Source organism: Cytobacillus oceanisediminis 2691, from assembly GCF_000294775.2.
GTDB lineage: Bacteria > Bacillota > Bacilli > Bacillales > Cytobacillaceae > Cytobacillus > Cytobacillus pseudoceanisediminis.
The window spans coordinates 4819479-5280851 of sequence record NZ_CP015506.1 but is presented as its reverse complement, the minus strand read 5'-3'; the positions used below and the strand labels follow the sequence as shown (position 1 = coordinate 5280851).

Annotated in this window: 428 protein-coding genes, 1 tRNA gene, 5 pseudogenes and 5 riboswitches (1 of these 439 cut by a window edge); of the genes and pseudogenes, 355 read left to right on the top strand and 79 right to left on the bottom strand. The window is 42.4% G+C overall.

Translation table 11 applies throughout. The annotated features are described in order from the left end of the window. Positions 1–197 precede the first annotated feature (197 nt). The gene (locus A361_RS26350; protein WP_019380553.1) at positions 198–920 is read left to right on the top strand and encodes a Crp/Fnr family transcriptional regulator; all 723 of its coding nucleotides are present in this window, start codon (positions 198–200) and stop codon (positions 918–920) included. A gap of 219 nt (positions 921–1139) precedes the next feature. After that, complete coding sequence (locus A361_RS26345) at positions 1140–1574, top strand: SRPBCC family protein (RefSeq protein ID WP_019380554.1); 435 nt, start codon at positions 1140–1142, stop codon at positions 1572–1574. Between the two features lie 111 nt (positions 1575–1685). Here the strand turns inward: A361_RS26345 and A361_RS26340 are convergent, their stop codons facing one another. The 4 genes from A361_RS26340 to pdxK form a co-directional block, all read right to left on the bottom strand. After that, positions 1686–4982: an alpha-amylase family glycosyl hydrolase gene (locus A361_RS26340; protein WP_019380555.1), complete on the bottom strand. Its 3297-nt coding sequence runs from the start codon at positions 4980–4982 to the stop codon at positions 1686–1688. A 206-nt stretch (positions 4983–5188) separates the two neighbouring features. Continuing rightward, on the bottom strand, positions 5189–5854 hold the full coding sequence (gene bshB2, locus A361_RS26335; RefSeq protein ID WP_026041611.1) for a bacillithiol biosynthesis deacetylase BshB2: 666 nt from the start codon (positions 5852–5854) through the stop codon (positions 5189–5191). A 43-nt stretch (positions 5855–5897) separates the two neighbouring features. After that, complete coding sequence (locus A361_RS26330; protein ID WP_019380557.1) at positions 5898–6245, bottom strand: YojF family protein; 348 nt, start codon at positions 6243–6245, stop codon at positions 5898–5900. 281 nt (positions 6246–6526) lie between these two features. After that, positions 6527–7354: a pyridoxine/pyridoxal/pyridoxamine kinase gene (gene pdxK / locus A361_RS26325; RefSeq protein ID WP_019380559.1), complete on the bottom strand. Its 828-nt coding sequence runs from the start codon at positions 7352–7354 to the stop codon at positions 6527–6529. A 366-nt stretch (positions 7355–7720) separates the two neighbouring features. On the opposite strand from pdxK, the gene mobA reads away from it, so the two are divergent. From mobA to A361_RS26300, 5 genes are all read left to right on the top strand, one after another. Continuing rightward, the gene (gene mobA, locus A361_RS26320) at positions 7721–8323 is read left to right on the top strand and encodes a molybdenum cofactor guanylyltransferase (RefSeq protein ID WP_019380560.1); all 603 of its coding nucleotides are present in this window, start codon (positions 7721–7723) and stop codon (positions 8321–8323) included. A 62-nt stretch (positions 8324–8385) separates the two neighbouring features. Further along, positions 8386–8850, top strand: coding sequence for a molybdenum cofactor biosynthesis protein MoaE (locus A361_RS26315; RefSeq protein WP_019380561.1), 465 nt, complete (start codon positions 8386–8388; stop codon positions 8848–8850). Then, on the top strand, positions 8843–9073 hold the full coding sequence (gene moaD, locus A361_RS26310; protein ID WP_019380562.1) for a molybdopterin converting factor subunit 1: 231 nt from the start codon (positions 8843–8845) through the stop codon (positions 9071–9073). The genes A361_RS26315 and moaD overlap by 8 nt, the downstream gene beginning before the upstream one ends. A 28-nt stretch (positions 9074–9101) precedes the next feature. Continuing rightward, the gene (locus A361_RS26305; protein ID WP_009332339.1) at positions 9102–10121 is read left to right on the top strand and encodes a thiazole biosynthesis adenylyltransferase ThiF; all 1020 of its coding nucleotides are present in this window, start codon (positions 9102–9104) and stop codon (positions 10119–10121) included. A 180-nt stretch (positions 10122–10301) separates the two neighbouring features. Further along, positions 10302–10700: a hypothetical protein gene (locus tag A361_RS26300; RefSeq protein WP_019380563.1), complete on the top strand. Its 399-nt coding sequence runs from the start codon at positions 10302–10304 to the stop codon at positions 10698–10700. A 172-nt stretch (positions 10701–10872) separates the two neighbouring features. Here A361_RS26300 and A361_RS26295 read toward each other — a convergent pair whose 3' ends face one another. Beyond that, positions 10873–11202: a general stress protein gene (locus A361_RS26295; protein ID WP_009332337.1), complete on the bottom strand. Its 330-nt coding sequence runs from the start codon at positions 11200–11202 to the stop codon at positions 10873–10875. A 183-nt stretch (positions 11203–11385) separates the two neighbouring features. Between A361_RS26295 and A361_RS26290 the strand changes: the two genes are divergently transcribed. The 3 genes from A361_RS26290 (at position 11386) to A361_RS26275 (ending at position 13221) form a co-directional block, all read left to right on the top strand. Then, complete coding sequence (locus A361_RS26290) at positions 11386–12063, top strand: uracil-DNA glycosylase (protein WP_019380564.1); 678 nt, start codon at positions 11386–11388, stop codon at positions 12061–12063. 484 nt (positions 12064–12547) lie between these two features. Next, positions 12548–12823, top strand: coding sequence for a YwdI family protein (locus A361_RS26280; RefSeq protein ID WP_009332335.1), 276 nt, complete (start codon positions 12548–12550; stop codon positions 12821–12823). Between the two features lie 26 nt (positions 12824–12849). Next, positions 12850–13221: a DUF423 domain-containing protein gene (locus A361_RS26275; protein ID WP_009332334.1), complete on the top strand. Its 372-nt coding sequence runs from the start codon at positions 12850–12852 to the stop codon at positions 13219–13221. A gap of 40 nt (positions 13222–13261) precedes the next feature. Here A361_RS26275 and gerQ read toward each other — a convergent pair whose 3' ends face one another. From gerQ to hemQ, 3 genes and pseudogenes are all read right to left on the bottom strand, one after another. Further along, a complete protein-coding gene (gene gerQ, locus A361_RS26270; RefSeq protein ID WP_019380565.1) occupies positions 13262–13780 on the bottom strand; it encodes a spore coat protein GerQ in 519 nt (172 codons plus the stop codon). Between the two features lie 46 nt (positions 13781–13826). Next, positions 13827–14236 (bottom strand): annotated as a pseudogene (locus tag A361_RS30345) (cell wall hydrolase). Positions 14237–14389: 153 nt separating this feature from the next. Beyond that, positions 14390–15133, bottom strand: a complete 744-nt coding sequence (hemQ, locus tag A361_RS26260; RefSeq protein ID WP_019380566.1) for a hydrogen peroxide-dependent heme synthase — start codon at positions 15131–15133, stop codon at positions 14390–14392. A gap of 383 nt (positions 15134–15516) precedes the next feature. Between hemQ and pta the strand changes: the two genes are divergently transcribed. Together pta and A361_RS26250 are read left to right on the top strand one after the other, a co-directional pair. Next, complete coding sequence (gene pta / locus A361_RS26255) at positions 15517–16494, top strand: phosphate acetyltransferase (protein WP_019380567.1); 978 nt, start codon at positions 15517–15519, stop codon at positions 16492–16494. Positions 16495–16709: 215 nt separating this feature from the next. Next, positions 16710–17552 carry a lipoate--protein ligase family protein gene (locus tag A361_RS26250; protein ID WP_019380568.1) on the top strand — a complete coding sequence of 281 codons (843 nt, stop codon included), beginning with the start codon at positions 16710–16712 and terminating at the stop codon, positions 17550–17552. Positions 17553–17704: 152 nt separating this feature from the next. On the opposite strand, the gene A361_RS26245 is transcribed toward A361_RS26250, so the two are convergent. Further along, on the bottom strand, positions 17705–18457 hold the full coding sequence (locus A361_RS26245; protein ID WP_019380569.1) for an RsfA family transcriptional regulator: 753 nt from the start codon (positions 18455–18457) through the stop codon (positions 17705–17707). 381 nt (positions 18458–18838) lie between these two features. Between A361_RS26245 and A361_RS26240 the strand changes: the two genes are divergently transcribed. The 3 genes from A361_RS26240 to A361_RS26230 all read left to right on the top strand — a co-directional run bounded on the left by A361_RS26240 (position 18839) and on the right by A361_RS26230 (position 21216). Next, the gene (locus A361_RS26240; protein WP_009332328.1) at positions 18839–19063 is read left to right on the top strand and encodes a DUF1450 domain-containing protein; all 225 of its coding nucleotides are present in this window, start codon (positions 18839–18841) and stop codon (positions 19061–19063) included. A gap of 283 nt (positions 19064–19346) precedes the next feature. After that, entirely contained in the window at positions 19347–20648 is a 1302-nt protein-coding gene (locus A361_RS26235; RefSeq protein ID WP_009332327.1) for an HD domain-containing protein, read from the top strand. A 58-nt stretch (positions 20649–20706) separates the two neighbouring features. Continuing rightward, positions 20707–21216, top strand: a complete 510-nt coding sequence (locus tag A361_RS26230; protein ID WP_009332326.1) for a YwgA family protein — start codon at positions 20707–20709, stop codon at positions 21214–21216. Between the two features lie 236 nt (positions 21217–21452). On the opposite strand, the gene A361_RS26225 is transcribed toward A361_RS26230, so the two are convergent. Next, positions 21453–21638 carry a 2-hydroxymuconate tautomerase gene (locus tag A361_RS26225; protein WP_009332324.1) on the bottom strand — a complete coding sequence of 62 codons (186 nt, stop codon included), beginning with the start codon at positions 21636–21638 and terminating at the stop codon, positions 21453–21455. Positions 21639–21818: 180 nt separating this feature from the next. On the opposite strand from A361_RS26225, the gene A361_RS26220 reads away from it, so the two are divergent. Together A361_RS26220 and A361_RS26215 are read left to right on the top strand one after the other, a co-directional pair. Then, positions 21819–22478 (top strand): site-2 protease family protein, encoded by a 660-nt coding sequence (locus tag A361_RS26220; RefSeq protein ID WP_019380571.1) that lies wholly within the window; start codon positions 21819–21821, stop codon positions 22476–22478. Between the two features lie 37 nt (positions 22479–22515). Beyond that, a complete protein-coding gene (locus A361_RS26215; protein WP_019380572.1) occupies positions 22516–23028 on the top strand; it encodes a YwhD family protein in 513 nt (170 codons plus the stop codon). A 211-nt stretch (positions 23029–23239) separates the two neighbouring features. On the opposite strand, the gene A361_RS26210 is transcribed toward A361_RS26215, so the two are convergent. Further along, on the bottom strand, positions 23240–25309 hold the full coding sequence (locus tag A361_RS26210) for a transglycosylase domain-containing protein (RefSeq protein ID WP_019380573.1): 2070 nt from the start codon (positions 25307–25309) through the stop codon (positions 23240–23242). 366 nt (positions 25310–25675) lie between these two features. Between A361_RS26210 and speE the strand changes: the two genes are divergently transcribed. The 8 genes from speE (at position 25676) to A361_RS26170 (ending at position 31905) form a co-directional block, all read left to right on the top strand. After that, positions 25676–26503 carry a spermidine synthase gene (gene speE / locus A361_RS26205; RefSeq protein ID WP_009332318.1) on the top strand — a complete coding sequence of 276 codons (828 nt, stop codon included), beginning with the start codon at positions 25676–25678 and terminating at the stop codon, positions 26501–26503. A 60-nt stretch (positions 26504–26563) separates the two neighbouring features. Next, complete coding sequence (gene speB / locus A361_RS26200) at positions 26564–27442, top strand: agmatinase (protein ID WP_026041615.1); 879 nt, start codon at positions 26564–26566, stop codon at positions 27440–27442. A 278-nt stretch (positions 27443–27720) separates the two neighbouring features. After that, complete coding sequence (locus tag A361_RS26195) at positions 27721–28149, top strand: DUF1934 domain-containing protein (protein ID WP_009332316.1); 429 nt, start codon at positions 27721–27723, stop codon at positions 28147–28149. Then, on the top strand, positions 28136–29803 hold the full coding sequence (gene argS / locus A361_RS26190; RefSeq protein ID WP_019380576.1) for an arginine--tRNA ligase: 1668 nt from the start codon (positions 28136–28138) through the stop codon (positions 29801–29803). Before A361_RS26195 ends, argS begins: the two co-directional genes overlap by 14 nt. Positions 29804–29894: 91 nt before the next feature. Beyond that, positions 29895–30074: a XapX domain-containing protein gene (locus A361_RS26185; protein ID WP_009332314.1), complete on the top strand. Its 180-nt coding sequence runs from the start codon at positions 29895–29897 to the stop codon at positions 30072–30074. Continuing rightward, a complete protein-coding gene (locus A361_RS26180) occupies positions 30074–30325 on the top strand; it encodes a hypothetical protein (RefSeq protein WP_019380577.1) in 252 nt (83 codons plus the stop codon). Before A361_RS26185 ends, A361_RS26180 begins: the two co-directional genes overlap by 1 nt. A gap of 103 nt (positions 30326–30428) precedes the next feature. Then, a complete protein-coding gene (locus A361_RS26175; RefSeq protein ID WP_019380578.1) occupies positions 30429–31331 on the top strand; it encodes a DMT family transporter in 903 nt (300 codons plus the stop codon). A 25-nt stretch (positions 31332–31356) separates the two neighbouring features. Then, positions 31357–31905: a cysteine dioxygenase gene (locus A361_RS26170; RefSeq protein ID WP_019380579.1), complete on the top strand. Its 549-nt coding sequence runs from the start codon at positions 31357–31359 to the stop codon at positions 31903–31905. A gap of 183 nt (positions 31906–32088) precedes the next feature. Here A361_RS26170 and uvsE read toward each other — a convergent pair whose 3' ends face one another. Beyond that, on the bottom strand, positions 32089–33045 hold the full coding sequence (uvsE, locus tag A361_RS26165; RefSeq protein ID WP_019380580.1) for a UV DNA damage repair endonuclease UvsE: 957 nt from the start codon (positions 33043–33045) through the stop codon (positions 32089–32091). 431 nt (positions 33046–33476) lie between these two features. Continuing rightward, a complete protein-coding gene (gene cls, locus A361_RS26160; RefSeq protein ID WP_033196505.1) occupies positions 33477–34670 on the bottom strand; it encodes a cardiolipin synthase in 1194 nt (397 codons plus the stop codon). Positions 34671–34946: 276 nt separating this feature from the next. Here cls and A361_RS26155 point away from each other — a divergent pair, with 276 nt between their 5' ends. From A361_RS26155 to hxlA, 22 genes are all read left to right on the top strand, one after another. Then, the gene (locus A361_RS26155; RefSeq protein ID WP_019380582.1) at positions 34947–37058 is read left to right on the top strand and encodes a heterodisulfide reductase-related iron-sulfur binding cluster; all 2112 of its coding nucleotides are present in this window, start codon (positions 34947–34949) and stop codon (positions 37056–37058) included. A gap of 327 nt (positions 37059–37385) precedes the next feature. After that, positions 37386–38573 (top strand): acetyl-CoA C-acetyltransferase, encoded by a 1188-nt coding sequence (locus A361_RS26150; protein ID WP_019380583.1) that lies wholly within the window; start codon positions 37386–37388, stop codon positions 38571–38573. 251 nt (positions 38574–38824) lie between these two features. After that, complete coding sequence (locus tag A361_RS26145) at positions 38825–39679, top strand: 3-hydroxybutyryl-CoA dehydrogenase (protein WP_009332307.1); 855 nt, start codon at positions 38825–38827, stop codon at positions 39677–39679. A gap of 49 nt (positions 39680–39728) precedes the next feature. Then, positions 39729–40859: an acyl-CoA dehydrogenase gene (locus tag A361_RS26140; RefSeq protein ID WP_009332306.1), complete on the top strand. Its 1131-nt coding sequence runs from the start codon at positions 39729–39731 to the stop codon at positions 40857–40859. Positions 40860–40922: 63 nt separating this feature from the next. Then, positions 40923–42062, top strand: coding sequence for an acyl-CoA dehydrogenase (locus tag A361_RS26135; RefSeq protein WP_019380585.1), 1140 nt, complete (start codon positions 40923–40925; stop codon positions 42060–42062). A gap of 327 nt (positions 42063–42389) precedes the next feature. Further along, positions 42390–43034: a TetR/AcrR family transcriptional regulator gene (locus A361_RS26130; protein ID WP_019380586.1), complete on the top strand. Its 645-nt coding sequence runs from the start codon at positions 42390–42392 to the stop codon at positions 43032–43034. Between the two features lie 58 nt (positions 43035–43092). Next, positions 43093–46359 carry a fused isobutyryl-CoA mutase/GTPase IcmF gene (icmF, locus tag A361_RS26125; RefSeq protein WP_019380587.1) on the top strand — a complete coding sequence of 1089 codons (3267 nt, stop codon included), beginning with the start codon at positions 43093–43095 and terminating at the stop codon, positions 46357–46359. 148 nt (positions 46360–46507) lie between these two features. Then, complete coding sequence (locus A361_RS30650; RefSeq protein WP_019380588.1) at positions 46508–46684, top strand: hypothetical protein; 177 nt, start codon at positions 46508–46510, stop codon at positions 46682–46684. 409 nt (positions 46685–47093) lie between these two features. Then, positions 47094–47672, top strand: coding sequence for a DNA-directed RNA polymerase subunit delta (rpoE, locus tag A361_RS26115; RefSeq protein WP_019380590.1), 579 nt, complete (start codon positions 47094–47096; stop codon positions 47670–47672). Between the two features lie 272 nt (positions 47673–47944). Continuing rightward, the gene (locus tag A361_RS26110) at positions 47945–49552 is read left to right on the top strand and encodes a CTP synthase (protein WP_019380591.1); all 1608 of its coding nucleotides are present in this window, start codon (positions 47945–47947) and stop codon (positions 49550–49552) included. A gap of 183 nt (positions 49553–49735) precedes the next feature. Further along, positions 49736–50740 (top strand): LacI family DNA-binding transcriptional regulator, encoded by a 1005-nt coding sequence (locus tag A361_RS26105; RefSeq protein WP_019380592.1) that lies wholly within the window; start codon positions 49736–49738, stop codon positions 50738–50740. 20 nt (positions 50741–50760) lie between these two features. Further along, positions 50761–51717, top strand: coding sequence for a sugar kinase (locus A361_RS26100; RefSeq protein ID WP_009332298.1), 957 nt, complete (start codon positions 50761–50763; stop codon positions 51715–51717). 11 nt (positions 51718–51728) lie between these two features. Beyond that, positions 51729–52274 (top strand): 6-phospho-3-hexuloisomerase, encoded by a 546-nt coding sequence (gene hxlB / locus A361_RS26095; protein WP_009332297.1) that lies wholly within the window; start codon positions 51729–51731, stop codon positions 52272–52274. 10 nt (positions 52275–52284) lie between these two features. Continuing rightward, complete coding sequence (gene allD, locus A361_RS26090) at positions 52285–53295, top strand: ureidoglycolate dehydrogenase (protein ID WP_019380593.1); 1011 nt, start codon at positions 52285–52287, stop codon at positions 53293–53295. Between the two features lie 26 nt (positions 53296–53321). Then, complete coding sequence (locus A361_RS26085; RefSeq protein ID WP_009332295.1) at positions 53322–54326, top strand: TRAP transporter substrate-binding protein; 1005 nt, start codon at positions 53322–53324, stop codon at positions 54324–54326. 78 nt (positions 54327–54404) lie between these two features. Further along, positions 54405–54899 (top strand): TRAP transporter small permease, encoded by a 495-nt coding sequence (locus A361_RS26080; protein ID WP_019380594.1) that lies wholly within the window; start codon positions 54405–54407, stop codon positions 54897–54899. After that, a complete protein-coding gene (locus A361_RS26075; protein ID WP_009332293.1) occupies positions 54896–56170 on the top strand; it encodes a TRAP transporter large permease in 1275 nt (424 codons plus the stop codon). Before A361_RS26080 ends, A361_RS26075 begins: the two co-directional genes overlap by 4 nt. Before the next feature lie 12 nt (positions 56171–56182). After that, the gene (locus tag A361_RS26070) at positions 56183–57202 is read left to right on the top strand and encodes a zinc-binding alcohol dehydrogenase family protein (RefSeq protein WP_009332292.1); all 1020 of its coding nucleotides are present in this window, start codon (positions 56183–56185) and stop codon (positions 57200–57202) included. An 11-nt stretch (positions 57203–57213) separates the two neighbouring features. Further along, complete coding sequence (locus tag A361_RS26065; RefSeq protein ID WP_009332291.1) at positions 57214–57849, top strand: bifunctional 2-keto-4-hydroxyglutarate aldolase/2-keto-3-deoxy-6-phosphogluconate aldolase; 636 nt, start codon at positions 57214–57216, stop codon at positions 57847–57849. Continuing rightward, positions 57846–58907 carry a mannonate dehydratase gene (uxuA, locus tag A361_RS26060; RefSeq protein ID WP_019380595.1) on the top strand — a complete coding sequence of 354 codons (1062 nt, stop codon included), beginning with the start codon at positions 57846–57848 and terminating at the stop codon, positions 58905–58907. The genes A361_RS26065 and uxuA overlap by 4 nt, the downstream gene beginning before the upstream one ends. A gap of 11 nt (positions 58908–58918) precedes the next feature. Continuing rightward, positions 58919–59758: an SDR family oxidoreductase gene (locus A361_RS26055; RefSeq protein WP_009332289.1), complete on the top strand. Its 840-nt coding sequence runs from the start codon at positions 58919–58921 to the stop codon at positions 59756–59758. 92 nt (positions 59759–59850) lie between these two features. Then, the gene (gene hxlA, locus A361_RS26050; protein ID WP_009332288.1) at positions 59851–60477 is read left to right on the top strand and encodes a 3-hexulose-6-phosphate synthase; all 627 of its coding nucleotides are present in this window, start codon (positions 59851–59853) and stop codon (positions 60475–60477) included. A 44-nt stretch (positions 60478–60521) separates the two neighbouring features. Here hxlA and A361_RS26045 read toward each other — a convergent pair whose 3' ends face one another. Then, entirely contained in the window at positions 60522–61043 is a 522-nt protein-coding gene (locus A361_RS26045; protein WP_009332287.1) for a DUF2529 domain-containing protein, read from the bottom strand. 218 nt (positions 61044–61261) lie between these two features. Between A361_RS26045 and A361_RS26040 the strand changes: the two genes are divergently transcribed. The 9 genes from A361_RS26040 to A361_RS25995 all read left to right on the top strand — a co-directional run bounded on the left by A361_RS26040 (position 61262) and on the right by A361_RS25995 (position 70448). Next, positions 61262–61639 carry a response regulator gene (locus A361_RS26040; RefSeq protein WP_175502221.1) on the top strand — a complete coding sequence of 126 codons (378 nt, stop codon included), beginning with the start codon at positions 61262–61264 and terminating at the stop codon, positions 61637–61639. A 254-nt stretch (positions 61640–61893) separates the two neighbouring features. Then, positions 61894–62751: a class II fructose-bisphosphate aldolase gene (locus A361_RS26035; RefSeq protein WP_019380596.1), complete on the top strand. Its 858-nt coding sequence runs from the start codon at positions 61894–61896 to the stop codon at positions 62749–62751. A 192-nt stretch (positions 62752–62943) separates the two neighbouring features. Then, positions 62944–63588, top strand: coding sequence for a fructose-6-phosphate aldolase (gene fsa, locus A361_RS26030; RefSeq protein WP_009332284.1), 645 nt, complete (start codon positions 62944–62946; stop codon positions 63586–63588). 531 nt (positions 63589–64119) lie between these two features. After that, complete coding sequence (locus A361_RS26025) at positions 64120–65406, top strand: UDP-N-acetylglucosamine 1-carboxyvinyltransferase (protein WP_019380597.1); 1287 nt, start codon at positions 64120–64122, stop codon at positions 65404–65406. 166 nt (positions 65407–65572) lie between these two features. Further along, complete coding sequence (gene glpX, locus A361_RS26020) at positions 65573–66535, top strand: class II fructose-bisphosphatase (protein ID WP_009332282.1); 963 nt, start codon at positions 65573–65575, stop codon at positions 66533–66535. A gap of 403 nt (positions 66536–66938) precedes the next feature. Next, the gene (gene rho / locus A361_RS26010; protein WP_009332281.1) at positions 66939–68204 is read left to right on the top strand and encodes a transcription termination factor Rho; all 1266 of its coding nucleotides are present in this window, start codon (positions 66939–66941) and stop codon (positions 68202–68204) included. A gap of 295 nt (positions 68205–68499) precedes the next feature. Further along, positions 68500–68712: a 50S ribosomal protein L31 gene (gene rpmE / locus A361_RS26005; RefSeq protein ID WP_009332279.1), complete on the top strand. Its 213-nt coding sequence runs from the start codon at positions 68500–68502 to the stop codon at positions 68710–68712. A 203-nt stretch (positions 68713–68915) separates the two neighbouring features. Further along, on the top strand, positions 68916–69536 hold the full coding sequence (locus tag A361_RS26000; RefSeq protein ID WP_009332277.1) for a thymidine kinase: 621 nt from the start codon (positions 68916–68918) through the stop codon (positions 69534–69536). A gap of 471 nt (positions 69537–70007) precedes the next feature. Continuing rightward, on the top strand, positions 70008–70448 hold the full coding sequence (locus A361_RS25995) for a hypothetical protein (protein WP_019380599.1): 441 nt from the start codon (positions 70008–70010) through the stop codon (positions 70446–70448). A 30-nt stretch (positions 70449–70478) separates the two neighbouring features. On the opposite strand, the gene A361_RS25990 is transcribed toward A361_RS25995, so the two are convergent. Together A361_RS25990 and A361_RS25985 are read right to left on the bottom strand one after the other, a co-directional pair. Further along, complete coding sequence (locus tag A361_RS25990) at positions 70479–71441, bottom strand: multidrug resistance efflux transporter family protein (protein WP_009332274.1); 963 nt, start codon at positions 71439–71441, stop codon at positions 70479–70481. Positions 71442–71452: 11 nt separating this feature from the next. Beyond that, the gene (locus tag A361_RS25985; protein ID WP_019380600.1) at positions 71453–72106 is read right to left on the bottom strand and encodes a GntR family transcriptional regulator; all 654 of its coding nucleotides are present in this window, start codon (positions 72104–72106) and stop codon (positions 71453–71455) included. A gap of 217 nt (positions 72107–72323) precedes the next feature. On the opposite strand from A361_RS25985, the gene prfA reads away from it, so the two are divergent. The 31 genes from prfA (at position 72324) to ftsZ (ending at position 99823) form a co-directional block, all read left to right on the top strand. Next, complete coding sequence (gene prfA / locus A361_RS25980) at positions 72324–73397, top strand: peptide chain release factor 1 (RefSeq protein ID WP_019380601.1); 1074 nt, start codon at positions 72324–72326, stop codon at positions 73395–73397. Between the two features lie 7 nt (positions 73398–73404). Then, positions 73405–74259, top strand: coding sequence for a peptide chain release factor N(5)-glutamine methyltransferase (gene prmC / locus A361_RS25975; protein WP_019380602.1), 855 nt, complete (start codon positions 73405–73407; stop codon positions 74257–74259). A 137-nt stretch (positions 74260–74396) separates the two neighbouring features. Then, positions 74397–75071, top strand: coding sequence for a stage II sporulation protein R (spoIIR, locus tag A361_RS25970; protein WP_026041616.1), 675 nt, complete (start codon positions 74397–74399; stop codon positions 75069–75071). A gap of 171 nt (positions 75072–75242) precedes the next feature. Then, positions 75243–75623, top strand: a complete 381-nt coding sequence (gene gsiB, locus A361_RS25965; protein WP_009332264.1) for a glucose starvation-inducible protein GsiB — start codon at positions 75243–75245, stop codon at positions 75621–75623. Between the two features lie 153 nt (positions 75624–75776). After that, positions 75777–76250 carry a hypothetical protein gene (locus A361_RS25960; RefSeq protein ID WP_236887953.1) on the top strand — a complete coding sequence of 158 codons (474 nt, stop codon included), beginning with the start codon at positions 75777–75779 and terminating at the stop codon, positions 76248–76250. A 176-nt stretch (positions 76251–76426) separates the two neighbouring features. Beyond that, positions 76427–77470: an L-threonylcarbamoyladenylate synthase gene (locus A361_RS25955; protein WP_019380604.1), complete on the top strand. Its 1044-nt coding sequence runs from the start codon at positions 76427–76429 to the stop codon at positions 77468–77470. 111 nt (positions 77471–77581) lie between these two features. Continuing rightward, the gene (locus A361_RS25950) at positions 77582–78133 is read left to right on the top strand and encodes a manganese efflux pump MntP family protein (protein ID WP_019380605.1); all 552 of its coding nucleotides are present in this window, start codon (positions 77582–77584) and stop codon (positions 78131–78133) included. Positions 78134–78323: 190 nt separating this feature from the next. Beyond that, positions 78324–78764 (top strand): low molecular weight protein arginine phosphatase, encoded by a 441-nt coding sequence (locus A361_RS25945; protein WP_019380606.1) that lies wholly within the window; start codon positions 78324–78326, stop codon positions 78762–78764. A 16-nt stretch (positions 78765–78780) separates the two neighbouring features. Beyond that, positions 78781–80076 carry a methyl-accepting chemotaxis protein gene (locus A361_RS25940; RefSeq protein ID WP_009332254.1) on the top strand — a complete coding sequence of 432 codons (1296 nt, stop codon included), beginning with the start codon at positions 78781–78783 and terminating at the stop codon, positions 80074–80076. Positions 80077–80180: 104 nt separating this feature from the next. Next, a complete protein-coding gene (rpiB, locus tag A361_RS25935) occupies positions 80181–80621 on the top strand; it encodes a ribose 5-phosphate isomerase B (RefSeq protein WP_009332252.1) in 441 nt (146 codons plus the stop codon). 22 nt (positions 80622–80643) lie between these two features. Next, positions 80644–81210, top strand: a complete 567-nt coding sequence (locus A361_RS25930) for a TIGR01440 family protein (RefSeq protein ID WP_009332250.1) — start codon at positions 80644–80646, stop codon at positions 81208–81210. Positions 81211–81349: 139 nt separating this feature from the next. Continuing rightward, the gene (locus A361_RS25925) at positions 81350–81883 is read left to right on the top strand and encodes a sigma-70 family RNA polymerase sigma factor (RefSeq protein WP_009332248.1); all 534 of its coding nucleotides are present in this window, start codon (positions 81350–81352) and stop codon (positions 81881–81883) included. Further along, a complete protein-coding gene (locus tag A361_RS25920; protein WP_019380608.1) occupies positions 81876–82871 on the top strand; it encodes an anti-sigma factor in 996 nt (331 codons plus the stop codon). The genes A361_RS25925 and A361_RS25920 overlap by 8 nt, the downstream gene beginning before the upstream one ends. A 177-nt stretch (positions 82872–83048) precedes the next feature. Then, complete coding sequence (gene glyA / locus A361_RS25915; RefSeq protein WP_009332243.1) at positions 83049–84290, top strand: serine hydroxymethyltransferase; 1242 nt, start codon at positions 83049–83051, stop codon at positions 84288–84290. Positions 84291–84758: 468 nt separating this feature from the next. After that, the gene (gene upp / locus A361_RS25905; protein ID WP_009332241.1) at positions 84759–85388 is read left to right on the top strand and encodes a uracil phosphoribosyltransferase; all 630 of its coding nucleotides are present in this window, start codon (positions 84759–84761) and stop codon (positions 85386–85388) included. Between the two features lie 187 nt (positions 85389–85575). Next, the gene (locus A361_RS31320; RefSeq protein ID WP_256815451.1) at positions 85576–85707 is read left to right on the top strand and encodes a hypothetical protein; all 132 of its coding nucleotides are present in this window, start codon (positions 85576–85578) and stop codon (positions 85705–85707) included. Between the two features lie 239 nt (positions 85708–85946). Next, entirely contained in the window at positions 85947–86543 is a 597-nt protein-coding gene (locus tag A361_RS25900) for a hypothetical protein (RefSeq protein WP_009332239.1), read from the top strand. 88 nt (positions 86544–86631) lie between these two features. Beyond that, on the top strand, positions 86632–86871 hold the full coding sequence (locus A361_RS25895) for a hypothetical protein (protein ID WP_009332231.1): 240 nt from the start codon (positions 86632–86634) through the stop codon (positions 86869–86871). A 166-nt stretch (positions 86872–87037) separates the two neighbouring features. Beyond that, the gene (locus A361_RS25890; protein ID WP_019380610.1) at positions 87038–88327 is read left to right on the top strand and encodes a serine hydrolase; all 1290 of its coding nucleotides are present in this window, start codon (positions 87038–87040) and stop codon (positions 88325–88327) included. A gap of 78 nt (positions 88328–88405) precedes the next feature. Beyond that, positions 88406–90673, top strand: coding sequence for a S8 family serine peptidase (locus A361_RS25885; RefSeq protein WP_019380611.1), 2268 nt, complete (start codon positions 88406–88408; stop codon positions 90671–90673). 302 nt (positions 90674–90975) lie between these two features. Further along, positions 90976–91197, top strand: coding sequence for an AtpZ/AtpI family protein (locus A361_RS25880; RefSeq protein WP_009332225.1), 222 nt, complete (start codon positions 90976–90978; stop codon positions 91195–91197). Positions 91198–91202: 5 nt separating this feature from the next. Further along, a complete protein-coding gene (locus A361_RS25875; RefSeq protein ID WP_009332224.1) occupies positions 91203–91577 on the top strand; it encodes an ATP synthase subunit I in 375 nt (124 codons plus the stop codon). A 21-nt stretch (positions 91578–91598) separates the two neighbouring features. Then, positions 91599–92312 (top strand): F0F1 ATP synthase subunit A, encoded by a 714-nt coding sequence (gene atpB, locus A361_RS25870; protein WP_009332222.1) that lies wholly within the window; start codon positions 91599–91601, stop codon positions 92310–92312. 75 nt (positions 92313–92387) lie between these two features. After that, complete coding sequence (gene atpE / locus A361_RS25865; protein WP_009332220.1) at positions 92388–92600, top strand: F0F1 ATP synthase subunit C; 213 nt, start codon at positions 92388–92390, stop codon at positions 92598–92600. 149 nt (positions 92601–92749) lie between these two features. Continuing rightward, entirely contained in the window at positions 92750–93271 is a 522-nt protein-coding gene (locus tag A361_RS25860; protein WP_009332218.1) for a F0F1 ATP synthase subunit B, read from the top strand. Further along, positions 93268–93804 (top strand): F0F1 ATP synthase subunit delta, encoded by a 537-nt coding sequence (locus A361_RS25855; protein WP_019380612.1) that lies wholly within the window; start codon positions 93268–93270, stop codon positions 93802–93804. Before A361_RS25860 ends, A361_RS25855 begins: the two co-directional genes overlap by 4 nt. A 24-nt stretch (positions 93805–93828) precedes the next feature. Beyond that, on the top strand, positions 93829–95337 hold the full coding sequence (gene atpA / locus A361_RS25850) for a F0F1 ATP synthase subunit alpha (RefSeq protein WP_009332214.1): 1509 nt from the start codon (positions 93829–93831) through the stop codon (positions 95335–95337). A gap of 212 nt (positions 95338–95549) precedes the next feature. Further along, positions 95550–96407, top strand: a complete 858-nt coding sequence (locus A361_RS25845) for a F0F1 ATP synthase subunit gamma (RefSeq protein ID WP_009332212.1) — start codon at positions 95550–95552, stop codon at positions 96405–96407. Between the two features lie 194 nt (positions 96408–96601). Further along, entirely contained in the window at positions 96602–98023 is a 1422-nt protein-coding gene (gene atpD / locus A361_RS25840; RefSeq protein WP_009332211.1) for a F0F1 ATP synthase subunit beta, read from the top strand. A gap of 22 nt (positions 98024–98045) precedes the next feature. Further along, positions 98046–98453, top strand: a complete 408-nt coding sequence (locus A361_RS25835; RefSeq protein WP_009332209.1) for a F0F1 ATP synthase subunit epsilon — start codon at positions 98046–98048, stop codon at positions 98451–98453. A gap of 209 nt (positions 98454–98662) precedes the next feature. Further along, positions 98663–99823 (top strand): cell division protein FtsZ, encoded by a 1161-nt coding sequence (gene ftsZ / locus A361_RS25830; protein WP_019380613.1) that lies wholly within the window; start codon positions 98663–98665, stop codon positions 99821–99823. Positions 99824–99978: 155 nt separating this feature from the next. On the opposite strand, the gene A361_RS25825 is transcribed toward ftsZ, so the two are convergent. Next, positions 99979–100167: a hypothetical protein gene (locus tag A361_RS25825; RefSeq protein WP_009332207.1), complete on the bottom strand. Its 189-nt coding sequence runs from the start codon at positions 100165–100167 to the stop codon at positions 99979–99981. 221 nt (positions 100168–100388) lie between these two features. On the opposite strand from A361_RS25825, the gene A361_RS25820 reads away from it, so the two are divergent. Then, a complete protein-coding gene (locus A361_RS25820) occupies positions 100389–100619 on the top strand; it encodes a hypothetical protein (RefSeq protein WP_019380615.1) in 231 nt (76 codons plus the stop codon). 61 nt (positions 100620–100680) lie between these two features. Here A361_RS25820 and A361_RS25815 read toward each other — a convergent pair whose 3' ends face one another. Beyond that, positions 100681–101397 carry a LysM peptidoglycan-binding and 3D domain-containing protein gene (locus A361_RS25815; RefSeq protein WP_019380616.1) on the bottom strand — a complete coding sequence of 239 codons (717 nt, stop codon included), beginning with the start codon at positions 101395–101397 and terminating at the stop codon, positions 100681–100683. Between the two features lie 646 nt (positions 101398–102043). Here A361_RS25815 and A361_RS25810 point away from each other — a divergent pair. The 20 genes from A361_RS25810 (at position 102044) to A361_RS25715 (ending at position 123246) form a co-directional block, all read left to right on the top strand. Beyond that, positions 102044–102418 carry an NADH-quinone oxidoreductase subunit A gene (locus A361_RS25810; protein ID WP_009332205.1) on the top strand — a complete coding sequence of 125 codons (375 nt, stop codon included), beginning with the start codon at positions 102044–102046 and terminating at the stop codon, positions 102416–102418. Next, positions 102409–102921 (top strand): NuoB/complex I 20 kDa subunit family protein, encoded by a 513-nt coding sequence (locus tag A361_RS25805; protein WP_019380617.1) that lies wholly within the window; start codon positions 102409–102411, stop codon positions 102919–102921. The genes A361_RS25810 and A361_RS25805 overlap by 10 nt, the downstream gene beginning before the upstream one ends. 3 nt (positions 102922–102924) lie before the next feature. Beyond that, positions 102925–104304 (top strand): NADH-quinone oxidoreductase subunit C, encoded by a 1380-nt coding sequence (locus A361_RS25800; protein ID WP_019380618.1) that lies wholly within the window; start codon positions 102925–102927, stop codon positions 104302–104304. A 3-nt stretch (positions 104305–104307) separates the two neighbouring features. Then, the gene (locus A361_RS25795; protein WP_019380619.1) at positions 104308–105408 is read left to right on the top strand and encodes an NADH-quinone oxidoreductase subunit D; all 1101 of its coding nucleotides are present in this window, start codon (positions 104308–104310) and stop codon (positions 105406–105408) included. After that, entirely contained in the window at positions 105408–106415 is a 1008-nt protein-coding gene (gene nuoH / locus A361_RS25790) for an NADH-quinone oxidoreductase subunit NuoH (protein ID WP_019380620.1), read from the top strand. Before A361_RS25795 ends, nuoH begins: the two co-directional genes overlap by 1 nt. Before the next feature lie 394 nt (positions 106416–106809). Continuing rightward, positions 106810–107229, top strand: a complete 420-nt coding sequence (nuoI, locus tag A361_RS25785; RefSeq protein WP_009332200.1) for an NADH-quinone oxidoreductase subunit NuoI — start codon at positions 106810–106812, stop codon at positions 107227–107229. Then, positions 107226–107747 (top strand): NADH-quinone oxidoreductase subunit J, encoded by a 522-nt coding sequence (locus A361_RS25780; RefSeq protein ID WP_019380621.1) that lies wholly within the window; start codon positions 107226–107228, stop codon positions 107745–107747. Before nuoI ends, A361_RS25780 begins: the two co-directional genes overlap by 4 nt. Continuing rightward, complete coding sequence (gene nuoK, locus A361_RS25775) at positions 107744–108058, top strand: NADH-quinone oxidoreductase subunit NuoK (RefSeq protein WP_009332198.1); 315 nt, start codon at positions 107744–107746, stop codon at positions 108056–108058. Before A361_RS25780 ends, nuoK begins: the two co-directional genes overlap by 4 nt. A gap of 144 nt (positions 108059–108202) precedes the next feature. Then, the gene (nuoL, locus tag A361_RS25770) at positions 108203–110071 is read left to right on the top strand and encodes an NADH-quinone oxidoreductase subunit L (RefSeq protein WP_019380622.1); all 1869 of its coding nucleotides are present in this window, start codon (positions 108203–108205) and stop codon (positions 110069–110071) included. Next, positions 110068–111585, top strand: coding sequence for an NADH-quinone oxidoreductase subunit M (locus A361_RS25765; protein ID WP_009332196.1), 1518 nt, complete (start codon positions 110068–110070; stop codon positions 111583–111585). Before nuoL ends, A361_RS25765 begins: the two co-directional genes overlap by 4 nt. Positions 111586–111591: 6 nt before the next feature. After that, positions 111592–113106, top strand: a complete 1515-nt coding sequence (nuoN, locus tag A361_RS25760; protein ID WP_019380623.1) for an NADH-quinone oxidoreductase subunit NuoN — start codon at positions 111592–111594, stop codon at positions 113104–113106. Positions 113107–113395: 289 nt separating this feature from the next. Next, positions 113396–113647, top strand: a complete 252-nt coding sequence (locus A361_RS25755) for a DUF1146 family protein (protein ID WP_009332194.1) — start codon at positions 113396–113398, stop codon at positions 113645–113647. Between the two features lie 272 nt (positions 113648–113919). Further along, positions 113920–114663: a YwmB family TATA-box binding protein gene (locus tag A361_RS25750; RefSeq protein ID WP_019380624.1), complete on the top strand. Its 744-nt coding sequence runs from the start codon at positions 113920–113922 to the stop codon at positions 114661–114663. A gap of 33 nt (positions 114664–114696) precedes the next feature. Then, a complete protein-coding gene (gene murA, locus A361_RS25745) occupies positions 114697–116007 on the top strand; it encodes a UDP-N-acetylglucosamine 1-carboxyvinyltransferase (protein ID WP_019380625.1) in 1311 nt (436 codons plus the stop codon). Between the two features lie 389 nt (positions 116008–116396). After that, the gene (locus tag A361_RS25740) at positions 116397–117950 is read left to right on the top strand and encodes a sensor histidine kinase (protein ID WP_236888089.1); all 1554 of its coding nucleotides are present in this window, start codon (positions 116397–116399) and stop codon (positions 117948–117950) included. Positions 117951–117975: 25 nt separating this feature from the next. After that, positions 117976–118662: a response regulator gene (locus A361_RS25735; RefSeq protein WP_019380627.1), complete on the top strand. Its 687-nt coding sequence runs from the start codon at positions 117976–117978 to the stop codon at positions 118660–118662. 183 nt (positions 118663–118845) lie between these two features. After that, positions 118846–119823 carry a tripartite tricarboxylate transporter substrate binding protein gene (locus tag A361_RS25730; RefSeq protein WP_019380628.1) on the top strand — a complete coding sequence of 326 codons (978 nt, stop codon included), beginning with the start codon at positions 118846–118848 and terminating at the stop codon, positions 119821–119823. A gap of 12 nt (positions 119824–119835) precedes the next feature. Beyond that, on the top strand, positions 119836–120285 hold the full coding sequence (locus A361_RS25725; RefSeq protein WP_019380629.1) for a tripartite tricarboxylate transporter TctB family protein: 450 nt from the start codon (positions 119836–119838) through the stop codon (positions 120283–120285). Positions 120286–120306: 21 nt separating this feature from the next. Continuing rightward, the gene (locus A361_RS25720; protein WP_009332187.1) at positions 120307–121812 is read left to right on the top strand and encodes a tripartite tricarboxylate transporter permease; all 1506 of its coding nucleotides are present in this window, start codon (positions 120307–120309) and stop codon (positions 121810–121812) included. A gap of 66 nt (positions 121813–121878) precedes the next feature. Beyond that, positions 121879–123246: an SLC13 family permease gene (locus tag A361_RS25715; RefSeq protein WP_019380630.1), complete on the top strand. Its 1368-nt coding sequence runs from the start codon at positions 121879–121881 to the stop codon at positions 123244–123246. Positions 123247–123321: 75 nt separating this feature from the next. Here the strand turns inward: A361_RS25715 and tcuA are convergent, their stop codons facing one another. Beyond that, on the bottom strand, positions 123322–124821 hold the full coding sequence (tcuA, locus tag A361_RS25710) for an FAD-dependent tricarballylate dehydrogenase TcuA (RefSeq protein ID WP_019380631.1): 1500 nt from the start codon (positions 124819–124821) through the stop codon (positions 123322–123324). Between the two features lie 123 nt (positions 124822–124944). On the opposite strand from tcuA, the gene A361_RS25705 reads away from it, so the two are divergent. Then, positions 124945–125802 carry a LysR family transcriptional regulator gene (locus A361_RS25705; protein WP_019380632.1) on the top strand — a complete coding sequence of 286 codons (858 nt, stop codon included), beginning with the start codon at positions 124945–124947 and terminating at the stop codon, positions 125800–125802. A 105-nt stretch (positions 125803–125907) separates the two neighbouring features. Beyond that, positions 125908–126939 (top strand): stage II sporulation protein D, encoded by a 1032-nt coding sequence (spoIID, locus tag A361_RS25700; RefSeq protein ID WP_019380633.1) that lies wholly within the window; start codon positions 125908–125910, stop codon positions 126937–126939. Positions 126940–126970: 31 nt separating this feature from the next. Here the strand turns inward: spoIID and A361_RS25695 are convergent, their stop codons facing one another. Further along, positions 126971–127390 carry a VanZ family protein gene (locus tag A361_RS25695; protein WP_019380634.1) on the bottom strand — a complete coding sequence of 140 codons (420 nt, stop codon included), beginning with the start codon at positions 127388–127390 and terminating at the stop codon, positions 126971–126973. A 143-nt stretch (positions 127391–127533) separates the two neighbouring features. Here A361_RS25695 and A361_RS25690 point away from each other — a divergent pair, with 143 nt between their 5' ends. The 7 genes from A361_RS25690 (at position 127534) to A361_RS25660 (ending at position 134611) form a co-directional block, all read left to right on the top strand. After that, positions 127534–128499, top strand: coding sequence for a M23 family metallopeptidase (locus tag A361_RS25690; RefSeq protein WP_009332181.1), 966 nt, complete (start codon positions 127534–127536; stop codon positions 128497–128499). A gap of 239 nt (positions 128500–128738) precedes the next feature. Continuing rightward, positions 128739–129344 (top strand): pyroglutamyl-peptidase I, encoded by a 606-nt coding sequence (locus A361_RS25685; protein WP_019380635.1) that lies wholly within the window; start codon positions 128739–128741, stop codon positions 129342–129344. A gap of 301 nt (positions 129345–129645) precedes the next feature. Then, positions 129646–129828 carry a hypothetical protein gene (locus A361_RS25680; RefSeq protein ID WP_009332179.1) on the top strand — a complete coding sequence of 61 codons (183 nt, stop codon included), beginning with the start codon at positions 129646–129648 and terminating at the stop codon, positions 129826–129828. Between the two features lie 145 nt (positions 129829–129973). Next, a complete protein-coding gene (locus tag A361_RS25675; RefSeq protein ID WP_019380636.1) occupies positions 129974–130276 on the top strand; it encodes a DUF4212 domain-containing protein in 303 nt (100 codons plus the stop codon). Positions 130277–130369: 93 nt separating this feature from the next. After that, positions 130370–132040, top strand: a complete 1671-nt coding sequence (locus tag A361_RS25670) for a sodium:solute symporter family protein (RefSeq protein ID WP_019380637.1) — start codon at positions 130370–130372, stop codon at positions 132038–132040. After that, positions 132021–133931: a DUF294 nucleotidyltransferase-like domain-containing protein gene (locus A361_RS25665; RefSeq protein WP_019380638.1), complete on the top strand. Its 1911-nt coding sequence runs from the start codon at positions 132021–132023 to the stop codon at positions 133929–133931. Before A361_RS25670 ends, A361_RS25665 begins: the two co-directional genes overlap by 20 nt. Before the next feature lie 17 nt (positions 133932–133948). Beyond that, on the top strand, positions 133949–134611 hold the full coding sequence (locus A361_RS25660) for a PolC-type DNA polymerase III (protein ID WP_019380639.1): 663 nt from the start codon (positions 133949–133951) through the stop codon (positions 134609–134611). A gap of 83 nt (positions 134612–134694) precedes the next feature. Here A361_RS25660 and A361_RS25655 read toward each other — a convergent pair whose 3' ends face one another. Then, positions 134695–135333 (bottom strand): LysM peptidoglycan-binding domain-containing protein, encoded by a 639-nt coding sequence (locus A361_RS25655; RefSeq protein ID WP_019380640.1) that lies wholly within the window; start codon positions 135331–135333, stop codon positions 134695–134697. A gap of 135 nt (positions 135334–135468) precedes the next feature. Here A361_RS25655 and A361_RS30340 point away from each other — a divergent pair, with 135 nt between their 5' ends. From A361_RS30340 to A361_RS25615, 8 genes are all read left to right on the top strand, one after another. Continuing rightward, entirely contained in the window at positions 135469–135654 is a 186-nt protein-coding gene (locus A361_RS30340) for a hypothetical protein (protein ID WP_019380641.1), read from the top strand. A 373-nt stretch (positions 135655–136027) separates the two neighbouring features. After that, on the top strand, positions 136028–136300 hold the full coding sequence (spoIIID, locus tag A361_RS25645) for a sporulation transcriptional regulator SpoIIID (RefSeq protein ID WP_009332173.1): 273 nt from the start codon (positions 136028–136030) through the stop codon (positions 136298–136300). Positions 136301–136820: 520 nt separating this feature from the next. After that, entirely contained in the window at positions 136821–137822 is a 1002-nt protein-coding gene (locus tag A361_RS25640; RefSeq protein WP_009332172.1) for a rod shape-determining protein, read from the top strand. 330 nt (positions 137823–138152) lie between these two features. Then, the gene (locus A361_RS25635; protein WP_019380642.1) at positions 138153–138992 is read left to right on the top strand and encodes a flagellar hook-basal body protein; all 840 of its coding nucleotides are present in this window, start codon (positions 138153–138155) and stop codon (positions 138990–138992) included. A gap of 34 nt (positions 138993–139026) precedes the next feature. Next, the gene (locus A361_RS25630) at positions 139027–139854 is read left to right on the top strand and encodes a flagellar hook-basal body protein (protein ID WP_019380643.1); all 828 of its coding nucleotides are present in this window, start codon (positions 139027–139029) and stop codon (positions 139852–139854) included. Between the two features lie 17 nt (positions 139855–139871). After that, the gene (locus A361_RS25625) at positions 139872–140141 is read left to right on the top strand and encodes a DNA-directed RNA polymerase subunit beta (RefSeq protein WP_009332169.1); all 270 of its coding nucleotides are present in this window, start codon (positions 139872–139874) and stop codon (positions 140139–140141) included. 127 nt (positions 140142–140268) lie between these two features. Beyond that, positions 140269–140697, top strand: coding sequence for a 3-hydroxyacyl-ACP dehydratase FabZ (gene fabZ, locus A361_RS25620; RefSeq protein WP_019380644.1), 429 nt, complete (start codon positions 140269–140271; stop codon positions 140695–140697). A gap of 119 nt (positions 140698–140816) precedes the next feature. Further along, a complete protein-coding gene (locus tag A361_RS25615) occupies positions 140817–141152 on the top strand; it encodes a hypothetical protein (protein WP_232292477.1) in 336 nt (111 codons plus the stop codon). Between the two features lie 49 nt (positions 141153–141201). Here the strand turns inward: A361_RS25615 and A361_RS25610 are convergent, their stop codons facing one another. Continuing rightward, positions 141202–141660, bottom strand: a complete 459-nt coding sequence (locus A361_RS25610; RefSeq protein ID WP_009332166.1) for a YwpF-like family protein — start codon at positions 141658–141660, stop codon at positions 141202–141204. Positions 141661–141928: 268 nt separating this feature from the next. Between A361_RS25610 and ssb the strand changes: the two genes are divergently transcribed. The 8 genes from ssb to A361_RS31560 all read left to right on the top strand — a co-directional run bounded on the left by ssb (position 141929) and on the right by A361_RS31560 (position 150677). Next, a complete protein-coding gene (ssb, locus tag A361_RS25605) occupies positions 141929–142297 on the top strand; it encodes a single-stranded DNA-binding protein (RefSeq protein ID WP_009332165.1) in 369 nt (122 codons plus the stop codon). A gap of 5 nt (positions 142298–142302) precedes the next feature. Beyond that, a complete protein-coding gene (locus tag A361_RS25600; protein ID WP_226280796.1) occupies positions 142303–142485 on the top strand; it encodes a hypothetical protein in 183 nt (60 codons plus the stop codon). Between the two features lie 914 nt (positions 142486–143399). Continuing rightward, the gene (locus tag A361_RS25595; RefSeq protein WP_019380646.1) at positions 143400–144173 is read left to right on the top strand and encodes a Cof-type HAD-IIB family hydrolase; all 774 of its coding nucleotides are present in this window, start codon (positions 143400–143402) and stop codon (positions 144171–144173) included. Between the two features lie 121 nt (positions 144174–144294). Then, the gene (locus tag A361_RS25590; protein WP_019380647.1) at positions 144295–144594 is read left to right on the top strand and encodes a hypothetical protein; all 300 of its coding nucleotides are present in this window, start codon (positions 144295–144297) and stop codon (positions 144592–144594) included. Positions 144595–145060: 466 nt separating this feature from the next. After that, entirely contained in the window at positions 145061–145786 is a 726-nt protein-coding gene (locus A361_RS25580; protein WP_019380649.1) for an alpha/beta fold hydrolase, read from the top strand. A 165-nt stretch (positions 145787–145951) separates the two neighbouring features. Continuing rightward, positions 145952–147247 (top strand): IS110 family transposase, encoded by a 1296-nt coding sequence (locus A361_RS25575; RefSeq protein WP_019380651.1) that lies wholly within the window; start codon positions 145952–145954, stop codon positions 147245–147247. A 763-nt stretch (positions 147248–148010) separates the two neighbouring features. After that, positions 148011–149039 carry a hypothetical protein gene (locus A361_RS25570; protein WP_019380652.1) on the top strand — a complete coding sequence of 343 codons (1029 nt, stop codon included), beginning with the start codon at positions 148011–148013 and terminating at the stop codon, positions 149037–149039. Positions 149040–149993: 954 nt separating this feature from the next. Further along, positions 149994–150677, top strand: a complete 684-nt coding sequence (locus A361_RS31560; RefSeq protein ID WP_019380654.1) for a CPBP family intramembrane glutamic endopeptidase — start codon at positions 149994–149996, stop codon at positions 150675–150677. A 49-nt stretch (positions 150678–150726) separates the two neighbouring features. Here the strand turns inward: A361_RS31560 and A361_RS25560 are convergent, their stop codons facing one another. Further along, positions 150727–151113, bottom strand: a complete 387-nt coding sequence (locus A361_RS25560; RefSeq protein WP_019380655.1) for a hypothetical protein — start codon at positions 151111–151113, stop codon at positions 150727–150729. Between the two features lie 183 nt (positions 151114–151296). Continuing rightward, on the bottom strand, positions 151297–151938 hold the full coding sequence (locus A361_RS25555) for a winged helix-turn-helix domain-containing protein (RefSeq protein ID WP_019380656.1): 642 nt from the start codon (positions 151936–151938) through the stop codon (positions 151297–151299). A gap of 110 nt (positions 151939–152048) precedes the next feature. Here A361_RS25555 and A361_RS25550 point away from each other — a divergent pair, with 110 nt between their 5' ends. The 3 genes from A361_RS25550 (at position 152049) to A361_RS25540 (ending at position 155051) form a co-directional block, all read left to right on the top strand. Further along, on the top strand, positions 152049–153278 hold the full coding sequence (locus A361_RS25550; RefSeq protein ID WP_019380657.1) for an ABC transporter substrate-binding protein: 1230 nt from the start codon (positions 152049–152051) through the stop codon (positions 153276–153278). Beyond that, positions 153259–153663, top strand: coding sequence for a GntR family transcriptional regulator (locus tag A361_RS25545; protein ID WP_019380658.1), 405 nt, complete (start codon positions 153259–153261; stop codon positions 153661–153663). Before A361_RS25550 ends, A361_RS25545 begins: the two co-directional genes overlap by 20 nt. A gap of 1001 nt (positions 153664–154664) precedes the next feature. Next, positions 154665–155051 (top strand): hypothetical protein, encoded by a 387-nt coding sequence (locus tag A361_RS25540; RefSeq protein WP_009332163.1) that lies wholly within the window; start codon positions 154665–154667, stop codon positions 155049–155051. 7 nt (positions 155052–155058) lie between these two features. Here the strand turns inward: A361_RS25540 and A361_RS25535 are convergent, their stop codons facing one another. Continuing rightward, complete coding sequence (locus A361_RS25535; protein WP_019380660.1) at positions 155059–157878, bottom strand: DEAD/DEAH box helicase; 2820 nt, start codon at positions 157876–157878, stop codon at positions 155059–155061. Then, on the bottom strand, positions 157871–159490 hold the full coding sequence (locus tag A361_RS25530) for an SWIM zinc finger family protein (protein WP_019380661.1): 1620 nt from the start codon (positions 159488–159490) through the stop codon (positions 157871–157873). Before A361_RS25530 ends, A361_RS25535 begins: the two co-directional genes overlap by 8 nt. A 267-nt stretch (positions 159491–159757) precedes the next feature. On the opposite strand from A361_RS25530, the pseudogene A361_RS31045 reads away from it, so the two are divergent. Then, positions 159758–160969 (top strand): annotated as a pseudogene (locus A361_RS31045) (MFS transporter). A gap of 478 nt (positions 160970–161447) precedes the next feature. On the opposite strand, the pseudogene A361_RS25520 reads toward A361_RS31045, so the two are convergent. Then, a pseudogene (locus A361_RS25520) lies at positions 161448–162966 on the bottom strand (alpha/beta hydrolase). A 166-nt stretch (positions 162967–163132) separates the two neighbouring features. Further along, a riboswitch (cyclic di-GMP riboswitch) is annotated at positions 163133–163216 on the top strand. 60 nt (positions 163217–163276) lie between these two features. Here A361_RS25520 and A361_RS31350 point away from each other — a divergent pair. The 18 genes from A361_RS31350 (at position 163277) to A361_RS25430 (ending at position 182608) form a co-directional block, all read left to right on the top strand. Next, positions 163277–164206: a methyl-accepting chemotaxis protein gene (locus A361_RS31350; RefSeq protein ID WP_019380664.1), complete on the top strand. Its 930-nt coding sequence runs from the start codon at positions 163277–163279 to the stop codon at positions 164204–164206. Positions 164207–164317: 111 nt separating this feature from the next. Next, entirely contained in the window at positions 164318–164722 is a 405-nt protein-coding gene (locus A361_RS25510) for a hypothetical protein (RefSeq protein ID WP_026041620.1), read from the top strand. A gap of 20 nt (positions 164723–164742) precedes the next feature. Then, on the top strand, positions 164743–165549 hold the full coding sequence (locus A361_RS25505) for a YwqG family protein (protein ID WP_019380666.1): 807 nt from the start codon (positions 164743–164745) through the stop codon (positions 165547–165549). A gap of 33 nt (positions 165550–165582) precedes the next feature. Then, positions 165583–165774: a hypothetical protein gene (locus A361_RS25500; protein ID WP_019380667.1), complete on the top strand. Its 192-nt coding sequence runs from the start codon at positions 165583–165585 to the stop codon at positions 165772–165774. 112 nt (positions 165775–165886) lie between these two features. Further along, positions 165887–166819, top strand: a complete 933-nt coding sequence (gene yhfZ / locus A361_RS25495) for a GntR family transcriptional regulator YhfZ (RefSeq protein WP_019380668.1) — start codon at positions 165887–165889, stop codon at positions 166817–166819. Between the two features lie 67 nt (positions 166820–166886). Then, positions 166887–167261: a PRD domain-containing protein gene (locus tag A361_RS25490; RefSeq protein WP_009332153.1), complete on the top strand. Its 375-nt coding sequence runs from the start codon at positions 166887–166889 to the stop codon at positions 167259–167261. 1 nt (position 167262) lies between these two features. Continuing rightward, a complete protein-coding gene (locus A361_RS25485; RefSeq protein WP_019380669.1) occupies positions 167263–167622 on the top strand; it encodes a DUF2620 domain-containing protein in 360 nt (119 codons plus the stop codon). Between the two features lie 27 nt (positions 167623–167649). Next, positions 167650–168942, top strand: a complete 1293-nt coding sequence (locus A361_RS25480) for a YhfT family protein (RefSeq protein WP_009332151.1) — start codon at positions 167650–167652, stop codon at positions 168940–168942. Between the two features lie 33 nt (positions 168943–168975). Continuing rightward, positions 168976–169893 (top strand): phosphotriesterase family protein, encoded by a 918-nt coding sequence (locus A361_RS25475; RefSeq protein ID WP_019380670.1) that lies wholly within the window; start codon positions 168976–168978, stop codon positions 169891–169893. Beyond that, a complete protein-coding gene (locus tag A361_RS25470; RefSeq protein WP_019380671.1) occupies positions 169893–171035 on the top strand; it encodes an aminotransferase class V-fold PLP-dependent enzyme in 1143 nt (380 codons plus the stop codon). Before A361_RS25475 ends, A361_RS25470 begins: the two co-directional genes overlap by 1 nt. Positions 171036–171062: 27 nt before the next feature. Continuing rightward, positions 171063–172223, top strand: coding sequence for a YhfX family PLP-dependent enzyme (locus A361_RS25465; protein WP_019380672.1), 1161 nt, complete (start codon positions 171063–171065; stop codon positions 172221–172223). 2 nt (positions 172224–172225) lie between these two features. Next, entirely contained in the window at positions 172226–173419 is a 1194-nt protein-coding gene (locus tag A361_RS25460) for a phosphopentomutase (protein WP_019380673.1), read from the top strand. Between the two features lie 123 nt (positions 173420–173542). Next, complete coding sequence (locus A361_RS25455) at positions 173543–175279, top strand: methyl-accepting chemotaxis protein (RefSeq protein WP_019380674.1); 1737 nt, start codon at positions 173543–173545, stop codon at positions 175277–175279. 239 nt (positions 175280–175518) lie between these two features. Further along, on the top strand, positions 175519–176136 hold the full coding sequence (locus tag A361_RS25450) for a cell wall hydrolase (protein WP_019380675.1): 618 nt from the start codon (positions 175519–175521) through the stop codon (positions 176134–176136). A gap of 194 nt (positions 176137–176330) precedes the next feature. Beyond that, a complete protein-coding gene (locus tag A361_RS25445; protein WP_019380676.1) occupies positions 176331–176897 on the top strand; it encodes a 3D domain-containing protein in 567 nt (188 codons plus the stop codon). Between the two features lie 228 nt (positions 176898–177125). Next, a complete protein-coding gene (locus tag A361_RS25440) occupies positions 177126–179906 on the top strand; it encodes a DUF6359 domain-containing protein (protein WP_019380677.1) in 2781 nt (926 codons plus the stop codon). A gap of 81 nt (positions 179907–179987) precedes the next feature. Next, a complete protein-coding gene (locus A361_RS25435; RefSeq protein ID WP_157888562.1) occupies positions 179988–181970 on the top strand; it encodes a bifunctional metallophosphatase/5'-nucleotidase in 1983 nt (660 codons plus the stop codon). Between the two features lie 146 nt (positions 181971–182116). Beyond that, complete coding sequence (locus A361_RS25430; protein ID WP_019380679.1) at positions 182117–182608, top strand: hypothetical protein; 492 nt, start codon at positions 182117–182119, stop codon at positions 182606–182608. Between the two features lie 100 nt (positions 182609–182708). On the opposite strand, the gene A361_RS25425 is transcribed toward A361_RS25430, so the two are convergent. Both A361_RS25425 and A361_RS25420 read right to left on the bottom strand, forming a co-directional pair. After that, positions 182709–184823: an SA1320 family protein gene (locus tag A361_RS25425; protein WP_019380680.1), complete on the bottom strand. Its 2115-nt coding sequence runs from the start codon at positions 184821–184823 to the stop codon at positions 182709–182711. Between the two features lie 13 nt (positions 184824–184836). Beyond that, the gene (locus A361_RS25420) at positions 184837–185778 is read right to left on the bottom strand and encodes a DUF1672 family protein (protein ID WP_019380681.1); all 942 of its coding nucleotides are present in this window, start codon (positions 185776–185778) and stop codon (positions 184837–184839) included. A gap of 311 nt (positions 185779–186089) precedes the next feature. Here A361_RS25420 and A361_RS25415 point away from each other — a divergent pair, with 311 nt between their 5' ends. From A361_RS25415 to A361_RS25325, 19 genes are all read left to right on the top strand, one after another. After that, positions 186090–187385 carry an amidohydrolase gene (locus tag A361_RS25415; RefSeq protein ID WP_019380682.1) on the top strand — a complete coding sequence of 432 codons (1296 nt, stop codon included), beginning with the start codon at positions 186090–186092 and terminating at the stop codon, positions 187383–187385. A gap of 16 nt (positions 187386–187401) precedes the next feature. Then, on the top strand, positions 187402–188829 hold the full coding sequence (locus A361_RS25410; RefSeq protein ID WP_019380683.1) for a M20 family metallopeptidase: 1428 nt from the start codon (positions 187402–187404) through the stop codon (positions 188827–188829). A gap of 385 nt (positions 188830–189214) precedes the next feature. Further along, on the top strand, positions 189215–190762 hold the full coding sequence (locus tag A361_RS25405; RefSeq protein ID WP_019380684.1) for an AbgT family transporter: 1548 nt from the start codon (positions 189215–189217) through the stop codon (positions 190760–190762). Positions 190763–190782: 20 nt separating this feature from the next. Continuing rightward, a complete protein-coding gene (locus tag A361_RS25400; protein WP_019380685.1) occupies positions 190783–192057 on the top strand; it encodes a M20 family metallo-hydrolase in 1275 nt (424 codons plus the stop codon). Between the two features lie 63 nt (positions 192058–192120). Then, positions 192121–193359, top strand: coding sequence for a M20 family metallo-hydrolase (locus tag A361_RS25395; RefSeq protein ID WP_019380686.1), 1239 nt, complete (start codon positions 192121–192123; stop codon positions 193357–193359). A 21-nt stretch (positions 193360–193380) separates the two neighbouring features. Further along, positions 193381–194691 (top strand): hypothetical protein, encoded by a 1311-nt coding sequence (locus A361_RS25390; protein WP_019380687.1) that lies wholly within the window; start codon positions 193381–193383, stop codon positions 194689–194691. A gap of 605 nt (positions 194692–195296) precedes the next feature. Next, positions 195297–196775: an extracellular solute-binding protein gene (locus A361_RS25385; protein WP_019380688.1), complete on the top strand. Its 1479-nt coding sequence runs from the start codon at positions 195297–195299 to the stop codon at positions 196773–196775. Positions 196776–196844: 69 nt separating this feature from the next. Further along, complete coding sequence (locus A361_RS25380) at positions 196845–197837, top strand: ADP-ribosylglycohydrolase family protein (RefSeq protein WP_019380689.1); 993 nt, start codon at positions 196845–196847, stop codon at positions 197835–197837. Next, the gene (locus tag A361_RS25375; protein WP_019380690.1) at positions 197837–198877 is read left to right on the top strand and encodes an ADP-ribosylglycohydrolase family protein; all 1041 of its coding nucleotides are present in this window, start codon (positions 197837–197839) and stop codon (positions 198875–198877) included. The genes A361_RS25380 and A361_RS25375 overlap by 1 nt, the downstream gene beginning before the upstream one ends. Positions 198878–199191: 314 nt before the next feature. Beyond that, positions 199192–200550 carry an acyclic terpene utilization AtuA family protein gene (locus tag A361_RS25370; RefSeq protein ID WP_019380691.1) on the top strand — a complete coding sequence of 453 codons (1359 nt, stop codon included), beginning with the start codon at positions 199192–199194 and terminating at the stop codon, positions 200548–200550. Between the two features lie 12 nt (positions 200551–200562). Further along, entirely contained in the window at positions 200563–200874 is a 312-nt protein-coding gene (locus A361_RS25365; protein WP_019380692.1) for a DUF4387 domain-containing protein, read from the top strand. Between the two features lie 10 nt (positions 200875–200884). Further along, positions 200885–201811: a ribokinase gene (gene rbsK / locus A361_RS25360; RefSeq protein WP_019380693.1), complete on the top strand. Its 927-nt coding sequence runs from the start codon at positions 200885–200887 to the stop codon at positions 201809–201811. After that, positions 201783–202682, top strand: coding sequence for an ABC transporter permease (locus tag A361_RS25355; RefSeq protein ID WP_019380694.1), 900 nt, complete (start codon positions 201783–201785; stop codon positions 202680–202682). The genes rbsK and A361_RS25355 overlap by 29 nt, the downstream gene beginning before the upstream one ends. Before the next feature lie 11 nt (positions 202683–202693). Further along, positions 202694–203584 carry a carbohydrate ABC transporter permease gene (locus A361_RS25350; protein WP_019380695.1) on the top strand — a complete coding sequence of 297 codons (891 nt, stop codon included), beginning with the start codon at positions 202694–202696 and terminating at the stop codon, positions 203582–203584. Positions 203585–203657: 73 nt separating this feature from the next. Next, a complete protein-coding gene (locus A361_RS25345; RefSeq protein ID WP_019380696.1) occupies positions 203658–204806 on the top strand; it encodes an ADP-ribosylglycohydrolase family protein in 1149 nt (382 codons plus the stop codon). A gap of 30 nt (positions 204807–204836) precedes the next feature. Beyond that, the gene (locus A361_RS25340; RefSeq protein ID WP_019380697.1) at positions 204837–206960 is read left to right on the top strand and encodes an ADP-ribosylglycohydrolase family protein; all 2124 of its coding nucleotides are present in this window, start codon (positions 204837–204839) and stop codon (positions 206958–206960) included. Between the two features lie 36 nt (positions 206961–206996). After that, positions 206997–208046 (top strand): LacI family DNA-binding transcriptional regulator, encoded by a 1050-nt coding sequence (locus A361_RS25335; RefSeq protein WP_019380698.1) that lies wholly within the window; start codon positions 206997–206999, stop codon positions 208044–208046. A 577-nt stretch (positions 208047–208623) separates the two neighbouring features. After that, complete coding sequence (locus A361_RS25330; RefSeq protein WP_019380699.1) at positions 208624–209514, top strand: acyl-ACP desaturase; 891 nt, start codon at positions 208624–208626, stop codon at positions 209512–209514. Positions 209515–209778: 264 nt separating this feature from the next. After that, a complete protein-coding gene (locus A361_RS25325) occupies positions 209779–210135 on the top strand; it encodes an STAS/SEC14 domain-containing protein (protein WP_019380700.1) in 357 nt (118 codons plus the stop codon). A 125-nt stretch (positions 210136–210260) separates the two neighbouring features. Here the strand turns inward: A361_RS25325 and A361_RS25320 are convergent, their stop codons facing one another. Beyond that, positions 210261–211649 (bottom strand): sigma-54 interaction domain-containing protein, encoded by a 1389-nt coding sequence (locus A361_RS25320; protein WP_019380702.1) that lies wholly within the window; start codon positions 211647–211649, stop codon positions 210261–210263. A gap of 231 nt (positions 211650–211880) precedes the next feature. Between A361_RS25320 and A361_RS25315 the strand changes: the two genes are divergently transcribed. The 20 genes from A361_RS25315 (at position 211881) to A361_RS25215 (ending at position 239079) form a co-directional block, all read left to right on the top strand. After that, on the top strand, positions 211881–213137 hold the full coding sequence (locus A361_RS25315; protein ID WP_019380703.1) for a Zn-dependent hydrolase: 1257 nt from the start codon (positions 211881–211883) through the stop codon (positions 213135–213137). A gap of 82 nt (positions 213138–213219) precedes the next feature. Beyond that, positions 213220–214434 (top strand): M20 family metallopeptidase, encoded by a 1215-nt coding sequence (locus A361_RS25310; RefSeq protein ID WP_019380704.1) that lies wholly within the window; start codon positions 213220–213222, stop codon positions 214432–214434. A gap of 20 nt (positions 214435–214454) precedes the next feature. Continuing rightward, on the top strand, positions 214455–215162 hold the full coding sequence (locus A361_RS25305; RefSeq protein WP_019380705.1) for a DUF5058 family protein: 708 nt from the start codon (positions 214455–214457) through the stop codon (positions 215160–215162). Positions 215163–215177: 15 nt separating this feature from the next. Next, positions 215178–215891, top strand: a complete 714-nt coding sequence (locus A361_RS25300) for a hypothetical protein (RefSeq protein ID WP_019380706.1) — start codon at positions 215178–215180, stop codon at positions 215889–215891. A gap of 85 nt (positions 215892–215976) precedes the next feature. Next, entirely contained in the window at positions 215977–217404 is a 1428-nt protein-coding gene (locus A361_RS25295; RefSeq protein WP_019380707.1) for an amidase, read from the top strand. Between the two features lie 560 nt (positions 217405–217964). Then, on the top strand, positions 217965–219233 hold the full coding sequence (gene codB / locus A361_RS25290; RefSeq protein WP_019380708.1) for a cytosine permease: 1269 nt from the start codon (positions 217965–217967) through the stop codon (positions 219231–219233). Beyond that, positions 219223–220488, top strand: a complete 1266-nt coding sequence (locus A361_RS25285) for a cytosine deaminase (RefSeq protein ID WP_019380709.1) — start codon at positions 219223–219225, stop codon at positions 220486–220488. Before codB ends, A361_RS25285 begins: the two co-directional genes overlap by 11 nt. A gap of 357 nt (positions 220489–220845) precedes the next feature. Further along, positions 220846–222462 carry an ABC transporter substrate-binding protein gene (locus tag A361_RS25280; RefSeq protein ID WP_009332124.1) on the top strand — a complete coding sequence of 539 codons (1617 nt, stop codon included), beginning with the start codon at positions 220846–220848 and terminating at the stop codon, positions 222460–222462. 60 nt (positions 222463–222522) lie between these two features. Continuing rightward, on the top strand, positions 222523–223590 hold the full coding sequence (locus tag A361_RS25275) for a M42 family metallopeptidase (RefSeq protein WP_019380710.1): 1068 nt from the start codon (positions 222523–222525) through the stop codon (positions 223588–223590). A gap of 441 nt (positions 223591–224031) precedes the next feature. Continuing rightward, positions 224032–224973 (top strand): 3-hydroxyacyl-CoA dehydrogenase family protein, encoded by a 942-nt coding sequence (locus A361_RS25265; protein ID WP_026041623.1) that lies wholly within the window; start codon positions 224032–224034, stop codon positions 224971–224973. 12 nt (positions 224974–224985) lie between these two features. Then, on the top strand, positions 224986–225747 hold the full coding sequence (locus tag A361_RS25260) for an SDR family NAD(P)-dependent oxidoreductase (protein WP_019380713.1): 762 nt from the start codon (positions 224986–224988) through the stop codon (positions 225745–225747). A gap of 56 nt (positions 225748–225803) precedes the next feature. Further along, a complete protein-coding gene (gene hisD, locus A361_RS25255; protein ID WP_009332119.1) occupies positions 225804–227087 on the top strand; it encodes a histidinol dehydrogenase in 1284 nt (427 codons plus the stop codon). Positions 227088–227138: 51 nt separating this feature from the next. Beyond that, positions 227139–228143 carry a LacI family DNA-binding transcriptional regulator gene (locus tag A361_RS25250; RefSeq protein ID WP_009332118.1) on the top strand — a complete coding sequence of 335 codons (1005 nt, stop codon included), beginning with the start codon at positions 227139–227141 and terminating at the stop codon, positions 228141–228143. A gap of 193 nt (positions 228144–228336) precedes the next feature. Continuing rightward, positions 228337–229647 (top strand): GntP family permease, encoded by a 1311-nt coding sequence (locus A361_RS25245; protein WP_019380714.1) that lies wholly within the window; start codon positions 228337–228339, stop codon positions 229645–229647. Positions 229648–229954: 307 nt separating this feature from the next. Beyond that, positions 229955–231739 carry a sigma-54-dependent Fis family transcriptional regulator gene (locus A361_RS25240; RefSeq protein ID WP_019380715.1) on the top strand — a complete coding sequence of 595 codons (1785 nt, stop codon included), beginning with the start codon at positions 229955–229957 and terminating at the stop codon, positions 231737–231739. A gap of 151 nt (positions 231740–231890) precedes the next feature. Further along, positions 231891–233087 carry an iron-containing alcohol dehydrogenase gene (locus A361_RS25235; protein WP_019380716.1) on the top strand — a complete coding sequence of 399 codons (1197 nt, stop codon included), beginning with the start codon at positions 231891–231893 and terminating at the stop codon, positions 233085–233087. 15 nt (positions 233088–233102) lie between these two features. Continuing rightward, the gene (locus tag A361_RS25230) at positions 233103–234455 is read left to right on the top strand and encodes a GntP family permease (RefSeq protein ID WP_009332114.1); all 1353 of its coding nucleotides are present in this window, start codon (positions 233103–233105) and stop codon (positions 234453–234455) included. Between the two features lie 37 nt (positions 234456–234492). Continuing rightward, on the top strand, positions 234493–235950 hold the full coding sequence (locus A361_RS25225) for a CoA-acylating methylmalonate-semialdehyde dehydrogenase (RefSeq protein ID WP_019380717.1): 1458 nt from the start codon (positions 234493–234495) through the stop codon (positions 235948–235950). 154 nt (positions 235951–236104) lie between these two features. Beyond that, positions 236105–237061 (top strand): methyl-accepting chemotaxis protein, encoded by a 957-nt coding sequence (locus A361_RS31030; protein ID WP_269465761.1) that lies wholly within the window; start codon positions 236105–236107, stop codon positions 237059–237061. Between the two features lie 20 nt (positions 237062–237081). Next, positions 237082–239079 (top strand): methyl-accepting chemotaxis protein, encoded by a 1998-nt coding sequence (locus A361_RS25215; RefSeq protein WP_019380719.1) that lies wholly within the window; start codon positions 237082–237084, stop codon positions 239077–239079. 504 nt (positions 239080–239583) lie between these two features. Here the strand turns inward: A361_RS25215 and A361_RS25210 are convergent. The 5 genes from A361_RS25210 to A361_RS25190 all read right to left on the bottom strand — a co-directional run bounded on the left by A361_RS25210 (position 239584) and on the right by A361_RS25190 (position 244185). Then, positions 239584–239859 carry a hypothetical protein gene (locus A361_RS25210; protein ID WP_019380720.1) on the bottom strand — a complete coding sequence of 92 codons (276 nt, stop codon included), beginning with the start codon at positions 239857–239859 and terminating at the stop codon, positions 239584–239586. Then, entirely contained in the window at positions 239844–240104 is a 261-nt protein-coding gene (locus tag A361_RS25205) for a CGCGG family rSAM-modified RiPP protein (RefSeq protein WP_009332110.1), read from the bottom strand. The genes A361_RS25210 and A361_RS25205 overlap by 16 nt, the downstream gene beginning before the upstream one ends. Positions 240105–240223: 119 nt before the next feature. Further along, positions 240224–241132, bottom strand: coding sequence for a nuclease-related domain-containing protein (locus A361_RS29590; RefSeq protein WP_236887948.1), 909 nt, complete (start codon positions 241130–241132; stop codon positions 240224–240226). A gap of 113 nt (positions 241133–241245) precedes the next feature. After that, complete coding sequence (locus A361_RS31025; protein ID WP_033196501.1) at positions 241246–241566, bottom strand: hypothetical protein; 321 nt, start codon at positions 241564–241566, stop codon at positions 241246–241248. A 111-nt stretch (positions 241567–241677) separates the two neighbouring features. After that, positions 241678–244185 (bottom strand): NEW3 domain-containing protein, encoded by a 2508-nt coding sequence (locus A361_RS25190; protein WP_019380721.1) that lies wholly within the window; start codon positions 244183–244185, stop codon positions 241678–241680. A 338-nt stretch (positions 244186–244523) separates the two neighbouring features. Between A361_RS25190 and A361_RS25185 the strand changes: the two genes are divergently transcribed. The 28 genes from A361_RS25185 to A361_RS25050 all read left to right on the top strand — a co-directional run bounded on the left by A361_RS25185 (position 244524) and on the right by A361_RS25050 (position 278330). Further along, a complete protein-coding gene (locus tag A361_RS25185; RefSeq protein ID WP_236887946.1) occupies positions 244524–245708 on the top strand; it encodes an ROK family transcriptional regulator in 1185 nt (394 codons plus the stop codon). Between the two features lie 17 nt (positions 245709–245725). Next, the gene (locus A361_RS25180; protein WP_019380723.1) at positions 245726–246820 is read left to right on the top strand and encodes an extracellular solute-binding protein; all 1095 of its coding nucleotides are present in this window, start codon (positions 245726–245728) and stop codon (positions 246818–246820) included. Positions 246821–246834: 14 nt separating this feature from the next. Continuing rightward, positions 246835–247941 (top strand): ABC transporter ATP-binding protein, encoded by a 1107-nt coding sequence (locus A361_RS25175; protein ID WP_019380724.1) that lies wholly within the window; start codon positions 246835–246837, stop codon positions 247939–247941. Next, entirely contained in the window at positions 247938–249629 is a 1692-nt protein-coding gene (locus A361_RS25170; RefSeq protein WP_019380725.1) for an ABC transporter permease, read from the top strand. Before A361_RS25175 ends, A361_RS25170 begins: the two co-directional genes overlap by 4 nt. Positions 249630–249644: 15 nt before the next feature. Continuing rightward, entirely contained in the window at positions 249645–251135 is a 1491-nt protein-coding gene (gene argH / locus A361_RS25165) for an argininosuccinate lyase (RefSeq protein ID WP_019380726.1), read from the top strand. A 105-nt stretch (positions 251136–251240) separates the two neighbouring features. Beyond that, positions 251241–251804: a hypothetical protein gene (locus A361_RS25160; RefSeq protein WP_019380727.1), complete on the top strand. Its 564-nt coding sequence runs from the start codon at positions 251241–251243 to the stop codon at positions 251802–251804. 216 nt (positions 251805–252020) lie between these two features. Then, positions 252021–254138, top strand: coding sequence for a BglG family transcription antiterminator (locus tag A361_RS25155; RefSeq protein ID WP_019380728.1), 2118 nt, complete (start codon positions 252021–252023; stop codon positions 254136–254138). A gap of 13 nt (positions 254139–254151) precedes the next feature. Beyond that, positions 254152–254421 carry a PTS sugar transporter subunit IIB gene (locus A361_RS25150; protein ID WP_009332100.1) on the top strand — a complete coding sequence of 90 codons (270 nt, stop codon included), beginning with the start codon at positions 254152–254154 and terminating at the stop codon, positions 254419–254421. A 121-nt stretch (positions 254422–254542) separates the two neighbouring features. Continuing rightward, the gene (locus tag A361_RS25145) at positions 254543–255805 is read left to right on the top strand and encodes a PTS ascorbate transporter subunit IIC (protein ID WP_009332099.1); all 1263 of its coding nucleotides are present in this window, start codon (positions 254543–254545) and stop codon (positions 255803–255805) included. A 368-nt stretch (positions 255806–256173) separates the two neighbouring features. Further along, positions 256174–258213 (top strand): sigma 54-interacting transcriptional regulator, encoded by a 2040-nt coding sequence (locus A361_RS25140; protein WP_019380730.1) that lies wholly within the window; start codon positions 256174–256176, stop codon positions 258211–258213. Further along, a complete protein-coding gene (locus A361_RS25135) occupies positions 258210–259628 on the top strand; it encodes a CoA-binding protein (protein WP_019380731.1) in 1419 nt (472 codons plus the stop codon). The genes A361_RS25140 and A361_RS25135 overlap by 4 nt, the downstream gene beginning before the upstream one ends. Next, the gene (locus A361_RS25130) at positions 259603–260289 is read left to right on the top strand and encodes a CoA transferase subunit A (protein WP_019380732.1); all 687 of its coding nucleotides are present in this window, start codon (positions 259603–259605) and stop codon (positions 260287–260289) included. The genes A361_RS25135 and A361_RS25130 overlap by 26 nt, the downstream gene beginning before the upstream one ends. Then, complete coding sequence (locus A361_RS25125) at positions 260276–260932, top strand: 3-oxoacid CoA-transferase subunit B (RefSeq protein WP_019380733.1); 657 nt, start codon at positions 260276–260278, stop codon at positions 260930–260932. Before A361_RS25130 ends, A361_RS25125 begins: the two co-directional genes overlap by 14 nt. 13 nt (positions 260933–260945) lie before the next feature. Continuing rightward, a complete protein-coding gene (locus A361_RS25120) occupies positions 260946–261944 on the top strand; it encodes a TAXI family TRAP transporter solute-binding subunit (protein ID WP_033196513.1) in 999 nt (332 codons plus the stop codon). 31 nt (positions 261945–261975) lie between these two features. Beyond that, the gene (locus A361_RS25115; RefSeq protein ID WP_236887944.1) at positions 261976–263943 is read left to right on the top strand and encodes a TRAP transporter permease; all 1968 of its coding nucleotides are present in this window, start codon (positions 261976–261978) and stop codon (positions 263941–263943) included. An 11-nt stretch (positions 263944–263954) separates the two neighbouring features. Further along, positions 263955–264800 carry a 3-hydroxyacyl-CoA dehydrogenase gene (locus A361_RS25110; RefSeq protein ID WP_019380736.1) on the top strand — a complete coding sequence of 282 codons (846 nt, stop codon included), beginning with the start codon at positions 263955–263957 and terminating at the stop codon, positions 264798–264800. Positions 264801–264811: 11 nt separating this feature from the next. After that, entirely contained in the window at positions 264812–265591 is a 780-nt protein-coding gene (locus A361_RS25105) for an enoyl-CoA hydratase/isomerase family protein (RefSeq protein WP_019380737.1), read from the top strand. 13 nt (positions 265592–265604) lie between these two features. Beyond that, a complete protein-coding gene (locus A361_RS25100) occupies positions 265605–266765 on the top strand; it encodes an acyl-CoA dehydrogenase family protein (RefSeq protein WP_019380738.1) in 1161 nt (386 codons plus the stop codon). Between the two features lie 3 nt (positions 266766–266768). Continuing rightward, a complete protein-coding gene (locus A361_RS25095; RefSeq protein ID WP_019380739.1) occupies positions 266769–267959 on the top strand; it encodes a thiolase family protein in 1191 nt (396 codons plus the stop codon). A gap of 25 nt (positions 267960–267984) precedes the next feature. Next, positions 267985–268995 carry an NAD(P)-dependent oxidoreductase gene (locus tag A361_RS25090; protein WP_019380740.1) on the top strand — a complete coding sequence of 337 codons (1011 nt, stop codon included), beginning with the start codon at positions 267985–267987 and terminating at the stop codon, positions 268993–268995. After that, entirely contained in the window at positions 268992–269405 is a 414-nt protein-coding gene (locus A361_RS25085) for a PaaI family thioesterase (protein ID WP_019380741.1), read from the top strand. Before A361_RS25090 ends, A361_RS25085 begins: the two co-directional genes overlap by 4 nt. After that, positions 269402–270364: an NAD(P)H-dependent flavin oxidoreductase gene (locus A361_RS25080; protein WP_019380742.1), complete on the top strand. Its 963-nt coding sequence runs from the start codon at positions 269402–269404 to the stop codon at positions 270362–270364. Before A361_RS25085 ends, A361_RS25080 begins: the two co-directional genes overlap by 4 nt. 11 nt (positions 270365–270375) lie before the next feature. Then, positions 270376–271137 carry an SDR family oxidoreductase gene (locus tag A361_RS25075; RefSeq protein WP_019380743.1) on the top strand — a complete coding sequence of 254 codons (762 nt, stop codon included), beginning with the start codon at positions 270376–270378 and terminating at the stop codon, positions 271135–271137. A gap of 11 nt (positions 271138–271148) precedes the next feature. Further along, positions 271149–272255: a tartrate dehydrogenase gene (locus A361_RS25070; protein WP_019380744.1), complete on the top strand. Its 1107-nt coding sequence runs from the start codon at positions 271149–271151 to the stop codon at positions 272253–272255. Between the two features lie 17 nt (positions 272256–272272). Further along, positions 272273–273619, top strand: a complete 1347-nt coding sequence (locus A361_RS25065; RefSeq protein ID WP_019380745.1) for a hypothetical protein — start codon at positions 272273–272275, stop codon at positions 273617–273619. Positions 273620–273810: 191 nt separating this feature from the next. Continuing rightward, entirely contained in the window at positions 273811–275817 is a 2007-nt protein-coding gene (locus A361_RS25060; protein ID WP_019380746.1) for a penicillin-binding transpeptidase domain-containing protein, read from the top strand. A gap of 619 nt (positions 275818–276436) precedes the next feature. Further along, complete coding sequence (locus A361_RS25055) at positions 276437–277099, top strand: hypothetical protein (RefSeq protein WP_019380748.1); 663 nt, start codon at positions 276437–276439, stop codon at positions 277097–277099. A gap of 16 nt (positions 277100–277115) precedes the next feature. Further along, positions 277116–278330 carry an efflux RND transporter periplasmic adaptor subunit gene (locus A361_RS25050; RefSeq protein ID WP_019380749.1) on the top strand — a complete coding sequence of 405 codons (1215 nt, stop codon included), beginning with the start codon at positions 277116–277118 and terminating at the stop codon, positions 278328–278330. Between the two features lie 40 nt (positions 278331–278370). Here A361_RS25050 and A361_RS25045 read toward each other — a convergent pair whose 3' ends face one another. From A361_RS25045 to A361_RS25035, 3 genes are all read right to left on the bottom strand, one after another. Then, positions 278371–278670: a hypothetical protein gene (locus A361_RS25045; RefSeq protein ID WP_019380750.1), complete on the bottom strand. Its 300-nt coding sequence runs from the start codon at positions 278668–278670 to the stop codon at positions 278371–278373. Between the two features lie 97 nt (positions 278671–278767). Next, complete coding sequence (locus tag A361_RS25040) at positions 278768–279793, bottom strand: LysM peptidoglycan-binding domain-containing protein (RefSeq protein WP_019380751.1); 1026 nt, start codon at positions 279791–279793, stop codon at positions 278768–278770. Positions 279794–279938: 145 nt separating this feature from the next. After that, positions 279939–280817 carry a helix-turn-helix domain-containing protein gene (locus A361_RS25035; RefSeq protein WP_019380752.1) on the bottom strand — a complete coding sequence of 293 codons (879 nt, stop codon included), beginning with the start codon at positions 280815–280817 and terminating at the stop codon, positions 279939–279941. Positions 280818–281190: 373 nt separating this feature from the next. On the opposite strand from A361_RS25035, the gene A361_RS30080 reads away from it, so the two are divergent. Further along, complete coding sequence (locus A361_RS30080; protein ID WP_019380753.1) at positions 281191–281343, top strand: hypothetical protein; 153 nt, start codon at positions 281191–281193, stop codon at positions 281341–281343. 47 nt (positions 281344–281390) lie between these two features. Here the strand turns inward: A361_RS30080 and A361_RS30075 are convergent, their stop codons facing one another. Further along, on the bottom strand, positions 281391–281534 hold the full coding sequence (locus A361_RS30075; RefSeq protein ID WP_019380754.1) for a hypothetical protein: 144 nt from the start codon (positions 281532–281534) through the stop codon (positions 281391–281393). Positions 281535–281575: 41 nt separating this feature from the next. Then, the gene (locus tag A361_RS25030) at positions 281576–282463 is read right to left on the bottom strand and encodes a helix-turn-helix domain-containing protein (RefSeq protein ID WP_019380755.1); all 888 of its coding nucleotides are present in this window, start codon (positions 282461–282463) and stop codon (positions 281576–281578) included. Between the two features lie 440 nt (positions 282464–282903). Here A361_RS25030 and A361_RS29585 point away from each other — a divergent pair, with 440 nt between their 5' ends. After that, a complete protein-coding gene (locus tag A361_RS29585) occupies positions 282904–283092 on the top strand; it encodes a DeoR family transcriptional regulator (RefSeq protein ID WP_162272022.1) in 189 nt (62 codons plus the stop codon). Between the two features lie 113 nt (positions 283093–283205). Here A361_RS29585 and A361_RS25025 read toward each other — a convergent pair whose 3' ends face one another. From A361_RS25025 to A361_RS25015, 3 genes are all read right to left on the bottom strand, one after another. Beyond that, positions 283206–283427 carry a hypothetical protein gene (locus A361_RS25025; protein WP_019380757.1) on the bottom strand — a complete coding sequence of 74 codons (222 nt, stop codon included), beginning with the start codon at positions 283425–283427 and terminating at the stop codon, positions 283206–283208. A gap of 2 nt (positions 283428–283429) precedes the next feature. After that, a complete protein-coding gene (locus A361_RS25020; RefSeq protein WP_019380758.1) occupies positions 283430–283693 on the bottom strand; it encodes a hypothetical protein in 264 nt (87 codons plus the stop codon). 186 nt (positions 283694–283879) lie between these two features. Next, positions 283880–284251: a hypothetical protein gene (locus A361_RS25015; protein ID WP_157888561.1), complete on the bottom strand. Its 372-nt coding sequence runs from the start codon at positions 284249–284251 to the stop codon at positions 283880–283882. A gap of 678 nt (positions 284252–284929) precedes the next feature. On the opposite strand from A361_RS25015, the gene A361_RS25010 reads away from it, so the two are divergent. Beyond that, positions 284930–285106 carry a hypothetical protein gene (locus A361_RS25010; RefSeq protein WP_162272021.1) on the top strand — a complete coding sequence of 59 codons (177 nt, stop codon included), beginning with the start codon at positions 284930–284932 and terminating at the stop codon, positions 285104–285106. Positions 285107–285288: 182 nt separating this feature from the next. On the opposite strand, the gene A361_RS25005 is transcribed toward A361_RS25010, so the two are convergent. Next, positions 285289–286401, bottom strand: coding sequence for an acyltransferase (locus A361_RS25005; protein ID WP_019380762.1), 1113 nt, complete (start codon positions 286399–286401; stop codon positions 285289–285291). Positions 286402–286872: 471 nt separating this feature from the next. On the opposite strand from A361_RS25005, the gene A361_RS25000 reads away from it, so the two are divergent. Further along, positions 286873–287088: a hypothetical protein gene (locus A361_RS25000; protein WP_019380763.1), complete on the top strand. Its 216-nt coding sequence runs from the start codon at positions 286873–286875 to the stop codon at positions 287086–287088. Between the two features lie 421 nt (positions 287089–287509). Here the strand turns inward: A361_RS25000 and A361_RS24995 are convergent, their stop codons facing one another. The 3 genes from A361_RS24995 to A361_RS24985 all read right to left on the bottom strand — a co-directional run bounded on the left by A361_RS24995 (position 287510) and on the right by A361_RS24985 (position 291301). Further along, complete coding sequence (locus A361_RS24995; RefSeq protein WP_019380764.1) at positions 287510–288028, bottom strand: hypothetical protein; 519 nt, start codon at positions 288026–288028, stop codon at positions 287510–287512. Positions 288029–288320: 292 nt separating this feature from the next. After that, positions 288321–289244, bottom strand: coding sequence for a LytR family transcriptional regulator (locus A361_RS24990; protein ID WP_019380765.1), 924 nt, complete (start codon positions 289242–289244; stop codon positions 288321–288323). Positions 289245–289618: 374 nt separating this feature from the next. Further along, positions 289619–291301, bottom strand: a complete 1683-nt coding sequence (locus A361_RS24985; protein ID WP_019380766.1) for a cell wall-binding repeat-containing protein — start codon at positions 291299–291301, stop codon at positions 289619–289621. A 219-nt stretch (positions 291302–291520) separates the two neighbouring features. Between A361_RS24985 and A361_RS24980 the strand changes: the two genes are divergently transcribed. The 12 genes from A361_RS24980 (at position 291521) to A361_RS24925 (ending at position 305687) form a co-directional block, all read left to right on the top strand. Further along, positions 291521–293479, top strand: a complete 1959-nt coding sequence (locus tag A361_RS24980) for a cell wall-binding repeat-containing protein (protein WP_019380767.1) — start codon at positions 291521–291523, stop codon at positions 293477–293479. A 329-nt stretch (positions 293480–293808) separates the two neighbouring features. Next, the gene (locus tag A361_RS24975) at positions 293809–294675 is read left to right on the top strand and encodes a glycosyltransferase (RefSeq protein ID WP_019380768.1); all 867 of its coding nucleotides are present in this window, start codon (positions 293809–293811) and stop codon (positions 294673–294675) included. Between the two features lie 23 nt (positions 294676–294698). Beyond that, on the top strand, positions 294699–295766 hold the full coding sequence (locus tag A361_RS24970; RefSeq protein ID WP_019380769.1) for a glycosyltransferase family 4 protein: 1068 nt from the start codon (positions 294699–294701) through the stop codon (positions 295764–295766). A gap of 2 nt (positions 295767–295768) precedes the next feature. Beyond that, positions 295769–296440 (top strand): acyltransferase, encoded by a 672-nt coding sequence (locus tag A361_RS24965; RefSeq protein ID WP_019380770.1) that lies wholly within the window; start codon positions 295769–295771, stop codon positions 296438–296440. A gap of 27 nt (positions 296441–296467) precedes the next feature. Continuing rightward, positions 296468–297943 carry a polysaccharide biosynthesis C-terminal domain-containing protein gene (locus tag A361_RS24960; RefSeq protein WP_019380771.1) on the top strand — a complete coding sequence of 492 codons (1476 nt, stop codon included), beginning with the start codon at positions 296468–296470 and terminating at the stop codon, positions 297941–297943. Between the two features lie 50 nt (positions 297944–297993). Further along, positions 297994–298803 carry a glycosyltransferase gene (locus A361_RS24955; RefSeq protein ID WP_162272020.1) on the top strand — a complete coding sequence of 270 codons (810 nt, stop codon included), beginning with the start codon at positions 297994–297996 and terminating at the stop codon, positions 298801–298803. Further along, complete coding sequence (locus A361_RS24950) at positions 298800–299909, top strand: glycosyltransferase family 4 protein (protein ID WP_019380773.1); 1110 nt, start codon at positions 298800–298802, stop codon at positions 299907–299909. Before A361_RS24955 ends, A361_RS24950 begins: the two co-directional genes overlap by 4 nt. Next, positions 299906–301144 carry an O-antigen ligase family protein gene (locus tag A361_RS24945; RefSeq protein ID WP_019380774.1) on the top strand — a complete coding sequence of 413 codons (1239 nt, stop codon included), beginning with the start codon at positions 299906–299908 and terminating at the stop codon, positions 301142–301144. The genes A361_RS24950 and A361_RS24945 overlap by 4 nt, the downstream gene beginning before the upstream one ends. A gap of 36 nt (positions 301145–301180) precedes the next feature. Beyond that, positions 301181–302281 carry a glycosyltransferase gene (locus A361_RS24940; protein WP_019380775.1) on the top strand — a complete coding sequence of 367 codons (1101 nt, stop codon included), beginning with the start codon at positions 301181–301183 and terminating at the stop codon, positions 302279–302281. 30 nt (positions 302282–302311) lie between these two features. Continuing rightward, positions 302312–303319 carry an NAD-dependent epimerase gene (locus tag A361_RS24935; protein WP_019380776.1) on the top strand — a complete coding sequence of 336 codons (1008 nt, stop codon included), beginning with the start codon at positions 302312–302314 and terminating at the stop codon, positions 303317–303319. A gap of 120 nt (positions 303320–303439) precedes the next feature. Next, on the top strand, positions 303440–304327 hold the full coding sequence (gene galU / locus A361_RS24930) for a UTP--glucose-1-phosphate uridylyltransferase GalU (protein WP_019380777.1): 888 nt from the start codon (positions 303440–303442) through the stop codon (positions 304325–304327). Between the two features lie 31 nt (positions 304328–304358). Beyond that, the gene (locus A361_RS24925) at positions 304359–305687 is read left to right on the top strand and encodes a UDP-glucose dehydrogenase family protein (RefSeq protein ID WP_019380778.1); all 1329 of its coding nucleotides are present in this window, start codon (positions 304359–304361) and stop codon (positions 305685–305687) included. A gap of 126 nt (positions 305688–305813) precedes the next feature. Here A361_RS24925 and A361_RS24920 read toward each other — a convergent pair whose 3' ends face one another. Next, positions 305814–306752 (bottom strand): LytR family transcriptional regulator, encoded by a 939-nt coding sequence (locus A361_RS24920; protein ID WP_019380779.1) that lies wholly within the window; start codon positions 306750–306752, stop codon positions 305814–305816. Between the two features lie 155 nt (positions 306753–306907). Here A361_RS24920 and A361_RS24915 point away from each other — a divergent pair, with 155 nt between their 5' ends. From A361_RS24915 to A361_RS24830, 18 genes are all read left to right on the top strand, one after another. Next, the gene (locus A361_RS24915) at positions 306908–307315 is read left to right on the top strand and encodes a hypothetical protein (protein WP_019380780.1); all 408 of its coding nucleotides are present in this window, start codon (positions 306908–306910) and stop codon (positions 307313–307315) included. Positions 307316–307411: 96 nt separating this feature from the next. After that, positions 307412–308329, top strand: coding sequence for an NAD-dependent epimerase/dehydratase family protein (locus tag A361_RS24910; protein ID WP_019380781.1), 918 nt, complete (start codon positions 307412–307414; stop codon positions 308327–308329). Between the two features lie 130 nt (positions 308330–308459). Then, on the top strand, positions 308460–310169 hold the full coding sequence (locus tag A361_RS24905) for a cell wall-binding repeat-containing protein (protein WP_019380782.1): 1710 nt from the start codon (positions 308460–308462) through the stop codon (positions 310167–310169). A 250-nt stretch (positions 310170–310419) separates the two neighbouring features. Then, positions 310420–312645 carry a cell wall-binding repeat-containing protein gene (locus A361_RS24900; RefSeq protein ID WP_019380783.1) on the top strand — a complete coding sequence of 742 codons (2226 nt, stop codon included), beginning with the start codon at positions 310420–310422 and terminating at the stop codon, positions 312643–312645. A 251-nt stretch (positions 312646–312896) separates the two neighbouring features. After that, entirely contained in the window at positions 312897–314621 is a 1725-nt protein-coding gene (locus tag A361_RS24895) for a cell wall-binding repeat-containing protein (RefSeq protein ID WP_019380784.1), read from the top strand. 117 nt (positions 314622–314738) lie between these two features. Next, entirely contained in the window at positions 314739–316232 is a 1494-nt protein-coding gene (locus A361_RS24890) for a cell wall-binding repeat-containing protein (protein ID WP_019380785.1), read from the top strand. 266 nt (positions 316233–316498) lie between these two features. Continuing rightward, positions 316499–317557 (top strand): glycosyltransferase family 4 protein, encoded by a 1059-nt coding sequence (locus A361_RS24885; protein ID WP_019380786.1) that lies wholly within the window; start codon positions 316499–316501, stop codon positions 317555–317557. 82 nt (positions 317558–317639) lie between these two features. Continuing rightward, on the top strand, positions 317640–318884 hold the full coding sequence (locus A361_RS24880; protein ID WP_019380787.1) for a glycosyltransferase: 1245 nt from the start codon (positions 317640–317642) through the stop codon (positions 318882–318884). Beyond that, positions 318877–320214, top strand: a complete 1338-nt coding sequence (locus A361_RS24875) for a flippase (RefSeq protein ID WP_019380788.1) — start codon at positions 318877–318879, stop codon at positions 320212–320214. The genes A361_RS24880 and A361_RS24875 overlap by 8 nt, the downstream gene beginning before the upstream one ends. Before the next feature lie 136 nt (positions 320215–320350). Then, the gene (locus A361_RS24870) at positions 320351–321367 is read left to right on the top strand and encodes a Gfo/Idh/MocA family protein (protein ID WP_019380789.1); all 1017 of its coding nucleotides are present in this window, start codon (positions 320351–320353) and stop codon (positions 321365–321367) included. Between the two features lie 19 nt (positions 321368–321386). Beyond that, on the top strand, positions 321387–322718 hold the full coding sequence (locus A361_RS24865) for a nucleotide sugar dehydrogenase (protein ID WP_019380790.1): 1332 nt from the start codon (positions 321387–321389) through the stop codon (positions 322716–322718). 125 nt (positions 322719–322843) lie between these two features. Further along, positions 322844–323872 carry a glycosyltransferase family 4 protein gene (locus A361_RS24860; RefSeq protein ID WP_019380791.1) on the top strand — a complete coding sequence of 343 codons (1029 nt, stop codon included), beginning with the start codon at positions 322844–322846 and terminating at the stop codon, positions 323870–323872. A gap of 35 nt (positions 323873–323907) precedes the next feature. Then, positions 323908–325149 (top strand): glycosyltransferase family 4 protein, encoded by a 1242-nt coding sequence (locus A361_RS24855; RefSeq protein ID WP_019380792.1) that lies wholly within the window; start codon positions 323908–323910, stop codon positions 325147–325149. Then, on the top strand, positions 325146–326261 hold the full coding sequence (locus A361_RS24850) for a DegT/DnrJ/EryC1/StrS family aminotransferase (RefSeq protein ID WP_019380793.1): 1116 nt from the start codon (positions 325146–325148) through the stop codon (positions 326259–326261). Before A361_RS24855 ends, A361_RS24850 begins: the two co-directional genes overlap by 4 nt. Positions 326262–326266: 5 nt before the next feature. Further along, positions 326267–327337: a non-hydrolyzing UDP-N-acetylglucosamine 2-epimerase gene (gene wecB, locus A361_RS24845; RefSeq protein WP_019380794.1), complete on the top strand. Its 1071-nt coding sequence runs from the start codon at positions 326267–326269 to the stop codon at positions 327335–327337. 14 nt (positions 327338–327351) lie between these two features. Beyond that, on the top strand, positions 327352–328059 hold the full coding sequence (locus A361_RS24840) for an N-acetyltransferase (protein ID WP_019380795.1): 708 nt from the start codon (positions 327352–327354) through the stop codon (positions 328057–328059). A 64-nt stretch (positions 328060–328123) separates the two neighbouring features. After that, positions 328124–329608, top strand: a complete 1485-nt coding sequence (locus A361_RS24835; protein ID WP_019380796.1) for an O-antigen ligase family protein — start codon at positions 328124–328126, stop codon at positions 329606–329608. A 2-nt stretch (positions 329609–329610) separates the two neighbouring features. Further along, positions 329611–330285, top strand: coding sequence for a hypothetical protein (locus A361_RS24830; protein ID WP_019380797.1), 675 nt, complete (start codon positions 329611–329613; stop codon positions 330283–330285). Between the two features lie 76 nt (positions 330286–330361). Here the strand turns inward: A361_RS24830 and A361_RS24825 are convergent, their stop codons facing one another. Both A361_RS24825 and A361_RS24820 read right to left on the bottom strand, forming a co-directional pair. Continuing rightward, entirely contained in the window at positions 330362–331369 is a 1008-nt protein-coding gene (locus A361_RS24825; RefSeq protein WP_019380798.1) for an LCP family protein, read from the bottom strand. Positions 331370–331449: 80 nt separating this feature from the next. Further along, positions 331450–332088 carry a YigZ family protein gene (locus tag A361_RS24820; RefSeq protein WP_019380799.1) on the bottom strand — a complete coding sequence of 213 codons (639 nt, stop codon included), beginning with the start codon at positions 332086–332088 and terminating at the stop codon, positions 331450–331452. Between the two features lie 409 nt (positions 332089–332497). On the opposite strand from A361_RS24820, the gene A361_RS24815 reads away from it, so the two are divergent. Then, the gene (locus A361_RS24815) at positions 332498–333637 is read left to right on the top strand and encodes a sensor histidine kinase (protein ID WP_019380800.1); all 1140 of its coding nucleotides are present in this window, start codon (positions 332498–332500) and stop codon (positions 333635–333637) included. Positions 333638–333693: 56 nt separating this feature from the next. Next, the gene (locus A361_RS24810) at positions 333694–334374 is read left to right on the top strand and encodes a response regulator (RefSeq protein WP_019380801.1); all 681 of its coding nucleotides are present in this window, start codon (positions 333694–333696) and stop codon (positions 334372–334374) included. 215 nt (positions 334375–334589) lie between these two features. Here the strand turns inward: A361_RS24810 and A361_RS24805 are convergent, their stop codons facing one another. Continuing rightward, complete coding sequence (locus A361_RS24805; protein ID WP_019380802.1) at positions 334590–334868, bottom strand: hypothetical protein; 279 nt, start codon at positions 334866–334868, stop codon at positions 334590–334592. Between the two features lie 222 nt (positions 334869–335090). Here A361_RS24805 and A361_RS24800 point away from each other — a divergent pair, with 222 nt between their 5' ends. The 15 genes and pseudogenes from A361_RS24800 to hag all read left to right on the top strand — a co-directional run bounded on the left by A361_RS24800 (position 335091) and on the right by hag (position 348266). Then, on the top strand, positions 335091–335930 hold the full coding sequence (locus A361_RS24800; RefSeq protein WP_019380804.1) for a DegV family protein: 840 nt from the start codon (positions 335091–335093) through the stop codon (positions 335928–335930). 236 nt (positions 335931–336166) lie between these two features. After that, complete coding sequence (locus tag A361_RS24795; RefSeq protein WP_026041628.1) at positions 336167–337636, top strand: DEAD/DEAH box helicase; 1470 nt, start codon at positions 336167–336169, stop codon at positions 337634–337636. Further along, positions 337632–337775, top strand: a pseudogene (locus A361_RS31420) (ComF family protein); the annotation flags it as partial. The gene A361_RS24795 and the pseudogene A361_RS31420, both read left to right, overlap by 5 nt. Before the next feature lie 222 nt (positions 337776–337997). Continuing rightward, complete coding sequence (locus tag A361_RS31415; RefSeq protein ID WP_251264967.1) at positions 337998–338330, top strand: ComF family protein; 333 nt, start codon at positions 337998–338000, stop codon at positions 338328–338330. Between the two features lie 73 nt (positions 338331–338403). Then, positions 338404–338490, top strand: a riboswitch (cyclic di-GMP riboswitch). A gap of 50 nt (positions 338491–338540) precedes the next feature. Continuing rightward, positions 338541–341126 carry an EAL domain-containing protein gene (locus A361_RS24785; RefSeq protein ID WP_019380807.1) on the top strand — a complete coding sequence of 862 codons (2586 nt, stop codon included), beginning with the start codon at positions 338541–338543 and terminating at the stop codon, positions 341124–341126. Positions 341127–341196: 70 nt separating this feature from the next. Beyond that, the gene (locus tag A361_RS24780) at positions 341197–341628 is read left to right on the top strand and encodes a TIGR03826 family flagellar region protein (protein WP_019380808.1); all 432 of its coding nucleotides are present in this window, start codon (positions 341197–341199) and stop codon (positions 341626–341628) included. 143 nt (positions 341629–341771) lie between these two features. Next, positions 341772–342038, top strand: a complete 267-nt coding sequence (flgM, locus tag A361_RS24775; protein ID WP_019380809.1) for a flagellar biosynthesis anti-sigma factor FlgM — start codon at positions 341772–341774, stop codon at positions 342036–342038. Positions 342039–342053: 15 nt separating this feature from the next. Further along, entirely contained in the window at positions 342054–342533 is a 480-nt protein-coding gene (locus A361_RS24770) for a flagellar protein FlgN (protein WP_019380810.1), read from the top strand. Positions 342534–342551: 18 nt separating this feature from the next. Continuing rightward, positions 342552–344114, top strand: a complete 1563-nt coding sequence (gene flgK / locus A361_RS24765) for a flagellar hook-associated protein FlgK (RefSeq protein WP_019380811.1) — start codon at positions 342552–342554, stop codon at positions 344112–344114. Positions 344115–344127: 13 nt separating this feature from the next. Then, a complete protein-coding gene (flgL, locus tag A361_RS24760) occupies positions 344128–344988 on the top strand; it encodes a flagellar hook-associated protein FlgL (RefSeq protein WP_019380812.1) in 861 nt (286 codons plus the stop codon). A gap of 55 nt (positions 344989–345043) precedes the next feature. Beyond that, positions 345044–345607 (top strand): DUF6470 family protein, encoded by a 564-nt coding sequence (locus A361_RS24755; RefSeq protein ID WP_019380813.1) that lies wholly within the window; start codon positions 345044–345046, stop codon positions 345605–345607. A gap of 15 nt (positions 345608–345622) precedes the next feature. Beyond that, positions 345623–346063: a flagellar assembly protein FliW gene (gene fliW, locus A361_RS24750; protein ID WP_019380814.1), complete on the top strand. Its 441-nt coding sequence runs from the start codon at positions 345623–345625 to the stop codon at positions 346061–346063. After that, the gene (gene csrA / locus A361_RS24745; RefSeq protein WP_009331967.1) at positions 346063–346293 is read left to right on the top strand and encodes a carbon storage regulator CsrA; all 231 of its coding nucleotides are present in this window, start codon (positions 346063–346065) and stop codon (positions 346291–346293) included. Before fliW ends, csrA begins: the two co-directional genes overlap by 1 nt. Before the next feature lie 146 nt (positions 346294–346439). Then, a complete protein-coding gene (locus tag A361_RS24740; RefSeq protein ID WP_019380815.1) occupies positions 346440–347318 on the top strand; it encodes a flagellin in 879 nt (292 codons plus the stop codon). Between the two features lie 78 nt (positions 347319–347396). Continuing rightward, the gene (gene hag, locus A361_RS24735) at positions 347397–348266 is read left to right on the top strand and encodes a flagellin Hag (protein WP_019380816.1); all 870 of its coding nucleotides are present in this window, start codon (positions 347397–347399) and stop codon (positions 348264–348266) included. 444 nt (positions 348267–348710) lie between these two features. Here the strand turns inward: hag and A361_RS29580 are convergent. Further along, positions 348711–350044 (bottom strand): IS3 family transposase gene (locus tag A361_RS29580; RefSeq protein WP_099049180.1). Its coding sequence is split into 2 segments (ribosomal slippage): positions 348711–349672 and positions 349672–350044, totalling 1335 coding nucleotides; the frame shifts between segments, so codons are not numbered across the junction. A gap of 141 nt (positions 350045–350185) precedes the next feature. Here A361_RS29580 and A361_RS24720 point away from each other — a divergent pair. The 8 genes from A361_RS24720 (at position 350186) to hpf (ending at position 355445) form a co-directional block, all read left to right on the top strand. Then, positions 350186–350407 (top strand): hypothetical protein, encoded by a 222-nt coding sequence (locus A361_RS24720; RefSeq protein ID WP_019380020.1) that lies wholly within the window; start codon positions 350186–350188, stop codon positions 350405–350407. A 362-nt stretch (positions 350408–350769) separates the two neighbouring features. Beyond that, positions 350770–351126, top strand: a complete 357-nt coding sequence (flaG, locus tag A361_RS24715) for a flagellar protein FlaG (protein WP_019380019.1) — start codon at positions 350770–350772, stop codon at positions 351124–351126. Between the two features lie 14 nt (positions 351127–351140). After that, positions 351141–353261 (top strand): flagellar filament capping protein FliD, encoded by a 2121-nt coding sequence (fliD, locus tag A361_RS24710; RefSeq protein WP_019380018.1) that lies wholly within the window; start codon positions 351141–351143, stop codon positions 353259–353261. A gap of 18 nt (positions 353262–353279) precedes the next feature. Continuing rightward, complete coding sequence (fliS, locus tag A361_RS24705) at positions 353280–353681, top strand: flagellar export chaperone FliS (RefSeq protein WP_019380017.1); 402 nt, start codon at positions 353280–353282, stop codon at positions 353679–353681. Next, entirely contained in the window at positions 353681–354025 is a 345-nt protein-coding gene (locus A361_RS24700; RefSeq protein WP_019380016.1) for a flagellar protein FliT, read from the top strand. The genes fliS and A361_RS24700 overlap by 1 nt, the downstream gene beginning before the upstream one ends. 43 nt (positions 354026–354068) lie before the next feature. Continuing rightward, on the top strand, positions 354069–354422 hold the full coding sequence (locus tag A361_RS24695) for a hypothetical protein (RefSeq protein WP_236887943.1): 354 nt from the start codon (positions 354069–354071) through the stop codon (positions 354420–354422). A 35-nt stretch (positions 354423–354457) separates the two neighbouring features. Then, positions 354458–354658 carry a YjfB family protein gene (locus A361_RS24690; RefSeq protein WP_019380014.1) on the top strand — a complete coding sequence of 67 codons (201 nt, stop codon included), beginning with the start codon at positions 354458–354460 and terminating at the stop codon, positions 354656–354658. A gap of 229 nt (positions 354659–354887) precedes the next feature. Further along, a complete protein-coding gene (gene hpf / locus A361_RS24685; protein ID WP_009331959.1) occupies positions 354888–355445 on the top strand; it encodes a ribosome hibernation-promoting factor, HPF/YfiA family in 558 nt (185 codons plus the stop codon). Positions 355446–355657: 212 nt separating this feature from the next. On the opposite strand, the gene A361_RS24680 is transcribed toward hpf, so the two are convergent. The 4 genes from A361_RS24680 to A361_RS24665 all read right to left on the bottom strand — a co-directional run bounded on the left by A361_RS24680 (position 355658) and on the right by A361_RS24665 (position 359342). Then, entirely contained in the window at positions 355658–357319 is a 1662-nt protein-coding gene (locus A361_RS24680; protein ID WP_019380013.1) for a methyl-accepting chemotaxis protein, read from the bottom strand. A 13-nt stretch (positions 357320–357332) separates the two neighbouring features. Continuing rightward, positions 357333–358307, bottom strand: coding sequence for a BMP family lipoprotein (locus A361_RS24675; RefSeq protein ID WP_019380012.1), 975 nt, complete (start codon positions 358305–358307; stop codon positions 357333–357335). A gap of 130 nt (positions 358308–358437) precedes the next feature. Next, on the bottom strand, positions 358438–358716 hold the full coding sequence (locus A361_RS24670) for a YkvA family protein (RefSeq protein WP_009331956.1): 279 nt from the start codon (positions 358714–358716) through the stop codon (positions 358438–358440). Positions 358717–358952: 236 nt separating this feature from the next. After that, a complete protein-coding gene (locus A361_RS24665) occupies positions 358953–359342 on the bottom strand; it encodes a sporulation protein (protein WP_009331955.1) in 390 nt (129 codons plus the stop codon). Between the two features lie 478 nt (positions 359343–359820). Between A361_RS24665 and A361_RS24660 the strand changes: the two genes are divergently transcribed. From A361_RS24660 to prfB, 7 genes are all read left to right on the top strand, one after another. Then, positions 359821–361431: a gamma-glutamyltransferase family protein gene (locus A361_RS24660; RefSeq protein ID WP_019380011.1), complete on the top strand. Its 1611-nt coding sequence runs from the start codon at positions 359821–359823 to the stop codon at positions 361429–361431. 158 nt (positions 361432–361589) lie between these two features. Next, complete coding sequence (locus A361_RS24655; protein WP_019380010.1) at positions 361590–362165, top strand: chromate transporter; 576 nt, start codon at positions 361590–361592, stop codon at positions 362163–362165. Further along, on the top strand, positions 362162–362692 hold the full coding sequence (locus tag A361_RS24650) for a chromate transporter (protein WP_009331952.1): 531 nt from the start codon (positions 362162–362164) through the stop codon (positions 362690–362692). The genes A361_RS24655 and A361_RS24650 overlap by 4 nt, the downstream gene beginning before the upstream one ends. A 268-nt stretch (positions 362693–362960) precedes the next feature. Next, complete coding sequence (locus A361_RS24645) at positions 362961–364016, top strand: YecA family protein (RefSeq protein WP_009331950.1); 1056 nt, start codon at positions 362961–362963, stop codon at positions 364014–364016. 113 nt (positions 364017–364129) lie between these two features. After that, positions 364130–365488, top strand: a complete 1359-nt coding sequence (locus tag A361_RS24640; protein WP_064328227.1) for an IS1182 family transposase — start codon at positions 364130–364132, stop codon at positions 365486–365488. A gap of 466 nt (positions 365489–365954) precedes the next feature. Further along, positions 365955–368465, top strand: coding sequence for a preprotein translocase subunit SecA (gene secA / locus A361_RS24635; protein ID WP_019382744.1), 2511 nt, complete (start codon positions 365955–365957; stop codon positions 368463–368465). Positions 368466–368813: 348 nt separating this feature from the next. Continuing rightward, a protein-coding gene (gene prfB, locus A361_RS24625) for a peptide chain release factor 2 (RefSeq protein WP_099049186.1) occupies positions 368814–369927 on the top strand; the annotation gives its coding sequence in 2 pieces (ribosomal slippage) (positions 368814–368885 and positions 368887–369927; 1113 coding nt in all). Positions 369928–370015: 88 nt separating this feature from the next. Here prfB and A361_RS24620 read toward each other — a convergent pair. Continuing rightward, complete coding sequence (locus tag A361_RS24620) at positions 370016–370687, bottom strand: tropomyosin (protein WP_162272019.1); 672 nt, start codon at positions 370685–370687, stop codon at positions 370016–370018. A 245-nt stretch (positions 370688–370932) separates the two neighbouring features. Here A361_RS24620 and A361_RS24615 point away from each other — a divergent pair, with 245 nt between their 5' ends. From A361_RS24615 to A361_RS24595, 5 genes are all read left to right on the top strand, one after another. Continuing rightward, entirely contained in the window at positions 370933–371799 is an 867-nt protein-coding gene (locus A361_RS24615) for a YitT family protein (RefSeq protein WP_019383352.1), read from the top strand. 52 nt (positions 371800–371851) lie between these two features. After that, positions 371852–372205 carry a cytochrome c551 gene (gene cccB, locus A361_RS24610; RefSeq protein ID WP_019383351.1) on the top strand — a complete coding sequence of 118 codons (354 nt, stop codon included), beginning with the start codon at positions 371852–371854 and terminating at the stop codon, positions 372203–372205. Positions 372206–372794: 589 nt separating this feature from the next. Then, a complete protein-coding gene (ftsE, locus tag A361_RS24605) occupies positions 372795–373481 on the top strand; it encodes a cell division ATP-binding protein FtsE (protein ID WP_009331896.1) in 687 nt (228 codons plus the stop codon). Beyond that, the gene (gene ftsX, locus A361_RS24600) at positions 373471–374364 is read left to right on the top strand and encodes a permease-like cell division protein FtsX (RefSeq protein WP_009331895.1); all 894 of its coding nucleotides are present in this window, start codon (positions 373471–373473) and stop codon (positions 374362–374364) included. The genes ftsE and ftsX overlap by 11 nt, the downstream gene beginning before the upstream one ends. 157 nt (positions 374365–374521) lie before the next feature. Then, positions 374522–375871 (top strand): murein hydrolase activator EnvC family protein, encoded by a 1350-nt coding sequence (locus A361_RS24595; RefSeq protein ID WP_019383350.1) that lies wholly within the window; start codon positions 374522–374524, stop codon positions 375869–375871. An 83-nt stretch (positions 375872–375954) separates the two neighbouring features. Here the strand turns inward: A361_RS24595 and A361_RS24590 are convergent. Continuing rightward, positions 375955–376759, bottom strand: a pseudogene (locus A361_RS24590) (manganese catalase family protein). Between the two features lie 198 nt (positions 376760–376957). Here A361_RS24590 and A361_RS24585 point away from each other — a divergent pair. The 4 genes from A361_RS24585 to mgtE all read left to right on the top strand — a co-directional run bounded on the left by A361_RS24585 (position 376958) and on the right by mgtE (position 382546). Further along, a complete protein-coding gene (locus A361_RS24585) occupies positions 376958–378409 on the top strand; it encodes a S41 family peptidase (RefSeq protein WP_019383349.1) in 1452 nt (483 codons plus the stop codon). 176 nt (positions 378410–378585) lie between these two features. Then, positions 378586–379779, top strand: coding sequence for a PDZ domain-containing protein (locus tag A361_RS24580; RefSeq protein ID WP_019383348.1), 1194 nt, complete (start codon positions 378586–378588; stop codon positions 379777–379779). A gap of 336 nt (positions 379780–380115) precedes the next feature. Further along, on the top strand, positions 380116–380715 hold the full coding sequence (locus A361_RS24575; protein WP_019383347.1) for an undecaprenyl-diphosphatase: 600 nt from the start codon (positions 380116–380118) through the stop codon (positions 380713–380715). 103 nt (positions 380716–380818) lie between these two features. After that, a riboswitch (M-box (ykoK) riboswitch) is annotated at positions 380819–380984 on the top strand. A gap of 203 nt (positions 380985–381187) precedes the next feature. Beyond that, the gene (gene mgtE / locus A361_RS24570) at positions 381188–382546 is read left to right on the top strand and encodes a magnesium transporter (protein WP_019383345.1); all 1359 of its coding nucleotides are present in this window, start codon (positions 381188–381190) and stop codon (positions 382544–382546) included. A gap of 188 nt (positions 382547–382734) precedes the next feature. On the opposite strand, the gene A361_RS24565 is transcribed toward mgtE, so the two are convergent. Beyond that, positions 382735–383973, bottom strand: coding sequence for an MFS transporter (locus tag A361_RS24565; RefSeq protein WP_019383344.1), 1239 nt, complete (start codon positions 383971–383973; stop codon positions 382735–382737). 748 nt (positions 383974–384721) lie between these two features. Between A361_RS24565 and A361_RS24560 the strand changes: the two genes are divergently transcribed. The 3 genes from A361_RS24560 to A361_RS24550 all read left to right on the top strand — a co-directional run bounded on the left by A361_RS24560 (position 384722) and on the right by A361_RS24550 (position 387357). Beyond that, the gene (locus tag A361_RS24560) at positions 384722–385507 is read left to right on the top strand and encodes an alpha/beta fold hydrolase (protein ID WP_019383343.1); all 786 of its coding nucleotides are present in this window, start codon (positions 384722–384724) and stop codon (positions 385505–385507) included. 434 nt (positions 385508–385941) lie between these two features. Beyond that, positions 385942–386628, top strand: a complete 687-nt coding sequence (locus A361_RS24555; RefSeq protein ID WP_009331883.1) for an MBL fold metallo-hydrolase — start codon at positions 385942–385944, stop codon at positions 386626–386628. 195 nt (positions 386629–386823) lie between these two features. Beyond that, positions 386824–387357, top strand: coding sequence for a hypothetical protein (locus A361_RS24550; protein WP_019383341.1), 534 nt, complete (start codon positions 386824–386826; stop codon positions 387355–387357). A 234-nt stretch (positions 387358–387591) separates the two neighbouring features. Here the strand turns inward: A361_RS24550 and A361_RS24545 are convergent, their stop codons facing one another. Next, the gene (locus tag A361_RS24545; RefSeq protein ID WP_009331881.1) at positions 387592–389148 is read right to left on the bottom strand and encodes an amidase family protein; all 1557 of its coding nucleotides are present in this window, start codon (positions 389146–389148) and stop codon (positions 387592–387594) included. A 593-nt stretch (positions 389149–389741) separates the two neighbouring features. Here A361_RS24545 and A361_RS30070 point away from each other — a divergent pair. The 3 genes from A361_RS30070 (at position 389742) to A361_RS31020 (ending at position 391200) form a co-directional block, all read left to right on the top strand. Continuing rightward, a complete protein-coding gene (locus A361_RS30070; protein ID WP_236887940.1) occupies positions 389742–390062 on the top strand; it encodes a hypothetical protein in 321 nt (106 codons plus the stop codon). Positions 390063–390375: 313 nt separating this feature from the next. Beyond that, complete coding sequence (locus A361_RS24535) at positions 390376–391005, top strand: TetR/AcrR family transcriptional regulator (protein ID WP_009331878.1); 630 nt, start codon at positions 390376–390378, stop codon at positions 391003–391005. 21 nt (positions 391006–391026) lie between these two features. Next, positions 391027–391200: a hypothetical protein gene (locus A361_RS31020; protein WP_019383338.1), complete on the top strand. Its 174-nt coding sequence runs from the start codon at positions 391027–391029 to the stop codon at positions 391198–391200. A 264-nt stretch (positions 391201–391464) separates the two neighbouring features. On the opposite strand, the gene A361_RS30065 is transcribed toward A361_RS31020, so the two are convergent. Beyond that, positions 391465–391602 carry a hypothetical protein gene (locus A361_RS30065; RefSeq protein ID WP_019383337.1) on the bottom strand — a complete coding sequence of 46 codons (138 nt, stop codon included), beginning with the start codon at positions 391600–391602 and terminating at the stop codon, positions 391465–391467. A gap of 263 nt (positions 391603–391865) precedes the next feature. On the opposite strand from A361_RS30065, the gene A361_RS24530 reads away from it, so the two are divergent. Both A361_RS24530 and A361_RS24525 read left to right on the top strand, forming a co-directional pair. Continuing rightward, positions 391866–392966, top strand: coding sequence for an AI-2E family transporter (locus A361_RS24530; protein ID WP_009331877.1), 1101 nt, complete (start codon positions 391866–391868; stop codon positions 392964–392966). 219 nt (positions 392967–393185) lie between these two features. Then, entirely contained in the window at positions 393186–393941 is a 756-nt protein-coding gene (locus tag A361_RS24525; protein ID WP_019383336.1) for an NRDE family protein, read from the top strand. 30 nt (positions 393942–393971) lie between these two features. On the opposite strand, the gene A361_RS24520 is transcribed toward A361_RS24525, so the two are convergent. Together A361_RS24520 and A361_RS24515 are read right to left on the bottom strand one after the other, a co-directional pair. Next, positions 393972–395387 carry a PAS domain-containing sensor histidine kinase gene (locus A361_RS24520; protein ID WP_019383335.1) on the bottom strand — a complete coding sequence of 472 codons (1416 nt, stop codon included), beginning with the start codon at positions 395385–395387 and terminating at the stop codon, positions 393972–393974. A 125-nt stretch (positions 395388–395512) separates the two neighbouring features. After that, positions 395513–396937, bottom strand: a complete 1425-nt coding sequence (locus A361_RS24515; RefSeq protein ID WP_019383334.1) for a PLP-dependent aminotransferase family protein — start codon at positions 396935–396937, stop codon at positions 395513–395515. Positions 396938–397068: 131 nt separating this feature from the next. On the opposite strand from A361_RS24515, the gene A361_RS24510 reads away from it, so the two are divergent. From A361_RS24510 to A361_RS24490, 5 genes are all read left to right on the top strand, one after another. After that, positions 397069–397983, top strand: a complete 915-nt coding sequence (locus A361_RS24510; RefSeq protein WP_019383333.1) for a DMT family transporter — start codon at positions 397069–397071, stop codon at positions 397981–397983. A gap of 74 nt (positions 397984–398057) precedes the next feature. Then, positions 398058–398157: riboswitch (SAM riboswitch) on the top strand. A gap of 102 nt (positions 398158–398259) precedes the next feature. Then, positions 398260–398360, top strand: a riboswitch (SAM riboswitch). Positions 398361–398469: 109 nt separating this feature from the next. Further along, positions 398470–399501 carry a methionine ABC transporter ATP-binding protein gene (locus A361_RS24505; RefSeq protein ID WP_019383330.1) on the top strand — a complete coding sequence of 344 codons (1032 nt, stop codon included), beginning with the start codon at positions 398470–398472 and terminating at the stop codon, positions 399499–399501. Further along, positions 399491–400141: a methionine ABC transporter permease gene (locus A361_RS24500; protein ID WP_019383329.1), complete on the top strand. Its 651-nt coding sequence runs from the start codon at positions 399491–399493 to the stop codon at positions 400139–400141. Before A361_RS24505 ends, A361_RS24500 begins: the two co-directional genes overlap by 11 nt. An 18-nt stretch (positions 400142–400159) precedes the next feature. Beyond that, on the top strand, positions 400160–400987 hold the full coding sequence (locus tag A361_RS24495; RefSeq protein ID WP_009331870.1) for a MetQ/NlpA family ABC transporter substrate-binding protein: 828 nt from the start codon (positions 400160–400162) through the stop codon (positions 400985–400987). Positions 400988–401014: 27 nt separating this feature from the next. Then, positions 401015–402223 (top strand): M20 family metallopeptidase, encoded by a 1209-nt coding sequence (locus tag A361_RS24490; protein WP_019383328.1) that lies wholly within the window; start codon positions 401015–401017, stop codon positions 402221–402223. A 159-nt stretch (positions 402224–402382) separates the two neighbouring features. On the opposite strand, the gene A361_RS24485 is transcribed toward A361_RS24490, so the two are convergent. Then, positions 402383–402658, bottom strand: a complete 276-nt coding sequence (locus tag A361_RS24485; RefSeq protein ID WP_009331868.1) for an alpha/beta-type small acid-soluble spore protein — start codon at positions 402656–402658, stop codon at positions 402383–402385. Between the two features lie 149 nt (positions 402659–402807). Between A361_RS24485 and A361_RS24480 the strand changes: the two genes are divergently transcribed. The 9 genes from A361_RS24480 to A361_RS24440 all read left to right on the top strand — a co-directional run bounded on the left by A361_RS24480 (position 402808) and on the right by A361_RS24440 (position 412248). Continuing rightward, positions 402808–403044: a DUF2198 family protein gene (locus A361_RS24480; RefSeq protein WP_009331867.1), complete on the top strand. Its 237-nt coding sequence runs from the start codon at positions 402808–402810 to the stop codon at positions 403042–403044. Positions 403045–403439: 395 nt separating this feature from the next. Next, positions 403440–405419, top strand: coding sequence for an excinuclease ABC subunit UvrB (uvrB, locus tag A361_RS24475; protein WP_009331866.1), 1980 nt, complete (start codon positions 403440–403442; stop codon positions 405417–405419). A 7-nt stretch (positions 405420–405426) separates the two neighbouring features. Continuing rightward, entirely contained in the window at positions 405427–408303 is a 2877-nt protein-coding gene (uvrA, locus tag A361_RS24470) for an excinuclease ABC subunit UvrA (RefSeq protein WP_019383327.1), read from the top strand. Positions 408304–408435: 132 nt separating this feature from the next. Further along, the gene (locus tag A361_RS24465) at positions 408436–409149 is read left to right on the top strand and encodes a GDSL-type esterase/lipase family protein (RefSeq protein ID WP_236887936.1); all 714 of its coding nucleotides are present in this window, start codon (positions 408436–408438) and stop codon (positions 409147–409149) included. Between the two features lie 206 nt (positions 409150–409355). After that, positions 409356–409700 (top strand): hypothetical protein, encoded by a 345-nt coding sequence (locus A361_RS24460; RefSeq protein ID WP_009331863.1) that lies wholly within the window; start codon positions 409356–409358, stop codon positions 409698–409700. 352 nt (positions 409701–410052) lie between these two features. Further along, a complete protein-coding gene (locus A361_RS24455; protein WP_009331862.1) occupies positions 410053–410367 on the top strand; it encodes a DUF4870 domain-containing protein in 315 nt (104 codons plus the stop codon). 23 nt (positions 410368–410390) lie between these two features. Next, complete coding sequence (locus A361_RS24450) at positions 410391–411500, top strand: DUF4097 family beta strand repeat-containing protein (RefSeq protein WP_009331861.1); 1110 nt, start codon at positions 410391–410393, stop codon at positions 411498–411500. A gap of 190 nt (positions 411501–411690) precedes the next feature. Then, a complete protein-coding gene (locus A361_RS24445) occupies positions 411691–411885 on the top strand; it encodes a PspC domain-containing protein (protein ID WP_009331860.1) in 195 nt (64 codons plus the stop codon). A gap of 3 nt (positions 411886–411888) precedes the next feature. Next, entirely contained in the window at positions 411889–412248 is a 360-nt protein-coding gene (locus A361_RS24440; protein WP_009331859.1) for a phage holin family protein, read from the top strand. A 39-nt stretch (positions 412249–412287) separates the two neighbouring features. On the opposite strand, the gene A361_RS24435 is transcribed toward A361_RS24440, so the two are convergent. The 7 genes from A361_RS24435 to A361_RS24405 form a co-directional block, all read right to left on the bottom strand. Then, the gene (locus tag A361_RS24435) at positions 412288–412953 is read right to left on the bottom strand and encodes an N-acetylmuramoyl-L-alanine amidase (protein ID WP_019383325.1); all 666 of its coding nucleotides are present in this window, start codon (positions 412951–412953) and stop codon (positions 412288–412290) included. Positions 412954–413060: 107 nt separating this feature from the next. Then, positions 413061–413792, bottom strand: a complete 732-nt coding sequence (locus tag A361_RS24430) for a GntR family transcriptional regulator (RefSeq protein WP_019383324.1) — start codon at positions 413790–413792, stop codon at positions 413061–413063. Between the two features lie 32 nt (positions 413793–413824). Beyond that, complete coding sequence (gene nagB, locus A361_RS24425) at positions 413825–414559, bottom strand: glucosamine-6-phosphate deaminase (RefSeq protein WP_019383323.1); 735 nt, start codon at positions 414557–414559, stop codon at positions 413825–413827. After that, entirely contained in the window at positions 414556–415746 is a 1191-nt protein-coding gene (gene nagA / locus A361_RS24420; protein WP_019383322.1) for an N-acetylglucosamine-6-phosphate deacetylase, read from the bottom strand. The genes nagB and nagA overlap by 4 nt, the downstream gene beginning before the upstream one ends. Before the next feature lie 188 nt (positions 415747–415934). Continuing rightward, positions 415935–416840: an N-acetylmuramic acid 6-phosphate etherase gene (gene murQ / locus A361_RS24415; RefSeq protein WP_019383321.1), complete on the bottom strand. Its 906-nt coding sequence runs from the start codon at positions 416838–416840 to the stop codon at positions 415935–415937. 2 nt (positions 416841–416842) lie between these two features. Continuing rightward, positions 416843–417910 (bottom strand): DUF871 domain-containing protein, encoded by a 1068-nt coding sequence (locus tag A361_RS24410; protein ID WP_019383320.1) that lies wholly within the window; start codon positions 417908–417910, stop codon positions 416843–416845. Between the two features lie 462 nt (positions 417911–418372). Then, a complete protein-coding gene (locus A361_RS24405) occupies positions 418373–419752 on the bottom strand; it encodes a PTS transporter subunit EIIC (protein WP_019383319.1) in 1380 nt (459 codons plus the stop codon). A gap of 358 nt (positions 419753–420110) precedes the next feature. Between A361_RS24405 and hprK the strand changes: the two genes are divergently transcribed. The 13 genes from hprK to hisIE all read left to right on the top strand — a co-directional run bounded on the left by hprK (position 420111) and on the right by hisIE (position 431215). Next, positions 420111–421046, top strand: a complete 936-nt coding sequence (gene hprK / locus A361_RS24400) for an HPr(Ser) kinase/phosphatase (protein ID WP_009331851.1) — start codon at positions 420111–420113, stop codon at positions 421044–421046. Positions 421047–421338: 292 nt separating this feature from the next. Beyond that, on the top strand, positions 421339–422163 hold the full coding sequence (gene lgt / locus A361_RS24395; RefSeq protein WP_009331850.1) for a prolipoprotein diacylglyceryl transferase: 825 nt from the start codon (positions 421339–421341) through the stop codon (positions 422161–422163). 19 nt (positions 422164–422182) lie between these two features. Beyond that, positions 422183–423130 carry a nucleoside recognition domain-containing protein gene (locus A361_RS24390; protein WP_009331849.1) on the top strand — a complete coding sequence of 316 codons (948 nt, stop codon included), beginning with the start codon at positions 422183–422185 and terminating at the stop codon, positions 423128–423130. Continuing rightward, entirely contained in the window at positions 423120–423767 is a 648-nt protein-coding gene (gene ppaX, locus A361_RS24385; RefSeq protein WP_019383318.1) for a pyrophosphatase PpaX, read from the top strand. The genes A361_RS24390 and ppaX overlap by 11 nt, the downstream gene beginning before the upstream one ends. Beyond that, the gene (locus tag A361_RS24380; RefSeq protein WP_019383317.1) at positions 423764–424315 is read left to right on the top strand and encodes an acyltransferase; all 552 of its coding nucleotides are present in this window, start codon (positions 423764–423766) and stop codon (positions 424313–424315) included. The genes ppaX and A361_RS24380 overlap by 4 nt, the downstream gene beginning before the upstream one ends. A gap of 271 nt (positions 424316–424586) precedes the next feature. Then, positions 424587–425771 (top strand): ATP phosphoribosyltransferase regulatory subunit, encoded by a 1185-nt coding sequence (locus tag A361_RS24375; protein ID WP_019383316.1) that lies wholly within the window; start codon positions 424587–424589, stop codon positions 425769–425771. Continuing rightward, entirely contained in the window at positions 425768–426412 is a 645-nt protein-coding gene (hisG, locus tag A361_RS24370; protein WP_019383315.1) for an ATP phosphoribosyltransferase, read from the top strand. Before A361_RS24375 ends, hisG begins: the two co-directional genes overlap by 4 nt. A gap of 162 nt (positions 426413–426574) precedes the next feature. Beyond that, positions 426575–427846, top strand: a complete 1272-nt coding sequence (gene hisD, locus A361_RS24365) for a histidinol dehydrogenase (RefSeq protein ID WP_019383314.1) — start codon at positions 426575–426577, stop codon at positions 427844–427846. Between the two features lie 15 nt (positions 427847–427861). Further along, positions 427862–428449 (top strand): imidazoleglycerol-phosphate dehydratase HisB, encoded by a 588-nt coding sequence (gene hisB / locus A361_RS24360; protein WP_009331843.1) that lies wholly within the window; start codon positions 427862–427864, stop codon positions 428447–428449. After that, a complete protein-coding gene (hisH, locus tag A361_RS24355) occupies positions 428450–429088 on the top strand; it encodes an imidazole glycerol phosphate synthase subunit HisH (protein ID WP_009331842.1) in 639 nt (212 codons plus the stop codon). Continuing rightward, positions 429085–429822, top strand: coding sequence for a 1-(5-phosphoribosyl)-5-[(5-phosphoribosylamino)methylideneamino]imidazole-4-carboxamide isomerase (hisA, locus tag A361_RS24350; protein ID WP_009331841.1), 738 nt, complete (start codon positions 429085–429087; stop codon positions 429820–429822). The genes hisH and hisA overlap by 4 nt, the downstream gene beginning before the upstream one ends. Further along, a complete protein-coding gene (gene hisF / locus A361_RS24345; protein ID WP_009331840.1) occupies positions 429816–430574 on the top strand; it encodes an imidazole glycerol phosphate synthase subunit HisF in 759 nt (252 codons plus the stop codon). The genes hisA and hisF overlap by 7 nt, the downstream gene beginning before the upstream one ends. Then, positions 430571–431215 carry a bifunctional phosphoribosyl-AMP cyclohydrolase/phosphoribosyl-ATP diphosphatase HisIE gene (gene hisIE / locus A361_RS24340; protein WP_019383313.1) on the top strand — a complete coding sequence of 215 codons (645 nt, stop codon included), beginning with the start codon at positions 430571–430573 and terminating at the stop codon, positions 431213–431215. Before hisF ends, hisIE begins: the two co-directional genes overlap by 4 nt. Before the next feature lie 45 nt (positions 431216–431260). On the opposite strand, the gene A361_RS24335 is transcribed toward hisIE, so the two are convergent. The 4 genes from A361_RS24335 to A361_RS24320 all read right to left on the bottom strand — a co-directional run bounded on the left by A361_RS24335 (position 431261) and on the right by A361_RS24320 (position 434787). Continuing rightward, positions 431261–432499, bottom strand: a complete 1239-nt coding sequence (locus A361_RS24335) for an NAD(P)/FAD-dependent oxidoreductase (RefSeq protein WP_019383312.1) — start codon at positions 432497–432499, stop codon at positions 431261–431263. Further along, the gene (locus A361_RS24330; RefSeq protein ID WP_019383311.1) at positions 432496–432828 is read right to left on the bottom strand and encodes a (2Fe-2S)-binding protein; all 333 of its coding nucleotides are present in this window, start codon (positions 432826–432828) and stop codon (positions 432496–432498) included. The genes A361_RS24335 and A361_RS24330 overlap by 4 nt, the downstream gene beginning before the upstream one ends. After that, entirely contained in the window at positions 432821–433096 is a 276-nt protein-coding gene (locus tag A361_RS24325) for a (2Fe-2S)-binding protein (RefSeq protein ID WP_019383310.1), read from the bottom strand. Before A361_RS24325 ends, A361_RS24330 begins: the two co-directional genes overlap by 8 nt. Before the next feature lie 77 nt (positions 433097–433173). Beyond that, on the bottom strand, positions 433174–434787 hold the full coding sequence (locus A361_RS24320; RefSeq protein WP_019383309.1) for a sigma-54 interaction domain-containing protein: 1614 nt from the start codon (positions 434785–434787) through the stop codon (positions 433174–433176). A 215-nt stretch (positions 434788–435002) separates the two neighbouring features. Between A361_RS24320 and A361_RS24315 the strand changes: the two genes are divergently transcribed. From A361_RS24315 to A361_RS24290, 6 genes are all read left to right on the top strand, one after another. Beyond that, positions 435003–436178 (top strand): NAD(P)/FAD-dependent oxidoreductase, encoded by a 1176-nt coding sequence (locus A361_RS24315; RefSeq protein WP_009331834.1) that lies wholly within the window; start codon positions 435003–435005, stop codon positions 436176–436178. Then, positions 436178–437215, top strand: a complete 1038-nt coding sequence (locus tag A361_RS24310; RefSeq protein WP_019383308.1) for a proline racemase family protein — start codon at positions 436178–436180, stop codon at positions 437213–437215. The genes A361_RS24315 and A361_RS24310 overlap by 1 nt, the downstream gene beginning before the upstream one ends. Then, the gene (locus A361_RS24305; RefSeq protein ID WP_019383307.1) at positions 437212–438165 is read left to right on the top strand and encodes a proline racemase family protein; all 954 of its coding nucleotides are present in this window, start codon (positions 437212–437214) and stop codon (positions 438163–438165) included. The genes A361_RS24310 and A361_RS24305 overlap by 4 nt, the downstream gene beginning before the upstream one ends. Before the next feature lie 31 nt (positions 438166–438196). Continuing rightward, on the top strand, positions 438197–439090 hold the full coding sequence (gene dapA / locus A361_RS24300) for a 4-hydroxy-tetrahydrodipicolinate synthase (protein ID WP_019383306.1): 894 nt from the start codon (positions 438197–438199) through the stop codon (positions 439088–439090). Between the two features lie 20 nt (positions 439091–439110). Beyond that, entirely contained in the window at positions 439111–440613 is a 1503-nt protein-coding gene (locus A361_RS24295; RefSeq protein WP_019383305.1) for an aldehyde dehydrogenase family protein, read from the top strand. A gap of 164 nt (positions 440614–440777) precedes the next feature. Next, positions 440778–442241, top strand: coding sequence for an alanine/glycine:cation symporter family protein (locus tag A361_RS24290; protein WP_009331829.1), 1464 nt, complete (start codon positions 440778–440780; stop codon positions 442239–442241). On the opposite strand, the gene A361_RS24285 is transcribed toward A361_RS24290, so the two are convergent. After that, the gene (locus tag A361_RS24285; protein ID WP_019383304.1) at positions 442218–442703 is read right to left on the bottom strand and encodes a hypothetical protein; all 486 of its coding nucleotides are present in this window, start codon (positions 442701–442703) and stop codon (positions 442218–442220) included. The two genes, A361_RS24290 and A361_RS24285, sit on opposite strands and share 24 nt — an antisense overlap. 14 nt (positions 442704–442717) lie before the next feature. Here A361_RS24285 and A361_RS24280 point away from each other — a divergent pair, with 14 nt between their 5' ends. From A361_RS24280 to A361_RS24250, 7 genes are all read left to right on the top strand, one after another. Beyond that, the gene (locus tag A361_RS24280; protein WP_019383303.1) at positions 442718–444217 is read left to right on the top strand and encodes a tetratricopeptide repeat protein; all 1500 of its coding nucleotides are present in this window, start codon (positions 442718–442720) and stop codon (positions 444215–444217) included. A gap of 129 nt (positions 444218–444346) precedes the next feature. Next, complete coding sequence (gene trxB, locus A361_RS24275; protein WP_019383302.1) at positions 444347–445297, top strand: thioredoxin-disulfide reductase; 951 nt, start codon at positions 444347–444349, stop codon at positions 445295–445297. Between the two features lie 384 nt (positions 445298–445681). Then, positions 445682–446140 carry an 8-oxo-dGTP diphosphatase gene (locus tag A361_RS24270; protein WP_019383301.1) on the top strand — a complete coding sequence of 153 codons (459 nt, stop codon included), beginning with the start codon at positions 445682–445684 and terminating at the stop codon, positions 446138–446140. 28 nt (positions 446141–446168) lie between these two features. After that, positions 446169–447062 carry an RNase adapter RapZ gene (rapZ, locus tag A361_RS24265; protein ID WP_009331825.1) on the top strand — a complete coding sequence of 298 codons (894 nt, stop codon included), beginning with the start codon at positions 446169–446171 and terminating at the stop codon, positions 447060–447062. Then, the gene (locus A361_RS24260; protein ID WP_009331824.1) at positions 447059–448036 is read left to right on the top strand and encodes a gluconeogenesis factor YvcK family protein; all 978 of its coding nucleotides are present in this window, start codon (positions 447059–447061) and stop codon (positions 448034–448036) included. The genes rapZ and A361_RS24260 overlap by 4 nt, the downstream gene beginning before the upstream one ends. Before the next feature lie 119 nt (positions 448037–448155). After that, positions 448156–449106, top strand: a complete 951-nt coding sequence (whiA, locus tag A361_RS24255; RefSeq protein ID WP_009331823.1) for a DNA-binding protein WhiA — start codon at positions 448156–448158, stop codon at positions 449104–449106. A 29-nt stretch (positions 449107–449135) separates the two neighbouring features. Then, positions 449136–449393 (top strand): HPr family phosphocarrier protein, encoded by a 258-nt coding sequence (locus A361_RS24250; protein ID WP_009331822.1) that lies wholly within the window; start codon positions 449136–449138, stop codon positions 449391–449393. Positions 449394–449436: 43 nt separating this feature from the next. On the opposite strand, the gene clpP is transcribed toward A361_RS24250, so the two are convergent. Beyond that, positions 449437–450042 carry an ATP-dependent Clp endopeptidase proteolytic subunit ClpP gene (clpP, locus tag A361_RS24245; protein ID WP_009331821.1) on the bottom strand — a complete coding sequence of 202 codons (606 nt, stop codon included), beginning with the start codon at positions 450040–450042 and terminating at the stop codon, positions 449437–449439. Between the two features lie 305 nt (positions 450043–450347). Between clpP and A361_RS24240 the strand changes: the two genes are divergently transcribed. The 9 genes from A361_RS24240 to eno all read left to right on the top strand — a co-directional run bounded on the left by A361_RS24240 (position 450348) and on the right by eno (position 459915). After that, positions 450348–450419: transfer RNA gene (locus A361_RS24240), tRNA-Arg, on the top strand. Positions 450420–450779: 360 nt separating this feature from the next. Then, positions 450780–452111 (top strand): RNA polymerase factor sigma-54, encoded by a 1332-nt coding sequence (gene rpoN / locus A361_RS24235; RefSeq protein ID WP_019383300.1) that lies wholly within the window; start codon positions 450780–450782, stop codon positions 452109–452111. Positions 452112–452128: 17 nt separating this feature from the next. Then, positions 452129–452377: a glutaredoxin family protein gene (locus A361_RS24230; RefSeq protein WP_019383299.1), complete on the top strand. Its 249-nt coding sequence runs from the start codon at positions 452129–452131 to the stop codon at positions 452375–452377. 135 nt (positions 452378–452512) lie between these two features. Further along, positions 452513–453535 carry a sugar-binding transcriptional regulator gene (locus A361_RS24225; RefSeq protein WP_009331818.1) on the top strand — a complete coding sequence of 341 codons (1023 nt, stop codon included), beginning with the start codon at positions 452513–452515 and terminating at the stop codon, positions 453533–453535. A gap of 45 nt (positions 453536–453580) precedes the next feature. Continuing rightward, on the top strand, positions 453581–454588 hold the full coding sequence (gene gap, locus A361_RS24220; protein ID WP_009331817.1) for a type I glyceraldehyde-3-phosphate dehydrogenase: 1008 nt from the start codon (positions 453581–453583) through the stop codon (positions 454586–454588). 463 nt (positions 454589–455051) lie between these two features. Continuing rightward, a complete protein-coding gene (locus A361_RS24215; RefSeq protein WP_009331816.1) occupies positions 455052–456236 on the top strand; it encodes a phosphoglycerate kinase in 1185 nt (394 codons plus the stop codon). 62 nt (positions 456237–456298) lie between these two features. Further along, entirely contained in the window at positions 456299–457060 is a 762-nt protein-coding gene (gene tpiA / locus A361_RS24210; protein ID WP_019383298.1) for a triose-phosphate isomerase, read from the top strand. After that, complete coding sequence (gene gpmI / locus A361_RS24205; protein WP_019383297.1) at positions 457053–458588, top strand: 2,3-bisphosphoglycerate-independent phosphoglycerate mutase; 1536 nt, start codon at positions 457053–457055, stop codon at positions 458586–458588. Before tpiA ends, gpmI begins: the two co-directional genes overlap by 8 nt. Before the next feature lie 31 nt (positions 458589–458619). Next, positions 458620–459915, top strand: a complete 1296-nt coding sequence (gene eno / locus A361_RS24200; RefSeq protein WP_019383296.1) for a phosphopyruvate hydratase — start codon at positions 458620–458622, stop codon at positions 459913–459915. Between the two features lie 124 nt (positions 459916–460039). On the opposite strand, the gene A361_RS24195 is transcribed toward eno, so the two are convergent. Together A361_RS24195 and A361_RS29570 are read right to left on the bottom strand one after the other, a co-directional pair. Continuing rightward, positions 460040–460687, bottom strand: a complete 648-nt coding sequence (locus tag A361_RS24195) for a nuclease-related domain-containing protein (RefSeq protein WP_019383295.1) — start codon at positions 460685–460687, stop codon at positions 460040–460042. After that, positions 460653–460904, bottom strand: coding sequence for a nuclease-related domain-containing protein (locus A361_RS29570; protein ID WP_082919413.1), 252 nt, complete (start codon positions 460902–460904; stop codon positions 460653–460655). Before A361_RS29570 ends, A361_RS24195 begins: the two co-directional genes overlap by 35 nt. A 271-nt stretch (positions 460905–461175) precedes the next feature. Here A361_RS29570 and secG point away from each other — a divergent pair, with 271 nt between their 5' ends. After that, positions 461176–461373, top strand: partial view of a preprotein translocase subunit SecG gene (gene secG, locus A361_RS24190; RefSeq protein WP_009331810.1) — the 5' portion only. 36 nt of this gene lie beyond the right edge of the window; only the first 198 of its 234 coding nucleotides appear in the window; it begins with the start codon at positions 461176–461178; its stop codon lies beyond the right edge, outside the window.

Genomic DNA, 461373 nt, shown 5'->3' with positions numbered 1-461373 from the left:
CTTTTCAACTAGAAAGTGAGTAATCACTCACACCAATCATAAAGGGAAAACAGTCTATTTGTAAAGTGAGTAATCACTCATTAATTTCGACAAATGGAATTTCAAGCAATGAGCAGGCTTTTGTGAGTTAAGTCACTTCTTCCTAAACCCATCTTAGCTAAAATATTCTAATAGAAATGTAAAAGCGGGGGATGGGAATGGAAAATGAAAAGCAGGATCATAGACCGTTGATCGATGAATTTTTAGGCAAGATTGAAATTTTTAAAGAGCTCCCCAGTGAATCCATACAGCTGATCGATAAACGAATTATTAAGAAAGCTTATTTGAAGGGCGAAAGAATTATGTCTGAATATGATGTCGCCAAAGGAGTTTACTTTGTTCATTCCGGCATTGTGAAGCTGACGAAACAGGATGAACATGGCAACGAACTGATTGTCTGCATTAAGAAAAAAGGCGAGATTTTTGCAGAAGCCAACCTTTTTAACCAGACGGGCCAAACCTATCCTGCGACGGGTACAATGGTGCAGGATGGTGAAATCTACTTTCTGAACACGGATGATCTGGAACAGGAGCTTCTGTATTCACCGGAAATGGCTGTTCAGATTATCCGCTATATGAGTGAATCGCTGCGTGATATGACCTCTATTCTGAGGGACATCGCCCTGCTTGATGTGTACTCGAAAACTGTCCGGACATTGGAAAGGCTCGCGGAAAAATTCGGCGCTAACCACTGTAATCGGATGCATCTTGAGCTTCCCATAACCGTCCAGGAATTCTCCACCCTTGTCGGAACATCCCGGGAAAGTGTCAGCCGGGTTTTTTCCAGACTGAAAAAAGAAGGAATCATCGAAATTACAGGCAGAAAAATCGTCATTGTGGACTGGTGCAAATTCTGCTCCCTTTACCATCAGAGGCTGTAAGGGCGAGTTGCTTTTTAAGGTGAGAACATATATGAAATTCGAGAACTGTCTTGCTCCACAAGGATGCTCCGGCAGCTTTATCATCGCACGACTAAAAGTGCAAGCCTTTGGAAGGATATGGCGTTCTCAGTCTGTGTTCGCACTTCCGCTTTTCTTAGTCAGCCCGGCTTTTTTGTTATATAATAGAGTCATAGACTCTATGACTCTGAGGTGCAAAGCATGGCTGATTTTCGTTCCAGTGAGATTATCAATAAACCTGTACATGAAGTATTCGATTATATGATTAAAATGGAAAATGTCCCTGAACTCATGCCGTTTGTTGTGAACGTGGAAAAACAGACCGAGGGCGAGATCGGAAAAGGAACAAGGTTCATCGAAACCCGTATGGTCAGAGGGAAAAAAATCAGTGCAGATATTGAAATTATTGATTTTGAACAAGACAGAACCTATACCACCCGCAGCAATGCAAATGGACTGATAACAGAATATAAATATGATTTTCATGAAATAGAAGAAGGAACGCAGGTGGAGATGGAAGCAAACGTTAAAACCAGCGGCCTTGTCGCCAAATTAACGAAGCGTTTCATCGTGAATATTGTGAAGCGGGAAGATGGAAGCCAGCTTCAGTATTTGAAGGAAATGATGGAGAAATAAGCAAAGCGCAAGGCGCCTTGACTATCCCCCACACCTTTAACGGTTTTCGTCGTACCTTGAGCTAAACAGTAAAACAGGGAGCCTCTCCATTAGAGAGGCTCCCTGACTTTATTAATCCCTTTTTTCATCCAAAACTAGAATGACCGTACCGCCCTCATTTCTGCCGGGCAGTTTGACTTTAATCTGCTGATTTTTGTCCACTGAATATTTCTTTCCGGAATATTGGTCAATGACCTTGCTGCCGGCGGCAAATGGGACCTTTACTGTTACTTTCTTTTTATCCGTCATAGTGTTTATGCCTACAACAGCATTTATGCCGTTATAGGAGCGGTTAAAGACTAAATACCCATTAGCGTCTCTGCCTGCGAGCTTTTCGCGTGTACCTTTTGAAAACACTGCCGAGTAATCTTTCCGGATGTTAAGGAGCTTCTGGTAGTGCTTGTGCATGTCATTTCCGATTAGGGACCAGTCAAAGTCATAGCGGTTTTCATTAAATTCTCCTTTATCCATATCTCCTGCATGTTTGCCGGAAAGGCCGATTTCTTCCCCATAATAGATAACTGGCTGTCCCTTTGCTGTTATTTGGAGGGCAGATGCGATTTTCATTTTGCCCCAATCATTGCCCGCACTTGTGATCAGGAAGCCGTCTTCATCATGGCTGCTTAAGAATTGGCCAAGAGCTGCCGTATTTGAGAGCTTATCATTTCGAGCCTGCAATTTTGCTTCAGCTGCGTCGATTTTGCCGTTAATGAAATCAGCAGCGGTATGTTTAAAATCAAAATCGAGGATGGAATCCATTTCGCCGCTGTTCAGAAAGCCTCCATGTTCATCGATGTGGCCGCCGTAATATTCTCCGATGATTTTAAAGTCAGGCCTGATTTCAGTCAGGGCATTTTTAAATGCTTTCCAGGTTGTATGCTCCACGTGCTTAACGGTATCCACACGGAAGTAGTCAATCGTATCCCCGCGGTCTGTTCTTGCTTTTTCAAGCCAGTCTGTCTGCCAGTCAATAATTTGTCTGCGGACCTCTTCTTCCTCAGTTTTAAAATCAGGCAATCCGGCCAGCTCGCCGCGGATGGTATCATTTCCTCCATCCCGCAGCATGCCGGCAAAGCGCTCGCGGTCAGCATCAGAAGGGAAGTTGGGAATTCCAAGCCCAATGGAGGGATCGTTTTCCTTTAATCCATATCCGGTATGGTTCAGTACCACATCCACCATCACTTTTATGCCGCGGTCATGCGCTTTTTCCAAAAGTTCCTGGAATGTCTTAATGTCCCCAAGATGCTCATCCAATTTTGTAAAATCCTTTGCCCAGTAGCCATGATAGCCATATTGGTTTCCATCTTTATCATGGCGCAGGTCCCAATTGATGTTGTCGACGATCGGTGTAATCCAAATCGTGTTAATGCCAAGGTCCTCGAGATAATCCAGTCTTTCAATCACACCCTGGAAATCCCCGCCATGATAGGTTTCCAGATGGGACGTATCATAATTTGAATGGTTTGGATCATCGTTGGTAGAATCTCCATTGTTGAAGCGGTCTGTCAGCATAAAGTAAATGCGTGCTTCATCCCAATCAAAATCATCCTTTTTGCCGCTGAAGGTGCGGGTTTTGACTTCAACGGAAGCTTCTCCCGCATGAAAATTCCCATATTCATCAATCACTGTGATCGGCAGCTTCTTAATGCCTGCCGTTACAGATTGATCAATGGAAATGGTGTGTGCATTTAATGCCGGGTCAATACTGACTTTGCTGCTTCCGCCGATAGCAGATAGGTCTGCGTAAGCTTCTTTAATAGATACCTCAGGATCTGAAAGTATTGTTTCAATAGACAAAACGGCATTTTCATTGTATGAAACTTTATTTGGACTCACGTCAGTTCTGATCTCTGCTGCTGGGTTTTTATAGGTGATGGATGACTTTTCATTAAAAGGATCTTTTATTTCAGAAGTCTCTCCATCTCTAGTAACAAGGAAAGAGTACTCGTATGTGCCTTCTTTTAAGTGATCAATCGTCACAAAGAAACGTTCTTCCTTAAGGGAATACTGCATATCATAAATCTGTCCATTCAACTTTGCCTGAACCTTTTCAATCGAATCCATTTTTCCCTGTTTGAACAGCGCCGGATCTCTAAAATAAAGAGTAAGACTGCCATTGTTTAGAAGAGGACCCGTAATAGAAGGGACCTGATAGAATTCACTCTGGCCGCTTTTGACAATAACCTTGGTGTACTTGTCATTCCCTGTTTTAATATAGCGGTCGGCTCCATAAGGATCCTTTTGATCCCAGCCTGTTCCTTTGCGAAGCACAAATCCCATTTGCTCACTCTGCTGGCCAATTTCAATCAATGCAACAGCCCCCTTGTCATTGACTTCGGTAAAATCTGCCTGCCCATCCTTTAAGCCAGTCTGCCAGGTCCAAATGTTCCAGCCTTCATAATCGTGATTGTCTCTTACATACGTAAACTCAATAAAACGACGGTTATCTCCAGCATTCCGATCGTCAAATTCCTCTTTTGAGTAATAAACGGTTTGGTCGCCCTCAGCGAGCCATACTTCTGCCTCATTTTGGCCATCAGGCATGGTGATGGTTCTGGAAACATCCTGAGTATCCCAGTTTCCGGGACGGGGAATGACATGGATTTTACTCGAAGGAACAGAAATCTCAGCTTGGGCAAATCCTTCTGTCCGGTTTGTAAATGGGTAAGCCTTGCCATTTTTTCCGTCCTCCCATGCCCATAAATCCCAATTGAATTGCTCACCGTCATCGCGCCAGTAGTTTATTGTATAGCTATTCATCTGACCGATAATGCTGAAGCTATGCTCCAGTGTATAGCCATTGAATTCGCCAATGACAGTTACGCTTCCTGCTTCAGCAGAATTGGAGATTGCCAGCTGATTATTTTTCACCTCAACGCCATTTGCTTCAGTTTTTAATCTCCAGGCTGGCTGCACATCTTCGATAGTGCCGTTGCTATGTACTAATTTGGCTGAAAGAGGAATCAGGGTATCTTTTACAGCATCAGCAGGCATTTCAGTCGTTAATCCGCTAATAGCCAGTAAGCTGTTTCCGTTACCAGTCTTGCTATTTGCCGGATCGGCAATCCAATTGCCGTCATCCAGAATAAATTTATATTCATAGACTCCAGGTGATAAATGAATAGTCTTTGACCATATATTGTTTTCGCCTTTCGTCATTGCCAATGCTCCATCTTGCCAGCCGGTAAAACTGCCGGCGACCCGGACCTGCTGAGCTTCTCCCTGATAGGAGAAAGTAACTTGACTCCCGTCTATTACTGGACTTTCGCCTGTGCTGGCAGAGGATGAATGCGGGTGAATTCCTGTGAATAAACTGAGAATCAGGCTTAGGAGCATGATCAAGATGCCAGCTTTCCTATATTTGTCCATAAAATTCCCTCCCTATAATTGGTTAGCTAAAGTGTGTAAGGGTGTAGTGCAAGCGATTGCACCAAGAAGCAAATGAAATCGCTTGCAGATACTTAAGGAAATTCTAACATCATAATAGGGAAAGCTCATGGGCAGAAAGTAGTTAATATTCAGAAAAAACAAACACTAAAAAGCCGCTCTGAAACCAGAGGCGGCGTGCTCTATCTTTAGAATTTATAGGTCCAAAAACGTTCTTTATACATTCTGGCCAATACTTCAGGCTCTTGCTTTTTAATGCTTTCTTCCATATTCGCTGCCATCAGCTGTGTCTGTGAGGCATGTGCCTTGATCGCTGCAACTTTCCGGTCTGCAACCGCACTGACGTCATTGACAATATCCGCCTGGCCGATTTCTTCCTCACAGTTATTGGAGAATGCGACACAGTGAACCTTCGGACGCTTGTCAGCAGGCAGCTCTTTTACCGCACGGATCACAGCGGCGCCTGTTGCGTCATGATCCGGGTGCACAGCGTATCCCGGATAGAACGTGATGATGAGGGAAGGGTTTGTCTCACCGATGATGACTCCTAGTCTGTTCGCGAGCTTTTCTTCATCCTCAAACTCCACGGTTTTATCCCGGTACCCCAGCATTCTTAAGTCCTGGATGCCCAGAACCCTGGCTGCTTCCTCCAGCTCTTCTTTGCGGATTTTCGGCAGAGTTTCCCTGGTGGCAAAAGGGGGATTACCCATATTGCGCCCCATTTCTCCAAGCGTCAGGCATGCGTAGGTGACAGGTGTGCCGTTATCGATATGTAAGGAAATCGTTCCTGAAACGCCAAATGCTTCATCGTCCGGATGAGGGAAGATGACGAGTACATGTCTTTCCTTTTCCATCATGGTCGTGCTCCTTTCCATTTGATGTCCTCTGAGCCCCTATTTATTCAAAAGGATTTTCACTAATTTGCAGGGCGACTGCAAGCTTGCCGCTGAAATCGTGGCCGGCTAAAAGGAGCCTGTCTTCTTTATCGACTTCAAAGTGGGTAATTCCTTCAGCATACACCCAGCCAAAATTCATTTTCAATCCAACCCGGTAAGGGCCTTTTCCGGTGATTTTTCCATGCTCATAAACCAATTTGGCATTGCGGATATAGGCGCCTGAAGAAAAGAAGCTTTCATCAAAATGGGAAGCATACGCTCCATTTGTTGTTTCCAGATGAATAAAGACCTCTTTATTGGCAAGGCGGTCAATCTCTTTTTGCACGTGTTCTTTCACTGCTGGTTCCACTCTATAGTCCCCCTTCCGTTTTATCTTCATATATTCGTTTGAGACGGTATTTATATGTTTATCTTACTAAAAAAAGAAATGAAAAGCGAAAAAGTAATCTCAGAAAGGGTGCTAAAAAGATATAACCGCGAAATTGTTATATTATCCGCGAAAAAACAAATATAACCGCGGAAATTTAATTTTATCCGCGAAAAAATCAATATATCCGCTAAATCCCCGTTTTATCGGGTGAATTGCCAATTGCAAAAAACAGAGCCCCCTCGGACTCTGTTTCACCATGCTTATTCTGAATCAAGACTGCCTGCGCTATATTTGCGGTAAGCACCAGGCATCGTAGGGCCAACATACTCATTTAGCTTAAAGCCATGGTTGATGGCGGCAGTGATGAAATCCTTCGCTGTTTGAACCGCTTCTTTGACAGGTTTGCCTTTCGCGATTTCTGCTGTGATTGCAGAAGAGTAGGTGCAGCCTGCGCCATGAGTGTAAGTCGTTTCAACGCGTTCGCTTTCATAAAGAGTGAACTCTTGTCCATCATATAGAAGGTCAACGGCTTTTTCGTGCTGAAGCTTGCTGCCGCCCTTGATTAATACATACTTCGCACCAAGTTCATGAATTTTGACAGCCGCTTCTTTCATGTCCTCCACAGTTTTGATTGGACCTGTTTTAGCCAGCTGCCATGCTTCAAATAAATTTGGTGTTACCACTGTTGCAAGCGGCACAAGCAAATCTCTTAATGCTTCGTTCAATTCAGGATGAATCGGCTCATCTTCACCTTTGCAGACCATGACCGGGTCGATGACAACATGATCCAGGCTGTTTTCTTTAATGGTCTTTGCCGCAATTTTAATCACTTCTTCAGAACCTAGCATGCCTGTTTTCATCGCATCAATACCTGTAGATATGATCGTTTCGATCTGTGTTTCCAGAATATCTGTAGAGATCGGGAACACGTTGTGGCTCCAGTTATTTTTAGGATCCATCGTCACAATGGTAGTCAGCGCAGTCATCCCGTAAACGCCAAGCTCCTGGAATGTCTTAAGGTCTGCCTGAATTCCCGCGCCGCCGCTCGTATCTGAACCGGCAATGGTCATTACTTTTTTCATCGTCATATGCATAGTTCCTCCTTGAAGTACTGCTGGATATCTTTTTCTAATTATAACAATAATTGAAAAAGGTAAAAACTATAACGGACTGCAGATAGCATTAAGTTAACCGCTCCTTTAGGCAAAAATACGATGCACATCACTTGAACGCACATAAAAAAGGCTATGCACACATAAATCACGCTTATCCGCACGTAAAAAAATTTATCCGCTCATAAACTTCGTCTATCCGCACATAAATTAACTTCAGAAAAAAATCCTGCTGAACGTCACAATATTGCCAACTCCAGCGGCCTTCGTATAAGAAACAGGCCGGAATAGATGGTAAAATAAAAGGATAACGATAAGATACATTGAAAGACGGTGAGGAAAATGAGCAGTACAGGCATCATTTTGGCAGGAGGGCATTCAAGCCGGATGGGGGAGAATAAAGCCCTGCTGAAAATAGGCGGCAAAACGGTAATTGAACGAATCGCCGATCAGCTGTCTTCTATATTGCCCAATGTCATCATCGTAGCCAATAAACAGGAAGATTATCAGTTTCTCGGCCTTCCCCTTGTGAGCGACCGCTGGAAAGAAAAAGGGCCACTGGCTGGAATCCAGGCCGGCCTGTCTGAATCCAGGACCCAAAAAAATCTGATTGTGGCCTGTGATATGCCATTCATATCCGGGGAGCTTGCCAGGCTTCTTCTTGAACAGCTGGATCAGCATCAGGCATCCGTACTTGAAATCGGAGGGCAGCTTCACCCGCTTTTTGCCGCTTACCGAAAGGATGCAAAAGATGCAGCAGAGCTGGCATTGAGAGAAAATAAGCTGCGGATCCGCCAATTTCTGCAGGAAATAGATAGCAGAATCATAAAAGATGAAGAGCTTAAGAATATGGGGTTTTTATATAGGGATGCGCACTTTTTTAACATGAACCGTCCTGATGAATACCGGCAGGCACTGAAACTGGCCGAAGATGCCTCAAAATAAGAATGCATTCATTTCCATTCCGGCTCTGTCTATGTCAAAATCAAATAAAAAGAGGTGATTCCATGAATTTTGAGATTTCTAAAGATCCGATCGATATCCAAAGTGTGATCGATAAAGTGGTGCAGCGGGAAGCGGGAGCGATTACGACCTTTATCGGAACCGTCCGCGAGCTGACACATGGAAAAAAAACACTTTACTTAATATATGAAGCATATGAATCAATGGCTGTGAAAAAACTGGAGCAGATCGGAACCGAGATAAAAGAGCGCTGGAACGGGGCAGAAGTGGCAATTACCCACCGGACAGGCAAGCTGGATATCACCGATGTAGCGGTCGTCATTGCCGTTTCCACTCCACACCGTGCGGATGCTTATGAAGCAAACCGCTATGCGATTGAAAGAATTAAAGAAATTGTGCCGATTTGGAAAAAGGAACATTGGGAAGATGGCGAAGAATGGATCGGCAATCAGCTGGAAACAGTGGCATACCCAAAAGGAAAACCGGAGGAGAAGGATTTACATGAATAAAATTATGTTTTTTGCCCATTTGCGGGACCGTGTTGGAGAAGAGTCTTTGACAAAGGATGTCAGCGGCAAAACAATCTCTGAACTGAAACAGATGCTTGAGGAAAATTACGGGCTGAAGCTTGATTCAGTCATGGCAGCCGTGAATGAAGAGTTTGCTTCTGATGATGAAGTCATTCAGGACGGAGATACAATCGCCTTTATCCCTCCAGTCAGCGGAGGGTAATGGCAGCTTCAAGAGAGGAGGGGGCGCATTGTCTGAAAGGTATTCTCGCCAGGCTTTGTTTCCGCCTATTGGAAAAGTGGGGCAGGAAAAAATCCGCTCCAAGCATGTGCTCATAGTCGGTGCCGGCGCTCTTGGCTCGGGAAATGCGGAATTGATGGCGCGTTCAGGTGCCGCCAAACTGACGATCATTGACCGGGATTATGTCGAGGAAAGCAACCTGCAGCGCCAGCAGCTTTTTGCAGAAAGCGACGCCTTAGATAAAATGCCAAAAGCGGCTGCAGCAGAAAAACGGCTAAAGCAAATTAATAGCGAGGTCGAAATCCGCTCGATTATTGGCGATGCTACTCCGGAAAAGCTGGAAGAGCTTGCTGAAGGGGTGGATCTGATCCTGGATTCGACCGATAACTTTGAAACCAGGATGACCATTAATGATATCTCTCAAAAATTTAATATTCCATGGATTTATGGAGCCTGTGTCGGCAGCTTTGGCATGAGCATGACAATCATTCCCGGGAAAACGCCATGCATGAATTGCCTGCTGAAAAAGATTCCGATCCAGGGGATGACCTGTGACACCGGAGGAATCATTGCCCCAGCTGTGCAAATGGTCGTCGCCCATCAGGCAGCTGAAGCGCTGAAAATTCTGGCTGAGGACTGGGAAGCCGTGCGTACCGCTATGGTCAGTTTTGATTTATGGCGAAACCAGTACACCAGCATGAAGGTGTCAAAAGCGAAGGATGAAGGCTGCTTATCTTGCGGAACAGAAAGAACATATCCTTATCTGCGGCCGGAAAATATGATGAAATCCACTGTTCTCTGCGGAAGGGACACTGTTCAGATCCGCCCGCCAAAGGAGCAGGAAATCGAATTCGCTGAAATCGCACGGCAGCTGAAAGCACTTGGCTACCAGGTGAAAGGCAATCCGTATCTGCTTTCCATCGAAATGGAGGAGCAGCGCCTTGTCCTCTTTAAAGACGGACGCGCCCTTATTCATGGCACAAAGGATTTAGCGCAGGCGAAGTCCATTTATCAGCGGATTATGGGTTAAAGTGAACTTCAATCAGTGGGGTTCTGTTAGTTGGGGCCCGCAGGACGTGGCGTTTTATGTCATTTTCCTGCTGTCGGGCCTTTACGGTCAGTAAGAGTCCGATAAACTAGTGCTTTTTCATTATATATAAGCCCCTTCCTTTTTTGTAAAATAAAGACAAAAAGACAGAAGAGGTTAATAATGATTACATTCATGTATTTTTTCGGCTATTTGTTTGACCAGCTGCTGGTCAATTTTATAGGGATGGTCCTGATCCTTTACAGCTTTATCATTCCGGTTACCCCTATGTATAAAACCAAGCGGCCTGCAGATCTAATCGTGCATATAAGCCGGATTCTTTTCGCTATCATTCTCCCATTCCTGAACTTTTTCTATTTTTTATTCAATAGCGGGGACTGGGCGACAGGGGAAGGCATTACAGCACCGGAGCATTTTAGCACTTTCATCTGGGTTCAGGCTGGTTTGATTGTGCTGCCTGAACTGGTTTTTTTCATCCTGTCAAAAGTCAATATAACCAGAGTCTGGTGGTATGTGCTATACCCGGCTCTGCTGATTGGGCTATGGGTTTGGATGTTTTAAGGGCATAAAAAAAGCGATGAAAAATTTTCATCGCTTTTTCATACTGTCTAGCTGCTCCAGCGCCTACCCCCTCGAGGTCACAAGCTAAGCCTCTCAAAAAGGCAAAGGACGACTTTCCTTGAGGCTTGGCTTGTGCTTATCGGGGAAGGGCAAGGCGCCTCCGCTTTTCAAATTATTTTACTTCGTCTGTACCTACAATAACTAACTTGCCTTCATCCAATACTTTTTCATATTGTTCTGCTTCTACCGTCGTTAAACCAACAGATTCGAATTTTGTACGAAGCTCATCTCCGCGTTTTTTGAACACGTTGCCGACAGAATCGAGTAGGCCCTGCTCCTTCATGCCGACTTCGCCTGTATCCGTCGCGTCAGAAAGGTGCTCTGAGCGATCCTTGTCATGTGCGAAAATATAGATGTTTTCCTTATTAAATCCCTGGCTTTGCAGCATTCCAATCGTATCTGTAGCCTGTACGCCATTTTCAACAACTTCAATTTTATACATATATAACATCCTCCTTAAAAGATTTGCAGATTTATTTAAATGGCAGCATGTCCTGCCGTTATATTTATTACATATCCGTTCTAAAAAATTTTAAACATGTATGCAAGAATGAAAGATTATGCCATGATAACCAATGGGTATTAAGAATAGGACCTTTCAAATAAGAGGAGGGAGAGTTGGCAGATGAAGCGTATCTTAAGAAATGACTGGCAGGAGATTTTGGCAGAGGAATTCGAGAAACCTTATTATCTCCATCTTCGTGAATTTTTAAAAAAAGAATATGAGGAGCAAACTATTTATCCGAGGCAGGAGGATATTTTCAATTCGCTCCAATATACAGCTTATAAAGACGCAAAGGCAGTTATATTGGGGCAGGATCCTTATCATGGGCTGGGGCAGGCACATGGATTGAGCTTTTCGGTACAGCCTGATGTAAAGCTGCCTCCTTCGCTGAAAAATATATTCAAGGAAATGCAGGATGACCTGGGCTTCGAGGTGCCAAACAATGGCTATCTATTAAAATGGGCCCGAGAAGGAGTGCTGCTCTTAAATACCGTTCTGACCGTCCGCAAAGGGCAGGCGCACTCGCATAAGGGGAAAGGATGGGAAACTTTCACCGACACCGTTATACAAAAACTGAATGAGAGGGAAAAGCCCGTGGTTTTTATTTTATGGGGCAAACCGGCTCAGGAAAAAGAAGTGCTGATTGATGCTTCTAAACACTATATAGTAAAATCGCCGCATCCAAGTCCATTTTCGGCAAGAAAAGGGTTCTTTGGCAGCAGGCCATTTTCAAGAACGAATGAGATATTACAAGAGCTTGGGGAGGAGCCCATTGACTGGCAGATTCATGATCTCTGATTCTTTTCGTCATGTTTCACGTGAAACATACCGTTTCGTGTAAGAGAATAAGAGAAGTGCTCGAAATATGCATGTTCGAGAAGGGAAAGGAAAATGAGTTCACAGAAAATGGCTTGTTTAAAATGCAAATAATTCTGTGTTACTGGGACCGGTACTATCCAAAAGGCTGCAGGGGTTTTCAGTTTACCCTGTCTAGCTCAGCGCCTACCCCCTCCAGGGTTGGGGGTGGGCAAAAGGCGCGTCCGCTTTTCTTTAAAACCAGGCGGATGCCCTCTCTCGGAGTTTTCCGGGCATCTGGCCATCCTTGTTTGCGTTTTGAAAAGGAAAACTGATAAACTTTATATGGCCGGTAACATTGGCGATTTTTTAAAAAGAATGTATACTTTTTTTGGACTTCAGGAATTGTCTAGCAGAAGCAGCCTGACACTTGAGGGTAGAGGGTGGCAAGGCGCTTATGCTTTTTTTACAGAAAGAGGTGTAGAGAATGAATATCTCTGTTCAGAAGCTTTTAGGGAAGATGGAAAAGGAATTGCTGGAAGCAAAAAGCAGCTCTTCAGACGCCAGAATAAGAGAAAGAGTGCAGGCGATCAAGTCATTATGCGAGCTGGTTTTGGAAGAGTCGGATACAGGAAGTGTGTCTGCTGTTGCTTCTATTAGCCATACATACAATGCACCGCCTGCGGCTCAGCCAGCGGGTCTGCAGCCAAAGAAAATGCAGATGGAAGATGAGGCAAACGGCGATTCATTATTCGATTTTTAATAAAACGATAAGAGGTGCAGGGGATTATGAAGCTATTTATTATAATTGGAGCCATTAATGCTTTTTTAGCAGTTGCATTAGGTGCGTTCGGAGCGCATGGGCTTGAGGGGAAAGTGGAGCCGAAGTATTTGGAGATATGGAAAACAGGTGTAACCTACCAGATGTTCCACGCAACAGGCCTTTTGATTATTGGCGTCCTGCTTGGCAAATTGCCGGCGACATCTTTATTATCCTGGTCAGGCTGGCTGATGCTGATCGGCATTATCCTTTTCTCAGGAAGCTTATATGTTTTAACATTAACAAAAATCAGCGTGTTGGGTGCCATCACCCCGCTTGGCGGAGTCTCTTTCCTTGCGGCTTGGGTGCTGCTGATCATTGCGGCGGTAAAATATTTATAATAGGAAAGGAGCTTTGACGGGGTCAAAGCTCCTTTTTTCATTACCTCGGCGAATATTGCGACATTCCTTGCCCTCCGCCAAACGGATATTCATATTCTATTTCTTCATCAAATGTTACATAGTCTAAGTAGATCATTGGAAGGAGGATACGTTGGCCTGTTTGCGGATCGCTCAGTATCAAGTGATCCCGTCCGGCCGCTTCAATGATGCCTTTAAATATTTTGGCGTTCCATTCCGTATTGTTTTCGAATGTTGCATAAACAGTCGCGAGTTTTCCTCTGTTCAGGCGAAGAATATTTTCGATGTAGGATTGTTCAAGCGGGAGCATGCCTGGAATAGAAGGAGCAGCTGAAGGGGCACCCATACCGCCGCCGGCGCCTGCACCTGGAAACATCCCGCCCGAGCTCGTACCCGGAACTGTTCCGCCTGTTTGAACGGGCTGGAACTGCGGCTGACCCTGCGGCTGGCCCTGAAAGTTCTGAGGCATTTGGGTGCCATCCGTGTAACGCTGCTGCTGGTAACCATAAAAAGGGTATTGACCATAATTTGATTGACTCAATTTTTTTCCCTCCTAAAATTAAAATCAGCCATTTCTATCCGCATTGCTAGTAGACTGTCGGACAGTCCTGCGGGGTAGATTTATAAAAGCAATGGGCTTTAAACCGTCCGGCATTCCCTTGGCTGTACCATTGGGCCGGGCAGCTGCCTTGTGGCCGAAAGAACCATAATGCACTGCTGGCAGAGTAGTGTTGGTGACCGCTTATTACTTTGCGGGCGAGGTCAATCTCACTGCCGCGCACCTTGATAAAAATTGCCTTTTTGGTTGGCTTCAATCCCGCTTGGGTTCTGATAGACCATTCTCCTGATGGAGCAGGTATCCTTGAAGGCCCAGACATTCACCCCGGACATGGTTAACCCCTCACATTCCCAACCATCAGCATGCCGTGCTTCCCATCGCACGCATGAGCCGGCCGAGGAGCTTAACATCTTCCTCGGTGTAAGGGATAACTCCAATCTCTTCACCTCTCTTTAATAAGCCATGATGCTGCGGATAAGAGAATTGCCTAGGTATAAGAGAAACTCACTATTTCATTACTATGTAGAGGCATGTTTTTTTATGACCTCCGGAAAAAGAAAAACTCCCAGCAGAAGCCGGGAGTTTTAAACATTATACGTGAAGGAATTTTTCAACCTTGTCCTCTTCAAGGATGTTGCCAACGAAGAAGGAGCCGAATTCACCGTAGCGGGCACTGACTTCATCGAAGCGCATTTCATAAACAAGCTTTTTAAACTGAAGAACATCATCAGAGAAGAGGGTAACGCCCCATTCGTAATCGTCGAAGCCGACTGAACCTGTGATGATCTGCTTTACCTTTCCTGCATACTGGCGCCCGATCATGCCGTGGCTGCGCATCATATTGCGGCGGTCTTCCATCGGAAGCATGTACCAGTTGTCATTGCCCTGGCGGCGCTTGTCCATCGGATAGAAGCAGACATGCTTTGCTTTCGGAAGTTCTGGGTAAAGGCGTGCCAGGATCTGAGGATTCTGGTAAGGATCTTCTCCTGCCGGCAGGTAGTTGCTCAGCTCGACAACAGAAACATATGAATGAGCAGGAATCGTGAATTCAGCTAACTTAGTTTTGTTGAATTCGTTTTCAATTTCATTTAGCTCTTCCATTGTAGGCCTTAAGATCATCATCATAAAATCAGCTTTTTGGCCGACAATTGTATAAAGGGCATGGCTGCCGTTTTTCCCGCTTTGTGTTGTATTCCACTTGTCCACTAGGGCCATAAATTCGTGGATCGCTGCCTGACGCTCTTCGCTGGGAACCATTTTCCAAGTTGTCCAATCAACTGTGCGGAAGTCATGTAAACAATACCAGCCATCAAGCGTTACTGCTGCTTCACTCATTATAATCACTCCTAATATGTACTAAAATTCTCATCATTACTATAACATAGTTTCTCCAATTAACATGTGTACAAAACTTGAAATGTTGGAATTCAGCAGGGTGACAGGCACCTATACCAATTTGCCGAACTGGCATAGGTGTCTGTCACCGCAAATTCCCGTTTACAAAGAGGGGATTATGGATATCTTAAAAAAGGTATAAAGGTGGACTGTAAGAAGGATATTTATTATTGGAAATTTACCGAAAACAAAAACTTTTTTGTTGTAAACGCTAACAGTATGTGAACTCCTTGAAATTCTTAGGATGAGGAGTATTCTAAGGGAGTATATAGGAGAATTTCTATTGAATTGAACGGAAATTTAGTGCCGTAGGAGGAATTAGCATGAGTGATTTATTCACAGTATTGAAAGAAAAAGTAACAGCGCAGAATTTAAGAATCGTTTTTCCGGAAGGACAGGATGAGCGTATTTTAGCGGCTGCAGGAAGATTGGCTGCGGAAAAAATCATCACTCCGATCCTTATTGGAAACATCGCAGAAATTGAAGCAAAAGCAAAAGACATGGATATCAGCCTGGAATCAGCTGAAATTTATGACCCAAATAACTTTTTAATGATGGATGAGCTTGTGGCTGCATTTGTTGAAAGACGCAAAGGCAAAGCGACAGAAGAAGATGCACGCAGGATCCTTCTTGATGAAAACTATTTTGGAACCATGCTTGTCTATGCGAACAAAGCAGACGGCCTTGTGAGCGGTGCTGCCCATTCAACAGCTGACACAGTGCGCCCGGCTCTTCAAATCATTAAAACAAAAGAAGGCGTGCGCAAAACATCTGGTGTATTCATCATGGTCCGTGACGATGAGAAATATGTTTTTGCCGATTGTGCCATCAACATCTCACCGGACAGCCAGGACCTGGCGGAAATCGCGATTGAAAGCTCGAAAACAGCCAGAATGTTCGATATCGAACCGCGTGTGGCCATGCTGAGCTTCTCAACAAAGGGCTCTGCCAAGTCACCTGAAACGGAAAAAGTTGCGGCGGCACTTGAAGCAGCTAAAGTTCGCGATCCGCTTTTAATCATCGATGGGGAATTCCAGTTTGATTCGGCATTCGTTCCATCGGTAGCTGAGAAAAAAGCTCCGGATTCACCAATCCAGGGAGATGCAAATGTATTTGTTTTCCCTAGCCTGGAAGCCGGAAACATCGGCTACAAAATTGCCCAGCGCCTAGGAAACTTCGAGGCAGTGGGACCAATCCTTCAAGGCTTGAACCGTCCGGTTAATGACCTGTCCCGCGGCTGCAACGAGGAAGACGTTTACAAGCTTGCTTTAATTACTGCAGCTCAAGCTTTACATCAATAATACAGGAGCTTAGAAGCCGGTCCCTTGTGACTGGCTTTTTTGCTATAATGTATCTGTTATGGGCCTTTGGCCGATAAAGGCTCAAGTTTGGCCGCTAAAATGCCATATTTGGCCGATAAAACTATAACTTAGGCTGATAAACCAGCTGATTTGGCCGTTAAATAGATAAATTCTGCCGATTAACTCGAATATCGGCAAAAGGGGATCAAATGAAGATGAATTCGCTACAAGACTTGCTGTTTCAGGAAGAATGGAGGGTTATTGACCAGTCTGCTGCAGGCATCCACTTAAATGCCCTGCACTCTTTCGGGATGGACGATACACTATGTGCTTCTGTCGGATCGGGTGAGGCGCCTGCGACCGCGAGGACATGGGTTCACCATAATACCATTGTGCTTGGAATCCAGGATACGAAGCTGCCTTTTTTAACTGAAGGCATCCAGTTTTTAAAGAGCCAGGGGTACGAAGTGATTGTACGAAATTCCGGCGGCCTGGCAGTTGTCCTGGATCAAGGGGTCCTGAATATTTCGCTGATTTTTCCTGAAAGTGAAAAGGGAATTGATATAAACCGCGGATATGATGCGATGTGGATGCTCATCCAAGAGATGTTTTTCGATTTTCATATACAAATAGAAGCGCGTGAAATTGTCGGCTCCTATTGCCCGGGAAGCTATGATTTAAGCATCGGGGGACAAAAGTTTGCCGGCATCTCGCAAAGGCGCCTCCGCAATGGCGTGGCGGTCCAGATCTATCTGTGCGTGGATGGCAGCGGAAGTGAGCGGGCCGATTTGATTGGCAAATTCTATTCTCTTGCTAAAAAAGAAGAACAGACAAAGTTCCAGTACCCTGAAATTCAGCCGGCTGTGATGGCATCACTATCGGAATTGCTGGGTACAGAGCTGACGGTACAGGATGTGATGCTCCGCTTTTTGCAGTCATTGAAAAAGAAAGCAGGCCGCCTTTATGCAGGGCAGCTGACAAATGTGGAAGCAGGCCTGTTTGAAGCCTATTACCGCCGTGTGATAGAACGGAATGAGAAAGTACTTGGCAGCGAATAAATAAAAGAAGAGCCGCAGTCATAAACGATCTGCGGCCCTCCTTGAAAGGAATTGCTGCCATTTTCTCCTGCTCCCGCTGCCGGGAACACCTTTTTTGTTTTAGAATTTTCAGCGCCTGCACCCTTGGGCGGGCAAGGCGCTTTTAGTTTTTCTTATTCAGCTACTCTTTCCAAATTGCCGTTGCGGTCCATTTTAAACTTGGATGCCGGCCTTTCTTCTTCATCAAACAGAACAAAATTGCGGGCTCTGTTCATGATTTTCATCAGTGTCTCGTAATCTTCCTGAATGGTTACCGTATTCTGCTCCAATTCGCCGATTTTGCCTTCAAGCTCTTCATTTCGGCTTCTGAGATCGGCATTTTCCCGCTTCAATCTTTCATTCTCACTCTTTAGTATATCAAGCTGAATGCCTGAATGATTCAATGTTTGCAAGTATGTGATAACGGTATCCATATCCAGCTGTGCAGGCGCAGTATAAACCGGCTCTGAATAGGTGAAGGATGAGACCGTCTCTGTTTGGATATGCGATTCATCCTCTGTGCGCTCTTCGTAAAAATCTGCCGGTGATGGCGGTAGGACCGCATTTGTCTTAATTGGCGCTGCTTCAACCTCCTGCATAGTTGGAACCGGCGGAGAGTATAAGAGTTTCTTTTTGCCGCCCTGATCCTTTCCTAGCATTCTTTGTCTCTGCTTGCGCTGTTTCTTGGCTAATTGAAGTGCTTTTTCATACTGGTGCCTCACTACAGCGTTCCAGCGGAATCCGCATGCCGCAGATGTGCGGTTCAGCTTGTCCCCAACTTCCTCAAAAGCGTTTAACTGAGTGCTGCCTTCCCTCACATGCCGCAAAACAGTTTCTGCCAGCAATAAATCGTTTTCATCTGTCCAAGCGTCCTGACGTATTTTCATGTAACCTCAACTCCCTAAATTATTACTTTTTGCTGTTGCCTTAGTTAAAGGATGGACAAACTTGGCAGATTTTATACAAAGGTGATTAAAAGGATAGTAGATTTTTTTAAAATTTTATTTTTCGCTAGATACGTATGGCGGTTTTGTGAAGATTACTAAGATTCACCACCCAAGTTAATGATTACAGCTTGCAATAGAGCTGGATAAGTTTTAAAATAGCCTGTAGCAGTTGGCAGGGCAGTCCTTTTTATCTGAATAGGAATGCTTTGCAGCGGATATGCTTTAACGAAGAAGATGACGAGGCGCGCCATGCGCTGTTAAAGCTCCCGGAACGGGGAGCGCATAATATAAAAGATTGACCGCAGAAAGGGTTGTAATAAAATGGCAAACGAATTTCGTGTTTGCGACGATTGTCAGGCTGTAAATCTGAAGACATTAATACCGCGATTAAAAGAAATAGATCCTGAAGCAAAAATTGATGTCGGCTGCCAGTCCTATTGCGGGCCAGGCCGCAAAAAAACATTTGCTTTCGTCAATAACCGTCCCCTTGCCGCACTGACGGAAGAGGAATTGATGGAGAAAATTAATAAAAAGCTGAAAAAATAAAGATCACCCTGACTCCTGTCCTGAGGTGATTTTATTTTTTGCCTGAGTTTATGATTGAGCTTCGATTGGTAAATAGACTTAGGAGGCAATATTCGTTTTTAGAAAAGTCGAAAAATATTTCCAGGGAAGATGATTGCTGTATTGCGGTTTCTGTCGAACAGCCATGAAAAACAAAGAATTTTGTGATGAATTGACACCGTGATCGGGATATAATAGGTATACGCCAGAAAATGGGAACAGCAGGTTTGGAACTCGTGGACACAGGAAAAGCGGAGGGTACGGAATGGCATATTCAGCGGAAAAGTTAAGTGAGGAAAAAGTATTTAAAGATCCCGTTCATCGTTACATACACGTAAGAGACAGAGTAATCTGGGATTTAATCGGGACAAAAGAGTTTCAGCGTCTTAGAAGAATTAAGCAGCTCGGGACAACTTATTTAACCTTCCATGGTGCTGAGCATAGCCGCTTTAACCACTCGCTCGGAGTTTACGAGATTGTGCGGCGCATTTCCGATGACGTCTTTTTGGGCAGGCCGGAATGGGATGAAGAAGACCGCATCCTGACCTTATGCGCGGCACTTCTCCATGATTTGGGACACGGCCCGTTCTCACACTCCTTCGAAAAAGTATTCGACCTCGATCATGAACATTATACGAGGGCAATCATTCTCGGCGATACCGAGGTCCATCAGGTGCTCACCAGGGTAAGTGCCGATTTTCCTCAGAAAGTGGCAGATGTGATTGCCAAAACTTCTAAAAATAAGCTGGTCGTCAGCCTGATTTCCAGCCAGATTGATGCGGACCGGATGGATTATCTGCAGAGGGATGCTTACTTTACGGGTGTCAGTTATGGCCACTTTGACATGGAGCGGATCCTGCGTGTCATGAGGCCGCGGGAAGACCAGGTCGTGATCAAACAGAGCGGGATGCATGCCGTTGAGGATTACATTATGAGCCGGTATCAGATGTATTGGCAGGTGTATTTCCACCCGGTTACACGCAGTGCCGAGGTGATCCTGACCAAAATCCTTCATCGCGCGAAAGATTTGCATGAACAGAAATACAGGTTTAAATATGATCCAATCCATTTTTATTCTTTATTCAATGGTGAAATCACTCTTGAAGATTATATAAAGCTCGATGAAGCTATTATTCTTTATTATTTTCAGATGTGGCAGGAGGAAGAAGATCCGATACTGAAAGATCTCTGCTGCCGATTTATGGACCGGAATTTATATAAATATGTGGAATTCGACCCGGCGAAAGAGTACAAGAAGCTGGCGGAGCTGTCGGCTTTGTTCAAAAAGGCAGGCATCGATCCGGAATATTATCTGGTCGTCGATTCTTCATCTGATTTGCCTTATGATTTTTACCGTCCTGGCGAGGAAGAAGAAAGATTGCCGATCCATTTGCTGCTGAAAAATGGGGATATTCGCGAGCTTTCCCGCGAATCGGAGATCGTGGATGCCATTTCCGGGAAACGACGCACTGATCATAAGCTTTACTATCCGGCTGATTTTATTGCAGACGACAGCAAAAAGCCAAACATTAAAAAACAGATTAGAACGCTGCTGGAAATCGATTAAAACTACATAATTGGTTTTCTATAGATACGGGAAAAAACGGAGTAGGAGATGAAGAGCTTTGTTAAAGGATCACGCTAAACTAATGCATGCCATTGCAGTCTCTGAAGAAATCGTGGGACGGAAAAAGCTGCAGAAAATGATATATATCGCCAAAAACATCGCATTTCCCTTTCAGGAAAGATTTCAATTTCACTTTTACGGGCCATATTCGGAAGAATTGACACTAAGGGTCGAAGAACTCTGCAACATGGGATTTTTAAACGAAGTAAAGGAAAAAAAGGGCGGCTATTACCAGTATCGATACACCCTTACTGAAACCGGCAAGGAATTTCTGGACATTAATGCAGTCGAAATGCCCAGCCTGCAGGACTGCCTGCTTGATATGAACGGCCAGAATGCAAGATTCCTTGAACTCGTCTCAACGGTCCTTTATTTTAATGACCTCCCAAAAGAAGAAGTGAAAGAAAAAGTCTTTACCCTAAAAAGCAAACAGCGCTACACGGATGAAGAAGTGGAACAGGCGTATCAATATATTGGAAGCTTAAGAGAAAAAGCCGGGCTGCATTAAGCGCCTGGCTCTTCTTTTTTGCTGAAAAAGTCTTACCGCACATAAATCAGGTTATCCGCACGGAATTTTTTTATGCGAAAGTAAAATCATACTATGTGCAAATAAGATTTTTTATGCGAAAGTAAAATCGGTCTATATACAAATAAATTTCTTTATCCGCAAGTAAAACCTCTCATTATGCAAAAAACCATAAAAAAGCAGCTTCCGTAATGGAAAACTGCCTTCTTTACGCAATTCTACTGATCGCTTAAGCGTTTTCCGCCGACAGCATAGTGATTTTTGGACATTTCTTCGATAAATACGACGATTTTATCTTCAGGGGCTCCAGTCGTTTCGCTTACGGCAGCTGTTACTTTTTCAGCGAGCGCTTTTTTCTGTTCTTCAGTGCGGCCTTCAAGCATTTTAACGGTTACGTATGGCATTTTCTTTTCCTCCTCACTATTTATGCTTGTATTTTTCCACTTTTTCTCGCAATGTGCAAGCCTGATTCCCTTTGCTCAGGCGTTCATGTATACTTTTAGGTAAATAGCATCGGCTTTTCCTACATAGTATGTATAAATAAAGCCTGGCTTTTCAGCCGGCAGGAGAGGGAGTTTTGGCATTTGGAACAATTTTTGGCGTTTTCTCTCAGGGAGATTCCCTATGTCGCGGTAACATTGATGATTGCCTTTACGGTCCATGAATTTGCCCATGCCTATGTGGCTTATAAGTTTGGAGATCCCACTGCAAAAAATCAGGGCAGATTAACCCTAAATCCCATGCAGCATCTGGATCCGATTGGAACAATCCTGATTTTTATTGCCGGTTTCGGATGGGCCAGGCCGGTACCGGTCAACCGCTTCTTTTTCAAAAATCCGAAGCTTGCCGGGATATCTGTTTCAATTGCGGGACCGATATCCAATCTGGTGATGGCTGTCCTGGGTTTTTTCATCTGGTATGCTCTTGCCGGAACTGGACTCGCAGCTTCATTTCCAGCGTTTGTGGCAGATTTCCTGAATATCTTTATTCAGCTGAATTTAGTGCTGTTTGTATTCAACCTGCTGCCGTTTCCGCCGCTTGATGGCTACAGAATTATTGAAGATTTGGCGCCAGCCCATATTCGCCCGAAAATGACTCAGTTTGAGGCGTATGGCTCCGTTATTTTCCTAATTCTTGTCATTACACCGCTGGATCAATACACCATCCAGCCGATATTTAACACCGTATTGCCGGTACTTGCGAGCGGCCTAAATGATTTTTTCTATGAAATATTTATGACATAATAATAAGAGCCTAATTTTTGCTTAGGAGGACTTGAAAATGGAAGAAAAAAAGAAAAAGAAACTCGATTTTAATATAATCAAGAGCGACCCGACTGAAGGACATGGCGGTTTTGGGGTCGGGACTCTGAGCCTTGATAATGTGACACCGGTTATTATTGATGTGGATGCCGGTGAGGCGTCTATTGAAGTGGGCGCCATGCATGCGCGCAGCCCTGTTGAAAAAGGCATCAAGTTTTTGAAAACCAAAGAGGAAGTGCCTAACGGGAAGCCGTACTGGCTGATTTGGGTCACCATTGACCGCAAAGAGGGAGGCGCTTATTATGCAGGTGTTACTGCATGTGAGATGACGGTCGACAGAGAAATCCGCCGGGGCTACAAATCGCTGCCAGAGCATGTGAACCGCATGGATAAATCGATTAAAAGACACATCATAGTGGATCATATGGACGAGAAATCCAAAAAAGTGCTGGCAGATTTCCTGAAAAACCATGACGCCGGCATGTGGGAAAGATCAGCGGAACAGCTAAAAAAAGATTTACAAGCCATTTAGAAAAAAAGTCTAATTTTGTGACGAAATTGTGACATTTTTTTGACGTGATTTTCTAACTACTTGTACAATTCCAATAAAAAAAGTAAACTATTTAACAGTGTGAAGGCACAATATAGCACTAGGACACGAAAAACCCCGGGATTCGGACCCCGGGGTTTTTCACTTTTATTAAAATGACAGGCACCTATACCAGTTTTACAAGTGGTCACCGTTACGAAGCCCACCGAAACAGTTTCTTATACCAAGGTGTGTCAGGCTTCTTTTCCGGCTGCTCAGTTTTATTCTCTTCTTTATGGCTCAAGTGGTCTGTACAATATTCCGCAGGTTCTGTGCCTTCTGCGAAGTAGGTTAGGCGCTTGACCGGGCAGTTTTCCCCGGCAATTTTCCCGTTGGATGGATCAATGTAGACGCCGACTGTATCTTTGGGCGCTTTGAATTCCTTGGCCGGCTTTCCTTTATGGGCTTCCTCCATGAACCGGATCCAAATGTTTTTGGCATACGTTTTATCAACGGTTTTTGTAATGACCTGGCCTTTGTCATAGCCGGTCCATACCGCTGTGACAAGCTGTGGTGTAAAGCCGGCCATCCAGCTGTCTGTTTCTGTTGAACCGGACTTGCCGGCGTAAGGGCGGGTCATATCGTTGATGACTGTGCTTCCCGTTACTTGGGCATAACCGTTCAGCTTCCGGTCAAAAATACCTGTCATCATGTGGGTCATAACGAAAGCAAGGTCAGGCTTCAGAATCTTCATCTGGAATGGCTCCTGCTCGTAGATGACTTCGCCTTTATGGTTCTCCACACGCTTAATCAGTACCGGGGAGATCTTTTTCCCTCCATTGGCGAACATGCTGTAAGCGTTGGCAAGCTCAATGACTCTCATGCCGGATGTGCCGAGTGCAAGGGACGGCACCTTCGCCATCTTAGAGGTAATGCCAAATTTCTTGGCTGTATTGACAAGCGTCTCTTCCCCTAAAAATAAATGAGTTTTCACCGCGTAGACATTGTCAGATAGAGCAAGGGCCTGGGCCATTGTGATATCGTCATCCGCATACTTGCTGTTGAAGTTATGCGGTGTGTAGTCCGGCGTACCGTCTTCAAACCGAAAAGTCGTCTGCTCGCTCCGGATTGGGGTGGAAGGGGTGAAGCCCTGCTCCAATGCCGCGTAATAGAGAAGAGGCTTTATCGTCGATCCTGGCTGCCTGACTGCCTGGACTGCACGGTTAAAGGGACTTGCCTCATAATCACGTCCGCCAACCATTGCTTTCACATACCCGTTTTTCGGATTCATGGCAACAACTCCGACCTGAATCTCCGAGTCTTTTGAAATAAGCTTATCTATTGTTTCTTCCGCGATTTCCTGTTCCTTCAGATTCAAAGTGGTATAAACCTTTAATCCGCCCAATTCAATCGTACGGTCATCCAGATTCAGCTGTGTTTTAAGAGCATTGCGGACAGCATCCTGAAAATATGGGGCTGTTTTCGATCTTGGGTGCATGTGCTCGCCAACCAGCTCAAGCTCTTCTGCTGCCGCAAGATCTGCGTCTTTTTGGCTGATGAGCCCGTTCTTCACCATCGTCTGCAGAATCACTTTCTGACGCTGATCTGCTTTTTCTGCTGATGCAAATGGCGAGTAGATGCCAGGACCCTTAGGGATGCCGGATAAAATGGAAGCCTCAGCTAATGACAGCTCACTTGCATCCTTCCCGAAATAGAACTGGCTTGCTGCCTGTGCGCCGTAAGCTCCATTGCCGTAATAAATCGTATTTAAATAGCCTTCAAGGATTTCCTTTTTCGTATAATTCATCTCAAGCCTGATGGTATAAAAGGCCTCAAGCAATTTCCGCTTCCAGGTTTTTTCATGTTCAAGAAACAGGTTGCGGGCATATTGCTGGCTGATGGTGCTGGCACCCTGAACTTTGGCCATTGCCTTTATATCAGCGAGGGCGGCACCTGCGATTCTTTTATAATCAAATCCATTGTGCTCGAAAAAATTCTTATCCTCTATCGAGACCGTCGCATCAATTAAATGCGGGCTGATGTCATCGAGTGGTGCCCAATAGCGTTTTTGGCCGTTGTTGCTTTCACCGATAACCGTGCCATCATCCGAGAAAAATAAAGTCGATTGCGGAACGGCGAGCGGCGGCGGCCCCAAAATTTTGGCATATACCAGAATGCCTCCGATCATCACGGCGGCTAAAGCCATTCCTATTAAGCTAATAATGAGAACCGCACGCAAATATTTCATCGTTTTTCGAAAACGCTGATCCGTCATTAATTCCATATCAAGCACCCCCTATTTATCTGTTTTTTATAGTGAAAAGTTGATACAGCGCCAAGTGACCGAAAAGATAAAAACTGACCGATAAAGGTTCCAAAGTGGCCGATTAAATTAAAAGTTGAACGATAAGTGCGGCGAGGTATCCAAATAATTCCCTAATAAGTGCTCTATGTATTCAGTATTGAAAAAACAGAGCGATTTTAAACATCTTTCTCTACTAATTAGCGAAATTTTTCTTGCAATTTTGCTAGATTCATCTATACTTTTTCTGTGTTTGTTATTTGCATGTTAGGGAAGTATAAAAGATGAAAATGCTTTTTGCTGCTCTTTAGTGATAATTCATTTTTTTATGGAAGGAATGATTAAAGAATGGGACTTTGGTTTACAGAGAAACAAACAGAGAACTTTGGCATTACGATGAAGGTGAAGCGTACTTTACATACAGAACAGACAGAATTCCAGAAGCTTGATATGGTGGAAACAGAAGAGTGGGGCAATATGCTTCTTCTTGATGACATGGTTATGACTTCAATCAAGGATGAGTTTGTTTACCATGAGATGGTTGCGCATATTCCTTTGTTCACACATCCAAACCCTGAAAACGTTCTTGTTGTTGGCGGCGGTGACGGCGGCGTCATCCGTGAAGTCCTTAAGCACCCAAGCGTGAAAAAGGCGACTCTTGTGGATATCGATGGAAAGGTTATTGAGTACTCAAAAAAATTCCTTCCTGAGATTGCAGGCAAGCTTGATGACCCTCGCGTTGATGTGCAGGTAGGCGATGGCTTCATGCACATTGCCGAAAGCGAAAATGAATATGACGTGATCATGGTTGACTCAACTGAGCCGGTAGGACCTGCGGTAAATCTATTCACGAAAGGCTTCTATGCTGGAATCTCTAAAGCCTTAAAAGAAGACGGCATCTTTGTGGCCCAGTCTGACAACCCTTGGTTCAAAGCGGACCTTATCCGCAACGTACAGCGCGATGTGAAAGAAATTTTCCCAATCACTCGTCTTTACACTGCGAATATCCCTACTTACCCAAGCGGCATGTGGGCGTTCACAATCGGATCTAAAAAATACGATCCATTAGAAGTAAGCGAAGATCGCTTCCATGAGATCGAAACAAAATACTATACGAAAGAATTGCATAAAGCGGCATTTGTATTGCCTAAATTTGTTGCAGATTTAGTTAAGTAATGGACAGGCTGCGTTTCAGAGCAGCCTTCTTGAATACATAAAAAGTGAGGGATGACCTTGGTGCGTTTTGATGAAGCCTATTCAGGCAATGTGTTTATTAAAAGCCATCCTAGTTATGAGGAAAGTGAAGCGGTCATTTATGGAATGCCAATGGACTGGACAGTCAGCTATCGTCCGGGCTCCCGTTTCGGCCCTGCCCGTATCCGAGAAGTGTCAATCGGGCTTGAAGAGTATAGCCCATACCTGGACCGTGAGCTTGAAGAGGTAAAATATTATGATGCCGGCGATATTCCGCTGCCATTCGGAAATCCGCAGAAAAGCATCGATATGATTGAGGAGTTTATCGATCAGCTTCTGGCGGAGGATAAATTTCCGCTTGGCATGGGCGGAGAACATTTGGTTTCCTGGCCTGTCATCAAAGCAATGTACAAAAAATATCCGGATTTGGCGATTATCCACATGGACGCCCATACAGACCTTCGTGTGGATTATGAAGGGGAGCCATTATCTCATTCAACGCCAATCCGCAAAGCAGCTGATTTGATTGGTCCTGGCAATATCTATTCTTTTGGCATCCGTTCCGGCATGAAAGAAGAATTCCAGTGGGCGAAGGAAGTCGGCATGCACATTTCAAAATTCGAAGTGCATAAGCCATTGAAAGATATTCTTCCTAAGCTTGCAGGACGTCCGGTCTATGTAACGATTGATATTGATGTTCTGGACCCTGCCCACGCGCCGGGAACAGGCACAGTCGACGCAGGCGGCATTACGTCAAGAGAGCTTCTTGCTTCTATTCATGAAATTGCCCATTCAGATGTTAAAGTCGTTGGAGCTGACCTTGTCGAGGTTGCGCCCATCTATGATCCATCTGAACAAACAGCCAATACAGCAAGCAAACTGATCCGGGAAATGATTCTTGGATGGGTTAATAAAAAATAAACGGGGACTTCGGTCTCCGTTTTTTTATTCAAGAAATACTGAACGTCGATAACTGTCTAGCTCCAGCGCCTACCCCCTCGAGGTCACAAGCCAATCCTCCTAAAAAGGCAAAGAACGCCTTTCTGGGAGGCCCGTCTTGTGCTTGTCGGGGGTGGGCAAGGCGCTTCCGCTTTTCTTTCTGTCACCTTCTTGCACTTTCCCCAGCGAGTATTTATACTTATATAGTTATATATGATGAAAAGGAAGTGTTGCCGTTGTCCAGTCGCTCAGCGGAACAAATGCCTGTGAAGATTAATGTGAAGACAGATATTCGCAAGCTTGGCAGCAAAGAGACTTTTGAATTGACTGCTTTTGGCCGATACTATATAAAAGATTCTGCCCGATTCCTTCAGTATGATGAAGTAATGGAAGAGGGAACAGTAAAGACGATCATAAAAATGTCCGATGCAGACGGACTGATTTTACGAAGCGGCGCCGTAAAGATGAGGCTCCCTTTTAGAATGAATAAAAAGCTCCGCGGCAGCTATGAAACGCCTTACGGAGTGTTTGAAATGGGCACGGTGACAAAGCGTATGGTCCATCAATATGATCACGAATCTGGTGAAGGTTCGATTGATATTTTATACGATCTGAAAATGCAGGGATCCCAGGCAGGTACATATCATTTGGCGATTACGTTTGAGGAGGAGAACAATGAACATAGTTGAGCAGGTGCAAGGCAAATTAAAGCAGGAAATTAAGGATGCGGTTGTAAAGGCTGGCTTAGCAGCGGAAGAGCAGATTCCTGATGTAATTCTGGAAATCCCGAAGGAAAAGGCTCATGGAGACTATTCCACGAATATGGCAATGCAATTAGCACGTGTGGCAAAAAAAGCGCCAAGAATGATTGCAGAGGAGCTTATTGCTCATTTTGACAGCTCAAAGGCTTCAATTGAAAAAATTGAAATCGCAGGACCTGGCTTCATTAATTTTTACATGAATAATTCTTATTTGACTGATCTGATTCCTGCCGTTCTGGAAGCAGGAGATCGGTACGGAGAAACAACAGTTGGAAACAGCCAGAAGATCCAGGTCGAGTTTGTTTCAGCTAACCCAACAGGGGACTTGCATCTTGGACATGCCCGCGGGGCAGCTGTCGGCGACTCCCTATGCAACATTTTAGACAAAGCTGGCTATGAGGTTTCCCGTGAGTACTATATCAATGATGCCGGCAACCAGATTAACAATCTGGCTCTATCGGTTGAAGCGCGATATTTCCAGGCTCTTGGCCTTGAAAAAGAAATGCCGGCTGACGGCTACCATGGCGAAGACATCATCGGCATCGGCAAAAAGCTGGCTGATGAGTATGGCGATAAGTATGTACATGCGGATGAAAAAGAGCGTTTTGACTTTTTCCGTGAATACGGCCTGAAATATGAAATGGCAAAGCTGAAGCAGGATCTGGAAGATTTCCGTGTGCCATTTGATGTTTGGTATTCTGAAACATCTCTTTATAATAATGGCAAAATCGACACAGCCCTTCAGGCATTGAAGGATAACGGCCACATCTACGAAGAAGAGGGTGCAACCTGGTTCCGCTCAACTGCTTTCGGTGATGACAAAGACCGTGTTCTTATTAAAAATGACGGCTCTTACACATATCTGACTCCAGATATCGCTTACCATAAAGACAAGCTTGAAAGAGGCTTTGAAAAGCTGATCAACATTTGGGGTGCTGACCACCATGGCTACATTCCGCGCATGAAAGCGGCCATCCAGGCGCTTGGCTATGACCGTGAGGCGCTCGAAGTCGAAATCATCCAGCTTGTACACTTGTACAAAAACGGCGAAAAAATGAAGATGAGCAAACGTACCGGCAAAGCGGTAACGATGCGTGACCTTGTGGAAGAAGTAGGACTGGACGCAACTCGCTATTTCTTTGCGATGAGAAGCGCAGATACGCATCTTGATTTTGACCTTGATCTGGCTGTCTCACAATCAAATGAAAACCCTGTTTACTATGCCCAGTACGCACACGCGCGTATTTCCAGCATCCTGCGCCAGGGTGAAGAGCAGGGCATGTCTGCCGAAGCTGCAGATTACTCCCTGATTCAGGCGGAAAAGGAAATCGACGTTCTGAAGAAAATCGGCGAATTCCCGCAGGCTGTCGGAGAAGCTGCGCAAAAGCGCATGCCGCACAGAATCACGAACTATATTTATGAACTGGCTTCTTCTTTCCACAGCTTCTATAATGCTGAAAAAGTACTGGATGCGGAAAATCCGGAAAGAACCAAAGCCCGACTGGCACTGATCAAAGCCGTTCAGACTACCTTGAAGAATGCTCTGAAATTAATCGGCGTATCTGCACCGGAAAAAATGTAAAACTCAAAGCTGGCACTTATAGGTGCCGGCTTTTTCATGTTTTTGACGAAAAAGGGGAAGCTAAAGGCATATGTTATTTTAGGAGGATCTCATGAAAATCGTTCTTTTATCCATACTTACAGGATTTCTCGTCGGATTTGTCTTTGCTTTCATGAAGCTGCCGATACCCGCACCGCCCGCACTGCCTGGCATTATGGGGATAGTCGGCATTTACCTCGGGTTTAAAGCATATGAAGTGGTTCTGCCCTGGCTGCAGGGAATATTGAGATAATGGAAAAGGGTGTCCACGTAAGTTATGGGCACCCTTTATGTCTAAATGTGAACTTTGCAAATAAATCCGGAATGTTGCAAATAAACCTGGGAAATCAGCAAACAATAGCTAAAATTGGCAAACAAATCAGGAAAAAAGCAAACAAACCTGGTAAACCTGCAAACAAACCGAAAACAGGCAGCAAACCAAAAAGTTACGGGCTAATCCTCAGAAAATTAGTCTGCCAACCCGGCAAATCAGCAAAAAATTAATAAATTTTGCATACAATCCGCAAGTAAATCAAACTAAACTCAGCATTTTACTTCGGGACGAGCATATCATGGTAGAAACCTTCCGGAAAGGACATGCTCGCCCATGAAGCCACAATTGGCAGCCTCTTTTTTTGCAACCATTTCGATCAGTTTTTGGGGAGTCTCTTTTGTTTCCACAAAAGCTGTTTTGGATAAGCTGGACCCTTATACATTGATCATGCTCCGGTTTGCCATCGGGGCAGCTTTTCTGCTCCTTGTGCTTCTCTTGAAAAGATATCCGCTCCAGATTCCGCTCAACTATATTCCCCATTTAATTGTTCTCGGTGTACTCGGCGTTTTCATCCATCAGGTCATCCAGGTATCAGCTCTAAAGACAATAGACGCCTCATCTGCGGGGTGGATCATTTCTTTTTCACCTGTTTTTACCGTGCTTCTCTCCATGATTTTTCTCCATGAAAAATTGACATTTCTTAAGACGCTGGGCATTATAACTGCGATTTCCGGGGTCCTCATGGTAACAGGAGCGAGAAGCGGCCAGACGCTGGGATTTGCTTTAAATATAGGGTATTTCCTCATGATCCTAAGTACACTGAATTGGGCCGTATATTCGATTTTGGTGAGAAAACTGCAAATTAAGCTTCCTTCCCTTGTGGTCACTTTTTATATGAGTTTGCTTGGATGCGTGTTGACCATTCCCTTTTTAATGAGAGACAGAGGGTGGGAGAAGTTCCATCTTTTATCCGATTCTGAATGGGCTCATATATTGTTTCTGGGCATATTTGTGTCGGGGATTGGCTACTGGTACTGGTCCAAGGCTCTCGAGGTTTTGGAAGCTTCCAAAGTATCAATGTTTATCTATATGGAGCCGCTATTTACCTTTATTGCGGCCGTTTTATTGCTTCGTGAAAAAATTTTCTTCATAAGCTTTATGGGCGGAATCATAATTATTATAGGAGTGATCATGGTGAATGGTCAGCTGAAATATTTTTCATGGAGGAAACGATAATCCACAGTAAAGGGGGAGTCGTTTAGTGGCCTTGAAGGAACGGTTTAAAAACAGTTTGGATTCATTGAAATCACCTTCTGCAGAAGAACTTAGAAAGGCTTTGGCATCACTTGATATCAAACTTGAGGAGTTGCTTCCTCACTTGCAGCCGGCAGATGGAAAACCCTACTACCGCAAGCTGCTTTACCAAAGTGAAGAAGTGGAGCTGCTTGTCATGAACTGGTCAGATATCGAATGCGCCCCGCATGATCATGGAAATTCAAAGGGATGGATTCAAGTGTTAAATGGAGATGCGGAAAATACTGTTTTTGAAGTGAAGGAAGACGTCCCAATTGAGCTTTTTGCAGAGATAAAGTCCAAAGACTCCTTCTTTTTTGCTCTCAAAAAAGGTGTGCACAAAATGAAGAGTGCAGGCAGGGAGAACCTTGTCACACTGCATCTTTATTCACCTCCGATTACTGGTATGAAGGTGTACGACCTTCAAAAGTGCGCTGCCTGTGTAGTCTCTGAAGACTGTGGGGCCTGGTGGCCTGAGGAGCAGAGGCAGAAGGTGAAGGAGATTCAGTTAAAATAAAGGGGCGTTCCGCATGCGGAACGCCTTCCATTACGAATGACAAACTTCGGAATTAGATAACTGTCTAGCTGCGGCGTCTACCCCCTCGAGGTCACAAGCCAATCCTCCCAAAAAGGCAAAGAACGCCTTTCCGTGAGGCTCATCTTGTGCTTGTCGGGGGTGAGCAAGGCGCCTCCGCTTTTCTTATTTCCATTCTACCTCCGCGCCGCCAATCCTCTTCACCCCGCGGATGCTGCTGATATCTTCTGTCAGCTTAAGCGCAGCCTTGTCCTTTGCTTTAGCTTCAATCATGAAATCGATATCCCGGTTAAAGGTTTTCAGCAGATCGAGAAGCGGCCTGATGAAATCAATGTCAACATAATCGGCATGGGACCGGAAGGCTTTTTCTGATTTGGGAGAGGAAATGTGGATTTTCGGCTTGAGTCCTGTTTGTTCCCACGTCTGAAAAATCTCAGGGAGAAGCTCATCCAGCGGGCGGGTGCCGAGGTTCGCCATATGGTGGTGATAATCGAACACAAGGGGGATGGTTTCTTTCTGGCAGGCCAGGAGAGTTTCATCCGCGTTATAGGTTTTGTCATCATTCTCGAGTGTCATTTGCTTTTTAATAAGAGATGGCAGTGTCTTGAGATTTTCATGGAAACGGTGGATGGTCGTGAGCTTGTCACCATAAGCCCCGCCAATATGGATATTAATGAAGCTCTCGTTTTCAACCCCCATGGCCTCGAACATCCGGTAATGGTATTCCATATCTTTGACTGCATTTCTTGTCACATCGTCGCGCGGAGAAGTGAACAGGGTGAATTGATTGGGGTGAAAGCTGACGCGTAGCCCGTGTTTTTTAATCAATTCACCAATTTCAAGCCATTTTTCCTTAAAGGGTGTGACAAAATCCCATAAAACCTCCGGATGTGTGGCCAGAGGTACGATGGAGCTTGAAAGCCGATATAGCTGAATTTCATGGGCGATATTAAAATAAAGCATTCTTAACGTATTTTGCAAATTCACTGCTGTGACGGCCTTCAGCTTTTCCAGCCTTTCTTCCTCAGGCAATTGCTGATAGCGCGTAAAAGTCAATGTTCTCGCAGGAGATGCCTCCCACAGGCTGATGGCATGAGAAACATATCCCAGTCTTATTTTCAATTTGCAGCACCTTCTTTATGCTGGTCTATAATCTAACAGAATGTAAATCTTTGTATTTCGAGAGCTGTCTAGCGCAAGCAGCCTACCCCCTCGAGGTCACAAGCCTGTCTAGTTGCGGCTCCTAGGGACTCGGGGTCATAAGCCATTTCCTTTCAGAAGGAAGAACGCCTTCTTACAGGAACTGTCTTATGCCTGTCGTCCCTGGGCAGTCACCTCCACATTTCGGGCAATCCTCCTAAAAAGGCAAAGAACGCCTTTCCAGGACGCTCGTCTTGTGCTTGGGGCCCCCAGGACAAGGAAGGCTTCGTCAGCATAATCATCGCACGACCAAAAGCGGCAGCTTTTGGGAGGATGGGGGTCATGCAGACGTTGCCACAGGACGTGGCGTTCTTTGTCTGCGTTCCTTCGTGGGCAAGGCGCTTCCGCTTTTCCTAGAGGAAGCTTGCCACAGACCGGGCAAGCATTTCCTTGAATGTCCGTAAAGGGTCCAGCCGGTTTAATTCTTTTAGCGTCAATCTCTTTGCATTGTCTATGTCTATGTCTATGTCTTTGTCCAGAACAGACCTGATCTGCTTTATGAACTCTTTGTCATAAATAAAGCAATTGATTTCATAATTTAAAAACAGGCTCCGCTTATCAAAATTGGCTGTTCCAATATCGCTGATTTCATCATCGATGATGATCGCCTTCGCATGGTAAAAGCCATTTTTGTATTCATACACATAAGCTCCTTGTTTAATCAAGGTTCTTAAGTAAAGATAGGAGGCTTCCTTAACAAGAATATGATCGGTAATGCATGGGACAAGTATCTTGACAGTTACCCCGCGTTCCAGGGCATGGATTAAATCCTGAAAAAGCCTTTTGCCCGGAATAAAATAGGGTGTCCCAATCGTAATGCTCTTTTTCGCATTCCGAATTAAGGAGGAGAAGCTTTCTTCTAAAAATGCTCCTTTATAAGATGCGAACTGATGGCGGTAATCTCCTGCAGGCTGCTCAGGAAAATAGACTCTGTTTGCGAGCAGGTCAGTCTTTGTTGCTTTATACCAATCGATTAGAAACTCTCTTTGCAGATCCTCTACCCCTTCACCACGGAATTTCAAATGATAGTCACGCCAGGGACTCAGCTTTTTATCCAGATTGATGTATTCTTTGCCAATATTGAAGCCTCCGCTGTAACCGATCTTTCCGTCAATAACGGTGATTTTCCGATGGTTCCTGGCCTGGAAAGAATAGAAGAGAAATGGAAGCTTTGGCACATGTGCAAACGAAAACTTAATGCCGCTGCTTTTAAGATCCTTAACGGTTTTTCGTTTAACCGGAAAGCTTCCGGCCCAATCCAGCAAAAGGCGGACTTCCACTCCTTCTTTTGCTTTACCCTTTAAAATGGTTAAAAACTCCTTGCTGATTTTATCATCCTTCACAATATAAAATAAAATATGGATGTGCTTTTGCGCTCTTCTTAGCTCGGAGAATAAATCATCAAACAAAGCAGGTCCGTCTGCAAATAGTTCCATATCAGACTGCCGGATGGGTAAGGCGGTCCGCTCAAGCTTTTTCATATGGCTTTTCCGGCCCCATGTAAAGTCGATATAGAGCCATAAGAAGATGACGAGTAAAACGGCCATAATGATATTCCAGACAGTCAATGCAATCTTCCTCTCGACAGGATTTTCCTGTTAGTATTTCCTGCAGAGCTTTTTCTATCATGGAATCTCCCAAAATGGGAGGACTTTTCACCTTTATAAAGAATTTAATAAATGAAAATAATGAAATTTTTCGAACAAGTTTAACTAAAAATGGTTGACTGAATGCTCATTCATAATATAATGGGAGTAAGAGTAAATTCAGAAAATTATATTGTTTTTAAAATTTTCTAAGATGAAGAAAGGAGCACCATGTCTATGAACGGTTTATTATGGATCAACTTAATTGCATTTCTTCTTGTAACCGCTTACGCCATCAGCCTGTTTGTCTATGTTGTGAAGACGCGGATTGAATATATCAAGCTTGGCAAAAAGGTGGAGTTTGACGGCAAGGTGAAAGAACGCCTTGAGAAGATCTGGGTCAACGTATTTGGCCAGAAGAAGCTTTTAAAGGATAAGAAAAGCGGAATTATCCACGTGATGTTTTTCTACGGCTTCATTCTTGTCCAATTTGGAGCAATCGATTTTATTATCAAGGGAATTAAGCCAGGTGCGCATTTGCCGCTTGGACCATTATATCCTGGCTTCACCTTTTTCCAGGAAATTGTGACCCTGATGATCCTTGTAGCGGTAATCTGGGCTTTCCACCGCCGTTATGTGGAAAAGCTTGTCCGTTTAAAACGCGGATTCAAATCAGGTCTCGTTCTTATTTTTATCGGAGGGCTCATGCTTTCCGTACTGCTTGGCAATGGAATGGGCATGATTTGGCATGGCCATGAAGGAACCTGGACAGAACCGGTTGCTTCTCTGATTGCCGGTGCATTCGCATGGATGGGTGAAACGGCTTCAATAGTTGTGTTTTACATCTCATGGTGGATTCACTTAGTATTCCTTCTCGCTTTCCTTGTGTACGTGCCGCAATCCAAGCACGCTCACTTAATCGCCGGACCGGCCAACGTATATTTCAACAGTCTGGATAATCCGGGAAAATTAAAAGCAATCGACTTTGAAGATGAGTCACAGGAAAGCTTTGGTGTCGGAAAGATTGAAGATTTTACACAGCATCAGATGATCGATTTCTATGCATGTGTGGAATGCGGACGCTGTACCAATATGTGTCCGGCAACCGGCACGGGAAAAATGCTTTCGCCGATGGATTTAATCCTGAAATTGCGTGACCATTTAACCAATCACGGTGCTGTTGTCACTTCGAAGCAGCCTTGGGTGCCGACATTTGCGTTTTCAAATACGAAAGGCAATCAGCTTGCCCTTGCTGCTGCAGGCCAGGGTGCAGAAGAAGCTGCTGCAGGCCTTGCATACAGCCCTAGCCTGATTGGCGAAGTCATTACAGAAGAAGAAATCTGGGCTTGTACGACTTGCCGAAACTGTGAAGACCAATGCCCGGTTATGAATGAACATGTTGATAAGATTATTGATCTGCGCCGCTATCTTGTTTTAACAGAGGGTAAAATGGATGCGGATGCACAGCGCGCCATGACCAATATCGAGCGCCAGGGAAATCCTTGGGGACTGAACCGCAAGGAGCGCGAAGACTGGAGAGAAGCACGCGAAGATGTTCATGTTCCGACAGTGAAGGAAATGAAAAAGGCAGGAGAAGAGTTTGAATACTTATTCTGGGTTGGCTCCATGGGATCTTACGATAATCGCAGCCAAAAGATCGCTCTTTCCTTTGCGAAACTAATGAATGAGGCAGGCGTTAAATTCGCGATCCTTGGAAACAAAGAAAAGAACTCTGGTGACACACCAAGACGTCTTGGAAACGAGTTCTTATTCCAGGAGCTTGCCACAAAGAATATTGAAGAGTTTGAGAAAAATGAAGTGAAGAAGATCGTAACGATCGATCCTCATGCCTACAACATTTTCAAAAATGAGTATCCGGATTTTGGATTAGAGGCAGAGGTTTATCACCATACTGAAGTTCTTGCTAAGCTTGTAGAAGAAGGCAAGCTGAAGCCGCAATATGCTGTGGAAGAAACGATCACATTCCATGATTCCTGCTATCTTGGACGCTACAACGAGGTGTACGATCCTCCGCGTGAAATCCTTAAGAGCATTCCTGGCGTTAAGCTTGTGGAAATGGAAAGAAACCGCGAAACCGGCATGTGCTGCGGAGCAGGCGGCGGCTTAATGTGGATGGAAGAAGAAACAGGGCACCGCATCAACGTCTCACGCACAGAGCAGGCACTCGCAGTGAATCCATCCGTGATCAGCTCCGGATGCCCATACTGCTTAACGATGCTTTCAGATGGCACGAAAGCAAAAGAAGTGGAAGAACAGGTTCATACGTACGATGTTGCCGAAATTCTCGAAAAGTCTGTTATAGGTGAAAGCCAGAACTTAGCATCCTAACATATTGAAAGTGGAAATTGAAGCACTGAAGCAAATTTCAGCTAAAGCATTTTGACGAAAAATGTTTTTACCAGAATTTTGTGTAAAGTGTTTCAATTTCTGCTATTTTTCTAGTAAAATAGAATATGATAAAGCGCTTACAATTTTGCTTGTTTGCTGATGAGGGAGAAAATCCTTTGATTTCGCGGTTTTTTCGAGCGAGCGTTCAGTCAGCCAACGCGCCTTCACTAATATTTAACTTCAACCAGAACTGCTTCATAGACCCGATTTTTTTTCAAATTAATTATTAGAACATTTTAAATTAATAGTACAAGGGAGCGATTCTTAATGGGGAAAACCGTAATTCTTAGCGGAGTAAGAACACCTTTTGGAAAATTTGCCGGAGCGCTTAGCAGCTTTTCAGCTTCTGACCTTGGCGGATTTGCAGTAAAAGAAGCGCTGAACCGCGCCGGCGTCAATCCAGAGGACGTAGATGAAGTGATTCTCGGAACCGTTCTCCAGGGCGGCCAGGGCCAGATCCCTTCACGTCAGGCTGCAAGAAAAGCAGGCTTGCCATGGGAAGTGAAAACGGAAACGATCAATAAAGTATGTGCTTCCGGCATGCGTAGCGTCACATTAGGGGATCAGATTATCCGGGCGGGTGACGAGGAAGTCATCGTGGCCGGGGGCATGGAATCCATGAGCAATGCTCCTTATATTTTGCCGAAAGCGCGCTGGGGGCTGCGCATGGGTGATTCAACGGTTAAGGACTTAATGGTTCATGACGGATTAAGCTGCAGCTTCACAGGCGTCCATATGGGAACATACGGAAACTCGACAGCTAAAGAGTTTGAAATCAGCCGTGAAGCGCAGGACAACTGGGCACTAAGAAGCCATGAACGTGCCATTGCAGCAATGGAATCCGGCAGATTGGCAGAGGAAATCGTGCCGGTGGAAGTGCCGCAGCGAAAAGGTGAGCCAATCGTTGTTTCCCAGGATGAATCGCCGCGTAAAGATACTTCCTTAGAAAAGCTGGCTAAGCTGGGGTCGGTTTTTAACTCCGATGGTACGATCACTGCGGGGAATGCGCCTGGCGTTAACGACGGAGCAGCAGCCTTAGTATTGATGAGCGAAGAGCGGGCAGAACGCGAAGGCAAAAAGCCGGGAGCCTATATTCTTGGCCATACAGCGCTTGCAGTGGAAGCCAAGGATTTCCCGCAAACCCCTGGACTTGTCATTAATGCTCTATTGAAAAAGACAGGAAAAACCCTGGAAGAGATTGACCTATTTGAAATTAACGAAGCATTTGCGGCTGTTGCTTTAACAAGCGGAAAAATTGCCGGTCTTGATGAAGAGAAAGTGAATGTTAACGGCGGTGCCGTTGCCCTTGGACACCCAATCGGCGCGAGCGGAGCGAGAATCATCCTAACACTGATGAATGAACTGAAGCGCCGCGGAGGCGGAATCGGCATTGCGGCCATCTGCAGCGGCGGAGGCCAGGGGGATGCGGTGATGATTGAGGTTCCGAAGCAGTAATCTGTTTTAGGACGGCGGTGCAGCCCGGCCAAGCGAAAGACGCAACTGATCATATCGGCCGCAATTAGGATTTTACGGCCAAAATAATCAATTTATCGGCCACATGGAACAATGAAGGTCTATATGAACATCTTACCGGCCAAAATCCGCTATTTACCGGCCAATTTCATAAAAATACCGGCCGAAAAGCAGGATTTACCAGCCGAATCGATAGAAATACAGGCCAAAGCCCAAGATCGGAGGATACAAATATGAACGTAAAAAACATTATGGTAATCGGTGCTGGACAAATGGGTTCAGGAATCGCGCAGGTTTGTGCGCAGGCAGGCTACAGCGTCATCTTAAACGACCTAAAGCCGGATTTTGTTGAACGCGGCATTGGCGTAATTAAAAAGAATCTTTCCCGCCAGGTGGAAAAAGAGCGCATGACAGCGGAAGACATGGAAACAGTGCTGAAAAATGTAACCGCTTCAACTGATCTGCAGGACGCAAAGAACGTTGAGCTCATCATCGAAGCAGCCGTTGAAAATATGGAGATTAAAACAAAGATCTTCAGCCAGCTGGATGAAATCGCTCCAGAACATGCGATTCTGGCAAGCAATACATCATCCCTTCCTATCACAGAAATCGCGGCTGCCACAAAACGTCCGGAAAAAGTCATCGGCATGCATTTTATGAACCCGGTACCAGTGATGAAGCTAGTAGAAATCATCCGTGGCCTTGCAACTGCAGACGAAGTGTATCAAACCATTGAAGACATCACAAAGACGCTTAAAAAAGTGCCGGTAGAAGTGAATGACTTTCCTGGATTCGTATCCAACCGCATCCTGATGCCGATGATTAATGAAGCAATCTTCACGCTTTATGAAGGGGTTGCGACAAAAGAGGCCATTGATGAAGTGATGAAGCTTGGCATGAACCATCCAATGGGACCGCTGACTTTGGCTGATTTCATTGGCCTGGATACATGCCTGTATATTATGGAAACCCTGCATGAAGGCTTTGGCGATGATAAATACCGTCCATGCCCGCTGTTAAGAAAATATGTAAAAGCTGGCTGGCTTGGCAAGAAGACAGGCAGAGGCTTCTACGTTTACGAAAAATAATCACAGGAGCCCGGCTGAATAGAGCCAGGCGGCATCGGAGGGTATACAAATGAACCTGAGATTTACAGAAGAACAGGAAATGATGAGGAAAATGGTGCGTGATTTTGCGCAAACGGAAATCGCCCCTTTTGTGGAAAAAATGGAGCAGGGCGAGTTTCCAAGGGAGATTCTCCGCAAAATGGGCGAGCTTGGCCTGATGGGGATACCGATTCCTGAAAAATACGGCGGATCCGAAATGGACTTTACCTCCTACATTATCGCCATCCATGAACTGTCCCGTGTGAGTGCGACAGTGGGCGTTATTTTATCGGTCCACACATCGGTTGGAACAAACCCAATCCTTTACTTCGGTACGGAAGAGCAAAAGCAGAAATATATTCCGAAGCTTGCTTCAGGCGAGTACCTCGGAGCTTTTTGCCTCACTGAACCGAGCGCAGGCTCGGATGCGGGAAGCCTGAAATCCCGTGCGGTAAAAGATGGAGACCATTATGTCATTAATGGTTCAAAAGTGTTCATCACGAATGCTGGCGAAGCAGACGTATATATTGTATTTGCATCCACAAATCCGGAGCTTGGCAGCAAAGGCATCTCCGCTTTTATTGTAGAGAAAGATACGCCAGGCCTTGTATTTGGGAAGGATGAGCACAAAATGGGCTTGCACGGCTCAAGAACGCTTCAGCTGACATTTGAGGATATGCGTGTTCCTTCTGAAAATCTTCTCGGCAATGAAGGAGAAGGCTTCAAGATTGCGATGGCCAATCTGGACGCCGGACGGATCGGTATTGCTTCGCAGGCGCTTGGAATCGCAGAAGCAGCCTTTGAAGCAGCCGCAAGCTATGCGAAGGAACGTGTACAGTTCGGCAAGCCGATCGCTGCTCAGCAAGGTGTCGGATTCAAGCTTGCAGACATGGCGACAAGCGTCGAAGCTGCAAAACTATTAATCTATCGCGCAGCAGACATGCGCCAGCGCGGCATTAAATGCGGTCTGGAAGCCTCAATGGCAAAGCTGTTTGCATCCAAAACAGCAGTAGACGTGTCAACAGAAGCCATTCAGGTATTCGGCGGCTACGGCTACACGGAAGACTACCCGGTTGAGCGCTACTTCCGTGATGCCAAAATTACCGAAATCTATGAAGGCACAAGCGAAATTCAGCGGATTGTCATCAGCAAACAGCTGTAAAGAAACAGACCAATAATGAATTCACCATATATCAACGAATCCATATAAAGCGAGGGAGAGACAATGAATTTCCAATTGAGTGAAGAGCATGAAATGATCAGAAAAATGGTGCGCGATTTTGCCAGGAATGAAGTGGCGCCGACTGCTGCTGAACGCGACGAAGAAGAGCGCTTTGACAGAGAGATTTTCGACAAAATGGCGGAGCTTGGCTTAACAGGGATTCCGTGGCCTGAAGAGTATGGCGGAATCGGCAGTGATTACCTTGCTTACTGCATCGCAGTTGAAGAGCTTTCCAGAGTATGTGCCTCTACAGGTGTAACTCTTTCAGCACATACATCTCTGGCAGGCTGGCCGATTTTCAAATTCGGAAGCGAAGAGCAAAAGCAAAAATACCTGAAGCCTATGGCCCAGGGTGAAAAAATTGGCGCTTATGGCCTTACTGAGCCAGGCAGCGGATCAGATGCCGGCGGAATGAGAACAACGGCACGTCTTGAGGGTGATCATTACGTCTTAAACGGCAGCAAAATTTTCATCACAAACGGCGGAATCGCAGATATCTATGTTGTATTTGCCCTGACAGATCCAGCTTCCAAACATAAAGGAACAACAGCGTTTATCGTGGAATCCGGCTTTGAAGGCTTCTCAGTCGGCAAGAAGGAAAAGAAACTGGGTATTCGTTCCTCACCTACAACTGAAATCATTTTTGAAGAGTGCAAGGTTCCGGTTGAGAACGTTCTAGGAAACGTAGGCGAAGGCTTTAAAATTGCCATGATGACACTTGACGGCGGCCGCAACGGCATAGCTGCCCAGGCAGTCGGGATCGCGCAGGGCGCACTGGATGCTTCAGTTGAATATGCAAAAGAACGCCAGCAGTTTGGCAAGCCTATTGCTGCCCAGCAGGGAATCGGATTTAAGCTGGCAGACATGGCCACAAGCATTGAAGCTTCAAGACTATTAACGTACCAGGCAGCATGGCTGGAGTCAGAAGGGCTTCCATACGGAAAAGAATCTGCCATGTCCAAACTGCTTGCTGGTGATACGGCTATGAAAGTAACAACAGATGCCGTCCAAATCTTTGGCGGGTACGGATATACAAAGGATTATCCGGTAGAACGCTTCATGCGTGACGCCAAAATTACGCAAATCTACGAAGGCACACAGGAAATCCAGCGTCTCGTAATCTCTCGTATGGTAACGAAATAAATGTTCTAAAACGGGTCGTTTTGGTAAAATTTGTGTCTTTAGAGCTGCTGACTAAGTTTAAGCAATGAGTTGATTGCAGCGGAAGGTGCGAGATCCTCGAAAATGCTATCGCATTTTCTTCGTGCGGTGTTTTTTCTGGGAAGCTTATTCAACGTCCTGCGGGAGTAGCGGGACAGGTGAGACCCCGCAGACGCAGAGCGTCGAGGATGCTCACCGCCCGCCCCGCGGAAAGCGAGCATCCTGGAGCGGAAATCAACGGGCAGAATTCATAAGTTAATACACATTTATAAACAGGCATTATGATTCACGGGAGGCGGTAGGTAAACAATGAAAAAACGGGAAGTGCAGGCTTCTGTTAAAGATGAGCGTCTTGTCAAAAAGAGACGTGATCAGATGATTAAAGGTGCCGTCACCCTTTTTATCCAAAAAGGGTTCCATCGTACAACAACTAGAGAGATCGCGAAGGCATCTGGTTTTAGTATTGGAACGCTTTATGAATACATCCGTACGAAGGAAGACGTACTATATCTGGTTTGTGACAGCATTTATGACCAGGTCGCTGAACGGCTTCAAAAAGGTCTTGATACGAAACAGGGCACGCTTGAAAGCCTGAAACAGGGCATCGCCGATTATTTCAAGGTTGTCGATGAAATGCAGGATGAAGTGCTCGTCATGTACCAGGAAGTAAAGGCTCTGACAAAGGACGCGCTTCCATATGTTCTGAAAAAAGAAATTGAAATGGTCGGCATGTTCGAGCATGTCATTACACTTTGTGTCGAGAACGGGGAACTGGACCTGCCGGAGAAAAAAATCAAAATGATTGCCCATAACATTTTTGTCCAGGGGCAAATGTGGGCATTCCGCCGCTGGTCACTGCAGAAAATGTACAGCATCGATGAATATATCCAGCTGCAGACCAATCTCCTTATTCAAGGAATAAAGGATCCGGGAAGAGTTTCGGAAAAAGCTTAATAATAGCGTGCAGGCAACAGTGCACAGTTGCCTGCGCTTACGGACAAGGGGGAGAACGATGAGCAATCCAGAAGTCTATAAGCCGAAAAATCATATTCGCTTCGTTACGGCTTCCAGCCTATTTGACGGACATGATGCTTCCATTAATATTATGCGCCGCATCATTCAGGCAAGCGGTGCAGAGGTCATCCACCTCGGGCATAACCGTTCTGTGGAGGAAGTCGTAAATGCTGCAATCCAGGAAGATGTGCAGGGAATCGCTATTTCCTCTTATCAGGGAGGACATGTAGAGTACTTCAAATATATGTATGACCTTTTGAAGGAGCGGGGCGCATCCCACATCCGCATTTATGGCGGAGGGGGCGGTGTCATTATCCCGAAGGAAATCAAAGAATTGCATGACTACGGAATCGCGAGGATTTTCTCTCCGGAGGATGGCCGCCAATACGGCCTCCAGGGGATGATTGATCAAATGATCAAGGAGTGTGATTTCCCGACTTTCACAGCTGAAGCATCCGAGCAGATTGAAAAGCTTCAGGATGGGGAAACCAATGCCATTGCCAAGCTGATTACACTGGCTGAGCATCAGGTAACCGTAGGCAAAGAAGTGGCAGCATCGCTTGAGCCGGTCATGGAGAAAGTGAAGTCACTGGAAAAGCAGGTACCTGTAGTGGGAATTACGGGTACAGGCGGTGCTGGAAAAAGCTCGCTGACTGACGAACTGATCCGCCGTTTCATTAATGAAATTCCGGAGAAAAAAGTTGCGATCCTTTCTGTTGATCCGACAAAGCAAAAAACAGGCGGTGCGCTTCTTGGCGACCGTATCCGCATGAACGCCATCTTTAATCCGCGAGTCTACATGCGAAGCCTGGCAACAAGAAATTCCCGCAGCGAGCTGTCGCTTGCGATTCAGGATGCCATATCAGTTGTCAAAGCAGCCGGCTTTGATCTGATTATTGTAGAAACAAGCGGAATCGGGCAGGGGGATGCCGGCATTACGGAAATTTGTGATGCTTCCATGTATGTCATGACAAGTGAATTCGGCGCGCCTTCCCAGCTTGAGAAAATTGATATGATCGATTATGCAGACTTGATCGTCATTAATAAATTTGAGCGCAAAGGTTCTGAAGATGCCATGCGGCAGGTGCAAAAGCAGTACCAGCGCAGCCGGATGCTTTTTGAAAAAGAGCTGGAAGACATGCCTGTCTACGGAACCATTGCCAGCCAGTTTAATGATCCTGGCACAAATGCGGTGTTTGCGGCACTTGTGGAAACAATTAATGGAAAAGCAGGTACAGACTGGAAGACAAGTTTTACAAAAAACGCAAAAGTTGAAAAGCAGAATGTGATTATCCCGAATGAACAGCGCTATTATCTGCGCGAAGTTTCTGAAACAGTCCGCGGCTACCACAAGAAAGCGGAGGAGCAGGCCGATCTTGCCCGCAAACTGTTCCAGCTCGAAGGGGCTCTGCTTGCTGTGAAAGAACAAGAAGGAAATGAAGAAGTTATTGCTTCTCTTGACGCCATTAAATCAGCAGCAGAAGAAAAGCTGTCTGCTGAAACAAAGAAAATCCTTGCTGGCTGGGATGATCTAAAGGAAAAATACACAGGCGAGCAATTTGTGACAAAAATCCGCGATAAAGAAATCGTGACGGTTTTAAAAACAAAAAGCTTATCCGGCCTGTCCATTCCAAAAGTGGCACTGCCTAAGTATAAGGATTACGGAGAAATCATCCGCTGGGTATACAGAGAAAACGTGCCGGGTTCATTCCCTTATACAGCTGGTGTTTTTCCATTTAAACGCGAGGGTGAAGATCCGAAGAGACAGTTTGCCGGAGAAGGTACACCTGAACGGACAAATCGCCGCTTCCATTATCTGTCCAAGGATGATGCCGCGAAGCGTCTGAGCACAGCGTTTGATTCTGTAACCCTATACGGGGAAGATCCTGACTATCGCCCGGACATTTACGGAAAAGTCGGGGAAAGCGGAGTCAGCATCTGTACGCTGGATGATATGAAGAAATTGTATGCAGGATTCGATTTGTGCCATCCATCTACATCTGTATCGATGACGATTAATGGGCCGGCACCGATTATTTTGGCGATGTTCATGAATACGGCCATCGAACAGCAGATTGAAGTAAAAGAGCAGGAGCTTGGCCGCGTGCTGACACCTGAAGAATTCACAGAAGTTAGGGCGAAAACACTGCAGACTGTCCGCGGGACGGTTCAGGCTGACATTTTAAAGGAAGATCAGGGACAGAATACTTGTATCTTCTCGACTGAGTTTGCTTTGAGGATGATGGGGGATATCCAGCAGTACTTTATCGACCATAAAGTCCGAAATTATTACTCTGTTTCTATTTCCGGTTACCATATCGCAGAAGCGGGCGCAAACCCGATTTCTCAGCTTGCCTTTACACTGGCAAATGGCTTCACCTATGTCGAGTACTATTTGAGCAGAGGCATGAACATCAATGATTTTGCACCAAACCTTTCATTCTTCTTCTCCAATGGACTTGATCCGGAGTATACGGTGCTGGGCCGTGTGGCGCGCCGCATCTGGGCAACGGTTATGAGAGATAAGTACGGCGCCAATGAAAGAAGCCAGAAACTGAAGTACCATATCCAGACTTCAGGGCGCTCTCTGCATGCACAGGAAATTGATTTTAACGATATCCGCACAACGCTGCAGGCATTAATGGCGCTTCAGGATAACTGTAACTCCCTTCATACTAATGCTTATGATGAAGCCATTACGACACCGACAGAAGAATCTGTCCGCCGTGCGATGGCCATCCAGATGATCATTACTAAAGAGCATGGATTATCGAAAAATGAAAACCCGCTTCAGGGTGCATTTATTGTAGATGAATTGACAGACCTTGTGGAAGAGCAGGTGCTGAGAGAGTTCGAACGCATCAATGACCGCGGCGGCGTGCTTGGCGCCATGGAAACTCAATACCAGCGCGGCAAAATCCAGGATGAGTCCATGTATTATGAAATGAAGAAGCACACTGGTGAGCTTCCAATTATTGGAGTTAACACGTACTTAAATCCTAATCCTCCTTCAGAGGATGAAATGAATAACATGGAGCTTGCACGGGCAACGAAGGAAGAAAAAGAAACACAGATCCGCAATCTGCGCAGCTTCCAGGACCGCAACAAAGGCAAATCGGAAGAGGCGCTGAAACAATTGAAGGAAGCAGCAGTCAGCGGCGGCAACATTTTTGCCGAACTGATGGAAACCGTCAAAGTGGCAAGCCTTGGCCAAATCACCCGTGCTTTATACGAAGTGGGTGGACAGTACCGCCGGAATATGTAAAACCAAATGGATCAACAGGGCCTGCAGCTGCAGGCCCTTGTTTTCTGCACTTTTATTTAACATAGAATTAATATAAAATACATCCATATCCTATATAATGGAATCAATACATAGCAGTGCACTTCGGGGACCCTGAGGATGTGAAAAAATGAAAAAAATCTTGCTCTACGCAGCCATACTTGCAGCTGCTGCAGGAGTTTACTTTTTATATGGAAAACAGCTGGGAGCCATTGCATTCTTTGTGCTCTCCTTCTACTTCACCTGGCTCGCCTATAAAAAATGGGACCGGCCGGTAAAGGGGAGGAGAAAGAGGAGGGTAAATTAGCTTCTTTTTAACGGATAATGTAAAAAAGTTAATTGTCTTGTTAATACAATTAGAGTTTTTCTGCTGAGTTAATTGGAGTGGAGGACACTTGATCCTCGAAAATGCTGGCGCATTTCCTTCGTGCGGTATTCATTCGAGGAAGCTTATTCAATGTCCTGCGGGAGTCCCCTGCTCCTCCCCGCGGAAAGCAAGTGCCCGCAGATAATTTAAAATCAAGAATAAATCGCATAAAAATACGCAGAACAGCAGATATAACTGGCATAAACCGTAAAAATTTGTTTATAATGAAGAATATGCCTTCTTGGAGGCTGTCCGCACGCATTTTCATACAGCTGCGGAACTTCAGCTTTAATAGTTTGTGATTTGCGCTGCAGAATGAGCGTTTACATAGGGAAAGGAAGTGCTGATATTGAGTTTGGAACAGTTCTCAAAAGAAGAATTACAAGAAATGTCATTAATCGAAGTGGCTTATGAACTTCTGACAAGCAAAAAAGAACCAATGGCCTTTAATGACATTATGAATGAAGTGGCTAAACTTATGAACCTTTCAGAGGAACAAGTCAGGGGAAAAATTGCACAATTCTATACAGATTTAAATATAGATGGCCATTTTATCGGATTGGGCGATAACCGCTGGGGCCTTCGTTCATGGTATCCGGTTGACCAATATGAAGAAGAAATCGTTACCGTAATCAAGCCTAAGAAGAAAAAGGCGAAGAAAAAGGACGACGAGGATCTCGATCTTGAAGATTATGATGAGCTTGATGAAGAAGATATCGATTACGACGATATCGACGGATTTGACGATGATGATCTGACAGAAGACGATGATGACGATCTTCTTGACGATGACGATGATCTTGATGATGATGAGTTCGAGGACGATGATGAAATAATCGAAAAAGATGAAGAATACGACCTTGGCGATGAGGACGAAGAGCTTGAGGAAGATGACCTAGACGCTGACGAAGAGGAAGAAGATTTATAATCTTGACATTTCGTTTCAGGGCTTGTAGAATACTTTTTGGGCTCCTTAAAAAAGGACGATTCGTTTAGACGCTAATAGCGCTCCCTTACTTACTTAAGTAAGAGGGGCGCTTTTTATTTTTTTATAGGCCATGTGCCTTTTTAAAAGAGCTAAACCATCCCTTTGCGATAAGCTTCCGCTGAAAAAATCGGAGGCTGAACAATAGAATTTTTATCATCAAGTCTTTAAACCGGCATCATTATGCACAAACTGATATCAAGGGGGAATTTTTCATGACTAAGTATATTTTTGTTACGGGCGGAGTTGTTTCGTCACTAGGAAAAGGAATCACGGCAGCATCACTTGGCCGCTTATTGAAAAACAGAGGGTTAACGGTTACGATTCAGAAATTCGACCCTTACATAAATGTGGATCCGGGAACAATGAGCCCGTACCAGCATGGTGAGGTGTTTGTAACAGGTGACGGCGCGGAGACTGACCTGGACTTAGGTCACTATGAGCGTTTTGTTGATATTAACCTGACTAAGTACAGCAGTGTAACAACTGGTAAAATTTACTCAACTGTCCTAAGAAAAGAGCGCCGCGGCGACTATAACGGCGGAACGGTACAGGTTATTCCGCATATCACAAATGAAATCAAGGATAAGGTTTTCCGTGCAGGCCATGAAACGAATTCTGATGTGGTCATCACAGAAATCGGTGGAACAGTAGGGGATATTGAGTCACTTCCATTCCTTGAAGCGATCCGCCAGATTAAGAGCGATATCGGCCGTGATAATGTGATGTACATTCACTGTACATTGGTTCCTTATATCAAGGCAGCAGGTGAAATGAAAACAAAGCCTACACAGCACAGTGTGAAAGAACTGAGAAGCCTTGGCATTCAGCCAAACGTCATCGTTCTTCGTACAGAAATGCCAATTTCCCAGGATATGAAGGATAAAATTGCGCTATTCTGTGATATCGATAAAGAAGCAGTTATTGAAGCAACAGATGCGGATACATTATATTCTATACCACTATCTCTTCAAGATCAGAAGCTTGATGAAATTGTCTGCAAGCATTTGAAGCTGGATTGCGGAGAAGCGGACATGACCGAGTGGAAGCAGCTGGTCGACAAGGTTCTGAACCTTTCCAGAAAAACCAGGATTGCCCTTGTCGGTAAATATGTTGAATTGCAGGATGCTTACATTTCAGTCGTCGAAGCCCTAAAACATGCGGGTTATGCTTTTGATTCTGATATTGAAATCAAATGGATCAACTCGGAAGAAGTGGACAGCAGTAATGTCAATGAACTGCTTCAGGATGCGGACGGAATTCTGGTTCCAGGCGGATTTGGCGACCGTGGCATTGAAGGGAAAATCCTTGCGATTCAATATGCCCGTGAGAACAAAAGGCCATTCCTTGGCATCTGTCTTGGTATGCAGCTGGCTTCGATTGAATTTGCAAGAAATGTACTGGGTCTTGAAGGGGCACACTCAGCAGAAATTGCTCCTGAAACACCGCATCCAATTATCGACCTTCTGCCTGAGCAAAAGGATATTGAGGATTTAGGCGGAACTCTAAGACTTGGATTACAAGCTTGTAAATTGAATGAAGAGACAAAAGCCTTTGAGGCATACCAGGACGAAGTGGTATATGAGCGTCATCGCCATCGCTATGAGTTCAATAACCACTACCGCCAGGATATGGAGAAAGCGGGCTTTGTCTTCTCTGGTACAAGCCCGGATGGCCGCTTAGTGGAAATCATCGAAGTGAAGGATCACCCTTGGTTCGTTGCTTCCCAGTTCCATCCTGAATTTATCTCAAGACCAACTCGCCCTCAGCCATTATTCCGTGAATTTGTCGGGGCTTCATTGAAATTTAGCGAGAAATTATAATGTGGAAAAATCCCTCCGGATGCGGAGGGATTTTTTTTGTTCAAACCGTTGTTGAATGATTCCTGCTAAAAATAAAATTCAGAAATTTTAGTATTGATTTTGAAAAGGTTTTCATTTATACTTTCCCTAAACCGGTTTACTAAACCGATTTACTAAATCGGTTTAGCGAGAGGATAGTACAACATGAAAAAAATAACGATGTTAGATGTTGCGCAAAAAGCAAATGTATCAAAGAGCACAGTTTCACAGTATATCAATAATCGCTACGAGTATATGGCGGAATCTACTAAAATACGAATTGAAGATGCCATTCGCGAGCTGGGATATATCCCTAATTTCGTAGCTAAAAGTTTGAAGCAAAAGAAGTCATCAACCATTGGAGTGATTGTTGCCAATATACTTCATACGTTTTCGACAGAAATTATCAGGGCCATTGAAGATGTTTGCGAAAAAAATGAATTTCATTTGTTTGTCTGTAACGCAGACGATAATCCGGAAAAAGAACGTGCATACATTGATATGCTCTTAGCTAAACAAGTTGATGGACTGATTATCTTTCCGACCATCGGAAATGAAGATCAATATAAACGGCTGAAACTTTCAAATTTCCCTATTGTTTTTGTAGATAGAAAGCTTGAAAAAACAATTTATCCAACGCTGCTTTTGGATAACGAGAGAGCAGCTGAGATTGCCGTTCAGGAAATTGTCCAAAAAGGCCATAGGAAAATAGGGCTGGTATCCATGTCCTTAAGCCAAAAAGTGACACCCCGGATCGAACGGATAAATGGATACAAGAAAACGCTGAAACAAAATGATTTGCCTGTAAAGGATGATTGGATTATTGCGGCAGAAAGAAAAGACATTATCCCTGAACTAGAAAAAATGTGGCTGAAAGAAGAAACGCCAGAGGCATTTTTTGCTACAAACGACCTTTCACTCATTGAACTTTTGAAATTTTTAAGAAAAAAGAATTTGAAGGTTCCTGATGATGTAAGCGTTATTGCAGTAGATGACTCTGATTTCCTGGAAATCTCGGCAACACCAATAACAGCCATCAAACAGCCGACTTTTGAAATTGGCAATGATGCCGCTTCAGTTTTATTAGATTTAATTAGAAATCCTCAGTTTGAGGAAGTATATGAGATTAAAAGATATGCTCCTGCTTTAGTTGAGCGGGAATCTTTATAGAGTGTTAGGAGAGAAAAATAATGTCATCACCATTCAAAGTTTTAACAATCGGAGATGCCATGATAACACTGAACCCAGCTGTAAAAGGACCACTTAGATATGTCACCCAGTTTGAACGCAAGGTGGGCGGTGCAGAACTTAACTTTGCCATTGGATGTGCAAGGCTTGGGTTAGACAGCAAGTGGATTAGCCGGCTGGGGGAAGATGAGTTTGGCAGAGTCATATATAACTTCGCTCGGGGAGAGGGCGTAGATGTATCGGGTGTAGATTTTGTAAGCGGCTGCCCGACATCACTTAACTTTAAGGAAATTAATGAGGATGGATCAGGCAAGACATTCTATTACCGATATAACTCGCCTATCTTAACCTTGACACCGGAAATGATTCAGGAAGAACTGTTTGAAAATGTAGATCTTGTCCATCTTACAGGTGTTTTCCTTGCTATTGATTCAAAGAACATCGAAACTGCCGCAAAAGTGATTGAAGTCGCAAAACAAAAAAAGATTCCAATCTCCTTTGATCCAAATATCAGACTGAAGCTTTGGTCGATTGAAGAAGCGAGAAAAGCGTATAAAGAAATTCTTCCGCATGTTGATATCCTGCTGACTGGATTAGAAGAGATCAGGCTAATAAGCGGAATGGAAGAAGAAGATGAACTTGCACTTTTTGCCAGAGAATATGGCATTAGGGATTTGGTCTTAAAGGATGGCGCTAATGGATCAAAGCTATTCCGGAATGGCGATTGGACACGGGCAGAAAGCTTCCGTGTGACTCCTGTTGATACTGTCGGAGCCGGGGATGGATTCGATGCGGGATACATTTATGGGTGGCTGAACGGCTTCAGCAAGGAAAGACTGCTTCAATTTGCTAATGGCGTAGGTGCCCTGGTTACAACCGTCTCAGGAGATAATGAAGGTCTTCCTTATCTTAGTGAAGTAAACGCATTTATTAATAATGACCTTATTGTTGAAAGATAAGGGGTGGACAAATGGATACGATTCTTACAATTCTCAAAGAAATGAGAGCAGTATGCACACATGTCGATAAGAACGAATACGACTCTTTCGTAGCACTTTTAAAGAGTGACGCTCGTTTCTTCTTTACTGGGGAAGGCCGTTCAGGCCTAGTGGCAAAGGCGATTGCCATGCGTCTTATGCATAGCGGAAAAACAGTCTATGTTTTGGGAGAAACGACAACACCGGCCATACAGGAGAACGATATACTAATCGTTTTATCTGGCTCAGCCAAAACAGGACAGACCATAAGTTTTTCTGAAAACGCCTTCAAGGCGGGGGCGAAAGTATTTCTGATCACAACTGACAAAGAGGCCATTCACCAGCCATGCTTTACGGGGGGAATGCAGATTCCTGCGGCAACAAAATACCGCCTTTCAGGAGAACCAGATACGATTCAGCCTCTGGGGAATCAGTTTGATCAGGCTGCACATCTTATTTTAGATGCAGCAATCATAGATAGTTTATCAGAAAGAAATTCGAACGAAGAAATGGTCAAGAAACATACCAACCTGGAGTAGGGGGATCATTATGTCTACTGTGACAATTCATCATGAAGAAGCCAAGAAGCTAGTAGTTCAGAAATTAACAGATGCTGGCTTGCTGCATGAACATGCAGAAAAAGTTGCGGAAATCCTGGTTCATGCGGATTTAAGAAATGTTAATTCACATGGTGTACTTCGTACTGAACATTATGTGAACCGTTTAAATGCGGGAGGAATCAATCCCGCTGCCGAGATTTCATTCAATAAAACTGGTCCTGTGACAGGGGTAGTCGATGGGGATGACGGATTTGGACACGTCATTGCAGATGAAGCCATGAATCATGCCATCCAGATGGCAAAGGAAAATGGTGTGGGAATGGTCACAGCCATTAACAGCAGCCATTGCGGGGCACTTAGCTATTTTGTTCAAAATGCCACAGAGGAAAACCTGATTGGAATTGCGATGACTCATACCGATAAAATTGTCGTGCCATTTGGAGGCAAAGATGCTTTCCTTGGAACCAATCCGATTGCCTATGGTGTACCGGCAAAAACACAGAAGCCATTCATCCTGGATATGGCAACATCGAATGTAGCTCTGGGGAAAATCCTTCAATATAAAGAAGAAGGAAAAGAAATTCCAAAAGGATGGGGTGTAGACGAGAATGGGGAAACCGTAACAGATCCTTCCAAAGTCGTTTCACTTTCTCCGTTTGGCGGGCCTAAGGGCTATGGACTATCAATGATTGTCGACATCTTCTCGGGTTTGCTTGCAGGTGCAGCTTTTGGGCCGCATGTAGCCAAGATGTATGGAGACCTGGATAAGAAGCGGAAGCTTGGCCATTATTTCTGTGCAATTAATCCGGCATTCTTCACGGATGCAGATGCATTCCTGGAAAATATGGATCAAATGATGGAGGAAATCCGTCAGGCCCCTCCAGCTCCGGGTTTTAAAAGTGTTCTTGTGCCAGGTGAAATTGAACAAATGAATGAAGAAAGAAACCTTGAAAAAGGGATAACAATTGCTTCAACGGTCCATCAGTTTTTAACAAACTAAACCTATAGAAAAAGGGGAGAAACATAATGAAATTGAAGTGGTTATCTGGTGTTTTAGCAGCGACATTGATGCTTAGTGCTTGCGGTTCGGGCGGTTCTAATGGGGCAAGCGGCGAGAAGCAAGAGGGAGAAGTAATCAAGTGGAAGTTTGGCCACTTGGCAGATGAGAATCACATTTGGCATAAAACGGCTGAGGAATTTGCAGATCTGGTTAATGAAAAAACAGAAGGGCAAATTGAAATTCAGATATTCCCGAATAACTCTCTTGGCGGAGAAACAGATACAATCAATGCCATTCAGGCGGGTACAGCTGACTTGGTTATTTCTGGTGAAACCATGCAAAACTGGGCACCTAAAGCTGCTTTAATGGCAGTACCGTATGCCTTCCGTGATCTTGACCATGTAAAAACGGTTGTAGAAGGGGAAATCGGTGAAGAAATTGAGAAGGAAATCACTGAAAAAGTTGGCTTGACTCCTTTGTATTATCATACACGTGCTCCACGTAACTTGACTTCAAGTGAGCCAATTGAGTCACCATCTGATTTAAAGGGTTTTTCTATGCGTGTGCCAAATGTTCCATTGTTCCTGAAAGTCTGGGAAGCCGCAGGTGCTAAGCCGCAGGTTATGGACTTCAATGAAGTATTTACTGGCCTCCAGCAAGGAGTTATTAAAGGACAGGAAAATCCGGTTGATTTAATACAGAGCGGCGGGTTGTATGAAGTTCAAAAGTATGTGAATCGTACAGAGCATGTATATTCATGGATTTATATCCTAATTGGCAACAAGCAGTTTGAGGCCTTGAATGATGAACAGAAAAAAGCTGTGACAGAAGCAGCTGCAGAAGCGCAGGCATTTGGAGAAAAACTTTATGATGAAGAAATTTCCAAGATAGAGTCTGAGCTTGAAAGTGAAGGAATGGAGTTTGTTGATGTTGACCAGGATGCCTTCCGTGAAAAAATGCAGCCTGCGATTAAAGATAGCCTTAAGCCAGAACAGTATGAGCTTTATGAAAAAATTCTAGAGGTAGAATAATAGTCTTATTGGAACAAGTTAAAGGCACCGCTGACTATTTTGCCAGCAGTGCCTTTAATTAAAGGAAGGAATGAAAAAATGAAAATACGAATTTGGCTTGACCGAATATTAGCCTTCTTGACTGTTATAAGTTTTTCCGGGGTTATTATCGTGGTTACCATTCAAATCATGTCGCGCTATCTTCCCTACACAGCAATTTGGACGGAAGAGCTTACGCGCTATTTGTTTATATACTCCATTTGCTTTGGGGCACCGCTAGCTTTGCTTCGAGGCGAGTTTATTAATGTAGATCTGATTCTTACAAAAATGTCACATGCTTTTCGCCGGTATTATGAAATTGGAATTTATTTGCTGATTATATTGTTAAGCGGGGTTCTCGTTAAAGAAGGATGGTTCTTTACACAGCTAGGGGAAAATCAGACTTCAGCCACAATGCCTTTTCAAATGTCGGTAATCCACGCTGCAATATTTATCATGAGTGCATTTTTATTATTGTATTCAATTGTCAAAATCATTAGGCTAATCCGAAATGAAGAAGATTTTAATTCACAAATGGGTGGTGGGGAGCTATGATGGCAGCCATTTTGTTTTTCTCGTTCATAATCCTGATATTCCTAGGCGTGCCAGTAGCATTCAGCCTTGGCCTATCTTCACTTTTTTATTTAATACTGGCTGATATCCCGTTAAGCATCATTCCGCAAAAAATGTTTGGAGGGCTAAACTCCTTTGTTTTGCTCTGTATCCCCGGGTTTATTCTGGCAGGAAACTTAATGAATGCTGGCGGTATTACAGATCGCATCATTCAGTTTGCAAATAATTGCTTCGGCCATATCCGAGGGGGACTTGGCTTAGCGAATGTAGGATCATCGATGGGGTTTGCAGGTATTTCAGGTACAGCTTTGGCAGACACAGCCAGTATAGGAGCTATTCTTATTCCTGCTATGAAAAAAGAAGGGTACGGAGCAGGTTTTTCTGCAGCTGTAACGGCATCTTCATCAACAGTTGGCCCGATTATTCCTCCGTCTCTTCCGATGATTATTGTCGGGACACTTGCATCAGTATCTATTGGCGATCTGTTTTTGGCTGGTGCCCTGCCAGGGTTATTACTTGGCCTGGGATTAATGATTCCAACCTATATTATTTCTGTTAAAAGAAATTATCCAAAAGGGGAAAGAAAGTCACTAAAGGAAATATGGAAAAGCTTCACTGGGGCGTTCTGGGCACTATTTATGACAGTTATCATTATGTATGGAATTCTCGGAGGCTACTTCACACCGACTGAAGCGTCTGTCATTGCAGTATTGTATGCCTTTGTTATTGGAATCTTCGTTTATAAAGAGCTTCCCATTAAAAAAATTCCGGAAATTATGCTTTCTTCCATGACAGGTACGGCTTCTATCATGCTTCTCGTAGGTTTTGCAAACCTTTTTGGCTGGATTATGGTAAGTGAGCAGATTCCACAAATGGTTGCAGATGCAATTCTCGGAATCTCGTCAAACCCAATTGTCGTTATTTTATTGATTAACTTGCTGTTATTGTTTGTTGGAACGTTCATGGAGACGATTGCGGCTCTAGTCATTCTGTTCCCGGTGTTATTACCTGTAGCTGCTTCCATTGGTATGGATCCGGTTCAATTTGGGGTCATGATGGTATTAAACCTTGTTATTGGCCTAGTAACGCCTCCTGTTGGTGTTTGTCTATTTGTAGCATCACAAATCGGCAAGATCTCAATTGGAAAAACAGCAAAAGAATTACTGCCATTCTTAGGAGTCAGTCTGGCTGTCTTAATGCTTGTGGCTTTTGTGCCGCAAATCTCACTGTTTCTTCCAAGTTTATTTGAATAGGGGGTAGTAATAATGAAAGCAGTACAAATTCCAAGTGCAATGGAAATGGAAGTCATTGATATAGAAAAACCAGTTATCCGCAATCCTGATGAGGTTCTAGTAAAAGTTAAAAGAGTTGGAATATGCGGGTCTGATATGCATATTTACCATGGGACAAATCCACTTGCAACCTACCCAAGAATTGTTGGCCATGAAGTGGCAGGAGAAGTCGTTGAAGTCGGGTCAAATGTTTCAGGAATGAAACCAGGTGACCATGTTGTAGTGGAGCCAATCCGCTATTGCGGAGAGTGCTACGCATGCCGAAAAGGACGCCCGAATGTATGTCAGTCTTTATCTGTTTTTGGTGTTCATGAAGATGGAGGGTTGCGGGAATTCTTTGTACTGCCTGAAAATCAGCTTCATGTTGTGAATTCATCATTAGAATGGGATGAAATTGTATTGGCTGAACCCTACACCATTGGAGCTCAGGCTGTATGGCGCGGGGCCGTTGGAGAAGGAGATACTGTATTCATCCAGGGAAGCGGCCCGATAGGCATATGCATTTTAAAAATGGCGAAGCTGCAGGGTGCAAGGGTTATTATCAGTGATTTGAAGCAGGAACGACTAGCATTTGCCAAGGAAAATGGGGCAGATGAAATCATTAATGCATCGGAAGAGTCTGTAGAAGATCGGGTATTGGAATTGACAGATGGTGAAGGACCAAATGTAGTGATTGATGCAGTATGTCTGCCTTCTACCTTTGAGCTTGGCGTAAATCTTGTATCACCTGCCGGCACGGTAGTTGTTCTGGGGTTTGATGAACGGCCATCCTCTATTCCGCAATTGCCAATAACGAAAAAAGAAGTAACTATTGTCGGTTCGCGGCTCCAGACAAACCAATTTGAAAAGGTTGTATCTCTGCTGAATGTAGAAAAACTTCAATCAAACGGTTTTATTACCCACCATTTTCCGATAAGTGAAGTGCAGGAAGCATTCCGATATGTAGAGAAGAATCCTGACCAGGTTCGAAAAGCAGTTATTGTTTTCGATTAAGGGGAGATTAGATGAACTTAAAAATAGAGAAACTTAATCAGCTAGTAGAATCAAAAGTGGTTGCAGTTGTGCGCGGAAAAACACCTGAAGAAGCGATTAATATTTCTGAAGGAGCTATTGAAGGCGGATTTCGTGCTATTGAAGTGACTTATACTACACCTGCAGCGGAAAAAGTGTTTGAGGCTTTAAGAGGTTCAGACGGTGTAATCGGTGCTGGGACAGTTCTGGATTCGGAAACAGCCCGTCATGCCATTTTAAATGGGGCGGAATTTGTTGTGAGTCCGCATTTTGATAAGAATATAGCCTTGATTTGCAATCGATACAGCATTCCATACCTTCCTGGATGCATGACCATAACTGAAATCATGACAGCACTCGAATATGGCTGCGACATTGTAAAGCTGTTTCCGGCCAATCGTTTTGATCCATCATTTATAGGTGCAGTCAATGGTCCCTTGCCCCAGGTGCGAATCATGCCCACTGGCGGGGTGAATTTAGATAATGTCGGTGCGTGGCTTGAAGCTGGCGCTGTCGCAGCCGGAATTGGAAGTGACTTAAACAAGGCATACAAAGCTGGCGGTAAAGAATCAGTAAAAGCACTTTGTGAAAAATATGTCGAAGCTATAAATGGAGGCGCCGAAAAATGAATATGACCTTTCGCTGGTATGGCAGGGATAATGATACTGTAACCCTTGAGCAAGTAAAACAGATTCCCAATGTGAAAGGAATCGTTTGGGCCCTTCACAGAAAACCTGTCGGGGAAGTCTGGGAGACAGACGAGATCAAATCTGAAGTTGAGTATATAAAGTCCTTTGGGTTTCATGCAGATGTAGTGGAAAGTGTTAATATACATGAATCTATTAAGTTGGGAAACAATGAAAGGGATTTATTTATAGAAAATTATAAAAAAACCATTCGGAACCTGGGTGAATTTGGGGTTAAAGTTATTTGTTATAACTTCATGCCTGTCTTTGATTGGACACGAACTGACTTATACCGCTCACTTCCAGATGGCTCAACGGCATTATTTTATGAAAAGAACAAAGTGGAAGAACTGGATCCGCAAGATTTAATCAAAACGGTTTCCGAGGCTTCTGATCTGACTCTGCCTGGCTGGGAGCCAGAGAAAATGTCCCGGATTCAAGAGTTATTTGCAGCGTATCAGCATGTAAGTGCAGAGGACTTATGGGAAAACCTGCGCTATTTCTTACAGGAAATTTTGCCAGTGGCAGAAGAAGCAGGCATCAAGATGGCTATCCACCCGGATGATCCGCCATGGTCTATTTTTGGCCTGCCGCGAATCATGACGGGAGATGAAAGTCTGCAGAAGCTCCTTTCTATCTCTGATTCACCTTCCAACGGCATTACTTTTTGCACGGGATCGCTAGGGGCCAACCCGCAAAACGATATGGTTGAACTCGCAAGAAAATTTGCCGAAAGGTCACCATTTGCACATATCCGAAATGTAAAGATTTTCGAGAACGGTGATTTTATTGAAACTTCTCATTTAACAGCAGATGGTTCCATCAATATTAAAGGGGTCGTCAAGGAGTTATCTGAGATTCAATATGAGGGGTACGTGCGTCCTGACCACGGCAGGCATCTTTGGGGTGAAGAATGCAGACCAGGTTACGGATTATATGACCGGGCTCTTGGAATAATGTATCTTCACGGATTATGGGATGCCTATCAATCTGAGAAATAAGGAGAATGCTAATGTTTCCAATACACGGAAATTTAAATGGAAAAACAGCTGTAATTACGGGCGGAAGCGGCGTGCTATGCTCGGAAATGGCCAGGGAGCTCGCAAGACATGGGGTGAAAGTGGCCATTCTTAATCGTACGGCAGAAAAGGGAGCTGCAGTATCAGCCGAAATTGAGAAAGCAGGGGGGACAGCGATTGCTGTTGCAGCAGACGTCTTAGATCGTGAATCCCTGGAAAAGGCAAGGGAAGAAGTGATCAGCCACTTTGGCAGGGTGGATATATTAATTAATGGTGCAGGCGGGAATCACCCGGATGCCATTACTTCTGTAGAAACCCATAATGTGGAGCCTTCTTCTGAAAAGTCCTTCTTTGATATGGATGAGAGAGGCTTCTCCCAAGTATTTGCCAGCAACTTTACCGGAACTTTTTTAGCCAGCCAGGTTTTTGGCAAAGAACTGTTAAAGCAGGAATCGCCTATCATTATTAATATCTCATCAATGAGTTCCTACTCACCAATGACAAAAGTGCCTGCCTATAGTGCAGCCAAATCAGCCATTAACAATTTTACAATGTGGATGGCTGTACATTTCGCAGAAACAGGTTTGCGGGTAAATGCAATTGCACCGGGCTTTTTCTTAACAACTCAGAACCGCAATTTATTATTGAATCAAGATGGTTCCCATACGGCCAGGTCAGAGAAAATTATTGCTCATACACCAATGAAAAGGTTTGGCCAGCCGAAAGATTTGCTTGGTGTACTGCTGTGGCTGGCTGACGAAGAATACTCGGGTTTTGTAACAGGTGTTACAGTACCAGTTGACGGCGGATTTATGGCATACTCAGGAGTTTAATATGAAAAATAGGGCCACAGGAAGTATTCCTGTGGTTTTTGTTTCAGGCTTCTTCCTTTTTAAAATACAATTCTAAACGAAGGAGAATAGAAGTGAAAATTCAGCTTGCACTTGACCGTTTAACCGAGCAGGAATGTTTCCGTATTGCAGATGAAACTTGTGAAAATATAGATTGGATTGAGATCGGAACGGGCGTGATTAAAGAATATGGTATGAAGATAATTCGGGAAATGAAGGCTGCTTATCCAGATAAAACAATTGTGGCGGATATGAAAACTTGTGACGCAGGAAAATATGAAGCAGAACAGGCCTTTAGAGCAGGGGCGGACATTATGACTGTGATGGGCTTTTCACATGACAGCACGATAAAACAGGCATTAGAGATTGCAAATACCGCCAATAGAAGAATTATGATTGATTTGCTGGGAGTTCAGGACGCAGAAAGAGTAAAGAGCCTATATGATTTAGGGGCGGACTTATTTTGTCTCCATATAGGAAAGGATATGCAGAAAGAGGGGGCTATAGCAGATCCCGATTTATTTAGCCTGGTAAAAGGGTTAAATGACATAGAGGTTGCTATTGCAGGCGGGATTTCAGAAAAAACAATCGGAGAATTGAAGGACAGTATTGCCGATGTAGTCATTGTTGGAAGTGCCATTACAGGGAATCAAGCCCCAAAAGAAGCTAGCTCGGCAATAAAAAACAACCTACAAAAATGACAGCAGAATCAGCCCTCGAAGTGGGTGCTGATTCTGCTCATCTATTATTCATACTCCGCCAAAATCTCTTCAATCGTAAACTTAATTCCATAATAAACAAATAAAGCAGCCATGGAAGCCGGATAGCCGAAGCGGTTTCCTTCTTCATCAGGCAGAAGCCCTTTAGCAAGCTTTAAATCAATATGGACATCAGCCAAATCAGCGAGATTTTCACTGCTTTCGGTTTTGATGGTGCTCACTGCCACAAAGGGAATTCCTTTTTCGGACAAAGATTTTGCCAGAGCGGCTGCGTCTTCATCATCTGAATGTCTTGAGAAGATGATTACTCTGTCTGTTTCTGAGACTTCCTCATCACTTTTCAAAATCGCTGCATCTCTAAGCGGTTCCTGGCTTTGAACGGCTTCATAGCCGATTGCAGCCATTTCTTTTGTACCATAAATATATATTTTCCCATCACCGGCGGCAGCCTGAGCCAATAAGCGTGCACTGTCCTCGATGGAAAACTCTTCCTTTTCCTGAAGTCTTTTAAACAAGCCTGTCAGCTGGGTAGAAAACATCTTTAGCAAATTATTTCACTCCTTCGGTCACTGCACTTAGCGGTTCTATTATAGTGAAAAGGAAGGGAAAGGTAAAATATTCACATTTGAAATTGCAAATACCAGCAGGAATAATCATGTTTCACAGAGAATTTAGCTGTAGGAGAATGTATAGTTAAGTGACCTGCAGTCATAATTCAGTATTGGTTTTAAACCTAAGTGCTTTTAATACGACAGGAAGAGGTGGCTTGATGAAAGGGAAAATATTAATTGTAGATGATCAGTTCGGAATCCGTATTTTGCTTAATGAGGTACTACAGAAAGAAGGGTACGACACATACCAGGCTGCCAATGGAGTCCAGGCTCTCGACATTGTTTCCAAGCATTCGCCTGATCTTGTTCTTCTCGACATGAAAATACCGGGAATGGACGGGATTGAAATTTTAAAAAGAATGAGAGTGGTGGATAAAGATATCCGCGTCATTATCATGACTGCATATGGTGAACTCGATATGATTCAGGAGGCCAAGGATTTGGGAGCTCTTACTCACTTTGCGAAGCCATTCGATATTGATGACATCAGGGCAGCGGTAAAGAAATATTTGCCTGTACCTAACTCGAAATAATCCAAAATTAACCTTTTTTAACCTGAAATTCCATCGCTATAAAAATGATAGCGTTTGCTTTATGACAATTAACAAAAACGCTCTGGAATAATGGCTTTTCTAAGTCCTTTTTGGTATGATAACAGATGAATTCCAAAGGATCGTCTTCGTTTAGCGGACTATTTTAAGGGTACATATTCGATAGTGTTAAGGGGAAAACTTTAACAGTATTTAGTCTGACGAACTTAAACGATTATCAATAAGGAGGAAGAAAAATGCCTTTAGTTTCTATGACTGAAATGCTTAATAAAGCAAAATCAGAAGGCTATGCAGTAGGTCAATTTAACTTAAACAACCTTGAGTTTACTCAAGCTATCCTGCAGGCGGCAGAAGAAGAAAAATCACCTGTTATCCTTGGTGTTTCCGAAGGTGCTGCACGATACATGGGCGGTTTCAAAACGGTTGTAAAGATGGTTGAAGGACTGCTGGAAGATTACAAAATTACCGTTCCAGTGGCTATCCACTTAGACCACGGTTCAAGTTTTGATAAATGTAAAGAAGCAATTGATGCAGGATTCACATCCGTTATGATCGATGCTTCACATGATCCATTTGAACAAAACGTTGAGACTACTTCAAAAGTAGTTGAATATGCACATTCAAAAGGCGTTTCAGTAGAAGCGGAGTTAGGAACTGTCGGCGGACAGGAAGACGATGTTGTTGCTGATGGCGTTATTTATGCTGATGCTAAAGAATGTGAAGAACTGGTAAAACGCACAGGCATCGACTGCCTTGCTCCTGCACTAGGTTCTGTTCATGGCCCATATAAAGGTGAGCCAAATCTTGGCTTTGCTGAAATGGAAGAGATCGGAAGCCTTACTGGTGTTCCTTTAGTTCTTCATGGCGGAACTGGAATCCCAACAAAGGATATCCAAAAGTCTATCTCTTTAGGAACTGCAAAAATCAATGTAAACACTGAAAACCAAATTGCTTCTGCAAAACGCGTTCGCGAAGTATTGGCAGCAGACACAGAAGTATACGATCCACGCAAATACTTAGGACCAGCACGCGAAGCGATTAAAGAAACTGTAATCGGCAAAATGCGCGAGTTCGGTTCTTCAAACAAAGCATAATAAATATCATTGGATAAGAAACCGCTTCTAGATTTAGAGGCGGTTTCCCTGTATTTTATCCGGCGGTTCGCTGAGTGCCAGCTGGGGATTTCTGCTTCCAAATGTAAGGCTTTACAGAATCACAACTTTATTTAATAATACATAGATATCCGCAACAAAAATCATCAAAATATTAAACAAGGTGGGATTATTATGAAGTTTTTCATCGATACAGCAAACATGGACGAAATTAAAGAAGCATATGCCCTTGGAGTAGTAGCAGGGGTAACAACCAATCCATCATTGGTGGCAAAGGAAAAGAATGTATCCTTCCCTGACCGTCTTCGCGAAATCACGGATTTGGTGCCAGGCTCAGTAAGCGCCGAGGTCATCGCCCTTGATGCTGAAGGCATGATTAAAGAAGGAAGAGAGCTGGCAGCGATTGCACCAAACATCACAATCAAGGTGCCAATGACACCCGATGGCCTAAAAGCAGTAAGTGCTTTCTCGAAAGAAGGCATTAAAACAAATGTAACGTTAATTTTCAGTGCAAACCAGGCGCTGCTTGCTGCAAGAGCAGGTGCTACATACGTTTCTCCATTCCTTGGACGTTTGGACGATATTGGCCATAACGGTCTGGATCTCATTTCCACAATCGCAGAAATCTTTGCGATTCATGACATTGATACAGAAATCATTGCCGCTTCCATCAGACATCCTCAGCACGTGACGGATGCAGCATTAAGAGGAGCTCATATTGCGACAGTTCCTTATAAAGTCATCCAGCAATTATTCAACCATCCTCTGACAGATAAGGGAATCGAAGCATTCCTGGCAGACTGGAACTCAAGAGGATAATGGAATCTGCGAAAAAATAACTTTAGGATACTGGCTTTGCTTATTTAATACTTTGAGAGCTGTCTAGCGCAAGCAGCCTACCCCTCGAGGTGTCGGGGGTGGGCAAGGCGCCTGCGCTTTTCTTGAGCAAAGCCAGCCCCATCATTTGTACCCCGGATTTTAGTGCTTCTCTCTTAATTTTAACTTTTTTTGAATACAATACATGAGATTTGATTTTTCGTGTAAACTATAGGATAAAGATAATGTCGGAATCTGTAAAAAACGAATGGAAAATTGTTCCATGTTCATCTTGCGATGTTGCAAAATGCAGATACATGATAATATGAAAGTGCATATTTTCCCAAAGACTATTTTTCCGATATTAAAAATAGACAGGCCTATTTGGTTTCTTATAGAATCTGGGGCTATTTTCTGGCGGAATTGGTTAGAAAAGTAGTGTGTAGCTTTTGCTGTAAGGGCTATCAATTTTTATAATATTGAAGTCAAATGTCAGCATGAGTGTTTTAACAACGGCTTAGAAGGGAGTTACAAATGGAAAAGCTAATGATTGCAGGCGGATATCCATTAAAAGGAACAGTCCGGATCAGCGGAGCGAAGAATAGTGCTGTAGCATTGATTCCAGCTACCATTTTAGCGGAATCCCCTGTGACAATTGAAGGTTTGCCGGATATTTCGGATGTACAAATTCTAAAAGATTTGCTTGAAGAAATAGGGGGCACTGTCGAATTCTCTGAAAATGATATGACAGTGGATCCCTCTTCCATGATTTCCATGCCTTTGCCGAACGGAAAAGTGAAAAAATTACGCGCTTCCTATTATTTAATGGGAGCGATGCTCGGCCGATTTAAAAAAGCGGTTATTGGACTTCCTGGAGGATGTCATCTCGGACCAAGGCCGATTGACCAGCATATCAAAGGTTTTGAAGCTCTTGGCGCGCGTGTGACCAATGAGCAGGGAGCCATTTACCTTCGTGCCGATGAGCTTCGCGGAGCCCGTATTTATCTCGATGTTGTCAGCGTTGGGGCAACCATCAATATCATGCTTGCTGCTGTCAGGGCAAAAGGCAGAACAATAATTGAAAATGCTGCAAAAGAGCCTGAAATCATTGATGTTGCTACGCTTTTAACCAATATGGGGGCGAAAATCAAGGGTGCCGGCACAGATGTGATCCGCATCGATGGCGTAGACCAGCTGCATGGCTGCCAGCATACGATTATCCCAGACCGGATTGAAGCGGGGACCTATATGATTGTTGGTGCAGCGGCTGGAGAAGGTGTGCTGATTGACAATGTCATCCCCCATCACCTTGAGTCCCTAATAGCAAAGCTGCGCGAAATGGGCGTTCAGGTTGAAACGAACGACGATCAGGTATTTGTCGGGCCAGCTGAAAAAATGAAAGCAGTGGATATTAAAACGCTTGTGTATCCTGGATTCCCAACAGACCTTCAGCAGCCGCTGACTTCTCTGTTAACTGGTGCAGAAGGGACAAGCATGGTTACGGATACCATTTATAGTGCCCGTTTCAAGCATATTGATGAGCTGCGCAGGATGAATGCCAACATTAAAGTTGAAGGACGCTCGGCAATCATCAATGGGCCAATTCAGCTTCAGGGTGCTAAAGTTAAGGCGAGTGATTTGCGCGCAGGCGCAGCACTGGTAATTGCCGGCTTGATGGCTGAGGGAGTTACCGAAATCACTGGTTTAGAGCATATCGACAGAGGCTATAGCCACCTTGTTGAAAAGCTGAATGGACTCGGTGCCACAATCTGGCGCGAAGAAATGAGCAAAGACGAAATGGAACAAATGAAGAACGCATAATAGAGAAACATCTTGAGATATTGACAGCTGACTGATTTACTTGGGCCAAAGCCTAAGTGACATCAGCAGACAAATATAAATTAAGGCGGGCTTTTGCGGTGCCGGCGGTAATAGCCGGTCTGCATTCGCCATGCTGCCAGCCTTAGAATCTGGGGAGGAAGAATCGATGGAAAGAAGTTTGTCAATGGAATTAGTTCGCGTAACAGAAGGTGCCGCTTTAGCATCAGCACGCTGGATGGGCCGCGGATTAAAAGATGAAGCGGATGATGCTGCTACTTCTGCAATGAGAGATGTATTCGATACTGTGCCAATGAAGGGAACAGTTGTTATCGGAGAGGGCGAAATGGATGAAGCGCCAATGCTTTATATCGGGGAAAAGCTTGGAACAGGCTATGGTCCGCGTGTAGATGTTGCTGTCGATCCGCTCGAAGGCACCAACATCGTAGCATCTGGAGGCTGGAATGCATTAGCTGTTCTTGCGGTAGCTGACCACGGAAACCTTCTGCATGCTCCGGATATGTACATGGACAAAATTGCAGTCGGTCCTGAAGCGGTTGGACAAATTGACATTAACGCTTCTGTTTTGGATAATTTGAAAGCGGTCGCAAGAGCAAAAAATAAAGATATCCAGGATGTTGTGGCTACAGTGCTTAACCGTGAGCGCCATGAGCACATCATCAGCCAGCTTCGCGAAGCTGGTGCCAGAATTAAATTGATCAATGATGGGGACGTGGCTGGAGCCATTAATACCGCATTTGATGAGACTGGCGTTGATATTCTGTTCGGTTCTGGTGGAGCACCTGAAGGCGTATTGGCAGCTGTTGCCCTTAAGTGCCTTGGCGGAGAAATTCAAGGAAAACTTCTTCCGCAAAATGACGCAGAGGCTGAGCGCTGCTTGAAGATGGGCCTCGATATTAATAAAGTCCTTCTTATGGAAGACCTGGTAAAAGGTGATGATGCCATTTTTGCTGCAACAGGTGTAACAGACGGAGAGCTTCTTAAAGGGGTACAATTTAAAGGTTCGTATGGTTCGACCCATTCGCTTGTCATGCGTGCCAAATCAGGTACGGTCCGCTTTGTCGAAGGACGCCATAGTCTAAAGAAAAAGCCAAATCTTGTTATTAAATAATTTTCATAAAAGATAGATAAGAAAATGAGAGCTGGCCATCTGCGCCAGCCTGCTCATTTTCATTTCCTTCCTGCTATATTTTCCATCTCAAATTTAGTTATTGATTAATTTTCATATTAAGGGGTAAAATAGAGATTGTTTTTTAAACTGGCTCCAGCGCCTCCCCCCGAGGGTCAGGCAAGGCGCTTACGCATTTCGGAGAAGAGGATGCCTCCAATATCAACTGAAAAACGGACAATAAACCGTTCCATTCCTCGAAACCTTTAATTAAGAACATAATGATAGATTCTTCAGCTATTTTCAGTGCCTCAAGTATCTTTCCCTTTCCTTTCATATAAAGTCCATTATTTGTACAGCTGCATATGGAGGAAATGATTGAAAATTTCAAAAGTGTGGTGTAAAAATGGGTTTAAACATTTCAAGTTTAGAAAATATGAAGCTGAAAGAGCTTTATGAACTTGCCCGTGAATATAAAGTTTCTTATTACAGCAAGTTATCGAAAAAAGAATTGATTTTTGCCATCCTGAAAGCAAGAGCAGAGCAGGAAGGCTACTTTTTCATGGAAGGTGTCCTGGAGATCATTCAGTCAGAAGGATTCGGCTTCCTTCGTCCAATCAATTATTCACCAAGCTCTGAGGATATTTATATTTCTGCTTCCCAGATTCGCCGTTTCGACTTGAGAAACGGAGATAAGGTTTCAGGAAAAGTCCGTCCTCCAAAAGAAAATGAGCGTTATTTCGGCCTTTTGCAAGTTGAAGCCGTAAATGGCGATGATCCGGAATCAGCAAAAGAGCGTGTTCACTTCCCTGGTCTGACTCCTTTATATCCAAACCGCCATATGAAACTGGAAACAGGTACAAGACAGCTGTCTACAAGAATTATGGACCTGCTTGCACCGGTTGGATTCGGGCAGCGCGGTCTGATTGTCGCGCCGCCAAAAGCAGGTAAGACCATGCTGTTAAAAGAAATTGCCAATAGCATTACAACCAACCACCCGGAAGCGGAACTGATTGTTTTATTAATTGACGAGCGCCCGGAAGAGGTAACAGACATCGAGCGTTCAGTTGCAGGCGATGTGGTCAGCTCTACATTTGATGAAGTGCCTGAAAACCATATTAAAGTGGCCGAGCTCGTTCTTGAACGCGCTATGCGCCTGGTTGAGCACAAGCGTGATGTTGTTATTTTGATGGACAGCATTACAAGACTGGCAAGAGCGTATAACCTGGTTATTCCTCCAAGCGGAAGAACACTTTCCGGCGGTATTGACCCGGCTGCATTCCACCGTCCGAAGCGTTTCTTCGGTGCAGCGCGTAACATTGAAGAGGGCGGAAGCTTGACGATTTTGGCAACTGCACTCGTTGACACGGGTTCACGCATGGATGACGTTATTTACGAAGAATTTAAGGGGACAGGCAATATGGAGCTGCACCTTGACCGCTCCTTGGCTGAAAGAAGAATCTTCCCGGCCATCGACATCCGCCGTTCCGGAACGCGCAAAGAAGAACTTCTTATACAGAAAGATCATCTGGACAAGCTGTGGGCAATCCGCAAATCCATGTCCGATTCACCGGATTTTGCTGAAAAACTGCTTCGCAAGCTAAGACAGACAAAATCGAACGAAGAGTTTTTTGCTAACTTGGCAGAAGAAATGAAGGCTAAGCGTTCTTAATAACCTTGAATGCTCATGTAGCTATTTAGAAACGCTGTTTATGTTAAGTTTGTTTTCTGCAGTAATCTAAATTACTCTACTGAGTTGGTTGGAGCGGAAAGCGGAAATCAGCGGACGCCTTTAATAAGCAAAAACAGCATTCTGGAAATTCCAGGATGCGGAATTCGCATATTGCAAAATATACATGGACTTGTTATAATGATGACAGTGTGTTTTTGAAGTTTACGGCAATTCATGATTGCCCGTAATATATAACTCTGTTTCGAATGATTCAGGGCGGAAGGAGATGAAAAGAATGAAATCAGGAATTCATCCTAACTATAAAAAAGCAATGGTGAAATGTGCTTGCGGTAACGAGTTCGAAACCGGTTCAGTTCAAGAAGAGATCCGCGTTGAAACTTGCTCTGAGTGCCACCCATTCTATACTGGACGTCAAAAATTCGCTGAAGCTGGCGGACGTGTTGACCGTTTCAATAAGAAATACGGCATTAAGTCAGAACAAAAATAATAAACAACAAAAACAGGCAAGTTAACTATCTTGCCTGTTTTTTATTGCAAAATAAGCCTTATTGGATATGAAGAACTGTTTTGAGTGGACTTTTTTGCCTTGAAAAAAGCGGAGTATAATACAAATTACAGCTCGACCCTTTCTTCATAAAATAATGATAACAAGCCATTCTATTAGTTAGAACGAGGAAGGAGAGGCCGTTCATGTACGTTATGAATCATCACGGATGGGTGGAAGTCATTTGCGGCAGCATGTTTTCCGGCAAATCAGAAGAACTGATTCGCCGTGTGCGCAGAGCTCAATTCGCCAAGCAGCAAATCGCTGTATTTAAGCCGCAGATCGATAACCGATACAGTGATGAAGCTGTCGTTTCACATAATGGAACTTCGGTCATAGCTAGACCCATTTCCCAGTCTACCGATATTTTTAAATACATTACAGCTGACATTGATTTGATTGCGATTGATGAAGTGCAATTTTTTGATGATGAAATTGTAAAAGTCATTCAGCACCTGGCTGACAGCGGACATCGTGTCATCGCGGCTGGACTTGACCAGGACTTCCGCGGGGAGCCGTTTGGCCAAATGCCTGCCATCATGTCGATAGCAGAATTGGTTACAAAGCTTCAAGCCGTCTGTGCCGTTTGCGGTTCACCTGCAAGCCGTACACAGCGCCTGATCAATGGAAAGCCAGCTTCATATGATGACCCGGTTATTTTGGTCGGCGCATCAGAAGCATATGAACCGCGCTGCCGCCATCACCATGAAGTTCCCAAGTCGCCAAATGTTCTAGACAAACATAAAACAACCGAGTTTTTATCATAATTTTATACTAAACGATCTCTCTGCCCTGGCATGTTCCGGGCAGTTTTTTTGTTTGCGGGGGTTTTTTATGGTGCAGGAAAAGGAAAACGGAAGGCGAAATTAAAAATTTCGTCATGAGCGGCTCATAAAAATGAAAACGAAGCGAGAAAAGGTCGGCATGACCGCCTCATGAAGCCGAAAAACAGAAGGTAAGCCGGGAAAAGGTCGGCATGACCGCTCCATGAAGCCGAAAAACAGAAGGGAAGCCGGAAAAAGGTCGCCATGAAGGCTTCATGAAGCCCAAAAACCAAAAGGAAGCTGCGAAAAGGTCGGCATGACCGCCTCATGAAGCCGAAAAACGAAAGGGCAGCCGAAAAAGCCGCCATGAACGTTCAAGCCGCTAACTCAAATCCTTCACTACCCCAGCTCTGCCTTATATTGGACTGCACATTCCTCCTAATAGCGGACATGCTATAAAAAGGAGGTGCAGTAATGAAAAAACTTAGTGTTTTCCTTTTAATGCTCGCCTTTATGGCTGGCTGTGCCAACAATCAGGCAACTGAGAGTGAGTATGACCATGAGACCCAGGATGGAGTTTCATTTATAAATAATGATCTGGACCGTACAGAGGACAATGATACATTGGACAGGACGATGAGCGGAGAGCAGAACCCAAACTTTATCAATTTTGACGGCAAACGTCTGGATAATCAGGATGATATCGACCAGGCCCGCAAGGTCGTTGCTGCTCACGAGGGGTATCGCCCGGGAGCTGTTTGGGTAAATGGAGAGGATATGTGGGTGACTGCATATCGACAAGGCAATATGACCCACCAGGAAAAGATTGATTCACAGGGACAATTGCACAAAGATCTCATTAAAGCTCTTCCGACTTATCACATTGAAGTAAAGGTTCAGGAAGACCGCACATAAAAAAGGCCCTGCTTACCTAGGGCCTTTTTTTTACGCAGCCTTTCTTTTTAATTTTACTTTATTTGAAGTTACATAACTGTGCAGCACCATGCCGATGATCACAAGTGCCATCCCTGTCAAAGAAATTCCAGATGGCAGGGGGCTTGACAGCAGCAGCACTTCGCCGAGAACAGCAAAAAGGACCTCGAGAGACTGGGTTGCTTCCACCGCCCCTAGTTTTTGCATATTGCCGCGGACAAGGTCAGTGGCTGCAAAGAAAAGCACCGTGGCAAAGACCCCGGAAAAAAGGGCGACTAAACCGGACTGAGTGACCTGGCCAAAGCTGGGCACTCCGCTTGTTGCCATGGCAGCTGCAGAAAGAATGACCCAGAACGGAAGACTGGCAATTGTCATTCCGAGCACACGCTGGTAGGCATCCAGCCGATTTTCACACACATCCATCATTTTGCGGTTGCCTAATGGATAGGCAAAGGATGCGATAACTAAAGGAATGATTACAAGCATGGTATCCCGAAATGAAATGGAGGAGGCATGCTCGACTTGCATCACAGCAACTCCAAGAAGAATGATCAGGCTCATCATCAGACCGCGAAATGGTACCTTTCCTCTAGCCTTAACAGTTCCTTTTCCAGTTCGATATGCAACGAAAAACAGCGGTGCAAGCAGGGAGCCGGATATTATCGTAATCTGCCAGGTCCCGGCAATCAGCCAGCCGGGACCATAGGCTGCTGCAAAACATAACGGAGCATAAAATAAACCGAAGCCAACAAAGCTCCATAACAGCCATTGTCCGGGAGCTTTTTTCATCTCAGTAAATAATGGCCGTAAATTCCCTCTGAATGCCACAATGGCACCCAAGAGGGGAATCATGAAAAAATAGCGGAGCGATGCACTCCACAGCCAGCTCCCGCCATCCATTTCCATTGCCCTGTTCAAAACAAATGTAAAAGCAAAAAAGAAGGCGGAGCAAACGCCTAATAGAATAGCCTTCATGCGAGTTCACCTCATTTCCCTGTTAAAAGCCCGCCAAGGCTCAGCCAGTTTTCCTCCACCAGTCTGGATGCCAGCTGCTCCTGGCCTTGCCTGCTAGCTTCCATAATTTTTTTGTGCTGTTCAACAGATTTCAGCCCATTCATAGATCCGAATTGAGCAATTTCCAGACGCTGAATTTTGGGCATAATTCTCTTTAATGCTGAGATAATTTCGGGATTATCTGCAGCAGAAAGATAAACCTCGTGGAAGGCTTCATCTGCTTTTACTGCACTAAGAATATCCTGTTTTTTCATAGCGGCCTCCAAATTTTTATTGGCTGCCGCAAGCCTTTCAAAATCACTTGGCACTAAGCGGGGAACGCCAAGCCTGGCACCTAAAGCATGCAGGGAAGCTGCCACAGGAAAGGCGTGGCTGGCACCTTCTTCATTTAGAGGGGTGACTCGGGTTGATGAACCGGGCGTCGATACAACAAGCCCTTCATCCTCAAGCCGTTTTAAGGCTTCCCGGACAGGCGTGCGGCTGATCCCAAAGTCTTCTGCCAGTTCCTTGTCATGAAGGCGCGAACCCGGTTCAAAATCAAGCTGGATAATATTTTTCTTAATTGTTTCGTATACTTCATCTCTAAGGGACAAACGTTTGATGGGTGTAATGTTTTTGTTTTTCATAAAACCAATATATCGGATATCACAAAAACCCGCAATGATTTTTCAGAAAATTTATTAACAGGGAAGAAGACATCCTTATTCCCGAATGGTTTTGACTGCAACAATCACCTATACTATAATTAGAATGTTATGGAGTTGCGGCTTTAAATAAAATGAAACTATACCCCGCTGGGACAATATCCGGCGGTTATTGGATAAAAAATTGAGGTGAATGGCTGTGTTTGATCGTCTTCAATCTGTCGAGGACCGTTATGAAAGATTAAATGAGCTTTTGAGCGATCCGGAAATTGTCAATGATCCGAAAAAGCTTCGCGAATATTCAAAAGAACAGTCTGGTATTCAGGAAACTGTGGACACATACCGCGAATATAAAGAAGTGAAAGAGCAGTATCAGGATGCGCGTGCCATGCTTGAAGAGAAGCTTGATGCCGAAATGCGCGAAATGGTAAAAGAAGAATTGTCCGAGCTTGAGGAAAGAAAAGAGGATCTGGAAGCACGTCTGAAAATCCTCCTCATTCCTAAAGATCCTAATGATGATAAAAACGTTATTATGGAAATCCGAGGTGCAGCCGGCGGTGATGAAGCTGCATTATTTGCAGGTGACTTATACCGTATGTACAGCCGCTATGCCGAGACGCAGGGCTGGAAGATCGATGTCATTGAGGCAAGCTCTACGGGCGTTGGAGGCTATAAGGAAATCATCTTTATGATCAACGGAAATGGCGCTTATTCCAAGCTTAAGTTTGAAAATGGCGCACACCGTGTTCAACGTGTGCCGGAAACTGAATCCGGCGGGCGCATCCACACTTCAACTGCAACAGTTGCGGTTCTTCCTGAAGCAGAAGAAGTGGAAATTGACATTCATGAAAAAGATATCCGTGTGGATACATTTGCTTCAAGCGGACCGGGCGGACAGAGTGTTAACACGACGATGTCAGCTGTTCGTCTGACTCACTTGCCGACAGGTACGGTTGTATCCTGCCAGGATGAAAAATCACAGATTAAAAATAAAGAAAAAGCGATGAAAGTTCTTCGTGCCCGTGTTTATGATAAATTCCAGCAGGAAGCACAGGCCGAATATGACCAGCAGCGTAAATCAGCAGTTGGTACCGGAGACCGCTCTGAGCGTATCCGGACGTACAACTTCCCGCAAAACCGTGTAACGGATCACCGCATCGGCTTGACAATCCAAAAGCTTGATCAGATCCTTCAAGGCAAGCTCGATGAGGTTATTGACGCGCTGATCGTTGAAGAGCAATCTGCGAAGCTGGACAGTGCATCCAATGAGTAATCCAACTATGAAAGTATATGAAGCCCTCAACTGGGCTTCTTCTTTTTTAAAAGAGTCAAACCGCGATGAGAATGCCGGTGAGCTGTTATTGCAGCATTTTATGAAGATGACCAGGGCAAGCTTTTTGGCTAATTTACGTGAAGATTTGAATCCGGAAGTCCTGGATGAATTCCAGAAGGCAGTGCAATCACACGCTGCGGGCCAGCCTGTTCAGTATATCATCGGCTCTGAAGAATTCTATGGGCGCGCCTTCCAGGTGAATGAAGATGTACTTATTCCAAGGCCAGAAACGGAAGAACTGGTTTATAACGCTCTGCAGAAGATAAATAAGCTGTTCGGCTCTGTGAATGGACTTGAAATGGCAGACATCGGCACAGGCAGCGGGGCGATTGCCGTTACGATGAAGCTTGAAAAACCGGAATTAAATGTCAAGGCCACAGATATCTACGGACCAACCCTTGAACTGGCTGAGAAAAATGCAGAACAGAATGGCGCGGAAATCGATTTTTATCAGGGTGACCTTCTCCAGCCTCTTATTTCAAAAGGGAAGAAATTTGATATCATTCTATCCAATCCTCCATATATACCGGAAAAGGATATCGAGTGGATGTCAGATATAGTTACCGAGCACGAACCGCACCGCGCCCTCTTTGCGGGTGAAGACGGACTGGACTTATACAGGCGCTTCATGGAAGAGCTGCCAGCTGTCATCAAAGACCGTGCCATCATCGGCTTCGAGGTGGGTGCCGGCCAAAGTGAAGCAGTTTCATTACTCCTGAAGCAGGCATTCCCGCAGGCAAATGTGGAAACAGTCTATGACATTAACGGCAAAGACCGGATGGTTTTTGCGGAAATAGAGTAACACAGCCGCCGGCATGGCGGTTTTTTATTAGGTGAGAGGCACTGCATCAGAATACTATAAAAAAATTTAATTTTAATAGTTTAAGATTCTGGCAACCTGTCCACACTGTGGATAGTGAAGGGATGGTGCCGGAAATGATGAATACAAAAACGATTGTGAAATTATATGTACTGATTTTATCCTTAGGAACCATTTTAAGTTTATATATACCGCAAACAGAAGTGACGGCAGATGAGCCGATGGTCATACCAAGTGAGGCAATCAGGCTGCGCATTTTGGCCAACAGCGATAATGAAGAAGACCAGGCGATTAAGAGGAAAGTAAGGGACGCAATAAATGCAGAGATCACTGAGTGGGTGGCAGATTTAACTTCAATCGAAGATGCACGTGAACTGATCCAGTCCAGATTGCCTGAGATTCAAAAGATTGCTGAAGAAGTTGTAGCTGATGAAGGATCTGATCAGAAAGTAAATGCCGACTTTGGAAAAGTCAGCTTCCCGACGAAATTATACGGACAGTTTTTATATCCGGCTGGCGAATACGAAGCGATCTTGATCACTCTTGGCGAAGGAAAAGGAGCCAACTGGTGGTGTGTGCTTTTCCCGCCTCTTTGCTTCCTTGATTTCTCAAACGGTGTGGCTGTAAGCGAAGGCTTTGAAGAAGGAGAAAAGAAGGGAGAAGTAAAAGCAGAAGAAATCGCTGCTGATACAGATTCCGAAAAAGAAACAGCACCTGTTTATACAGAAGAAGATGAAGAACCTGTGGAAGTAAAATTCTTTTTAGCTGAAATATGGGAGAAAATCTTCGGTTAGTCCTTGCTGCAGAGCAAGGTCTTTCTTTTTTAGAATCATTATAAAAACTGGAAATCAAATTACATTTAAGACAAGCATTTAACATCTTCTTTTCATGCGTTTGATTCTACTAAAAACGGATATTTAAAGTAGTGTAACAACAAAACATAAACAAAAAGGAGATGAAAGATAATGGCTAAAAACAACAATAATAACAACGATAAAATGTCTCGTGAGGAAAGAGGACGCATGGGTGGAGAAGCAACAAGCCGCAACCATGATAAGGAATTCTATCAGGAAATAGGCCAAAAGGGCGGAGAAGCAACAAGCCAGAACCATGACAAGGACTTCTATCAGGAAATAGGCCAAAAAGGCGGAGAAGCAACAGCGGAAAATCATGATAGTGAATTCTATCAGGAGATTGGCCAAAAAGGCGGAGAAGCGACAGCGGAAAATCATGACAAGGAATTCTATCAGGAAATTGGACGCAAAGGCGGAGAAGCAACAAGTGAAAACCATGACCGCGATTTCTACGAAGAAATCGGCAGAAAAGGCGGCAACTCGAACGACTAAACCCGCCGCAGAAAAATTGCATATGATAGTAATATAAACACGGCAGCGGAATTCAGACAGCTGCCGTGTTTTGTTTTACAGTAATCTTTCTCTCACATCCTGAAATATTTTTCAAATCTAGTTCTACTTTTTCTATTTTTTCATATTCCTAGAGTGACAATAAGAAAATGGGGTGAAGAAATGGAAACAGGTGTAGTGAGATGTGCTGATGCTTCAGATGTGGAGAATCTGGCATCTTTTCTGGAATCGGCAAACTTAAGTACGGATGGGATAAGGGAAGCAATCGAATATTTTTTGATTATGGAGAGTGATTCCGGGGATATTAAGGCTACCCTGGGAATTGAACCCCATGGAAAGATCGGTCTTTTGAGATCACTTGTGATGACATCCACAGCATCTGAAAAAGATCTATTTATTTTGTTTGAGCAAATATTATTGCTGGCAAGGGATCGGGGCATGGAATCCTTATATCTCGCATCAAATAAAAGAAACTCGCTGGCATTTTTCAGCCTGCTTGGCTTTAAACAGGAAGAAACAGCCCACTTGCCGGAAGTTTTATTCGAGTCGGAGCATGTTAAGCATATCATGACTGTGGATAACTCTTTCTTTTTGAAATTATCCATGTGAATTGTGGGTATCTTGCTAAAGTTATACACAAATCCCTCTTATTTATACACAATTTGTGGATAAGACTTGAGTTATCCAGCTTCTTCTACTATACTTTCCAAAGGAATGTTCAAAAAAATGTCGAAAACATAGGAATTTTGACAGCAAAAAAACATTTTTTGTGAAGGTGGATAACAATGATTACAAAAAGATGGTCGGTGGATAACAGTGTGGATAAAGAAGATAGTTATTCACAGTGTTCACAAGCTGCCGATCTGTTAAAAAAAAATGAAGTGGTCGCTTTCCCCACAGAAACCGTATATGGATTAGGCGGGAATGCGGAAAATGATGAAGCGGTCAGAAAAATATTTGAGGCGAAGGGACGTCCGAGTGATAATCCCCTGATTATTCATATTGCTGACAAAGGCAAGCTTGATGCTTTTGTAACCGAAATTCCGCAAAATGCGCAGGCGCTCATGGATCGATTTTGGCCGGGACCGCTTACGCTCATTTTTAATCTAAAGGAAGGTGTTCTTTCCCATTATGCAACGGCAGATTTATCTACAGTTGCTGTGAGAATGCCTGATCATCCAGTAGCCCTGGCGCTGCTGAATAAAACAGGATTGCCAATTGCCGCTCCAAGTGCGAATCGCTCGGGAAGGCCCAGTCCGACAACGGCTGACCATGTGTGGGAAGACTTGAATGGAAGAATAGCTGGATTAGTGGATGGAGGTTCGACAGGCGTTGGCGTGGAATCCACCGTAGTGGATTGTACAGGTGATGTGCCTGTCATCTTAAGGCCAGGCGGCATTACGAGAGAACAGCTTGAAGAGGCTGTAGGCGAGATCATCGTAGATCCTGCATTAGCGGATGAAAGCCAGGCACCAAAATCTCCCGGCATGAAATACCGTCACTATGCGCCGGATGCTCCGCTTTATCTAGTAGAAGGAACAAAAGAAGACATCCAGTATTTTGTTGAGGATAAAAAGAAGGAAGGCCTTTCTGTGGGGGTTCTGACAACATCGGAAAATCTGGAATTTTATCGCGCTGATTTTATCTATGCCTGCGGACAGCGGGATAAGCTTGAAACCGTGGCCAGCTCGCTCTATGAAGCATTAAGATACTTCAACACAACAAATGCTGATATTATTTTCTGTGAGATGTTCCCGGGTGAAGGTGTCGGGCACGCAATCATGAACCGCCTGATGAAAGCAGCAGGACACAGGGTCATTAGGAGATAGATAATGAAACCGTTTCGTCATGAGGCGGTTTTTTGTTTTGGAAAACGGTCGGCATTCTAAAACCGTCTGGACGTGCATATGCTGAATTAGCAAGTCCAAGGAGGCGGAAAAATGTCTGTAATGATCGGGGAAATTTTAACACTGGCTCTAATGGCATTCGCATTGGGGATGGATGCCTTTTCGGTAGGTCTTGGCATGGGGATGTACAAACTCCGCCTCAGACAAATAGCAAAAATCGGCATCACCATTGGACTTTTCCATGTATGGATGCCTTTATTGGGAATGATAGCAGGCCGATTTCTATCAAATACATTCGGAGCCATTGCCGGTTATGCAGGCGGGGGATTGCTCCTATTATTAGGTGTGCAGATGATTTGGTCAAGCTTCAGGGATGATGAAGACAGCTTAATCACCCCTGTGGGCATAGGGCTGATGATTTTTGCCTTGAGCGTCAGCCTTGATAGTTTTTCAGTAGGCCTCAGCCTCGGAATCTACGGTGCCAAAACCTTGCTTGTGCTCATGTTCTTCGGAGCCGGGGCGACCATCCTCACATGGGCTGGCCTCCTCACTGGCAGGAAGGTACAAAGCTGGATCGGCTCCTACAGCGAGGCGCTCGGTGGTGCCATCCTCCTTGCCTTCGGGATAAAACTCTTATTTTTATAAAAGTGAGCCTGTGTTTAAATGTTAATATTTTGTGAAAAATGGAAAGGGTGCGGGTCGCCCTTTTTCTTTTTTTGCAAGGGAGCTATAGGTGTTATGGGAATTTTGACTTATAATGTAAGAAAAGTGCAAACTGAAATATTTGAATAAAATTTTATGGTTATAGACCGATATATAAGGAGGGAGTATCTCTGTGACAAAAATATTATTTGTATGTACAGGAAATACTTGCAGAAGCCCGATGGCAGAAGCCATTTTAAAAAGCAAATCGCTCCCGGGTGTAGAAGTGAAATCGGCTGGAGTCTTTGCAGCAGACGGCAGCGAGGCGTCCCCGCATACAAAAAGTGTGCTGGAGGAGCATGGGATACCGCTGCAGCATCAGTCTTCCAGTATGAGTAAAGAGTTAATTGACTGGGCGACCTATATTTTAACAATGACAGCCGGCCACAAAAATACCGTTCTGTCCATGTTTCCTGATGCGGAAGACAAAACCTTCACACTAAAAGAGTTTGCCGGAGCCGCGGGAGATATTATCGATCCATATGGGGGACCGGTTGAGATATATAGAAATACATTTAAAGATCTGACAGAAGCGATTGAACAAATGTTGGATCGCGTAAAGAGACCAGATTAATCAGGGGGACAACATAATGGGGGAGAAAAAGGGCTATAAGTTTGGCCTTAGGAAAAAGCTCGTATTCTTTATCACATCGCTGGCCATCATTACATACACCACAAGTGCCATATTTCTTTACTTTCTATTTCCTGGTATTGAAGAAATGCTTCCATTTGGAGAGGCTGTTTTTACTATTATAACTTTAGGAATGGGAATTTTTTGGTCAGGTGTTCTTGCTTTTTTTGCTGCAGGTTTCATTATCAAACCTTTACAGAAACTTGAAAAAACGGCACTCATGGCTGCCAATGGCGATATCGGCCAGGACGCAGAGCTTTCCAAGTCAGATGATGAAATCCGTTCATTGGGCATTGCATTCAATCATATGCTTTTCAATTTAAGGGATATGGTCCATAAAATTGACGAGAATTTTAGAGAAACGAATGAAAAGGTCATTGCGATGTCTTCCGAGTCTTCAGCAGCTGCAGAGCAGGCAGATTCGATTGCTAGAACCATTAGCGAAATTTCCCAGGGAGCAGATAGTTCTGCGGTTTCCATTCAATCAACAGCTGAATCAATGGAAGATGTCCTGAGAATTGCTCAGGAGGTCCAGGATACAGCAAAAGCATCACAAAATGTTTCCGGCGAAATGGTTCAGGACTTGATGGAATCAAAGAAAGTGATCCATTCACTTATTTCAGGTATAGAAAAATTGGCCCGCGATAATGTGGAATCATTGCAGACAGTGAAGCGCCTTGAACAAAATGCCGTGAAAGTGGAGCAGATTATTCAGCTTGTCGGTGATATTGCAGCGCAGACTAACCTTCTTGCTTTAAATGCTTCCATTGAAGCAGCCCGTGCGGGGGACCATGGCAAAGGGTTCGCCGTAGTCGCTGAGGAAGTGCGTAAACTTGCAGATGAAAGTGCACAGGCAGTGCAGGGCATCTCAGAATTGATAAAAAACATTCAGGAAGAGGTCCGCAATGTTGTCACGCAAATCTCTTATCAAGTGGAGACTGCTAATAATGAAGTGAAAAAGGGGACGAAAACAAACGAAGTGATTGAAGAAATGGCGAAAGTGGTCAATGAAATGGCTGCATCTGTGTCTGCTATTTCAGGCTTGGTTGATAACCAGATGGAGGGAATACAGCTTACATCCACACAATCCCAGGAAGTTGCGGCGATTGCTGAAGAAACATCAGCAGGCGCACAGGAGGTTTCAGCAGCCACTCAGCATCAGACTGCTGTGATTGGAAATGTAGAAAGACTGGCCATCGAGCTTAAAGAACAAGCGGAAAAATTAAATAGCACAATTACTAAGTTTAAACTTTAAGGGAGCCCAAAATGCAGCTCCCTTTCTTTATATTTTCCATGTTTTGTGTCAAAATAAAAGCATAATGTCAAAATAAAGCGGGCTTCAAACAGGAGGGTTTCATAATGAAAATTGCAATTGCATCAGACCATGGCGGACTTAATCTCCGCGAGGAAATCAAAAGCCTAATGGATGAAATGAACATTGAGTATGAGGATTTCGGCTGTGAATGCGAAACTTCAGTAGATTATCCGGATTATGCATTGCCTGTTGCTGAAAAGGTAGCAGGAGGGGAATTCGATAAAGGCATTCTGATCTGCGGGACGGGGATTGGCATGAGCATCTCCGCTAACAAAGTGAAGGGAATTCGCTGTGCGCTTGTGCACGATGTATTCAGTGCCAAAGCAACCCGTGAACATAATGACAGCAACATCCTCGCTATGGGTGAACGAGTGATTGGCCCAGGCCTGGCTCGTGAAATTGCAAAAGTGTGGCTTTCAACGGAATTTGAAGGCGGCCGCCATGAAAACCGTGTAGGAAAGATTACAGCTTACGAAACGAAGTGAATCTTCCGAAAGGGTGAGCATTTTGATTGAACAATGGAAAAAAGAACTGGATATAATCATTCGTGAATTTAGCGAACAAGTACTTCTAAGAGAAAAGCATATTATAGTAGTTGGCTGCAGCACAAGTGAAGTGGCCGGGAAAAGAATCGGCACAGCCGGAACGGAACAAGTGGCTGAAATGATTTTTGAACGTCTGGACAAGCTCCACAAGGATACGGGGGCAGCTCTCGCCTTTCAATGCTGTGAACATTTGAACAGGGCACTCGTAGTTGAGAGGGCTGTTGCTGAAGCAAAAAGCCTGGATGAAGTAACCGTCATCCCTCACCGCACGGCCGGCGGCGCTATGGCAGCATATGCCTATGAACACTTCAAAGATCCCGTCATGGTAGAGTTTGTCAAGGCAGATGCGGGAATTGATATCGGCGACACCCTGATCGGCATGCATCTGAAGCATGTAGCCGTTCCGATCAGGACCTCACAAAAATCAGTGGGCGAGGCCCACGTCACCATGGCCAAAACCAGGCCGAAACTGATCGGCGGGGCACGGGCGATCTATGAACGTAAACCAGAAAATGAATCATGCAGTTAAACTCTATGGGTGACAGGCACCTATACCACTTCATCAAACTGGTATAGGTGCCTGTCACTTTTTTTTATGGAACGTGTAACATTCAGGAAGGAAGAACGTGTATAAAGTGCAGCTTTTCTTGAGAAAGGGGGAGAAACCGTTGAAAGAAAACAGGCGGGATAGGCTGGATGATTTATATCGGCATTATGCCAGACCGCTTTATTACTATTTATATAAAATGTCAGGCTCCAAGGAAACAGCGGAGGATTTAACTCAGGAAACATTCATTAAGGCAACGATTTCTCTCTCTTTCTATAAACAGGAAGATGTAAGGGCATGGCTATTCAAAGTAGCAAGGAACGCCTATTTGGATGAATGGAGGAAACGGCAGAGGAGAAAGAAGGTTCCTTTTGCCGGCTATTTATTTTCCAGAGATGAAATGACAAGTCCCTATGGGCTGCCGGAGGATGAAGCATTAAATAAAGAATCGAAGAAAAAAGTAGCAGACCTTATGAGCTGCCTGCCGGAACAGTATCGGTCCATTTTATATTTAAGAGAATTTGAGTCTTTTAGCTATAGTGAAATCCAGGAGGCGCTGGATCTATCGGAAAATCAAGTAAAGGTGACACTGCATCGGGCCCGGAAAAAGCTGACACAGCTCGCCGATGAACATTGGAGGGAAAAACATGACTGACTGGAACAAAGACCGCGAAAAGAAAATCATGGCCAAATACCGTTTTACCTTAACATTCAGAGTAATGAGGGTCATCGCTGCCTGTCTGCTTTTGTTCTGGGTTTATATGATGGCCGTGAATATATTATCCGATGCCGCCAATAGTGAAAAGAAGCATGTATTTTACAGCAAGGTAGCTCTTGATTGGAAGCATCCGAATCTATATGAGGATTTTGGCGGTTTTGTTAACAAAGAACTAACTCCATTTCTGACACAGAAAATATCCTACCTGATTTCCCGCCAGATTGGCCGTGAATCTCAAACAATCGGGGAGGTTCAAATTGAGAAAAGACTGCTAAATTCGTATTCAACCTTAAAAATCCAGAAATATAAGCCGCAAAACGAAAACATTTACCGTTTCTCCCTGCCTGAAAATCCGAAAAGCGGAAAAAAGCTATCAGCTGAAGGGAAACCAGGTGTTTGGGCATCTCTTGACAAAATACACGACGGGACTGTGGCGGAAATGGCATTTTCCACACAGTCATTCATGGAACCTGAAGATCTTCTGACCTTGTTAGAGCCCTATGACCTGGAAGTCCTTTGGATGCCGCTCTATACAGGGGAACTGAAGGAATTTCAGACGGGGTATGGAAGCGGAGGCAACTCAATCGAATTAACATCCATTTATGGTCTGACTGGAGGAAGGGAAGCAGGAGAAGATTATATGTCAGAGTCGAAATTGGCTCTTAATGAGGAATTTATGGAAGAAAATAAAAAGTTGATGCTGAAACAGATGGAAAACCTGTTAAAAAATGAATCTCAAAGCTATTATGAAAACTTTTTAGGACTGGATCATCTGAAAGAACGTCATCAATATCTGCAAAAAAACGGCTTCACTGTCTATGGAGCAGTCGTTACCGGCCCGGTAAAAGAGCTATTAAAGCTAAAAGAAGAAAAGCAAATCCGTGCGCCATACCTTGGCGAAGTGGATTATTGGAACTGGGAATAAAAGGATGGTGACAGGCACCTATACCACTTCATCAAACTGGTATAGGTGCCTGTCACTTTTTCGGAAAACATGCTAAAATGAAAAAGAATTTTCACAAAAAGATCGATACATAAAAATGGAGAGCCTTAACAAAGCTTTCCTTTATTAAAAGTGTGTTGGAGAAAAGGGAGGATTCTTATGAAGCATTTAGCACAGCAGGATGAGCAGGTTTTCAAGTCGATTCAGGAAGAATTGGGACGCCAGAGATCAAAGATTGAATTAATCGCTTCTGAAAACTTTGTCAGTGAAGCGGTAATGGAAGCACAGGGTTCTGTTTTAACAAACAAGTATGCTGAAGGCTACCCAGGCCGACGCTATTATGGCGGTTGTGAACATGTGGATGTAGTCGAAGATTTAGCACGTGACCGTGCGAAGGAAATTTTCGGAGCAGAGCATGTGAACGTGCAGCCGCACTCAGGTGCACAGGCAAATATGGCTGTATACTTCACTGTCCTTGAACAGGGAGACACTGTTCTTGGCATGAATCTATCCCATGGCGGTCATTTAACTCATGGCAGTCCAGTTAATTTCAGCGGCGTGCAGTACAATTTCGTCGAATATGGGGTGGATAAAGAAACACATCGCATCAATTATGATGATGTGCTTGAAAAGGCCCGTCAGCATAAACCGAAACTAATTGTAGCGGGTGCAAGTGCCTATCCGCGTGAAATTGACTTCAAGCGTTTCCGTGAAATTGCCGATGAAGTCGGTGCCATGCTGATGGTTGATATGGCTCATATTGCAGGTCTTGTAGCTGCTGGGCTTCATCAGAATCCGGTTCCGTTCGCGGACTTTGTTACAACTACCACGCACAAGACATTACGCGGACCGCGCGGCGGCATGATTCTCTGCAAAGAAGAATATGCGAAGAAAATTGATAAATCCATTTTCCCTGGAATCCAGGGCGGTCCTTTAATGCATGTTATTGCGGCAAAAGCGGTTGCCTTCGGCGAAGCGCTTCAGGAAGACTTCAAAACATATGCAGGCAATATTATTTCTAATGCCAAAAAGCTGGCGGAAGCATTGCAGGCTGAAGGAATTGACCTTGTATCACAGGGTACAGACAACCACCTGCTCTTAGTTGATCTCCGCTCCCTTGGTTTAACAGGGAAAGTAGCTGAGAAAGTACTTGATGAGGTCGGCATTACAGTCAACAAAAACACGATTCCTTTCGATCCGGAAAGCCCATTCGTAACAAGCGGCATCCGCATCGGAACAGCGGCTGTGACTTCCCGCGGATTTGGCGAAAAAGAAATGCAGGAAATTGCATCCATTATTGCCTTCACACTAAAGAATCATGAAGATGAAGGGAAGCTTCAAGAAGCGGCTCAGCGCGTCGAAGCCTTAACAGGCAGCTTCACTTTATATCCTGAATATTAATCAGTCAGCCGGCCACAGCAAGAGGCCGGCTTTTGTATGGTTATATAAGAAAATTTCGAACTTCGAGAACTGTCTGGCGCAAACAGCCTGCCCCCTCGAGGTTGCAAGCTTGTCTAGCTGGGGCTCCAGGGACTCTAGGTCTAAGCCCGTTTCCTTTCAAAAGGAAAAATGGCTTCTTACAGGAACCGTCTTATGCTTGAGGCCCGCAGGACAAGGAAGGCTTCGTCAGCATAATCCTCGCACGAACAAAAGCGGCAGCTTTTGGGAGGATGCGGGTCATGCAGACGCTGCCACAGGACGTGACGCTCTTAGCCTGCGTTCCTTAGGTGAACGAGGCGCTTACGCTTTTCTTTTAAAAATGACTTTTCTTTAACAAAAGCGAATCATAGTTGCCGATGGAACTGTTTTTCTGTAAAATTAGACGAAGTGTGGTTCGACTAATCTGCATATTGAAAAGGAGAGATAATCATGGCAAAGGTTTACGTTTTTGACCATCCATTAATTCAGCATAAGCTTACATACATTCGTGAAAAAAGTACGGGAACAAAGGAATTTCGTGAGCTTGTCGATGAAGTGGCAACACTTATGGCATTCGAAATCACCCGTGATATGCCTTTAGAAGAAATTACAATAGAAACTCCAGTCAGCACGATGAAGTCCAGCGTACTAGCAGGTAAGAAGTTAGGAATTATCCCTATTCTGCGTGCAGGAATTGGAATGGTTGACGGCATCTTGAAGCTGATTCCAGCTGCCAAAGTGGGCCATATCGGTTTATACCGCGACCCGGAAACACTGCAGCCGGTTGAATACTATGCAAAACTTCCAAGTGATGTGGAAGAAAGAGATTTCATCGTGGTTGACCCAATGCTTGCAACTGGCGGTTCCGCAATTGAAGCCATCCACTCTCTTAAAAAGCGCGGAGGCAAAAACATTAAATTCATGTGCCTGATTGCTGCCCCTGAAGGGGTAGAAGCTGTACAGGAAGCTCACCCTGACGTTGATATCTATATTGCAGCATTAGACGAAAAATTGAACGAAAAAGGCTATATTGTTCCTGGTCTCGGCGATGCAGGCGACCGTTTATTCGGAACAAAATAAAATTTTTTTCTATCACATTTTTTAAAATGAGATTTTAACAGTTCTGCAATTAATATTAGTATTGAAAAATGCACCTCTCTTAAAAGGAGGTGCATTTTTCTGTTCTTTTCTATAAAGGGGAGGGGAGAAGAGTGTCAAACTACTGCGAAATTACATGGTTGATATGTTGGTGGTTGGGTGGGTGATCATGAGTAGATGGATTTTTATAGTATTAATCAATAATTATGTTAAAAGTCTCTTTCCCCGCAAAGCTGGAAAAGTTATGATAGAGTATAGAAGAAATGAAAGTATAATTCGCGCTGAAGTAGTAAGCGGTTAACATGTTGATGGTTGGATGGTTATTTGCAAATTGTTGATATATTAGTGTTTCTAGATGTTTCAAAGTGATTCGTTGGTCTGGTCACGGTTGAAGAAAGACAACAGAAATAGCTTCGTTGATGGGGCATTCACCTCAAAAATATTGATGGTGGTTTTGTTGGCGGTTAGGTGGTTAGTCATAGGTAATGCCCAGAGGCGGCTGGGTGAATCGGCAAGATACCAAGAAAGGTGCTGAGGACGTTGGCAAATCAGTATTTGACAATGAAGGAGCTCAAAGAAGCACTTCCGGACATACCTGAGAATAGCTTAAAGCGCTATTTGCAGGAGCATGCAGAATACATAAATTATCGGAAAGAACACAATCGCTATAAAATCCAAGCTTCCGAAATCGAAAAGCTTAAATTCATCCGGAAATTGTATTCAGATGGGTTAAAAAAAGAGGAAGTCACAGCAAAGCTTGAGGATGCAGGAATCCCAGTGATCATTACAGTGGAAGATGAGGAAGAAAGCAGCACCACCTCATTGGTGAATGTGAATTCAGAACTGACAGATATGAAAAAGCTGGTCAGCTTTCTCGTTCAGCAAAATGAACAATCCCGTCTAACCCAAAATAAAATCAGAGAACAAAACAAACAGCTGATACATGAGGTGCATGAGCTCAAACTCACAATTGAAGATTTAAGAAATGCCCATGCACAAGGCTATGAAAAAGAGAGCGAAAAAGTCACTTCCCTCTATGAAAAACTGATGGCGACACAAAAGTCTGTAGAAGAAGTAGCCGGTGCATTAGAAGCTGAAAAAAGCAAAAGCATCTGGCAGAAGATTTTTGGAAAGTAAAGGCAATCCCAAATTGCTAGATGTACGTTTAGACTGCTGTCTTCAGGGTATTGGCATAATGATTTTAAATACTCGGGAGGTCGAATAAATGAGAGCATTAGCCGTAGTAGAAGGAGCATTAATTGTCTGGATCATCATGCTGCTGGGTTCATTAATGAATACCTTCATGTCCGAAGGTTTTATCGCCCTGGTATTTAAACTGGCAGAAGGAAAAGGAATTCTGCTTACATTATTATTAATAGCCGCGACGCTAACGGATATGTGGAGAGATAAGAAGCGTGACCGGTTAATTCAAAAGGGGAAACTTGAACCGAATCAGCTATTCTAATACATAAAGGGAGTAAGCCATCATTTATTTGATGGCTTATTTTTTTCGTGATAATCTAAAAGTACTATTTTCTGAAAATACTAAAAACTATATTGATAATCGATTGAAAGATAGATAATATTAATTATACAAAATATTGTATATTGTTTATAAAGGAGATGAAAATTTGAAAAGGTTAAAGATATTGTTAATAGTATTGGCATTAGCCTTAAGTTCTGCAGTATTTTCTGGAAATATGGTGAATGCCACAGAACGGTCCGGGCAGAAATTAAGTCATGCTGATCCGAAAAAGGCTGGCTTTGATCCTGTCAAATTAAAGGGTATTGATAGAGCAATTACGGAGGCTATTGAGGATGGTATTACACCCGGTGCAGTAGTTCTTGTGGCAAAGGATGGAAAAATCGTCAAAGAGGAAGCATATGGATATGCACAAAAATACGATATGGGGGAATTACTCAGTAATCCCCGAAAAATGAAAAAGAGAACAATCTTCGATCTTGCTTCCGTTACGAAGGTGATGGGAACAACTCAGGGCATTATGAAACTGGTAAGTGACGGTGAACTTTCAGTCAATGACAAGGTATCTGAATATATACCTGAGTTTGCTCAGCGTGGAAAAGAAGATATTACAATAGCCGACTTGCTGACACACACCTCAGGATTGACTCCTTGGAAACCGACATACCTATATGCTGACAATTCGGAAGAGGTTCTGAGTTATATAAACCAGCTGCCCCTTGAATACCCGACTGGAACGGACAGAAGATATAGTGATTTTAGCTTTATGATGCTGGGTTTTTTAATTGAAGAGATAAGTGGACAAAAATTGGATAAATACTTAGAGGAAAATATATATAATCCCTTAAAAATGCATGATACGATGTTTACTCCTCCTGAACATTTCAAACATAAAATTGCAGCTACTTCCTGGGGGAATCCTTATGAATATAAAATGATTGATGACCCTAATTTTGGGTACTATGTTGAAGAAAGTCCGGATATGTTTAAATACTGGAGAAATTACACATTAATTGGAGAAGTTAATGATGGGAATAGCTTCTATGGCAATAAAGGTATTGCTGGCCATGCCGGTTTATTTTCGACAGCAAGGGACCTTGCCGTATTGGGCCAGACCATGTTAAATGGCGGAACATATGGAAAAACCAAAATGTATGATAAAGAAGTGATTGATATCTTTACCTCTCCTCAGCGTTTTGGCCAGGGATATGGCTGGGAGCTGGATAAAAGCTGGTATATGGGAGATCACTATTCTGACATAGCCTTTGGCCATACTGGTTTTACTGGAACCCAGGTTATTATAGATCCAAAGGAAAACCTCCAGATTATCCTGCTTACGAACAAACAAAACAATGGTCCTTTGCCAAGCGGATCATACCGAAGCACAGGCGCTCTTTCAAAAGAAGTAGCTAATATTGTTTATGAATCCTTGAACTAGCCGTTTATTTTATATCAATTTACGCATACATGGCACCTATTCAGCCCACCCTAAAACAAAAAGAGGGTGGGTTTTCTTATGAAAAAACTCTTGCTAATCTTAACATTCATCTCCTTCTTTTGGAGTCAAAGTACTGTTTTGGCCCGGACACTTTCACACCCTCCTATTCCGGAAGAGTCACCTGATATAGAAAAAGTGGCTATCGTCGTTCTGAAAGATGCGAAGAACGAACAGGGGATTAAGAAAATGATCGATCAAAATCCTGATCTGCAAATTAGGCATACATTCAATCAGGCGTTGAACGGCTTTTCAGTTATAGGAAAGCAATCTGCATTGCAAAGCCTGCAAAAGATAGAGTCAGTATCTTCTGTTTCACCGGTTAATACCTATCATGTACATTCCGATGACAATATCAAGCTGATTGGCGGAATTAGTGCCAGAGGCTATTATGACAGAGATAATCAGCGACTCACAGGCAAGGGTGTGAAAGTGGGCGTAATCGATACCGGCATCGATTATAATCATCCAGACTTGCGAAGGAGCTATGGCGGCGGACATGATCTGGTGGATAATGATAAGGATCCGATGGAAACAAAAGCTGCAGGGGGACAAGGCACACTGCACGGCACTCACGTCGCAGGAATCATTGCGGCAAATGGCAGAATTCAAGGGGTTGCACCTGAAGCAACCATTATCGCCTACCGGGCTCTCGGACCAGGCGGCAGCGGAACAACAGAACAGGTGATAGCGGCCATCGAACAGGCAATAAAGGATAAAGTAGATGTGTTAAACCTTTCCTTGGGAAATAACGTGAACGGACCTGACCTTCCGATAAGCATGGCCCTTAATAAAGCAGTTGAAAAGGGAATAACGGCTGTCACTTCATCGGGTAATTCGGGCCCGAATATTTGGACGGTCGGATCACCGGGCACAGCGGCGAAGGCCATTTCTGTAGGAGCCTCAACACCGACAATGAAGGTGCCATTTTTGAGCATAGGCGGGCGGGAAATTCGTCTTGATTTGCTGCAGGGGTCAAAGGATTGGGAATTTGACCGATCCTATGAATTGGTCGATGGAGGACTCGGTCATCCTGAAGAATTGAAGAATGCCAAAGGGAAAATGGTATTAGTGGAACGAGGGGAACTAACGTTTACTGATAAGGCAGTCCATGCAATGGAAGCAGGAGCAGAGGGAATCATTATTTTTAATAATACAAAAGGCAGGTTCTTTGGCAATCTGGACAGTGGTGTTCCAATTCCGGTAGCGGCGTTATCAAAGGAAGAAGGAGAGGAGCTCAAGAAGAACATTAATGAAGGAAGACTCCTTGCCCGGACTAATATAATAGAAGAAAGGGATATCCTGGCTGACTTCAGTTCCCGCGGACCCGTTACATCAACATGGGAAATCAAGCCGGATGTTGTGGCACCTGGAGTCGCCATAAATAGCACCATTCCTGGCGGTTACCTGCCGCTGCAGGGGACTAGCATGGCCGCTCCGCATGTCGCAGGGGCCTGTGCCATCCTGAAACAGGCTCATCCCGAATGGGGGCCGGAACGGATTAAGGCAGTACTTATGAATACGGCTAAGCTTCTTATGAATACAGAAGGAAAAACATATAGAACTTATGAGCAGGGAGCAGGCAGAATCCAGCTTGATCAAGCGCTGAGAGCAGAAACGCTTGTCCTCCCGGCCTCTCTGCAGTTTGGGAAATTTCAGATCGCAGACAGGCTGCATGAACACAGCAGTTTTATAGCGGTTGAAAATATTAGTGAGAAAACGCAGACCTACTCCTTTTCTCTACCTTATAAGGCACAGGGCATCAATTGGGAAATGCCTATGACATTTCAATTAAACCCAGGTGATAAGAAAAAGGTGGAAATCAAAATGTCGGCAGACCCGACTCTTTTAAAGAAAAAGATCTATGATGGGTACCTGCTTATGAAGGCAGGTGCCGAAAGCATCAGAATTCCCTATCTTTATGTGCTTGAAGAGCCGGATTATCCAAGGGTGATGGGATTCGGACTGGGCAAAGGAGATAAGCCGGGCACGTATCGCTATGAAGTGTATCTTCCTGGCGGGGCAGAAGAGTTCGGAATTGCCATGTTTGATTCGGAAAGCCTCCGCTTCATGGGATATCTTGACTGGAAAAGAAATGCAGGCAAAGGACAGCTGCTGCAGGAAATTCCGGCAGATAAGCTTCCTGGGCCTGGGCTATACCTTGCAAAGGTGTTTGCCAAAAAAGCCGGCAAGGAAGATTGGATTGAAACCTACCTATTTGTGAGGCCGGATGGGCAGCTCGGGGACCCGGAACCTTCGGTAAACAAGCGGACCACTCAAAGTAAGTGATAATGTTAATTTAAAGCGTTTTCAGGAGCGATGCAGAAACTCGCTCCTTTTTCAATAGATATCCAAAAATTAAATGTGATAAATATGTGAACATACCATATTTTTACCTTTTTGTTTGTGAACTTTTTCACTCCAAACGCATTGACATTGACAAAGCCCTATTGTATGCTTACAAAGGGTAAAAGATGATAGGGTTTTCAAAATATTTGTGCAGACATATTTCCCACTTCTGCATGATGTTAATATGATTAATTATGGCCTCAAAACCCACTTACCATTCTCTTAAGGGAGGATGCGTTTTTATGCGTCAAAAAGACCGCAACCCATTTAAGGCGATGGCCTTAATGTCCGCCATTCTTTCTCAGTTAGTAGGTTCCACGCTCATTGGCATTTTCGCCGGAAGGTGGCTTGACAGCAAGGCAGGAACAGAGCCGTTATTCCTATTGGTCGGTTTGTTCATTGGACTGGGCGCCGGGATTTACGCCATGCTTCGCTTAATCCAACATTTCTTCACAGGAGAATGAACATCATGCCGGAAATCAAAGTAACTTTTCAAAGACAGCGAAAATACATATTCCTTTTGTTGTCTGTATACGTTCTCGGCTGGGGGTTTACACCTTATCAATCTATTTTTCTGGGCTTGATATTTGGTACAAGCTTAAGCCTGTTCAATTTGTGGCTGATTTCACGAAAGGCGCTGCAGTTTGGAGAGGCAGTCGAGAGAGGCGAGAAGGTGCGTTCACTTGGAACGGTATCCAGAATGGCTACAGCAGTATTTGCTGTGATGATCGCTCTGGAATATCCGGATAAGCTGCATCTGATCAGTGTGGTATTTGGATTAATGACATCCTATATTGTCATTATGATAGATTATTTTCTTCAATCTTTTCAATTACGTAAATAGCGGGAAGAGAGGTGAACACTATTGCATCATGAAGCTCCTATAGTGGACTTTTTAGGATTGAATTTTAACTTATCAAACGTACTGATGATTACAGTGGCAAGTGCTATTGTTTTCATTATTGCTTTGCTTTCAACCCGTCGATTGGCCATGAAACCAACGGGGATGCAAAATTTCTTCGAATGGATTATGGATTTTGTTAAGAATATCATTAACAGCACGATGGACTGGAAGACAGGCGGAAGATTCCACATCCTTGGATTAACCCTGATCATGTATATCTTTGTTTCAAACATGCTCGGACTTCCGTTCGCAATCACTTATGATCACACTTTATGGTGGAAATCGCCGACAGCCGATCCTGTTATCACATTAACATTAGCGGCAATGGTTGTTGGGCTTTCGCATTACTATGGCGTAAAGCTTAAAGGAGTAGGAGAATACGGCCGTGATTTTATCAGGCCAATGCCTTTCTTGTTCCCATTGAAAATCATTGAAGAGTTTGCAAACACTCTGACGTTGGGACTTCGTCTTTACGGTAATATCTATGCAGGTGAAATCCTGCTGACATTGCTTGTCGGAGGACTGGCTCACGCCGGTGTAGGCGGAATGCTTGCAGCAATCCTGCCGACACTTGTATGGCAAGGATTCTCAATCTTTGTCGGATCTATCCAGGCATTCATTTTCTGTATGTTAACAATGGTTTATATGGCACACAAAGTGAGCCATGACCATTAATATATACCTGTTCATTTCATGGACAAAACATTTTAAACAAATAAATTTTCATACAATTTAAGGAGGAACTCAATAATGGGTCTTTTAGCAGCAGCAATTGCAATCGGTTTAGCAGCACTAGGTGCCGGTATCGGTAACGGTCTTATCGTATCAAAAACAGTTGAAGGTATGGCTCGCCAGCCAGAAGCTCGCGGTATGCTTCAAACTACAATGTTCATCGGGGTTGCGTTAGTAGAGGCTGTTCCGATCATCGGCGTTGTTATCGCGTTCATGGTTATCGGCGGTTAATTAATACTGTACCAATCGTTCTAAATGGCGAAGATCATTCTATGAACCTTCGCCATTCCTTTATGTTTTTTTACCTTAAAACTAATTCGGAATCATGCATATGACTCCGTTTCATAAGTGGAACAACTCTTGAAGGGAGTGAATCGAGGGTGTTAACAAACAGTCTAGTATTAGGCGCTGCAGGCGGCGGTTTTAACGGCGGGGACATTTTGTACCAGCTGATCATGTTCATCATCTTGTTGGCATTGCTGAAAAAATTCGCGTGGGGTCCTTTAATGGGCATTATGCAGCAGCGTGAAGAGCATATTGCCAGTGAAATCCAAGCGGCAGAAGAAAGCCGTACAGAAGCAAAAAAACTTTTAGAAGAGCAAAGAAATCTTTTAAAAGAAGCACGTACAGAAGCACAGGGCCTTATCGAAAATGCGAAGAAACAAGGCGACGTGCAGCGTGAGGAAATCATTGCGGCTGCCCGCACTGAGTCTGAACGCATTAAGGAATCTGCTAAGCTTGAAATCGAGCAGCAGAAAGAACAGGCGGTTGCCGCTATCCGCGAGCAGGTCGCTTCATTGTCTGTCCTAATTGCTTCCAAGGTTATTGAGAAGGAATTAAGCGCAGCTGATCAAGAAAAGCTGATCAATGAATACATTCAAGAGGCAGGAGAAAAGCGATGACGGGCTCCACAGTAGCAAAGCGCTACGCGTTGGCTCTTTTCCAGCTTGCGAATGAACACCAGCTTCTTGACCAAATGGAAGAAGAGCTTCGTGCAGTGAAAGAAGTAGTAACTAATAACTCAGATTTAAAGTCTGTATTGAAATCTCCAAAGCTTTCAATTGAGAAGAAAAAAGAGATTTTAAAAGACGCATTTGCATCTGTGAACACGTTTGTATTAAATACGTTAATGATACTAATTGAACGCCACCGCGAAGATCATATCTCTGATGTGGCAGATCATTTTATAAGCCTTGCGAATGACAAAAAAGGGATTGCGGATGCGAAAGTATACACTGTTCGTCCGCTGACTGAAGCAGAGAAGGAAGCATTATCTGTGTCATTTGCAGCTAAGGTTGGAAAAAAATCACTTCGTATTGACAATATAGTTGATACTAACTTGCTCGGCGGCATCAAGCTTCGAATCGGAAACCGGATTTTCGACGGCAGCTTGCGCGGGAAGCTTGAGCGTCTTGAACGTCAATTATTAGGCTAAGATTCGTAGATAGGGGTGAAACTCATGAGCATCAATGCTGAAGAAATCAGTGCGCTGATAAAAAAGCAAATCGAAAACTATCAGTCGGAAATTCAAGTGAGTGATGTAGGTACGGTTATCTCTGTTGGTGACGGTATCGCTCGTGCTCATGGCCTCGACAATGTCATGGCTGGAGAACTTGTTGAATTTTCAAACGGCGTTATGGGTATGGCACAAAACCTTGAAGAAAATAACGTCGGTATTATCATTTTAGGACCATTTACAGAAATCCGTGAAGGCGATGAAGTACGCCGTACGGGCCGCATCATGGAGGTACCGGTTGGTGAAGAACTAATCGGCCGCGTAGTAAACCCTCTTGGACAGCCAGTAGATGGCATGGGACCAATCAACACAACAAAATCACGTCCAATTGAAAGCCCGGCACCAGGTGTTATGGATCGTAAATCTGTACACGAGCCGCTTCAGACAGGCATCAAGGCGATTGACGCTCTTGTGCCAATCGGCCGCGGACAGCGTGAGTTAATCATCGGTGACCGTCAAACAGGTAAAACATCTGTTGCAATTGATACAATCCTGAACCAAAAAGATCAGGATATGGTATGTATCTATGTAGCAATCGGACAAAAAGAATCTACTGTTCGTAATGCAGTAGAAACACTTCGTAAGCAGGGTGCCTTAGATTACACAATTGTTGTAACAGCATCTGCATCACAGCCTGCTCCATTGCTATACTTAGCTCCTTACGCTGGTGTAACAATGGGTGAAGAGTTCATGTACAACGGGAAGCACGTTCTTGTTGTGTATGATGACTTAACAAAGCAAGCTTCTGCTTACCGTGAGCTTTCATTGCTATTGCGCCGTCCTCCAGGCCGTGAAGCATATCCAGGGGACGTATTCTACTTGCACAGCCGCTTGCTTGAGCGCGCTGCGAAGCTAAGCGATGCGAAAGGTGCAGGTTCAATCACTGCGCTTCCATTTATCGAAACACAAGCAGGGGACGTATCTGCTTATATTCCAACAAACGTTATCTCAATCACTGACGGACAAATTTTCCTTCAGTCAGACCTATTCTTCTCCGGTGTACGTCCGGCGATCAACGCAGGTCTTTCTGTATCACGTGTAGGTGGATCTGCACAGATCAAAGCAATGAAAAAGGTTGCAGGTACACTGCGTCTTGACCTTGCTTCATACCGTGAACTTGAATCATTTGCCCAGTTCGGTTCTGACCTTGATAAAGCAACACAGGCTAAACTTAACCGTGGTGCCCGTACAGTAGAGGTTCTAAAGCAGGATCTTAACAAGCCGTTAAAAGTTGAGAAGCAGGTTGCAATCCTTTACGCTCTAACTCGCGGCTTCTTAGATGACATTCCTGTACAGGATATTCGTCGTTTCGAATCTGAATTCCTTTCATGGTTAGACCATAACCGCAAAGATTTGTTAGACCATATCGTGGCTACTAAAGAACTTCCTTCTGATGACGATATGGCATCTGCGATTAACGACTTTAAGAAAACTTTCGCAGTATCCGAATAATCGAGATTGCCCGGATGGGGAAGTGATCCCCATCTAAGCACCTCAATTCGGTTCTGACAAACAATAAAAAGCGGAAGCGCCTTGGTCAGCCCCGACAAGCATAAGACTAGCCCTGCAGGAAGGTGTTCTTTACTTCCGGAAGGGATTGGCTAATGACCTCGAGGGGTTAGGCGCTGCAGCTGGCCTAATCTGAATAAGGGTGGTGAGAACCTGTGGCATCATTACGCGATATAAAAAATCGTATTACTTCTACGAAGAAAACGAGTCAAATTACAAAAGCAATGCAGATGGTATCAGCTGCGAAAATGAATAAGGCAGAAATGAATGCAAAGTCATTCGTGCCTTACATGGAGAAAATCCAGGAAGTTACGGCATCCATCGCTTTGGGAAGCAAAGATGTATCACATCCAATGCTGACCAGCCGCCCTGTCAAGAAAACTGGTTACCTGGTAATCACGTCTGACCGCGGACTTGCGGGAGCTTATAACAGTAACGTATTGCGAAATGTCTACCAGACGATTCAAAAGCGCCATAAATCACCTGATGAGTATGCAATCATTGCGATCGGGCGTGTTGGCCGCGACTTTTTTAAAAAGCGCAATATGAACGTCATTCTGGATATCGTTGCCGTTGCAGACCAGCCAGCATTTGCTGAAATCAAAGATATTGCCAGCAAAACAGTTGGCATGTTTGCTGATGAAACATTTGATGAATTATATATGTACTACAGCCATTATGTCAGCGCGATTCAACAGGATGTAACAGAGAAGAAGCTTCTTCCGCTTACGGATATCTCCAGCTCGAAAAAGCTTACATCATATGAGTTTGAACCTTCCGCTGAAGAAATTTTAAAAGTATTGCTGCCTCAATACGCTGAAAGCTTAATCTACGGTGCGCTATTAGACAGTAAGGCAAGTGAGCATGCTGCAAGGATGACAGCGATGCAGAATGCAACGGATAATGCTAAAGATCTTATTAACTCATTAAGCTTAAGCTACAACCGTGCACGTCAGGCAGCCATCACGCAGGAAATTACCGAAATCGTCGGCGGAGCAGCCGCGTTAGAATAATACAGAAAAGCAGAAGCGCCTCGATCAGCCCCTAAAAGCATAAGACGAGCCCTGCAGGAAGGTGTTCTATCCTTCTGGAAGGAAATGGCTTATGACTCGAGGGGCTAGGCGCCGGAGCTAGACAAACGAAAAGCGGAGTTAGCAGGTGAGTTGTTGCCTGCTCTCCATTATGTAAAACGAACGGAGGGAAAAAGATGAACAAAGGACGTGTTCTTCAAGTTATGGGTCCGGTTGTTGACGTAAAGTTCGAAAGCGGCCAGCTTCCTGAGATCTATAATGCATTGACTGTTACAAATCCTGCGCGTAACGAATCTGAAGTTGACATCAACTTAACCCTTGAAGTTGCCCTTCATTTAGGTGATGATACAGTCCGTACCATTGCAATGTCTTCTACTGACGGCTTACAGCGCGGAAGTGAAGTTGTTGACACGGGTGCTTCAATTTCTGTACCAGTAGGTGATGTAACACTTGGACGTGTATTCAACGTACTTGGTGAATCAATCGACTTAGATCCTGCAATCCCTGCAGATGCCCGTCGTGATTCTATCCACAGAGAGGCTCCTAAGTTTGAGCAGCTTTCTACTGAAGTAGAAATTCTTGAAACTGGTATTAAGGTAGTAGACCTTCTTGCTCCATACATTAAAGGTGGTAAGATCGGTCTGTTCGGTGGTGCCGGTGTAGGTAAAACCGTATTAATCCAGGAATTGATCAATAACATCGCTCAGGAGCACGGCGGTATTTCCGTATTTGCCGGTGTAGGTGAGCGTACTCGTGAAGGTAATGACCTTTATCATGAAATGACAGATTCAGGCGTTATCAAGAAAACAGCGATGGTATTCGGTCAGATGAACGAGCCGCCAGGTGCGCGTATGCGTGTTGCCCTGACAGGTTTGACAATGGCAGAATTCTTCCGTGATGACCAGGGACAGGACGTTCTTTTCTTCATGGATAACATCTTCCGTTTCACACAGGCAGGTTCAGAGGTATCAGCCCTATTAGGCCGTATGCCATCTGCCGTTGGTTACCAGCCGACACTTGCAACTGAAATGGGTAAATTACAGGAACGTATCACATCTACTAACGTAGGTTCTGTTACTTCCATCCAGGCGATTTACGTACCAGCCGATGACTATACGGATCCGGCTCCGGCTACAACTTTCGCCCACTTAGATGCAACAACTAACCTTGAGCGTAAGCTTTCTGAGATGGGTATCTACCCAGCGGTGGATCCGCTCGCTTCCACTTCCCGTGCATTGTCACCGGAAATCGTTGGTGAAGAGCACTACTCAGTTGCACGCCAGGTGCAGCAGACATTACAGCGTTACAGAGAACTTCAGGATATCATCGCGATTCTTGGTATGGACGAGCTTTCTGATGAAGATAAGCTAGTCGTAGCACGTGCACGCCGTATCCAGTTCTTCTTATCACAAAACTTCCACGTTGCTGAGCAGTTTACTGGCCAGCCAGGTTCATACGTACCGGTTAAAGAAACTGTTAAAGGTTTCAAAGATATTCTTGAAGGAAAGTATGACCACCTGCCAGAAGATGCATTCCGACTTGTCGGCCGAATCGAAGAAGTTATCGAGAGTGCTAAGAAAATGGGCGTAGAGGTCTAATTCTGGACCAGGAGGGTAAAAAATGAAGACGATTAAAGTCAGTGTTGTTACTCCCGATGGCCCGGTGTATGAATCAGATGTGGAAATGGTAAGCACAAAAGCTCAAAGCGGTGAGCTTGGAATTTTACCTGGACACATTCCAATGGTTGCACCGTTACAAATTGGAGCCGTTCGTTTAAAAAACGGCGGAAAAACTGATTTCGTCGCAGTCAGCGGCGGATTCCTGGAAGTTCGTCCGGAGCAGGTAACGATATTAGCGCAATCTGCTGAGCAGGCAGAAGAAATTGATGTAGAGCGTGCCGTTCGTGCGAAACAGCGTGCTGAACAGCGCCTGAATGAGCAGAAGCGTGAAAACATTGATTTTCGCCGTGCAGAGCTTGCACTTCAGCGTGCAATTAATCGGATCGAAGTTTCGGAAAGAAAGTTCTAATAAAAACATCAGCACCCCTGGCTAAGCTGGGGGTGTTTTTTATAGTAATATTTACCACCGGAATTTTAAGAAAATTGCCCCAAAAAATAGATAAATCACTCGAATTCTTTCATATAGGCCTTTACAATAGAAGAGAGTAAACCTTTAAAGGGTTACTCTCTTTTTTAAAGCAATCATGCAAGTCTATTTGAATTAAAGGAGGAGCCGCAATGCTGGAGTTTGATACAAATATAGACCAATATGCTACAATCAAAGTCATCGGTGTCGGAGGCGGGGGAAACAACGCTGTAAACAGGATGATTGAACATGGAGTTGAGGGAGTAGAGTTTATTGCTGTTAATACAGATGGACAAGCTCTAAATCAATCAAAGGCAGAAGTAACCATGCAAATCGGCGCTACCTTAACGAGGGGCCTGGGAGCAGGGGCAAATCCTGATGTAGGCAGGAAGGCGGCTGAAGAAAGTGAAAGCCAGCTTCGTGAAGTATTGAAGGGTGCTGACATGGTATTCGTTACTGCCGGAATGGGCGGCGGAACTGGAACTGGTGCTGCTCCTGCCATTGCACGCATTGCCCGTGAAGTAGGCGCTCTGACAATTGGTGTGGTAACCCGCCCCTTCAAGTTCGAGGGCCGCAAGCGTGCAGCCAATGCAGATGCAGGCATTGAGGCAATGAAAAAAGCAGTCGATACGCTAATTATTATTCCAAATGATCGCTTATTAGAGATTATTGATAAGAAAACACCTATGCTTGAAGCGTTTATGGAAGCGGATAATGTCCTCCGCCAGGGAGTTCAGGGTATTTCTGATTTGATTGCCGTTCCTGGTTTAATCAATCTCGATTTTGCCGATGTTAAAACAGTTATGTCCCATAAAGGAACAGCCTTGATGGGGATTGGAATTGCCACAGGGGAAGACCGTGCGGCTGAAGCAGCCCGTAAAGCAATATCAAGTCCTTTATTAGAAACGTCCATTAATGGAGCCCGCGGCGTCATCATGAATATTACAGGCGGTGCTAATATCAGCTTATATGAAGTGCAAGAGGCTGCAGATATCGTCGCCTCCGCTTCAGACGAGGAAGTGAATATGATTTTTGGCTCGGTCATCAATGATTCCCTAAAGGAAGAAATACTTGTTACGGTTATTGCGACTGGCTTTAACGAGCAAGAGGAATTACGTGCCAAACCTAAGTTAAAACCATCAGCAGAAAGAGACTATGCTCATACATATCAGTATGCAGAAGAACCAAGCAATCGCCGGCCGGTTAGAGAACAAAGGGAACCGATTCAGGAAGATTACCGGGTGCAGGCTGACCCGCAAGAAGAGTCACTTGATACCCCGGCGTTCCTTAGAAACCGAAGAAGACGCTATTAATAAAAAACAGGCTGCCTTTTAGAGGGCAGCCTGTTTTTAGGTGAACTTAATCGAATGGAATTGATGGTTGATATGTTGGTGGGTGAGTGGCTAATAGCCGTAATCCGGGTTTTATACATAAGAAAGGACAGGCATAGGCCTGTCCTTGTATTATTTTAATACTTTGTCTGGTCATATAGGGTTAACTGATCCAGGTTTTTATGCACGGTCATAAGCTTTTTGAGAAGGCTCATGAACTTTTGTTTATCTTCAAAAGGAGTGACGTCTAGTTCTTTTTTTAGCTCATTGCTTTTTTTAACGAGCTCATCGAATTTTTGAATAACTGGGCAGTTGTTTTTAGTCATATGAATTTCTCCTAATTTAAGCTCTTAAGATAACTTTATCACAAAATATAATTTCATGGGAAACAGCCGTGTGACATTTATATTAAAAACAAATGGCCTTTTTAACTAATTTAACTATTTTGTTAAATGTGTCAGATTCTGTTGAAACCCGGGGAATAGAGTCATATATTATCAACATGGCTTAGAATGACAAGGCTTAAGAAAACCAGGGGGTGATATCCTTGTCGACTGTATTATTTGGAACGATAGAATACTATGAAAGAGAATTAATCAGCTATTTTACAAATAATCATATAAGCAATAAGGGTGATGCAACCATGAAAATATTCATCATGCTTGAAGCGGAGATTTTCAATGTATTTTTATTTGACGAAGCGATTCGGATAAAATGTATGCAAAATCTATTAAAAGCCTTTTGCCGGGTGTCTGAAACATACCTGGTTAAAAAGTAGCCATTATTATGAATAGCACAATTAAGAGGTCCCTGTGTGAGAGACCTCTTCGGAATTGCAATTAATTCAGAATCGTAACTTTTACCTCTTTTCTTCCCCATTGCATGGCATCTGGTGTGGCAGGAATAAACACATCAATTTCATTTCCCTTAATTCCTCCGCCAATATCCTCGGCAGTAGCATACCCGTATCCTTCTACAAATACTTTAGAACCCAAAGGAATTACGTCCGGATCCACCGCAATAACTTTTGCATCCGGGTTATCAATAAGATTTACTCCTGTTTTAGTAATGCCGATGCATCCTTCACAGCTGGCTGTATAGGCAGTTGCCGTGACAGTCAGGTTTTTGCCTGCTTCACCTGCAGGCTGTCCTGTGTTAGCGGCTTTTACAACTGTTTTAGATTTTATTTCCTTCTCAGAGCCATTTTTATAGATGATAAGCTCTAAACCGGGTTTAATAACGTCTGAGTTTAGCTGATTCCATTTTTTGAGGTTATGTACTGTAATACCGTATGTTTTGGCAATATTCCATAGTGTATCACCGGATTTTACTATGTATATTTCTTCAGGTGAAACATCGAGTTTATCATTTGGATGAATCAAATCCGCGGCTAGACCATTCCAGTTTTTAATATCCTGAACGGTCACTTCATGTTTTTGTGCTATGGACCAAAGGGTATCCCCTTTGTTTACAGTTACTTCTTCTGCATATGCGCTCGCACCTGCTGTACTCCAGATGGTTAAAGCTGCGAGCAGATAATAAAAATATTTTTTCATATTAAAGCCTCCTAATAGCTTGGTTGACAATTTCTATGCTAGCACAGAAAATTCAGAGAAAAAGAACAGGGGAGTTATAATTTAATTACGCACATTTCAAGAAATTAACGAAGAAACGGCAAAACATAATAATGTTCATAATAGATGAACAAAAAGCATCAGAAATGGTCATATTTGATACATTTAATCCTTAAGATGGTTTAAATAGAAACTTTTGTATGTGATTTATTTTCCGATATGTCGGTGCTGTATATTGATAGAACAGGAACTGACCGATAAATTGGAAAAGTGGCCGATAAACTTAAGGAGCAATGAATGCAAAAAACTCAGGCTTAAAATAAAAAACTCTTTTAAGGTGTTAAATATCTCACTGACAAAGCAGGTGGTTTAATTTTTAATGGTAGATAAATATAAATGAAGATTTTAATGGATATTGACTGGGGGCAAGCTCATATAATCTGGAGAAGGTGTTAAACCAGCTGGGAAGTGCGTATGGAAATTCTCTTCCGGCGATCCGATTTGAGGCCTAGATAGAATTTCCAATAATAGTCTGAGGTTGTGTCGACACATGGGGGAGTAGGGTGTATAATGGTTACGGTTACATGTTTAAATGTTGTGAAAATTTTCAGCATTGGAGGGGATAGGCATGGAGCTTTGGAATTTATATCAGAATAACTATTTGATAGTTTTTGTGTTTTTGTGCCTGGGAGTTTTACTGCCTGTGGTGGCTTTGTTTTTGGGAAAGCTTTTGCGGCCCTATAAGCCATATGATACGAAGTATACCACATATGAGAGCGGGATTGAGCCATTCCATGATTCGAGGGTGCAGTTCAATGTCCGCTATTATATTTTTGCCCTGATGTTTGTCATTTTTGATGTAGAGACGGTATTTTTGTATCCTTGGGCTGTGGCCTATGAGAAACTTGGTATTTTTGCATTGATTGAGATGCTGATTTTTGTATTTATGCTAGTAATTGGACTTGTTTATGCATGGAAAAAGAAGGTGCTGAAATGGATTTAAAGTTGGATAATATTTCACCAGAAGAAATGGAAGAACTGCAGCGAAATGTGTTTATGGCAACTTTGGAACAGATTAAAGCGTGGGCGCGGAGTAATTCATTGTGGCCAATGACCTTCGGGCTTGCTTGTTGTGCCATTGAAATGATGGGTGTTGGTTCATCGCATTACGATTTGGACCGTTTCGGATCTTTTTTCCGTACATCTCCCCGCCAGTCTGATGTCATGATTGTTTCAGGTACAGTAACAAAGAAAATGGCGCCAATCGTCCGCCGTCTTTACGATCAAATGCCTGAACCAAAATGGGTGATTGCAATGGGCTCCTGTGCAACAGCGGGAGGGCCATATGTTAAATCTTATTCAGTTGTAAAAGGGGTCGACCAGATTGTCCCTGTTGATGTATACATACCAGGATGCCCGCCGAACCCGGCAGCATTGATTTATGGAATTAATAAGCTAAAGGAAAAAATCCGTTATGAGGCTAAGACTGGGAAGAAGGTGATCTAACCTATGAGCGGAGAAAAGGATCTTGAACAGCTGAAAAAAGAAGCAGCAGCTAAAGCGAAGGCTGCAGCTCTGGCTAAAATGAAGGCGAAAGAGCAGGGCGGAGCGAAGGAAGAAACACCTGCAGAAGACATGGATCTGGCTAAGCAAAAAGCCGCCGCAGCTGCGAAGGCAAAGGCTGCTGCCCTAGCAAAGATGAAAGCGAAAGAGCAGGGTGAAGCGAAGGAAGAAACACCTGCAGAAGACATGGATCTGGCTAAGCAAAAAGCTGCTGCCGCTGCGAAGGCAAAGGCCGCAGCACTGGCTAAAATGAAGGCGAAAGAGCAGGGTGAAGCGAAAGAAGAAACCCCAGCAGAAGACATGGATCTGGCCAAGCAAAAAGCCGCCGCAGCTGCGAAGGCAAAGGCTGCAGCACTGGCTAAAATGAAGGCGAAAGAGCAGGGTGAAGCGAAGGAAGAATCCCCAGCAGAAGACATGGATCTGGCCAAGCAAAAAGCCGCTGCCGCTGCGAAGGCGAAGGCTGCAGCACTGGCTAAAGTGAAGGCGAAAGAGCAGGGGGAAGCGAAGGAAGAATCCCCAGCAGAAGATATGGACATTGCCAAGCAAAAAGCCGCCGCCGCCGCAAAAGCAAAGGCCGCAGCAGCAGCTAAGGCGAAAGCCGCTGCTCAAGCAAAACAAGCTGGCGGGGATGACGAGAAAGCAAAGGCTATTGCAGCCGCAAAGGCGAAAGCCGCCGCTGCAGCAAAAGCAAAATTAGCTGCGGCAGGCAAAGCTGGCGGATCAGCTGATGATGAAAAGGCCAAGGCAATCGCAGCCGCAAAGGCAAAGGCCGCCGCCGCAGCTGCCGCAAAGGCAAAAGCTGCCGGAAGCAAGGCAGACACTGAACCGGCTGCAGCAAAAGCGCCATCCGTTAATCAGCCTTATCTTGATAAATATGTAAAGGTAATTGAAGAGAATCTTGGTGCTGACGTTCTTGAAGAGTACTATATTAATGATCTTTCCAAGGATGTGCCTACTTTAGTTGCCAAGGCTGAATCATATTTTAAATTGGCAGAATTCCTGAAATATAATGAACAACTTGGTTTTGATTACCTATCAGAGCTTCATGGCACTGATTTTGAGACGCATATGGAAGTGTATGCTCATTTATACTCATACAAAAAGCGCCAATCTGTAGCCCTTAAGGTTAAAATTGACCGCGATAAGCCGGAAATTGATTCTCTGCAGCCGTTATGGGCTGGAGCGGATTGGCCGGAATGTGAAACGTATGATTTGCTGGGCATTCAGTTCAAGGGCCACCCTAATTTATATCGGATTATGCTTGGGGAAGACTGGATTGGGCATCCGCTGCGCAAAGACTATGAACCGTACGATGTGGAGGTGTAACCAATGCTGCGAACCGAAGAAATGCTTTTGAATGTTGGACCTCAGCATCCAAGTACGCACGGTGTTTTCCGCCTTGTTCTGAAAATTGACGGTGAGATCATCAAAGAGGCGAAACCGGTCATCGGCTATCTGCACCGCGGAACGGAGAAATTGGCTGAAAACCTGCAGTATACGCAAATTATTCCTTATACAGACAGAATGGATTATCTTGCCGCCATGACGAATAACTATATCCTTGTGCATGCCGTTGAAACGATGATGGATCTTAAAATTCCGGATCGGGCCGAATATCTTCGGATAATTACCATGGAACTTGGCCGGATTGCCAGCCATCTCGTATGGTGGGGTACCTATTTGCTGGATATTGGAGCGACAAGCCCATTCCTGTATGCATTCAGAGAACGTGAAATGATCATCAATATGCTGAATGAAATATCCGGGGGCCGCTTAACGTTTAACTATATGCGTGTCGGCGGTGTAAAATGGGATGCTCCTGAAGGCTGGGTTGAAAAAGTAAGAGAGTTTGTTCCCTATATGCGTGAACAGCTGAAAGGCTATCATCAGCTTGTAACAGGAAATGAAATTTTCATGAACCGTGTCAAAGGGGTAGGAAAGTATACGAAAGAGGATGCTTTAAACTACTCCCTGAGCGGTGCAAATCTTCGCTGCACAGGCGTGAAATGGGATCTCCGGAAAGATGAGCCGTATTCCATCTATGACCGCTTCGATTTCGATGTTGCCGTTCAGGACGGCGGGGATGCGTGGGCCAGGTATCATGTGCGCATGAAGGAAATTGAAGAATCATTAAAGATCCTTGAACAGGCAGTGGAACAATTCCCTTCAGAAGGCGAAATACTGGCAAAAGTTCCGAAAATCATCAAAGCGCCAAAAGGGGAAGCGTTTGTAAGAATCGAATCTCCGCGGGGGGAAATCGGCTGCTATATCGCGAGTGATGGAAAGAAGGAGCCATATCGCTTAAAATTCCGAAGGCCATCATTCTATAATCTTCAAATTCTCCCTAAACTGCTTGAAGGCGAAAACATTGCGAACTTGATTGCTATTTTAGGGGCAATTGATATTGTCCTTGGGGAGGTGGACGGTTAATGGTAGAAGAACTTCTTTATTCCGAAGCAGGTCTGCTGAATTTCGGTATTTTCTTCTTGCTTGCCACCGTTTTGCTATTAGTCGTTTTGGGGTTTGTTACTTATGCCATCCTGGCAGAACGAAAAGTCATGGGGTTTATGCAGCTGCGCCATGGCCCGAATCAGGTCGGAGGACGCTGGGGGCTTCTTCAGACCGTTTCTGATGTATTAAAGCTTTTATTAAAAGAAGACACCATTCCTAAACTTGCAGACAGGCCGCTGTTCATTCTTGCACCGGTCATTGCGTTTGCACCGGCATTTATGGTGCTGGCAACGATTCCTTTTACAGATAAACTTCAGTTTGCTGATATTGGAGTTGGACTGCTGTATTACATAGCCATTTCCGGACTGACAACAGTCGGTATTGTCACCGGAGCTTGGGCTTCCAATAATAAATATGCCCTGCTTGGGGGGATGCGTGCTGCGGCCCAGATGATTTCTTATGAGATCCCGCTCGTTATGTCTGTATTAGGCATTATCCTTTTAACAGGCAGCTTAAACCTCAATGAGATCGTGGAAGCGCAAAAGAATGGCTGGTTCATCATTTGGCAGCCAATTGCTTTCATCGTATTCCTGATTGCTTCGACAGCTGAGCTGAACCGTGTTCCATTTGACTTGCCTGAAGCTGAATCAGAGCTGGTCGCAGGTTTCCATGTTGAATATTCCGGCTTCCGCTGGGCGTTCTTCATGCTTGCGGAATATGTATATTTCTTTGCAATGGCTTCGTTGACAACCGTATTATTCCTTGGCGGGTGGCTGCCGCTTCCATTCCTGGAATTCATTCCGGGTGCCGTTTGGTTTGCACTTAAATTCACGGCTGTAATCTTTATCTTGGTTTGGTTTCGTGTCACATTCCCGCGCCTTCGTGCAGACCAGCTCATGGAATTTGGCTGGAAGGTTCTGCTGCCCGTAGCGCTTGCGAATATCTTCTTAACAGCTTTGCTGAAAGAATGGCTGAATATATTTTAATTGAAGACCGGCCTCATAAAGTTTCGTGAACTGTCTAGCTCCACAAGGAACGATTCGACAGCATCTTCATCGCAGGACTAAAAAGCGTTAGCTTTTAGGAGCGCCTACCCCCCTCGAGGTCACAAGCTTGTCTAGTTGCGGCTCCTAGGGACGAAAGACTAGCCAATCCCTTTCAGAAGGAAAGAACACCTTCTGAAAGGGCTCGTCTTGTGCTTGTCGGGGGTGGGCAAGGCGCTTCCGCATTTCTAAAATTGTCCAGCTCCAGGCGCCATCGGCTCTCGGGTCTAAGCCAATCCGTCCAAAAGGTAAAAAAACAACCTTTTAGCCGGCTCGTCTTATGCTTGTCGCCGATAAGCGGGCGCCTTATGCATTTCTTAACAAGGGGTGAAAAAACATGCTTGGTTTAGCGAAAGGATTATCGTATACCCTAAAAAACCTGACACGCAAAAAGGTAACCTATGACTATCCGAATGAACCGCTTCCGCTTCCGGACAGGTTCAGGGGAATTCAAAAGTTTTATCCTGAAAAGTGCATCGTGTGCAATCAGTGTGCAAATATTTGTCCAACCGATTGTATCCAGCTGACAGGCAAAAAGCATCCGGACCCTGCCAAAAAGGGAAAAATCATTGATACCTATGACATCAATTTCGAAATTTGCATCCTTTGCGACTTGTGCACAGAAGTCTGCCCAACCGAAGCGATTATCATGACCAATAATTTTGAACTGGCGGAATATAGCCGGGATGAGCTGTTTAAAAATCTTGAATGGCTTGATGAAAATGATGAAAATATACGGAAGGTGAATAAAGCATGACGTTTTCAGGTGAGTTTTTAGCGTTTATGTCTCTAGCTTTAGTTGCGGTCATCGGCGGCGTGCTTTTATTAAACCTTACCAAAGTCGTGCATATGGTTGTCGCTCTGGTATTTACATTTGTAAGCATTGCCGGAATTTATGTGCTGCTTTCAGCTGAATTCCTGGCAGCCGTCCAGATCTTAATTTACTCCGGTGCCATTACCATCATCATGCTGTTCGGAATCATGCTGACACGCCATAACGATACAAGCGAGCCGAAAACAGGACGCTTTCGAAAGCTGTTATTATTCCTGGGTGTGCTTGGCTTTGCTTTCGCGGTGTACATCGGGATTTATAACCTCGATTTGCCGTCAGCACCGAATGACCTTCATGTCAATAATACAGAGCAAATCGGAATTGAGCTTTACTCAAAATTCATAATTCCATTTGAAGTAACATCTGTCCTATTATTGGTCGCTTTAATTGGTTCAATTGTTTTGGCTAAGAGAGATGATGAAAAGGAGGCGGAAAAGGAATGAGTACAGTTCCCGTTCAAGCCTACCTGGCCTTGGCTTTAATTCTTTTCTGCATCGGGCTGTATGGTGCCTTGACAAAGCGCAATACCGTGATTGTCCTGATTTCAATCGAACTGATGCTGAATGCGGTCAATATCAATCTGGTGGCATTCAGCAAATACGGCATTATGCCATCCATAACAGGCCAGATATTTGCTTTGTTTACAATCACTGTTGCAGCAGCAGAAGCAGCAGTTGGCCTGGCGATATTAATTGCCCTGTACCGTAATAAAAAGAGTGTTAATATTGATGAAATGGATGCTATGAAGCACTAAAGAGACTGTGGAAATGCAGCCGGACTGGCTGAGAATAGAGAGTAGTGAAGGCTGCCATATATGGCGCCGCCTTTATGGACCTGAAAAAAGGTCCCAATCTGACACGCCAAGCATTAGGGTGTGTTCAAAAAGGGGATTGTGATAATGATGGAGAATGCATGGATCATACCGCTTTTCCCGCTTTTATCGTTTTTGTTCCTTATTTTATTCGGCAAACGGCTAAAAGAAGCGAGTGCTTATATAGGAATTCTGTTTACCCTGGCATCGCTTGTCTATTCAATATTGGTGCTATTTGACCGGTTTTCGGCACCAACTTTTAAAGCAGAAGGCGTTTGGCTGACTATAGGGGATGTTCAGTTAACAGCGGGTTTTGAAGTTAATCAGTTAAATGCATTGATGCTGGTAATTGTATCACTTGTCAGTTTCCTGGTACATACGTATTCGAAAGGGTATATGCAGGGTGATGACCGCTTCCCTGTTTTCTATGCTTATTTAGGGTTATTTACATTTGCCATGCTGGGCCTTGTCATCTCGCCTAATCTGCTTCAGACGTACTTCTTCTGGGAACTTGTCGGACTTGGTTCCTTCCTGCTGATCGGATTCTATTTTTACAAAGAGGAAGCAAAGGCTGCGGCTAAAAAAGCATTTATCATGACCCGTATTGGGGACGTCGGCCTTTTGATCGGAATGATTCTATTATTCTGGCAGGCTGGCAGCTTTGAGTATGATGAAATTTTTGCAGCTGTTGAAGCTGGTGCCATTTCTGGCACAATGATTACGTTAACAGCCATTCTTATCTTTGTAGGGGCTGTCGGTAAATCGGGCCAATTCCCGCTGCATACCTGGCTTCCGGACGCAATGGAAGGACCGACGCCGGTCTCCGCATTAATCCATGCTGCGACAATGGTAGCGGCAGGTGTGTATTTAGTGGCAGCGCTGTTCCCGCTGTTTACAGCAAGTGAAACAGCACTGATGACTGTTGCTGTAATTGGGGCATTCACAGCCATTTTTGCGGCAAGCATCGGCCTGGTCCAAAAGGATATAAAGCGGGTGCTCGCTTATTCAACCGTCAGCCAGCTTGGCTATATGATGCTGGCGCTCGGTTCTGCCGGATATGTAGCCGGTGTATTCCATTTAATGACACATGCCTTTTTCAAGGCCTTGCTGTTTCTTGCAGCCGGAAGTGTCATCCACGCGGTTCATACACAGAATATTGAACATATGGGCGGATTATGGAAAAAGCTGCGCGTGACTGGCCCTCTATTCCTGATTGGGACACTGGCGATCAGCGGGGTTCCATTATTTTCAGGGTTCTTCAGTAAAGATGAGATTTTAATTGCTGCCTGGGCGCATGGGAATACAGTACTGTTCTGGCTAGCGGTGATTGCTGCGTTCTTTACGGCATTTTATATGTTCCGTCTGTTTTTTATGGTTTTCGCTGGTGAAGCAAGAACCGATATGAAAAATGTTCACGAGTCGCCTAGTGTAATGACGCTGCCAATGGTGGTCCTAGGAGTGCTGGCTGTAGTGGCTGGATATGTGAATACGCCATGGTTTGGTACGTTTCTTGGTGATTGGCTCGTGGAAGATAACCATGCTCTGGGCCATGGCCATATTGAGGGACCTGCATGGATAATGATTGTCGCCACTGCTGTATCCCTGCTTGGAATTTTCCTTGCCTGGCTAATGTACGGCAAACGTTCGCTTGCCCGTGACTGGCTTACAAGCAGAATGCCGCTTTCATACAACGTTCTGTACAATAAATACTATATTGATGAATTCTATTCGCTGACAGTGGTGAATGGTGCGAAATTCATTAGCTCATTTCTGCGATTCCTGGAAGTGTTCCTGGTTGAAGGACTCGTGAAGAGCGTTACTGGAATCACGTCTGCACTCGGAAGACTGGGTTCTAAATTTCAAAATGGCCAGATTCAGACATACGGAACAGCAGCGTTTGTCGGGCTTGCTATTTTAGTTGTCATCTATGCGTTTACGGGGGGGTACTTAAAATGAACTTAGCGTATTTTCTATCCATTTTAGTTTTCTCCCCGCTCCTTGGTATTTTAGTATTATCATTCCTGCCGAAAACACAGGAAACATTGATCAAGACCGTAGGATTTTTGGCTACCATTCCGGCACTGATATTGGCGCTGATAGCCTATTTTCAATACCGGGCAGGTGCAAGTCTGGAACAGCTGAATGAAAAAGTCAGCTGGATTCAGTTTGGAGATTCCGGCCAGCTGGGCAACCTTTTTTCCATTGATTATGAACTGGGGCTGGATGGATTTTCATTAATCATGGTTGTGCTCACTGCTGTGCTTTCTACACTGGCAGCTATTGCTTCTATTCATATTAAAAAAGAATGGAAGGGCTACTTCATGCTGTTCCTGCTGCTTGAAGTCGGCATGCTTGGTGTATTTGCGGCTGAAAACCTGATTCTTTTCTTTATTTTCTTTGAAATCACCTTGATTCCGACCTTCTTCCTGATCGGGAAATGGGGTTACTTTGAAAAGGAAAATGCCGCTTACAGCTTCCTGATCTATAACGGTCTCGGATCTGCTGTGCTGCTGATTGTCATTATGGTGCTGTTTGCCCGTACTGGCACAGCTAATATTGATGCTTTGATGGCCGCAATGAACGCGGATAATCCGCAGCTAGTTGCGCCAATCTCTGAAAATATGAAAATGGGCATGCTGATTGCGCTTTTAATTGCGTTTGGAGTGAAGCTTCCTATATTCCCGCTGCACAGCTGGATGGTAAGGGTGCACGTACAAGCTCCGCCATCAATCGTCATGCTGCATGCCGGAGTGCTTTTGAAAATTGGTGCCTTCGGTTTAATCCGCTTTGGTATGGGAATATTTCCTGAGCAATTCCAAAGTATTGCTGTATGGCTGGCTGTGCTCGGAGTCGTGAATTTACTGTATGGAGCATTTCTGGCATTTGTTCAGACCGATTTTAAAATGGTGCTTGCCTACTCCTCTATTTCCCACATGGGAATCGTTTTAATCGGGTTAGGCGCATTAAATGAGGCAGGAATCCAGGGGGCGATTTTCCAGGTTGTTTCCCACGGTTTAATCGCAGCACTTTTATTCTTCCTTGTTGGTGTTTTCTATGAACGCGTTCAAACATCCAATATTCAAAATCTCGGAGGTTTGGCAAAAGGGATGCCGCTTACAGCAGGCTTCCTGCTTACAGGGGCTATGGCCTCACTTGGCCTGCCTGGCATGTCTGGGTTTGTAAGTGAATTTATGGCCTTCCTTGGCCTGTTTAAAGAAATGCCGATTCTTGCCGCAGTCGGTGCGATCGGAATCATTATGACAGCTGTTTACCTGCTTCGCGCGGTACTGGGCATCACATACGGCAAAGCGCTTAGAGATTTTGCCGGCGTAACGGATATGAGGAAGTTTGAGTTTGTGCCTGTCCTGGTATTAGTCGGCTTAATTGTCCTGATTGGTGTTTATCCGAGTGTACTGAGCGAACCGCTGACATCAACACTTGAAACGATCATGCTGGGGATAGGAGGGTGATGAAGGATGGATCTCGAAACATTATTATCATATGAATGGGGCATTATGACGCCGGAGTTCATCATCCTTGGTGTTGCGACCGCTCTTTCACTAATGGATTTGTTTATGCCGAAATCACAAAGCCGTAAAATTCTCGGCTGGGTCGGCTTTGCCGGAGTTCTGGCAGCACTTGTTTCTTTACTTGGCCTTATCGGACACGGCCCGGAATCCATTTTGCTTGATACATTCAGGCTTGATTCATTTGCAAAAGCTTTTAAGCTGCTGCTTTTGATCGGATCGGCAATGGTACTGCTGATTGCCATTGGCTATGAGCCAAATGAAGGATTGGAAGAGTTCAGGGGGGAATTTTTCTATCTATTCATGGCTGCATTGCTTGGAGCGATGATCATGTCTTCAAGCGGAGACTTAATCACCCTGTTTGTGGGACTTGAGCTTCTTTCCATCTCGTCTTATATTCTGGCAGGCATGAGAAAAAGAAATCTGCATTCAAATGAATCTGCCATGAAATATGTAATAAATGGCAGTATCGCCACAGCGATCACTTTGTTTGGAATGAGTTATGTATACGGTTTAACTGGAACTACGAACTTAAAGGAAATGGCAGGATTTTTGCCATCCATCTATAACGAGCAGCATATTTACCTGCTTGGCCTTGCGTTCTTTATGATTGTGGTGGGGCTATCCTTCAAGTTGGCAGCAGCACCGTTCCATATGTGGGCGCCTGATGTGTACCAGGGCGCACCAACACCTGTAACAGCTTTTTTAAGTGTAGTTTCCAAAACAGCCGGGTTCATCATTATAATCCGCATCCTGTTCTCAATCTTTGCGAATGCACCATCCGGTGAGGCTCAGGGGCTGCCGATGATTCTTGCTTTCCAGGATTACATAGCCTTCCTGGCCGGCGCCACGATGATTATTGGGAACCTGATTGCGTTAAGACAGCGGAATATCAAGCGTTTGTTTGCCTATTCCAGTATCGCACAGGCTGGTTATCTGCTGGTCGTCATTGCGAGCATGTCATTGTTCATGTTTGATACACTCTGGTTTTATCTGGGAGCCTACTTATTCATGAACTTGGGTGCTTTTGCGATCATCCAGCATGTAACACATAAATCGGGCTCTGAAGATATCAGCCAATTTGCCGGCCTATACCGCCGCGCTCCGTTCCTGGCCATTGCCATGGCCATCTTCCTGCTCTCGCTTGCAGGAATTCCGGGAACAGCCGGTTTTATTGGCAAACTGAATATCTTTATGGGTGCATTAGTGCCGAGTGAAGGGCATTATGTATTAGTATCGATAATGATTGCGACAACAGTTGTTTCATACTTCTATTACTTCGGCGTAATGGTGCAAATGTTCTTCAGGCCAGCAGGTGATACAGGGAAGGTTAAGATCCCAGCTGCATTAACAGCTGTTATCGGCATTAGCCTGGCAGCAACAATCCTATTTGGAGTTGCACCGAATATCGCATTTGACTTCCTGCAGGGCAATTTCAATCAGTTCACTGATTTCTTTCAGTAAGGTAAAATCGCTTTATAGGATGGGGATTATAAAAAAGCTTTTACAAAAAGGGGACAAAAGGGGTATTAATAAGAGGGGGAATTTACCCCTTCTTTTTGTTTGCCCCTGTTTACACTTCGTGTTTTTTCGACAATTCGATATAATAGACATACAAACTGCGAAAAAGAAAGAAACTTAATTTTCAAAAAATATACAGTCATGAAACTTACCTGGTAAGATAAACGTCAAATGGTATTGTAGCGCACAAAACAGGTAAGCGACGTGGCAAATTGTTAAGGGAGGGAAGAAGATGGTATCAGGATTTGGGCAACAGGCACTTATCAGCATTATGTCTCATCTGGTGTTTATTGCGCTGGCCTGGTGGGCGCTTCAGGCACTGCGGTTTGAAACGCTATTGCGGGCGAATCATGTTTTTCAGGCAAGAGTACTGTATGTTCTGCTTTCCATTGTGATTGGATCAGCCGTAAGCAATTTCTTTCTCGATTATCTTCTATGGTCCCAGCAGCTGCCGCTTATTCTGCAGAACATCACCTTTCTTTAGGAGATGCATTTGATGGCCATATTTTTTATAAATATAGGTCTTCATACATGTTTTCATTTTGATAATTATTGAGTAAAATCTTTTTGTTGCTTGTTTTCCTGCATACATACTAGTTTGTGAAATGGTTTTCAAAGTATGCAAAAAAGGGCAGGAATAGCATCGGAGTTAACAGTGATTTTGCTGCCTTTTCAGTTTGTCAAAAAGTGACGACAATTCCCAAGTATGCTCTCTCTATCCTTGGTAACAATGGTACTAAGGGGAGGAGTTTAGAGATGAAAAAATTATTCATGACATTATCCATTATTGCCATTATTGGTTTCATGATGATAAACATTGGGAATAAGACGACTGTAGCCAAAGGGGAGCTTGACCTGTTAACGATGGCCTCGGTTTTACAGGGCAAGAATATTTTTATCAAGAATTGGACTTTGCATGCGAGAGAAAAAATGGAAAATCTTCAAACCCTTCAGGAAGTGAAAGCATTCACCGATGAATTGCAGTCGAAATATCCTGATTGGGAATGGAGCTTTCAAAGATCAGAAAAGGCTTGGGAAGCAGAAGCTATTATTATGAAAACAGATACTCAGTCAGAAGCAGTAAAAGTTTTATCGACCCCCACAAAAGGTCAAGTTCAGACGTATGTGATTTATGAGGCCAAAGGTCAGGGGTGGAAGAAAGAACAAAGCGAACTGGCTGCAGAACTGAATAGTAAGATTTCTGACATTTTTCGAGGAAATGCCACAATTTTCTCTTGTATCCAGGGTGAATTCAATGATAAGATGAATAAGTCTTTGCCTGATACTGCAGCTCAATTGCTGGCAGCTTTTAATGCAACGGAAATAGAAGCAATAAAAGAAGACCAATTTATTTCAGCATCAGCAAATTCACCGCTTTTTGGTGAATCCATTGAGACAAATGGCAATAAAATGAACATGCAGCTTGGATTACGGACACAAGGAATGGGCGCCAAGACAAACATAGTTATTGGCACACCCATCATTACGATTGAATATTAATATAGAGAAATTGGACGCGGAGGGGAATACACTTTGGATAAAATCATCGTCCGCGGCGGAAATAGGTTAAGCGGTACTGTCAAAGTAGAAGGAGCAAAAAACGCTGTCTTACCGGTTATCGCCGCAACACTGTTAGCAAGTGATGGCAAAAGCGTAATTCGTAATGTCCCAACACTCTCCGATGTATATACTATTAATGAAGTATTACGCTATTTAAACGCCGAAGTGGAGTTTGAAAATAATACAGTAACAGTAAATGCATCTCGAGAGTTGAAGGTAGAAGCACCTTTTGAATATGTACGCAAAATGCGTGCTTCAGTTTTAGTCATGGGATCTTTATTAGCAAGAAATGGCCGTGCCCGTGTGGCATTGCCAGGGGGCTGCGCAATTGGTTCCCGCCCGATCGATCAGCATTTAAAAGGCTTTGAAGCGATGGGTGCGAAAGTAAAGGTTGGTAATGGCTTTATTGAAGCGGAAGCACCAGAAGGCCGCTTGCATGGAGCAAAAATATATCTCGATTTCCCTAGTGTTGGTGCTACGGAAAACATTATGATGGCTGCAACATTAGCCAAAGGCACAACGATTTTGGAAAACGTAGCAAAGGAACCGGAAATTGTTGACTTAGCTAACTTCCTGAATAAAATGGGTGCCAAGGTTAAAGGGGCAGGAACTGGCACGATCCGCATTGAAGGCGTGGACGTACTGTTTGGTGCAGAGCACAACATCATTCCTGACCGCATTGAAGCAGGTACATTCATGGTAGCAGCTGCCATTACAGGCGGAGACGTTCTTGTAAAGGGTGCTGTTCCTGAGCATTCCGCTTCTTTGATCGCCAAGATGGAAGAAATGGGTGTTACCTTCATCGAAGAAGCTGAAGGAATTCGTGTACTGGGTCCAGATAAATTAAAGGCAGCTGATATTAAAACAATGCCTCACCCTGGCTTCCCGACAGACATGCAATCACAGATGATGGCCCTATTGCTTCATGCTCAGGGTACAAGTGTGATCACGGAAACTGTATTCGAAAACCGATTCATGCATGTGGAGGAATTCCGCCGCATGAACGCTGATATTAAAATTGAAGGCCGTTCTGTCATTATGAACGGACCAAGCAATCTGCAGGGTGCAGAAGTAGCTGCTACAGATCTTCGTGCAGCCGCTGCGTTGATCCTGACTGGATTGGTGGCAGATGGCGTAACACGCGTAACAGAGCTGAAGCATCTTGACCGCGGATACGTGAATTTCCACGAAAAGCTTGCTGCACTCGGTGCAGATATCGAACGTGTGACAGAAGTGGAAGAAACACCTGTTAATAACAGCATTGTTTCTGACATGAACGCGTAAGTAATGCCAATCAAGGCGGCCACCTGCAAGTCGTCAAAATAGTCGCCTTGCGCGCATTTCAAACTGAAACCGCAGAATCGAGCTGTCAGAGGACTGACAAATCGATTCTGCGGTTTTTAATTTCTGATATTAATAACATTTGAACGCCGAGAGGCTCGACTTGTGCTTGTCGGGGGTGAGCACCTAAGGGAAGCTTCCTTGGGTGTTCTTCGCACGGAACAAGCGCTTTTGGCTTGTTCCGAAGGCGCTTGCGCTTTTCTTATTGGCCGACTAGTAAGAAGTATTCATGGATAATTTTGAATATTTATACTAATATAATAGAAAAAGATGGGATATAGTGAACAGCTAATGAAGATATCATGAAAAAATTCCTAAAGGTTTCATTGAAGGTGAAAATTCTGGGATTGGTCCTTATGCTGATTATATTTATCATCACTTCTTTATCAGGTCTATTTATTTATATGAAGCAGGCTGATGATGTGGTAAAGGCGAGGGAAATTTCCTTGGAAACGGCCAAGACCCTGTCTTATATGCCTGCCCTGCAAGATTTTTTTCGGCATGGCGGCGAATATGAAAATATCAATATATTGATGGACCAGATTAAATATCAATCCAAGCCCATGACTGTATTTTTTCAGGGCCGTGATGGGAGGCTGATTGCTTCAACAGATGAACAGGGTTTATATAAAATGCTGAATAATGACAATGCAGATAAAGCGCTTACTTATGGGAGCTATTACGTACTCCAAACAACGGAAAACGGCAGAAAGGTGCTTAAAGCGATTGCCCCAGTTATGGTGGATTATGGACCATATAAAAAAGTCGAGGGTACAGTCGTTGTTTTATATGAAATGGATGCGATATATATTTCTATTTGGGACGACATCGCAAAGATTCTAAAGGCCTCCGTATTGATCTTAATTATGGGGATTTTTGGAAGCTTCCTATTGGCCAACAGCATTCGCAAAGATACTCTCAATCTGGAACCATATGAAATTGCCGCTTTGTTCAGAGAAAGAAATGCAATCCTGCAATCGGTGCGAGAGGGAATCATTGCTGTGGATGCACAAGGAGTTATCACCATGATGAACTCGTCTGCACAGCATATGCTGGATATTGAGGCACAGGCAGAAGGTCGGCCCTTAACTGAAGTAATTGACTCCTCAGAAATGTTAAAGATCCTTTCAAACAATGAAAAACAAATGAATGTTGAAATACAATACAAAGAAAAAATTATGATCGTCAGCACTGAGCCAATTATTGAAGAAGAACAAAAGAAAGGGATGGTCGGAAGCTTTCGTGATCGGACAGAGATTAAGCATATGATTGATGCCCTATCTGAGGTTAGGCAGTATTCCGATGACCTGAGAGCTCAAGCTCATGAATTCACCAATAAGCTGTATGCCATTCTCGGCCTTCTTCAGCTGAATAAGAAGAGGGAAGCGATTGAGTTTATTAAAAATGAGGCACATATCCATTCAATAGAGGAAGATTTATTACTATCGAAAATACAGGATGAAAAAGTCCAGGCCATCCTATTAGGGAAAATGGCGCAGGCATCGGAAAAGAAGATAAATTTTGTTATTGACCCAGAAAGCTCGCTGGAATCCCTACCGGTAAAATTCAAGCTATCTTCCCTGATCATTATTTTGGGAAATCTCATTAATAATGCATTTGATGCCGTTGCAGAAAAAGAAGAAAAGATGGTTCATTTCTTTGTGACAGATATCGGAAATGACGTAATTTTTGAAATCAATGACAACGGCAAGGGAATTAAGGATGAGGATAAGCCGTTTATTTTTCAAACCGGTTTTTCTTCTAAGGGAAAACATAGAGGATATGGACTTGGGAATGTAAACGATGAAGCACGATCATTAGGCGGAATGATTGAATTTGACAGTAATGAAGAAAATGGTACGGTGTTCACTGTCTACTTGCCATAATGATTATCTCTTATAAAGGGGGAATTTGAGTGGGGTAATCAATGTTGTAATTGCTGAGGATGATTTCCGAATTGCGCAAATCCATGAAGAATTTTTATCAAGGGTTAAGGGCATGAAGTTAGTCGGGAAGGCCTTAAATGCTAGGGAAACTATGAATTTATTGAACGTCCATCAAGTGGATTTGCTGCTGCTGGACATATATATGCCGGATAGATTGGGAACAGACCTGCTGCTGGAAATCCGTGAAAAGTTCCCCACACTGGATGTTATTTTGATATCAGCCGCCAGAGAAAAAGAATATTTGCAAAAAGCCTTGAAATTTGGCGTCCATAACTATTTGATTAAGCCGGTAACAATGGAGACCTTGATCGGAACACTTGAGAAATATAGGCAAGATAAGCAGATCCTGGACTCAATAGCGGAAGTAAATCAGGATGCCATTGACCGGTTATTTGGAAGCCGCAAGGTGAAAGAGGATAAACTTGATTTGCCTGCAGGAATTGACTACCTTACCTTAAACAAAGTAAGCCAAATACTAAAGAAAGAGACGAAAGGCATGTCCGCTGACAAGGTTGGCGAAAAAATGGGCGCATCCAGGACTACGGCCAGAAGGTATCTTGAATATTTGGTAAGTGCCAATAAAGCGTATGTGGAGCAGGAGTATGGAATTGTAGGACGGCCGGAACGAAATTATTACATAAAAGAAGGATGAGGAAAGGTCCGAGTGATCAGGGCTTTTTCTTTTTTTTATAAATATGTGAACCAATGAACATATGAACATAATGAACAAAATGCATATAAAGGTTTATATGGACATTTTTTTGAAAACGTTTACACTATGGTATTTAGAATTTATTATAAATTCAGAATAAATAACTTATAAGGAGTGGATACCATGAAAAAACTTGGAATATTAATATTATCTGTAGTATTGCTTTCGGCATGTTCATCAGGTAAAGCATCTAACAGTGCAGATTACCCTTCTAAGAACATTGAAATTGTAGCCCCTGCATCTCCGGGTGGAGGATGGGATTTGACTGCCCGATCCGTACAGAAAATCTTAAAAGATAACAAACTAGTCAAGAGTAATGTAAATGTCATTAATAAGCCGGGAGGCGGCGGTGAGGTGGGCTGGAACTATCTGCACAGCAAAGACTCTCATAACCTTGCAGTAAATTCGAGTTTGCTCCTGACGAATAATTTACTGGGACAAAGTAAGCTGACGCACAAAGAATTTACTCCGTTAGCAACTCTGGCCACTGAATGGCAGGCAATTGCCGTATCGGTTGATTCTCCATATAAATCCATCAATGACTTAATGGACCAGATCAAGAAGGATCCAAAGTCCATTAAAATCGGAGTTGGCCCTGGATTAGGAAATGATGACCATCTGGCATTTGTACAGGTTGCAGACATGAAAGGGATCACACCAGCAGATTTGAATTTCCTTGTTTATGATGGTGGCGGGGGAGATGTGGTTACCGCTTTGATGGGGAACCATGTGGATGCTGTAACCACATCGTTATCAGAGGTTAAGGATCAGCACTTGGCTGGAAAGCTTAGAATCTTGACTGTATCCTCTGATAAGACATTGGAAGAGCTCGAAGATGTGCCTACACTTCAGGAAGAAGGAATAGATATGGTCTTTCCTCACTGGAGAGGTATTATGGGCCCGCCTGACATGACTGAAGAAGAAATCAAATATTGGGATGAGAAGTTAACGGAAATGGTTAAAACGGATGAATGGAAGAAGCTGCTTGAGAATAATGACTGGGATGACTTCTATCAAAATAGTGAAGAAACCAAAGCGTTTTTTGATGAACAGGAGAAGTTATACAAAGATCTGATCAATGATTCTGGATTGGTTAAGTAAGGGAGCGATGGGATGAAAGCCGTAAAAATAGGAATGCCTTTGTTAATGATCATCATTGCCGGTTTCTTTTTAATCAGCTCATTCGCCATTCCAAAGGCAAATCTCGGAAACCCAAACGGGCCTTTATACTTTCCGATAGGATTAAGTATTTTCATGCTGGTGCTTAGCGTCATCTATCTCTTTAACGAATTAAAAACCCTGCATGAACATAATGGGAAAATCCAGGGGCTTTTTGAGGGGAGAACATTGAAATTAATAGCAGTGACCATCGCCCTGGGAGTGATTTACGCTTTTATTTTCGAACCTTTTGGATTTCTGGCTTCTACCATTATTTTCCTTGGATGTCTGCTCTTCTATGTGAATGGATGGAAGAAGTGGAAGGCTAATATCATTGTCACGGTTTCATTTTCGTTCATAACCTGGTACGGCTTTAGTGAATTATTGGGTGTGAGTTTACCATAAATATGGAGGTGAGAAGTTAGCATGGATGCTTTCTTGCAAGGGTTCCAGATCGTTTTACAGCCAATGAATATCTTTTGGGTTGTAATTGGCGGGTTTTTAGGCACGATTGTCGGCATGCTCCCAGGCCTGGGGCCAGCTACAGCTGTTGCGGTGTTAATACCCATTACCTTTGGGATGGACCCGACAAGTGCGATCATTTTAATGGCTGCCATTTATTATGGTGCCATGTATGGCGGCTCAAGAAGTTCGATTCTACTCAATACACCGGGGGATGGATCTGCCATCGCGGCCACCTTTGACGGATATCCGATGGCTCAAAAGGGACAGGCAGGAGAGGCAATGGCCATTTCCGCAGTGGCTTCCTTTATTGGCGGTGTATTGGCGGTCTTTGGTTTTATCTTTTTGGCAAAGCCGCTGGCAAACTTCGCTTTAAAATTTGGCCCATCAGAATATTTCCTATTAATGCTTTTAACATTATCGGCCATTGTATCACTTTCTATCGGTAAAATGGTGAAAGGCTTCATCGCGATGGCGCTGGGTCTTCTGATCAGTACCATTGGAATTGACCCCCAGACGGGAGTGCACCGTTTTACAATGGATATTCCCCATTTAAGTGAAGGTATTGAATTCCTCATTGTTATTATCGGTGTTTATGCAGTAGGAGAAGTTTTTTATAACTTTTTAACTATTGATAAAGTAAAAAAAGAAAAGAAAAAGGTTGGCAGAATCTGGTTTACCAAGGAACAATGGAAAAGGTCGAAGTGGCCGATACTTCGCAGTGCTCCATTAGGATTTATCGTTGGTGTCCTCCCTGGGGCGGGAGGATCGATTGCTTCCATGATGAGTTATTCTTCTGAGAAGCAGCTATCAAAGAAGCCTGAGGAGTTCGGTGAAGGTGCTGTTGAGGGACTTGCAGCTCCGGAATCATCCAATAATGCTGCTTCTGTTGGGGCAATGATTCCGCTTTTGACCATGGGAATCCCAGGTTCAGGCACGACAGCGGTCATGCTGGGAGCTCTTATTATGCTGGGAGTGAGACCTGGCCCCTTGCTTTTTGAAAATGATCCTGGAATGGTATGGGCCCTGATCAACAGCATGTTTATTGGAAATATCGCATTAGTCATCATCAATATTCTCCTTGTCGGCTTATTGGTGAAAATCCTGGATACACCAGCTAAGGTTCTATATCCGCTTATCATCATGCTGGCGTTTATAGGCACATACACACTCAGCTATAGCACCGTTGATTATTTCCTGCTGCTTCTTTTTGGCGTAATTGGGCTTTTTATGAAAATAATGGACTTCCCAATTGCCCCTCTGGTGCTGGCAATTATTGTGGGCGGGGATATGGAGCAGAATTTCCGGATGGCCCTGACTTCATCTAACGGCAGCTTAAGTATATTCTTTTCTTCCGGAATATCGATTACACTGATTGTGCTGACTGTACTTTCTTTGTTCTATCCAATTGTGATCAATAAGTTCAAGAAGAAAAGCAGAAATGATGATAAAGATGCTATCTCTGCTTAATATGGATCCAGGAAAGTCCACCAGAATAATGGTGGATTTTCCTGTTTACGCCGAAGGAGAAACATTATGAAAAAGAAACTTCTAATGATTATAGCAATCGCGCTGTATCTTTTCTTTTTTATCCTCCCGATGCAATGGAATATAAAAGTACAGTCGCTCGTCGCGCTTGTGATCATCCAGCTATTATGGGTGGGAAACGTATTTCCCCTGGCCTACAGCTCACTACTAGTCATGCTGATGTTTTCCTTTCATTTTTTTACTTATGAAGAGGTGCTGGCATATATTAGTTCTGATGTTGTCTGGCTGCTGGTTTCTACATTTATCATCTCAAGAGCCTTTATCGATACTGGATTAGCCGACAGGCTTTCCCTGGTGATTTTGAAATGGTCGCGCGGTGCAGGCAAGGTGCTTGTCTTCATCTCATTTTTACTTGTCTTTATTTTATCGGTCCTTGTACCGTCCAATGTCGGGAAAGCAAGTCTTATTTCCTCCGTATTTGATAGTCTGATCAGAAGCTTAAAGTCAATGGACGAATCAAGCAATCTGGCGAAATCCTTGTTCATCGGCATCACCTATCTGATCCCGATTACTGGTGCTTTTGTTGCTACAGGAGCAAGTTCAACGATCTATGCTTACAGTCTTTTGTCCGATAGTGGCCATCATATTGATTATCTGCAATGGACTCTTACTTTTGGAGTGCCAATCGCTATTTTTGCCGTGCTGCTCGGTCTGGCATTCATCATCATGTTTCCGCCGGAGAAAATGAACAAAGAGCATTTGCTGTGTCTGCTTGAAGCCAAAATCAGCGAATTGGGAAACATCAGTGCAAGAGAAAAGAAAATGCTTGCGATTATGGGCGTTACACTTACTCTTTGGATCACGCAGACCATACATGGATACTCAATTCCCCTCATTGGACTTTTGGGCGCCTGTCTGACCATATTCCCGGGAATCGGAGTCTGGGAATGGGAGCGGGCAAGAAAATCGATTAATTGGGATATCGTTCTGTTTTTTGCTTCCACGCTCATGGTCTCAGGGATGCTGTTAAGTACAGGCACCATCGATTTGCTGGTTAAGTATCTCACCCCAATCCTTGCCCTGAAGACTCCGTTTATGACTGTTTTGATTTTAATTCTATTAACTTCATTGATGAGAATCATGTTTGTGAATGTCTTAGGTTTCCTGGCCATTATGCTCCCTTTAGTTATTTCACTGGGGGATGTATTAAGCGGCTTCCCAGCTCTGAACCTGGTGAAGGCCGTGCTTTTGGCAGGTATTCCAGGCTTCTTCTTTATCACCCAATCGCCTGTCCATTTAATCAGTTATTCATATGGCCATTTTAGTGAGAGAGATTTGCTTAAAGCGGGTGCTGTTTCCTTTTTGATTTGGATCGGGGTTATTTTAGGAGCGTTCGCATTTTATTGGCAGGGATGAGGCGACTTACGGCTGTCTCTTCTTCAATTTTGAAGAAAAAATGGCGTGCTCACTTAACTGAGCACGCCATTATAGTTATTTAATTGAAGCCTTGGATTGATTCACTGCGAATGAGGCGGCCTGAGTTCCGGCGACTTTGCCATAAACGGCACCGGACATTAAGCCTGATCCGCCTGGATAGTTTTTATAAAAGATTCCGCCGACCATCTCTCCTGCTGCAAAAAGCCCTGGAATTGGGGTCTGTTCTTTATTTAGTACTTCTCCATCGGTGTTAACATGTAGTCCGCCAAAGGCAAAGGTAATTCCGCATGTAACCGGGAAGGCATAGAAGGGTCCTTTCTCAGCCCGCAGTGCCCAGTTCGTTTTTTCAGGAGTGATGCCTGATGTTGATTTTCCATCTTTGACAGACGGATTATAATCACCATCTTGAACAGCATCATTATATTCTTGAATGGTTTTTAAAAACTGTTCTTTTTCAACAGGGAGCTGCTCCGCTAATTCCTGGAGCGTGTCTGCCTGATAAACAGTTGCTTCTTCCAGATTATATTCTTTGCGCAGAAGAGGTCTCACTTGGCTATCAAAGATCTGGTAAGCAACATGTCCAGGCTGTTTTAAAATTTCGCGTCCATATTTTGCATAGGTATAGTTCCTGAAGTCGGCGCCTTCATCCACAAAGCGGTACCCCTCTTTATTTAGCATGATTCCAAGCGGGTATGAATGCTTCTTGAAGATATCGCCTGGCTTTGTGAAATCACCGACCTTTGGAACATTATAGTCTGTACCAATGGAGTGGCATCCTGACCATTCACCAAATGTTTCGGCTCCAGCCTCAATCGCCATATTGATTCCGTCACCTGTATTGAATTCTGTGCCCCGGACAGCAGCTGCTTCCCACTCAGGTCCTAAATTCCTGGAGCGCATTTCTTTATTGGCTTCAAAGCTTCCGCAGGCAAGCACGACGCTGTTTGCCTCTACGATAAGTTCTTTCTCTTTTTGCTGAACGACTGCGCCGGTTATTCTGCTGTCTTCGGTTAATAACTTTGTTGCCTGGGCCTCATACCATATGTCAATCCCTGCTTCCTTAGCACGCTGGAAAAGTGCCTTCATTAAGCCAATTCCTTTTTCCTTAGTTTTAACAGGAAGGCCGCCCCAGAAGTGAATTTTGTCATCCTTTTTAAATGATTGATTATCATAATTCAGTTCAAATTCGACACCCTGCTCTTTCATCCAAACGATTGTTTCGTAAGACTTAGAAACAAGCTGATTTGCCAGCTCCGGATGGCTCTGGCCTTCAGTCACCCTCATTAAATCATTATAATAGTCAGAATCACTGTACTCCGGCATCACAATTTTACCGGCTTCTTCATCTGTCAATGAGGGCATGATTCTTCTGATATCGCTTAAATCGTTATAAGCAAAACGGATGGCCCCATCTGTAAAATAAGAATTGCCTCCGCGCTTATGTTCAGGACCTTTTTCAAGGATCAGGACGCTTGCCCCATTCTCCTTTGCCGAAATCGCCGCACATAGTGCCGCATTGCCGGCTCCTACCACTAATACATCATATTTAGCCATTTTAAGTACCTCCCGACGAATTTTTACTATTTATAACTTTATTGTAGGGGGAATGGTAAAATAAATGAAATATTGATATTTTATTGTTAACGATTAAAAATTTCTATTTCAATGGAGGAGGAAATGGACGAAAAAGATTGGCTCATCCTGCAGACAATCCATAAAGAACGGAATATTACGAAAGCTGCGGAACAGTTGTATATCTCGCAGCCTTCATTGACGTACAGGATTCAGCAGCTGGAAAAAGAATTTGCTGTAAAAATCCTATCACGAAGAAAGAGAGGAGTGGATTTTACATCTGAAGGGGAATATTTAGTGGAATATGCCAATAGGATGATTCATCAGCTAAGGGAAACGAAGGATTTTCTCAGCAGCATGGAGGGTGAGGTAAGAGGAGCATTAAGGCTTGGAGTCTCACAAACGTATGCCAGATATAAATTGCCTGAAATACTGGCTGCATTTCTAATTCAATATCCACAGGTAGACCTGAAGTTAAAAACCGGCTTCAGCTATGAAGTAATCCAAATGGTTCATAAAGAAGAAGCGAATATTGGCATCGTCCGTGATCCTTATGATTGGAAGGGGCCAAAAATTTTAATAGATGAAGAGAGAATCTTCCTTGCTTCAAACGATAAAATCGATTTAGAACAGCTTCCATATCTGCCGAGAATAGATTATAACACCGATCCATCCTTAAAAAATATTATCGATCTTTGGTGGAAGGAAAACTTTAACCATCCTCCTACTATTACAATGGAAGTAGATATTATCGATACATGCCGTGAAATGGTTCTGAATGGGCTGGGTTATGGAATCCTGCCGGAAATTTGCCTTAAAGGCTGCACAGATCTAAACACATGGGAATTGAACTTAAAGGGTGAAACGCTTTACCGGAAAACATGGCTTGTATTTAATGCAAGTTCACTGAATCTCTCCGTCTCAAATGCTTTTATTGAATTTATCCGCGGCAGTAAAGCATAAATTGGTTAAATGGCAGTCCGGTTCATTAAGTTGTCATAATAGCTTGTCCATAGCCATAAACATGAAATGAGTTCGAATTATTTATTTGCTATGGAGGCTTAAAACATGACAAAATTCAAACCTTTCATCGTACTAGCCGCACTGTTGTTTGCCGTCACGCTTATCGTTCCCGCCCTGCTTGTGATTCCCTTTACAGAAGGAAAAGTCAGCGGGAAACTTGGCGAGGAGCTTAAGACTGAGACGAAAAAAGAGACAGCGGCAGAAATTCCTCAAGGGCCAGCCATAGAGGTAGGGGTCTACCGCCTTGCACAGAAAAAGCTGGAGACGGTTCCGCTTGAAGAGTATATCGTCGGAGTAGTAGCATCGGAAATGCCGGCTGAGTTTGAAGAGGAGGCTTTGAAGGCTCAGGCATTGGCAGCCAGGACATTCATTGTGAAGCAGTTAATGAATAAAGATAGCGTTGAACTTCCTGAGGGGGCATTAGTTTACGATACAGTAACCCATCAGGTTTATAAAAGTGATGAGGAATTGAGACAGCAATGGAAACAAGATTATAAGTGGAAAATCGAAAAGGTAAGAGAAGCCGTTACCGAAACGCAAGGCCAGATTCTTACTTTCGACGGCTCACCGATTACAGCCTCCTTCTTTTCAACAAGCAATGGCTTTACGGAAAATTCCGAAGCTATCTGGCCAAATTCTGTTCCTTACTTAAAAAGTGTAGAAAGCAAATGGGACCTGCATTCTCCAAAGTTTAACGGCAGAGAGGTATTCACAGTCCAGGATTTTGAAAGGAAATTGGGTGTACAGCTTCCTAATGATAGCACGATTGGCACCGTAACTGAACGCACAGCCGGCCAGCGGGTCGCAAAAGTGGATATTAACGGAAAAGTCGTCAGCGGTAAAGACATCCGGGAGAAGCTTGGCCTGAAATCAACAGACTTTACCTGGGAACGCAAAGGAGACAATATCATCATCAATACCCAGGGCTACGGCCATGGAGTCGGCATGAGCCAATACGGCGCAAACGGCATGGCAGTTGAAGGAAAGAGCTACAAAGAAATCGTTGCCCATTATTATAAAGGGGTGGAAATTGCCGCTTCTGACCAGCTGCTGACGAAAGTCACGGCTAAGAAATAAGGAAAAGAGCTGATTCATTGAATCAGCTCTTTCAATTTGCTTTATTAAAAAAACCAAGAAAATTAGCAAGCTTTTTAAACTTCCCATAAAAAAGAGCCCGGCTGATCAAATACCAGCACACCAGCACACCGGTAATATCCTTGACAGCGTCAATCACAGTAGCAGACCGATAAGGTACAAACGATTGATGAATTTCATCGAGAATCCCGTAAAAGCAAGCCAATACGGCCAATAAAATATTTACTCCCGGGGTTAGCTTAAATACTGTTAAAGCAGCCAAAACCAGAAGAACATACAAAATACCAAACTCAATCAGATGCATAGATTCTTTTAAAAAACGGTCCACCGCCAGATCCGGCAGCTCCACCACTGCATCTGCCGGCATGCTGGACAGGACCCAAATAAGCGCCATATAAAGGAAAGGCAGCACCCGTATTATCCACTTAACCATCTATAAGTAACTCCTTATAAATTTTTTTCCCAAATCATGCATAATCCGAAAACCTTTGTCGAAAAATAAGCCCAAAAAATTTTTTTTGAGAAATGTATATAATCCTCTCAATCTGTTCAGACTGATTGCTGAGGTGATGATAAATGAGAGAGGAAGAAAAGAAACGATCTTCTCAAGATTCCAGCTTTAAACGCTTTATGAAGAAGCGGTGGGCATTCCCAGCTATCTACATTGCAAGTGCAGCAATCATTCTAACCGGTGTTCTTTGGTATCAAACAAGCGACAACGCTACAGACACTGACAGCTACGATTACGAAGCCACTGATATTACCGGCAAAAAGTACGACGAGCCAGCATTGGAAGTTAACCGCGCAATGGAAAACTTCGTAATGCCTGTCAAAGATCCAGACTCAGCTGTCATTCAAAAACAATTCTATGACTATGACGGCAAGGCTGAAGAACAGGAAGCTGCTCTAGTATTTTACAATAACACATACCATCCGAACACAGGTATTGATATCGCTACAAAGGATGGAGAAACTTTTGATGTCCTTGCTGCATTAAGCGGAAAAGTAACTAAGGTAGAAGAAGATTCACTTTTGGGCAATGTCATTGAAGTGGAGCATGACAAAGGAATTGTAACACAATATCAATCTGTTACAGAGATGAATGTTAAGGTTGGCGACCAGGTAGAACAAGGTGATGCCCTTGCGAAGGCAGGCGAAAGCTTGTTTAATGAAGAAGCAGGCGTACATGTACACTTTGAAATCCGTAAAGACGGAATGCCGGTCAATCCGCTTGATTACTTCAATAAGCCGCTTAGCTCTTTACAGGAGTTAGACACAACTGACAAAGCTAATGCTGAAGAAAACAGCGGTGCAACTGAAGGAAACGACGAAGCTGCTCCTTCTGAGGACAAGTCAGCTGAAGAGTCTGGCAAAACGGAAGACGAAGGTTCTGCTGAAGAACCTGCGGATGAAAATGCCGGAAATACGGAAGAAGACGAGTCTGCTGATACAGAAGAAGATCCAGCTGGAACTTCTGAAGACGAAGGTCAAACTGACGACCAAGTTGAGGAAGACACTGCAACTGAATCAACTGACGCATAATGATAGGGAGTCTGCCGAAATGGCGGGCTCTTTTTTTGACAGAATGTATGAATCCTGAAGTTTGATAACTGTCTAGTGCAAGGAGCCTGCCCCCTCGATTTGTAGGGGGTGGGCAAGGCGCTTCCGCTTTTCTTTTGACAGGTACCACCCGATTTTTGTCGAATCAACATTTTTTAGACAATTCTGCCATTGTCCTGTATAATATTTCGGAAAACGAAGAGTTATACAGGGGGAGAAATATGAAGAAGCTTCTATTAACCGGATTTGAACCTTTTCTTGATTTTCCAATCAATCCGACGGAAAAGATTGTACATGCATTGGATGGCAAAGCTGTTGGAGACTATGAAATTATGGGGCACCTTTTGCCGGTGGATTTTAATCTCGCCCCTAAGGAAATAGCAGAGGAAGTAATGGCGAAAAAACCGGATGCAGTGATTTCTCTTGGACTGGCAGCTGGCCGTACAGCCATCACACCTGAAAGAATCGCGATCAATTGCCAGGACGGGGAGCCGGATAATAGCGGAGTCGCCCCTGAAGACAAACTGATAGAGGAAAATGGTCCCGATGGCTATTTTTCAACGCTTCCAATCCGCCGGATGGTTAATAGGCTTAAAGAAGCGGGATATCCTTCTGCCATCTCGAACTCAGCGGGGACTTATTTATGCAATAACGTTATGTACTCTGTGCTTCATCTGCTAAAATCCGCAAACACTGAAGTACCGGCGGGTTTTGTGCATATTCCTGCTTCCCACGAGCTGGCAGCTGCCAGCAAAAAAGGCATGGCAAGCTGGTCTGATTCAGATTTGCTGGAGGCAATTACTCTTATCATCAAAGAATTGGATTAAAGAGCCGGACAGGCTCTTTTTTTTCGAAGTTTTTATTATCACTATAGTGTTTTCCTCTAATGCCCTAAAGCCTCCGCCATCCATACTTGCGGACAAAAACCCTTAAGTATCAATGGGAGCAGTTGGTTCTTTTAAAAAAATTTAATATATTTCCAGCATGTACTTGACCTGGAAATGATTTTTGTACATAATGAAGTATGAATTTTCTTAAAATTAAATGAAGTCAGAAAATAACTATTTTAAAACTTAAAGCAGAAAGCGGCAAAAAATGACAGCGCTTTCTAAAAAGGAGGGAACCAAATTGCTTACGTTAATGTCTATGATGATTATTACAGGTATCTGCCTTTTTCTAGCTTTAAGAAAGAAAAGACCAATCTTCCTGGCAGTTCCATTTCTATCAATCTTTGCTTACTTCCTCGTTCAAATCATTCTTGTTCCCGCACCTTTCATGGATACAGTCAAATTTATTTTCAGTTTAAGGTAATGGTTTTGTCCGGGTCCGGATAACGGATCCGGTGAAATAGCGGCGATTCAGCTGCAGATAACCGATAAAGGAGTGATTCCTGACAATAAAGTCTGTTAATCAGAATCAAGAGTGCGAATTTATCATTTTTACCGGGGGTGGAGTTTTGAAAAAAATTGATAAAAAAGTAGCAGACAGTTATTTCCGCGAAAAGACTCGGAACATGATCATTTATTTTGCTATTGGATTTCTTGCCTCTTTTGGCGTGGTCTTTTTTGCAGAACCATTAAGCGATATTTCGATTAACGGATTTCCATTCCATTACTTCATGGGCGCACAGGGCGCGGTCCTGACCTTTATCATTCTGCTGTTCGTTAATGCCAAAATGGGGGATGCCATTGACCGGAAATATGGAATTGATGAAAACAAAAATGAACAGATCAGCTCAGGGAAAGTTCTTGATCATTAATTAATGAAAAATGAGCGGCTGTTCAAGCCGCCGCTATAAATAGAGAAAAAAGGGGCGTCATATAAATTTTTTACGGAATAAAGGGGGATGTCTTTGGATACACAATTTTTGGTCTCATTATCCATTATTTTAGCTACATTTGCTTTATATATTGGAATAGCCATTTATAATAAGGCAAAAGAAACATCGGAGTTCTATGTTGCCGGCCGCGGGGTGCCGCCAGTCTTTAATGGAATGGCGATAGGCGCCGACTGGATGAGTGCCGCTTCCTTTATCGGGATGGCGGGAACGATCATGCTCCTGGGCTATGACGGTCTTGCCTATATTATGGGCTGGACGGGCGGATATCTGCTCTTAACCTTCCTTTTGGCACCACAGCTGAGGAAATACGGCCGCTACACGGTTCCTGAATTCATCGGTGACCGGTTTGACAGCCACACAGCCCGTGTGATTGCAGCCCTTTGTACGATCATTATCAGCTTCACTTATTCGATTGGCCAGCTTTCCGGTTCAGGAGTGGTTATTGGCCGCCTGTTTGAAATTGATGCGAAGCTTGGAACCATGATCGGTGTCGTTCTTATTGCCTTTTATGCTGCATTCGGCGGCATGAAGGGGATTACTTGGACGCAGGTTGCTCAGTATGTCATTTTGATTATCGCATATATCATTCCAGTCGTTTTCATGTCCCTTCAAATTACAGGAAACCCGGCCCCATGGCTTTCTTATGGGGAGCTTGTCGGTAAAATGGGTGAACTCGACCGGGAGCTTGGAATCTCTGAATATTTTGCACCATTTACAAATGGAACAAAGTGGCAGTTCCTGGCTCTTATGTTTACACTGATGGCTGGTACAGCCGGTCTTCCGCACGTAATTGTCCGTTTCTATACGGTATCAACGATGAAGGCCGCCCGCTGGTCTGGGGCATGGGCATTGCTGTTCATCGGCTTGCTTTATCTATCTGCACCTGCATACTCTGCATTCTCCCGTTTCATTTTAATGACACAGGTTGCCGGCAGCAAAATTACAGAACTGCCTGCCTGGACGAAGACATGGGTTGATACAGGCAAGCTGCAAGTAGCTGATGGCAATGGCGATGGGGTACTGCAATGGAATGAACTCATTATCTCGAACGATATAGTCGTTATGGCGACACCTGAAATTGCCAATCTTGGCATGTTTGTCATCGGTCTTGTGGCGGCTGGGGCAATGGCTGCTGCATTATCAACAGCCGGCGGTTTGATGATTGCGATATCTTCTGCCTTTGCCCATGATATTTTTTACCGGGTGCTAAAACCGAATTCAACTGAAAAGACACGTCTTTCTGTTGCTCGCTGGTCCATTGTAATCGCCACTCTTTTAGCAGGTGTAATCGCACTTAACCCTCCAGGAGCGATTACGCAAATTGTTGCCTGGGCATTCGCACTCGCGACCGGAACATTCTTCCCTGCGCTTGTTCTGGGGGTCTGGTGGAAGCGTTCAAACTCACAGGGGGTTATTGCCGGCTTGCTGGTCGGATTAGGTGTAACTTTGGCTTACATCTTTGCAGCTAAATATGGCGGCTTCACCATCCTGGGTATCATTGATACAGGTGCTGGTGTGTTTGGTGCCGCTGCAGCATTTGCAGCTAATATCATTGTTTCTCTCATGACAGCTGCCCCTTCGCAAAAAATTCAGGAGGAGGTTATGGATCTTCGCTATCCGGAGCAAATGGTCTACAAAGATGGTGAAGTATGGATGAACGATGATGGATCAAAATCTGTATAACCTATACCATTTGGAGGCTGTGCGGTTTCACCCCTTTTTTCAAGGGGTGGAATTTGACACAGCCCTTTCACTTCTATCTTTGTGTGAAGTCCGCCGCTATGGGAAAAGTGAAATTATCCTGAAAAAAGATAAACCGCGTGAAGGCCTTCTGCTCCTTTTAGAAGGTCTTTCAGAGGTATTGGTAAAAAATGAACATAATGGACGGGAAGAAGTACTTGAAGTAGTCCAGGCAGGGGAAATGATTGGTTTTTCCAGCCTCGCCGATTTCCTGGGAGTTTCCAAAAAGATCGATACAGAGTCAATGGTCGAAGTCAAAGCCTCCAGCGAGGTAAGGGCGATGTTCATTCCGTTTGAAGTGGTGAGAAAAAGATGGGATGACCCTGCTGTTCATGATTACTTGCTGACACAGGTAGTCATCAGATTGAAAGATGTTTACGCTTCTCTTGCAGAACAGGTAAAACTCGCGACAGATCATGGAGAAAATGACCCATTCATAATCCGGGTTCAGGATGTCATGAGTACTGAGGCGGCTGCAGTCAGTCCGGACGCATCCATTCAGGAGGCCGCTAAATTAATGCATAATAGGAAAATAAGTTCGATCCTCGTTGCAGAGAATGATTGCTTGTTAGGGATTATTACGGAAAGAGACATAGTGGAACGGGTAGCTGCTGCAGGTGCTGATTTATCTGCTCAGGCAAGAACCATTATGACAGAAAATCCAGTCACGATATCAAGGTTTGCGTATTATTATGAGGCCCTTTCACTGATTCTGTTTAAGGGTGTCAAACACCTGCCTGTCAAGGAAGATTCTAAGGTGGTAGGGATTGTGACGCTATCAGATTTGCTGAGAAAGAAAAACGAGAATGTGATGAAGACTGTTCGACAAATTGAAAAAGCCGACCGGGACAATCTTCCGCAAATCAAAACGGGCATCTATGACATTATTGATTCTTTAATAAGTGATCGTGTTCCCATATTAAAAATGCTTGAAATTATTACAAAGCTATACGATCGTCTGGCAGCAAGGATTATAGCTCTATCTATTTCTGAACTGAGAGAAAAAGGTTTACAGCAGCCCTGCGAATTTGTTTTCTATCAAATGGGCTCAAGCGGCCGTGGAGAACAGTTCATGCTCACAGACCAGGATCATTTCCTCGTTTATGAGAGTCATTCAGAAGAAGCCACGGCATTTTTTGAAGAGCTGGGAAAAAGAATCACCTCTAATATGGAAGCAGCTGGCTATGCACGCTGCAAAGGGCTCATGATGTGCAGTGAACAGAAATGGCGCGGCTCATTGACAGTATGGGAAGAGAGGCTGCGAACATGGATGCTCCATTCAACAAATGACCATTTATTATTAGCGCAAAACTTCTTCTCCTATCGGCTAATTGCGGGGAGTGAAGGGCTGCATGCGGAATTTGAAGCGCTGGCCGCTGAACAGGTTAAGCGGTCCAGAATTTTTTTATACCGGCTGGCACAGCTGGAAAAGGAACATGGCATACCCGCCCTGGATCAGCCGATCCGATCCCTATTCAAGCTGCATCGAAAGAACATCGATATGAAAAAAGATATTCTATTTCCCTATCATCATAGTCTGCAGATCCTGTCACTTATACATGGAAAACTATCAGGCACACCAATGGAAAAAATAGATTTCCTGCAGGAGAAGCAGGTGTTCTCAAAGGAGTTTGCATCCGATTTAAAGGAAGCGGTAAGTACTATTATGACATTGTATGTCACCCAGCGATGGCAGCAGGAGAAAGCAGGTGCCTCTTTCTCTTCCGTTATATCATTTACAAGAATGTCTACCCGCGAAAAAGAAGAATTGATTCTAAGCTTAAAGACATTAAGGGAGCTGCAGAGCCAGGCAATCGCAAGATTCTCTCTATAGATCTGAAGGAGGCTGGTATGTTTTTTCTCAGAAAGAATGTGACGTGTTCCTTAACGTATGAGAATATTCCGTTATCCACGCCGCTTGAAGATCTGAGTTTTATTGTATTTGATACTGAAACAACAGGATTTCAAGTATCTGCAACAGACCGGATCATTGAGATTGGTGCCGTCCCTGTAAAAGGATTTCAAGTGCAGGAAAAGGACCTTTTTCAGACATATGTTAACCCAAAACGACAAATTTCTCGGGAAATAAGAGAATTAACCTCTATTTCCGATGAGCTGGTTAAAGATGCCCCGCAGGCATTGGAAGCCATTCTAAGCTTTTTTGATTATGTTGAATCAAGGGAAGCGGTATGCCTGGTTGGCCATTATGTAGGCTTTGATGCACTTGCTATCAAAAGTGAATTTAAACGCGAAAAGCTTGCTTTGAAAAATTTCCTTACTATTGACACGCTGGATTTGATTGGCTTTATCGCCCCGTCCTATGATATGCGCGACCTTGAGAGATATGCCATGGCATTCGGCACCCGCATATATGACCGCCATAGTGCAGTAGGGGATGCTTTAACTACCGCATACCTATATGTTGAATTGCTCTTTCAGTTTCAGCAGAGGGGCCATAAAACCTGGGGGGAATTGATTAAAGCAACCGACAGTCAAATGAGATCCCTATTTTAATGACAGTGGTTGGAATGTTGGTGAGTGGATGATTGATGCGGTTAAACCAGTGGAAAGCCGGCAGAATGCGGCTTTCCATGCCTTTACTGTATATCGATCAGTGAACCGTCCTTATAAACCACCAGGACTTCTTTTCCTGACATTTTTTGATAGGTTTGTGCTGTTCCATAAGGTACCTTCAGTGTGAAATAATCATCCCCATTTTTAAATTCCACCGTAAAATTGTCTGCCGCACCAGTGATGACTGCTTTTATTTTGGAAATATCCCCTTTAATGGTCAATTTCTGATTAATGAGTACCATATCACTTTTTAACTTGTTTAATCTTTTCAGTTCATTGACATTCATGCGGAAGCGCTTTGCGATTCCCCATAGTGTATCGCCCGGCACCACGGTATAAACAGCTGTCTCATTATTGAACGGTTCTTCTGTATGACGCTCAGTCCGAACCTCCAGTGATTGCCCTGGATGAATTGTGTCAGACTTCAGATGGTTAACCGCTTTCAATTCTTTAACAGTCATATCATGTTCCCTGGAGATTTTATATAATGTATCTCCATGCTTCACTTTGTAGGTGCCTGTCAATGCCTGAGCTTCTTTTGATGAAACGCTGAAACCGGCTGATGCGATTACTGCAGCGAACACAGTGCTGGCTGCCGCCATTCCTCTTGCTTTTATCTTCTTTCTTTTATCGTTTAGAATTCTTTCCTTGCGTGTTTGCATACTATGTTCATCCTATCCTTTGGAATATAATGGTTTTATAACCAATTAAATGAATTGTTTTCCGAGAAAAATAGTACGGTAAAAATATCCGGTTCACAATAGGGAGGAGTTCCTGGCTCTTTACCCTTGTTTCCGATGATGTACATAGTTCAATCCACTCTGCAATTCCTAGATTTATGCATTTATCTGATTCTAAAGAAATTGTTTATGTCTATAGAAATGAATGATCCGGCAATGAAGGGTTTTGATGGATATGCGGTAAAAGTACTGGATTTTATTAATGAATCAATTAAAATTAGGAAAGTCTTCACTGGTCTTTAGGCCGCTTATTTTTCAAATACCCCAAAGGATTTTTTGAAAACATTTCTGATTTTTGGCCTCCAGATGTCCTATTTTCAAAAAATTTACACAAAACCTTGTCCCTATTGAGTTTTTCGTGCATATTACCTCAACCAAGCTAATAAACTGTTACAAACCTTACAAAGAGAATGTATGAGGTGAGGGATCGTTTTACTAAAACTAATGAATATGTTGAGGACATGTTTAATTATCGCAAGCTGAAAGCAAGCCTTTCAGGCGCATGCACGATTAAACTCATTTTAATCATGAATCCATGCGGAATACAGTTAAAAACCAGACAGAAAGCGAGTCTCATTTCACACTTCTCACATCCAAATCGGGGAGGGCGAGTGGTGTGCACGATTACATCAAAGAGAGAACTATCAAGATTGGAAAGTATATCGTGGAGACGAAAAAAACGGTTCGCGTAATCGCGAAGGAGTTTGGCGTATCCAAAAGTACAGTCCATAAAGACTTGACGGAAAGACTACCTGAAATCAATCCTGAACTGGCAAACGAAGTAAAGGAAATCCTGGATTATCATAAATCGATCCGCCATCTGCGCGGCGGCGAAGCCACAAAAATGAAATACAAAAAAGAGGAAATGGAAGAAGAGCCAGTTAAATGAAAAGATTCAAAAGGCGCTGATAAAGGCGTCAAAGGCTAAAGACTGCCGTTTTTAGCAGTATCATGGCAATTTTTGTTTTGCTGTACATGATGGACCTTCATGCGGCTCCGGGGGCTAAAAGATCATAAGCTGTTTCCATGGCCTGAACAAGGCTTTGCTATATGGATTTAAGCCCCTTCCTAAGTCGCCTGCATCTATTTCCCCATTTCGACAAAAACCCTCAAAAAGTCTCACAAAATCTGTCAAAATGTTACTGCTTTCACAAGGAATGTGTTAAAATATAAAATTAGGATAGAACTTGGTTCGTAAAGACTAGGACTCCTAATGAGAACGCCGGGCAAAATCATTTCTTTTTAAAAAGAACTGATTTTTTTGCGTGGCTTAAACTGCAGTTGCGAATAATGACTTGAACATCTAACTAAAAATTTATAAGCGAAGTTCGCTTTAAGAATGCCTAAATAGAGAGAGCCTTCAAAGGTGCGGACAGAAGCTGGCCATTTTGCAAGGAGGAAAAAGAGAAATGTTTGCTAGGGATATTGGGATTGATTTAGGAACTGCCAACGTGCTAATCCACGTTAAAGGACGCGGAATTGTGCTGAATGAACCATCTGTAGTGGCAATTGATAAAAATACAAACAAAGTACTGGCCGTCGGGGAAGAGGCGCGCCGCATGGTCGGACGCACACCAGGGAACATTGTGGCAATCCGCCCGCTAAAAGACGGTGTTATTGCCGACTTTGATGTGACAGAAGCGATGCTGAAGCACTTTATCAATAAACTGAATGTTAAAGGCTTCTTATCAAAGCCGCGCATTTTAATCTGCTGCCCGACAAATGTTACAGGTGTTGAGCAGAAGGCGATTAGGGAAGCTGCTGAAAAAAGCGGCGGCAAAAAGATATATCTTGAAGAAGAACCAAAAGTTGCGGCAATCGGAGCAGGCATGGATATCTTCCAGCCGAGCGGAAACATGGTTGTCGATATCGGCGGCGGTACAACAGATGTAGCGGTTTTATCAATGGGAGACATTGTTACGTCTTCTTCTATTAAGATGGCCGGAGATAAATTTGACAACGAAATTCTTCAATATATCAAAAAAGAATACAAGCTTCTAATCGGCGAAAGAACTGCCGAAAATATTAAAGTAACAATCGGGACCGTATTTCCTGGCGGCAAAAGCGAGGAAATGGAAATCCGGGGCCGTGACATGGTTTCAGGTCTGCCGAGAACGATTACCGTACGCTCTGAAGAAGTTCAGGGTGCTCTGGCAGAATCTGTTGATGTCATCGTACAGGCTGCCAAAAGCGTGCTTGAACGCACACCGCCTGAACTGTCTGCAGACATCATCGACCGCGGGGTTATTTTAACAGGCGGCGGGGCCCTTCTTCACGGAATTGACCAGCTTCTGGCTGAAGAGCTGAAAGTCCCTGTTTTAATTGCAGAAAACCCGATGGATTGCGTAGCCGTTGGAACAGGTATCATGCTTGATAATATTGATAAGCTTCCAAAGAAGAAGCTTGTATAATTGTGGACCCGTCTTTTTGGCGGGTTTTTCTTTTGGGAACAGCTCAAGTGCTGTTTTTGCGCAAAGTGACCAATAAATTTAGAAATTCACCGATAAAATTCTAAATTGGCCGATAAATAAAAAATGTGACCGGTAAAAATGAAATCTGACCGATATCAATAAGTGAATATATCTTTAGTAAACTTTCTCCTATTCCAGCCGATTAAAAAAAGGTACAGCTTTTTTCAAAATCTGACTCAATTCTTCAAAATTTTTAATGTTTATTGTCGGAAAGTTTCTTATAATAGAGGTAAATAGATGTTCGGAATTGCAATTTAGAGGTGATTAAAGATGTTTAGAGGTTTCTACACGGCTGCTTCCGGGATGCTTGCGCAGCAGCGGAGGACAGAAGTGCTGACGAATAATATGGCGAATGCCAATACACCAGGTTTTAAAGCAGATCAGACAAGCTTAAGGGCTTTTCCTGAGATGCTTTTGCAGCGAATTGGCCAGAAGACAGTTCCGACCGAGAAAGGCCTTAATCTTCCTTTTAATCCGGAAGTGGGCAGCCTGAATTCAGGGGTCTATATGCAGGAGACACTGCCATCCTTCATGCAGGGAGATATGAAGGAAACAGGCCTGAATACGGACCTGGCCTTGCTTGATCTTAATCTTCCAGTTAATCCGGATACTGGCTTAAGTGGGTCTGTCTTTTATACAGCAGCAGGTATTGATGGCGAGCAGCGCTATACAAGGAATGGAAATTTTACCCTTGATGGAGAAGGTTATTTAACGACAGCGAGCGGATTATATATTCTGGATGATGCGGGTGAACGGATTCAGCTCTCCAGTGACCGCTTTAAAGTGAGTGAAGATGGTGTGATAACAGGTGAAGCGGGTGAAACAGCGAGACTGGGCATTATGTATGCACAAAACCCTGAAAGCCTGCGTAAAGAGGGTGACGGACTGTTTGCAGTGACAGAAGAAAGCGTCCTTGAGAATGCCTATAATGCACAGAATGTCCAATTCAAGCTGCAGCAGGGCTATTTGGAGCGTTCCAATGTAGATGCTTCCCGGACGATGACAGATATGATGACCGCCTATCGCTCTTTTGAAGCAAACCAAAAGGTCCTGCAGGCTTATGACCGCAGTATGGAGAAAGCCGCAAATGAAATCGGGCGGATCGGGTAATGTCCTGCGGCAGACCCGCTAAGGGGGAAGAACAATGAATAGAACCATGATCACAGCAACGAATACTCTGGCACAGCTGCAGAAGCAGATGGATATTGTCAGTCATAATGTGGCCAACATTGATACAGCGGGCTATAAAAGAAGAGAAGCCAATTTTACCGATTTGCTTTTTCAGCAGTTCAATAATCAGCGGAATCCGAATGCGGAGACCGCAAGACTAACACCTGCAGGCATCAGGCAAGGTGTAGGGGCAAAGCTCGCGCAATCCCAAATTGTCATGAAGCAGGGTGCCTTAAAGGCAACCGAACGGCCGCTTGATCTAGCCTTCACAAAAGAAGGGCAGTATTTCCGTGTGCTCGAGCAGACCGAAGAGGGAGCAGCTGTGCGTTTTACCAGAACAGGCGCCTTTTATTTAACACCGGTTTCAGATAATGAGACCATGCTTGTAACAGGTGACGGACTTCCTGTTCTTGATGAAAATAATAATTCGATTATAATAAATGGACAAGCTAAAAATTTTAAAGTGACCGAAACAGGGAGCTTTTTGGCAGAAGCAGCCAATGGTTCCATCCAGGAATTCAATCTTGGAGTGGTTCTGATTAACAAGCCTCAATTCCTGGAGCAAAAAGGGGATAATCTTCTTGGCCTTCCTGATGGAGTTGACGGCGAGGGGATCTATACAGAGCTGAATGGTGCGCTCCGCGGCCAGATAGGAATGGCCCAGGGTTCCCTTGAACAATCCAATGTGGATATGTCTAAGGAAATGACAGATTTGATCAACCTGCAGCGGGCATATCAGTTTCAGTCAAGATCTGTCTCCATGGCTGATCAAATGATGGGGCTGATCAACGGAATACGTTAGGTAAAAGGGGAAATAAAATGTCAGTAAACAACAGTAATCAAGAAGCAGTCAAGACGCGTGAACAACTGAAAAAAGAACACAGCAAAGAAGAATCACCGCGTAAAGGGCGGGTTCGCATTCGCCTCATTCCGATCTGGCTTCGGATTATTATTGTCGTGCTTTTAATTTTCCTGAGCGTTACGGCCGGAGCCGCGGTCGGGTATGGAGTCATCGGCGGCGGGGAAGTAAAGGATATTTTTACAAAGTCCACATGGATGCATATTGTGGAGTTAGTTGAAAAAGAATAGAAAATGAAGAGGAGGGCGATGATGCCCTTCTTTTTTGTTTCCACTTTGCGTTCGCCCATTTTTTTAGTAAAATAAATATAAGCTATTATTAGTATCTGGTACTAAATACTGCAGGGGAGCGATACATATGAAATTGAATGTTGAAGAAATTAAAGAAATAATCCCTCACCGATACCCATTTCTGTTTGTGGATTCCATTGAAGAGCTTGAGCCTGGAAAAAGAGCTGTCGGCAAAAAGAATGTAAGTGCCAACGAGGAAGTGTTCAATGGGCATTTCCCGAATTACAATGTATTTCCAGGATGCCTGACACTTGAAGCCTGTGCACAGACAGGTGCTGTTGCCCTGCTGTCACTGGATGAATATAAAGGAAAGCTTGCCTTTTTTGCCGGTGTGGAGAAATGCCGCTGGAAACGCCAGGTGCGGCCGGGCGATACACTCATCATGGAAGTCGAACTGCTCTCCGTCCGCAGGGGAATCGGAAAAGGAAAAGCCGTTGCGACTGTAGAGGGCGAAGTGGCGATGGAAGCTGAAATTATGTTTGTAATTGAAAGGTAATGATAAAAGAAATCCCGTACGAAGCGTACGGGATTTTTTCTGTAAAAAAATATGCAAGTTGTTTCGGTTTTTGGGAAATATAAAGGAAGACCAATGCAGCAGGTCAACAATAAAACCCTATGAAAGGAGCTTTTACGATGAATAAAAAGCTTTTAACACTTATCGGAGGATCTGTTCTTTCTGCCATGCTTCTAGCAGGCTGTGCCACAGATAACCAGGATCCTCCGCCGGAAGATGATACAATTACAGAGGATAATGGAAACGTAGATGAAGGCGGTATGAACGGCGGCAACGGTGGCAACGGCGATATGACTAATGATCTGAATGAAAATACGGATGACAACGATATCAACACAGATGATGACGGCGACATGATGGAAGATAACAACGAGCCGGGCGAAGATGCAATCGAAGATAACAAAGATATGCAGGATAAAGATAATAAAGATAAGTAAAAAGGCAAGGACAGGGGTGAACCTGTCCTTTTCTAAAGAAAAACTCCCGTCATGATTGAGCGGGAGTTTCTTTATTTTCCTTTTTGGCAGCAGCCAGGCGCGGCTTGCTTTGCATCTTACCCTTGAATTCATCAAGCAGGCTGTCTCCAATAAAGCCCTTTTCCAGGAGGTCCTGAAGCAGCAGTTCGGCATAATCATTTTTTGTTCTTTTGAGTGATCCTTCAAAAAGGATGCTGATATGGTTTTCCAGTTCACTGATAGAGGTAATTTTAGTTTGGAATGCGGCTGGATCGTTTTCTTTTTTCGTAATTACAACTTGGATGGTCAGCTCGTCCTTGTCATCAGCGCGCTTTTTGAAGTACTCAAGATAGGATTTATCAATAAATGCCTCCAGGAGCCAGGTGCTCTTCTCGTCTTCTTTATTGATAATCAACCCATCATCCAGTTGAATATCAATCAGGCCATTTTCTTCCACTAATTGCAGAGAAACAAGTTTAAATGTTTTCATGGCTTACCTCCATCTCTAAAATAAGTTGTTTTATAAAAAATTATAACACAGGCCAAACTGAAAGCGAATTTGAGGGTTTGTCGAATTTTCTTATTTTGTATGTTGAAAATTAGATTTTAGGTGCTGTTTTTTCCGGAAAAGAGGCTGAAAAATGAATTTTTATGGTGTTTTTGCCGAAAAAGCACTGCAAAAAACTCTTTTTGTCTTTTTTACACAGTGAATGAGTTCCGGATATGATAAAGCTATCAAAGAGAGGAGATGAAAACCTATGATTAATCAAGTGACCCTGGTTGGAAGACTGACAAGGGATCCCGAGCTGAAACGGACACAGGAAGGCATTCCGGTGACAAATGTGACGCTGGCAGTAAACCGCCAATACCGCAATCAGAAGGGTGAAATCGATGCGGATTTTGTACAATGCACCTTATGGAAGAAAACGGCGGAAAATACATCCCAGTATTGCCGGAAGGGCACCTTGATTGGGATAACCGGGAGAATTCAGACGAGGCATTATGATAATCAGGAAAAGAAACGCATTTATGTAACAGAGGTGGTAGCGGAATCGGTCCGCTTTCTTGACCGGAAGAAGACAGAAGAATTCCCGGTGACCGTGACCAAGGAGGAACTGCCATTTTGAAAGAAGTGTCTGAAAGAGAAAAGGCATTGGAATATATGCTCGAAAGCCTCATAAAGATGCTCGGTAAATCGAACCAAAGAGTCGATGACTTGAATATACGGGTTCTCCAGCTTGAATCCTTCATTCGTGAAACCGCTATGCAAAACGGTCCCCGGGAGAAATCCGGAAGATTAACCTTCATGAACTGACGGCTTCCCCAACCAGCTGTCCACATATTTTCCTTCCCTATAGAGAATCAATCCTATCCCCAGCACTTCCCCTAAATTTGAAACCCGGTACTCCTGTGCCGGGTTATTTCTAACTCTGTTTGTGATGTGTATTTTAATATAAAATGTCACAGATTTAAAAATAAAATGTCACAATATTTTACTATAGGTGACACCTTAAAAATGTTATCTTATCAAGGTTTTCCTAAAATGATCCTGTCATACCTTGCTGTGGTTAGACCAGTAGTTTTTATTGTTTGTAAACGAAATTAATTTTAAATAATAATGTCATTTATTTTAAGTTTAGATAAACTGAGGAACCATGCTAAAACTGTTATAGTGGTAAATTTCCTTTCAGAGGCTTGGTGGTGTTGTTTAATTAAAACAAATTTAGTAACTCAAAAACAAAGTTGGTAACCGAATCTTCGTTCTTAAATGAATCGGGGACTGGCAAAGACAAGTGTGGTAATTTAAAAAAATCGGGTGGCGTACAGTACGTATGCTGCTCAATTTTTTGACTTACGATGTCAAAAACTCAATTTTCCCTTACTCTTTAAAACGGAACGTTTGTTTGTTATATAATATCTTCAAAGGAGGAGATAATAATGGAACAACTTGTTGATCAATGTCTTTGGAGAAATAAAAGGAGCAGATTAATGAATATCGGTACTGGGGAAATCATCATTCTCAAAATAGAATGGTGAAGAGAATTGGAGCAATCATTGAGAGTAAGGAAATAGTACATATGGGTGCGTTGATCCAGGAGGATTAAGCCCCTTTTTTGTTGAATTCTTTATTAAATAAACGGGGCAGGTTTGTTGAAGAAGGATTCCCTGTATGATGGGCGAATATTAAATATTAGTTTATTATAAAAAAACTATTTAACGGAGATATTTATGAGTTATAAAATTGTTTTTTTTGATGTTGATGGAACTATTACAAATCACAAAGATGGAAGCATTCCTATATCTGCAATTGAAGCAATAAAGACTTTGAAAAGCAAAGGGCTAAAGGTTGTGGCTGCAACAGGAAGGCCGCTTTCAATGTGTCGGGATCTGCAAGAATTTGGTATAGAAACATTTATAACTGCAAATGGTGGATACGTGAAGCACATTAAGGAAGTTATACATAAAGTACCAATGAATAAAAGTATTATTCAAGAAGTCATAGAATTTGCCAAAATAGAGAATAACGGTTTGTCGTTCTATACAGAAGAATTCAGTATGAATGGCGTAACGGAGGAGGAAATTTTAAAAGCTTTAAAGGAAACACTGTCTCTAAATGAGTATCCTGAAACTCATCCCCTAATTCACAATGAAGATATATTCTTATTGTGTTTGTTTGCAAATGATGAAACAGTTGAAAAGTATAAGCTAAAGTTCCCGCATCTAACATTTAAAAGATGGCATCCTTATGTGTTAAATGTTTTGCAGGAGGATGTTTCAAAGTCTTTAGCTACTATGAAAACTTTAGATTTCTTTGGAATCGATAAATCGGAAGCTATCGCTTTTGGTGACGGTGAAAATGATATTGATATGTTGGAATTAGTAGGGTTAGGTATAGCAATGGGGAATGGTAACGAGAAATTGAAAAAGGTCGCCGATTTTGTCACTAAGAAATCAAGTGAAGATGGAATTGAATATGCATTAAAAAAGTATGGAATTATTTAATTATTTATCCTTGGTGCGGACAGCGATCATTCAATCGAGAATATCGCTATTTTTCTTATTAAACAAAAGGAGCAGTATTGTTTAAGTTCGATAAGAATATTCTTTATATGGGGAGGATATTTTGAAAACTAGAAAAGGTCGCCTTATTTGGTTGTGTATATATTTTTTGATGTTTCTAACATTAACTCTACTTTATTTTTCTAATCAATTTTTTTCATCTGAACAAGATGCAGAAATGATTCCATTAATAGTATATGTATTTTTATCCTTAATTATCGCTTTATTAGCGGAGTGGTTCGGTGCTTTTAATAAGGAAAGCCCTCGATATATAAAATACATTTTTCAAGGAATAGCAGCACTTTGGTTTTTATTTTTATGGATATTTTTTAAAGATATGCTATTTTTGATGTTTTTTAGCTAATAGGGCATTAGCTCAATAAAGATACTCAATAATATAGAGCGTTGCCGTACAACACAATGCCAGAATAGGGCCAGCTTACGAGAGAATGTCTTGGAGAGAAAGGAATTATACGCTTGATTATTTTTGTGGAAATTTTACGAGCCATAGCTAGTGTTTTGCTTATTATAAGTGCTGGTTTCTATCTAAGACATTTAGAAAAGAGTAAAAGGCAAAGGAAACTTGTCTCACTTGAGTTAATTATGTATTTCACGATACAGTTTGCATTTATTCTCTTTGCTATCAGTTTTATAATTGCAGTATTTTCTTAGATAAAAATTGTTTATCAATCGGGCGCATTACTTTAAGATCAAGCTGCCATCTCAGGTGGCTTTTATTATTGTACAAACGGGGCAGGTTTGTTGAAGAAGAGTTTTAATACTGTTAAATTTTAACTAAGGATAGTTGGCAAAACGAGAGGAATGAACCAATGGATAAGGAAATGTTTATACATATAAGTAAATGTAAACTATATGCTAAATTGGTGGGAGAAAATAAAGGAAAGCCAACAGTCATAATGGATGCTGGATACGGAGACTTTTCTAAGGCCTGGAATTCAGTATTAAAAGAGATTTCAATGCTCTCTAGTGTACTAATATATGATAGAGCTGGACTTGGGAGAAGTGAACCAAGTTCTAATCCCAGAACTAGCCGTGAAATGGTAAAAGAATTAAAGGAACTGCTTAGTGAAGCCAAGATTAAACCTCCCTACATATTAGCAGGTCATTCATTTGGTGGAGTAAATATGCGGATGTTTGCTACAGAATATCCAAATGAAGTTTGTGGACTAGTCTTAATTGACTCTACTCCCGAAGATTACAAAGAACGATTTCTCCCTACTATGTCACAAGATTTTCAGCAAGCATATAACAAGCAATTCGTTTACGAAGGAAATTATGACGAATTTATGGAAAGTCTAAAGCAGTTAAAAGACACTAAACAAAAATTAAATGTACCATTAATTGTTCTTTCAGCGGGTAAGAAAGCTCATTATTCTATGGGATCACAAAAGTTATGGAATGAAATGCAGAGAGAAATACTTGACATATCCTCTGATGGAGAATTGGTAATTGCTGAAAACAGTGCTCACTATATCCAAAATGATGAACCGGAAGTGGTAGTCTCTGCGATAAAAAAGTTAGTTGAGAATACTTAGTTCAGCTGCTAATCAGGCAGCTTTTTTCTTTTCAAACAAAAGGGGCAGCATTCCTGTAATAAAGGAAAATGGAGTTTGAACAAAAAAATAACCTCTTGGTAGAATGAGAGAGTCCTGAAGCCGGGCAGCAGAAAGGACAAAACTCATATACCAGGAGGCTTTAAAATGAATTATAACCAAAATAAGAAGATTGCTCAAATTACTCCTTGCACCCTGATTATAGGGGTGGATATTGCGAAATTCAAGCATGTGGCACGTGCCCAGGATTTCAGGGGAATAGAATTTGGATCCCCTTGTTATTTCGAAAATACAAAAGAAGGTTTTGAGCATTTTCTATATTGGATTTCGGAAACGAAGAAAACACATAGTATGGAGAAAGTGATTGTCGGTATGGAGCCAACAGGTCATTATTGGTTTAACCTGGCTCACATTTTAAAAGAAAACGAGATTAAGTTTGTAGCTGTAAATCCCTTGCACGTCAAGAAAAGCAAGGAGCTTGATGATAATTCTCCAACTAAGAATGATGTAAAAGATGCCAAGGTCATTGCCCAACTGGTCAAGGACGGAAGATACGCCGAACCTACTATACCGCAAGGTGTTTATGCCGAACTCCGTGTGGCAAAGAAAATTCGCGATCTTTTAACCGAGGACCTACAAACGGTCCAGGGACAGGTGCACAACTGGATTGACCGGTATTTTCCGGAATTCTTGAAGGTCTTTAAGAAGTGGGAAGGCAAGGCTGCATTACAATTCTTACGTCTTTATGCATTACCACATGAAATAGCCAATTTCACGGAAGATGAATTACTTATCCATTTAAGAAAAACCGTAAAAAGAAGTGTAGGTGCCAATAAGATTCGGGAGTTAAAGCGAGCAGCGAGTCAGTCCATCGGACTTCGCCAAGGCTCTGAGATGGCAAAAATGGAGCTGAAAACTCTTCTGGCTAAATATGATTTGATTCAAATGGAACTCGAAGAATCGGATGCAAAAATAGATTCCCTGCTTGATGAAATCCCAGGTGTAGCTCAAATGTTAGCGGTCAAGGGTGTTGGAAGAGATACTGTCGCTGGTTTCTTTGCGGAAGTGGGTGACCTAAGTGACTACACTCACCCCCGTCAAATCATTAAGCTGGCCGGCTTGAGCCTAAAGGAAAATACGTCTGGAAAGCATAAGGGGAAAACCACCATCTCTAAGAGAGGCCGGAAGAAGCTAAGGGCTCTGTTGTTTAGGGTTTGCATGATTCTCGTTGCCAAAAATTCAGCTTTTAAGGCCCTTCATACTTACTATACGCAACGGACGGAAAATCCTTTAAAGAAGATGCAGTCCCTTATCGCTTTGTGTAATAAATTGATCCGTATTTTCTTTAGTATAAATAAAAAGCAATTCGAATTTAGTGAAGAAAAGATGTTAAAAGACATCCCTCACTTGTCAGGATTAAAGAAGGCAGAACTGGCCGCTTAAAACTGGATTCATTTAGATTAGTAATAGTTTTTGGTTTATAGTTTTGGAGACATTTGAAGCACGGATTAGTCGGCAAAGCAACTTAATTACGGGCATGGACCCTGTGGGGCAGCATGGCCGACATCCACCTCATGGAAAGGTTGGACGAAGGAATTTGAGAGCGAAGACTCTGTGAGGCATGGGAGGGTAGACCTCCATGAGAAATGTGGACATCCACCAGTGCGGTCATATTTTGACTTATCCACCAATTTCTGCAATTGGTTGGTTAGTGGGTTATAGTTCTTTTTTCTTTAATGGTCCAAATATATCCTTTCAAGTGAAAAATGTCCAACAATAAAGGACTTAACGGCAGGTAATTAACTATGAAAATCTAAGAAAACTAGAGTAAACAGCCGTTTTCGCTTCTTTTATTGAGGGAGCATTCCTGTAATTAAAGAAATAGCAAAAGAAAGTTTGTGAAGGAATGTACTTAAACAAAACGGGTGCATTACTTTAAGATTCCAGCTGCCATCTAAGGCGCTTTTCTTTTGGAGAAGAAACGGATAAGCGTGAAGGTTAGATAACTCTTCAAATCAATAACTTTGATATTGACTCAATTGAAATACCAGAAAACACTTTAGTGAGATTCGAAAATAATGGCTTCTTCAACTAACGGGTGAGTTGATCCAATAAGGGGAAAAGGTTTTAATGGATGGCTCTCCTATAAATTAGTAGAATGAATTATAAGAATAAATAAATACTCTGAAAAGGAGGGGATGAACGTATGAATCGACATTACGTAGAATTCAAAAACGACCTGGATAAGCGGTTTGGTTTCGACTTTTTTGAATCGCTCTACCAAGTTGACAGTGATTTCGGGACGGACCATATGGATATGAGTGAACTCACCTTGGAATTTTTTATTAAACAGACCTCCGGAAATGAATACCTAGAGTATTTGAAAAAGGATAGAGAACGATATCTCGTATGGATTAACATGGTCTTGATGACGTATCACTATTTTAAAAATCAAAAGAAGCACTTCGATTTATCCACTGATGTAACAAATCTATTGCTGCAAACCGATATGAAAGATGTACACGTTCAGTTTTTAAAGCTCCCATTCCAGACCATCTATTTAACAGTTCCAAAAGGAATGTTTAATGGCAGTGCTCAAGGCAAGTCAGTTGAAATAGAAGGAATCTATGTTCATCAATATAATTTGAGACCTTACAGCCAGAAGGAATTGAATCAACTGGTAGGGAAGGGCATCATCTCATACATCCAACTAGGACTGGTCATGAAGTCTGAAGGGGAATACCGGTATGGCACGATACATCTCAAATTCAAGAACGGAAATGTTCGGGAACAATTAAAGGACAACTATAAAAGGGCTGGATTGCAGTTCGAGGAGCTAGCAACGGATGTATTTGCTTTAGTGGTGAATACCCTCTTTTATATTCAGACCGATACTGCGGATGTTGAGTTTGTGGAACCAACTAAGCCCTTACTGGTCGTACAAAAGCCGGTACCCGCTGATAAAAGAGCGGGACATTACAGGATAGGCAGTAAGATAGTAATTGAACCAAGTCTAAAAAAACGGCTCAGTGAGCATAAAAGGAGCCCACTCAAAACAGAAAGAGAATATGGCTGGTTGGTCAGAGGACATTGGAGGAACCAGCCAGTAGGAAAAGGGAGAAAAGAACGAAAGTTAATATGGATTGAACCTCACCTTAAAGGAAATAAAGAAGGTCCAATACTATCCAAAGATTATGAGATAAAATCCAGTCCAATTTGGATAAGTATCATATAAATCAGCCAATGCATCCCAAAGGTTTTTCCACAAGTCCTCAAAATAACTTTCCTTGAATAATTTTTCTTTAAGACTAACGACCATATCATCAGGCAGCCGCTTTGTGTCGTGGATGTTCCCTATATCATCGTGGCGCCGATAGACATGATTTCCTCTCTGGCTTTTCCTTTTGTATACTCAACTATATCTACTAAAAACAGAATCAAAATGTCTGAATCCTTAGGCAATGTCGGGGAAGGTGTCCGGAGGGCGAAATATTCAGAACCAGGCTCCCCAGGCGTTATCGTAAAGTCGGGTGGATAGTTCAGTATCGCCCAAGAGCTTAGAATCAGAGTTAAATATATTCATCTTAATGAAATCATCATGTACATGGCAAAGTTCATGGTGGATGGTATTAATAGAAAATTGCTGTGTATCTTGTCTATATAAGCCTGCTACAATATGCTTTTCCAAAAATATAGTGCATCGCTTTTTGTCATTAACCATGTAATCCAAGACCTTGGCGTAAGCCTTCGCGTGTTCATTATGGGTAAAACCTTCTAAAAGGTCATGTTCCCTTTGGTATGATCAATTCCTTTTCTAAGTTATCCGGTATGATGATGCTCTCAAGTAAGGACAAATCTAGCTGAGAAAATTTCTGTAGATCCAAAATGAGAGTTATTAACCTTTTTTTTAGCTCTTGGATTCCTTCTTGATCCATTCAAAGAATTTCTTGGTAATAATTTTCATTTAATTCCCCCTAAATTATTTTTACAATATTTAATAAGAATTTCTCTAAAAAATTCACATGAATCTTCGTCAACGCTTTATCTAATAAACAAGATATTTAATATTAATAACAATTTATACATAATATGTTAAATTAAAGTATATAAGCTTTAGAAGAGATAAAGGCCTTTTTATGAAAATAAAGTTATTTGATAAGTGATTTAATAAAAAAAGGAATATATTACAATGTTTAAGGGAGAAGGTATTGTGGAGGAGAACAAGAATGACATAAAAAATAGATGGGGTTTTATTATAGTTAAGGCCATTGCCTATGTAATATTGTTTTCAGCAATTTTCATTTTACAAAACCTTAGATATCCAGATGAATTTCGGTTCATTTCTAAACATCTAGACAGAATAGATTTTGGAAGAGAATTTTACCCTGAAGGAAGTCTGTTAGTTATTTTCTTATTCCTTCTAGTCTGTTTAATTTTCTTCAAAAAAAAGTTACTAGTATATTTCTCTATTAAACCCTTAAAAAAGGTGAATACTTATATATGGATAACAGTTTTTTTGCTGTTGATTTTTATGTTAGAACATGCCTCAACCGGATTTAAATATATCTTTCAGATTAATATCCACCCTTTTCATTTTACTGAGTATGCTATTCTCTTTTTAATGACTTCTATAATTACTCCTTTGGAAGAGGAGCTTGTTTTTAGGAGCCCCCTTTTATTTATGTTTAATAATAAGTTTCGATATCTTTGGTTGCTAGTATCAATATCTTGGTTTACTATAATCCACAATGACGTTATATTTGCAATATCATTTTCAATAGGTCTAAGTATTCTTACAATTAAGTTTAAGAATTTATGGGTTCCGATAGTTGCCCACCTAATTTGGAACTTATACGCTTTACTAGTTATATAATAAAAAAAGCCAGTGACCTTATTATAAAATAAAGTCACTGGCTTTTATTTTAATCTAGCCAAGTACCCCAAATCTTAACAGTATTTACAAGATCAGCGTATAAGTTCTTAGCTTTTAATCGAAGCTTTGCTCCAGTACTGTTTAAATCCAGACTAAGCGTAAACTCCCCAACACCATATCTTTGTCCAAAATCAACTGTAGCTCCACCAGAGTTAACAACTCGGTATTCTACACCACAGCGACCTCCGGAGTATACTGGTTGTTGATTTCCTCGTATTGATGCATCGGCCCAGATTACCTCTTCAGCAATGTACTTGGATTGAAGTGGTCCCAACTGCGTGTTGTATGGTGAATCAGCAGATGCAAAATTCGGGGTGGCAGCTAAGCAAGCTGCTAAAGCTCCTGTTAATATTAATGATTTCATCTTCTTCTTCATATAATCACCTCCGTTTTATAGGTTAATATTATTAAAAAATAAAAAAATTATAAATATTATAAAATTAAGAATTCCATTAATTTTTGTTAATACTAGTAACTCTAAATTTCAAAACGATTAAGAATTGCTTTAAAACGGTTTTAACCTAGATGTTCTTAATTAAAATCTATTCGAATCTTAATTTTAGTTAATATTTAGAATATTTAAAGTGTAACCTTTGTTTTTATGATAGATTAGTAGGGAAGGATTGGTAGAATCCTTTTCAATCTTTTCTCTAAGCTTCTTTATACATACATATAAAGATGAGGGGGTCATCAAATCAAGTTTACTTAGTAAATTATCAACACTTAGAAATTTTCCTCGGTTCTTTAAAAGAGTATATAGAAGTCTAAATTCTAAATTGGTTAAGTTAAAGTATTCTTCTTTATTGTTAATACAGTGATTTTCTATAGAAAAGACCACATCTTTATCGAGCACATATTGATCGGCAGCTTCTTGTTTAGAGAAGTTTTTTACGGCATCTAACATGGGTTCGCTGATACTAATAATACTATCTTGAAATGATAAATATTGATTTATACTTTTTAGAAGACTTGAAAATAAAATTATGGGTTTATGTATCTCCATGCTTAATAATTCTTGAATGGAATCTTTAAAGTAACCGTCATAAAGAACTGCTAAGCAATAATCATCTTCTATAAATTCCAATAGTTCGGTAACATCACTAACTTCTAATAATTGAATGCGATGTTGCTTGAAGGCTAATTCTAGTAGATTTGAATAACTTTTATTTTGTGAGAAAGTTACTATGTACCGTGAATCCAAGTTTAATCCCTCCAGTATTTAACAGTTACAGGAATAGGTTATCATTTTTTTGGGTTTAATTGTAAAAAATATACATATTTATAAAAAATAGGAAGAAAGGACTGTGTATATTGAGAAGAATATCCTTATTATTAGCTTTACTTGTAATTTTGATATCTGGTTGCAGCGAATCTAAATCTATTACAATTGCAGTTGTATCTCCAGAGCAGGGAGAAATACTAGAACAGGTGTTTAATAATCAGTATAAAAAAAATACTCAAATAGAAATTAAACCCATACTAGATAGTGTGGAAAAAGTTGGAGAACATTGGGAAGAGCTAGATAATATTATTGCAAAATATATAAACGAAAATAATGATGTTGATCTGGTATTTGGATTTCCACCTGAATATTTGGCTGGATTGGTTGAAACAGGCACTATCCAAAGTCTAAATGGAAAACTAGATAAAAAAGCATTATATAATTTTGCGCCTGCTATACGCATGCCAATAGAAGAAGCAGGCAAAGGAGAAATTTATGCGGTTACTCCTACATTTAATAGTTATGTGTTAGCATACAACAAAGAAATTTTTGCTAAATCAAAAATAGAAGAGCCAAAAAACAGTATGAGTTGGGAGGATTTATATGATTTGAGTGTGAAATTACAACAAAATTCTAAATACAAGGGGCTGGCTCTGGGAGTTCCTGACTCTGATGAAGAATTTTATTATTTATATCAGATATTAACTAGGCCTATATATAGCATAGAAAAGGTGAATAACAGTATTCAAGTTAACAATGAAATGAATAAAAAATACTGGTCTTTGTTTACAAAAATATATATGGATAATAAAAAGGCAAATTTGAAAGAGTTCTTAAAAGGTGATGTTGCAATGTCAGTGATGCCTGTAGCATCTATTATGGATAAGGAATTATTTAATCAATTTGGGGATAACAACCTCGATATTGGTATTGTTCAAATGCCCGTATTCCAGGAAATTGATGGAGGGTTAGCGTATTCAGATAGTTTGTTCGCGCTATCCACTAATAGTAAGAGTGAGGAGGCAGCAACCGACTTTCTTAATTATATCCAAGGCGAAGAGTTTGCTAATTACCTAATGGAGGGATCTTTGTTACCAACATACTGGGATACAGGGGTAAAAGAAACTTTAATAAAAAAGTATGGGCATGATTTCTCTCCAATTTATGACCAGGGAGGAGCATTATTAACAAAGCCAAGTATTGAAGCCGATGAGTATTTAAAGGTTGAATCTGCAGGGGCAAAGTTTTTTACCGAGTACCTTAATGGCAAAGATACAATTGATTCCCTTTTAACTGCTTATGAAGAAGACGTCAATTAGTATTCTTGAAGGTAAGCTGTTTAATATAAATCTTAATACTAATGCCCCGCTTTATAAGAATATATCAGAAGATATAAAAGGCAAAATAATTAATAATTTTTTCTTGCCTGGTGAGAAATTACCTTCAATAAGGTCATTAGCAAGTCATATAGGTATAAATCCAAATACAATACAAAAGGCATACAAAGATTTAGAAGATCAGGGATATTTAATTAGTATTAAGGGAAAAGGAAACTTTGTACTTTTAGTCCCTGAAGCAATTGGTAATAATCGCAAATGCTTTATAAAAAGAGAATTGAAAAAAATGGTTTTGGAAGCTCTTTATCTTGGAATGACACTTGAAGAAATAAAGGCTTTCGTAAATGAAAATATCAGTAAAAAGTAAGTTCCTATAAACTACTCGTACTTAAGTAAAGTAGTAAAAAGGCGCAGCAGGCCGCTGGGCCTTTTTATTTAGATTTTTGAGATGAAAATTATTGTTTAACTTTTACATATAATTATGGACTTGATTAAAAACTTAGAGCCCGAGTCCGAACTAGGAGCTCATTCGTACAGGGTTAATAGAAAACAATCATGCAACTTTCTTTTGAACCAAAATTAGTTGTATAACGAAGAGTGCGCTTTAATCCTAATATTACGAGGTTGCTACTAATCTCAGTTGTGGATTTTATAAAGACGGCTACATAAGTTACTTAAAGCTATGTTTGGAGCACTTAACATACATATAGAAAACATTGAGGTTTTTGAATGAAATAGAGGAGAAATATGATTTGTGAAAATTTCAAAATCAAAACATTAATTTATGGTAGGGAACCTAGGATTTTAAAAAAAGAAAATTCATTACTGCCCTTTGAAGAAGTAACGGCAAAGTGTCTTGATAATTTTAGGGATAATAAAAATTTATAAGCATTAGAAAGAGATATTATGAAAAATATTGAATTACAACCGGCTTCTGAATTTGAATCGGAATATTGGAAACAGAGAAGTAATAATAATGGTATACGTATTGGTGTTTTACCAATACGATTTTCTTATAACTTGATATCGATTCCTAAGTTCCAAGAAAACGCAATCATTTCGTTCATCCACCAATAACATTCATTGATAACTATAAGATAGGAGAAGTCTTAGGGAAACTCGCTAATAATTTTTTTAGTAAAAGTGACAAAAAATATTACAAAAAAGCTGATTGATGACAGTTCACGTTAAAAATAGTGTCACATATTAATTAAAAAAGGAACTAAAAATGAGTAACATTCATGCCATTTTTAATTAAAATCCACATGTGAAAACAAATATTACATATGGGCATTAAGAACCAGGGAGGATTTTCACAGAATGTGTCGAATATACTTTTTGAAAATAATAAAGAGGAGGTGCAATTTAGTGGATAAAGGAGATAAAACCGGATACCTGTATTTTCAAACAGCAAATAAAAGATTAAACACCAATCATCAGCCAAGCTTCTTTGATGCACTTCAGCTTATTCAGCTGCAGAGTAATAAATCCTATCATAGAATTCCTCTTAGAAGCCATACTTCACTCACATTTAACGATAAGGAAAGTTTTCTTCACTACAAATTCAACTTCTTATTCGGCCAGGTGGCAATAAACGCCGGGAACAAGAATCCTACATACCAGCTGCTATCCTGTTTCATTATTAAAGAAGGCAGCAAAGTAACTTTTCTGACTCAAAAGCCTAACAAGCCTGAATATGCGATAATAAAAAAACAGCCTTCAAGCCTTTATGCATATCAAGGACTTGAAGACTGAACAAAATTTATGTCAGGTGAACCAGATCTCTCAGCTCATCTGTTGAAAGCTCGGTAATCCAATTCTCGCTCGTAATAATTTGATCATTAAGGGACTGTTTTTTTTCGAGCATGGCATCAATCTTCTCTTCGAGCGTCCCGGTGGCAATCATTTTATGGACATGAACAAAGCGTTTTTGCCCAATTCGGTATGCGCGGTCGGTTGCCTGGTTTTCGACGGCGGGATTCCACCAGCGGTCATAATGGATGACATGGTTTGCTGCCGTCAGATTCAAACCGGTTCCGCCAGCTTTAAGCGACAGCAGGAAAACCGGGAATTCATGATCTTGAAAACGGCTGATCATATTGTCCCGTTCCTGCTTTGGCACGCTGCCGTTTAAAAATGGAACGTCGAATCCGAATTGTTTTTTCAGCAAGCGGGCGATCATGTTCCCCATTTCAATATACTGGGTAAAAATCAGGCAGCTTTCTCCCTGCTCATGTACAGCACTGACAAGCTCGCTTAACTTTTCAAGCTTTACAGAACGTTCAAGGACATGCTTAGGCTTCTCCTCTTTTAAATAAAGGGCCGGGTGGTTGCACAGCTGCTTTAAGCGGCTTAATAACTGCAGGATCAGACCTTTACGCTCAAACCCGGACAGCTTTTCGATCTGTGCGAATGTATCCTGGACAAGCTGCTCGTATAGCGAGGCCTGCTCAGCAGTAAGAGGACAATATTCCTTCTGCTCAAGCTTATCAGGCAGGTTCAAGGCCACATCCTCATCCTTCTTCGTGCGGCGGAGGAGGAAGGGACGGATATATGCCTGCAGCTGCCTGACTTTATCCTTGTCATCATCCTTTTCAATCGGCAGTACATAGCGCTTCTGAAACTGCCCGAGGCTGCCGAGATAGCCATGGTTCGTAAAGTCAAAAATGGACCAGAGCTCGGTCAGCCGGTTTTCCATGGGCGTGCCGGTGAGGGCAATATGGTGCTTGCCTTTTAACTTTCGGACAGCCCGCGATTGCTTTGTCTGGGCATTTTTAATATTTTGAGCTTCATCAATTGAAATGGAGCTCCACTCGATGGTTTCAAAATCCTCCAGATCCATATGGGTTAGTCCATAGGAGGTCAGCACAATATCAGACTCCATTACTTTTTCAGAAAAGCTTTCACCCTTCAGACGATTTGAACCGTAATGGAGATAAACATTCATGCCAGGTGCAAAGCGCTCGATTTCCTTCTGCCAGTTGCCGAGGACAGATGTAGGGCAGACGATAAGCGATGGGCCGCTGTCTTCCTCTTTCTTTACCTTTAACAGATAAGAGATCAGCTGAATCGTTTTTCCAAGCCCCATATCATCTGCCAGAATGGCGCCAAAACCATATCGGCGCAGAAACAGCAGCCAGCTCATGCCGAGCTTCTGATAAGGGCGAAGATCACCCTTGAAGCTTGCAGGGACCTCTTCAAGCGGAAGACTTTTGATATCGCGAAGCTGCTTCACCATCTGTTTCCATTGGCGGTTAAGCTCGATCTGAATGCGGGCAAAAGCCTTAGGATTATCCAGCTCGTCTTCCTGCGTGCTCTCGTCAGCCATAAGCTCCTGTTCTATCAAGTCACGGACATGCAATCCTTCTTTTTCCGCTTTCTTCATTAAATCCTGAATATGGCGGACAAAATGGGGATCCAGCTTGATCCAGCGGCCGCGAATGTAGACAAGCCTTCTTTTTTCCTCAACCATACCCCGGAATTCATCCTCTGTTAAATCAACGCCATTCATGCTGAAGCGCCAATCATAATCAAGCATGGACTGAAGCCCGACAAACGAAGGACGGTGGCTCCCGGTTCCTTTCACTTTTGCTTTGACCTTTAGGCTTGCATTTTTCATAGCCTGCCACCACGAAGGAAGCAGGATTTCCACGCCAAGTGCCAGCAGGGTTTCGCTCGCTTCAGTGAGAAAGGTCCAGGCGTCATCTTCAGTCAGTGAAGTGGAGATCATTCCAGGCTTGCCTTCAAGCCATGGGAATAGCTCAAGCCAGCGCTCGATCTCTTTGTCAATAGAATCTTCAAAATCATGCCAGTCGTGGGGATAGTTCGAATAGTCCTTGAAGTCGACAAAGACATCAGAATTATTTTTTCCGCGGAGGAATATCGCCAGATCCCAGCTGGAATCAATATCCCCGGGCTCTTCCAGCTTAAGTCCAATCGAAAAAGGAGCTTCATTTGATTTAACCCCGATCCATTCCTGCCAGCTTTCTTCATCAAAATAAGCAGCAAGATCCTTTGGTGAGAGGTGCTCACTCCGCAATGCTTCAAGCTTTTCACCGAACTGTGCTTTCGCTTCCTGATTCTGATTCATATAGCCATCAAGGGAGCAGTGAAATAAATCTCCGATAAACTCCCTGACAGGTGAGCCTTCTACAGCCTGGTCCCAAAAGTTTGTGCCGAATTCGGTAACCACACTTTCCGGCAGTGCCCAGCGGAATTGATCCTGTTCCCAGGCGGCGAAATCCGGCATCCATTCTTTTTCCACGATCGAATCGTAAAGAGCATGAGAGGAAGCCAGCAGGATTTCGGCAGTTTCATCCCAGCTCCAATCAATCAAACGGTTGAACTGCTCAGCCGCAAACAGGGTAACGAGCTGCCAGCCGCTTACAGAGATCCCTTTGATTCCGTCCGCATCAACAGCATCAAGCATTGTTCCAAAGAAACTTTCTCTGTGATGGTTAAAAAGAAGCGGCTTCCATTCTTTTGGGGACAGGAGGCGGCCTTCTTCATTGACGGCAAAAATCAGGTAGCGGTCATTGTTTATTGGTTTCACTTTCACATGGAGAAATCTCGTTTTAAGCATCGATTAGCTTACCCCTTTTGCATTCTTCCTGAAAGGCGCGGAGACGTTTCGTTTTTTCAAGCAGCAATTCAAGAAAAAGCTGCCAGTCTTCCTGGCGTTTCAGCTTATTGTACAGCGTGCGAAGCTTTTTCATTTTCCGGACAGCCTCGCGGTAATGATCCCTGTTTTTCATATTGATATGGGCAGTGATGGCCTGGTGATAGAGCGGCAGGAGTATGGAGGGTTCCTTTTTGCTGATTTCCCTGATCCGGTCCTTGCCTAAAGAATCAATATCAAAGCCAATAAACGCCTGCAGATCGGCCCACTTTATGAATTCGCCTTTTTCAAAAAGGAGGTATTCATAGTCGCTGTAGCTGTACGGCAGCGTTTCCATCAAGGCTTTCTCGTATAAATCCATTTTGCTGCTTTCCAGGCAATACGGAGAAATAGCCTTGATGGCCATCCTGGTAAAATCCATGCAGGCATAATAGTCATCAGATTGTTTCAAGTAATCCCGTAATTTATGGATAAATGCTTCTGCATAAGGACCCATCCGATTCCAGTCCTTATTGGCTGAAAAATAATCGATCCAGTAAAGCATGTAAGGAGTCATTAAATGATTTGGCACATTTAAAACACTGAGTGCCTGTTCATCATTACGTTCAAGGATATGAAGATGCACATAGCCTGTCACAGACGGAAGGCTGGGCGATTCCTCTTTGATGGAGGATTCCAGCTTCTGGATCTCCGCTTCACGCCATTCTTTCTTTTTAAAAAAATGTGTCCATAACAGCCGATATAAATGGGCCCGCTCATAATCCAACCCAAAAGAACCGGTGATCAGCCCGGCGGAATCATCTTTCAGTTTTTCAATATATTGATCGAAAGCGAAGGGAAGGGAGTGCACCGACAGTTTGTTCATTATCTCAACCGAATCTTCCATCAGGGACTGATAGAGATGGCGGTAATAACGGTCAATCAATTCTTCGCCATGGCCGTACTTCCTGCTCAGCGCCATTAGCTTTTTAAAAGAAAAGACATAGCCGACAAGCAGATACAGCAGCTTCCATTCCTGTTCAACCGGTGCTCCCGCTTTCATGCGCCGCAGATAAACATGGAAAAGCTCAGGGAGTACATAGGGACGAGGCTCTCCCTGTTTTTCCAGCAGCTCGGTAAAGCTTTCCTCGAATCCGGCAACCCAGCCGTCGTAACCTGTCTTCATCTGACCGGAGGATTTCAAAAGATCCTTCGCTCTTTGAAGCCCCCAATTCTTGGCTGTCTGCTTTTCCTTTATCGGCTTCCTCCACTCTTCAATCCACATGGACACACTTTTGGCTTTGGAAAGAAGCTGCAGAAATACCGCAGTCTGATGGCGGCAAAAACCTTCAGCCGGACAGGAACACTCGCTCAAATGAATGAACTCAAGATTAAGTTCAACCTTTGCGGGAGTCACATCCTGGACCGTCGCCAAAACCTTATCATCTTCGAAGCGAAGCTGATACACAAGCCCCTGCCGAAAAAGCATCAGCCCCTTCTGCACCAGGCGCGCATCTTCCTCATTCTCTGCCCGCAGTAACCCCTTCAGCTCATTCGCTGCAAACTCTAAAGGCTCCAAAAACCGCTCCGGAATCATTTCACAACCCCCTTGTTGGTGTGGGACAAAGGGACAGGTTCCTTGTCCCATCTACCCGTAGGGGACAATCAGCCAGTCCCCATGTTCCAAAGTACATTCCTATATTATAACATTTAGGGCAGTTGGAATGAAGGTGCGCGCTGTTTCAAAAATAGCTGAGGGAAGTTCTTAATGGGAATTGTGTGGAAAAAAATTATCGGAATTTTCGATCCATTTCAAATAAAATGGTATGATGGATTTAATGCTTTATAGGAACTGGGTGGGAAAATGACTGCTGTAAATGCTAGACAACAGGAAGCTGATAAATATTCGCTGCATGATGCCGGCTTCAAAAAAATTATGATTGCGATGACGAGTGCATCCATTTTAGTATTCGCTAATTTATACTTTGTGCATCCAATTATGCCGCTGCTCGTGAAATCATTTGACATCACATCTGCAGCAGCCGGTTTATCACTGTCTGCTGCTGTGGTTTCTATGATTTTCGGATTGTTATTTTTCGGGTTTCTATCTGATCGAATTGGGCGGGTTTCCATAATGAATATTACGCTTGTTTGCACTATTATTCCGTTAGTGCTTTTGCCCGTTTCGCCTAATTTCGAAACGTTTCTGGTGCTGCGTTTCCTGCAGGGCATTTGTATAGCGGGCCTGCCTGCAGCTGCCATCGCGTATCTAGGGGAGGAACTTGATTCTAGAAGCGTCAGTCTCGGCATCACCATGTATATTGCAGCCAATGCCATTGGCGGAATGGCCGGCCGCATCTTCGTCGGGTACATTGCTGATATGGCCAGCTAGCAGACTTCTGTTTACTTCCTATTTGGATTCTCCATTCTGTTATTCATCATTTATTTTATGACTCTGCCAAAATCTCATTATTTTAAGCCCAGTAAAATATCAGTTCAAAAAGACTTATCAGGCATGGGCTCACATCTGAAAAACACGAAACTTTTCCCTGCGTTCGCGATGGGAATCCTCCTCCAATTCTCGTTTACAGGAGTATGGACGTACCTGCCTTTTTACCTCGAACAGGATCCTTTTAATCTTTCTGTAAAAAATATTTCGTTTACTTACCTGGCATACAGCTTCGGTATAGTTGGCTCCATTCTGGGCGGAAGGCTATCTGCTCATTTTAGGCAAGCTACACTGGTCTCGGTCGGAACTGTCATTTTAATAGGAGGGACCTTGCTTACCAATGTGCACTCTTTATCAGTAATTGTAATAGGTCTATGCCTGACCTGTCTTGGATTCTTTGTGGCGCATTCACTGATGGCGGCCATTGTAAATGAGCGCGCTGCCCATCACAAAGCCGGTGCCTCGAGCATCTATCTCGTAAGCTATTACCTTGGAGTGGCAACCGGAGGGACGCTTGCCGGCCTGGTATGGCAGACTGGGGGCTGGACGGGGATTACGGTGGTTTCCTTTGGTCTGCTTCCGGTTGTGGTGTGGCTGATGGCAGGCAGCAGGAAGGTTCATCGCTGATATGATAGAGGGGCTTCGGACAGACTGAGCGGCAATTTAATCGGAGTCCGAACCCGTGTCGCCTTCGGACATGCTAAGCAGAAATTAGTCAGTTAGAGTCCGAACCGTGTCAGAGTCTGACAGTAGGAATAATCCAGTTGGAGTCCGTACTTTTGTCAGCTTCGGGCCAGCAGAGCAGAAATTTCCTTATTGAAGTTCGTCACAAGGCGGATTTATCGAAAATGAACCGTTCATTTACTAAAAACATTTAATACGAAGCTTAAAAGCCCCAATCCAAAACGATTGGGGCATATTTCTTCCATAAAAACCGCACTGAGATGCCTTCATGTATCATTAAAATCAGTTTATGTGCGGATAGACTCAACTTACTTGCGGATAAAATTTTTTCTGTGCTTATAACCACAATTTACGTGCGGATAGAAATTTTTTCGTGCGGTTAGCCATTTTTAAGACTGCAGACCAACACTCCTGCCTCAACCTAACGGGGATCCCGTTCCTGCCCCGTTTTTAAATCAATAACCTTAACCGGGTTCTCTGGAGCATTGACCGTTTTGCTCTCAGGAGCAGCTTTCCCGTTTTCCACCCAGTCGATAAGCAAGTCGAATGACTGGTGAGCGTAAGGCAACAAAGGCTGAAGTTCTTTATCCGGATCGGCGGAGCTGTTCCAGACAAGGCTGTCAACATGGTTCCCATTCTCAATAGTATACATTCGGTGCAGATCCTGCTTTCCGGCTTTCTTGACCAGCTTTTGATATCCCTTTGCATGAATATCCGGGAATATCAGCGAATCAAGGGAACCAGTGAAAGAGATGAGCGGCACATCTATATCTCCAGTATTGGCCACTTCCTTAATATTTTCTTTCACTTCTTTTGGACGGGTCACATATTTATAATCTTCAAAGACAGAATCAAAGGATCGGTCTCTCACGCCATTAACAAAGTTCAGGTAATTGCTCCAATGGGTACGGCCTGGGGCTTCCGGATCGAAATGGTCCCGATAGATATTCAGCGAGACAAACCAGTATACCTGATCATGATAGGCCCATAGTTTTTCCGATCCTTTGGGCAATCCAGCTTTGTATAGCTCTTTAATCGCTTTCTGCTTTATTTTGCCGCTTCCAAACAAAGCTTCCTCCGCATGATTCACTACGGTGGTCAGAGAACTGATTAAATTTGGCTTTTCTTCCGTCCATAACACGCCTTCCCAATCAACTCCTCCATCAAAAAGACGCGGTTCGCCAGTCTTCTCTGGATGGTCATTTTCAAGGGCATAGCGCACGACGTATCCGCCATTGGAAACTCCCATCGCATATGTAGGAATTTTATGCACTGCCGATACTAAATCGCTCGCCGGGTCAGTAGAATCTGCCGGATCGATCAGACCATCGGAATAATGGCTGACTAAGTATCGCTGTGCGGCTTTCGTAACCTGCCGGAACCGCTGGTGCCATTCTGCTACGCTATCATCCTCAGCGGCTAAGGCATTCTTTACTTTTGCAAATGGATCAGCTGAATCAGCGTCACCCTGGGTGCCTTTATCAATCGCTGCAAAAGCATATCCTTTTTCCAGGACATAGTCGCTGAAAAGCAGGTCGGTTGATGTTTCATTTCTTGTAGCCGGGATTCCCGAAACAACCAGCCGGCCATTCCGGAACCCTTATGACAAACTGGGCATCTTCAAAAATACCATTTACCTGTGTTCCCGTTACAGAAGAAGGCTTATACATTTGATGCCATCCGGTTCCTTCCTCGGCATTTCCCCAGAGATAAGGAGCAAGACCGATGTTTCCGTAAAGGGTCGCCTGCTGATATTGGAGGGGATTCTTGGTGGTCAGCCAGTTGTTGTTCACACCATCAAAGTATTGTTCCGTTACTGTATGCGCACCAGGTATTATGGCCTGGTTTTCCGCAGCAGTTTGCTCGGCAAAACTTCTTTCCGGAAAAAGTGAAAAGCTTAAAGCAGATGCCAGTGATAACGCAATTAGCTTATTTTTCAGATAAATCAATCCCTTCTGCATAATCTCTTACAGTTCTATTCTACTTTTACTAATTATGGGAATCATGGGTCTTAGTAATTAATTATTTGAATTTTCAGTATAAATGAAAGCAGAGCATTGAGAATTGTGATGACTGACCGATGCTAGTACTATAGCCTTACATGCGGGACAAGTTGGAAGCAATGGGAATTCAAGTAGATATGGGCGCTTTAATGAATTCGAGCTAGTAGCGCAACCGGCCAGCACTTACATGGGACCAGTCCCCTTGTAGGGATATGTTCTGACAACCTTTTTTGAAAAGAGGAAGAGCATGCTTACAACTTATAAGCCTAGTCATTTTAAAAGCACACAGGTTCTTGAAAAAGAAGCTGTTTTGGCTGCAATTGAAAATTCTCTGGCTATGATTGAATTTGATAGTAACGGGAAAGTGCTGTGGGCAAATGAGAATTTTGCCCGCACTGTCAAATATCGTGCAGAAGAAATGCCAAATATGATGCATAAGCAATTTTGCACCCCTGAATTTGCCGCCAGCAGGGAATATCAGGAGCTTTGGAGAAATCTGCGCAATGGCAAAAGCTTTCAGGAAAAAATTCAGCGTGTGAACAAGCAAGGAGATCTTATCTGGCTCGAAGCGACTTACACACCGGTATTTGGGAATGATGGCAGTGTAGAAAGTGTTGTAAAGGTTGCTACGGATATTACAGAAAGGGAAACAAATACAGCGCAGGTAGCATTCCAGCTTCAGGCAATGTCAGAAGCCCTTAGTGAAAAAGCAAAAGCTGGAATTGAAAGAAGCAAAGAGGCAGCTCAGGAAATAGCCAAGCTCGTTTATGAGTCCAAAGGGAACCTGGAAATTCTCCATTCTTTCAAATCACAGGCACAATCCATCGGCAGCATCGTAAAAACAATCCGTGAAATCGCGGCCCAAACGAACCTCCTGGCATTAAATGCAGCTATTGAAGCAGCACGTGCCGGCGAACATGGCAGAGGCTTCAACGTCGTTGCCGGAGAAGTGCGAAAGCTCGCAAACCGGGTGCAGGACTCCATCCAGGAAGTCAGTGCCCACATCAAAGGAATATCAGATGAAATCAACAAAATTAGTGACGCAACTCTGCAATCACAGTCAGGCATAAGTGAAAACCAGGTTCATAATGAACATGCTGTATCTGCTTTTAAAGATATCGGGGAAGCTGCAAGAAAGCTAGATGAACAGGCGAAGGGTTTTAAGAGTATTTTATAGGAAAATGTGGGCTGCTTTATAGCAGCTCTTTTTTTCTGCAGATAGGAAGAATGGATGAGGCTGGCGAATTTACATATATTCTGTTTATTTTTGATGAGAGAAGATGTTTTTATGAAATATTTCCACAGGACATTCACTTCAGAGTTAAAGGGGAAGATTCATAGTATTGAAAAGGAACTAAAAGAACAAATTGAAAAGTTTCTAAGAGAGAATAAAGCGGCTTTTTCAAAGAAAGGCCTGAAACTCGAGGCTGAATTAAATCAGGAGGGCAGAGATGTTTTCCAGCCTGGATACAGTTCCTCCATTTCACTGGGGATTTCTGATAAAAGAGGGGATCTCATAGATTTAAAAATTATTAAAATTTGGGAATGCGAATACTTTTTTCTTGGAATGCCGGTATCGAAAAAAATCCCTGGAAGCAAGTTGTTTGGGGAGCTTCTGGATGAATCTTCACAAGAAATAACAACGGAGTTAGAACAATGGATAGCTGAATTTTGGGATGAACTTACCAATTAAGAGAAACAGGAGGAAAAAGTATGGGAAATCAATCTTTAAAGCTGCCTAAGGAATTTGAAAAACATCGGAGCGAATTAGAAAAAACAGTTAAATCGTTTGTCTGCATATATGCAGAAAGAGGGGAGACCACACTTTATGAAAGCAAGTTCGGAGGAAAGCCCTACCTTCCAAAAACGAGCGAACATCCAAAGGATGAGCAGGGAAATTATATGAATCTATTTGCGCAAATTAATTTCGAAGAAGTTCCTCACATTGAGCCTATGCCTGAGAGCGGAATTCTTCAATTCTATCTCTCGCCGGCTGATGATATGTACGGACTTGATTTTGATAACCCGGCTGATCAAAAAAATTTTCGGGTTGTTTATCATCCAAATGGCGTGAAAGATGAGTCAGACCTTGTGACAGATTTTTCGTATATGCCTGATTTAGGTGATGAATATGATCCGATAGTCCAGGAAGCAAAGATGATTTTTAACCTTAAGTTCGCTCCTGTACCTGCTGAGGATTTCCGATTTGAGGACATGGTCAAAATTGACTTATTTGAATCCATCGATCATCCGGATTATGAGGATTTATATGAGCTTTACTCCGAGGAATTAGGTGCAGAGGGCCATAAAGTTGGCGGCTATCCCTACTTCACCCAGCAGGATCCTAGAGAAAAAGGGGACCCAACAGGTGATTATAAGATATTGCTATTCCAGGCGGATACGGACGATGATATTGAGCTGATGTTTGGGGACAGCGGTGTTGCCAACTTCTTTATTAAGGAAGAGGATTTGCGGAAGAAGAATTTTACAGATGTTCTTTATAATTGGGATTGCTGCTAACGTACCAACCCCCAATTATGAGGAGATAACTGAATGGAGGGGTTCACATTTGGACAGAAAAAGGATAAACCTGAGTGGCTGAGTCCGAACCTGAAGCCCCTTCGGACAGGAGAAGCAGAAACCCGAGAGATGGAGTCTGGACATGGCGAACTAATTGTCCGCGGTGGAAATCAACAGACTCATTTACAAGCGAAACCCCTATCTAAGAAGAATAAAGGAAATTAGCAATATTAAATTGCGGAAAAGTTAGAAAACTCTTGAATTAATAAAAAATAACCGCTACACTTATAATATACAGTTTTTCGTATATTGATTAAAGGTAAAGAGGTATTACATTATGAGCCGTATTTGGGAAAGTTTATATTCAAAGAATGGGCTGGCTGCAAAGTTTATTGCAAAGGAGCTTATTCAGTTTTCTGAGGGAGAGAGAATCCCCCGCGTAAGTGATTTTACGGAAAAGCTATCCTTGGGCCGGGGAACTGTTCAGGGGGCATTAAGAGTGCTGGAAGATTTGCATGCCATAGCTCTTGAATCCAGAGGGCATCTTGGGACCTTTCTGAAGAAGAGGGACATCAACCTGCTGTATGAGATTGCCGGGATCGGACCAGTGATGGGCGTAATGCCGCTGCCTTATTCCCGCAAGTATGAGGGATTGGCGACTGGCATTGTCGAAGGGTTTGAGGAAATCAACAAAAAGTCTGGCCTTGCTTATATGAGAGGAGCGAGAAGGCGGATCGAATCATTAAAAACCCGGCGCTACGATTTTGCGATCATGTCTCAGCTGGCGGCAGAAGAGGCAGTGCAGGAGTTTGAGGGCCTGGAAATTCTCCAAACACTTGGACTGGAGACCTATGTAACGTCCCATAGAGTCTTTTTTTCAGATAGCAAAAACAGCGAGATTACTGATGGCATGAAGATAGGAATTGATTATTCATCTGCCGACCAGGCAAATATTACCCTCCTTGAATGTGAAAAGCACAAGGTTGAACTGATAAAGGTGGACTATATGCAGCTTTTCAATATGCTGAAAAACGGCAGTATTGATGCAGCGGTCTGGAATGCAGATGAAGCGAGGGCGCTAAAAACGTTTGCCTCCTCTGACTTTAAATCAAAAAAGGCAAAGGAACTGGCCATAAAAGCAACCACAGCAGCCATTGTCATAGAAAGTGAAAGAACAAATATCAGGGAACAAATCCAGCTCCTCCAGTTTAATAAAGTGGAAGAGACCCAAAGGCTGGTGGAGGAAGGAAACAAGTATCCTCACTATTAAGAAACTGAAGTTCTAGTTTCTTATCAGCACTAATATACTAAATACTGTATTCTGGAGGGAATTAAACATGGATTTAAATCAATTGAAAGAAAGAATGGACATTCTTTTAGCTTCATCTGTTGTCAGTACCAAAGCAGCTGATATAAGCACGTTAGCGTTTATGCATTTACAGTCACACTTGAAAAAAGATGCTATAGATGGAGCTGAAATGCTTTTCACCCATTTGCCGACAGCTCTGACGAGAATTGAAAAGGGTGAACAGGTTGAGGCTCCCCATCCTGCCTTGCTGGATGAAGTTAAACAGTCACTAGAAGCATCAGTGGCAATAAAAGAAATCGATTACGTACAGCAGCTATGGAAGAATCAGCTCCCCCAAGAAGAAATCGATTTTCTGGTCATACATTACACAAATGTACTGCAAATCAACAAAGGAGGAAATTAAGATGAAAATTGTAGTTGGCGGACAGGTTGATAAAAAAGAGATTGAGAGCTTGATAAAAGAGCTTGATAGCAGCATAACGACGATGGTCAAGTCGGATCTGGAGGCTGCGATGGCTGTTAAGACGGGACAGGCAGATTATTATGTGGGAGCCTGCCACACAGGAGGCGGCGGAGCTTTGGCCATGGCGATTGCACTACTCGGCAAGCCAAATTGCGAGACCGTCTCCATGCCAGGAAAAAAGCCTGTTGAGGAGAAAATTGTAATCGCTGTCAATGAGGGGAAGAAAGCGTTTGGATTTACAGCTGACCACAAAGAGACCGCAGTGCCTATGATTATCAAAGCTTTAAAGAATAAAAGCTAATCCATTTTATCTGAGGGGGAAAAAGAAATGGAAATGACGTTAATTATCCTGATTGGTGCCGTTGCTGCTGTTTTGGCCAATATGAATATTGCGGTTTTCAATGATGGGCTTCGTCCAATTGTCTCCGAACATGTGGAAGGCAGGATGAAGAGAAGGGATCTTGCCTTCACTGCCTTTGCGATGAGCTTCGGCCTTGTAATCGGATTTGGAATACCTTTTACACTCTCGGCCAGTATCATCCTCGTTCACAGTATCCTGCTGGGAACAGATATTATCGGTTTGCTGACACCGAAAAATAAATGGGGAACACCGCTTGCGGCTGTGATTGGCGGTGCTTATGGAGCAGGGCTGTTAATCGGACTCGAAGGCTTTGTGAAGCTGTTTGATTATCTGCCGCTTAATTTCCTTGAAGCTATGGGAGCGGTTGGAACACCGGTTGTCGTAACGTTTATGGCATTCCCGGCGCTTGCGGTTGCCATGCAGTTCAGCGTGAAAAAAGGGGTTATTACGTTTATCGTATCAGCATTGATCCGCCAGCTCGCTGTCTGGCTGAATGAAAGCGGAGTCCTTACGATTTCAGGAACTACAGTAACACTGAACCAGGAAGGAATGGCCCTTATTACAGGAATGATCTTCCTTCTTGTATTTGCCATGAAGGAAAAGGCAGAAGAAGGCTCTTCCATCGACCTTGCCGCAGTATTCAGTGACAAAGTGGCGAAAATCAGAAAAAATGTCGTGTTCTTTATGATTATTGGCGGTCTTATTGCTGCTGCTACGAATCTATGGATCATGGCAGGAGATCCGATTTCTCTAAATCTATTAGCGGAAGGCAAAGCAACAGATGCCGGAATTGCAGCGGCTGCCCGTGCACTAGGTTTTATTCCGCTTGTAGCCAGTACAGCAATTGCAACAGGCGTATACAGCCCGGTCGGATTTACGCTCATTTTCGTCGTCGGATTTTTCTCCCCGAATGTTTGGGTGGCTTTAATCGGCGGGGTCATTATTATTTTCATTGAAGTTATGCTATTAAGTTCAATTGCGAGATTCCTTGATAAATATCCCGGTGTGCGTAATTCCGGAGAAAATATCCGCAGTGCGATGACCAAGCTTCTGGAAGTAGCCCTTTTGATCGGTGGAGCAAATGCTGCTAATGCGATTGCACCGGGGTTCGGATTCTTCTTCATCGCCGGATTCTATTTGCTGAATGAAGCGGCAGGACGCCCAATTGTCCGTATTGCGGTCGGCCCTGTGGGTGCCATTGCAGTCGGAATCATTGCTAATATCCTGGTTGCACTTGGAATCATGAACATACCTCAGTAAAGGAACCAAATAAAGAGAACGGAGTGGACAGCCATGATACAAACCGTACTTGGAAAAATTGCTCCGGAAGAATTGGGGATTTGCTCGGCTCACGAGCATCTCTCCATTGACCTTTCGCGAGTGAAAAAAGATCCGGATACCATACTGGATGATGAACAGGGCATGCGTGAGGAACTGGAGGATTTCTATCGTCTCGGCGGAAGGTCAATGGTGGAAGTGACGAATGACGGCATGGGCCGGGATGCTCATGTGCTAAAAAGGCTGAGTGAGGCAACAGGGGTTCACCTTATTACATGCACAGGCTTCTATAAAGATCCTTATATCCCCCATTTTGCAGACGGCTGGAATGCGGAGCAGTTTGCACAGCATTTTATAAAAGAAGCCAAGGAAGGGATTGCCGAAACGGGCATTCTCCCGGGTGTCATCGGGGAAGTGGGCACTAGCAAAAATGAAATGAAGCCGATTGAACGTGAGCTCTTAATTGGTGCCGCTATGGCTGGAGCCGAAACCGGCCTTCCGGTGACCACTCATACAACGCTCGGAACACTCGGGCTTGAGCAGGTGCAGCTGCTGACAAAGCATGGCCTTCCGGCTGATCAGATCATCATCGGCCATCAGGACCTTAACCCGAATAAAGACGAGGTTCTGGCTGTTTTGGAAACAGGAGCCTATATCGCTTTTGATACGATCGGAAAAAATAATTACCGTCCCGATGAAGAAAGAGCCGCTTTCCTCCTGGATTTCATAAACCTCGGGCTTGAAAAGCAAATTCTTCTTTCAGCAGACTTAACCCGCAGGTCGCATTGGAAAAAGCACGGAGGACCGGGATATGGACTTGTGCTGGAGACTTTTATTCCAAGATTGAAAGAATCAGGAGTTCCGGAAAGCATTCTTCATCAATTCCTGACCGTTAATCCATCCAGAGCTTTTTCAATAAGGGAGCGATCATAGTGTCCACATATAACCGAGCTGAATTAAAGTACGCAAAATCAGTTTTGCCAAGCCTATCGATACAGGAAGCACAGGAAAAACAATTCAAACTGGTAGACAGAATGAGCCGCTATTTCAAAGGCAGGCAATTTCTTTCAATGGGAGACCTTGGTGTTTCTCCAGCTTATAAGCGTCCGGAACAGACGTATCTTGTGGAAAGAGTTCTGGCGGATTTCTTTGAAGCAGAAGACTGCGCCCTTGTCAGGGGAGCCGGAACAGGCGCGATCCGCAATATTCTAAGCATGCTTTTGTCTCCTGGAGATGAAATGTTCATTCACACTGCACCTGTTTATACGACGACAAAGGAAACGTTAAGGATATTGGGCATTAAAACCGTCCAGGCAGATTACAACCACCTCGAGGAGGTCAGAATGGCCATCAGAAGTAATCAAAATCCTAAGGTTTTTTACATTCAGCATGCACGCCAGCAGCCGACAGATCATTATCAATTGGCCGAAGTCATCAAAGCCGTGAAGGAAGAACGCCCGGATCTTCCAATCGTCGTGGATGACAATTATTGCGCGTTGAAGACAAAGGGAATTGGCGTGGAATTAGGAGCGGATTACTCAACCTTTTCCGGATTTAAGCTTCTCGGGCCGGAAGGAATTGCGGTCATTGCCGGCAAAAAAGAGGCCATCGAACGGGTGCATCACTATAACTACTCGGGCGGCGGCCAGGTTCAGGGCTACGAAGCCATGGAGCTTTTAAGAATGATGACATTTGCACCTGTATCGCTGGCTATTCAAAACGAGCAGGTGGAAGAGCTCTGCCGCCGTCTGAATGAAGGGGCTGTGAACGGGATTCGCGCCGCCTACATGACGAATGCCCAATCCAAAAATGTCATTGTAGAACTCGAAGATCCGATTGCCCAAAGAGTGATCAGCATCAGTGATGAGCATGGGGCGGCCACTCATCCGGTTGGGGCGGAATCAAAATATGAAATTATCCCGATGATTTACCGAGTTTCCGGCAGCTTTTTGGAAGCACAGCCCGAGCTGAAGGAATATGGACTGCGCATTAATCCGATGAAATCAGGAGCGGGCACGATCATCGGCATTCTGGAAAAAGTGATACCTCTTGCAAAAGAAGTGCAGCATCGTTGATACCCGTAAATAAAGGGGGAAGCTTCAATGTTTTTAGATGTAACAAAGCGCAGAAATCCTAAGCTTATTCAATCAGGTGTCACTTTGCACCAAAGCGGGCAAATACCCCCGAATACGTACGTGATTGACCTCGATATACTCGGAGAGAATGTAGAAGCTCTGGCAGAAAAGGCAAAAAATCATGACTTTACGCTTTATTTCATGAGCAAGCAGCTTGGAAGGCTTCCGTTTATAGGCCAATTTATTGCAGAGCACGGAATTGAAAGAGCGGTTGCTGTTGAATTCGACGAAGCCAAAACATTGGCAGAAGGCGGCGTTAAACTAGGAAATGTCGGCCACCTGGTTCAGCCGGGGAAAAATCAGTGGCCGGAAGTGCTGTTGTGGAATCCGGAAGTCATTACCCTATTTTCCCTTGCGCGTGCCAGACAGCTTTCTGATGCAGCTGTTCAATCAGGCATGGTGCAGGATGTACTTCTCAGGGTGTATGCAGAAGGCGATATGATTTATCCCGGACAGCAGGGCGGCTTTCGATTGGAAAAGCTGGATGAAGAGCTTCTCGAACTGGCCGGGCTTCCAGGGATTAACATAGCAGGCGTCACCACCTTCCCGAACCTTCAAATATCTCAGGACAGGAGAAGCATGGAGCCGACTCCTAACTTTAAAACCCTCCTAAAAGCAAAAGAGGTTCTGGAGAAAAAGGGCATTATTGTAAAGCAGGTAAACGGTCCAAGTGCGACCAGCTGTGAAACCATACCGTTCCTGGCAGAACAGGGTGTAACACATGGAGAACCGGGACATGCCCTCACCGGAACGACCCCGCTGCATGCTTACCGGAATCTCCCTGAGAAACCTGCCATTGTATATGTAACGGAAGTGTCCCACCAGGATCAGGAGCATTATTACGTCATTGGCGGCGGCTATTACGGACGCTCCCATTTAACCGGGTGTCTGGTCGGAAACAATGAAAAAGACATATTGAGGCAGTATGTAAAAGCAATCGAACCGGCTCCTGAAGCGATTGATTACTATGGCGCGATTGAGAAACCGAACGGCTTTAAGATTTCTGAAGGCGATACAGCTGTTTTCTCTTTCCGTACCCAGGTGTTTGTCACGAGGGCCCATATTGCCCTGGTAAAAGGAATTCAGAGCGGAAAGCCGGAATTGGTTCACTTTGAGAGGAAGTGGTAAGGATGGCAAAAGCAATTCTGCTGGTGATTGACAGCTTTGGCATCGGGGCAATGGAGGATTGCGGAGAGTACAGCCCTGCTGACTGCAGGGCCAATACCTATAAGCATATCCGAGAATCGGTTGATTTTTTAAACATACCAACTCTATATCAGCTTGGGCTGGGAACGCTTGTCGATGGCAAGGCAGCCCCTGCCAATGCTTACGGTTGCTCGGCACTGGCCCATCACGGGGCAGATACGTACCTCGGGCATCAGGAAATTGCCGGAAGCTGCCCGAAGCGCTCAAATAAAAGGCTGATGAAGGATATTCATCCGGATTTGGCACAAGCATTAATAGAAGCAGGCTGCCAGGTTGAATACCCATGGGAAGACAGGCCGGTGCTGCTGGTAAACGGTGCCTGTGTCATTGGGGATAATCTTGAATCTTCATTAGGAAATATCATCAATTTAACCGCTGATTTTAATAAAATGCCTTTCCAGGAGTTAAAGAAAGTCGGAAAGATTGTCCGCCAGAACGTAGACACCAGCCGTGTGATTGCTTTTGGAGGACCCTATACAACCATCGAACATATCCTGTCAGTTGTTCATGAAAAAAATTCCGGCCAGTGGGGAGTGGATGCCCCGAAGGCCAAGGTGTACGGCAAAGGCTATGAAGTCTATCACATGGGCTACGGTGTAAACATAGACGGACAATTTCCGATGATAGCTGCCAGACATGGCCTTAAAGTATATCGGATTGGCAAAACGGCCGATGTTTTGCATGGAGAAGGACCTGCAGATCCGATTGTGGATACCGAGAAGGTTTTGCGAGCTTTAGAGAAATCTTATTTGGGAGAAAAAGAGGACGCGGCGTTTCTGGTTAATGTACAGGAGACAGACCTGGCCGGACATGCTGAGGATGCCGAATGGTATGCCAGACTGCTGAATACAACCGACCAGTGGCTCGCAGAATTCCTGCCCAAGATGGCAGAGGAGGATCTAATAATTATTATGGCCGACCATGGCAACGACCCGACCATTGGCCATTCCAACCATACGAGAGAATACGTTCCAATACTCACTGCCGGGAAGCGGGTAAAACCGGTGAACATAGGGAAGCGTAATTCGATGGCTGACGTTGGGGCGACATTTAGCGAGTTTTTTAGATTGCCTGCGACTGAGGAAGGCGAGAGTTTTTTGGAAATGATTATTGATTGAGAGAGATGCTGGAGCCGAAATGGTTTCAGTATTTTTTGTGTATTTCCTGATTTTACTAGTGCTATTTTACTGGGTTAAAAGTTATAATCCATTTATGAAATATTTACTAATGGAGTGAAATATATGAAAAAGCTCAGCACTAGAATTGCAATGGTTATGGCGCTTGGAATGGCAATTGTTTTACTCGGCAATATTGCTATGCTCTACTTAAGCACGAAAAATTCAGTAGAGTCTTCTATTGAAAATTTTAGTATAAGTATTGCAGACAATATAGCTTCAAAGATGCAAACAGATAAGTATGAGGATTTTTTGAAGAATCCCGAACAGTCTGAGGCCTATTGGGATCTTCGGGAACAGCTGAATGATTTTCGGGAGAAAACGGGTGCGTTTTACGTTTATACTTTAATGGCCGATTCCGAGAAGAAAGAGCTCTTTATAATGGTTGATGGCCTGCCGAAGAACTCGGATATGGCTGCGGAAATTAAAACACCGACAACTGCTACAGCGTATGAAGATATTTCTCCTGTATTAGATGGAAAAGCATCAAGCTCACCGATCGTTCATGATCCGGAATATGGGGATTATCTTTCAGCGTTTGTACCAATTAAAGCCGATGGAAAAGTAATCGGGATATTGGGTGTCGACATCAATGCAGAGAATGTTAATAGTATTTCAGATCAAGTACTGCAAAAAGAGCTCCCTATGAACCTGGTGATAAATATACTGTTAATCCTTGCAGTTGTTGCCATACTGTCCTGGTTCGTCAAAAAAAGACTGCACCCTCTGCAGAATATCAGTTCAGCAGCCCAATTGATGGCTGATGGAGATCTTCGGGGTGCAGAAGAGAAGGCTAATTCCATTAAGGTAAAAGGGAATGACGAAATTGGTTTTGTTACAGAGTCATTCAAAAAAATGACGCATCATACAAAAGTGATGGTTGAAGATATAAAAGCATCTTCAGAAGCACTCTTGGTCTCCTCGGGTAAAATAGAAAACAAGATGGAAGAAATCAGCCAGGCAAGCAGCCTGATTGTCAGAGGGATTCAGGAAGTGGCAGGGGCTACTGATACACAGCTGATCAGAAGTGAGGAATCTGCGAAAGCAATAGAAGAAATGGCCATAGGCATACAGCGTATTGCGGAAGCTTCGACAGATGTGAGCGAACAATCCAATACAGTTACACAGCAGGTAAAAGAAGGATTTGATGAAATTCAATCCATCATCCGGCAGATCAATGAGATTAAAAAGACTGTAAATGATTCATCCCTATTTATAGAAGAGCTGGGTACGCAGGCTATTGAAATTGAGGATATTGTGAACCTGATTTCAGGCATAGCAGAGCAAACCAATCTGCTTGCATTAAATGCAGCCATTGAAGCAGCCAGAGCAGGCGAACATGGCAAAGGCTTCGCGGTTGTATCCCAGGAGGTTAAAAAGCTGGCAGAAGGCTCAAAAGCATCTGCTGCACAAATTGCCGAAAAGCTAAATCACTTTAGATCGTCCATTGAACAGGCAGTCGGAAATATGCATGCGAGCTCAGGTAAAGTGGAAGAAGGCACAGTTCTGGTCAATAGTGCCGGAGAGAAATTCAATCAGATTCTGCATGCTGTTGAAGGTGTTACTGGGGAAATTCAGGAGGTTTCTGCTGTAACAGAAGAGCTCTCTGCCGGATCAGAAGAGATTTCTGCATCCATTGATGAATTTGCGGGTCTGTCTAAAGACACAGCACAAATTTCCCGCGAAGTCGCAGCCTCAACAGACCAGCAGGAGGATGCGGTAGAAAAGATTTCAGAGCTGACCGTTCAGCTGAGTATGCTTTCTAACCAGCTGGAACAGTCGGTGGAGAAGTTTAGATTATAAGATGGAAGCCGTTCTCTATAGAGAGCGGTTTTTTATTTTGTTATTAAAAGTGAATGATATTCGAGAGAGAAGTTCTAGAAGTGACACCAAAAATGTCCCCTTTGTCCCGTTTGAAAAAATAAACCATTTGACTGAGTTTTCTCAGGGACCATCTAGGGAAACAAGCAAAGGTGAACTTATTACCTTATCAAAAGGGGGGCAGCCCTGCTCGACATATCTACATAAAGAGGAGTGTTCAAATGAATTACATAAAGTGGATCGCGGCAGCAGCCGCAATGGTATTTGTGCTGAGCTTCAGCCAGCCCAAGGCAGATGCCGCTGTTCTAAAGAATGGCTCAGCAGGCCCGGAAGTTACATATATTCAATCAGCATTGCAAAAGCTTGGTTACTTTAATACAGACAATACTGGGTATTATGGGACGGTAACAGAGAATGCAGTAAGAAACTTTCAATATGATTTCGGTTTAGCAGCTGATGGCATTGTAGGAGTTAACACAGCAGAAATGCTTAGAAATGTGGACATGCTGGCTCATGTGGTTTATGGGGAAGCGCGCGGGGAAAGCTATGAAGGCCAAGTGGCAGTTGCGGCTGTCGTTCTTAATCGTATGGAGTCCAATGAATTCCCGGATACTCTCTCAAATGTTATTTTTCAAAAGAATGCCATTACAGCTGTGAATGACGGTCAGTACTGGCTGCAGCCCGATGCAGAAGCTTATCAGGCAGTAAGAGATGCTTTTGATGGATGGGATCCAACTGGCGGTGCAGTCTATTATTACAATCCTTATACAGCTACAGATCAATGGATATTTACTAGAACAGTCATTAAACAAATCGGCAGTCACAATTTTGCCTACTAAATTGAGGCACCTTTCCTGTTCAAGCGGGGAAGGTGCCTTATTTAGTTCTTCTTATAATAAAAGAAAATCTGGTAATTTATATTACAAAAATATTAAAATCGCTTTAATCTGTAACATAAAAAGAGTTTTACTGAAATCTCTCTGTTATCTTATGGTGTTAATATGTTCCTATCAAGGGACATAAAGGAGATATCATGAAGAAATTAGTAATCTATCTAATCACAGCTGTTTTTCTATCGTTTGGATTTTCCAATGTCACTTCAGCCGCAGGAAATACGTATACAGTAAAAAAAGGGGACACGCTTTGGGCGATCTCTAAAAAACATAATGTTACCGTTAACCAAATTAAATCCTGGAATAAATTAAAATCAAATACAATCAAACCAAAACAAGTGCTAAAAGTTACTGCTTCATCGGCAAAAGCTGCGGCACCTAAAAAGACAGCTGTAAAGGCTGCATCAACGAAAGCCTATAAAGAAATTAAAGTGAAAGCGACTGCCTACACTGCCAGCTGCAAAGGGTGCAGCGGCATTACTTATACAGGAATCAACCTGAAAAAGAACCCGAACGCCAAGGTGATTTCGGTGGATCCGAAGGTTATTCCACTGGGATCAAAAGTTTATGTACCTGGATATGGAGAGGCAATTGCAGGCGACAAAGGCTCTGCAGTAAGAGGCAATAAAATTGACGTCTTTATTCCAAACAAACAGAAAGCCCTGCAATGGGGCAGCAAAACGGTTACTATTAAAGTTTATAAATAATAGAAATGAAGAGAATCTTCCTGGCGGGGATTCTCTTTTTGTTTGGGAAAAAATATCTCCGGTGCGCATCTGGGTTTTTAGACCTATTTATGAAACGGGAATATTTTCTCATTTTTACTTATTTACTCAATTTTTACAAATATCAGATTGTATACCAAAAAGAAGAGTGATTTACTAGAATGGTAGTGTCATGTAAACGTTTAAAATAAGGAAATAGGAGTGGATTACATGATTGGAAAGCAGCGGAAAAAGTTGCTTAGCTTTATTAGTGTCTTTGCTTTGATTCTTAGTCTTTTTAGTCCTTTTGCCACGGCAAGTGCAGAAGAAGTGAAGTCTGTGGCAGAAGCTATTGCGGATAATAACGGAGTTGCCACAGTCGAAGGTTATATTGTTGGAGTTACAAAGAGTACTTCAAGCTATAGCCATAGCGGTCCGTTTACAATGGCAACCAATATTGCCATGGCAGACTCACCCGATGAAAGAGATCCCGGTAAAATACTGCCGGTTCAGCTTCCGAGCGGGTATGTGAGATCAGGATTAAACCTGGTGGACAACCCTGATAATCTTGGAAAGAAAGTTCAAATTACCGGTTCACTGGAAGCCTACTTTAGTGTTCCAGGATTAAAGAACTCATCGGCTTATTCTTGGGTGGAAGAAACAGACCCAACAAAAGTTTCAGCTGTAACAGCTTCCCCTGAAGCAGGTCCAGTTAAGCAGGGAACAGGTATTGTTTTATCGACAGAAACGGAAGGAGCAGTCATTCATTACACGGTGGATGGATCAGAGCCAACTTCTAAAAGTGATACATATACTGATCCGATTGTCATTAATGAAAGAACAACCATTAAAGCCTTTGCTGTTAAAGAAGGCTTAACAGACAGCAGAGTAGCTGAATTTACTTATACGCCTGCATTAGGCGGACTTCGCATTCATGATATTCAAGGTGCAGGGCATTATTCCAAATATGCCAACCAATATGCTGCGGATGTGGAAGGCATCGTCACAAAAGTGGCAGATGCAAACAATTTCTATATGCAGGACCTGCAGCCTGACCAGGATCCTAATACTTCTGAAGGAATTCTCGTTTACAAGAAAAATCACGGAGCACAAGCGGGCGATGTGGTTACAGTAACAGGACAGATTAAAGAATGGGTACTTGACGGCTATGCTGAAAAACTGGAGACAGATTTGCCTGTAACCGAAATTAATGCTTCAGCAATTAATAAAATAGCGTCAGGCCAGGAGCTTCCGGCTCCAGTCATTCTCAGTAAAGAAAACCTGCCAACTGAAGTGATCGATAATGACAGCTTTGGTGAGTTTGATCCGGAGCAGGATGGAATCGATTTTTATGAAAGCCTGGAAGGCATGCTTGTTCAGGTGGACAACCCTAAAGTAGTTGCGCCTCAAAAATACGGTGAGCTTGTGGTTGTTCCAGGAGATGTTGAAACAAACACAGCGGCAGGCGGACTGCGCATTTCAGAAAATGATTATAATCCTGAGAGAATCACATTGGATATTAACGTTGAAGATTTTGTTGCCAAAATGGGCGACAGCTTTAAAGGCAGCGTCCAGGGTGTCGTCAGCTACGGATTCAGCAACTATAAAGTATTAAGTGATGCAGATTCATTGCCGGAATTTGAGGAAGGCCCTGCGGCAAGAGAAGAAACAAGTCTTATCCCTGAAGAAGATCAATTAACCATCGCGTCTTATAATGTTGAAAACTTCTCAACAAAAACGGATGCGGAAAAGGTTACGAGATTAGCAGAAGCAATCGTTAAAAATATGAAGCACCCGGATATCATTGGTCTGACAGAGGTTCAGGATAATGACGGACCAACAGATAGCGGCACAACAGAAGCCGATCTAAGTGCAGCATTATTAATTGAAAAAATAAAAGAACTGGGCGGTCCAGCTTACACATACACAGATATCGCTCCAGAAGATAAACAGGATGGCGGCCAGCCGGGAGGAAACATCCGTGTCGGCTTCCTTTATAACGCTGAAAGGGTAACATTATCGGAAGGCGAAAAAGGGTCAGCAACGGATGCGGTTGATTTTGAAGACGGCAAATTAACGCTAAACCCAGGACGCATTGATCCCGCCAATGAAGCATTTGAAGATAGCCGCAAAGCATTGGCGGCCCAGTTCGAATTCCAGGGCGAAAGCGTTATTGTCGTAGCTAACCATTTTAACTCGAAAGGCGGGGATCTTCCGTTATTCGGCAAAGTGCAGCCTCCCGTCTTAAACAGTGAAATTCAGCGCATGAAAATCGCTAACGTGGTTAACGGTTTCGTAAGGGATGTAAAAGCAGAAGACCCTAATGCCAATATCGTCCTGCTTGGCGACTTTAATGATTTTGAATTCTCCAATCCTTTAAAGGCATTAAAGGGCGATGAATTAACCAACATGATTGAAAAGGTTCGGGCAGAAGAACGCTATACGTACAACTACCAGGGAAATGCACAGGTGCTGGATCATATTTTAGTATCCAACAACCTTGCCAAGAAAACAGAGGTTGATATTCTTCATATTAACTCTGGCTTCATGGAAGAACACGGCCGTGCAAGTGACCATGACCCTGTCATGATTCAGACAAGCTTAAAGCCGGCAGTTAAACCGGAAGAGCCTAAATATGATCATGTTTTTAATCTAGTAAACTACCACGCGAAGAAATTCGTTGTTGGACCACATAATGCCTTGGTGATTATGGATGGAACATCCAGCCTCTCGCAAGGATTGTGGCTGAAGAAATCCGCCGCGGTTAAAGGCGAAGGCCTGAGAAATACAAAAGTGGTTATCAGCTCTGCCAACAAAGGAGCAATTGTCGATTTAACAGGATCAGATATAAAGGAAGTCATGGTCGAAAGCAGCAAAGTTGTGGAAATCCGCGGTGCCGAAAATGTCCAAAAATGGACACTTGGGAAAAAAGCGGATCCGTCTCATATTATTTTCAAAGATTCGGAGGGGGAAGAAATAGATTCTCCGTATGAGGAAGAGGAAGCAGCATAGCAGTTGAAGCCGGAGTTTAATACTCCGGCTTTCAATCTCTCACTTTATAAAACAAATCAACTTCTGAAAGGAGCAGTATTCATGAAATTGCCTATTAAAGTATTATCAGCTTTAACCTTATCATCAGCATTAACCATCTCTACAGCCGTTCCGGCAGGCCTGGTTTCAGCAAATGAATCATCAGCTGCAGATTTTACACTTTCCTTAATGCATACCAATGATTCACACGCCAATATGGACAGCGCCGCTAAAAAAGTGACGGCTGTAAAGGAAGTAAGAGAAGCAAATCCGGACGCCTTGCTTGTTGATGCAGGAGATGTTTTTTCCGGAACATTGTATTTTAATAAATTCCTTGGACAAGCTGACCTGGAATTCATGAATCTGATGGGCTATGATATTATGACTTTCGGAAATCATGAGTTCGACTTGGGTTCAAGCGCAGAAGGGCACAAAGCACTGGCGGACTTTGTAAAAGGTGCACAATTCCCATTTGTCAGTTCGAACGTAGATTTTTCTAAGGATGCAAACCTGCAGGGATTATTCAGTGATGTGATATCAAGCGAACCTGCTAATGGAAAAATATATAATGGCATCATCAAAGAAGTTAATGGAGAAAAAGTAGGATTTTTTGGTTTGACTACAGCTGAGACGGCGAGTATTTCCAGTCCTGGTGATGTTACATTCAAGGACTATATCGAAGAAGCAGAAAAAGCAGTAAAAGCATTTGAGGGTATGGGAATCAATAAAATTGTGGCTGTAACTCATATTGGTTATGATGATAATCCGAATGTGGATAATGATTTAACTTTGGCTGCACAGGTAGATGGGATTGATGTGATTGTGGGAGGACACAGCCATACGCAATTAAATGAGCCAGTGGTTGTGGCAGCTGATGAAACAGGAGCAGCAAAGGACCCTACTGTCATTGTTCAAGCCGGCCAGTACAATAATTATCTCGGAACACTGGATGTACAATTTGATGAGGCAGGAACAGTAGTTGGGCAAGCTGGAGAGCTTGTTAAAATATCGGATAAAGCAGACAATCCTGAAGCTGCAGTGCTTCTTGAAAAATACTCCTCACAAATACAGGAATTAAAGAACACTGAAATTGGCGCAGAAACCGTGACTGCACTCGAGAATCCGCGGACAAGCGGAGACAGCACAGGGCCAAGTGTACGGAAAAATGAAACAGCGCTAGGCAACCTAATTACAGACGGCATGCTTGCAAAAGCCAAGCAGTATAACAGCAATGTCACCATGGCTCTTCAAAATGGAGGCGGTATTCGTGCAGGGATTGACGCAGGACCAATCACTGTTGGAGAAGTGATAACTGTTCTCCCATTTGGCAACACATTAGCAACTATGGAGCTGACGGGAGCTGAACTGAAGGAGGCTTTTGAAATCAGTATGGGTCAGTATCCGGCAGAAAACGGCGGCTTCCTGCATGTGTCCGGTGCAAAAGTAGAATTTGACTCCACAAAGCCTGCCGGTGAGCGAATCGTTTCGATCGCTTATAAAAATGATCAGGGCACATACACAGAAATCCAGGATAAGCAAACATACACAATCGCTACCAATGCTTTCACAGCCAAAGGCGGAGATGGTTATACAGTTTTCGCAAAAGCATACCAGGAGGGACGGGTAACAGATCTTGGACTTTCCGATTGGGAAAACTTTGCCGAACACCTATCCAGCCTGGGTACTATCACACCAGCAGTGGAGGGCAGAATTGTAGATGTTGACAGTCTGCCGCCAGTAACAGAGCTGGATTTTGAAAAGAAATATAATCTTACTGATGATAAAAAGAAGAAGCTAGTAGTGAACAAGGTTTCTTTTATTAATGTAGAAGAATCCGCAGAAATCAAAAACGGCATCTGGCTCAAAAACTCTGCTGTATTGCAGGGCAAAGGACTTAAGAACGTGAGTGTCCGTGTAACACCAAAGAAAGAGCCGATCATCGTAGACTTTAGCGGTGCAGAAGTGAAAGAAGTCATTGTTGAGAAAAGCGATTTAGTAGAGCTTAGAGGGGCAGAAAACGTTAAAAAGATTAGTTATCGTAAGTAATAGAAAATTAGTATCGAAGATGAAACTGCACACCGTAGATAGTGTGCAGTTTTCTTTTAATGGCTCAAATGCTTCCTCCCTTTTGCTGCTCTTTTTGATATGATGGATTTAATATATTAAATGGTAATAATTTTGGAGGAGCAGGTATGGCTGGTATAAAATCAATAAACCTCGATGGGGAAGAAATCTATGTGTTTAACAGTGCCATCTATATTTTTGAATCGTCTGAAGGAAGTACGCTGGAAGTGGATCTGATTGTGAGCGAGGTTACTCTAAGAAAATATCAAGACAGGGAAAGCCTGATCACGGAAATTGAATTGGAAGATGGGCGATCACTAAGTTCATTTATGTTTCTAAAATCTGTACCGGGCAAGCTGCCAAGGTTAAGCTTATTTTGCGAACTTGATCCGGAGGAGTCATACGAAGGTGTTTTAAGAATAAATGAGGAACATCTGGACTTTCCGGATATTGAGGAGGGCATGACGTTAGAAGAAATCCGAAGAGTGGAAATGCCGAATGAAAAAATCACACTTAAATTAAACCTGCCGATTAACCAGGTGGAATGGCTGAAGGGGCAGAAAAATAAGGAATTGAATCAGCTTTTTAAAGAGCTGTTAAAGGGATATATGGAGAGGTAACAGAAGATTTAATAAGAAGAAAGAACAAAACCGAGCTGGCGGCTTAGCTCGGCTTTGTTCTTTTTAACAATGGGACAAGGTGCCTATCCCAATGTCCCTGTTAATTAATCGTCCCGCGATCTACTTGTTCATAGAGAATTCCCATATTACTCTTCACCTTTTTGGATACCTCGCACAAAGCATCAATCGCTTCAGCTTTATGGTTTCCTAATTGATAAACCACATCATCAAATAGCATTTCCATCTCTCTTAAAATGGCGATGGATGCCAGGTTATAGAGGTGGACGTTAAAGTATCCGCTGTTGTCAAAAATGGCGGTTTCCACATAAGGTCTGAAATTATTTAATAGAGTTGGATATTCCACAATTAAACGCCCTAGCCCCTTACGTACACCTTCAATGGTAGCTGCCAATTCATCCAATGGCTCCAGAGCGTTTGCGATGCTGTTTCTAATTTTATCATCAAAATCTGAAAATAAGCTGATAAGCTTTCCAGGGATGGTATAGCTTAAAGCAAAATTAGCTGCCCCTTTGATGCTGCTAGAAAGGATCTCCAGTGTGCTTTCGACGGCGAAAGTTAGAAGCTGTCCCTTCTCCAGAAGAGGGAAGAGCAGTGCCTGAGTCGATGCAGTAAATGCAGTGTAGGCAGTATCCATCTGAAATTCCTTTATTTTCATTCTCAATTCCATATAAGGGGAGTCTTCTAGTTTGTAAGTATTGGTTCCCTGTACCGAGATCGAATCGGAATGAGTAGACTTGCTCTTAATGGATTGCCCAAGAGATTGATCCCGCATTTGAAAGTTGGCTGCAACATCCTGTACTTGCTTTTGGAATTCGCTGATATGAGAGAGAAGCTTATCTCTGTTACCGTTGACAATACCGTAATGGGCGTTTAATTCACCTACTATTGCATCATACCAGGCATCCTTTCCGCCTCTAAATAGTTCAGGAATTTTGTCTGAGACAATGTTAATAATGCCTCTTGAGATGTTCTGAATATCAGACCTCAATTCATACAGCTGATTGCGAAGTTCTGCAAACAAGCTTTCTACACTGACATTCGTCCGGAAAATATGCTCAAGAAGCTCTGCCGGAGGAGAGTTTAGTATATAATTCAATGATTTGCTGTGGCTTTCCGCAATATTTAATAATGAAATCAAATGGTCGATTTCCGCCGTCAATCGGTTGCTTATAGCTGTGATGCCAAGAAACAGCGGCTCACTGATTATGTTTTCAAACAAATCCTCGAACGTATTTTGCAGCCGGTTAAGTCGCTCGTAAAACCGATTTCCTTCATCCTCTACAATGGCAACCGAATTGCCCAGGTACTCATGAGCAAGGTTCAGTCTTTCCGTAACATGGCTTTGCAGAGAAGAAGCAAGTATATCCAGATTCTCTTTATTGATTTCAATGCGTTCTGAGTGTCCTCCATAGAGCGGGATTCCTGTCCAGATGCTTGACACGATATGAGCGTCTGCATCAATATAAATCCTGCCATATCCCGGCTTTCCGACTTCTCCTATCACATAGAACTGGGAGCCATCTTCGTTCCGCAAATAGCCTGTATGGTTTGTAGCAAGCTTTGAGAATTCAGGAATCCCATTGAAGATTTCATACTGTTTGCCTGGAATCCGGCCATGCAGATCCAATGCAATCAAAGTTTGAGTCAGCACATCGTAGCTGCTGAAGTAATTTGTAATATTATCATAAGTTTGATTAGGATCCACCATCCCCTCAGGAAGCAGGGCAGGGTTTAAAGTAACTGCATTTACTTCTGGGTTTTCAACTGCTACTGCACCAACCAGACCCCCGCCAAGTGAATTTCCCGCGATCGATTTAACGCCGCCAACCTGGTTAAATTTTTGATTCATTTCAGTATAATAGCTTCTTGCTGCAGCCAGCTGGGCGGGAGTTAGGTCACTTAAAAGCTGTGCATCAGTCAGAATATCTTTGTTGCCATATTTTCCGCTTGCATCTGTGCCTACATAAATGATGGATATTTCCTCTGTCTCCATATTTACGACTGTCATAGCATCAAGGCCAGTAGGGTCTTCATAACGAGTATCGATAACTGTATAGTCTGTATTATTTACCTGCAGAACCGATTCAAATAGCGGATAGGTATATGCATGAAGGCCTGCCAGTTCAACTAAATCTTTATCATTGTTTGCTGCTATACCTGTATTAATATTTGGTGAACCCTTAAGAGTATCCATATATTCACCTGCTTTATTCCTTAATAATGTAATCCGGGAATCCGCGTTTTAAAGAATTATCTTTAGCACCTTCCGAACTTTGTTTATCAATGAAGTTATCATTAAGAGAGAAGCTGTATGTGCCCTTAGGTATTGAGTCCATTTCTTCCAGCTCTTTCGTGATTTGATTAAATATTTCTTCACTTGGTTCTGCCTGCTTATCAGCCATAAATAATTGTATATTGATTTTGAAGTTTTCAGGATTAAACGAGCCCTCTTTATAGGCATTCCTCAAATTTTCCGTACTTTCATCAGGATTGCTTATATAAAGGTCATAAACTGGTTTAATAGCCTCTTCTTTACTTGTTAATGCAATAAAATAATATGGAGTCATATATCCGTGTCCGCCCACATTTTGGAGGGCATCCTTTGTTTTTCCGGTTACCTGACCTTCTGCTGCAAGAGTCTCAAGATAGTCGTCGAGCTGTTGGAACTCTTCATTAAAGATCATGTGATACAATCCGCCTTTAATGGCATTTTCCACCTGGAATTCGTCCGCCCATATCTTTTCTGTCATCACTTTCTTTTCTAGTTCATCAATTGGTACTACAGCATAAGTGTAGAAATGCGGCTCACCTTTGGATTCTACAAACACAGTAGCCCCATCCTTAGCACCCACCACGTTATGCACCGTTACATCGGTCTTATATTTCTCCTTAAAAAACTCAATTGCAGCTTCCTCTATTTCATCAAGACTTTCATCAGCAATTTTATCGGTTTCTTTTCCATATGGAAGTGCATAGCCTTCACCGGTATAATCCTGAACACTGATCAGTGATTCTTCAGAAGGGGCAGCCTGTGTTTCTTTTGATTTTTCACTTTCCTGATTGTTATTTGCGCTATTCATACCAGAACATCCTCCAAGCATTAATGATATGCCGACACTGCAGAGTAAAATTTTCGTTTTCTTGTGCATTAGTTAAATGTCCTCCCTAAAGGAATGTGCCATTCAAAGTATATCCCTTATTTTAGCGGATAGAGTTATATTTTTACAGTTTAAACGTGGAAAATTACACTTTTTAGGTAAAAATAGGGATAAAGTCAGGGGGTGAATAGGGAGTATTATACTAAAGATTTGCTAAATTCGGTTCTTGCTGTATAAAAATTCAACGAATCACATTTTAATAGTTAAAAGTTTACTTTGAATTTTCTAATAACATGTGTATAATACATTTAAGGTAATGAAACGGAAAATGTCCGAAATAATATTCAACAAGGGGGATCATGATGGACAGCAGCTTTTTAAAGGAAATAACTCCCCAGCTGATCAAATGGCGGCGCACTTTGCATGCTCTGCCTGAATTGGGGTTCATGGAGTACATCACTACATACAGAATCGGAAAAGAACTGGAGAAGATGGGTTTCAAGCTTTATTTAGGGAAAGACGCGCTTGACGAGAATTCCCGTATGGGGCTTCCTGCACAAGCTGATCTTGAAGCTCAAGAGAAGAAGGCGAGGGATTGGGGTGTTGAAGAGTCCTGGCTCGATCAAATGCGCGGCGGGAATACCGGGCTTGTGGCAGTCTGGGATACTAACAGAAACGGAGACCATGTTGGTTTCCGCTTTGATATTGACGCATTGCCAATAAACGAATCGACAGATCCTGCACATCGTCCAGCCAAATACGAATTTGGCTCGAAAGAAGAGAATGTGATGCACTCGTGCGGACATGACGGACATACTGCCATCGGACTTGGGGTAGCCCAGTATATTTCTTCCCATGGGGATCAACTAAAGGGCCGCTTTACCCTTTTGTTTCAGCCGGCTGAAGAAGGTGGAAGAGGGGCTCGGGCAATGACAGACAAGGGCTGGCTTGATGATGTCGATTATTTTTATTCAGGCCACATCGGCATTAAGTCCCTGCCCGTTGGAACAATTGCAGCCACAACGCCGGGATTCCTGGCTTCAACTAAATACAATGCTTATTTTAAAGGTGTTTCCTCACATGCCGGCATTAATCCGGAGCTCGGGAAAAATGCTTTATTGGCCGCGACAACGGCTGCTAACAACCTATATGGCATTCCGCGCCATCATGATGGCGTCACCAGGGTGAATGTTGGGAAGCTTGCTGCAGGCAGCGGCCGGAACATCATCCCGGGAGACAGTTATATGGAAATAGAAGTGCGGGGTGAGACACCGGAGATTGCTCAATATATGGCTGAAAAAGCGACCCGGATTATTAAGGCGGCAGCAGATATGCATGATGTGTCCTGCACAATCGAAGCAGTCGGAGTTACGGAAGTGGTTGTCTGTGATAAAGAGCTGATACCCAAAATCACCGAATGGTGTGCATCAAGCGAGCTTGTGAAAGAAGTGCTTCCTTCAGTCCCTGTCTCCGGATCGGAAGATGTCAGCTTTATGATGAATAGGGTCCAGAAGCATGGCGGCAAAGCTACGTTTATGCTGTTTGGAACGAAGCTTGATTATCCTCACCACCATCCTCAATTCGATTTCGAGGAAGAGGCTTTACTAGTTGCGGTTGATGCTTACATTCACATCTTAAATGGAGGATCAGCCATTTAAATTAAAGGAGGAAATCATGTCGAACAACTTTGCAAAAACATTTTTAACAGAGAACAAAGAGACGTTTGAAAAAATCAGTGAGTATATCTATCATCATCCGGAAACTAGATTTGAAGAGTATGCATCAGCAGAATTTTTAGCTTCTGAGTGCGAAAAAGCAGGCTTTCAGGTGGAACGCAAATCCGGAAACATTGAAACCGCGTTTGTAGCTTCCTATGGAAGTGGAGCCCCTGTTATTGGCTTTCTCGGGGAGTTTGATGCTCTGTCCGGATTGGGGCAGGTGCCCAACAAGACTTCGTACGAGCCAACCGAGCTGAAAGTCGGTCACGGCTGCGGGCATAATCTGCTTGGGACCGGCGCTTTTGCGGCAGCCTGTGCAGCAAAAAAGTATTTAGAAGAAAACAATCTGCCTGGGACTGTAAAGTTTTTTGGCTGTCCGGGTGAAGAAGGCGGTTCCGGAAAAACCTTCATGGTCCGTGAAGGAGTATTTGATGGGGTGGACGCAGCCTTAACATGGCATCCATCTCCTGCCAACAGCATCATGAGCTTATCGAGTCTCGCAAACTATCAGGTTTATTTTCGATTTAAAGGCTTATCGTCACATGCGGCGAACTCACCTCATCTTGGGCGAAGTGCACTGGATGCGGTTGAGCTGATGAACGTGGGTGTGAATTACCTTCGCGAGCATGTCGTGCCGGAAGCCAGGATGCATTACGCCATCACCAACACAGGGGGCATCTCGCCAAATGTCGTACAAGCAGACGCTGAAGTGCTGTATCTGATCCGCGCACCAAAGGTTCAGCAGGTGGATGAAATCTACAAGCGGGTTTGCAAAATCGCGGAGGGCGCGGCTCTGATGACAGAAACAGAGCTTACCATTGAGTTTGACAAGGCATGCTCCAATTATATTCCAAACCGCAGCCTTGAAAAAATTCTCCATCAAAGCCTTCAGGAAGCCGGCATCGAAAAACCGGACGAAGAAGAAAAGGCCTTTGCCGAAAAGCTTTGGACAACCCTATCAGAAGGTGAAAAAGAAAGCTATTTAGATATTTTAAGAGGATTTGGATATGTAGGGGACGGCAGTGAGTTTGAAGGAAAATACCTGGCAGAAACAATCTCAGCCTATGAACCTTCCAAAGAAGTTCTTGCCGGCTCTACAGATGTCTCAGATGTAAGCTGGGTTGTTCCAACCGCACAGCTGACCGCCTCAACATCAGCACTGGGGACACCGCTGCATACATGGCAGATGACCACACAAGGCATCAGCAGCTATGCCCACAAAGGCATGCTCCGGGCAGCAGAAGCCATGGCTTTAACAGCTGTCAAACTGCTGACAGACCAGGAAGAATTAGAAGCTGTCAAACAGGAGTTCAATGAATTCAAACAAGCTAATCCTTACACATGTCCAATTCCTGAAGAGGTAAAGCCATCTACTTTAAAGTAACTTCTCATTCGGACAGGAAAAGCTGAAAACCGGGAGAAGCAGTCTGAACCAGGCGCTCAGTCGGACAGAAGAAGCGGAAAACAGGGAGAGTGAGTCCGAACTTAGCGCTACTTCGGACAGAAGAAGCAGAAAACAGGGAGAGTGAGTCCGAACTTAGCGCCACTTCGGACAGAAGAAGCGGAAAACAGGGAGAGTGAGTCCGAATATAGCGCTACTTCGGACAGAAGAAGCGGAAAACAGGGAGAGTGAGTCCGAACTTAGCGCCACTTCGGACAATAGAAGCAGAAATCGGGAACAGCAAGTCCCAACCTGGCCGCCGCAGCGGAAAGCATCGTCTACACTCAAAATTAAGAAAATACAAAAAACAGAAAAGCGAGGGGAGTATATGAAAACAGAAAAACAAGGAAAGAAAGTGGTAACAGAAAATAAAAAAACAGGGATTGCCCAGAGATTCCTCAACGGAGTCGAGAAGGTCGGCAACAAGCTCCCGGATCCATTTATATTATTTGCCGGGCTCGCAGTGCTAGTCATTATTGTTTCAGCAATCTTTAGCGCCTTTGGTGCTACTGTTGTCCATCCCGGATCTGGAGAGGAGCTGGAAGTTAAGAACCTGGCATCTGCAGAAGGCCTGAATTTCATCCTGACATCCATGCTTGATAACTTCACCGGGTTCGCTCCGCTTGGCCTGGTTCTGTCCATGATGCTCGGGATCGGTCTTGCTGAGAAGGTCGGCATGCTGGATTATGCCATTAAGAAAACGATTTTAAAATCACCGCCAGCATTAATCACGTATACAGTTGTGTTTGTCGGTATTATGGGGAATATCGCTTCAGATGCTGCGATGGTTCTGGTGCCGCCGCTTGCTGCAATGGTTTTCTATAAAATCGGCCGTAACCCGATTGCCGGTTTGGCTGCAGGATATGCATCAGCGGGTGCCGGGTTTACCGCAAACCTGCTGATTGCGGGAACGGACGCACTTTTGGCAGGGATTTCAACAGAAGCTGCCAAGATTATAGACGAGAATATTGTCGTTACGCCAATTGATAACTGGTATTTTAATATTGTTTCTGTATTTGTTTTAACCATTGTCGGCGGACTTGTTACGACGAAATTCATTGAACCGCGTCTTGGAGAATATAAAGGCGATGAGGTAAAGGAAGCTATTGCTGAAGATCCGCCTAATGCCGGCAAGGCTTTGCGGAATGCAGCCATTGCCGGGTTTGCCTATATTGCCCTTATTGTGGGAACGATCCTTATACCAAACAGCCCGTTAACCAATGAAGATGGCGGACTTGTTCCATCTCCATTCCTGGATGGCATTATTCCAATTATTCTGTTCTTCTTCATCATTATTGGTACTGTATATGGTATTACGGTTGGAAACATTAAGAGCAGTAAAGATGTTGCCAACTTTATGGCTGAATCGATGAAGGATATGGCGTCCTATATTGTCTTAATCTTCGCAATCGCCCAATTCATCGCATACTTCAGCTGGTCCAATATCGCTACATGGGTAGCGGTAAATGGGGCAGAATTCCTGAAGGACGTGGAGTTCACCGGAATCGGATTGATTATTGGCTACATCATTTTTACAGCTTCCTTGAACTTCCTGATCACTTCGGGTTCAGCAAAGTGGGCGCTTGAAGCACCTGTGTTTGTGCCAATGTTTATGCAGCTTGGCTATCACCCTGCATTCACGCAAGTGGCATACCGTGTAGCAGATTCATCTACGAATATCGTGACACCGATGATGCCATATATGGTTATCGCCCTGTCGTTTATGCAGAAGTATGATAAAAAAGCGGGAATTGGAACATTCATTTCATTAATGCTTCCGTACTCGGTTACGTTCCTGATCACGTGGATCATTATGCTTTTAGTGTTCGTCTTCTTTGGAATCCCGTTTGGTCCGGGAATCGGTCCTTATCTATAAGAATAGGATGTGGTTAAAAAGTGAGTAATCTTGAAAATCAATTAAAAGAGTGGCGGCGTGATTTTCACCGCTATCCAGAGGGAGGATTCCTGGAAATGCGGACAGCCTCCATTGTCGCGTCGATCCTGGATGACCTTGGATTCCAGCTGGAAATGGGCAGGAAGGTAATGGCAGCTGATTATTTTATGGGGAAGCCGAATCAAGAGGAAACAGCCGCACATTATCGATGGGCTCTCGAAAACGGTGCGAAAAAAGAATATATCGAAGCTTTTACAGACGGCTATACAGGCATTGTCGCAACAATGGATACTAAAAAGGATGGCCCGGTGATTGCATTCCGTGTTGATATGGATGCATTGCCGATCCATGAATCAGAGGCAGACAGCCATTTTCCGCAAAAAGAAGGATTCAGGTCTGCAGTTCCAAACACCATGCATGCCTGCGGACACGATGCACATACAACCATCGGGCTTGGCCTGGCAAGCTTAATTGCTGAAAATAAAGACAGCCTTAAGGGGAAAATCAAATTGATTTTTCAGCCTGCCGAGGAAGGCACCCGCGGGGCTCGTTCGATGTCCGAAGCAGGAGTTGTCGATGATGTGGATTATTTAATTGCCTCACATGTCGGTACAGGAGTTCCAGATGGACATTTTGTGGCATCAAAAAACGGATTCCTGGCTACGTCAAAACTTGATGTAACGTTTAAAGGAGTATCTTCCCATGCAGGCGGAAATCCGGAAGAGGGTAAAAACGCTTTGCTCGCCGCCGCTTCTGCTGCCCTGAATATTTACGCTATTCCGCGTCATTCAGAAGGGGCAACCCGCATCAACGTGGGTGAAATGCATGCAGGCTCAGGCCGAAATATCATCGCAGATAAAGCTGTGCTGAAGATAGAAACACGCGGGGAAACGACAAAAATTAACGAATATGTCAAAGCCCAGGCCGAAGCTGTTATCGCAGGATCAGCCCAAATGTATGGCGTAGAATACGAGATTCGTACTGTGGGCGAGGCCATTAGTGCTCAAGGTTCAAAAGAGCTGGCATCCGTCTTGCATGCCTGTGCACAAGAAGCTTCCTATATAAAAGAAAGTATTCTTGAAGATAATTCACCTGCGGGCTCAGAGGATGCAACCTTCTTCATGGAGCGTGTTCAGCAAAATGGAGGTCAGGCCACATACTGCATTTTCGGTACAGAACTGGCGGCAGGCCATCATAACGAAAAGTTTGATATTAATGAGGGCACAATGCTAAATGCCGTCCGGCTGCTGTTTGAATCTATAAAAAAATTAAATTAAGAAATGGATGAGGCAGAGCAATCTGCCTCATTTTCTTCATGAGATCAGGGAGGAGTGTTGAAGGTGAAAGAATGGTTGGATAAGCAACTGAAAGCGTTAAATTTAACAGACAGCATGGTCCAGGCGGAAGGGTTCTGCCGATTAGGCTACACGGAAGAAGAATGGCGGGCCATTGATGTATTTGTTTCCATTGCAGAGGATATGGGGTTGAAGGTTCGAAGAGATGAAGCGGGGAATGCGATTGCCCGCTGGGAAGCTAAAGATTCCTCACCTGCTGTTGCAGTAGGTTCTCATGTGGATACGGTCAAAGGCGGAGGTGGCTATGATGGAGTGGCCGGTGTTCTATGCGGCCTGGCTGCCGTAAAGAAATTGAAAGAAGAGGGATTCGAACCTGCTTCACCCATTGAAGTCATTTGTTTTGCATCGGAGGAATCATCCCGTTTTGGCGTATCAACCATTGGCAGCAAGGCTATGAGCGGCCTGCTTAATAAGAGCGAAGTGGAAGATGTAACGGATGAGGATGGCATCACCATCCGTCAGGCAGTCGAGGGCATGGGTTTGTCGTGGGAAGCTATTGAAAAGGCTGAACGGCCGGAGTCAGCTCTAAAAAGTTTTATTGAGCTTCACATAGAGCAGGGGACCAGAATTGAAGATGCCGGTGCAGACTTTGGAGCAGTGACGGCAGTTGCCTGCCCAATCCGTTTAAAGGTAATCATCAATGGACAGATGGGGCACACAGGAACGACGCCGATGGGCAAACGAAAGGATGCCTTTGTAGCGGCTGCACCTCTCGTTTCATTCATATCAGAGACAGCTCTTTCTTTATCGGCTTCCAATGCGGTGCCGATTGTAGCGACAGCAAGCACCTTTGAACTAAAGCCGAACGCCATGAATGTGATTCCCGGAACGGTTGAGCTTGGAGTCGATATCCGCAGTGTGGAAGATTCGCTGAAAAAAGAAATGGAGGAGCTCATCCGAGAAAAATGTCTTCAGCTTTCTGAATCTTTTGGTGTTAAAATAGAAGTAAAAACGCTTGTTCATAATCCATCCGTTCAGCTGGATGAGGCAGTGATGCGAAAATTACAGCAATCAGGTGAAACTTTAGGATACAAAGCCTTGGTGCTTGAAAGCGGTGCTGGCCATGATGTCATGAATATGGCGGCCAAATGGCCTTCAGGGCTTTTATTCATTCCCTGCAAAAATGGGCTCAGCCACCATCCTGAGGAGTTTGCCTCTATTGAAGATCTGAGAATGGGAACAGAGATTATCGCTCAATATTTAAAAAATGAAACAAGCATATAAAGAAGAAGCAGGTGGAAAAGAATGAAGATTCGCGTTGGGGTAGTGGGGCCGGGAGACTCCGTTGGACACATTCTTGCCTTATCGCGTGAATACAGCGAGCTTGAGATGATTCCATACATTTATAAGGAAACAAAAGAAACGGAAAAGATTATCAGGGAACATAAAACGGAAATCGATTTATGGTTTTTCTCCGGACAGGCTCCTTATTATTACGCGCGTTCAAAAGGGCTGATCGGAGAAGAAAACGCGCATTATCCCCCACTATATGGCTCCAGCCTTCTGGGAACACTCCTTGAAGCGCATATCAGGGAAGGCGGATTTCAGCAGGCAAGCCTGGACACCATTCAGGAATCGGAGCTTGATATACTAAAGAATACATACTTTTTAGGGGACTTAAACATCCATACTTTTTCCTACAATGAATACGAGCCGGCAGAGGAAATAATCCGTTTTCATAAGAAGCTTTTTGAGGAAGGGAAGACGGAGGTCGCATTGACTTGTGTCCAGGAGGTCCATGACCGGCTGAGGGAACAGGGAATCCCATGCTACCGGGTGGTCCCTTCCCCTGTCGCCATTAAACTTGTACTCCGCTACCTAAGGGAAAGAGGCCAGTCCAATTGGTATAAGCGCTCCCAGATAGCGATTATGGGAATGGAAGTCGTTCACTCTGCAAGCTCACTGGAAGAGCAGCATTTCACCTATGAAATGAAGCGGCATGAGCTGGAAATCAAGCAGGTCATGCTTGATTATGCGGAAAAAGTCCAAGGCTCCTTTGTGCAGATCGGGGATGGTCTATTCTTTATTTATACAACCCGGGGCGAAATGGAAATGCATTTTCAGGAAGCCTCCATGTACTCTCTAATAGAAGAAGCGAAAATCCACAGCAAGCTGAAGGTGAGAATCGGTGTCGGCTACGGGCTGACAGCATATGATGCAGAGCAAAATGTCCGGCTCGCCCTCCAATATGCCCGGGATCAGAAAGCTTCGCCTGTGGTTAGTGTCGATGAAACCAAACAAATTAAGGAACACCTTTCTGAATGCGGCGAAGAGGCGGTTTCTTACCAGCACCGCATTTGGGGAGAGGAATGGGAAGAACGCTTTAAGGGCGCCAAAATCAATCCGGCAATCGTATCCAAAATCGAATACCTATCAAGGCACTATCAAAAAAATATTGTCACTGCGCAGGAAGTCTCAAGATGGCTGAAAAACACAGAACGCAATTCGAGGAGGATTATGGCGGAGCTCGAACGGCTGGGGCTTGCCAAAGTGACGGGTGAAGAACAGCCTGGGCAGCGCGGGCGGCCGCGGAAGGTTTATGAGTTGAAGCTATAGGCTCCCCGTTTTAAGATTAAACAAGAAATCGTGCGAATCGAAAATGATTGACTTTCAGTAAGATTCCCCCTAATCTCCAGAGTATCTTCTGGGTAATGGGGGACTTTGATTTTTTTGGGAAAAGGGAAGTGGAGAAATATCATACGTTTTATTGAATTTTGTTAAAACAAGAGGAATAGCAAGAACCTTCAATATCCCCTGCACCTAAATCCTATACTTCCGCTCCAGCCTAAATCAAAAGCAAATGGTCAACCCCAAGTTGCTGTCCAGAATTTCGCGTCGACAGAGCAAAAAGATTTCCAGAGTAATTTGAATTTTTAGTTGTTGACTTTAAATCTACTTTCAATTATTCTAGAAGGGAATATAATATGTAACCGGTTACATAAGGATACACAAAGGTTGGTTGTCACGCTTCAACATAATCATCTAATTCAGAATTGTTAGTAACAACCTTTTATAGTCATTTATGTAACCGGTTCCACATCATTGTGATTCTGGTTATCTTTTATACTATCAATCTCCTAATATGATGAATGGCAAGGGGGGAGTAATCATTCATCGATTCAATTAGAATATGAAAAAATAACTTTTTAGGGGGAAAAGTGATGAAGAAATCTCTTTTAGCCATATTAAGCCTCATTTTGGTTTTAGGTTTACTGGCGGCTTGTACGAACAAAGAAGAAGCAGGTCAGGAAGATAAAAAAGAAAAAGGGGGAGCGACAACAATCCGTGTGGTAATGAAGGACGATAACAGCTCTAACCCTGTTTCAGAAAAATATTACGATGCGATTGAAAAAGGACTCCTTGAAGATGAAAATATTAAAGTGAATTTTGAATTAGTCGACCTCCCGCAAGGTAACTATGCTGAGAAGTTAAACTTACTGCTCAATAGCGGCGATATTCCTGACATGATTTATTTCCAAGGCGGGGATCAAGCCATGGCAGAACAGGGTTTATTAGAGGATTTAAGACCATATATCAAGGAATCAAAGTATCTTAAGGATATCGTTCAGCCATTTAACGAAAAAAGACTTGAAAATTATCCGTATCTACTATGGATTAAACCACTTGCTCCTAAAGTTCCTGTCATTAGAGGAGACTGGTTTAACAAAATGGAAACTTCTAAAGCACTAATGGAAAATCCAACTGTGGACAATTACTATGCATTTTTCAAAGAATTAGTTGAAAAACAGCCAGGCGGCGATAAACCTAAATATGCCATTACAGTTGCCGGTGACATTGCAGAAATCGACTATATGTTTGATATGGCTTTTGGGATCGATAAAACCTGGCTGCAAAAAGAAGATGGCTCCTTTGAATACGCAAGAGTTTCAAAGCAGCAAAAAGAAAAGCTTGAATTCTATAATAAGCTATATAAAGAAGGACTTTTGGATCCTCAATACTTAACAAAGCAATGGGATACGAAAGAAAAAGCATTCTTTGATGGGGACGCTGCGATCATCCCTGGTACAGCTGGTAAGGTAATCGATATTTATGAAGGCAAAATGGTTCAAGTGAGCGGAGAAGAAGCTTCACTAGTCATGCTTCCGCCTGCGAAAGGCCAATCTCAAGGCTATGGAGCTACGGATGTTACAAAAGAATCAAGAGGTATTGCAGTCTCTGCTAATTCTGAGAACAAGGATCTTGTGTTTAAGATTCTAGATTATATGGCTAGCCCTGAAGGACAAATGATCGACCGTTTCGGATTCGAAGGTGATCATTATAACGTAGTGGATGGAAAACTTCAGCTTACTGATAAATATTACAGTGAATGGTTTGCTAGATTCTGGGAGCCAGCTGATTATACGCCGGCCACTCCAGTAGATGAAACTACACCATTATTAAGTGAGTCTGCGGAAAAATCACTTCAATCAGCAGAAGAGTTTTATGCAGAAGACAATAGCTTCATAATCCCGGAAGAATATGTAGCTAACTGGGATGCTATGCAAAACCTGTATATGGAATTTACAACGGACATCATTACTGGCAAGCGTCCAATCTCTGATTTCGATAAATTCGTTAAAGAGTGGAACGAAGCAGGCGGAGAACAGATTACAGAACTTGCAAATAAAAATTTAAGATAATACTAAAAAAATAGTGGAGACTCCGTTCTCCACTGTTTTTTAGGAAACTTTAGCATAGGGGGGACTCATTTGGATTTCGAACAATGGTATAAGCGTGTATATGGCTGTTTAATAGGATTATCAGTGGGTGACGCATTGGGAGCTCCAACCGAAGGCTTGGCTTTGGAAGAGATCCGGGAAAAATATGGTTGGATCAATGACTTTGTCAATGATGATCCAGTTGGAACAGATGATACCGAATACACAATGCTGACAGCAAAAATCATCTTAAAATATGGTAACAAATTAAACTATGAGGATATGACAAGAGAATGGACTAAATATCTTGTTTCTCAGGAAGGCGGCTTTAAAGGCGGCGGATTTAGTGAAGTAGAGGCTATCTTTAATCTTCGAAAGGGGCTGGCTGCCCCTGCCACAGGTGTCGATAATCATCAAATGTGGAGTGATGGGGTTGCCATGAGAATTTCTCCGATTGGTATTTATTGTGCAGGCAATCCGGAAGAAGCGGCCAGGTTAGCCGAGATTGAAGCAAGAGTCAGTCACGCTCGGGATGGAGTATATTGCGGTCAAGCTGTAGCGGCAAGCGTTGCTTATGCCATGACGGGAAACGATTGGCAAAAAGTAATTGAAACAGGGATGAACCACATACCTAAGGATTCCTGGACATATCGGAAAATCAGCGAGGCTGTAGAAATTGGCACAAAGTATACGAATGTTCAAGATGCTATGGAAGAGCTCTACAATAAGAACTCCATTTTCTACTATCCTTGGGCCGATATGGGACCGGAAGCTATTCCGCTCGCTTATGGTGTGTTTGCCGCAGCGAAGGGGGAGTATATTCCTGCTGTCCTTGGCGGAGTCAATATTGGAAGAGATTCTGATACAATTGCGGCTATGAATGGTGCAATGGCAGGAGCATTACATGGTGCTGACGCTGTACCAACTGATTGGCAGGACCGGATTAATATTATTCGCGGCCGCTGTGTTTTGGCTATGAAAGGGATAGATGTCCGTGATATTGCCAGAGATTTAACAAACGTAATCATAGGAGGAAAAGAGTAATGTCTCATGATAAAATTTACGGTTCCCTTCTTGGTATGGCAATGGGTGATTCGGTAGGCTTTGCAGCGATGTATCATAGATCTCTCGTACTTCCCCCTAAGAGGAGAAATCGTTTATGGAGCTTTAGCCAAATTACGGATCGGCATCGGATCAATAAAATTTCATTGCCCTTCACACATGCTATGAGCGAGGATATTTTAGATTATTGCGGAACGGATGATACGGAATTTGCAATCGTTGCAGCCCAAATGATATTAGATTGTGGAAATGAAATTACGGAAGAAAAATTACTTCATGGCTGGATGAATTATATAGTAGAAGCTGAGCAGGAAATATGGAGTGGAGTAAGTGAGAGAGCTTCTATTGAAAACATCAGAAAAGGAATCCTTCCCCCGGCATCTGGCAATGACAATCCACACCACTATGATGATGGCTCTGTTTCACGTGCGGTTCCAATAGGTCTTATCTATAAAAATCAGCCTGAAGAAGCTGCAAATATTGCACAAAAAATGGCTTCTATCACAAATGCTGAGGATGGTGTATATGCGGCCCAGGCGATGGCTGCCAGTATAGCTGTGGCTCTATCAGGTGCTTCCCCGCAAGAAATAGTGGAAGAAGGGCTAAAATACGTACCGGAGAATACCTGGATTCGCAGAAAAATGAATATTGCCCTAAATGTACTTGAAGAAACCCAAGGTGACGGATTTGCAGCCATACCGCTATGGCAAAAGCGAGTAGTCAATGCGGTATATAACTATGCAAATATTGCACCTGAAACACTCGCAGTAGCCTATGCCATTTTTCTAAGTATACAAGGAGACCTGCAAAAAGGAATTCAGCTGGCATCATTACTTCCGAAACAGTCCGATAGTATGCCTGCTATGGTAGGCGCTCTATCAGGAGCTTCTCAGGGAGCAAGTGCAGTCCCGGAAACTTGGAAAGTGGCATTAGATGAAATTAAAGGGATTTGTATTCCCAGTTTACAGGGGACATCACTGAAGGATATTGCTTCCAAGTTGGCCGGCTATGAAAATGCTTAACTTCTAAAAATGATTTTAAATATAGCTGCACGATTCATCCTAAGAAAGGGAAAAAAATAATCGTGCCAAGCTATCTTTAACAATAGCCATTGAGATCTTTGCGGTAGAAATCTAAACATTGAGATAATAATAGGTTGACAGGGACTGGCATCAAACGGTACCATAAGAATATATAACATGTAACCGGTTACATATCTTGGGGTCAAAGTTTGTCCTGTAAACTTATTTTTTTTAAGAAAATGTGTAACCGGTTACATGTCAAGCGTTTTATTGACCAGAAAACATACAAATAAAAGTTTAAAAGAGGTTATAACATGACTAGCAGTGATGTACGAATCGTTTCTCCGTGCGGAATATTAGGATATGGGTTTCCTGAAGAGTCTTTTAACAGGGCCTTTGAGTACAATCAAAAGGTTCATGGAATTGTTGTGGATGCAGGATCGACTGATGCAGGTCCGCATAAGCTTGGTGCAGGTGTCGCGATTGTGAGCCGTCGGGCAACCAAAAAGGATTTGGATATCATTATTAAAAATGGTGTTCCCCGTGACATTCCCATTGTTATAGGGTCTGCTGGCGGAGCCGGTGCCAAGCCGCATATTGAGTGGACGCTGGATATTATTAAAGAAATCCTGGCAGAACGCAGCTTAACAGCTAGAATTGCCGTGATTTGGTCCGACTTTACACAGGAGGAAATAATAAAAGCAAACCAGGAAGGCCGAATTAACCCTCTAACGCCAAACATTCCAGCTCTTACAGATGAAGTCATCCAAGAAACGAACAACATTGTTGCTCAGATGGGACACGAGCCCATTTTGGAAGCTCTTGAAAACGGAGCAGACATTGTTGTCTGTGGAAGAGCATATGATCCATCGCCATTTGCGGCAGTTGGAATTTACCACGGCAAAGATTCTGGTCTCGCTTACCATCTTGGCAAAATTTTAGAATGCGGGGCGCTATGTGCTGAACCAGGCACAACCAAGGATTGCATCGTTGGAACATTAAAGGAAGATTCCTTCACGGTTCAATCCTTGAATCCAATTCGCAAATGTTCGCCGATTAGTGTGAGTGCACATACTTTCTACGAAAAAGAACATCCATACATTTTACATGGGCCAGGCATTATCCTTGACCTTAGTCAATGTGAGTTCACACAAGTGAGTGACGGGGTTGTCGAGGTTAAGAATAGTAAACTGCTAAAAAATGATCAATATTTCATCAAGCTGGAAGGTGCACGAAAGGTTGCCTATAGAACCTTTGTTATCGCAGGTGTCCGTGACCCGATTTTAGTTGAGAATATTGAAGAAATTGAGGAGCTTGTGATGGAGCAGGTAAGGGATTATTACGAGGACATCCCGGAAGAAGATTATTCTATTCACTTCTATAATTATGGGAAAAATGGAGTGCTAGGTTCAAGAGAATGTGCACCATTCCATGGACATGAGATTGGTGTCATGTTTGAAGTGGTTGCCAAAACACAGGAACTTGCAAACAGTATTTGCTCGAGTGTAAGATCGACATTTCTCCACTATGGATATGAAAATCGGAAATCTACAGCTGGTAATTTAGCCTTTCCTTTTGCACCAAGTGATGTAGAGTTTGGACCTGTGTATGAGTTTTCTCTCTATCACCTAATGGAAATCACTGAAAGCCCATTTGTTATTGAGTATTTGTAAGGGGATGAAAACATGGCCGCTTTATTTGAACTAGCTAAAGTATTACGAAGTAAAAACGCAGGACCTTTCGAGCTGACATTCGATATTTTATTCGATTCCAAGGAAGTCTATGAGCGAGTCAAGAGTTCAGGAAAAATTAATGAACAAACGATTTGCGAGCTGTATAATCTCACATCGGAACAGATTGACCATCTCGTTTTCTATGATCAGGCACTTGGAATTAAGATTACGATTTTAAGAGATATCTCCTCTGGAACAGTAGGAGACCGGGATGTATATGGGGCACAGCAGCATGCACCGTTAATGAATATACTGATTGATTAGGATGATGAACATGCAGAGAATAGCCGTTGTTGGAAGTATCAATATGGATTATTTTATTGAAAGCGAGGTACTGCCTAAATTAGGAGAAACCGTACTGGGTGAGAATTTCTTTTTATCCATTGGCGGCAAGGGGGCCAATCAAGCTGTGGCAGCTGCCCGTCTTGGCGGTGATGTGTCCTTATTCGGATCGGTTGGTGATGATGAGAATAGTGATCTAATTATCAAAAAGCTGGAAAAGGAGAATATCAATCTTGTAAATCTCCAATCTGTAAAAGGATTGCCTACAGGAGCAGCGTTTATTGAGCTTTGTCAAAGCGAAAATCGCATCATTGTGGTACCAGGGGCAAATACACATACCAACGTTGACTATGTAAAAAAAACTGCAACAGAGCTTCTGAACTACGATGTGATTGTATTTCAGCTCGAGACACCGTTAGACATGATTGAGTATCTGGTTCCGCTCCTTTATGAACAAGGAAAAACGATTATTATCAACCCGGCGCCGGCACAAACACTCAGTCAAGAGCTGATTAACAAGGTGACCTATGTTACACCGAATGAACACGAGTACAAATTGGTGTTTAACACGAATGATTCAATGGAAGAGCTGCTTAAAAAGTATCCGAATAAATTAATCATTACATGCGGGTCAGAGGGAGTACGTTTCTTTGATGGAACAGAGATCAAATTAGTTCCTTCCATTAAGGTGATTCCAGTTGATACTACGGGAGCTGGAGATACCTTTTCAGGAGCTTTCGCAGTTGCCATTGCAGAAGGGAACTGTCTTGAAGACAGCATACGTTTTGGCAACATAGCAGCTGGGATATCGGTCACTAAAAAGGGTGCTCAAACGGGAATGCCCAAGCGGTATGATGTGACTCAATTTGTAAAGGAAAAGGAGTATAAAGATGAAAAAGGGCATACTGAAGCAAATTAAATCAAGCTGGGTCCTCTATCTTATGCTTTTTCCAGCCCTCCTTTATTTTTCGATCTTCCACGTCGTTCCATTAATCGGAATGAAGCTGGCATTTCAGGATTACCGGATTATCGGTGATAATGTTTGGGTCGGATGGAAGCATTTTAAGATCCTATTTAGCTCCCCAGCCTTTTTGGATGTATTAAAAAATACCATCATTATTAGCGTGATGAAGATTGTATTCTTCTTTCCAATTCCGATTATTTTATCATTATTGATCAATGAGGTAAGAGTCGGGAAGTTTAGAAAATATGTACAGTCAATCGTTTATCTTCCCCACTTTTTATCATGGGTCGTTATTGCGGGGATCTGGATCGCATTTCTGAATCCGGAAGATGGCGGAGTCAACGTGATTCGCAGCTTTTTCAACATGCCTTCCCTTGATTTTATGACAAGTAAGGACCATATCCGCTGGGTATTGGTATTCCAGGAAATATGGCGCAGTGCCGGATGGGATTCCATTATTTACTTGGCAGCCATACTAAAAATAAGTCCTTCTCTCTATGAAGCGGCCAAAATTGACGGAGCATCTAAAATACAGCAAATGAGATACATCACGCTGCCGTCTTTAACTTCAACAATCATGACAGTCTTTATTTTAAATCTGGGATTCTTCATGAATGCCGGTTTTGACCAGGTCTTTAATATGATGAACAATTCTGTCATTAGCGTAATCGACATTTTAGACACGTATGTGTATCGAATCGGTCTCTTAAACGGTCAATATGCTTATGCAACGGCAGCGAGCCTTTTCAAAGGTGTGATTGGGGTTATCTTAATCTTAAGTACGCATTTTATTTCAAAACGCTTTACCGGTAAAGGTGTTTGGTAGGAGGTGGAACGATGATAACTAAACTTAAAAAATTGAGTATTTCAACGATTATTATTTACAGCATTTTGTTTTTAATTTCATTAACAGTGCTAGTTCCGCTTCTTCACTTACTAGCAATGTCGTTATCAGATCCTCTCAAGGTTCATAAACTAAGTGGTCTGGGAATCATACCTGAAGGATTTTCACTCATTAACTATAAAATTCTATTATCAAACCCGCTAATTATAAAAAGTATTTTTAATACTCTATTTATAACAATTGTGGGTACAGCCGTGAATCTATTGCTTACAGCAATGACAGCCTATGTACTGGCAAGAACGAAATTTCCAGGCCGAAATTTTGTAATGATTTTCTTAATTGTCATCATGGTATTTGAACCGGGATTAATACCTGAATACTTACTGGTGAAAAACCTGGGATTGTTGGATACGTATGCGTCCCTCATCCTATATAAGACAATCAATATCTTTTACTTGTTTATCATGATGAGATTTTTTGAGGATGTTCCTGAAAGTATTTTGGAAGCAGCCCGTATGGATGGAGCTGGGCACTTCCGTATTTTCACAAAAATTATGCTGCCGTTATCAAAGCCAGCTTTGGCAACAATGGGTCTTTTTTATGGAGTTTATCACTGGAACGAATACTTCCGAGCGACGATCTACTTAACGGACACTGGCAAATGGCCACTTCAGCTTGTTCTTAGGCAATTTGTAGTAGAACGTGATAACACATCCCTGTTAGGAGCGCAAAACTTTCTATCCTATGATCAAATAGCAACCCTTGATTTTGCTTCGCTGCAAGCAGGAACAATTATCATCTCGGTTGTACCTTTACTGCTAATTTATCCGTTGATTCTAAAGTACTATGCGAAGGGTGCATTTGAGGGTGGAGTCAAAGACTGATCTTTACACACTATGTGGAATAGATGAATAAATACACAAAAGCGAAATGTGTAGAAAAAAGGGAGTTCTTCAAATGGTTACTTTTAAAGAACGAGTTAGAGGTGTTGTTATATCTACAGCACTAGGGGATGCATTGGGAGCACCTGTTGAAAAATTAAGTTATGAAGAGATAAAAAAAATGTATAAGAGAGTTGAGACACTCCGTACCAAATGGTACAAGGAAGATTATCCGGCTGACTTGAATTTAGGCAGGAAAAGGGGCAACGGTACAGTTACAGACGATACTCTTATGACTTTTGCACTCATTAACGTCTATAACAAAGAAAAAAGGCATTTAGATGCGTATGACATGGGGAACGAATATGTGAAGGAAATTGCTTTCAGAAAAACATATATCCCTGAGTTTGGCAGAGAGGCGCTCATTATTGACCGTCTATTCTACCCGGAAAAATATATTTTCATGCGCCATGTATTAGCCAATTGTGAGCCGCGTGAAGGGGGAATTGGCAATATGATCAACTGCGGGGCCGCGATGTATATTGCACCTGTTGGAATTGTCAATGCGGGGAATCCGAAGGCTGCCTATGATGAAGCAATATTGTTTGCGATGGGGCATCAAAGCAGCTATGGCCTGGAAGCGGCAGGGGTGCTGGCAGCTTGCGTGGCAAAGGCGTTTGAAGATAATGTGACCGTTGATGAAATTGTCGAGACAGCCCTCTATTTTGCTAAGGATGGAACAAAGAATGCAATTCGTGATTTAACCGAAGCTGCCAGGAAATTACGTTCTGAAAAGGCAGCCATGGATACAGTAATTGCCGAATTCCAGCGTCTGATTGAAAAGTATTCGCCAATGAAAGACGATGTTCACCGTAAAATTGAGAAGGTTGGGGTTCCTTCCAATCACTATACACCGAGCAGGCTATTCTCCATTGAAGAGCTGCCGATGGCTTTAGCGTTTATGGTATTAAATGACGGAGATTATTACGGATCCATTTTAGATGGCATCAACTCTGGCCGTGATACAGATTCCATCGGGGTAATGGCCGGTGTTATTTTAGGTGCAATGTACGGAGACAGTGTTATTCGTTTCGAAGATGTTGAGCTTTTGCAAGAAACGAACAAAATGAATTTAATCCAGGCAGCAGACCAATTTTCAGAGACTGCTAAGCTGATCATAGAGCAAGACCTGCAGCTTAATGAAAAAAGAAAGAACATTCTTTAAAAGAACTTTTGGGGACCAGGAGTTGAGTATATGTTACCTGAAAATTATTTAGAAAAGGTGTATGCCGGTTTCTTAGGAATGAATGTTGGAATCCGGCTCGGTGCACCACTGGAGCCAAATGAATGGTCATATGAAAAAATACAAGAAATTCATGGTGATATCAGGGGGTATGTGAAGGATTATAGAACCTTCTCTGCTGACGATGACGCAAATGGCCCAGTTTATTTTATCCGGGCACTTATTGATGAAGCACGCGGACGGGAACTGGCACCACAGGATGTTGCAAGAGCGTGGTTAAACTATTCGCGTGAGGGAATCGGTATGTTTTGGTGGGGCGGAGACCAGATCAGCACAGAACATACGGCGTATTTGAATCTTAAAAAAGGCATCCCTGCACCACAGTCTGGTTCAGCTGAAGTCAACGGCATCATTATGGCTGAGCAGATTGGCGGGCAGATTTTTATCGATACATGGGGATTGCTGTTCCCCGATAATATTCAAAGGGCAGCAGATTATGCAGAGATAGCGGCAAGTGTGTCTCATGATAAGAATGGATTATACGGGGCTCGTTTTATGGCAGCGTGTATTTCGAAAGCCTTTTCAGCTAAAAATATTGATGATATTATCGAAGCAGGGTTGTCCGTAATTCCAAAAGGTTCCACGTACTATGCTGTCGTGAAAGCTGTAATCGATTTTTATCAGAAGCACCCTGAGGAAGAGGCTTTCCGGAAGTGCCGTCAGTATTTAGAAAAAGAGTGGGGTTATGATAAGTACACTGGAGTATGCCATATCATCCCGAATGCCGGAGTATGTGCCCTGGCCCTATTGTATGGAAAGGGAGATTTGGCTCGAACCGTTGAAATCGCGACCATGTGCAGCTGGGATACGGATTGCAATGCAGGAAATGTTGGAACCATCGCAGGGGTTTTCGCTGGTCTTGATGGTATTCCAGGTCATTATCGTATGCCAATCAACGATATGATCGCGACATCCAGCGTGTCGGGTTACTTGAATGTGCTGGATATCCCGACCTTCTGTAAGGAGCTTGCCGTTCTTGGCTATCAAGTGAATGGGCTGGAAGCTCCTCAGCGATTAATGGAAAGCGTTCGAAATGGTGAGGTTTACTTGGACTTTACCTTGCCGGGATCAACTCATGGTTTTAAGACGAATAATGCCTTTAAGACGCTATTGCGTCCATGTAGTGATGTAGGGATTGAGGAAACCCGAGGTTCATTGTCCGTTCTTTTTGATAGATTTATAGAAGGCGATTCAAGTAAAGTATTTTACAAGCCATTTTATCGCCGTGAAGAGTTCAACGATGAAAAATATAAGCCGACTTTTGCACCTACTGCATACAGCGGACAAAAGGTTTCTGCAAAGGTTTTTATGGATAAATGGCAAGGCGGGGCGGATGTTTATTTGACTCCTTACATCCGCAATAGTTTTACAAAGGAAGATTTAAAGCTTGACCCCATTATATTAAGCCATCAGCAGTGGCTTGATATTGAATTTGTGATACCAAAAACTGATGGTGCATTGATTGACGAGGTTGGCTTTATTGTCGAGAGCCCTTCTCCTGCAGATAACCGTTCATTTGGAAAGTTTTACATTGGCGAGTTCCGAATCTTTGGAAATGCAGATTACACCATCGATTTTGCCAAACAAGCCGTGGAATTTAAATGTGTAACACCTTTTGCTCACCACCGTGGTGAATGGACACTGGAGGATGGTTTCATGAAGGCTGCTGCAGGTGAGGAAGATGCTTCTTCCTTTACAGGGAACTATTATGGCCGTGACCTGGAGGTGGAAATAAGCTTACAGCCTGCTACTGGCACAAGCCACGGGGTTATCTTCAGAGCAATGGGAACAGAACGTTATTATTGGGCAGGATTTGATGGTAACAATCAGATTTCATTAATAGAGAATAACTTTGGTTTTAAGCACTTAAAGACAGTTCCATATGAATGGGATCCGGAAGCTATATATGATTTTAAAGCTGTCAGCAATGGAACTGCCGTGCAGGTCGAAATCAATGGCGAGCTAGTCCTGGATTTCGATGGCTTGGAAAATGAGCATGGAATGATTGGCTTAGGCCTGCTTGAAAAAGGGGAAACAAAAGTCCATCGTTTCCATGTAAAAGAAACGAACGAATAGTTAAAAACAGAAAAATCCTTTTAAAGGAGAATTTTATTGAGAGAGAAACAAACAACGATTCGAGATGTGGCAAGGGAAGCAGGCGTATCCGTAGCAACAGTATCCAGGTATTTGAATAATAATGGATATATCAGTCAAAAAGCGGAGATGAAGATTCGGGAAGTGATGGAGCGCCTAAACTATCATCCAAATGAAATCGCAAGAGGATTAGCGAAAAAGAAAACTCGGACGATTGCTCTGATTATCCCTGATATTACAAACCCATTTTTCCCGGAACTCGTCGTGGCAATTGAAGAAGTGGCGAAATCAAAGGGGTATAGCATCATCTTAGTAAATACACAAGTCGGGGATATGGATGATAATCATTTTTGGACTCAGCTTCAAAATCGATATGTCGATGGTTTTATTCTGGCATCGTTTGAAATGAGCGAAAAGGTCATAAAGGCTATTGAAAAATTAAAAATACCGTTTGTAAGAATTGACCGGGCAGCTGAAAATAACACCTTTGACTCGATTGGATTAGATAACTATAAAGGTGCCAAGCTGGCTGTTGAACACTTGATTGAGGTAGGCTGCAAGAAGATTGCTCATATCAGCGGGCCGAAGTCGTACCCTCCATCGTCTGAACGGAAACGAGGATATGTGGAGACAGTCACTGATAGGGCCGTTAGGGATGGAAAAACATCACCGGAGGAATCGGTCATCGTTTATGAAGGAGACTTTACGCTAGAAAGCGGCAAGCTGCTAACACAAATCCTTATGAACCAGCATAAGGATGTCGATGGAATATTCTTAGGCAATGATTTAATGGCGATCGGGTGTCTCAAAGCTCTTAAGCTAATGGGCTACCAAATCCCAAAGGAAGTCGCTATAATTGGCTTTGACGGAATCAAGCTAACCGAAATGGTAGAACCGGAAATTAGTACGGTTGAACAGCCAATTTATGACATCGGGGTCGTATCCACTAACAAACTTATTCGTAAAATTGAGGGATTAGAGAACGATAAATCGATCCTAGGTGAAACTTCGCTAGATATTCGTCTTGTTACAAGACAATCTACACTTGGGTTTGGGAAATATAGGTGAATCGGATGGATTAGTTTCTGCTTTTCTTTATTTTTTCTATCCTTAACGCTTTTTAAGGCTTGTCGAATAAGTCGACTCTTTCACTATACAAAGCAATGCAATTCATGCATCTAAACTCTCCTCTTTTATGGAGATATTCTCGGATAAATGCAAGAAGCAAGTTCAAGTGGAGAAGCTGTGTTTGTTCTGGAGTTCTAAGGCACTTTCTTAAGAAAGACTTAATAAGCTTGGTTGGAGATTAAAAAAATAATTGGACCGCTGATTCTATTGGCGGTTTTTTTATGTTGCAGAAAAAGCATCTGTAGGAGCATAGTAATCCCTTAATCACCAAAAATGATTTTTTATTGTACTTTTCATGCATTCTGAAAAGTTCAGTGTTTTGCAGATGCTCTCCTTCATTAAAGTGAATACAGTCGATTGCTCGGGAGGGAGTAGTGTTTAAAGTCCTAATTTCCTGAAAATTCGACTTTTAATTAGTAAGTTAAAGGGCTTATGTGATATAGTTAACTTATTACTAGGTCATAATAGTTAGTTATAAATGCTGGAATGGAAAACCATTTGTAATGGAGGTCTAAACTTGTTAACAAATCATCTCGATTTTCGTCTGGAGCCTAAGGTAAGGGAATTGTATGAAGAGCATAAGAAACGTGCTGAAAAAATAGACTGGGGCTATCACGAGTTTCTCCCATGGGATAAAGCGCAGGATTTCCGCCGTGTTCCCTGGGATGAGAGTCAGGTGACACTCCCGGAGTCCGTCATTACGGCTGTGGAAACAGCCCTATTAACAGAAGTGAATCTTCCATGGTTCACCTCTTATTTGGACCAGACATTTAGAGGTTCATTGAGTGTCATTAAGGAATTTGTGCATACATGGACAGCGGAAGAGGATCAGCACTCCAATCTGCTAGAAACCTATTTGTTAATCACGCGTAATGTCCATCCGGGCAGGCTTCACCAGCTTCATAAGCAAACAGTGGAAAATGGCTGGAATCCTGATTTTCATACGCCATTTGAAACGATGGTTTATACCTCCATGCAGGAGCTCGCCACCATGGTGTTTTACTATAATGTGGCGAAGGTGGCAGGGCCTCATGATAAGGATTTATCCAGCTTGCTGAGGCGATTGGCTAAAGATGAGACCCTTCATTATGCTTTTTACAGGGACGTTATTAAATATCACCTGCAATTGGAACCTAATTATTGCTACTATCTGGGGAACGTCATCATGAACTTTAAAATGCCAGGTGCTGTCATGCCGGACTTTGAAGATCGGATGGCTATCATCGCAAAAGAGGCCAATTATGGCCCGCTTGAATATTTTGATCAGGTCCTGGATGTCATTATAGAGTATTGGGAAATTGAGAAGCTGAGGCCGATTGCACCTGAAGCAGAGAAAGCAAGACTAGATATCCTAAACTATCATGCTCGCTTAAAAAGGGTGAGGGATCGGTTTTACAGAAAGAAATAATTTGTAGAACCGGCGGGGCTGGTTCTTTTTTTGTTTGAAAAGAACCGAATTGTGAACGCTACAAATTGAGTTTTCCAATCTGCAAATAGAAGGAAAATCTTGCAAATAAAGTATTCAATTCTGCAAATAGAATAACAGTTTTGCAAATAGAGAGCAAAAACCTGCAAATAGTACCCTATTTCCAATAAAAAGCTCCTCACCGATAGTTTTGCATTCCTATGAATCGGGAAATTACCTCAATAAAACAACCTGGAGGTAATCATTATGCTGCAATTCATAGAATCCCGCTCTCCCTCTACAATTGCCCTCGCTTTCAATGGGAATGCGACCAAGGAAGATGCTGAAAAACTGGATCAATACGTGAGAGAAAATTTTAAAGGTGACCAGAAATTCAATATTCTAGCCATCATGACGGATGTAGACGGAACAACCTTCCAAGGAGCAGCGGAAGGAATAGAATTTGATATAAAAAGATGGAAACAATTTAATAAATTCGCTGTTGTCAGTGACAAAGACTGGATAGGAACTGTTTCCAAGCTTACAAACTATCTGCCTGGCATTAAAGTTGAATACTTTGAAGGCCATCAGCTTGAGGAAGCCTGGACTTGGATTAAGGAGTGAGAGGTTATCCATACATTTGATGGATTCCCTTTGCAATCCGGAAATGGAATAAGGAAATGTTAAAAGGGCCGGTTTCCAGTGAGCCGGCCTTTTGTGTGCATCCAAAGACAATTAGTGCACGAGACTCATCGTTCATGCACCTTCAGTTTCTTGGCCTTTTTTACAACCGTCGATTGGTCAATCTTTAAGGCTTCGGCCACTCTTCTGGTGGTTTTATACTTTTGGAAAGCGGTTAATAGAATGTTCCTTTCTAATTGCTCCACCGCTTCTTTCAGGGGGGTGAATTCTTCGCTTTGGGTGCTGGGACTTGAGGCTTCGGTCATTTCGAGGATTTTTTCGGCTTCGATCGTATCCCCGATTGTGTTAATGACCAGTCTTTCAATCATATTTTGCAGTTCTCTTATATTTCCGGGGTAGTTGTAATCATATAGCGCCCTGATGGCTTCTTCGGAGAAGGTCTTTTTCATCTTATATTTATTATTCATGCTGTCAAGAAACATTTTGGCGAGGAAAAGCAGGTCTTCCTTACGCTCTCTTAGTGAAGGGATCGTAATGGGCACAACGTTCAGCCTGTAAAATAGGTCCTCGCGGAATTGGCCGGCCCTCACCAGCTCCTTAATATCCTTATTGGTGGCTGCAATGATTCTGCAGTCTACCTTAAAAGATGCCGTTCCCCCGATTCTTCTTACAGTACGATCATCCAGAACATGCAGAAGCTTCACCTGCAGGCTCACAGGCATGTCTCCGATTTCATCCAGGAAAATGGTGCCGCTGCCGGCAGTTTCAAACAGCCCTTTTTTTCCATCCTTTAGTGCACCTGTGAAAGCCCCCTTTTCATAACCGAAAAGCTCTGATTCGAGCAGGTTTTCAGGTATGGCCCCGCAATTGATGGAAATAAAGGGACGGTCCTTGCGATTGCTGACAGAATGAATCATATCGGCCATATATCCTTTTCCGACACCGGTTTCTCCCAATAATAAAACGGTTGCTTCCATATTGGCGATATGATGAACCAATTCAATGATTTTTTTCATATCCGGACTTTCAGAGGCCACTTTGCCCCTTTCCAGCTGAGTTCTTTTCATTAATTCCTGTTTCATCCACTCATGCTCTGCCTGAAGTCTTTTAAGGTCAGAGGCCAGCTTATCCGTTTCGGTAATATCCTTTGAGATGTTAATAATTTTCTCAATCTTTTTTTCCCTATTAAAAATGGGAGTGCCGGTTACCAGGACCGTTTTATTGGCAGCTGTTTTCTGTATAATGGTGACCCTTCTTTTCTTGCGGATCACTTCGCAGGTGACTGAAGTGCTGAAAAAACCTTGTTCTTCAAGTATAAAGGCATTTTTTCCAACCAGTTCTGATTCTGGTACACCGAAAATTTTCTCACAGGATTTGCTGATTCTGGTAAATACCCCTTCACCGTTTGTAATGGTGATTGCGCTATGGGTTGTATCCAAAATGAAGTTTAAATCCTCAAAGGCTTGCTTATATGTTTCCGGCTGATTATTCTCCATAAAAACCCCCACTTATTCGCTTGATGATTAAATTCATCAGATTTTGATGATATTTTTCATCACCAACAAAAGGACAGACCAATAAATACTGTGAAAATCAATGGATTAAAGTTGGCATGCTTCTTGCAACGTAGATTTCAATAACCATTTTTAATTTTCTAAAAATTATACCATTGACAACATGAGCAATGCCAGGGGTAAAAAACATTTTAATAGAAAGGGGGAGTTTGGTTGGAGATCAATCTCAGCCGGCTGATGAACGATTTTGAAAACATAGTAGGTTTTACCAGTACGCCGGGCAATGGCTGTACGAGATTCTCGTACAGTAAAGAGGATCAGAGAGTCAGAGAATATCTTTTTGCCCGGATGGAGGAGCTGGGGATGGACGTAAAGGTTGATGCCATCGGAAATATTAGGGCTACATACGGAAAAGAAATGAATAGGCCTTCCATTATGATTGGTTCCCATCACGATACTGTGAAAAATGGAGGGAAATACGACGGGTTAACAGGTGTATTAGCTGCACTGGAAATTATAAGAGTATTAAAGGAAGAGGAGGCAGAATTGCAGCAGCCAATTGAATTGGTAAGCTTCGCAGAAGAAGAAGGCTCCAATTTTGGCATAACCATGCTTGGCAGTAAAGTGTTTGCCGGAAAATATAATTTGGAAGAATTAAAGACAATCAAGAATTCAGAGGGAAAGTCTGTTTACGAAACAGCTAAAGATTTTGGACTTGAAATTGATCAAGCAGAAAGAGATATTCTCCAAAGAGGAGAAATAGACGCCATGATTGAGCTGCATATCGAACAGGGGCAGATACTTGAAAGCCAGCAAAAATCAATTGGAATTGTTCAGGCTATTGCCGGTATGAGGACGTATAAGGTGACAATTGAGGGAGATTCGAATCATGCAGGGACCACTCCAATGGATTTAAGATCAGATCCAATGGCTGGTGCAGCTGAAATCATCTCCCAAATTCGAAAAACTGCTAAAAATGATGCGTTGCGGTCAACAGTGGCGACAGTCGGGAAAATAGAGTGCAGGCCAAATATTCCAAACGTGATTCCTCAGGAAGTCGAATTCTATGTGGACATCAGAGATGTTGAAGCTAAAGGAGTAGAAATTGTTTCCGGGAAGCTTGCTCAAAAGGTTAAAGAGGTATCTGATGAGCACTCGTTAAAATGCACAATCGAGCTGGTTGGCGAATCCAGAACAGTTAAGCTTTCATCCCGGCTTATTGAAAAGATTGAGGAAACGGCAATCGAGAAGAGATTTGATTATTTAAAGCTGAATAGCGGTGCTGTACATGATACAGCAATGTTAAGCGGATTGACTGATATAGGTATGATTTTTATTCCGAGCAAGGGAGGAAAAAGCCATTGCCCTGAGGAGTATACAAGTGAAAAAGACCTTAAGGCAGGCTGTGATTTATTGCTGAATGTCGTGAGAAAGCTGGCATGCAAAAAAACGGAAAAGCAGAAGATCTAAAATACCTGCTTTTCTCTCTTTTTTACATTTTTCATTTTACAGATAATTTTTAATATTAAATATTTTATAGGAGATGAAGAAAATGACAGAAAAGCTATTTGAAAGATTACAAGAGATTTATCCGGAGATGGTGAGTTTTAGAAGGGATCTTCACATGTATCCGGAGCTTTCCCATCATGAGGTGAATACTCCTGAGAAAGTGGCATGCTTTCTTGAAAATTTGGGATTGGAAGTGAAAAGGAACGTTGGCGGAAGAGGGGTAACAGGATTATTGAAGGGCGGTAAGCCTGGGAAGACGGTTGCATTGCGTGCGGATTTTGATGCTCTTCCGATTCAGGAAGAAAATGAAGTGGAATACAAATCCCGAATCCCGGGAGTTATGCATGCTTGCGGACATGATATTCATACCGCAGCTCTCCTGGGCGTGGCCAAAACATTATCCGAAGTGAAAGATCAGCTGAAAGGAAATGTCCTGTTTATTCATCAATTTGCTGAAGAAGTGATTCCAGGCGGGGCGAAGTCAATGATTGAAGATGGATGTCTTGATGGCGCAGACGTCATCTATGGTGCCCATGTCTGGTCCACCAATCGGACAGGCACGATCGGCGTAAGGGAAGGTGATGCCATGGCAGCGGGAGATACCTTTGAGATTAATATATTTGGAAAGGGCGGACATGCTGCGACGCCGCATTTGACCGTTGATCCAATTGCAGCAGGATGCCAGCTCATTTCAAATCTTCAGCAGGTTGTGGCAAGGAAGGTGGATCCTGTGAAAACAGCAGTCGTGTCTGTAGCAGCTTTTAACAGCGGTACCGGATTTAATGTCATTCCAGACAAAGCCAGGATTACCGGAACAGTCCGGACGTTTGATGAAGATGTCCGCAGCATGATTGAAAGCTTGATAGGGGAAATTGCCCACTCGACCTGTAAGGCTTTAGGGGCAACCGCCAAGTATGAATATGTCAGAGGCTATCCGGCTGTAAAAAATCATCCTGATGAAACAAAAAGGGTTGAAAGGCTGGCCGGAAAGATTGTGGGCGAAGAAAATGTCATTCACATGCCGGCGCAAATGGGCATGGAGGATTTTGCGTATTATCTGCAAAAGGTTCCCGGAACCTTCTTCTTTGTTGGAGGAAATTCAGAAGAGATTGAGGAATTTCCCCATCACCATCCGCGCTTTGATGTGGATGAACGTTCCATGATTGATATTGGGAAAGTGTTTATTTCCGCAGTGTTCGATTATCTGTCTGATGAAGGCGCTGCTGAACGCAAGCCTGCTGAAGTTCAGTCTAATTAAAAAAATAGGAGGTCATAGATATGGATGAGGTTTTAAGGTTTGCCAATAGCACTCCGGTATGGATTTTTGCCAGCATAGTTGTAGCTATCGTCATTTTTCAGGCTCTGATTTTCATCCGGATCGCTTCCCAGACAGCCCCAAGCATCGGTATGACAAAGGATGAAACAAAAAGGGCCTTGAGAACAGGCTTTATCAGCAGTTTAGGACCTTCTTTCGGAATTGCAGTGGTCATTATCTCCCTTATTGCCGTCCTTGGCGGTCCGTTCACATTGATGAGGATAGGAATCATAGGCTCAGCTGCAACTGAATTGACCGCAGCTGGTATTGGGGCTAATGCATATGGTGTAGAGCTGAATTCCCCTGATTTTGGTTTGAAGGCATTTACGACTGTTGTTTGGACCATGTGCCTTGGGGGAACGGGCTGGCTGATTTTTACTGCTCTCGCGACAAAATCACTGGGGAAAGTGGAAAAGAAAATTGTCAGCAAAAATGCCAAAATGATGACCATCGTGTCGACAGCTGCAATGCTTGGAGCATTTGCTTACCTTGCCAGTCAGCAAATGGTGAAGGGTTATAGTGAGACGGTTGCTGCCATAGCTGCAGGCGTATCGATGATGGTTATTCTTACATTTGCAAAAAAACGGGAAATCCGCTGGCTGCAGGAATGGGCGCTGGGCATTTCACTTGTCATCGCATTGACTATCAGCTATCTGACAACACTTATTTAAGAAAGGGGATGTATTATGTCAGTACCGACGAAAGCTGGAGTGACGGAAGCAAAGATTGAAGTTAGACAAATAACCATGAGCATGCAGGGATTCCATGGCAAGTCCGATTTTTGGGGGCAAACCACTCTTTGGATGCTGATTGTAATGTCTTTTGTGCCGCCGATCTATTTTTCATTCATACTGGGCTACCATCCAGGCTGGGGAGCCATTGCAGGGGGATTGATCGGATATGCAGCCTTTATCGGGATCATGTGGTTTCTTGAGCCCATAACTTATTATCCGGTGCTTGGGAAATCCGGAACCTATATTGCGTTTTTGACCGGTAATATCGCCAACATGTGTCTTCCGTGTTCAGCAGCCGCTCAGGAGTCAATTGGAGCAGAGCCCGGTACAAAAAAAGCGGAGGTTGCTGGTACGCTGGGGATTGCTGTCGCTTCCTTAACAAACATTGTCATTATCATCGCGGTTGTGTTAAGCGGTTCGTTTATCCTGACTATCATTCCGCAATCCGTCCAAAATGCCCTTCAATTCATTTTGCCTGCAATTTACGGAGGGGTTTTAGGGCAATTTGCCCTTAAAAAGCCTCTGTATGGATTGGTTGCTTTCGTAATCGGTATGGCTGTACTGTTTGCGCCGATTTTCAGCTTAATCAAAATCGTTCTTTGTGTGGCCATTACTATTGCTGTCGTTCTCTTTATTGAAAAATCAAAAAGCGGTGTGCCGGAGTAAGCTTTCACAGCTGTAACCCCCTTCGAATTAAGATTGGAGGGGGATTTCCTGAGTCAAATATGAATATAGGGGAGCGGTTATTGATATGGAGAGAGAACTTTGTTTTAATTCTGCGCGTGATCTTGCCGGGATGATTCAAGAACGGGATTTATCCGTCCGGGAAGTGATGGAAGCACACCTGGCACAAATTCAGCGGGTAAATCCAAAGGTAAATGCAATTGTGTCACTTAATGAGGAATTGGCGTTAAAGGAAGCAGACAAGGCGGATAAAATGCTTGATGCAGGTAAGCTATCCGGACCTTTCCATGGACTTCCGATCGCTATAAAGGATACTCACAATGCTGTTGGTTTTCCGGCAACAAGCGGATCCTTGATTTTCCGGGACCATTATCCAAGTGCGGATGATCTGATCGTTGAAAGGCTGCGGAAGGCAGGAGCCATTGTGGTCGGAAAAACAAACGTTCCTGAATTTGCAGCAGGCTCTCACACCTTCAATGAGCTGTTTGGCTCTACCAGAAACCCTTATGATCTAAGCAAAACAGCAGGCGGCAGCAGTGGAGGAGCAGCGGCTGCAGTGGCAAGCGGAATGATTCCTTTTGCGGATGGAAGTGATATGGGAGGATCCTTAAGAAATCCTGCCTGCTTTAACAATGTGGTTGGGCTGAGGCCTTCCCCAGGGCGTATTCCATTTACCAGAACGGCGCTCTACTCGCCTCTGGCTGTGCAGGGCCCGATAACACGCAATGTAGATGACGCCTTTTTTATGCTCTCCGTAATTGCCGGACCTGATGGCCAGTCCCCCCTTGCCATTGAGGAGCCAGGTTCCAGGTTTCTTGAGGAAGCTCAGTCTGATATAAAGGGCCTGCGCATTGCTTATTCTGCTGATTTTGGAGGCCTTCTTCCAATCGATCCGGAGGTAAGAAGCAACCTTGAAGAACAGGTTAAAGTCTTTGAGAGACTAGGTTGCATAGTGGATGAAGGATGCCCGGATTTAAAGGAAGCAGACGAAGTTTTCCAAGTGCTCCGAGCATGGGAGTTCGAGCTTTCTTATTCCGAAATCTTTGACCGATTCCGGGAAATGATTAAACCGAGTGTCATCTGGAACATTGAAAAGGGCAGAAGCCTGAGCGGTCCGGATGTGGGACGCGCCGAGCGGCTCCGGGCGCTTTTATATAACCGTATGAGTGAATTCTTTAATCAATATGATGCTCTTATCCTTCCAGTTAGCCAGGTTACGGCATTTGACGTAAATATTGAATATCCAACAGAAATTGACGGAGTGAAAATGGAAAATTACATCGACTGGATGCGATCCTGCTATTATATTTCCGCTGCTGGAAATCCATCTGTCTCCATCCCAAGCGGATTTTCAGCAGAAGGCATTCCAATTGGCCTGCAAATCGTCGGACCACACAGAGCTGACTTTGAGGTCCTAAGAATCGGCCGTGCCTTCGAACAGGCTACAGGATACGGAAAAAGGCGTCCGCAAATTGCAATTGAACAGACGACATAAAGAGTCGGAGCTGCTTCCTTATGGGAAGCAGCTCTGTATATTTCCAGCAGTCGAAACCTGCTTTTTGCCAGTGTAGAAATAAATCTTTTCCTGGGAAATTAGTGGTGAAATTGTCGAATATAGATGGTATAAAATCTTAAAGGTTAGTTTCTTTTTTTAAAAAAAATCCTTAGTTTTTTACTATGCTTGCAGTATGAAGTTGATTCCTCGCGGAGTGACCGATATATGGAAAAAGTGACCGATATAGAAGGCGCAAACCAAAATTGTGTGTACAAAAAAGCCCTCTGGAGAAGAAAACTCCTTAAGCACAGAGTTGACAGGTTCCTATATTTCTGAAATAATAATAAACAATTAAATACTGGTACCTTTAAATCAGTCCCGTGAGGCTGACAAGGACAGCGGAAGTATGATGCCAATGGGTGAGGTGCAGCCTGCCCATGGGTTCTTCATGCAGGAAAAAGGCTTTTTGTCGGAAAATGGCGAGAAGCCTTTTTCTTTTTCCATCCACTACTATCGAAAATCCTTCGGTACCAGTCCAAAAAATGAATGGAGGAATTGGTATGAAAAAAATAGATTTGGATTTTTCGTTAGAGGCGGTACCTCAGGGGCATCGCAACGGTTTTTGGAAAATGCTTGTGGTGATGCTCGGTCTGACCTTCTTCTCAGCCAGCATGTGGTCAGGCGGAACGCTTGGAACAGGATTAACGTTCATTCAATTTATAGGAATCGTTCTGGCAGGCAACTTGATCTTAGGTGCATATACAGGAGCCCTTGCTTATATTGCCGCAAAGACAGGCTTATCAACGCACCTGCTTACCCGCTATGCCTTCGGTGAAAAAGGATCTTACCTATCATCCTTTTTGCTGGCTGCGACTCAGGTTGGGTGGTTTGGCGTTGGGGTAGCGATGTTTGCGCTGCCGGTTCAGAAAGTAACGGGAATTGATGCGTATCTCCTGATTGCAGCAGCAGGTCTGCTGATGACAGGCACAGCCTTCTTCGGCATGAAGGCACTGGCAATCCTGAGCTTCGTAGCTGTCCCTTTAATCACTATTCTAGGAAGCTTCTCGGTTTTTAAAGCGACAGAAACAGCAGGCGGCCTGGAAGGGCTTATGCAATACCAGCCAACAGAGGCCATTAGTCTGGCAGCAGCTTTAACGATTTGCGTAGGTTCGTTTATCAGTGCAGGCACGCTGACTCCGGACTTCGCGCGATTCTCAAATACAAAACGTTCAGCAGTAGTATCAACAGTCATCGCCTTCTTCATCGGAAACACTATCATGTTCCTCTTCGGTGCAATTGGTGCAATCGCAACAGGGCAATCTGATATTTCAGAAGTCATGTTCATCCAAAAGCTGATTTTCCCGGCGATACTGGTCCTTGGTTTAAATATCTGGACAACGAACGATAACGCTTTATATGCATCAGGCTTAGGGTTTGCGAGCATTTTGAAGATCCGAAAAGGAAAGGTTGTCATCTTCAACGGGATTATCGGAACGATTGCGGCCATGTGGCTGTACAACAACTTTGTCGGGTTCCTGACAATTCTGGGATCGACGCTGCCATCCATCGGGGCTATCATCCTAGCAGATTACTTTATCGTGAATCGCGGAGAGTATAAGAAGTTTGCAGATAAGAAGTTTAAGGCTGTTAACTGGATCGCCATCCTAGCTTGGGCAGCCGGCGTGGCCATTGCAAATTTTGTGCCGGGAATCCCGCCAATCAACTCGCTGTTAGGATCAGCCGTAACATTTGTCCTAGTATCAAAATTGGCTGCTGCTTTACAAGGTAAAAATTCAGCCAGGGAAGGGGAATTAAGAAGTGATTATTAAAAATGCGAAACTAAGAGGCCGGGAAGGCTTTTGGAATATAACGATTAAAGAGGGAAAGATTCACAGCTTATCACAAGGGGAAGCGGAAGCGGGCCAGGAAATCCTTGATGCTGCAGGATCCCTGGCTTCGGCACCCTTCATCGAGCCCCATATTCATTTAGATACAACCCTGACAGCCGGAGAGCCGGAATGGAACCAGAGCGGAACGTTATTTGAAGGCATTCAAAGATGGGCACAAAGAAAAGAAACCCTCACACATGAAGATGTAAAAACAAGGGCAAAAACAGCATTGAAATGGCAGATCGCCCAGGGGATTCAGCATGTCCGCACCCATGTGGATGTAACAGATCCCACTCTGACTGCTTTAAAAGCCCTTTTAGAAGTTAAAGAAGAAATGTCTGAATATGTGGACCTCCAGCTTGTAGCCTTTCCGCAGGAAGGGATCAATTCCTATCCAAGCGGTGCGGAGCTCATGGAGGAAGCACTGAAAATGGGCGCAGATGTGGTAGGAGGCATTCCTCATTTCGAATTCACAAGAGAATACGGCGTTGCTTCTATGAAAACTGCCTTTGACCTTGCTGAAAAATATGACCGCCTTGTCGACATCCATTGCGATGAAATCGATGATGAGCAGTCGCGTTTTGTGGAAGTAGTGGCTGCGGAAGCCTATGAACGCGGATTGGGCAGCCGGGTAACAGCCAGCCATACAACGGCAATGGGCTCGTATAATGATGCTTATACCTACAAGCTGTTCAGACTGTTAAAGCTATCAAACATTAATTTTGTCGCCAACCCGCTCGTAAACATCCATCTTCAGGGGCGCTTTGATACGTATCCGAAGCGCAGAGGGATTACAAGAGTAAAAGAACTGCTTGAAGCAGGGCTTAACGTAAGCTTCGGCCATGACGACATCTTTGATCCATGGTATCCGCTTGGCACCGGCAATATGCTGCAGGTGCTCCACATGGGCATCCATGTGTCACAGCTGATGGGCTACGAACAAATTGTTAACTCCTTCGACCTGATTACAAATAATAGTGCCAAAACATTAAATATTGAAGAGAAATATGGAATTGAAGAGGGGAAACCGGCCAACCTGATCATTCTTGATGAGGAAAATGAGTATGAAGCGATCAGGCGTCAGGCGGCTGTCAAGTATTCCATAAGAAATGGAAAAGTAATTGCTGAAACGAAACCAAGCGAGACATCTGTGATGTTTGGGGAGATAAAAGAGAAAGTAAACTTTCATAAATGATAGCTAGAAGACTGGCTCAGGCTGACTGGGTCAGTCTTTTTATGTTGTGAGGGAAATGAATATATTTTTATATTAATAGTTTTCTTTTACTATTAAATGTAAAAAAAATTATTATAAAACACAGGAATTGAATGTAAACGTTTACAAATAGAGTAACAAAGGATAAATCCCGATACTATATATTTCGACTCTGAAAATATAGTAGAATATTTCGTTAATCTAAGATATACTAATTTTTATTAAAAATATGAAAAATCAAAATATATAAAATTTAGTCAGTCATCTTTTGCTATTGGAAATAGCGGCATCTGATTTTTCAGCTCCACTTACATAAAAAACACAAGGGGGAAAATAACGATGAAAGGCAAATCTTCACTAGCATTAAGCATTTTACTGATTCTTTCATTGCTGCTTTCAGCATGTTCCGGAGGCGGTGAAGAAGCATCAGGCAACAGCAGTGAACCAAAAGAGGGAGGTTCATTAATTTATGCCCGGGGTGCTGACGCTATTGGGCTGGACCCAATCAATGTAACAGATGGAGAGTCCATCCGTGTAACAAGCAATATCTTTGAAACCTTGTTTGTATATGACGAAAATCTTGAAGTCCAGCCAGGATTAGCGGAGTCTTACAAAGTCTCTGATGATGGAATGACCTGGACCATTACCCTTAAAAAGGGCATTAAGTTCCAGGATGGAACAGATTTTAATGCAGATGCAGTCGTGTTTAATTTCGACCGATGGATGGATCCCGAAAACCCCTACCATAAAGGGGATTTTCCATACTATCCGTTCTTATATGGGGGCTTTAAAGGCGATCCAAACCATAAAATCGAGTATGTAAAAGCAGTGGATGAATCCACAGTTGAGTTTAAATTAACTGAAAAGACAGCTCCGTTTATCAGCTACTTAGCTATTCCTATGTTTGGAATTGCCAGTCCGGCCGCGATTGAAAAGCACGGTGACAAGTTCTCAGAAAATCCAGTAGGAACAGGTCCTTTCGTATTTGATAGCTGGAAGCACAATGACAAAATAGTACTGAAGAAAAATGAAAATTATGCAGGTGAAGGGCCATATCTTGATGAGCTGATCTTCAGGGTTATCCCTGAGAATTCTTCACGCCTGACTGCACTTCAAGCTGGTGAAGTAGATATCATCGATGGCTTAAACCCCGATGATGCAACAACTATAGAAGCCGATTCACAGCTTAGTCTTGTAAAGCGCCCAAGCTTTAACATTGGCTACATGGTTCTCAATACGCAAATGGCACCTTTCGATGATGTAAAAGTACGTCAGGCGGTCAATATGGCAATTGATAAACAAGCCATTGTGGATGCTTTCTATAATGGTTATGCAGAGGTAGCAAAAAATCCATTCCCATCTGTGCTGTGGGGCTATAATGACAGCATTGAAGACTACAAATTCAATGTGGAAGAAGCGAAAAAACTATTGGCAGAAGCAGGATATCCAGATGGATTCAAAACCCAGCTTTGGGCAATGAGCAATCCAAGACCATATATGCCGCAGCCAATGAAGGTGGCAGAAGCTATTCAGGCAGACCTGAAGAAAATCGGCATTGAAGCAGAAATCGTTACCTATGAATGGGCAACGTACCTTCAAAAGTCAGGAAACGGGGAACACCCAATGGGATTATACGGCTGGACAGGCGTTATGGCCGATCCGGATAACTTCCTTTTCCCGAACCTGAGTGCAACGAATACTGCTAAACCTGCCAGCAACCGTGCGTTCTATGAAAACGAAGAATTCACGAAGCTTTTGCAGGATGCCCGTGTAACATTTGATCAGGACGAACGTGCAAAGCTTTACGAGCAGGCTCAGGAAATTTTCCACAAGGATGCCCCATGGGTGACTCTTGCACATACAACACCGCCAATCGCAATGGCAGGCTATGTCCAGGGATTCACTGCACACCCAATGGAGGATGATGATTTTACGAAGGTTTACCTGACGAATTAACAGCAAGAAGCCCCTGCAAACGCGGGGGATTTCTTTTCAAATTAATGGGAGGGTTTCACTGTGTATGAATTATTGAAAGGCCTGTGTGATATTGTGGGTCCCAGCGGTTTTGAACAGGATGTTCAAAGATTTATCTTAAATGAAGTGAAGGATTATGTAGATGAATACCACGTCGATCCGGTAGGAAACCTGATTGTGAAAAAGAAAGGGAACAGCGCGGATTTCCCTTCTTTAGTCATTGCAGCTCACACCGATGAAATTGGATTTATTGTAAAAAAGATTGAAGACAATGGGTTAATCCGATTTGAAAAACTAGGCGGATTCGATGACCGGATCCTTTTATCATTGCCAATTAAGATCCGTTCTGAAAATGGCACTGTGGATGGAGTGATCGGAACCATTTCAGCCCACTATGTGAAATGGGATGATCCAAAACGCATTTCCAGCCACCGTGATCTTTATATTGATATTGGAGCCCGCACAGCAGAAGAAGCCGCGGAAATGGGAATAAAGGTTGGACAGCCCATCAGCTATGGCACAGAGTTCAAAAAAATAGGAAATAACCGTGTTATTGGCAAAGCCTTGGACGACCGGGCAGGCTGCGCACTACTGATCCGCTTACTTCAAAACATCGGAGGAAATGGGACACAGCATGGCGACATCTACGGAGCATTTACGGTTCAGGAGGAAGTAGGATTGAGAGGGGCTTCCGTTGTATCTGCTGCCGTAGATCCTGACTTTGCGCTGGCACTTGACACAACCCCAACCAGCGACACATTTGATGTCCTAATGACAGGCACGAGAAGCCTTGGCAGCGGCCCTTGCATCAAAATCGCTGATAAATCACTGATTGCCCATCCGCTTGTCACGCAGCACCTCGAAAAAGTGGCGATAGAAGGGAATATTCCATATCAGCATGAAGTCTTCATGGGAATTGGAACTGATGCCGGAGCCATACATATGACCAATAAAGGCGTCACAGCGGGTGTTATCTCAATCCCATCCCGTTATACTCATACTCCTATAGAAGTAGTCGACCTGGATGATATGGAGAACTCCTACAAACTGCTGCACGACTTTGTTGTGACATTGGATCAGCTGAAGGGAAAGACGTTTTTAGATACATAATCATATAAGAGAAGACAGGGGGATCAAGCTCTCTGTCTTTTTTTTATAAAAGCAGTCGTGCGAAACGGCCTAATTGCGGAATTCTCCCCTCTATATGCAGGTTTGGTCATTCTATATGCAGATTCAAGCAATCTATTTGCAAAATGAGCTATTCTATTTGCGGGTTTCCCGTTTCTATTAGTAATGTTCACATTCACGGGAAAGGGGACAGTCAACCTGTCCCCCAAGCAGCGGCCTGGCAGGGATTGGTCTCTAAGTCATTTTGTTAAAATCAATCAAACGTTTGATTGAACCCGGGAAACCCCTGTAAACACTGCATTCCCGGATGAGACAAACACAAAATAATTTCATAATTTAGTATTTCAACTTGAAATTATAGCGCTTACATAGTATATTGAATACGTATTCAAAAGGTAGAAATTTCAGAAAGTTGGTGAGCGAATGGAGAGAATAGCTGTACTTGGGTGCGGCACGATGGGCCATTCCATTGCGCTTAATGCGGCCTGGGCCGGACTGAGTGTGAAAATGCAGGGCATCAGTGACGCCGACCTGGAACAGGGCTGGACCAATATGCTGAAGAAGCTTGAGGTTATGCTCAATAACGGTATTTTATCCGATTCGGAAGCTGCCCAAATTCAGGAAAATATTAAAATGACCGTATCTGTTGAAGAAGCGGTCACGGATGCTACTTTTGTAATTGAAGCTGTACCGGAAAACATTCAATTAAAGGTTGACTTATTTAAGCGTCTTGACGCTCTTTGTGCTCCAGATGTCATTCTGGCCAGCAATACTTCCGGCCTCAGTCCAACGGAGATTGCCTCCGAGACAGTATATCCGGAACGGACAGTGGTGACGCACTTCTGGAACCCGGCTCATCTGATTCCTCTCGTAGAGGTCGTACGGGGTGAGAAGACTGGCGATGAAGCTGTGGAAAGATCTTTTCAGCTTTTAAAGCAAATGAAGAAAAAGCCGATTGAAGTGAAAAAAGAAATTCCCGGTTTTGTCGGCAATCGCCTTCAATATGCACTCTTCCGCGAAGCCCAGTATCTCCTGGAGGAAGGCATCGCGAGCAAAGAAGATATTGATGATGCAGTTACTTACGGAATTGGACGCAGGCTGCCGGTTTCTGGCCCGCTGATGACGGCCGATATGGGCGGACTGGATGTCTTCTCGGCCATCTCTGATTATCTGTTCCAGCATTTATCCAGTGCTGAGGGATCCCTGCCAATTTTAAAGAAGCTTGTAGAAGAACAGAAGCTCGGCGATAAATCGGGTGAAGGCTACTACAAGTGGGATGAGGATTTTTCCAAACAATACAACCAGAAGAGGGAAGAAGAGCTGATCCGCTTTTTGAAAAAGGATCTGGGAATCCAATTAATCTGATGGAGGAATGGTATGAAGAACTTTCCCGATCTGGAGAATAAATCGGTGCTTGTCACAGGCGGAAGCAAAGGAATCGGAAGGGATATCGCCCTTTCCTTTGCCAAAAACGGAGCTAAGGTTGTGATCGTGGGGAGAGATGAAGAGGCTCTGCAGCAGACAACCGAAGAACTGAGAAAATTCAATCGCAGCAGCTTCTATGTTTCCGCTGATTTAAACAATGTTTCAGAGATTCAAAGAATGACAGAAGCGGCCGCAGATTATATGGGCTCTCTCGATGTGCTGGTCAATAACGCGGGAATTAACCGGGCCAAGCCTGCCATGGAAGTGACGGAAGAGGATTGGGATCTGACGCTTGATACCAATTTGAAAGCGGCTTTCTTCTGCAGCCAGAAAGCAGCCGAATATATGATCCCGAATCAATCCGGCAAAATTATCAACATTGCTTCCCAGATGGCCTTTGTCGGCTATTACAACCGGGCGGCTTATTGTGCCAGCAAAGGCGGCATGGTACAGCTGACGAAAGCACTTGCGGTGGAATGGGCCTCCCATGGGATTAATGTGAACGCAGTGGCTCCGACCTTTATTGAAACGGAGCTGACTTCAAAAATGTTCGAAGACAAGGAATTCGAAAAGGAAGTCTACAGCAGAATTCCGCTTGGAAAGCTTGCGGATGCAGGTGATGTTTCGGCAGCCACACTATTCCTTTCTTCCAATCTATCAAAGTTTATTACGGGTGATACGATAAAAGTAGATGGCGGATGGACAGCCATTTAATTATTTACAGATTTTTGCATACGTATTCAAAAATAAATAACTTGGAGTGATATCAAATGGCAACTTTCTTAAAACAGGGGAAAAATGATCAAGAAGTACAGGAAGCTGACGTAAAAGTAAGGGAAGCTGTAAGCGCGGTTCTTAAAAATATTGAAGAGAACGGCGATTCAGAGGTCCGCAAGCTTTCTGAGCAGTTTGATAAATGGTCACCGGAACAATTCAGATTAAGTGATGAGCAAATTCAGGAGATTGTGGCATCTGTACCTGAACAAACGATCAATGACATCAAATTTGCTCAGGAGCAAATCCGCAATTTTGCCGAGCACCAGAAAGCAGCATTACAGGATATTGAAGTAGAAACATTGCCTGGCGTGTTCCTTGGCCATAAAAACATTCCGGTAAACAGTGTAGGATGCTATATTCCCGGCGGACGCTACCCGATGGTTGCTTCCTCCCACATGAGTGTTTTGACAGCGAAAGTGGCAGGCGTTAAGCGCGTAATTGCATGTACACCTCCGATTAAAGGAGAAATTCCTTCCGCAACCGTAGCCGCGATGCATCTTGCAGGCGCTGACGAGATTTACCTTCTTGGCGGAATCCAGGCGATGGGTGCAATGGCAATCGGAACGGAAACAATCGAGCCGGTTGATATGCTGGTTGGCCCTGGTAATGCATTTGTTGCAGAAGCGAAGCGTCAATTATATGGCAGAGTGGGAATCGACCTGTTTGCAGGACCAACTGAGGTTCTTGTCATTGCAGATGAAACATCGGATGCTGAAATAATTGCAACCGATTTATTAGGACAGGCTGAGCATGGACCTAACTCTCCGGCATGCCTGATTACAACTTCAGAGAAACTGGCGAACGAAACAGTGGCAGAAATTGAACGCCAGCTTGAGACTCTTCCAACAGCAGATGTTGCAGGCGCGGCATGGAAAGATTACGGTTCTATCATTCTTGTTGACAGCCTGGAAGAAGCCGTAGTGGAAGCGGATAAATTGGCTTATGAGCACGTGGAGGTATTAACTGAGGATCCAAACTACTTCCTTGAAAACATGACCAACTATGGAGCGCTTTTCCTTGGGCCGGAAACGAATGTTGCTTACGGGGATAAAGTCATTGGTACAAACCACACGCTTCCTACCAAAAAGGCAGCACGCTACACTGGCGGCCTATGGGTTGGCAAGTTCCTGAAAACATGCACATACCAGAGAACAACGCCTGAAGCAAGTGCAAAAATCGGTGAATATGCATCCCGTCTATGCGACCTTGAAGGCTTTAAAGGACACCAGGCACAAGCTGACCTTCGTGTGAAGCGATATGGCAGCCTCGTGAAGTAAGCAAAATCTGTTATAATTTCTCTGTCTAGATTCAGGCAGGAGGAACATGCGTTGAAAAATAAAAAAGTGACAGCCATGGATGTCGCTCGGCTGGCAGGCGTTTCGCAATCGAGTGTGTCCAGGGCTTTTAGTGAAAATTCAAGTATCTCATCAAAAAAGAAAAAGCTTATTCTGGAGGCTGCTGAACAGCTGGGCTATCAGCCGAATGCCATTGCCCGCGGCCTGATCACGAATCAGTCCCGCATCATTGGGATTGTCATGCGGAATATCCAGAACCCTTTTTATCCGGAAATCCTCGATAAGTTCTACAGCAGGCTGGCTGAAAAAGGGTACAAGGTAATGTTTATCAACTCCCAGAATAACGAAATCCAAGAGGATGAAGTGAGCCATTTAATAGAGTACAGCGTGGAGGGAGCCATCATCACAGATGCGCTTTTGACCTCTTCGACTGTACAGAAGTTTACCCGTAATGGCATCTCGGTCGTCCTGTTTAACCGATATGTGAACGATTCCTTAAGCAGTGCTGTTGTGTGCGATAACTTTGCTGCCGGTAAAAGGATAGGGCACTACTTGATAGAAAAAGGACATGAAAATCTCGCCTTTATCTCCGGACCGATGAATACATCAACAACAGTGGATCGGAAAAATGGGTTCCAGGAAGCTTTGAAAGAACACGGCATCTCTGCCTTTTTAACCGAAAATGGTCTTTATTCGTATGAAGGAGGATTTGCAGCTGCCCATAGATTGCTGGAACAGGATAAAAAGATAGATGCCATCTTCTGTGCAAATGATATATCCGCTTTTGGCGCAATGGATTATCTGAAAAAACAGGGTATCAGAATCCCTGAGGATATTTCGGTCATAGGCTTTGACAATGTGGCTATGTCGGATTGGTCATCCTATGAATTAACCACCTGGCATCAGCCGGTCGATGAAATGGTCGATTATTCGATTAACCTCCTTTTAGAGCACATTAACGGGGATATGGACACCCCTGAAATTCAAAGAATAGAAGGGCATTTGGTGGAAAGAGGATCGGTAGCGGACAGAAGGTGATGGAGAGAAGGCAGGGGTTTTAGTAAAACCAATTTTACATCTTTGAAGTTCGATAAGTGTCTAGCTCCAGGCGCCATCGGCTCGAGGTCATAAGCCAATCCGTCCAAAAGGTTAAAGAACAACCTTTCAGCCGGCTTGTCTTATGCTTGTCGCCGAAAGCGGGCGCCTTGCGCTTTTCTGATAGGAGGATCTTATGCTAAGTATGATTGGATTGCTTGGGGGGATTGGGCTTCTCATCTATTTAACGATGAGAGGGATGAACCTGCTGCTTGCTGCCCCTCTTGCTGCATTTATTGTTGCAATATTCAGTGGATTACCGATTTTTCCTCAGCTGGCAGGCGAGGGTGAAGTCAATTTTCTAACCAACTATATGAACGGGTTTGCCGGGTTTATTACATCCTGGTATTTGATGTTCTTATTCGGTGCCATTTTTGGAAAACTAATGGAGGATAGCGGAGCAGCAGATAGTGTTTCCAAATGGATTATCGACAAGATTGGCATGAAACGGGCAGCGTTGGCTGTTGTCATTGCCTGTGCGGTCTTAACCTATGGCGGTGTAAGTCTGTTTGTTGTTGCATTTTCCGTCTATCCAATGGCCTTGAGCCTATTTAAGGAAGCCAACCTGCCAAGAAGGTTCATACCGGCAGCTCTTGCCTTCGGTTCGACTACATTTACCATGACGTCAGCGGGTTCACCGGAAATCCAGAACTGGATTCCGATTGAATTCCTGGGAACTTCCCCATATGCCGCCTGGGAAGTCAGCTTTATTGTTGCTGTCTTTATGATGGCATTTGGATACTGGTGGCTGAAGAAAATGATTAACAAAGCGATCCGCAATGGAGAAAAATTTGAGGCAAGAGAAACGGATTCTGCGTTGATCCGCGAAAACCTGCCAAGCCCGATGTTAAGTATGATCCCGCTCTTGGTCGTCCTTGTGATTTCATTTATCTTCCATGATTCATTGGCACAGTCAGCCCTTATTATCGCGTTATTGAGCGGCTGCTTTGCAACCTATTTTCTTAACCGCAAGTATTTTACAAATGTATGGGGAGCCGTGTCTGAAGGAACGATTGGCGCATTGATTGCCATTGCCAATACATCTGCGGTTGTAGGCTTTGGCGGTGTGGCTAAAGTAACACCTGCCTTTGCAAGTGCAGTTGATGCCATGACAAGCATTCCGGGAAGCCCATTAATCGGCGGAGCTCTGGCTGTTGCTGTCATTGCCGGACTGACCGGCTCTGCTTCAGGTGGCCAATCCATCGCACTGCCGCTGCTTGCCCCGCATTATCTGGATATGGGTGTCAATGCAAGTGAACTCCATCGTGTTGTGGCGATATCATCCGGATCGATTGATTCCTTGCCGCATGGCGGCTACGTTGTGACAACCATCCGTGCCATCTGCGGTGAATCGCATAAGGATGCCTATCCGGCATTTGGTGCATTGACAGTAATTGTTCCGATACTTGGTGTGATTTTAGCGGTCATTTTATTTTCGATTTTCTAAATGGCTTTAGCGGAAAGACAGAGGGGTTTAGTCTCTCTGTCTTTCTTTTTATAAAAAGCCGCTGTGTGCAGTGGTTTATTTGCAAAAATCCCACCTTTATTTGCAGCATTGGCCATTGATTTGCAGGTTCTAACAGTTTATTTGCAAATTAACATCTTTATTTGCAGGTTACCCGCTTTTATTTGCAAAGTTCACAATCGGCAACACAGAAAGCTACGCTCCTGCGCAGTTCGCAATTGACCTAACCCCTTTATTTTTTCTAATAATGATATAATTTAGAAAATTACGATAGAAGGAGGAATCCTTTGTGCCGCAATTACATATTGATGAGCTTCTCTATGTGAAAAACTGGATGACACCCAGCCCTTTTTGTATTCAGCCGGGGCAAACACTGGGTGAAGCTGCAAAAATGATGGTGGATCTTCATCTGGAAAGCCTGCCAGTATTGGATGAGCAGAATGGGTTAGTCGGTATGATTACATCAAGAAAGCTGCTTAACTACTTTGCCCAGGGCAACTCAGGGGACACTTTGATTGGCAGTATCCCCAAATCGAATCTGGCTGCTGTCCGGCCAGATGATTTGATCCTTGATATTTTGTCGCTTCCATATGATCAGCTTCCTGTCATAGGTGAAAATGGCAAATTGCTTGGAATCCTGACAACCAGGGATATGCTTGACGGGCTTTCCAAATACCTGCATAACCTGAGGCAAAAGCAAAATTCAGATGGTGCTCTTGGAGCAATTTTGGAAAGTGCCTATGAGGGGATAGCCGTTGTTGATCAAAACGGCATCCTGCAGGAATTCAATGAAGCATACAGCCGTTTTACCGGAGTTAACCGGGAGGATGCGATTGGCAGGCATGTGACAGAAGTAATCGATAACACCCATCTTCATGAGACGGTAAAGACCGGAATAGCCGAACGCGGGGTTCTCCAGAACATCCAGGGGCATGACATGGTGGTGCACCGGATTCCGCTCAGGAAAGAAGGCAAGATTGTCGGGGCGATAGGAATGCTGATTTTTGAAGGGGTCTCGGAGGTTTATAAAATCTATGAAAGACTGCAGGAAAATCAAACGGCTAAGCCAGATCTTTTCACAAAGAAAAAGGAAAGCGATAGCCGGATTACAATTGATCAGATCATTGGGACAAGCGAAGGCATTGCAGATGTAAAGCGGCTGGCACGGAAGGCGGCAAGGACTGCGGCAACTGTTCTGATTACGGGTGAGAGCGGGACGGGTAAAGAGATGTTCGCAAAAAGCATCCACCATCTCAGCCCCTTTTCGACCGGGCCGTTCATCAGTGTAAACTGCGGGGCCATTCCAGAGCACTTATTCGAATCTGAACTGTTCGGCTATGAAGAAGGTGCATTTACCGGCGCGAAAAAGGGAGGCAAGCCCGGAAAATTCGAACTGGCAGACAACGGTACTATTTTTCTCGATGAAATCGGGGAGATGCCGCTTGTCATGCAGACCAAACTCCTGCGGGTTCTGCAGGAAAAAGAAGCCGAACGTGTCGGCGGGGTGAAGAAGTATCGGATCAATGTCAGAGTAGTCGCAGCGACAAACCGTGACCTTATGCAAATGATCGAAACAGGGGAGTTCCGGGAGGATCTATACTACCGGCTGAACATTATCCAGCTTCACATCCCGCCGCTGCGTGAACGGAAAAAGGATATCCCCGTCCTGCTGATCCATTATCTGAGAGAGATTTGTGAGAGGTATCAGGTACCGGGGAAAATCTTCACCTCTGAAGCGGTGAATGCATTTGTACGGCATCCATGGAGGGGAAATATTCGCGAGATGGTCAATACCGTGGAGCAGCTGGTTACCCTGGTGGATGGGAAGATTATTGACTATCACCATTTGCCGGAGATGTTGAAAAGGCCTGAACCTTCCACTAAAAAAGGGAAAGCTTCCTCATTAGCTGTCGGATCCATTGAGGAAGCCAGGTTTCTGGGAAATCAAAGAGAATCGGAATTAATTCTTGATGCTTTAAGAAAGGCAGGCGGGAATAAATCGAAGGCTGCTGATTTACTGGGAATACATCGGACGACCCTCTACCAAAAGCTGAAGAAGCATGGAATAACGTGAATGTAGTGTAGTGGTTTCGCTACAAAATATCTACAGTTGTAGTGTAGCAGCTACACTTTGGCAGAAATAGAACACTGACTTTACTGGGTTTCATAGTTGGCACACTCCTTGCAAGTATAGTAGTAACGAAGCAAAAGGGGTGGAATGTTCAATGGAGAAACCAGCAGTTTTCCGTGTGCCGGAACCGATCTTTTATGGAAGGGGATCTTCCGAAAAAGTTGGTGCTGAAGCGGCGCTTAGAGGGAAAAAGGCATTAATAATCAGTGACAAAATAATGGATCAGCTCGGTTATGTAAGCGAATGCAGAACTCTTCTTCAGGAAGCCGGAGTAAATAGCGAGGTATACCTTGGGGTAACCTCTGAACCAACTGATGAGTATGTAGTAGAAGCATTGACGCTTTTTCAAAAAGAGCAATGCGACATGGTCATCTCAGTAGGAGGCGGCAGCTGTATTGATACGGCGAAAGCCATCGCCGTTCTCGCAACGAATGGCGGCTATATCGGCGATTATATGGGAGGAAGGAAACTGGCTAAGAATGCGCCTGTACCTCACATTGCCATTCCGACGACAGCCGGGACAGGCTCAGAGGCAACAGATGTAACAGTCATTACGAACTCATCCAATGATGTAAAAATGATGATTAAGCAGCCTGCCTTCATGCCGAGTGTAGCAATTGTGGATCCTTTGCTCACGATATCCTCACCGAAGAATGTTACATCTGCAACAGGGGTGGATGCATTAAGCCATGCCATTGAAGCATATCTGTCTAAAAAAGCACATCCAATGACCGATACGATAGCGGTATCAGCTATGAAACTGATCGTGGAAAATATTTTAACCGCTTACAATGAGGGGGAAAACGTCGATGCCCGTGAGGCGATGAGCCTTGGTTCTCTCCAGGCTGGAATGGCGTTCTCAAACGCATCCGTATGCCTTGTGCACGGAATGAGCCGTCCCATTGGAGCTTTATTCCATGTACCGCATGGAATCTCGAATGCCATGCTCTTGCCGGCCGTATTGGAATTCAGCCAGGAAGCATGTATTGATCGCTTAGCAGATATCGGACGAATTTTTCAGCCTGATAATGAAAGCCTTACCAGAGAAGAAGCAGCTGAAATCGCTGTTCAATCTGTTAAGGATTTGTGTTTGAAATTAAATATTCCTAACTTAAGAGGATGGGGAATTGACGAAGAAGCGTTTAAGGCTGCGATAAGTAAAATGGCAACTGATGCGATTGACAGCGGCAGCCCTGGCAACAATCCAAGAGTCCCGACTCAGAGCGAGCTGGAAGAGCTATACCATGTTTGCTATGAATATCAGTTTTCCTCTGAAACAGAAAAAGTGTAACAGGGGGACAATCAGATGCTTGGAATGCTGGGCTTAATCGCTTCACTGATTCTATTAATGTATTTAACAATGAAAGGCGTAAATATAATTATTGCCGCCATCATCAGCGCCGTTGTGGTTGCTCTTTCAGGAGGACTTAATCTTGAGACTGCCCTGACAGAGCATTATATGACAGGCTTTACAAATTATTTTTACTCATGGTTTCTAATCTTCCTGCTTGGGGCAGTTTTCGGAAAAATTATGCAGGTAACCAAGGCGGCTGACAGTATTGCGAATTGGGTTAAGGATACACTGGGCCCATCGAGAGCTGTATTTGCTGTCGTGGCCGCAGCAGCGATTATGACATATGGCGGCGTCAGCTTGTTTGTCGTAGGCTTCGCAGTGTACCCAATCGCTGTCTCCTTATTTAAAGTGGCCAATCTGCCGCATCGCTTTATCCCGGCTGCTTTGGTGTTCGGGTCGATTTCGTTTACGATGACAGCACCGGGCTCGCCGGAAATCCAAAACCTGATTCCAACTGAGTTTTTCGGAACAAAGCCGACTGCAGGTGGAATCATTGGAGTGTTAATGGCATTAATCATAATGGTAACAGGCGGTATATTACTAAGCCGGATGGTGAAAAAAGCGGTTCAAAATGGAGAGGTATTTTCTTTGCCGAATCAGCAGTCCGGTGCTCCAAATGAGTCGGCGGCTGCTCTGGAAACGGAGCTGTCCCTGCAAAGGCCTGATGCTGCCCCTGCAGGGAAGGACTTCCCGAATGTATTGATGGCGATATTGCCGCTGGCTTCCGTTATTGCCATTTTAAACACAGCAGCCAACTTTACTTCGTCAACGGCGGCCGCTTTAATTTCCCTGACGAGCGGGATCATTTTGGCATGTGTATTGATGATTAAATATCTGGTTGGATTTTGGGAGGCTTTGGCAAAAGGTGCCCAGGATGCTTTAGTCGCTGCGGCTAATACGTGTGCGGTTGTGGGCTTCGGAAGTGTTGCCGCCCAGGTTGCTGCCTTTGATACATTCGTCGATGCTCTGGTCAATATTCCTGGACCTCCCTTAATGGGACTGGCGATAGCCGTTACGCTGATTTGCGGGATTACAGGCTCGGCTTCAGGCGGTTTGGGGATTGCCCTTCCGATTCTGGCGCCTATGTATATGGCCCAAGGCCTCGATCCTGGGGCGATGCACAGGATTTCAGCACTTGCTTCGGGCGGTCTGGATTCACTTCCGCATAATGGCTATGTCGTTACGACGATCCGGGCAATATGCGGGGAAACCCATAAGCGTTCCTACTGGCCAATTTTTATCCTGAGTGCAGCAATGCCAACGGCTGTGTTATTCCTGGCTGTGATCTTATATTCAATTTTTTAAAATAATAGACTTCTAATTTTGAAAGGGGATTTTACTTATGACAGCGACAACAGCAAAGGTATTAAAGAACTTTATCAATGGCGAATGGGTGGATGCAAACACGGATAAATTCGAATTGGTGCCAAACCCGGCAACGGGCGAGGAGCTTGCACGCACTCCAATCTCAACCCGCGAAGATGTCGATAAAGCTGTTCAGGCTGCCAAAGAAGCGTTTAAAACCTGGAGCAAAACGCCGGTGCCAAAAAGAGCCAGAGTACTATTTAAATATCAGCAGCTTTTAGTAGACAACTGGGACGATCTGGCAAAGCTGATTACACAGGAAAACGGCAAAAACTATAAAGAAGCTTACGGTGAGGTTCAGCGCGGAATTGAATGTGTGGAATTTGCTGCAGGCGCGCCATCTCTTATGATGGGTAAGCAGCTTCCTGACATTGCGACGAATATAGAATCGGGCATGTACCGCTACCCGGTTGGCGTCATCGGCGGCATCACACCTTTCAACTTCCCGATGATGGTACCTTGCTGGATGTTTCCGCTTGCGATTGCCTGCGGAAACACATTCGTCTTAAAGCCGTCTGAAAGAACACCAATCCTGGCTAACCGCCTGGCAGAGCTGTTCACAGAAGCAGGCCTGCCGGCTGGGGTATTCAATATCGTCCATGGTGCGCATGATGTGGTGAACAGCCTGATCGACCATAAGGATGTACCGGCTATTTCTTTCGTTGGCTCCCAGCCTGTTGCCGAGTATATATACAAGTCAGCAACAGCGAACGGCAAACGCGTACAGGCGCTTGCTGGAGCAAAAAATCACTCTATCGTTATGCCTGATGCAGACCTTGATGGAGCTGTTAAAGAAATAATTGCTGCCGCTTACGGGTCAGCAGGTGAAAGGTGCATGGCCTGCTCTGTAGTAGTAGCTGTGGATTCTGTTGCCGACGAGCTTGTTGAGAAATTGAATGAGCAGGCAAGCCAGCTGACTATTGGAAACGGGCTGGACGAAGAAGTTTTCTTAGGGCCAGTCATTCGCCAGGAAAACAAGGAGCGTACAAGCGGTTATATTGAAATTGGCGAAAAAGAAGGAGCAACCCTTGTCCGCGATGGCCGCAAAGACGAAGCATATCACGAAAATGGCTATTTCATTGGACCAACGATCTTTGACAATGTAAACCCATCCATGAAAATCTGGAAAGAAGAAATTTTCGCACCAGTTTTATCCATCGTACGTGTGAAGAGCCTGGAAGAAGCAATCGAGCTCACCAACAAATCCGACTTTGGTAATGGCGCCTGCCTGTTTACTCAAAATGGAAGCAGCGTCCGCTACTTCAGAGAAAACATTGAAGTAGGCATGCTCGGCGTCAACATCGGCGTACCGGCTCCAATGGCCTTCTTCCCATTCTCCGGCTGGAAGAATTCGTTCTATGGAGACCTTCACGCCAACGGAACAGATGGTGTGGAATTCTATACGAGGAGAAAGATGCTGACTGCACGCTGGTAAAAATAAGAGAGATGAGGCACCTGCAATGAAATGCGGGTGCTTCTTTTTTGTTGATTAGAAAGACCCATATATTTTTAAAAAGAGTGCAAAAGGTCACAAAATTTCACGTTTTCTGTCGATATAATAGAAGAGTATATATGAGATGGGGAGATCAATGATGTTTGGAAAAGGAAAGTTGAAGCAGCTGGAGGTAGAAAAGCGGGAGCTGGAATCAAAAATTCAGGCTGCTGAAGAAGAATTTCAGCGCAGGGAAAAATATTATCAGACACTGATTCATTCATTCAATGAAGATTTGACGAATACGGTGAGCCAGCATGAAATGGTCAATGGACAGCATTACATGCTGGGGGATTTGGTTTTGAAGATTAAAGACGGTTTTGAAAACGTAAAAAGACATAGTGAAGCTACTTTTACAAACAGTCTCACTTTATCTGATAAGGGGGAAAATCTGATCCAGTCTGCAAAAGAGATGGTAAAAAGCTCGGAGGAAGGCCGTGGATCCGTGAGCAAGTCTGAACAGCTTATTAAGCAGCTGGGTGAGCAATTAGAAGTGAATTCACAGAAGATGGAGGCGCTGAGCAAAAGGTCAAAAGAAATTGAGATGATTGTTCAGGTCATAAAAGATATCGCGGAACAAACAAATCTCCTGGCTTTGAATGCATCCATCGAAGCGGCACGCGCAGGCGAGCAGGGCAAAGGATTTGCTGTCGTTGCGGATGAGGTCCGGAAACTGGCTGAAAGTACAGCGACGAGTACGGCTAATATTAGTTCCCTGACGAAAAATATTCAGGACGATATTGAAGCAACACTGAACTCCACAGTCGCAAGCACCGAATTAATTAAAGATGGCATGTCCCTCAGTGGCCAAACTACCAGCAAAATTGATTCGATCACAAGCCTTATCCATACGGTTGAAACAGAAGTCAGTGAAGTGATAGAAATGATAAACGCTCAGAAGGGATATTCCCAGGAGGTGGCCGATGAGATTTCGGAGACGAAGTCTGTTTTTGATCAAGTGAACGAGCTGATCCAGAGGCATATTGACGATGCAAGGGTAGTTGACGAGAAGCTCGAAGGTGCCATCTCGCAGGTTAAGGCGGTAAATTACTAACTTTTCAAAAGGGGTCAATTATGAAAAAGAAAAAACAGAAAGAAAAAGGGTCGCTGTTTTCATTTACTATTAGAAAGAAATTATTGCTCTCATTTATTATTATTCTATTAATTCCATCCACCTCAATTGGATACATTTCCTATCAGAAGGCTCAAGACGAAATAACAGGCCAGATTGAAATGAGTGCGGATGACAATGTAAAAATCCTTGACCAATTTATCATGGATTTTATTAAAACAAAAATGGAAGATACGAATTATTTTTCAAAGCGGATACAGAAGAATTTTTATACTGCGGAAGAATTAGACGAGACGAATAAAGCCTTTAGTCAATATAAAGAGCTGAATCCGGAGGCAGTTGCCATTTATGCAGGCTCTGAAAATGGAGATTTAGTTATTTATCCGCGTGCAGATTTGCCGGCTGACTTTGATGCAACCACACGCCCCTGGTACCAGGGTGCCATGGAGGCAAAGGGAAAAGCCTTCATCACGGAGCCATATGTTGATGCTGTAAGCGGAAATATCCTAATCACAGTAGCCCAAAAGCTTGGCGACAGCTCCGGTGTTATCGGGATTGACTTAAGTCTCTCTGCTCTAAGTGAACTATCCAATAACATTAAGATTGGGAAAGAAGGCTATCCCGCTATCTTAAGTGCGGAGGGAAGCTTTTTAGTGCACCCGCAGGAGAAGCCAGGCACAGAGGCAGAGGGAAGCTGGCTGCCGGAAGTCCTGGAAAAGGAAAAAGGGCAGGTAGAATACACTCTTGATGGCGAAAAGAAAGAAATGCACTTTACCACCAATGGGCTGACAGGCATGAAGGTGCTTGGCACAATGAATCTGGAAGAAGTAACATCAGCCGTACAGCCTATCTTAATGTCGACGATTATATTCATCGCCATTTTCGTACTTATTGGTGCACTTATTTCTTATTTTATTGTCCGTTCGATTACCCGTCCGCTCAATCAGCTGATCGCAGCAACTGATAAAGTCAGCGAGGGAGACCTGACTCAGAAATTTGATGTTAAAAATAACGATGAAATCAGCAAACTGGGCATCAGCTTCAATAAGATGGTTGCTTCGCTTCAGCAATTAATCAACCAGGTAGGTGAAAAAGCGGTTCACCTTGCTTCATCATCGGAACAGCTGACGGCAAGCTCCGAACAGAATAACATGGCAACAGAGCAGGTCGCCAACTCCATCCAAGAAGTAGCAACAGCTACTGAGCAGCAGACGGAAAAGGTGAAAGAAAGCACTTCTGTCGTAAAAGAGATGTCCGGCCGCATTCAGAGAATCATGCTCAACACAAATGTGGTTGCCCAAACAGCTAATGAAACAAATGAGGTGGTTGTAAAAGGAAATGAAGCGATCGACCTTTCAACAAACCAGATGAAAAATATTAATCTAACAGTCTCTGAACTAGGTTCAATTGTTCATACATTAGGGAAGCGTTCAGAGGAAATTGGCCAGATTGTCAATGTCATTTCTGAAATTGCCGACCAGACGAATCTGCTCGCGCTAAACGCAGCGATTGAAGCAGCAAGGGCAGGTGAGCACGGGAGAGGCTTCGCCGTTGTAGCCGATGAAGTCCGCAAGCTGGCGGAACAATCATCCAAATCGACGGAAAGCATCCGCGAACTGATCTCAACGATTCAAACGGACACAAGCAAGGCCATCACTTCAATGGAAAAAGGAACAGCTGAAGTGGAAAAAGGAATTGACCTGGTTAACAATGCAGGAGATGCCTTCAGCCACATCCAGCAATTTGCCGACACCGTTTCGGGCCAGATAGCGGAAGTTTCCTCATCCATCAAGGACATGGCCGAAGGTGCCGACCAGGTGGTGGAACTCGTAAGCGCAATCGAAGAAATTGCCGCTGTCACCACAGCCGAAAGCCAGGATGTATCCGCTGCTACAGAAGAGCAGCTGGCGTCCATGGAAGAAATTGCGGCATCTGCGGCTTCGCTTTCGGGGATGGCGGAGGAGCTGCTGGATTCTATTAAGAAGTTTAAAGTGAATTAAATTAAAGGACCCGCCGGTTTGGCGGGTCTGTTTTTATGTGGCCGCAGGTTCAGAATGTGAACCCTGCAAAAAGAGCACGGAAACATACAAATAGATGCTTAACCCTGCAAATAGGGCTGGAAATTCTGCAAATAGAATAGGTAATTTACAAATAGTTAGCTGGATTCTGCAAATAGGTAAACTGCATAAGAACGGGAAACGGCTCGCTTAGTTGATTTGCAAATAGAACCGGGGATTCTGCAAATAAACCGGAGTATGCTGCAAATAGCAGGATGAATTCTGCAAATAGACCGGGGAAAAATGCAAATACCAGGCTGCTACCTGCAAATAGACGAGCAGCAATAGATCTGGGATCAGTCTAGGATGATCAAATTGCAAATAGAATCTTAGATTTTGGAAAAAGAACTGGGAGCTCGCAAATAGATTCAGGCTTCTTGCAAATAGATATATTCCTCCCAAATAAAAAAAGCTGCAAAAGCGTATCCAGCGCTTTCGCAGCTCCGTTTAAGGAAAATAGATATCAAGACGATTTTTATCTCTCCGCATAATATAGTAATTTTGAAAATCCTCGCCTATCAATATATTACGATACTTCTTCGAGTTGATGGTTACGATCCGCTTTCTGTTTTTGATAAAATATATCGTCCCCTCGTGGACGTAAATCTCATTAAAGCTGATACCATCCCGATCAATAAGCCCCTCTTCATAATAATAATTCAAGATGACATGCCTGTTCTTATAATCACACAAAATCGTCAGGTCCCTCACTTGTTTTTCCATACCCTCAAAACATACCCCCCGCATCCGCATTGATCGATAAATTGAGTGTCTGCTTTATTTCCGAAGTATATGAGCAGCGCTTCAGTTAGATAGTTATCGGGATTACCTAACTCAGCTGGTGTGACTATATTGACATAATATCCTTTAGCTGTCTGGCTTACTGCCGCCATCGCATCGTTGATCAGAAGCTCCAAATCACTAGCGTAATTACCATGCTCAAGTGAAATAGACCAGTTCTGTTCCATATTAGCACCTCAATTCAGCCTGATTATAAAATAATTGAATAGAAATATTTGTGCAGTTAATCACTATTCAGGGGATTTTTCGTAAATTCGGTGTCTTTTATTTCTTTTAAAAGAAAGGTTCATTCTGGAGAGTAATCTTGAAGCCGTATAGGGGGAGGGTATATGGGTAAATGAGCGGAATTCCCAGTTGGTAATTGACGGCTTAATAAGCCGGAAGTAGTCTTGGATAGCCGCTTCATGTGCCAGAGAGAGGAAAACATACACATTGGGCAGTGCCATTTCCCCCAATGGAAAATCATCGGAAGGGAAGTGCATTTAGGACAGCTAACACCAGTGAGAACTTCCTCAGCTGAGACATTGAAGTGCTCGAGAATCTCGGATGGTGAAGGATTATGTTTTTTTAACAAAGTTCGGCACAGCTTCCGTATCTCTTTAAGGTCAGTTTTTTCTTGATGGTACTTATTTTCAATCTCATTAATTCTGTATAAAAGATGATGGGAGTGTAGAACTTTGTTAGATATACTCAGTGGATCTTTATCGGTTTTAATTATGGTGGAAGGATGGCTGATCACAACTAAGAATTCTACAGGAATCCCGGGAAATCCATTAAAATTGAGCCACGTTCTAAACTGATTCGTCTGATGTCGGGCTTGTGAAATGGGGTCGTGAAACCCTTCCTCTTTGTCATTGTGAATGCGGAGGAGCTGCTGAAAATGATGGTCGAAAATCAAAGTTCCTGTCCAATTTTTAACTTCTAAAATGAGAGCGAAGTTCGTAGTTATCAGCAATGCATCGATCTGGAAGAAGTGTGTTCCGCTTGATAGCCGCAGGTTATGAAAAATCCAATATTTTTTAGGATCTAGAAAGCTTAAGTAATAAAATAATCTTTCTTCTCCCTTAAAGCCAGCGCTTCTCATTTTATAATCTGAGGTCATTTTTTCTCGCGCGGGATGCTGTTCGGGCGTTCTTCTTAACAACGCTTCAAGCTGTAGGTTAATTTCGGGGACTTTCAGGCTTTTAATAATCAAGTATGTCTCTCCTTTCTATGATAATAAGTTATTTTCGATAGTAATCTTAATTTATTTTTTTATATAGGAGTTTATTTGCAGGTTTTTGTGCTCTATTTGCATATTATCCAACTCTATATGAAAGTATTAGACAATGGCTGTTTCCCGAATATTTTATTAGCAGAAAGTAGGCTGCTATTTGCAAAACGACCCTTGCTATTTGCAGCTTTCCCACTTAATTTGCACAGTCCACATGTCCCATCCTCAGAACATACCCTCCACATTTCCGAAGTGCCATCTGTTAAGTAGTCATCTGGATTTTCTAGCTTACCCGGTGTGACAATATTGACATAGTATCCTGTCTGGCTGACAGCTGCCATAGCATCATTGATCAGCAGCCCTAGGTTATTTACATACTCACCATGCTCCAGGGGAACAGACCAGTTCTTTTCCATGATTGCACCTCTCTTCAGCTATATCTTACAATACATGGAAAATGAATGAAGTGAGTTGAATCACATGGGCATTAAAAAAGAACAGCCGCATCCGCAGCTGTTCCTAATATGTTATTTATTTTGGCCATAGCTGATCAAGTTTGTAAAAATGCGGTAGCCTCCCGGGACCTGGCCTTGAATCTGGCGATAGAATACCAGGTTGGTATAAAGGTAGGTGCCTTCTCCGTAATCGGCCATGAGAATGCCGCCATCAAATGGCTCCTCGTTCGGATCACCCATGCGAATGAAGGTTTCAAAGCGGTCATCCCACTGCATTGGATAGTATAATCCTCTTTCCTGTATCCAGTTGGCCCAGTCGTCTTCAGTAATGTTATTTGGATAGTTGAAGAGCGGCGATTCAGGCTGCAGAACGGTAACAGGTGCATTTTCATCGGTTACCCTCCACCTGATGGATGGATTTCCGATAGTCAGCGGGTATGGCGCAGTGTCTTCCGTTACCCAGCCATCGTTTGGCTTATGGTATTGGACCACCATGTGCCCGCCATTTGCGACGTATTCCTTTAAACGTTCATTATTTGCTGTTAAGTCTTCACGCGACAGGTAGGCACGGATACCAACCACGATTGTATCGTATTGGCTTAAGTCCCCTGAAGAAAGATCGGTCTCAGTAAGCTTCGTCACATCAAGTCCTGCATTGGACAAGTAATCTGCCACTTTATCAAAACCGCTTTCAATGTAGCCGACCTTTAGGCCTTCTGGTGCCAGCAATTCAAAGGCGACCCCATTGACCTGGGCTGGATACAGGTAATAAAATGTTCCGATATGGTCATATTGAATTTCCTGAACTGTTGAATCAAAGCTCTTTCCATTTACGGCTGCCTCGGCGGATAGTTTAAAGTCACCTTCCTGAATATCCGCAGGCGGGCTCAGTGTAAAGGTAACCTCTTTTTCCTCCAATGAGGCTTCGAAGTTAACTTCAGCCTTTTCCGGGCTTACTGACCATCCTTCCGGAACATTTAAGGATACGGAAGCCTGTGCAGCTCCTTCACGGTAATTTTTCACTTTTACATTTACAGGCACTTCTTCCTGAACGTCAGCGGTATTTATAACCAGATCTTCAGGAGAAAGGGTAAGGCCAACGTCCGGCAGAACGGCAATGGTGCCATCCAGTTCAGAGACAGTCACTGTCTTTGCACCGGCTGATTCATAGCTGACCTTTGCCTGTATGGCAGGGGTTTCGTATGCGTGATAATACGCTGCATCAGCTGGAACTTGGACCTTAAAAGTAACTTCAGCCGTTTTACCGGGTGCAAGGTCAGCAGCCTTGGACTTATTAGAAACCTTCCAGCCCTCAGGAGTGATCAGTTCAACATCAGCATTCTTCAGCTTCTGACTGCCATTATTCGTTAAGGTAACAGTAACAGCCGTTTTCTGCCCTTTTGTCAGGATATTGGTCTCCGCCTGTGCATTAATCTCAAGGTCGGAGGATACCAGGCTCACATTCAGCAGCTGTTCTTTTTTCACTTCCAGCTTATGAAGAAGATCAGACTTCAGCTGGGAATCAAGCTTGGATTTCTCCGTTTTCTTTACTAAACGGTCTGCTTCTTTTAATGCTTGCTGCGTCTTACTGAATACCTGGCTATGGCTAGGGTAGCTGGAGATAATTCCATCCAGGCTTTTTTGGAATTTTGTAAAATACACCTGCAATGCTTTTTCTTTCTTAGGAAACGTTTTTGCCCATTCGTTAAAGTCATATGGGATACCGGCAAAAAGATCATTGCTGCCATTTGTTTCAACCGCACTATCTACTAACTCCAGATGCGTTTGTCTTGGCGCGACAGGGATGTCATTGCCCATTCCCTGGCTTTTGTGCATATAGCGTGATTCCTCGCCGATTTGCGGATAGGACATGCCGTAGATAGGATCAAGCATGCCTATTTCAATCGATGTATCTGCTGTATCTTTACTGTCTGCCGGCAAATAGAACTTCTTTGTCTGCCAGACGGATAATCCCTCTTTTAATTGTTCAGGAAAAATGTTAGGATCTGCGGCATCTTTGAAGGCTTCCTGGCTGAGAATGGTCATTGTGCGGTGGTGTCCGTGCTGGGTATCCGAGTCTCTGAAGGATGGCATGACGATATCTGGCTGGTAAGTACGAATAAAACGAATTAATCTTTCATAAGTAAGGTCCTTGCCCCAGTGGCTTAAGGTTTCATCCTTTGTTTTGGAAAAGCCGAAATCATAGATGGTATCAGAGGTTGTTTCACTCAAATGGTAGGCTTTAACTCCGGTGATCTTTGCTGCTTCAATCATTTCCCGGGAGCGGATAATTCCAAGGCCGTTCCCAAGCTCCTGCCCGATTTCATTCTGGCCGCCCTCGCCGCGGTTGGCAATCAGGCTTGAGGTTTTAACACCAAGTCCTCTTGATAAGTAAGCAAGAAAGTCACTGCGCTCATCGTCAGGATGTGCTCCTGTATTCAAAAAGCTGACTGTTGTGTCCAGCGGCTTCACTGCACTCCATAGGTCGGGGTCATGCTCTTCTGACTGGGCACTTCCGCTAAGAGGCAGAAGGGAGAGAATTAACGCTAAGGACAAAAAATAAATAAAGATTTTTTTCAATTCGTGTAACCCCTTTCGAAATGGTTTAACAGCGCTACTCTTACACTCCTTTCATCATGGGTCTAAAGCAGGTTAGTTAAACATCCTAACTAACTACCTACAACTACCCGCCTAATAAATTTCATAATAGGGTAAATCTGCTAATAATTCAATATTCTAAAAATTAATTTAATTAAAATCCTCCTTTAGTCATATAAATAATCGCAATTATCATAAAATTAAAAATGATGGGTTGTAAACGATTACCAGGTAGGTTATATTGAAGTTAATTAGTAATATTTACTAACCAAATCAATTAAGGCCGTGATGTGATGAATTTTAATGGGACACCGATGCAAATGAAATCAATCAATAAAAAGAGAGTACTTCAATGGATTCAGGAAAATTCACCGACTTCAAGGGCCGAGATTGCTGCGAAGATTTCCATAAGCAAGCCGACTGTTTCTTTACTGGTAGATGAATTGATAGGGGAAAAGTGGGTGTATGAAAAGGGGATAGGCGAATCGTCTTCACAAGGCGGAAGGAGACCGATACATCTATATTTCAATGAAAAAGCGGCTTATGTAATCGGAACAGATATCGGCGGCACGAAAGTAAAGACAGTCATTAGCGATCTCGGAGGCAACATTGTCCATTCCAGCAGTTTTTCAACCTGTCAATTTTTAGAATCTGGACTTTTAAAACAAATCGCCAAAGAAGTGCAGTCCATGCTGGAGGAATGCCAAATCCCCCTGGATCAAGTGCTTGGAATGGGAGCAGGGGTTCCGGGGATTACACAAACATCCAGCGGAGTCGTCTTGGAAGCACCAAGCCTCAACTGGATTCGATACCCGTTCTTAGCGGAAGCGAACAAATACTTCTCTTTCCCGGTTCATGTGGACAATGATGTGAATGTTGGAGCACTTGGGGAGCAATGGCTCGGAAATGCAAAAAATAAACAGAATGTTCTGTTTATGGCGGTCGGAACAGGTGTTGGAAGCGGAATTATTATCAATAATCAGCTATACCGCGGGTATGCAAATGCTGCTGGCGAGATGGGCTATATGGTGACGGATAAAACAGACATGAAAAAAGACTTTAAGCCAATCTTTCACCGCTACGGTTATTTGGAAAGTGTCGCCGGCGGAAAATCAATCGGAAAAAAACTGACGGAAGTCATTCAGCAGGATCCGGACCACCCTGCCTATTCTCAGGCAATAAAGGGAGAACTGCCGGGGGAAATGGCCTTTGCGCTTGCGAAAAAAGGCGACAAATTAGCCATTACGGTCATTGAAGAAGCCATTGAACATCTGGCCTATGGAATCATTAATGCCGCGAGCTTATTGAATCCTGAAGTCATTATTTTAGGAGGTGGTGTTCTAAAATCATCTGATTACATTTTGCCTAAATTGGACAGGATCGTGAATCACTATCTTCCAAGTTCAGTAGAATTAAAGATTTCAAGATTAGGTGATAATGCGGGAGTCCTGGGTGCTGTTTCACTCTTTTTGCGGGAGCATGATAGTATTATCAAATTTTCTTAAACGAGGGGGATTTTTCAATGAAAAATAAGAAAAGGGCATCGATTTTAACCACTTTATCCATTTCGGCTGCACTAATGCTTTCAGCTTGCAGTTCTGAACAGGGATCCAGCTCAAGCTCTGAGAATGAGCAGGGAGAGAAAGAGAATAAGCTGGAAGAAAAGGTAGTTATCTATTCACCGCATGGAAAGGATATTCTATCAAAGTTTGAACAGCAATTCGAGGAAAAATATCAGATTGATGTGGAATGGCTTGATATGGGATCACAGGAAATCCTGGACCGGATCCGCTCCGAGAAAAACAATCCACAGGCTGATGTCTGGTGGGGAGCGCCATCTGTAAACTTCGATCAGGCAAAGGATGAAGGATTATTAAAGCCATATGAGCCTTCATATGCAGGAAGTCTGGCAGAAGGCTTCCATGATCCTGAGTGGCACTGGTCCGGAACAAGTCAAACACCGGAAGTCATTATGTATAACAGCAAAGAATTATCAGAAGATGAAGCGCCAAAAGACTGGGATGAGCTTCTCGATCCGAAGTGGAAGGATGAAATCATCATCCGCTACCCGCTGGCATCCGGAACAATGAGAACGATTTTTTCAGCGATGATTTACCGTGACTTTAAGGACTCCAAGGATACAGCGGCCGGTTACGAATGGCTTGAGAAATTGGATGCCAACACGAAAGAATACGCAGCAAATCCTGAAATGATGTACAACAAGGTGGCCAAAGGGGAAGGAAAGCTATCTGTCTGGGCAATGCCTGACGTTGTCATGTTAAAAGAAAATAAAAATTATCCATTTGAATTCATCATTCCGGAAAGCGGAACACCCGTCCTGACAGAAGGGATTGCCGTTGTGAATGATGCTCCGCATCCGAAGGCGGCTGAAGCATTCTATGAGTTTGTCAACACGTCTGAAGCAGCCAAAATCCTTGCAGAGGAATTCTACCGCATTCCAACAAGGGATGACGTAGAGGGACTGCCTGAGTGGATTACAGAAACAGAGATTAAGAGCATGGATATCGACTGGAAGGTATTCCAGGAGAACAGCGACAGCTGGATGAAGTATTGGGATGAAAACATTAAGAGCGGAGAAAAAGAAATTAAAGAATAGGAAGTGTAATAGGTATGGCGTCCATAAACATAGATAATGTCCAAAAAGCCTTTGGAAAGGTTATTGCAGTCGATCATTTAAATCTGGATATAAAGGATGGGGAATTCTTTACCTTCCTTGGACCAAGTGGATGCGGCAAGACCACCACACTTCGGATGATTGCTGGATTCTATTATCCTACTAAAGGTGTTGTCCGTTTCGGCGATAAGGATATGACGCGTGTACCTCCTGAAAAGAGAAATACGGGCATGGTTTTCCAAAACTATGCCCTTTTTCCTCACATGACGGTGTTTGAGAATGTCGCTTTTGGATTAAGGGTTAGAAAACTTGGCTCCAAGGAGCTCAATATAAAAGTCAAGGCTGTATTGCAAAAGGTGAGGCTTGAGCAGTACGCCGATCGTCAGGTGAGCCAGTTAAGCGGAGGTCAGCAGCAGCGTGTCGCGCTGGCAAGGGCATTGGTGATTGAACCGGAGATTTTGCTCCTGGATGAGCCACTCAGTAACCTGGATGCCAAGCTGCGCGATGAAATGAGAAGCGAAATACTGAGATTGCAAAAAGATTATAATATCACCACAATCTATGTTACTCATGATCAGGCAGAAGCTCTATCCATGAGCGATCGGATTGCGGTATTTAACTTTGGGGTCTGCCACCAGGTGGGAACACCCTCGGAAATCTATAATGAACCAGCCAATGATTTCGTAGCGGGGTTTATCGGGGAAATCAATCTGCTTCCTGTGAAGATCAGCAGGATAGAAGATGAAAACATTCTTGTACAAGTGCAGAACGGTGAAAGTGCCAGTGAGCTTTCCGTCCGGAATGCCCCATTTAATTATAATCAGGAAAACAAAGGGAACCTGGCGTTATCCATTCGTCCTGAATCTATTAAAATACTGGAAAAAGAGACGGAAGGGAAAAATATCTTCAAAGGAATGGTTGAGGAAGTTCATTTCTTTGGCTCCCTCATCAATGTTGTGGTCAGGGCTGCAGGCCTTAAGCTCCAGGTGAATGCCCTGAATAGCGGCTTATCCAGAAACCTGCAGGCGGGTGCAGAGGTTTGGGTGGAATTGCCTGAAGAGCAGATGCGGATCATTCCTGTGGTGACTGGTGATGCATCATGATTAAGAATCGGGATACAAGGCTGACTCTGCTCCTCCTTATTCCGGTCCTGCTGGTTCTCATAGCTTATGTTCTATACCCCTCTTTACGCACCATAATGGAGAGCCTTCAAAAAGAAGGCAGCATGACGTTCGGGAATTACAGTGACTTCTTTACCCAGGAATCCAAGACCAATCTGGAAGCCCTGTGGAATTCTGTATATATTTCGGTATTAAGTGTCCTGGCCAGTGCACTGATCGGCATCCCGCTGGCATTCATTTTCAACCGGTATGATTTTCCGGGCAGAGGCTTCTTTGCATCGGCTGCCATTATGCCGATCGTCTTGCCGTCATTGGTAGGGGTAATGGCGTTCATGTTCCTGTATGGGGAAACCGGATTGATTCCCAATGCCATTAAAGACCTATTCGGGCTGGATGAAGTGCCTTTCAAAATAGGCGGTATATCAGGCATTTTGATAGTCCATGCATATACTATGTATGTGTATTTCTATATGACTGTTTCATCAGCCATTAATAAAATTGATCCATCTCTTGAAGAAGCTGCGTATAATCTGGGGGCCAATCGTTTTAAAGTGTTTTGGAAAGTAACCTTTCCATTATTGACACCGGCTATTGTAGCCGCATCTTTATTGGTGTTTATGATCTCAATGGCATCCTTCAGTGCGCCGTTTCTCCTGGCAGGAGGATTCAGGGTGCTGAGCCTGCAGATTTATTTTTCGAAGATTAATGGCGATATGGAAGTGGCCGCCACACAATCGGTTATATTATCGGTTGTATCGATCAGCTTCCTGCTGTTTATGCGCTGGTACCAAAACCGCAAGGATTACCGGATGGCATCTAAAGGAATTGGCGCCCATCGCAGTGAAGTCAATAATCCTGTTTTGAAGTGGATACTGGTCTTTACAGGAATCGTGGGAGTCATCATTCTGCTGCTTCCGCATTTCACGATTCTCCTTCTATCGCTCGTACCGGACGGAACTTGGACGTGGCAGACCTATCCATCGGTATTTAATTTTGAAAATTATCGTTTATTGTTCCAGGATCCGAACATATTCAGGCCATTGAAAAATAGCTTGATCCTGTCGGTTATCGCTACAGCAGGGAACCTGGTCTTTGGGGTATTGGCATCCTATGTGCTCGTTAAACGGAAATTTGTCGGAAAAAGCTTTGTGGATATTTTAGTTATGATTCCATGGGCTTTGCCGGCTACCGTTATCGGGATGAATTTGATTTTTGCTTTTAATGAGCCTACCATCTTCTCATTTGGCAACATTCTCGTCGGCACATTCTGGATTTTGCCTCTGGCCTATTTTATCCGCCATATTCCATTGGTCGTCAGATCCACCAATGCTGTACTGGAGCAATTGGATGATTCCATAGAAGAAGCCTCAAGAAGCCTTGGGGCAAAGTGGTTCTATACGTTCAGAAAAGTAATCCTTCCGATTATTATGCCAGGGGTTTTATCAGGAACATTACTGGCATTTGTTGAGTCAGTCGGTGAATTTCCGACTTCGGTATTGCTGTATACCCTTTCAAACCGCCCTATTTCCATCGAGATTATGAATCAGCTGAGAATGTTCAATATGGGCCAGGCGGCAGCTTACGGTATGATCCAGATTACTTTAATCGCACTGGTTCTGTTCATATCAAACAAGTTTTTTGGAGTTAAGGCTGAAAAATCATTGTCTTAAAACGGAGTTGAAAAAATGAGCAAATTAGAAGAGTTTATTAAAAATGAAGGCCTTGTCTTTCCCGGCAAAACATATGCAGAAGAACTGCTGATGCCCGTTTTTAATGACCAGCGGGACTATCTGTTCCATGTCATGTTCGATATTCATCGGGCACATGTGATCATGCTGGCAGAAAAGGGGATCATTCCTGAAGAAGAAGCAAGAACCATGCTGGAAGGAATTAATAAAGTGGCAATGTCAGACACCAGCTCATTATCCTACCAGCCTCAATTTGAAGATCTCTTTTTTATGATGGAAGCGAAAATAGGAGAAGAGATTGGCGATGAATTGGCCGGAAAAATCCACATTGCCCGGAGCCGGAATGATATGGGGATCGCGATGTACAGGCTGGTGCTTAGAGAACATTTGCTGCAGCTCCTTGGAAGTGCTTATCAGCTTAGTGAGGCATTGCTGGAGCAGGCTGAAGAGCATAAAGAGACCTATATGACCGGCTATACCCATACACAGCCGGCCCAGCCGACCACTTTGGGGCATTATCTCCTGGCTGTTTATGATGTTCTCCAAAGGGATATTAAACGGCTTTGGGCTGCTTATAAAACCGTTAACAAATCCTCGCTCGGTGCAGCGGCTCTTACGACGACCGGTTTTCCGATTTGCAGGGACCGCACCCGTGACCTATTGGGATTTGAAGGAATTATTGAAAACTCGTATGACTCGATTGCGGGAGCAGATTACCTGCTGGAAACCTCATCAGCCCTGATGACCTGCATGGTGAATACCGGCCGGTGGATCCAGGACTTCCTTCAGCATGTAACAAGAGAGTTTGGCACCTTCCAGGTGGCGGATCCTTACGTGCAGGTAAGCAGCATTATGCCTCAAAAAAGGAACCCGGTTTCCATTGAGCACTCCAGATCCATTGCCAGCAGCGCCTACGGTGAAGCATATGCAGCCATGAACATGGTTCATAATACGCCATTTGGGGATATCGTTGATACAGAAGATGATCTCCAGCCTCATCTGTATCGCGCTTTTACGAATGCCAATCGGGTATTAAAGCTGATGTACGCAGTGATTGCCACTTTAAAAGTCAATAAAGACCATGCAAAAGAAATGGCCAAAAAGTCGTGCATCACGATCACCGAACTGGCGGACACTCTGGCAAGAGACTACAGCATACCGTTCCGGAAGGCTCACTCCATTGCCAGCTATATTTCAAAACAAACCGTGAAGGATCAGAAAGAACTGTGCGACTGGAAAGTGGCGGACGTAAATGAAGTCATTCAGGGATATGTCCCTGTTGCCCTGTCAGAGGAAGAGTGGAAGAAAATCATTTCTCCTGAATACTTTGTGCAGATCCGCAGCCTTCAGGGAGGACCGAATCCGGATGAGGTCTCGAGAATGATCAAGGATCGGAATGAAACCCTCACAGGGGATCTGCTGAGCTATGAGGGGACTGTGAGAGGGCTTAAGGAGAAGCGGGAGAATTTGATTAACTTTACATTTTAATTTGAAAAGCGAATTTCGCTGAGCATATGCGGGATTCGCTTTTTCTTTTTATCTTTTATTTCTTGAAAAATATAATATGATAAGAATTAGAGGGGGGTGAGTGAGATGAAAAAAAGTTTACTGGCAGTACTCAGCTTAGGATTAATATTCGGTGTAATTTATTTTTTGGCTTCATACACCGCAGAACCTGCAAAGCCAGTTATCCCTGCTGTTTCCCTGGAAAAGGATATCTGTGAAAGAGTTTCAGAACAATTTGGCGAAGACTGCCAGCGGATTCTTTTGGTTGACCCCCATTCACGCTTGGTTTTTGCAGAAACCAATTCGGGAATTATCCCTGTTCTGACCAATCAGGAATTTACAGAATTTAAGAAGTTCATATATCCGATGATGGATTTCCAGGAATTCAGCGAAGAAAAAGGAGATAGGGGAGCCATCGACTGGCGGGCAGATAATAAATCTGAGAAGGATTTTGCCATCCTATATGGATTTGCTGAAGATGATGCCAAGACCATCATAATTAACAGTGAGGGAAATATCCAGCCAACCCGCTTTCTTGTTCGGGATAACTTGTGGGTTTGGTATGCTGTTTTCGAGAAAGATGAAATTAAATTGCCGGTTGAGGTTACAGTTTATGATGCAGATGGACACATTGTTAAGGGAAATGAATAAGCATATCCTCCACTTCCTATTCAATCAGGAAGTTTTTTTTTTTTCAGCTGATTATCCATGAGTCCAATCCTTGCAAAAACCACCTTACAGAATTCGGACTTCAATTTGTGTAATACAGGAGTATAATACGTAGTAAGCAGACAATTCGATGAATTTAGAGTCTGACTTTTTGCAAACTTACTATTATAGAATCAGTTAAAGGAGGGAGCGCTCCCGATGATTCTTGACCAGCGCTGCATGACGATCTTGACGAAAATGGTCCATGCGCCTACACATGTTTCTCCGCAGGAGCTTATGGAAGAATTACAGATTTCCAAGCGGACCGTTTATTATGATGTTGACAAAATTAATAGCTGGCTCAAAGACCAGGGTTTAGATGAGCTGAAGTATATCCGTGCTGCTGGATTTTTTCTTGATGAAGAAGAAAAGCAGCAGGTTAAACAGCGGCTGCATTCGTTTGATAAAGCTGCCGGTTATGAGTTTTCACGAAAAGAAAGAATGGCCTGGACTGCCATACTCATCCTGACCCGCGAGAAAACCATTTATCTGCAGGATCTGATGGATAAGCTGGGTGTCAGCAGAAGTACGCTTCTGGCAGATATCAAGGAATTAAAAAAGCAGCTTAACCAGTTCCAGGTTCAGTTGAATTTCCATAAATCTTCAGGCTACTTTATTGCCGGTGAGGAGCAGGATAAGCGGAAAATGCTGATTTACTGCCTATCACAGGTTTTAACCAATCGCGGCTGGAATGATCTATTATCCGAAGTTCAGTTAACCATCCAGGACACGCCTGGACTGTCACCTGAAATGTTTCAGCGTACTGATTTAGAAACGATCTATGAGATTCTGAATGAAAGTGAATCATTTTCCGGTGTTCATTACACAGATGAAGTAATGGAGACGCTGAGTGCCCATATATTTATGCTGATCAAAAGGTTTAACCAGGAAAAATACATCAAGATGGATCCTGTTGAAAAACAGGTCATTAAAGAAACAAAAGAGTACACCGCTGCTCGATTTATTTGCCGGAAAATTGAAAGCGGTTTCCAGCTTGAAGTTCCTGATGATGAAGCCTGTTATCTTGCAACCTACCTGTTGGGTGCGAAAATAAGCGACTATGATACACATGAGCTGGAAAACCAGGACCTTGATATCCTTAAATCAATGGCAGTAAGAATGGTCGATGATTTTCAAAAATATGCGTGCGTATTTTTTCAAAATCGGAAGGAGCTTGAACGGAATTTATTGATTCATTTAAAGCCCGCTTACTTTCGAATCAAATATGGGATCGAACTGGAGAATCCATTATCCAAATCTGTACAGGAGTCTTATCAGGATCTGTTTATCCTAACCAAAAAAGTGGTTCATCATTTTGAATACGTGCTGGGCAAAAAAGTATCTGATGATGAAGCGGCCTATATTGCGATGCACTTTGGAGGATGGATTGATAAAGAAGGCGTCAGGGTGGAAGCCCGCAAAAAAGCAGCTGTGGTGTGTGCCAGCGGAATCGGCACGTCCCGAATCCTTCAGAAACAAATTGAAGATCTCATGCCGTTTGTCGATGTGGCGAATGTATACACCGTCCGTGAATATGAGAAAGCGTCCCTGGCAGATTTGGACTTTGTCATTTCGACAGCGCCAGTATCTCGGAAACATGTACCGGTGCTTATTGTAAATCCGATTCTTAACCCGTCTGAGAAGGAATCTCTGCTTAAGCAGGTTCAGGCATCAGAAAAAAGGCCGAAATCAGAAAACATAGACGCATTGATGGACATTATCCGGAAGCATGCAGATATAAATGACGAAAGCATGCTGATCCAGGAATTGAAGGTTTACTATCAATCAAATAAAGAAGCAAAAAGTGAGGTGGATCAAAAGCCAATGTTAAATGAAGTTCTAACCGCCGATAAAATTCAATTTGCAGATTCGGCTGCAAGCTGGCAGGAAGCACTGCAAATGGCATCACAGCCGCTATTGGCCGATCAATCCATCAGCCAGCATTATATTGATGCCATGATTGAAAACGTGAATGAAATGGGACCATATATTGTCATCGCGCCGGGAATAGCCCTTCCTCATGCCCGCCCTGAAGCTGGCGTGAACAAGCTGGGAATGAGCTTCCTGCAATTAAAGGAAAGCTGTGCTTTTTCGGAAAAGCCGGAGCATCAGGTAAGATTATTCTTTGTGCTGGCAGCCATCGATAATGAAACCCATTTAAAAGCATTATCCCAGCTGTCTAAAATGCTGTCTGACAGCGATAACCTTGAAAAACTGCAGAATGCTGATACTCAAGCTGACGTATTAGAAATTATTAACCAATATTCACAAGACTAAGGAGGAAATAAAAATGAAAAAAATTCTGGTAGTGTGCGGAAACGGACTTGGAAGCAGCTTTATCGTAGAAATGAACGTGAAAACAGTTTTAAGCCAACTGGGAGTGGAAGCAGATGTTTCACATACTGATTTAACTACGGCTAAATCTGAAAAAGCGGATATCTACCTGGGATCTAAAGACCTGATTTCCACTTTGGATGACGGAACAAGAACGATCATTGGTTTGACAAACATCCTTGACCAAAACGAGCTAAAAGCTGCATTGGAATCCCATTTATCATAATAGAGAAAAAAAGAGCAGGCGATAGACTCGCCCGCTGAAAAATAAAAAGAACAAATACAGTATAACCTGAAAAACTGTTAGATGAAAGATAGATACAGAGGATTTAAAAGGAGGGGTAAACATGTTTGATTTTATCATGAATGATATACTGGGCACGCCCGCCATCCTGGTTGGTTTATTCGCCTTGTTTGGCTTGCTTCTGCAGAAGAAGGGCATTGCCGATGTTATATCAGGTACGCTTAAAACGATTATGGGCTTTCTCATCCTGAATGGAGGAGCAAGCATCTTAATAGGCTCACTTGATATTTTCGGAAAAATGTTTGAAAAGGCTTTTCATATCCAGGGCGTTATTCCGAACAACGAAGCCATCGTAGCGATTGCCCAGCAGACATTTGGGAAAGAAACTGCGATGATCATGCTTTTCGGGATGGTCATGAACATAATAATTGCCCGTTTTACACCGTTTAAATATATTTTCCTTACCGGCCATCATACTTTATTCATGGCTTGCCTGATCTCAGCTGTATTCGCAACTGGCGGAGTAACAGGGCTTCCGCTGATCATTATCGGGTCTATTATTCTGGGATTATTAATGGTATTCATGCCTGCGCTTGTCCAGCCGTATGTACGCGAAATCACTGGCAATGACAGCATAGCTGTCGGCCACTTTGGATCTTTCGGCTACTTTGTTTCCGGCTTTATTGGAAAGCGTGTAGGGGATAAATCCAAATCGACGGAGGATATCAAAGTGCCAAAATCACTTGGATTCCTGCGCGATACATCTGTTGCGATGTCTCTCACAATGACGATTCTCTTCCTGGTTGTGGCGCCGATCGCCGGAAAAGGCTATGTAGAATCTGAATTGAGCGGCGGAGTTAACTTCCTTGTATTCTCGCTCATGCAGGCCATTACGTTTGCAGCTGGTGTATATGTAGTCCTTGCCGGTGTGCGGATGCTGATTGCAGAAATCGTTCCAGCTTTTAAAGGAATCGCTGATAAAGTGGTTAAAGATGCGAAGCCTGCCCTTGATTGCCCGGCAGTGTTCCCTTTTGCTCCAAATGCAGTTATTATCGGATTCCTATTCAGCTTCGTAGCTGGTTTGCTTTCCATGTTCCTTCTTCCATTATTCGGCCTGAAAATAATTGTGCCAGGCCTGATTCCGCACTTCTTCACAGGTGCAGCGGCAGGGGTTTTCGGAAATGCCACTGGAGGCAGACGAGGAGCAATGATCGGAGCATTTGCCAACGGTCTATTAATCTCATTCCTTCCGGCCTTATTGCTGCCGGTTCTGGGATCACTAGGGTTTGAAGGAACTACTTTTGGAGACTCGGACTTTGGGGTTGTGGGGATTTTATTGAGCTTCCTTATTAAACTATTTTCTTAATCTAGTTATTATGGGGACTTCACTTTGATGTGGAGTCCCTTTTTGTTTTTTTTGAAAAAATTGTACCAGGCCTGTCGCCAACGAGGCTCTCCTTTCTATTTATTAAATTCAAGTAGTGTTGCTAAAACGCAACGAAATTAAAAGGATAAACAGGATAAATAGGTGCTTTTCCCTTTTGCAAACTTGTTTTATTCAACCTTTAATGCGTTGCCGCAACACCTGTTGCGGTATTGCAACATTTTTTTAGTGGATATATAGTTTAAATATTACAAAATGTGAGAAATATCAGCATTTTATTAATTTTCTAATGTTGGCATACTTCTTGCATTAATAATTTATGAGTGAATCACTCAGAGGGAGCGGGAAAATTGTTAGTAAAAGACGCGATGACTCGTACTTCTATTAAATTTTTTGAAAACGATTACATCGATAGAGCTGCAAAAACCTTACTTGAATCCCATATGAAAGGCGGGCTGGTCTATAACGTTAGAGATGAGTTAGCGGGATGCTTTACAGAGCATAATCTATTAGAAGGTTTGTTAAATCAACATAAGGTACTATCAGAAATTTACCAGACTGACTTTTGTTTCCTTAACGAAATGGATGAATTAAACAATATAAAGCTCAATGATCAGGAAATCTGGCCAATCCTTAATAAAAGCAGGCAGATCACCGGTTTCCTGACAAAAGAACAGTATCTGGCCGCCTATGCCAGAACTTCTCAGGTGGAGCTCAATCGAATGGATGCTATTTTTAATTCGGCACATAATGGGATTCTTTCCATCGATTTGGAGGGAAGGATTACCTCAATGAATCCTCCGGCAGAAAAAATGGCTATGACAACTAAGGAGAAAGCCCTTGGCAAGTTTTTGACAGATGTTGTCACTCCAAGCGGGTTATTGAATGTTATCCGTACAGGAAAGGGACATACAGAAAAGTACCGGGTAGGAAAAAGAAAATATTTAACCCATCGAACACCGCTCTATGATGGCAAAACTCTTGTGGGAGCGGTTGGTGTCTTTCAGGATATTTCAGAAATCGAATTTGTATCGAGTGAACTTGAATCCGTCAAGCAGCTCTTGAAGGAACAGGAAACGATACTGGATAACTCTACAGACGGAATCTGCATTACCGATGGGGAAGGAGCCATTATTAAATGCAACCAGAGCTTCAGGCAGCTTTTTGATGTAAGAAATGAGAGTCCTGACTACATAAAAGATATCGCCCGGCAGGTAGAAGCTAAGGGCAGATCGCATAACATCATGGAAACAAGCAAAGACAATAAAAATTCATTAATTATAACGGCAAATCCCATTAAGAACAGCAGCAATCAAATTGATAGAGTTGTTATCAATGTGAAGGACATGACTGAATTCGATGCGCTCAGAAGTGAGCTGGCAAAAACAAAGTCGATATTGGAGCATATGCATCTTTCCGAGAGATCGGAGACGTTCATAGCCAAATCACCTGAAATGGAAAGGCTGCTTGAGACCGTTCAGCAGGTGGCAAAGGTGGATGTAACGGTTCTATTATCAGGTGAATCGGGAGTGGGGAAAGAGGAAATCGCCAAGCTGATCCAGCAGTCGAGTCCGAGGTCGGAAGGGCCATTTATTAAGGTGAATTGTGGGGCTATTCCTGAATCACTGATGGAGTCTGAGCTTTTTGGATACGAAGGCGGTGCCTTTACAGGTGCCTTAAAAAAGGGAAAAGCCGGTTTATTTGAACAAGCAGATAATGGAACCATCTTTCTGGACGAGATTGGGGAAATCCCAAACCACCTGCAGGTCAAGCTTCTAAGGGTATTGCAGGAAATGGAGATTAACAGGGTAGGATCATCCAAAACGACAAAGATTGATGTGCGGGTAATAGCAGCTACCAACAGGGATCTTAAAGAATTGGTTGTGGAAGGAAGTTTTCGGGAGGACTTATTTTACAGGCTGAATGTTATCCCCATAGCAATTCCGCCATTAAGAAGAAGGGTCGAAGATATTCCAATCCTAATTGATGCGTATGCAAGGATGTTTGCAGCAAAATACCACAAACATCTCAAATTCACCAAGAAAGCCATACAGGTTCTGACTAATTATCAGTGGCCAGGGAATGTAAGGGAACTCGTCAATATGATTGAAAGAATATACGTAACAGCTTCGAATCCCGAAGTGGGGGAGCAGGAGGTTCTTTCTTTATTTAGCAAAGGCGATAACCAAGGAATGAGTCAGGATCAAGCCATTGTCGTAAATCAGTTATTACCGCTAAAAGAAGCTGTAGATCTGCTTGAAAGAGAGCTGATCTATAAGGCGTCACAGTCAGAGAAATCCTATCGGGGCATTGCCCGTGTGCTGGAAGTGAATCCTTCTACCATTGTTCGAAAGGTAAAAAAATTAGAAGGGGGATTATTAAAATCATGAGATCATTGCAGACGCTTGTTTCCCCTAAAAGCATTGCCATAATAGGAGCTTCGGAAAGGTTCCATCAAAATGCGGGACGTGTCATGGTCAATCTTCAAAAATCAAAGTTTTCCGGGGAGATTTATCTTGTAAACCCAAACCATGACACCATTTCGGGAATTCACTGCTATCCGAGTGTGCTGGAGATCAGTGAAGAAGTCGATTTGGCATGTGTAATTGTTCCTTTCAAACATACCCCTGACATCCTAAGAGAATGTGTAAAAAAACAAGTGAAGAGTGTCATCATCATCAGCTCCGGCTTTTCTGAAAGCGGGCCGGATGGAATTTACAGGGAAGAAGAGCTGAAGGAAATTGTTAAAGGTACAGAAACGGCGGTTTATGGGCCAAACTCACCCGGATTTTATCATTTTATAGGAAACTGGGGAATCTCTTTTTCACCCCGTTTTGAACCTAAGAATTTTCATAAGGGATCTGTTGGATTGATCAGTCATGGAGGAAGTTTAGGCCGGGCTGTACTTGATGCCAATGAAAAAGGCCTCGGTTTTTCCTATTGGCTGTCACCTGGAAATGAGATGGATATCACGATTAATGACTGCTTTGAATTTTTAATTAGTGACCCATCAACAGAAACCATTCTATTAATCATTGAATCTATTTCTGAGGAGGAGCGTTTTTTCCGGCTGCTGCACCAGGCCTATATCGAACAGAAGCCGGTGATCCTGCTGCCAATCGGCCATTCGGAGATTTCAAGAATTGCCGTTAAATATCACCTTGGAAGAAACAATGATTACTCCATTCCCTGGGATATGGTCAATCACCCAGGACTGGTAAAAGCCGAAAGCATTGATGAAGTGGTTGCTCTTTCATGGCTGTTTGATACATACCAAAAGGCAGCAGGAAAGCGTACGGCTATCTTTTCCTGGGCAGGGGCTACTTCCATTTATCTGGCGGATTTATGCGATAAGTACGGGATTCCGCTTCAGCCCCTGTCATCAGAACTTCAGCAGAAAATGAAAACAATTACAGGTATAGAGAAGTCATTCATGAATCCTATAGATTTGACCACCATTGTATACGATGATCTGTCAAAATTGACAACCTGTCTGGAGGTGCTTCATAAATCGGGTGACTTTGATAATATCATTGTTCCTTTCCCTTTCCAGGTAGACTATCAAAATGAAATTCTTTCGGAACAAATGAAAAAGCTGATGGAGGAAGGAGATAGTATTTTTATTCCGATTTTCATGTCGCAGGGATACCAGGGGGAGCTGGCCATTGACATATTAAAGGAAACAAAGAAACCTTACTTCTTTCATGAAAATACAGCCATCAAATCATTGTCTGCTTATATAAATTACTCGGAAACCCAGAGACAAGAGGAGGAACATAATGAAAAAACAATTAAATCCTGCTGATGCACTGCAGTTCATTAAAAGCGGCGACACATTGCTTGTAGGAGGATTCGGCCTATCGGGAACACCGCTTACTTTAATTGATGAGCTGGTGAAATCCGATAAAGAAAACCTTACAGTCATCAGCAACAATTTAGGTGAGGAAGGGAAGGGGCTCGGAAAACTGCTGGTGGCAGGGAAGCTGAAAAAAGCGAAAGGCTCTTATTTTACCACTAATCGAGATGCCGTTAAGGCCTGGTCAAAAGGTGAACTGGAGATTGAATTAATTCCTCAGGGCACATTGGCAGAAGCCATCCGGTGCGGCGGGGCAGGCATCGGCGGCTTCTATACGAAGACAGGTGCCGGGACCAAGCTTGCTGAAGGGAAGGAAGAGAAAGTGATCGATGGCGAATCCTACATTTTTGAAAAAGCAATTAAAGGGGATGTAGCCATTATTAAAGCACTTAAGGCTGATACACTGGGAAATCTGATTTATGACAAAACAGCGAGGAACTTCAATCCGGTTATGGCAACGGCAGCGAAGGTAGTTATAGCTGAAGTGGATGAGGTTGTGGAAGCTGGTTCATTTGCACCGGAAGAAGTGGTAACCCCTCACTTATACGTAGATTATGTCGTAATCAATCAATATGTAAAAAAAGGAGGGAGATACATTGAGTCTATCTGACAGAATTAAAATCGCCAAAAGGGTAGCACAGGAATTGAAGGAAGGAGAAATTGTCAATCTGGGAGTAGGCATTCCAACCATTATTCCGGATTACCTCGATGACAAAAAGGTTTACCTTCAATCAGAAAACGGTCTTCTCGGGATGGGTCCGACTCCGTCTGATGACGATATTGATATGGATTTGATCAGTGCCAGCAAGAAGCCCGTTTCCATGGACACAGGGGCATCACTCTTTGATAGTTCGGATTCTTTCCTGATGATTCGCGGAGGACATATCGATACTGCTGTATTGGGAGCTTTACAGGTCGATGAAACGGGAGAAGTCGCCAATTGGGCAGTGCCCGGAAAAACCATTCTTGGAGTGGGAGGGGCCATGGATTTAGTTGCGGGAGCCAGGCGGATGATTATTGCTTCCATGCACTTGTCTAAAGACGGTAGTCCGAAAATTGTGAAAAAATTATCCTTTCCAAGCAGCGGTACAAGAAAAGCAGATATGATTGTCACCGAACATGCTGTATTTAAGTTTCTTGAAGGAAAAATGTACCTCATAGAAAGGCTCTCCGATGTTTCGATCGAAGCGTTGCGGGAGATGACAGATGCTGAATTTCATGTGCTGGAAAAAACCAAAATGGAAACAAACTAAGGGGGAAAATAAGGTGAAAAAATTATTGGCAGTGTTGATGGCTTTTATGTTAGTCGTATTGGCAGCCTGTTCTTCGGATGAGGCGGGAAGCAGCGGTGAAGCAAGCGGAGGCGGAGGAGCAGAGGGAGCCCCGCGGGATATGGCCTTCGGATCTGCAACAGTTGGCGGTTTCTGGTACACATTGTCAGGGGCGATGGGAGAGAAAATGAAGGAAGTTTACCCGGAATCCTCCGTTACGGTAGTGGAGGGCGGCTCTGTTTCCAATCTTTTGGGCTTAGCCCAGGGCACATTTGCTCTTGGATTCAGTAATGGACAAACGGTACCTGAGGCATTGAATGGAATCAATGCATTTAAAGAAAAAGTCGATAATGTCAGCACCGTTGCAACCCTGTATCCAAATGTATTCCATATCGTTGTTCGGGCAGACTCTGATATTAAATCCGTAAAGGACTTAAAGGGCAAGAAGGTTAGCCCGGGAATTAAAGGATACAGCGGAGAGCTGGCATTCCTGGATATTTTAAAACTGAATGACATGAGCTACGACGATCTTGGCGGCATTGAATATATCGGAACGGCAGATGGAGCCGACCTTCTGCGTGACGGACACATCGATGCGATTGTCGGAATGGTTTCTGCACCGGTTTCCACATTCCAGGAGCTGGATACAACCCTCGGAATTCGTCTGATTCCTTTGGATGATGAAACAGTTAAAGGCCTTCATGAGTTAAATGAAGGATATTTGGAATATGACATTGAAGGCGGCACTTATTCTAATGTGAAAGAAGATGTTAAAACGGTTGCTGGCTATACGGTTCTGCTGGTTAATGATGATCTAATGGACGAAGAGTCAGTTTATAAGCTGACAAAAATGATGGTAGAAGAAAAAGATACATGGACGACATTATCCCCGATTATGAAAGACTTTAATGCAGAGTATTCAGTGCAAAACAATGTGGGCAAGCTGCATCCGGGAGCAGAGAAATATTACAAGGAAGTCGGGGCACTTAAATAAACCTAAATAATCCTTTTAAAAAGAAGGTGAAATGATGTCTAAACACGACGTAACGGAAGCAGAAGCTTCAAAAGTGATTGCGGAATATGATGAAGATGGAAATCTGAACAGCAAGCTGCGCCTATTAAAGGGCGCAGCTGCCAAAATCATTTCCATTATTGCCGTTTTAATGTCTCTTTTTCATTTGTATACAGCTTTCTTTGGGGTATTCGAATCGATCCTGCAGCGGTCGGCACACTTGGCCTTTGCGCTGGCTTTAACATTTGCCATTTATAAGCCTTCCAAGAAAGCGGCAAAAAATGAAAGCATCCCCTGGTATGATTGGCTGTTTATGATTTTGTCCATTGCTTGTTATTCCTATTATGTGATGAATTCACAGGTCATTTCATCGCGGATGAGTTATATAGAGCCGCTGACAGCACTGGAAATTGCCATAGGAATCATATCCGGTCTGCTGCTGATTGAGGCAACACGCCGCGTGATTGGAAATACACTGGTGATTATTATTTTCATCTGCATCGTTTACGGAGTTTGGGGTCATCTGATTACGGGGTCTCTTTCCCACCGAGAATTTACCATGATGTGGATTATTGATCACCTCTTTTATACGGTAACTGGTATTTTCAGTACTCCTTTGGGGGTATCTGCAACTTTTATTTTCCTATTTATCCTCTTCGGAAAGTTCCTGGAGGTTTCGGGAGCAGGTCAATTTTTTATCGATTTATCAGTGGCTGGTATGGGGAAATATCGTGGAGGTCCTGCCAAAACGGCTATCGTGGCCAGCTCCATTTTGGGAACCATTTCAGGGAGCGCTGTTGCAAATACGGTTACAACTGGTGCCTTTACGATTCCATTAATGAAGAAAACCGGCTATAGAAGCCACTTTGCAGCTGCGGTTGAAGCGGTTTCCTCTACTGGAGGCCAGATCATGCCGCCGATCATGGGGGCTTCGGCTTTCATCATTGCTTCCTATTTAGGTGTGCCTTATATGGACATAGCCGTAGCTGCGTTAATTCCTGCAGTCCTTTATTACTGCTGCCTGTATTTCCAGGTCGATATGAGGGCAAGGCGTTTGGGGCTTGTTGGTTTAAAGAAAGAAGAACTTCCCAAGGTTTCGAGTGTTTTGAAAACCGGATTCATGTTCTTTATCCCCTTAGTAGTGATTGTGGTCATGCTTGCATCCGGCTCTTCACCAATGAAGGCTGGTCTTTACTCTATCGGCGTGACGATATTGGTTGCAGCTTTAAAAGGGGCAACAAGATTATCTTTTTCAAAGATTTTCAAGGCATTGGACTTAGGAGCCAGAGCTGCCATTGAGACAGCTATTGCCTGTGCGGCATCCGGTTTTATCATCGGAATTATTGGGCTTACCGGGATTGGCCTTAAATTCAGCAGTTTGATCATTGAATTATCCGGCGGCATTTTAATCATTACGCTTGTATTCACGATGATCACGAGCATCATTCTTGGAATGGGGCTCCCGACTGTTGCGGCATACATCGTACAGGTTCCGCTTACCATCCCTGCATTAATCGAGCTGGGTGTATCCCCGCTTGCAGCCCATATGTTTGTTTTCTATTTTGCAGCACTATCTGCCATAACACCGCCAGTAGCACTGGCTGCATTTGCGGCGGCGGGGCTTGCCGGTTCCGAGCCGATGAAAACAGGCTTAACTGCAGTAAAGCTTGGCCTCGCGGCATTTATTGTCCCTTATATGTTTGTATACGGGGAAACCTTGCTTCTTGTTGGAGACGTTCCGGATATTATTCTATCTGTTGCAACCTCCATCATTGGAATTATTGGGATTGCCTGGGCTGCAGAAGGATGGCTGTTCCGCCATTCATATTGGTATGAAAGAGCCGTTCTTTTTATCGGGGCTCTTCTGATGGTCAACCCGGGATTTTTATCAGACATCATCGGCTTTGCCATCCTGGCGGCAATGTTTTTATATCAAAAGTTTGTACCTAGAAATACAGTGGCCAATACATTATCAAACTAAGGGGGAACAGAATGAACACCATCACAGTAGTAGGTTCAGGTGTTATGGGAAAAGGGATTGCTTATACCTGTGCCATTTCGGGATTTGAAGTTTACTTGAATGACATTAATCTGGAAATAATAGATAAAGCCAAAAACGATATTTATAGCTTATTGGAAGGCAGCCTTCAAAAAGGGTTTATTTCAGAAGACCAATATGGGAAGGCAAAAGACCGGCTTCATTTTGAAACAGATTTAGAGGCTGCTGCGGAAAATGCAGACCTTGTTATTGAAGCAGTCCTGGAAAAGATAGAATTGAAGATTGATATTTTTAAAAAGCTGGACAGCATCTGTTCTCCGGAAACCATTCTGGCCACCAATACTTCAACAATGAGTCCAACGGAAATTGGGGCACAAACATCACGGCCCGATAAGGTGGTGGCCATGCACTTCTTTAATCCGGTCCACAAGATGAAGCTGATTGAAATTATCCGTGGACTGGAAACATCTGATGATACGGTCCGCATGGTGAAAGAAGTCGGTGAAAAGCTTAAGAAGGAAACCGTTGAAGTGAATGAATTTCCGGGATTTGTGACTTCCCGGATGAATTGCCTGATCGGCAATGAAGCCATGAACATGCTGATGGAAGGAGTAGCCTCTGCTGAAGATATCGATAAAGCCCTGAAGCTGGGGCTTAATCACCCGATGGGCCCTCTTGCTCTGGCGGATTTAGTAGGCTTGGATACCCGGCTGCGCAATATGGAGTATTTATATCAGACACTTGGAGAAAAGTACCGCCCTTGTCCGCTGCTTATCAAATATGTAAAAGCCGGACGGCTGGGGAAAAAGAGCGGCAGCGGATTCTATCAATATTCTTAAGGGGTGAGAACGTGCATCAATACGAAAATCTGCTTGTTCAAATCGAACAGGGGGTTATGTGGCTGACCATTAACCGTCCTGAACAGCGTAATGCATTAAATCAGGAGACGCTCCAGGAGCTCGGAGATGCCTTTAGCTGGGCAGAAGCAAATGATGAGGTGAGATGCATCATCATCCAGGGAGCAGGGGAAAAGTCCTTTGCAGCGGGAGCGGACATAAAGCAGCTTCATGAAAGAAAAATGCTTGAGGCATTGATTCCGGGCATGCAGGGGCTCTACAAGAAAATTGAACAGTCCAGCAAAGTAACGATTGCGGCGGTAAAGGGGTATGCACTGGGTGGAGGTTGCGAGCTGGCCCTTGCCTGCGATATTCGAATCGCAGCGAAAAAAGCAAAATTCGGCTTGCCAGAGCTTAACCTGGGCATCATTCCTGGTGCAGGCGGGACACAGCGCCTGTCCAGGGTGGTTGGCAAGGGAAGGGCACTTGATATGATCCTAACCGGCAAAATCGTTGATGGAGAAGAAGCCGAAAGAATCGGGCTTGCAACTTACCTTACAGCAGATGATGAACTGGAAAGGAAAGCAGAGGAGGTTGCCTCTCAGATTCTTAAAAAAGGCCCGGTTGCTATCAAGCTGGCAAAGCTTGCCGTACATAAAGGCTTTGATATTGATCTGGAGACAGCCATGCTGATTGAGAAGCTTTCACAGGCTGTAGCCTTTGGAACAGAGGATAAAAGAGAAGGTACATTAGCATTCCTAGAAAAAAGAACGGCAGCATTTACTAACCAATAAGGGAGAGACAGAAATGGACTTTAATTTTTCAGAAGATATAAATTTTTTAAGAGAAAATGTGCGTAAATTTGTAAAAGAAGAAGCAGAGCCGTTGGCGATGGAAATTGAAGAGAAGGATATGATACCGGAGAAGCTGGTGGAGATGTCCAAGGAAATGGGCTTATTCGGATTAAGCATTCCCGAAGAATATGGCGGGCTCGGGCTTGACATGGTCGGAAAGTGCGCCATTTATGAAGAGCTTGGCAAAACACATAATGGCTATACCACTTTAATAGGGGCACATACGGGAATCGGCTCTGTCGGAATAGTGGAGCTTGGTACAGGAGAGCAAAAGCAAAAATATTTGCCGAAAATGGCAACGGGGGAATGGATTGGCGCTTTTGCTTTAACGGAACCGAGCGCCGGCTCGAACGCTGCGGCATTGAAAACGACTGCTGTCAGAAAAGGGGACAAATATATTTTAAATGGATCCAAGCATTATATTACTAATGCAGTTGACGGCCATGTCTTTACCGTAATGGCAGTAACGGACCGGGCAAAAGGAGCGAAAGGAATTACTTCCTTTATAGTTGAAAAAGACTTCCCCGGCTTTATCCTTGGGAGTGTTGAACAAAAAATGGGGTTAAGAGGATCCCATTCGGCTGAGCTTTTCTTTGAAAACATGGAGGTTCCCGCCGAGAACGTCCTTGGTACAGAAGGACAGGGATATATCAATGCACTGAAAATCCTCGCCAATGGCCGAGCTGGCCTGGCTGCCAGAAACCTTGGCTCCTGCGAAAAGCTTCTTGAGCATTGCCTGCAATATACGCAGGAACGGGAGCAATTCGGCAAGCCGATCATCGAGGTGCAGGCTGTTCAGCATATGCTGGCAGAAATCAGTATGCAAATCGAAGTGCTTAGATCCATGACTTTCAGAGTTGCCTGGATGACCGATCAAAAAATGAGGGTTGTGAAAGAGGCTGCCATTGCGAAGCTATTTGCTTCAGAGGTATATAACAAAGTGGCAGACTTAGCTGTGCAAATCCATGGCGGAATCGGATATATGAGAGACTATCCAATTGAACGCTACTACAGGGATGCGAGAATTACAAAAATCTACGAAGGAACCTCTGAGATTCAGCGCAATATCATTGCGAATGAGCTTAAGCGGGAATCTTCCTATGTGGGGGTGTAAGGCATGAATCAGCCCTATATTGTGGAATCTGTCCGGACAGCTATTGGCAGAATGGGAGGAACGATAAAAGACGTCCCAGTAGATCATCTTGCAGAGAAGGTCATTCGGGAAGTATTAAACCGCTCTCATAGGGATGTACAAGTGGATGAGGTGATTCTTGGCCAGGCTAAGCAAAGTGCGGATACATCCAATCTTGCACGTCTGGCCGCCTTAAGAGCGGAGCTGCCTATTGAGGTTACAGGCTATACAGTTCACCGCCAATGCGGATCCGGTCTTCAGGCCATCAATAATGCGGATATGCAAATCAGGCTCGGCTATTCTGATGTAGTCGTGGCGGGAGGAGCTGAAAGCATGAGCACAGCGCCTTACTATATCCGGAACGCCCGTTATGGCTTCCAGGCCGGAAATGCACAAATTCTGGACCCGAATACCGAAAGCCAGCCTTGTTCCCAGCCAATCGAAAAATACGGAAACCTGACAATGGGATTAACCGCTGAAAATCTGGCAGAAAAGTATGCTATTTCAAGGGAAGAACAGGATGAATTTGCGCTTCGCAGCCAGGAGCTTGCGCATGCTGCCATTGAATCTGGCCGTTTCGAAAAGGAAATCATCCCGGTTGAATATAAGCAAAAAAGAGAAACAAAGCTTTTTAGTGTGGATGAGCATCCGCGCAGTACAAATATTGAGAAGCTCTCTAAGCTTAAGGCGGTTTTTAAGGAAAATGGAACCGTGACAGCAGGAAATGCCAGCGGCCGCAATGACGGTGCTTCCGTCATTTTGATGATGAATGAAGCAAAGGTCAATGAATATAGCTTAAGACCAAAAGCGAAAATCATTGCCCAGGCTGTGAGCGGAGTATCTCCTGAGATTATGGGGATTGGTCCTGTCACCTCCACATTTAAAGCGTTAAAGCAATGTGGTTTATCGATGGATGACATTGGATTGATTGAGCTGAATGAAGCATTTGCAGCTCAGGCACTTTCAGTCATCCGTGAATCCGGAATGGATATGAATAAGGTGAATGTAAACGGCGGTGCCATTGCTTTAGGCCATCCGATAGGGGCTACAGGAGCGATTTTGATGACAAAGCTGCTGCACGAGATGGAACTTAGAGGCGAAAAATATGGACTGGTCACTCTATGTATTGGCGGCGGACAGGGAATTACCACCATAATCGAAAACCTTCAAGTTTAATAATATTCATGAAGGAAGTGTTGTGATGAACAGGCCTCATATTGTTCAGATTCTCCCCATGTATCATGCGGATGGGGAGAATCTGCTGAACAAACATGCTGATGTGAAGAAGTTTACCGAATTTAACGAACAGGAGATATCTGATTACCTCCAGATTCATCATGTCGACGGAATCATCCTTCGGGCTCCGGCAAGGATCACTCCGGCCATTCTGGACTGCTGCCGGCAGGTAAAGGCCATTTCGGGTGCGGGAGTCGGACTTGATAATATTGATGTCGGATATGCAACGAAAAAGGGAATACCCGTTTTGCATGCACCAAAGCTCAACAGTACCGCCACGGCAGAACATGCAGTGAGCCTGCTTTTAGCGGTGATGAAAAAAACGGCTTATTTTGACAGGGAAACCAGGAGTGGGAACTTTCAGTCAAGGGATGGGGATATTACACTTGAATTGGAAGGAAAGCAGCTGGGGCTTGTTGGCTTTGGGAGTATAGCGCAAAAAGCGGCCAGGATTTTAGTCCAGGGCTTCGGCATGAAAGCTATGGCGTATGTCAGAACAGTCAATGCAGAAAAACAGCAAGCGGCTGACCGAATAGGAGTGGAACTAACTACGTCTATAGAAAATGTTTTTACTAAAAGTGATGTTGTAAGCTTACATATTCCATTAACCATAGAAACAGACAAACTAGTAGATTATCAATTACTGTCGCTTATGAAAGAAAGGGCTGTACTGATAAACACTGCCAGGGGCGGCGTGATCAACGAGGAAGATTTGGCAGAAGCATTGAAACAGAATCGAATTCTGGGTGCAGGGATCGATGTTTTTGCAGATGAGCCGCCGCCTTCTGATCACCCGTTTTTTCAGCTTAAACAAGTAACCGTGAGTCCGCACATTGGCGGAATCAGTCTTGAGGCGGCAAGGAAAACCTCCATGCTGATTGCAGAGAACTTAATTCGTGCCATTCAAGGTCAAAAGCTTTCTGTAATAGCCAATCGAGTTGAACTGACCGAAGCAGGGAAGGGGTTATTTTCATGACACCAGAACATTTGAAGAAAGTCATAACAGATTTTGAAAGCAGCCCATTCTGGAACTTTATCGGATTGGAATTAAGGGAATTAAGAGAAGGGCATGTTCTATTAGCCCTTCCCCTCCAGAAGGAGTTCATAAATGTAAGAAATTCTGTCCACGGCGGCATCTATGCATCCATACTGGATACAGCAATGGGCATGGCAGGCAGGTCTCTGGGATATGATGAGGTTGCGACACTCCATCTAAACATTCAATATCTTAAGTCTGTGATGGACGGTACGGTTTACTCCGAGGCAGAGATTGTTCATCAAAATCGCAGCACGGTATTGATTGAAGGCAGGCTAAAGAATGAAGACGGTGAACTGATTGGACATTGCACCGGAACCTTTAAGCTATCAAAAGGTGAAAAGGGATGATGCACACAGCTATTACAGAGATGTTTAACATCCGCTATCCCATTATCCAGGGGGGGCTTCAAGGACTTGGAACATCCCCGCTTGTGTCCGCCGTATCGAATGCAGGCGGACTCGGCCTGATAACAGCTGGAAGCTTTTCGTCCAAGGAAGAAATGCTGGAGGATATTGAGTCGGCAAGAAAGCTCACCTCCAAACCATTTGGTGTAAATATCGCTCTTGGAATCCGCAAGCCAATGGATGAATATGTGGAAGGGGCAATCGAAGCCCGTGTTCCCGTTGTTTTCACCTCAGGAAATAACCCCGAGAAGTATATGGAGAGCCTTAAAGCAAACGGAATAAAAGTCGTTCATGTCGTGCCTTCAGTAAGATTTGCCAAAAAAGCAGAATCGATTGGCTGCGACGCAGTGGTCGTGGTTGGATATGAGTGCGGGGGCCATCCGGGCAAAGAGGATGTAACCAGCCTTACCTTGATTCAAAAGGCTGTAAAGGAGCTTTCGATACCTGTCATTGCAGCAGGAGGGTTTTCAACAGGAAAATCTGCTCTTGCTGCTTTTGCTTTAGGGGCACAAGGTGTGCAGATGGGAACAAGGTTTTTGGCTTCCAGGGAAACAGCACTCCATGAGTCGATCAAAGACAAATTGATAAAGCTTCAGGAAACAGATACCGTGCTTGTGAAAAAATCAATCGGGAAAGCCATGAGAGTGATGAAAACAGACCGTGCGCTGGAGCTGCTGAAAAAGGAAGAAGACGGAGCAGTTTTAGAGGAGATCTTTCCATATATAAGCGGAGAAGCCTATATGGAATTAATTAAAAATGGCAATGAACATTCCGGTGTCATCTCATTAGGGCAGACCATCGGATTAATAGATGAAATAAAAAAGACAGAAGAGATTATCAAGGATATTGTGCAGGAATACGAACAGCAGCTTGAATGTTTGTACAGGAATTTGAATAGATAGGAGCGAAGTCATTGTTTAATCAAGAAAACCAGGTGGCTGTTGTTACTGGCGCAAGCAGGGGGATAGGAAAGGAAATATCCAGAAGACTGGCCTCGGAAGGTGCATATGTCTATTTAGTCGACATTAATGAAGAAGCCTTAGCTGATACCCGACATGAACTGCTGGAAAAAGGCTTTGATGCAGAAATGCTCAAGGCTGATATCACCAATGAACAGGAAGTGGAAAGGCTTTTTTCCTATATAGAGGAAAGGCATGGAAGGGCGGACATTTTAGTCAATAATGCCGGGATCATCCGGGATAACCTGTTATTTAAGATGAATGCCGATGATTGGGACAGTGTCATGAATGTTCACTTGAAGGGAACTTTCCTCTGCAGTAAATATGCCCAGAAATTAATGGTTCAGAACAAATATGGAAGAATCATCAATCTATCTTCCGTATCAGCTCTGGGAAGCAGGGGGCAGGCCAATTACGCAGCGGCAAAAGCAGGGATCCAGGGATTTACGAAAACACTGGCTATTGAACTGGGAAAATACAATATTACCGTTAATGCCATTGCACCTGGGTTTATTAAGACAGAAATGACAAAAGCAGTCGCAGAACAGCTTGGCATTTCCTTTCAGGAATTAATTGAATCCAAAGTAAAGCAAATTCCGGTAAATAGAGCAGGATCTCCAGAGGATATCGCACAGGCGGCAAGCTTTTTTGCCAGTCCCGCATCCTCATTTATTAGCGGTCAGGTCTTATATGTTGCCGGAGGCCCAAAAGCATAGGAGGTTATGATATGAAGCATTGGAATATTGCACTGATCCCTGGAGATGGAATAGGCCCGGAGGTGGTGGCAGAAGGAGTAAAAGTATTAAAAAAAATAGAGGAACTTGATCTCGGTTTATCCTTTTCTTTTACAGAGTTCCCATGGGGCTGCCAATATTATTTGGATAAAGGAAAGATGATGGCTGATGATGGAATCGAACAATTAAAGGGATTCGATGCCATCTATTTGGGGGCAGTAGGCTATCCTGGTGTGCCTGACCATATTTCACTGTGGGACCTGCTCCTGAAGATCCGGAAGGAATTTGATCAGTATGTAAACATTCGCCCAATTAAACTTCTGCATCCGGAGCTGACACCGCTAAAAAACAAAGGGGAAAAAGAGATCGACTTTTTGGTTATCAGGGAGAATAGTGAAGGTGAGTATGCTGGAGCAGGGGATTGGCTCTTCAAAGGAAAGCCTGAGGAGGTAGTCCTGCAGACCGGTGTGTTTTCAAGGAAAGGAACAGAACGCATTATTCGCTATGCATATGAAGAAGCCCGCAAACAGAAAAAGACATTAACAAGCATCAGTAAAGCAAATGCACTGAATTACTCCATGGTGTTCTGGGATGAGGTATTTGATGAAGTGGGGAAAGAATATCCGGATGTCAAAACTTACTCCTATTTGGTGGATGCTGCAAGCCTCTACTTTGTTCTGCAGCCGGAAAGATTTGAGATTGTCGTTACCTCCAATTTATTCGGGGACATTCTAACCGATCTGGGGGCTGCGATTACAGGGGGACTCGGGCTGGCTGCGGGAGCGAATATCAATCCTGAAAGGGAGTTTCCATCCATGTTCGAGCCTATTCACGGATCCGCACCGGACATTGCCGGGAAAGGTCTTGCCAACCCGCTGGCTGCCATCTGGTCCGTCAGCCAGATGATGGATCATTTTGGAGAACCGGCCTGGGGAAGCGCCATCCTGAAAACGATGAAAGACCTGCTTCAGCATAAGAGTTCACTAACTCCGGATCTGGGCGGAAAAGCTTCAACGGATCAGCTTGGCAATGAGTTTATGGAGCTTTTAAGCAGTTATGCTCCGGCTAAGGTTAAAAGTCCTTCCAGTGGAGTTAAATAATAGAGAGAAGGGTTCCTATGATACGGTTTTCTCTCGTATTAAGCATGTGTTTTCTTTATATTCTTGAGGCATTTGTGCCGAATATGTACATTAGCTTTATTTTTAATATGGCGGCTGCAGCGGTCTTTTTCACCATGGTGCCGTTATTGGATAGGAAGGGCAGGATATTTACACTGGGCCTATTCTCTGCGGGGATTTTCATTCATTATGCAGTCGGGGATAGGGGCCTGCTGCTGATCGAGGGCATCACTCAGAATATGGCCCTGTTGGCCATTCTCATTCTGGCTCCGCTTCTGTCCATTCCCTTAAGAAGGGAAGGAATTATTGATACAGTTATAACTTATTTAAATGAACTGAAAAACAGCCCTGCCCATACTTTTTATGGCATAAGCTCATTTATGCTGACTCTGGCTCCTATATTGAACATGGGGGCCTTAAGGATTGTACACGGCTTTGTGGAAAACATCAAAATTCCATCCAAGTTATTATCAAGGTCGTACTATGTAGGATTTACACCGGCTGTTATTTGGTCGCCATTCTTTGCTTCAGTAGGAATTGTTTTGTTTTATTTAGAGATCACGTATCTTTCTTATGTAGCGTTTGGTGTGGTTTTTGCCATATTGCAGATGGCAGCAGGAATGATTCTGTTCCGACCGGCTGGAGCTGTGGAGACGGCAGCTGCACTTGAGGAGGAAACTGGAGACGCGGCAGCTGATAAAGGCAGAAAAAAGGATTTGTACACGCTGGCCGGCTTTGTACTTGGCCTGGTGCTCCTCTTGATTGTCATGGAGCAGGTTTCCCACAAATCAATGCTATTGCTGGTAAGCATGGTCTGTTTCATTGTGCCGGCAGGCTGGATGGTCCTGCGGAAGCAAAAAAAGGCCGTAAAGGAAGAAGTTTCCCTCTATAAGAGCAAGATACTGGCACAGAGGATGGAAATTTGCCTTTTTCTAAGCGCGGGTCTTTTTGGCAACGCTGTTTCACACACACCTGTAAAACAGCTGCTGGAGAAGTCCATGCAATGGTCAGCACAGCAGTCTATCGGAACTTTGTTCTCGTTCATCATCCTGTTTGTTACGTTAATGGCCTTTCTTGGAGTCCATCAAATTATCGTCATTCCGCTGATCCTAACCTCGCTGAACTTTGCCGAAATGCCTGGTATTACGGTAGTCAGTGTGGCATTTATGTGCATTTTCACCTGGATGCTTTCTTCTTCCATTTCACCACTTAACGCCCTGAATATCATCATCAGCCAATGTGTTCAAAAAAACGGGCTGACCGTTGCATTCAGATGGAATGGTGTATACTTTATCTCTGTTACAGGGATGGCCTTTTTGTATGTTTATATACTGAATTGGTTTTGAAAAAATTTGGTTAAATTAATAGAAGGATGCGAACCTATATCGTTTGCATCCATTTTTATTTGATAGACGATGTATAACTCTCAAGTGACAATCTAAATTTGCAAAGTTCACATTCGGCAAAATTTAGGTGGTAACTGCCGCTAGGAAATTTCTCCAATTAAATGATAATATAGTAATAGGGAGGGTGAGTTATGAGAAAGGTATTGTTTTTTGTTTTTGCTGTCCTGGTTTTGGCCGCGTTGAGCGGGTGCAATAAGGAAATTAAGCCGCAGGATCGCTTTAAGCAGTATGTGGAGCATTGGAATAAGCAAGAGTTTGAGAAGATGTACGAATACCTGTCAAAGGGTGCGAAGCAGTCAATCAGCAAAGAGGACTTTGCAGCCCGTTATGAAAAGATTTATAAGGATTTAGAGATAGATAATCTGAAGGTAACATACAAGCCGGATATGGAAAAGGAATACAAAAAAGAAGAAAATGCAAGTTTTCCTTTTTCAGCAAGCATGGACAGTGCAGCCGGCAAGATTGAATTTACCCATGATGCCAAGCTTGTGAAGGAGGAAAAGGAAGAGGAAGACAATTGGTTTGTTGCCTGGGATACGACTTATATTTTCCCGGAGCTGGGGCCAGAGGATAAAATCAGCTATTCAACTGTTCCGGCGCAGCGCGGGGATATTGTGGACCGAACAGGTGACCCGCTTGCTTTAAACGGCACCCTATATGAAATTGGTGTTGTACCAGAACAAATGGGTGATCAGAAGGAGCAGACTGTCAAAGGTTTGTCAGCAGCCCTGGGAATGTCAGAAGAGCAGATTAATAAAAGCTTGAATGCCAGCTGGGTGCAGCCAGGTTACTTTGTGCCAATTAAGAAGGTTTCCCCGGATGATAGGACAACATTAGATAAAGTGTTCGCACTAAAAGGTGTCCTGAAACAGGATGTCAAAGGCAGAGTCTACCCGATGGGGGAATCAGCAGCCCATCTAATCGGATATGTTGGAACGATTACAGCTGATGAAATGAAAGAGCGTGAAGGCTATTCAAGTACTGATATAATTGGGAAAAGAGGACTCGAACAGGTGCTTGAGGAGCGTTTGAAGGGTTCGAACGGAATTAAAATCGGCATCCAAAAGAAGGACGGCTCTGAAGTGGTCCTCTCTGAAAAACCGGTAGAGAACGGTGAAACTATTCAGCTTACCATCGACATGAACCTGCAGAAGTCACTCTACACAGAGCTGGGAGGAAAGCCGGGAACCGCAGCAGCAATTGACCCAATTACCGGAAATACGCTGGCGCTCGTCAGCAGCCCGAGCTTTGATCCGAACCAGGCTTCACTCGGGTTTACAGCTGATGAGTGGAAGGCAATTGAAGGCAATAAGGACATGCCGCTTCTGACACGATTTAAGCAAACCTATGCGCCAGGTTCAGTGATGAAGCCGCTGACAGGCGCAGTCGGACTGACAGAAGGAACATTAACGCTTGATGAAACGATTAATGTTAAGGGCCTTCAATGGCAAAAAGACAGTTCATGGGGTGGCTATAAAGTCACTCGTGTTAAAGACCCCGGCGGGCCGGTCAACTTTGAAAAAGCGATGATGTATTCGGATAATATCTATTTTGCCCAGCAAGCCCTGGAGCTGGGAAAAGAAAAGTTTTCAGCAGGGCTCAAGAAATTTGCGTTTGAAGAGGAAATTCCATACGCGTTCCCGCTTGAACCATCCAAGATTGGCGGCCTGGACACAGAGATTCTGCTCGCTGATTCGGGCTACGGCCAGGGCCAGGTGGAAATGAGCATTGTTCATCTTGCAGCGTCTTACACACCTTTCATCAATAAGGGATCCATGATCAAACCTGTTCTTCTGGAAGAAGAGGAAAAAAGCCAGGTGCTAAAAGAAGGCGTGATGAGCGAAGAAACTGCGAATACGGTGGCAGCCGCAATGGCTAAAGTCATCCAGAATCCAAGCGGAACCGGCCGGCCGGCTTATATGAAAGATTACCCTTTGGCTGGGAAAACAGGGACAGCTGAGCTGAAAAAAAGTGCAAACGAAAAGGGGCAGGAAAATGGCCTGTTTGTTGCATACAATCCCCAGTCTCCGAAGCTGCTTATTGCGATGATGATAGAAGGCGTTGAAAAGAGCGGCGGGTCGAAAGTAGTAGTGGAAAAGGTGAAGAAGGTATTTGAGGAGCATAAAGGGCGTTTTTAATGCCGGAACTAATCAAGTGTTTGCATCTATATGATGCAGGCACTTTTTTAGTAAACTTTAAAATGAAATTTATCCAAAAACCCTAACATTTAAATTATGAGAGGGTGGAAATTTCTTGTCTGAGCCAATCTTACGAGTTATTTAGGCACCATCACCTTATGTTACCTGGCAAGGTGCCTTCTATATCGAACTGATTAATGTAAATATATTTAGATCATTTGGCATTATTGCCGCTTCTTCGTTCTAGACTGAAAAAAGCTGACCGCTTCCAAAATAAATAACTTCTCCTGCTCACTCAGCATTCTCCAGTTTCCAGCTTTTATTTTCATTTGTAAGCCCTCCTCGATTTTTAATTCTCTCGTGACAAGGACATAGTTGTAAAATTCTTACTTATCTATACCGCCTTTCTGGTAACTTGAAACAACAAAAGTTTTTGCAAATTCTGACACGCTTTTTTTTGAAAAAAGGAGAAAAATAAAGAAAATACGTATCTCTACGCCTTTTCGACAATCCTTTAAGAAGATTTAGCCCCAATTCTGCACATTTCTACCCATTTCCCAAAATTTTGATTTTGATGTAAGATAAAAGAATAGTAGATTACAGTGTTGGAGGATTCTTTATGGGCTATCGGGTACCGCTTCTGAGAGGATTGAAGGAGCCATATACAATTTCGCATCAGTTGAGGAAAGAGGAAAGTCTGACTGGTTTATGGAAACAAGTTTTGCTATTAATCCTTTTAAGTGCGCTTGTTTTTGGGTTTAGTGCCTTCTTTGGCATTGGAAGTGAACAAGCATCGAGAAGCCTTTTAGACCTTTCGAGAAGCGAATATGAACTGTATAAGCTTTTCTTTGGAGCAGGGCAGGTTATTTGGGGGATTGTCTATGCCATTTTGGTCATTTTTGTGCCTTCCCTGTTCTTTTGGACCCTTGTCGAGGTTGAGTACAAAAAACTGATAAGCATTCAATTAATGGTTTTGCTGATTCTATTAACTGAAAAGATAATCAATATTCCAATCTTTTTGTTTTTGGGATTAAATACTAACTCTTCTATATTCTCATTCGGTATTATTGCTCAAGCCTCAGCTTTCCCTGAGTTAATAATCTATACTCTTTCTGCAATAACATTATTTAAAATCTGGACACTTGTCCTGCAATATAAGTACTTAAAAGTCGTATCCGAAAGAAGCCCCCGCTTTCTTATTTTGGTGTTACTCGGAACGCATCTGTTTTTTGTGATTGTTTCAGCTTTACTCTCATCCATCCACCTGGAAAAGCTTATATAAGTGAGGGGATTCTTTAATGACTTGGAAGGCAAGATTGTTAGCAGGTGCTGTGGTTCTCTTTTTGGCTTGTAACATCACCCTGCTATTTCTTAAAAATGATAAAATAAACAGGACTTACCATGTTGATGAATGGACATCTGTAAAAAAACAGGATCTTCTTGAGACCATGCCAGCAAGAGGTGTATTGGCCCCAAAAGAAGAACAGCATTTTTACTATGAAAATTCAACCGGCACATTCAAAGGATTTCTCGTCGAAAAAGGTGATGAAGTACAGCAGGGTACAGGGTTATTTGAGTATTCTCCGGATGACATTACACTCACAAAAGAAGAATTCCAAATTGAAAAGGAAACGCTGGAAAACGAACAAGAAAATCTTGAAAGCCATATTAGTGATCTGGAAGGAATGCAAAGAACCCTTTCCAGTGCAATCGTTGAAGAGGATCAGCCAAATCCGAATGAATATATGATACAAACAATTGAACGGGATATTTATGAAAAAGAGCTGCAAATCAGCAGAATTGATACTGAAATTGAAAAGTACGAGGACCTGATCGAGGCTGCAGATGAAAGTCTTTTAAATCTTACAGTTGCTAGTGAAATTGACGGGACAGTAAAAAGCATTAAGCATGACCTCACTAATCCTGTAGTAACTGTTATATCCAATGAGCAAAAGGTCACCGGGATTTTTTCTGAGCAGGAAATTAAAAAAGCTGCGGAAGGGATGAAGGTATTTATCACACCGGAAGGCAGCAATAAAAAGATTAATGGAACCATTGAAAAGATTTTAAACCACCCTACTTCAGAACCACATGCTGAAGCAGAGAGCCGGTATGAATTTTCTATAGCAATAGATGAATCAAACAGGCTTGGAAGCTTCCATGGTGAGCATGTAGATGTTCGAATCGTAACAAATGAAGTGATAGATACCCTGACTGTTCCGGCCGAAGCGGTTAAGAAGGCGAACAAAGGCAAATATACATATGTGATTCAGACAAATGGCCGGGTGGAAAGAAAAAAAATCGAGACAGGTATCAAGGTTAACCAGACCCTGGAAGTGAAAGAAGGGGTCGAGAATGGAGAATTCATTCTCCTGGAAAGACCACCATTTTTAAAAACAGGATTTCCCTTCATTACCTCAATGGAACCGAAAAAACTGAAGAAGAAAGACTTAAAGGAGTTAAGAAAGAAAGACATGCTGAAATACGCAGCCAGAGGACTTCTTTCCAGATAGAGAGAACCAGCAGCCATATATGCTGCTGGTTCTTTTATGCCTAATAATAAGGATCTTGGTTACCAGATCGGGATCTGAAAAGGATGCCGATAAACATAATCACGGCTGTAATCAGCCATACAATCATAAATGCTGAGCCAAGTGTAAAAGAGTTGCTCGCATAGTCCATGCTTTGCTCGGTATAGACGATATACACAAGGGGTACTGCATTCAAAAGGAAAAAAACAATAATGGCAGCCAGCTTTCCTGGAGTCTGATTCTGAAGCTTGGAATAAATTAAAAGAAGACTCGTTAATAATAAAGATAAGGACAAAAATGTAATAATACCTACGATGTTCATCTGATCTCCTCCTTTAGACCCCGCTATCTATATCATTCTTCAAAATATATGTATACTCCTTCCAAAATATGAAAAAAGACACCTGTAAAAAGGTGTCCTAGTAAAAACGTTTAAATCCATCAAAATGGCTCTTCCAATACGAATTATCCAGACTGGAAACTTCAACGCCTGATGAGCCAGCGTGGATAAATTTATTATTTCCTACATAGAAACCTAAGTGAGAAATGCCTTTCTTATATGTATTCTCGAAAAATACTAAATCGCCAGGCTGTGGCGTATTCACATAAAAAGAGCGGCTGTAGTACCCTTCTGAAGAGTACCGTCCCATCTTGGAGCCTGTTTGCTTTAGGACATAATAGATGAAACCGCTGCAGTCAAAGCCTGAAGGAGTTTGGCCGCCCCATTGGTATGGAACACCTACATGCTTCTGGGCTTCGGCAAGAACCGAAGATGAAGCGGAATTTTCCTCTTTAACTCCTGTGCCTGACTGATCATTGGCACTTGAATTCTGAACAGCTTGTACCTTTAATTTCTGTCCAACTAAAATAAGGTCAGAATTTAAGTTATTCAGCGCTTTTAACTGGTTGACAGTTGTCTTATGTTTGGATGCAATGCCACTCAGGGTGTCTCCGCTCTTCACGACATATACCGAATTCCCTGATGGTGCAGAAGAAACAGGGGGGGCAGAGACAGATGTTTGCTCTTCCGAAGCGCTTCCTGCAGACTTGGACACTTTAAATAACTGCCCTGGAAAAATTAAGTGGCCGCTAAGATTATTCAAATTCATTAAATCTTGTAAACTCATATTATGCTGTAAAGCAATCTTGGATAGAGTGTCTCCTGATTTTACAGTATATGTACTGGCACTAGGAGCAGGAGCAGCTGGTTTTGGTTTGCTGGTTTGCTTGGTCCCGCTGGAAACTTGAAGTTTTTGGTTAATAGAAAGGAAATCAGAATGTAATCCATTCAGACTCTTAATCTCGTTAACCGTTGTATTGTATTTGATTGCAAGTTGATAAAGGGTATCGCCCTTTTTCACGACGTGAGTATCAGCAGAAGCCTGGGCGGCAAATGCGGAAGAAAGCATGGCAGCAGCTGCTATGGAGACCATCTGTTTTTTCACTTTTCCGGTTCACTCTCCTATATACATTTTTAGATAATTCTACCACATATATCGTCCAAAAAGATCATATATTTACAATGTTATACAAAAAATATAGGATTTTATACTCGTGTCGATTTATGTCAATTGACCGGCGGTCTAACTTTTAGCTGCTGCTGTTGAATTTTTGGATTTTTCCCCGGATATAGTCGTTATATCGGTCATTTTTCTGAAGATGAAAAATCTCAAGAGCCCGTGACATATATGTCTTCGCCAATACGAACTTCTCTTGAAGCTCATAATTGAATCCAATATGGTAGTGAAGCTCACCCAAAAGGAAGAGAAGGTCCTTTTCGATGCATACCGAGATTGCTTCTTCACATAAGCGGATCGATTCCTGATAATTTTCGAGTTTGGTATAAGCTTTTGCCAGATTATATAGCAGTCTGCTGCGGATAGTTTCATCCTGAAGGTAAATGATATGGTTTAAATGCGCTCTTGCAGAGAGATGAATGTCCATTGCCTCATAATAATGCCCATTCTCATAGAAGAAGATCCCCTTGCTCATCAGGATCTCAATTTCTCTTTCAGTCCATACCTTATCAAAGGTCAGCCCAATAGCCCTATCAATTAAAGAATGAGCCAATTCTGCGTCATGATGGACATGGAAGAGATAAATACCCTTATGCCAGAGAAGCAGCTGCAGATTTTTCTTGTTAGCAGCAAAGAGGGGGTTCTTTTCTTCTGCTTCGACAATTTCTTTAATGAGTGGATAATTAACATTATTTCTGGCCTGTTTCAGCTGGTTAATGACTTCCTGTACATAATCCAGTCTCGGAGTGGTGCCAATGTCAAAAAAGTAATTAATATCGACTCCGAGGCGCTGAGATATAAAGTATAGAGTAGAGGCCAGGGGCAATACATCGCCATTTTCAATTTTACTTATTTGTGCCTGGGTACAAATATCTTTTGCAAGGTCCTTTTGTGACAATCCCAATGATTTTCTCAACTCTTTAATCTTCATGCCTATCGCTGAAAAGTCCATATCCACACACCCTTTAAAATATTCTTAAAGTTATATTTTCTAAGAAAACAAGCATTTTCTGGTGAATAATAGCCCAAAAAACAATTTAAAGGCTTATAATCGGAAATTCAAAGAAAGATTTTTTATGTTTAAATGGTTCTATTAATATGTTACAGGATTAATTTGGGATTATAAAGACAAGCACACTTGTCTCGATTCTAAGTCCTGGACATGGAGTGTTTTTCTATCTTTGGAACAACATCCTAAAAATCTCCATTTTGCCGCTTCCAAGAGAAGTGGCCTTTTTTGAAATAATTGGAAAAAGATTGTCAAGTGATGATGAACGTAATAAAATGATGTTTAAGAAATACTAGGTAAATAGGAGGGTAGGGAATTGAAAGTAATAGAGGAGTCTGATTCCGTGCATAATCTTTTCTTGGACATGATTACAAAAGCCTATGAAAAAGGAATTGGAGAACAGGAAATCAGCGTGAAACAGCTGCTTATGGACATGGAAGACGATCTGCGGAAGATTATCGCGGATTGATGATAATATAAAAAAGCACTTTCGTGAAGAAAGTGCTTTTCTAAACATTAGTGCTGTGTAGGCAGCCCCATTGTGGAAAATTGTGGGCTATGCTGTGTAGGAAGACCATCAGTAGCAGCACCGCCAGAGAAAACAGCACCTAAAGCAAAAACAGATAGGGCTAAAGTTACAGTAGCAAAAAACTTTTTCATTACTACCATCCTTTCAGTTTTTAATATTCAACAAGAAAATATTAACATTTTTCTAGTAGTTTTTCTAGTTCGACTTCCACTAATTTTACGAATCTTTCGTTGTTTTGGAGTAAAAAGACTTCTTTAGACTTATTGATATATTCAATTCCTTTATCCACATCATCTATCTTTATATAATTTTCCCCAGACTGATAGTAAAATTCCCCAAATAAATAAAGAAGTTCATTGTTAATACAGTCCTTGATGCCTTGGTTGCTGTATTGCAGGGAACTTTCGTACTGTTCTCTGGCTGATAGGGTTTGAGAGAGGCCATAGAGAATCCTTAGTTTTGCTTTGGGATCAAGGATATGTGGCAAGGATTCGAGGTTTTTGAGGGCTTCTTCGAAAATATCATTTGCCACAGCAAATTCCTCTTCCTCAAATCTGATAATCGCAATGCTTGTCAGGATTTCAATTTCCCGTTCTGAAAGATTCGTACGATCAGGGTTCGTTAAGTCGATTGCTGTATAAAGTGTATTAACAGAGTTATAGACATCCTTGCTTAAATAGTAGATGCAAATTCCTTCATGCCACATTAAGAACTGTTTGTGGGAAATATGCTTGAAGATGGGATTTTGCCGTTCTCTTTTAATAATGTCATAGATAGCCTGGTAGTTTCTTTCCCGCTTGTATTTTTTTATCAGTTCAAATACAGCGGTTACATAATTAAACGTACTTGAGGAGGCATAGTGAAAAAAGTAATTTACTTCGACATTCAGTTTTTCAGCTAACTCATAAAGCTGGTCGAGTGCAGGATACTTTTTTTCTTTTTCAAATGAATAAAGGTCCTCTACGGTGCAGATTCCCTTAGCCAGCTCCTCAGGGCTCAGCTTTTTGTATTCCCGAAGAGCCTGGAGTATTTCTCCAAAACTAATTTCAGCAATGCTCATAACTCTCCCTCCTTTCCTATAATAATATGCCAAAATTTCCACTTTCATCAACTGTTTTTCAAATCCTCTGCGACTTATGTTCTGTTAGAGAAGATAAATAATTAACGGAAAGAGTCAAAAAAGGGCCTTTTTTGGCGAAATAATAGTTCTAAATTCCTGTAACCGGTGCAAAATCAAACGTAAAATTTAGAATTTTGTAATAATAATGTAATAGATTTACTAGGTGAAAGTAAATGGTATTAAATTGGATGTCTGTTTAATTTATCTTTGAATTATATTTTGGATTACTAGTAAATTTAGGGCGTACACTCACTCGAAAATTTATTATGTTTCATAAACTGATTTAAAATTCGTATTAAAATAAAGTTTAAAAGATAAAAAAAGAGTTAAATATATTATAAAATAACTATAAATATGTTATTATTTTCCTTAAAAACAATTTGGAGAAGGGAGTAAAAGAGGTGATTGAAGAAGCAATAACGAAAACGATTCGGATTTTATCTCTATTTGAGATGTTGAATCGAGGGGAAATAATAAAAAAGAAAGAGGCAGCAGAACTATTCGATGTAAGTGAAAAAGCGATACATAGAGACCTGAAAGAAATTAATATCTATTACAACCAAATATAAATATAAAAGAATAGTTAATAGCGTGGTCTATAATCGGATGGAAAAAGGGTATTTCCTGCAGGTCAGGAATACATAGGCCAATAAAGCCACCCAATCAATCGGACGGCTTTTTTTTACAACTCTATCAAGATGCCTGATTTATCATCGTGCTGTTTTAACCTTGGATAAAATAAGCAGGCAGGATCGGATTCTTCAAGCTTCAGAATATTTTTCTCCAAATCATCCAGCCCCTTTTCAAAGGCCACCTTTGCTGTTGTAAGCCAGGTTTCCTCCTGGTCCGAATCTCGATGGGAATGCAGCTTTAAACCATCAGACAGCCAAAGGATTTTATTCACAGCTATAAGCGGGATATGCCCATATTCCGAAAATCTGCAGCTTCATGGGAACCGTCTATAATTCCATACCCCTCCGGAGTGTTCAGCTTATTCCGGTTCGCCTGGAGCAATTCCTGCACATTTTCCCTGAAGAACTGATGATTTTTTTGCAGTTCCTCTATTGAAAATGAACCTTCCCAGTGCAGCAAATATTCATCCTCTTGTACAATAGAACTTAGCATATCGTGGAGATAAATGAATAACACTATTGATGATTTGTCCTGCATCCTGTAATTCTTCCTCGGTAATCATCACAGGTATTCTCTGACAAAATTGCCATCACTGAAAAGAGTTTTGATGAAGCTAAGCAGGAAATCGATCAATCCATTTCTAAGTTAAAGTCTGAAAACCTGTAGATGCTTGGTTTTTTTACTGCTATCATCAGCTTTACCATAAGCTCTTTAAATATTCAACTATTTAAAAGGAATTCCCAGAATAGATCCGTTCTCTCTCGCATGAATAATGGCCTCAGCATAATTATGAAGGACGCCTACCTGATTCGGCAACTTTTGTAAGGCATCTTTGGCAAAAGCCACAGCCTGTTCAATCGCTCCAGCGGTTCCTATTTCCTTATATAAAAGGGAGAGAATATGCGGGTATAAAGGATACTGAATAATTCTTTCGCCAAATCTGTCGACTATTTCCTTAAAGTGGCTTATGTTTTTCATTCTTCGTGCATATGTAGATAAAACGACAAATATAGATAAAAGTATTATGGAGGGATTCCTGCTCCGAGTCAATGCTGTTTTCAAGATATAAAGTCCATTCACTGTATTCTGATTCACTCAATGTTTCAGCCATCTTTTCAGTTTGAAACATGGGTTCATCTGTGCCTCCATTCTTGCAAGTTTGGCATAATAAAATTTAATGAATTTATGAAAATATACTTAAAACTATTTTACTATATGCCTTTTGGATTTGCTTCTAGTATTTAAAGTGTTTTCTGATTTCTTTTTGTGGCTGAGAAGGCAGTGATTTATGAGAAAGTTCTAAAGTGGTCATTACTATTAGGTAAGTATGCCATTTAATTATAGGTACTTCAATTTGTGATAATAATGTGCCTGGTAGTTCTTCGGTGGCTAGACTAACTATTTATCTGACAGGAACAGTTATCAATCAAACGTTTGATTGATAACCTCAACAGAAATATTACCTGAGAAGCAATTTTACAAGATTCATTGTTTCGTAAACAGTGACCTTTCCACACCATAAGAAACGGGTTATATAACCCGTTTCTTATATTTTTGTAAAACCTTGCAGAAAAACATCTTTTCCTGGGGAAATTGCAGAATTCTATGTCGACTCCCTCATATGCAGATATTCTCACTTTATGCTGTTAATTAATAAAAGGGGGTGAGACTTTATGAAAGGCAGGAAATCTTGCATGTAACCAGATACGACAGCAGCTTTAAGGTAAAAGCTTATGAAAAGGGAAAGCTGATCGAAAGAGCACATTTGTATTGATGACAAAGAAGCCGCCTTCTGGCAAAGTGATTTATTTCAAAGAAAAAATTTACAAGGCCATCAAAGAAGCTTTAGGATTGGACAGGGATATACAGAAGAGCGATATGCTAGGACTCATTAGTCTCGATTTTGTGGATCATCCATTAAAAATTTGTCCGGAAAAGAAAAGGCTGTGAATCTTGAGTCTCTCTATTTATGGGGGAATGAGATCAATTATCTGAAATTTCTATCAATAATACAAATAAAGAATGTAAAAGAATACATATACAATCTTAATAAAGGAAAATTTAAAGAAGCAGCCGCCCTTTGAAAGGGTGGCTGTTTACATACGAGATAAGCATAGTTACCAGATATAAAATTAGCGCTGGGTAGAGCTGTATCGTAAACTGGCAGGCTTCATTCCTTTGGAACTTTCCTGAGATGATATCCTTTTAGGTATTGTCAGTATATATTGGTTCTTCGGTAATAGCTGTATTAGTTTTACCAATGAAATAGTTAATATTAGAATCAAGCCAAAGACAATTGGAAATAATTCCGTTTTCCAAATGAAAACAGGTGCAGTTTCCTGGAAAAAATATATAACCAAGGGGTGTACCAAATAAATTGCCATTGATAATGTGCCAATCTTGACAAAAAAGAAGTTTAGCCACTTTACCTTACTGATTTGCTCCCCGATACCAATAATAAACAAGGTGATAATGGGAATGTTAATCATATTTGTTGCCCTGTTGGAAGCAATGGCACCTGTGTGTTTATACTCCCAAACAGCTGCAGCAGTAACAAAAAGAACAGCTATGCTCAAAAGAATCTTATATTTTTTTGCGAAAGCTGAAAGGGGCTCATAATAATAAGCCAGAAATCCGCCAAAAATAAAAAAGAAAATCCAATTAGGCAAGAATGCACGCTGACTTAGCATTTCTCCTAAAAGACCGTTAAATTGACCTGGGTTGTATACCTTTAAGAAATATAGATTTATGAACACCGAAATACCTAATAAAGCTGGCCAAATCAATTTAGACCTGAAAAGCTGTAAAATAGGAAATAACAAATAAAATTGAAAGACAATGGACATAAAATACAGATGATAAAAAGCATTGCCAAAAATAAAATCGATAAAAAATAATTTGAAACCAGATTCAAACGGGTTTGCTTCCAATTCAAAATACATAAACAGCAGATAAACTATGCTCCAAAATAAAAAGGGTAATCCTATCTTAGTGAAACGGCTGGAGACGAACCAATCCAATTTGAAGCCTTTATACCGTACTTGGTAAAAAAGCAAAAAACCGCTTATAAGAGCAAACATAGGTGTTCCAAAACGGCTGATTTGATTAATAAAATAAGTAATATCATTAAATTCTTTACCCTGTTGATAATAAAAAGTAGCTGAAACATGAACCAATAGCACTAATAGACAGGCAATGGCTCTTATTATATGAATTTCTGAAATGTGTGCATTTTTTTTATTCAAGATTTCACATCCTTATACTTAAGTCAGAAGCAGATAGAGATATTCAATTACTTCTAAATGGTATAGGAAAATCAAAAATCTATCATTATTGTAAAATAATTTTAATATAATTGTATTGTGTTTTAAATAATAAATACTTTTAGTAAATATACTGGCATTAATTAACAGGCGCTTAACTATAAAATATGATTCTCTACAGCGAACACTCTGAATATTTCCTAAGTACCACTTATAGTGCGATTTAGATAAAAAGAATAGTATTTTTATATAAAATCTTCAAAAATGTTGAAAAATGTAGTATAAAAGTTTTAGTATAAAAGTATTTATTGGATATTTTAGTAATTCGTAATCTAAGAATGGAAATACTAGGATATTTTTGCGAAAAACAGTCCTTTTTACTTTTTGTTTGTTTATTGAATAAAGGGGAACTGCTTAATAAAGGGAAATAAAACGAAAAAGGAGGAGTGCACATTGAGTGCCTTATTTGGAACAGCAGAATACTTTGAACAAAAAATTGAAAATAAACTTTCCATGCAACCATTAAACAACAACGGTAATGAACTAATCTCAACCATCGTCGCACAACTGGAGTATGAAATTCGATATGATTTTATTTGCCACGAAAGAATTAAAAAAGAATGCCTTGAAAACCTCTATAAAGTTTCAAGGAAAGTAACTCCAATATAGTAATCCAGGTACCGTTGTAAATTCATCGGAAAAATAAATGAATAAAAAAACTCAGCTTTTAGCTGAGCAGATTTTCGGTAAAGCTTCTTTTAGTACTCTGTATTTATGTTATTTTTCCATTATGTTCATCCTCATTTGGATATGATCACAATTTGATTGAATCTTCAAGTAGCATTGATAAATAAGTATCAGCAGATCCACCTAAATGCAATCTAATCTTACTTCCTAATCATATCGAATCCTCAGCAGTGTAATGTTAACTAGATCACTGCTCTACAAAAGTATTAGTTCAGCGATACAAATAAAATCAATCAAACGTTTGATTGATTAATAAGAAAACATTAATTTTGAAGGACTCATACTGGTAGATTCTTAGGAATAGGACAGCATATCAATAGATTGCAGGAGAGAATGCTCTCACTTATAACTTTCTTCTAGAGATTTCATCCAATGCAAAGAAAATAACGGAGCAAATCAACGCCATTAAATCAAAAGGGATAGAGATTAAAAAAGTCATTAAGCCAAATCCAACATGGATTATTCCAGAAACCAGTGCACGGTTATACGGAATTCGGGTTGAAATAAACTCTGCAATCATAGAAACAGGAAGACCATATATTAAAATGAAAAATAAACTAAAATAAATAATAAACATTAAATCCGTAATTATGAAATCATTCATAGCTGTTTCATTAAAAGCAGATAAGGATTCTATTAAAAATAATCCGAACGTGAATGTTAATGAAGTAAATAGTGATACTTTTAATTTTCTAAGAACTATATAATTCGTAAATAAAATCTTCCTTACAGCTGGAATTAAAAACAGGATGGAAAGCAAGATAAAGAGAATCCTGACAATTAAGGACTGAGTTGAAGAGAATATAATAAATAAAAGAATAACTACTGCAAAAACAATAGCGAAAGAATTGCCTTTAAACATAATAAATAAACATCCTTTTTTCTTTATTATAGTAGAAGGATGAAACCAGTGCGAGGGAATCTATTTATTAAATGGGCACGCTTGTTAATCTCAATAGCTGATCTGCGCCACCTTTTAAAGGTCGAGAGGGTTATCAGATCATTATACTTACACTGATATAAACAAAAATTTTAAATCGGGGAAATTATTAAGAGAAAGTTTTTATTAATTTGCTTTAAAAAGTTTATTCATCAATATGAAAGTGAAAATAATAAAAACGAAAGGCCTGTTGCCTTCCGTCTTTATCAGTATTTTATTCCAATTCCAGATGGGTTCGTAATTCAGTTTGAATTCGCTGCTTTTCTTCCTCGGGTACAATTAGGTACCATAAGCTATTGATGGTTTTGCCGTTTCCTGTGATTGTCATTTGCTCAATGTTTCCTGCCGAATCTTTATAATTTTTTTGAATATCTTTTATTTCAGTAAAAGTTAGGTTTGTGCGGACATTTCTTCCGAGTGCTTCAAAAATATCATCATATTTTGTTAGGGAATTTACGCTAATACCCTTTTTTATTACTCCTTGAATGATTTGGCGCTGTCTATTCTGCCTGCCAAAATCCCCGTTGGGATCTTTTTTCCTCATCCTGACATATGCGAGGGCAGCATCACCGCCAATAGTATTATGCCCTTCTTTAAAATGATAACTTCCTTGAGAAAAAGCCATCGGACTGTTCACATTTATACCGCCAACAGCATCTACAATATCTCTGAACCCATCCATGTTTACTTTTATGTAATAATCCAGTGGAATATCCAAAAAGTTTTCCACTGTTGCCATAGACATTTCTTCATTGCCAAAAGCATAAGCATGGTTGATCTTATCTTCAAAGCCCTTGCCAGCAATCTCCGTTCTTGTATCGCGTGGAATACTGATCATTTTTATTGATTTTAAGGTTGGGTTGACAGTTAATACTATCATTGTATCTGAGCGCCCTTTATCTCCTTCACGCTCATCAACTCCTAGTATTAGTACCGAGAAAGGATCTTTTTCAGCTAAGGTTATTTCATTTTGCCGTTTATCTGTTTTATGGTTTATGGGCTGATGCATAGATTCAACAGCTGAGTTCAAGGATCTGAAAACAGAGAAGGCGTAAGTGCCTCCAGCTAAAAAAAGTAAAATAACTAACACCATCAAATACTTAACCCATTTTCGTTTCTTCTTTCTTTCTGTTCGCATACATTTTCCTCCAGTTTCTAAAAAGGGCCTTCTTAATTTTTAACGTAAAATAATATCTGAACAATCAAAAAATGAACTAATAATTCTCGTATTGAAAAAGCCAGTGGGATTTTAAATGAAAAATTAACTAGTAGTATCATGATAATTCCTTTATTAACAAAAAAGCAATTAATTGTTAAATGAAGACGTAAGTTAATGGAAATTAGTATACAGGTTTACGGATTTTAAAAAGGGGGAAGTATTTTTCAAAGAATTGAAGAATTAACGGGAGGTCTGTTTAAATCTACTTCCGTTTCTTTTGGAAAGAGATATCTTCGTACAAAAAAGCAATCGAAAAAACGGACACCTTTATACAAAGGTGTCCGTTGGCTTCGTTATCGTATTAAATTATACAGCTGTTTTTCTGTGTTTGGTGATATAGAGCCAATATCTCCAATGAGATACATATGCTCCAGCTCACTCCTCTGGTTTGTAAGAAATGCGTTAACCTTATCTTCCACTTTTTCTGTTCTCGTTAATAGGATTGGTGCATAGAAGTAGTTGGCTAACGGGGCTCCAGATAAAGCATCAGGGAAAAGGTCCCCTCTAGCAAAGGCAACGGTGCTTAAATCCATGCCATAGTTGTTCATTCCATATTTCGCTACGTTAATTGCTACCTCGTAACGGTCTTTTCCGCCAATCCTTTGAACGTTCGCTCCTTTGCGGAGCTCCTTTAGTTTCACTGAAACAGAATCCTTAACCGTTGCCGGTCCGCCAACAACGATAAAGTTTTTAATTTCAGGATGACTTTTAATAAATGCTTGAATTGTTGCTGGAACTTCCTGTGACTTGACTAAAAGGATAGGCATTCCTGCTGGACCTGCTATTGTAGAAGCTGAAAGTGCATCAGGAAATACTTCACCGCTTGCAATTATAGCTGTATCGGACTCGGTGTAAGATGATACATGTTCTGCGACACTAGCAGATACTGCAAAGCGGTCTTTTCCGCCAATTCGTTCAATCTCATTTACTCCAAGCTTTTTTAGTTGTGATTCCACTTCGGTTGATACAGAACCAGTGCCACCCAAAATGATTGCCCTATTAGCGCCATAGTTAACGATCTTTTCCTTAATTTTATCAGGAAGTGTTTTTGTTGTAGTTAGCATAACCGGAGCTGTTTCAAGATTTGCAAGCGGCCCCCCTGACAAAGCATCAGGAAATAAATCTCCTCGAGTAATAATGATTGTTCCGCTATTATATCCCCAATAATCTAAAGTGCTGCTGACATGGCCAGATACATGGTATCGATCTTTCCCATATATTCTTGAGATGCCGGGAAGAGTAATGCTGTAAAAAGAAGTGATCGTATTCCCCTTTGAGTTTGTCGCTTGAAACGAAACACTATTAAACCCCTTCGCCAATTCTACTTGTTGTGTGAATTTTCCGGGATAAACATTATATTCTTTTTGGTTACTAAATATTCTTACAATCTGTGAATTCTTTGTTTCTCCTGAAACCGTTAATATTGGTGATGAGCCCTTGTTAAGGCGAGATTCATGGTTTGATGGATTATTCACTAATAAATCAGGGATTGTATTGGCAGGATCACCAGCAAAAGGGCCATTTAGGATATAGTCATATGTAACAGGCTGTTCACTATAACCCATTACTACCAAAACATAATCACCTTCATCAAGGTTAAAATTATTATCTGCATCAGGCTCAACTAGTTCCTCGGTGTCAAATTCATAAATAAAATAATCCACCTCATCTTTTTCTTGATGCAGTTCTTCCAGAGAAAAATTTCCGCCATAAGTTGAGAAGTGATATTCATGAAATTGATAAGCATCTATTGCTTTTTGGTATTGCATTTGAGTTGAAGCAGCCTGTGCTGAGGCCGAAGAAATGGAAGCAGTTTGTGTTGCTGAACCCCTGTCTTTCAAATAATTTACAATTTGGTGTTTTTTTAATTCATTAATTGATGAATCCGATTCTTGAGCAAAAGCGTTTGTACTTAAAAATCCAGACCCTAACACAGCAGCGGCAGTAAAGGCAGATATCATCTTGGTCCACTTCATTTCTAGCAATCATCCTTTTAATTATATTTTTTAAAACCTAATCTAATTTTATTTGGAAAAATTGTAAATGGAATAGTTCGAAATACCTATTATTTAAAATTTAAAATTTTATTACACTTTCTCTCATTCCAATAATATTTAAAATACTTAATTTTCCATAAAGTTCATATTATAATATATCTTAATTCTTATAAGGGGCTGAAAATCATAAAAAACCTAATGACTTTTATTTTCTTAATTACTATTTTATTCTTTCCATCCCCAAATCCGGTTGCGGGCATAGAAGAACCGCAAACGAAAGAAGTTATTGTTTTGTTTGATAATAGAGTAGACATAAAGGCCGTTCATAAATTTGATGGTTTAATTTTAGAAGAGTATGCTAATCTGCCATTAATAAAGGCAAAGCTTCCATCATCTGCAATTAATGAATTGAAAGCAGTTCCCTCAGTTAAAAGTGTTGAATTTGAAGAAACTGTTAAAGTTGTTGGCCAGATGCAGGGATGGGGAATAAAATCAATAAAGGCTACCCAGTCATGGTCACTGGATTCAACGGGAAAAGGAGTAAAAGTAGCAATCCTTGATACAGGAATCTCAGTTCATGAAGATTTGACTATTGCGGGAGGGCGCTCATTTGTAGAATATACTGACTCTTTTCATGATGATAATGGGCATGGAACTCATGTAGCCGGTATTATAGGTGCAGCCGATAATAATAAAGGCATTGTTGGAGTTGCACCGGATTCCCGATTATATGCCGTTAAAGTATTAGATAAGACCGGGAGCGGATTTGTATCAAATATTATAAAGGGGATCGATTGGGCAATTACAAATAAAATGGATATTATCAACCTTAGCCTTGTTTCTGCAGGAAGTTCGACAGCATTAAAAGCTGCAATCGATAAAGCTGCTAATGCAGGGATATTCGTTGTTGCAGCTGGTGGAAATGATGGCAGGAAGGAAGGCACAGGGGATACAGTTTCTTATCCAGCGAAATATCCAACGGTCATAGGGGTTGCGGCAGTGGATGAACTTAATAATCGAGGGGAGTTCTCTGCTACAGGGAATGGAATTGAGCTTTCTGCACCTGGGGTAAATATAACAAGCACCATACCTAATAATGAATATGCATCTTATGATGGAACCTCGATGGCGGCTGCTTTTGTTTCGGGTAAATTGGCTTTATTAAAAGAGTTATTTCCATTTGCTTCTAATTCATGGATTAGAAATAAGATAAAGGAAAACACTAGGGATCTTGGTGAAAAAGGAAAGGATCCACTTTATGGCTACGGGTTGGTTCAGCCAATCCTAAATGCAGAAAGAATAGGCGGAAAAGATCGGTTTGAAGTCGCGATAAATGTATCGAAGAAAGGCTGGAAAACGACCGAAACTGTTTTTGTAACAAATTATCTGGCATTTGCTGATGCTTTATCAGCTTCCCCGCTAGCATATAAATACAATGCACCTATACTATTAACCAATTCCGAAAAGCTGCATACCGGGACTAAATCGGAAATAAAAAGGCTGCAAGCTAAAGAAGTAATCATCATCGGAGGAAAAGGAAGTATAAGTGATAAGGTCTTTTCTGAACTGAAAATGATGGGAGTCAAAATAATCAGAATAGGCGGTCAGGATCGTTTTGAAGTGGCTGCAAATATCGCTGAGAAAATGGGTGCGTATAAAAACGCCATTTTAACAAATGGTTTAAACTTTCCTGATGCATTAGCTATTGCTCCATTTGCCGCTGCTAATGGATATCCGATTCTTCTTACTCGATCTGATGTAATACCTGAAGTTACTAAAAATGAGCTTTTCGGTAATCACGTTGAAAAGACCATTGTTGTTGGAGGGAAAGCCAGCGTCCAGCCGAAGGTTTTTACCAAGCTGGTATCACCTGAACGGATAGGCGGAAAAGATCGCTATGAAGTAGCTGCCAATATTATGAATAAATACTTCCCTAATCAAGACCACTTATACATTGCAACCGGGAGTACTTTTGCAGATGCTTTAACAGGATCAATTGCCATTGCAAACAGTAATTCTACTATTCTCTTAACGAGGAAAAATGAGTTACCTGAACTAGCTGCAATGTCAATAGCAGGGGATAAGGTTAAAAGATACTCAATCCTTGGAGGGGAAGGGTCTGTAGGGAAAGGTGTATTTCAATATTTAGTTAAGTAGAGTAAAAAGTCGCTTAGATATCTGACTAAGCGATTTTTTACTTTAAATAGTTTTTGATAATTATTTACAAATTTTGTATTTGCAATTCAGCTCATAATGATTAAAAATAGACAAAGAGTAAATAGGTCGTTTTTCATAAAAATGAATTAGTTTTTTAACATTATCATTACAATAATTACTTGAAAGTTACAAATAAGGGCGCTATTTTTACGTTGATTAAGTTTATTTTAGAAAAATCACCTTTAAAAGGTTCATATTTATGTTATAATTATTAAGATTTTTGTAAGAATTTGTCGGAACTATATAAAAAAGTAAGTTGGTGATATTCTTTGAGTGGAAAGTTAACAGTCATAATGTCCACTTATAACGCTGGAGAGTTTTTAAATGAAGCTCTTGGAAGCATATCAAAGCAAACATTTGAAGATTTCACTGTAAAAATAATAGATGATAATTCTACTGATGATACCGTGTCTATTATTAATGAGTGGAGTGAAAAGGATTCCCGAATCGAATTAGTTAAGGTAAATAAAGAAAATTGTGGTTTAACGAGAAACCTTAATTATCTTATAAATCTATCAGAATCAAAATTTATTGCCAGAATGGACTCGGATGATATTGCATTGCCTGAACGTTTTGAAAAGCAATTTCAATTTCTAGAAAAAAACCCAGAGATATCTGTATTAGGTACTTGGGCGTTCAATGTGAATGAACAGGGGAAGATTCTAAATAAAAGATATGTACCTATTGATATAAATGGTATAAAAAAAATGATAGGGAAAGCAAACCCTATTATCCATCCTACTGCAATGATGAGAACGGAGCAAATAAAAAGTGTAGGCGGCTATAATGAAAATTTTAGAGTTGCACAGGATTACGAGCTGTGGTTCAGGTGCTTGTCTAAGGGGCTTCTATTAGCAAATCTCCCAGAGTTTCTATTTAAGTATAGAGTAATAGAAGGACATGTTAGTAAACGCAAAATGAGCCACCGCATCTTGGATGCTAAAATAAGATGGAGGGGAACAGGTTTGCTAATGTTCCCGCTGCAAAGCCGTGTTTTATATACTGCAATACCGATCGTTTTGGGTTTAATGCCTGATTTTTTGAAAAAGATTGCTTTGAGATTTAGTAAACATCTGGATCCCCGCCAACGTTTAGGGATCAAAGAAGAAAATGTTTCAAGGAGCAGGGGTTTATAAAATTTATAAAAGAGGTGCAATATATGGATATATTTAATTTGCTGCCATTTCTCATATCTCTCATTACGGCATTTCTGGTTACCCCTTTTATAATAAAACTTGCTTTTAAAATTGGTGCAACTGATAGACCAAATCAAAGAAAAGTTCACCAAAAGATTATGCCGCGGCTTGGAGGACTGGCCATTTTTATTGGCTGTATAACAGGTTACTTTTCAAGCGGGCTCTATAAGTCTGACTTGACTGCCATAATACTGGGTGCCTGCATAATCATCATTATAGGTGTACTAGATGATAGATTTGAATTATCTGCAAAAATTAAATTTATCGGACAGCTTGCAGTTGCTGGCATCATTGCCTACTCAGGCTTGCTAATAGACTTTATTAACATACCAGGCTATGGAACAGTGGACTTTGGTATCTGGGCGTATCCAATAACAATTTTTTGGATTGTCGCTATTACAAATGCTATTAATTTAATAGATGGTTTGGATGGTTTGGCTAATGGCATATCAATAATAGCGATTCTATCAATAGCAATACTTGCTGCAATAAATGGAAATGCACTTATCCTTTCCTTGTCATTGGTTATACTTGGAAGTTGTATTGGATTTTTATATTTTAATTTCCACCCTGCTAAAATCTTTATGGGGGATACAGGTGCTTTATTTTTAGGATATTGCATAGCCATCTTATCATTATTGGGAATGTACAAAAGCGTGGCCTTATTCAGTTTTATCGTACCGGTTATTATTCTGGGAGTTCCTGTGTTTGATACCACTTTTGCTATTATTCGGCGACTGGTCAATAAAATGCCGATCTCAGCTCCTGATAAAGGACATTTGCATCACCGGCTACTTTCACTAGGGTTATCTCATAGAAACACTGTATTATCTATATATGGTATTAGTATTCTATTTGGTTTGGTAGCTATAATCTTTTCAAGAACAACATTATGGGGTTCATTAATAATATTATTTATTCTAATGGTTGTTTTAGAGATTATTGCAGAACTAATTGGTTTAGTGAACCATAAGTACAAGCCTTTTTTATCTATTTATAAAAAGGTAGTAGGTCGAATAAATTTATTCTAACAATGTTGGCTGTCAAGAAGGCAGCTCTTTTTATTGGGACAATAAAAAGAAATTCTGGAGAGGTAGAAATGAAATATATTCGTAAAATTTTATTATCAGGAACTTTATTTTTTAATAAATGGTTTTTCATATTTCTAAATTTTAGAAACTCTACAAGAATATCAAGGTCTGTGAAAATGAAAAACATTAATAATATTGAACTTGGTGAGAAAAGCCGAATTAGAGATAGGGTTTATTTGTATTCATACCGTGATGGGAAAATAATTTTAGGAAAAAACGTTACTATAGAAGACTATGTTATATTGGAAGCTCTTAATAAAAGTATTGAAATTGGTGATAATTCTACAGTTAATCAATTCTCTATTTTTCGATCATGGGGAGATATAAAAATTGGCAACGGCGTAAGAATAGGACCCCACGTTCAAATTATGGCAATGAACCATATTTTTACTAATTCAGATAAATATATATATCAGCAAGGGATAGAAGGAAGCGGTATTGAAATAGGAAACAATGTATGGATAGGTGGCAATGTTACTATCCTGGATGGAGTTAAAATTGGTGATAACTGTGTAATTGGAGCCGGTAGTATCGTAGTAAAAAATATTGAAGAAAATTCATTGGCTGTGGGTAATCCAGCAAAAATAATTAAGAAGCTGAACTTTTATATCTGAAACAATTTTTATATAAGGAGCAAAGAAATGTTTAGCAGACTAATGTCTAATCCTTTACTGAATAAGGTAGGAGTATACTTTTTTGGTAACGTTCTTGTTGCCGTAATAACTTTCTTTCTTGTTCCAATATATTCAAAAGCGCTTTCTACTGCTGAATTCGGTAAAATTGCATTGCTTACAATTTTTATACAAATAGGGTCAATTATTATTAAACTTGGGTTGGAAACTTCCTTTACGGCAAAGTTTTTTAAAAGTAATGAAAGTAAAAGAACAAGCATCTTGTATACAATTTTTATTATATACTTATTCTTTATAACATTTTTATTAGCCGTTGTAGCATTAACTGACGTTTATTGGATAAATGTAGTTGTTGGAATAGATATGCAGAAAGTTAGTATTTTTAAATTATTGGGGATAATCTCTTTTGCTGTTTTTGCAGAATTTATCATTAACTTACTAAGATTAGAGCAAAAGGCATTAATATATGTAACATTCAGCGTAAGCCTAACCATATCAAAAGTTTTATTGATAATATACTATATTGTTGTTCTTAATCAGGGATATACCGGTTTCCTAGATGCTTACTTTTACTCATACTTAATCTTTTTTATCATTTCTATTATATATTCTTTAAAAAACTACTATATAAGTGATTTTAAGTTTGAAAAGGAAGTAGCATTTAACCTGGTGAAAATAGGAATTCCAATGGTGCCAGGTATGATTTTTTCCCTAGTATTAACTTCTGGAGACCAATATATTTTAAAGTACTTTGGAATGATGTCTGCAGTTGGTATATATGCTATGGGCTATAAATTTGCAGATGCATTTTCAAAATTTGTCATTGTTCCCTACAGGTATGCTGTTATCCCTATTGTTATGAAGAAAGGGAACGACAGTGATACTGAATTTAAGGGTTTTCTAAAAAGAGTTATTGAGAACTTTATTTCGATTGTATTTCTTTTAGTATTATTCTTATATTCGTTCTTTTATCAGATCTATAACTTAATAATTGACCCGAAATTTAGTGAAGGATTTAATATCATTTGGATAATTATCCTTTCTTTAATAATATGGGGAATAGCGAATATGCTTGGAAGTACAATTATTCTTAAAGAGCAAACACATAAAACGCTATATTTAATAATGACAGCTGCCATTTTAAACATCGGACTAAATTTACTTTTCATACCCAAATACGAAATATATGGTGCTGCATATGCTACATTAATTAGCTATACAATAGTCTCTATACTATATTATGTTGTTAGTCAAAGGTTAATAAAAGTCTCTTATAATTTTAATAGAATTGGAGTAGTAATAACTATTTTTGGAATTGCATTTATTCTTCAAAATTTAATTGATAAAATGCCTCTTTCTCCAATAGTATTAATATTAATTAAAGTTATTGTTTTTATCTTGTCAGCTTTGTTTTTTATTAAATTAAACCTCTTGGATTTAAATGTATTAAGGAATAAGAGCACAAAAGAGGTTGAGGATTTGTAACATCCTGATAGGGAGATGTGATTAAAATGTCACTGAAGATTTCAGTTATAATGTCAGTGTACAATAATGAAGATTACCTTATAGAATCTATAGAAAGTATTTTAAATCAAACATACAAAAACTTTGAGTTTATTATTACAAATGATTGTTCTAATGATAATTCATTAAACATAATAAAATCTTATGCTGAAATAGATGAAAGAATTATATTAATAGATAATCCGCAAAATTTTGGATTAACTAAATCTTTAAATAATATGATTAGAAAAGCAACAGGTGATTTAATTGCACGTATGGACGGGGATGATATTGCTTTTCCTAATAGGTTTGCAGATCAGATAACAGTGTTTAAAGAGTGTGAAAAGGTTGACTTTGTTTTTTCAGATACAATATTAATTGATTATAAAGGAAATGAAATATGCCAATCATGGAGACCGGAGGGGATTAAAGACATAATTAAAGTAATGAATTATGTAAATTATATTCCCCATCCAACAGTCATGGTAAAGAAAAAAATCTTTGATGATGTAAGTTACTATAATGATAAATATAAAACTGGCCAGGATCATGAATTATGGACAAAATTTATAAAAAGCAAGGTGGAATTTTACTATTTAAAAAAACCGTTGTTATTTTATAGAATTAATCCAAAAAGTGTTAGAGTAAATTCAGGTGAAAATAAATATTTTAAGCTTGCTAACATTTGCATATTTAATAAGAGCAAGGTTAAGGCTTTAAATTATTTTAAATACCTTAATACCAAACAAAGGGTTTTGTTGTTATTTAAAATGAGTATTCCATTTAAATTTTTGTATTATAAAGGCTTAATGCAGAAAAAGAGAAGAAGGGTGGCATCATGACAAAGGTTCTGTTGTTTTCCCATGAGTTTCCTCCAAAAGTTGGTGGTGCTGGGATGGTAGCTTATGATATAGCTAATTCATTAACTAAAAAAAACATTCAAGTAACTGCTGTAACTAATAATTATAAAAATAGTAAAGCTATCATTAACAGTGGTTTTAGACATTTAGAAGTAAAAATATTGCCGAAAATGGGCCCTTATTTTTATTGGAAAAAACTCAAAGAAATGAATATGGGGGACTATGACAAAATCATTATTAACGACATTGGTGCTGCATTAACAGCCAGCTTATTTTTCCCTGTTTCCATACAAAAAAAAAGTATTATTTATCTACATGGGAGCGAACCTGAAAAAATATTTAAATCACCTTCAGTCTTCTTTAGGATATTAAAATTTAAAAAGCGCTATATCAAACTTTTAAACAATGCACACTCGATTGTTGCTGTAAGTGAGTATATGAAAAATAAAATGTACCCTTTTTTAAAAGATTCCTCTGCATCAAAAAAAGTAAAGGTTATATATAATGGTATTAATTTGGATGAGTACGAGTTTCTAAAGACTGATATCCGAAATAAGTACAATATTGGAATGAATAAAAAAATTATTCTATCAGCTGGTAGAGTTGTAGTTGGTAAAGGTTATAAAGAGATGTACGAAATATTCAGGGATCTGCTAAAACAAGGTTTTGACTACCATTGGATACTTGTTGGTGATGGAGATTATTTAAGAGAGCTTAAAAGGTTATCCTTAGGTGATAATATTAATACATCAATGACCTTTGTGGGTAAACTGGAAAGAAGAGAGTTAAATTATTTTTATTCTGCTGCAAACATTTTTTGGTCATTATCTAACTATGAAGAATCTTTAGGTTTAGTTTATATCGAATCTATTGCTAGTGGTACTCCTGTTATAGCTAGAAAAAAAGGCGGTGCACTGGAAGTTATCACAGAAAAGACGGGTTATTTAATTGAAAATAATGATGAATGTTTAAAGTTGCTGAAAACTGTACAATTTAAAAAATTATCGCTTAATACAGTAAATGAGGCCTTGGAAAAATTCAATTTGGAAAATAATATTAATGAATTAATAGGACTGATAAAAACATGAACCAAATATCTGATTCAATAATTAAATCCATAATAAGCAAAGACTTAATTACCAGTCTAATCATCTATTTACTTATACCTTCTTTTCTTATTGGTGGAGGATATGGGTTATATAAATTCATATATTTGTTTCCAATAATAATATTATTAATTATATTGCATGCTTATCTAACCCGTCGTGTATTTAAAATAGAAACTCCCATTATTACTAAAGAAAATATCTTTTTTTATATACTTTGTCTTTTAAGTATAGTTAGTCTTGTAAAAGCACATGGTATGGAAAGTTATACTGAGGTAGTTCATATTATAATCGGATTGCTGATAATCATTATATTTAATCAGTTTTTGACTTCTGAGAATATTCTTTTAAAGATAATTCCACCAATCAAGGTTGTCATACTTATTCTCTCGATCCATGGAATAATAGATTTTTTTATACCAGGTACAAAAGTTACTGCGACTTTTTCGAATGAAAATAACTTGGCAGCTTCCTTGCTCATCCTGGCACCCTTTTTATTTTCAGAAATAATTAGCCGGAAATATATCAAAATAAACACTATATTATTATTTTTAATTCTTGTTACGATATCCCTTGCAGAAGCCAGACTAGGACAATTAACTTTCTTCTTACAATTTGTTTTATTTATATTTTTATATTTGATTCAAAGTCGAATTAAATGGAAAAAACAAATTCTTGTAGGTATTATTTCTATAATTCTAATACTTTCACCTATTGTTTTGTATCAAATATCTAAGGAATCTTCGGGTGAAACATTAATTGAACAGCTTAATCGGCAAGGCTCCTCAATCAATATAAGGATCCATATGTTTAATGAAGGCCTTAGAATATTCCAAGAAAGTAATTACTTGGGAGTTGGAGCAGGAAATATTATTATATCAGATGTTTGGAAACCAGATATTGAAAAAAAACAAAGTCTTCATTTTTTCTTGCTTACGCTATTAGTAGGATATGGATTCATACCGGCTTTGTTATATATATATATGCATATAGTGTTATTTAAAGACTATTTCCTACTACAAAAGAAAGGTCTAGATTCTGAAGGGAAAAGGTTTTTTACAAACTCACTTATAATATTCCTATTTTCAATAATTGTTTTATCTGTTTTGGTTTCAACTTTTATTGACTTTAGGCCATTTTATTTCGCTTTTGGTTTTTATTTTGTAGCTATAAAAATTTACTTGAAGAGGAAAGAAAGTGGTTCGATCCAGGTTTAAAAAGGAAATCTGTTCTAGGATTAAGGAGCAATAACTATGAAAAAAATATGTTATGTTGTATCAACTCTAAAAAAAAGTGGTCCAACAAATCAGTTATATAATATTATTAATAACCTTCCTAAGGATATATTTGAACCTATGGTTATAACTTTATCATCTGAACCAGAGGAAACTGATATCCAAAAGTTTAAAGACGCCAAAATTCCTGTAATTTCACTGGGGTTATCGAGGTTGGGGGGGGTTATAAAAGGTTCACGCTCATTGCTTAAGTTAGTTAAAGAGTATCAACCTGATGTGGTTCATACACAAGGAATTAGAAGTGATACACTATCATCAAGATACTTAAAAGGCTACAAAAGAGTTGCAACATTAAGAAACTATCCATATGAAGATTACCCAATGACGTACGGCAAATTTTTAGGTCAATTGATGGCCTGGCAGCACATTAAGGCCCTCAAACAAATTGATAATCCAGTTGCATGTTCTAATACAATATACAAGTTACTAAAAAAACACGGTTTAGAACTTAAGGTTGTACAAAATGGAGTAGATACAAATAAATTTTCAAGTGTGTCAGAAATAGAAAAAACGGATCTTAGAGAAAAACTAGGATTACCAAAAAATAAAAGAATTTTTATTTCGGTAGGCCATTTAAGTGCACGTAAAGATCCCATAACTGTAATAGAGGGATTTCAAAAAAGTAATTTTTTTAAGAATAGTATATTACTCTTTCTAGGTGAAGGAACATTAATTGATGAATGTAGAGAGAGAATTAAAAATACAACCAATATCCAACTATTGGGACGTAAAAGAAATGTAGATGAATATTTAAAAAGTGCTGACTATTTTGTTTCAGCATCTCTATCTGAAGGGCTCCCAAACTCAGTACTTGAGGCTCTTGCAAGCGGTATTCCAGTTTGTTTATCAGACATTGATCAACATCAAGAAATTCTTGACTATAATCAAAATGCTGGCGAGATATTTACCACTGGTGATAGCGATGAACTAGGAAATAAATTAGATTTATTAGTACATGGTGACTATGAAAGATCTGTAAATTCAGCTCTTGAAATAATTAGGGAACAATTAAGTGCGATTAAAATGTCGGAAAAATATCAAAAAATCTATAATCTATAAAAATTTAAGAAAAGTGAGGATTATACTTATATGACTATACTCGTAACAGGTGCAGCAGGGTTTGTCGGATTTCATCTAACAAATAGACTCCTAAAAGAGGGCTTTAATGTTATAGGAATAGATAACATCAATGACTATTATGATACAAAGTTAAAGCAAGATCGTCTTGCCATACTTGAAGACTATTCTAATTTTACTTTTTATGAAACAGATTTAGCAGATCGATATAAAATAGAGAATTTATTTCAAAACAATAAGTTTGAGGTAGTTATTAACCTTGCGGCCCAGGCAGGGGTAAGATATAGCCTGGAAAATCCAAATGCTTATATAGATTCAAATTTAGTAGGTTTTACTAACATATTAGAGGGTTGCCGTAACAGCAAGGTAAAGCATTTATTGTATGCCTCTTCAAGCTCAGTTTATGGCGCTAATGTAAAGATGCCTTTCTCAGTTCATGATAATGTGGACCACCCTGTCAGCCTTTATGCTGCGACGAAGAAAGCAAATGAGTTAATGGCACACACATATAGCCATTTGTATGGAATTCCAACAACAGGCTTGCGCTTCTTTACAGTATATGGGCCGTGGGGAAGACCAGATATGGCTTATTTTTCTTTCACACAGAAAATATTAAATGAAGAGCCTATCAAAGTCTTTAATCATGGAAAGATGAAGAGAGACTTTACATTTATTGATGATATTGTTGAAGGTATTGTGAGATTAATTGATAAGGCTCCCCAGCCGAATAAAGATTGGGATAGAAAAAATCCTGATCCAGGTACTAGTTATGCACCTTATCAAATTTTCAATATCGGAAATAATAAACCAGTAGAGTTAATGGAATTCATTAACACCTTAGAAGAATTATTAGGCAAAAAGGCAAATATGGAGTTCCTTCCAATGCAGGCTGGTGATGTTGAAGCGACTTATGCGGATATTGAAGATCTTCAAATGAAAGTGGGATACGCCCCTTCGACAACATTAAAAGATGGCCTTGCTGAGTTTGTAAAATGGTATAGGACCTATTATACAAATTAGCAGTGACTTTTATTGTAAACTCTACTATAATTGATATGTGATTTTGTAATTTTTTGTCTGAATATCATATTATTATAGTATATAAGTCATGAATTTTATAGTTTGGGAGGAACCACGTAGATGAAAGTAAGAAAGGCAATTATTCCCGCTGCAGGTCTTGGGACTCGTTTTTTGCCAGCCACAAAAGCTCAGCCAAAGGAAATGCTTCCGATTGTAGATAAACCAACGATCCAATATATTGTAGAAGAAGCGGTTGAAGCTGGAATTGAAGATATTATTATTGTAAGCGGACGTGGAAAAAGGGCAATAGAAGACCATTTCGATAAATCATATGAGTTGGAAGAAACCCTTGCAAAGAAGGAAAAGTGGGTACAGCTGGAGGAAGTGCAGACAATCTCTAACATGGTTAATATCCACTATATCCGGCAAAAGGAACCTAAGGGGCTGGGGCATGCCATTTATTGTGCAAGCCGGTTTATTGGGAATGAGCCATTCGCAGTTCTCCTCGGTGATGATATTGTTCAAGCTAAAAAGCCTTGCTTGAAACAACTTATTGAGGTTTATGATCGTTATCACTCATCTGTGGTAGGTGTGCAGCAGGTTGATCAGGAAGATGTATCAAAATACGGAATTATTGCACCAAAAGGTTTTGAGCTTGATGAATCTATTATTCCTATTGACACTTTAGTGGAAAAGCCAAAACGAGAAGAAGCACCTTCAAATTTTGCGATTATGGGAAGATATATCTTACGTCCTGAAATATTTGATATTCTTGCTTCGCTACCTCCTGGAGCTGGCGGAGAGATTCAGTTAACAGATGCTATTAATATTCTAAATGAGAACCAAGCAGTATTAGCATATGATTTTGAAGGTATACGCTATGATGTGGGTGATAAGTTTGGATTTATCAAAGCAACTGTAGATTTTGCGTTAAATAGAGATGATCTCCGTCATGATGTAGTCGACTATCTTAAAAAGGTTTTGGAGAAAGAGCTGATTAATCAATAACATCGATAAGTTAAATAAAGGATTGAATAAAATGAAAATTGCAGTAGTTGGAACGGGCTACGTTGGCTTAGTGACTGGTGTTGCTTTATCAGAAATAGGCCACTACGTAACGTGTATTGATATAGATGAGAAAAAAGTTGCAAATATGCGCGCAGGTAAATCACCTATTTATGAACCTGGCTTAGAAGAGTTAATGCAAAAAAACATACATGAAAATAGGCTCTTCTTTACAACAGATTATAAAGAAGGATTTCAGGATGCAGATGCTGTTTATATCGCTGTTGGCACACCTCAAAAAGCAGATGGCTCAGCAGATCTAATCTATGTAGACGCTGTAGCAAACAGTATTGCTGAGCATGCCCAAAAGGATCTTGTTGTTGTAACGAAAAGTACGGTTCCAGTAGGTACCAATCATTATATAAAGCAAGTAATTGATAATAACCTAAAACTAGATATTAAGATAAATATTGTCTCAAATCCAGAGTTTCTCCGTGAAGGTTCAGCGGTATATGATACTTTCAATGGTGACCGGATTGTTATAGGTGCAGATAGTGAGCAGGCAGCAAATTTAATTGAGGAAGTAAATAAACCTTTTGGCATTCCGGTATTTAAAACGGATGTGCGCAGTGCAGAAATGATTAAGTATGCCTCAAATGCCTTTCTGGCAACAAAAATCAGCTTTATTAATGAAATCGCTAATATTTGCGAAAAGGTTGGAGCGGATGTTATTGATGTAGCTAGAGGAATGGGGCAGGATAGCAGGATTGGAAGCCAGTTTCTTAATGCGGGGATTGGCTATGGAGGCTCTTGCTTTCCTAAAGATACACATGCATTAGTTCAAATAGCTCAAAATGTTAACCACGACTTTGAACTTCTGCAGTCAGTGATTAATGTGAATAATAACCAGCAGCAGCTTTTAGTTAGTAAAGCGATTCAACGATTCGGGAACTTGGGTGGCAAAAGAGTCGCATTATTAGGATTGGCTTTCAAGCCTAATACAGATGATATGCGTGAAGCGCCATCTATAATAGTATCAGACCTGTTGGTGAAGGCTGGAGCAGCAGTTATTGCCTATGACCCAATTGCCGCTGATAATGCAAAGAATATTTTAAACTCTAGTGTGCAATATGCAGATAGCCTTAATGAAGCTTTAGCTGATGCTGATATTGCATTCATCATGACGGATTGGGAAGAAATCGTGGAACTTAAACCATCAAACTACTCTCAGTTAATGAAAAATCCTGTTGTTTTTGACGGCAGGAATGTATATGATCTAGAGCAAGTGAGAAGTTCAGATATAGAATACCATTCTATTGGCAGGGCATCTATTTTAAATAGTAAGGCTTATGTATTAAATTAATTTATAATTACAGTAATTTCGGCCCTTCTTCTAAGAAGTGGCCTTTTTCCATTTATGAAAGAAATAAAAATAGCAGACCCGGGACTAGTGAGCCTGCTGTTTTAGATTTAACAATTAATCTATTTCTTATAACCCTAAATGCTCTTTAAGTTCATTTTGAATACGTATTTCTTCTTCATTCGGTACACTATAATAATAAATACCTCCAATTTTTGTGCCGCTGCCTTCAAGCTTTAATTGCTCTATATTTTTGCTTGCGCTTCTATATTTACTTTGTACGGTAACCATTTCATCAAATGTGAGGTTTGTTTTTACATTATTACCTAATGCACCGAAAATATTGCTATAGTTCGTTAGAGAATTTAAACTTGCGCCTTCTTTAATTACACCCTTGATAATTTGTTTCTGTCGATCTTGACGGCCGAAATCGCCATTTGGGTCCTCTTTTCTCATTCTAGAGTAGGCCAAAGCTTCACTTCCGCTTAAAGTAATTTCTCCTTTTGGAAAGTTATTTCCATCTTGAGAGAAACTAAAGTTGTTTTGTACTGTAACTCCACCGACTGAGTCAACGATATCCTTAAAGCCTTCCATGTTTACTTGTAAATAGTAGTCTATTGGAATATCCAGAAAGTTTTCGACTGTATCCATTGACATCTTCACGCCACCAAAAGCATAAGCGTGGTTTATTTTATCTTCTGTTCCTCTACCTATAATCTCTGTTCTTGTATCACGGGGAATGCTAAGCATTTTAACTGAATTTTTCTCAGCATTGACAGTCATAACAATCATAGTGTCGGAACGGCCTGTGTCTCCCTTCCGCTGATCAACGCCCAGTAATAGTACGGAAAATGGTTGAGCCTCTTTTAGTGATATGTTTTCTTGTCTTTTCTCCGATTTTTCTCTTTCGATAGGTTCATGCATCGTTTCAACTGCGTCTGTTAGTGAGTTATATACTGAAAAAACATATGCACCCAGTGCAATAAACAAAATACCAAACGCAGCAATAAGGATTTTAACCCATTTTTTCTTTTTTTTATTTGTTCCTTTTTCTATTCTTGACCCCATCTGTGCAGCCTCCTAAGCTATTTAAACAATACTAATAGAATATCAAAAATTTGTAAAAAAAAGAATTGAATTTATTAAAATAAATACCTATTTTCGACAAATAGTGAGCAATACATCTTATAATGTAATTATCTTAATTGCAAAGAGGGAATACTTTGAAGGAATTTATATTGTTATTAACAGAAGTGGTTAATGCTTTGCACGATTTAATTGGAAGTTCAACTAAGACTGTAGGCTTGGAATTGACAGATAAAGATTTACATTTGTGGGTCTTTGGAATTGTTGGTTTATGCTCCTTTTTATTCGTACATTTTATTTTTAGAATGCTGGCTAAATATAGTGTTACTTCAATTTCATTTATATACACTTTTACCCTCATGGTCATTTTAGTTTTTGCTATAGAAATTCAGCAAAAAATTACCGGAAGAGGGAAAATGGAGTTCGATGACGCAGTTGTTAGTTTGTGGGGATTCCTATTGTTTTTTGCAGGTTTTTTAGTACTGAAAGGTATTGGAAAAGGCGTACGAAAGTTTTTGAAAGGCAGAAACGTGAAGTCTCAATAAAAAATAGAGATACTAACATTAAGGGCTGTCGATTGGCAATTGAAATGACAATTCTATATAATGTGTGTATGGACAGAGAATAAGAAGGTGGAATAAATGGAAAAAGTCTTAGTGACAGGCGGCTGCGGTTTTATCGGATCTCATATAGTTGATTTGCTGATTGAACAGGGATATGAAGTAGTTGTCGTAGATAATCTTAGAACTGGAAATGTAAATAATATTGATTTAAACAAGGTAACATTTTATGAAGTCTCTATATTAGATGATAAGCTTAGTGATATATTTAAAAAACATAAACCTCAATATATTATTCATCAGGCTGCACAGGTAAGCGTTTCAGAATCTGTGCTGGACATGAAAGAGGATGAAGAAATTAATATTCGTGGCTCCCTAAATGTAATTGAAAATGCTGTGAAGTATAACACTCAAAAGGTCATATTTGCATCCAGTGCTGCTGTATATGGAACCCCCAATTATTTGCCTGTTGATATAAAACATAGCATAGAACCTCTGGCGCCATACGGTGTTTCAAAGTATTCGGTTGAACGGTATCTTAGAATGTCTGAAAAACTGCATGGCTTAAAATACACGATTTTAAGATATGCCAATGTTTACGGTCCAAGACAGGATGCCAAGGGCGAAGGCGGGGTAGTAGCAATTTTTTCTGATAAAATCTCAAATAAAGAAATGCTTACTATTGACGGAGATGGAACCCAGACAAGAGACTTCGTATATGTTACAGATGTTGCCCAGGCGAATGTCCAGGCATTAAAGTATGGGGATAACCAAATCTTGAATGTGTCTAGACAAGAAAAAGTGAGTATAAATGAACTTTATTCCATTATGTCAGAATTATCATCTTATAAAGTTGAACCTAACTTCGGTCCTGAAAGGAAGGGCGACATTAAACATAGTATTTTATCAAATAAAGAAACAATTGATGTGTTGGATTGGCAGCCTCAGGTAGACCTGCGAACCGGACTTGAAAACACATTAAAGAGTATGCAAAATTAATTTAAAAGCGTTGCCCAGATGTGTGGGTAACGCTTTTTTTCTGGAAATTTGTCAACCGAAGTGTGGTATTATGCTATAATTGGCAAATAAATGATTCTTTAGAACTAAAATACATAACAGGGAGAATATTATGAAGAAGTATGTATCAGTTATTACCTTTGTATTCATCTTAATTTTATCTTTTAACACTTTAAGTGCGTCAGCTGAAGTTAATACAAAAAGGTTAGGAGGTAAAGACCGCTTTGAGGTGGCCGTAAATGTCTCTCAAACAGGGTGGCCAAATGGGACAAAAACTATCTTCTTGGCAAACTATGAAGCTTTTGCAGATGCTTTGGCAGCATCACCGCTGGCATATAAGGAAGATTCACCTATATTGCTGACAGCTTCAAATAAATTAAATAGTCTAACAAGAAATGAGATTATTAGACTTGGGGCCGACAAGGTCATTCTAATTGGCGGTGCTGGGAGTATTTCGAATGACGTTGTTAAAGAACTAAGGGTGTTGGGAATTACCAATATAGAAAGAATTGGTGGTAAAGACCGTTTTGAGGTAACCTATAAAATAGCGACAAGATTAGGTGAAGCTGATACTGCTGTTATCGCAAACGGACTTAATTTCCCGGATGCTCTTTCCATTGCTCCTTATGCAGCCAAAAAAGGATATCCGATCCTTTTGACGAAAAATACTGAACTGCATCCCATAATGAAGAATGTTATTAAGGAATTAAATATATCATCAACTATTATCTCAGGTGGAGAGGCTAGTGTCGGGCCAAAAGTGTCAGAGTTACTGCCTAATGTTAAAAGACTTGCCGGAAAAGATAGATATGAAGTATCTGCAAATATTTTAAGACAGTTAAATCCAAATGCAGGTAAAGCCTTTATAGCTACAGGGATGACATTTGCAGATGCACTTACTGGTTCTGTTCTGGCGGCAAAGGAAAATTCTCCAATGCTTTTAGCTAGTCCTGCATATACTCCATCATCTGTTAAGGAAGTAATTTCAAATAAGAATATTAAAGATTTTACAATTTTGGGTGGCCCGGCGTCAGTTCCAAATGATAGATTCCTAATATTGACTGGACAAGCCCTTGAACCTATAAAAAATCCATTAGAGGGAAAAGTAATTGTTTTGGACCCTGGTCATGGCGGTAAAGACCCTGGTGCAGTGAAAAATGGAAAAAGGGAAGTTGACTTGAATAACTCATTTACTTTGAAAGTTTCAAGGTATCTTAAAGATATGGGGGCAAAGGTAGTCTACACACGAGACCCTAATAGAGATGTTTATGTGGATTTAGCTTCTAGAGCCAAGATAGCTAATAATGCAAAGGCGGATTTATTTATTAGCATTCATCATGATTCTAATCTCTCTACTCAGCCAAAGGGTTTAAGTCTTCATTATAGTACCTATCGACCTGCTATTGAAGTAAAAGATGTATATGTTTTATCAGGCGGAAAAAGATATCCATTTATAAGAGAGGATACCAGCCGGAAAGTGTTTTTGGTGAAAAACGGATCATCAACAAAGGAACTAAGCTATAATGGGCCAAACATCGCTTATGACCCAACCCCTTCAGCTGCAGCAGTAAAAAGCAAATCATTTGCGGAGGACCTTGCTGCATCCCTGGTATATCCCGGAATAGAAATTAGTAAAATCTATTCATCAACTGGTGTTAAAGATCATAATTTATTTGTAACAAGATGGACTGCTATGCCATCCGTTTTGGTTGAACTAGGGTTTATTTCAAATCCGAATGAAGTTAAGCTTCTAGCTGATAGTGTTGTACAGGAAAAAAGAGCTGAGGCGATGGCGGATACTATAAAAGAGTTTTTGAAATAAAGAGAAAAGGGGTCATTTCATTTTTATATGAAATGACCCCTTTTCGACTTAAATAAGACAAAAATGACGATTAAATGACAAATATTGCATTAAACCATTTACTCCTTTTACACATTTTGATAGATTTAGAGTATCGTAACAAAATAGTAATAAGGAGGATGATAATTTATATTTAAGTTCCTATATAGTCAAATATTTACACTTACTGCCTACTTACTCCTATAAGGAATAAAAATTTGGAGGATAAAAAGTGAAAAAGTTATTATATAGTATTTGCAGCATTATTTTAGTTATTGCTTTATTTAATTTCAGTAGTGCTGAGAATGCTTCAGCAGCAACCACTATTGAAAGACTTGGCGGAAGTGACCGTTTCGAAGTTGCTGTGAATGTTTCAAAGAGTGAATGGTCCACTTCGAATACAGTTGTTATTACAAATTATGCCGCTTTTGCTGATGCATTAACGGCAACGCCACTTGCATATAAGAATAATGCTCCTATCCTTTTAACCCATCAGGATCGATTAACTTCTGCGACTAGAGATGAAATTAAAAGGCTGAAGGCTGTTAAAGCAATCATTATTGGAGGAACAGGAAGCGTTTCTAAAGCGGTGGAGACAGACTTGAAAAATGCGGGAATCACCACGATAAAAAGATATGGTGGAAGTGACCGCTTTGAGGTATCCAGGAACATTTCAAAAGAATTTACCAGCTCCGATAAAGTTATCGTTGCATATGGCCTAAACTTCCCGGATGCGTTGGCAATTGCTCCTTATGCTGCTGAAGAAGGCTACCCAATTTTACTTTCTAGATTAACTGAGATCCCTGAAATTATTAAACCAGCAATTTACAATGATACTGTAAAACAAGCAGTGATTATTGGGGGGCCTGGAAGCGTCGGTGATTCAGTATATAAAGAACTGCAAAGCAAGGGAAAAAATCCTCTTCGGATCGGGGGAAAAGACAGATTTGAGGTGGCCGCTAACATTGCGAAAAGATATTATTCTACAAATAAGGCATACATAGCAACTGGTTTTACATTTGCTGATGCCCTTACGGGTTCAGTCCTTGCTGCTAAGAATAAAGCTCCTATTCTGCTTGCGCACCCGGATCGCTCGGTTCCTGTTATCCAAAATGTTATCTTTGAGAAATCAATGTTCAATCTTACCATCCTGGGCGGGCCTGCTTCAGTGCCAGATAAAACTGTTACATCTTTAATAAGTTATAGAAAAGCAGTTGTAAATAATGACGGTTCATTGAATATAAGCAGTACAAACTATAGCAGTATGGATGCAGTCCCTCTAAAAAATAACAGTGAAGTTGCTGTTTTTGGAGATCAAGTAGTCAAAATGCAAAGTGGAATGGTTTATGCGTCTCCATCACTTGGAAATTCGGTAGTAGAGGTTTATAATTCTGCTGGGGGTAAAATCACATATGTAGCTCCTCAAACAGAAATGAAATATATCTCAGCTGATGACCGCAGAGTTAAAGTGCGGGTAGCAGATATTGATGGATATGTACTCCAATCAGAAGTTTCCATGCTTCCATGGAATGCAGTTAAAAATAGAAGCTATTATTATGTTAGCAATGGAAATTTGATTCATAATGTAAGGGGAGTCAATACAGTAATTGGTAAATCACCTGGTTTTATGAGCTCAGGTATTAATTATTACAGCTGGGATGGCTATCTGTTTTATCTTTCAAATGGGCAGGCGGTCGGTACTCATAAGCAATACTTCCAACACCTTCCCATTAGGAGCAAAACATCTTATACGGCTGACCAGCTCTTAAGATTTATAAATAATAACACCGATATCGAAGCTTGGGAAAAACGGTATAACAGACAGAGTCCGCTAAGAGACAAGGCCCTGATTGATTCCATGATTAAGGCGCAAAATGATTATAATATAAATGCATTGTTCATTCTAGCAGCTGCTATCCATGAAAGTGCCTGGGGTGTAAGTGATATAGCTACTGCGAAAAAGAATCTATATGGTATTAAAGCATATGATTCAAACCCTGAAAGTGCAGCAGAAGGTTTTAGCAGTTTCACAGCAAGTGTAATTGCATTCGCTGATGAATATATGTCAAGAGGCTATACAAACCCTGCTTCATGGAAATATAATGGCGGGGTTGCCGGCCATAAAGGGATTGGAGTTAACACTTGGTATGCCTCTGACCCAAATTGGGGATCAAGAGTGGCAGGTCATATGTATAAAATTGACAAATTCCTGGGTGGCGCGGATTACAATAAAGAAAATTTATATGTAACTACAGAAGCCTTTAATGTTAGGAATGCAGCAACAACTTCAGGTTCTACTGTTTTATACAAATACCCTAAGGCAAATATACCAGTAGTTGTTTTAGGCCAAGTAACGGGCCAATCTGTAAGCGGAAGTACTGTATGGTATAAAATCATTTCTGAAAAAGATGGAAAGATCGGATATGTTCACTCTAGTGGAGTAAAAAAATTAAATTAGTATAGAAACCGAAACCTTTGGGGGTTTCGGTTTTTTTTATTCCTGAAAATAGAAAAAATTGGAATTTGTAATATTTGTAATAAAATATAGTAAAATTGTGCTAATATAGCATTAGTGTAAAAATAACTAATTTATGGGATAGTTAGGTAATTAGGAGGTTGTGCAGCTGTTCATTGATTAATTCAGTTTTGATAGACAAAATTTTTTTTGAAGTCAATAAGGGTCAATCTTGACAGGGAGATGTAACAAAATTGAAAAGAAGATATTTTTATAGTTTTATTGCATTATTTCTTATTAGTTTATTATTTCATACGAATGTAGTCTTGGCAGACAGCTTTCCAGAAAGACTTGGGGGAGAAGACCGTTTCGAGGTAGCGGTAAATGTATCAAGAAAATGGGATCGTGCAAACACGGTTTTACTTGCTAACTATAACGCTTTTGCGGATGCCTTGTCAGCAGGGCCGCTTGCATATAAATATGATGCTCCTATTTTATTAACACATGCAACTAAACTCACAGAAGCTACCAAAATAGAAATAAAGAGATTAGTTCCTAAAAAAGTCGTGGTTGTTGGGGGAGAAGCCAGTGTATCGGATTCTGTCCTTAATCAAATTCGTTTATTAGGTATTAAAAATGTTGAGAGAATTTCCGGTAAGGATCGATTTGAGGTATCCGCCAATGTAGCAAAAATAATAAATAACTGGCAAAGTGTTATTATTGCAGATGGATTAAATTATCCAGATGCACTATCGATCTCCTCTTATGCAGCCATAAATCAAGTGCCGATTCTTCTAACTAGGCCCAAGTCACTGCCTGTACAAACAGCTGATTTAATAAAAAAGCAAAAGGTAAGCAAGTCTTTAATTATAGGCGGAGAAGCCAGTGTAAGTAAACTGGTAGAAAGAGCGCTGCCAAAGCCAGATAGAATAGGCGGAAGAAATAGATTTGAGGTTGCCGCGAATGTTTATAGAGAAAAAATGCCTACAGACTCGATTTATTTAGCAACGGGAATGTCATTTGCCGATGCTTTAACTGGTTCGGTTTCTGCAGCAAAAGAGAAGGCGTCCATCGTATTAACGAGAAGTGATTTTGTGCCTTCCGAGTCTCTTGATGTTTTTGAAAACAATATTGTTAATAATCTGGTTGTACTTGGAGGCCGAGCTTCGGTAAGTGACAATGCCATTTCAGATATCCACTTTCATAAAAAGTCATCTGCTCCTATTATTTATCTCGTGCCACATGCTGATGACGAGGTGCTTACCTTTGGCATTGATATATTGAATCAATTAAATAAAAACCGAAATGTATATTTAGGTATTTTTTCAAAAGGTTCCGATTCTGTTGCTAGAGAGATTGTAAATGGTCATTATGATGAAGAATCGAGAGCAAAATATATGAATAATGCCCCAATTTGGTGCTGGTGGCATGGTGTTTATCATGATCCGGGCAAAGAAGGGTTTTTGCATGGTTACATTTCATTGAAAGAGTTTGGAGATATCCGTTTAAATGATTATTTTATTGCAGCGAATACTTTAGGTGTAAAAGAAGACCACACTCTTGATAATACACTTGAGGATGGAACCTTTAATAAAGAAAATATTAAAAATGAAATACGGAATTACCTATCTAAGTTCCCTGATGCCGAATTTAGGTCCATGTCATGGCATGATGGGCATCCGCCACATGCTCTTATAGGCCAAGCTTTAAAAGAACTGGAGGAAACCGGTGAGATTCATCCTTTGAAAACCACCTATTTTATCTCGGTATATACAGACAGATTCTCTGGAAAGACAATATCACTTCCAATTCGAAAGCTTCAATTGGAGGATGCTAATCTCCAAACAAATCTTAATGCTGCCGTGAATATATACGGAAATTACAACCCTAAAAAGGGTCTTTACGCAACAGGGTACCATTCTGTAAAAACACAGTTTGATAGGCTTTTAAAAGATTCTTATGTAAGAATTCATTATTAGCATAGTCTTAGATATTGTGAGACGATAATACTAATTTATTTTTTTTTGGAATTTTTATAGAATCCTGTCGAATATTTCCGATAAAATAATAGAGAGAATAATTAGGGAGGCAAAGTAATGAAAAAATTGCTTGTAACTTTTTTGCTGACATTCACATTTAGCATGCTTCTTGCAGCTCAGACGTCAGCAGAAGGTTACACAACTAGACTGGGCGGGCAGGATCGTTTTGAGGTTGCTGTAAATGTTTCAAAAAAGGGCTGGTCGACGTCTGCTAATGTGGTTTTGGCTAATTATACAGCCTATGCAGATGCATTGGCTGCTGCTCCGTTAGCTTATAAACTTAATGGACCTATTCTTTTAACTCATGCGGGGAAGCTTACGAGTGTTACAAAACAGGAAATTATTAGACTAAATGCAAAAAGTGTTACAATTGTAGGCGGAAAAGCAAGTGTGTCTGACCAAGTAATTACCGAATTAAGAGCTATGGGCATTTCCGTTAATAGAATTTCGGGACAGGACCGATATGACGTTGCTAATAATATTGCTAAGTCTATTGGGAAAAAGGATAGAGTGGTCGTAGCATATGGGTTGAATTTCCCGGATGCGCTTGCAATTGCTCCATATGCAGCAAGAAATGGATATCCTATTTTGTTAACGAATACTAATAGTATGCCGGATGCTACTAAAAGTATAATTTCCCAATGGGGGGTAAATCAAACAATTGTAGTCGGGGGAACTGGGAGTGTATCGCAAAACGTCTTTAATAGTCTGCCTAATGCAATAAGGATAGATGGAAAAGATCGTTTTGCTGTAGCGTCTAATATTGCCAATCGCTATTACAAGTCGCAATCCCAAGCTTTTGTTGCAACAGGTATGAATTTTGCTGATGCTTTAACAGGTTCCGTTTTGGCAGCCAAGAGGAATAACCCAATTTTATTAACCTCATCTAGCATACCTGCTGCTACTAAGGATTCTATTATTAATAATGGGTATCAAACCTTTACTATATTAGGGGGATCTGCTTCTGTTTCTACCAGCATAAGCAATATCCTGGGAGGTCCGGCGGTTGGCCAAACCATTATGATAGATCCTGGCCACGGCGGGAGTGACCCAGGAGCTTCTGGTTATGGAATGTTAGAAAAGGATATCGTTCTGGATGTTTCCAAAAGGGTAAATGCTCGCCTCTATGATTCATTAGCTAAAGTAATGATGACCAGGAATTCCGACACTTACCCTACTTTGGATGAGCGCGTACAAATGGCGCATAGTCAGGGTGCGGATTTATTTGTTAGTATACATGTAAATGCTTATTCTGGGTCTTCTCCAAATGGAACAGAGACATATTATAATACTGCATATGCTTCGGCAGATAGTAAACTCCTTGCAGAGGAAATCCAAAAGGAACTCGTAAAGGCAATGGGGACAAATGACAGGGGAGTAAAGCAAGGAAGCTTTTATGTCATTAAATACACTAAAATACCAAGCGTCCTAGTTGAAATTGCATTTATATCCAACCCGGAAGATGCTAAGAAGCTTGCTAACAATACCTTCAGGCAAAGGGCGGCAGATGCAATATATAAAGGAATTATGAATTATTATAACAAAAAATAATTTATTTAAATCCCTGTTGGTGAATCCAAGAGGGATTTTCCTTTAATTGCATGGTTTGAAGAGAGGCTTATATAGGAAAATAATAATTGACAGAGGAAAGTTTCGTATTAAAATTAAGTACAGTAGGAGTAGATTTAATACACCTGTTTAATCTGAAACAAATGTAATGAAAAATTAATTTGTTATAAATTGAATAATGCTTGTCATGTGTTAAACTAATGAAGGATTGAAAATATTTTTTTCAACTTCAAAAAGGGGAAGTCGAAATGACTATACAATTAATATTTGCATTTTTTGTCTCTTTAGTCACGGTTTTGGCTGTAACACCATTTATTATAAAACTTGCCATAAAAATTAATGCGACAGATAAGCCCAATCAAAGAAAGGTTCATGCTAAAATCATGCCCCGTTTAGGTGGCTTGGCTATCTTTATCGGTGTGATTGCCGGCTACTTTGCCGCTGGTCTATACACCCAGAAAATGAATGGTATCATAATTGGTGCGTTTATCATCGTTATTATTGGTATTCTTGATGATAAATATGAGCTATCGGCCAAATATAAACTGCTCGGCCAAATAATGGCTGCCGCAGTAGTTGTAAGTACAGGATTGACAATTGATTTTATTTCTATACCTTTTTTGGAAAAATTTAATTTAGGAATTCTTGCAATTCCAATCTCTGTCTTATGGATTGTAGCAATTACTAATGCTGTGAATTTGATTGACGGTCTCGATGGACTTGCTGGGGGGATATCAGCAATTGGGATAGCGACCATAGGTATTATGGCCGGAATTCACGGTAAGTTTCTAATATTAACCCTTGCCGTAATTGTACTGGCCAGCACCGTTGGATTCCTATATTATAATTTCCATCCTGCTAAAATCTTTATGGGTGATACCGGTGCTCTTTTCTTGGGGTATGCAATAGCAGTTCTTTCACTATTGGGGTTATATAAGAGTGTAACTTTATTCAGTACTATTGTACCGGTTATCATCCTTGGTGTACCTGTGTTTGACACTGCATTTGCGATAATCCGAAGAGTTATCAATAAAAAGCCAATATCTGCTCCTGATAAGTCGCATTTGCACCATAGAATATTGGCATTAGGTCTATCTCATAGGAATACTGTATTGGTTATATATCTGCTGGGAATACTATTTAGTATTAGTGCCATTTTATTTTCCACCTCAACTTTGTGGGGCTCTTTAATAATCCTAGTTGCTTTATTAATAATGACACAGATTATTGCTGAGATTATTGGTTTGGTAAATGATAAATATAAGCCTTTTATTAAGTTTTTCCGGAAGGTCAGAGGGCGTCTCTAAATGCTGCGACCGTAATCTAAAAATAGACTGCGACCGTAAGTGAATTTTCACTTTCGGTTTTTTTGTTGGAAGGTGATTTATTTTGAAGAGAAAGAATCTCATCCTTTTCACTCACTCATTTCCATTTGGGCATTCTGAAGCATTTTTGGAAACAGAGATAAAATATTTAAGTGAGTCATTTGAGGAAATTATTATTTTTCCTATGTATGCTAATACAAGAAAGGAAAAAAGAGAAGTTCCTAATAATGTTCGTATTTATGAAATGAAAAATGGAAGATCAGCGAAGATCAAATCCATCCTTAACTCATTGATTGATCGGCAAATGAGTGAGTGGCTGCTGAAAGAACTTAAGATTGCACAAGGTCATGGAGTTCGCGGAGTGGCAGCTATGGTGAATTGGTTTGGGTGGGCTAAGATTGCACGAGATAGTTTGGTTACTTACTTTAACAATGAAGAAGATCAAAGCAATTATATAATTTATTGTTATTGGCAGAATCCATCAGCATTAGGTGCTGTTTTATTTAAAGAAAAATTTAAAGATGCAGTCATTTACTCCAGAGCCCATGGTGGAGATCTTTATGTTGAAAGGCATAAACCTCCATATATACCATTTCAATTTAAAGTTATTCAAGAATTAACCCGTTTGTTTACAATTTCACAGCAGGGAAAGAATTATTTACTCAATAAGTATACAGGTATATCACCTAACCATATTAAGGTAAGCAGACTGGGGATTGATGGAGATGATTATCGGAATGATGCTCCGAAAGGAAAAGAGCTGGTAATTGTTAGCTGCTCCTATCTTGTACCAGTTAAAAGGGTAGAGATTATCGTTAAAGCTCTTAAGGAACTGGATATACCAGTTGTGTGGCATCACATTGGATCGGGTCCAGAAGAAAATAAAATCCAAGAATTAATAAAGGCTCTGCCGCCTAACATCAATGCAAGGCTAGAGGGCAATTTAACCAATTTGGAAGTATTGCAATTTTATAAAAAGCATCCTGTTGACCTTTTTGTAAACGTAAGCTCTTCAGAGGGGATACCTGTTACAATAATGGAGGCATTCAGATATGGAATACCTGCATATGCCACAGAGGTAGGAGGAGTCCCGGAAATTGTTAGCGATAGTTCCGGAAAACTTTTGCCAGTTGATATAAGCCCGGGACAATTGTCTTCTTATTTCGGAGAATTCTATCGTCTCTCTATCGAGGAAAAAGAAGCATTAAGAACGAATGCAAGAGAAACTTGGGAAAAAAGTTATAACGCGGCCAAAAATTATACAGATTTCCGAGAGGACTTGCTAAACAGTGGTGAACAATATGGATAAAAATAAAAAGTTTATTTCTGATACTGTTAGTACCATTGTAAGGCAGATGTCTAATATTCTTTTGGGAGTATTGCTGATAGTTATTTTGGCACGCTATTTACAGCCTGAAGGCCAGGGGCAATACTCTTTAATTACTTTATTACCTTTGCTTTTAGTAACTTTTCTTACGCTTGGGCTTAATACTTCTACTACATATTTTATTAGCAAAGGGAATATCTCTGTTTCAAACGTGATTAAAACGAATATTTTAGTTTCTTTCATTTTAAGCGGTATAGCTGTAGCTTTTGGCTTTATTTTCATTTATTTTTTTTCAGGTCAGTTTTTTAAAGGAATAGATGTCAGCCTGCTCTATCTTGTTCTTGCGGCATTGCCTTTTATGTTTATAAAGGAAATGCTTATGACCGTTTTCCATGGATTGCAGGACTTCAAAAGTTTTAATAAATTGATGGTTTATTTTCAGGCCTTCTTACTAATTTTGGTAGCGCTTTTGGTGATTTTGGGCGGCCTTGGGATAAATGGTGCGATAATTGCATTTGTTTTGGCTAATATTATTATTGTGATAACCATTTTTTATTATTTGAGGAAAAAGAAAGTAGATGTTGCTGGAGGGGAATTTGATACCCTATATTTAAAGAAAGCCATTAATTATGGCATCAAAGCGCACATCAGTAATGCTATGACCTTTTTAAACTACAGACTGGATATTCTAATCTTAGGCTATTTTGTAAGTTCAGCATCTGTAGGGCTTTATACTGTTTCTGTAAATGTAGGAGAGAGAATCACCATATTGGCAGTAGCTATTTCAAGTGTCCTATTTCCCAGGATTTCCTCAACAACTGATAAAGGAGAGCGTGACAAAGTAACAGCAATTGTCTCCAGGAACATTGCTTTTATCACCCTTATTGGCGGAATTTTTGCCTTTTTGCTATCAGACCTGGTTTTTGAACTTTTCTTTGGATCACAATACGAAAAAAGCTCTTTGCTGCTGAAGATTCTTTTGCCGGGAATTATGCTGCTTGCAGTTGAAAAAGTATTGTCAAATGATATAGCAGGCCGTGGGAAGCCTGAGCTTAATATGTATGTTGCTATCATCAATGTTGTTGGTAATGTTACTTTGAACCTGATTCTCGTGCCAAAAATAGGAGTATCTGGTGCTGCATATGCTACCACTATTTCTTATTTCTTTAGTTTTATTATAAAAATAGTTATTTTTCACCGCATTACAGGTTTGTCATATAGACAGTTTCTATTAATTGATCGCTCTGATTTCCTCAGAATAAAAAATTTGATGTCATTAATACTTAGACGCTTAAAAGCCAGTTCTGGCTAACTTCTGTCATTAGTTGAATATGAATCTTAACCTATCTGATAAGTCGAAAAATGAACATTATGCGAATCATATGGTTATTGCTTTACTTATTAAATTTTTTTGTTTAAAAATAGGAGTAGAAAGAGAGGACAAGAAAATGATAAATTTTGCTATTGTTGGATGTGGGCATATTGCCAAAAAACATGCGGAAGCTATCAAGAATTCAGAAGGTGCTAATTTATTGGCGGTTTGTGACACCGACCCCAATAGGATGACTCCGTATGTTGAGGACTATGAGGCTCAACCTTATGAAGATTTAGATGAAATGCTTAAAAATGATCAAATCAATGTAGTGAATATATGCACTCCTAGTGGTTTTCACGCTTCCCTTGCTGTGAAATGTGCAAATGCTAAAAAACATATTGTCATTGAAAAGCCTATTGCACTTACCCTTGAAGATACTGATGACATAATAGAGGCTTGCAAAGAGAATAATGTTAAACTTTCAGTTGTTCATCCCAACCGTTTCAGGCCTGTCATGATTGAACTTAAAAAGGCAATGGCAGACGAAAAATTTGGGAAACTCAGCCATGCGAATGCAACTGTTCGCTGGAACAGAAATGATGAATACTATCAGCAGGCGGCTTGGAGGGGCACAAAAGCTTTAGATGGTGGAGTACTCATGAATCAAGCCATCCACAATTTAGATTTGCTTATCTGGCTTATGGGTGATGTTGATGAAGTCTATAGTATGGCTGCTACCCGGCTTAGGAACATTGAAACAGAGGACGTTTCTACAGGTGTCGTTAAGTTTAAAAATGGTGCTCTTGGTGTAATTGAGGCTGCGACTACCATATATCCTAAAAATCTAGAGGAAACGATTAGTGTTTTCGGAGAAAAGGGTACAGTCAAGGTTGGCGGTGTAACAGCAAGTCTTATTGAACACTGGGAGATGGAATCTGTAAATGAAGAAAATGTAGAAGAGTTAAAAACAAAAATTAAAAATAATCCGATTGGCAAGCCGGGACACCAATGTATTATAGAAGACATGGTAGAGGCAATAAAAGAAAATAGAGAGCCAATTGTCACCGGGGAAGATGGAAGAAAAGCACTGCAGCTGGTTCTTGCACTTGATCAATCTGCAGAAAATAATACTCCGGTAAAACTATCATAAGATAAGGAAGGGATTTAATATGTCAGAAACTCTTAATAAAGTTGGAAATGAACTTATGGATAAAATAATGGCCAAAGAAGCTACAATTGGTGTTGTTGGACTAGGTTATGTAGGTTTGCCCCTTGCTGTGGAAAAGGCAAAAGCCGGGTATAAAGTTATCGGGTTTGATGTACAGGCATCCCGGACAGATATGGTCAATAGCGGCATAAACTATATTGGTGATGTTGTAGACGAAGAGTTAAAAGAATTAGTAAACGAAGGTAAAATCTTTGCAACAACAGACTATTCACATATTAACGAAGTTGATGCAGTTGCAATTTGTGTACCTACACCTCTAGATATTTATCAGCAGCCTGATACATCTTATGTTGAAAGTTCAGGAAAAGAAATCGCAAAACACTTGCACCCTGGTATGCTCGTTGTTTTGGAAAGTACTACTTATCCAGGCACTACAGAAGAGGTATTAAAGCCAATTCTTGAAGAAACAGGATTAAGATGCGGAGAAGACTTTTTCCTTGCATATTCACCTGAACGTGTTGACCCAGGAAATAAGCATTATAATACAAAAAACACTCCAAAGGTTATTGGAGGCATCACTAAAGCTTGTACACAGATAGCTAGCTCGCTATATAGAAATGTACTTGAAGGTGACGTTCATGAGGTTTCCAGCCCAGCAGTAGCTGAAATGGAGAAGATCCTTGAAAATACATTTAGACATATTAATATAGCATTAGCTAACGAAATGGCCATCCTTTGTGACAGGATGGGAATTGATGTGTGGGAAGTAATCGATGCAGCAGCTACAAAGCCATACGGCTTTATGGCCTTCTATCCAGGTCCAGGCCTTGGCGGGCATTGTATTCCTATCGACCCATTCTATTTAACATGGAAAGCAAGGGAATATAACTATCATACACGCCTTATTGAACTTGCAGGTGAGATTAATAATAGCATGCCTGAGTTTGTTGTTAGCCGCTCAATGGAGCTTCTAAATAAAAACAAAAAGGCTCTGAATGGAGCAAAGGTATTAATTCTAGGTGTAGCTTATAAAAAGGATATAGATGACGTACGTGAATCACCAGCATTGAAAGTAATTGAAGGTTTAAACGAAGCTGGTGCGGATTGGACAGTTGTGGATCCATACGTAAAGGCATTTAGATCATGTGATATGAGTGTGGAAACCCAAGAATTGACAGATCAATTATTGGAAGAAGCAGATTTAGTATTGATTCTTACAGATCATAGTGATTTTGACTATAATCATATAGCGAAAAAGACAGAGCTAATTTTCGATACACGAAATGCAATGAAGCAAATCGGATCTCAACATAAAGGATATTACCGTTTATAAAAGTTTAGAACCAGAGTAATTCTGGTTCTAACTACATTTTTTTAGGGAATGATTAATTAATGAAAGTTTGCCATATAACCTCCTCACATCCTTCCAAGGATACAAGGATATTCAGGAAGGAATGCGTGAGCCTTGCTGAGCAAGGATTTAATGTCAATTTAGTAGTTCCTGAAGAAGACGATCATACTGACCGCGGTGTAAATATCATTGCTGTAAAACTGAACATTACATCGCGTGCAACGAGGTTGCTGAAAGCCTCCTATAAAGTTTATCAGAGGGCTGCCAAAGAGAATGCTGACATTTATCACATTCATGACCCAGAAATGATCTTTTTTGGGCTTCTTTTGAAGCTTAAGGGAAAAAAAGTCATCTATGATGTTCATGAAGATGTGCCAAGGCAAATCCTCTCCAAAGCTTGGATTAACCCAAAGATAAGGTCAGCGATTTCATGGGCTTTTGAGAAATTTGAAAATTTTTCAGCAAAAAAGTTCGATGCTGTTATAGCAGCGACTCCACATATAACTGAAAGGTTTAAAAAAATTGGGTGTCGAGCTGCAAATGTTAATAATTATCCCATTTTGTCGGAGTTATATGTCCCTGATTCCGGGTGGGATGAAAAAAAGAAAGCAGTTTGTTTTATTGGCGGTATTAATAAGATACGCGGAATTGATGAAATGTTAGAGGCTATTTCTTATACAGATTCTAAACTTTATTTAGGCGGTAATTTTTCCCCTCCATCATTAAAAGAAAAGGCTCAAAATGCAGCTGGATGGGAGCAGGTTATTGATTTGGGATTCGCAGATAGAAAAAGAGTTGCTGAAACAATGGCCAAAAGTTTGGCGGGACTGGTTTTATATCATCCCGCACCTAATCACAATAATGCGCAGCCAAATAAAATGTTCGAATATATGTCTGCAGGCATACCGGTTATAGCCTCCCATTTTGATTTGTGGAAAGAAATTGTAGAAGGAAACGACTGCGGTATTTGTGCAGATCCATTAAATCCTTATGAAATTTCCAATGCCATAAACCAGATTACAGAAAATAGATCAGAAGCTGAAAGAATGGGAAGAAACGGCAGAAAGGCCGTGGAAGAGAAATATAATTGGGACGTGGAAGCGGAAAAACTCATTGAGTTATATAAAACTCTATAAGCAGCCAAAGCCTTATAATTTAAGTTGGTGGTAAATTGAAACTATGGATTCTTAATCATGTTGCGTTAAAGCCAAACGAAAGCGGAATTACAAGACATTATGATTTATCGAACGAAATTGTAAAAATGGGGCATCAAGTTACAATTTTCGGCAGCAGTTTTAATGTCTTTCGTTTTCAGTGGAGAAATCCACGAAAGAAAAACTATCAGGAAAACGTTAATGGAGTAATTTTTGAATGGCTGTGGAGTCTTCCTTACTTTGGAAATGGACCAAAACGTTTTTTAAATTGGATTAGTTATTTTTTCTTAGCCATATTCCGAGGGCTCAAAAAAAGGAAAGAGAAGCCTGATGTTATTGTAGGTTCATCTGTCCATCTTTTTGCCTGTCTTGCAGCTTATTTCTTGAGCAAACTATTAAAGGCGAGATATGTTGTTGAAATTAGGGATTTATGGCCAAGGACTTTGATTGATTTCGGTGTTATATCTGAAAGGCACCCCTTGTCCATTTTGTTAGGGATCATAGAAAAGTTCGTCTATAAAAAGGCGGAAAAAATAATAGTGACATTGCCTGGAGCGGAAGATTATATTGCAAGTTTAGGGATAGAAAGAAACAAAATATACTATATACCTAATGGCATCCATATGTCCCGAATCGAGGGTTTAGCTAATCAACCTTCTTTAGAGGGAGAGATCAATAAAATAAGGGAAAACCATGAAAAGGTTGCTATGTATGTAGGTTCTCATGGACATGCCAATGCATTGGAAACCATAATAGAAAGTGCTAAGTATTTAGACTCCAAACAAGTAGCCTTAGTTTTTATTGGGGAAGGTGCAGAGAAGTCCTCCTTAAAAAAATTGGCTGAACCTTATTCAAATATTTATTTTTTTGAAAGTATTCCTAAAGAGGAAGTTTTATCTACTTTAAACTTAGCAGATATTCTGATGGTTTCTATGTTAAATACTTCACTATACAAGTATGGGATTAGCCTTAACAAGCTTAATGATTACCTGCTTGCCGGAAAGCCGGTTATATTTGCCGGCAATGTCTTAAATAATATTATTGAGGCTTCTGGGGCTGGTGTTACTGTACAGCCCGAAGATCCTATGGGGTTTGCGGAAGGTATTGAAATCCTTCTGCATTTAAGTGAAGAGGATGTTCAACAAATTAAAGATAAGGCATTTCAATATGTTAATGAGCACCATAATATTGAAAAACTCGCTGAAAAATTTTTAAACGTATGTTCATCAAATACAAAGAAAGAAGGTTTGTTATCATGAAAGTACCTATGCTTGATTTATCTGAACAATATCAAAGTTTAAAAAAAGAAATCTTAGCATCCCTTGAAGATGTTATGGAAAATACTCAATTTATTTTGGGGCCTAATGTTAAAAAGCTTGAACGGGATGTTGCAGAATATAGTAATGTTAAATTTGGAGTGGGTGTAGCTAACGGAAGTGACGCACTTCACATTTCATTAGTTGCTTGCGGGGTGCAGCCTGGAGATGAGGTAATCGTTCCTTCATTTACTTTTTTTGCCACCGCTGGAGCGGTTGCACGTATAGGTGCCACACCTGTATTTGTAGATATTGATCCATTAACATTTAATATTGATCCTCAGAAAATCAAAGCAGCAATTACAGATAAGACAAAGGCAATCATACCTGTTCATTTATATGGCCAAATGGCTGATATGGATGAAATTATGGAAATAGCTAATCAGCATAATTTAAGTGTAGTGGAGGATGCAGCTCAGGCAATAGGTGCTGAATATAAGGGGAAGAAGCCAGGCGAATTGGGAACTACCTGCTGTTTCAGCTTTTTCCCTACCAAGAATCTTGGCGGATATGGCGATGGCGGAATGATTGTAACCAATAATGAAGATCTTGCAGAAAAGATGAGTGTCATCCGTGTACATGGAAGCAAACCGAAATACTACCACCATGTATTAGGCTATAATAGCCGCCTGGATGAAATGCAGGCAGCTATTTTGAATGTAAAGCTTCCGCACTTAAATGACTGGAGCAAGCAGAGAAGAGACAAAGCTGATTATTATACTGGGCTATTAAACGAAAAATTAAGGGATAAGGTAAAAACTCCGTTCATCAAGGAAGATCATTATCATATATTCCATCAGTATACAATACGTGTTGAGAAAAGAGATGAACTCCAGCAATATTTGCGTGAAAATGGAGTAGCTACAATGGTTTACTATCCAAAGCCGCTTCATCTGCAGCCTGTTTTCAGCGAACTGGGATATAAAGAAGGAGATCTGCCTGTTACAGAAAAGGCTTGTGAAGAGGCTCTATCTTTACCAATGTTCCCGGAACTAAAGCCTGAACAGCAGGAATATGTCGTTTCTAAGATTGCTGACTTTTTTAAGGAGGCATAAATTAAATGAAAAAAATCGTCACTGTAGTCGGTGCAAGGCCGCAATTCATTAAACTTGCTCCTGTATCCAGAGTATTGAGAAAACACTTTGAGGAAATTATAGTAGACACTGGCCAGCATTATGATCATAAAATGGCAGGTGTTTTCTTTGAAGAACTTCAGATACCCAAACCTGATTACAATTTGCAGGTAGGGTCTGGTACACATGGATACCAGACAGGGGAGATGTTAATTAAAATTGAAGAAATTCTTATTAAAGAAAAACCTGATGCTGTACTTGTATATGGTGATACTAATTCAACCATTGCAGGATCATTGAGTTCAGCCAAGCTTCACATTCCTGTCATTCATATCGAAGCAGGGCTGAGGAGCTATAATAAAAAAATGCCTGAAGAAGTAAACCGGGTGCTTACGGATCATATTTCTTCTCTTTTATTTACACCTACAGAAACTGCTGTGAACAATTTAAGCAGTGAAGGTGTAACTGAAAACGTATTTAATGTTGGCGATGTTATGTATGATGCAGTTTTATACAATACTGAACTTGCCAAATCAAAGGATATTCTAAGTCAATATGGGGTGCAACCAAAAGAATACATATTGGCAACTATCCACCGGGCAGAAAATACGGATAGCCCGGATAGGTTGACTGCTATCATAAATCAATTGGGCAGCTTAAATCAAAAGGTTATTCTTCCTTTGCATCCAAGAACAAAAAAGAAGCTTGAAGAGCTAAATATAGTTCCTAATGATTCAACAAGCAGCCTTCAGATAGTAGAACCTGCTGGTTATTTAGAAATGCTGGCTCTTGAGAAAAATGCATCTGCTATAGTTACTGATTCTGGTGGAGTGCAAAAAGAGGCTTATTTTGCAAAAGTTCCATGCTTTACTTTAAGAAATGAAACAGAATGGGTTGAAACGGTACATGCTGGCTGGAACAAGCTTGTTAATCCATTAGAAGATAACTTAAGCAGCCTGGTATCTGAAAAGGAAGAAAAGCCTTATATCGAAGGCCTATACGGGGATGGCAAGGCATCTGAAAAAATTGTGGATAAGATAATCCAATTTTTTAACTAAGGAGAATTGTAACTATGTCTCTAACTAAAGGACAAAATGTGCTTATTAAAGATCACGTCAAACTTGGAGAGAATATCACTATTGGAAATAATGTTATTATCTATGAAGGTGTGGAGATAGGTGATAATGTTGTCATTCAAGATAATGTGGTAATAGGAAAACAGCCTGCACGGGCTAAAAACTCTATATTGCCTGAGGTTGGACAACTTCCGCCAACTATCATTGGTTCAGGCTGTACAATAGGGACGTCCTCCATTATCTATGCAAATGCCAGGTTGGAAAACGATGTTTTTGTTGCTGATTTAGCTACTATAAGGGAACGGGTTACTGTCGGAGAAAGAACTATTGTAGGTCGCGGTGTAGCGATTGAGAATGACTGTACAATAGGAAGCAAATGCAAACTGGAGACCAACTCTTATATAACTGCTTATTCAACATTAGAAGATTTTGTTTTTATTGCTCCTTATGTTGTCACTACTAATGATAATTATATGGCTAGGTCTAAAGAACGTTTCGATAAGTTTAAAGGGGTTACCATTAAGGAAGGCGGCCGTGTGGGTGCCAATTCTACCATCCTGCCTGGAAGGGTGATCGAAAAGGATGGCACAGTAGCAGCTGCAAGCGTCGTAACAAGGGATGTACAAAGTGAAGATTTAGTAGTCGGCAGCCCGGCTAGGAAGCTTCGAAATGTCCCTGAAGATCAACTGCTCAGGAACCAATAATAAATAGGAAAGTGTAAAAAAGGTTTATCCTTTTTTACACTTTTTTACAAGTGGGTGATTATGGATGAACTTTACTATAAAAAATAAAATGAATCTGATCTTAACCATAACCGTCCTTACAATAATTGCTTTGCTCTTAAGTAGTATCATTGGTCAGGTGTTTAAAGGTTACTTAGCATTGATATTTCCTTTTGTATTATTAGCGGGATTAGGTATATTACTTATTTATAAAAAATCCTTGTTTGATCAATACTCATCCATTCAAAATATTGTATTTCTATTAATTGCAACTTCGTTTTTAGGAGCAGCATTTTTTAGTTTTAATCTTGGTTTTTTTTCAATTTTTCCTTTTAGGGTTCTGTTTATTTTGCTTGTTTTTTTAGTTGTGCTAAGTATACTCTTCAATTTGAGGATTGACTTTAAAAACACAACTTTAGCATATAAACCTCCAATCTTATTCCTGACAATATGGTTTTTATACGCCATATTGTCTACTCTGTGGGCCGACAATTTATCGGCTGCTCTCAAAAGTATTGTCTTTTTAGGATTTGGGATGGGTTTTACATTTTTTATTATTTACTTTTTAAGAAATCATGAAGACTATATAAAGGTAGCTTATATCTGGTGGTTTATGGGAGCTTTTATTGTTTTCATAGGATTGGTAAATCATTTCCTGCAAATACATCTGCCTATTTCAAGAATATATACTGCTTCTGCTTACCAAAAGAGTATTCCAACTGCAGTTTTTACAAATGAAAATGATTTTGCCAGTTTTCTTTCCGTAACATTTTTCCTGTTTCTCACCTTTTATACATACAGTAAAAAGATTATCTTTAAGGGATTAAATATTCTATTTATACTGCTTATTTTGTTTCTAATAGTTGTATCCTCTTCAAGAGCAAATTTGCTTGCAATTGGATTTGGCCTGGCTGTTTGGTATCTATTTATGTTGAATAGAAAGCAAAAACTGTTTTATCTAGGTATATTTGTAGTAGGTGGAACTTTAGGGGCTGTTGCTGTGCGTGATGTTGTGATGAGTGTAATTACAAAAGTTTTAAGTGAATTACAAAGCCTAAATCGCATATCAGATATTGGCGGCGGAGGTTCCATGGAAAAGCGAGTGAACCTAATTCTGAACGGGTTCTATTCAGTGAAGGAAAGCCTGGGCTTCGGAGTCGGTGCAGGAAACGCTGAGTACTTTATGGAGCATAAAGGGATCTATCCAACATACGGTGATTACAACGTTCATAATTGGATAATAGAGATATTAATGAATTATGGGGTTGTTATTACTATTTTATATCTTGCTTTATACTCAGCAATTATCTACCACGTCTACATCATTTGGAAAAAAGAACAGAGTTCTAACATGAAGATGGTAGCAGAATTTTTATTGATTGCTCTGGTTGCATTTACATTAGCTGGAATTAGTCCTAGCTCTATCTTAGGATTAAATTATCATTGGCTACTTTTCGGATTTTCCCTAGGCTTTATTAATATGCATCAGGCGAAACGAATTAAAGAGCCTTTAGATTTAAAGGAGGTATAAGAATGAAAGATATACCAATAAGAATATTGAATAGAATAAAACGTTTTTGGCTTATTTTTCTAATCGTCCCTATTATTACAGGTGGACTAGCTTATCTTTTTGCTCAAAATGCACAAAGTAGCTATACCGCAACATCGGAAATCATGCTGGGTAATTTTCAGAAAGAGGGCTTAACACATCAAGAGTTAATGAAGGATCAGATGCCAAATGAAGCTTTTTTAGAAAAGCTGAGCAATCAAACTGGGATTGATTTGGATGTGAAGTACTTATTATCAAATCTGACTGTTAGTCCTAAAGCAGGCAGAGTATTGACATTTTCTATATCAGGGAATGATTCTTCAAAAGTTGAAGAGGAAGCTCAAAAAGTAACAGATGCATTTCTAAAGATGAGTGAGGATACTTACAACCAGCAGAAAAACCTGCTGACATCACAAATTGACAAAGTAGAAGCAGCTGAAACCGATTCGGAATCGCAAATTGACAAGGAAAAATTCCTGTTCGATCTTAAAGGTAGAATGATTGACTTGACACCAACAGAATTAAATAAAGAAGTCTCTGTAGCAACACAGGCTACATCACCCGTAAGAGATGCGTTGTTAGGAGTAATTGTTGGGTTATTGGTATCATTCGCTTTACCTATCATCCCAGAGTTCTTCATCAGAAATGAAGAAAACTAAATCAAACTTTATACTCCCACAAAAAGGGCCAAGGCAAGCGTTCATTCTGCTTGTCTTGACCCTTTTCTTTTTATGTCTAATATGAAGTTTCAGCCTCAATTTCATTTGATAACTCGAGATGTTCCTTTAAAGTATATTTTAATTCTTCCACACTTTCTTCATTAGGAATATAATAATAGGTTCCATAAGAGTTGTTGTAATCTTCACCTTTCAATTCTAGCTGTTGAATCATTGAAGAGTTAAAATCAGGATATTTCTTTCTAAAGGCTAACGCTTCCTTGATTCTCATATTTGTTTCAATATTTTTTCCGATTTCATCAGCAATATCATCGATTTTTAATAATGTGGCGGGTGAAGACATCTTATCGATTAACCCGCTAACTATTTGGCGCTGCCTATAGTTCCTTCCAAAGTCTCCGCGTGGATCTTTTTTACGCATCCTAGCATAAACCAGGGCTTCTTCACCTTGAAGAGTTTGCTCGCCTTCTTCAAAGAAAAAACGATCCCAATCACTATTTATGTCATTAAAACTGAAGGGAACATCAACAGTCACACCACCGACAATATCAACAATATTTATAAAACCCTTAAAATTTACAGTTGCGTAGTAATCAATGGGAATATCTAAAAAATGTTCTACAGTTTCTATCACTTTTTCTTTACCACCAACACCAAAGGAGTGATTTATTTTATCTTCACCCTCATCAGGAATTTCCACAAGCGTGTCTCTCGGAATGCTAAGAAGCTTCATAGACTGTTTATCGGGGTTAAAGGTTGCTACAAGAATAGTATCAGATCTCCCTGCATCGTACTCATCAGAATAATCTTCAACACCTAGTAAAAGAATAGAGAAAGGATCTGATGATACATATACGGGTTCTTCTCTTAGTTCGGATTTTTCCTGCCGGCCATCTATATCGCTAAATGAGTCACTTGCTACCTGATAAGTTTTAAATGTAAAATATCCCAAAGTACTAAGAACTGTGAGAAATAAAGTTAATAATAATGTTAACAATAAGCGTCTTCTTCTCTTTTTTTTATTTATTCTTCTCCTATCTAAAGGAGTAGTTTCTTTTTTATTCATTCAAAACATCCTCTGTAATAATTTTCGAGAACCTAGGAACTAATTATAAAATACTTTATAAGATTTTTTAATAGAAATATTTAGGTGTCTATTAATTCTTCCAAATATAGATGATTTCCTTCTAGACATTTTCCTTGCCCATTCGTCAGCTCAGTTATCCATTCAACAAAAAGTTCAGTTTTACTATCCTTAACATATGTTTCTATCTTAACAAGGTCAAGATAGTGGATTTCTTTTATTTTATAAATGGAGGATCTAAGTTCGTTTTCCAGTTTCCCTAGCCAGGTATAATCAACTATCGTATGGACAATCCTCATAAGCGTTCTTTCAACAATTCCTGCTGCTTCAAGGCCAGCAGTGGTGGCTTTACTATAAGCACGAATTAAACCGCCTGCTCCCAATTTTATTCCTCCGAAATACCTGGTTATGACAACAACAGTATCCTTAAGCTTTTTTTTCTTCAATACCTCAAGGATAGGTACACCAGCTGTTCCGCTTGGTTCTCCATCATCATTTGCTTTTTGAATCTGATCGTTTTCACCAATTAAGTATGCAGAGCAATTATGATTGGCACTGGAATGTTTCTTCTTAATTTTTTGAATGAAATCCAGGGCCTCATCTTCTGTTTCGGCTCTTGCTACATGGGCTATAAACTTTGATTTTTCTATTAAGATTTCATTTTCTCCGTATCCTTTAACTGTATAATAAGAGGGCAGCACAGGACCGCTCCTTTCTTAACTATTTGTTTAAAAAAATTCAGCTAAATTCATTATAATTCGACAAGTTTCCCAACATCAATTTTTTAACAGAATGTAATGAAACTTTAATATAGAACATTTTTTCCCATGTTATAATGAAAACAATTCTGATGTTTATGCTGCTATAATAAAAAATGTGCCGATTTTAATCTTTAAGTGGTATAAATATACATATTATTTTGCTTGGTAGTCATGTTTACCCTGCTTTTATATAGGATATAAGACATGGGGTGAAATCACAAGTCTAAGCCTTTTTACCGAATTTTAGGTAACTTGGTATAATTTTCAGACTGGAAAGATAGTATCTTAACTCATTTAGCGCTAAAATAAAGGTACATAGCGGAAGGGTTACGCCCTTGGAGGAGTGTAAATGAGTATTAAGAAATTTGATTCCAAGACTCTGGATCTTATTCTTGAAAAAATGGTTCAAACAGTAGGCACCAGTAAAGATGAAATTTTCCGTATAGGTGAACAATGCCGTAAAGACCATAAGACTTTAACCGAAGAACTTATGGAAGTTAAACAAATGGTTCTTAAGGTAATCGAAGAAGGGGATAAGCTGGAAGTGCAAACCCGGTTTGCAAGAAAGCGCCTTTCTGAAGTAAGCATGCATTTTAAGGATTATTCAGAGTCTGAAGTGCGTGAAGCATATGAGAAGGCCCATCAGCTTCAAATGGATTTATCCATGAACCGTCAGCTTGAAAAACAGCTGAGGGATCGCCGTGATGATATTGAAAGAAGGCTTATTGGTGTTAATGACACCATTGATAGAGCGGAAGTCCTCATTTCTCAAATTACGGTCGTGATGAATTATCTGACCAGTGACTTAAAGCAAATGGGAGAAATCATTGAAGATGCGAAGCTCAAACAGGATTTTGGTCTGAAGATCATCGAGGCACAGGAAGAAGAGCGGAAAAGAGTGTCCCGCGAAATCCATGACGGACCGGCCCAGATGATGGCGAATGTCATGATGAGGTCCGATTTAATTGAACGGGTATACAAAGAGCGCGGTGCTGATGAAGCCATTACTGAAATAAAAGACCTGAAAAAAATGGTCCGCAATGCTTTATATGAAGTCCGCAGGATTATTTATGACTTGCGCCCAATGGCTCTTGATGATTTGGGTTTAATACCTACCCTCAAAAAATACTTAACAACGATCGAAGAGTATCACAGGAGCACCAAGATATATTTCGCGAATGTTGGCGAAGAGAAGAGGCTCCCGCCACAATATGAAGTCGCACTGTTCCGTCTGATTCAGGAGTCTGTGACAAATGCTCTAAAACATGCGGATGCTAAAGAAATCCAAGTGAAAATAGAAATAAACTGTACCAGGGTAGCCGTAGTCGTCAAAGACGATGGGAAGGGCTTCAATATTCGCGAGAAGCGTCCTGGATCTTTTGGAATTATGGGAATGGGTGAAAGGCTTGAACTATTGGATGGCCAGATGTCCATAGATTCTAAACCAGGCAAAGGAACCATTGTTATTATCCAGGTGCCATTGAAATAAGAAACACCTTAAGAATAGAGATAGAAAACTAACTGGAGATTTGGGAGGCGAAGCATTTGAATACAAAGATCGTCATAATTGATGACCATCAATTATTCAGAGAAGGGGTAAAACGCATTTTAGATTTCGAAAAGAGCTTTAATGTAGTGGCAGAAGGTGATGATGGCAGTGAAGCCATGGGTCTCGTTGAAGAGTATGATCCAGATGTAATCATCATGGACATCAATATGCCGAACACAAACGGTGTGGAAGCGACCCGCCAGCTGATTAATAAATATCCAGAATCCAAGGTAATCATTCTTTCCATCCATGACGATGAGAATTATGTAACCCACGCACTTAAAACAGGAGCAAGCGGATACCTTTTAAAAGAAATGGATGCAGATGCATTAGTCGAAGCTGTAAAGGTTGTCGCTGATGGAGGATCTTACTTACATCCGAAGGTAACACATAACCTGGTAAATGAATACCGCAGACTTGCAGCAGAAGGTACAGGGACCACATCTTATTCACAGGTGGAAATCCGCCGTCCGCTTCACTTGCTGACACGCCGTGAATGTGAAGTGCTTCAGCTCCTTGCTGATGGAAAAAGCAACCGCGGAATTGGGGAAGCATTATACATAAGTGAAAAAACCGTAAAGAACCACGTAAGCAATATCCTGCAAAAAATGAATGTGAACGACCGTACTCAGGCAGTTGTCGTAGCGATCAAAAATGGCTGGGTAGAGGTGCGATAATATTATTGAGAGAAAAAGTCCTTTTTCATAGGGGCTTTTTCTTTTTTACCTATTCTCTATAATATAAGGTTATCCTCTATCTTTTTTTGTCTAAAAAGAAAGTTTTTCCTCTATTTTATGATAGCGGAAATAGCAGGTAAATTAAAGGTATTTATACACTTTTTTTGAAATATTAACCAAAAATAATCACGCAGGAAGTTACCACCTCTGCGTGATTATTTTATAAGTGCGGCTGCAGCTGTTTGAAAGATAGGTTTTGTATTGGAAGATCTCTTTTTTGCTTGATTCACTAAATAAACAAGCTTCTCGATTTCCTTGGGAGGCAAACTGTCTATGAGCCAGGAAGCAAGTTCAGGTCCGCTGATAGAATGGTCAATATTTGGAACTTTAATGTGCTTAAATTTACTTAATTCATTATTAAGCATTTGATGAAGAGTATCTGTGCTGTATCTATTGGAAGTGGGGCTATTTGTGGAAGAAGTGTTTTTAATCAATGTGTTACAGCTCCTTTACAAAATAAAGACACAAAAAGCATTTTATCATATGCCTGGCAAAGATTTGAAGGTAAAAATATACCAGGTCTTAAAAGTAGGTATAATGGAGCACAGCATTATTTAATCACCTGCTCTATAACTTAATGCAATTTCCCCCGCTATCATATAAAATGGAACATGAACATACAGTAGAGAAAAAAGATAAGGATGGTAACTCTATTTATGAAAACGGCTGTTGTAACGGATAGTACAGCATACATTCCTAAGGATTTAAGAGAAAAGTTAAATATACATATGATTCCGCTTAGTGTTATTTTTGGCAGTGAGACGTACCGGGAAGAAGTGGAAATTACGGCTGCAGACTTTTATGAAGAAGTGAAGCATAAAGATCTTCCGACTACTTCGCAGCCTCCTGTGGGTGAGTTTGCCGAGCTGTTTGAGAAATTAGCGAAAGAGTATGATGCGGTGATTTCGATTCATCTGTCAAGCGGCATCAGCGGTACGTTCCAGGGGGCAGTTACTGCCGGGAGCATGGTTGATGGGATTCAGGTTTTTCCATTTGATTCGGAAATCAGCTGTATGGTGCAGGGGTTTTATGTGATTGAAGCTGCAGAGCTTGCTGCTGCCGGTAAGGGTCCACAGGAGATCGTTGAACGTCTTGAGGAGATGAAGAAAAGCATTCGTGCCTATTTCATGGTGGATGACTTATCACATCTTCAGCGAGGAGGCCGCTTGTCCAGTGCACAGGCATTGATCGGCAGCCTACTCCAGGTGAAGCCGCTGCTTCATTTTGAGGATAAGAAAATTGTTCCGTTTGAAAAGATTCGCACGCGCAAAAAAGCGATGAAGCGGATGGTTGATCTTTTCTGGGAAGACGTAAAAAGCGGGGAGCCATACCAGGCTGTTATTATTCATGCCAATCGCGAAGCAGAAGCCCGCGAGTGGAAGGCAGAGCTTGAAGCGGAATATCCTAATGTTGAGTTTATGATCAGCTATTTTGGTCCGGTCATTGGAACCCATCTAGGTGAAGGTGCTATGGGGTTTGGCTGGGTGAAGAAGTAGGTTTTGTTTGAGTGCGCCATTCTTAAGGGTGGCGCAGATTTTTTTGGGAGGGGTGATGTGGATGTAAGGGTTTTGCAAATAGATCCAGGATGCCTGCAAATAGAATGTTTAATTTTGCAAATAGCAGCCTAAATCTGCAAATAGATCGGAGAACTTGCAAATAGAGCCGCAAAACTTGCAAATAGAGATACAAACTAATTAATCAAGAGGTGAACTAATTGAGATTTACTCCTAATATGACCCCATATATAAATGATTTTCCTCCAGAAAGCCTCCCGATTTCCTCCATTGACAACATTCCAGAGCCGCCACTCAACGAAAACTATTCATATAACAAAGAACTCCAGCAAATCCTCTGCGGAAAACAGCTTCTATTCGAAAACTTACCGCATTCAATTGAAGAAATCCATCAGCACTATGAAAATGGCTATATTTCTTACCGAAAAGGGATAATTAACACCAAAAGCAAGATAGTTTGTGCCAGGTGCGGCAATAAAGATCGTTCACTGTTTGCAAGTTTTCCCTGTGCCCGATGCGGTGAGAAAGAATGTACCTACTGCCGGAAATGTATCATGATGGGACGGGTCAGTGAGTGCACTCCTCTGATTGGATGGTGCGGACCTGAGCCCGTTCGGGAGCTAGCTGAACATCCCCTGATATGGGCAGGCAACCTTTCACCCGGGCAACAAATTGCCTCTGACCAGGTAAAGCAGGCTGTAATCGAAAGCAAGGAATTCCTCGTCTGGGCTGTCTGCGGAGCAGGAAAAACAGAAGTTCTATTTGAAGGAATCAATGCTGCCCTTGCCTCTGGAAAAAGAATCTGCATTGCTACTCCGAGAACAGATGTTGTACTTGAGCTTGGTCCGCGGCTAAAAGCAGTCTTCCCCGGTATTCAGGTGGCTGTCCTTTACGGCGGCAGTGAAGGCCGCCACCTTCAAGCTCCTTTGACCATCGCCACCACCCATCAGCTCCTCCGCTTTTATAAAGCTTTTGACACCGTAATCCTTGATGAAGTGGATGCCTTTCCTTATACGGCAGACGAAACCCTGCAGTATGCCGTCCGCCAATCCCGCAAAGAAACCTCCTCTATGATCTATTTAACTGCCACCCCCAGTCAAAAATGGCAAAATGAATGCCGCAGCGGAAAAAGAAACTTTGTCACTATCCCGGCTAGATATCATCGTCATCCATTGCCTGTACCGGCTTTCAAATGGTGCGGAAATTGGGAGAAATCACTAAAAAAAGACAAACTCCCGTCTGCAGTTACCCAATGGATCAAGAAGAGGCACGACAACCAGAAGCAGTTCCTGCTCTTCCTTCCAAAAATCGATAAAATGGAAAAAGTCCTCACCATCCTTCGTAAAACCTATCCTAAAATCCAAGCTGTCCACGCGGAAGACCCCGATCGAAAAGACAAAGTCCAAATGATGCGCAATAAAGAGATCCCCATGTTACTCACAACGACCATCCTGGAAAGAGGGGTTACCTTCCCTAATATTGATGTAGCAGTATTTGGAGCAGAAGACCGTATTTTTACCGAAAGCGCTCTTGTTCAAATTGCCGGCCGTGTTGGAAGAAGCTCTGAATACCCGAAAGGAGAAATCACCTTTTTTCACTACGGCAAAACCGAAAGCATGGTCAATGCGCAAAAACAAATACTCAAAATGAACATTGAAGCCAAAAAGAAAGGACTGATCGACCATTAACTGCTTAATATGCCATGAAGAAATCCTTTCAGCTGTCAGCTGGACAACTCTCTGGTCGCGGCCAAAAGAAAATCATTTATGCCAATGCTGCACCGATAAACTCCCATTTATCAATGGCGATACTTGCAGTAAATGCAGCCGGCCCTTCAGTAACTTAGATCCTCAATTTCGAAAAGGGAACCTTTGCGCAGATTGTCTAAGGTGGAACGGGGATCCAGAATGGTCAGGGCAGCTTCTGAAAAACAATTCCCTTTTTATATACGATGACTTTCTGAAAGAAACTATAGCCCGCTATAAGTTCCGGGGCGACTATATTTTGTCGAGAGCTTTTTCTCCTATCATTAGGGAAAAGCTGAGTAGCGTGGAATTCGACTATCTCGTCCCAATCCCTCTAAGTCCCCAAAGGATTTATGAACGAGGCTTCAATCAGTCTGCAGCACTCATCCATGAGGCAGGCTTTACCGTGACGGAACCGCTGCAGCGAATTCACTCAGAAAAGCAATCTAAGAAATCGCGAATGGACCGAATTCATTCGCACCAGGTCTTCCAGCTGCAAAATCTCAATATCAAGAATAAAAAAATTATCCTAATTGACGATATCTATACTACCGGCTCAACTCTATATCATGCAGCGAAAGTTCTTAAAGCAGGGGGTGCTGCTTCAGTCTGCTCGGTTACATTAGCAAGAGGATAATGGATGGAATTAATTACAAGTTGATGTTTTTGATCTGGATAGTTATTAGGAAAATAATCCTATGTTAAAATATTCTAATCCAGGGCAAATTTTACGAAAGTAAAAGACGCAAAGCTGCGGGCCTAAAGCAGGTTTCTGCCATGGCAGCCGGGCTGCACAGAAGAAGAACTATTTTCGTTTGCCTTTTTTTATTGGAAAGGATGTTTTGAAGTGGACGAAATAAACTCACAGGATGGTGAAAACACCACTAAAGATACTGCTGAATATAACAGTCAGCAATTGGAATTGACGAAAATAAAAAATAACCTGAACCAGGCTCAGAAGATCGCAAATATTGGGAGCCTGGAGTACGATATTGAAAACGATAGAGGGTTTTGGTCAGATCAGCTGTTCCGGATATTTGGGCTAAAGCCTCAAAAAGGTTTTTTTCCGGACTACAAAATGTATTTGAGTTATCTGCATCCAGACGACCGGCCGGCTTTTGAAAATCAGTTTACTCGACTGTTAGAGGAAAAGGACAGTGTGGATCTGATATGCCGGATCATTAGGCAGGATGGAGAGGAACGGTATATTCATCATCGTGCGGACTATTTTGCAGGAGAAAGCGGATCACCGAAAATCGTTGCAACGATTCAGGATATAACTGAAAAAAGGCGCATGGAAGAGAAGCTCTATGAAAACGAGCGGAAAATAGGACAAATCTATGAAAATCTTGATGTTGGCATTTATTCCGCCGATTTAATAGAAAGAAAGGTATTTCATTTCTCAAGGGGAGTGGAAGGCATTTTCGGGTACACAGCCAGTGAGCTGATTGACAATTTCGATTTATGGGACGAAGTGATCCATCCAGACGACCTGCAAAGTCTGGAAGCCAATCGGGTAAATCTTATTCATGGGAAGAGCGTTCGCTGCCAATATCGTATCTTCCATAAATCCGGTGAGCTTAGATGGGTGAATGATCATAGTATCCCCTATTTAGATGAAAGGGGCGAACTTATCCGGGTTGATGGCTTTGTAACAGATATAACAGAACAAAAATGGCTTGAAAAGAGAATGAGGCGTATGGCATTTTATGATCATTTGACCGATCTGCCGAACCGCCGGTACTTTGATCAGAAGCTGCAGAGCCTTATTGAAGACGATGAACAACAGAATTTCGCTGTCTTGTTCTTTGATCTGGAACGGTTAAAGCAGATTAATGATACCTTTGGACATTCCTCAGGAGATGAACTTCTTAGGCTTGTTTCACATAGAATTAAGGAGAAGCTAAATTCAGTCTGTTTTTCAGCAAGAATTTCCGGTGATCAATTTGCAGTTATAATGGAATATATCCAGGAAAAGGAGGATCCTGCTCAATTAGCAGATTCCATTAATCAAATTTTCTCTGAACCATTCCACATCGACAGCTTTGAGCTTAATATTACCCCTTCTATAGGCATTAGTTTATATCCGGATAATGGAAGAACAGCTGATGAATTAGTCAGAAATACGGAATCTTCCCTGTACCATGCCAAGCAGAAAGGGAATAATAGATTCCAGGTTTACCATCCTTCCATGGATATTGAATCTTATAAGCTTTTTACCCTTGAACAGGATATGAGAAAAGCCATTCAAAATGATGAATTTTTTCTTGAATACCAGCCAAGAGTTGATACGAAGACCGGCAAAATAGTAAGTGCCGAAGCTTTACTAAGGTGGAATCATCCGGAATGGGGCAGAGTTTCGCCGCTGGAGTTTATAACAGTGGCAGAGGAAACCGGTTTAATCATAAATATAGGTGAATATGTGCTAAGGAAAGTATGCAGCCAGATTTATTCCTGGAAGGAAAAAGGGTTATCGATTGTTCCGATATCCGTAAATATCTCTCCGCTGAGCTTCTTGAAAAGTTGTCTTGTTTCCACTATAAAAAAAGCATTGGATGAGAGTCACCTCGATGCGTCACTAATTGAAATTGAATTGACGGAATCTTCCCTAATCAATTACTCAGAGAACGTCATTTCAGTGCTTAAAGAATTGGGTTCAATGGGAGTGAAGATTGCACTGGATGACTTTGGGACCGGGTATTCCTCCATCACACAGCTGAAAAATTATAAATTTGATGTTTTAAAGATTGATAAAACGTTTATCCAAGCAATGGATAAAAACGCGGAAGATGCAATCATTACGGCCAATCTGATTCAGCTTGCCCATGGGCTGAATATGAAGGTGGTAGCAGAAGGCGTAGAGACTTTTGAACAATTCTATTCTTTAAGGAAGAATGAGTGTGATCAAATACAGGGATATCTTTTCAGTAAGCCGCTTCCGCCTTCCGCTTTCGAGCAGAAACTCTTAATTGGCACCCTGAAGCCGCAGAATATCAAGGAAGACAATGTGTTCAAAGGTTTGCGCAAGTATGTCCGGGTCGAGTTTCCCTATCCGCTGGAGGCAGAGATGACCATCTTAGAGCTTAACAGCAAGCCTGTCAAAATGGGCAGCACGAAAATCCTGATTGAAGATATGAGTGCAGGCGGAGTTAAATTTGTTTCAAAGATGAAACTTCCTGTGAGGAAAGATATCATTCTATTAATTGAAACCAAGCTTTTAGGAGAGGTTCTTTCCTTTACTGGGACGATTGTCCGAAAAGATGAAATATCAGATGCTCTGACTAATTATGGATTTCAATTTATTATCGAAGAGGGACCGAGAGCTGAATTGGCGGCGATGCTTGATATTCTGCAAAGTCAGCTCGAGCAGAACCGCTCTGTTCCCGAATCCCGATTCATAGAAACAGCCAGCAGTCTGCTGTATTTCGAATAATTTTTTCCTATAATAATCCTATTCTTCGAGCTATAATAATTTCATCACAAACTGAGAGAGGAAGAATCATATGGCTGAGTTATCCAACTGCCCGAAATGTGATGCCATTTTTGTCAAAAACCAGTTCCGCGATGTTTGCCAGGATTGCTGGAAGGAAGAAGAAAAGGCCTATGAGACGGTTTACCAGTTCATCCGGAAGAGGGAAAACAGGACAGCGAAGATGATGGAGGTTGTCGAGGCGACCGAAGTCGAAGAAGAACTCATCATAAAGTTCATTAAGACCGGCCGTTTGAAGCTAGCGCAATTTCCAAATTTAGGGTACCCTTGCGAGAAATGCGGGACAAGCATCCGGGAAGGCAAGCTATGCCGCAGCTGTGCGGGTGATCTGAGGAAAGATCTTCAGCAGTTTACCGCTGAGGAAGAACGAAGAAAAGAAGCAGTCCAAAGAGAAAAACACGGTACTTATTTTGCCGTCAATGAAAAAATTAATAGTCGTTTCTAAGCTATGTGACTTATTCGCATAGCTTTTTCTATAGGCTTATAGATGTATTTTTTGCCAAACTTAAATTAACATTTAAACATACCGCCACATTAGCCGATAATAGACTTAGGTTAAATCGACCGGAAAGAAAGTGAGGGGTACACATGAAAATCAATAACTTTGGTCCTTCAGGCGTGAACCCATACAAACGCCAAATGAATAAGCTTGAACATGCAGGAAAACCAGCCAGAACGGCATCAGATAAAATTGAAATCAGCTCTACTGCAAAGGAAATGCAGCAGGTATCCCAGCTAAGCGAAAACCGTAAAGCAAAAGTAGAAGAGCTTAAAATTCAGGTAGAGAACGGTACTTATAAAATTAATCCAAAAGAAGTGGCGAAAAGCATCGCTGATTTTTATACAAAAAAATAATGAGGAGGGATTGGCATGTCAGCCGAAGCACTTACTGCAACGATGGAAAAGCTGCTAAAGCTTCATAAAAGCCTATATGAACTCGCAGTTAAAAAGACAGACATTATTAAGACCGGCGACATGGACGGCCTGAATCAGATGCTGAAGGATGAGCAGGCTCATATTGCGGCTATCAGCAGATTGGAAAACGAGCGGGAAAAGGCAGCAAATTCGATCGCACCCATGCTGGAAAGCCCTACAGTATCAGATTGTTTGAATATCCTCACGCAGCCTGATCGCCTCAAGCTGGAGGCCATCACGAAGGAGCTTGCTGAGCTGGTATATGAACTGAAAGAGCAGAATTTCCTAAACCAGCAGCTTGTTCATCATTCGCTTCAGTTTGTAAATGTATCTATGAATCTTTTAAGGCCGCAGCCTGAATCGATGAATTACGGCCCGCCAGCCAATAAGAAATCGGAAAAGATGAATCCAGGAATTTTCAACTCGAAAGTGTAGCAGAACGGAGGAACAAACATGCGTTCAACTTTCATGGGACTTGAAACGGCCCGCCGCGGCATGTTCACCCAGCAAAGTGCTTTATATACAACCGGACATAATATTTCAAATGCGAATACGCCAGGATACACCAGGCAGCGGATTAATTTCGCGCAAACCGAGCCTTATCCAGGCGTTGGTATGAATCGTCCCCAAATACCCGGACAAATGGGAACAGGTGTCGAAGCGGGGACAGTCCAGAGAATAAGAGAATCATTTTTAGACCTGCAATATAGAACCGAAAACACAAAAATGGGCTACTATGGAGCCATGAGCGAGTCTCTGACTAAGATGGAAGAAATCATGAATGAGCCGTCAGAGAATGGATTGCACAGTACCCTGGAAAAGTTCTGGAACGCCCTGCAGGATTTATCAAGCCACACCGAAAATACCGGAGCCAGGGATGTAGTAGCTGCTACTGGTCAGATGGTTGCGGATACACTGAATTATTATCATAATTCCCTGTCGCGGGTTCAAGAGGATATCGGCAATCAGGTTGATGTGAAGGTTGATGAAATTAACGCAATCGTCGCGCAGATTGACCATCTGAATAAGCAGATCGCCTCTGTTGAGCCGCACGGATACCTCCCAAATGACCTTTATGACGAGCGGGATTTATTGGTAGATAGCCTTTCACAATTGGTTAACGTGAAAGTGACCAGTGTGGTTCCTAATACATATGGAGATGCCAAACCGATGGCATCGGGCCTTTATAATATCGAGATTGTCCAAAAGGATGGAAAATCCTATAATCCGCCAATTAACCTCATATCTGCTACAAAAGAGAGCGGTATTGTTGGCACAAACAAGGTGGAGCTTGAAAAAAGTGAAGAGAGCGGACTTGTAACAGGACTAAAGATCGGATCCATTTCCTTTACGCAATTTGAAACTTTATCCGGTGAACTTACCGGTTTAATTAACAGCTATGGTTATGAAGCAGGCGGTTCTGCTAAGGGTGCTTATCCTGAAATGCTGGAGAAGCTGAATAGAATGACAGCTGCTTTTGCCAAGGAATTCAATGAAATTCATAAAAACGGGTATGCCTTGGGAGCGGATACAATCTCAGGCCTGGACTTTTTCCAGTTTGATGAGGATAATCCTGCACAAAGCATTAAAGTAAATCAAGAGCTGCTGGATGACTCTTCTAAAATTGCCGCAGCTGCAGAAAAAGGCGGAGCTTCCGGAGATAACCACAATGCTCAGCTTTTGGCTGATTTAAGAAAGAAAAGCTTTAGTGATTACACCTCCTTGTCTGATGATGAAAAATCAAAGCTGAACGGAAGCCTTGATTCTTATTATTCAGGAATTATCGGACGGTTAGGAGTAGACTCTCAGAGTGCCAAAAAGGACCTGAAAAACTCCCTTGTGCTGGCAGATTCAGTAGACCGGAACAGGCAATCCGTGAGTGCCGTGTCATTAGACGAAGAAATGACCAATATGATTAAATTCCAACATGCATATAACGCTTCAGCAAGAAACATAACTGTGGTTGATGAAATGCTCGATAAAATCATCAACGGCATGGGCGTTGTAGGCAGATAAAGGGTGAAATAAAGTGCGCGTAACACAATCAATGCTATCAAATAACATGCTTCGCAATTTAAGCAACAGCTACAGCAGGCTGGACAAGCTGCAGGATCAAATTTCTACGCAGAAGAAATTTACCAAGCCGTCGGATGATCCGGTTGCTGCGATGATGGGAATGAACTATCGTACGGACTTAAACCGAATTCAGCAATTTACCCGCAACATCGGGGAAGTGAGAAATTGGGTTGATAGTACGGATGATGCCCTGGATAAGGGTGTTTTGGCTCTGCAGCGAATTAGGGAGCTGACTCTCCAGGCAAGCAATGGCACACTGGAAGAAGATCAGCGCAAAGCGGTTGCTGAAGAGGTCAAACAGCTTAAAGAGCACTTACAGAATATCGGGGATACACAAGTTGGCGGTAAGTATATTTTCAATGGCAATCAGACAAACGTACGGCCATCTGAATCAGGCTTTCAAAGCGGAACCATCGAGCTAGAGGTTTTTTCAGGCATCAAAATTCCTGTCAACACGGAAGGGAAAGCTTTGTTTGGAGACATGCTCAGTGACGAAGGAGATATTCAAAAGCTAATTACAGCTCTTGAAACGAATGATCCTGCCGTTGGGGAAATGCTTGAAAATGTTGATAAAAACATAGATAATTTCTTGTCTGCTCGTGCACTAATTGGCGCCAAACAGAATCGGGTCGAGCTGATGGAGGACCGTCTTTCCCAGCAGGAAGTCTTCTCAACAAGGATCCTCTCTGATAATGAAGACATCGATATGGAGAAAGCCATCATCGAGCTTACAACTCAGGAAAGCATCCATCGTGCAGCACTAAGTGTTGGGGCAAGAATCATTCAGCCGAGCTTAACCGACTTTTTAAGATAATCAGTGAAAAGCTATCCATCAGTGATAGCTTTTTTTCATAAAAGAGGTGTCTAATATGAATGTGCCGCAGATCAGGCTGGAATCCAACTTTATCAAGATGGGATTAAAAATAGAAAAACCGGTGCAGGAAATTGAACAGCCCCCTGCGATCCAATCCATCCAGCAGCCTAAAGCCATCCTGGAAATCGAAACAATCCCTGGAAAGCTGACGATCGACCAGACGAAAGCACGCGAGGATGTCGACCTGAAAAGTGTCGGCAGAAGAATAGAGGAGTTTGCCCAAAATGGGTACCAGGATTGGCTAAAAGGAATGGAGAGAAGGGCTGCACAGGGAACAGAGCTCATGAAAATTGAAAACGGCGGCAATCCCATTGCCTATCAGGCCAAAGAAAACAGCGAAGGCCCTCCCAAGCAGTTTAATATTGGCTGGGTACCATCTCACAACAGTGTGAAAATCCAATACGAACCTGCAAAAGTAAACATTGAGGCTCAGCCGCAAAAGCCGAAGATTGAAGTTGAAATCATAAAGCCGGTTCATACTTATACGCCTGGAAAAGTAAGCACAGAAATTCTTGAGAAAAACAGCCTAAATATTGATTTTATCAATCTAACCATATAGCAATGAGGTGAAAAGATGAATATCCAAACAAAGTTTCATGGTGTGCAGGAGATAAATAAGGAGGATATTATTCATTTTCCATCTGGGATTCCGGGTTTTTTAGAGGAAAAGGAGTTTTATATATTACCTCTTGAAGGGACAGACTTATTTGTACTTCAGTCAGTAAAAACACCTGAGGTAGCTTTTATCGTGACAGATCCGTTTGTTCTTTTTCCGCAGTATGAGTTTGATTTGCCAAAAGAGGCATTGGAAAAATTAGAAATTCAATCGGATAAAGATGTGGCTACCTTTGCGATTTTGACAGTAATGGATCCATTTGAGGAAACAACCGCTAACCTGCAGGCCCCTTTGGTCATTAACCAAACAAAAAAAATAGGCAAACAAATTATACTTAATCAAACACCTTATAAGACCAAGCATAAAATCATGACACCTCAAGAACAGGGGGAGAGATAATGCTTGTACTTACAAGGAGACTTAAAGAATCGATCATGATTGGTGACGATATTGAAATCTCAATCCTTTCTATTGAAGGTGACCAGGTAAAGCTGGGCATCAGCGCGCCGAAAAATGTTGATATTCATAGGAAAGAAATATACTTATCTATACAGCAGGAAAACAGCAGCGCAACTCAAACAGATGCTGGTGCAATTGAAAGTTTAAGCAACTTTTTTAAAAAGCAATAAAAATTTTTTCCAAACCATTAAACACCTGTCAAAATAAGTCGATATAACCAGTGTAAAGCTGAACAGCAAAAAGGCGGCCGACTTTTCTGCTGGTTAGTAAAGCAACCACATGGATGTGGGATATATACTCAAGGAGGAAATTAATAATGAGAATTAATCATAATATTGCAGCGCTTAATACTTATCGTCAGTTGAATAGTGCTTCAGGTGCTCAATCTAAATCTATGGAGAAATTATCTTCAGGTCTTCGTATTAACAACGCTGCAGATGATGCAGCAGGTCTAGCAATTTCTGAAAAAATGCGTGGACAAATTCGTGGTTTGGATATGGCTGCAAAAAATGCACAAGATGGCATTTCGCTAATCCAAACATCCGAAGGAGCACTAAACGAAACGCATAGCGTACTTCAACGTATGCGTGAATTAGCTGTTCAATCTGCTAATGATACAAATACCGATACAGACCGTGGAGAACTTCAAAAGGAATTAAATGAACTCATTGATGAAGTTGACCGTATTGCTGGTCAAACCCAATTTAATACAAAAACACTGATGGATGGTACTTTTAAAACTAATGGATTGAAATTCCAAATTGGTGCAAATGCGACTCAAAATATTGAATTAAAAATAAATGACATGCAATCAACTGCAATAGGTACATTAGCTGCGGACGGAACTGTAGCCACAGCTTTATCCACTTTAAAATCTACTGATTTAACAGCAGACGCAGGAATACTTAATCAAGGTAAGGCTGATGCTGCTATCACTGTTATTAATGATGCAATTGAACAGGTTTCCGCAGAACGTTCAAAACTTGGAGCTTATCAAAATCGTTTAGACCATACAATTAATAACTTGAATACGTCTTCAGAAAATTTAACAGCAGCGGAATCTCGTATCCGTGACGTAGACATGGCGAAAGAAATGATGAATCAAACTAAGAATTCTATTCTTTCACAGGCTGCTCAAGCAATGCTGGCTCAAGCAAATCAACAGCCTCAAGGAGTATTACAGCTTCTAAGATAATATATTAATAGAGTCGTGTTGTAAACGATATGTAATCTCACAAGGAAGTGAGACTGATAATTCAGGGAGGAAGAACAAATGAGAATAAACCATAACATCGCAGCACTTAATACCTATCGCCAACTAAATACCGCTAATAATGCCCAAGGTAGTTCCATGGAGAAGTTATCTTCGGGATTACGTATAAACAAAGCTGGAGATGATGCGGCAGGTCTTGCAATATCTGAAAAAATGCGTGGGCAAATCAGAGGATTGGATATGGCTTCTAAAAATGCTCAAGATGGTATATCCTTAATCCAAACAGCTGAAGGGGCACTAAACGAAACACATTCAATTCTTCAACGTATGCGTGAATTGGCAGTTCAGTCAGCGAATGACACAAATACTAACACAGACCGTGATGAGTTACAAAAAGAGGTTAATCAATTAGCTGAAGAAATTACACGTATATCAAACAACACTGAATTTAACACACAAAATCTACTAGGTGGACAATTTGATGGGAAATTCCACATCGGTGCTAATGCTACACAAAACCTTCAATTAACTATTGGTGCAATGGATGCAAGTACTTTAGGTGTTGCTACGGGGGCGGCTCGTAATGTTGACGGTAGTGGTGTTGTTACAAAAGCAACTGTTACTGCAGGAATTGACATTTCGTCGCAGACGGCTGCTGATGATGCCATCACTGCAATTAATACAGCGATTGAAACAGTTTCTGGAGAACGTTCAAAACTTGGGGCGTACCAAAATCGTTTAGACCATACAATTAATAACTTGAACACATCCTCTGAAAACCTGACTGCAGCGGAATCTCGTATCCGTGACGTAGACATGGCGAAAGAAATGATGAGCCAAACAAAGAATTCTATTCTTTCTCAAGCAGCACAAGCAATGTTGGCTCAATCCAATCAAATGCCTCAAGGAGTATTACAACTCTTGAGATAATTGATGAGAAGGGCGTCTTATCTGGTAACGGGTAAGAGGATAACTGGGTGAATTGCTGGAATTTCCTAAAGCTTCATCAACCACAACGTAACTGGAAACGGTCAGCGTGAAGGTTTGAAAATGATGAAGATATAACAATGGATAATCAGCAGCCAAGCTCCTGTGAGGAAACTCTGGAAAAGGTTCAACGACTAGAATGTACTGTCTAAGGCAATAGCTATGACAATGAGATTCGTAGGGTGACAAGAGTCATTCGAAGTGCCCAGCTCCATGGAAAAAACATGGATGAAGATATAGTCTATTCTGTGACCGAAAGGCACAGCGGCAAAGCAAGCCAACCAACAACCACAAGGAGTTCTTCAACTTCTTCGTTAATTTTAGATTATTTGAAAGGGACTCTAGTTTTTGAACTGTGCCCCGATTTACGGACAGTTTAAAAAGCGCCTACGCGGCTAGTAAATGGCCCCGGTATTGCTCCGGGGTCATTTTATTTAAGCCCCATTGATAACGATGCTGGTTATATTCCTCAATCACTCGATCCACTTCTTTTCTAACATCTCCTAAATTATCTAATGATTTATACTCTGCTAAATCCTTAAAGTGCCCAAAGAAACTTTCCATTGGTGCGTTATCCCAACAGTTTCCCTTTCGGGACATCGATTGTATTAAGCCAAGTTCTTTTACTTTGCTTTGGAATTGGGGATGGGTATAGTGGAAACCTTGGTCAGAGTGCAGTATGGCTTCTGGATGAAAATGATCGCCAACAGCTTGTTTTAACTTTTTAAGCGTCTTATATACAATATCCATTTCTAACGAAGTGGATAGATGATAAGCGACAATTTCTTTGGTAGCTCCATCTTTTACGCAGGATAAGTATGCTTTTTGTCCCTTTCCGAAATAGAGATAAGTAATGTCAGTAAGCAGGACTTTTCCTGGTTCTTCTTGATTAAATTCTCGGTTAAGGAGGTTGGGACAAGATCGATGCTCATGGGTTGCCTTAGCCATTTTACGATAAGGATTGGCTTTCCTTACTTTTGTTACAAGATTATATTTTGCCATCAGACGCCTAATCTTTTTGTGGTTCATTACCGATGAATAATCATTCTCCATTATCATTTTGATCTTGAGGACACCTACTTTTTCTTTTTTACTTATGAATATTTCTCGAATTAACTCTATATCCAATTGATCCTTCTCGTCACGTTGTGCCCGTAATTGTGCTGCCTTCAGCCAATCATAGTAGCCACTTCGACTTACGCCTGCCAGTTCACACAGGTAGGAAACAGATTTTTTCAACTGATATGTTCTGATGGTTTTCTCAATTAAAGAAAACTTCTCAGCTGCCGTTAGAATCGTTTCTTCATCAACGCCTGCCTTTCTAGTTCTTCCAGCTTTTTTAAGAAGTCATTCTCTGCCTCAAGGAATTTAATCCTTGCCTCAGCCTTCCTTAGTTTCTCCTCAATGGAAAGTTGTTTAGAAGAAGGACGTCCAGTGCTCCCTTTACCTCGACGTTCCGTAAGGAAACCTTCCTCCCCGAACCTTTCGAATGTTTCTCTCCAACGCTTAAGACAACGTTTTGGCTGTTCCTTGCCAATCATTTCGAGATCAAAGCCTTGTTCAATAAAGATTTGCGATGGTGTTTTCCCACTTTTGTACTCCGCCACTGCTTTTATCTTAAATTCAGAACTATAGGAGATTGACCTCTCAGAAGCCCTCAAAACATTAGGATTCTTTTCAAGCTCTTTCATTTGGAATTCATTATAGATATTCTTACTCATAAAAAATCCTCCGCCTTATTCATTAAAACTATTGAAACACAAAAAACCCCAGAAAGGGGCACTTTTTTATCAGTGTCCACTATCTGGGGTATAGTTCATTTGCTAGGGTCTCTTTTATTATTTTCAGATTGGAGAACTTGATTGGAATTAGAAGTGAAAATTTTTTACGAAGATAAGGGATATCAATTAGAAGTGTATCCTTTCAATGGGAACTCAATTAGTGCGTCCCATTTTGAGTTAAAAGATATTCTTGAAGACATTATTAAAGTTGTTGAAAGGTTATTAAACAAGATTAATATTTCAGAGGCTACGTTCATTTTTATAGTAACTGTAACGGTGAAAAAGAAGAATTTTAAGTATTGAAGACATTATAACTTTGCAGAACAAGATTTTAACGAGTAATTGTAATAACAGTAAAATCAAGCTATATCATAATATTGAATATTCATGTAAATGATATTCATCAAAATATGATTTCTCTCTTCGGAGGAAAGTCCTTTTTCTATTTTGGAGGAGGAATCGTAATCATGAAAAATCAATCTTCATCAATCTGCAAAACGTGTGAACATTGTTAGCCTAAAGCTAGTTAAATAATCGAGCATGTTAATAAAGATCCCACCAGCATATCACAATATTCTCTCGGTCTAATTTCCCTCTCAACATCTTCGCTCCTCTACCGATATAAAAACTAAGAAATATATTTTAATATTAGGTAGGGGATTTTCATGATCGATCGGTTACCATCTCAGCACACGTCTCTTACACCTAGACTTTCTAATAATGAAGTAAATAATGAGTTTACAAAAAAAGAATCTAATATACTCGAACAGCTAACACGCAAACATGTTGAACCACTGAAGGAAGATAAGATAACAGAGGTTGTCGACAGCATGAACGAATTCTTACAAGCTTCTCACACCTCATTAAAGTTTGTTCTCCATGATGAACTAAATGAATATTACGTGACATTAGTCGATGATGTTACCCAGGAAGTAGTAAAGGAAATTCCATCAAAGAAAATGCTGGATATGTATGCAGCAATGACAGATTTTGTTGGACTAATGGTAGATAAGAAGATTTAAAGGAGGAGTTCTTATTGGTTAGAATCGGAGGACTGGCAAGCGGGATGGATATTGATCAGCTTGTATCAGATCTAATGAAGGCAGAACGGATGCCTCTAGATAAATTAAAGCAGAAGAAACAAGTCTTGGAATGGCAGCGGGATGATTACCGTGCAATGAATTCATTGCTATTGGATTTTCGAAGTGAATTGACGCAAATGAAGCTGACTACACGTTATCGCTCTCGTTTGACAACTTCATCAAATGAAGCAATGGTAACTGCTACAGCAAGCGGTGCAGCCAGCCAGTCTTCTTACTCGATTTCAAAAGTAACACAGCTGGCTAGTGCGGAGACCCGTGTAAACGGCGGCAGTATTTCTGCGGATGGAAAGTCCATAGACCCAAGCAAAAGCCTTTATGCACAGGAAAGCAGCTTTATGTATAAAGGCAATCATACAGATTCAAATGGAAACCCTGTCGCTAGTGCTTGGAAAAATGGTGCTGTTTTAAGTAAAAATATTGATGTGACCGATCCAGCTGCCATTAGTTTCGGGGATATGTCCAAGGTGGATCTAAGTGAACTTAGCTCCTGGAGTGTAAAGGTTAATGGGGTAGGATTTAATGCGCTGAGTGAGGCAGAATTGACTGCGGCGAACCGTCCCTTAAAAGAGAATGATGTGCTGGTAAAAGAAGATGGAACCCTGCAATTCGGTAAGGAACCTGCAAAGGGAAGTGTGATTAAGATTGATTATGTGGCTACTGAACGGACGGGTTCACACGCTATTTCAAGCAGCACTTCTTCCATTCAATTGGCACAAGGTGCCTTGAACGAAGTGAAAAGCATTAAGATAAAAGAAACATCGTCCGGAACGACCACTGAGAAAACTTTTTCAATGGGCAATATCGTGAATGGGGAAAGAGAAATACTCGATGATGCCAATAAAGTAGTAGGCACCCTTAACTACGAAACAGGTAAAATCACGTTTAATGCTGATATGCAAAAGCCGGCAGAGGGGTCAGATACAACGATGACTCTGGAGATTGCGTATGATCACAAATACACTGCGTTTTCTGTCGATACGTCAACCTCTAAAGGGGAACGTCATGATTCCTTCCTTATTTCAGGCAGTGAGTCTCTAAATAATGTCATCAGTAAAGTAAATGCTTCAAGCGCTGGTGTGAATATGTTCTTTGACAGTGCTACTGGCCAAATGACGATGACCCGCACAGAGACGGGTGATTTTAATAAAGGCGGGGCTGAAATCACGACAAGCGGCAGCTTTCTGAATGATGTTCTGCGCTTTAAAGGGGCTGCGGTCAAAGAAGAAGGAAGAAATGCTGAATTCGTGATTAATGGATTGGCTACCAATCGGAGCTCAAATACATTTGAAGTGAACGGCGTTACCTTCACTCTTAAGCAGACGTTTGAAGATCAGCCGGTCAGCATCAATGTCAGCAATGATTCCACAAAGGTTTTTGATAATATCAAGGCATTTGTGGATAAATACAATGAAATGATCGATAAAATCCAGAAAAAAACCGGTGAAGAGCGCTATAGAAGCTATACCCCTTTAACCGATGAACAGCGTGAGCAGCTTTCGGACAAGCAGCAGGAGCAATGGGAAGAGCGAGCGAAAAGCGGTCTCCTGCGCAAGGATTCTACGCTTCAGTCTGTTTTATCGGGGATGCGGATGAACTTTTACCAGCCCGTAACGAATGATCTGGTCTCTCCGCTGTATAATCAGCTGGCCAGTATCGGCATTAAAACGACCAGCAATTATTTAGAAGGCGGTAAGCTGGAAATTGATGAAGCCGCCCTGAAAAAGGCAATCGAAGATGACCCTGTGTCTGTTGAGAATCTTTTTAGAGGAGAAGGACAGACAGACGGGCAAAGAGGGATCGCCCACAGGCTTTATGATACCGTGAACGCTGCTATGGATAAATTGAAGACAAAAGCCGGGAACAGCTTTTCAACCAATCAGCAGTTTACCATCGGCAGGGAACTGAATGATGTAGGCAAGCGAATTGATAGCTTTGAAGATAAATTAAAGCAGGTGGAAGACCGCTACTGGCGGCAGTTCACCGCCATGGAAAAAGCGATTCAGCGTTCCAATGAGCAGTCCATGTTCCTCATGAACCAATTTGGCGGCATGTAATAAAAAGGAGGGTTACAAATGGCAGTAAGCAATCCATACCAATCTTATCAGCAAAACTCAGTGAATACAGCATCTCCGGGAGAGCTGACACTCATGCTATATAACGGCTGCCTGAAGTTCATCCATCAGGCGAAAAAAGCCATCATGGACAATAACATCGAGGCGAAAAACACCAATATCCAGAAGGCGCAAAATATTATTCAAGAGCTGATGGTGACGTTGAATATGGATGTAGAGGTATCTCAAAACATGATGTCTTTATATGATTATATGAACCGGAGACTGATAGAAGCGAATATCAAGAATGATACAGGTATTCTTGATGAAGTCGGGGGCCTTGTAACCGAATTCCGCGACACATGGAAGGAAGTCATTCAGGTCAATCGCCAGAAGCAATTCTCCCAAGGCGGCACAGTGTAGTGAGTTCGGTTCAAAAGTTTTATGATTTAACCCTTGAGCTAATTAAAACTCTGGAACATACTAAGCTTGATCGTGATGCGAAAATGAATGCCGTCGAAATGCTGCTTGAAAAACGCCAGCATGCAATGGCTGGCATGGCTCCTCCATATTCAGACGCTGAAAAGGATCTGGGAGCCAGGCTGATCAGCCTCAATGCAAAAGTCACCCAGCTAATGACAAGGGAAAAGCTGTTTATTCAAAAAGACATCAAAGACTTAAGCGTTAAAAAGGAATCAACCGGAAAATATGCTAATCCCTATCAATCCATGGCAACAGACGGTATGTTTTACGATAAAAGAAAATAGGTGACTAATGTTGATGACCCTGACCGAAAAGCAGTACCTTTTTATGAAGGATTACAGCGATCTTTTATATACCATTGATGAAGCGTTTGATTATATAGTAAAAAGCTTTAGTGATTTCAGTAAAACAGAGGGAGATCGCCTTCTTAGTGATGTTTTTCAGGCATTCCCTCAAGTCGCTTCAGCTCATGAACAGCTTAGCCATCTTGTTCAAGGCAATCACACGATGCTAAAGGCTATTGCTGATATTAGTGCAGTAGCCGATCAGGCTGAACTGCTTATTCAGAACTTTGACGATCTTCCTGTTAGACAGGAGATCATTTCGAAAAAGCGCTATCCTGCATTTGCAGAGTGGCATAAAAATATTCAGCAGGAATTAAATCCATATATACAGTCCTAAATAGGATCAGGCTTAAATAGCCAGGAGGTGTTCCCTTGGATATCCCATTAATGTCCATGGTCTTATCCCAAGGGCAGGTCCAGCAGCAGGCATCCATCTCAGTCATGAAGAAAGCCATGGATCAAGCGGAGGGAAATGCAGAATTTATTAATAAGATGATGAGCGGGTCTCACATACAGGCCCTCCAGCACGCAGCCCAGCCCCACTTGGGCGGCAATATTGATATAAAAGGATGAGCAGCCAAATGAGCTGCTCGTTTTTTTATTTACGTCACCAATTCGACAAATATTCTCAATCTTTTTACCAGTTTCAGCAGGAGTTTTTAGGGGTAAAATAGAAATATAAATACATAGTCTTAATATACTTTTAAGACTAGGCATTTCCTTTTCAGACATTACTGGTGATTTTCACAGTAAACGCTAATGAAAAGGCTGTCATTGTATAATGAGAAGGAGGAGTTCACGTATGAATTACAACATTCGTGGTGAAAACATTGAGGTAACTCCAGCAATTAGAGAGTACGTAGAGAAGAAAATTGCTAAGTTAGAAAGGTATTTTACTGAAACTCCTGATGCAAATGTACATGTAAATTTAAAAACGTATAATAATAACCGTTCTAAAGTGGAAGTAACGATTCCGATGCCGAATCTGGTCCTTCGTGCAGAGGAAGATCATGATGATATGTATGCAGCGATTGATCTGATTACAGATAAATTGGAGCGCCAAATCCGCAAACATAAAACTAAAGTGAACCGCAAATTCCGCGAAAAAGGCAATCTGACTGCTGTTTTTGCAGCGTTGGAAAATGAGATAGAGGCGCCAGAAGCGGAAGAGGAGGATAACGACCTTGAAGTTGTCCGCCAAAAGAGCTTCGATCTGAAGCCGATGGACAGTGAAGAGGCGATCCTGCAGATGAACATGCTGGGCCACAGCTTCTACGTGTTCACGAATGCAGAGTCTAACTTAACAAATGTAGTGTACAAGCGTAAAGATGGCCGCTATGGTCTGATTGAAGCGCAATAATAAAACAGGAAACCCCGCTGCTGAGGCGGGGTTTTCGTTTGTTTGGGTTCGCTATTGGGCTATTTGCAGGAATTGGTCTGCTATTTGCAAATTCGCGTTCTATTTGCAGAAATGCCGAAGTTATTTGCAAGAATTATACTTCTATTTGCAGGTTTTCCCGACCTAATTGCATCGTTCATAATTTCAGTAAAACGACACTTCCAAAAATCCGCCTAAACCGTAAACTTCTCCAATTCCCTTTCCATCACACCAGTCATTTCCTTCAGCTGCTCCGCTTTCACCATAACCTGCTCAAACGCGCGAAGCTGTTCCTCCGTAGAAGCTGAGATTTCCTCAGTCCCAGCAGCCGTTTCCTCGGTTACCGCTGAAATGTTTTCCACAGCGCTAATGACCTGCTGACTCATATCACTGGAGGTTTTCATATCTTCAACCAATCTTTCCAGATGACTGTGAATGCCGGACACATGCCCGGAAATGGTTTCAAAAACCTGTTCTGTCTCGCTCATCGATTGGGATTGTTCTTTTGAAAGTGCATGTCCCTGTTCAGTAGCTGTGTATATATTGCTGATCCCATTTTGGATATTGCTGACCATTGACGCAATCAATTCTGTTGCTTTGGATGAAGAATCAGCAAGCTTCCGTACTTCTTCTGCCACAACCGCAAATCCTTTACCGGCTTCACCGGCACGGGCAGCTTCGATGGCCGCGTTTAATGCCAGCAGATTGGTTTGATCCGCAATATCTTTAACCGTGTTGGCTGCCCCTTCAATTTCTTTGGTGAACTGGGCAAATTCACTGACTGAACTTCTAATATGGTTCGAAGAACTGGAGATCTCTTCAGCAAGTTTCATTTGTTTTTCTAAAGACACTCTGCCTTGATCAACAGATTCCAATGCTTGTGTGCTTTGTGTGGCACTTTGCTCGCTGGAATGATGGACCGCTGAAAATTGCTCCCCCATTACGCTCATTAACTCAGCAGTCGCCTGGACGTCTTCAGAGATGGCCTGACTTCCTCTCGCCAGCTCATCTGTTGAAACGGCCACCTGGCTGCTGCTTTCGTTTAAGCTGGTCATATAAGAAGCCACATCTTCGGCAAATCCTTTTACATTTTGGCTGACTTCTTCAATGGATTGCACGGTTCCTTTTAGATTCACAACCATTTTTGAGAAAGCTTCCGTTAGTTTATCCACTTCATATCGGCTGTTCTCTTTAAAAGTAAGCTGCGATAGGTCTGCTGTTAAGTCTCCCTCAGAAATTTTCTCTGCTTTTTCCACGATCGCATTAATTGGTTTTGTAATCTTTCTCGCAGCCATCCATGAGAAAATAGCTGATAACAAGATCAGCAGCACGCTTCCTATTAGGGAGGAATTCGTGATAAAGGCGATTTTCTGGCTGGTTTCCTGAAGAATGCCTTCATACCATTCATTTGTGCGCTTCTTTAAAAGGTGCATATCATTTAAAATACCGGATATTCTTATACTCTGGCGCTTGATTTCCGCTTTGTTTCCTTTTTCAAAGGCTTCGGTGGATACATCCGACAGCTCTGCATATTTTCCTTCAATGCTGCCGATAATTTTTTTATGCCCGGGAACTGAGGCAACCGAAGAGAGGGCAGCCAGGCTTTCCTGGACTTCTGTCATCATGGTTAGTGCCTCGTCTTTGTTGGCATCACTGGAATTATAGGTATAATTGGCAAGCGACTGGCTTGTCACAACAAGGCTTTGCTCCAGGTCCTTCACTTTCAGTAAAAGGTCCACATCATCTTTAGCGGAGCTTTGAATGTGTAACGTTTGGTATATGATAAAGCCTATCATGCTGACTGATAGCACAAGTGGGATCAGCGTGACAAAAATAAGGCGGTTTCGTAATGTCATCTTGGATGCTCCTTTATTCAGCTGTTACTGTGATTTTTCCATTGATTATGTCTTCAGTTGCTTTTTTCAATGCCGCTTTCTGCTCCTCTGTTAAGGAAATGACACGGATTTCAGATAGACCGACACCGTTTTCTGCCAGTCCCCATACATAGGATGAAGCTTCGATTTTTCCGTTTTCCGTCAATTCTTTCGTCAAGTTAAAAACAGCAATATCGATGTTTTTGACCATTGATGCGGCAACGGCTTTTTCCGCAACAAAATACTGGTCGGAATCGACCCCGCCGGCAAGCACGCCTTTTTCTTCGGCTTTTTTCAGTGCGCCAAAACCGGTGAATCCGGCAGCAGGGTAGATAAAATCAGCACCTGCTTCAATTTGCTTCTCGGCGACTTTTTCACCGAGAGCCGCATCCCCAAAGGTTCCGGTATATTCTGTTAAAATTTCTATTTTCGGATTGAAGTGCTTGGCGCCTTGAATGAATCCATTTTCAAAATGATGGATGACAGGTACATCAACACCGCCGATAAATCCCAGCTTGTCTGTTTTGCTTGTCATGGCAGCGAGCATCCCGACAAGGAAGCTGCCTTCATGCTCCTTAAACGTAAGTGAGACCACATTATCAAGCTCGGAAACGGCATCAATCAGCAAAAACTGCTGCTGGGGATATTTCTTTGCCGTCTTTTCGAGTGCTTCCTGTGCGGAAAAGCCCAGCCCGATGACAAGGTCATTATTTTCTTTGACAAGCTCTTCAAGAGGCTTTTCAAAATTTCCGTCGGGGGCTTCTTTATAATCAAAAAGAATGCCCAGCTCATCACGCGCTTTCTCAAGTCCCCGGAAGGCAGAGTCGTTGAAAGACTCATCCCCCAGGCCTGTATCAGATAGGAGAATGCCAATTTTATATTCTTTATTTTGGTTTGTGCTTTGTTCAGAGGCAGAGCAGGCTGCCAGAAGTAGACTGAATAGAAGCAGAATAGGTAGTAGTTTTTTCAAGGTAGACCTCCATGTTGTTGTATTTCGCCTTACCTATTATCGGCAGAAAGGCGGAGGTCTTAAGTCTGAAGTCAGACCCTGACTCGAAAAAATGGCAAAATAAAAAAGCCTGCATTCACAGGCTTCAACATCATTCCTCCAGGACCTTATATTTTCGCTTCAATGATTCCGGTGCCATTTTCACCATTTGCTGAAGAACAAACGATGTAATCACAATATCGTCCGTAAAGCCGAAGATCGACAGGAAGTCGGGTACAAGATCGAGCGGCAGAAGGATATAAAGAAGTCCGGCCGCAACAGGGAAAAGCTTTTTACCGGCCGTTACTTCCGGTGATAGAAAGTAATCCTTTAAGAAGGGCAGGAACTTCCAAAATTTTAATACAAATTTGATGCGTTTGAGAAACTTCATTTAGTTCACCTTTTTCTAGTTCATTCGCTGAATGGGAACTGACACCTGAATGCGCGGCGGGTTTTTCACCTCAAGTGTGGCAGCTGATAGATAGCTTGTTTCAAGTATGCTTCAAAACGTAAATAAAATTAGCCACTTTTGCAAAGTGTTCAATTAGGTATGAATCTCCTCTTTTTATAAATTTCTATTGGTTAAGAGGGGATATGTTACACTCGTTTCTTCCTCCTTAGGATTGGTTATCGAATAATTGTGATTTTATCCAAGTCGGCGCTTTTGACGCCTTCGTTAAAAATCAGTCTTGTTTTAAATTGAAAAATCCGGTCTGGTGCAGAACAGGGAATGTCTTCAGGAAGCTGGAAGTTAAAGTCCATTTTGTTGGTTTCTTCTGATTCAATGACCTTGGTGGATAGAATGGTCGATGTCCCGATCACTTCCTCCTTCTCTTCTTCAGGCGACGCCATGACCAGGTCACACTCAATCCGCTTAATCTGCTGATCAATGGTTCCTCCTTCAATCAGGAAGATTCCGCTCACATTTTCCCCTGGCGTATATTGAAGCTTTGGCAGCTGCAGATCAATTTTTGCAGAGCCTATTCCAAGCATTGACATGTATTTTCGTAAAATCAACAAAGATCTCTCCTCTAATTTTTTAGGGGGAGCTGCTCGCTCACACCACAGTTTTGCTGTTTCCTTCTTTACGTGCTACTCATGATAAAGTTTCAAGAAATTTTCCTTCTACCTATTCCTCCATTTTATAAAGTAAAACGTGTGGCGGTGCGGGCCTGTATATAAAAAGGGCCTTTACCGCGGTGGTAAAGGCCCATAAATAAAGACCTCTACCGAATTTGGTAAAGGTCTTGCTAACAATTGTTTAGATTGCCAACAAAGCCGAGAGCATTTGCTCCGTAATGACGACTCTGCTGTAAAAGCTACTCCCCTTTAGGAGAAACTATTCAATTTATAGCTAAATCATATTGTATACCCCGGACTTTGTCAATATTTCATCATTAATTTAGTTTTCCGAAATAAATACTAACATAATATTTATATAATTTGATATAATCAGAATTAATTATTTTAACACTTTAATACAGAGGTGAACTCCATGAACTTTGATTTCCACAGCCACCCATACACATCACAGCGAACGACCGTCATGGCGAATAACGGCATGGTGGCTACTTCCCAGCCGCTTGCTGCACAGGCTGGATTAGATATGATGAAAAAAGGCGGAAATGCCATAGATGCAGCAATTGCAACAGCGGCTGCTCTTACCGTGGTTGAACCGACATCAAACGGAATCGGCGGCGATGCATTTGCACTAGTCTGGATAAAAGGGAAACTGCATGGATTAAATGCAAGCGGCCCTGCTCCAAAGTCCATTTCCATAGAAGCATTAAAGGAAAGAGGCATCGAAAAAATGCCGACGCACGGCTGGATGCCGGTTACGGTGCCTGGTGCTCCATCCGCGTGGGCTGAGCTTTCCAGGCGTTTCGGCAGGCTTCCGTTAAAAGATGTCCTCCAGCCCGCAATTGATTATGCTGAAAAAGGCTATCCGTTAACACCGATACTCGGCAAGTACTGGCAGTATGCTTATAATAGGTTTAAACAGATTCTGACGGATGACCAATTCCAGCATTGGTTTGAAACCTTTGCTCCAGATGGAAGGGCTCCTGAAATTGGAGAGATCTGGCGCTCTGAAGGGCATGCAGCCACTTTAAGAGCCATTGGTGAAACAGATGGCGAAAGCTTTTACCGCGGGGGAATTGCTGAAAAAATCGATGCTTTTTCAAAAAAATACAATGCATTCCTATCCAAGGAAGACCTCGAAGATTACAAGGCGGAATGGGTTGATCCCATCAAAGTTCATTACCGCGGATATGATGTCTGGGAAATCCCTCCGAACGGCCAGGGTCTCGTCGCTCTCTTGGGTTTAAATATAGCAAAAGGGTTTGAATTCCGCGATAAAGACACGGTGGATACATATCACAAACAAATTGAAGCGATGAAGTTAGCTTTTACAGACGGCAAGGCATTTATTACAGATCCTGCGGAAATGAAAGTGACAGTTGAAGAACTGCTCTCAGAAGAATACGGTGAATCGCGCCGCAGTGAGATTGCCGGCGAAGCTCTGACACCTGAGCCTTACCAGCCGCAAAGTGGAGGTACTGTTTATCTGGCGACAGCAGACAGCGAAGGCAATATGGTTTCCTTCATCCAAAGCAATTATATGGGCTTTGGATCCGGTCTTGTCGTTCCTGGAACGGGAATTGCCCTTCAGAATCGCGGACACGATTTCTCTCTTGATCCGGAGCACCATAATGCACTGAAGCCCGGCAAGAAAACGTACCACACGATAATCCCTGGATTCCTGACAAAAGACTGCGAAGCGGTTGGGCCGTTCGGTGTGATGGGAGGCTATATGCAGCCGCAGGGGCATATGCAGGTGGTCATGAATACAGTGGATTTCCACTTGAATCCGCAGGCAGCCCTTGATGCGCCAAGATGGCAGTGGATTGAAGGGAAAAAGGTTCAGGTTGAACCGCACTTCCCTAATCATATTGCCCAGGCTTTGGTGCGCAAAGGCCATCAAATCGAGGTAACCGTTGATACAGGCGGATTCGGACGCGGCCAGATTATCTGGCGTGATCCAAAAACAGGCGTGCTCATGGGCGGAACGGAAGCCCGAACAGACGGATCGATTGCCGCCTGGTAATAAAAATTGAGGAAAGCAGCACGCATATTAGAGTAAAATAACCATATAAAAGATACTGGGGAGCGGAAAAAAATGGCCGCTCCTTCATCTGCTTTTTCGGATGCAAGATGAAAAGGGGCATGGCTTGTCTCTGCAATTGGTGAAGAGGATGTGAACACATGAAACAAAAGGAGATTTTCATTGCGTTTTTTCGGTCCGGCATTTTGGGTTTTGGCGGCGGGCCTTCTGCCATTCCGCTGGTCCATAAAGAGGTTGTGGATACCTTTAAATTTATGGATTCAGACGAGTTTGGAGATATATTAGCCCTCGCCAATGCGCTGCCTGGACCTATTAATACAAAAATGGCGGGATATATCGGCTATCGGGTAGGCGGGTTTCTGGGAATGCTGAACGCACTGATAGCTACAATGGTTCCAACCATCATCCTTATGATTGTTCTTTTAACGGCATTAAATAACTTAAAGGATCAGCCATGGGTTGCCGGCATGACGAAGGCGGTCGTTCCCGTTGTTGCTGTTATGCTTGCTACTTTAACTTGGGATTTTATTAAAAAGTCTACAAAGTCATCACTCGGCTGGGCTTGGACATTTCTTTTTGTAGCGGCCAGCCTGGTTCTTATCGAATTTGTGAATATTCATCCTGGAATTATTATATTTATTGCACTCGTGACTGCCCTTCTGAAAAAGGATGCTGCAGAAAAAAATGAAGCTAAAAAGGAGAGGAATCCCGCATGATATATGTGCAGATTTTCCTGGCATTTTTCATCCCCGGGATCCTTGGATACGGCGGAGGACCTTCATCCATTCCCTTGATTGAACATGAAGTGGTAGATAATTATGAATGGATGACAACGAATGAATTCAGTGAAATGCTGGCAATGGGCAATGCCCTGCCAGGTCCGATTGCAACAAAAATGGCAGGCTATATTGGCTATGAGCAGGGAGGGGTTCTTGGATCTATAATTGGTGTATTTGCAACAGTAGCACCTTCCATGATCTTAATGCTCGCTCTGCTTGGGCTGCTGATGAGGTATAAAGAATCCCCCCGTGTTAAACGGATGACCAATTATATTCGGCCGATTATCGCTGTTCTGCTGGGCGTTATGACATATGATTTCCTATTTTCATCCTATGATGGAATTGGGATATGGCAGACGCTTTTCATTGGGCTGCTTAGTTTTTTCCTTTTGGAAAAACTAAAAGTGCATCCCGCTTTTGTCATTGCAGGAGCGCTTGTTTATGGGGGGATTTTCTTAGCATAATCGGCAAAAAAATAAAATGAACGAAAACGGTGAGTTTGGTGGACTCACCGTTTTTTGTTTTTATTTTGGCATGATGGAAAGCTGTTAGGACGTGAACTGACCGATAAGACTGATGTATTGACCGAAATCAGATTAATCCATGCAAAAAAGCACGCAATCCCGGCTTCCTTAACCTGCCAAATGTTTAAATCCGCTTGATTAATGCCTAAACTGCTGATAAATGTTAGGATAGTAGAGTTAAACGAATTTTGTAGGAGAGATTTAGAAGATGTCAACAGTAAAAGTAAGCAGAAACGAACCGTGTCCATGCGGGAGCGGAAAAAAATATAAAAAGTGCTGCGGCAGCAAAGATGCTGTATCAATTAAGGATGTTTTGAATCACGAAGTTCTTGAGCTTCAAAAGGAAGTAAGGGCCTATGCGCTTACTCATTTTGCAGATGACATGAAAGAAGATTTCATGGATCTTCTGGATATCCTTGAAGACATTGAACCAGAGGAAAAAGAGTTTTATGAATTTGTACACTCTTTCTGGTACATTCTATTTGGAACGCTGGAAGATATGGACTCCATTATGGATGAGTTCATTCATGCAAAATTACCGGCCGTTGCTCGCCCGCGCTTAAAAAACATTCTAAAATCGTGGGGAGACAGCAAAGCGGCAGCTGGGATACTGACCGAGGTGACTGAAGATAAAGCAGCCATTAAAGATTGCCTGACCGGGAAGGTTTACAATATCTCCCTATTTGGTGATATGGACGTTCATGAAGGAAACTTTGCCTTTGCCATGCTTCTTCCTTATGGAGAAGAATATGTAGCGTTTCCGGCGATTTTCGACCTGCCAGGAGAAAATGCTGCAAAGTTTGCAGACTATATTCAGTATTCCTTCGAAGATGCAAAATACGATGATCCTGAAGAATACCTGGCTGAATACTTCATTGACCTCATGAATGACATACCAAAATCATTGGCAGTTCCATCTATGGACAATTTCGACTGGCCATCCAAGGGTGCAGAGCAGGTTGCCAACATGTTCCGGGACGACATGACAGAAGCCGGCGAAGAACCATGGCTGATCGGTATGGGGATTTCACTCTGGATGGAGTATCTGACGAAAACGGGCAAACAGGTCAAAAAGCCTGACAACTATGTTGCGGGTCTTCGATACCTTGTGAGCACGATAGCGCCAACTAAGGAAAATCTCACTCAGAAGGAATTCGGAGAGAAATACGGAATCAATGCGAACCGTGTCTCTGCTTATTATGGTGAAATTTATGATGCAGTTGAGAAAACCATTATTGAACTGATTGAATCGTCGAATTCATAAAAAGGAGAGCATTTTTGCTCTCTCAGGCTGTCGACAAACTCGATGAAAATCGTGCTTGTCTGCAGTCTTTTTTATTTTAAAATAGAAGTAATACAATGCTTGAGGTGATTTAAATGCTTTCAAAACATAATCCAATTCAACGGGATCAAATTAAAATGGTTGCTTTAGACGAACTTGTACCGGCGGACCATTTGGTCCGCAAAATTGAAGCGGCGATTAATTTCTCATTCATCTATGACTTGGTAAAAGATAAGTATTCAGAAAAAGGCCGCCCAAGTATTGACCCTGTAATATTAATTAAACTCACATTTATTCAATATACCTTCGGTATTCGCTCCATGCGTCAAACAATTGAAGAATTGAAAACGAATATGGCTTATCGATGGTTTTTAGGATATGGCTTTCACGATAAAGTTCCTCACTTCTCAACTTTCGGTAAAAATTATGAGCGCCGATTTAAAGACAGCGATCTCTTTGAACAAATATTTTACCGAATCTTAAAAACCGCAGCTGAAAAGAATTTAATTAGTGCTGAACACGTTTTTGTAGATTCTACTCATGTAAAAGCGAGTGCAAATAAACGCAAATTTGAAAAGAAAGTTGTTCGAAAAGAAACCCGTGCTTATCAAGAACGCCTTCAAGAGGAGATTAACCAAGACCGCGAGGATCATGGAAAAAAGCCGATTCCACCAGATAAGTTTGATAAAGAAGAATACAAAGAAATCAAGGAAAGTACAACAGATCCAGAGAGTGGCTACTATGTAAAAGATGAGCGTACAAAACAGTTCGCTTATTCTTTCCATGCGGCCGCAGACCGCAACGGCTTCGTGTTAGGCGCAATTGTAACCCCTGGTAACACGCATGATAGTCATATTTTAGAGCCATTGGTAGAACAAGTCATTGAGAAAGTTAGTAAACCAAAAGCTGTTGCGGCAGACGCAGCCTATAAAACACCTGCTATCACGAGCTACTTATTGAAAAACGACATCACACCTGCTTTACCTTACACACGACCTCGCACAAAAGAGGGTTTCTTCAGAAAACATGAGTATGCTTATGATGAGCATTTTGACTGTTACATTTGCCCAACTGGTGAGATATTAAAATATACTACAACTACAAAGGAAGGGTATCGTCAATATAAATCAGATCCTCGAATTTGTGCTGGATGCCCTTTCTTGTCTCAATGCACACAGAGTCAAGCACATCAAAAAATGATTCAACGTCATGTGTGGGAGGAACATGTGGAAGAAGCAGATCATCTTCGCCACCATCAAGACGTCAAACCGATCTATGAAAAACGCAAAGAAACAATTGAACGAGTATTCGCAGATGCAAAAGAAAAGCATGGCATGCGTTGGACAACCCTCAGGGGACTTAAAAAAATGTCGATGCAGGCGATGCTTACTTTCGCTGCCATGAATTTGAAGAAAATGGCCAACTGGACTTGGCAAGGTCCAGAAATGGCCTAAATGATAACCTCGGAGAGGTCTGCAATTCTCTGTAATTACTTGAAGTCCTACAAAAAATCAAAAAAAGAGTTCGGAATGAGACTATTCCGAACTCTTTTTGTCTACAAACTGGGAGAGCATTTTTGCTCTCTTTTTTTTGCGTAATGTGGATCAGGCGCGGACTGACCGATAAAGCGGATATATAGGCAGTATTCAAAAAAGAGAAGAGTGTATTTACCGAAACCCAACTATCAGCAAATTAAAGATCTGGAATAGCGCGCATGCGGCATAAGTTGTCACCCCCCTCCCAAAGTGGTAATATTAATAAAAAATAATGTGAATTTTCATGGGAGGATTCCGCCGGGAAAGAGCGAATCTTTAACTACCTATGCTTAAATAGACTTTGAAATTAGATATGCATAGTTCCGGGCCTTGAGTCATCAACAAGGCACTTGTGCTGTCATATCCAACATAAAGGAGCGTTTTTATGCTTGGGATTTTAAATAAAGTGTTTGATCAAAATAAACGCGAATTAAAACGCCTCACCAAAATGGCAGAACAAATTGATGCACTTGCATCTGATATGGAAAAATTATCGGACGAGCAGCTGCGCGAGAAAACGGAAGAATTCAAAGCCCGCTACCAAAAGGGCGAGACAGTCGATGATATGCTGACTGAAGCTTTTGCAGTTGTCCGCGAAGCAGCAAAGCGCGTTCTTGGCCTATATCCTTATCCGGTTCAGTTAATGGGGGGGATTTCCCTTCATGACGGAAATATTTCTGAGATGAAAACAGGTGAAGGTAAAACGCTGACTGCAACTATGCCGGTTTACCTCAATGCCTTAACCGGCAAAGGCGTTCACGTTGTAACGGTCAACGAATACCTTGCGAGCCGTGATGCCACTGAAATGGGCCAGCTTTACGAATTTCTTGGACTGACTGTCGGCTTGAACTTAAATGGGCTATCCAAAGAAGAAAAGCAGGCAGCATATGCTGCGGATATCACATACAGCACAAACAACGAGCTTGGATTCGATTACCTTCGCGATAACATGGTTCTCTACAAAGAGCAGAAGGTTCAGCGTCCGCTGCACTATGCCGTAATCGATGAAGTGGACTCCATCCTCATTGATGAAGCTCGTACACCGCTGATCATTTCAGGCTCAGCTCAAAAGTCCACTCAGCTTTATATCCAGGCTAATGCCTTTGTCAGCCGCCTGAAAAAAGATGAAGACTTCACATATGATGAAAAAACAAAAGGGGTGCAGCTGACAGAAGAGGGGATGACCAAAGCAGAGAAGGCTTTTGGAATCGATAACCTTTTCGACATCTCTCATGTTGCACTTAACCACCATATTACACAGGCATTAAAAGCACATTCCAGCATGCATCTGGATGTCGATTACGTTGTTCAGGAAGGCGAAATCGTTATTGTTGACCAATTTACCGGCCGTCTGATGAAGGGCCGCCGCTACAGTGATGGACTTCACCAGGCTATCGAAGCTAAGGAAGGCCTGGAAATCCAGAACGAAAGCATGACACTTGCAACGATCACATTCCAGAACTACTTCCGTATGTATGAAAAGCTTGCCGGTATGACTGGTACGGCGAAAACGGAAGAAGAGGAATTCCGCAATATCTATAATATGAACGTTATTGTGATTCCGACAAACCGCCCGATCGCCCGTGATGACCGTCCGGATTTAATTTATGCAACAATGGATGGGAAATTCCGTGCGGTTGTGGAAGATATCGCTGATCGCCACAAAAAAGGACAGCCTGTGCTTGTCGGTACAGTGGCTATCGAAACATCTGAAATCATTTCTAAATACCTGACCAAAAAAGGTGTTCCGCATAACGTCCTAAATGCGAAAAACCACGGCCGTGAAGCAGAAATCATCGCGGACGCAGGTAAGCCGGGTGCCGTGACAATCGCGACTAACATGGCAGGGCGCGGTACGGATATCAAGCTCGGAGAAGGTGTGAAGGAACTTGGCGGCCTATGCGTTATTGGTACAGAACGCCATGAAAGCAGACGTATCGATAACCAGCTCCGGGGACGTTCCGGACGTCAGGGAGACCCTGGTGTCACGCAATTCTATCTTTCCATGGAAGATGAATTGATGCGCCGCTTCGGTTCTGACAATATGAAATCGATGATGGAGCGCCTTGGAATGGATGACACTCAGCCAATCCAGAGTAAAATGGTTTCAAGAGCCGTTGAATCTGCGCAAAAACGCGTTGAGGGCAACAACTTTGATGCCCGTAAGCAGCTTCTTTCTTACGACGATGTTCTCCGTCAGCAGCGTGAGATTCTTTACGGTCAGCGTAATGAAGTTCTGGAGTCTGAGAACTTGAGAGAAATTGTTGAAAAGATGATCATGACCAGCATCCAGCGTAATGTGGAAGGGTATGCACCTGGACATGAAGACGAGGAAAACTGGAACCTGCAGGGCATCATTGACTACGTAAATGGAAACCTTCTAAATGAAGGCGACCTAACCGTAAATGATATCCGCGGCAAGGATACGGAGGAAATTGCCGAAACCATTTTTGCCAAGGTTAAAGAACGCTACAATGAAAAAGAGGAAATGCTTAGCCCTGAGCAAATGCGTGAATTTGAGAAAGTCATCGTGCTTCGTGCGGTTGACTCCAAATGGATGGATCACATTGACGCAATGGATCAGCTTCGTCAGGGAATCCACCTGCGTGCGTATGGCCAGACAGATCCGCTGCGCGAGTACCAGGGAGAAGGCTTTGCAATGTTTGAAAACATGATCGCTTCCATCGAAGAAGATGTTGCGAAGTACATCATGAAAGCCGAAATCCGCAACAACCTCGAGCGCCAGGAAGTGGCCAAAGGCCAGGCCGTCAACCCGAAAGAAGACGGTGAAAAGGTTAAGAAAAAGCCTGTCGTCAAGCAGATGGACGTTGGACGCAACGACCCATGCATCTGCGGCAGCGGCAAGAAATATAAAAACTGCTGTGGTGCAGAATAAGAAAAGCGGAAGCGCCTTGCCCTCGAAGGAACGCAGACTAAGAACGCCACGTCCTGTGGCAACGTCTGCATGACCCCCATCCTGGGGGCCCCAAGCACAAGACGAGCTTCCCGGAAAGGCGTTCTTTGCCTTTTTGGGAGGATTGGCTTGTGACCTCGAGGGGGTAGGAGCTGGAGCTAGACAATTATCGACGTTAAAAGTTTATTTATCACTTAAAATAAACAATTGAGCCGGCAACAGCTTTGCCGGCTTCTCTCTTGGAGAAAATTGAGATAAACCTAATAGGAAACATGTTTTTACAGATAATCAAGCTATAATATGAAAAAAATAATTTTTGAGGTGACGGAAATGGAATTAGCAGATATTCGCAATGAACTTGAAAAAACAGCTAAGATTTTAGCGGACTTTAGGGGGTCTCTTTGACTTAGAAAACAAAGAGGCGCGCATCGCTGAGCTTGATGATGTCATGCTGCAGCCTGGATTTTGGGATGACCAGCAGGCGGCACAGGTCGTTATCAGCGAATCAAACTCACTGAAAGAACAGGTAGTTGAATTCCACGATTTATACGAAACGTTTGAGAATCTGGAATTAACTTACGAGCTAGTAAAAGAAGAGAGCGACGCAGAATTGCAGGCAGATCTTGAGGAAGAACTCAAGGACTTGGTTAAGCGTCTGAACGATTTCGAGCTTCAGCTTCTTTTAAGCGAGGAATACGACAAGAACAATGCCATTCTTGAACTGCATCCGGGTGCAGGCGGAACCGAGTCACAGGACTGGGGCAGCATGCTGCTTCGTATGTATACACGCTGGGCAGAGAAGAAAGGCTTCAAAGTTGAAACACTTGATTACCTGCCAGGAGATGAAGCGGGCATCAAGAGTGTTACCCTTAGCATTAAGGGCCATAACGCATACGGCTACCTAAAGGCGGAAAAAGGTGTACACCGTCTGGTAAGGATCTCGCCATTTGATTCATCAGGACGCCGCCATACTTCATTCGTTTCCTGTGAAGTGATGCCGGAATTCAATGATGAAATTGAAATCGACATCCGTACCGAAGATCTGAAAATCGACACATACCGTGCAAGCGGCGCAGGCGGTCAGCATATCAATACGACTGACTCTGCTGTCCGTATCACTCACTTGCCGACCAATGTCGTGGTAACCTGCCAGACAGAGCGTTCCCAGATCAAAAACCGCGAACGTGCCATGAAAATGCTGCAAGCTAAGCTTTATCAAAAGAAAATCGAAGAGCAGGAAGCAGAATTGGCTGAAATCCGCGGTGAGCAAAAAGACATCGGCTGGGGAAGCCAGATCCGCTCCTATGTCTTCCATCCGTATTCCATGGTAAAAGACCACCGCACCAACACTGAAGTCGGCAACGTCCAGGGAGTTATGGACGGTGACCTGGATATGTTTATTAACGCATATTTGCGTTCGAAATTGATTTTGCCTCAGGATTAATGCGTAAAATAGCCTATGCTGGCATAACCGGCATAGGCTTGTTTTTTTATGGAATTATAACTGAGCTAGCCGGTGAATGGGGAGTGCTCTAGGAGTGGATGCGCTTTTTGAGCTGGTTTATTTCCATTTCTTGAACCCCGCTCTTTTCACTGAGGTGAACGATATCAATTTTTGTGCCTTTTATTGCGTCAGAGATGACGTTAAAAGTCTCTTCATGCTGTTCTAACTTCGTTTCAATATGCTTAAAATGACTTCTGAATTCTGTGGCATTGCTCTCAATCTGTTCAGAAAGTCTTTCAATGCCATTTCCAACAATTCCCAGCTTATTATCAACAGTATCTATACTGTTTTCAACGTTCCCAAGCCTGCTATTAACATCAGAAATATCATGATCAATGGAATCAAATCTCTGATCAATGGAATCGAACTTCTGATCAGCCGAATCAAATCTCTGATCAATGGAATCAAACTTCTGATCAACCGAATCAAATCTCTGATCAATGGAATCAAACTTCTGATCAGCCGAATCAAATCTCTGATCAATGGAATCAAACTTCTGATCAACCGAATCAAATCTCTGATCAATGGAATCAAACTTCTGATCAACCGAATCAAACTTTAGATCAATGGAATCAAACCTCTGATCAACCGAATCAAATCTCTTTGAATGTTCCTTTAAGGTACTTAAAATTTCATTAAGAATCTTCTCCGTTTTTCTCACCTCCTTTTCGACATTATACCACATGCCGCTGAATTTCATGCTGCTGAGAAAGCAGTACAAATGGACCCCGGAACAAAGCTTATAAACATTTAATACAAAAATCGGCATGATAAATTGACTGTTTTTGTCACAACATAATGAAAGGCAGAGGTAGGGAACTACAGTCTTTTAATACGGCAGTTTAATGGCATTTACAGGCTCAAGACTCCATGCTATACTCACTGACGGTAAAAATGGAATATGACTTAATTCTGTATAGATCGGGGACACCGGAGGGAGAAGAAATGGGCAAGAATAGAAGAGGATATACTTATAGTAAAAAAGCGGAGAGATTGCTGGAGTACATATATGTTTTAATAGGATCTGGAATTGTCGCCATTGCATTTAACGTGTTTTTGCTGCCCAATCGAATTGCATCAGGAGGGGTGAGCGGGATCAGTACGATCCTGGATGCGGTTGCTGGCTGGGAGCCCGCATACGTGCAGTGGGCATTTAATATACCGCTTTTTATTGCAGGCGTACTTTTGCTCGGCAAGCAATTTGGGGCAAAAACGCTGGCAGGAACAATCTTTCTGCCCTTAGTTGTTTTCCTTACAAAAGAATATGAGCCATGGACATCAGATCCGCTGCTGGCTTCTCTGTTTGGCGGAATTGGCGTTGGCCTGGGTTTAGGCATCGTTTTCCGGGGTAAAGCATCAACAGGAGGGACAGACCTTGCAGCACAGATTATTAACAAGTATACAGGTTTGTCTCTTGGAACCTGTGTTGCGATAATCGATGGATTGATCGTACTGTCGGCTGCGGTTATTTTCGACATAGAGCAGGGGCTGTATGCCTTAATTGCTTTATATGTAACAAGCAAAACAATCGATCTCATACAGCTTGGATTCAGCCGGACAAAGATGGCTTTAATCATTACTGAAAAACAAAATGAAGTTCGTGAAGGAATTTTGAATAAAATTGACCGAGGTGTGACAAAACTATCAGCATACGGTGGTTATACTGACCATGAACGCCCAGTCCTCATGTGTGTGGTGGACCAGACGGAGTTCACAAAATTGAAACAACTGGTTCAAACCATTGATCCTACTGCATTTATCATTGTTACGGATGCTTCTGAGGTGTTGGGCGAGGGTTTCAAACGAGCATAGTGTTGGTATAATATAGCTGTACTTAGTATTTTTTCCTGAGGGGGAATTATAGGTGAAAAAGAAGCTACTAGCATTACTGATGGGTACATCTTTAGTTCTTGCAGCCTGCGGCGGCGGAGACGATGCTGCTGAAGACAAGGACACTGCTACAAACGGCGGCGGTGAAACAACGACTGATACTGCTGATGCTGGTGATGCACAAAAGCTTTATGAACAGAAATGTTCAAGCTGCCACGGTGCAAACCTTGAAGGCGGTGTAGGACCTGCACTAGATAAAATTGGTGCCAGCCTATCACAGGAAGATATTGAAAACACAATTGCTAACGGTAAAGGAGCTATGCCTAAAGGATTGCTTCAGGGAGAAGAAGCTTCTGCAGTAGCATCCTGGCTAGCAGGCAAGAAATAATAGGGTTCTAAATAAAAACGTTCTGTTCAGCAGGGCGTTTTTATTTTTTCTGTTATCGTTAGGTATGCTGTTACTGATTTGATTGGAGCGGAAGGTGCGAGACTCCACGGAGCAGCAGCGGGACAGATGAGACTCCAAGACGAGAAACGCCGAAGATGCTCAGCGCCCGCCCCGCGGAAAGCGAGCATACTGAAGCGCAAATCAACGGACTGCATTAAGGTGCAAAAACAACGAGGTTATTTTCTTTACAGCTTTGCTGAGGAAAGACAATATGTGACAAATATCGAGTGAATGCAATATGCAAAAAGAAGGAAAAATTCTTCGATTGAGCGAATAAAACCCAAGAATATTAATGAAACTCAGGAAAAAAGTAACAATAGTTAAGGGATTGAAAAGAAACTGTAATAATTTTTTCCGTTATTTTGACAACTTATGATGTTATAATGGGTTGTGTGAGAATTTTAGATGGCTAATTAGGCAGTATTTACAAGTATTTTGTCATCCTCTATGTCGAAAGGATGTCGTTTTTTAGCGAAAAAAGCCGTCTGTTATTTAATTCTTAATACACACTAGATGCTAGGTGATATATATGATCGATATGAAAGACGTCTATAAGAGATACCCCAATGGCGTTACAGCAGCCAGCGGGATTGATGTGCATATCAAACAAGGTGAGTTTGTTTATGTAGTAGGACCGAGTGGTGCCGGCAAATCCACTTTTATCAAAATGATGTACCGGGAAGAAAAGCCTTCGAGCGGAACGATAACTATTGACGGAGTAAATCTGGCTACATTAAAGAATGCAAAGGTACCGCTAATGCGACGTAAAATCGGTGTCGTTTTCCAGGACTTTAAGCTACTCCAGACACTGACTGTCTATGAGAATGTTGCTTTTGCTCTTGAGGTTATTGAAGAGCATCCGAAGAATATTAAAAAACAAGTCATGGAAACTTTGGACCTTGTAGGTTTAAAGCATAAGGCAAGAATGCTTCCGACCGAATTATCAGGCGGGGAGCAGCAGCGTGTTTCCATCGCCAGATCCATCGTAAATTCTCCAAAGGTCGTGATTGCGGACGAGCCTACAGGAAACCTTGACCCGGATACTTCATGGGAAATCATGAACATTTTCGATGAAATCAACACGAGAGGAACGACTGTGGTCATGGCAACTCATAATAAAGAAATTGTTAACACGATTAAGCACCGCGTAATTGCCATTGAAGGCGGAAGGATTGTGCGTGACGAGCAAAGAGGTGATTACGGCTATGAAAGCTAGAACATTGGGCCGGCACTTCCGTGAAAGCTTTAAGAGCCTCGGACGAAATGGATGGATGACGTTTGCTTCGGCAAGTGCGGTGACAGTAACGCTCATTTTGGTTGGCGTATTTTTCGTCATTATGATGAATCTCAACAAGGTGGCTACAACCATTGAAGAGGACGTGGAAATCCGCGTTCACATCGATGTTGCTGCAAATGAGCAGGATCAGGAAGTTTTACGGCAAAAAATCGAAGGAATATCCGAAGTTAAAACAGTTGAATATTCAACTAAGGAAAAAGAGCTTGATAGTTTAATAGACAGCCTTGGTGAAGAAGGAGAAGCCTTCAAACTGTTCGAACAGGATAATCCGCTGAACGATGTATTTATCGTAAAGACGAAAAACCCGGCAGATACAATGAAAGCTGCGAAACAGATTGAAAAAATGGAATATGCCGCAAAAGTAAAATATGGCCAGGGGCAGGTTGAGAAGCTATTTAACTTTATCAATGCCGGCCGAAATGTTGGCCTTGTATTGATTATCGGCCTATTATTTACTGCTATGTTCCTGATTTCAAATACGATTAAAATTACGATCATGTCTCGAAGAAAAGAAATTGAGATTATGAGATTGGTAGGAGCAACCAATTCCTTCATCAGATGGCCATTCTTCCTGGAAGGCTTATGGCTTGGATTGCTTGGATCGATTATTCCGATTGCACTTGTTTCGACAGCCTACTATTATGCCTTTGATTATTTGGCGCCAAAGCTTGAAGGACACTTTATCAAGCTGCTGGAATTTAGTCCGTTTGTCTATCAGATCTCCGGACTTATTATCCTGATGGGTGCACTTATTGGTGTATGGGGAAGCTTGATGTCAGTCAGAAAGTTCCTGAAAGTATAAAACCAGCTTAGAAGGCCCTGCGGGGGGAACCTGTCCAGGCGCCTTCAAGCCTCATAATAATAGACGATTCAGCAGTGTTAAATGTTTCAGAGATAGTTAAAAAAATAGAACGATTGACCTGTACATATGGTGTTCATTGAAAGGAGAAATCGGAAAATTGAAGAAATCCATCATCACATTATCATTGGCTGCCATTTTGGGATTTGGCAGCGCAACAGTCGGACTGCCTCTTGAAAAGGCGTCTGCAGAAAATAAACTAAACGATCTAAACAGCCAAAAGGACAAAATTAACCAGCAGCGCTCAGGAGTAGAATCGAAGATTACCGATACAGATAAAAAGATTAACGAAAATCAGGGCGAGCAGCAGTCTGTACAAAGTGAGATTGAGCGCCTTGATAAAGCGATCAGTGATGCTTTAGCAAAGATTGAAGAGAAAAACGGCCAGATTGCAGAAACAAAAAAGGAAATTGAAAAATTAGAAGCCGAAATTGAAGTATTAGTAGAGCGCATCAAAAAGCGAAATGAACTATTAAAAGATCGCGCCCGCAACTATCAGGAAACTGGCGGAATGGTGAGCTATATTGATGTTTTAATGGGCGCGCAAAGCTTTGGAGACTTTGTTGAGCGCGTTGGAGCAGTTGCAACAATCGTAGAAGCTGACCAGGATATTTTAAAAGCGCATCAGGCGGATAAAGACGAGCTGGAGAAAAAACAGGCTCAGGTAAAAGAAGAGCTTGCCTCTTTAGAAAAGATGCGTGCCGAGCTTGAAAGCATGAAAAAGAGCTTAAATGCCCAAAAGGCAGAGAAAGATAAACTGCTTAAATCCCTAAAGCATGAAGAAGAGGAAATGCATGCTCATAAACTTGAATTAGCAGAAGAAAATGAAATTCTTGCAGCCCAGGAAGCAGCAATTCAAAAAGCGATCAAGCTTGAGCAGGAAAGACAAGCTGAGGCAGCAAGACAAGCTGAATTGGCAAAACAGAAAGCTGCTCAGGAAGCGGCTAAAAAGAGCAGCTCTTCATCAGCAGGAAGTTCATCAGCAGGAAGCAGCTCATCATCTGACAGCGGTTCATCAAGCAGCCCGCAGGTTACACCACCTTCAGTATCAAGCGGAGCCTGGACAAAACCGGCTGCAGGAAGACTTTCTTCAGGTTTTGGCGGCCGTTCATTAGGCGAGCACTATGGTGTTGATATAGCATCAGGCGGTACAGTGCCAATTGTGGCAGCTGCAGATGGTGTCGTAATCCGTTCATACTATTCCAGCAGTTATGGAAATGCAATATTTATTGCTCATTCTATTGGCGGACAAACTTACACAACTGTATACGCTCATATGAGAAGCCGTTCTGTAGGCTCTGGCCAGACTGTTTCTAAAGGCCAGCAAATCGGTATCATGGGTAATACTGGACAATCTTATGGCCAGCATCTGCACTTTGAACTTCACAGAGGTTCTTGGAATGCAGCAAAATCAAATGCGATTAATCCTGTAGGCATTGTGCCTCTATAAAAAATAGTGAAAGTGGAAGGAGCTAAGCTTCTTCCACTTTTCTTTTACCCGTAAAGCAGGTCTTTTATCCTATTAACAGCGTTTTATTTTACGCTTGGAGGAGTGTCATGAATATATGGAGGAGCCGGCTTCAGCTTAGGTGCTGGAGCAAAAGGCGGAACTTCCTGCATGTATTGGAAGGTTCCCTGGCCATCCATGCTCCGTCCTTGAGCCCAGCGGCCCTGGCTGCTTTCATCTCCTCTTGAAAGGTTCATAAATACATAGGAAAACTCTTCTTTTTCAAGCTCCTTCGGGAATGTGCTTGGCACGGTTTTCCCTTCCTGGGCTTCAAGCTCTTTTATCGCAGCAAGCCATTGGTTTTGATGCATGCGGTCACGGGCAATTAGGAAGGCCAGCATTTCCTTGACACCGCGGTCATCAGTCATTTCATACAGACGGACAGCCTGCAGACGTCCCTGGGACTCGGCATTCAGGTTTGCACGAAAATCAGCCAGCAGGTTTCCGCTGGCTACGATGTAACCACCCTGCCAAGGGACCCCGACACTACTGACAGGCATGGCACCAAGACCGGAAACAATCACATGCTGCGGGTTCATTCCGCCCAAAATCGCAGCAAGAAGCGGATCCTGGGCAGCTTTTTCCTGCTCTTTTTTACAGGAGCTCCATCCATCAGGCGGGCAATCATGGTGGCAAGCATTTCAATATGGGCCAATTCTTCGGTCCCCGTATCCATTAATAAATCCCGATATTTACCATACTTTCGTGCACCCCAGCCTTGAAATAAATACTGCATGGCCACAGACATTTCCCAAAATTGTCCGCAAATCAGCTCCTGGAGCTTTTTAGCATACACCAATTATATTGAAGTTCTTTGATGGGATAGAACATTTGCACACATCCTTTATGTGAAAATCCCCTTAATATATTCTTAAATTGAGATATTGTGCATATGCCTAACCTGATTATTGAAAACATAACTTGTCCTTATCCTGCATAGGATGTGATGAGCAAGGTCATTCATCATTCATGATGGAAAGTTACTATAAAGGCCTAAGAGACCGCTGCAAAATAGAAAGGGAGATGAAGATGAGCAGAAAATGGATCGCCGTTCTGATGACGGGATCTTTGCTGACAGGAGCTGGCGGTACATATGCAGGCATGCAGTGGCTGGCAAAGGAAGCTCCGCAGACAGGGGCAGGAAATCAATTAATAGATTCTAAGGAAAACGGAACACAAATTGAAAAAGAGGAAATCGAAAAGATGGAAACGGCCTATCAGTTAATCTTAAATAGCTATGTGGAAAAAGTAGAGGAAAAGCAGCTCGTGGAGGGAGCCATCCAGGGCATGCTTGCAACCCTTGAAGATCCTTACTCTGTTTATATGGATGAAGAAACAGCAAAACAATTCAGTGATACACTGGAATCTTCTTTTGAAGGAATCGGGGCAGAAGTCAGCATGGTGGAAGGTAAGATCATCATTGTTGCACCGTTTAAAGATTCGCCAGCTGAAAAAGCAGGGCTTAAGCCAAAAGATGAAATTTTAAAAGTGGATGGGGAAAGTGTGGAGGGTCTTGATTTATATAAAGCTACCATGAAGATCCGCGGGAAAAAAGGAACAAAGGTAGAGCTTGAAATTGCGCGCCAGGGACTGAAGGAACCTTTAAAGGTAGAGGTAAAAAGAGATGAGATTCCACAAATTACAGTATACTCGGAAATCAAGAAGCAAAGAGGAAAGAATGTAGGATATCTGGAAATCACCTCCTTTTCCGAAGAGACATCCAAGGAATTTGCCAAACAGCTGAGTGAAATGGAGAAAGAGGGGATTGAGGGCCTTGTAATCGATGTGCGCGGAAATCCCGGAGGCCTCCTGACATCAGTACAGGAAATCCTGAAGGAATTGGTTACGGCTGATAAGCCATATCTGCAGATAGAAAAACGGGATGGAGAAAAAATGAGGTATTTCTCCACGCTTGAAAAGCCTAAAAGCTATCCGATTGCTGTACTTGTTGATAAAGGGAGTGCATCTGCATCGGAGATTCTTGCCGGCGCTTTAAAGGAAGCTCAAGGGTACGCCATAATCGGTGAGAACTCATTTGGGAAGGGCACTGTTCAGCAGCCTGTTCCGATGGGAGATGGCAGCAATATCAAGCTTACTTTGTTTAAATGGCTGACACCTGACGGAAACTGGATCCATAACAAGGGAATCAAGCCAACTCTCGAGGTTAAACAGCCAGACATCTACCAAACACATCCTTTGCAGGTGGAGAAGCCTTTGACAATCGATATGAATAATGAAATGGTGAAGAATGCACAGGGAATTCTGGCGGGCCTTGGATATGCTCCAGGAAGGACAGATGGCTACTTCAATGATTCCACTGCAGCCGCTGTAAAAGCATTTCAGAAGCAAAAAGAGCTTGAAGCATCCGGCCGGATAGACAAGAAAACAGCAGCAGCGCTTGAACAGGCCGCCATCGAGGAAATGAGGAAAGAGCAGAATGACCTTCAGCTGCAAACGGCTCTGAGATATATTGCAAGATAGCGAATTTTGTCGAATGTAAACTTTCATTAGCAGAAGGGATTTTCCTTCTGCTATTTTTGTATTTGAGCCAGATTGTGATAGGTTTTGGAAGGCGCTTTTGGTAGAATATAGAGTAATAGAGTTTTCTGTTTGTTACATAATTCATGAGAATTTATTAATAGAGGCTGGTGGCAAGTTTGATAGAGGAGTGGATTTTTGAGTTTTTAAAAGGAACAGGAAAGCTGCTGCTGAATCCGGTATTTTATTACCTGTTTTTTGTAGCTGCATATTTGGGGGTTTCCCGTGTAAGGCGTGAGCGCAAAAACTTTTCTGTTCGTGCGGAAAATGCTTATTTTGAGCTGAGGCAGCTCCTGCCTCTGGGTATCCTGGCAGGTCTATCAGTGAGTGTTGTGATGGTTGGAGCAGGACTTGTCGTACCAGTGGAAACGATTGTTCTTACTGCTGCTCTTACGTTCCTGTGGAGCTTTACGGCAAAAGTGAGATGGATGGCGCCTGTTTATACGCTGGGCTTTGCATTTTTCGCAACAATGTTTGCTGCTGAACAGAAATGGCCATTGCCATCATTCGCCCAGTCGGCAGCGGACCTTGACTCTTCCATCTTTCCGTCCATCGCTGTTCTCCTGGCTCTTCTTGTTATTGCAGAAGGCTTCCTGATTATAAGAAACGGCCGGAAAGGGACATCTCCCAGGCTTGTAAAGAGTAAACGGGGCCAGACGATCGGCATTCATGAATCAAAAAGAATCTGGATGGTGCCTGTGTTTTTGCTTATTCCCGGTCAGGCACTGCAGCTGCCATTTGATTGGTGGCCAGTGATTCCAATCGGCGGGGAAACGTATTCGCTCATTCTTGTCCCTTTTTCGATCGGCTTTTACCAGCGGATTCAGGGCACGCTTCCTAAAGAGGCAACAGCATTGCTCGGACAAAGAATCTGCGTGTTTGGCGTACTTCTTTTGCTGATTTCATCTGCAGGCTACTGGTATCCGCTTGCTTCTGTGGGTGCAGCCGCACTGGCTATCATCGGGCGTGAATTCATCTCTCTCCGCCAGAGAATGGCAGAGGACCAGGCACCGTCTTACTTTTCCATGCGCAATCAGGGAATCATGGTGCTTGGAGTAGTTCCGGATTCACCAGCTTATAAAATGTCTCTGCAAGTGGGAGAGGTTGTTACAAAAGTCAATGGTGTGAAGATCCATAATGAAAAAGGCTTCTATGAAGCGCTGCAAAAGAACGGGGCTCACTGCAAACTTGAGGTTCTTGATGTGAACGGCCAGGTGCGGTTCGTCCAGCGCGCTCTTTATGAGGGCGACCATCATGAACTTGGATTGCTTTTTGTGCAGGAAGAGAAGAAATGGGATAGTGAAGCGGTGTAAGTGTTACTTTTCATTAACAGCCGGAATACGCACTTAATCCTCCGGAAAGATTTTCATAACATTTATAGAGACCCTTCATTAATTATATTGAAGGGTCTTTTTTGATTAAAAAAATGTGAAGTTTTCTGAAACTCACGGGGCGGTTAGATAAATAACTAGAAGAGACTTTACTCAAAACGTTTTGTTTTGATCATCCCTAAAGTCCAGTTCACTGACTTCACCAGCTGCTTTCATATTACATAATTGTTAGATTCATGTAAGATAAATCGATTTTTAACTAATAAAAGATTGTCTATACTTCTTTCATAGTGATAAAACAGGAAGGGAGTATATATTATGGATTTATCTCAAATGAACGTGGAACTGTTTAGGATCATTAATGACTTTGGTAAAGAACATACATATTTAAACCATACTTTCATATTTTTAGCCGAGTATATGGTATTTGTCCTTGGATTAATGGCTTTAATTTTCTGGTTTACCAGGAGAAAAGAAAACAGGTTTATGATCATCTCGGCTGCTGCCGCCTTTATCATGGCTGAGATTATCGGTAAAATTGCTGGAAAGTTGCATTCAAACAATCAGCCATTTGCAGAATTGTCTAATGTAAACAAATTAATAGAGAAAGCAGTAGATAATTCCTTTCCAAGTGACCATACCATTTTATTCTTTGCATTTTGTACGACTTTTTTCATCTATCAAAAAAGATGGGGATACCTTTGGATCATCATTGCCCTTTTGGTTGGCGTTTCCCGTATATGGGTGGGGGTACACTATCCTGCAGATGTCTTGGCTGGAGCGCTAATAAGCATTGTTTCGGCAATAATCGTTTCTTACATTGTCCCCCGTCTCAACTTTATAAGAAAGTTTCTATTGCTTTATGAAAAAGGGGAAAAATATATTTTTCCTGGCAGGGACAGGTCCAGAGAATTATAAAAGAATGCTATGATACGCTCAATTAGAAAGAATTAGAAACAGATAATTTTATAAAAAGTGTTTACTTTTAATGAAAAATCCATTAGATTGAATTTTGTAAACTGAATATCCTCGTTAGGTGAGGCTCCTGTGTTGGAGATATGCTGCTGCCCAAAAATGTCGAAAGACGCCAATGGGTCAACAGAAACCATCGACTTAAGGTGGTTTTTAATGTAGCTGGCTTTGTCCTATGCCACACAGTGCTAAAGCTCTACGAATGGAGGAACAGAATAACCAGGTTGTTTGTTATTCTTATTTTTGTCATCTTTAAACCTGCACCTTCATTCGAAAATGAAGGTGTTTTTTTATCTTTCCGGGAGGTGAGGAGTAATGGAAAATGACCCCTGCTCAAAACATCATGAAAATAGAATGCATCTAACAGAATATGATAAGGGACATGATCCCTTGTTCCTTACAGAAGGAGTGACAAAAAATGAAGATAAATATGCCAGCAGATCAAATAACTCTTCAAATCATAAAGTCTTTAAAAGAAGGAAAAAAGGAAGAATTTCATGGAATCTTAGAAGAACTCCAGCCTTATGATATTGCAAGAGTATTCGAGGGACTCCCAGAAAAACATCACACACGCTTCCTGTTATTGCTTTCTCCTAAACAAATCGCTGACTTAATACAGGAGCTGGAAAAACCATATCAGCTGGAGATTCTCACTAAATTAGGATTAGAAAAGTCAGGGCACGTTATGGACTTAATGGAAAATGATGATTTGGCTTCTTTACTTGAAGACTTATCCCCTGACAAATTAGAGGAACTCCTTTCAGGTATGAAGGAGGAAGAGTCCCAAATTGTTCAAAACATCATGAACTATCCTCCTGAAACGGCAGGGCGATTGATGACTAACCGTTTTGTCTGGATACCTCAGCATTTCACTGTTCGAGAAACAGTAGACAAACTTAAAGTGTTTGCTGAATACTCAGAAACCATAAATTACTTATATGTCATTGATCATGATAAGAAGCTTGTTGGAGTTGTATCCTATCGGGATTTAATCCTGGCCGATGAAAAGGAAAAAATTCACGATATTATGTATAGCCGAGTCATTTCTGTTTCAGCGGATTCTGACCAGGAAGAAGTAGCCCGCATGATTGAGCGATATGATTTCTTGGCAATTCCTGTTGTGGAAAGTAATAACCAGCTGGTAGGGATTGTGACAGTAGACGATATTATTGATGTGGTTATAAGAGAGGCAAATGAAGATATTGAGAAGCTTTCAGCATCAGGTAAAGCCATTGATTTTGAGACGAAGGCATTTGTTGCTGCCTATCGCCGTCTTCCCTGGCTCATTTTACTTTTATTTATTGGTATAGTTTCCGGAACAATAATTAGCGGTTTTGAAGAAACGCTGTCAAAAGCGGTGGCTTTAGCATTCTTTATGCCAATGATAGCAGGTATGACAGGAAATACAGGCACCCAATCTTTAGCTGTTGTCGTAAGAGGGCTGGTTTCCCGTGATATTGACAAAGGGGTGGTTTTCAGGCTTATTTTTAGAGAGTTAAAAGTCGGTCTGATCATTGGATTTACTTGCGGAATATTAATATCCATCATTGCGCTCGTTTGGCAAGGAAATGCCGTTTTAGGGGTAGTGGTTGGAAGCTCTTTGGTTATGACACTGATCATTGGAACTTTAGCTGGCACTATCATACCAATCATTCTTTATAAATTAAATATTGACCCTGCCGTGGCTTCAGGTCCATTGATTACAACACTAAATGACATACTCTCATTACTCATTTACTTTGGAATTGCCACAATGTTTATATCAAAATTGATGTAGGTAAATGCATTGTCAATTCAAGATCAGCTGCCGAAACAGGTAGCTTTTTCTTATTCTATAAAAGGGGCAGGTTAGCGAAAAAATCAAAAGCCAATAATGAATAAGTTACGAATAAAAACTTGTTTATATTAACCGATGTTTTATATTTTTATTATGTAGTCAGTCAAATCTTCTTATTTTAATGCATTTTAGATTTCGTCATCTTCTATTCGAGCATTTCGCATCGATGAAAGACTGAACCACAGTCCGCATAAAGCTAGTCCAGCTATTGAAATCCATAAAGCCGTTATGAAACCTAGTCCGTCAGCGAGGGTACCTCCTAGTGGAGCGCCGATAACGACTGCACTACGATTGATGGATCGAAGTGTGGCATTCATACGACCTTGCAGGTGAGATGGCGTGACATACAGTCGATATCCCATTTCAAGAGGACCTTCGATTCCCATGGCAAAGCCGTAAAAGAGCTGCCCCACAATCACAAAAATGAGAGCTATGTACTGCGAATCGGAGTTGTTAGTTGCTGGAGCTAGAGCCATCAAGATAACTGCTGGAGCATAGAGAATTCGAGAAAAAGCCATTGCACGTCCGACGCCAAAGCACACACCGGCTTGAGGAGATAAAGAGGTTCCTGCGACAGCACCAACACCTGCAGCGGCGAGGACATACCCAAGGAGTGAGGCATCGAAGCCAAGCTCAATTAAAAAAATGGATACTAGGATCGTCATGGTCATGCTATGGAAGAGAAACCAGGCGTGCGTGTTTAAAGCGAGTGTACGAAGGTATTGGTGTTGATAGACCCATCGCAAACCTTCCTTGATTTGCTGACCAAGTGGTCCAGTCTTCACTTTTTTTGAGGGCTGGTGTTTAATCGATGCCATTAATACACCTGAAAACAAATACGATAAGGCATCAAAAAGAAGGGCAAATGGTGCACCGATCAATGAGACGAGTCCACCTCCAATGGCTGGACCGCTCGTTTCCGCGACAGCTGAGCTTTGTTCTAACCGTGCATTTGCACGTGTTAATAAATGACGAGGGACGATTTGTGGCACAAAGGACTGGTAGGCAGTATCATTAAAAAGAGACAAAGCACCAAAGAGCACCAGCAGGAACATTAGCCAGCCAATACTGATTACTCCTGTGATAGACATTAAGCAAATGAAGGCAAGTATAATGCTGCGCCCCATATCTGTTACCGCCAATACAGTCTTTCGGTGAAAGCGATCAACCAAAACCCCCGCTATTAATCCCAACAGTACATACGGAAGCCATCTAGATGCTGAAACCCAGCCAACATCAACAGCACTGCCTCCCATATTACCAACCACTAATACCTGAAGAGCGAGAGTTGTAATATATGTGCCAAAGCTTGAAGTTGTCGAGGCAATCCAAAAACGAACAAAGCTTCTGTGCTCCCTTAATTTCATCGGGCTTCACCTCTTTTGCCAATTTATACAACTTATAAATATAGTAACTATACTGACTTTCAAAAAAGTGTAAACATAGAGTTTTATATGGGACGGACCTTGGGGGAGTAGTGGAAGGCTAACATTGGTTATTTATAAAAAAATCTTAACAAAGAGATGAAAAGAACAAAATCGAAATGGTCAATGACATGAAGGGAAAATTAGGAGTCAAGGTTCTTAAATTTTTTTCTATAAGAAGGGTAATTCTCTATTTATCACAAAAATCCTCTATAAGGCTGCCATTCTCTAAGGCAGCTTTCTTCATGTCAAACGGGGCAGTTTAGCGGAAGAATAATGTTATAATTTGGATGTGAAATATGTGTCTACTTAAACAAACAGAGATTTAGTGAATGAAATGAATGGACTATTGCTACTCACTGAGGGTGTATAAAAAGGAGTTGAGGGGTCTTGATATTTTATGCAGAAATCTTACGTACAATTTCCATTGTAATACTTATTATTAGTTCTTCTATCTACCTTCGGCTTTTGGAAAAACCAAAAAACAAAGGAAACTTTCATCCTATGAACTTACAATGTATACCATCACCCAGATAGCATATATCTTCTTTGCAATTAGTTTATTGATTCCTATATTTGTGTAATTGAGAAGTGGGCTTATGTTCAAGATCAGCTGCTAATCGAGCAGCTTTTTTCTTCTTCAAATTAAAAGAGCAGGATGAGCAATATTCATTTAGAGAGGTGGATACGTTTGAGTCTATATTATCACGAGTATGGAGATAAAAATGCCTCATTAATGGTCTTTTTGCATGGAGGTGGTGTAAGTAGTTGGATGTGGAATAAACAGATTAAACACTTTAGTCATTATCATTGTCTTGCAATAGACTTACCAGAACAAGGGAAAAGCAACGATGATAATATAGGGGATTTTACAATTAAATATAGTGCTGAGAGGGTTATTGAAATAATAGAAAAAAAGGCTTTTGAAAAAGAGGTAATTGTCATCGGATTCTCTTTGGGAGCACAAGTTATAGTTCAGATGCTGAGTATGAAACCCAGTATGGTTAATTATGCAATCATAAATAGTGCGTTAGTTAGGCCTTCTCCATATATAAAAACAATGATTGCTCCTTCAATTAAATTAACATTTCCACTCATTAAGAATAAATTATTTTCAAAACTTCAAGCTAAAGCACTTTATCTCGATGAAGAATATTTTGAAACCTATTATAAAGAAAGTTCTTTAATGAAATCAGGTACACTTATTAGGATATTGGAAGAGAACATGTCTTTTGAGATACCAAGAGGCTTCGAAAAAGCGGAGTGTAAAATATTAGTGACTGTTGGTGAAAGAGAAAAGGTAATAATGAAAAAATCAGCAGCAGACATTGTTTTACATAATTCTAATTGTGAAGGAATAATCATACCTAATGCTGGTCACGGAATCTCATTAGCTAATCCTGATTACTTCAATGGAATAATTGAAAATTGGATTCAGGATGGCGTTCTGCCACTAGATGTAATGCCAATTAAGTGAAGAAAGCGGCAGGTTAGTGGAAAAAGGGATTGTTTTAAAGAGAGAAGAATTATTAATCTTGATAGATAAAAACTTCAATTATAAAGGGGAATAATATGAATATCAGTCCATTTAAAGAGACAAATAAAGATTTTCTTTTAAGTCTTTCAACACGATTTGCCTATTAGGTTGGCTTGATCCTCAAAAAAATGGAGAAGGCAGAAGAATGGGCGCATTAAAAAGGTACAATAAACTCGCCCTAAACTTTGCCAGGGATCATAGTGCAGTAAATTTCTATAAGCATTTTACTGCGAAACTGAAGTTCTAAAAATGGTAAAAGAGATTTAGTGCCAGGGCTGTACTAAAGAATTTCACTTCCAGAAATAAGAAGTGACCGGCTTGAGTTAACGAGGGAGAAAAGATGAAATTATATAGGAAACTATGGAGGAAGAAAAATGAAGATAATAGAACTACCAATTGAATTTGAATCTAATGGGCAAAAAAATTACATTTATCCTAGCTTAATTATATTGAATAATGAACTAACCTTGGTCGATACAGGGTATACAAATTTTTTTACTTTAATCGAAAATGAAATTTTAAAAAATAGACATGAAATAAAGAATTTAAAGAATATAATCATTACCCACTATGATGATGATCATATAGGTTCTTTATATGATTTTAAAGAAAGGTGTCCTTGGATTAACATTATAGCTAGTGAAATTGAATCAAAGTACATTAGTGGTGAAATAAAGTCAGAGAGATTGGTTCAAGCAGAAGAAATGCTAGAAAATATGCCAAATGAAGAAATGGAATTTGGTAAATGGTTTATACAGCAATTAAAGAATTTAAAGCATGTTTCAATTGATGAAAAGGTAAATGATGGTGATATGATTTTAGATAATAAATGTAAAGTAATATCAACACCAGGGCATACTTCAGGGCATATTTCATTATATTTTCCAAGTTTAAAAAGTGTAATTACAGGTGATGCAGCTGTTAAAGAGAATGATGAATTAGTCATTGCTAATCCACAATTTTGTTTAAATGTTGAGAAAGCAGAACAGTCTTTGACAAAGATTAAAAATCTTAAAGCTGAAAATTACTATTGTTATCATGGTGGGAAATTAACTTTATAATTGAGGGCTAAACACAAATATTCGAATTTACACTCATTAATTCTTTATTTTATCGGAGATTTTCAAGGGGTTAGACATTTGTACTTCACAACGGGAACCGGTTTATTTAGGGAATTTATTGGTGATTGCAGAATATATATATGTAGTCATGGTATCGTTTCTGCAAATGTGCCACTATGTTAGGAGTGACTGCGATTGCGTTTTGAAAATGAGAAAATACACTCTAAAGTTATTACCAGAAAAATAGAAGTTGGTGGACTTACGAAATCGCAGCTTATCCAGAAATTGCAACAATACTCTATCTTGATGAATGAGTATGCAGAAAAACTATTAGCTGATGATAAATTTACTAGCTCTGATACAAAGTACAACCTTCAGACCGTAGAACTAACGGCAGGCAATCTTGGCTTCCCTGATGGAGCTACTACGGATCAACTCTTTAAAAAAGCGAACGAACTAGGTTTGGAATTGTGTCCGCTTGAACTGGGACCTTATCTAAGACTGGAATATCTGGATCAGCCTGAGGGTTATTCGGGGAATTCTTTGCAGCGGAATGAAGCTCCATCTGGCTCTATCACAATAGCCTCGGAGACACTATCTGAAGACGCTGATTTTCCAAAAGGCTTTTATCTTAGACGAATTAACGGCGTGTTGTGGCTGCGTGGGTACAATGCAGATTATCTGCACGTTTGGAATCCTAATGATCATTTTATCTTTTGTCAAACTTAGATCAAAGAGGGATCTTTTTTTAATTGAAGGGCAGTATACCCTGGTGCTTACGTTCATGATCAGCTGCTAATCAGGCAGCTTTTACCTCGATTATTCAATAAGAATGAGCGCCTTTTCCTTATTCAACGGGTGCTAATGTTAAGAGAAGGGGGATCGCTGCAGCAATCCCTATTCTTATGTTTAGGAAAAAGCGATTCTTCTTTATTGAAGATAGCCTCTTTTCTTTGAAGATTCTTATTTTAGTTCAGGCGCTATTCGATGGTTAGTTCCTTCTTGATAAGCATAGGCTAGTTTAATCAAAGTTGGCTCGTCGAATTCTTTTCCTAGCAGCTCTAGCCCGACTGGAAGGCCGTTGTCACTGAAGCCGGCAGGAACCGAGATTGCAGGAAATCCTGAATAAGGACTTAAGCGATTAGCATTCCCTGCACCTTGGCTTTTGCCCACCTGTGCCGGTAAAGCACTCGAAGTTGGATAGAGTAGTGCATCAAGGTCATGTTCATTAAACGTTACCATTAAGCTTTCCCTTGCCATTTTAGGACGATTGGTAATAATGTCATGGTATTCCTCATCATTTTCTAATGATTCTCTTTCATTTCGGGATTTTAATCCACTTTCCAAACTTGGATGGAACTTCCCGCTTTCGATAATATCTGATAAGGTTCTTACAGGTGCATCCGGCCCAAGGCCAGCCAAATAATCATTTAACTGAAATTTAAATTCGTATCCGCTTAAGCTTGGATAAGAAAGAATTGGACTAAGACTGGGAATTGTTACCTCGAACACTTCTGCTCCAAGCGCTTCCATGTCCGCAATCACTTGATCCATCACTTTATTGACTTCAGGATCATTCCCAAACAGGTCGCGAATAACGCCTATCCGAGCTTTCTTTAATCCATTTTTCTTAAGATAATGAGTATAGGTTTTTGGAACTTTCCCGATACTCGCTTCAGTAACTGGATCTGCTGGGTCATAGCCAGCAATTGCATCGAGCACAACAGCCACATCTTCAACCGTACGTCCCATCGGTCCGCCGACATCCTGTGATAGTGCAAGTGGAATGATTCCATCTCGGCTGGCAAGTCCCATAGTAGGGCGAAGTCCAACCAGATTATTAAAGGACGATGGTATTCGGATGGATCCACCAGTGTCTGTCCCTAATCCGACAGCGGCAAAGTTGGAAGCAACCGCTGCTGCCGTACCACCGCTTGAACCACCTGGGTATCTTGTTAAATCATATGGATTATAGGTTTGTCCACCAAGGGAACTAATTGTTTGGAATCCGAAAGCAAATTCATGCAGGTTCGCTTTCCCTAAGATGATTGCACCTTGATCTCTTAATCTTTTTGTTTGATAGGCATCCTTTAGAGGGATGGAACCTTCAAGTGACAGGGATCCTGCAGTGGTTTGCATATCGTATGTATCATAGTTGTCTTTTAATATAACCGGAATTCCATGCAAGGGACCGCGAACGTTTCCCGCTTTACGCTCTTTATCTAGTTGTTTCGCTTCCTCTAATACATTTTCGTTAACCGTAATGATGGAGTTAATGCTGTCATCGTACTCCCCAATTCGATTGAGATAGAATTGAACCAATTCCTCAGAGGTTAACTCCTCCTTCTGCATCTCATGCTGCAATTCAAATATCGTCGCTTCCTCAATCTCAACAGATAAACCTCTTTCAGCGACGGGGCTCGCTAAATTAGAAACAGCACCTGCTGGATCTGCGTACAGTCCCAAAGCCATTACTAGAGCAGTGAAGAAAACTATAAATTTGTTATACCATTTTTCCATTTCGAACCCCTTTCATTTTTTGGAATAATTTGAATATACCAATCTATATTTATACTGTATATAAGAGGAATGTCATGAAAGACTAGGTTATATAGGGAGTATTAACCAATTAGAAGGTTTCATTTTATTCCACTTGAACAAGCAGTATAATTTCCGGTGCCTGGAACCGCTTTAAGTTAAGGTTCTTAATGATACAAGTTGGAAAAATTGGTAGAATTAGGGGTGTTCAACATTTAATTGACATAAATATTCGCTAGTGGATTTGATTAAACTACATAACTGTACTCATGGAGACATGGAGAGCACGAGTATATTGGAAGCCTATATTCCTTATTTAACAACAGGGGCAGGCTTGTTGAAGAGTGTTGTTTTTCTTAATTCCACAATCGGACCATTTTCTGAGATAGTATTCGATAAGGAATTTGAATAGGTAGAGGAGAAATTTTCAATGAAGTATTTTGTAGATGATGACCATTGGGATGTAATGGGCTATGTAAAGGAATGAAAAAGACTATTACCCAGGTTTAATAAAGAGACATCAAATTTTTTAAAAAAACTCATTCCATGATGGTAAAGTTGTTTCTCTTACGGTTTTGAATCAAGAGAATGGGAAAGCAAAGGACCCGACCACAATTAAAATGGTCATTGAGCAATATGAAGAGGGTGCGGGGATATATGAAATACAATGGTTAAACGTTCGTAAGTTCTTAATGGATTTTGATATTAAAAGAAATGTTGATGGTAATAAGCCTAATGAAATTGTCTTCGGTGGTAGAAAAGGACTTGATGATTGGGGCTACGATGAAATCCTTCCGTTGAGTAAAAGGAAATTGCAACATGAAATTCTTTTATTTTCACAAACAAAGATACTTATACATTGCTCGGATATTAAGATTAGAAAAATAAAAACTTAGAAAACAAGATGATATAAGATATTTCCTTCCAGACAAGAAAGGTAAAATTATTTAATTGTAAAGTATTGTACTTAAACTATTTGGTGCTTATATACAAGATCAGCTGCTGAATCGGTAGTTTTTCTTATTCCATAAAAGGGGCAGTTTAGTTGAAGATCGATGTTCAACTTGTGTTCAACAATCGGGCCAGATTATGGAGTAAGGTATTATTGAACTAATGGTGCAGGATATTTGCATAAAACCATTTAGATAATCTTCAACTAAATGGTTTTTTTTGTTTGAATTGTTTGTACGACTGTACTAAAATAAGTACATGAGTAAAAAAAACAAACCAACTAACCAAAAAGAATTATCATTCATCGAAAAAGCCCGCAGAGCTCAAATTGTGGAATGTGCGATTGAAACAATCGCAGAAGTAGGTTACGCTCAAGCCTCTATAGGACAAATTGCAAAGCGTGCAAATATCAGTAAGGGGGTTATTTCTTATCACTTTGCAAATAAAGAGGACTTATTGGAGCAAATACCTATCGAATACTATTTGGCTTGGCAAGCCTATATTGCTCCAAGAATAGAAGCTCAAAAGTCTCCTAAAGACATGCTTCGGGTGTATATTGAATCCAACCTTACATTTATAGATGAAAATCGTCAGCATGTTTTCGCTGTTATTGAAACGGTTTCAAATAAGAGAACTGCTGATGGTAAACTTCAGTTTGCAGCAGACCATGATGAAGCTATTCTACTTCCGATTGAAAATATTCTTACCCTAGGGATGCAGGAAGGAGTTTTCAGAGAATTCACCAGATCATCAGCAAGGGTGATGGCGTTAACAATAAGAAGTGCCATTGACGGGTTCACCCTTGAATTAACGAGAAAGCCTCATTTAGATGTTCAGGAATATACTAGGGAATTGGTTACAATCTTCGATAAATCAACTAAAAAGTAATGTGACGCTTAGGAGGATTTAATGATTTACTATGAGGTACTTTGTTATAGTTGTAAAAGGATTTTCAGAGTATACGAAGGTTCACTAAATTATAAACAATTTAAGGAAAATAAGGCTAAGATTTTTTGTTGCGAGGATTGTAGTCATAAGATACGTATGGATGCAATTAAAAATTTCTTTAGATACTTAAACTAACGGTTGAAGAAGGTTGTTACTAAAGGTTTATTCCGTTTCTTTTTGATAAACTATTTGATCCAAGTTACAGGTATCTAATTCCGCGAAATTAAGAAAAACGATATAATATAAAACAGGGATATTATAGGGGCCATTCCGGGAAATGCCAGGAAATTAAAGTAAGCTTGAAGATAACTTCTAAAACCAGTATTTCAGCCAATGGATGCTGGTTTTTTGTTCTTCAAGTGAGGAAAGAAAGCAGCTGGAATCTAATTTATGAGCAGATTAAAGTAAGTTCTGGACTGCATTCTGGATGAGAAGGATATCATTAAAGATTTGTTTTTTTATCTTTTCATTCTTACAGCGATTCATTTCGCTTTTCAGTAATACGAGTTCCTTCTTGAAAATGTCTATTGTACTCATGTGTCTGTTCACTCCTGGCTTTAAGAGGGGAAAAGCTTGTTATTTATAGTCTTTTATACCCTGTATGGGATTGATGAAACCAAAAAATGAGATATTTATGAGTAAATATATCCACTTGCGGATTGTGTGATTTTTAATTATATGGATTGTTTTTTCCGAAACCTTTTCAATTCCGAATCGTAATAGAAGTAGCATCTTCTTAGGAGTAAACACACGAATATGGTATTCTTTAGTTAATCCAATTCAAAGAAAAAGGTGACATTGTGGCAAAGAAAAAACTGCAATACTGGACTTTGCAATTGCTGCTTATCTTAACAATTATTTATGTATCAACTAAAATTTCTTTTTTGTTTGAACCAGTGGGCATTTTTGCATCAACATTATTTTTTCCAATTATTATTTCAGGATTTCTCTATTTCCTATTGAACCCGCTGGTAAGATTGCTGCAGCGCTACAAGGTGCCGAGAACGGCAGCGATATTGATCATCTATGCAGCTGTTATCGGTTTAGTAATGCTGATTATTGGCAACATTGCTCCGCTTATCAGCAGACAGGTGACTGAATTATTCAACGACCTGCCGGGGTATGCGAAGACGACAAGAGACTTTGTTAACTCCATGTCCAGCACCGAAGAGTTCAAATGGTTTTTGGAGCAGGACTACATATCGATTGAAGAAATTGAAGCACGCATTATGGAATATGCCAATACCCTGCCAAGCCGTGTGACACAGGGGGTAGCTGGAATAGTCAGCCTGGTCACCAATATTGCGATTACAATAGTAACGGTACCATTCCTGCTTTTCTATATGTTTAAAGACGGAGATAAGTTCCCTGCTGCCGTTTCGAAGTTCCTTCCTGCTTCTTACAGGGAAGAGGGGGTTAAAACGCTTAAGGAAACAGGAGAGACACTTTCTTCCTACATTCAGGGGCAGATTACAGTAGCATTATTTGTTGGGACACTTTCATTTATTGGCTATTTAATCATCGACTTGCCATATGCGCTAGTCATGGCGCTTATTGTTGCCATAACCAATATCATTCCTTATGTTGGGCCGTTTCTGGGCGGTGCACCTGCCGTAATCGTTGCACTTTTTGACTCGCCGACTAAAGCCTTTCTGGTGGTCGTAGTCATTGTGATTGCTCAGCAGATTGAAGGAAATGTGCTGTCGCCGCTGATTCTCGGAAAAACCTTGAACACACATCCGGCCACCATCATCATCCTATTGCTGGTTGCAGGCAATCTTGCCGGTATCCTCGGCATGATTCTGGCAATACCTACCTATGCTGTGACCAAAACGATCGTCTTAAATACAGTTAGATTTTTAAGGGCGAGGAAGACAGCGAGGGAAGAAGCGGTTACTTAAATAGAAAAAGCTCCTTTTAAAAAAAGGGGCTTTTTCTATTGCTGAATTTATTTAACATAATTCATCAAATAGGTTACAGCTTGTTGGGCTTTTCTAGCCTTTAAAAAGATTAAGGCATGATCCCTTCTTATCTAACATTTCACATAATTAAAGCGGGTATTTTTTGTTTTTCCCTCCCGAAAAGTTAAAATAATAAATAAAACGAAAGCAGTGATCCGAATGTGTTTAATCCTTTTCGCATATAAGGTTCATCCGGCATACAAGCTTATCGTTGCTGCCAATCGCGATGAATTTTATAGGCGCCCGACTGCACCGGCCCATTTTTGGGAGGACCATCCTGCCATTCTGGCTGGACGTGATTTAAGCAAGATGGGGACATGGATGGGTGTCACAAAGAATGGACGATTTGCAGCTCTTACAAACTACCGTGATCCGAACGCAGTGACAGATGGCAAAAGATCAAGAGGAGATCTCGTAGCGGATTTCTTGAAAGGCAGTGCTTCGCCTTCTAGATTTATGAAAATAGCATCTGAACACCGCAGCAGCTATCCCGGGTACAATCTGCTTGCGGGCAATTTGGAGGAGCTCTTTTATTACTCGAACGTGGAAGATAGAATAGAACAGCTTGGACCAGGAGTGTACGGGGTGAGCAATCATGTGCTGAATACCGAGTGGCCAAAGGTGAAAAAGGGGAAGGAAGGGTTATCTAAGATAATAGATCATGCAGCAGGGGATTTTACGGAAGCCTTGTTCACACTTCTCCAGAATGCAGACCCTGCCCCTGATGACATGCTTCCGAAAACAGGAGTTTCACTGGAGTGGGAGCGGATGTTGTCTCCTTTATTTATCAGAAGTGAAGGCTACGGAACCAGGAGTTCAACTGTGATGCTGATGTCAGAGGATGAGATTTTTTATAAGGAAAGGGTACATATAGGGGATAGCCCGCAGGAACAGGAGTTTATTATTCAAAAATAAGAAGCCAGTTCAGGCATCTGGCTTCTTTCATTAGGCAAGCGGTAAAGTAATCCGCACCGTTGTTCCTTCATTTTCCCTGCTGTGGATGTAAAGATTTCCGCCATGGTTTTTAATGATTTTTTTGCAGATCATGATGCCAAGGCCTGTGCCTTTTTCTTTTGTGCTGTAAAACGGCTCTCCCAGTTTGGCGAGGCGTTCTTCGGGTATGCCAATTCCCTCATCCTCGACACTGATGATGACAGAATGGTCCTCCTGGCGGATATCCACGTTTATTTTTCCGCCCGCCGGCATGGCTTCAATCGAGTTCTTAATGATGTTAATCAGCACCTGTTTAATTTTATCTTTTTCACATTTCACATAAAACTCGCCTGGTGACTGTGTTAGTTCGATCACGATATTCTCCATAACAGCCTGGCTGTTTAAGAGAGTGATTACACTTTTTACAACGTTTGTCAGGCAGGTTTCTTCCATTTCGGTTATTTGAGGTTTGGCGAGAACGAGCAGGTCATTGACGATGCCTTCAATCCGTTCCAGCTCACTTAGGATGACCTCCGCGAAATCTCCTTTATGTTCTTCATATAATAACTGTGTAAAGCCTTTTATGGCTGTAAGCGGGTTGCGGATTTCATGGGCAATGCCTGCGGCAAGCTGACCGACAACGGAAAGTTTTTCGGCATTCTGCAGCTTTTCCTCTGTCTTCTTTTGTCCGGTCACGTCTTTAATAATGATTTGGTAGACCTTTCTGTTCTTGAAAGTGGTTGGAATCAGCTGGACTTCGGCTTTTCTCGTTTGTCCGTCAGTCCGGATCAGATTAAGCTCAAAATTCACACTTAGCTTTGTTTGCAGAAAATCATCGAGAGTGGAATGTTCTGAAGGAGGAATGTAGTCGTGGAGGGAGGTGCCGATCATCTCTTTGATGCTCGTGAATCCAAAAAGCTTTTTTCCTTCATTATTGATGTAGGTCCAAATCCCCTTTTGTGTGACCATTCCTATCGTATCCTTGGAGAACTCCACCAGAAAGCGGTACTTCTCCTGTGTTTCAAGAATCTCCTCTTCCATGATAATTCTCTGTGTCATATCCCGGATGATGCACATCATTTCTTTATCGTCATTAATGACTGAAAAATTGGCTTCAAGCCACAGATAATGCCCCTCCTTATGCCTGAAGCGAAAGGTCTCCCGTTTATGCGGAAGCTGTTCAAGCTCGGCCAAAGCATCTCTTAAGAGGTCCCGGTCATTTGGATGGCAGTATGTATAAAGGCTGCTTCGATAAAAGTCCTGCTGTGAGTACCCCAGCATCGGCAAGCAGGAAGGGGAGACATATAAAGCAATGCCTTCTTTGGTTACTCTTGCAATCACATCGCTGGAATGCTGAATGGCCAGCTGCAGATTCCTCGCTTCGACTTTATCCGCGAATAAATCTGCAGGATTCTCGGTCATGATCATTTCCTGTCCCTCCTTTTTGAAAAATGGCACTTTTCCATCATTATACAATACATGTTTGGATTGACATATAGGATAAATTTCACTCTATGCAAACTGTGAAAAGGATCCCTTGTCAGGTATCAAACTCATAGGAGCTTTCTAATTTCCTCTCCAAGGATGAATATGCCTTCCTGCAGTTCCCCCAGCGAGGCATAAGCATAGGAAATTCGTATAAAATGATTCGGCCCGTCACTGTATATGCTGCCGGGATTAATCAGCAGTTTTCTTAAAATAGCCTGCCGATAGAGGCTTCGAATTGGAATACTGGACGGTACTTTCAGCCATATAAAAAAACCTCCTTCCGGAGAATTCCATTCTGCTATCCCGGACAAGTGAGCATCTAATGTATTCAGGGCAGTATTACGACGAATTCTCAGCTGCTCACGTACCCTTTCCATATGCTTTTGATAGAGGCCGGTGGACAGCCATTTTTCAGCTACCCTTTGTGAAAGTGAACTTGAACCATAGTCAGTCTGCATTTTAAGATCTGCAAGCCGGTCGATAACAGGTTCAGGTGCTGCTACCCAGCCTATTCGAAGTCCGGGACTCAATGTTTTTGACAAGCTTCCCATATAAAGGACCTGGCCGTTTTTGTCCATTGCTTTTAATGGTGGAGGGGGCATTTCATCAAGCCATAGCTCACGATAAATATCGTCTTCCACAATTGGCAGCTGTTCTATTCTGCAAACATCAAGCAGTTCCCTCCGTCTTTTTTCTGTCATTAAAATTCCAGTCGGGTTATGGTAGGAAGGAATCGTATATAAAATGGATTTTCCTTTTTCATATTTCTTCAAAGAGATGCTTTTCGTGATAACTCCCTCTTTATCCATCGGCAATCCTTTTAAATTCATGCCTGATGACCGGAAAAGCTGTAAAGAATATAAGTAAGAGGGCTTTTCCAGAAATACGGGTGCCCCTCTTTGCACAAGGCCCAATGAAACAAGCTGCAGGGCTTGCAGCCCTCCAGAAACAATAAGTATCGAGGAAGGAGAAGCGTCTATTCCAGATGCTGCCAAATATTCACTAACTGCCTGTCTTAATGGCAAATACCCCTTTGGTTCCTCATAACCGAGTTCACTCAATTCATCAGCAGCTTCCTTTAGAACTTTCTGCATCGTTTGCACAGGGGAAATCTCAGGGGAAAGCTCTCCTTTGCTGAGCTGTATAAAAGCGGGATCCATTTCTAAATCATTAATTTCTTGAACGATTTTTTCGCTGGCTCTGTGTATCCCTGTATCGATATATTCACTCCAGTTGGCAGACTGCCTTGAAGCGAGCAAGGTCCAAGTATTATTAATAACCTTTGTGCCAACCCCCGTTTTCCCTTCTATTAGTCCATCTGCAGCAAGTTCTTCCAGAGCAGTGATAATTGTGCTTCGGTTTACTCCAAACTCCTCAGCCAGTTTCCGCTGGCTTGGAATTTTACTTCCGATTGGCCATTCCCCTTTGGAAATCTTTCCTTTAATAGTCTCAATAACTTGCTGATATTTTGGCAATTGTGCTGTATCCATCCATATAACCGCCTTTATGAAAATTGGCTGGCAAAATTCTTTCCTAATTGGTTGAGGACATTGTATCAGTTATTGATTATCCTGAAAAGCAGCACAGATAATGGCTGGAAATGTTGATAAGGGGGATGAAGTTGGCAAATAAGAAATTTATGATTATCGGGGCGCATAGTTCTATCATCATTCTTTGGGCATCCGCATTCCCGGGAATTCGGGCTGGGCTTGAATCGTACTCCCCTGAGCACCTTGCCCTTTTTAGACTTTTAGTTGGTTCGGCTGCACTTGGTGTCTTAGCACTGCTGACAAGGATGCGTCTTCCGGATATAAAAGATCTTCCTGCTATTTTTATACTTGGATTCCTTGGTTTTACGGTTTATCATACAGCTCTCAACATTGGGGAAAAAACAGTAAGCGCCGGGCCGGCAAGCTTGATTGTATCAATGACTCCGATCTTTTCGGCTGCGTTGGCTGCTTTATTTTTAAGGGAAAGGTTTGGAAGGGTCAGGTGGACTGGTTCCGCAGTCAGTTTTGCTGGTGCCGCACTTATTTCGCTTGGTGCAGGAGGAGGGTTTGAAATCCAAACCGGTATTTTATTTGTCCTGCTTGCTTCCATTTCAGAAAGCATCTATTTCGTGTTTCAGACTAAATATTTTAATAAATACGGATTTTTGTCATTTACATCCTATACGGTATGGGCAGGGACTGGTTTTATGCTGATTTATCTTCCTGGGCTTGGTAATGAGATCTTTCATGCATCGGCCGAATCCACTTTAAGTGTCATCTATTTGGGGATTTTTCCAACGGTAATTCCATATATTGCCCTAGCTTTTCTTGCGTCCATAGGAGGGACTTCTGAAGCGACAAGCTCTCTTTATCTGACACCAGCAATAGCATTTGTCATTGCTTGGGTTTGGCTGGGAGAGGTGCCGACTATGTTATCCATTGCGGGTGGTATAATCGCTCTGGCAGGTGTGATGATTATTCACCGTAAAGACAGCCCTGTTAAAGTAACGGAAATTTTTGAAAATGGCCCAAGTGAAAATATTTGAAAAATAATGATTGACATCCTTTTCTTTATGGTGGTAAAGTAATAAGCATATTAAACAACCGAATAATAAAAATCTTCTTATCCAGAGAGGTTGAGGGACTGGCCCTATGACACCTCGGCAGCGGACAAAAGTGTACCGTGCCAAATCCAGCAAGCGTAGCTTGAAAGATAAGAAGAGGACCATTGATAAATGCCGCCCTCTTCTTTCTTTAGAAGAGGGTTTTTGTTTTTATCCGAAAAAAATGCATCAAGATTCTATTCATAAACATATGAATAATTCTTATCGAGAGAAGCAGAGGGACCTGGCCCAATGAAGCTTCGGCAGCAGGCAGACTGCACTGTGCCAAACCCAGCAGGCGATAGCCTGAAAGATAAGGAGGGGACTTCAAAAAACCTCTTCTGTTAGAAGGGGTAAATTTCAGGATATAATTCTTAGTTTTCACATAGGATTAATTATATATAACATTTAGAAAAGGAGAGATGCTGAATGATAGAGTTTCAGAATTTAAAGAAAATCTATGAAAGCGGAGGACAGCAGGTAGCTGCTTTAAATGGAATAGACTTAAAGATTAACAAAGGTGAGATTTTCGGTGTGATCGGCTTCAGCGGTGCGGGAAAGAGCTCTTTGATCCGCTGTGTCAATTGGCTGGAGAAGCCGACTTCAGGAAAGGTCATTGTCAGTGGACATGATCTGACGGCTTTATCTGTAAGAGAAATTCGCGAAGTGAAAAGAAACATCGGGATGGTCTTTCAGCATTTTAACCTTTTAAATTCGAAAACAGTGTTTGCCAATGTGGCGATGCCGCTCACACTGGCTAAGATCCCTAAAGATGACATCAAAAAGCGTGTCCATGAACTATTAGAATTCGTGGGGCTTGCAGACAAGGCAAACAGCTATCCCGATCAGCTGTCAGGCGGGCAAAAGCAGCGGATCGGAATTGCCAGGGCGCTGGCGACCCAGCCTTCCATTCTATTATGTGATGAAGCAACTTCAGCGCTGGATCCGCAGACAACCAGCTCTATCCTGCAGCTGCTGAAAAAAATAAATAAAGAATACAACATTACTATACTGATCATTACCCATGAAATGTCTGTAATCAGAGAGATCTGTGATCGTGTCGCTGTAATAGAGGCAGGAAAAATTATCGAAGAAGGAACCGTCTTCAATGTCTTTTCATCACCAAAGACGCAAACAGCGAAAAACTTTGTCAGCACTGTCATGAATGATCAAATACCTGACTCCATTAAAGAAGTGATTGAAAAACAGCAAGGGCTTCAAAAGGTATTTAGAATCAACTTTGTTGGAAATTCTGCCGGGCAGCCGCTCCTCTCGCAGGTTGCCAAAAAGTTTAATATCGACTTCAACGTCCTGTTTGGAAATATTACTGAACTTCAGGGAACACCGTTTGGCAACCTGATTGTCGAATTCCAGGGTCCGGACAGTGAAATCAGACGTGCTATTCAGTACATCAGCCAGGAAAAAATTTCAATAAAGGAAGTGACAACACGTGCTAGTTAATCAGGAAAAAATCATCGAAGCCTTAATCGAAACGATTCAAATGGTGGCATTCTCATTGCTGTTTTCAGCTGTTATCGGACTGCCGCTTGGTATATTGCTTGTCGTAACAAGGAAAGGGCATCTGCTGGAAAACCTCGTTGTTTTTAATATCATAAACAGCATTATTAATATTTTCAGATCAGTTCCCTTCATTATTTTAATGGTAGCCATTATCCCCATTACCAGGCTGATTGTCGGAACATCGATAGGTACGGCTGCAGCCGTAGTGCCGCTAGTCTTTTATGCCGGGCCATATATTGCAAGATTAATAGAAAACTCATTGCTTGAGGTAGATCCGGGTGTTATAGAAGCTGCAGAAGCAATGGGAGCAACACCAGGCCAGATAATACTAAAATTCCTGATTCCGGAAGCACTTAGTTCGCTGGTATTAGGCTTTACAATTGCAACAATCGGATTGGTCGGAGCATCAGCCATGGCCGGGGCAGTCGGAGGCGGCGGGCTTGGTGACCTCGCCATTACCTACGGCTACCAGCGATTCGATACAACAGTCATGCTGATTACCGTTGCGATCTTAGTTGTCATGGTTCAAGGCCTGCAGTCATTCGGAAATATCTTATCCAAAAAAATCAGAAGAAGATAAATAAGGAGGAAATACATCATGAAAAAACTATTCTTAACATTCATTATTTTAGCATTGGGTGTGTTCACTGCAGCATGCTCAAGCACAACTGGAGGAGAAGAAACAAAGAAGATTAAATTAGGTGTAAGCGGTTCTGATACACGCATCTGGGACTTTATTGCAGAAAAGGCTGAAAAGGAAGGCATTGAAATTGAAGTTGTGACATTCTCTGACTATGTGCAGCCCAATGTTGCCCTTGCAGAAGGAGATCTTGATGTGAATGCATTCCAAACAGTCGCTTATTTTGACACTTTTATTAAAGAGCATAATATGGATCTTACCCCAATAGCGACAACTGTTTTAGCACCAATGGGGCTTTATTCTGAAAAAGTAAAATCGGCAGAAGACATTCCGGAAGGCGGCAAAATTGCCATTCCAAATGATGCTTCAAATGGCGGAAGAGCCCTTCTTTTACTGGAGGAAGCCGGCCTGATTAAATTATCCGAGGACTATGACGGAAACCTGGACTTGAATAAAATCGTTGAAAATCCGAAGAACCTTGAATTTGTAGAAATGGTATCAGCGCAGACACCGCGTGCACTTCCGGATGTCTCTGCTTCTGTAATCAATAACGGAATTGCCGTAGATGCAGGCTTTAACCCAACTAAGGATTCAATTTTTATTGAAAGTGAAACCGCTACTCCATACGTAAATATCATTGCTGTCCGAACAGAAGACAAGGATAACAAAACGCTTAAGAGAATTGCTGAACTTTACCAGGAAGATGATGTAGCTGATTTCATTACGAAGGAATATGACGGAAGCATGATCCCGACTTTTATTCCTTTAAGTGATATTGGCTGGTAAAAAATTATTTATAAAGGAGGAACAATGATGGCGGCACCTGTAAAAGCACTATCTGAACTGAAAGAAGCAATCAAGAAAAATGTTGAGGGAAATAAAGAACTTTATCTTTCCGCAAGCCACCAGATCCATGCGACCCCGGAAATAGGAAATGAGGAGTTTTTTGCCTCTGGCTTGCTTTCAGGCATCCTTGAGAAGGAAGGTTTTGAAGTTGAGCGGGCAGTGGCCGGGCATGAAACAGCTTTCCTTGCCCGGAAAAAATCCGATAAACCAGGGCCGTCTATTGCATTCCTTGCAGAATATGATGCCCTTCCCGGGCTGGGTCATGGATGCGGCCACAATATCATTGGCACAACAAGTGTGGCAGCAGCCATTGCATTGAGCAAGGTTATTGATGAGACCGGAGGAGAGGCAGTAGTATTTGGAACCCCGGCAGAAGAAGGCGGGCCAAATGGAAGTGCAAAAGGCAGCTTTGTGAAGCATGGCTTACTTGAAGGCATTGACGCTGCCCTAATGGTTCATCCATCAAACCATACCCGCCTGACCAGTTCATCACTGGCAGTTGATCCGCTTGACTTCGAGTTTATCGGTAAGCCTGCCCATGCGGCAGCTTCACCGGAGGAAGGAATCAATGCCCTTGATGCAGTTATTCAGCTATTTAACGGAATTAATGCCCTTCGTCAGCAATTAAAGGATGATGTACGAATCCATGGCATTATTACTCATGGCGGGGATGCTCCAAATATTATCCCTGAGTATGCAAAAGCCAGATTCTTCATCCGTGCTACAACCAGAACCAGTCTTAATGAGGTAACACGGAAGGTTAAAGCTGTCGCTGAAGGCGCCGCATTGGCAACCGGAGCAAAGCTCAATGTTATTGCTTTTCAAAATGAAGTTGATAACCTGCTGTTAAACAAGACATATGACCAAGTGTTTAAAGAAGTGATTGAAGACTTGGGAGAAACGGTCGTTGAAGGGGACAGAGATGGAATCGGCTCGACGGATGCAGGCAACATCAGCCAAGTGGTGCCAACCATTCATCCTTATATTAAAATTGGTGCAGATGATCTTGTTGCCCATACAGTTCCGTTTCGTGAGGCTGCAGCATCTGTAAAAGGAGACGAAGCACTGATAACCGGGGCAAAAGGGCTCGCACTCACTGCCTTCCAGCTGGTAACAGACCAGGAGCTGCTTAAATCCATTAAACAGGAATTTCTAGAGCGGAAAGCCGCTGAATAAGAACAAAAGCTATCCTCTTTGCGGGATAGCTTTTCCTTATTCAGTGAGTCTTTTCCTCAAATTGGAGGTTTCTTTCCCTAATTTGCTGAATAATATTTTCCGTAAATTTAGTCTGCGTTTCCCCAATTTTCTCATTCTTTTCCCGAAGTTCACGATTACCTACTGTTCCTTCATCTGTTCCTGTGCCATCCGAATAAGCTCCTTCACCATACTTCCGCCAATCTTCCCGCCCACTGTTCCTGCCTGTTTGGATGTAAGACGGCCGTTATATCCCGGCTTCAATGGCACACCGGCCTCCTCGGCAATTTCATATTTCACGACATCGGGATTTTCATTGTCAACATGGTATCCCTGGTTTGCCATTACCTGATTTTTAAGCTGGTCTAATGCCGCTCTTGATTCCGGCACAAGCGGGCGTCTTTTTCTTCTTGCCATGATGCATTCCTCCATAATAAGTACTTTTTCTTATTATGTGATAGAACATAGGGAATAACACTGAAAAAACTTGTACATCTTCTTATGAAAAGATATTCTAATGTTAGAAACCCTGAATCATTGTGAATAAACAAAAGAAGGTGTTTTGGTTGGCATTAAAATACTTGTCAGCTCTGCTGCTGCCCGGCCTGCTGGTTTTGCTCTTTACGAGAGTAAGCTATAATCGTGTGATTGGGCTTGTATTGACGGTGGGACTGATTGCTGCTTCTGTCTATAAAGGGTATACAAATTCATTTGCCTTGATTGTTATAGACGCACTTTCATTGACTGTCGGGTTTTGGTACGCTCAAAAACTGAAGCCCAAAACAAAGCCAAGTGCGGAATAATTTTTGCGGAACCTGTCGATCAAACGTATCGACAGGTTTTTTGTAAAATGAAATTTCAGCTTTATTTTTGCTCGCATAAAATCAGCTATTAATCAATATCAATCAAACAATTGATTTAATTTCAGGAGGTTAATCAAACGTTTGATTAACCTTGCTTCGACACCACCCTCAAGAATTCGGCATATTTCCCAAGCAATATTTACCCGGCAAAAATAAAAAAAACGAATATCCGTTCGCATATTGTTGGTTTGTTTTAGGCTCTTTGTGGTAGAATGATGATATGAGTTTTGAGTAAAAAACTGACAAATCAGCCATGCATCCCGGATCTTAAATTCTTTCAATGCTGGTTTGTGATTAATATATAGATAAAAGTAATTTGAACGGGAGGCTTATAGGTGAAGGATCAATTTGAATTAGTCTCAAAATATTCCCCTCAGGGCGATCAGCCTGGGGCAATCAAAAAAATTGTGGAGGGAATTAATTCCGGCAAGAAGCACCAGACGCTTTTGGGTGCAACAGGAACGGGAAAAACCTTCACAGTTTCAAATGTTATACAAGAGGTTAACAAGCCGACGCTAGTCATTGCGCATAATAAGACACTTGCAGGGCAGTTATACAGTGAATTTAAGGACTTTTTTCCAAACAATGCTGTTGAGTATTTTGTCAGCTATTATGACTACTATCAGCCGGAGGCATATGTGCCTTCTACAGATACCTTTATTGAAAAAGATGCAAGCATCAATGATGAAATTGATAAGCTCCGCCACTCGGCGACTTCTTCATTATTTGAGCGCAAAGATGTCATTATAATTGCCAGTGTGTCTTGTATATATGGTTTGGGTTCTCCTGAAGAATACAGTGAAATGGTGCTATCCCTCAGAACCGGCATGGAGATTGAGAGGAACCAGCTTCTTCACAGGCTCGTTGACATTCAGTATGAACGCAATGATATCGACTTCCAGCGCGGCACCTTCCGTGTACGCGGGGATGTAGTAGAGATTTTCCCGGCATCACGGGATGAGCATTGTATCCGTGTAGAGTTTTTCGGGGATGAGATAGACCGGATCCGTGAAGTAGATGCCCTCACCGGAGAAATTATGGGTGAACGTGAGCACGTTGCGATCTTCCCGGCATCCCACTTCGTAACGCGTGAAGAAAAAATGCGGATCGCCGTCCAGAACATTGAAAAAGAACTGGAAGAGCGCCTTGCTGAATTAAGAGAAAACGATAAGCTGCTTGAAGCCCAGCGCCTCGAGCAGCGGACCCGCTATGACCTTGAGATGATGAGGGAGATGGGTTTTTGTTCCGGCATAGAAAACTACTCCCGCCACCTTACATTAAGGCCGCCTGGTTCAACACCGTATACCCTTCTGGATTATTTTCCGGAAGACTTTCTAATTGTGATTGATGAGTCGCACGTAACTCTGCCGCAAATCCGCGGTATGTTCAATGGTGACCAGGCAAGAAAATCCGTGCTTGTGGACCATGGTTTCCGTTTGCCTTCAGCCATGGATAACAGGCCGCTTACGTTTACCGAGTTCGAAAAGCATGTGAAACAGGCTGTCTTTGTTTCTGCAACACCTGGCCCTTATGAGCTTGAGCATACACCGGAAATGATTGAGCAAATTATCCGCCCAACCGGTTTGCTTGATCCCACTATTGATGTCCGTCCAATCGAAGGGCAAATTGATGACCTAATCGGTGAAATCCAGGATCGCATTCAGAAAAATGAACGTGTGCTTGTCACTACATTAACAAAGAAAATGTCTGAGGACTTGACAGACTACTTAAAAGAAATCGGCATTAAAGTGCAGTATCTGCACTCAGAGGTAAAAACGCTTGAGCGGATTGAGATTATCAGAGAGCTTCGTCTAGGTAAATACGATGTGTTAGTCGGAATCAACCTTCTAAGGGAAGGACTTGATATACCGGAAGTGTCTCTCGTTACTATACTTGATGCTGATAAGGAAGGTTTCCTCCGTTCGGAACGTTCACTCATCCAGACGATTGGACGTGCAGCGCGTAATGCGAATGGCCATGTCATAATGTACGCAGACCGGATCACTGACAGCATGGAAAAAGCCATCAGTGAAACAAAGCGCCGCCGGTCCATTCAGGAAGAGTACAATAAGAAGCATGGCATCACGCCAATGACTATACAGAAGGATATACGCGATTCAATCCGTGCAACACATGCGGCAGAAGAGCAGGAAGAATACCAGCCGTCAGCAAAGCTCGGCAAGCTGAACAAGAAAGAGCGCGAGAAGCTGATCGGCGATATGGAAAAAGAAATGAAGGAAGCGGCCAAATCCCTGAATTTCGAAAGGGCTGCCGAGCTTCGTGATCTAATATTAGAGCTGAAAGCGGAAGGATGACGTAAAAATGGCGATGGATAAACTGATTGTAAAGGGTGCCAGAGCCCATAATCTGAAAAATATAGATGTCACCATTCCGAGAGATAAGCTTGTCGTCCTGACCGGACTTTCAGGTTCAGGAAAGTCCTCACTGGCATTTGATACGATTTATGCAGAAGGGCAGCGCCGCTATGTGGAATCATTATCTGCTTATGCCCGGCAATTCCTCGGCCAGATGGATAAGCCTGACGTGGATGCGATCGAAGGTCTGTCTCCTGCCATTTCAATTGACCAAAAGACGACAAGCAGAAATCCTCGTTCCACAGTGGGAACGGTGACAGAAATTTATGATTATCTGCGATTATTATTTGCAAGGGTGGGGCGTCCAACCTGTCCGATTCACAATATTGAAATCTCCTCACAGACCATAGAGCAAATGGTTGACCGGATTATGGAGTACCCCGAAAGAACAAAACTCCAGGTTATGGCTCCGCTTGTATCCGGCCGAAAAGGGACACATGTAAAAGTGTTTGAAGATGTCAAAAAGCAGGGGTTTGTCCGTGTCCGTGTCGATGGAGAAATGATGGATCTCGGTGATGAGATTGAGCTGGAAAAAAATAAAAAGCACTCTATAGAAGTAGTAATCGACCGGATTGTCGTAAAAGAAGGCGTAGCACCAAGGCTTGCAGATTCATTGGAAACCGCGTTGAATCTGGGCAATGGCAAGGTGCTTGTGGATGTAATCGGGGAAGAAGAACTGCTGTTCAGCGAGAACCACGCATGTCCTCAATGCGGGTTTTCAATCGGCGAACTTGAGCCAAGAATGTTCTCTTTTAATAGTCCGTTTGGTGCCTGTACGGAATGTGACGGATTGGGCTCAAAGCTGGAGGTAGATATTGATCTGGTCATACCCAATAAGGATCTTTCATTAAAGCAAAATGCTATTGCCCCATGGGAACCGACCAGCTCTCAATATTATCCTCAGCTGCTGGAGGCGGTATGCAATCATTATGGAATTGATATGGACGTTCCGGTTAAGGATATTCCTGAACACTTGCTTGAAAAAGTTTTATACGGATCCGCCAAGGACAGCATTTATTTCCGATATGAAAACGATTTTGGCCAGGTGCGGGAGAATTATATCCATTTTGAAGGTGTCATCCGCAATGTGGAGCGCCGCTATAAAGAAACAAGCTCTGATTATATCCGGGAGCAAATGGAAAAATACATGGCCCAGCATCCATGTCCTTCCTGTAAAGGCTACCGTCTGAAGCCGGAAACGCTTGCGGTGCTTGTATCAGGAAAGCATATCGGCCATGTGACAGAATATTCGATTGAGGAAGCATTCAGCTTCTTTGAGAATCTGACACTGTCTGAAAAAGAAATGAAGATTGCCAAACTCATTTTCCGTGAGATTAAGGAGAGGCTAGGCTTCCTCATTAATGTCGGGCTGGATTACCTGACATTAAGCCGGGCAGCGGGAACTTTGTCCGGCGGTGAAGCTCAGCGTATCCGCCTGGCCACACAAATCGGTTCGCGCCTGACAGGCGTACTCTACATTCTGGATGAGCCTTCCATTGGTCTCCATCAGCGTGATAATGACCGCTTGATTGATACACTTAAAAATATGCGGGATATCGGCAACACCCTGATCGTGGTAGAACACGATGAAGATACAATGGTGGCAGCCGACTATTTAATTGATGTAGGTCCGGGAGCAGGGGTTCATGGAGGACAAATCGTTTCAGCTGGTACCCCTCAGGAGGTAATGGATGATCCAAACTCCCTGACAGGGCAATATTTGTCAGGCAAGAAATTCATTCCGCTTCCAATTGAGCGCCGAAAGAATGACGGACGCTTTATCGAAATTAAAGGGGCTAAGGAAAACAATCTTAAAAATGTAAGCGTTAAGTTCCCGCTCGGCACTTTTATTTCCGTTACTGGTGTATCAGGATCGGGCAAGAGTACATTGATTAATGAAATCCTTCATAAAGGGCTTGCCCAAAAGCTTCATAGAGCCAAATCAAAGCCGGGTGAGCATAAAGAAATTAAAGGTGTGGATCACCTCGACAAAGTCATTGATATCGACCAATCTCCAATCGGACGGACACCTCGTTCCAATCCGGCAACATACACCGGAGTGTTTGATGATATTCGTGATGTATTTGCTTCAACCAATGAAGCAAAAGTTCGCGGCTACAAAAAGGGGCGCTTCAGCTTCAATGTAAAAGGCGGACGATGTGAAGCATGCCGCGGAGACGGGATCATCAAGATTGAAATGCACTTCCTGCCTGATGTGTATGTGCCATGTGAAGTATGTCATGGCAAACGCTATAACAGGGAAACACTTGAAGTGAAGTATAATGGGAAGAATATTTCGGAGATTCTCGATATGACAGTGGAAGATGCACTGGAGTTTTTCGAAAATATTCCTAAAATCCGCCGCAAGCTGCAGACGATTTATGATGTTGGCCTGGGCTACATCACTTTGGGACAGCCTGCGACAACATTGTCCGGCGGTGAAGCGCAGCGTGTCAAACTTGCTTCCGAATTGCACCGCCGTTCAACGGGCCGCTCCCTGTACATTCTTGATGAACCGACAACAGGTCTTCATGTTGATGATATCTCAAGACTGCTCGTGGTCCTTCAGCGTCTTGTTGAAAATGGAGACACGGTACTGGTTATTGAGCATAATCTTGATGTCATCAAGGCAGCCGACTATATAGTGGACCTTGGACCTGAGGGCGGAGATAAGGGAGGTACCATCTTAGCAGCCGGTACACCGGAAAAAATTGCCGAAGTCCCGGAATCCTACACAGGCAAATACCTCAAACCAATCCTGGAAAGAGACCGCCTGAGAATGAAACAGCAAATTGAAGAGAAAGAGGGCGTGACAAACGCTTAATTAGGAGGAAGCAGTACCGTTTTGGTACTGTTTCTTTTTTATGTAAAAGAGATTAATTCTCCTGGATGAGGGGTATAGAACATGCGTCTGCAGCAACCCTCAATAATCTCAACCAAGAAAGGAACATTCACTATGAAAAATAAAATCTATCTTTTGGCAGGCCTTATTTTGCTTGGGTTCGGCATCTATCTATCCATCACATTTCTTGGAGAGGAAAAAAAGGCTGAAAGCAATCAATCGATTGTAGCTTTTGGCGATTCGCTCACCTACGGATATGGAGATGAAACTGAGGAGGGGTACATTGGCAGGCTGCAGACCAAACTGGATCGGACATTTCCGGAGAAGAATTATACAATAACAAATCATGGAGTGTATGGCTTTAAATCTTCGGATGTCCTTCAGCAAATGCTCAAACCGGAAGTGGCACAGGATATTAAAAATGCAGATATGTTTATCGTATATATTGGAACAAACGATTTGCTGAAAAGCAACGGAGGGGATCTTTATCCGCTCCATCACGAAAAACTGGTTGAAGCTAAAGACATTTATGAGGATAAACTGAATGGAATCCTTGAAACACTGGAAACCGCCAACAGTGATGCACCTGTTATCCTTCTCGGACTATACAATCCCTATCCGGACGGTGACCAGATTGAAAAATATATTGACCATTGGAACAATTCCATAAGAAAAAAAGCAGTGGAAGATAAAAATATCACCTACATTTCTACCAATGAACTATTCAAGGGAAAAAACAAGAAACAGTACTTCGCTGATTCCCTTCATCCGAACGGAAAGGGATATGAGATGATTGCGGATAGGATTATGGAAGGCTTTTCTTTTTAATAAAATTTAAAGCTTACTAAATTGATTTTAGCACCTGTTGCCTGGAGCGGAAATCAACAGGTCAAATCAAAAGAACCATTTGAAGTTCCTTCCTTTCTGACCATTTGATAACACAATGTAATGTTCCAGCAAAATCGATGTAACCAAGCAGCGTTATACTCCTATATAAGGGAAGCTATTGCCTGGAAACAGAAGGGGAGGTCATTATGGAGGATTATTTAGAGAAGTCTCTGGAAGAATGGAAAGAAGATATTTCTGAGGTTTTGGATCAGATTAATAATGAATATGAGGATGTTAAAAAAGAGCTTAAAGTATATTCCTACAAATATGGAATTACAAAGCAGGTTATCCAGTCTACTGTGAACGAAGAGATTATTGATAATATCCGCGAAATGTATCATAAGCCTTTTGAAGAGAAGTATAACGAATTGAAAGAATACATACGTGATTTGGATGAAAAACGAAAAGTTTTCCAAATGTTTGTCAATAAAATCGACGAAGTGAAAAAGAAGGAAGCGCCTCGCACTGACCTGGCAGCTGCCTATAAATAGGACATAATCATAAAACCGTCTTTTCAAGAAAGGCGGTTTTTAATATAGAAAAAGCTATGCGACTTGAGGCTATGGAACCCCTCAGCCTGCAGATGTATTTTTAGAAATATGGAGGAAAATGCTCCTTTGATTTTCTATAATGAAGAAGAGGCTGAAACTTTTAGCGCTCCATTTCCGTATGACAGATAAGGTGAAACTTCAATCAGTGGGTTTTTTTTATCCCCATTGATTGTTAGTTGAACCAATCGGGCCTTTACGGGCAGTTTGCCCCCACTTATCCTCCATTGGTTTCTCTGAGTCTTGAAGTGGGGGTCTTACTGCCCGTTAGACTGCGATAAAGGAGCTGAAAACAATGGAAACAAGAAAGGTTCTGTCTGCCTTAAGCTATTTTAGCATTATGTTCGCAGGATTTATTTTTCCGCTCATTGTATTTTTTGCATCAGAAGACACGGAAGTGAAGCGGCATGCCAAGAGTGCATTCTTATCACATTTGATTCCGCTGGTTCCTGTTCCGTTTATTGTTTTTGCTGGGGTGACCCAGTTCACAGTAAATGATCAGGAAATCCCGGTCCTATTTCTTGCAGCTGTGGGCATCACGATCATTCTGCTATTAATTGTACTTATCTGGAATATCATTAAAGGGGTAAAAGTCCTGATACAAGAATAGAAATAATAGAGGAGGGCCAAAGAATGAAAGAGGAACGCAAACGTATTTTGAAAATGGTCGAGGATGGAAAGCTTACGGTTGACGAAGCTTTAACTCTGCTGGAGCAGCTTGAAAAAACAAACCAGACGATGGAACAGAAGCAGGAGGATTTAATTAAGGAGCTATCTGCTGAGGTTAAGTTTGAAGAAGCTAAAAAGGGTGAGCCATACAGCTCAAAGCAACAAAGTGCCAAGGAAAAAATCATTGATTTTGTAGATTCAGCATTTAAGAAAGTGAAGGATCTCGATCTTGATTTTAATTTTGGGAAAAGTGTTGAGATCTCTCATATATTTCAGCATGCAGACGCATACTTAAAAGATCTGGACATTGATGTTGCCAATGGGACAGTTAAGGTGATTCCATGGGAGCAAAGTGATGTCCGCGTTGAATGCAAAGCTAAGGTCTATCGTGTGGATAATCAGGATGAAGCACGCAGAAATTTCCTGAAGGATGTTATTTTTGCCATTGAGGGGCAAAGGCTGAGATTTTCCAGTCAGCAAAAGTGGATGAAGCTTGAAGCAGTCATCTATATTCCAAGATCTGAATATGAAAATGTGAAAATCCGCATGTTTAATGGCCCGATTGAAAGTCAAAACTTAACAGTGGAAAACTTTAAAGCGAAAACGGCCAATGGAAAGATTACGGTTAGTGATTTAAACAGTAAAAATGTTGAGGCTGAAACCGCCAACGGGCAGATTACCATTCAAAAAAGCCGAATTGATCATGTAGAAGCCGAAACGTTGAATGGTGCAATTCTGGCTGAAGGAGACTTCAAAAAAGCCGAACTCCAATCTTTTAATGGAAATGTAACATGCAGGGCAGAAAATGAACGCTGCGAATGGATCGAAGCGAAGGCAGCGACGGGCAGCATCGACTTGTTTGTTCCGGATTTCGCTGCTGTCAGCGGAGAACTTCGCACCAATCTGGGCAGTTTCCACCCTGATATTGAGGGTATTGAAGTTATAGAAGAAAAGAGCGAAGTGATTCAGAAAATGCTGCGCTTCAAGTCTGTAAAAGAAAGCGGCAGCGGACTCAAGCTGAGGGCTGACTCAAAAACAGGTACGATCACGATCAAGCGGTCAACTGCCTGGTAAAGCGTAAGGAATTTGGCTGTTGATAGATAGTATAAAATTTTGAACATTACTGTCTAGCTCCACAAGGAACGCTCGACAGCTTTATCATCGCACGACTAAAAGCGCCAGCTTTTTAGGAGGAGCGCCTGCCCCCTCGAGGGGTCTGGGATGGGCAAGGGGCTTTCGCTTTTCTTGATAGGAGGGATTCTTTGTGAATAAATTGGTTCGCTCCCGCAGCAACCGGAAATTAGCGGGGGTATTGGGCGGCTTATCAAAATCGATCGGTATAGATCCTACCGTACTCAGGGTGATTTTCATTGTTTTATTATTTACAACAGGCGTTTTTCCAATGACACTCATTTATGCTCTGCTTGTGTTCTTGCTTCCTAATGAAGAGGTGCTGTAGAAAATGAGATGGATTCTGGGAATTTTGATTAATGCGGTCCTATTTGTAGCGATCGCCGGTTTTTTTAAGGATTCGTTTTACTTATCGGGATTTGGGGCTGCCATCGGTGCCAGCTTCATGCTTTCCATCCTGAACATTCTCGTGAAACCAATCCTGATTATATTAACTCTGCCAGTCACTGTTTTAACGCTCGGTCTGTTTTTGTTCGTCATCAATGCTGTTACATTAATGATTACAGATGGCTTTATGGGGGATTCTTTTGAAATTGACGGGTTTGGCACAGCGATTCTTGTGTCTGTGATTATGTCAATTGTTAATCTGATCATTCAAAAAGCGATCCTCGAACCGGCAAGGGAAAAGTAAATGCGTTAAAAAGCCAGCATCCGTGATGCTGGCTTTTTTCTATTCAATGATGGTGGCATTAAAGCCGTCCCTCTTCAGACTCCCGGCAAGTTTCTCGGCAAGCTGCTTTTCTGAAAATGCAACTTGAACTTTATATTGTTTGATTTTATCATTCTTTCTCAAGCCGTATTGTTCGGCGATTGCTTTTACTATGGCTTGTGCACAGCGTTTTCGATAGAGAGGGGTCCGGAGAAGGGAAGCTTCTTCTTTATTGGTCATAAACCCGCATTCCACAAGTACAGCAGTCATTTTTGTCTCACGAAGAACCTGGAAATCAGCTGTTTTGACTCCCCGGTCCCGCAAGCCTGTAGAACTGATTAAGTTTCGCTGTATCTTTTGGGCTAATGCCAGCGCTTCCCGAGGTTTTGAAGGGTAGACATATGTCTCAATTCCGCCTGCACTGTTCCATCCGCCTGTTCCGTAAGCATTGGCATGGATGGACACATAGCAGTCCGCGTTTTGTTTATTTGCCAGCTCGGTCCTTTCGGCAAGCGGCACGTCCCGTACATCCGAGTGTGCAAAGGAAACCACTGTGGTTTGATAGCTTTCCAGCAACTCCTTTGCTAGTTCGGCAACAGCCCGATTGAATTCATATTCTCTCATTCCGTTAGGGCTCCGTTTGCCGGAGGTGCTGTATCCATGCCCGGCATCCAGTATGATTTTCATCTAATCGCTCCTTTCAATAAAAAATATTCTCATGTATATAATATGGACAAACCTTCCAAAAGGACATGGTAAAATGAAAATAGGAGAAAACCCTGATGGGCTTTCTCCTATTTTGCGGCGCGCTGCATCGTATGAACAAATTTATAGCGGTCTGCGCGGTATGCTGATTTGACAAGCTCAAAAGGCGTGCCATCCTCTAAAAAGGAAGTTCGGACAATAAGCAGTACAGGCGATCCGGATTCGACCTGCAAGTGGTTTACTTCCGTTTCCTTAGCGATGGAAGCTTCAATTTGCTGGGTTGCTTCACTGATGGTCAGGGACAATTTTTCTTCAATATGCTGGTAAAGGGACTTGTTGATGATTTCTTCTGTAAGCCCTTTAACGAGATTAGCAGGCAGGCAGGTAGTTTCCAGCGCCATTGGCAGATTATCTGCCATACGCACCCGTTTAATTTCATAAACAGGTGTGTATTCTTTTATATCAAGCTTTCTCGCCAGCTGCGGCTCGGCCGGGATGATTTCAAATGAAATCAGACGGCTGCTCGGCACCATGCCGCGCTCTTTCATATCTTCAGTAAAGCTGGTCAATCCCTGAAGCTTTTGTTCGACCTTCTGCTTGTTGACGAAAGTTCCGCGCCCTTTTTGCCTGTATAGATAGCCATCATTGACAAGGTTGTTTAATGCCTGTCTGACTGTCATGCGGCTAATCTGGTATTGCTCAGAATACTCGCGCTCAGAAGGGATTGCTTCATCAGGCTTTAATATGCCGCTTTCTATTAATTGTTTAATATACTCTTCCAATTGGTGATATATCGGGATGGGTGATTGCTTATCGATCATGGGAATTCTCCTATCACTATTAGTAGTGCTCATCAATCCTTACTGACAAGACTAAGTGCTTCTTCATCGGCTATGATTGTCACATTCTCATGAAGCTTCAAAGCTGATGCGGGGAACTGTTCATCAGGTTCTCCATAAACCAGTTGCCTGATAGCTTCTGCCTTGGCTGAACCTGAAGCGAGCAGGATGATTTCCCGGCTATCAAGAATCGAAGCGATTCCCATAGTAATCGCTTGGGCTGGAACGTCTTCAATAGAATTGAAAAACCTTGCGTTCGCCTTACGTGTACTTTCAGCCAGGTCCACGACATGCGTACGGCTTTGAAAAGACGTGCCGGGTTCATTGAAGCCGATATGTCCATTGCGTCCAATTCCCAGCAGCTGCAGATCGATATCTGCCAGATCCTTGATCAGCTGCTCATACCGTTCGCATTCCTGTGGCATATCTTCTGCTGCTCCTTTTGGAAGGTGAGTGTTTTCCAGCCGGATGTCCAGATGATCAAATAGTTCACTATTCATGAAATGCCTGTAGCTATTAGGGTCGAAAGGAGGCAGGCCGATATATTCATCCAAATTAATCGTCGTGATTTTTTCATAAGAAGTGCCATTTTTTTGATGATCTTTAATCAGTTCAGCATAAACTCCTTTTGGTGTGCTGCCGGTTGCAAGCCCTAATGTCAGATCCGGCTGCTGCCGGATTTTTTCAATCATCAGCTGGGCAGCTTTTTGGCTCATATCGTTATAATCGGCTGTTCGAATGATTTTCAAGGTCTTTTCACCTCGCGTTCAAAGGCTTTGACGCCTCTGCAGAAAGTCATGGCAACCTCAAGGTTCTCATCGAGTACAACCAGGTCGGCATCCTTTCCTTCCGAAATGCTGCCTTTCCGGTCAAACATATTGAGCTGTCTGGCCGGGTTGCTGCTTGCAAGCTGGACAGCTTCAGACAGCTGAATATCAGTAAAATCAATCATATTTTTAATGGAATCTTTCATTTTTAAAATACTTCCAGCCAGTGTGCCGTCAGCAAGCAGTGCCTGGCCATTTTCGACCTTTACATCCTGTCCGCCAAGATCATAATGTCCATTTTTCAGGCATTTTGCTCTCATGGAATCGGTTATCAGGATCATTCCATCCGGGCCCTTGGCGTTTAGTGCAAGCTTGATCATTTCAGGCCGGACATGGATTCCATCAGCAATCATTTCAACTATCAATTCTTTGAATAAAAGCGAAGCGCCGGCTACTCCAGGTTCACGGTGATGCATGCCTCTCATTCCGTTAAAAAGGTGAGTCACCTGCTTAGCTCCCGCCTGAACAGCTTTCTCCATTTCTGTAAAAATGGCATCGCTATGGCCGATTGAGGGGACAACACCGTTTTCACTTAAGTAGCGGATAAATTCATAGCCATTTGCTTTCTCAGGTGCAAGTGTAATCAGCTTGATGGTTCCATTTGCTGCTTCCTGCCAGCGCTTAAAAAGTTCAATATCAGGCTCGAGTATATGATCCTTCGGCTGGGCTCCACCTCTTGCTTCGTTAATAAACGGGCCCTCCAGGTGAATTCCGATTACTTCCGCCTGGCCAGGAGTATTTTGTTCTTTTTGAAAGTGGGCTGCATTGATCAGCGCGCCTTCTATTTTTTCCTTTTCCTGTGTGATAGTCGTGGCCAGGAAGCTGGTGGTCCCTTCTTCAGGCAGCACGCTGGCCATCGTGTTAAGTGCTTCAAATGTTGCATCCATTGTATCCGCACCGCCAGCGCCGTGAATGTGAACATCAATAAACCCCGGACTGATTGTATGCTCAGGGGAAAGTTCTATGATTTCTGTATCCTGGCGGATGGCAGGAAGCTCCTCCAAAGTTCCAGTTTTTAAGATTCGGTCTTTCTCTATTAGAATAAACCCTTGATCAATCATGCTGTTTTCCAGAATAATTCTAGCGTTTTTCAGTAATAGACGGCTCATTTTTTAGTTCATCTCCGTTTGAATGATACTTTTATTATAAAAGGTTTGTGTTTAGATGTCTATACCAGTTAAAAGAATTAACTCTCTCTGGTGTTTTGGTCTATACAACTAAAATAGGATAGAAGGCGGGTGGACGCTTTCTATCCTATTAATTTGAGTTTTAAGGGAAATTCATACAATATATCTGATTATTTAGTATGATATTCCGCAATGGCTTCCCGTAAATAACCATTATGCTTTTTCAGAAGCCTGGCGGCTGCTTCACCTTTTAATCCTGTTAAAATTTGAAGAATCGCAGCCTTTGTATTATGGTTTTGTTCTTTGAGAGCGGTCTGGGCTTCTTCATCAGATGCACCTGTAGCCATTTTGACGATATTTTCAGCACGTTTAAACAGCTTCTCATTTGTCATCTGCACATCCACCATCAGATTGCCGTATACTTTTCCGAGTTTGATCATGGAAGCTGTTGTTAACATGTTCAGGACGAGCTTTTGTGCAGTGCCTGCTTTCATTCTTGTAGAGCCTGTAACAACTTCGGGCCCTGTGATAGGTGCTATCGTATATTTTGCAATTCTCCCCATTTCGGAGTCTTTAGTGCAGGCAACAGCAACAGTAACAGCACCGACTTCATTTCCATATTGAAGAGCGCCGATTGTATACGGCGTACGGCCGCTCGCTGCAATGCCGACAAGCACATCCCTGTCCGATAAATGAATATCTGCGACATCCTGGCGTCCCTGTTCACTGTCATCCTCGGCGCCTTCAACTGCCTCGGTCATGGCTTCTTTGCCGCCGGCGATAATGCCGACAACCATTTCCGGGTCCGTTCCATAAGTGGGCGGACATTCTGAAGCATCGATAATGCCAAGGCGTCCTGAGGTGCCTGCACCAACGTAAATCAAGCGGCCTCCTTTTTTAAAACTATCCGTAATTTCATCCACCACTTTTACAATGTGAGGAATTTCTCTTGCAATGGCATTTGGAACAATCGCATCTTCCTGGTTTATGATTGTAATAATTTCTTCGGTTGTCATTAAATCTACTTCCATTGTTTTAGGGTTTCGCTGCTCGGTATTTAGCTTTGTAATATTCATTGTTAATCCCTCACTATTAATTGAAATTTAGTTCCTGCCTTGATCTGGTCAAGGAGTGGCAGATCCTCATCCATAACTCTTGCGATCACATTCACGCGTTCATCCCGGGGGAGATCTGCTAAAGTAATCTGCATCTCGCCTGCGTAGCGGCCGTATAGGATATTATCAACTGTGACACTCCCTTTTTTACGTTCCAGCTGGTTCATAGGTTCCCATTTATTTGATCCTTGGCCAGCATATGACCTTGATTCCACTGACCTTACAACATCCCGGGCAGGATCCATCCGATTTGTATGAGGTTTATTAAAAAGCTCCTCATAGGTTTGTCCGCCAATTAGCTCGATTCGGAGAGGCACAGTAGCATTGGCGATTTTCGCCAGTTGTGCAAGAGTCCCGTCTTTTACTGAATGATCACCGATCAGCACCTTGTCTGTATAGCAGCTGTTCATCAATTCAGCCGCCGCCGCAGCGGGTGGATAGCCCCGGTGCTTCTCAAGAGTAGGAAGCCCTGCGAAAATGGGTCCGCGATGTTCAGCGTCACCAGGCGCAAACGCCATGGTGGTTATCCCCATTCTTTTAAGGAACCGATTTCGCTCTATAAAAAAGTCTTTATCCAAACCCGTTTCAGGCCGCGGATAAAAATTATGCCAGGCTTCAACATTATGGGCGTTTAATCCCGCTTCCATCCACTCCTGCAGTTCTGCAGCAGAGATAGTGCTCGCATTGATTCCAAGTTTCATTTTTTTAGAGAGTTCTACAATCTGTTCAGAAGTAAAGCCGTAGTCTGCCCGGATTCCGGAGAGACCCCATTCAAGAAGAGTATCGAGCGTTCCCCAGTCCAATCCTAGATGGTCCAATGACTGAGGGGAAACGTCGGCGAGGAGTTCCATTTGATGCTGCTTTGCAAGAGCACCGAGGTTCTGAAGCAGTTGTTTATATGTGCTGTGGTCATCTTCGGGAATATGGAGGGAAGTGAAGATGGATGTGAAGCCGTGAGAAGCCGCCCGCTCAATCCATTTTGCATTTTGAAGCTGGCGCTCCTCTGATAGATAAACTGATATTCCAAGCATCATAGTCACCTCTATAAGTCTGAATTTTTCAAAAATGCGAGTTCATAAGTAAAGAAGGAGGAATGCTCCTCCTTCTCCTAAATTAGAAAATATAAAATCTTGAATATAGATAACTGTCTAGCTCCAGCGCCTACCCCCTCGAGGTCACAAGGGCTCCTATGGACTCGAGTCATAAGCCGTTTCCTTTCAGAAGGAAGAACGCCTACTTACAGAAACCGTCTTATGCCTGTCGTCCCTGGGCTGTCACCTCCACATTTCTGGCAATCCTCCCAAAAAGGCAAAGAGCGCCTTTCCGTGAGGCTCGTCTTGTGCTTGAGGCCCCCAGGATAAGGAAGGCCTCGTCAGCATAAACATCGCACGACCGAAAGCGACAGCTTTTGGGAGGAGGGGGGCATGCAGACTGCCACAGGACGTGGCGTTGGTTAGTCTGCGTTCCTCTGTGGACAAAGCGCTTCCGCTTTTCTATATGTTTTTAGCCATTTCCTCTTTGAATCCGAACATCCATGTGAACAGGAAGCCAAACGCATAGGCAATTAAAAGGCCGATCAGATACAGTACGATTTGATTTGTGTGAACGAGGAAGGCAAGCGGTATGCCGGAAACCCCGATGGCTACTGTAGCAATCTTGAAGAACGCCTGGAAAGCACCGCCCACAGCAGCTCCTAGACATGCTGTTAAGAAAGGACGTCCCAGCGGCAGTGTCACCCCGAAAATAAGCGGCTCACCAATACCGAGCATTCCAACCGGAAGTCCGCCTTTAATCACTTTCTTCAGACGGGCATTTTTTGTTTTGAAGTAGATGGCGAATGCCGCACCTACTTGGCCGGCGCCTCCCATTGCAAGAATCGGCAGGAGCGGATCGTCACCGATTGAGTTAATCAATTCCATATGAACTGGAGTTAAACCTTGATGCAGCCCAGTTACAACAAGCGGAAGGAAGGTTCCGGCAAGTACTAAGCCAGCCAGGATGCCGCCAACATCCAGAACGCCAAGGAGACCTTTTGTGATAATGTCAGAAAGGAATCCGCCAACAGGCTGCAGGACAAAGAATGTCGCAAAGCCTGTAATTAATAATGCCAGTGTCGGTGTTACAATAATATCAATTGCTGATGGAACGACTTTTCGGATTCTTTTTTCCAAAAAGGCTACAAGCGCAGCAGCGAGCATGACTCCAATCAAGCCGCCCCGGCCTGGCACCAATGCTTCACCGAAAAGAGTTATATTGGCAAGGCCGGGATTGATTAATAGAATACCGGCTGCACCGCCCAGAGCAGGAGACCCTCCAAACTCCTTCGCAGTGTTAATACCTACAAACACGCCCAGGTAACCGAATAAACCCCAGCCAATCAAATCAAGCATTTGAACGAGCGTGGATTCCGGGTCTCCGCCTGATTTGATGATTACATTATTGATCCCTGCAATCAAACCGGAAGCAACGATAGCTGGAATCAGCGGGATAAAGATACTTGCAATTTTTCTTAAAAATAACTTGAAAGGAGTAGCGTTTTTCTCATTGAGTCCGGCCTTCGTCCGGGCTGCCAGTCCTTCCAATGAAGTGTCAATCTCTTCATCATCATCAACGGATGAAACATTTTTGCCTGTCATCCTGGAAACTTCGTCAGCTACCTTGGTGACGATCCCGGGTCCGAGGATGATTTGGAGTGTTTCTGCTTCCACCACACCCATAACGCCATCAATATCCTTGATGCCATTCAGGTTGACTTTGCTTTCATCGACCGGCTTCACGCGAAGGCGGGTCATGCAGGAGGCCAGTTCCGCGATGTTGCCGGTGCCGCCCAACTGCTCCGTAATCTCTTTCGCCAAGCGTTCTTCTTTACGCATGAGTTTTTCCCCCTCTTTTTTTAAAAATGAATGAACGTAATAAAAGCTAAAAAATGTAAATGAATTCGCTTACATAATCATATTACCAAGGTTTAGTATAGTTGTCTATACCATCTGAATATTTTTACAAAAAGCATATCATCATATTTATACGCAGAATATCCCTGAAAATTGTCCCTGTCGAGAAGGATTAAGCATATGGGCCTAGTGTTAATTTTGTAAAAATCGTTTTCAGAAATTTGGTTCTGCGTTAAAAAGTGCTAAAATAGAGTGAAACTTCAGAGTGAATTTTTTAGAAATTATAAGTTACATATAAAGAGATCATCCAGAAGTGCCAGCATTAAAGGAGGAACCTATTTTGGTAAAAGTGCGCACAAAAGATATTATAGAAAAATTTGGGCTCGAATTGATTGCCGGAGAGGAAGGCATTAACCGGCCGATTACGACGAGTGATATTTCCCGTCCGGGCCTGGAGATGGCTGGTTATTTTGATTACTATCCGGCTGAACGTATTCAATTGGTCGGGAAAACCGAGCTGTCTTTTGTTGAAAAGTTAAATAATTCCGAGCGGGAGATCCGGCTTGAACGGCTCTGTACAGATATTACACCCGGCATAATCGTCACGAGAGGACTGGATATACCTGACGAACTGATTGAAGCGGCAGAGAGAGAATCGGTTCCGTTGCTCCGCTCCAAACAGAAAACGACTCGTTTTTCCAGTTTGCTGACCAATTTTCTGGAAAGCAAGCTTGCACCAACCACAGCTGTACATGGCGTCCTTGTCGATATTTATGGGGTAGGGGTACTGATAACTGGAAAAAGCGGAGTTGGTAAGAGTGAGACGGCGCTTGAGCTAGTTAAGCGGGGACACCGCCTTGTTGCGGATGACTGCGTGGAGATCAGGCAGGAAGATGAAGATTACCTGGTCGGAAACTCACCGGAATTGATTGAACATCTGCTTGAAATCCGCGGCCTCGGCATTATCAATGTCATGACCCTGTTTGGTGCTGGAGCAGTCCGCAGCTATAAGAAAATCTCTGTGGTCATGAATTTGGAGCTGTGGGATCCGAAAAAGCAGTACGACCGTCTTGGCCTTGATGAAGAAAAGATGAAAATCATCGATACAGAAGTTACAAAGCTGACCATTCCGGTAAGACCCGGACGAAACCTGGCTGTCATCATTGAAGTGGCTGCCATGAATTTCCGATTAAAAAGAATGGGGATGAATGCAGCGGAACAGTTCACGAACCGCCTGTCGGATGTGATTGAGGACGGAGACCATGATGATCGTTAAAGAGGGCAAAACACTTTCAATCAAACGTTCCGATTGAAAGCTGATAAGCCTGACTAGCTTAGGATCTATAGCGCGTGTGGCAAAAACCACCCCAGAGGTGCATGCGCTTTTCTTGCAATAATAGAATTTATATCTTTGAACTTAGATAACTGTCTAGCTCCAGGCGCCATCGGCTCTCAGGTCTAAGCCAATCCGTCACAAAGGTTAAAAAACAGCCTTCATGCCGGCTTGTCTTATGCTTGCCGCCGATGAGCGGGCGCCTTGCGCTTTTCGATGAGAAGGAGAAGTGATCATGGAAAAAAATATTCAGCCGTTAGATCCGATTGCCATATCCCTTGGGCCAATTCAGGTCCACTGGTACGGCCTGATTATCGGTGTTGGCATTGCACTTGCACTCATTATCGCGATGAGAGAAGGGGAGAGAAGGGGACTCCCTAAAGATATTTTTGCCGATTTGATGCTGTGGGCCATTCCCATTGCGATTATTTCTGCAAGAATCTATTACGTTATTTTTCAATGGGATTTTTACTCGCAGAATCCGGGTGAAATCATTAAAATTTGGAATGGCGGAATTGCCATTCATGGAGCTTTGATTGGTTCTGTCATCACAGCTTATGTTTTTGCAAAGAAAAGGAAGATATCGTTCTGGAAGCTGGCTGATATTGCAGCGCCAAGCATCATCTTAGGGCAGGCAATCGGGCGCTGGGGCAACTTCATGAACCAGGAGGCTCATGGCAGGGAAGTCAGCCGGGCATTCCTGGAAAATATGTATTTGCCTGAATTTATCGTTGACCAGATGTATATTAACGGTGCCTATTATCATCCGACGTTTTTATATGAATCAATCTGGAATATCATTGGATTTATCATTCTTATATTATTAAGAAGAGCAAACTTAAGGCGCGGGGAACTTTTCCTCTCGTATGTAATCTGGTATTCGATCGGCCGTTTCTTTGTAGAAGGCCTGCGGACCGACAGCCTGATGCTTACTGAGAATTTAAGGATTGCTCAGACGATATCTATCGTTCTTATTATTGGTGCGCTAGTCCTGATTTTTTATAGAAGAGCAGAGGGTCTTGCCAAAGCTCGTTATTTGGATAAAGCCGAGGGGAAATAACGGACAGGGGAGAGTAGAGATGCTGGTTGAATCTTGCAAACGGGGGCTGATGGCCGGCTTAAAGACAACATGGACACTCGGGAAAGTCATTTTCCCGGTCACGCTGATTGTGGCACTGCTTCAGCATACGCCAGTGCTTCCATGGGTAATCAAGCTGATCACGCCCCTTATGAATCTGATTGGGCTGTCAGGAGATGCAGCTATACCGCTTGTATTGGGGAACTTCTTAAATTTGTATGCGGGGATTGGAGCCATTTTAACGCTCGATCTCTCGGTTAAAGAAGTATTTATTATTGCCGTCATGCTGTCTTTTTCACATAATATGCTGATTGAAACCGGAGTGGCATTGAAGGTCGGCGTTAAGCTTTGGGTCGTTCTGGCAGTACGCATCGGACTGGCGCTTTTAAGCGCGATTGTGATCAACCTTGTTTGGCAGGGAGGATCCGAAACTGCTAAGTACGGATTTATTCCGGCAAAAGAAGAGCTGGTATCCGGTGCATTGCCCATCCTGCTGGATGCACTGCAGACTGCATTGCTCGGTATTCTCCAGCTTGCCATCATCGTCATTCCACTGATGATTATTATTCAAATCTTAAAAGATAAGCAATGGCTTGCTGTTTTTTCAAAATGGATGGCGCCTGTGACCAGGGCACTTGGAATGAAGGAAAATACGTCTACAACTCTTGCAGCCGGCTTGCTGATTGGCCTTGCCTATGGGGCGGGCGTCATGATTCAGGCAGTAGAGGAAGATGGCGTCAGTAAACGAGATGTAACGATCGCATTTATTTTCCTCGTTGCCTGCCACGCAGTCGTTGAAGATACTTTGATTTTTGTGCCGCTTGGCATTCCGGTATTACCGCTTCTGCTGATTCGCCTGGGTGTGGCAATTATCCTGACATTGGCAGTGGCAGCGATCTGGAAGCGTGCTGATCTGGCAAAAAGAAAGGAAGCAACATATGAGCATTAACACACTATTATTTGACTTAGATGGAACATTGATCGACACAAACGAATTGATTATTTCCTCATTTTTGCATACGCTGGGAAAATATTATCCAGACCGCTATCAGCGGGAAGATGTTCTCCCATTCATGGGGCCGACCCTGCATGAAACATTCGAGTCCATCAACCCGGAAAAAGTGGAGGAGATGATCTCGGTTTACAGGGAGTACAATATTAAGAACCACGACGTGCTTGTGAAAGAATTTGCTGGCGTATTTGAAACGGTTCGGACTTTAAAAGAATCGGGATATAAACTGGGCATTGTTACGACAAAAGTTTCCAATGTAGTTGAAAAGGGCTTAAAGCTGACAAATCTTGACCAGTTTTTCGACGTGGTTGTTACGCTCGACCACGTGGATAAGCCAAAGCCCGATCCGGAGCCAATCTTGAAGGCATTAAGCCTGCTGGATGCGAAGCCGGAAGAAGCTATTATGGTCGGCGATAATTCGCACGATATCGATGGAGGAAAAAACGCCGGCACAAAAACGGCTGGTGTTGCCTGGACAGCGAAAGGCCGTGATTTCCTCGCGCGCTTTGAACCGGATTATATGCTGGACAATATGGCTGACCTGCTCGATATTCTTGAGGCAGAAAACCAATGAGAAAAACGGAGCGTTTTCCGGTAGAGGGAGGCAATTCTCTCTGGCATGTGTATAAAACGGTTCCGTTCTTGAAGGTGGTCAAAAACTTTATTGTGATCCAGCTTGCGCGCTACACGCCATTTCTGGGTATGAAAAATTGGCTCTATCGTAATTTCCTGAGAATGAAGGTGGGGGATCAGACATCATTCGCACTCATGGTTATGCTGGACGTCATGTTCCCGGAAAAAATAAGTGTCGGCCGCAACACGGTCATTGGATATAACACTACGATCCTCGCCCATGAATATTTGATTAAGGAATATCGCCTCGGGAGGGTTGAAATTGGCAGCGAAGTCATGATTGGCGCCAATTCAACCATTCTTCCCGGCGTCACGATCGGAGATGGTGCGATTGTTTCAGCTGGAACGCTTGTTCATAAAGATGTCCCGTCTGGCGCTTTTGTTGGCGGCAACCCGATGCGTGTCATCTATACAAAGGAAGAACTTGCCGCACGCTGGGCGGATGATCCGATATATGGCATTAATAAAGACCAAACTCCGTTAGCTTAGGCTGGCGGTTTTTTTTATTATTGTGAGATGTTGGATAGATTCCAAAAGATGCTAGATATATTTAGATGCAAGTCTTTAACTCAAATAACCTTTCCAAAAAAGTACAAACTATATGAAAGCTCGTTTTTAAAAAAAGGGAGTCTTTTTTATTTTTCTGATTCTTTTGGTTGACGGCATAGAATTTGCGCGTTAAACTACATATAACTTCAATTTGCTACCATATTAGCGAACTAAAGGATTCGGAATTTTTAAGTCATAGAGGTGAATACTTTTGAGCCGATTATTTATGTTTGAAAAGCCGTTAGGCATGAGAGATACATTACCAGATTTATATGAAAGAAAGGCAGCAGTCCGGTCATCCATCCAGGAGGAAATGAAACGGTGGGGCTATCAGTTTATCGAAACGCCTGCACTCGAATATTACGAAACAGTTGGAGCGGCATCAGCAATACTTGATCAGCAGCTGTTCAAGCTGCTTGATCAGCAGGGCCATACCCTTGTGCTGCGGCCGGATATGACAGCGCCGATCGCAAGGATGGCAGCATCCCGTCTTTTAAAAGACGAGCTGCCTATCAGGCTTGCATATTCTGCCAATGTATACCGCGCCCAGCAGCGGGAGGGCGGCAGGCCAGCTGAGTTTGAGCAGATCGGTGTTGAATGCATTGGCGACCATACGATCAGTGCGGATGGCGAAGGGATGGCGATGATGATCTCTGCTTTAAAAGAAGCTGGTCTTCAGAACTTCCAGCTTTCCGCCGGCCACATCGGTTTTGTCCGGGACTTCTTCCAGCAGATTTTAGGAACGGAAGAAAGAGTGGAAAACCTGACAAGATTTTTATATGAGAAAAATTATGTGGGGTACAGAGAACATGTTAAGAGCCTGGCTCTTTCATCCATTGATAAACAAAGGCTTCTCGATTTCCTTAAATTAAGAGGCGGGGAAGAAGTCATTGAGATTGCTTATGGCCTTCTGGAAAACGGCACAGGAAAAAAAGCATTAGCCGAGCTCGAACAGCTTTGGGGCATTATGCAGGACTACGGCCAGGAAGGGACAGTTAAATTTGATTTAACGCTCGTCAGCCATATGAGCTACTACACGGGCATTCTTTTTGAGGTATATGCAGAAAATGTTGGTTTCCCGATCGGAAATGGCGGCCGCTATGATCTGCTGCTCCAAAAGTTCGGAAAAGATACGGGAGCAACCGGCTTTGCCATCAGAATGGACCGCCTGCTTGAGGCTCTGGAAGACAGCATTGCGGCTGAACCTGTGTACTGCGTTCTATACAGTCCGGAACGCCGCAAAGAGGCATTCGATTTTGCGAAGAAGGAACGTTCTGCCGGAAAGAAAGTGGTTCTGCAGGATATTAGCGGTGTCAAGGACATCGATGCCTGCACCAGCCAATATGAGGATATTACCTTTTTAGTCGGAAAAGCTGGAAAGGAGAGCATAAAATGAGTGATGTTTTAACGATTGCGATGCCAAAGGGCCGCATTTTTGAAGAAGCGGCTGAATTGCTCCGCCAGGCAGGCTTTCAATTGCCTCCGGAATTTGATGATTCACGTAAATTGATTATAGATGTACCTGAAGAGAATTTTCGCTTTATCCTTGCAAAGCCGATGGATGTGCCAACTTATGTAGAGCATGGTGTGGCAGACCTTGGGATTGCGGGGAAGGATGTAATGCTTGAAGAAGAGCGGGATGTTTACGAGCTTCTTGATTTAAAGATCAGCGCCTGCTATCTCGCGGTCGCAGGACTGCCAAATACCAGGCTGAACGATGTTGCTCCTAAAATAGCAACGAAGTATCCGCAGATTGCGGCAGCGTATTTCCGTGAGCAGGGGGAGCAGGTGGAGATCATTAAATTGAACGGTTCCATAGAGCTTGCGCCTATGATCGGGCTGGCAGACCGGATCGTGGACATCGTATCAACCGGCCGAACGCTAAAAGAGAACGGGCTCGTTGAATACGAAACCATCGTCGGCATCACTTCAAGATTGATTGTCAATCCTGTCAGCTACCGCATGAAGGATGAACGCATAAGCGAGCTGGTTGGAAGTCTTACTGAAGTAATAGCTGGAGAAGAAATTCGTACTTAAAGTGAAACTTCCATCAGTGGTGTTCTTCCACTGATGGTTAGTTGAACCAATCGGGCCTTTATGGGCAGTTTATCCCTACCTGATTTCTAATTAGGTCTTGATTGAAAATATGAGGTAGGGATATTACTGCCCGTTAATCTGCGATAAAGGATGTAGAGGTCTATGAAAATTTTAAAAGTAAATGACCAGATTTCAATTAAACGGTCTGTTGATAACGGAACAGAAGAACAGCGGGCGATTGTAAAAGATATAATTGAATCAGTCCGCCAAAATGGAGATCAGGCATTAAAAGATTACACAGAAAAATTTGATGGCATATCCCTGGATGATTTCAAGGTATCGCAGGCTGAAATAGAGGAAGCTTTTAGTCAAGTGGATGGAAAAATCCTGGAGATCATTAAAGAAGCTGCCGAGAATATCCGGTCTTTTCATGAAAAGCAGCTGCGTCCTTCCTGGATGACAACAGAAGAAAACGGCACAGTGCTTGGCCAAAAGATCACACCGCTTGATTCAGTCGGCCTGTATGTCCCAGGCGGTACGGCTGCCTATCCATCATCAGTACTTATGAATGTGATCCCGGCAAAAGTTGCAGGCGTCAAACGGATCGTCATTACCTCTCCTCCTGATAAAAAGACTGGAAAGCTGCCTCCTGCGGTCCTTGCTGCGGCCAAAATTGCAGGAGCAGAAGAAATCTATAAAGCAGGCGGTGCCCAGGCAATTGCCGCTCTTGCATATGGAACCGAAACGATAGCTCCTGTTGATAAAATTACAGGTCCCGGAAATATCTTTGTCGCTCTTGCAAAGCGTGAAGTTTTCGGGGACGTTGATATTGATATGATCGCAGGCCCCAGTGAGATTGCGATTTTAGCAGATGATACGGCACACGCAGATGAAGTGGCTTCAGATCTTTTATCACAGGCCGAACACGACCCTATGGCAAGTGCAGTCCTTGTGACACCATCATCAGCGCTTGCAGGGCAGGTCTCAAGAGAAGTGGACCGCCAGCTGGCTGAGCTGCCAAGGCAGCAAATTGCCTTTCAATCAATCGAAAACTATGGTGCTGTCTATGTGGCGGAAAACATGGATGAAGCTATTGAAACGGTGAATAGTCTGGCTCCTGAGCATCTGGAGATTTTAACGGAGAATCCGATGGAGCTTCTCGGACGGATTCGTCACGCCGGAGCAATCTTCCTCGGGAGGTTTAGTCCTGAACCGGTCGGTGACTATTTTGCCGGCCCGAACCACGTCCTGCCGACAAACGGAACGGCCCGGTTCTCAAGCCCGCTTAATGTGGAGGATTTTCAAAAGAAATCAAGTATTCTTTTATACAGTGAAAAAGCATTAAAGGATAATGGCGAAAAAATAGCGGCCTTTGCGCGTCTGGAAGGCCTTGAAGCCCATGCCAGATCCATTGAAACAAGACTAAGAAAATAAGCTGGAGGAATAATCATGGCCAGAACTGCTGAAATTTCACGTAAAACCAATGAAACGAATATTACTCTATCCTTAAATATAGACGGCGAAGGCAAAAGCGATCTGGAAACAGGGGTGCCTTTTATGACGCATATGCTGGACCTGTTTGCCAAGCACGGACAATTTGACTTGAACATCGTTGCAAATGGCGATACAGACGTGGATGATCACCACACAACAGAGGACATTGGCATCTGCTTAGGCCAGGTACTGAAGGACGCTTTAGGCGATAAGAAAGGCATTAAGCGCTATGGAAATGCTTTCGTTCCGATGGACGAAGCATTGGCTCAAGTTACAGTTGACCTCAGCAACCGCCCTCACTTGGAGATGCGTGCCGAGTTCCCGAGCCAAAAAGTCGGTACATTTGATACCGAGCTTGTTCACGAGTTTCTTTGGAAACTTGCACTTGAAGCCAGAATGAACCTGCATGTCATCGTCCACTATGGACAGAATACACACCACATTATCGAAGCGATTTTCAAAGCACTCGCTCGTGCGCTTGATGAGGCAACAACGATTGATCCAAGGATTAAGGGAGTTCCATCAACGAAAGGGATGTTGTAAATGATCGGCATCATCGATTACGGAATGGGGAATTTGTTCAGTGTCAGTAAAGCGCTTGAACGGTTGGAGGTTCCTTATTTCCTTTCTGAAAATAAAGACGAGCTCCTTAAAGCAGACGCCTTAATTCTGCCGGGTGTCGGCTCTTTCAAAGATGCCATGACCATCTTAAATTCTACAGGTCTGGCAGATCTGGTAAAGGAGTTTGCTGATACAGGCAAGCCGCTTCTTGGCATTTGCCTTGGCATGCAGCTTTTATTTGAGAGCAGTGAGGAGAATGGCATGACGGAAGGCCTGAAGCTTCTCCCTGGCCATGTGAGGCGTTTTCCCGGTGCAACAGCAGAAGGCGAAACGTATAAAGTTCCGCATATGGGCTGGAACCGTCTTGAATTCTTACAGGGTTCGCCAATTTTAAAAGGACTTAATGAAGATTATGTCTATTTCGTCCACTCCTACTTTGTAGATACAGATGATAGAGAAGTTGTTATCAGCAGAAGTATGTATGATGTAGAAGTGCCGGCAGTTGCCGGAAGGGGCAATGTGTTCGGCATGCAGTTCCACCCTGAAAAAAGCAGTTCGCTCGGCATGGCGCTTTTACGCAATTTTACCGAGCTGGTTGAAGAAAGGATGTCTGTGAAATGAGTTTTACGATCTATCCGGCAATCGATATGAGAGGCGGCAAGTGCGTCCGGCTGCTGCAGGGGGATTACGATAAGGAAACGGTGTATGGCGACTCTCCGTTTGATATGGCCAAAAAGTTTGCTGATGAAGGAGCAGACTGGATTCATATGGTAGATCTAGACGGGGCAAAGGATGGGAAGCGGGTTAATGATCAATATGTCATTCAGGCTTCCCGCGAACTTGGCGCCTCCGTCCAGATCGGCGGGGGAATCCGTACGGAAGAAGACATCCTGCATTATCTGGATAATGGCGTAACACGCGTAATCATTGGAAGCATCGCCGTCTCCAATCCTGAGTTTGCTATTGAAATGATCCGCAAATACGGCAAAGCCATTGCAGTCGGCCTTGATGCGAAAAATGGCTTTGTGGCCACACATGGCTGGCTGGAAACGTCTGAAGTGAGGGCAGTTGACTTAGGAAGGCGATTTGCCGACGCAGGTGCGGAAACTTTTATTTTTACAGATATCGCAACAGACGGAATGCTATCGGGGCCAAATATTGAAGCTGTTCGTCTGCTTGCAGGGGAAACCGGAAAAAGTGTCATTGCATCTGGCGGCGTCAGCCAGCTGGCTGATTTGGCGAAGCTACGGGAGTATTCTTCAGAAGGTGTTGCTGGCGCCATTGTCGGAAAGGCCATTTATGAAGGCCGTTTTACCGTAGCGGAAGCTCTGAAAGAGGTGAAGGAATCATGCTGACGAAACGCATCGTTCCCTGTCTGGATGTAAAAGACGGCCGTGTGGTAAAAGGGGTCCAATTCGTGCAGCTGCGTGATGCCGGAGATCCGGTTGAGCTTGCCCGATTTTATGATGAGCAGGGAGCTGACGAGCTGGTCTTCCTCGATATCTCCGCTTCACATGAAGGTCGGAAAACTATGGTTGAGGTTGTAAAGGCTGTTGCGTCTGAGCTTGCCATTCCATTTACAGTCGGCGGCGGGATTAACGCGCTGGAAGATATGAAACGAATTTTGCGGGCAGGGGCTGATAAGGTTTCTCTCAATACAGCTGCCGTAAACAATCCTGATTTAATTACAGAAGGGGCAAATTTTTTCGGATCACAGTGCATCGTTGTTGCGATTGATGCAAAATACGATGAAGACCTTGGTTCCTGGCGCGTGTACACACATGGCGGACGGACACCGACTGACCTTGAGGTCATCGCTTGGGCCCATGAAGCAGCGGAGCGCGGGGCCGGAGAAATTTTACTCACAAGCATGGACTCTGACGGTGAGAAAAAAGGCTTCGATATTAAGCTGACAAAAGCAGTCAGCGAGGCGGTTTCGATTCCGGTAATTGCTTCAGGCGGTGCCGGAAATGCTGATCACTTTGCTGAAGCATTTATCGATGGAAAAGCGGATGCCGCATTGGCTGCATCGATTTTTCACTATAAAGAAACGTCTGTTGCAGAAGTAAAGTCATATATTGAGGAAAAAGGGGTGGTTGTCCGATGAATATTGAAAGTGTAAAGTTCGATGAAAAGGGACTGATCCCTGCAGTTGTACAGGATGCAAAAACAAAAGAAGTATTAACGTTAGCATATATGAATCGGGAATCCCTTTTAAAATCGGCGGAAACAGGTGAGACCTGGTTTTTCAGCCGTTCCCGCAATGAGCTTTGGCACAAAGGGGCAACAAGCGGCAACACACAGAAAATTGTTGAAATGAAGCTTGACTGTGATCAGGATGCGATTGTGGTTATGGTTGAACCAGCAGGTCCTGCCTGCCACAATGGAACAGTCAGCTGCTTTGAGGAAAGAGTATACGGGGAAGGGTCAGGCGGCTTATCTGAGTACGAAATCCTTTATACACTTGAAAAGGTCATTGAAGAACGGGAAAAGACACGCCCTGAAGGAGCATACACGACATATCTTTTTGAAAAGGGCGTGGATAAAATCCTGAAGAAGGTCGGCGAAGAATCCGCAGAAGTCATCATCGCTGCGAAAAACCGTGATAAGGACGAACTGAAATGGGAAGCAGCCGACCTGATTTATCATTTGATGGTGCTGCTGCGGGAGCAGGAACTGCCTTTTAATGAGGTATTAAAAATACTGAATAAACGGCATGACAAGAAAAGCGAACCGGCCTCCGAATAGGGAGGGCGGTTTTTTTACGAAAATTTGCTATTGGATCATTACATTTTATCCTATTTCCTTTAAAGAATCCTGTTCTTTCCTATAAAGATCCTCCCAAAGTTCATAGATTTTCCTCCGGCCGTTTGCAATTTCAGGGTTGAATTGGATGGCAGCGTTTTGACGGACAGTATGAACATTTTTCAATGCCTGTTCAAGCTTCTTGTTGATGTCGGTGCTGCCTTTTCCAGCGTGTTTAGCAATCGAAATGCCTGCTGTTGTTCCTTGGGCCATGGCAATTTTTCCGCTTTCAATGCCGGTGATATTCCCGGCAACAAATAATCCTTCGAGCGGAGTTTCCATTTTTTCAGAATGAAGCGGAACATGTCCCCCAAGTTCTGGAACGTATTGGAATGGGCATCCGGCAACTGCTGTAAGCTCTGCTAACGGATACAAGCCGCCTGCGATACACACGAAATCTGCTTCGTAAATTTTTTCTGTACCTTTGATTACGTTACCATTCACATCTATTTCTGCAGTGAGTACGCCTTCTACCTGATCCTTTCCAAGAATTTCAAGTGCTGCTTTTCTAAGCTGCAATGGTGTTCCATTCACCTTAACGCCGCTTTTAGGATAAAATTTCATCCCTAATTTGCGGAATCCTCTATTTCTCATAAAGCGACTGCCCAGCCGCAAAATGGGTGACGGGGCAAGATGGGCCGCATTTAGAAGTGACTTCAAGACTTCCTCAGGTTCTCCCGCTTTTTGGCTAAGCGGACTCTTTTCTGGCAGTACAATATGTTCCACATTAATTCCGGCTATTTGGAGCTCGTTTAAAATCGCAAATGCTAAAATGTTAGCACCAATGATGATGCCTTTTTTGCCAACCTCAACACGATGAACATTCGTCATGACCTGTGCAGCCCCGATGGACATAACACCTGGAAGAGTCCAGCCTGGCACAGGAATAGGGAACTCAGCTGCACCAGTTGCTACCAGCACATAAGGAGCTATCAGTGTTCCTATATTAGTAAGAACATTCCAGCAATCCTTATCTTTTTCAAGGTTATATACAGAAACGCCGCAGCGGATATCTACAGAGAGTTTCTGTGCTTCGTTATGCATACGAGTGGATTCTTTTATTCCATTCCACCATTCTCCAGACGGTTCCTGGTGCAATTGACCGATTAATCTTCCGCCTGGCCTGACAAATTCATCAATGACGGTAACTTTTAAGCCGTATTCAGCACAGGTTATGGCACCAGCTAAACCGGCTGGTCCAGCTCCAATTACGATTACATCTATCATAGATTCTCCACCATCCTTTTAACAATATTAGGATGCTGTTTTCCTCTTTCAACAACCATATTCTCCTTCACAACAGTTAAACAGGCTCTTATATTGGCCTGCCCATTAACATTTACACGGCATTCCATACAGTGGCCGATATTGCAATAAAACCCTCTTGGTGTTCCACTTTCCTCATGAACACGCAGTTTTCTCACACCGTTTGCCAGCAGAGCTGCCGCGATTGTTTCAGTTTCAAATGCTTCATATACTTTCCCATCAAAAGTGAATGGAATCTTTTTTCTATCATCTAATTTTCCTAAAACCGGATGATCTATAATTCTAGTCATTCTTTTCACCTGCCGTTCCAAAAGTTACAGGGCGAATTGGAGGCTGATATTTTAAAGGAATTTCACCTTCTCCTGTATTAGGTACGACACTTTCAATAATCCGATCGACCATGATCCTGCAAGTGCGTCCTCCACAAAACCCCATTCCAGCTCTTGTTCTAAGCTTCAGTTCCCTGGATGTACATTGATGTTCTTTTGCTGTTGCGAAAAGCTGCCCATAGGTAACCTCTTCACAACGACAGATCATAAGTGCCTCGTTGTTATTCATTTGGAAATCCCTCCTCTTCAGGTATATGTAAAAATATAATGCAAAAATCGTACCAACTTTGAAGCCAGTATTTCAAATTAGCTTAAGCCAAGACGTTTTAGACGATTGTAAAGGGTCGCCCGGGTGATTCCCAGTTTTTTCGAGCATTCTAATTTGTTGCCGCTGGTTAATGCCAATGCTTTTTCGAGTACCTTCTTTTCGTGCTGGTCCATTTCCTCCTGAAGAGGCACAATGACCGTTTTCATTTCTATGTTGTTTTCCTGAAGGTCCGTATCAGATACAGCTGAATAGCTCATTGCTGAGTGAAATGGCAAATATTCTTTTCGAATGACTCCATCTGTTGCAAAAACAACCAGACGTTCAACGACATTACGCAGCTCCCGAACATTGCCCGGCCAATCATATTGAAGCATCTCTTGCATAACTTCCTGTGAAAAATGATGGATCGGCCGCTGATAGCGCAGTGAAAAATCATTTAAAAAGTAATGAATTAGTTCAACGATATCTTCACAGCGTTCTTTTAAAGGAGGAATTTTTAAACTGACAACATTTAGCCGATAATATAAATCCTCCCGGAATTGGCCTTCTTTTATTAATTCTTTTAAATCCCTATTTGTTGCAGCAATTACCCGGAAATTAGCCTCAATTTCTTTTTCACCGCCAACCTTGTAATATTTTCTTTCTTGAAGCACACGAAGCATCTTGACCTGCATTTCTAAAGGCATTTCACCAATTTCATCCAGAAAAAGAGTGCCCCCTTTAGCAAGCTCAATTTTTCCTTTTTTTCCTCTATGATCCGCACCGGAAAAGGCGCCGCGTTCATAGCCAAATAATTCGCTTTCAAATAATGAGGCTGGAATAGCACCGCAGTTAATTGAAATAAATGGAGCTTCAGGTCCTTCAGTTGCCTCATGAATGGATTTGGCAAAGACCTCCTTGCCGACTCCGCTTTCTCCTAAGATCAATACAGTTGAACGGACAGAGCACACCTTTTTTGCCATTTGCACCGTCTTTTCCATCACAGCGCTTTTCCCTTTAATGTATCTGAAGGGATCTGAAGGTCTGTATTTCGCCATCTCCTGTTCTAAACGATGAACCTCAGTCGACATATTAAATAATTTTTCATTAAGAACAACCTGGCTTGTCACATCAGTTTCCGACACAACTGCCCCGATAATGCGTCCATTAAAGTAAACAGGGTTTGAATTTATTAGGACAAAGAGATCAGATCTTGGCTGGTGATGCTTTCCTTGTATTCTCTTTCCTTTGTATAAGGATTCTAAGATTTGCAGATTCTGATGTTCAAAGAATTCTATTATTGGTTTGCCCACAATCTCATCTTTTTTTACAGAGAAAATTTTTTCAGCTCCTTCGGTCCATGTGCGGACACGTTCATCAGCATCAATCACTGTGACTGAAGCGTCCGATGTTTTGATGACAGCCTCATAGAAAGCCTTTAATTGATTGTAGGAATCATACAAAAAATCAATGATTTGTTCATTTGTGATGCAGCCGAGTACTTGGCCGCCTGAATTTACAACGGCAACGGCTGCATAGCGCTTGCAAGCATCAGCTAATGCAGCAAAGGAATCATCCAAATAAACTTTTGGTAAAGCGCCTTCATTATCAACTTGGTTCAGACAGATAAAATTACTTTCAATTATTTCTTTGACTGACGGTAATTCAAACATGACAGCCTCCTGAATGTAAAATTTTTTATACACTGTTCAATATTTTATACACTATTTTATCAAATTTTTTGACAATTAAGAACAGGTCAAAAAAATCTATATTTGGGTTAGCAGCAAAATTATTAGAAGGTTCTTATTTCTGCGTAAGATATAAAAAGTTGGCATGTTATTTGCATTAATAAAATGATGTAACAAGACGAAGGGAAGTTGGTTTTGTGAAATATCATTGTGACGTTTTGGTTATAGGCGGGGGAATCATAGGCTGTGCAATTGCCTATTATACTTCTAAATCTGGAAGAAATGTAACAGTTATTGAAAAAGGTGAATTTGTCAGTGGCACGTCTTCCCGCTGTGACGGAAATATTTTAGCTATTGATAAAGATCCTGGCTTCGATAGTCAAATGTCACTTGTCAGTCAGAAATTAGTAGATGAATTAAGCAGAGAATTGAAACAGCCTTTTGAATATCGGGCTCCCGGAAGCATCCTTGTATGCGAGACAGAAGAAGAGATGGAAGCAGCACAAAAGTGGGTTGACCGTCAGAGTGAGGCCGGCTTGCCGTTCAGGATGCTGGACAGACAGGACATCCGCCAAGACTCCAAGTATTTTGCTGATGATTTATTAGGCGGCTTAGAGTGTGCAACAGATTCTACAGTCAATCCATATCTACTTGCCTTTAACCTTCTTGAGGGGGCAAAGGAGATGGGCGCTAAAGCCCATAAACAAACTGAGGTTACCGGAATGAGAAGGAAGACGGACGGTACATTTAGCGTTGAAACATCCAATGGGACCTTCACCGCTAACTATGTCATTAATGCGGCAGGTGTATGGGCTCCATATATCGGTGAGATGCTGGACTTGTCTATTCCAATTAAACCAAGAAAAGGCCACATTATGGTCGCATCACGCCAGGATTTTGTTGGGCCAAGAAAAGTCATGGAATTTGGCTATTTAATATCAAAATTTGGCGGCAAGCGCCAGGTTGACCCGATTACTGAAAAATACGGAGTAGCACTTGTTTTTGAACCGACTGAAAGTCAAAACTTCCTGATTGGAAGCAGCCGTGAATTTGTTGGGTTTAATACAAAAATCAATAATGAAATTATTAAATGCATTGCCAATAGGGCCATTAGATTCTATCCGAAAATGGCTGACATGATGGTCATACGTACTTATGCTGGCTTACGGCCCTGGACGGAGGATCACTTGCCAATTGTGTCAGAAGTGGAAGGAATTCCTAACTATTATATTGCAGCCGGTCATGAGGGAGACGGAATTAGCCTTGCCGCTGTTACTGGAAAAGTGATAGAGGAAATGCTTAATGAAAAGGAAACTTGCATCCCAATTGAACCGCTGAGATTTTCTCGATTTAAGGAAAGGGTGAGGAGCTGATGAAAGCAAATCGGGTTTTTACAACCATTGATACACACACGGGCGGAAATCCGACAAGGACATTGATTAGTGGACTCCCAGTACTAAAAGGAGCGACAATGTCCGAAAAAATGCTTCATATGCAAAAGGAATATGATTGGATTCGTAAGCTCCTGATGAATGAACCAAGAGGGCATGATGTAATGTCAGGAGTACTTTTAACAGACCCATGTCATCCGGAAGCAGATATCGGTGTTATATATATCGAAACCGGCGGATATTTGCCAATGTGCGGCCATGACACAATCGGAGTTTGTACAGCATTAGTGGAAGCAGGGCTATTCCCTGCTCAGGAGCCAGTTACTACCATCAGGATTGATACACCAGCAGGTCTTGTTAAGGCAGAGATTAAGGTAGAGAACGGTAAAGCAAAAGAGGTTTCCTTCTGTAATGTCCCTGCGTTCCTGTTAAAGAGTGTCTCTGTTGAAGTTGAGGGAATCGGAACCGTTGATGCAGACATTGCTTATGGGGGCAACTTCTATGGAATCATTAATGCCCAATCTGTTGGATTAGAACTGACACCGGAGAATGCTTCAACAATCATTGAAAAAGCTATCAAAATTAGGAATACAATTAACGAAAAAACGGATGTCATTCATCCGCAATATCCATTTATTCGCGGTTTGACCCATATTGAATTTTTCACTGTGCCAACCCATGAAGAAGCTGATGTAAAAAATACAGTTGTTGTCCCTCCAGGCGGGATTGATCGTTCACCATGCGGTACAGGTACTTCGGCCAAATTATCTGTCCTCTATGCCAAAAAGGAGATTGGTATCAAAGAAGAATTTGTACATGAGAGTATTGTCGGCTCTTTATTCCGCGGAGAAGTCCTTGAAACAGCAGATGTTCTGGGTGTGGAGGCTGTTATTACAAGAATCACTGGTTCAGCATGGCTAATGGGAATGCACCGGTTCTTTTATAACGAGGAGGATCCGCTTAAAGAAGGCTTCTTACTTATTCCCCCAATGAAACATGAAATGGAGGATGTGAAATGATAATTCAAAAGACGTATACAGCAACCGATGTACACGTAGCAGGTCAGGCTTATCGTATTGTTAAGGATGGACCATTTGTTCATTATCAAAGTATACAGGAGCTGAATGAGCAGTTTTCGGTTGCCTATCAGGAGGAAATTAAACTTCTATTAAATGAGCCCCGCGGATTTGCTGGATTAATGGGTTGTTTGATCGTCCCGCCTTTTAAAAGCGATGCCGATGCAGCTGTAATCTTTTTCGATCATTACGGAACCGTTCCGATGCAATATGGCGGAATTGTTGCTGTCATAACCGCATTGTTAGAGTGCGGCCAATTAAAGGCCAGGCCTTCAAATGTATACAGAATTGAAACAATTAACGGTGTTGTTTCTGTTACTGCAGCAATTAAAGACGGTGAAGTGAAATCAGTTAAGTTAAAAAGCGGGCCTTGCCAGGTTGTACAGGTCAATGCGCCGGTGTCTTATTTTGATTTAAATACCGAAGTATCTCTAGTCCAAGCCGATCATATTTATGCCATTTTTGATAAAGCAGAGCTGCCTTTTGAGATTGAGATGGAGAACCTTCCAGTTATTAATCAATGGGGGCAAAAGACGATTGAAGCATTAGAAGGCAAATATGCTTTCAGCAGAGTGATATTGCTGGATCATTCGCAAAAAAGTGAAGGCAAAATCAAAACGGTAACCTTCCGTCCGGATCGTTATATTGTGCGTTCTCCGGGATTTGGCACTCTGGCTGCCTGCAGTAGCTATTTATTAAGGAATGGCGATATATCTGCAGGCAGCCCAATTGAAAATAAAAGCCTTTTCAAAGGTAAATTAAGAGCCGAGTATTCAGCACAAATTGAAACCAGTTACGAGTTTTGTTTTTCAGCCCGCGGATTTATTACGGGTATGCAGACATATGTATTAGACCCGACAGATCCATTATTCGCAGGGTTTTTATTAAAATAAAAAACTATTAATTATAGGGAGGAAAATTAAAATGACTAGAATTAGAGGAGCTTATCCAGTATTAATTACACCAATGACACAGGAGCAGGAGATTGATTGGGGCGGTGTAAAGAATAATGTTAATTACTTTGTGGATCAAGGTGTGGCAGGTATCGTCATCAATGGGAGTACTGGTGAATTTGTCAGTCTATCAAGAGAAGAAAAATTCCAGATGGTAGAAACTGTTATGAAGGAAGTAAGCGGCCGCATCCCTGTTATTGTGGGGACAGCTGCTGAAACAACAAGGGAAACAATCGAGTATACAAAGCAAGCTGAAGTACATGGAGCGGATTGTGCTCTAATCATTAACCCTTTTTACATGAAGCCAAAGGAAAATGAAATCTACCATCATTTCAAAGAAGTATCTGGCAGTGTTAATCTTCCAATCATGCTTTATAACAACCCATTTACTTCTGGCGTTAATATGAGCGCAGATTTAATGCTTCAGATTGGCAAGGATTGTGAAAATGTAACTCATATTAAGGAATCAAGCGGTGAAATTGGCAAGGTAAGAGATCTTGCAAGAAAAGGAAAAGGAGACTTTGAAGTATTCTGCGGTGCTGAAGAGCTTGTAATGGAGTCTTACTTAGTTGGAGCAACCGGGTGGATTTCTGTTGCAGGAAATATTGTGCCAAAGCTGGTTACAGACATGTATAACCATTTCCAAAACGGTGAGTTAGAAGAAGCTTGGTCAATCAATGATCGTATTTTACCACTGTGCGCGTTCCTTGAAGGATCTGGAAAGTATGTGCAAATTGTGAAGAGAGCCATGGAATTAACCGGCCAGGCTGGCGGACCTGCGCGTTACCCTCGTCTAGGCCTATCACCTGAGGAGGATCAAAAGCTAAAAGACCTGCTTGCAAGTTTAGAGACAGTAAAAAACTAAAAAAGTGAAGGAGTGAGGATATGCAAGCGACAAAATACAATTTAAAACCGAAAGTTCAAGAATTCCTGGAAGGTGTGAAAGGGCTATATATTAACGGTAAATATGTACCGGCGATCAGTGGTAAAAGGTTTACCGTCGTTAATCCTGCAAACGAAGAGGTGATTGCAGAAGTAAGTGAAGCGCAAGAGGAAGATATTAACGCTGCGGTAGCTGCTGCAAGAAAAGCATTTGATGATGGCCAATGGACAAAAATGGATGCCGCTGAACGCTCCCGCCTAATCTATAAATTTGCGGATCTCTTAGAAGAAAATCGAGAGGAACTTGCACAACTGGAATCATTGGATAACGGAAAGCCCTATAAGGTCGCCTTGGCAGATGATGTCGACGGAACAATCCAGCATTTTAGATATTACGCAGGCTGGGCCACAAAAATATTTGGTAAGACAACTCAGGTTTCAAAGAATTATGTAACCTATACTGTACACGAGCCGGTTGGGGTTGTAGGCCAAATTATTCCATGGAACTTTCCGCTCGCCATGGCTGCCTGGAAGCTCGGATCTGCACTCGCAGTCGGCTGTACGGTTGTGATTAAACCGGCAACTGAAACACCATTATCTCTTCTCTACGCAGGAAAGCTATTCAAAGAAGCCGGGTTCCCGGATGGTGTTGTAAATATTGTGCCAGGAACGGGCAGGGTTGCGGGAGAAGCAATTACTGCACATAAAGATATCGATAAGGTAGCATTCACAGGATCAACTGCTGTCGGAAAAGAAGTAATGAAAAAAGCTGCAGATCAAATTAAAGGTGTTACGCTGGAGCTTGGCGGAAAATCGCCAGCCATTGTCTTAGATGATGCTAATCTTGAGGAAGCAATTGAAGGGGTATTTAACGGAACAATGTACAATCATGGGCAAAACTGCAGTGCTTGTACACGTGTATTTGTACAGAGAAACATATATGATCATGTAGTAAAAGCCTTAGCAGAACGAGCGAATGCAATGAAGTTAGGTGATGGAATGAACCCCGAAACGGAAATGGGCCCGCTTGTTTCAGCAAAACAGCATCAAACTGTTCTTAAGTATATTGAACAAGGGAAGAAAGAAGGGGCGCGTCTCGTGGCAGGGGGCGAAAAAGGATTTGAAAAAGGTTATTTTGTACAGCCAACCATTTTTGCTGATGTACAAGATCATATGGTTATTGCTCGTGAAGAAATCTTTGGTCCTGTCATGTCCATTTTCGTTTTCGATACGATTAATGAGGTCATTAAACGCGCGAACGATAGTGAATATGGCTTAGCTGCAAGTATCTGGACAGAAAGTATGAAAAAGGGACATTATATTGCAAGCAAGCTGCAATCAGGTACAGTCTGGATTAATGATTTTGGTCTTGAATGGGAAACTATGCCTTTCGGCGGCTACAAACAATCAGGCATCGGCCGCGAAATGGGTGGAGAATATGGCTTACAAAACTATACGGAAGTGAAAAGTGTATTTGTTAACATCAAGCATGATGAGAAATTTTAAGGAACAATTGGACAATCAATCCTGTGTACTAATTGGATGGGAGTGGGACAGCGTTTTGTTACAATGTCCCATTTTGCACACTTATATGTCTGAATATTATTAATATTATAAATTAAAACAGAAACGGAACTATCTACTTAAAGTTTGAAAATAGGTGGGATAATATGGAAGAATTAGTGAATAAAGCGTCGGGTTTAGTTTGGAGTCTTGGATTGGTAGCGTTCGCGCTTGGTGCTGGATTGTTCTTTTCCATTATGACACGTTTTGTGCAATTTAGATATTTTAAGGAAATGATTAAACTTCTTTTTGAAAAGGGTAACCCGGAATCAGGTGTATCCTCTTTCCAGGCATTTACAATGGCTTTAGCTGGCCGGGTCGGTATTGGCAATATCGCCGGGGTTGCTACTGCGATTGCATTCGGAGGTCCGGGAGCGGTTTTCTGGATGTGGATCATGGCTTTATTAGGTGGAGCAAGTGCTTTTATAGAATCTACTCTTGCTCAGGTCTATAAAGTAAAAGATGGTAATCAATACCGGGGCGGAACTCCTTATTTCATTGAAAAAGGTTTAAATATAAAATGGTTCGCGGTATTTGTTGCGATTGTTGTTACCCTCTGCTACGGAATTTTAGTTCCAGGTATTCAGGCAAATACGATTGCTGTTGGGTTCGAAAACACAATTGGCCTCAATAAAAGCATCACTGGAATCATTCTTGTTGTATTACTTGGCATCATTATATTTGGTGGCGTTAAGCGAATTGCTACTGTTTCGGAAAAAGTTGTCCCTTTTATGGCCTTAGGATATGTGGTTATTACTTTCGTTCTTTTATTTGCCAATGCAGCAGAAATTCCAGCCATGCTTTGGCTGATTATTTCAAGTGCATTTGGTGCAAATGAAATGTTTGGCGGTATTATCGGTGCAGCGATTGCATGGGGCGTTAAGAGAGCGGTATTCTCTAACGTTGCTGGTGTAGGGGAAGGAACTTATAGTTCAGCTGCAGCAGATGTATCCCATCCGGCAAAACAAGGTCTTGTTCAAGCATTCTCTGTTTATATTGATACTATCATTGTTTGCACAGCTACTGCACTTATGATTCTAATCACCGGTATGTACAGCGTTACACCAGAAGGAAAGCAACCGATTGTTGAGAACATCCCAGGTGTTGAAGCTGGACCAATGTGGACACAGGCGGCCGTTGAAAGCGTTATCCCTGGATTTGGCGGTTTTTTCGTAGCTATTGCTATCTTCTTCTTTGCCTTTACAACCCTGTTGGCTTACTACTATATTTCTGAAACAACCCTCGTTTACCTTGGCAGAAAGAGAAATCTAAAAGGGCTAAAAGCAGGCTTAATGATTCTTTTCTTAGGAATGATCTACTTAGGCAGTGTTGAAAATGCATCCCTATTATGGGCGCTCGGAGACTTTGGCTTCGGAAGTATGGCCTGGCTTAACTTAGTCGCTATTCTATTTTTGACTAAAACAGCCTTAAAAGTATTTAAAGATTATGAAGAACAGAAGAAAGCGGGCATTGAACCAGTCTTCGATCCTGTTAAACTTGGCATTAAAGGTGCTGATTTTTGGGAGGAGAAAGTGAAAGAAAGCAATTCAAAAGGCAAGAAGGTAATTTAAGTGCAGCCGGAAACAGAGAACACTTCCCGCTTTTACTTCTAAAATCCTTATTGCATGTGGTGGCAGCTTCTTCACCAACTGCTGGAGCCCAAATGGCCAGTACTCCAGGCTGTCACCATCTTTATGTTCAGCAACTAGATCCGAAACCCCACTTACAGATTCTGATTGCGAATAAGGACTTTCGGGAGCTCCTTCAACTGAAATCTCCATATATATCCAGAAGGTTATTCGATTCCCTAGAACCTCTCCCACACCGGCACCACCAAAGGCCGCTGCTATCACCCGGCGCGAAGCGAGCAGTTTATCTCCGAATTTAGCTCCCTTATTATACCACCGCAACAACCCTTTAAAACATAACCGCGATAAGATTTCCAATAAAAAATTCCGATGGGAAATAGTATTGTCATTTCTTCCCTTCTCCACAGGCTTGTTCGTGTGATATACTACTTTAGTTACTAACATTTATGGAGGATTTCATGAGTAAAGACTCTAAAGCTAGACACCAAAAGGGAAAGTTACTGTCATTTATCCCGAATGGTGAGTACTATTTTTCCAAAGGGATTAAGGCGTACCACCGCAGGGATTTTCATAAAGCAAAGAAATATTTAATGCGGGCGATGCAGCTTGAGCCGGGTGAACCGATGATTATCTGCCAGCTTGCAATTGTCCATTCAGAAATGGGTGAGTATCAGGAGTCGAATCAGCTGCTTCATATGATATTGGAAGAGCTTGATGAGGATATGGTGGAATGCCATTATTTCCTTGCCAACAACTATGCTCATATGGGCCTTTTCAAAGATGCTTACACGCATGCAAATACGTATCTGGATTTGGATCGGGACGGAGAGTTTACGGAAGATACAGAGGATCTGCTGGAACTTCTGACGCTTGAAGGGGAAGATTTGGATGATGAGCTCTACGAGCAGGATGACCTGATAACGAAACAGGAACACGCACGGGAATTGCTGGAGTCCGGTCATTTTCCAAAAGCGGTTGAGATACTGAACTCTGTGATTGATGAGTATCCGGAGTACTGGTCCGCATACAACAATTTGGCCTTGGCGTATTTTTACCTTGGAGAAGTGCAAAAGGCAGCAGATATTTTAGAGAAGGTGCTGGAAGAAAATCCGGGTAATCTGCACGCTTTGTGCAACAAGCTTGTCTTTGCTTTTTACGAGCGGGATTTCAGGCAGGTGCGCTTGTTGAAAGAGGCTCTGAAAAAAATTAAGCCGCTTTCAATTGAACATCAGTTCAAGCTTGGTGCCACTTTTGCTTTGACCGGCGAATATGAGGCTGCCTTTGCATGGCTTCGCAAGCTTCAAAAGAAAGGCTTTGAAGGGGACGGACCATTTTATTACTGGCTATCCTATTCCGCATATTTTACCGGACGTGAAGAAATGGCGAAATCAGCATGGAAGAAAGCCATTGAGATTAATCCGGAAAAAGAAGGTTTTGAGCCCTGGAACGATGAAAAAGTAACCAGCAGCGGCTTTGAAGACCATTATTCATCCATTCTAAAAAAGCTGGAAAGCGACTATATTGAAGAGCGGCTATTCGGCCTTTTCCTTACGTCAGTATCCAGCAGAAGAGATGAAATTTTGATCTCTGAAGCAATTGTACGAAACAATAAGTTTTCAGCTGTGGAGAAGGAATATCTCTCTTTTGTGAAAACAGACCAGGAAGCGCCTGCCCAGGTTCAGGCTGCGCATGAGACAGCTGAACTGTTTTATGAAAACTACCATCCGATTGGCACGGTGGAAGCCGGCCTATATTTAATGTGGTTTACCATTTTTGCTGAATTGACAAATAACTGCCAGAATATAAAAAACAATAAGGCTTGGGCTGCAGCAATTGAGTATGTCTGGCATAAGCTTCGAAACGAAAAGGTTTCCCAATCAAAAATTGCAGGAAGATACGGGATTTCCGCTTCAACGATGGGTAAATATGTAAAATCGGTGAACGACCGCCTTCAGTGAGCAGATGTATGGACGAAACACGCGCCAATTTTATAGGATAACAGTAAGAAGGTCATACTATAATATGCGTATTTATAGAGTGTTTTATTTAAAATACTGGATTTCTGATTACTGAAGGAGTGAATCGCTGTGACTGAAGAAAAAATTTATGATGTCATTATCGCTGGCGCAGGTCCGGCAGGGATGACGGCAGCTGTATATACATCTCGTGCAAATCTGTCTACACTAATGATTGAACGCGGTGTTCCTGGCGGACAAATGGCCAATACAGAAGAAGTTGAGAACTATCCTGGTTTTGACCATATTTTAGGTCCGGATTTATCCACCAAAATGTTCGATCATGCGAAGAAATTTGGCGCTGAATATGCGTATGGAGATATTAAAGAAATCATTGACGGCGAAGAATATAAAACTGTTATTGCTGGATCGAAGCAATATAAAGCACGCTCAGTAATTATTTCTGCTGGTGCCGAATACAAAAAGCTTGGCATTCCTGGTGAGAAAGAGCTTGGCGGACGCGGTGTATCCTATTGTGCAGTCTGTGATGGAGCATTCTTTAAAGGCAAAGAGCTTGTTGTAGTCGGCGGCGGTGACTCTGCTGTTGAGGAAGGCGTATATTTGACCCGTTTCGCCTCTAAGGTGACAATCGTTCATAGACGGGACCAGCTTCGTGCGCAGGCGATTCTTCAGCAGCGTGCGTTTGACAATGAAAAAATCGACTTTATCTGGAACACTACAGTGAAGGAAGTTAATGATAAGGACGGAAAAGTAGGCAGCGTAACGCTTGTGTCTACTGAAACAGGGGAAGAAAGAGATTTCAAAGCAGATGGTGTCTTCATCTATATCGGCATGGTTCCTCTTTCCAAGCCATTTGAAAGCCTTGGCATCACGAACAGCAATGGCTATATTGAAACAAACGACCGAATGGAAACAAGGGTGGAAGGCATTTTTGCAGCCGGAGATATCCGCGAAAAATCCCTTCGCCAAATCGTTACAGCAACAGGTGATGGAAGCATCGCTGCCCAAAGCGCCCAGCACTATGTTGAAGAATTGCAAGAACGCCTTAAAGTGAAGAAATAATGGGAACAGGCATATGGTCCTAGGGGCTGTATGCCTTTTATTTTAGTAAAAAAAGCCACTGGTTGAAAAGTTTTACAAAAAGTCATGTGGTTTTAATTCTCCTGTAACCTTCATGAAATAAATTTCGGGTAGTATAGGAATAGAAATTGACCCCCTTTTAAAGATATAATCCTTTTAAAGCACAGGCACATGCCTGTGCTCTTTTTTTGCATAAATACAGTATGTTTTGAAGAATGTTTTTTGGAAACCTGTATTCATTGTGGCTGTAAGCCAAAAATAGTATAATGAAATGAATAAGAAAAGAACGTTAGCCGGCCTTTACTTTAAGCGATTTCATGAAAAGGCGGCAGCGGTATGATTTCGGAAAATTAGAGGTGAAATGTGTTGCAGCGAGTCACGAACTGTGTGTTACTGAAAGACGATAAAGTATTGCTTTTACAGAAGCCGAGAAGAGGCTGGTGGGTGGCTCCGGGCGGAAAAATGGAGCCGGGTGAATCAGTGAGGGACTCGTGCATCCGTGAGTTCAGGGAAGAAACAGGCATTTATCTGCGAAATCCGAATATTAAAGGCATTTTTACGTTCATCATGAAGGATGGCGATAAGGTTGTACAGGAGTGGATGATGTTTACTTTCCTGGCTACAGCTTCTGATGGGCTGAACCTGGAGGAATCAGATGAAGGCAAACTTCGCTGGCATCCGTTTTCAGAGGTTAAGAATCTGCCGATGGCAGCCGGAGATTCACATATTTTGGAGTATATGATTCATGGACAGGGCATGATTTATGGAACGTTTACGTATACGCCTGATTTTGAACTGCTTAGTTACAGGCTGGATCCAAGCTGAATTTGACAGAAACAGGGGGAAATTATAAATGAGCACGGGTGCAGTTAATGATACTCAAATGGTGATTATTACGGGAATGTCAGGGGCAGGGAAAACAGTAGCCATCCAAAGCTTTGAAGATCTTGGCTTCTTCTGTGTAGACAACTTGCCGCCGACACTGTTGCCGAAATTCCTTGAACTTATGAAGGAATCAGGGAATAAAATGAATAAGGTGGCATTGGTGATGGATTTGCGCGGCCGTGAGTTTTTTGACCACTTATTTAAAGCGCTGGATGAATTATCCGAGACATCCTGGGTCACCCCGCAAATTTTATATCTTGATGCTGATGATTCGACGCTCGTCAGAAGATATAAAGAAACAAGACGATTCCATCCCCTTGCACCATCAGGATTACCTCTTGAAGGCATAAAGCTTGAACGGGAACTGCTTGAAGAATTAAAAGGCAGGGCCCAGCTTATTTATAACACATCACAAATGAAACCAAGGGAATTGCGAGAGAAAATTCTCACAGAATTCTCATTGAATAAGAAAACTATATTTACGGTTAACGTCATGTCTTTTGGCTTTAAGCATGGAATTCCAATTGATGCCGACCTGGTGTTCGATGTCCGGTTCCTTCCGAATCCGCATTATATTGAGCATATGAGGCCGAAGACAGGATTAGATGAAGAGGTATCCAGCTATGTGCTGAAATGGACTGAAACAAGTAAATTTCTCGAGAAGGTTACGGAGCTGCTGAGCTTCATGCTTCCGCATTATAAACGGGAAGGGAAAGCTCAATTGGTCGTTGCAATCGGCTGTACGGGAGGCCAGCATCGTTCGGTAGCGCTGACAGAGTATATTGCTGACTATTTCGGCAAGGATTACCATACGGCAATCACGCACCGTGACATCGAGAGGAGAAAGGAAAACATCAAATGAACCGACAGCCAAGAATCGTCATCATCGGTGGAGGAACAGGGCTGCCTGTCCTCTTAAGGGGATTGAAACAATTCCCTGTTGATATTACTGCCATTGTGACAGTTGCCGATGATGGCGGCAGTTCAGGAAGATTGAGAAATGATCTTCATATCCCGCCGCCCGGTGACATCCGCAATGTACTGGCAGCTCTTTCAGACGTGGAGCCGCTCATTGAGGAGATGTTCCAGCACCGCTTTGCGACATCCAATGAGTTATCCGGGCATTCGCTTGGCAATCTGATTCTAGCGGCCATGACCTCGATAACAGGAAACTTTGTTCATGCGATTCAGGAAATGAGCAAGGTGTTAAACGTAAGGGGAAAGGTATTGCCGGCTGCAAACCAGAGTGTGGTCCTTCATGCAGAAATGGAAGACGGGACCATAGTATCGGGAGAATCAAAGATTCCCTATTCCGGCAAAAAAATTAAACGGGTATTTTTAACCCCTAAAAATATCAAAGCCCTGCCTGAATCACTGCAGGCAATCAGACAGGCTGATATGATCATCATAGGGCCTGGAAGCTTATATACCAGTATTCTTCCAAACCTGCTTGTCCCTAGGCTGGGACGTGAGGTCTGTCATTCTAAGGCGAAAAAGGTGTATATATGCAATTTAATGACACAGGCAGGAGAGACGCTCGATTACACGGCAAGTGATCACGTAAAAGCATTGTATGATCATATGAGCTGTGCTTTTATCAATACCATTCTGGTAAACAATGAGGAAATTCCTCCTCATATTCAGGAGAGGTACAGCGAGGAAATGGCAAAGCCTGTTGTGTATGATACAGGTGCTCTTACCGAACTGGGCCTTGAAATAATGCACGGTGAAATTGTCAGCCACGAAGGCGGGATCATTCGCCATGATACAAAAGAAGTTGCCCAAATGCTATATAATTTACTTTTACATGAAACCAATAGGCGTTTTAACGCGTAGTATACAGGTGTGAAAGGGCTTTTGCCGGTAAAAAAATAAACTGTGCATACGTTTGCTCAGTAAAGAATATCTTTTTATATGCTACTGGCTTAGCGCTTTTGCGGATAGGAGGTGAAGGGATGTCTTTCGCTTCGGAAACGAAAAAAGAATTGACGAACCTGGAAATAAAAGACTGCTGCGGGAAGGCGGAATTGTCCGCCTTAATCAGGATGAATGGTTCACTTTCTTTTTCCAGCCGGAAATTGATTGTGGATATACAGACGGAGAATGCAGCAATTGCAAGAAGGATTTACACTCTGATTAAAAGGAATTACAACGTTCAGGTCGAGCTCCTGGTCCGGAAAAAAATGCGGCTGAAAAAGAACAATGTTTATATTGTCAGGCTAACGGAACAGGCCAGTATGATTCTTGATGATCTGAAAATTTTAAGCGAGGGATTCGTATTTACACACGATATTTCCAATGAGCTCATAAAAAAGAAATGCTGTAAGCGTTCTTATCTGCGCGGTGCATTCCTTGCCGGGGGATCGGTAAATAATCCGGAGACCTCCTCCTATCATTTGGAGATCTTTTCACTTTACAAGGAGCATAATGACTCCCTGTGTGAATTGATGAATACGTTCGGGCTGAACAGCAAAACGCTTGAACGGAAAAAAGGCTATATCACGTATTTAAAGGAAGCCGAAAAAATAACGGAGTTCCTAAATATTATCGGTGCACACGCAGCTCTGCTCCGGTTTGAAGACATCCGGATTGTCCGCGATATGCGAAACTCGGTCAACCGGCTCGTAAATTGTGAAACAGCGAACTTAAACAAAACAATTGGAGCTGCTTTGCGCCAGGTGGAAAATATCCGGTTCATCGATCAAACTGTCGGACTTCAGGTTCTTCCTGACAAACTGCGGGAAATTGCCGAATTGCGTGTAGCTTACCAGGATGTCACTTTAAAAGAGCTTGGGGAAATGGTCTCAGGCGGAAATATCAGTAAATCGGGTATTAATCACAGATTAAGAAAAATAGATGAAATCGCTGAGAAACTCCGGGCAGGCGACACTATAGATGCTCACTGATAGAGGGATCAGCAGGGAGGAGATATACAATGGCGGAAAAACAGGTTGAAGTTAAGCTGAAAACAGGATTACAGGCACGTCCGGCGGCATTGTTCGTACAGGAGGCCAATCGGTTCTCATCCGATATTTTTCTGGAGAAGGACGGAAAGAAGGTAAATGCCAAAAGCATAATGGGGCTGATGAGTCTGGCAGTAAGCTCAGGATCGGTCATTACCCTCAAGGCTGAAGGGAACGACGAAAACGAAGCTCTTGAGGCACTTGCGAACTATATTCAAAAGGAAAACTAAAACAACTCGCATCGGGAAGATGCGAGTTGTTTTTTTATGCTTATTATTTATCTTTCTTCTCATCCAAAGAGTTTCTGGTAATGATTTGGTCAACCAAACCGTATTCAAGAGCTCTTTCAGCTGTCATAAAGTTATCGCGGTCAGTGTCTCTCGCAATGACTTCAAGCGGCTGTCCAGTGCGCTCTGAAAGAATTGTGTTTAATTTTTCGCGAAGGAAAAGAATGCGCTTTGCAGCGATTTCAATTTCAGTCGCCTGTCCCTGAGCTCCGCCTAGCGGCTGATGAATCATGACTTCACTGTTTGGAAGGGCAAAACGCTTGCCTTTCTCACCAGCAGCAAGAAGGAACGCACCCATGGATGCTGCCATACCGATACAAATCGTTTGTACCTTTGGCTTGATAAATTGCATCGTATCATAAATAGCCATACCAGCTGTAATGCTACCGCCCGGGCTATTAATGTAAATGGAAATGTCTTTTTCAGGATTTTCTGCTTCAAGGAATAAAAGCTGGGCAACAATTGAGTTTGCCACATTGTCATCGATTGCGCTTCCCAGCATAATGATGCGGTCTTTTAAAAGGCGGGAGTAAATATCATAAGCGCGCTCCCCGCGGTTTGTTTGTTCAATAACTGTAGGGATTAAGTTCATTTTCCAATTCCTCCTTCAAAATAAGGTTAACACACAAGATGAACAAGCATGTTCTTTCAAGTAAAGAAAATTTTTTAACTCCTATGTATTATCATGATACACTGATGGTCAATTAAGGTCAAACAAATCGCATAGAATTCGTGCTTGATTCGTTCGACACTTTTTTCTGTGCTGTGCTATCTCATTCCATGATACCCATTGTTCCAATTTTTAAACTAAAAGGAGGCTTGCAAAGTGAATAAACTTATCATATAATTAGTTATCGTAGCGGCTGAGCGCTTGGTCAGCCACCTGTTAAAATATCTGCCCTCGTGGTGCAACGGATAGCACGTGAGATTCCGGTTCTTAAGATGTGGGTTCGATTCCTGCCGAGGGCGCTGTCAAAACTCCTTGTCTGATACGGACAGGGAGTTTTTACTTTTTAAGCTATCCGCAAATAAATCCAGCCTATGAGCACACAAAAAAATTTATCCGCAAGTAATTTGGCCCTATACGCAAATAAAATTCCTCTATCCGCACATAAATCTAAAAAAACATCCTAAACTTAAGCCCGAATTTCAAAAAAATCCTTAAAATCCACAGTTTTCACCATAAAAAATGAATATTCTTCCCTCTTCCATGCATATTGTGAAGTATTCAGAAAGATGGTAAAGTGCCCGTGCGATTGGCATTTGCCAAGATATTTCCATACAACATTTACCTGGAATATTGTAAAATGGGGACAGGGGGAATGTACGATGAATTTGAAAGCTGGGTTATGGCAGCAGCAGACAATGAAATTAACAATGACACAGGAGCTGACGCAGGCGATTGCCCTTCTGCAATACAGCACACAGGAGCTTTCTGCTTTTTTGGAAAGCAAGGCGCTTGAAAATCCCCTTTTAAAAGTAGAGTCCGGTCAAGTCCAGACGATGGATCCCCGTTATGACCGTGTCAAACCGACGAGGATAAAAGTCGAAAAAGATAAAATAAATTGGATTGAGCAGATTGGCTGCGGAAAGACGATGATGCTGGATGAATATTTGAAGTCGCAGCTTCATTTGAAATTAAACAAGGACGAAAAAAAAGTAATTGAGCATCTTATTGAGAGCCTTGATGAAAACGGTTACTTGCGAGCGGATTTGCAGACAGCTGCCAAGGCGCTCCAGATGCCTCTTGAAAATATGGAACAGATGCTTGAAGAATTGCAGGAACTCGAGCCTGCTGGTGTTGGCGCGAGGAATCTCCAGGAGTGCCTTTCCCTGCAGATTAAGAGATTGCCAGAGAGAAATGAACTCGCTGAAATTATTTTAGATGAATACTTTACCTTTTTTGCGGAGAAGAAATGGAAAGAGATTGCCAAGCAGCTTGGTGTGGGGCTAAAAGAGATTCAGGAGGTATTCGACCTTGTGCAGACCTTGAATCCTAGGCCGGCTTCATCCTTCCAAAGCGAGAAATCGGCATATATAACACCGGACGTGATAATTAAGTGGGATGGAAGCTCCTTTTCTGTAAGTGTTTTTGATGAAGTGCTTCCTAAAATCAGTTTTAATGAAGGTTATTATAAAAAGTTTGCGGCCTCTGGAGACCGGAATGTCAGCCGCTTCCTTCAGGAAAAGCAGCAGGATTATCAATGGATCATGAGGAGCATAGAGCAGAGAAAAGAGACTCTTGCGAATGTGACCCTTAAAATCGTTGAAAAACAGCAGGACTTCTTTATAAAAGGACCTTCACATCTGAAGCCGATGACCATGAAGGAAATATCAGATGAACTCGATATTCATGAATCAACTGTCAGCCGTGCTGTCCGGGAAAAATATGCGCAAACGCCATATGGGACCTATGAGCTGAGGTCGTTTTTCTCAAGCACGATTAAAACAACATCCGATGAAAATACGTCTTCACAGCAGGTCAAGACGATAATTGGTAAAATGATAGAAAAGGAAAATAAGCAAAAGCCTTTATCCGACCAGGAGCTTGTGAAGCTGCTGAAGGAAGAAGAGGGGATGGTTGTCAGCAGAAGGACGATTGCAAAATATCGGGATCAGCTGGGCATCCCATCATCATCTAAACGGAAAAGGTATGACTGATAAAGGAGATTTGCTGATTGAAACAGCCAGAGGTCGTGTTTTATACACGCTGCAGATGCCCGCTGTGTGATAAAGCCAAGGATGTAATAATGGAATTAAAGAAAGAGTACGATTTTAACTTAATTGAGAAAGACATTGATGGTAGCGATGAACTGACAGAGAAGTATGGGCTCATGATCCCGGTTGTTGAAATTGATGGGTATGAAGTGCAGTTCGGGCATATTGATGCCATTACGTTAAGTGAAGCGCTTACAGAAAAAAACTGAGTTTTATTAGTTGATTTCACTACTCACTCTTGCTATTATTGAAGAGAAGCAAGGGTGATTTTTTTTGTGGTAAGTGGGACATAATATGTCTATGCGGGACAAAAAATGACCACATATGATTAAGGAGCTATCCGGATGTACTCACTAATTGATATTCAAAAAAGATTATTGCCTGATATGCTTGCGGTTATGCAGAAGCGCTATGGGATCCTTCATTACATAGGGCTGATGGAGCCGGTTGGAAGAAGGAGCCTTGCAGTAAGTTTGGGCCTGACGGAAAGAGTGCTGAGAAGTGAGGTTGAATTTTTAAAAGACCAGAATCTGATCCGCATTTCAAGTACGGGGATGAGCCTTTCTGCCGATGGCAGGGATTTGCTTGAAGCTCTTGAAGGAATAATGAGGGATATATCGGGTATAGCCGTAATGGAGCAGGAATTATCCCGAAAACTTGGCATTCGCCAGGCGATCATTGTTTCGGGCAACAGCGATGAATCTCCATGGGTAAAGCAGGAGCTTGGCAGGGCAACAGCGATGTGTATGAAATCAAGGCTCAAAGGCAAAAATATCATCGCAGTTACCGGCGGATCCACAATGGCAGCCGTAGCGGAGATGCTAACCCCTGATCTTGCTGAACGGGATTGGCTGTTTGTGCCGGCACGGGGCGGAATTGGGGAAGATGTTAAAAATCAGGCTAACACCATTTGTGCAAAAATGGCTGATCATACAGATTCCAGACACCGCGTCCTTTATGTACCGGACCAGGTGAGCAGGGAGATGTATGAAAGCATCATTAAGGAACCCAATATTAAAGAAGTAATCACCCAGATCAAATCTGCTAGCATGGTTTTACACGGGATTGGGGACGCTATTACAATGGCGGAACGCCGCAAAACCAGTGAAGAAGATTTTGTTAAAATCAAGCATGCCCAAGCAGTAGGAGAATCCTTTGGTTATTACTTCAATGAAGGCGGCGAGGTTGTACATAAGGTTCAGACCATCGGCCTTCAGCTGGATGACCTATCCCATATTGAACATGTCATTGCAGTGGCAGGCGGCTCTTCAAAGGCAAAAGCCATTGCTGCATACATGAAACGGGCACCATCCTCTACCATTTTAGTGACAGATGAAGGTGCAGCAAAACAGTTGTTAAAAGGGTAATCCCTTTTCAAATATTAAATCTACCTTTCTAAGGAGGAAATAATCATGGCAGTTAAAGTTGGTATTAACGGATTTGGAAGAATCGGGCGTGTTGTTTTCCGTGCAGCTCTTAAAAACCCTAACGTAGAGGTTGTAGCAGTAAATGACCTTACAGATGCAAACATGCTTGCACACCTTTTAAAATATGATTCCGTACACGGAACATTAAATGAAGAAGTAACAGTTGATGGCGATTACCTTGTTGTTGGCGGCCATAAAGTAAAAGTACTTGCTGAGCGCGATCCTGCTCAATTAGGATGGGGAGACCTTGGCGTAGAAGTAGTAGTAGAATCTACTGGCCGTTTCACAAAGCGTGCTGACGCTGCGAAACACCTTGAAGCTGGTGCGAAGAAAGTAATCATTTCAGCTCCTGCAAGTGACGAAGATATCACAGTGGTTATGGGTGTTAACCATGATAAATATGACCCTGCAAACCACCATGTAATCTCTAACGCATCTTGTACAACAAACTGCTTGGCTCCATTTGCAAAAGTATTGAACGACAGCTTCGGAATCAAGCGCGGTATGATGACAACTGTTCACTCATACACAAATGACCAGCAAATCCTTGACTTGCCGCACAAAGACTACCGCCGTGCCCGTGCAGCAGCAGAAAATATCATTCCAACAACTACTGGCGCTGCAAAAGCAGTATCTCTAGTATTGCCTGAACTTAAAGGCAAATTGAACGGTGGAGCTATGCGTGTCCCAACTCCAAACGTTTCTCTTGTTGACCTTGTTGCTGAGCTTGACAAAGATGTAACAGCAGAAGAAGTAAACAGCGCTCTTAAAGCAGCTGCTGAAGGCGAACTTAAAGGCATTCTTGCATACAGCGAAGAGCCATTAGTATCTGGCGACTACAACGGAAACCCAGCTTCTTCTACAATCGATGCACTGTCTACAATGGTTATGGAAGGCAGCATGGTAAAAGTTATCTCTTGGTATGACAACGAGTCTGGTTATTCTAACCGTGTAGTTGACCTTGTTGACTACATCGCTCAAAAAGGACTTTAAAAAAGAAAACTTCCATCAAAGGGGAATTAGTTCTTCTCCTTTGATGGTTAATTGAAGTTACCGGGCATAACGGGAAGTTACTCCTCGTTTTACTCCTGGGGGCTACTGCCCGTTAATCGCGGCAATTGAGAAACCTTTACGAGAAAAAAATTCGTTTTGCGAAGCATTCTCAAGGTGAATTTTTTCTCTAAAAAAATACCTCATCTTGTTGGATATTAAAATCTCTAACGTCTATAATGGATAAGGGTAAAAGGGGAGCAGGGAAACAATCCCTCTCCCTTTTGTTTTAAAGCAAAAAGTAAAAATAATTGACTAGGTTGGTGTCTAGCTCCGGCTCCTGGGGTCTCGAGTCATAAGCCAATCGCTTCTGAAGGCAAAGCACGCCTTCTGCCAGCGCTCGTCTTATACTTGTCGCCCCTGGGCAAGGCGCTTCCGCTTTTCCTGGTAAGGAGGTCCTTTTGCTATGAACAAAAAAAGCGTAAAAGATGTAGAGTTAAAAGGCAAACGAGTTTTTTGCCGCGTTGATTTCAACGTACCTATGAAGGATGGACAGGTTACAGATGAAACTCGTATCCGTGCAGCTCTTCCAACTATTGAGTATTTGACTAACCAGGGTGCTAAAGTAATCTTAGCAAGCCATTTGGGCCGTCCGAAGGGTTCAGTTGTTGAAGAATTGCGTTTAACACCAGTAGCAAAGCGTTTGTCCGAGCTTCTTGGCAAAGAAGTGAAGAAGGCGGATGAAGCATATGGCGATTCTGTAAAAGCAATGGTTGACACGCTAAGTGAAGGAGATGTTCTTCTTCTTGAAAACGTGCGTTTCTATCCTGGAGAGGAAAAGAATGATTCTGAACTTGCAAAGGCATTTGCTGAGCTTGCTGACGTGTATGTGAACGATGCCTTTGGAGCAGCGCACCGTGCACATGCCTCAACGGAAGGAATTGCACATCATCTTCCTGCAGTATCAGGACTATTAATGGAAAAAGAACTTGATGTACTTGGAAAAGCTCTTTCAAATCCTGAGCGTCCATTTACAGCCATTATCGGCGGCGCAAAGGTTAAAGATAAAATCGGTGTAATAGAAAACCTTCTTGAAAAGGTAGATAACCTGATCATTGGCGGCGGACTGGCCTATACATTTGTAAAGGCACAGGGCCATGAAGTAGGGAAATCTCTATTGGAAGAAGATAAGATTGAACTTGCAAAGTCCTTTATGGAAAAAGCGAAAGAAAAAGGCGTGAACTTCTACATGCCTGTTGATGTTGTGGTAGCAGACGATTTTTCCGAGGAAGCCAATATTAAGACAGTAGCAATTGAAGAAATTCCTTCTGATTGGGAAGCCCTTGATATCGGACCTAAAACGCGCGAAATCTACAGCGATGTAATCCAGAATTCCAAGCTGGTCATCTGGAATGGGCCAATGGGTGTGTTCGAATTGAAAAAATTCGCCGGCGGAACAAGAGCAGTGGCTGAGGCTTTAGCAGAAGCGAACGATACATATTCAGTCATTGGCGGCGGAGATTCTGCAGCTGCAGTTGAGAAATTCCATCTTGCTGACCGCATGAGCCATATCTCAACAGGCGGCGGCGCTTCCCTTGAGTTTATGGAAGGAAAGGCTCTGCCTGGCGTAGTGGCTTTAAACGATAAATAATTTAACCAGGGCTGTTTAGCCCTGTCTTTTGACAATAATAAAAGCATGAAAGGACGTGCAACATGCGTAAACCAATTATCGCAGGAAACTGGAAAATGCATAAAACACTTCCGGAAGCGAAAGTATTTCTTGAAGAAATCAATGGCTTAGTACCGGGGAAAGAGCAGGTAGAAACAGTTGTATGTGCCCCTGCACTATTCCTGGAACGCCTTGTGGATAGCGCAAAGGGTTATGATGTTGAAATCGGCGCGCAAAACATGCACTTTGAAGAAAGTGGTGCTTTTACAGGCGAAATCAGCCCTGTGGCACTTGAAGACCTTGGGGTAAAATATGTAATCCTTGGTCATTCCGAGCGCCGGGAAATGTTTAATGAAACAGACGAGGCCGTTAACAAAAAAACTCTGGCTGCTTTTAAATACAATTTAACTCCTATCGTTTGTGTCGGTGAATCGCTTGAACAGCGTGAAAAGGGCGAAACAATGGATCTTGTAGGCTCTCAGGTGGAAAAGGCTCTTAATGGTCTAACTGAAGATCAGGTAAAGCAGACTGTTATTGCGTATGAGCCAATCTGGGCAATCGGAACTGGCAAGTCTTCAACATCGGCAGATGCGAATGAGGTATGTGCACATATCCGCTCTGTAGTTGCGAAGCAATTTTCCCAAGTTGCAGCAGATGCAGTCCGCATTCAGTACGGCGGAAGCGTAAAGCCTGCAAATATTAAAGAATATATGAGCCAGCCTGATATTGATGGAGCTCTTGTAGGCGGCGCAAGCCTTGAGCCGCAATCATTCCTTCAATTATTGGAGGCAGGCAAGAATGAGTAAATCTCCAGTTGCATTAATCATCTTAGATGGCTTCGCATTGCGTGGAGAGCGGATGGGAAATGCCGTTGCCCAGGCAAAGAAGCCAAACTTCGAACGCTACTGGAATACCTACCCTAACGCAACTCTGACAGCCAGCGGCGAAGCAGTAGGTCTTCCGGAAGGGCAGATGGGAAACTCTGAAGTAGGCCACTTAAACATTGGTGCAGGCCGGATTGTTTATCAGAGCTTAACAAGAGTAAACGTGGCCATTCGTGAAGGACATTTTGAGAAAAACGAAACGTTCCGTTCTGCGATTGACCATGTCAAAAAGAATGGCACGGATCTTCATTTGATGGGACTTCTTTCAGATGGAGGCGTTCACAGCCATATTCAGCACTTATTCGCACTGCTTCGCATGGCTGCTGAAGAAGGCGTGAAGAATGTCTATGTTCATGGGTTCCTGGATGGACGTGATGTTGGCCCGCAAACAGCAGCAGGCTACATTAAAGAAACGCAGGAAAAAATGAAGGAATACGGAGTCGGCGAATTTGCGACGATTTCTGGACGCTATTATTCCATGGACCGCGACAAACGCTGGGAGCGAGTTGAAAAGTCATACCGTTCCATGGTGTATGGCGATGGCCCATCATACAGCGATCCCCTGGATTTAGTTGAAGATAACTATAAGAATGGTATCTTTGATGAGTTCGTCATTCCATCTGTCATAACAGCAGAAGATGGTAAACCGGTTGCAACAATTAAGAAAAATGATGCAGTCATTTTCTATAACTTCCGTCCGGATCGGGCAATCCAGATTTCGAACACTTTTACAAATAAAGACTTCCGTTCATTTGATAGAGGGCCAGGACATCCTGAGAACTTGTTCTTCGTTTGTTTAACCCACTTCAGTGAAACAGTTGACGGATATGTAGCGTTCAAACCGACCAACCTTGATAACACCCTTGGTGAAGTTCTGGCGCAAAATGGAAAAACACAGCTCCGCATTGCGGAAACAGAAAAGTACCCTCATGTGACGTTCTTTATGAGCGGCGGACGTGAAGAGAAATTCCCTGGCGAAGAGCGGATCCTGATCGATTCACCGAAAGTAGCTACCTATGACCTTAAGCCTGAAATGAGCGCTTATGAAGTAACGGACGCGTTGATGAAGGAAATAGAGGCTGATAATTTCGATGCGATCATCCTGAACTTTGCTAACCCGGACATGGTGGGGCACTCAGGCATGCTTGAGCCAACGATCAAGGCGGTTGAAACAGTTGACGAATGCCTTGGCAAAATTGTTGATTTGATTATTTCTAAAGGCGGAAAAGCGATTATCACAGCTGACCATGGCAACGCTGATGAAGTTGTTACCTTGGAAGGCAGCCCAATGACCGCTCATACAACAAACCCAGTTCCAGTCATCGTTACACAGGATGGTGCAGAGCTCCGTACAGACGGAATTTTAGGAGACCTTGCTCCAACTGTCCTGGACCTGCTTGGATTGGAAAAACCTGAAGAAATGACAGGAACCTCTTTATTGAAAAAATAAAAGATTTTTTATAAAAAAGGAGAGAATTACTATGCCATTTATCGAACAAGTATATGCTCGTGAAGTATTAGATTCCCGCGGTAACCCAACAGTTGAAGTTGAAGTTTTAACAGAATCAGGATTTTTTGGCCGTGCCATCGTTCCTTCTGGAGCGTCCACTGGTGAGCACGAAGCAGTAGAACTTCGTGACGGCGACAAGTCCCGTTACCTTGGAAAAGGCGTTCAAAAAGCAGTAGACAACGTAAACAACCTAATTGCTGACGCTGTTATTGGTCTAGATGTAACTGACCAGGTTGGCATCGACCGCACGATGATCGCATTAGATGGAACTGAAAACAAAGGCAAGCTTGGCGCGAATGCGATCCTTGGCGTATCCATGGCTTGTGCACATGCTGCTGCCGAGTCTGTAGGACTTCCGTTATACCGTTACCTTGGAGGCTTCAATGCGAAGCAGCTTCCAACACCAATGATGAACATCATCAACGGCGGATCTCACGCTGACAACAACGTGGACTTCCAGGAATTCATGATCATGCCTGTAGGAGCTCCTACTTTTAAAGAAGCAATCCGTATGGGTGCTGAAGTTTTCCATTCATTGAAAAAAGTTTTATCTGGCAAAGGCCTGAACACAGCTGTAGGTGATGAAGGCGGATTCGCTCCAAACCTTGGCTCTAACCGTGAAGCTCTTGAAGTCATCATTGAAGCTATCACAAATGCTGGCTACGAAGCAGGCAAAGACATCTACCTTGCAATGGATGTTGCTTCTTCTGAGTTCTTCAACAAAGAAACTGGCAAATACGATCTTGCAGGCGAAGGCCGTACTGGCTTAACTTCAGAAGACATGGTTAACTTCTACGAAGAGCTTGTAAACGAGTTCCCAATCATCTCAATTGAAGATGGTCTTGACGAAAACGACTGGGAAGGACACAAGCTATTAACTGATCGCATCGGCGGAAAAGTTCAGCTTGTTGGTGACGACTTATTCGTTACAAACACGAAGAAGCTTGCTCAAGGAATCGAGCAGGGCGTAGGCAACTCAATCCTGATCAAAGTAAACCAAATCGGTACTTTAACGGAAACATTCGAAGCAATCGAAATGGCGAAGCGTGCCGGCTACACAGCAGTTGTATCTCACCGTTCCGGTGAAACAGAAGATGCTACAATCGCTGACATCGCTGTTGCAACAAACGCTGGCCAAATCAAAACTGGTTCAATGTCACGTACAGACCGTATTGCTAAATACAACCAGCTTCTTCGCATCGAAGACGAGCTTGGCGATTTAGCTGTATATGATGGATTAAAATCCTTCTATAACTTGAGCAAGTAATCTTGCTTGTGCAGCCGTCCCGCGTGGGGCGGCTGTTTTTTTGATGTTGGCCGGTAAATAGGACAGTTTGGCCGGCATTTTCCCGGTTTTGGCCGGTAAAAATCAAATATTGGCCAGTAAATATTCACTTTCGGCTGGTAAAATGGAGTCTCTCAAAAAAATCGGCAGATAATTGATAGGTTCGGTCTTTATATGAACTGGAAAAGGGAAGTTTCAGCGCAGTAAGCAGCTTTTTGGCAATATTTGAGGAAGATAAATGGGTGAATTCCCGAAATTGCTGATTCGTAATGGAGGAACTAATCGAAAGAAGGTAATCATGGAGGGTTCTAATATGTGCTTCCTTATCAGCAGTATGGCAATTACTGCATTTCCAGGTGCCCAGCATCCTTTTCATTGAAAATCTGCTGCATTCAGGACATTGAATGCCGGTAATAATCTCTTTTATATCAATGTCATAGTATTTTAGGACATTGTAATTCGCAGGGATATTCTTTTTTGTAATAGCTCTGCTTAACTTTCTGATCTCTCTGTCTGTTAATGTCTCTGCCGGATAGTTCTCCTTTAGTTTATCTATCCTTTCTCTCAAATGGCTCGCATGCAGCACCTTTTCTATGGCCAATTTGTGATAAGAGGAAGTCTTGATAACAGTAGAAGGATTACTGATTACAACAAGATATTCAATGGGTGTGTGAATCTTATGATCAGCCAGCCATTTTCCAAGTTCCTTTTGCTGCCTTTTAGCTTGTATTAAAGGATCGAAAACCTCTTTCATTTTCTTGCTTGCTCATTTTCAGCTGGTTAAATGCGGGGTCAAAATAAAGAGTGCCGGAGATGTTCTTAATTTCGAGGATAAGAAGGAAGATTGGGCATAGGAGAAGCATATCGATTTGAAAGAAGTCTCCGTTGCCATTGGAAAGCCGAGTATCTTTAACGATTATGAACTCAGGTAAATCTTTTAAAAAGTAGTCCACAGCCTCTTCTCCGCGAATACCTGCTTTTCGCTTCGTTAATCACTTTCGATGAGACCCCTTTTTGGATGTGATAGGGGAGTCTACTCAATAAGGCATTAATGCTAAGAATAAAATTTGATATTTTCCGCTCTTTTATGATCAACGGCATCATTCCTTTCACAATATAAATTCTCTCAGCTGCTATAAAAGTCCTTCCAACTAACAGGTCCTGCCAAAATCTTATTGTTTATGCAATAAAAATGTGATAAATTAAGAATAATGTGATTGTACGTTTTCAGGAGGTGGCTTCATGCATACATTATTGATTACCCTTTTAGTCATAGTTTCGATTGGCCTAATTGTAGTTGTACTCCTTCAGTCTGGTAAAAGCGCAGGTCTTTCCGGTGCCATTTCAGGGGGAGCTGAGCAGCTTTTTGGAAAGCAAAAAGCACGCGGGATTGATCTGATTCTTCACCGCATCACGATCGTTCTTTCTGTTTTATTCTTT

What these genes read in the sequence shown, in the direction of transcription:
- A361_RS26350 (WP_019380553.1), top strand. Translation starts at nt 198, where the DNA reads ATGGAAAATGAAAAGCAGGATCATAGACCGTTGATCGATGAATTTTTA.
- A361_RS26345 (WP_019380554.1), top strand. Translation starts at nt 1,140, where the DNA reads ATGGCTGATTTTCGTTCCAGTGAGATTATCAATAAACCTGTACATGAA.
- A361_RS26340 (WP_019380555.1), bottom strand. Translation starts at nt 4,982, where the DNA reads ATGGACAAATATAGGAAAGCTGGCATCTTGATCATGCTCCTAAGCCTG.
- bshB2 (WP_026041611.1), bottom strand. Translation starts at nt 5,854, where the DNA reads ATGGAAAAGGAAAGACATGTACTCGTCATCTTCCCTCATCCGGACGAT.
- pdxK (WP_019380559.1), bottom strand. Translation starts at nt 7,354, where the DNA reads ATGACGATGAAAAAAGTAATGACCATTGCCGGTTCAGATACGAGCGGC.
- mobA (WP_019380560.1), top strand. Translation starts at nt 7,721, where the DNA reads ATGAGCAGTACAGGCATCATTTTGGCAGGAGGGCATTCAAGCCGGATG.
- A361_RS26315 (WP_019380561.1), top strand. Translation starts at nt 8,386, where the DNA reads ATGAATTTTGAGATTTCTAAAGATCCGATCGATATCCAAAGTGTGATC.
- moaD (WP_019380562.1), top strand. Translation starts at nt 8,843, where the DNA reads ATGAATAAAATTATGTTTTTTGCCCATTTGCGGGACCGTGTTGGAGAA.
- A361_RS26300 (WP_019380563.1), top strand. Translation starts at nt 10,302, where the DNA reads ATGATTACATTCATGTATTTTTTCGGCTATTTGTTTGACCAGCTGCTG.
- A361_RS26295 (WP_009332337.1), bottom strand. Translation starts at nt 11,202, where the DNA reads ATGTATAAAATTGAAGTTGTTGAAAATGGCGTACAGGCTACAGATACG.
- A361_RS26290 (WP_019380564.1), top strand. Translation starts at nt 11,386, where the DNA reads ATGAAGCGTATCTTAAGAAATGACTGGCAGGAGATTTTGGCAGAGGAA.
- A361_RS26280 (WP_009332335.1), top strand. Translation starts at nt 12,548, where the DNA reads ATGAATATCTCTGTTCAGAAGCTTTTAGGGAAGATGGAAAAGGAATTG.
- A361_RS26275 (WP_009332334.1), top strand. Translation starts at nt 12,850, where the DNA reads ATGAAGCTATTTATTATAATTGGAGCCATTAATGCTTTTTTAGCAGTT.
- hemQ (WP_019380566.1), bottom strand. Translation starts at nt 15,133, where the DNA reads ATGAGTGAAGCAGCAGTAACGCTTGATGGCTGGTATTGTTTACATGAC.
- pta (WP_019380567.1), top strand. Translation starts at nt 15,517, where the DNA reads ATGAGTGATTTATTCACAGTATTGAAAGAAAAAGTAACAGCGCAGAAT.
- A361_RS26250 (WP_019380568.1), top strand. Translation starts at nt 16,710, where the DNA reads ATGAATTCGCTACAAGACTTGCTGTTTCAGGAAGAATGGAGGGTTATT.
- A361_RS26245 (WP_019380569.1), bottom strand. Translation starts at nt 18,457, where the DNA reads ATGAAAATACGTCAGGACGCTTGGACAGATGAAAACGATTTATTGCTG.
- A361_RS26240 (WP_009332328.1), top strand. Translation starts at nt 18,839, where the DNA reads ATGGCAAACGAATTTCGTGTTTGCGACGATTGTCAGGCTGTAAATCTG.
- A361_RS26235 (WP_009332327.1), top strand. Translation starts at nt 19,347, where the DNA reads ATGGCATATTCAGCGGAAAAGTTAAGTGAGGAAAAAGTATTTAAAGAT.
- A361_RS26225 (WP_009332324.1), bottom strand. Translation starts at nt 21,638, where the DNA reads ATGCCATACGTAACCGTTAAAATGCTTGAAGGCCGCACTGAAGAACAG.
- A361_RS26215 (WP_019380572.1), top strand. Translation starts at nt 22,516, where the DNA reads ATGGAAGAAAAAAAGAAAAAGAAACTCGATTTTAATATAATCAAGAGC.
- A361_RS26210 (WP_019380573.1), bottom strand. Translation starts at nt 25,309, where the DNA reads ATGGAATTAATGACGGATCAGCGTTTTCGAAAAACGATGAAATATTTG.
- speE (WP_009332318.1), top strand. Translation starts at nt 25,676, where the DNA reads ATGGGACTTTGGTTTACAGAGAAACAAACAGAGAACTTTGGCATTACG.
- A361_RS26195 (WP_009332316.1), top strand. Translation starts at nt 27,721, where the DNA reads ATGCCTGTGAAGATTAATGTGAAGACAGATATTCGCAAGCTTGGCAGC.
- argS (WP_019380576.1), top strand. Translation starts at nt 28,136, where the DNA reads ATGAACATAGTTGAGCAGGTGCAAGGCAAATTAAAGCAGGAAATTAAG.
- A361_RS26185 (WP_009332314.1), top strand. Translation starts at nt 29,895, where the DNA reads ATGAAAATCGTTCTTTTATCCATACTTACAGGATTTCTCGTCGGATTT.
- A361_RS26180 (WP_019380577.1), top strand. Translation starts at nt 30,074, where the DNA reads ATGGAAAAGGGTGTCCACGTAAGTTATGGGCACCCTTTATGTCTAAAT.
- A361_RS26175 (WP_019380578.1), top strand. Translation starts at nt 30,429, where the DNA reads ATGAAGCCACAATTGGCAGCCTCTTTTTTTGCAACCATTTCGATCAGT.
- cls (WP_033196505.1), bottom strand. Translation starts at nt 34,670, where the DNA reads ATGGCCGTTTTACTCGTCATCTTCTTATGGCTCTATATCGACTTTACA.
- A361_RS26155 (WP_019380582.1), top strand. Translation starts at nt 34,947, where the DNA reads ATGAACGGTTTATTATGGATCAACTTAATTGCATTTCTTCTTGTAACC.
- A361_RS26150 (WP_019380583.1), top strand. Translation starts at nt 37,386, where the DNA reads ATGGGGAAAACCGTAATTCTTAGCGGAGTAAGAACACCTTTTGGAAAA.
- A361_RS26145 (WP_009332307.1), top strand. Translation starts at nt 38,825, where the DNA reads ATGAACGTAAAAAACATTATGGTAATCGGTGCTGGACAAATGGGTTCA.
- A361_RS26140 (WP_009332306.1), top strand. Translation starts at nt 39,729, where the DNA reads ATGAACCTGAGATTTACAGAAGAACAGGAAATGATGAGGAAAATGGTG.
- A361_RS26135 (WP_019380585.1), top strand. Translation starts at nt 40,923, where the DNA reads ATGAATTTCCAATTGAGTGAAGAGCATGAAATGATCAGAAAAATGGTG.
- A361_RS26130 (WP_019380586.1), top strand. Translation starts at nt 42,390, where the DNA reads ATGAAAAAACGGGAAGTGCAGGCTTCTGTTAAAGATGAGCGTCTTGTC.
- icmF (WP_019380587.1), top strand. Translation starts at nt 43,093, where the DNA reads ATGAGCAATCCAGAAGTCTATAAGCCGAAAAATCATATTCGCTTCGTT.
- A361_RS30650 (WP_019380588.1), top strand. Translation starts at nt 46,508, where the DNA reads ATGAAAAAAATCTTGCTCTACGCAGCCATACTTGCAGCTGCTGCAGGA.
- A361_RS26110 (WP_019380591.1), top strand. Translation starts at nt 47,945, where the DNA reads ATGACTAAGTATATTTTTGTTACGGGCGGAGTTGTTTCGTCACTAGGA.
- A361_RS26105 (WP_019380592.1), top strand. Translation starts at nt 49,736, where the DNA reads ATGAAAAAAATAACGATGTTAGATGTTGCGCAAAAAGCAAATGTATCA.
- A361_RS26100 (WP_009332298.1), top strand. Translation starts at nt 50,761, where the DNA reads ATGTCATCACCATTCAAAGTTTTAACAATCGGAGATGCCATGATAACA.
- hxlB (WP_009332297.1), top strand. Translation starts at nt 51,729, where the DNA reads ATGGATACGATTCTTACAATTCTCAAAGAAATGAGAGCAGTATGCACA.
- allD (WP_019380593.1), top strand. Translation starts at nt 52,285, where the DNA reads ATGTCTACTGTGACAATTCATCATGAAGAAGCCAAGAAGCTAGTAGTT.
- A361_RS26085 (WP_009332295.1), top strand. Translation starts at nt 53,322, where the DNA reads ATGAAATTGAAGTGGTTATCTGGTGTTTTAGCAGCGACATTGATGCTT.
- A361_RS26080 (WP_019380594.1), top strand. Translation starts at nt 54,405, where the DNA reads ATGAAAATACGAATTTGGCTTGACCGAATATTAGCCTTCTTGACTGTT.
- A361_RS26075 (WP_009332293.1), top strand. Translation starts at nt 54,896, where the DNA reads ATGATGGCAGCCATTTTGTTTTTCTCGTTCATAATCCTGATATTCCTA.
- A361_RS26070 (WP_009332292.1), top strand. Translation starts at nt 56,183, where the DNA reads ATGAAAGCAGTACAAATTCCAAGTGCAATGGAAATGGAAGTCATTGAT.
- A361_RS26065 (WP_009332291.1), top strand. Translation starts at nt 57,214, where the DNA reads ATGAACTTAAAAATAGAGAAACTTAATCAGCTAGTAGAATCAAAAGTG.
- uxuA (WP_019380595.1), top strand. Translation starts at nt 57,846, where the DNA reads ATGAATATGACCTTTCGCTGGTATGGCAGGGATAATGATACTGTAACC.
- A361_RS26055 (WP_009332289.1), top strand. Translation starts at nt 58,919, where the DNA reads ATGTTTCCAATACACGGAAATTTAAATGGAAAAACAGCTGTAATTACG.
- A361_RS26035 (WP_019380596.1), top strand. Translation starts at nt 61,894, where the DNA reads ATGCCTTTAGTTTCTATGACTGAAATGCTTAATAAAGCAAAATCAGAA.
- fsa (WP_009332284.1), top strand. Translation starts at nt 62,944, where the DNA reads ATGAAGTTTTTCATCGATACAGCAAACATGGACGAAATTAAAGAAGCA.
- A361_RS26025 (WP_019380597.1), top strand. Translation starts at nt 64,120, where the DNA reads ATGGAAAAGCTAATGATTGCAGGCGGATATCCATTAAAAGGAACAGTC.
- glpX (WP_009332282.1), top strand. Translation starts at nt 65,573, where the DNA reads ATGGAAAGAAGTTTGTCAATGGAATTAGTTCGCGTAACAGAAGGTGCC.
- rho (WP_009332281.1), top strand. Translation starts at nt 66,939, where the DNA reads ATGGGTTTAAACATTTCAAGTTTAGAAAATATGAAGCTGAAAGAGCTT.
- rpmE (WP_009332279.1), top strand. Translation starts at nt 68,500, where the DNA reads ATGAAATCAGGAATTCATCCTAACTATAAAAAAGCAATGGTGAAATGT.
- A361_RS26000 (WP_009332277.1), top strand. Translation starts at nt 68,916, where the DNA reads ATGTACGTTATGAATCATCACGGATGGGTGGAAGTCATTTGCGGCAGC.
- A361_RS25995 (WP_019380599.1), top strand. Translation starts at nt 70,008, where the DNA reads ATGAAAAAACTTAGTGTTTTCCTTTTAATGCTCGCCTTTATGGCTGGC.
- A361_RS25990 (WP_009332274.1), bottom strand. Translation starts at nt 71,441, where the DNA reads ATGAAGGCTATTCTATTAGGCGTTTGCTCCGCCTTCTTTTTTGCTTTT.
- A361_RS25985 (WP_019380600.1), bottom strand. Translation starts at nt 72,106, where the DNA reads ATGAAAAACAAAAACATTACACCCATCAAACGTTTGTCCCTTAGAGAT.
- prmC (WP_019380602.1), top strand. Translation starts at nt 73,405, where the DNA reads ATGAAAGTATATGAAGCCCTCAACTGGGCTTCTTCTTTTTTAAAAGAG.
- spoIIR (WP_026041616.1), top strand. Translation starts at nt 74,397, where the DNA reads ATGAATACAAAAACGATTGTGAAATTATATGTACTGATTTTATCCTTA.
- gsiB (WP_009332264.1), top strand. Translation starts at nt 75,243, where the DNA reads ATGGCTAAAAACAACAATAATAACAACGATAAAATGTCTCGTGAGGAA.
- A361_RS25955 (WP_019380604.1), top strand. Translation starts at nt 76,427, where the DNA reads ATGATTACAAAAAGATGGTCGGTGGATAACAGTGTGGATAAAGAAGAT.
- A361_RS25950 (WP_019380605.1), top strand. Translation starts at nt 77,582, where the DNA reads ATGTCTGTAATGATCGGGGAAATTTTAACACTGGCTCTAATGGCATTC.
- A361_RS25940 (WP_009332254.1), top strand. Translation starts at nt 78,781, where the DNA reads ATGGGGGAGAAAAAGGGCTATAAGTTTGGCCTTAGGAAAAAGCTCGTA.
- rpiB (WP_009332252.1), top strand. Translation starts at nt 80,181, where the DNA reads ATGAAAATTGCAATTGCATCAGACCATGGCGGACTTAATCTCCGCGAG.
- A361_RS25920 (WP_019380608.1), top strand. Translation starts at nt 81,876, where the DNA reads ATGACTGACTGGAACAAAGACCGCGAAAAGAAAATCATGGCCAAATAC.
- glyA (WP_009332243.1), top strand. Translation starts at nt 83,049, where the DNA reads ATGAAGCATTTAGCACAGCAGGATGAGCAGGTTTTCAAGTCGATTCAG.
- upp (WP_009332241.1), top strand. Translation starts at nt 84,759, where the DNA reads ATGGCAAAGGTTTACGTTTTTGACCATCCATTAATTCAGCATAAGCTT.
- A361_RS31320 (WP_256815451.1), top strand. Translation starts at nt 85,576, where the DNA reads ATGAGTAGATGGATTTTTATAGTATTAATCAATAATTATGTTAAAAGT.
- A361_RS25895 (WP_009332231.1), top strand. Translation starts at nt 86,632, where the DNA reads ATGAGAGCATTAGCCGTAGTAGAAGGAGCATTAATTGTCTGGATCATC.
- A361_RS25885 (WP_019380611.1), top strand. Translation starts at nt 88,406, where the DNA reads ATGAAAAAACTCTTGCTAATCTTAACATTCATCTCCTTCTTTTGGAGT.
- A361_RS25880 (WP_009332225.1), top strand. Translation starts at nt 90,976, where the DNA reads ATGCGTCAAAAAGACCGCAACCCATTTAAGGCGATGGCCTTAATGTCC.
- A361_RS25875 (WP_009332224.1), top strand. Translation starts at nt 91,203, where the DNA reads ATGCCGGAAATCAAAGTAACTTTTCAAAGACAGCGAAAATACATATTC.
- atpE (WP_009332220.1), top strand. Translation starts at nt 92,388, where the DNA reads ATGGGTCTTTTAGCAGCAGCAATTGCAATCGGTTTAGCAGCACTAGGT.
- A361_RS25855 (WP_019380612.1), top strand. Translation starts at nt 93,268, where the DNA reads ATGACGGGCTCCACAGTAGCAAAGCGCTACGCGTTGGCTCTTTTCCAG.
- atpA (WP_009332214.1), top strand. Translation starts at nt 93,829, where the DNA reads ATGAGCATCAATGCTGAAGAAATCAGTGCGCTGATAAAAAAGCAAATC.
- atpD (WP_009332211.1), top strand. Translation starts at nt 96,602, where the DNA reads ATGAACAAAGGACGTGTTCTTCAAGTTATGGGTCCGGTTGTTGACGTA.
- A361_RS25835 (WP_009332209.1), top strand. Translation starts at nt 98,046, where the DNA reads ATGAAGACGATTAAAGTCAGTGTTGTTACTCCCGATGGCCCGGTGTAT.
- ftsZ (WP_019380613.1), top strand. Translation starts at nt 98,663, where the DNA reads ATGCTGGAGTTTGATACAAATATAGACCAATATGCTACAATCAAAGTC.
- A361_RS25825 (WP_009332207.1), bottom strand. Translation starts at nt 100,167, where the DNA reads ATGACTAAAAACAACTGCCCAGTTATTCAAAAATTCGATGAGCTCGTT.
- A361_RS25815 (WP_019380616.1), bottom strand. Translation starts at nt 101,397, where the DNA reads ATGAAAAAATATTTTTATTATCTGCTCGCAGCTTTAACCATCTGGAGT.
- A361_RS25810 (WP_009332205.1), top strand. Translation starts at nt 102,044, where the DNA reads ATGGAGCTTTGGAATTTATATCAGAATAACTATTTGATAGTTTTTGTG.
- A361_RS25805 (WP_019380617.1), top strand. Translation starts at nt 102,409, where the DNA reads ATGGATTTAAAGTTGGATAATATTTCACCAGAAGAAATGGAAGAACTG.
- A361_RS25800 (WP_019380618.1), top strand. Translation starts at nt 102,925, where the DNA reads ATGAGCGGAGAAAAGGATCTTGAACAGCTGAAAAAAGAAGCAGCAGCT.
- A361_RS25795 (WP_019380619.1), top strand. Translation starts at nt 104,308, where the DNA reads ATGCTGCGAACCGAAGAAATGCTTTTGAATGTTGGACCTCAGCATCCA.
- nuoH (WP_019380620.1), top strand. Translation starts at nt 105,408, where the DNA reads ATGGTAGAAGAACTTCTTTATTCCGAAGCAGGTCTGCTGAATTTCGGT.
- nuoI (WP_009332200.1), top strand. Translation starts at nt 106,810, where the DNA reads ATGCTTGGTTTAGCGAAAGGATTATCGTATACCCTAAAAAACCTGACA.
- A361_RS25780 (WP_019380621.1), top strand. Translation starts at nt 107,226, where the DNA reads ATGACGTTTTCAGGTGAGTTTTTAGCGTTTATGTCTCTAGCTTTAGTT.
- nuoK (WP_009332198.1), top strand. Translation starts at nt 107,744, where the DNA reads ATGAGTACAGTTCCCGTTCAAGCCTACCTGGCCTTGGCTTTAATTCTT.
- nuoL (WP_019380622.1), top strand. Translation starts at nt 108,203, where the DNA reads ATGATGGAGAATGCATGGATCATACCGCTTTTCCCGCTTTTATCGTTT.
- A361_RS25765 (WP_009332196.1), top strand. Translation starts at nt 110,068, where the DNA reads ATGAACTTAGCGTATTTTCTATCCATTTTAGTTTTCTCCCCGCTCCTT.
- nuoN (WP_019380623.1), top strand. Translation starts at nt 111,592, where the DNA reads ATGGATCTCGAAACATTATTATCATATGAATGGGGCATTATGACGCCG.
- A361_RS25755 (WP_009332194.1), top strand. Translation starts at nt 113,396, where the DNA reads ATGGTATCAGGATTTGGGCAACAGGCACTTATCAGCATTATGTCTCAT.
- A361_RS25750 (WP_019380624.1), top strand. Translation starts at nt 113,920, where the DNA reads ATGAAAAAATTATTCATGACATTATCCATTATTGCCATTATTGGTTTC.
- A361_RS25730 (WP_019380628.1), top strand. Translation starts at nt 118,846, where the DNA reads ATGAAAAAACTTGGAATATTAATATTATCTGTAGTATTGCTTTCGGCA.
- A361_RS25725 (WP_019380629.1), top strand. Translation starts at nt 119,836, where the DNA reads ATGAAAGCCGTAAAAATAGGAATGCCTTTGTTAATGATCATCATTGCC.
- A361_RS25720 (WP_009332187.1), top strand. Translation starts at nt 120,307, where the DNA reads ATGGATGCTTTCTTGCAAGGGTTCCAGATCGTTTTACAGCCAATGAAT.
- A361_RS25715 (WP_019380630.1), top strand. Translation starts at nt 121,879, where the DNA reads ATGAAAAAGAAACTTCTAATGATTATAGCAATCGCGCTGTATCTTTTC.
- tcuA (WP_019380631.1), bottom strand. Translation starts at nt 124,821, where the DNA reads ATGGCTAAATATGATGTATTAGTGGTAGGAGCCGGCAATGCGGCACTA.
- A361_RS25705 (WP_019380632.1), top strand. Translation starts at nt 124,945, where the DNA reads ATGGACGAAAAAGATTGGCTCATCCTGCAGACAATCCATAAAGAACGG.
- spoIID (WP_019380633.1), top strand. Translation starts at nt 125,908, where the DNA reads ATGACAAAATTCAAACCTTTCATCGTACTAGCCGCACTGTTGTTTGCC.
- A361_RS25695 (WP_019380634.1), bottom strand. Translation starts at nt 127,390, where the DNA reads ATGGTTAAGTGGATAATACGGGTGCTGCCTTTCCTTTATATGGCGCTT.
- A361_RS25690 (WP_009332181.1), top strand. Translation starts at nt 127,534, where the DNA reads ATGAGAGAGGAAGAAAAGAAACGATCTTCTCAAGATTCCAGCTTTAAA.
- A361_RS25685 (WP_019380635.1), top strand. Translation starts at nt 128,739, where the DNA reads ATGAAGAAGCTTCTATTAACCGGATTTGAACCTTTTCTTGATTTTCCA.
- A361_RS25665 (WP_019380638.1), top strand. Translation starts at nt 132,021, where the DNA reads ATGGATCAAAATCTGTATAACCTATACCATTTGGAGGCTGTGCGGTTT.
- A361_RS25660 (WP_019380639.1), top strand. Translation starts at nt 133,949, where the DNA reads ATGTTTTTTCTCAGAAAGAATGTGACGTGTTCCTTAACGTATGAGAAT.
- A361_RS25655 (WP_019380640.1), bottom strand. Translation starts at nt 135,333, where the DNA reads ATGCAAACACGCAAGGAAAGAATTCTAAACGATAAAAGAAAGAAGATA.
- A361_RS30340 (WP_019380641.1), top strand. Translation starts at nt 135,469, where the DNA reads ATGATGTACATAGTTCAATCCACTCTGCAATTCCTAGATTTATGCATT.
- A361_RS25640 (WP_009332172.1), top strand. Translation starts at nt 136,821, where the DNA reads ATGTTTGCTAGGGATATTGGGATTGATTTAGGAACTGCCAACGTGCTA.
- A361_RS25635 (WP_019380642.1), top strand. Translation starts at nt 138,153, where the DNA reads ATGTTTAGAGGTTTCTACACGGCTGCTTCCGGGATGCTTGCGCAGCAG.
- A361_RS25630 (WP_019380643.1), top strand. Translation starts at nt 139,027, where the DNA reads ATGAATAGAACCATGATCACAGCAACGAATACTCTGGCACAGCTGCAG.
- A361_RS25625 (WP_009332169.1), top strand. Translation starts at nt 139,872, where the DNA reads ATGTCAGTAAACAACAGTAATCAAGAAGCAGTCAAGACGCGTGAACAA.
- fabZ (WP_019380644.1), top strand. Translation starts at nt 140,269, where the DNA reads ATGAAATTGAATGTTGAAGAAATTAAAGAAATAATCCCTCACCGATAC.
- A361_RS25615 (WP_232292477.1), top strand. Translation starts at nt 140,817, where the DNA reads ATGAAAGGAGCTTTTACGATGAATAAAAAGCTTTTAACACTTATCGGA.
- A361_RS25610 (WP_009332166.1), bottom strand. Translation starts at nt 141,660, where the DNA reads ATGAAAACATTTAAACTTGTTTCTCTGCAATTAGTGGAAGAAAATGGC.
- ssb (WP_009332165.1), top strand. Translation starts at nt 141,929, where the DNA reads ATGATTAATCAAGTGACCCTGGTTGGAAGACTGACAAGGGATCCCGAG.
- A361_RS25595 (WP_019380646.1), top strand. Translation starts at nt 143,400, where the DNA reads ATGAGTTATAAAATTGTTTTTTTTGATGTTGATGGAACTATTACAAAT.
- A361_RS25580 (WP_019380649.1), top strand. Translation starts at nt 145,061, where the DNA reads ATGGATAAGGAAATGTTTATACATATAAGTAAATGTAAACTATATGCT.
- A361_RS25575 (WP_019380651.1), top strand. Translation starts at nt 145,952, where the DNA reads ATGAATTATAACCAAAATAAGAAGATTGCTCAAATTACTCCTTGCACC.
- A361_RS25570 (WP_019380652.1), top strand. Translation starts at nt 148,011, where the DNA reads ATGAATCGACATTACGTAGAATTCAAAAACGACCTGGATAAGCGGTTT.
- A361_RS31560 (WP_019380654.1), top strand. Translation starts at nt 149,994, where the DNA reads ATGTTTAAGGGAGAAGGTATTGTGGAGGAGAACAAGAATGACATAAAA.
- A361_RS25560 (WP_019380655.1), bottom strand. Translation starts at nt 151,113, where the DNA reads ATGAAGAAGAAGATGAAATCATTAATATTAACAGGAGCTTTAGCAGCT.
- A361_RS25545 (WP_019380658.1), top strand. Translation starts at nt 153,259, where the DNA reads ATGAAGAAGACGTCAATTAGTATTCTTGAAGGTAAGCTGTTTAATATA.
- A361_RS25535 (WP_019380660.1), bottom strand. Translation starts at nt 157,878, where the DNA reads ATGCTTAAAACGAGATTTCTCCATGTGAAAGTGAAACCAATAAACAAT.
- A361_RS25530 (WP_019380661.1), bottom strand. Translation starts at nt 159,490, where the DNA reads ATGATTCCGGAGCGGTTTTTGGAGCCTTTAGAGTTTGCAGCGAATGAG.
- A361_RS31350 (WP_019380664.1), top strand. Translation starts at nt 163,277, where the DNA reads ATGCTTACAACTTATAAGCCTAGTCATTTTAAAAGCACACAGGTTCTT.
- A361_RS25510 (WP_026041620.1), top strand. Translation starts at nt 164,318, where the DNA reads ATGAAATATTTCCACAGGACATTCACTTCAGAGTTAAAGGGGAAGATT.
- A361_RS25505 (WP_019380666.1), top strand. Translation starts at nt 164,743, where the DNA reads ATGGGAAATCAATCTTTAAAGCTGCCTAAGGAATTTGAAAAACATCGG.
- A361_RS25500 (WP_019380667.1), top strand. Translation starts at nt 165,583, where the DNA reads ATGGAGGGGTTCACATTTGGACAGAAAAAGGATAAACCTGAGTGGCTG.
- yhfZ (WP_019380668.1), top strand. Translation starts at nt 165,887, where the DNA reads ATGAGCCGTATTTGGGAAAGTTTATATTCAAAGAATGGGCTGGCTGCA.
- A361_RS25490 (WP_009332153.1), top strand. Translation starts at nt 166,887, where the DNA reads ATGGATTTAAATCAATTGAAAGAAAGAATGGACATTCTTTTAGCTTCA.
- A361_RS25485 (WP_019380669.1), top strand. Translation starts at nt 167,263, where the DNA reads ATGAAAATTGTAGTTGGCGGACAGGTTGATAAAAAAGAGATTGAGAGC.
- A361_RS25480 (WP_009332151.1), top strand. Translation starts at nt 167,650, where the DNA reads ATGGAAATGACGTTAATTATCCTGATTGGTGCCGTTGCTGCTGTTTTG.
- A361_RS25475 (WP_019380670.1), top strand. Translation starts at nt 168,976, where the DNA reads ATGATACAAACCGTACTTGGAAAAATTGCTCCGGAAGAATTGGGGATT.
- A361_RS25465 (WP_019380672.1), top strand. Translation starts at nt 171,063, where the DNA reads ATGTTTTTAGATGTAACAAAGCGCAGAAATCCTAAGCTTATTCAATCA.
- A361_RS25460 (WP_019380673.1), top strand. Translation starts at nt 172,226, where the DNA reads ATGGCAAAAGCAATTCTGCTGGTGATTGACAGCTTTGGCATCGGGGCA.
- A361_RS25455 (WP_019380674.1), top strand. Translation starts at nt 173,543, where the DNA reads ATGAAAAAGCTCAGCACTAGAATTGCAATGGTTATGGCGCTTGGAATG.
- A361_RS25450 (WP_019380675.1), top strand. Translation starts at nt 175,519, where the DNA reads ATGAATTACATAAAGTGGATCGCGGCAGCAGCCGCAATGGTATTTGTG.
- A361_RS25445 (WP_019380676.1), top strand. Translation starts at nt 176,331, where the DNA reads ATGAAGAAATTAGTAATCTATCTAATCACAGCTGTTTTTCTATCGTTT.
- A361_RS25440 (WP_019380677.1), top strand. Translation starts at nt 177,126, where the DNA reads ATGATTGGAAAGCAGCGGAAAAAGTTGCTTAGCTTTATTAGTGTCTTT.
- A361_RS25435 (WP_157888562.1), top strand. Translation starts at nt 179,988, where the DNA reads ATGAAATTGCCTATTAAAGTATTATCAGCTTTAACCTTATCATCAGCA.
- A361_RS25430 (WP_019380679.1), top strand. Translation starts at nt 182,117, where the DNA reads ATGGCTGGTATAAAATCAATAAACCTCGATGGGGAAGAAATCTATGTG.
- A361_RS25425 (WP_019380680.1), bottom strand. Translation starts at nt 184,823, where the DNA reads ATGGATACTCTTAAGGGTTCACCAAATATTAATACAGGTATAGCAGCA.
- A361_RS25420 (WP_019380681.1), bottom strand. Translation starts at nt 185,778, where the DNA reads ATGCACAAGAAAACGAAAATTTTACTCTGCAGTGTCGGCATATCATTA.
- A361_RS25415 (WP_019380682.1), top strand. Translation starts at nt 186,090, where the DNA reads ATGGACAGCAGCTTTTTAAAGGAAATAACTCCCCAGCTGATCAAATGG.
- A361_RS25410 (WP_019380683.1), top strand. Translation starts at nt 187,402, where the DNA reads ATGTCGAACAACTTTGCAAAAACATTTTTAACAGAGAACAAAGAGACG.
- A361_RS25405 (WP_019380684.1), top strand. Translation starts at nt 189,215, where the DNA reads ATGAAAACAGAAAAACAAGGAAAGAAAGTGGTAACAGAAAATAAAAAA.
- A361_RS25390 (WP_019380687.1), top strand. Translation starts at nt 193,381, where the DNA reads ATGAAGATTCGCGTTGGGGTAGTGGGGCCGGGAGACTCCGTTGGACAC.
- A361_RS25385 (WP_019380688.1), top strand. Translation starts at nt 195,297, where the DNA reads ATGAAGAAATCTCTTTTAGCCATATTAAGCCTCATTTTGGTTTTAGGT.
- A361_RS25375 (WP_019380690.1), top strand. Translation starts at nt 197,837, where the DNA reads ATGTCTCATGATAAAATTTACGGTTCCCTTCTTGGTATGGCAATGGGT.
- A361_RS25370 (WP_019380691.1), top strand. Translation starts at nt 199,192, where the DNA reads ATGACTAGCAGTGATGTACGAATCGTTTCTCCGTGCGGAATATTAGGA.
- A361_RS25365 (WP_019380692.1), top strand. Translation starts at nt 200,563, where the DNA reads ATGGCCGCTTTATTTGAACTAGCTAAAGTATTACGAAGTAAAAACGCA.
- rbsK (WP_019380693.1), top strand. Translation starts at nt 200,885, where the DNA reads ATGCAGAGAATAGCCGTTGTTGGAAGTATCAATATGGATTATTTTATT.
- A361_RS25355 (WP_019380694.1), top strand. Translation starts at nt 201,783, where the DNA reads ATGAAAAAGGGCATACTGAAGCAAATTAAATCAAGCTGGGTCCTCTAT.
- A361_RS25350 (WP_019380695.1), top strand. Translation starts at nt 202,694, where the DNA reads ATGATAACTAAACTTAAAAAATTGAGTATTTCAACGATTATTATTTAC.
- A361_RS25345 (WP_019380696.1), top strand. Translation starts at nt 203,658, where the DNA reads ATGGTTACTTTTAAAGAACGAGTTAGAGGTGTTGTTATATCTACAGCA.
- A361_RS25340 (WP_019380697.1), top strand. Translation starts at nt 204,837, where the DNA reads ATGTTACCTGAAAATTATTTAGAAAAGGTGTATGCCGGTTTCTTAGGA.
- A361_RS25325 (WP_019380700.1), top strand. Translation starts at nt 209,779, where the DNA reads ATGCTGCAATTCATAGAATCCCGCTCTCCCTCTACAATTGCCCTCGCT.
- A361_RS25320 (WP_019380702.1), bottom strand. Translation starts at nt 211,649, where the DNA reads ATGGAGAATAATCAGCCGGAAACATATAAGCAAGCCTTTGAGGATTTA.
- A361_RS25310 (WP_019380704.1), top strand. Translation starts at nt 213,220, where the DNA reads ATGACAGAAAAGCTATTTGAAAGATTACAAGAGATTTATCCGGAGATG.
- A361_RS25305 (WP_019380705.1), top strand. Translation starts at nt 214,455, where the DNA reads ATGGATGAGGTTTTAAGGTTTGCCAATAGCACTCCGGTATGGATTTTT.
- A361_RS25300 (WP_019380706.1), top strand. Translation starts at nt 215,178, where the DNA reads ATGTCAGTACCGACGAAAGCTGGAGTGACGGAAGCAAAGATTGAAGTT.
- A361_RS25295 (WP_019380707.1), top strand. Translation starts at nt 215,977, where the DNA reads ATGGAGAGAGAACTTTGTTTTAATTCTGCGCGTGATCTTGCCGGGATG.
- codB (WP_019380708.1), top strand. Translation starts at nt 217,965, where the DNA reads ATGAAAAAAATAGATTTGGATTTTTCGTTAGAGGCGGTACCTCAGGGG.
- A361_RS25280 (WP_009332124.1), top strand. Translation starts at nt 220,846, where the DNA reads ATGAAAGGCAAATCTTCACTAGCATTAAGCATTTTACTGATTCTTTCA.
- A361_RS25265 (WP_026041623.1), top strand. Translation starts at nt 224,032, where the DNA reads ATGGAGAGAATAGCTGTACTTGGGTGCGGCACGATGGGCCATTCCATT.
- A361_RS25260 (WP_019380713.1), top strand. Translation starts at nt 224,986, where the DNA reads ATGAAGAACTTTCCCGATCTGGAGAATAAATCGGTGCTTGTCACAGGC.
- hisD (WP_009332119.1), top strand. Translation starts at nt 225,804, where the DNA reads ATGGCAACTTTCTTAAAACAGGGGAAAAATGATCAAGAAGTACAGGAA.
- A361_RS25245 (WP_019380714.1), top strand. Translation starts at nt 228,337, where the DNA reads ATGCTAAGTATGATTGGATTGCTTGGGGGGATTGGGCTTCTCATCTAT.
- A361_RS25235 (WP_019380716.1), top strand. Translation starts at nt 231,891, where the DNA reads ATGGAGAAACCAGCAGTTTTCCGTGTGCCGGAACCGATCTTTTATGGA.
- A361_RS25230 (WP_009332114.1), top strand. Translation starts at nt 233,103, where the DNA reads ATGCTTGGAATGCTGGGCTTAATCGCTTCACTGATTCTATTAATGTAT.
- A361_RS25225 (WP_019380717.1), top strand. Translation starts at nt 234,493, where the DNA reads ATGACAGCGACAACAGCAAAGGTATTAAAGAACTTTATCAATGGCGAA.
- A361_RS31030 (WP_269465761.1), top strand. Translation starts at nt 236,105, where the DNA reads ATGATGTTTGGAAAAGGAAAGTTGAAGCAGCTGGAGGTAGAAAAGCGG.
- A361_RS25215 (WP_019380719.1), top strand. Translation starts at nt 237,082, where the DNA reads ATGAAAAAGAAAAAACAGAAAGAAAAAGGGTCGCTGTTTTCATTTACT.
- A361_RS25210 (WP_019380720.1), bottom strand. Translation starts at nt 239,859, where the DNA reads ATGGAAAAACAAGTGAGGGACCTGACGATTTTGTGTGATTATAAGAAC.
- A361_RS25205 (WP_009332110.1), bottom strand. Translation starts at nt 240,104, where the DNA reads ATGGAACAGAACTGGTCTATTTCACTTGAGCATGGTAATTACGCTAGT.
- A361_RS31025 (WP_033196501.1), bottom strand. Translation starts at nt 241,566, where the DNA reads ATGGAAAAGAACTGGTCTGTTCCCCTGGAGCATGGTGAGTATGTAAAT.
- A361_RS25185 (WP_236887946.1), top strand. Translation starts at nt 244,524, where the DNA reads ATGAAATCAATCAATAAAAAGAGAGTACTTCAATGGATTCAGGAAAAT.
- A361_RS25180 (WP_019380723.1), top strand. Translation starts at nt 245,726, where the DNA reads ATGAAAAATAAGAAAAGGGCATCGATTTTAACCACTTTATCCATTTCG.
- A361_RS25175 (WP_019380724.1), top strand. Translation starts at nt 246,835, where the DNA reads ATGGCGTCCATAAACATAGATAATGTCCAAAAAGCCTTTGGAAAGGTT.
- A361_RS25170 (WP_019380725.1), top strand. Translation starts at nt 247,938, where the DNA reads ATGATTAAGAATCGGGATACAAGGCTGACTCTGCTCCTCCTTATTCCG.
- argH (WP_019380726.1), top strand. Translation starts at nt 249,645, where the DNA reads ATGAGCAAATTAGAAGAGTTTATTAAAAATGAAGGCCTTGTCTTTCCC.
- A361_RS25160 (WP_019380727.1), top strand. Translation starts at nt 251,241, where the DNA reads ATGAAAAAAAGTTTACTGGCAGTACTCAGCTTAGGATTAATATTCGGT.
- A361_RS25155 (WP_019380728.1), top strand. Translation starts at nt 252,021, where the DNA reads ATGATTCTTGACCAGCGCTGCATGACGATCTTGACGAAAATGGTCCAT.
- A361_RS25150 (WP_009332100.1), top strand. Translation starts at nt 254,152, where the DNA reads ATGAAAAAAATTCTGGTAGTGTGCGGAAACGGACTTGGAAGCAGCTTT.
- A361_RS25145 (WP_009332099.1), top strand. Translation starts at nt 254,543, where the DNA reads ATGTTTGATTTTATCATGAATGATATACTGGGCACGCCCGCCATCCTG.
- A361_RS25135 (WP_019380731.1), top strand. Translation starts at nt 258,210, where the DNA reads ATGAGATCATTGCAGACGCTTGTTTCCCCTAAAAGCATTGCCATAATA.
- A361_RS25130 (WP_019380732.1), top strand. Translation starts at nt 259,603, where the DNA reads ATGAAAAAACAATTAAATCCTGCTGATGCACTGCAGTTCATTAAAAGC.
- A361_RS25115 (WP_236887944.1), top strand. Translation starts at nt 261,976, where the DNA reads ATGATGTCTAAACACGACGTAACGGAAGCAGAAGCTTCAAAAGTGATT.
- A361_RS25110 (WP_019380736.1), top strand. Translation starts at nt 263,955, where the DNA reads ATGAACACCATCACAGTAGTAGGTTCAGGTGTTATGGGAAAAGGGATT.
- A361_RS25100 (WP_019380738.1), top strand. Translation starts at nt 265,605, where the DNA reads ATGGACTTTAATTTTTCAGAAGATATAAATTTTTTAAGAGAAAATGTG.
- A361_RS25095 (WP_019380739.1), top strand. Translation starts at nt 266,769, where the DNA reads ATGAATCAGCCCTATATTGTGGAATCTGTCCGGACAGCTATTGGCAGA.
- A361_RS25090 (WP_019380740.1), top strand. Translation starts at nt 267,985, where the DNA reads ATGAACAGGCCTCATATTGTTCAGATTCTCCCCATGTATCATGCGGAT.
- A361_RS25085 (WP_019380741.1), top strand. Translation starts at nt 268,992, where the DNA reads ATGACACCAGAACATTTGAAGAAAGTCATAACAGATTTTGAAAGCAGC.
- A361_RS25080 (WP_019380742.1), top strand. Translation starts at nt 269,402, where the DNA reads ATGATGCACACAGCTATTACAGAGATGTTTAACATCCGCTATCCCATT.
- A361_RS25070 (WP_019380744.1), top strand. Translation starts at nt 271,149, where the DNA reads ATGAAGCATTGGAATATTGCACTGATCCCTGGAGATGGAATAGGCCCG.
- A361_RS25065 (WP_019380745.1), top strand. Translation starts at nt 272,273, where the DNA reads ATGATACGGTTTTCTCTCGTATTAAGCATGTGTTTTCTTTATATTCTT.
- A361_RS25060 (WP_019380746.1), top strand. Translation starts at nt 273,811, where the DNA reads ATGAGAAAGGTATTGTTTTTTGTTTTTGCTGTCCTGGTTTTGGCCGCG.
- A361_RS25055 (WP_019380748.1), top strand. Translation starts at nt 276,437, where the DNA reads ATGGGCTATCGGGTACCGCTTCTGAGAGGATTGAAGGAGCCATATACA.
- A361_RS25050 (WP_019380749.1), top strand. Translation starts at nt 277,116, where the DNA reads ATGACTTGGAAGGCAAGATTGTTAGCAGGTGCTGTGGTTCTCTTTTTG.
- A361_RS25045 (WP_019380750.1), bottom strand. Translation starts at nt 278,670, where the DNA reads ATGAACATCGTAGGTATTATTACATTTTTGTCCTTATCTTTATTATTA.
- A361_RS25035 (WP_019380752.1), bottom strand. Translation starts at nt 280,817, where the DNA reads ATGGACTTTTCAGCGATAGGCATGAAGATTAAAGAGTTGAGAAAATCA.
- A361_RS30075 (WP_019380754.1), bottom strand. Translation starts at nt 281,534, where the DNA reads ATGAAAAAGTTTTTTGCTACTGTAACTTTAGCCCTATCTGTTTTTGCT.
- A361_RS25030 (WP_019380755.1), bottom strand. Translation starts at nt 282,463, where the DNA reads ATGAGCATTGCTGAAATTAGTTTTGGAGAAATACTCCAGGCTCTTCGG.
- A361_RS25020 (WP_019380758.1), bottom strand. Translation starts at nt 283,693, where the DNA reads ATGCAGGACAAATCATCAATAGTGTTATTCATTTATCTCCACGATATG.
- A361_RS25010 (WP_162272021.1), top strand. Translation starts at nt 284,930, where the DNA reads ATGACAAAGAAGCCGCCTTCTGGCAAAGTGATTTATTTCAAAGAAAAA.
- A361_RS24995 (WP_019380764.1), bottom strand. Translation starts at nt 288,028, where the DNA reads ATGTTTAAAGGCAATTCTTTCGCTATTGTTTTTGCAGTAGTTATTCTT.
- A361_RS24990 (WP_019380765.1), bottom strand. Translation starts at nt 289,244, where the DNA reads ATGCGAACAGAAAGAAAGAAGAAACGAAAATGGGTTAAGTATTTGATG.
- A361_RS24985 (WP_019380766.1), bottom strand. Translation starts at nt 291,301, where the DNA reads ATGAAGTGGACCAAGATGATATCTGCCTTTACTGCCGCTGCTGTGTTA.
- A361_RS24980 (WP_019380767.1), top strand. Translation starts at nt 291,521, where the DNA reads ATGACTTTTATTTTCTTAATTACTATTTTATTCTTTCCATCCCCAAAT.
- A361_RS24970 (WP_019380769.1), top strand. Translation starts at nt 294,699, where the DNA reads ATGGATATATTTAATTTGCTGCCATTTCTCATATCTCTCATTACGGCA.
- A361_RS24965 (WP_019380770.1), top strand. Translation starts at nt 295,769, where the DNA reads ATGTTGGCTGTCAAGAAGGCAGCTCTTTTTATTGGGACAATAAAAAGA.
- A361_RS24960 (WP_019380771.1), top strand. Translation starts at nt 296,468, where the DNA reads ATGTTTAGCAGACTAATGTCTAATCCTTTACTGAATAAGGTAGGAGTA.
- A361_RS24955 (WP_162272020.1), top strand. Translation starts at nt 297,994, where the DNA reads ATGTCAGTGTACAATAATGAAGATTACCTTATAGAATCTATAGAAAGT.
- A361_RS24950 (WP_019380773.1), top strand. Translation starts at nt 298,800, where the DNA reads ATGACAAAGGTTCTGTTGTTTTCCCATGAGTTTCCTCCAAAAGTTGGT.
- A361_RS24945 (WP_019380774.1), top strand. Translation starts at nt 299,906, where the DNA reads ATGAACCAAATATCTGATTCAATAATTAAATCCATAATAAGCAAAGAC.
- A361_RS24940 (WP_019380775.1), top strand. Translation starts at nt 301,181, where the DNA reads ATGAAAAAAATATGTTATGTTGTATCAACTCTAAAAAAAAGTGGTCCA.
- A361_RS24935 (WP_019380776.1), top strand. Translation starts at nt 302,312, where the DNA reads ATGACTATACTCGTAACAGGTGCAGCAGGGTTTGTCGGATTTCATCTA.
- galU (WP_019380777.1), top strand. Translation starts at nt 303,440, where the DNA reads ATGAAAGTAAGAAAGGCAATTATTCCCGCTGCAGGTCTTGGGACTCGT.
- A361_RS24925 (WP_019380778.1), top strand. Translation starts at nt 304,359, where the DNA reads ATGAAAATTGCAGTAGTTGGAACGGGCTACGTTGGCTTAGTGACTGGT.
- A361_RS24920 (WP_019380779.1), bottom strand. Translation starts at nt 306,752, where the DNA reads ATGGGGTCAAGAATAGAAAAAGGAACAAATAAAAAAAAGAAAAAATGG.
- A361_RS24910 (WP_019380781.1), top strand. Translation starts at nt 307,412, where the DNA reads ATGGAAAAAGTCTTAGTGACAGGCGGCTGCGGTTTTATCGGATCTCAT.
- A361_RS24905 (WP_019380782.1), top strand. Translation starts at nt 308,460, where the DNA reads ATGAAGAAGTATGTATCAGTTATTACCTTTGTATTCATCTTAATTTTA.
- A361_RS24890 (WP_019380785.1), top strand. Translation starts at nt 314,739, where the DNA reads ATGAAAAAATTGCTTGTAACTTTTTTGCTGACATTCACATTTAGCATG.
- A361_RS24885 (WP_019380786.1), top strand. Translation starts at nt 316,499, where the DNA reads ATGACTATACAATTAATATTTGCATTTTTTGTCTCTTTAGTCACGGTT.
- A361_RS24875 (WP_019380788.1), top strand. Translation starts at nt 318,877, where the DNA reads ATGGATAAAAATAAAAAGTTTATTTCTGATACTGTTAGTACCATTGTA.
- A361_RS24870 (WP_019380789.1), top strand. Translation starts at nt 320,351, where the DNA reads ATGATAAATTTTGCTATTGTTGGATGTGGGCATATTGCCAAAAAACAT.
- A361_RS24865 (WP_019380790.1), top strand. Translation starts at nt 321,387, where the DNA reads ATGTCAGAAACTCTTAATAAAGTTGGAAATGAACTTATGGATAAAATA.
- A361_RS24850 (WP_019380793.1), top strand. Translation starts at nt 325,146, where the DNA reads ATGAAAGTACCTATGCTTGATTTATCTGAACAATATCAAAGTTTAAAA.
- wecB (WP_019380794.1), top strand. Translation starts at nt 326,267, where the DNA reads ATGAAAAAAATCGTCACTGTAGTCGGTGCAAGGCCGCAATTCATTAAA.
- A361_RS24840 (WP_019380795.1), top strand. Translation starts at nt 327,352, where the DNA reads ATGTCTCTAACTAAAGGACAAAATGTGCTTATTAAAGATCACGTCAAA.
- A361_RS24835 (WP_019380796.1), top strand. Translation starts at nt 328,124, where the DNA reads ATGAACTTTACTATAAAAAATAAAATGAATCTGATCTTAACCATAACC.
- A361_RS24830 (WP_019380797.1), top strand. Translation starts at nt 329,611, where the DNA reads ATGAAAGATATACCAATAAGAATATTGAATAGAATAAAACGTTTTTGG.
- A361_RS24825 (WP_019380798.1), bottom strand. Translation starts at nt 331,369, where the DNA reads ATGAATAAAAAAGAAACTACTCCTTTAGATAGGAGAAGAATAAATAAA.
- A361_RS24815 (WP_019380800.1), top strand. Translation starts at nt 332,498, where the DNA reads ATGAGTATTAAGAAATTTGATTCCAAGACTCTGGATCTTATTCTTGAA.
- A361_RS24800 (WP_019380804.1), top strand. Translation starts at nt 335,091, where the DNA reads ATGAAAACGGCTGTTGTAACGGATAGTACAGCATACATTCCTAAGGAT.
- A361_RS24795 (WP_026041628.1), top strand. Translation starts at nt 336,167, where the DNA reads ATGACCCCATATATAAATGATTTTCCTCCAGAAAGCCTCCCGATTTCC.
- A361_RS24780 (WP_019380808.1), top strand. Translation starts at nt 341,197, where the DNA reads ATGGCTGAGTTATCCAACTGCCCGAAATGTGATGCCATTTTTGTCAAA.
- flgM (WP_019380809.1), top strand. Translation starts at nt 341,772, where the DNA reads ATGAAAATCAATAACTTTGGTCCTTCAGGCGTGAACCCATACAAACGC.
- A361_RS24770 (WP_019380810.1), top strand. Translation starts at nt 342,054, where the DNA reads ATGTCAGCCGAAGCACTTACTGCAACGATGGAAAAGCTGCTAAAGCTT.
- flgK (WP_019380811.1), top strand. Translation starts at nt 342,552, where the DNA reads ATGCGTTCAACTTTCATGGGACTTGAAACGGCCCGCCGCGGCATGTTC.
- A361_RS24755 (WP_019380813.1), top strand. Translation starts at nt 345,044, where the DNA reads ATGAATGTGCCGCAGATCAGGCTGGAATCCAACTTTATCAAGATGGGA.
- fliW (WP_019380814.1), top strand. Translation starts at nt 345,623, where the DNA reads ATGAATATCCAAACAAAGTTTCATGGTGTGCAGGAGATAAATAAGGAG.
- csrA (WP_009331967.1), top strand. Translation starts at nt 346,063, where the DNA reads ATGCTTGTACTTACAAGGAGACTTAAAGAATCGATCATGATTGGTGAC.
- A361_RS24740 (WP_019380815.1), top strand. Translation starts at nt 346,440, where the DNA reads ATGAGAATTAATCATAATATTGCAGCGCTTAATACTTATCGTCAGTTG.
- hag (WP_019380816.1), top strand. Translation starts at nt 347,397, where the DNA reads ATGAGAATAAACCATAACATCGCAGCACTTAATACCTATCGCCAACTA.
- flaG (WP_019380019.1), top strand. Translation starts at nt 350,770, where the DNA reads ATGATCGATCGGTTACCATCTCAGCACACGTCTCTTACACCTAGACTT.
- fliS (WP_019380017.1), top strand. Translation starts at nt 353,280, where the DNA reads ATGGCAGTAAGCAATCCATACCAATCTTATCAGCAAAACTCAGTGAAT.
- A361_RS24695 (WP_236887943.1), top strand. Translation starts at nt 354,069, where the DNA reads ATGAAGGATTACAGCGATCTTTTATATACCATTGATGAAGCGTTTGAT.
- hpf (WP_009331959.1), top strand. Translation starts at nt 354,888, where the DNA reads ATGAATTACAACATTCGTGGTGAAAACATTGAGGTAACTCCAGCAATT.
- A361_RS24680 (WP_019380013.1), bottom strand. Translation starts at nt 357,319, where the DNA reads ATGACATTACGAAACCGCCTTATTTTTGTCACGCTGATCCCACTTGTG.
- A361_RS24670 (WP_009331956.1), bottom strand. Translation starts at nt 358,716, where the DNA reads ATGAAGTTTCTCAAACGCATCAAATTTGTATTAAAATTTTGGAAGTTC.
- A361_RS24660 (WP_019380011.1), top strand. Translation starts at nt 359,821, where the DNA reads ATGAACTTTGATTTCCACAGCCACCCATACACATCACAGCGAACGACC.
- A361_RS24655 (WP_019380010.1), top strand. Translation starts at nt 361,590, where the DNA reads ATGAAACAAAAGGAGATTTTCATTGCGTTTTTTCGGTCCGGCATTTTG.
- A361_RS24650 (WP_009331952.1), top strand. Translation starts at nt 362,162, where the DNA reads ATGATATATGTGCAGATTTTCCTGGCATTTTTCATCCCCGGGATCCTT.
- A361_RS24645 (WP_009331950.1), top strand. Translation starts at nt 362,961, where the DNA reads ATGTCAACAGTAAAAGTAAGCAGAAACGAACCGTGTCCATGCGGGAGC.
- A361_RS24640 (WP_064328227.1), top strand. Translation starts at nt 364,130, where the DNA reads ATGCTTTCAAAACATAATCCAATTCAACGGGATCAAATTAAAATGGTT.
- secA (WP_019382744.1), top strand. Translation starts at nt 365,955, where the DNA reads ATGCTTGGGATTTTAAATAAAGTGTTTGATCAAAATAAACGCGAATTA.
- A361_RS24620 (WP_162272019.1), bottom strand. Translation starts at nt 370,687, where the DNA reads ATGAAATTCAGCGGCATGTGGTATAATGTCGAAAAGGAGGTGAGAAAA.
- A361_RS24615 (WP_019383352.1), top strand. Translation starts at nt 370,933, where the DNA reads ATGGGCAAGAATAGAAGAGGATATACTTATAGTAAAAAAGCGGAGAGA.
- ftsE (WP_009331896.1), top strand. Translation starts at nt 372,795, where the DNA reads ATGATCGATATGAAAGACGTCTATAAGAGATACCCCAATGGCGTTACA.
- ftsX (WP_009331895.1), top strand. Translation starts at nt 373,471, where the DNA reads ATGAAAGCTAGAACATTGGGCCGGCACTTCCGTGAAAGCTTTAAGAGC.
- A361_RS24585 (WP_019383349.1), top strand. Translation starts at nt 376,958, where the DNA reads ATGAGCAGAAAATGGATCGCCGTTCTGATGACGGGATCTTTGCTGACA.
- A361_RS24575 (WP_019383347.1), top strand. Translation starts at nt 380,116, where the DNA reads ATGGATTTATCTCAAATGAACGTGGAACTGTTTAGGATCATTAATGAC.
- mgtE (WP_019383345.1), top strand. Translation starts at nt 381,188, where the DNA reads ATGAAGATAAATATGCCAGCAGATCAAATAACTCTTCAAATCATAAAG.
- A361_RS24565 (WP_019383344.1), bottom strand. Translation starts at nt 383,973, where the DNA reads ATGAAATTAAGGGAGCACAGAAGCTTTGTTCGTTTTTGGATTGCCTCG.
- A361_RS24555 (WP_009331883.1), top strand. Translation starts at nt 385,942, where the DNA reads ATGAAGATAATAGAACTACCAATTGAATTTGAATCTAATGGGCAAAAA.
- A361_RS24545 (WP_009331881.1), bottom strand. Translation starts at nt 389,148, where the DNA reads ATGGAAAAATGGTATAACAAATTTATAGTTTTCTTCACTGCTCTAGTA.
- A361_RS24535 (WP_009331878.1), top strand. Translation starts at nt 390,376, where the DNA reads ATGAGTAAAAAAAACAAACCAACTAACCAAAAAGAATTATCATTCATC.
- A361_RS31020 (WP_019383338.1), top strand. Translation starts at nt 391,027, where the DNA reads ATGATTTACTATGAGGTACTTTGTTATAGTTGTAAAAGGATTTTCAGA.
- A361_RS30065 (WP_019383337.1), bottom strand. Translation starts at nt 391,602, where the DNA reads ATGAGTACAATAGACATTTTCAAGAAGGAACTCGTATTACTGAAAAGC.
- A361_RS24525 (WP_019383336.1), top strand. Translation starts at nt 393,186, where the DNA reads ATGTGTTTAATCCTTTTCGCATATAAGGTTCATCCGGCATACAAGCTT.
- A361_RS24520 (WP_019383335.1), bottom strand. Translation starts at nt 395,387, where the DNA reads ATGATCATGACCGAGAATCCTGCAGATTTATTCGCGGATAAAGTCGAA.
- A361_RS24515 (WP_019383334.1), bottom strand. Translation starts at nt 396,937, where the DNA reads ATGGATACAGCACAATTGCCAAAATATCAGCAAGTTATTGAGACTATT.
- A361_RS24505 (WP_019383330.1), top strand. Translation starts at nt 398,470, where the DNA reads ATGATAGAGTTTCAGAATTTAAAGAAAATCTATGAAAGCGGAGGACAG.
- A361_RS24495 (WP_009331870.1), top strand. Translation starts at nt 400,160, where the DNA reads ATGAAAAAACTATTCTTAACATTCATTATTTTAGCATTGGGTGTGTTC.
- A361_RS24490 (WP_019383328.1), top strand. Translation starts at nt 401,015, where the DNA reads ATGGCGGCACCTGTAAAAGCACTATCTGAACTGAAAGAAGCAATCAAG.
- A361_RS24485 (WP_009331868.1), bottom strand. Translation starts at nt 402,658, where the DNA reads ATGGCAAGAAGAAAAAGACGCCCGCTTGTGCCGGAATCAAGAGCGGCA.
- uvrA (WP_019383327.1), top strand. Translation starts at nt 405,427, where the DNA reads ATGGCGATGGATAAACTGATTGTAAAGGGTGCCAGAGCCCATAATCTG.
- A361_RS24465 (WP_236887936.1), top strand. Translation starts at nt 408,436, where the DNA reads ATGAAAAATAAAATCTATCTTTTGGCAGGCCTTATTTTGCTTGGGTTC.
- A361_RS24460 (WP_009331863.1), top strand. Translation starts at nt 409,356, where the DNA reads ATGGAGGATTATTTAGAGAAGTCTCTGGAAGAATGGAAAGAAGATATT.
- A361_RS24455 (WP_009331862.1), top strand. Translation starts at nt 410,053, where the DNA reads ATGGAAACAAGAAAGGTTCTGTCTGCCTTAAGCTATTTTAGCATTATG.
- A361_RS24450 (WP_009331861.1), top strand. Translation starts at nt 410,391, where the DNA reads ATGAAAGAGGAACGCAAACGTATTTTGAAAATGGTCGAGGATGGAAAG.
- A361_RS24440 (WP_009331859.1), top strand. Translation starts at nt 411,889, where the DNA reads ATGAGATGGATTCTGGGAATTTTGATTAATGCGGTCCTATTTGTAGCG.
- A361_RS24435 (WP_019383325.1), bottom strand. Translation starts at nt 412,953, where the DNA reads ATGAAAATCATACTGGATGCCGGGCATGGATACAGCACCTCCGGCAAA.
- A361_RS24430 (WP_019383324.1), bottom strand. Translation starts at nt 413,792, where the DNA reads ATGATCGATAAGCAATCACCCATCCCGATATATCACCAATTGGAAGAG.
- nagA (WP_019383322.1), bottom strand. Translation starts at nt 415,746, where the DNA reads ATGAGCCGTCTATTACTGAAAAACGCTAGAATTATTCTGGAAAACAGC.
- murQ (WP_019383321.1), bottom strand. Translation starts at nt 416,840, where the DNA reads ATGAATATTACAAAGCTAAATACCGAGCAGCGAAACCCTAAAACAATG.
- A361_RS24410 (WP_019383320.1), bottom strand. Translation starts at nt 417,910, where the DNA reads ATGCTTGGAATATCAGTTTATCTATCAGAGGAGCGCCAGCTTCAAAAT.
- A361_RS24405 (WP_019383319.1), bottom strand. Translation starts at nt 419,752, where the DNA reads ATGCGTAAAGAAGAACGCTTGGCGAAAGAGATTACGGAGCAGTTGGGC.
- lgt (WP_009331850.1), top strand. Translation starts at nt 421,339, where the DNA reads ATGGAAAAAAATATTCAGCCGTTAGATCCGATTGCCATATCCCTTGGG.
- A361_RS24390 (WP_009331849.1), top strand. Translation starts at nt 422,183, where the DNA reads ATGCTGGTTGAATCTTGCAAACGGGGGCTGATGGCCGGCTTAAAGACA.
- ppaX (WP_019383318.1), top strand. Translation starts at nt 423,120, where the DNA reads ATGAGCATTAACACACTATTATTTGACTTAGATGGAACATTGATCGAC.
- A361_RS24380 (WP_019383317.1), top strand. Translation starts at nt 423,764, where the DNA reads ATGAGAAAAACGGAGCGTTTTCCGGTAGAGGGAGGCAATTCTCTCTGG.
- hisG (WP_019383315.1), top strand. Translation starts at nt 425,768, where the DNA reads ATGAGTGATGTTTTAACGATTGCGATGCCAAAGGGCCGCATTTTTGAA.
- hisD (WP_019383314.1), top strand. Translation starts at nt 426,575, where the DNA reads ATGAAAATTTTAAAAGTAAATGACCAGATTTCAATTAAACGGTCTGTT.
- hisB (WP_009331843.1), top strand. Translation starts at nt 427,862, where the DNA reads ATGGCCAGAACTGCTGAAATTTCACGTAAAACCAATGAAACGAATATT.
- hisH (WP_009331842.1), top strand. Translation starts at nt 428,450, where the DNA reads ATGATCGGCATCATCGATTACGGAATGGGGAATTTGTTCAGTGTCAGT.
- hisA (WP_009331841.1), top strand. Translation starts at nt 429,085, where the DNA reads ATGAGTTTTACGATCTATCCGGCAATCGATATGAGAGGCGGCAAGTGC.
- hisF (WP_009331840.1), top strand. Translation starts at nt 429,816, where the DNA reads ATGCTGACGAAACGCATCGTTCCCTGTCTGGATGTAAAAGACGGCCGT.
- hisIE (WP_019383313.1), top strand. Translation starts at nt 430,571, where the DNA reads ATGAATATTGAAAGTGTAAAGTTCGATGAAAAGGGACTGATCCCTGCA.
- A361_RS24335 (WP_019383312.1), bottom strand. Translation starts at nt 432,499, where the DNA reads ATGATAGATGTAATCGTAATTGGAGCTGGACCAGCCGGTTTAGCTGGT.
- A361_RS24330 (WP_019383311.1), bottom strand. Translation starts at nt 432,828, where the DNA reads ATGACTAGAATTATAGATCATCCGGTTTTAGGAAAATTAGATGATAGA.
- A361_RS24325 (WP_019383310.1), bottom strand. Translation starts at nt 433,096, where the DNA reads ATGAATAACAACGAGGCACTTATGATCTGTCGTTGTGAAGAGGTTACC.
- A361_RS24320 (WP_019383309.1), bottom strand. Translation starts at nt 434,787, where the DNA reads ATGTTTGAATTACCGTCAGTCAAAGAAATAATTGAAAGTAATTTTATC.
- A361_RS24310 (WP_019383308.1), top strand. Translation starts at nt 436,178, where the DNA reads ATGAAAGCAAATCGGGTTTTTACAACCATTGATACACACACGGGCGGA.
- A361_RS24305 (WP_019383307.1), top strand. Translation starts at nt 437,212, where the DNA reads ATGATAATTCAAAAGACGTATACAGCAACCGATGTACACGTAGCAGGT.
- dapA (WP_019383306.1), top strand. Translation starts at nt 438,197, where the DNA reads ATGACTAGAATTAGAGGAGCTTATCCAGTATTAATTACACCAATGACA.
- A361_RS24295 (WP_019383305.1), top strand. Translation starts at nt 439,111, where the DNA reads ATGCAAGCGACAAAATACAATTTAAAACCGAAAGTTCAAGAATTCCTG.
- A361_RS24290 (WP_009331829.1), top strand. Translation starts at nt 440,778, where the DNA reads ATGGAAGAATTAGTGAATAAAGCGTCGGGTTTAGTTTGGAGTCTTGGA.
- A361_RS24285 (WP_019383304.1), bottom strand. Translation starts at nt 442,703, where the DNA reads ATGTTAGTAACTAAAGTAGTATATCACACGAACAAGCCTGTGGAGAAG.
- A361_RS24280 (WP_019383303.1), top strand. Translation starts at nt 442,718, where the DNA reads ATGAGTAAAGACTCTAAAGCTAGACACCAAAAGGGAAAGTTACTGTCA.
- rapZ (WP_009331825.1), top strand. Translation starts at nt 446,169, where the DNA reads ATGAGCACGGGTGCAGTTAATGATACTCAAATGGTGATTATTACGGGA.
- A361_RS24260 (WP_009331824.1), top strand. Translation starts at nt 447,059, where the DNA reads ATGAACCGACAGCCAAGAATCGTCATCATCGGTGGAGGAACAGGGCTG.
- whiA (WP_009331823.1), top strand. Translation starts at nt 448,156, where the DNA reads ATGTCTTTCGCTTCGGAAACGAAAAAAGAATTGACGAACCTGGAAATA.
- A361_RS24250 (WP_009331822.1), top strand. Translation starts at nt 449,136, where the DNA reads ATGGCGGAAAAACAGGTTGAAGTTAAGCTGAAAACAGGATTACAGGCA.
- clpP (WP_009331821.1), bottom strand. Translation starts at nt 450,042, where the DNA reads ATGAACTTAATCCCTACAGTTATTGAACAAACAAACCGCGGGGAGCGC.
- rpoN (WP_019383300.1), top strand. Translation starts at nt 450,780, where the DNA reads ATGAATTTGAAAGCTGGGTTATGGCAGCAGCAGACAATGAAATTAACA.
- A361_RS24225 (WP_009331818.1), top strand. Translation starts at nt 452,513, where the DNA reads ATGTACTCACTAATTGATATTCAAAAAAGATTATTGCCTGATATGCTT.
- gap (WP_009331817.1), top strand. Translation starts at nt 453,581, where the DNA reads ATGGCAGTTAAAGTTGGTATTAACGGATTTGGAAGAATCGGGCGTGTT.
- A361_RS24215 (WP_009331816.1), top strand. Translation starts at nt 455,052, where the DNA reads ATGAACAAAAAAAGCGTAAAAGATGTAGAGTTAAAAGGCAAACGAGTT.
- tpiA (WP_019383298.1), top strand. Translation starts at nt 456,299, where the DNA reads ATGCGTAAACCAATTATCGCAGGAAACTGGAAAATGCATAAAACACTT.
- gpmI (WP_019383297.1), top strand. Translation starts at nt 457,053, where the DNA reads ATGAGTAAATCTCCAGTTGCATTAATCATCTTAGATGGCTTCGCATTG.
- eno (WP_019383296.1), top strand. Translation starts at nt 458,620, where the DNA reads ATGCCATTTATCGAACAAGTATATGCTCGTGAAGTATTAGATTCCCGC.
- A361_RS24195 (WP_019383295.1), bottom strand. Translation starts at nt 460,687, where the DNA reads ATGAAAGAGGTTTTCGATCCTTTAATACAAGCTAAAAGGCAGCAAAAG.